A 461,373-nucleotide genomic window follows, 5' to 3' on the forward strand; every position below is an offset into this window, starting at 1 on the left:
ATGAACATCGCTCGGCTTTGTTCAGAACGGCTTTTGTACGATTTTAAAATCATCTCAGCATAGTCTTCCTTTAAAACTTTTAGTTCTTTTTTAAGTTTATTTACCTGAACCTGATTAATGTACATGTCATTACTAATCAGCCTTTCTTGTTTCGCCGTAGTATTTATTAATTTCTCTTTTAGCTTAATTTTGTTCGCCTGAATCAAATATTCGTTCACAGCAGATTTCTCTTTTTTGCGAACAGACTGCAACATCTTTTCGTTATCTCTGATTTCCTGCTGAATTTGAGCTTTACGCTGTTCCAGTTTTTCTTGCTGAGAATCCTGCGCCCATACAAATGTAGTGGCACAAATTAAAACTAGACTTAGGAGAAATTTTGGCATGTTTCTGTTTTTATTTTTGCAAATTTACTTAATTGTAACTTTTTTATAACCGCTAGGAACGCTATACGGAAAAGAAAGTTCTTCATTAAATGAAATATTGTTGTAATTCAAATTAATACTTGTTTTGCCTTTTGGCTGAACGGCATTGATTTCTATACTTGTTGGCAGTGTCCCTTGATCAAAAGTTTTAGTGTCTGAATAAGCGATTTGCAACGTTCTATTTTCAGACGGCTGAGAAATCTCTTCTTTCTGAATTAAATATTTTTCTCCATCTAAGAAAAAGGTCTTTTTTAAATTCGCGTCTTTTTCTTCATCAAGTCTAAATAAATTATCTACAATTGTCTGCGTATATTTTCCTTTTCTTAAATCGTCAAAAGCTTCTCCAACCAATAGATTTTGAACTTTTGAATAATCTAAATCTGTTCCAAGCCATTTGCTTAAACTTGTAAAATCTCCTTCGTAATAAGTTCCGTTCATTTTTTCATAATAACTTACTGCAGAAGGTGTTATTAAAGCTTTAGCCATTGTTATGCCTAAAAAACGAACACTTATTAAAATCTGCTTGTCTTTTTCGATTCTAATCTCGGCAGTTACATTTTGGCTTTGTTTTTCATCAGCATATCTTGCACTTGCTTTTATGTATAAAGTCGAAAAATCTAACTTGTTGTCGTAATGTTTTTCAATTACTTTTTTGTCTTCTTTCTCTACAATTGTCTGGCCTGTATTTCCTTGCACCGCTACTGCTTTGGATTTACATGAAATTACGGCAATAGACAATACTAGTATTGATATATATCTTTTCATCTAAATTTTATTTTTTCTTTTTTAATACTTCATTTGCCTTCAAAAAGTATTCCTCTTTTTTCTTTGCATCTCCCAATCCATTGTACGCCTCACCTAACTGAATATTAAAATTTGATTCTAATTTTATGTCATCTACTACATAATCAAGACCCATTTCTAAGACGATTTTTGCATTTTTAAATTGTTTCTGCTGATTGCTTCCTAAGCCAGCATAATAGTAAAACTGAGCCTGACTCGGATAAACTTCAATCAGCATCATGGCTCTTTTCGTCATTGGTTCATATTGTTTTGTCTGAGAATAGGCATCCAGCAATAACATATTCGTTTCTAAATCTGTATCTGAATTGGCGCTTAAATCTTTTTCATAATATTTAATTGCATTTTCAAACTGTCCTTTACTATGATAAAATTTTCCAATTTCTTTGGCAACATCTACATTCTTATCATTATCAAAATAAGAAATAGCTTTTTCTAAATCAGCAGAATACTGTGGATTTTTATTTACATAAATCAAAAATTCATTCAAAGTTCTATGTTTGATTTTTGAATCGATTTTTGAACTTGCCAAAATCACATTCATCGATTTTATAGCTTTATCTGCCTGATTGGCATCTAAGTAGGTTTTGAACAAACTCACCTGCCCCCATTCCGAATTTGGAATTTCTTTAGCCAATTGTTTTGCTACTTCAAGCGATTTCTCATTGTCATTGTTTTTTGAATACAATAAAATAAGATTCAAATAATTGGATTCTTCTTTCGGATCTTTTTTAATTTGCTGAATTAGATTATCAATTTCAGCATTCTGATATTTTCCCTGAGATAAAATCTGAGCTTTATAAATTTCGCGATCAGAAGATTTACCGAACTTATCGTTCATCTCATTAATTGCTGTCAATGCTTTGTCATACTGATTGGTAATCATGTATAACGAAATCAAATCGTCTTTATACTCTTCGTCAAAAACAATTATTTTTTGAATAATTTCGATCGCTAGAGGATAGTTTTTTGTTTCGTAACTTACATCATAAATTCCGAGCCAGAACCATTTGTTTTTAGGATCAAGTTGTGTGGCTTTTTCAAAAGCAATCTGTGCATTTTGATATTCTTTTAGCGCAAAATAGTTTTTTCCTAATTCAAAATAAGCAACTGCATCATTGGGTTTAAGTTTAATACATTTCTCCAATGATACAATCGCTTTATCATAATTTTCAATTCCTTTCTGTTTTAATGATTCATAAAATGAGTCTTGATATTCGTCTGTTGCCATAGCAATATCCTCGGGTTCTGTCTGAGCAAAAACCGAAAATGATGTGCTGAATAAAGCAAAAACCAATATTGTAAAAACTCCTTTTTTAATCATTTCTAAAAATTACATTTTAAACAAAACGAAACTTTCTTAATTTTTATTTTATTCTAAAACAGCGTAATCTCCAATACTGATACTTGTAAATTTGCCATCGTAACTTACATGGTTTCCGATCATTGCATTATCTAAAGCAGCATTTTTAATTTGAGAATAAGTCTGAATCAAACTATTTTTGATTGTACTGTCTGTTACATGACAACCATTTCCAAGAGAAACATTTGGACCAATCGTAGTGTTTTTCAAAACCACATTTTGTCCAATATAACAAGGAGGAATAATAGTTGAATTTTCTAAAGTTACACCATAATCTACTAAATGCTCTCCGTCATTGTGAAGAAAACCTAACATTCTTGTGTTTGTTTCAACCGTAACATCTTTGTTTCCACAATCCATCCACTCATCAACACTTCCTGTTTTGAAAACTTTTCCGTTTGCCATCATCGCTTTAATACCATCATTAATCTGGTATTCTCCACCATTCTGAATGTTATTATCCAAAACATTTTGAAGTTCGTTTCTTAAAATTCCAACTTCTTTAAAATAATAAATTCCGATAACAGCTAAATCGCTAACAAACTCTTTTGGTTTCTCAACCAACTCTATAATTTCATTATTCTGGTTCAGTTTTACAACACCAAAAGCTTCTGGCTGATCTACTTGTTTTACCCAGATTACAGCATCTGCTTCTGGATCTAATTCAAAATCAGCTCTAATTAAAGTATCTGCGTAAGCAATTACAGCTGGTCCAGAAAGAGATTCTTTAGCACACATAATCGCGTGTCCAGTTCCTAAAGGCTGATCTTGACGATATATTGAAGCTTTTGCTCCTAATCCTTTAGCCAAATCTTCTAAGCTTGCTACAACATCCTCTCCAAAAAAAGCTTCATCTCCTAAAATAAAAGCAACTTCTTCAATTGGTTCTTTTAATATTTTGGCAATATCTTCAACTAAACGGTGTACAATAGATTTTCCTGCAACTGGAATTAACGGTTTTGGAACGGTTAACGTATGAGGCCTCAATCTTGATCCACGGCCTGCCATTGGCACAATTATTTTCATTCTTTAATTTGATTTTATGGGAAGATCTATCAAAATCTTCATTGGGTTTGGTCTTTGTTTTTCTATTATTTTACTCCAGTGCTTCCAAAGCCTCCTTCGCCTCTTGATGTTTCAGAAAGCGCTTCAACTTCAATCCATTCAGCTCTTTCGTGTTTTGCTATAATCAGCTGTGCAATTCGCTCTCCATTTTCGATTACAAAATCGTCATTAGATAAATTTACTAAAATTACTCCGATTTCTCCTCTGTAATCTGCATCAACAGTTCCAGGCGAATTCAAAACGGTTACTCCTTTTTTAGCAGCCAGACCACTTCTCGGCCTTACCTGCGCTTCGTAACCAATTGGCAATTCAATAAAAAGTCCTGTTTTTACAATTGTTCTTTCTAAAGGTTTTAACGTAATTGGTTCTATAATATTGGCACGCAAATCCATTCCTGCAGAAGCAATCGTTTCGTAATTTGGTAAATCGTGCTGTGATTTATTGATAATTTGAATTTTCATTTTTGAATATAATTTTCTTAAAACGTCTTATTTTTTCATTATTCCTTTAATGGTATCTTTTTCAAAATGATAGACCATATACATAAAGATTAAAAGAAGCGGAATTCCAACATAATATTTTTCTCTAAATCCGTAAAAAGAAATAATTGAAAATACTATTGAAACGCCTAAATAAGTACCAATCTTGTTCATATCATAAGGAATTGGATAATATTTATTTCCTAAAACATAAGAAATAAGCATCATACTTCCATAAGCCGAAATGGTTGCAATTGCAGACCCGTAATAACTGTACTTCGGAATTAAAAGATAATTTAAAATCAAAGTAACAATGGCACCTACAATAGAAATGTATGCTCCAATTTTTGTTTTATCTGTCAATTTATACCAAACCGACAAATTGTTGTAGATACCCAAAAAGAAATTTGCCAAAATAATTAATGGCACAACTTTCATGGCTTCCCAATACGATTTGTTGTCTAATAACAAATATTTTAAAACATCTGCAAAAACGATAACTCCTAATAAAATTAACGATCCTAGAATCACAAAATATTTGGTGATCACGGCATAAGTCTGTGGTGCGTTTTCATTTTTAGCATGACTAAAAAAGAAAGGTTCTATTCCTAATCTAAAAGCTGTTGCAAAAAGAACCATAAACAATCCTAATTTGTAACATGCAGAATAAGCTCCAACTTCAGATTTTGCTAAGTTTTCTGGAAGTAAATAACCTAATAGAATTTTATCAAAATGCTCATTTACCGCAAAAGCTAAACCAGCAACCAAAATCGGAAGCCCATATTTCATCATTTTTTTCCAAAGCACTGGATCAAATTTTCGTCCAAGCGAAAGATAATTTGGAGAAAGCACAATAAATGTTGCCAAACTTGCTAGAAGGTTTGCAATAAAAATATATGCTATCTGGAAATTTTGTACATATAAATTATCCCAAACAGAATTTGGATTTGACTCTGCCAATTTTGGAAGATAAATCAAGAAAAATATATTCAGTAATAAATTTATAACAACATTTCCAATCTTAATTGCCGCATAAACCATTGGCCTTTGATTGGCTCTAAGCTTGGAAAATGGAATTAAAACCAAAGCATCCAATACCAAAATCCATACTGTATAAGTAATATACTGAACATCGACTTCGGCAAGGTTTGCCAAAGTATTTCTAAATATTAAGCCAGCAAAAAGAAATAAAATTGAAGTCCAAAATATTGAAATAGTAGAAGTTGCAATTACGTTTTTCTTATCATCCTCGGCACTGTAAAATCTAAAAAATGCAGTTTCCATTCCGTAGGAAAGAACTACATTAAAGAAAACCATCCAAGACAATACAATTGAAACTTCACCATACTCTGCTGTTGGTAAAATTCCTGTATATAACCTCACTAATAAAAAACTCAGCATTCTCGGTAAAACTGTAGCCAGTCCGTAAATTGCCGTTTGCTTAAATAGGTTTTTATATAATCCCAAAATATAATTCTAATAATGTTTGTAAGACAAAAATAACCATTTCTTTTGTTTAATGGTGCTTTTGTTGATGCAATAAAGAAAACTTCTAACTGTTTTTAAATAGTCATTTTCTTTTCATCCAAAATTTTGACAAAATGAAATCCTTTTGGAGCATATCCTTGATTATAATAAAATCTATGTGCGCCAAAATTTCCAGTAAAAGCATCCAAAACTATACTGCTACAATTTAATTCTATTGCTTTCTTTTCTACATAATCGGTAAGTAATTTTCCGATTCCTTTAGATCGATATTCTGGATTAACAACAAAATTGTCAATCTCAAGATATTTTCCAGTCCAAAGTTTTGTAGCCGACCAGCAGCCTGTTAAGCCAAGACAAATGTCATCTTCAAAAACTGCAATTTGAATATAATTATGAGGAAGCATTTCAGAAAGAAAGTCTTGATACTTTTCTAACGATATATTTGGATATAAAAATCGAATCGTACTTATTTGAGCTGTCATATCTTCAATGGTAGTAAGCTCTTTAATATGTAAAGTCATGTTTTAAAAGAAATAGAATTCAAAAATACTTAAAATATAAGGTAAGCGAAGAGTAATTAAACTTTGAAAATAAATTTTAACAAAAAAAGAAGAATTATTGTACAAATCAATCTTAAAATACTTATCTTTAACTAATTATAACAAGTTTTTTTAACAGAACATGTGAAATATATAAAATTTAGTTAAAAATTATGTAACATTTTTTTTACAGTCTTTGATTAAATTTGTTTCAAAGGGAATGAGAAAGCTAGATACAACCCTTTAAAAAAAAGAAGCACTGGGACTAATAAAGCTTGTTTGTTCCCATAAAAGACAAAGCATAAGGGATTGATTCAGCTGTAGTAACCCTAAAAAAACAGAGCACTGGGACTAATAAAGCTTGTTTGTTCCCATAAAAGACAAAGCACAAGGGATTGATTCTGCTGTATTGTAACCCTTAAAAAAACAGAGCATTGGGATTAATAAAGCTAGTTTGTTCCCATGAAAGACAAAGCACGCAGAGTTATCTGTCTATTTTTATAAAATGGTAGTGATTCTCAATTTAACTGTAATTTGAGAATCACCATTTTATAAAAATATTTTTAAAAAAGAATAAAACTTCCAATAAAAAGAAAAGCCAGCATTTAGCTGGCTTTCTTTTTTTATTATAGGATAGATTATCCATTCAAAGCTTCTGCTCCACCAACAATTTCCAAAATCTCACTTGTAATCGCAGCTTGACGAGCTTTGTTATAAGTTAATTTCAATTGGTTTCTTAAAGCAGTTGCATTATCTGTTGCTTTGTGCATTGCAGTCATACGCGCTCCATGCTCAGAAGCAAATGAATCGCGGATACCTTTGTACAATTGTGTTTTTAAAGACTTAGGAATTAAAGCCAACACGATTTCTTCTTTACCTGGTTCAAAAATATAATCTCCAGAAACTGCAGCAGCATCAGTATTGATAGGTGCTAACGGTAAAAACTGTTCTACTTGAACAATTTGAGTCGCAGCATTTTTAAACTGATTGTAAACTAACTCAATTCTATCGTATTCTCCAGTTAAAAACTTTTGTGTTAAATCATCTGCAATTCCAGCAACATTTTCAAATGTCAAATTATCAAAAATTGCATTATGATGACCGTGGATTTTATGCGTTTTGATTAAAGCATCTCCACCTTTTTTACCAATGGCAAAAACGTCAACTTGCTTTCCAGCATAAAAATCAGTACGGTTTTTAATCTCTTTAATAATATTCGAATTGAAAGCACCACATAAACCTCTGTTTGAAGTTACAGCTACTAACAATACTTTTTTTACTTCACGTTGTGTAGTGTAATCTCCTCCTATTTCACCTTCTAGTGTAGCAGAAAGATCTTGCAATAACTCCGTTAATTTCTCGGCATAAGGACGCATTGCAGTGATTGCATCTTGTGCTTTCTTCAGCTTTGCAGCAGAAACCATTTTCATAGCCGATGTAATCTGCATCGTCGATGAAACGGAAGTAATTCTATTACGGATTTCCTTTAAATTTGCCATCTATTAATTAGAAAATGTGACAATTTTAAAATTAGATAATTAGAATAATGATTAACATTTTCTAATTATCTAATTTACCAATTATCTTATTAGTTATATTTTGCTGAAACTTCTTTTGCTGCTTTTTCGATAACATCTGTAATTGCGTCATCTAATTTTCCAGCTTTCAAAGCGTTAAGTGTATCTTTATGTTTGCTGTTTAAGTAAGCTAAGAAATCTGCTTCGAATTCTTTTACTTTATTAACAGGAACATTTCTTAATAAGTTTTTAGAACCAGCGTAGATAATCGCTACTTGGTTTTCAACTGTATAAGGATCATTTAAACCTTGTTTCAAGATCTCAACGTTTCTTTTACCTTTTTCAATTACGTTTAAAGTAACAGAATCTAAGTCAGAACCAAATTTAGCGAAAGCTTCTAATTCACGGAATTGAGCTTGGTCTAATTTTAAAGTTCCAGAAACTTTTTTCATTGATTTAATTTGAGCATTACCTCCAACACGAGATACAGAAATACCTACGTTAATTGCAGGACGAACCCCAGAGTTGAACAAATCTCCATCAAGGAAAATCTGACCATCTGTAATAGAGATTACGTTTGTCGGGATATATGCAGAAACGTCACCAGCTTGAGTTTCGATAATTGGTAAAGCAGTTAATGAACCACCACCTTTTACGATAGATTTAATAGAATCTGGCAAATCATTCATGTTTTTAGCGATACCATCATCAGCGATTACTTTACAAGCACGCTCTAATAAACGAGAGTGTAAGTAGAAAACGTCTCCAGGATAAGCCTCACGTCCCGGTGGTCTTCTTAATAAAAGAGAAACCTCACGATAAGCAACAGCTTGTTTAGATAAATCATCATATACGATAAGAGCTGGGCGACCAGAATCTCTGAAGTATTCTCCAATTGCTGCACCAGCGAATGGAGCGTAAACTTGCATTGGAGCTGGATCAGAAGCATTAGCAGCAACGATAACTGTATAAGCCATTGCTCCTTTTTCTTCTAACATTTTTGCGATTCCTGCTACAGTTGAAGCTTTTTGTCCAATTGCAACATATATACAGAATACAGGTTTTCCTGCATCGTAGAATTCTTTTTGATTTAAGATTGTATCGATACAAACAGTAGATTTTCCTGTTTGACGGTCACCGATTACAAGCTCACGTTGTCCACGACCAACTGGAATCATAGCATCAACTGCTTTTACTCCTGTTTGTAATGGCTCAGTTACTGGTTGACGGAAAATAACTCCAGGAGCTTTTCTTTCTAAAGGCATTTCGTATAAGTCACCACCGATTGGTCCTTTTCCATCAATTGGAAAACCAAGAGTGTTAACAACACGTCCTACCATTTGCTCACCAACTTTAAGAGAAGCAATACGTTGAGTTCTTTTTGCTGTAGATCCTTCTTTAATACCAGTTGATGGTCCTAATAATACAACCCCAACATTATCCTCCTCAAGATTCAATACGATACCTTCCATACCGTTATCAAATTCCACTAACTCTCCATATTGTACATTAGATAGCCCGTAAACACGAGCAATACCGTCTCCAACTTGAAGTACTGATCCTACTTCCTCTAGTGTAGCACCAGATTCAAAACCTTCTACTTCCTTTCTTAATATTGCTGAAATTTCAGCAGGTTTGATTTCCGCCATCTTAATTTATAATTTAGACACTTTTTGTGTTATAAAACTAATTACTTAACTCTCTTTTTAATACTTGTAATCTGTTAGCAACTGAAGCGTTGTACTGATTATCTCCTATTCTCAAAATAAATCCACCAATAATTGAAGGATCTACTACATTTTCTATTGTAATTTTTTTATCTGATAAAGTAGCAACTTTTGCCAAAACTTTAGCTTCTAAAGCAGCATCCATTGGAATAGCTGTAGTAACTTTTGCTACTTCAACCCCATTGTTATCATCAAATAATTTATTGTATTCTAATGCAATTGCATATAGAATTTCAAATCTTTTGTTTTCAAATAATAAACGGAACAATCCTTTTGTCACTCCATTTACATCTGCAAAAACTTCTAAAAGAGCACCTTCTTTAACTTCAACAGTTGTTGTTGGGTTTTGAATAAATGTGCTCAACTCTTCATTACTCTCAATTACTTTAGCAATTGATTTCATATCGTTATTGACAGCTTCGGCAACACCTTTAGAGTTTGCTAAGTCTAGAATTGCTTTTGCATAACGAATTGCTGCTCTTGTACTTGCCATAATCTTAGTTTAACTTTACGTCACCTAACATTTTCTCAACCAATTTAGTTTGAGATTCTTTGTTAGATAATTCTTCTTTCAATAATTTTTCAGCAATACTCAATGATAGAGAAGAAACTTGAGATTTCAATTCTGCCATTGCAGCATTCTTTTCGCTTTCGATAGCAGCTTTAGCTTGATCAATCATTTTTTGACCTGCTTCTTGCGCTTCGTTTTTAGAATCAGCAATCATTTTCTCTTTCATTTCGCGAGCTTCTTTCAACATCGCGTCACGTTCAGCACGAGCTTCATTCAAAATTCTTTGATTGTCAGCTTGTAAGTTTTCCATTTCTCTCTTTGCGTTTTCAGCAGAAAGCAATGCATTTTTAATACCTTCTTCTCTTGCAGTAATAGATTCCATAATTGGTTTCCAAGCAAATTTTACTAAAAGTAAAATCAATATTACCAAGATTAAAGCTTGCCAGAAGAATAATCCGAATGAAAAATCGTTAATTAACTTATCCATTTTATATAACTATATTAAATATTTAATTTCTTTTTTAAAAGTAACAACATCTTTAACCAACCGTTAAAGATGCCGTTATTTCTCTCTTTATTATTTTCCTAAGATTAAAGCAGCGAATGCTAAACCTTCTAATAAAGCCGCGATAATAATCATCGCAGTTTGAATTTTACCAGCAGCTTCTGGCTGACGAGCAATAGCGTCCATAGCAGATCCACCGATTTTACCTAAACCTAAACCTGCACCGATTACTACTAAACCAGCACCTACTAAAGTTGGAATTGTTCCCATAACTATTTATATATATAAAATTAAACTTCTAAATTAAATAATTGCCGTTTCGTCTTCGTGGTGGTGAGCGTGATCATGATCTTGAACAGCCATACCAATAAACAATGATGATAACATTGTGAAGATAAACGCTTGTAAAAATGCAACCAAAATTTCAATAACAGAGATAAACAAAGTCAATCCTAATGAGATTGGCAAATCTGCTGCTAAATTTTTTCCAACAAAAATCATTGCAATTAAACTCATAATTACTACGTGACCTGCAGTAATGTTTGCGTACAAACGAATTAATAATGCGAATGGTTTTGTTAATGTTCCTAAAATCTCAATTGGAGCTAAGATAATTTTCATTGGAACTGGCACTCCTGGCATCCAGAAGATGTGTCCCCAATAATCTTTGTTTGCACTAAATTGAGTAATGATAAATGTAAAGGCTGCTAAACAAACTGTAATAGCAATATTTCCTGTTACGTTGATACCTAGCGGAGTCATTCCTAATAAGTTCAAGATCCAAACAAAGAAAAATACAGTTAATAGGTAACCCATATATTTACGGTATTTTTTCTCTCCAATATTTGGAACTGCAATCTCATCTCTAATGAAAATTACAAGTGGCTCTAAAACTCTACCAAATCCTGTTGGGATTGGTCCTTTTTTGTATGATTTTGCTAATCCAGTAAACATAAAGAATAATAATACTGATACGAAAAGCATTGAAACAACATTTTTAGTAATTGAAAAATCTAATGGTTTTTCGTTTGATGGATGACCGTGCTCATCAAAGTTGATTGTTCCAGCAGCATCTGTTTTGTAAATTTTACCGTGAACTAATTTGTAGTAGCTACCATCAACTTCTGCAACTTCTTCTCCGTGGTGTAATTTTGAAGAAGAGAAAACTTTTAAACCTCCATCAATAAGGATAACCGGTAATGGAAAACCGTAGTGTTTATTTTCTTTTTCATCTGAAAAGAAAACAAAATCATGAGAATCTTGTAAGTGGTGATCAATAAATGCATCAACTTTTGCCTTTGGGTCAAGAGCAACATGCTCTCCTTCTTCGTGAGCATTATGTGAAACTACTTTCTCTTCGTGAGTCGTTTCAGTTTGAACATGCGTCGAATCATTCTCTTGATTTGCAAAACCCATAATAGGTAGAGAAGCTACAAAAGCTGCAAGAATAAAGCTGAGTGGTTTGTTTGAAATCACCATATCGTGGAAAATCTTATTTTTTTACGTTTCTAAAATTTGGTGCAAAGGTACATTTTTTATTAATATTCAAAAGGATATGAAAAATTATTTTTAAACCTTGTTTTAAAGAATTGTTATTTTAACGCTTTTCATTTAATAATCGGACAGTTAAAAGCGTCTGAAATAACAAAAACAGCACAAATGTTACAAAAAAACTAACTTTTTCAACATTGCTTTCTCCCGTTTTATTTTTTAAGATCGGCTGAAGGGCTAAATAGGCTAATAGCATTTGTGTAAAAGTTCCGAATAAAAATACCATTCCGACAATTTCAAAATTCTTCTTTTTTACTACTAATAATATAAGGTATAATAAAGACGAAATTGCGAAGAAAGAAAAATACAGTAATTCTAAACTGTAATGAAAGCTCTCCGTATTAATTTCACTAAAGAAAAAAACTGCTTTATGAATAATATATGTTCCTAAAGCGAGACATAACAAATAAAAAATCTGTTTGTAATTTTTTGTAAGCATTTGAAATAATTTTAGTGCAAAGATGCAATTTTTATCTCAAGCCATTTTATATACAAACTACTTTGTTTTATTGATATCATTTACTTGTCGGATTACATTATACAATGCAACTCCAACACCGGCTAATACAAAAATGGTATTATAATAAACTTTTGGACTTGGATGTTTCTCATCAAGCCAAGTCCCAAAATAAGAAAACACAAAAATGATTACTCCCATTTGAAAGGGAATATTAATAAATGCTAACCATTTATTTCTTCTATCATTATTCGGTTCCTTTTCCATCTTCTAGCATGATTACAGGATTTGAATGGGCAAGCATCGTACAGGTTGCTGTAAAGTCAGCTCCTGGTTCTATTGAAAGTTTTCCTACTGCTACCTCTCCGTGTATTTGAGCAGTCGATTTAATATTAAGGGTTTCTAGAACTTTTATCTTTCCGTGAAATTCTCCTTCAATATCAGCATTATTACAAATTATTTCTCCTTTAACGGCTCCTTTGGCCCCAATTACTATTTTGCCCTGTGAAGTAAAATTTCCAATCAATTCGCCATCTAATCTAAAATCGGCTTTTGAGACTATATCTCCTACTATTGATGTTCCTTCAACAATTCTATTTGTTTTTCCTAATTGTTCAGTTCCGTTTTTTTTTACTTTTTCAAACATGGCGGTTAAGATTTAAGGGGTTTTTGGGGTAAGGTATGCGTCTAGATTCTTTTTAATCTGAACAATTTTGTAATTATCATTTGATATAATTATTGCTTGATCTGGGATTTTATATTTCTTATCATCTCTAAAAACTCCTGCAATATCATTTGCATAAGCTTCAGATTTTAAACCATGAATAACTACAAAACTTTCTGTTTTATTGTATTTATCCAAAGATGTTGTCAATCTTTCGTAGTTTTCAACTAATAAAAACACTCTAATTGCTTCTTCAATTCTTTTAACCGCTTTTGTATCGTTGTTAGAAACACGATATACTATTTTCCAATTTTTAGTATCAGTTGTTGTAAAATTAAGTTTCTCTAAAACAGGAACTTGTTTCTCTAGAATTTCTCTAGCATTTCTGCCTTCTTCACTATTCGGATAATTATCTGCCACATTCTCAAGTCCTTTTTTATAAGCTTCTAAACCGTATACTTTTCCTAAAGTGTTAGCTTTTAGCAATTCGTATTTTGATACAATATCGTCTCCCGAATATTGATTAATAAGATTGTCAATATTAGCTAAGACTTCATCAAAATGTTCTTCTTCAAAAAGTTTATACCATTTTTGATATTCTTTGTCTGGACTAGAATTTGAGTTGTCTTCTTTATTATTTAAGATGTGGGCATATCTCGAATCTGGATATTTCGAAGAAATCTCAGCTTTCATGGCCTCCGCTTTTGCCAGGTCTGTAATTTGATAAATTTTATACAAATTATACATGGATGGCAATACCAGTTTTTCTTCAGGATTATTTTGAAGTAATTGTTCTAGTTTATCGCTGGCCAAATTATATTCTTTAAACTTCTCCTTATATATAAGTCCTAATTGATAGTATGAAAAATTACGTTCTTTGCCAATACTGTCCATAGCAACCTGCGAAGTTGGAAGCTGTTCTACATAATAAGCTACCGTATATTTTTCTGGTACAATTGTATCATTCAATGCGTTGGCAACTTCTTTTGCAGCAATTGTATCGTTGATTGCATCACTATTGGCTCCTTTTATTCCTGCCAATCTCCAGTTTCCGCCCATAGTTCTGCTACCCCACATTTTTTTAAATTGCAATTTTCCATAAGCTACAGTTGTAGGATTATAAAAATAAAATGTGCTTCCATTATCATTACTGCCTGGAGGCATACCGATTCCTTCTGGTTCTACTGGTTTACCTAAAGAATTAGGGTTAACGGCTCCATTTCCTGAAAAATCTGCTTGGGAATTTCGATCAATATTCGCCAATCGTTCTTTTTCTTTTTCCTCTAAAAGTCTTTTCGCTTCGTCTTTCTTTTTAAGTTCTGCAATATAATTTTCGAAATAATCTTTCTTTTCGTTTGGTGGCAAATTGTATACCTTAATAATACTGTCATTGCGTTTTGCAATCGCTTCGTATTTAATTACGTCATCAAGATTTTTTCTGTTTTTTTCTATAAAGGCAAATTCTCGAGTTTTAGGATCTAACTTTACCAAAGTACTATCATAATACTTTGCTGCCATTGAATAATCTGTATTTTTAAAATACATGTTTCCAATGTTTCTGTAAGCAGAAGCCATCAAGTATGGGTCTTTTGACTTTCTTCCTAAAGATTTATTGTAGAACAATAATGCATTTTCTTGGTCTTTATTTTTCTCGAAGAAAACTCCCATTTCATAAAACAAAAGGTCATAATATGGACGGTTCTCTCTATTTTCTACCAGTTTATTGTAAGCTTCAATAAACATATTCTTATCACCATTTTCATAATCAAACATTTGTGCTTTTTTTGCGTAAGCATGCATCATATACTTACGATCTGCTTTTCTGTTTAAATCAATTACGGCATTATAAAAATAAATGGCACTGTCACGCTGCCCTTCTGCCTGATACATCTGGCCAAGAATAAAACGATATCTCGCACGTTCTTCGTTACTTTTAGTAAATTGCTCCGCAACTTTAAGTTTAGAAACGGCGCTATCTTTTTGTTCTAAATTCAGATAAGCTTCTGCCAAAAGAGCATTTGCATCTGCGTAAGTCTGCTTATCTAAATCTGTTTTTTTAAGTAAAATTTTTATGTTTTTAAGAGCAATTGCATCATTACCTAAACGCATATTGGTTTTCTCGCGCCAGATTTTTGCTGTATAAATATTATTGCTTTCTGGATATTTGTATAAAATATAATTGAAAGCCTCAATTGCAGGAATAAAACGCTGATCGTAATATCTTGCTTTACCAAGCATAAGATATGCCTCATCCATCTGCCAGTTTCTTTCTCTTCCTCCAATATTCATAGAGTGTTTCTGAATGGCTTTTGTAGCTTTAGTTTCTGCTTTTTCAAAATCAGGATTTTTAGCTTTTTCGCCTTCAGAAAAATTTTCATCGAACTGCATTTTTTCAATTGGCAGCTGTTTCCAAAAATTATCTTCGTTATTGGCCTGAATAGATTTTAAACCTTTATCAAGGCCAATTCCCCCATTATAAAGAATATTGTATTTTGTCCCAATCGAGTGAGAACTTCGAGCCAAAAAGGTATTTTTTTTGGTAGAACAAGCTATCAAAAAGAATAAAAAAATGGGAATAAAACTATATTTAAGAGTATTCTTTTTCAATAGAAAAGAGTTTAAAACACATAACTACTAAAAACCAATTTTAGTATAATCACTTGTAAAAATACGCTTCTTTTTGAAATATAGAAATTCTTACACAGCAAAAAATAATTCTAGTTCTTGTAAGGTCTCTTTTGAGGTCTGAATATCTTTCACTATCTCACCTTTATTTAGAGCTACAATACGATCACAAACTTCTACGGTATGCTGTAAATCGTGGCTTGAGACTAAAACTGTTACATTTGGATCGTCGGCTAATTCTCTAATAATTTTTTTTAATCGGCTAACTGTTGTTGGATCTAAATTTGCAAAAGGTTCGTCTAAAATTACAACTTCAGGATTACCGATAAGTGTGGCAATAATACCCACTTTTTTCTGATTTCCTTTAGATAAATCACGAAGGTATTTTTTATTATTCAAAATTTCGCCGTTAAAAAACTCTTCATGTTTCGCTAACAGTGCATCAATATCTGCTTTGTTTTGATTGCGTAAATCGCCAATAAAATAGAAATACTCTTCTGGAGTTAAATATCCGATAAGGAAATTTTCATCTAAAAATGATCCCGTAAAAGATTTCCAATTCTCACTTGTATTTACTTGAATATGATTACTTTTTATATATCCTGTTGAAGGCTGAATTAGATCTAAAAGCAAACTGAAAAAAGTTGTTTTTCCTGCTCCGTTATTTCCTACCAACCCGAAACTTTGCCCTTTTGGAATTTCTAGATCACTAATATTTAAAACTGTTGTTCCGTTATATGTTTTTGAAAGCTGATTTACTTGTATCATTATAATTTTAGATTTATTAATTTACTAATTGGCTAATTCTCTAATTATCAATTAACTCTTTTGTTTGTAAGCACTTATCGTACTGTACTTTTCTTTTTTGTACCTCTTTTCAATTAATGAAAACACTTTTTCTTTAAAGATAAAACCTAAGACTCCTGCTCCTGCAACCAAACTTAATGCTACAGTTTTATCTGCAAAACGAAGACCAAGCCAATACAATACTAAAGGCAGAAATATTTTTGGCAAAGACAAAAGCATCGAATTCACATTAAAGGCTTTTTTATCTCCAAAAGCTCCTCCAGCATTACTCAAATCAATTGGCGTTTTAGTAAAAGCACCTCCTAAAAGCACCAAATGAGAATTGACTCCGATATTATAAACCGCGCCAACGACAATAGTTAGGTAAACTTCCCATCCATATAAAAGATAAAAAGAAGCCAGAATTGTAGAAATAAAAGTAGCAATTACAATAAGCCACCATTTTGCGGTAATATAACCTCTATACGGAATATTCTGAGTCATCATTAATTGATAATACGAACTGTCCCAGCTTGGTACAAACTGGCCAAAGACAAATAGAAATCCTCCAGAGACAAATATTCCGGCAAAAATTTGCATAGCAGGCGGCTGGTGCGTATTTCCGAAAAAAATCAATCCGTAGAATAAAAAGATCACACTCATTACTATAGTGGTTTTTGACCTTTTATTTCTTTTAATAAGTTTAATGTCATTTTTAAGAAAAGTTCCTAAAGTCCCAAATTGATTCAGCCAAGCCAGATTTTCTGTTGATGCCACATCGTGTTTTACAGAAAGGCCTGCGTCTAGGTATAAATTCTTTTCGAAGTATTTAAAAGTAAAAATATAAAGTCCGATTAGTATTAAAATCGGAATTAGAAACACTCCATCAATATCATAGAAGTTCTGAAAAAATGGAGTTGTAAATAGAGTAATATCAAATAACTTGTAATATTGCGCACCCCCTAAAACTATTATCGCTACTACAAAAACAGCAAACAATTTGTCAATATTACTTAAGATAATATTCAGGAAATTATTAATGTATATCATCGCCATTATTCCTAAATGCCAAAAAATAATCTCGACAACATCATATCCATTCAAAATTAACACGACTGAAAACGGAATAAAAAATAAAGCATGTACCCAATTAAAAAAAGACAAAGCCGTTTTGCCTAAAGAAAAATGAACAATTGTTGGTTTCTTAAAAGGGAGGACTAATAAAGGTTTAATATTCAAAACAGGAATTGACTGCAATAACAATCGAATTATTAAATCTAAAAGAAAATAGTAAAAAAGAAATTTGTTGACTGTTACTAATGGTTCCAATTTCATATCCTTTAGAACATAAAATGCTCCAACGCCCATTGCGACAAAAATTAATGAAAAATAGATCATCAAAAAGCCTATTATAATTTTCATTGCCAGGTTTTTACCGAATGATGCCGACCTAATAAAAGCTTTCCATTCGAGGTAAACAAACTTCTTAATCATGGTTTATGGTTTTAATATTTTTGTAGTAAGAGACCAAATGTAGGAAAACGTTACAAAAAAAGTTAAAAAAAATAATTTAGTGCTAAACTTTTAATAGTGGTTTGCTACTTTTGCATAAAAATTCTATCATGCCTTCATTCTTAAAACTTATAATTAAAGAGGTTAAACGCGAAACTGCAGATGCTGTTTCTATCCTTTTTAATGTTCCTGAAGAACTAAAGCCAGACTATAAATTTATAGCTGGACAATATATAAATTTAAAACTAACTCTTGATAACCAAGAAATTAGACGTGCTTATTCTATTTGCTCTGCACCAGATAGCGGCGAACTAAGAATTGCTGTAAAAGCAGTAAAAAATGGTCTTTTTTCTCAGTTTGCCAATACAAAACTAAAAGCAGGAGATGTTCTTGAAGTTGGTCATCCAGAAGGTAAGTTTACTTTTGAACCAGATGCTGAAAGACAAAAAAACTATGCTGCATTTGCTGCAGGAAGCGGAATTACTCCAGTTCTTTCTATTATAAAGTCAGTTTTAAAAAATGAGCCAAAGAGTTCATTTGTATTGGTTTACGGAAACAAAACTCCTGAAAGTACAATCTTTCACCAAGAACTTCACGATTTACAATTACAATATGTAGGCAGATTTTTTGTGCATAATGTGTACAGCCAAGCAAAAGCCGAAAATGCTTTATTTGGAAGAATTGAAAAATCGGCTGTAAATTTTGTTTTAAACAACAAACACAAAGAACTTCAATTTGATAAGTTTTTCCTTTGCGGACCAGAAGAAATGATTAATACTGTTTCTAATGTTTTGAAAGAGAAAAATGTAAAAGAGTCTGCTATTAAATTCGAATTGTTTACTTCTTCTTCTGAAGAACATGCTATTCAAGGTTCTCAAGAAGGACACACAAAAATTACTGTTTTGGTAGACGATGAGGAAACTACTTTTGAAATGTCTAAAAAGCAAACTATTCTAGATGCTGCTCTAAAACAAGGTGTTGACGCTCCTTATTCTTGCCAAGGCGGAATCTGTAGCAGCTGTCTAGGACGTGTGACAAAAGGAAGTGCAGAAATGACAAAAAATTCTATTTTGACAGACAGTGAAATTGCTGAAGGTTTAATTTTAACATGTCAAGCGCATCCAACATCAGAAACTATTTATGTTGATTACGACGACGTATAATATTTGATAAATTCCAAAATATAAAAATCCAAATTCCAAACTAAAATGGAATTTGGATTTTTTTTTGATTTATATTCACAATTCTTCCCGTTATGAAAAGATTTCACTGACATTGAAATAAAATCAAAATTTCATTAAAATATTGCCGATTTTTCATTAAATTAGAGGTAAAATTATGGCAATATCAATCTCATCCTTTTGAGATTTTGCAGAGCTAAATCAAATTTGTCAAACATTTAAACATTAAATATCATGACAGCTCACGTACAACACTTTCATCTATATCTATTTATTATGTTGGTTGTAACTGCTTCGCTTTGCGTTCTGGCAGTTATTATAAAAATGAAAAACAGAAAAGGTCCTAAGTTGCTTGAAAGAGAAAAATACAATTCAACTTTGACTGAAAAAATGGTAGAAATTAAAAAGACCGATTCGAATGTTTTTAATATCTGGCCTTATGTAAGCAGGCTTAAATCGGCTAAAATTTTATCTAAAAAAATTAAAGATCATGACTTAATTTATAAAATATACAGAGATTCATCTGATAAATTCGAGCATATTCTGTTGTCAACCGAAGACAAAAATAACTTTGTCACCATTATAGTAAACAAAAAAAGAAAAAAAACAATCGGATATTCTTTCCTTGATTCTAATGAAAGATACGATCTAAACAAAAATATTGCTTAAAGATTAAAAAAAACTTCTCCATAAAAAGAGAAGTTTTTTTATTTTATAAAAGTTGCTCTACAACTTTGTCAACAACCTGTTGTGGTAAAATTGTCCTCATAGCATCTTCATAACCTTCAACAATTTTATTTCCATAAACTGATGTTGGCAATTTTGGATATTGATTTCGGTCTGAAGTCAGTGCGTTTTCTAAACTTTGATTAAAAGGCAAAAATCCTGCATAAGGATGCGTAGCGCCCCAAAGTGTAACGACTTTTACACCAAGCATTGCTGCAATATGCGCATTTCCAGAATCCATAGAAAGCATCACATCAAGATTGCTTATCAATTGTAATTCTTGCTGAAATTTAATTTTCCCAGCCATATTAATTACATTTTCAAATGGTTGTGCAAGAGAATCTAAAATTTCGATTTCTTTTTTTCCTCCACCAAAAAGTAAAATTTTATATGATGAATTTTTAGCCAATTTTGCAATTACTTGTTTCATTAAATCCAAAGGATAAACTTTAGAATCATATTGGGCAAAAGGTGCGATTCCTATTAATTTCGAATTTTCCCTTCCTATAATTTCTATAATATCAGAACTTAAGGTTGCCTTTTCAGGAAATTTCGGATTTGATAAATTTAATAGAAAACCAAGTTCTTCAAACACTTTAGCATGTCTTTCGAACATAGTTGGTAATTGTTTGAAAATCTTGTTTTCTTCACGCGTTAATTCTTTTTTACCTTCACGGCCTTTATCAACAGTTGCTCTTTTTTTTCCGCTTAACGCGAAAAGCAAACTCACAACCTTAGATCTCAAAACATTATGAAGATCTGCAAAAGCATCAATTTTCAATTTTTTTACATCCGAATACAACTTTAAAAGTCCTAGAAATCCCTTGTGTCTTTCCTTTTCATCAAAAGCAAAAAATTCAAGATTCGGAATTCCCTCAAAAAAAGGTTTGAAAAATGGACGCGAAATAACTGTTAATTTTACCTCTGGATACTGTTTTACAAAAGCTCGTAAAACAGGAACCGTCATGGCGACATCTCCCATTGCGGATAGTCTCATGACGGCTATATGCTTAATTTTGCTAGACAAGTCTGCCAAATTATTTTTTATTTTGATATAAAACTGGATTCAAATCATCGTCGTTGTACATTTTCATTTGTTTGTACACCTTCATGAATTTATCTCCGTTTTCGATATCTGTCAACAATTCTTCAATTGCTGTAGATAAATCTGTTCTTTGTTCTAAAAGAATATTTAATTTTTCCTGACATTTATCTCTGTGCTCTTGAGAAGCTTCTGCACGATTAGCTTCTTCATGCATATGATAAATTTTTAAAGCCAAAATCGACAATCTATCAAAAGCCCAAGCTGGACTCTCAGAATTGATTTTCGCTCCATCTTTTACCTTTACATCACTATATTTCTGTAAAAAGTAACTATCTATGTATTCCACCATATCAGTACGTTCCTGATTTGATGCATCAATTCTTCTTTTTAATGTTAGAGCTGCTACAGGATCAATCTGCGGATCGCGAATAATATCTTCAAAATGCCATTGAACAGTATCAATCCAATTTTTTAGATATAACAAATGTTCGAATTTATCTTTTGGATATGGATTGTTTATTGGCTGGTCAACATTATCAAATTGGTGATAATCTTTGATGCTTTGTTCGAAAACTGAATATGCTAATTTTGAAAACATGTTTTTATTTTTTTATAAAACAAAGATACTTTTTATACTTTTATACTTTGAAAAAAAAGGTTAATTTTTCAACTATTCATAAAAAACAATCGCTCTTATAAAAAATATTATGAAAATCCATTATATCTCTGAGAACAACAGTGTATTAAATCATTTTTTAGGCCAGCTCCGAAATGTAAATGTTCAAAACGACAGTATGCGTTTTCGTAGAAATATTGAGCGTATTGGAGAAATTATGGCTTATGAACTGAGCAAAATTTTGCCGTATAAAAAAGTTGATATTCAAACACCTCTTGGAATTAAGAAAACTACAGAAATTGATGCAGATTTAGTTTTATGCCCTATTTTACGGGCTGGATTACCTCTTCATAATGGTTTTTTAAATTATTTTGATCATGCTGAAAACAGCTTTGTTTCTGCCTGCAGATTTCACCCAAATAATGACGATGAATTTGAAATAAGAGTTGAATATCAAGCCATTTCAGATCTAAATAATAAAACTGTTCTGCTTCTTGACCCAATGCTCGCTACAGGACAATCGATTGTTGCTGTTCATAAAAAACTAATAGAGAATGCTGCTCCAACAGAAATACATATTGTTGTAGTTATTGCTGCTCCAGAAGGAATAGCCTTTCTTGAAGAAAATCTTCCTGAAAACTGTCATTTATGGGTAGCATCTCTAGACGAAAAACTAAATGAGAAAAACTACATTGTTCCAGGTCTTGGCGACGCTGGTGATCTTGCTTACGGAAGCAAATTATAACTGAGAGAAAAAAGTAAATAAACTACACACAATCAGAGTATAATAAACAATTTCATTATTCAGTTTCTGCTGCATGTATTCTACGTGGCTAGTTGCCATAATGCTTAATGGTGCAATACTAAACAATAATAAATCATTGCTTTTATTTGGCGAAATGATGTAAACAAATGCCGCTATAAAAAAGCAAGCTACTATTTTCTTATATGAAGAATGGACAATTTGAGGTCTGTTTGACAATGTCATTAACATCGAAGTAACAAAAAACAGAGCTACAGCAGTGTATATTGAAAGTGCCGCATTTTCGTAATTATTCTTAAAATAATCAATTCTAAAATCAATTACCGCTCTTTCTTGAATGAAAGTTATAGCATCAAAATTTAAAATTAAAGATGTCATATAGAATAAAATTGTTACTGCCAAAAGTGCTATAAAAGGCAAAACCCAGTTCCTATAATCTCTTGAAACGTGAAAAATAATTGAGATGTAAACCAATATTAAGAAAAGGATGCTCCAAAATTGAAATAAAGAAGCTACAAAAATCCAAAACGCAGCATCAAATATTTTTTCTTTTGATGCTTTTAGGGATTGTAACGAAATTAATCTTCGAAGTGCCAATAAAATGAAAAAATTGGCATAGATAACATTTGAGTTATTAAATATGGTTGGGAAAAATAATATAAACAACAAATAAAAAAGTATCGCGTAACCATTGTCTTTACTGAGTCCGTTCTTTTTTACAATGAAATTAATCATGAAAAAAGAAGCCAAAATAAAGCACAACAAACTCACTTTTTGAAAAGCCAAAAAATAAGAAGTAACCCAAGATGGGTCTTTAATTTGGAACATAAAAAAGAAAACCAGTATTAAAATTACAACCAATGAATAATTTAATGGCGTAGATTTTTTAAAAACACTTGTTATCATAAGGATATTTTATACTTTTGTGATTGTAAAGATAATACTTGTTTAAAAGGAAAAACCTAACAAGTTGAAAAAAGATTTGGTTTACCGAATTTTATCTTCAAGGCATTACACAACAATAAATAACATATAATTTTTAAAATTATGACAGCTTTTTTTGAAGGAATTCAATACCTATTCGTTAACATTTTGTTTGCTCCTCTTGACTTTTTACGTCATTTAGAATTAATTACATGGTTTGGTGCAAACACTATTAACTGGATTTTTATGATCATCTGTGCATGCGCAATCGTTTATTGGATTAAACAATTACGTATTTTTGATGACGCTGGAACAGAAAACCAAGATACAACGGCTCATTCATTTTTAAAATAAAAAACCAAACCCTTTAATTAAAAAGGGCTTGTGAATTTTATTTTTAGATTAAATCGAAACCGATATCTTTTCTAAAATACATCTTATCAAAGCTTAGTTTATCTATGTTTTGGTAAGATTTTTTTATGGCCTCTTGGAAATTATCTCCGTAAGATGTTATTGCAATTACACGACCTCCATTAGTAACGACATTTTCGCCATCTAATTTTGTTCCTGCGTGAAAAACTATTGAATCTGTCACATTTTCTAAACCAGAAATTACTTTTCCTTTTTCGAAATCCTCAGGATATCCGCCAGAAACAACCATTACAGTTGTTGCACTTCTTGGATCAACTTCTAAATTAAAGTCTCCTAATTTTTGATCTGCAACTGATAAAAACAATTCAACTAAATCAGATTTTAATCTTGGAACTACAACTTCAGTTTCAGGGTCACCCATTCTTACATTGTATTCAATAACGATTGGTTCTCCTTTTACATTGATTAAACCAATGAATACAAAACCTTTATATTCGATTCCGTCTTTCTGGAAACCTTCAATTGTTGGTTTTACGATGCGCGTTTCAATTTTTTCCATCAAAACAGCATCTACGTAAGGAACTGGAGAAACTGCTCCCATTCCGCCTGTATTTAAACCTGTATCACCTTCTCCAATTCGTTTGTAATCTTTTGCTGTTGGAAGAATTTTATAGCTTTTTCCATCTGTTAAAACGAAACAGCTTAATTCGATTCCGTCCAAAAATTCTTCGATAACCACTTTAGAACTTGCCGCTCCAAATTTCTCGTGAACCAACATGTTTCTAAGTTCAGTTTTTGCTTCTTCAAGATCCTGAATAATCAAAACGCCTTTTCCTGCTGCTAAACCGTCTGCTTTTAAAACGTATGGTGGCTGTAAAGTTTCTAAAAACTCGCATCCTTTTTCAACCGTTTCAGCAGTAAAACTATCATAAGCTGCAGTTGGAATATTATGTTTCATCAAGAATTCTTTTGCAAATTCTTTACTTCCTTCCAATTGTGCACCCAATTTTGATGGACCGATAACTGGAATATTTTTCAAACTTTCGTCGTTTTTAAAATAATCATAAATACCTTTCACCAATGGATCTTCTGGTCCTACGACTACTAAACTTATATTTTCTTTAAGCACTAATGCTTTTACTGCTTCAAAATCTGTCGCAGATATGGCAACGTTTTCAGCGATTGCAGCAGTTCCTGCATTTCCAGGCACTACAAAAAGTTTTTCGCAAAGCGGACTCTGTGTCATTTTCCATGCAAATGCATGTTCTCTTCCGCCTGATCCCAATAGTAAAATTGTCATGGTGTTGTTATATTTAGTTGTGGTGCAAAAATAATTGCTTTTGAACGTAAAAAATAATTAAATCTTAAAAACTTCGTGATTCTTGGTTGTTAGTAATTGCTAAATATTATTTTTGACGAAAATTATCCCGAAAAATGATTCGTCTTTTTGATCTTTCGCTAAAGCTAAATGGTTTTCCAATAAAGAAAGCTAAAGCTGAATTGGATAAAATTGCTCATTTTTCTGAAGAAGAATTTGCTTCGTTTCTTGAAAACAAAAAAGCAGAAATCGTTGATTTTCATTTAAAAAACAACTCATTTTACAAAGAATTAGCAGGAAATGCAACCGCACAAAATTGGAAAAATCTTCCTATTTTAAATAAACAGAATTTACAAAAACCGCTGGAAGAAAGGCTTTCAAAAGGTTATTCAAAAAAAAATATTTACCTCAACAAAACGTCTGGATCTAGCGGAACTCCTTTTATTTTTGCTAAAGACAAATATTCTCACGCTTTAACTTGGGCTTCCAATATTATGCGTTTCGGTTGGTTTGGGATTGATTTTAATCATTCGTATCAAGCTCGTTTTTACGGAATTCCGATGGATTTTATTGGATACCAAAAAGAACGTTTCAAAGATTTTTTAACGCATCGTTTTCGTTTTCCTGTTTTTGATTTATCGGATGATGTTTTAAAGAAATTTCTAGAAAAATTCAGAACTAAAAAATTCGATTATATCAACGGTTATACGAGTTCGATCGTTTTATTTGCCAAGTTTTTAGAACAGAAAAATATCATTTTAAAAGAAATTTGTCCGACTTTAAAAGCTTGTTTTGTTACATCAGAGATGCTTTTTGAAACGGATAAAAAACTCTTAGAAAAACAATTTGGAATTCCAATCATCAGCGAATATGGCGCTTCTGAACTAGATTTAATTGCTTTTGAAAATCCTCAAGGAGAGTGGCAGGTAAATGCAGAAACTCTTTTTGTAGAAATTTTAGATGAAAACAACAATCCTGTTCCACATGGAACAGAAGGAAAAATCGTGATTACTTCGTTATTCAACAAAGCAAATCCTTTCATTCGATATGAAATTGGCGACATTGGAATTCTGGACGAAAAAAGTACGCCACAAAAACCAATTCTAAAAAAATTAACTGGAAGAACCAACGACGTTGCAATTCTCCCAAGTGGAAAAAAATCGCCTGGTTTGACGTTTTATTATGTAACGAAAAGCATCATTGAAGATGACGGAAACGTAAAAGAATTTATCATCAAACAAACTAAAACAGACACTTTTGAAATCGAATATGTTGCTGATGCAGCATTAGTTTCAGAACAAATTCAAAAAATAAAAGAAGCAATTGATTTGTATTTAGAACCCAATCTAAATTTCACTTTTACTCGAAAAACAGTTTTAGAAAGAACCAATCGCGGGAAACTAAAACAATTTAAATCTTATTTATAAAATATAAATAAAATCTTACGTTTGCTTTTTTTAACTAAAAACTTATGGAAGATCACTCTTTACTTTCTGAAGAAACAATTTCTAATAAAATATATTTTATCCGTGGTCAAAAGGTGATGCTTGATCGTGATTTGGCTTTGCTTTATGGAGTAGAGACAAAGCGATTAAAAGAACAAGTAAAAAGGAATTTAAACCGTTTCCCGAAAGACTTTATGTTTGAACTTACCAAGACAGAATTTCAAAATTGGAGGTCGCAATTTGCGACCTCCAATTCAGAAAAGATGAGTTTACGATATGCACCAATGGCTTTTACTGAATATGGTGTTATGATGCTTTCAAGCATTTTAAAAAGCGACAAAGCCATTCAAACTAATATTCAAATTGTGAGAATTTTCACGAAAGTGAGACAAATGCTTTTGGATACAACGGAAATTAAAATTGATATTCTACAGATTCAAAAGAAGTTAGAGAATCATGATAAAAATATCGAGTTAGTTTTTTCTTATTTAGATGAATTAACTGAGAAAAAAGAAAATGAATCTGAAAGAGTAAAGATTGGTTATAAAAAATAATTCTCTAAGGTCACAAATTGTGATCTTAAAAAATTCTTTAAACTTTCTTTATACACTTTGGTTTGATTATCAACTGAGTAAACAAAAACCGAACCATCAATAAAATTGAAAAAACAAGATTATATCCATGAAATTCCCTGTAAACTCCAAAATTGTGTTTGATCAATTTGAATTTTGAAGAAGAAACAGAATCTTTTCTAATCCTGTAAAAAGCTAAAGATTCTGGAACTGGTTTTGCTGTTTTAATTTGTTTTAAAATTGTAAGCCATATTCTCCAATCTTGTCTTTTTTGCGACGTCTCCAAGATAATTTTCCCAAAATAATCTGCGTCATAAATGGCTGTCAAATTGCCAACATAATTGCAGAAAAACAATTGTTTATAAGTTAACGGATTTGGTGATTCAACTCTTCTATTCAAATCATTTCCTTCCTCATCAATAGAATCGTAAAAGCTAAAAGTAAAGTGTAAATTATTTGCTTTTAAAAACTGAATTTGCTTTTCTAATTTCTCAGGAAACCATAAATCATCAGCGTCTAAATAGGCAATATATTTTCCTGTCGCTTTTTCTAAAGCGGCGTTTCTGGCAAAACCATTTCCGCGATTTTCAGATAATTTAAAAAGCTTTATTCGGCTGTCTTTCTTAACAAATTCTTCAATTATAGCAACCGTATTATCTGTAGAAGCGTCATCAACCAAAATCATTTCCCAATTTGTATAGGTTTGATTTTGGGCTGATTCTATTGTTAATCTAATGAACTTTTCAGTATTAAATGTTGGTGTTAAAATAGATACTAAATCGTTCATTAGAATTTATTTTCTTAAAAAGTGGAATTTCTATTTAATATAGCTTGAAAAGTCTTTGTGTTCTTCTTTCGCAAGTTCTTCAGGAGATAAAGATTTGAAATACTCATAAGTAATTTTCATTCCTTCTGCTCTATTTACTTTTGCTTCCCATCCCAGCAATTCTTTTGCTTTTGTAGTATCTGGCTGACGCTGCAATGGATCGTTTATTGGCAAAGGATGATAAACCACTTTCTGGTTTGTTCCCGTCAGTTTTATGATTTCTTCTGCGAAATCTTTAATCGTGATTTCGTCTGGATTTCCAATATTTACTGGGTAAACATAATCTGAATGCAATAATCGATAAATCCCTTCAACTTGATCGTCTACATAACAGAAAGAACGAGTCTGCATTCCGTCTCCAAAAATTGTTAAATCTTCTCCACGAAGTGCCTGACCAATAAAAGCTGGAATTACACGTCCGTCGTTTAATCGCATTCTTGGCCCGTAAGTATTAAAAATACGCACGATTCTAGTCTCTACGCCATGAAACGTATGATATGCCATCGTGATAGATTCCTGAAAACGTTTAGCTTCATCATAAACACCTCGAGGACCAATTGTATTTACGTTTCCGTAGTATTCTTCCGTTTGTGGATGTACCAAAGGATCTCCGTAAACTTCTGAAGTCGATGCAATCAAAATTCTCGCTTTTTTAACTCTCGCCAATCCTAATAAATTATGCGTACCTAAAGATCCTACTTTTAAAGTCTGGATCGGAATTTTTAAGTAATCAATCGGACTTGCTGGCGAAGCAAAATGCAATATATAATCTAAATCGCCTGGAACATGAACAAACTTCGTTATATCATGATGATAAAACTCGAAGTTTTCAAGTTTGAATAAATGTTCAATATTCTTAAGATCTCCCGTAATCAAATTATCCATTCCAATTACAAAGTAACCTTCTTTGATAAATCTGTCACATAAATGTGATCCTAAAAATCCTGCAGCTCCAGTGATAAGTATTCTTTTCATGATAAATTTTAAAGATGCACAAATATCTGCCTTTTAAATTAGATATAAAACCATCCAATAAAAGAAGTTTTGATATTTCAGGTTAACAGTTCATATCAATTTATCTATTTTTACCAAGAATTAAAATCCATTGTATTGAAAGTTGTACATATCATAGAGGCCCTCGGTGGAGGCGTTTATACTTATTTTAATGATTTATCGACCTTCTTTGGAGATCATGATAGAGTAAAAAATATTGAGACTACAATAATTTACAGCGCAAACCGAAAAGAAATAAACAGAGAAAAAATTAAATCTGAATTTTCGAGTAACATAAATTTAATAGAGATTAATATGTTACGAAATTTTTCTCCTATTCAAGATTTAAAATCTGTAATTCAGTTAACTAAAGAGCTGAAAAAAATAAATCCAGATGTTATTCATCTACATTCATCAAAAGCAGGTGTTTTAGGCAGAATAGCTTCTTTCTTTCTGTTTAAGAAAAAGAAGCTTTATTATTCTCCACACGGCTATTCTTTTCTTAGAACGGATATTTCAAAAACTATTCAAAAAATATATTGGTTGATAGAAAAAAGCACTCAAGCGATATTTGGAGGTATAACTATTGCCTGTGGCGATACTGAGTTTGAAATTGCTAAAAAAATGGGTAATTCAAAATTGGTTCGAAATGGTGTTAATATCAATAGTTTACAACAAAATTTTATCGAAAATAAAAATGATAAGCTTACTATTGGAATTATGGCTAGAATTACCGCGGCAAGAGATCCTTCTCTATTTAATAAAATTGCCTTAAGGTTTCCTGAATATAATTTTGTATGGATTGGTGATGGTGAATTAAAACCTTTAATTACTGCCTCAAATATTAAAATTACTGGGTGGATTTTGAATCGAGAAACTGTTTTAAAGGAATTAAATAAAGTTGATGTGTATATGCAGATATCTTTATGGGAAGGTTTACCAATAGCAGTTCTAGAGGCAATGGCATTAAAAAAACCTATTGTTGCTACTAATGTTATTGGAAATAAAGATGCCGTTCTAAATAATGAAACAGGTTTTTTATTTAACGATATAGAAGAATTAAATGAGTTTTTTAAAATTTTAGGCAATAGTAAAACAAGAGCAATTTTTGGAGAAAAAGCTTTTGAAAGATGTCAAGATTTATTTGATGTAAACAAAAATTTTAAAGATTTAATTGCGATTTACAATCAATAATTTTTTCTGAATCCAATAACTTCCAAATACGGAAAGCCAAAATCCGCTGAAAGCAATTCCGTCAAAGCGAAGTAGAAAGTCATCTACTAAATTTGAAGTTAAAAAAATTAAAAAAAACGAAAATATCAAAGCATTCTTTAAATCGTAACCCAAATAACCTATCGTAAAGATGTAAAGTACAACTACTAGCGGTCCGAGAATACCAAATTTTAATAAAAAATCAAGAAACTGATTATGAGTTGGAAACTCATATTTAGCCAAAAATTGCTGGTTTGTTTCCTTATAATACTTATTCAATTCTGGCTTTCCATCTGATGCACCAACTCCGAAAGGAAGATTTTTAAGTGATAATTCCCAAGCCGACTTCCATATTGAAACTCTAGTAACCAGCGAATTGAAAACTTTAATCTCAGGATGGTCAATTTCATCTAGTTTTCCCACTTTATCCATATGAGCAAAAGTTACTGTTGAATATTTTTCTTTCATATAAGGATCCTTTTGAACAAATAAAAAGAGAATTCCAAAGAGTAAAACCAAAAGCGGTATTGCAATAATAACGAGTCTTTTAATATTAAACTTTGCTTTAATTTCTAAAAACAAAACAATTAAAAACCCTGCAAAAATGTTTCCTAAAGCCATTCTGGTATTAACAAAAAGCACGAAGAAAAAGGAAAGAAGAAATATAATAATCCAGAATGTTTTGGTTTTTAATTTTTTTTGCTGGCGAAAAGTATTAAAAACAAAATAAAAGGCACAAACGCAAACAAAGGCTAAATGCATATTTAATGCTGGCGCATGAATTCCTATACTGTCTGCAAATTGATATCCCATTTCCCATAAATGAATTCCGTTTAGATACTTCTGCATTAACTCAGGGTAAAAGAGATTGAATCTAACGAAGAATAAAAGCAGAATCAAAGTTGTCGCAATAGTATATGTTTTCGTAAGTTTCAAAAAGTCTACATATTGAAAATTTCCAATAATAAATAATGGGAAAACGATTAACGACATGCTTTTTTCAATAGCTTTTAATCCTTTTGTAAATGAATCGTTATTCCAAAACATTAGCAATTCAAGTAAAAACGGCGAAGCTATACAAGCCATTAAAATAAATGATGTTTTCGAGTATTTCAGTTTTTTTAAAAAAAACAAATTAAATGCAGCAAATACTATTATCAGAAATGAGCAGGGTTTTCTGAAAATCATTGCGATAGCAATCAAACACAAAAAAACATGAAAGATTTTACTAAAGTTTTTTTCTGAAATGTTCATAGTATAATGCAAAATATATTAATGGAAAAATACCTGTTTTATGCTTAACCGCAGAACCTAAATCTGGTTCAAAAATACCCTGAATTATAAAAAAAGAAAGTAAAATAAAGAGCGCAAAAAGTTCATATTTATAATTTTCTCTGTCTTTTAAACATTTTGAAAAACGAACTAATAAAATATAGGATAATAATAACTGCCAAATAACAAAAACAAGAATTTGTGGCGAGAGTAAATGCTTTAATCCGTTTATGGGAATATTTACCGTAAAAAATCCGTAAAAAACAGAAATGACTTCTCCATACCATGTATCAGGTTTTACAGGCGGAACGATCATCGAATTTGCATCTGCAGATCCCATTCTCGCGTTATTAACAACCTCACGGCTTATTTCTGAAAAATATTCTCCTTTTATAATTCCGTAGCTCAAGGATAGAAAAAAGGCAATCAATAAACCATAAAAAATGGTTGTCAAAACTCTATTCTTAAAATTAACAAAGCTTATTAAGTACATTCCGTACGTTATTATCGGAATTAAGGCAAAATAAGGACGATAAAAAGCACCAAAAACGATTAATAAAAGAAAAGATATAAATATCGTTTTTTTGAAAGAAAATTGCTTGTTTACACACATAAAAGCAATTGGTGTAATAAACAAAAAAGTAATAAATTCTTTTGATGGCATGGATATAAAAATAGCCATCATAAAAATTCCTAGATAAACTAAAATGTTCTTGACATTTATTTTTTCAAAGTCATTTGGAATTCCTATTTTATACAAAATAAACATTAATACAGGAAATTGTAAAAGCGCAATTACTGGAAATGGTAAATGCCTAAGCCCCGTAATCTTATAAAATAAAATGGTAAGCGGATAACTGCCAAAATAACCTATTTCGTTTCCTTTATCAAAGGCAATAATAGCCGCATCATAAAAGAATCTTGGAGGCAAAACAAAAAAAGCAGCAAAAGCAACAGCTAAGTTTAGCAGTGCAATAAGCAGGAAAGCAGCTTCGCTTTTTTTGATTACAGTTTTCATTAGTATATTTTTAATGTAAAAAAATCTTGATCTTGTCTTTTTTATATATAACAACTGCAGAAACAAAATTCCAGAAAAAAGAACTGCAGAAAAAAGCAGTGGCTGCACCGGTCATTCCGTAAATTGGAATCAAAAAACGATTTAATATAAAGTTAAGGATAACCGCTCCTATTAAAATAATCTGAAAAATATGCTGTCTTCCCGTCATATTCAAATAAACTGGAGCCGAGCCAAATAAAGAACAAATTCCCTGGCCAATTATTAAAATTAGAAAGGATTGCTGCGCTATACTATATTGGTGCCCAAACAACGATAAAACATATTCTGAAAATAGAGAAATTAAGGCAATTACTGGGAAACTAATGCAAAAAATTAAACGAGCACTGTTTTGTAATGTTCTTTTTAATTCTATCATATTCTGACTAGAAAAATACTCTGCAATTTTTGCTGAAACTGTTATGTTTACCGTCAAAATAATGACAGAAATAATTGTCATTATTTTAACTCCTACAGAATAAAAAGCAACTGTTTCATCGTTTTGATACTTTTTTAAAAACATAATATCAAAAGACATTAATAAAAACATTGCCATTCCGCTTATTGCAATAGGATATGATTTTGTAAAAATCTCTTTTGAGGTAAAAATCTCTTCTGTTGTAGTCTCAGTTTTATTAAAATAAATAAATATTAAAATGGAACTAAAAAGTGCTAAAAAAACAAAACCAATTAAAAAAACATCTACCAAATAGGTTTCTAAATGCCAATAAAATAAAACAAGAGAACCAATTATTAGCGGAATATATTTGATAATATTTCGAAACAATTCAGCAACATACAGTTTGTCCATCGCTCTGAAGACTTCTGTATTTAAAAGTGATAGTCCATGAAAAAATAATATAACTGAACTTTTTAAAAGAATGTCATAAACCTCATCATCCAGAAAATAAGCATTGATCCTGTTTTTATCAATTAGAAGAAAAACAATTAAAATTATTAGTGAGACTAAAAATAGCATACCCACCATTTTAACATAGACTTTTTTCAATTGTGTAAGTTCGTTCTGGCTTGCCAGTCTTCCTTTAAAATATAAAATGGATTGATCAAAACCTAATAGACAAATACTTCCTATTGCTAAAAGATAAGAACGCACAAAATCATACTGCCCTACTAATTTTGGACTGTACGATTTTGTTAAAAACAGTGTGAAACCAAATAACAAAATAACTCCAGAAATTCGCAAAGCCAAAGTTCCTAAACTCTGTTTTATGAAGGAGTTTTTTGAAATTCTTTCAAAGATCTTAAGCGTTTTCAAACCTATATTATTTAACCTGAGCTTTCAAAAGCTGGCTACGATAAAACTTTAGAAATAAATGAATTAAAACGAAAAGAAAAAGGAATAATATAGGTAAAATAAGCTTAAAGTTTCCATTTGTGACTTTAATACTATTTATGTTTAAAGTCGAATTAATTTTCTTAATTGTTTTATCGTAGTTAATTAGTTTTAATCTGTTTTTACCTTGATCGATTATTAAATACTGTTTAGTTTTAATAATATCATTGAGCTGAGTGTTTTCATTATAATAAACCAGCTTATCGTTTTTTGGTGCGTTCTTTACAGTACTTGAAAAGCCATTTAAAACCTGATCTATCTGAGCAATAATAGTATCATTTTGAATAATTTGCTGTTCTAGATTTTTGTAACCTATTTTTTGCAGTGCATTAAAATATTCCGAGCTATTTAAATATTTTAGCAATGGTTCTACGATATCTTTTTCATCTGTAATTTTGTTGGTTACAAAAGAAATCGAATGAAAAGTGTAGTTTTTACTTGTTACGTTGTCTTCTAGAACTTTTTTGACTTCGCCAACCTCAGCCATTAATTTAATCAATTCGAAATTCTGCTCTTTGTCTTCAATAAACTTATAAACATCAGCAATAGGCTTAATCTCGATTTTTTTTATCGATTCTGGGTTCTGAATTCCAACTTCATTTTTCAAGAAAACAGCGTCTCCGGCAATAATTTTAGATTCTATTAAATCTACTTTAGAATAAAGATAATCGACACTTCCGAAATTTGGAGTTACAATAACCTGATTTTCAAATGTTTTTTTATTTGAATCTAAAAACCATCCTAGTCCAAAGCCTAAAACAACTAAAATCAAAACGATAATCCAATTGCGAACAAAAAAATGAATAGATCTGAAAATCATGGCATTGATTCTGTCAAAAAAACTTCCAATGCTTTTTGAAAGCTGAAAAATATCAATCTCCTGATTTGAATTATCTTGCGGTACTTTTGTACTCATCTAAAGCTTTATTTTATATTGAAAATCTGTTCTAAAATCTTAATGGTAATCAAATATGTTGGTTTAACCCCAGTTGTTCCCAATCCGCCTGAAGCTAGTGTACTTCCTGTTTCTAAAGGATTGTCTGAGGCATAATAAGCATAACGAACTTTAATATCATGCGGTACGCTTTTTCTAATTTTTGAAGCAGACTGAATCGCTTTTTGATAATAAGATCCTTCCATTTCAAGACCAATTACACCCCAAGTAGATTCGTGGAAAAATTTCAATAAATCTCTGTTTTGTAATGAAGTTCCAAGAACGGTAACCATAGCACCTTCATAAATATCAATATCATTTCCTTCAAACATTGCGCCTGTCAATTCATTTTCGAAGAAATAATTATCTGCAGTTCCTTCGTTGATATGTGCAGACGGAATCATGATATCGCCTTTTCCTCCTTCTAGAATTCCAGCTTTCCCCATAATAGAAACCGATTTTACATTAAGTAAAGTTTCTTTTTTGAATGGTTTTAAAAGCTCATCAATAGTTTCGTACGCTTGTTCTCCAAACGCATAATCCATTACGATTATAACTGGTTTTTCTTCACCTACATTAGCATGTGAAAAAGCTGTTTTTGACCAATCAATTTTAGCTGTGTCAAAAATCTGAACGTCAATATTTGTTCCTGAACAATCTGGCAACGAAATCATTCCGTTTTTTAAAGCCAAATCTTCTACTTGAGATCTTATTTCTTTTGAACCCGAACCACTTAATTCTTCATAAATAAAGAAATCTGTTTTTCCTTTATATTTTGTTTTTAATAATGGCGTTGCAAAAATCGAATTCATTACACTGTGCATATTGGCACTAATAACATGAATTGGTCTTTTCAGTAAATCGTTTGCTTTTAAAACTTCTTTTATGTTTGTTGCCCAAATTTCTCCGTGAATGTGATGTCCAAGGCGCTCACGTAAAACCGGACTAAAAGTGATGGTGCGTTTGTTATTTTCAACAATTTCTTCAATTGCCAGTTTTCCTAACCAATAAATAACATGCAAGAAGCGATCTGGTGCATTTTCTGAACCAAAAGCATCGTAAATATCTAAAACTTCCTCAAAAGTTCTCGCTAAAATATTGGCAACATGCGAAATTGCTTTTTCTTTTTCAACTTGAGAAAGCTTTTTAGTCTGCATAACGGCTTGCTCTAATTTCTGCCAATCGCGCGAAACTTCTCCTCCATCATCAATTAAAACTCTATTTTTAATTTTATGAGATTCAATGAAAATGAAAGTTAAATGTGTCAGGATATCATAAATATCAGAACGTCCACGAGTGATTTCAACATTCATTTGTTCTTCATCGATTCTGTAGCAATTTCTTCTTCTTTTTGGAGGAACAATTGGCTGAAAATGTGATTTAGAATATCCTTCGTCTGAAGTTAAATTGATAAAACGGCATTGCTCGATTCCGATTGGAAGACGTTCAATCACGTACAAAAGTCCGTTTAATTCAACTTTTTCTTCGGCAATATTTCCATAAATTTCTGGACGTAAAGCCAATAATGATTCGCGTAAGCTGTCGCCAGAAACTCCCATTGGTTTGTAAAAACCACGGTTGAATAAATGGCGCATTGTAATGTACATTTTTTCTATTGCCGCAGAAGATTCCTGTGCTCTAGATCTTGATATATGTTTAGTTTCTTTCATGTCTTTTTAATTTTAAAAATCTTCTCCATTTGTAAAGAAGATACGAATATTTCGATCAACGAAAGTAGGAATTATATAGATAACTTTAATGAATTCGCATTTAACAAATTGTTAGATGGTCTTTTTAAAAGATAAATTTCACTTCAAATTATCTGCAATGTTTCTGTCATTTGATAATCTCGGAATCTTATTCTGTCCACCCAATTTTCCTTGCGATTTCATGTAATCTTGAAATCCGTTTTTAGAAACCTTTGTAATGACTACTTTTCTTAGAACATTTCCGGTAATTAAATCGTCATAATAAATATTCTGCTTACGCATTGAACTATCGATCGTTTCAGCAAAAACTTCCATGTTTTCAGGCTCTTTTTCAAATTCGATCAACCATTCGTGATACGGAAGTCCGTTTGACGGATTAATTTGAGGTGCAACTGTAAATTCGTTGATTACAATATTAGTAGAATTTACTGCTTCTTTCATTGCATTTTCAACTTCATTAGCGATAACGTGTTCGCCGAAAGCTGAGATATAATGTTTAATACGTCCAGAAACCATAACACGATACGGTGCCAAAGATGTAAATTGAACAGTATCTCCAATATTATAACGCCAAAGCCCTGCATTGGTAGAAATAATCAAAACATAGTTCACTCCTACCTCAACTTGACCAATTGTATATACTTTCGGGTTTTCGCTAAAAAATTCATCAGCTTTTATAAACTCATAGAAAATTCCAGAATTCAAAAGTAGCAACATTCCTTTTTCTTTCTGCGAGTCTTGGTACGCAAAAAAGCCTTCAGATGCAGGAAACAATTCTATACTATCTACCTTTTTGCCAATCATTTGTTCAAACTTGGCGCGATAAGGTTCATAATTTACACCTCCGTAGATAAATAGATTGAAATTTTTGAATATTTCGCTAATCTTTTTTCCACCACTTTTTTGCTGCAAACGTTCAAAATACATCTTTACCCAAGACGGAATTCCCGAGATAACCGACATATCTTCTTTTATAGTTTCGTCTACAATGGCATCGACTTTGGTTTCCCAATCTTCTATGCAATTGGTTTCCCAAGATGGCATTCTGTTTTTTTGAAGATATTTTGGAACAAAGTGTGCTACAATTCCAGAAAGTCTTCCAAATTTTATTCCGTATTTTTCAGTTAAAATGGGACTTCCCTGCAGAAATATCATTTTTCCGTCAACAAAATCGGCGTTTCCTGTTTCGTTGATGTAATGCAAAATGGCATTTCGAGCCGCTTCTATATGAAATGGCATAGATTCTTTAGTTAGCGGAATAAATTTTGCGCCAGAAGTTGTTCCAGAAGTTTTAGCAAAATATAATGGTTTTCCTTTCCAAAGAATATCAGCTTCTCCTTTTACAACCTTTTCGACATACGGTTTTAGATCTTCATAATCTCTAACTGGAACACGTTTCTGAAAATCTTCAAAAGTTTTTATTTGATTAAAATGATGATCTTTTCCAAATTCGGTACTTAATGCATTTTCAATCAAACTTTTAAAAACCTTTTGCTGAGTTTCAGCTGGTTTTTCTGCCCATCTAAGCGTTTGTTTATATATTTTTCGGGCAAAAATTTTCGCCGCAATTGACTTAATTGACATTTTTAGTGGTATTATTTTTTGTCACTTTTCTTTTTGTCTTTAGATTCGGCCTTCAATTCTTTTTCTGTTTCGGCTACATCTTCTCTTAGTTTTATTTCAGCATCCGATGCTTTCATGTTTACATCTGAAGCGTCTTCAACAGATTCTGCCAATATAGAATCTTTATTAAATTTTGAATATTCTAGTTCACCCTTTAAAACTTTCTGAATCCCTTTTATATAAATTTCATTCTGTTTTAAAGCCGTTTCTAAAGAATCTGATTTAATTGCTAGTCTTGTAGCGTTTCGTTTCAATTCTGTAGAAGAATACCCCGGAATAAATTCTCGAAGGGGCGTAAAAGCAATGATAAAAGTAGTAACCAAAATTAGAAATATTCCGCCTAAAGTAAACGTTACAAAAACATTCATTAAAGTAAGTCTAAAAGAAAATATCTCTTCAAAAGTGTCTTCATTTAAAATTACTAATCGGTTTTTAATGAACAGTTTTTTTCTAAAATTCCTTTTATTTTTTTGAGTCATTATGCTTCTTTATTCTAGCAAATATAGTAATTAATCATCACGAAATTTGTTCGAAAAATTTCATGAAGAGCTATAATTTACGATTTTATAAAATATTTAACGCGGTCTAATCGAAATATTTTAAACTAAAAATACTTCTATTTCGTATATTTCTATATACCTTTGCGGAATAATTAAGAAAAACAATTTGCTTCGGCATTAAATATATTAGTCATGGGAAGATTAGGTCTTACAGAAATCCTTGTTATCGTAGGTATTGTGATATTACTTTTTGGAGGTAAAAAAATTCCAGAATTAATGAAAGGTTTAGGAAGTGGAATTAAGGAATTTAAAAACGCTGCTAAAGACGATCAACCTGCTGCTTCTAAAAAACAAGAAGAAGAAACAAAATAAGAAATTCGAAAAAATTAAAATCCCAGATTACAATGTAATCTGGGATTTTTTTATGGTCTATAATGAACCTACTCCAATAGTTTTGTCATTTCGACCGAAGGGAGAAATCGCACAAGTATTTCCGCACAGAGAATCTTCAATCTTTGTCGAGTTACTAGTGTGATTTCTCCCTTCGGTCGAAATGACAAGATTGTAAAAAATCGGAATTTTTACAAAATCATCGTCAATTGAATTCTCTTTCTATCCTCATCAACCTCAGTAACTTTTACATCAACGTGCTGGTGTAATTTTACCACTTCGTTTACATCACTCACAAATCCAGCTTTTAACTGCGAAATATGCACTAAACCACTTTCTTTGATTCCGATGTCAACAAAACAGCCAAAGTTAGTAATGTTATTAACTATTCCTGGAAGAATCATTCCGGTTTTTACATCTTTAATCGATTTTACGTTTGCGTCAAACTCAAAAACCTTAGCTGACTTTCTTGGATCTAATCCCGGCTTTTCAAGCTCTTTTATGATGTCTTTCAGTGTCAATAAACCAATTTCAGATGTAACATACTTTTCTGGTTTAATAAGCGCTGTTTTCTCTTTATTTGCAATTAATTCATTCAATGAAACATTCAAATCCTTCGCCATCTTTTCAACAACTGGATAAGCCTCTGGATGCACCGCCGAATTATCCAACGGATTTTTAGCATTAGTAATTCTAATAAAAGCTGCTCCTTGCTGATACGCTTTGTCTCCTAAACGAGGCACTTTTTTTAGCTGTTTTCTATCTTCAAAAGGGCCATTTTCAGAACGATATTGTACAATATTTTCCGCCAGCTTCTCTCCTATCCCACTTACATAACTTAGTAAATGTTTACTTGCCGTGTTAATGTTAATCCCAACTGAGTTTACGCAACGAATCACAGTGCTATCCAATTCTTCTTTAAGTTTCGTCTGGTCAACATCATGCTGATATTGCCCTACTCCAATTGCTTTCGGGTCGATTTTTACCAATTCTGCCAAAGGATCTGAAAGTCGTCGACCAATAGAAACCGAACCACGAACCGTCACATCGTAATTAGGAAATTCTTCTCTCGCAATTTTTGATGCTGAATATACCGATGCTCCCGCCTCAGAAACCACAAAAACCTGAACTGGTTTGTCAAACGCGATTTTTTTGATGAAAAATTCAGTTTCGCGAGAAGCAGTTCCGTTCCCGATAGAAATGGCATCAATTTGATATGCGTTTACCATCGAACGGATTTTCTTGATCGCCATTGTTTCCTCGTTTTGAGGCGCGTGTGGGTAAATCGTTTCGTTGTATAATAAATCTCCTTTTTCGTCCAAACAAACTACTTTACAACCGCTTCTAAATCCAGGATCAATTGCCAAAATACGTTTTTCTCCCAACGGCGGAGCTAATAATAATTGTCCTAAATTGTTAGCAAAAACCTGAATCGAGTTAGCATCAGCTTTGGCTTTTGCTTCTTGTAAAGTTTCATTTCCAATTGCTGGATTCAATAAACGTTTATAACTATCCTCAATTGCTAATTGTAAGTGAGCTGTTGTATTATTTTGTTTTTTAATGATAATTTCGTCAATAACATCGTAGGCATCGTCGATATCAACATCTATCTTCATTTTGATAAAACCTTCATTTTCTGCACGAAGCATTGCTAATAAACGGTGCGCTGGGGCTTTTGTCAGCGGCTCTTCCCAATCAAAATACTGGTTGAATTTTTGTGCGCCTTCTTCCTCTGCTTTCTTTTTAACCACTTTTGTAGCAATGGTCGCTTTACGCTGAAACAATCTTCTTAATTGTTTACGAACATAAATATTTTCGTTGATCCATTCAGCTACAATATCTCTTGCTCCTTGAATTGCCGCTTCTTCATTGATAACATTTTCATTAATGTATTGCGTCGAAATAAAATCGATATCAGCATCACTTTCAGATATAATAAGTTTAGCTAAAGGTTCAAGACCAAATTCGCGCGCGACATCGGCTTTTGTTTTTTTCTTCTTTTTGTATGGAAGGTAAAAATCTTCTATTTCTTGTAAATCAAAACTGTCTTCAATTTTTTTCTTCAAATCTGGCGTAAGCGCTTTTTGCTCTTCTATCGATTTTAAAACCGCTTCTTTACGTTTTATCAACGTATCGTATTCTTTCTGCAGTTTTGCAATCTGTTCAATTACAGTTTCATCCAGATTTCCGGTTGCGTCTTTTCTATATCGAGAAATAAACGGAATCGTACAATCTTCTTCTAATAATTTTACTGTGTTTTGAATACTGACTGCGGGAGCCTGAACAGATTTGGCAATGAATTGAATGTTAGTCATACTTTTAATGAAATGATTTTCTTACTTAAAAATGATATAATTTACTTGTTAAAGCATTTCTGCAAAATAGTAAATCATTCGGCTAAAATAATATCTTTGTTTCTAATTTTAAGCCTATGGAAGTTTTATTACTATATTTTTTATTTATAAATATTCTCGTTTTTATTTTCGCGGGATATGACAAATCTCAAGCTCGAAAAAACAAAAGACGAATTCCTGAAAATACCTTGTTTTTCATGGCTTTAACCGGAGGATCGCCAGGGTTATTAACAGCAATGTTACTATTTAGACATAAAACGAGCAAAACTTCTTTTATTGTAAAGTTCGTTGTGATTTTAGCAATTCAATTAGCACTTATAATTGCTTATTTAAACTATAAAAAGTAGATATTAACATTGTTGATAATTCAAAAAATACATTTTAAAACACTGAATAATAAATACTTAAAATAAAAAACCGAGCAAATTAAAAATTGGCCCGGTGTGATTATGAATAGGTGCGAAGCACCGAATTTTTTTTGACTTTTTATGCGCAAGCAATTTTATTCACTCTATTTTGGTGTCTTCCACCTTCAAAAGCTGTATCTAAGAAAGTTTCAACAATTTCAACAGCTTGATGAATAGATGTAAATCTCGCTGGAATACTCACAATATTGGCATCATTGTGTAAACGCGTCAAATACGCGATTTCTTTTGTCCAGCATAAGCCAGCTCTTACCTTCGGATGTTTATTAACAGTCATTGCAATTCCGTTACCGCTTCCGCAAATTACGATTCCAAAATCAGCTTTTCCTTCAGATACATCATTGGCAACTGGATGTCCAAAATCTGGATAATCTACAGAAGCATCAGTATCTGTACCGTAGTTAGTTATTTCATATCCTCTCGCTTTCAGCATTTCAACAATTGCTTTTTTATATTCTGGACCTGCGTGATCGTTTCCTATCGAAATTTTCATTTTTCTATATCTATTAAGTTGTGTTATGCAAATTTACTCAATTAATAAATGGTTGCCACGAATTACACCAATTTTCACAAATTATTTTCTTTATAGATATTATATCAACAAAGCAATTTATAATTAGCATACATTCGTAAATTCATTACAAAAACTCTCATTTTACAACTATCTTACTGTCAAAACCTTATCAGTTATTAACAATTTTAATAAGTCTATAACTGTCTCACAATCAATGAAGAATAAACAGAATATTTGTTAAAATTTTAAGGTGTTAATAGCAGTTTGTAATTGCTTGATATTCAATTAACTTTAAGTTAACAGAAAATGTTAATAAGTTCGAAAAGAAAATTAGAACTTTTTTTTGGTTGTGTCAAAAAAATACCTAATCCAAAACTGGATTTAAATATGCAAGAAAAGTTTCGTGAATTTTTGGAAAAGTTATCAATATAAAAAATACCATTTTCAACAGAAATCAACATATCAACTTATCTACAAAATCAATTCAATTTTGGTTGTCAACCGTTGTTAATTAAAATACAAAAAGTCTTATAAATTAGTCATTTAACCAAAAATAACTATGTTGATAACTCAGAATAAATAAGTAAAACGAGATTTCAATGGCTTCAAAAAAAAAATTATTCGACATATTAACAAGCTATAATAACAACCAAATTTTTTTAAATTTTTAAAAATCTTTTTTGTTGTATTTAATATATGTTGAAAACTAAAAAAGTTGAAATTGAAAAAATTTGATTTGAGTTTGAATTTTACTTCTGATTTGAATTTGTTTTGAATCTTGTTTCAGACGATTTTAAGTGGATTGTTAAGATTGTCTAGAATTTGTTGGACTTCTTCGAAATCGTTTGGATGAACTTTGAGTTTGATTCCGCCCAGTGCATTGGAGTAAAATGGCATTACAGAGAGCGTCATTTCGTTTTCGAAAAAATAAGGAATTCCTTCTTGTTCTAGTAAGTGTTTGAGAACTACGGTTTCGTGCAGATAATTGAATACGGCGATCGTTTTAAAGCTTTCCATTTTAGGTCTTTTTGTAAATGTACGAAAAGTTATAATTTTAATAATTCTATTTGTTAAAATCTGTAATCTGATTTCTTATTCGTAATTTTAAACCTTATTAGAAAAGATATATGAGTAAGAAAATTAGAAAGCCGATAAAAAAAGAGAAAGATTTCTCTGGGAAGATCCTGAAGATTTTATCGCAAAATGCTAATAAGCCATTCAATTACAAACAGATAGGAGCAAAGCTAGAACTTGATGATACAAAAAGCAGAAATCAGATTATAAAAGATCTAAAGATTCTTGCAGCTCAGAAGAAAATTATAGAAACAGAACCTGGAAAATACTTAGTAAAAGCCGTAAGCCAGGATTACTACGAAGGAACGATAGATATGACGAGCAGAAAAACGGCATATTTTATTTGTGACGAATTTGAAGAAGATGTTTTTATTCCGACCAATAATTTGAATCGTGCTTTAGATAAAGACAAAGTAAAAGTTTACGTTTATAACAGAAGAAAAGGAAAAAGACCTGAGGGTGAAGTAATTGAAGTTATAGAAAGAGATAAAACAGAGTTTGTAGGTGTAATTGATATGCAGCCAAATTTTGCTTTTGTTTCGACTGCAAACCCTAAAATGTATACCGATATTTTTATCCCTAAAGATAAAATTGGTGAAGCAGAAAACGGTGACGTTGTTTTAGTTAAGATTGAAGATTGGCCAAAAAGAGCTGATAGTCCGTTTGGATCTGTAATTCGAGTTTTAGGAAAACCTGGAGAACATAACACAGAGATTCATGCTATTTTAGCTGAATATGGTTTGCCAGCAGATTTTCCTGTTGAAGTAGAAGTATTTGCACAAAAACTGGATACTTCCATTCAGGAATCTGAAATTGCAAAACGTCGTGATATGCGTGATACGCTTACGTTTACGATAGATCCAAAAGATGCAAAAGATTTTGATGATGCCTTGTCTTTCAAAAAGTTAGAAAATGGAAACTTCGAAATTGGAATTCATATTGCAGATGTTTCATATTACTTGGAAGAAGGAACAATCCTAGATGATGAAGCATATCAGAGAGCCACTTCGGTTTATTTGGTAGATAGAGTAGTGCCAATGCTTCCGGAAGTATTATCAAACTTTGCCTGTTCGTTACGTCCGAATGAGGAGAAATATACTTTCTCAGCAATATTTGAAGTTTCTCCAACGGCTCAGGTTATCAACCAATGGTTTGGAAGAACAGTAATTTATTCAGATCAACGTTTTGCTTACGAAGAAGCTCAGCATATTATTGAAACAAAAGGAAATAATACGATTCCAGTTGATATTTCTATTACTGGGGATTCTTATGTGGTTTCAGATGAGATAGTTGAAGCTACTTTGAAATTAGATGAATTAGCTAAGATTTTAAGAAAGAAAAGAATGCAGCAAGGCGCTATTTCTTTTGATAAAGTGGAAGTGAAATTTAATCTTAACGAAGAAGGAGAACCAGAAGGAGTATATTTTAAAATATCAAAAGATGCCAATCATTTGATTGAAGAATTTATGCTTTTGGCTAATAGAAAAGTGGCTGAATATATTGGAAAACAAAAGAAAACCTTTGTTTACCGTATTCACGATGAACCAAATGAAGATAAACTGATTGCAATGCAAACTGTTATTGCTAAGTTTGGTTATAAAATTGATTTTAGAACAAAAGGTGATATAGCGAAATCTATAAATGCTTTGATGGAAGAAGTAAATGGTAAGAAAGAACAAAATCTTATTGATACTCTTGCGATTAGAAGTATGAGCAAAGCCAAATATTCGACTGATAATATTGGTCACTACGGTTTAGCTTTTGATTATTACAGCCATTTTACATCGCCAATTCGTCGTTATCCAGACGTAATGGTACACAGATTGCTGCAGTATTATCTAGATGGGGGAGCTTCTGTAGACGAAGAAACCTATGAAACTAAATGCTTGCATTGTTCAAACATGGAAAACTTAGCAACAAATGCTGAGCGTGACAGTATTAAATACATGCAGGTTAAATACATGCAGGATCATCAGGACGAAGAATTCCTTGGAGTTATTTCTGGTGTTACCGAATGGGGAATTTATGTTGAAATTGTTTCTAACAAATGTGAAGGAATGGTAAGAATCAGAGAAATAAAAGAGGATTACTATACTTTTGACGAAAGACAATATGCATTGGTTGGAGCTACTTCAAACCGATTACTCCAATTAGGAGATGAAATTTATGTGAAAGTAAAAAATGCCGACTTAGTGAAAAAACAACTGGATTTTCATTTTTTAAGACGAGCAGAATAAATATTAATTTAAAAATAAAAGTATGAAAAAGCTAATTATAGGAGCAGCAATTTTATTTGTACAAATGTCTTTTAGTCAAGTTACCAAAGAGTTAGGTGATTTTGATACCGTAAAAGTATTTGATAAATTAAGTGTAAAATTAGTTCAAGGATCTGAAAATAAAATTGTAATAAAAGGAACAAGAGAAGCAGAAGTTGAAGCTGTTAATAAAAATGGTATTTTAAAATTAAGAATGCCTTTTCCAAAGCTTCTTTCTGGAAATGATCTTGATATAACTTTGTATTACAGACATATAGAATTGATTGATGTTAATGAAGGAGCAGAAGTGAAAAGCAGTGAAGCCATCAAAGCTACTTCTTTTAAAGTGAGTGCTCAGGAAGGCGGTCTTATAAATGTTGATTTGGATGTTGATAAACTAAAAGTAAGTTCAGTTTCAGGAGGTAAAATTACTTTAACTGGAAAAGCAGCAAATCAAGATGCAAGTTTAGGAGCTGGAGGATATTTACTAGCAAGTAAATTAGAGACGTCTCAGACTACTGTAAGCGTTTCTGCGGGCGGAAAAGCAGATGTTAATGCTTCTACCCTTGTCGATGCAAAAGTGAGCGCAGGAGGCTCTATTTACATTTATGGAAAACCAAAGCAAATAAACCAGAAAACTGTTTTTGGTGGTAAAATAGAAGAAGTAAAATAACAAGTCGTATTTTGATGATAAATGATATTCTGGCTGGACTCCCGTGGGGACTTGTTCTTAGCTTTATGGTTGGTCCAGTATTTTTTGTTTTATTAGAAACCAGCATTACAAAAGGATTTAGAGCTGCAATTGTTTTTGATTTAGGTGTAGTATTGGGAGATATTTTCTTTATTGCTATTGCTTATCTTGGAAGTTATAGACTGATTTCCAGTTTGAAAGATGATCCAGCACTCTTTATTTTTGGCGGAATAATTATGCTTTCTTATGGTATTATATCGTTTGTAAAATTAAAGAAAGAAGAAAAAATAAACGATGAAGAAATTGACCGAGACATTTTGAAAAGAAACTATGGCAGTTTGTTTGTAAAGGGCTTTTTACTTAACGTTATTAACATTGGTGTTCTTGGTTTTTGGCTTGCCGTAATTATTTCTGTAGGACCAAAATTAGATATGCAGACTCCTAGAATGATGACATTTTTTACTGCTGTAATCATCACTTACTTATTAATTGATTGTGCTAAGATTTTATTAGCCAAACAGTTAAAATCAAAAATGACTCCAACAAATATTCTTAAAATTAAAAAAGGAATTAGCGTGGTTTTAATGGTTTTCGGATTTGCTTTAGTAATTCAAGGATGGTTTCCTAAAGAAAAGCAAATGGTTAAAAATGCTTTTGAAAGGATAGAAAAGAAATAGTTGTTAATAACTCAATATTATAAAATTAAACCTCTGAATTTCAGAGGTTTTTTTGTGTTTATAAGTCATTGAGAGGAGCGAAGTAATCTCACTTGCATGAGTTTATAAATTGTCTATATACTAAGTAAGATTGCTTCGTTCCTCGCAATGACAAGACATAAAAAAAACCTTCAAATTGCTTTGAAGGTTTTGAGGCATCGTCCGGATTCGAACCGGAGTAGGAGCTTTTGCAGAGCCCAGCCTAGCCGCTCGGCCACGACGCCATTACTTGAACGGTTGGCAAAAGTAACTAAAATCTTTAAATTTCAAAAGTTTCACACTAACTATTTTAAAATTTTAGGATTTTAATTTTCAAAATTACTTTCTAATTTCTGTCATTTTTATAGTAACTGACTCAACATCACCACCAATAGGCGGATTTATTTTAGAAACCCAAACTGTTGTTTTTTCTACCATTTCTATCTCTGCCAGTACACGAATATTGATTCTTTTAGCAACATGTTCTAATAAATGCGAACGAATTGCCATTTCTTCGGCTACAATTTTGTTCAAATGAACATAATCTACAGTGTCTAAAAGATGATCTGTTTCTGCCGATTTCTGTAAATTGGTTTTAATTTTTAAATCTACTTTGTAATCAGATCCAATTTTTCCTTCTTCAATTAAACATCCGTGGTAAGAAAAAGTACGGATATTTTTTAATTTTATAACTCCCATTTCTAAATTTAGTTTCAGGTTTTAAGTTTCAAGTTTAGAGTAAGTTTCCAAAGAAAACCATAAACCATAAACTATAAACTATAAACTTTTTTATCTTTGCTAAAATTACTATAAAATAATGGCATCAGAAGAGAAATCACTCAATTTTATTGAACAAATCATAGAGGAAGACGTAAAATCAGGTCTTTCAAATACTAAACTTCGCTTTCGTTTTCCACCAGAACCTAATGGATATTTACACATTGGGCACGCGAGTTCTATTGCGTTAAATTTTGGTTTAGGAATTGATTATCAATCTCCTGTGAATTTACGTTTTGATGATACAAACCCTGAAAAAGAAGAGCAGGAATTTGTTGATGCTATTAAAAAAGATGTGGAATGGTTAGGTTACAAATGGGCTGAAGAATGTTATGCATCAGATTATTTCCAACAATTATACGATTGGGCAGTTTTATTAATTAAGAAAGATAAAGCTTATGTTGACAGTCAATCTTCTGAAGAAATGGCAATCCAGAAAGGAACTCCAACAACTTCTGGAACAGATAGTCCATACAGAAATCGTTCTGTTGAAGAAAACTTAGATTTATTCGAAAGAATGAAAAACGGTGAATTTGAGGCTGGTACACATATTCTTCGTGCAAAAATTGACATGAAATCAACAAACATGTTAATGCGTGATCCTATCATGTACAGAATTTTACACAAACATCACCACAGAACTGGAGATGCTTGGAAAATCTATCCAATGTACGATTGGGCACACGGACAAAGTGATTATTTAGAACAAATTTCGCACTCATTTTGTACACTAGAATTCTTGCCTCACCGTGAATTATACGATTGGTTTTTAGATCAGATTTTAGATGAAAATAAACTACGTCCAAAACAAAGAGAATTTGCTAGACGTAACTTATCACATACTGTTGTTAGTAAAAGAAAATTACAGCAATTAGTTAAAGAAAAGCATGTTAACGGTTGGGATGATCCAAGAATGTCAACCATTTCTGGATTAAGAAGACGTGGTTATACAGCTGCTTCATTACGTAATTTTGCTAATACAATTGGTATTGCAAAACGTGATAATTTGATCAATGTATCGGTTTTAGAATTCTGTATTCGTGAAGATTTGAACAAAATTGCACCTCGTGTAATGGCTGTTTTAGATCCTGTAAAACTGGTAATTACCAATTATCCAGAAGGAAAAGAAGAGTGGTTGGAAGCTGAAAACAATCAGGAAGATGAAAATGCAGGTTTTAGAAAAGTACCTTTTTCTCGTGAATTATACATTGAAAGAGAAGACTTTTTAGAAGAAGCTCCAGCTAAGTTTTTCCGTTTGACTTTAGGAAAAGAAGTTCGTCTTAAAAATGCTTATATTATTAAAGGTGAGTCAGTTGTAAAAGATTCAGAAGGTAATATTACTGAAATTCATGTAACGTATGATACCGATTCTTTAAGTGGAAGTGGGACAGAAGCAAGCCAAAGAAAAGTATCTGGAACATTACATTGGGTTTCTATTCAACATGCTTTGGAAGCAGAAGTTCGTTTGTACGATCGTTTGTTTACAGATGAAGCTCCAGACAGTTATAAAGAGAAGAATTTCTTAGATTTTGTGAATCCAAATTCATTAGAAATTGTAACTGGATATGTTGAACCAAGTTTATCAACAGCTCAAAATGAGGATAAATTTCAGTTTCAACGTTTAGGATATTTTACTGTTGATAAAGATTCAACTCCTTCAAAACTAGTATTTAACAAAACTGTTGGATTGAAAGATGCTTGGGAAGAAAAGGGTAAAAAAGAGGAAAACAGCATTAATAATTCTTTGAAAGATATTAACAAATATTTTAAAGTTGAGACTAAACCAGAAAGAATTGCAATTGAAAGTGCAATAGGGGAGAACATCAAAAATATCTCTAGTTTTTCTCTTTTACAGAATTCTTTAAAGAAGAATATCAACAATAATAAGGCTTCGCTGTTGTTTTCTCAGTTTATTTTAAAGTATTCAAACTGGAAATCTACAGATTTTGAAGAAGAAGATATTAAGAAATTATACTCAATGTCTCTAAAAAGTGAATCGACTTATGTTAGATCAAAAGCACTTTTAAATTTAAGAGATATTGAAAGTGAAAGTTTCAAAAATCAGTTTGATGATGAAATTTTGAAATTATATTCAAATCCACCAAAAAATGCTTCTGAGAGAGAAATTGAAATTCTTTCTGAAATGGTGAAGAAGTAATATCAGATAAATTTATTAAAAGCGCTTTTATAAGCGCTTTTTTTTATTATATAGATTAACTATTAAAAAGTAAAATTTTATAATTTTTATAGATTAAAACTGACTTTCATAAATTTAATTTAATCGAAAATAAAATTTTATTGGATGAGGAATTCATTTTTTTATTTTTAATCTATTTAGAAAGCTTTATTTTTATTTTGTTCTTTTTTTAGGTTCAATTTTTGTTCTAAATCCGTAATAATAAATTTTAATTATTTAAAATATATAATTTTAATATTTTATCTATTATTAATATAATCTATCAAATTTAGTATTTTTATTTATTTTATAGATTAAAATTGACTTTCATAATTTAATTTTAAGAGCGAATAAAAAATAGTTGAATAGAGAAGACCTTTTTCTACTTTTCATTCATTAAAACTCTTTATTTTAATTTATTACTTTTTTGCTTCCAGTTTTCTTCTAAAAAAACTTAAATTAAGGTTTTTTCTTATTTTTTAATTTTTTGACTTCAATTTTTACAATTATAAGTTTTGATTATTATTATAGTTTAAAATTTAGTTTGTAATTATTATTTATAAAAATTACTATAAAATTTAAAACTATAGTTTTTTATTATTTTAAAGCTCTTGATTTTAATTTTATATATATAAATTTTTATTATTGATTTTTCAGAACTTTAGTTTTTAATTATTATTTATAAAAATGATTAAAAATGTAAAAATAATAGTTTTTATAGATTGATTTTAACCTTCATAAATTGATTTTAAGACGTTTTTTAAATCGAATTAATAAATAACTCATTTTTTTAATTATTGTTTATTTACGGTCTTTATTTTAGTTTTTACTGTTATTTTAGTCAGTTTAACGGGTTGTTAACACACAATTGTTTATAAAACTGCTATTTTTAACTCAATACCAAAAGTCAGAGATGATTTTTGTAAAAAATTAAAATTTGCCGTAAAGAATCTAAGTTGAAATTTATTGTTTTTAGAAACTCGTAATTTTTTATAATAATAGATTTTCAAAACTGATTTCCTAAAAAGACAATTTTATGTTCTCATTTTTATTATGATGGAATTCTGATAATATTTCCCGTAAAAAATATTTTTTCAGATTGCATCATAATGTATAAAATTCCATAATGTTGAATTTGAGTGAAAGTTTAGTTTTTAAATTTCAGGTCTGACAATTTTTAATTTAAATCTAATTATCATGAAAATTTTATATTTCGCAGTAGCATTATTATTTGCAAACGTAGCAATTTCACAAACACATCAAATTACAAAACACAACGGAGAACATCTTGATGTGAATTTTATTAAAAACGAAAATGGTTTTGTTTATTATTCTTTGAATGGAAGTTCTGAAGAAATCAAAATCAGTAAATATGCAGTTTCATCTATTACAAATAAAGAAACAAAACAAACTCAAAAAGTTTCTGATAAAATAGTAGTTGATTCAAAAGACGATTACAAAATGGTAACTGTTCTTCCACAGGACAAAACAATAGGACTGAAACAAGCAGCTAGTTTTACAGGAGTCTCAACAAGGACAAAAGGCGAACCGCCAATTGCAAATCAGAACCAGACTGCTATGAGAATCAAATCTAAATCGGCTTCAAGTGGTTATCCATTTGTTAGTATCGTTGAAAAAGCAGATGGTAAGTATGAAGCTGTAGCTTATGTGTATTAATAAGATTGTTAATTTTTTGTAAATTGCAATTAATCAAAGTTTTATCATTTTAAAAAAGAGTATCTTTATTAATAATTTTAAATTGTAACTATCATGTCTAAGAATTTAAATACAGCAGCAGCAATTTTAGCTGCAGCGGCTGCAGGAGCGGCAATCGGAATTTTATTTGCTCCAGATAAAGGATCAAAAACAAGAGCAAAAATTAAGGAAGGTATCGATGATGCTAAACATAATCTGAAAGATTCTTTTGATGCCAGCTCTGAAGTTCTTCGTGAAAAATTTACGAGTGCTACTCATAATCTTGACGGAACTTTGAATGAGTTACTTTCTAATGTCAGCCATAAAACAGAAGAAGTAATTACTTTTTTAGAAACTAAATTGGCTGAGTTAAAAGCACAAAACGCTAAACTTCAGAAATAATATTTTTATAAAGCACATTACTTGCTTATTTTTATAAGAAAGTTTTGTGCTTTTTTTATCTAAAATTTTAAATATGGCTTTTGAAGAATTAAAAGAAAACACTGAAAAAGTTCAGGATCAAGCTAAAGAATACATTGAAAGTCATTTAGCTTATTACAAACTTTGGGGTTTTAAGGTTGCAATGAAATCAACAACTTTAATCTTTAAGTTTACTTTGATTTTATTGTGTTTCAGTATGGTGATGATTTTTGGATCTTTCGCCGCAGCGTATGCTTTTGGTTCTTTGTTTGAAAGTAATGCTCTCGGATTTTTGACTGTAGGAGGAATCTATCTGGTAATAACCATTTTGCTTTTCTTTATAAAAGACAAATTTGTTGAAGGACCAATCTTGGAGAAATTTTCAGAAATCTTTTTTAATGATTAATTATGGAAAGAAAAAAATACTCTTCGTATGCTGAGATTGAAAGAGATCTAGAAATTTTGAAATTAGAAAAAGAAATCAATTATCAGAAATTGGTCTTAAGTTTTCAGAAAACTAAGGAAAGTATCACACCACAAAATATTGTAAATGGTTTTATTTCATCTTACACAGATTACTTTTCAAATTCTTATGTAAAAATTATACAGACCATTTTACCTTATGTAATTGGTTGGTTTATAAATAGAAAAAGAGGCGATTAAGCCTCTTTTTCATTTTTATATTATTGTTGGTCTTCCGGTTGAATGTCATCTTCATAACCTGATTGTCTCTGAATTGGTTTTGGTTTGTCGACTTTTTTATTATGTTTTTTCATCATTTCGCCAACTTGGTTTGATGCAGTAAATGATGCGACCATATTATTTAACATGTCACTACCAGCCTGAGGAGAATTAGGAAGTAAAATTAAATTAGAATTTGCGTCAGCTCCAATTGCTTGTAAAGTATCATAATGTTGTGTTACTACAATTAGGGCAGAAGCTTCTTGAGAATTAATTCCAACTTGGTTCAAAACTTCAACACTTTCTACAAGACCTCTTGCAATTTCACGACGCTGATCTGCAATACCTTGTCCTTGTAAACGTTTACTTTCTGCTTCGGCTTTTGCTTTTGCAACGATTCTAATTCTTGAACTTTCTGCTTCAAATTCAGCAGCGGTTTTTTCTCTATCAGCAGCGTTGATTCTATTCATTGCATTTTTTACTTGGATATCTGGATCAATATCAGTAACCAAAGTATTGATGATATCATATCCGTAAGTAGACATTGCTTCGTTCAATTCACGTTTTACTGCAACTGCGATATCATCTTTTCTTTCAAAAACATCATCCAATTTTAGTTTTGGAACTTCGGCACGAACTACGTCAAAAACGTAAGAAGTAATCTGATCGTGTGGATATTCTAATTTGTAAAATGCTTCATATACTTTTTCTTGAATTACTTTGAACTGAACAGAAACTTTCATTTTAATAAAAACGTTGTCTCTAGTTTTAGTTTCAATGATAACATCCAATTGCTGAATTTTAAGATTTACACGTCCGGCCAATCTGTCAACCAACGGAATTTTAAGTTGTAATCCTGAATTTCTTACACTCTGAAATTTTCCAAATCGTTCGATAATAACAGACGATTGCTGTTTTACAGTAAAGAAAGACGACATGAAAATGAAGAATGCCAATACTAAAAAGATAATAAATGCTGTACTCATGGTTATTTAGTTTAATTTATGAATTTCGGTAAATTACGAAAATTCTTCTAAAAAGGAATTATCAAACATTAAAAAAACGCTAAGAACATTTGGTCGATGTTTCTTAGCGTTTTCTATTTTTGAATGAAATTTTTAATTATAAAGTTTCAATTGCTTTCTGAATTCTAGAAATAGTTTCTTCTTTTCCAATGATTTCAACAATGTCAAATAGGTGAGGACCTTTCAAAGCTCCAACTAAACTTAAACGAAAAGGTTGCATTACTTTACCCATTCCGATTTCGTTTTTAGTTAACCAATCTTTCACGATTGCTTCAATATTTGCAGAAGTAAAATCTTCGATATTTTCTAAAACAGAAATCAGTTCCTGCATTAAAGTTGGAGTTTCTTCTTTCCAGTTTTTGCTTGCTTTTTCATCGTAAGATGTTGGAGCTTGGAAAAAGAAATCAGTCAAATCCCAAAATTCAGAAACGAAATTTGCTCTTTCTTTAATCAAAGAAACAATTTTCGTAAGATCATATTTAGATACATCAATGCCTTTTTCTTCTAAAATAGGAGAGAAGGTTTTTGCCAAATCTGCATCATTTTGTTTTACTAAATATTGGTGGTTGAACCATTTGTTTTTTTCTGGATCAAATTTTGCTCCAGCTTTGTGAACTCTGTTCAAGTCAAAAGATTGAGTCAATTCTTCTAAAGAAAATAATTCTTTATCAGTTCCATCGTTCCATCCTAATAAAGCTAAGAAGTTTACAACTGCTTCTGGGAAAAATCCTTTTTCTCTGTAACCAGATGAAACCCCTTCTTCAGTTTTCCATTCTAAAGGAAATACAGGGAATCCCATTTTGTCTCCATCTCTTTTTGATAATTTACCATTTCCAACTGGTTTCAAAATCAAAGGTAAATGAGCAAATTCTGGAGCTTCCCAACCAAATGCTTTGTATAATAAAACATGAAGAGGCATAGAAGGCAACCATTCTTCACCACGAATTACATGTGAAGTTTCCATCAAATGATCATCAACAATATTTGCTAAATGATACGTTGGCATTCCGTCACTTTTGAAAAGAACTTTATCATCCAAAAGATTCGTTTCAAACTTAACATCTCCACGAATAATATCTTTCAAATGTAAAGTTTCATCAACCGGAGTTTTAAAACGAATCACATAATGTTCTCCATTTGCAATTCTTTTAGCAGTTTCTTCAGCAGAAATTACTAAAGAAGTATCTAACTTTTCACGATTGTGGTGATTGTAAATAAATGTTTTTCCTTCAGCTTCGTGTTGTTTTCTATGTGCGTCCAAAGCTTCCGGAGTATCAAAAGCATAATATGCCCAACCAGAATTGATTAATTGATCTGCATATTGTTGGTATAAATCTTTACGTTCGCTTTGTCTGTATGGACCAAATTTTTCATTTTTTCCAACTGTTTCTTCAGGAGCAATTCCTAACCATTCAAGAGCTTCCATAATGTAAGCCTCTGCACCTGGAACAAAACGAGTCTGATCTGTATCTTCAATTCTTAGATAAAAAACACCGTTATGTTTTTTTGCAAATAAATAATTAAATAGGGCAGTACGAACTCCGCCAATATGTAACGGTCCAGTCGGACTTGGTGCAAAACGCACACGAACTTGCTTTGACATTTGTTTAAAATTTTGTTGCAAAGATACGATATTAGTCAAAAGCCAAAAGTCGAAAGTTTGAAAGGTTTTTAGCTGTGTGCTAAACTTTTGACTTTCGACTTTTGACTTTCAGACTTATTGTTATAATTACTACTTTTATAGGTTATAATTCAAACAGATTTATTTTGAAAACATCATCTGCAATATATCAAAAGTTAGAGGCTTTCATTAAGAAATATTATACCAACGAATTAATAAAAGGGATCTTACTTTTTACAGGTTTTGGTTTATTATATTTTCTATTTACGCTTTTTGTAGAGTACTTTCTTTGGTTAAAACCTCTGGGAAGAACTTTTCTATTTTGGTTATTTGTTGGAGTTGAAGTTTTCCTTTTAGTTCGTTTAATTCTGTTTCCGTTATTTAAATTATTCAAACTTCAAAAGGGAATTGATTATAGCCAAGCTTCAAAAATTATTGGAAATCATTTCACAGAAGTAAGCGATAAGTTGACGAACTTTTTACAATTGTCTTCAGAGAATAATCCTGAAAGTTCAGAATTAGTTTTGGCTTCAATCGAACAAAAAGCAAATTCCTTACAACCAATTCCTTTTGGAAATGCCATCAATTTTAACGCTAACAAAAAATATTTGCCATTAGCTTTAGTTCCAATTTTGCTTTTTGCTGTGTTTTATATTTCTGGAAATAGCAATGTAATTTCTCAAAGTTTGAATAGAGTAGTGCATTTCAATTCTGCATTCTTGCCACCAGCTCCTTTCAAATTTGTGGTTTTGAATTCGAATTTGCAAGCAGAACAAAACAAAGATTTTGTGATTAAAATGGAATCTGTTGGAAACGTTGTTCCTGAAAATGTCATGATTCATATTGGTGATGAAAGTTATTTTATGGAATCTCCGCAAGCTGGAAAGTTTGAATTTAAAATTGAAAAGCCTTCTGAAAATATTCAATTTTCTTTTGAAGGAAATTCGGTTGTTTCAGAAGAATATGAATTGAAAGTTATTACAGTTCCATCAATCGCTAACTTCGAAATGGTTCTAAATTTTCCTTCTTATCTAAAGAAAAAATCAGAAACAATTCAAGGAACTGGAAACGCAATTGTACCTGAAGGAACAACTGTAACTTGGAAAATGAATACCAAATCTACTCAAGAAGTAGTATGGAAAAGAGATAATGAAGAATTTAAGTTCAATAAAGCAGAAAATGAGTTTAAATTAGTAAAAAATATAAGTCAAAATACCGAATATCAAATACTTACGTCTAATGATAAGGTTAAAAACTACGAAAAACTAGATTATCAGCTATCTGTAATCAAAGATCAGTTTCCAACCATCAATGTGGGGCCAGCACCAGACAGTTTGAAGCTGGATAAGAACTATATCTTGGGTAGATTAGGTGACGATTACGGACTTTCGAAATTACAAATTGTATACTACGAACGTAACAAACCACAGTCTGCAAAACGTGGAAATATTCCTGTGAAGAGTGGAGTATTTGATCAGTTTGTTTTTAATTTTCCAAGTAACCTTCCAGTAGAAGAAGGAGTTTCATACGAGTACTATTTTGAGGTTTTTGATAATGATGCACCACACGGATTTAAGTCTACAAAGTCTTCTACATTTTCAGATCGTGTAGCTACAACAGATGAAATTCAGGATCAAGAATTACAACAGCAAAATCAAAACATTAATAGTTTATCTAAATCTTTGAAGAATCAAACCAAGCAGATTTCAGAAATGGATAAGCTTCAGAATACAGGAAAAGAAAAAGATAATTTAGAGTTTAAAGATCAGCAAAAGATTAATGATTTTATCAAACGTCAGAAACAACAAGACGAAATGATGAAACAATTTTCTGAGAAAATGAATCAGAATTTAGATAAGTTCAAAGATGATAAGAAAGATAAAACTGCTGAAGATTTACAAAAGCGTTTAGATAATGCACAGAAAGATTTAGAAAAAAATCAGAAATTATTGGATGAATTAAAGAACTTAAATGACAAATTAAATAGTGAAGAACTGTTTGATAAGATGGAAAAATTTAAGCAAATCAGTAAAAACCAATCACGTAATTTAGAACAATTGGTTGAGCTAACCAAACGTTTTTATGTTTCGAAGAAAGCAGAACAGGTTGCTGAGAAACTAAACAAACTGTCAGAACAACAGGAACAGTTATCAAATAAAGAGAAAGAAAATACTAAAGAGAAGCAGGACGAAATCAATAAATCTTTTGATAAGATTCAGGAAGATTTAAAAGACTTGAAAGAAGAAAATAAGACTTTAAAGAAACCTTTAGATATTCCGTCTGATGCTTCAAAAGAGAAAGATGTAGACAATGATTTGAATAAAGCTTCTGAGGAATTAAGTAAAAAGAACACATCTGGAGCTAAACCAAAACAGAAAAGTGCTGCAAAGAAAATGAAGTCCATGGCTCAGGAAATGCAGAGCGAAATGGAAGGTGGAGAACAGGAACAATTAGAAGAAGATGTAGCAATGCTTCGTCAGATTCTGGATAATCTTTTAGCATATTCTTTATCACAAGAAGATGTGATGAAACAGTTTAAAGCAATGAAATTAGGTTCATCTACATTTACAAAAAACATTAAGATTCAGCAGAATTTAAAACAGCAGTTTAGACATGTTGATGATAGTTTATTTGCACTTTCATTACGTAACCCAAAGGTAGCAGAAGACGTAACTAAAGAAATTGGAAACGTACAATACAACATGGATAAAGCGATTGAAACTTTAACCGATGTTCAGATTCCAAGAGGAGTTTCACATCAGCAATATGCGGTTTCATCAGCCAATAAGTTAGCCGATTTCTTAAGTGATTTATTGAACAACATGCAGATGTCTATGCCTAAACCTGGAGCTGGAAAACCAAAACCAGGAGACGGACAAGGAATGCAGTTACCAGATATTATTCAGAAGCAAAAAGGTCTTGCTGATAAAATGAAAGAAGGAATGAAACCTGGACAGCAACCCGGAGATAAACCTGGTGATGGTAAAGACGGAAAGTCTGGACAAGGACAAAATGGACAGGGTAAAGATGGTCAAGGTAAGGAAGGCCAAGGAAACAAAAGTGGTGATAAAGGAACTTCTGGTAAAGATGGAAAGAATGGAAAAGGGGAGAAGAATGGTAATGAAGGAGAAGATGGAGAAGGCGATGCAGAAGCTATAATGGAAATCTACAAAGAGCAAGTTAAACTTAGAGAAGCGCTTCAAAAAGAATTAGCAAAGAAAGGTTTGGATGCTCAGGGGAGGTCTATTATTGATCAGATGAAACAATCTGAAAAACAGATTTTGAATAAAGGATTTAAGAATGAGAACCTACAACGCATTCTAAATATCCAACAAGAATTATGGAAATTAAACAATGCAGTTCAGCAACAAGGTCAGGATACACAAAGACAATCTGAAACTAATAAGGCAGAATTTACTAATAGATCAAATACGTTACCAAGTTCACTATTGGAATATTTAAACAGTGTGGAGATATTAAACAGACAATCACTACCTTTGCGCTCGAATTTTAATCAAAAAGTTCAAGAATACTTTAATACAAAATGATAAATTTTAATTACGAAACAGATTTTACTTTAGGAGACGAGCAAGCTTTTAGTGAGTGGCTTAGTGCTGTAATTGTTTCTGAAGGAAAGAATGAAGGTGAGATAAACTACATATTTTGTGATGATGAATTTCTTCACAAAATCAATGTAGAATATCTAGATCACGATACCCTAACAGATATTATTAGTTTTGATTATACTGTTGGTAACGAGTTGAATGGAGATATTTTTGTTTCTGTAGAACGTGTTGCAGACAACGCAAAAGACTTCAATGTTTCCTTTGCTGAAGAACTTAAAAGAGTACTATCTCACGGTATACTTCATTACTGTGGATACAAGGATAAGACCGATGAAGATGCTCAATTAATGAGAGCAAAAGAAGAAGAGAAGATGAAGATGTTTCACGTGGAACAGTAGTTAAACATCTTTTTAATATATATGTTCCACGTGAAACGTTTTGTTTTTAGATTTTTTAACGTTCCACGTGAAATATATTTAAAGAGAATAAAAGAATTTATAGCGTTCCACGTGGAACGTTAATATAAAGAATTTGAATAAAAGATTAAATCGTTCCACGTGGAACGATTTTTTAAGATTGAATTTAAAAGAAAAGACCAGGGTGTTTCACGTGGAACATGATTTTAAAATGTTCTTTGGAGTTTAGAGTGGAGATTTAGAAATGTTTCACGTGAAATATTTATTTAAAAGATTATGTTTTGGAGTTCTATTTGAGAGTTCTATTTGAGAGTTCTATTTGAGAGTTCTATTTGAGAGTTCTATTTGAGAGTTCTATTTGAGAGTTCTATTTGAGAGTTCTATTTGAGAGTTCTATTTGAGAGTTCTGATTTGAGAGTTCTGATTTGAGAGTTCTGATTTGAGAGTTCTGATTTGAGAGTTCTGATTTGAGAGTTCTGATTTGAGAGTTCTGATTTGAGAGTTCTGATTTGAGAGTTCTGATTTGGAAGTTCTGATTTGGAAGTTCTGATTTGGAAGTTCTGATTTGGAAGTTCTGATTTGGAAGTTCTGATTTGGAAGTTCTGATTTGGAAGTTCTGATTTGGAAGTTCTGATTTGGAAGTTCTGTTTGGAAGTTCTGTTTGGAAGTTCTGTTTGGAAGTTCTGTTTGGAAGTTCTGTTTGGAAGTTCTGTTTGGAAGTTCTGTTTGGAAGTTCTGTTTGGAAGTTCTGTTTAAGGAAAATAAAAAGATGTTCCACGTGAAACGTTTTTATTTGTTTTCTGAATTTGAAAATATCAGTTTGCAGGTTTTAGTTTGAACCTGAAACTTGAAACCTGAAACAAAAAATAAAAGTTCCACGTGGAACAAAGAAAAAATAAATGTAATTCTAGAAACCGCGTCAGCGGTTTTTAGAGAATAGTAAAACAAAATGTTTTTAGAAGAATACGATGTTATTGTGGTTGGTGCAGGCCATGCTGGTTCTGAAGCCGCGGCAGCGGCCGCAAATTTGGGATCGAAAACTTTATTGGTTACAATGAGTTTGCAGAACATAGCACAGATGTCTTGTAATCCTGCGATGGGGGGAATTGCAAAAGGACAGATCGTTCGAGAAATTGATGCGCTTGGAGGATATTCAGGAATTGTTTCAGATCGAACTGCAATTCAGTTCAAGATGTTGAATAAATCGAAAGGACCTGCAATGTGGTCGCCGAGAGTTCAAAGTGACAGAATGCGTTTTGCAGAAGAATGGAGAATGATGTTGGAGGCAACTCCAAATTTAGATTTTTACCAAGAGATGGTAAAAGGGTTGATAATCGAAGATGGAAAGATAAAAGGAATTAGAACTTCACTTGGTGTGGAGATTCGTTCCAAATCTGTTGTTTTGACAAATGGTACTTTTTTGAATGGTTTGATTCATATTGGAGAAAAACAATTCGGAGGTGGTAGAGCAGGAGAAAGTGCTGCAACCGGAATTACCGAAGATTTGATCAAAGCAGGTTTTGAAGCTGGAAGAATGAAAACAGGAACGCCACCTCGAGTAGATGGACGTTCTTTAGATTATTCTAAAATGAATGAAGAAAAAGGTGATGCAAAGCCAGATAAGTTTTCTTATTCAGATGTGACTTCTCCTTTAACGCATCAGCGTTCTTGTTACATGACATATACTTCGTTGGATGTTCATGATATTTTGAGAGAAGGTTTTGATCGTTCTCCAATGTTCAATGGAAGAATCAAAAGTTTAGGACCAAGATATTGTCCGTCGATTGAAGATAAGATTAATCGTTTTGCAGATAAGGAACGTCACCAATTATTTGTGGAGCCAGAAGGATGGAATACTTGCGAAGTTTACGTAAATGGATTTTCAACTTCACTTCCAGAAGATATCCAGTTCAAAGCGCTTCGTTCTGTAGCAGGTTTTGAGAACGTGAAATTCTTTAGACCTGGTTATGCAATCGAATATGATTTCTTTCCTCCAACGCAATTGAAACATACTTTGGAAACAAAGTTAGTTGAAGGTTTATATTTCGCTGGACAAATTAATGGAACGACAGGTTATGAAGAAGCAGCTTCTCAAGGTTTGATGGCTGGAATAAATGCACACTTGAAAGTACACGAAAAAGATCCATTGATTTTAAAACGTGATGAAGCGTACATCGGAGTTCTAATTGATGACTTGATTACGAAAGGAACTGAAGAGCCGTATCGTATGTTTACATCGAGAGCAGAATATAGAACATTGTTGCGTCAAGATAATGCCGATTTCAGATTGACTCCAATGTCATATGAAATTGGTTTAGCTTCTGAAGACCGTTTACGAAGAATGGAAAAGAAATTGAACGAATCTGAAAAGATGGTTCAATTCTTCAAAGAAACTAGTGTAACGATTGCAGAAACAAATCCGATTTTGGAAGCAAAAGAATCTGCGCCAATTTCTCAGGGAGATAAAATGTTTAAGATTTTCTCTCGTCCGCAAATTGAATTGGAGGATATGTTGAAATTTGAAAAGGTTGATGCATATATCAAAGAAAATGATTTGGATGAAGAAATTGTAGAGCAAGCCGTAATTCAGGTTAAATATTCTGGTTATATCGAAAAAGAAAGAAATAATGCAGATAAATTAAATCGTTTGGAAGAAGTGAAAATTCCAGACAATTTTGATTATAATAAAATCAAGTCGATGTCTATTGAAGCAAAACAGAAATTAAGCAAGATTCGTCCTGTAACTATTTCTCAAGCTTCAAGAATAAGCGGAGTATCACCAAGTGATATTTCCGTGCTTTTGATTTATATGGGAAGGTAAAAAAGTTTGCAGTCTCAGTTTTCAGCTTCCAGTTTTTACTGAGACTGTAAACTGGGACTAAAAACTTTTAAATGTTCCACGTGAAACTATAATGTTTTTGGGTTTTTATTTCAGAATCGAGAATAAATCTAAAATCTAAAGTCTGAAATCTAAAATTGTTTTCTGTTCCACGTGAAACCTTTTGCTGAAATAAGAGTGATTTTTTGAAATAATTTGAATTATCAATGGTTTCAGATGTAAAGAAAAATCAGATTTGAAAAGGATATTATTTTGTAAAGAGGATGAATAAAGTAGATTTGCAATTGTATTGAATTATCAATTTTGAAGAAATCAAAAAGAGTTTAGAAGAATAAAAGAAAAAAAACAAAAATCCTAAAAGCGATAAAATTTCGTTTTTAGGATTTGCTATAAATTAAACCCAAATATCTATAAATTTAAAAAATGAACGTTTTAAACAAAAAACATTTTCTTACTGTAAAAGACCATTCTGTTTCAAAAGAAATTTTTGATTTGTATTACGATGAAGAATTAGATATGCTAATTACTTCTCCACAACCTGAACTTCAAAATTTGGGTAAATATTACGAAAGTGAAGATTATATTTCGCACACAGATAACAAACGTTCGTTATTTGAAAAAGCATATCATTTTGTAAAAAATATTGCGCTTAAGAATAAATTGAATCTAATCAATAGCCAGCAATCGAAAAAAGGAAAACTTTTGGATATTGGAGCTGGAACTGGAGATTTTCTTCTAACAGCAAAAAATGATGGTTGGGAAACCATTGGAGTAGAACCAAGCGATCGAGCAAAAAATATTGCTAAAGAAAAAGGGATTTCATTTGTAGAAGAAACTAGCACTTTAGAAAGTAATTCTTTAGACGTAATTACAATGTGGCACGTTTTAGAACACGTTCCAAATTTAGAACTTCAGATTCAAGAATTGAAGCGTTTGTTAAAACCAACTGGAACATTAATTATTGCGGTTCCAAACTATAAATCGTTCGATGCGGGTCATTATGAAACTTTTTGGGCTGCTTATGATGTGCCGATTCACTTTTGGCATTTTTCTAAAAAATCTATTCAATTGCTTTTCGAAAGAGTAGATATGAAATTAGAAAAGATACTTCCAATGAAGTTTGATTCTTTTTACGTAAGCCTTTTATCCGAAAAATATAAAAATGGAAAAATGAATTACATCAAAGCTTTTTTCATTGGTTTAAAATCAAATTGGAAAGCAAAAAGCTCAAAGGAATATTCATCGCATATTTACGTTTTGAAAAACAAATAAAAAATCAAAAAATCATTTTAGCCATTTTGCCTCTAAAAGACAAGATGGCTTTTTTAGCTAACTCAAAATAAGACAAAAAATACCTAAAATATGGCAATAACATTGGTTTATGACTATATTTTTTTCGATAAATAAAAACAATATCATAAATTTTACGCATTTTTTAAACTTTATGTTGATGCTATTGATTTTTTTATATTTTTGTCTTCAATACTTAAAAAAATAGAATTTAAAAAAATGAAAAAAGCATTAGTTATTATCGCACTTTCAGTTTTCGCAGTTTCTTGTAACAAAACAGCAGAGGTAAAGGAAGTAAAAACAGCTTACGTGGATACTTCGGTTTTGATGAAAGAATACACTGAGGCAAAAGATTTAGAGGCAAAGTACAAAGCTCAAGCGGAAGAAAAAGGTAGACAATTACAAGCTGAGATTTCACGTTTTAAACAAGACGCTGCTAGTTTTCAAAGTCAGGCACAAGCAAACGGTCAAGCTTGGGCACAGCAAAGAGGTGCTGAATTGCAAAAAAGAGAGCAGCAATTAGGTTATGCACAACAAGCATTGGCTCAACAATTACAACAAGAAAGTGGTGTTGAGATGGATTCTCTTGTTAGTGGAGTTAAAAAGTTCATTAAAGATTACGGAAAGAAAAACGGTTACTCTTACATCTACGGAACAGGAGATGCTGCAACAATTTTGTATGCTGAAGAGAAATACGATATCACAAAAGAAATTATCAAAGCTTTAAATGATAAATACAAAGCAGAGCCAAAAGCAGATGCAAAACCAGCAGCTGAAACAAAAGAAGGCGAAGCAAAAAAATAAAAAACTACCAAACTAACTAAATTACTGAAAACCTAAATCCACTAAGATTTAGGTTTTTTCTTTTTATAAAAATGCGGTAATTTTATTATTTAATACAAGCCTAATGCAGAACGTTTCAGAAGCGGCAGCTTATACTTTGCAATTCATTAATCAGACTCAAAAATCTATTTTCCTTACCGGAAAAGCAGGTACGGGGAAAACTACGCTTTTGCGCGAGATTATCGCGACAACTCATAAAAATACTGTGGTCGTTGCACCTACGGGAATTGCAGCTTTGAATGCTGGTGGTGTCACAATCCATTCCATGTTTCAACTTCCGTTTGCTGCATTTATTCCGTCGTACGAAGGAAGTGCTCAATTTACCGAAACGGTGAAGTTTGAAAACAAAGAATCATTGCGACGTCATTTCAAAATGAATAACGTCAAGCGAAATGTAATCAAGAACATGGAGCTTCTTGTGATTGATGAAGTGAGTATGATGCGCGCCGATTTGTTGGACGCGGTCGATTTCATGATGCAGACTGTTCGAAGAAATACACAGCCCTTTGGTGGAGTCCAAGTTTTGTTTATTGGCGACTTGTTGCAATTGCCGCCGGTTATTCGTGATGAAGAATGGCGAACGCTGAAAAACTACTACCGCGGGAAATTCTTTTTTCATTCTCATGTTCTCCAAACGTATCCGCCAATTTATATCGAATTGTCAAAAATCTATCGCCAGACCGATGATGCTTTTATCTCGGTTTTGAATAATTTGCGTAATAATCAGATCACTCCAGAAGACATAGCTGTTCTAAATCAGTATGTTAAGCCAGATTTTGACTTTAAAGAGAACAAAGGTTATATAACGCTTACAACGCATAATGCCAAAGCAGATTCTATCAACTCACAGTCAATCAGTGATTTAGATGGAAAAGAATATATATATACGCCATTTGTGGTAGGAGATTTTCCAGAAAAGATTTTTCCTGTCGAAGAAGAATTGAAATTGAAAGTGGGCGCGCAAATCATGTTCGTCAAAAATGACCTGTCTTTTGAAAAGAGATACTTCAACGGAAAGATGGGCGTAATCAAATCGCTTTCTGATGAAGAAATCTTTGTTCACTTTCCAGAAGAGAACATGACACTCGAAGTGGAGAAGTACGAATGGAAAAATATCCGATACAAAGTCAACGAACAAACCAAAGATATCGAAGAAGAGGTTCTAGGAACTTTTGCACATTACCCAATCAAGTTGGCGTGGGCGATTACAGTGCACAAAAGCCAAGGTTTAACTTTTGACAAAGCAGCGCTCGATGTATCGCAAGTTTTTCTGCCTGGGCAGGCCTATGTAGCACTTTCGCGTTTGCGTTCGTTAAACGGGCTTATTTTGCTTTATCCGATGCAGATGAATGGCATTTCGAACGATCAAGATGTGATGGATTACGCTTTGAATAGAGCGACAGAAGAAACTTTGGAGAAAGCGCTTCACTTCGAAACCAAAAATTTTATTCACAACTATTTGATAAACAGTTTTAATTGGGGAGAATTGGCGCAAGAATGGCGAAATCATCGTTTCAGTTATAACGAAAATGCGGCAGGTTCGGAGAAAACGAAACATTCGGTTTGGGCGCATAAGAGAATGGAAATCATGGAACAACTTTTAGATCCTTCGCAGAAATTCATTTCGCAACTCAATAAAATTTTTATCAAAGAAACGGTCGATTTGTTTTTTGTGAAAGAAAGGGTAGAAGCGGCCTACGATTATTTCTTCAAGGCGATGGATAAATTGGTAGATGATCTGATTTATAAAATGGCTGAAATTCAAAAATTTAAAAAAGTAAAAGAGTTCTACGAAGAGCTTAACTTTTTGGAAGATCTTCAGACTAAAGCGGTTTTGAGATTGATGAAAGCTAAGTTATTGATCGAAGTGGTTGTTGCCGGTGAAGAAATCAGTAAAGAAAAGCTGACGTCGCCAAATATTAAAAATTACAAAATCAACAAAGCGGAAAGGATAAGAGAAGAGCTGAAAACGACAAATACAGACATTTTTAGAACCGAAGAACCCGTTGTTCGATACAAATCAGCTAAGACAGAGAAAAACGAGCTTAAAACGGCTAAAAAAACGACAGTCGAAGAAACATATGATTTGTGGATGGAGAAAAATTCGATTGAAGATATTGCAAGAATGCGTAAATTGAATGTTCAAACTATCGAAGGACATTTGATAAGACTTATCCAAACGAAGAAAATCGAAATCACCGATGTTCTGCCGTATGATAAAATTTTGGCCTTGCGTGAAGCGTTTCAGTTTTATCAAGAAGAATCTTTGAGTCCTTTGAAAGAAAAATATGGAGATGATTTTACTTGGGACGAGCTAAAAATGTTCAAAGCGAGCATTAATTAATTTTTTGAACGTCCCACGTGAAACATGGTTTTCTGTTTTTCAAAAATCTAACTTCTAACGCATTAATTTTTTTTTGACATGAAAACATTTAAAATAGTACTAACAATTTTGGTGTTTAATTCTTCGTTTTTGATTGCCCAGGATTTGAAACCAGAATACCAAAAGTTCATTTCGAAATTTATTCAGGAAGTAAAAGCAGGTGATAAAGAAGCGATTGCCAAACGAATCAAATTTCCATTTAAACGGGAGTATCCAATTCCTTCAGTGAAGGATAAGGCAGATTTTATAAAAAGATATAACCAAATTTTTGATATGGTTTTAATTGAGAAAATATCAAAATCGGATCCAGCAAAAGATTGGTCAGAAGTGGGATGGCGCGGAATTATGCTAAATCGTGGAGACATGTGGATCGATATTGACGGAAGAATTATCAGCATCAATCATCAATCTGATGAAGAACTGAAAATGAAAAATTCGCTGATTGCAGCACAGAAAAAAGAAGTAAATACTTCACTTTCAAATTTTAAAGAGCCAGTTGCAATACTTGAAACTTCAAAATTTAGAATCAGAATTGATGATCTTGGAAATAATAATTATCGATATGCTTCCTGTTCAATTAAGAAGAAAATGACTGATGCTCCAGATCTTGTAATTGAAAATGGAGTCTTCTTCGCAGATGGAACAGGAGGAAATCATCATTACGAATTTAAAAAAGGTAATTTCAAGTATGAATGTCATTTCATTGTTTTAGGCGAAAAAAATTCGGCGCCTGCGGCGTTACTAGTATATCAGTCCGGAAAAGAAATTCTATCTCAAGATGCAAAAATTGTTTCACGATAAACATTTAAAAAAGGCCTAATTTAAAAATGAATTAGGCCTTTTTAGTTATATAGCTGACATTGCTTTTTCCAGCTCTTTTTCCTGTGTAATCTGATTTAGTTTTAATTTCTGAATATTTACCTCATTTTCTTTGGTTTTAATTCTCTGTTTTTGAATCTCTTCTTCAGAAATAGAAGATGTGGTTATTTTGTTCTCAATTTTCTGATTGGCAAGTTCCAGTTTGCTGATTTTTTCTTTTGTCGATTTCAAATCGTTTTCAGATTTAGATAGAGCTTTCTTTTTGCTTTCCAATTCCTTCTGCTCTTTTTTCAGCTGATCAAGTTTGTAGTCGAGTTTTTTATAATTTTCTTTTAAACTTTTTTGCGTTTCAAGATCAGCTTTTTGACGTTCTATTTCTTGTGCAGTGTTTGAAATTTGTTGAGCAAAAAATGATTGTGAACTCAGCAATAATAAGAGAAGTAATGTTTTTAAAAGTTTGTCCATAATGTTTAAATTTTCAAGCGAATTTATTCGAAGAAACTTTTACACAATGTGAATTTAAGACTTAAAAGCAACAGAATAGGACAAAAAATCCCGCTCGATTAGAACAGGATTTTTTAAATTTTTATAGATTTTCGACCAGAATCCAAGCTTGTGGATTTTCGCCTTTTTGTATTTCTTTTTGAGCTTGTTCTGCTTCTTTCATTGTAGTATAGCTTCCATACAAAACAGGAAATAAGCCATGTTTGTTTTCTTTCAGCATTCTAGCTTTGTAACCATCTTTAATTAGTTGATCGTAAGCTTTTTTTGCATTAGCTTCGCTTCTAAAAGCACCTGCCATAATGTGATAAGGCATTGTTGTTTCAACAGTTTCTACTTTAGCTGAATCAACAGAAAGAGTTACAGCTGGAAGTGGACTTTTGATAAAAAAAGTGGCTTCTTGAATTTTGTTCTGTACTTTTTTCTGAACAGCTTGTTCTACAACAAGTGTTTGGTTATCAATTTGATTTTGATATAATGGATAACCAATGCTTCCTGTAATTCCAAGTCCTAAAACAAGAATTGCAGCATATCGCAAGAACGGATTTGAAGATTTGGTTTCTTCTTCGTTTTCGTATAATAAAACAGCATCTTTTTCTTTTGCTGCAATTTTTTCGATTTTTTTCTCGAATGCCTCTTTTTTCACCATCGGAGAAACAAAAGGACTCAATCCAAATGAAGTAGCCAGAAAGTTAGTCTGATCGTTTGGTTTGAAAACGATATTGCTTTCAGAATTTAAACGCAGTTCTCCAATGTTCTTTAAAAGAATTACACCTTCTTCTTCCAGTGTTTTTTTCCAATTCAAAACTTCAAATGCAATTGCGCTAACTGCAAAACCGTAAGATGTTTTTTCAGCTTGTGCAATATGATTTGCCAACAATCCGTCATTATTTTTAATACGACTGTTGAAAGAAATGGTTTTTTTTGGTGGAAAAAACGAATTAGTGCTTTCATTCAGCTGGGCAGAATGTGTTTCTGTTAAAAATGCACCAAATCCTGGAACCGTTACACACTGATAACGATACAATAACTGTGAGATATATACTTCGATTTTCATATTAACAAAGTTAGGCAACGAGTATAGTTATCAAAATTTTATTCACAATTTTTATTAACAATTCGGAATTATTTTTAGACAATTCGTTTTCAGTATATTAACTTTTTGATTTTCCTTTCTAAATAAGGCACTTCAAAAATATTTTATAATTTTATTAAGAAATTACTTTGTTTTATAGATATTTGCGCTTCAATAAAAGTAGATTTAATTTTTCTATTTTACATAATGTTAAAACAAAATGACAGATCAGGAATTGTTTAATTTGCTTGCCTTATTGAAGGTCGACGGAGTGGGAGATATAATGGGTAAAAAATTACTTAATTCGTTTGGTAATGCTTCTTCTATTTTTAAAGCAAAGAATTCTCAATTGGCTGCCGTTGATGGAATAGGATCTGTTTTATTGAAAAATTTGAAAGATAAAACTGTTTTTGAAAAAGCTGACAAAGAGCTTTCATTTATAAAAAATAACAATATTCAGGTTTCTTTTTTTCAGGACGAAAATTATCCAGAACGGCTTAAACATTGCATTGATGCACCAATTCTGATTTTTACTGCGGGGAATTTGGATTTAAAAAACAAGAAAATAATCAGTATTGTTGGTACAAGACAAATTACCTCTTACGGAACTGATTTCTGTAGAAAGTTGATTGAAGATTTGGCTCCTCTCGATCCTGTAATTGTAAGCGGATTTGCTTATGGAGTTGATATTGTAGCACATCAAGTCGCAATTGATTTTAATTTACAAACTGTTGGTGTACTCGCTCATGGCTTAAATCAGATTTATCCAAGAACTCATAAAAAGTACATGGCTAGAATGGAAGAAAACGGCGGATTTATTACTGAGTTTTGGAGCGATTCCAATCCTGATAAAGAGAAATTTGTTCGTCGAAACCGTATTGTTGCTGGTATGACTGAAGCTACAATTGTAATCGAATCTGCAGATAGAGGAGGATCTTTAATTACGGCAAATATGGCCAACGAGTACAATCGTGATGTTTTTGCTGTGCCTGGTAGAGTGACTGATAAATACAGTCAAGGTTGTAATAACTTGATTAAAACGCAGAAAGCAAATGTGTTGACAGATGCTGCTGATTTAATCTACATGCTAAATTGGGACATTAAAGAAAAACCAAAAAACATTCAGAAACAGCTTTTTGTAGAATTAGAATCCGAAGAACAGAAGGTTTATGATTTTCTTCTAAAAAATGGAAAAGAGTTATTAGATATCATTGCAATCGAATGTGGAATTCCGATTTTCAAACTATCTGGAATTCTGATTAGTATGGAATTGAAAGGTGTTATCAGGCCACTTCCTGGAAAACTTTTTGAATCAATTTAACGCAGAAAATCCTATATTTTATTTTCGCGTAAAATGTTTGTACAATCGGTATAAAATATAAATCAGTAATAAGCCAAAAACTATATTTAGAATTTGGAATACATACGAAGGAACATTATAATCTTCAATATACTTATCCATTTTTTCGTTTTTAAATGATTAATATTCTTGAAGTTACAAAAAAATAATTGAAATAGACATTAAAAGAAAAACGCTGACCAATTTTAAAATGATCAGCGTTTCTTTAAAAGATAGTTTTTGAATTATTTCTGAAATCCTAAAACTTCTCTAACTTTTGCTAAAACACCATCGGCAATTACAGAAGCTTTTGCAGCACCTTTTTTCAACAAAGCGTCAACTTCTTCTAGGTTGTTGATGTAATAATTGTATTTTTCTCTTTCTGTTTTGAATTTTTCTGTAATTAATTCAAACAAAGCTTGTTTTGCATGACCGTAACCATAGTTTCCGCCTAAGTAGTTTGCTCTCATTTGGGCAGTTTGTTCTTCGTTTGCTAATAAAGAATAAATAGCAAATGCATTACAAGTATCTGGATTTTTAGGTGCCTCAAGCGGAGTAGAATCTGTCTCAATGCTCATTACTTGTTTGCGTAATGTTTTATCATCCAAGAAAATATTGATGATATTGTTTGCAGATTTACTCATTTTTCCTCCGTTTGTTCCTGGAATCAGCATAATGTTTTCCTGAATTTTTGCTTCAGGGAGAACAAAAGTTTCGCCCATTTGATGATTAAAACGAGCCGCAACATCGCGAGTGATTTCTAAATGTTGCAACTGATCTTTTCCAACAGGAACAAATTCAGCATCATATAATAAAATATCGGCAGCCATTAACATCGGGTATGTAAAAAGTCCAGCGTTAACATCATCCAAACGATCTGCTTTATCTTTGAAAGAATGTGCCAAAGTCAATCTTTGAAACGGAAAAAAACAGCTTAAATACCAAGTCAATTCAGTAGTTTGAACCACATCAGATTGTCTGTAAAACGTCACTTTTTCAGGATTTAAACCACAAGCAAGCCAAGCTGCAGCAGTGCTATAAGTGTTTTCTCTTAAAGTTTTTCCGTCTTTAATCTGAGTGATTGAATGCAAATCGGCAATAAACAAATAAGATTCATTTGCTGGATCGTTTGATAATTCGATTGCCGGAATAATTGCTCCTAATAAATTTCCTAAATGCGGTGTTCCTGTACTTTGAACTCCAGTAAGTATTTTTGCCATTCTAGTTTTTTCTAAATGCAAATGTCGTGATGTTTTTTTTAATCGCAAAGTGTGCAATGGTTTATCATTAAGTTTTGAATTTTTTTGTGAGTTATTTTAACGCAAAGGGCACAAAGGATTTTCGCAAAGAAAAGAAGTATGTTTCTTTTAAGAGATTTGCTTTTCGATAAGTTCACAAAGTTTTTATAAAATATAAGAAAATGTTTATAAATTTAGCTTTTTTAAATTATGACAGAAAACGAAATATCAAATATTGTAATTGGATTAGCGATTGAAATTCATAAAAAACTTGGGCCTGGATTATTAGAAAATGTGTATAAAGAATGTTTGTTTTATAAAATTAAACAACGTGGATTTCTTGTTGAAAAAGAAAAATCTTTGGCATTAATTTTTGAAGAAGTTAAGTTGGATTGTGGATTCCGCATTGACATACTTGTGGAAAACAAATTCTAATTGAGATAAAAAGTGTGGAATCACTTACCGTTAATCATTTAGCACAAACATTAACCTATTTAAGACTTGGAACTTTTAAGCTAGGGTTGCTCATAAATTTCAATGAAAGTCTCTTAAAAAATGGCATTAGAAGAGTTGCAAATAATTTATAGATAAAGCTTTGTGAACTTATCGCAAAGCAAACCCCTTCATAATAATCACTTTAAAAACTTTGCGAAAATCCTTTGTGCCCTTTGCGTTAGAAAAAGCTTGCACTTAGAAAAAAAATCTTGATTAAAATTCATTTCTGTTTTCTTACATTTGAAGCTATGAAAATATTTAAAATTGCTTTTTGGATTCTTTGGAGAGTTTGGTTTTACATTTTGATGGCGATTCCGATACTCATTATGTTCCCTTTTCTGGTCGTTTCTATCCTTTCTGAGAAAGGATATCCATATTTCTTTAAAATGGCCCGCATTTGGGCTAAATTTATCCTTTTCGGGATGGGTTTCTATTACATCGTAAAACGCGAACAGAAGCTCATTAAAGGCAAAAGTTACATGATTGTGGCCAATCATACCTCGATGACCGACATTATGCTAATGCTGGCGCTTATAAAAAATCCGTTTGTTTTTGTTGGAAAAAAAGAATTGGTGAAGATTCCGCTTTTTGGGTTTTTCTATAAACGAACCTGTATTTTGGTTGACAGAAGTTCTTCTAAAAGTAAAAATGAAGTTTTTAAAAGAGCCCAAAATCGTCTTAACCAAGGTTTGAGTATTTGTATTTTTCCTGAAGGGGGAGTTCCAGATGATGAAAGTATTTTGTTGGACGAGTTTAAAGATGGAGCATTCAGATTGGCTATTGATCATCAGATTCCGATTGTACCCATTGTTTTTCCAGATAACAAAGAACGTTTTTCATATACGTTCATGAGCGGAAGTCCAGGAAAAATGCGTGCGCGAATTTTACCTTTCGTTGAAACAAAAGGATTGACAAGCGATCACAGAAAAGAGTTGAGAGACCAAGTTAGAAATATGATTTACAATGGTTTAATTGATTTTCAGAAATAATAGCCATTAGAACATTATGTAAAATACAAAAGCCGGTAGATTTAATCAGTCTACCGGCTTTTCTTTGAATTAAAAACCCCCTATTTTTATTCAAAAGTTATTATCTGTGAATTATCTTTTCTGAAATAAAACGTAATACTTTTTTAAATTTTAATTTGGTTTTTCTTCGGTTTTTATTGTACAACAATTCCATTTTTTCTTTCATGGTTAAAAATATTAATGGTTGATAATAAAGAGTTTAGTTAATAACTCAAGTTAATGTCACATTATTATAGATTAGGAAAAATTAAAAAGGTTGCGTCAGAATTAAAAAAAATTGATTAAACCCGCCAGATAAAAATATCTAACGGGTTTTTACTCAAATAACCAACCAATGTAAATTCTAAAAAAACGCCAAATTGATATATGGCAGTACCAATTGCAAACTGTTTTTTTTTAATAGATGAGAGTTTGGTAAAAAGGTTGCGTAGAAATTTCATTTTTTTTCAAAATAAAAAAAGCCGAGCGATTTTTATATAATCACTCGGCTTTTAATGTGTCTTTTTTAGACTTATTTTTTAGGCATTAGCCAATTCTTTTATGTGTTCTTTAATTTTAATTTCCAGTTCTTCAGCAAGTTCTGGATTGTCTTTAATTAAAGTTTTAACAGCGTCACGTCCTTGTCCTAGTTTTGTATCGCCGTAGCTAAACCAAGATCCTGCTTTTTTAACGATGTCAAATTCAACAGCTAGGTCTAAGATTTCACCAGTTTTAGAAACTCCTTCGCCGTACATAATGTCGAATTCGGCAGTTTTAAATGGCGGTGCCACTTTGTTTTTAACAATTTTAACTTTAGTTCTATTTCCTATTACGTTTTCACCATCTTTAATTTGAGCAGAACGACGAATATCTAAACGCACAGAAGCGTAAAATTTAAGTGCGTTACCCCCAGTTGTAGTTTCTGGATTTCCGAACATAACACCAATTTTTTCACGAAGCTGGTTGATGAAGAAAACCGTACAATTTGTTTTGCTGATAGTTCCAGTAAGTTTTCTTAAAGCCTGAGACATCAAACGTGCATGAAGACCCATTTTAGAATCTCCCATTTCACCTTCAATTTCACTTTTTGGAGTTAAGGCTGCAACAGAGTCAATTACAACAATGTCTATAGCTCCAGAACGAATAAGATTTTCTGCAATTTCTAAAGCTTGCTCTCCGTTATCTGGTTGAGAAATGATTAAATTCTCAATATCAACATTTAATTTTTCAGCATAATTTCTATCAAATGCGTGCTCTGCATCTATAAAGGCAGCGATACCGCCTGCTTTTTGAGCTTCTGCAATTGCATGAAGCGTCAAAGTTGTTTTTCCAGAAGATTCTGGACCATATATTTCGATAATTCTTCCTTTTGGATATCCGTTTACTCCAAGAGCTAAGTCGACACCTAGTGAGCCAGAAGAAATCGTTTCTACTTCTACAATGGCTCTGTCGCCCATTTTCATTACGGTTCCTTTTCCGTAGGTTTTGTCAAGTTTATCAAGCGTTAATTGTAGTGCTTTTAATTTGGCTTCTTTCTCTGAACTCATTTTTTTCTAAATATCTTAAATTATTATTTTGCCTTTCTGGATAAAAATAAGAAAATTCTGCTGTATTTTTATTAGTCCGTTTTATAATTTGTAAAATTACTTCTTTTTTTGAAGTTTGATTGTTCCAAATTGTCACAAAATCGTTCTATAAAAATAAAGCCTTTAATTCTGTAGCATCAGAAGGTTTTATTTTGCCAGCAAGCAGTAAACTCAATTGTTTACGGCGAAGGGCAGCATCAAAACGTTGGATTTCTATATCCGTTTCTGGAATAATTGCAGGTACTTCAACTGGCCTGCCAGTGTCGTCAACAGCAACGAAAGTGTAAATAGCTTCGTTGGCTTTAGTTCTATTTCCAGATTCGCGATCTTCTACCCAAACGTCGATAAAAACTTCCATCGAACTTTTGAAAGATCTTGATACTTTTGCTTCAACAGTTACAACGCTTCCAAGCGAAATAGCTCTGTTAAAAGCAACGTGATTTACAGAAGCCGTTACAACAATTCGGCGCGAATGTCTGCGGGCTGCAATACTTGCTGCACGATCCATTCTGGCTAATAATTCACCACCAAATAGATTGTTTAAAGGATTTGTTTCGCTCGGTAAAACTAAATCAGTTAAAATAGTTACAGATTCTGAAGGATGTTTTGGATTCATTTTTTTGATCTAAAATTTAAAAATTTGTATTGGTTAATTTAACCAATAGACAGCCATAACGGCTGGTATAAAATATATAACAATGGTCCTCGCACCATCGTAATCTTTTGCAAGTCTTTGCCCAAAAAGCATCATTAGTAAAGAAATACATGAAAAGATAGCTCCGTAAAAACCAAATTCTCTTCCGTTATTTGTGAATAATTGGATTCCTCCAACAACACATAAAATACCAGAAATTAATTCCAAAATTAGTAAATGCAAAAGAGCCAATGGAACTTGATTTTTTAATGGAGTTTTAGCAAAGTGCTCTTTAAGCCAAGCTACATTATCTTTCCAGTAAAAAATTTTCTCGTAACCCGATTGTAAAAAAGTTAAAGCTAAAAAAGCTAAAAGTAAAATTGAGGCAACATTGTTCATTATGATTTATTTTTTATGAATTAAACGAGTCAATTTGATCGATAAATCGGTGAGGATTATCTTCGCATTTCCATTTCTTTCAATATGGTACATGGCATCTGAAAGCTCTTTGAATATTTCGTGAATGTTATTTCCGTTTACAAAAGGAGCAAAATTCTCTAATTTGAATTTATCCACCTTAGGTTCGATATAAACTAAGTCTTGAGCTTGGTAATTTAGCATAAGAGCTTGTCGAAACATTTCGATGCAGTATTGAATGAATTTTTTCTGGCTTTCACGACCAAGCGCAGCAATCTGCTCGCTCCAAGAAATTAAATCCTGAATAGCGGCAGCATTTCCTTTTGCTCTAAAAGCAGCTCGAACCCAATTGACAAACCATTGTTCGAACGGAAGATCATCGTCGTCTTCTTTTAAGAGATGAAGCGCTTTATTGAAATTCCCTTGCGCTTGATGCGCAATTTTTTTGGCTAGATTAGGATCTATATTTTCTTGGGCAACCAAAGCTTCAGCGATTACTTTTTCTGGAAGTCCGTTAAAGTGAATTACCTGACAACGCGAACGTATGGTTTGAATAATATCTTCTTCGTTTTCTGAAATCAGAATAAACATCGTTTTGTCTGACGGTTCTTCCAAAAGTTTCAGAAGTTTATTTGAAGCCGCAATATTCATTTTATCTGCCATCCAGATAATCATGATTTTGTAGCCGCCTTCATAAGATTTTAGCGAAAGCGATTTTAAAACTTCCTGCGCATCTTCTACACGAATTTCTCCCTGTTTGTTTTGTACGCCGAGAATTTTATACCAATCGAACAAACCTCCGTAAGGCATTTCTTGAATAAAGCTTCGCCAATCCTGAATAAAATCTAAACTTTTTGGTTTTGTTTTTACGTCTTCGGTGGTAACCGTGGGGTAAATAAAATGGAGATCGGGATGTGATATATTATCAAACTTAAGATTGCAAGAATCGTTTCCGTTCGAATTTTCGTCGCCAGTATTGCTGCACAAAATGTATTGAGCATAAGCAATGGCGGTTATTAAAGTACCAGATCCTTCTGGACCAACGAATAATTGTGCGTGAGGAATTCTACCAGAAGCAGCACTTTTTATCAAGTGGCTTTTGATGTAATCTTGACCTAAAATTTGAGAAAATTGCATGGGGCAAAGATAAAAGAAAATGTGTAGTCAAAAATTTTCCAGATGAGATTATTTGTAAGCAGAAATTTTCAAATTTAGTAACTAAGTCTTAGGACGTTTTTTTGAATTTTTCTGGATCATTTTCGACAGAATTTTGTTAATAAATCTCTTCAAGTTAGTAAATATCAAGGTGTTTTTGTTAATATTTTTTTTCTAAAATCGACAAACGTATGTTTTTTTTGGTTATTTATTGAGTCAATTTTATATTTTTTATAGTTAATATCTTACGATTTTTTAATTAACATTTTTAACAAAAAGCACGTTAAAACGCACATTTTCTCGACATAAGGCCAGTTTTTAAGTTTTTTTTAAGGTTTTTTTTTGAAAAAAAAAAGAGTTGGAGTTGTAATTTAAGTTAATTTATATATTTTTGTTTTTATCAACAACCAATTATAAAATAAGAATCTATGAAAGGGAAAATTATTCTATTTAGTGCTTTTTTTATCTTAACTACTGCGGCTGTTTCAGCACAAGCTAAAAACGCACCGAGAAGTATTATTAGTACAACTGCTCTTATCCGAAAATACCATGATCAAAAAGAATTAAGTGGTATGCAAAAGGGTGAACTTTTGGAATTATACATCGAGCGTATCAAAGTATTAGTTAAAACTCTCCCTTACATTGCTTTGGTTACAAAACCTGGAGTTACTATGGCAGACCTTGGTATTCCAGACGATAGTGAACACAAAAAAGTTTTGGATGCTCAAGCAGTTGGTACAACAACATTCTTAGATACAACAGTAGAATTCCAAAGAAAAATGATGCCTTACTCTGATAAAGGAAATCTAATCGCGGCAATTTTATTCTACGAAAGTACATTGAAATCATTACACGAGTTCAACGATTTGAACGAAATGTAATAAAGTAATTTTTTAAAATCTTTTTGGGAAAGTCTAAGTGAATACCAGCTTTGACGTTTTCGAAAAACAAAATAAAAAACAACTCACTCTCGAGGGTTCTGAAAAATTTCAGAAAACCCGAGAGGAGTTTTTACATTTACGCATACCCAAATTTATTATTAACCGTAATACCCCCCCTTATCATGAAAAAAATTACTCAATTGATCTGCGTTCTTTTGACAGTTGCGAGTATGAATGCTCAACAAGAGAAAGGAATTATGGGCTACACCAATTGGTTAAACAACTGGACAGAGTTTAAGCCTAATAAAGTTGACTATGGAGAAGCAAACCAAATTTTAGCAGGAAATATTTCTGTTAATACTAAGTTGCTGAAAAGAAATATATACGTTCTGCAAGGAAACGTTTATGTTACAAACAATGCTGTTTTAACTATTGAACCTGGAACAGTAATTATCGGTGATTTCGAAACAAAAGGAACATTGGTAATCACTAAAGGAGCACAATTAGTGGCTGATGGTTTAGAAACAGATCCAATCGTATTTACTTCAAACCGCAGTATGAAAAAAGCGGGAGATTGGGGTGGAATTGTAATCCTTGGAGATGCACCAATTAACAAATTCGGAAATGTAGGTTCTTATAACCTAGATCTTGATCCTACAATGACTACTTATGGTGGAGACAATGTAGCTTCAAACTCTGGTGTTTTAAGATTCGTTAGAATTGAATTTGCTGGTAAAAAAGTAAAAGGCTTAGATACTTTCAATGCTTTAACTTTAGCAGCTGTTGGTAACAAAACAGTTTTAGAAAATATTATGGTAAGTTACGCTGGAGGTGATTCTTTTGGAATCTTAGGTGGTGACTTAAATGCTACAAAATTTGTATCTTATAAATCAGTTAACGACGACTTTAAATTTTCTCAAGGAGTTCAATGTCGTTTCTTCAACTCTTTAGCAGTTAGATCTTCTTACTTCTCAAGTACTAAAGATGGATCTCGTTGTATGGAGGTTAGATCTTTTGAGAAGAAAAGTGAAACAGATTTCACTAAAAAACAAACTTTAGTTGTTGCAAGCAATATTACAATGGTTAATGACAGTGAAAACATTAACGCTGACATTCAAGCAGGTTTAGTAAAAGAGGCTGTTTATGTAGCTGAAAATGCTTCTCTTGAAATGAAAAGAAGTGTAATCTCTGGATTCAACCCTGCAGTATTATTAGATAGCAAAACTGAAATCAATGATGCCAACCTTAAAAAAATCAAATTTGAGGAAATGTATTTCAACTTATGTAAAGGAAATATCTTTACTGAATACAATTCGAACAATGAAGATTTAGAGAGCTGGTATGGAAACAGTGTTTTCTTTAACGTTTATTCACAAAGTGATAACAAAGAAACATTCATTGATATCTTCAATCCTAAAAAACCAGATTTCAGATTACAATTAGGAAAAATCACAGCTTCTAGCGGTAATAGATAAATAGTTTCGATTTTTATTTCCCACGCGTAAATTTTATTAATTAAGTCCCCAGACACAATTTATGTATCGTCTTAAGGGCCCAAATAAAGATCAAGACATAATGGTATCTACGAAAAAATATTTTTTATATATAATATTTTTGGTTTCGCCTATATCGTTAACTCTATATGCACAGAATACAGCAGAAAAACCTACAAAGGCTGCTGGTTCTGAGTGCAGTTTAACTTTGGCTTGCATTAACCAAAACGAAAATAATAATAGTGCTGTTATTGAAAACAGCAATTTTAATCAGTTTATAGTAGGGATGTCCAACCCCAAGGACAGCCTTACTATAGCAGCTGAATCAAATACTGTATCTAAAGACTGCGAAGAAAACTCGACACTTGCTGCAACTTCAATTCTTGCAAAAGAAGTAATTGAAAATTACAAGTATGATTTCTCTGAAACATTCATAGATATCTTGTTTTTTGAGCGTATAGATCTAGCAAGAACACGCACTATATGATTCAAAAAATTACTTTATCTTTTTTTAAAGTTATTCTATTATTTAGCATTCTACTGTTTGCTAGATCGAATTCCTATGCTCAAACTATAGTGCCTCTCCAGTTAGATGGTCTAGAAAAGCTTTGTGCTGGGAATTCGTTCAATGAATTCTATGCAACATTCAGTTATGTTAATTTTCCTGAAGGGACAACATTTGTAGTTGAACTTTTAGACGCTTCAAACAATCCAATTGCTACAACATTATTGCAGACTGTAGATGTTTCTGCTACTCAAAAAACAATAAAGTTTGCTGTACCAACAAGCTTAGTAGGTTCTGAAACATACGGATTAAGAGTTAAAAGTTCTACTTCAACAACGAGTCCAAGATTTAAGAATTCTCTAGGTAACACTTCATTTCCTGCTTATTTTAAGGATTATGAGACTACATTTTCTATTAATAACAAAGACACAAATGCAACACTTTGTGCAGGAGGTAGCATAACTCTTTCTATTGACAATGCAACGCCATCGGTACCATCTTCATCTCCTGTAAACTATCCAAATCTTAAATACACTTGGTATAAAGATAATGTCGCTATTACAGGACAAAGTGGTAAAACGTTAACTGTAAATGCAGTCGGAGATTATTATGTCGTTATAGACTATGGTTCTTGTACCGACGTGAACTTTAGTTCAAATCACGTAAATGTTGCAACTACTTCTTCAGGCTCTGCAGTTACTATCAATTCTAGTTTAGGTAATCCATTTTGTGCAAGCGGTACAGGTACAATCTTAACTGCGACATCAGGAAATAAATATCAGTGGAAAAAAGATGGTAATATTATCAATGGCGCTACAAATAGAACCTATTCAACAAATGAATCTGGAGTTTATTCTGTAGAAGTTGACTTTGGAGGATGTACTGCTATAGGAACTATTAATCTTCAAAGCAATGGTTTCAATGCTAGCATTGATGCTCAAGACGGATACAAATTAAGTGAAGGAGAAACTTTAACGGTTACGATAACAACAGATGCTGTCAATCCAACTTACGAATGGTATTTGAATGGAAATTTAATTGCCGGCGAAACTTCAAATTCTTATTTAGTTGCTGTTAAAGGTAATTATACAGCAAAAGTTTCTCAATCATCTGGTTGCGTTGCAAACAGAGAATTTTCATTTAAAATAAATGGAGATTCTGGCCCATCAAGCGTTATTCCAAATATCATCAAATTATCTGGAGATATTCCGTATTGGAATATTCCGGACGAATATAAAAATGCAAACACTAAAGTAATGATCATTAGTTCAAACGGAGATATGGTTTTGGATGTAGTGAATTACCAAGGCGATTGGCCTCAAAGCAATATAGATTTTAAAAATGTAAATCCCGTTTATTACTATGTCATTCAGTCCGACACAGGTGAAAAAAAAGGATCAATAACTGTTATAAAATAATATGAAGAAACTTTTACTATTCATCACGTTATTTTACGGTTTATCAAATGTACTCTATTCTCAAAATGCTACCGAGGATGGAGTTGTTTCGTTTTCATTACCCATAAGAAATTCTTTAAAGTTTAATAGATATTTAATTAACCCAACATTTAGTTTTGTTAGAGAATCAAATCCTTATGTAAGTTTCTATAACAAAAGACAATGGGTTCAGTTTGATAATGCTCCACAGACTTATTTGGCCAATTATTCTGGACGTTTTAGAGAAAATGAAGCATTTGCAGTTGGATTATTTCAGCAAAATTACGGTCTTATGACTGTTTTTGGAGGAGTTGCCAATTTCGCTCATAATATCGTTCTTGAAGAAGATAGCAACTTAACTTTTGGTTTAAATGCAGGAATTTATCAAAGCGGTATAAATACAGGAAAAATTATATCTGATGATTCAACAATTTTAACTGGAGATTTTCCAAAAAGCACTCTTTTAACGGTAAATCCAGGGATTAACTACGGTACTACTTTTTTTGATTTCGGATTAGCTATTAACAATTTAGTACTTTATAATTTCGGATCTGGAATGGTAAAGGAAGACCCAGAAAGAGCTATTCAATTGCATGCCATGTATACGGGATACATTGACAGTTATGGCTTTTTTGACAGAAGTAAATTTTCTGGAATTGTTAGAACAGAAATTAAAAAAGACAAAACAGTTATTTCAGGTTTAGGAATGCTTGCACTTCAACAAGGAGTTTGGGCACAATTAGGCTATAATACATTATATGGAGTTTCAGCAGGACTTGGAGTTAATATCTCTCCAAGTATTGCCATTGAATATAATTACGAAAGAGGAATGGGCAATTTCTCTAATTTAGGTGGTTCTCATGAATTTGCTATTGCCTACAAATTCAAAAATAGAAATTACTATTACGGAGATGACGATGAAGGTTCATTGATTGATCCTTCAAAACCAAAATCTGTACCAGCAAAACCAAAATCGGAAGCAACTCAGGTTAACAGAACTGAAATTGCTGAAAAAAATAGATTAGCTGCAGAAGAAAAAGCAAAAGCAGATGCAGAAGCAAAACAAGCAAGATTAGCGGCAGCAGAAAAAGTTAGAGCTGACGCTGAAGCAGCAGCAAAAGCAAAATTAGAAGCAGATAATAAAGCTAAAGCAGACGCTGAAGCTGTTAAAATAAGGTTGGCTGCAGAGGCAAAAGCTAAAGCAGATGCTGCAGCTGCTGCAAGAGCACAAACTGCAACAGCAAATAGAGCGGTTGCAGCAACACAAAAAACACAAGCTCAATTGGCTGCTGACAAAGCGAGAGCAGATGCAGAAGAGCGTAGAATAAAATTAGCTGCAGATAACAAAGCTAGAGTAGATGCTGCGGCAGCGGCAAGAGCACAAGCGGCTGCAAACAAGCCTACAGCTACAGTTGCTCAAAAAACACAAGCTCAATTGGCTGCTGATAAAGCAAAAGCTGATGCAGAGGCAATGAAATTGAAATTGGTAGCTGATGCAAAAGCTAAAGCAGATGCAGAAGCAGCGGCTAAAGCAAAAGCAGAGGCGACGAAAACAACTGCAGCGCCACAAAAAACAGCGGCACAATTAGCAGCAGATAAAGCACAGGCAGATGCTGAAGCAATGAAATTGAAATTAGCTGCGGAAGCAAAAGCAAAAGCCGATGCAGAAGCTGCAGCTAAGGCAAAAGCAGAAGCTGCAAAAACAGCTCCAGCGCCACAAAAAACACAAGCTCAATTAGCTGCTGAGAAAGCAAAAGCAGATGCAGAAGCGGCAAGACAAGCAAGATTGGCGGCAGCTGAGAAAGCTAAAGCAGATGCAGAAGCAGCAAGATTAAAATTAATTGCTGACAATAAAGCAAAAGCAGATGCTGCTGAAGCAAAACGTAAAGCCGATGCCAAAGCAAAAGCAGAAGCGGCAGACATGCAATCAATATTAGCTGCAGATGCGAAAGCAAAAGCAGATTCAGATGCATTGCAAGCACGTTTAGCTGCAGAAGCAAAAGCAAAAGCGGCAGCTGAGGCTAAGACTAAAGCTTCTATTGATGCAGCTAACAAAGCAAAAGTCGCTGCAGATTTAAAAGCAAAAGCTGCTGAAGAAGCTGCACTTAAAGAAAAAGCCGCTGCAGATGCCAAAGCAAAAGCAGATGAAGAAGCAAGACAAGCACTTATAGCTGCAGAAGCAAAAGCAAAAGCCGATGCAGAAGCACTGAAAATAAAACAAGCTGAAGAGGCACGCCAAGCACAATTAGCTGCAGAAGCAAAAGCGAAAGCAGATGCTGAGGCACTTCAAGCTAAACTTGTAGCAGATGCTAAAGCTAAAGCTGATGCGGAGGCTGCAGCAAAAGCGAAATTAGAAGCAGAAGCAAAGGCAAAAGCCGATGCTGAAGCAGAAAAAGTAAGATTGGCCGCAGAAGCAAAAGCACAAGCAGATGCTGAAGCAGAAAAAGCAAGATTGGCAGCTGAAGCGAAAGCAAAAGCAGATATGGAGGCTTTACAAGCGAAACTAATTGCTGATGCAAGAGTGAAAGCAGATGCAGAAGCTACAGCAAAAGCAAAAGCCGATGCTGAAGCCAAAAAATTGAAAGAAGAAGAAGATGCCCGTCAAGCGAAATTAGCAGCAGAAGCAAAAGCGAAAGCCGATGCTGAAGCAGAGAAAGCAAGATTAGCAGCAGAGGCAAAAGCAAAAGCAGACGCTGAAGCAGAGAAAATAAGATTAGCGGCTGAAGCAAAAGCAAAAGCTGATGCAGAAGCCCTTCAAGCTAAACAAGCAGCTGAAGAAAAAGCTAGAATTGAAGAAGAAACTCGTCAGGCAAAATTAGCTGCAGAAGCAAAAGCAAAAGCTGATGCAGAAGCATTACAAGTTAAACAAGCAGCTGAAGAAAAAGCTAGAGTTGAAGAAGAAGCTCGCCAGGCTAAATTGGCCGCAGATGCAAAAGCAAAAGCAGATGCTGAAGCTTTACAAGCTAAATTGGCAGCAGACGCTAAAGCAAAAGCAGATATGGAAGCTCTTCAGGCAAAATTACTTGCTGATGCAAAAGTAAAAGCAGACGCAGAAGCAACCGCGAAAGCGAAAGCAGAAGCAGAAGCTAAAAAATTACAAGAAGAGGAAGATGCACGACAAGCTAAGTTAGCTGCAGACGCAAAAGCAAAAGCTGATGCGGAGGCATTAAAAGCAAAACAGGCAGCTGAAGAAAAAGCTAGAGTTGAAGAAGAAGCTCGCCAAGCGAAATTAGCAGCCGATGCAAAAGCAAAAGCAGATGCAGAAGCTTTACAAGCTAAATTGGCAGCAGACGCAAAAGCAAAAGCTGATATGGAAGCTCTTCAAGCTAAACTTTTAGCAGATGCAAAAGCAAAAGCAGATGCAGAAGCTACTGAAAAAATGAAAGCTGAAGAAGAAACAAGATTGTTAAGAGAAGAAGAGGAGCGTCAGGCAAGGTTAGCAGCAGAAAAAGCGAAGGCAGATGCAGAAGCTACAGCACTAGCGGCAAAAGCTAAAGATGATACAGGAAAAGCTATTGAAAACTTAACAAAATCGGTTGAGAGTACAAGTAAAGTACAAACGGATTTACTAGATCAGTTTAAAGCAACAGTTGCAAATAAGCAAAAAGACTTGAATGATCTGAAAGAGGAGAATGACTTAAGTGAAAAAGGTATTTATAAAGAGCCAAAACCATTCAAGAGTGTAGCGGCAGAAAACAGTCAGATTGAAGCATTAAAAGTTCAGATTGCTGATGCAAATAACAGCATGAAAAATGAGATTGCAAAGCTGACAAATCTTTATAACGAAAGGCTTAAAAAGTTCCCTAAAGATGATCCTTTGAATAAAGCTTATCTAGAAAAGATAAACGAATTGAAAGCGGCTCAGTTGAAAATGGAAAGAGAAGGCGCTGCTTTAATTGCCGATTTAGAGCGTATTAAAACAGAGACTGAAATTGAGCGTAAACGTAGAATTAAACGTGCGGCTTATGAGAATGATGAAGGAAGATATGCGCAGGATGTTGCCGCTCTTAAACGAATTAAAGAGACAACGAAACTAAGCAGCACGCCACTGAAAGCAAATGATTTTGATTTTGGTGAAGAACAGTCAAATATGCAGATTATTAAGAATATTAAAAATTCTGATAGCGGGTATTATATGATTATTGCGGTTCACAACAGTGTAGAGAAACGTGATGAGTTCTTAGCAAAAGCAGTTGCTGCAGGACGTTCGGATATTAATTTCTTTTACAATGTGACAACAAGTAAATATTACATCTATTATGAGAAGTTCGATGGTTTACAAGAGGCAACAAAAGCTTTAGAAGCAAAAGGTAATAAACCATACAACGGAAGAATGGCCATTGTAAAAGTGGAGAATTAGTAAAAACAGTAGTCTCTCTTAAAAGCTAAGAGAGACATTGAAATAAATGTTATCAAAAACAAATTTTTTTATTCACTAATGCCCCTTAGAGGATAAACAGAAGTAACAAAAAATGATTATGAAAAAACCTACTACTTTAAGAACGCTGATTTTTGTTTTAGCTCTGCTATTCAATTTTGCTTCCTACTCGCAAAATTGGGTTGCGTTCAATTCAAAGCTTAATTCAAGCTCGAATGAGAATTTATTCTTAAAAGCAAATAATCAGTTTAACGGTCAATTTGGTCTTGGGACTAATTCAGAAAATGGACCTGGGAAACCTGCTTTTGCAATGGTCAATCCAGCAATTAAGTATGCACAGTCTCCTTACTTGGGTACAGTTTCTATCTGTCCAAATGATGGTAAAGAGTTGCCAAAATTATTTCTTTGTGGAAGTAATGAAACTAGGGAAATTAAAACAGGACTCGTAAATCCAATATCAATTGTTTGGGAAAAATTTAATGCAGGAGGTTCTTGTTTAAATGTTTTGAATACCAATTGTGCAAATGAATCATCAGCCGCTTCATGCTGGAAATCTGTTGGAACTGCAGTTGATTATGTGGCAAGCGAAGCAGGACAATTCAGAGTTCGAATTGTAGATAATGCAGGTATACCATATACCTTTTATTTTAATGTGTATCAGAATACGCTTGATCCAGGCGCTATTGCTAAAAATGATATTATTAAATATGGTACAACTTGTACGATTAACGGAAAAATTACAGTTAACGGTTTTGGAGGTGGTTATGAATATGGATTAACTACAAGCACTTCTCCACCATCAACATGGCAGGATAGTAATATTTTTAATGTTACGGCAGCAGGAAGCTATAACGTATTTATCCGATTAAAAGGAGTATCAGGTTCTTGTGATTTTAAAGTTCCTAATATTGTAATTGAACTTAAAGATTTTTCAGTTGGAACTCAAATAAATTCGCCTAAGTGTAGTGGAGAATTAGGTAGCATTAGAGTATATAATATTAATAAAAATGCCAATTTACAATATATATACAAACTTAGCGGACCTACTAATATTACAACTCCTGCTACAACTGATTTCGAGCATACTTTTGTGGGTTTAACATCAGGAACTTATACAGTAGAAACTACAATTGTAGGTGCACCAAACTGTATGAAGGATACAAAAACAAATCAAGTAATTGTAGCTAGCCCATCAACTTTAAGAAACACATCTACTCAAACGAAAGATTTAAGTCCATGTGCAACAGGAATAATTACTGGTTCTGCAACTGGAGGAAAAACGCCATACCGCTATTCTGTAAATATTAATAACGCAGGATTTGTGAATGTTGCAAATGTTGATGGAGAAGTTACGGTAGCCCAATCAGGAACTTATGTAGTGCGTGTGGAAGATGCAAACGGATGTACAGCAGATAAAACATTTACTATTGGTGCTGTTGAGAAACCTACGTATACAGTTCAGAAAGTAGATGGAAATTGTACGGGAGGTAAAGGAAGCATTACCATAAATATAACAGAAGCAAAAGGATTTACTGATTTGCAATATAGTATTAACAATGGAGCGAGTTATCAGACAGGAAATACATTTACAAATCTAGACTCTGGAATTTACTATGTAATTGTACAGTATAGAAAAAATGGTGTGACTGGAAATAGAGGTTCTTATTGTACAGATGCACCTATAATGACTACAGTTGGAGCGGCAAACCCGTTATCTGCTTCTGCAGGTATTGCGGCTTTATCAGGTTGTGGTCCTGCTGGAGAAGAAGAAAAAGGTCTTGCTCGTATTGTGAACCCACAGGGTGGTATTCCTTTCCCTGGAGCAAATCCGTATCAATATAAATTTATGGATTCTCCTTGGCAGAATTCAAATGAGATGTATATTAAGCCAGGTGGTCCATATACGTTTAGTATAAAAGATGCGGCAGGATGTACTTACGATATGACAGGTATTTATCTAGATCCAAAACCAGCAGCTCCAGAAATTAAAATTTTAGATCCTGTATTCAATTGTGATGGTTCGGCTACTAGTACTGTTCAGGTAAATGGTGGAGTGCCAGATGCAAAATACAGTTACAAATATTACATTGATGGTTTCCTTAACCCGAATACGCCATCAAATGTATTCTTAAATGTTCCCCAAGGTCCTCACACTATTACAGTAGAATATACTGTAACGAGTGTAAAAACATATAGTAATTTATTAGTTGAAAGTTTCGGTAGTGGAGGAACAACTACAACACCAGGTATTGCAGGTACATATTGCTTCAATGACCAAAGAGTTGATCCACCATATACTTGTTCTTTAAATGGTACACCTACACGTTCAGTAGAGGATAACCAGTATTCTGTTGCAAATGACTTTTGGAGAAGTGATGATTATGATAACAGAGGAAGATATACAGGAAATGGAGCATGGTATCACTTTAAAGACCACACTACCGCAGGTAGTGCGACACCAGATTCAAAAGGAAGATTTTTATTGATCAATATCGGAAAAGCAGCGGGAGATTATGGTGTTTTATATAGTAAAGATATTGTTGACGTAATTCCAAATCAACCGGTTTTAATTGACCTTTATGTAGGTAACTTACTTAAACTTGGTAAAGATGGGGATTCGCCAATTCTTATCTTCGAATTAGTTGATGAGGATGGCAATGTAGTTGCAACTGATAAAACAGGAAAAATTGCTGAAGATAAAAATGGACCAGAAAGAAATAAATGGTTACTAAAATCATTAGCATTAAATCCAGGAGATAACAAGAAATTAACTTTCAAAATTCGTTCAGGAAGTACGGAATATGGAGGTAATGACTTAGTAATGGATGATATCTGGGTTCGTCAGATACCAAGAGCATGTGGTACAGTACAGGATTTTGATATTACTATTGATCCATCAAAAGTTTTCAATGCATCTGTAACAGGAGTAAAAGACGTGCTTTGTTATGGAGATAAAAACGGAGAAATTACTATAAGTGCAGTAAATTTTGATCCTAAGAAAGGATTCCAATATTCTATAGATGGTGGACTAAACTGGACAACAATAAAACCAGTACCAGCTGCATCTTCTGGAAGTGTAACGCTTAAAAATCTTGAAGGCAAAAACTATCAAATTCAAGTGCGTTATGAAGATAAGGCAGGAAGCTGTTTAGTACCACTTACTCAAGATGTTAAAGCACCGCCAGTTTTAGATGTAACAGCAACGATTTTTAAACCAGCAACATGTATAGAAGGTGCTACTATTAGAGCAAAAGCAACAGGAGGAACTCCAGCTTATGAGTTTGAACTTTTGGATGCTGCTACAGGTGCGGTTGTAAAACCAAGGCAGCCTGTTTCAGATCTAGTTAATATGACCACTGATTTTATAGATGTCCATAAAGGAGTATATAAAGTAAAAGCATATGACAAAAATGGCTGTAAAAATAATGTTGATGTTACAATCACTGTTAATACGCCAGACCCAATTGAGGCAGTTTTAGCAACAAGTTCAAACCTTTGTTATACTGCTACCAACAAAGCGACTATTGTAGTTACTGTAAGAGGTGGTACGGCTCCTTTTACTTATAGCATAAATGGTGCGCCAGCTGTTGATTCTAATACTTTCAAAGATTTAGTGCCAGGTTCTTATGTAATCACGGTAACTGATGGAAATGGTTGTAAAGATGATACAGAGGCAATTGTAATTGAACCAGAACTTACTGTTGCTGCTTCTGTAACGCAAACATTAAAATGTGTGGCACCGCCAGCAACAGCTTCTGCAATTATTACAGGTAAAATTGAAGGAGGAAAATCTCCATTTGGTGTAACTCTTGTTTCAGGTCCAGGTGCAGGAACATTTGCTTATCCAACTTCTGATACATTTACCTTTACAGCAACTGTACCGGGTACTTATACTTTTGAAATTTCAGACTCGCAAAAGTTTGTTTGTAAAACTACAGCACAGGCAGAAATTAAAGCGCCTACTAAACCAGTAGCTTCAGCTGCACCTGAAAACCCTAAATGTTATGGTGCCGCAACAGGATCTGTTGTATTGTCAGGTTCTTTAGGATCAGGAAGTGGTTATGAATATAATTTTAATAATGGCGGGTTTAAAACAAACGCAACCTACACAGGATTAAGTGCCAATACTACTTATAGTTACCAAGTTAGAGACGATAACGGATGTGTGTCTGATGTAAAAACATTTACATTAACACAACCAAGCGAATTAAAAGGTGATATTAAAGCAACAGAAATTGGATGTAATGGTAATAATACTGTTAAGGCTATAGTAACTGTTACAGCAAGTAACGGTACAGGTCCAAAATATCAATATAGTTTTAATAACAATACCAGCTATTCAACAAAAAATACATACGAAACAGATATCGCAGGTGATGTAACGGCTTATATCAAAGATGAAAATGGTTGTGAAATTGGGCCATTAAAAGTTACAATTGCTGCTAAAAATCCAATCACGGCTATTGATATTGTTTCAGATAGTGGATTAAGCTGTCCTGCTAATACAGCTACTGTAACTATAAAAGCGCAAGGTGGAGTTGGTCCAATAAAATATAAAATAATTACTCCAACAGTTTCTGCGGAGAATACTGATGGTATTTTTGCTAGTCTAAGCCCAGGATTGTATACATTTCAAGCAACAGATAAAAATGGATGTAGTCTAACTATAGATCATACTGTATCTGGTATTCCAGCAATTAAGGTAACAGGTACTGTAGAATCCCCTGTAAAATGTTTTGGAGATAAAGGTTCTGTACAATTTGTTGTTTCAGGAACAACAAGATTTGCTTATAACATTGTAAATAGTGCAAATGCTTCAGTAGGAAGCAATACTGATACAACAAATTTAACTATCGATTTAACTAATTTGCCAAGCAGTAATTATACTATTACTGTTACGGATAAAGTTACTAATTGTCAGGCTCAATATACTGTTAATTTAACTCAGCCAGCAGCTGCGATAAATGTAACAGCAACAGCAACTAAGATTACTTGTAATAACGGTAAATCTGATATTACAGTAGTGGTTATGGGTGGAACTAAAAATTATACTTATGCTGTAGCGAGAAGTACAGATCCAAAACCGACAGTATTTGGTACAAGTGAAGTTCTAACAGTTGATACTAATTTAGGAACAAATGTAAAATGGACCGTTTATGTAAAAGATGCTAATGGATGTGAAGGAAGTTTTACAGTTGATATTGAGAGCGAACAAAAACCAACAGTTACGGCTGTTTTAGATAGTCAGTGTGGACCAACTGGTACGGGTAATATTTTTACGATTACGGCTACTGGTAACGGATTGGCACCATTGAAATATAGTATCGATGGAACAACTTTTAAAACAGGAAATACATTTAATGTTCCAGCGGGTATTTATACAGTAACTGTAGAAGATAAAAATGGTTGTAGAGCAACTGCTCCTACAAGTATAGTGGTGAGCGAACCTTTAACAGCTTTAGCATCTGTTACTAAAGGATTGGATTGTACTGCTACACCAAATGCACAAATTACTGTTGACATTACAGGTGGTAAAGGATCTTATAATTATACTATTAAAAAAGGAACAGCAGCAGCTGGAGGTGTAAACACAATTACAGCAGGACCAATTGTACTGTCTGTAGCAGCAGCTGATGCAGATACTTATGAATTTGATATTACAGACGCTAACGGATGTAATGTAAAAGTAAGTGCTACAGTTTTACCAATAACAAATCCTGTAGTATCTGTAAAATCTTTTGTTAATCCGTCTTGTGATGGTTATAGCGATGGTGCTGTAGAATTACAGGCAACAGGTGGATCTGGTAGTGGCTATAAATTTAATTTTAATAATTTAGGATTTAGTGATGACACATATTATTCTAATTTAGGAGAAGGAACTTACCCATATGAAGTAATTGATGGAAAAGGATGTAAACATAGCGGTTCAATTACTTTAACAGCACCTGAAAAACTAATTGTTTCAATTGATGTAGTACCATTTTCTTGTGATGTAAACAGTGCTAAAGTACCGGGAACAGTTACTTTAAATGTTACTTCTGGAGGAACTGCACCATATAGATATAGTTTTAATGGAGGAGGTTTAAGCGGAGCTCCTGGAGCTAACGTATTAACTTTAAATGATAATACTGCAGGAACAGATCAGTCTTATACTTATACCGTAACCGATGCAAACGGATGTTCTGTATCTGGTAACGGAGTTTTAAAAGCATTAAACGCACCTAAAATTCTTGAAATTAAAGGAACTCCTATTTTCTGTCAACCTGCTACAAGACAAGTAAGTACAGTTACAGTAACAAAAGTTGCTTCAACAGGTGTAGATCCTGTAACTTATGCTATTATAGAGCCAGCTTCTCAAACAGGGAATGTTACAGGGGCAACTTCTGGAGTGTTTACAGATCTACCAGTAGGGATTTATAAATTTAAAGTAACAGATAACAACAAATGTTTCGCTATTGGTACATACGAAGTTAAACCAGTTGTAAATATTGACCTAAATGCTTCTATCTCTAAACAAGTATATTGTAAAGATGATAATAGCGGAGTAATTTTATTAAATGTTTCAGGTTTTAATACAACTTATAAATATAGTGTTAATGGTGTAGAGACTACAGGTGTATCTGCTTCAACAGTTACTATACCTAATTTAGCTGATGGAGATTATAGCATTATTGTTACAGACGAAGAAACAGGATGTACAGATACTGCAACATTAAAAATTACAGAACCTGTAAAAGCATTGACTGCTATAATAGACCAAAAAAATGCGAACTGTAAATCTGCAACGTCTAAAATTACAGTAACTGCCGATGGTGGAACTGGAACTTATACTTATGCTTTTGTACAAGATGGAACTGATCCTTCAACAAAATATCAAGCGAGTAATATAGCAGATCTTGGCATAACTCCAACTCCAGATTGGGATGTTTGGGTAAAAGATGCTAACGGATGTACATTTAAAATAGATGTTAATGTTAAAGTAGATGCAGCACCTACAGTTACTGCTTCGGCTGTTGGACAATGTTTAGGAGATGGCGATTATACTATTACAGCAAATGGCTCTGGAGTAGGAACTTTAGAGTATAGCATTGATGGTACAAATTTTAAAACAGATAATAAATTTATCGTAACAGTTGCTAAAGACTATACTATAACAGTTAGAGACGGAAATGGTTGTATTGCAACTACAACTGCTCCAATACATGTTTATGATAAAGTAACTTTAAGCGCTAGAATAGACAAGAACATTACTTGTACTGTTGGTAGCGAAGCAGCGATAATTACATTAATCCCTGGTGGAGGAAATCCTGGATATACATATACAAGTAATCCTACTACTGGAACTTTTACAAGCCCAGGAGTATTTGAAACTACTACACAAGGAAATTATATATTTACAGTAACTGATGCAAATGGTTGTTCTGCAACTATACCAAGTGCTGTAATTATTAAAACACCAACAACTCCAGTAATTACATCTGTAACTCCAATAAATATTTTATGTAACGGAGCTACTACAGGTGCGCTTACAATAGTTTATGACAATACTAAAGGTGTAGGACCATTTGATATTAAAGTAGAACAATATCAAGATTTAGCGCATACTATTTTTGTTAATGATTTTGGTACACAAACCACAGGATTACCTGCAGGTTATTATGTTGTAACATTAAAAGATTCTAATGATTGTACAGTTACAGCATTTGCACAGATAACAGAACCAGATCCAATCAAGATTGAGTATAGCTTTAAACCTCTTAAATGTACTGGTAAAGGAATCACTGAAGGTAGTATCACGATTGAGAAGGTAACAGGTGGAACCGCAGATTATAGTTATATCGTAACTGGTATTGGTGGTTATTACAAAAGATTTGATAATCAAACAGGTGGTGTTGCTCACTTTGAAATTGTAAATTTCGGATTATATCAAATTAGAGTTGAAGATAAAAATGGTTGTGCGCCTGGTATCGTAGAGGATATTTTAATTGCGGCACCAGTAACCGAATTAGGAATTAAAGTTTCTACAACTGCAGATTGTACAAATGGAGGTAAAGCTACAGTTGAAATTTTAGGTGCTTTTGCAGGAAGCGGTGCTTTCCATTTTAATATTTACAATGGCACACCTCAAACATGGATTAAACCTGTTAATCCAGCAGATCCAACAGATCCAGCTGTTATTGCAAATATTGCAAATGGATGGATAGATGAAACTTTCCCAGGAAGTAAAGTAGCAGAATTTACAGGTCTTACGCCTGGTAAAACATATACTTTTATCATTTACGATGAAAGCACAGAATGCTATTATTTCCAAACGTCAAAAGACCCTATTCCAAGTACATCAACATTGGCAATAGAAAGTTTTACTCCACAAAACATTACATGTAAGGGAGCAAATAACGGAAATGTAAGTTTTGATATTAGAAGCCCTTATGCTACTCCAGTAAATGTTAAATATGAAATTTTTACTGCATTTACGAATGTTTTAATGGGTACTGCTGGAACAACAACAATTCCAGCTGGTGCAACAGTTACAATAAACCCTGCATCGTCGGTGCCATTGCCAGTAGGAACGTATTATGTTATAATTACAGAAACTTCAGGTGGAAATAGCGGATGTGGAGTTCCTTCTGTGAATTTTAATATCAAAGAATCAACGGAATTATTAACGGTTACAGCTTCTGTTTCTAAAGATGCAAATTGTAAAAATTTATCAGGAATAATCACGGCTAGTGCAGTTGGTGGAACTCCTTTTGTTCCAGTTCTCCCAGCTACAGGACCAGCATATTTCAAATACATGCTGTTATTACAAACAGATGCAGCACCAACAGATCCTAAAGATACACGTTGGGTGACTAACAATACTTTCTTTGCAAATGCAGCAAATTATACTGTATATGCATTAGATGCTTACGGATGTATTGCAGAATATGATATCTCTTTAACAAAAGATGCAGATCCTGTTGTTGATATGCCTGCACCATTCTGTTATGACGGATCTACGCCATTTACAATTACAGTAACAGGTACAACAGATCCATCAATTGCAGATGCGCCAACATATAGCGTAAACGGAAGTAATTTTACAACAAATCCAGATTTCGAGTTCAATGCAGCTGGAAATTATGATATAACAATTAAAGATGGTAATGGTTGTACAGACACTAAACGTTTTGTAGTTTATCCGCAATTGAAACTAAAAGTGGAGAAGAAAAAAGGTTTAGATTGTACTCCAACACCAAATGCTCAGATAGAACTTATAGCTTCAGGCGGAGAAGGATCTTCTTATGTTCTTGAGTATTCATTAAATGGAACTGGATACTTACCAGTAACATTAACAGCAGGAAATATTTTCAATGCTGCTGTAGCCGGAGATTATATTTTTAGAGTTACTGATACAGGTAACCCTGCAACTCCGTCTTGTTTTGTAACAGAGAAGTTGAAAATAGATGCAATTCCTGCAATCACATTTGATACAATTGAGACTAACTTAACTTGTGAAAACAGCGGTAATGGTGCAATAACAGTTAATGTTACTGGCGGAGTGGGACCTTTTAAATTCACATTGACAGATGGTACAACTACTTGGGGTCCTCAAGATGAAAGTGAATTCACAGGTTTAGATGCAGGAACAAATTATACTGTTACAGTGCAAGATGGTACTTCATGTACATTACAAAAAAATAATATTGTAATTACAGAACCTAAAGCTTTGGCTGCATCTGCTTCAGTTGCACCTTTCAACTGTGATCCAGTAAATAATGCTGTTCGTAAGGCAATTGTAACAGTTAATGTTACAGCTGGTACAGGTACAGGACCATACAAATATAAGTTTGGTACAGCTACAGATTATGATGATAATAATACATTAAGTGTTGATAGTAATTTTACAGGTATCAAAACAATTAGTTATTCTGTTCAGGATAAAAACTTATGCGTATTTAACGGTACAGTAGATGTTGATGCATACAAAATGCTAACTGGATTAACAATTACAGGAACTGATGTTACTTGTATAGCTACACAATCTGATGTAACGGTTGTTGCAAATGGCGGTTATCCAGGTTACACTTATGCGATTGTTTCTCCTGCATCGGCAGTTGGAAATATTACTGGTGCAACATCAGGAATTTTCACAGGTCTTGATCCAGATACTTATAGATTCAAAGCAACAGACAGCAATGGGTGTTCAATCGAAGGGAATCACACAGTTGAGCCTGTAGTAAATATTACAGCTTCTGGTGCAAACGTGAAAAATGTAGATTGTAACGAAACACCAGCACAAGCTAATGGTTCTGTTGCATTTACGATTGCAAACTTCACAGGTGCATACACATATAATGTAAGCGGACCTGCAACAGGTACAGCGACAAAAGTTAGTTACACAGGTTACGATGTAATTACTGTAACAGGACTTCCTATAGGGAAATATAAAATAGATATTGAAGATTCAGTAACAGGCTGTAAAGCTTCAGCAGAAGCAGAAGTAGGTCAGCCAGCAAACCCTATTGCAATTTCAATAGTAAGCAATACACATGCTAACTGTAAATTTGGTGCAAAAGTTACTGTAAAAGGTGAAGGAGGTACTATTGGTACAGGATACAAATATGCATTTGCAGCCGATGGAGCGACTCCAGTGTTTGGTGCTAGCGCAAGCAGCGTTTTAGATCCATCAAAAACTTGGATAGCTTACGTTCAAGATGCTAATAATTGTACAGCACAAATTCCAATCCCAATTGTAGTAGATCCAAACCCTACTATTGATAGTGTTAGCAATGTATGTTATACAGGTGGTCCAATAACAGTTACTCTTTCAGGTACTGTAGCAACTGGAACAGGTGCACCTAGATATAACATAGGAAACGGATGGACATATGATGATACTTTTAGATTAGATGCTCCGGGCGATTATGAGTTTTCTATTATGGATGGTAACGGTTGTACTTCGGTTACGAAGTTTAAATACACATTAAACCAAGAATTATTGTTAACAGCAACTTTACGAGATGATATCACTTGTAAACCAGGTACTGCAGGAGATGCTGTCATCGATTTAGTAGCAACTCAAGGCGCATATACATTGCCTTACAAAACTATTCAGTACTCAAAAGATGGTGGCTCATTTGATGATGTTCCATCAATGCCATTTACAACAAGCGATTCAGGAACTTATACTTTTAGAGTAGAAGATGCAGCAGGTTGTGTGGCAGTTTCTAAAGAAGTAATTGTTTCTCCTAAAACAACTCCTGAGTTTACATACACTAAAAAGGATATTAGCTGTTTTGGAGATAACAACGGAAGTTTTGCCATTACACCAAGTGGTGGTCTTGAACCATATCAATATAGTATTGATGGTGGAGTAACTTATGATCCTCTAACAAGCGAATATATTGGCTTAGCTAAAGGAATATATCATGTTTATGTTAAAGACGCTAAAGAATGTTTTGTAACACATGATATTGAAATTATTGAGCCTGCTCAATTGGATGTAACTCCTGTAATAACTCCATTTGGATGTAGTACAACTAATAATATTGTAGATGCTGTGGTAACACTTAACGCTACATTTGGTACGTCACCATATAGCTATAGTTTTGATAACGGAGTGAATTTCTCTGATATTATTAATAGTATCCCAGTTAATACTGCAAAAACAATTAAATATGTTGTAGTAGACAAAAACGGATGTAGAGTTTCAGGAGATGCAGTTGTAAACCCTTATAACCCACCAAAAGAAATTACTCTAGATGCAACACCTATCTATTGTAATACACCTGGAGCTGTAACAACGGTAACGGTTACAAGTGTTACTGGACCACCAGCAGGAACAGCGTATACTTATGAGATTACTAGCCCAGCTGCTTTTGTAGTTTCTAATAATACAGGAGTGTTCCCTAATTTAGTAGCAGGTAACGTATATGAGTTTAAAGTAACAGACGATGCTTCTCATTGTTATGCAACAGGTTCTATTGAAGTTAAGAAAGCATCAGAAATCAGTGTTATAGAACAATCATCAAATGATGTTTTCTGTAACGGAGATAGTACAGGAGCTATTACATTTGAAATTAGCAACTATATAACAGCAGGACAATACAATTATAACTTAAGTCCAAATCCGTTAGCGATAGTGCCAGTTCAAACAGGTGATGTAGTTACGTATACAGGTTTAGGTGCAGGAACTTATACTTTCACAGTAACAGATAATGTATCTGGTTGTACAGACGAGGTGACTAATTTCTTAATTGATCAGCCAGCTAATGCTCTTGATTTCACTTCAGTGGCTACAGATATCAACTGTATCAAGAAAACGGCATTAATAACAGTAACAGTTGCGAATGGTACAGGAACGCCAGGTTACAAATATGCAGTATTAGAATCAGGTGATACATCTGCTCCAGTTTATGGAGACAGTAATGTACTTGAAGTAGATACTGATAACGGAACAAAACTTGCGTGGGATGTGTATGTGAAAGATTTGAACAATTGTTCTCTTACAAAAGTTCAGAATATTTCTACAGCACCACTTCCAGGAGGTATTACAATTGATCCTTACAGCCAATGTAGAGACAACATTACAGGTAAATATACATTTACAGTGCGAGTAGCTTCAGGTGTCGGACCATTTACATACAGCTTAAACGGTGTAGATTTCCAAGACAGTGAAACATTTGTAATTGATAATCCAGGTGCATACACTGTTACAGTAAAAGATGCTAATGGCTGTACAATTACAGCACCAACTCAAGTAGTTATTTCAGACGAATTAGTATTAAGCTATAGTCTTGATTTATTGCCTAGTTGTGATGAAAACGATGGAGAAATTAATGGTAGTGCAACAGGAGGTTCGTCTAGTGCAAACTATATTTATACATTAGACAATAATGGTTTCCCACAAACAGGAGCGAGCTTTAAATTTATAAAAGTTTCTTCTGGGCATCACTTTATTGAAGTGTATGATACAGTAACAAAATGTACAGATAGAGTAGAATTTGACATTAACCCAGCATTACCAGTTTCTGGATTTAAAGTAACAGGAACAGGAGTAACTTGTTTTAGTTATACAAACGGAACTATTACAGCTTCTATTGATTCAGGAGCATTAAATGACGGCCCTATCAAGTATGAGTTATTTGGTACAACAAAAGGAAGCCCAGTACGAGATGTAAATTTACCAAAACAAGATAGTGGTACATTCACAAACCTTAAACCGGGAGATTATACAGTAACTGCTGTTTCTGCAAGAGGTTGTAGAACACCGTTACCGTTTAGAGTAACTGAACCAGATCTTATTACAGTTCAACCACCAGTGGTGAGCCAATATAAATGTACAGCTGATAATACATCTAACTACGCTACAGTTACCGTAGATATGAGCACAATTCTGGGTGGGTCAGGTAAATATACATACTTCCAGTTTATTAAAAACGGAACAGATATCGTTTATGAAGGACCTTCTAACGTATACACTGAAACGGATTACGCTGGAGGAAAATATAGTGTAAATGTATTTGACAATAAAGGATGTATGGGTACATCTCTAGAAAGTGAAGTATTCCCATTCGTTGCAATGGATAGAATTGATGTTGCAATTACGCCAATAACTTGTGCAGTAAACGAAAGCATAGTAGTTAGCGTAAAAGCATTTGATGGTAGTACAATAACGCCTTTAGAGTACACAGTTACAGGAGTAAAAGGAACTGTATATAATCAAACATATACACATGGTTCATTTACAGGTTTGGCAATCGGACAATATGTAATCTCGGTAAGAAATCCATTAACTGGATGTATTATTAAGAAAGATCATTTTGTTAACGATCCAAATACATTCGATTTAATTGTAGAAAACTATAGCAACATCACATGTTATGGAGCTTTAAATGGAAGTGTAGATTTAGTTCTAGTAGATAATTTAAAAGTACCAACTGATGACGCAGGTAAATTTGATTATACTATTACAGATAATTTAGGAAACCCAGTTACAGGAGGAAGTAGTGATGCAACAGGAAAAGTAACTGTAAGCGGTTTAGAAGCTGGAAATTATAATGTAAAAGCGGTTCTTGTTGGCTCACCATATTGTGAGGTTGAGACAAGCTTTACAATTCAACAGCCAGTAAAAGCGCTTGAGATTTCTGAGATACACAATCCAATTTCTTGTTCACCAGGAAACGATGGAAGAATTGTAATCTCTGCTGACGGAGGATGGCCAGGAGTTTACCAATATGAATTGACTGGACCAGTAACTTCACTATACTCTGATAAATTTGAATTTACAGATTTACCAGAAGGAACTTATACATTAAAAGTAAAAGATCTTGGAGGCTGTGAAGTAACAACAACAGTACAATTAAATAATCCGTTGCCTATAACTGCAACTGCTACAGCAACAGCGACAACATTGTCTTGCTATGGAGCTACTGATGGAATAATTACAGTTTCTGGTGTAACAGGAGGTCAAGGAAGTAACTATGCTTACATCTTAAACATGTTATCAGTTACTCCAGTTATCTCTACTGTGTCTCAAGATTCACCAATCTTCACAGGATTAGGCGCAGGAAGATACTCAGTAACTATTGTAGATCAGCTTAATTGCTCAGGAACAACAGTAGAAGTTACTATTAGCGAGCCAGCAGAAATTGTTCCAACATTAGAATTGGCTACAGGTATTACTTGTAAAACTGATGCAACGTTAACACTAACAGCAGTTGGAGGAACAGGAACTTACGAATATAGTGCTGATAAAAACTTTACAACAGTATTAGGTACATTGCCAGCAACGTTCCCAGTATCAGTTGGAGATCACCAGTACTTTGTAAGAGATACTAATGGATGTATTTCGTCTATCTCTAATAACGTAACTATAGATGAATTAGAACCTTTAACATTAGATGTAGACTTAAGCAATGCTATTGTTTACTGTAAAGGAGATGCAACTGCGGCAATTGATGCTGTTGCAAAAGGAGGTTTAACAAATTATCAATATACTTTATTTGATGGCAATGGTAATCAATTGAGACCAGCGCAATCTGAAGGATATTTTGATTTGCTTCCTCAAGGAACTTACGTTGTACGCGTAGATAGTGGAGATTGTCAATATGATTCTGCTGCGATAGTAATTAATGAGCCAAATGAAGGTCTTACAGTTACTTCTACAGCAACCGATGCAACATGTTTCGCTGCAAATGATGGAAAAATCACAGTGACTGCATCTGGCGGTACAGGTGTAATTAAATATGCAATTTCACCAAACTTAGGTTTATTTGATGAAAAATCAGTATTTGATCGTTTAGCACCAGGTAAGTATACAATTTTAGTACAAGACGAAAATTCTTGTTTCAGAATCCTTGAGCACGAGATCAAAGAACCAAACTTATTAGTAGGAAAAGTTCTTGGTCCAATTGTACAGGAGATTTGTGATGGTGATAAAGATGGAGAATTCAGTATCGAAATTTCTGGAGGAACACCTCCATATACAGTAAGTCTAGATAATGAAAACGGAACTTATGTAGCGGTTAATGGTACTCAGCATACTTTCAGTGCTCTTAAAGGAGGAATCCATAATGTGTACATCAAAGATGCAAGCTGTATTACTATGTTAGAGGTAGCAATGGATAAAGCTGTTATTCTTAAGCCTGTTGCAGAAGTAACATACGACTGTGTTAACAATGCACAAGCAAATATGGTAATTGTGACAATTGATGCTTCTAATACTAATCCTACTGATGTAGATTACTCATTAGATAACAGTGGAACATACCAGCCAAGTAACATTTTCACAAATGTTCCTGCTGGTGATCACTTCATCGTTGCAAGACATACTAACGGATGTGAAGTGCCAACTCCAATCTTTACTGTTAATGCAGTTGCAGAACTTGGTTTAATAGACATCACAAACCAAAGCAAAGACATCAATACAATTGTTGTACAAGCTTCTGGCGGAGTTGCTCCTTACGAGTACAGCTTCAATGGTGAACCATTTTCATCATCTAATAGTTATAGAATCTATAAAACAGGTGATTATGTGGTTATCGTTAGAGACAAAAATGGTTGTGAGGCTACAATAACTGTTCATGGTACATTCTATGACTTCTGTATGCCAAACTACTTTACACCTAACGGTGACGGACAAAATGATACTATTGGTCCAGATTGTGGTGCATTAGCTTACAAAGAATTAACGTTTGATATTTATGACAGATATGGTAGAGTAGTAGCGAAATACCATGTAAACGGAAAATGGGACGGTAGATATCATGGAAATGAATTGCCAACAGGTGATTACTGGTACGTTCTTAAACTGAATGATCCAAAAGATCCTAGAGAGTTTGTTGGACATTTCACATTATACAGATAACAAAATTATAGCCCCAATGATGTTATCTAAAAAAATTATTACAATGAAAAAGTTTATTTTATCCTTAGTACTCATGGCTGTAACAACAAGTTACAGCCAAGAGTTAAACCTACCAGTGTTTACGCAGTATTTAGCTGATAACCCTTTTATTCTTTCTCCTGCGTATGCCGGTATTGGAGATAATCTTCGTATTAGAGCCAACGGTTTGACACAGTGGGTCGGAATTAAAGATGCACCAGATAACCAGTCATTGTATGCAGATTTCCGTGTTCTGGATCGTTCCGGAGTAGGTATTTCATTGTATAATGATAGTAACGGTAATACAAGACAAACAGGAGCAAAAGTTTCTTTTGCGCACCACTTGATTTTGGATTATCGTACAGAACAGTATCTTTCATTTGGTATATCGTATAACTTTAATAGTTTCCGAATCGAAACCGGAAACTTTACTGGCGATGTAAATGGTGTTCCAGTAGCACTAGACCCATCAATTACAGACAATCGTTATAACTCAAATAATAACTTTGACGTAAGCGCCTTGTACCGCAACAGAGGATTTTATTTAAGTTTTAACGCCAATAACGTTTTAAAGAAAAACACTGATAAGTATAGAGGAGTAGAACCAGATCTACTCTCTAACTTTCAGGTATATTCAGGATTCACTTTTAGAGATGGAGAAAACAGACGTATCGAATACGAACCATCGGTTTTCTTACAGTACTTTGCGAGTGACCAGCGTTCTACAACCGATTTTAACTTCAAATACAGACGTTACAATCGCTACGAAGATTACTATTGGATTGGAGTTTCTTACCGTTTCTTAAACGACCAGTTCCCAAAACCTTTGGCAATGGGGCCAATGGCAGGTTTTATGAAATCTAAATTCTATTTTGCATATTCTTACCAGCTTATGTTTAATGGTCTTGGATCTTATAATTCTGGAACACACTCAATCACAATCGGATTCGACTTCTTACAATCTATCAGTAACTGTCCTTGTACACAAAGTCCAGTTCACGATTAGATAAGTAATTTTTATCATCTTTGAGAATAATTTTGTTTGTTTTCATAATTTACAACGTTTTCGTTTTTATTAATGGATTATTTTTGCTTTTTTGAAATTTAGACTTCGTTAAAAGTCCTATATTTGTTATTCTTTCAAAAAATTAAAAAAATTAGCAGATGAAAACTTTAAACGATTTCGATTTTAAAAATAAAAAAGCAATTATCCGTGTTGACTTCAATGTGCCGTTGGACGAGAATTTTAATGTAACTGATACAACACGTATTGAAGCAGCAAAACCAACAATTGATGCTATTTTAGCACAAGGTGGAAGTGTGATTTTAATGTCGCATTTAGGAAGACCAAAAGGAGCAGAAGAGAAATATTCTCTAAAACATATCTTAAAAACAGCTTCTGAAATTTTAGGAGTTGAAGTAAAATTTGCTGAAAACTGTGTTGGAGAACCAGCTCAAACAGCAGCAAAAGAGTTAAAGCCAGGCGAAGTTCTTTTATTAGAAAATTTACGTTTTCATGCTGAAGAAGAAGCAGGAGATGTAGCTTTCGCTAAAGAATTAGCTTCTCTTGGAGACATCTATGTAAACGATGCATTTGGTACTGCTCACAGAGCGCACGCATCTACTACAATTATCGCACAATTTTTTCCAAACGATAAATGTTTCGGAACATTATTGGCAAAAGAAATTGAAAGTTTAAATAAAGTTCTTAAAAACAGTGAAAAACCTGTAACTGCTGTTCTTGGAGGTTCTAAAGTTTCTTCTAAAATTACTGTTATCGAAAATATCTTAGATAAAGTAGATCACATGATTATTGGAGGAGGAATGACTTTTACTTTCATTAAAGCTCAAGGCGGAAAAATCGGAGAGTCTATCTGCGAAGATGACAAATTAGATCTAGCTCTTGAAATTTTAAGATTAGCAAAAGAAAAAGGCGTTCAGGTTCACATTCCTGTTGATGTTATTGCAGCAGACGATTTCTCAAACAATGCAAATACTCAGGTTGTAGATGTAACTGCAATTCCTGACGGATGGCAAGGTTTAGATGCAGGTCCAAAATCTTTAGAGAATTTCAAGAAAGTAATTTTAGAGTCAAAAACAATTCTTTGGAATGGTCCATTAGGAGTTTTTGAAATGGAAACTTTCTCTAAAGGAACAATTGCATTAGGAGATTATATCGCAGAAGCTACAGAAAATGGAGCATTTTCATTAGTTGGTGGTGGAGATTCTGTTGCAGCAGTAAAACAGTTCGGATTTGAAGATAAAATGAGCTACGTTTCCACTGGTGGCGGGGCTATGCTTGAAATGTTAGAAGGAAGAATTTTACCTGGAATCGCAGCGATTTTAGACTAAAAAATCACAATTAACATTTTTTTAAACAGTTTTCTTCAATAAAGGGCTTAGATTTGCAAAAATACAACTCTTGTAATTGTTTGAATTACAGAATTTTAAAATAATGTTATATGATTGTAAAGAAATTATCGTTAGTGGTTTCGGCTTTCTTTTCGTTAGCTGTCTGTGCGCAAGAAACGGCAAAGGCAGATATAGAACTGAAACCAGAGGTTAAACTTTCATATTTAGATTCTATTAAGAGTACATTCAAAAAAAATGATCTTGCTGCAAAAGTGGATAGTTTATGGATGAACGAATTAGTAAGTCTGGATATTTATGATGATCTTACCAAAGACATTCAAACCATTAACAAAGATGTTACTGTTGATGAAGAACTCCCAACCGAATTGCTAAAGCAGCGTTTGGCAGCGATGAATCAGAAATCACCTTTTGAGATCGAATACAATCAAGGTTTAGAAAATATAATAAAGTCATTTCTTAAGAACCGTAAAAAATCGTTTTCTCGATTAATGGCTTTATCAGAATATTATTTCCCAATCTTTGAGGACGCTTTTGCTAAACAGAACGTTCCTTTGGAAATAAAATATTTAGCCGTTGTAGAATCTGCTTTAAATCCTAAAGCAGTTTCTAAAATGGGCGCAACGGGACTTTGGCAGTTTATGTACGGAACCGGAAAACAATACGCTTTAAAAATTGATTCTTATATCGACGAAAGAAGTGATCCTCTTAAAGCTACTGCAGCAGCTTCAGAATACATGACCAAAATGTTCAATATTTTTGGTGACTGGGAACTGGTTTTAGCTTCTTACAATTCAGGTCCAGGAAATGTTACCAAAGCAATTCGTCGTTCTGGCGGAAAAACAAAATACTGGGACATTCGTAATTATCTTCCAAAAGAAACTCAAGGTTACGTTCCTGCTTTCTTAGCAACAATGTACCTTTTTGAATACCACAAAGAACATGGAATCAATCCAGAAAGAGCTGTGGTTAAAAACTTTGAAACAGATACTGTTGCAGTCAAAAATCAAATGTCTTTCAAACAGATTGCAGATTTATTAGATATGCCACAATCTCAAATTCAGCTTTTAAATCCATCGTATAAAATGGGAGTTGTGCCTTTCTACCAAGGAGAACAGCATTTTATCCGTCTTCCAAAAGATAAAGTAGCAACATTCGTTTCAAACGAAGAGCAAATTTATGCCTACGTAAAATATGATAAAGATTTTAGAGCAACATCATCTAGATTGGCTGTAAAATATGCTCCAAAAGCGAAACCAGCAGCTGTAAAACCAGCGCCAGTTGATAATGGTGATTTTGAATTTTATAAAGTTAGAAAAGGAGATAATTTAGGTGCGATTGCCGCGAAGTATGACGTAAGTATTTCAGATATTAAAAAATGGAATAACTTAAAAACAAATGCTGTAGCAATCGGAAGAAGCCTAAAAATCAAGGCAGAAGAAGAAGCTCCTGTTAAAACGCTTCCTGCTGTAGACAAAGAACAAGCAATTGCATCTACAGAAAATAAAGAGAAAACAGCCGTAGATATGGACTATGTTGTAGTGGCTGGAGATAATTTAGGCAGCATTGCAAAGAAATTCGGTACGACTATTGCGGAGTTAAAAGAACTTAATAATTTAACTTCAAATAACATTGGTTTAGGAAAAACATTAATTATTTCTAAAGCAGCGATCGTTATAGAAGAGCCAACTTCAACAGCAATTGCATCAAACTCGGTTGATTCATTCAAGAAAAAAGCACCTTCTAAAAATGTAAGTGAAGATTATTACGTTAAAAAAGGAGATTCTTTATACAGCATTTCTAAAAAATATCCTGGAGTAACAATTTCAGATATTAAAAAATGGAATGGTATTAAAGATGAAGATATTAAACCGGGAATGAAACTTAAAATAAACGGATAATAGAATAATCTTATTAAATTTGGGTTTTATTTCATAAATTAAAAAAATGAATAAAACCCATTTTTTATTGCTATTAGTTCCATTTTTCCTGACTTCTTGTTTCAAAAGTGAAAAACAAGAAACAGTTTCTGGAAAAACCAATACCATTTCGGTCATTATTGATGATCAATTGTGGTATGGAGAAGTAGGCGATAGCATCAGAAATAAATTTGCCTCACCAGTTCTTGGACTTACCCAAGAAGAACCGCTTTTTACCATAAATCAATATCCTGCTAGATTGCTTGAAGGCTTTGTTACCGATAGTCGAAGCATTATTGTGGTCAAAAAAGCACCTACAGATAAGTTTGAAATCATTCGAAGCAAAACATTGCCTCACAATACTTTTCGCATTTACGGAAAATCTGTAGAAGATATTATCTGTAGTCTAGAATTGAATTCTTCGCAAATAATAAAAATTATTCATGATGCCGAAATTCAGAAAATTCAAGAAGACAATAGTACTTCACTGTTGAATAAAGCTATCATAAAAAACAAATTTCACATCAATATTCAAATTCCAATAGGATATGAATATATGTTGCATAAGAAGAAATTCATTTGGCTTAAAAAAGAAATCATAAGCGGTAATACCAGTTTATTGATTTACCAGATTCCGCTTTATAATTTCAAAAAGAAAAAAGACGTTGTAAATGCTATTGTCAAAATGCGTGACTCAATTGGTAAATACATTCAAGGACGTGAACCCAATACACAAATGATTACCAGTGAAGCTTACGCGCCTTATTTCTCAAAAATAATGTTGGACAATAAAGAAGCCTTTGAAACAAAAGGAACTTGGGAATTGAAAAATGATTTCATGACCGGACCATTTATCAATTATGCCATAATAGACCCAACTTTTAATCGAGTTTTGGTTATCGAAGGATTCTCTTATTCACCATCTCATCAAGAACGCGATTTAATGTTAGAACTTGAAGCCATTATAAAAACAGTAAGAATAGACAAACGATAAGGATTGCGGTTAAATTGCTAAGTATATCAACCTGAAACCAGAAACAAAAGAAAACAAACAAAAAATTTCGTACTTTTATTTAACAAACATAAAAACAATTAGTTATGAAAAAATTAACCGCAACATTAGTAATAATAACGCTGTGTTTCATTTCTTGTAAAAAAGAAGTGAAGGAGGAAACGCCCACTACAACAGCTACGGATTCTATTAAAACTGAAGAACCTGTTGCCGAAGCGCCATTAGACTCTGCAGCACAGATGAAAGCCTGGCAAGAATATTCAACACCAGGAAATCCGCATAAAATACTGGCTGATGAAGTTGGAACATGGAATTGCGATATGACATTTTGGTCTGATGCAAATGCAAAACCTGAAAAAGAAACTTCTGTTGCAGAAATCAAAATGATCTTAGGTGGCCGCTTTCAAGAAGCAACTTATAAAGGAACTATGATGGGACAGCCATTTGAAGGAAAAGGCACAGTTGGCTATAATAATGCTACTAAAGAATATATTTCCACATTTATTGACAATATGGGAACAGGAATGATGACTAGCACAGGAAAGTATAACGAAAGTGCCAAGACTATAGAATTCAACGGAGAAATGGCCGATCCAGTAACTGCAAAAAATACAAAATATAGAGAGGTTTACACTATCGTAGATGCTAAGACCCGAAAAATGGAAATGTACGATACAAAAAACGGAACAGAATATAAAAGCATGGAAATCGTAATGACGAAAAAATAAATTTTCTGTTTAGGTTCAAAAGTAACAAAGTTGCAAAGGCACAAAGATTTATTTCTGCGAGATATAGCTTTGTGTCTTTTGCAATTTCTATAAGAAACTTTAGCGCAACTAAAAAATAATATAACTTAGCGCTTTCGTGCCTTTGTGGCAAAAAGTAAGTAAGAATGGAATTAAGATGGGAAATAAAGCCTTTTGAGGCGTTAACTGTTCATGAGTTATATGATTTACTCAAACTAAGAAGTGAAATCTTTGTAGTGGAGCAAAATTGCGTTTATTTGGATCTTGACAGCAAAGACAAGAAAGCTTTACACCTAATTGGAGAGTTTGAAGGTAAAATTGTAGCCTATTCGCGCTTATTTGACGCAGGAATTAGTTTTGACAATGCTTCAATTGGAAGAGTTACTGTAGATGCCAATTACAGAGATAGAAAATGGGGACATGAATTAATGCATGAAGCCATAGCTGGAATTAAATCTAATTTTGGAAAAGATAAAATCACGATTGGAGCGCAATTGTATTTGAAGAAATTCTACGAAAGCCACGGTTTTGTTCAAACCAGCGAAATGTATTTGGAAGATGATATTCCACATATTGAAATGGTAAGAGAATAAAAATGAAGTAAATCCGTAGGGATTTTTAGCATATTCCAATAAGCGAAAAAACTTGGAATCTTAGTAACTCAGTATCTTAGAATCTTAGAAAAAATTAAATTTTAGTAATTACAAACTCCACCCGCCGATCATAATTATCACCTCTGCCTAAAGGATATCGATTGCCGCATCCAACATAAGTCATGCGACTTTTAGATACTTTTTTGGACATTAGATAATGGAAAACAGTTTTGGCGCGATTCCAAGAAAGTCTTCTTTCTTTGGTATCTCTATCAATTCCGTCGCTATAAATTTCGGGAGTGCAACATACATGCCCTCTAATTTCAAAATTTAGACCTCTATGATTTTGAAGTATTACTGCAATTTTATCCAGTTCTTTTTTAGAATTGCTTGTAAGCTTAGCACTTCCAATATCAAATAAAATAGACTCTAAATATACTTTATCTCCAACTTTTAAATTGTCTTTGAATGAAGTGTGAACTCCTTTTCCGAAACTATTTTTCTTAACAACAATTAAATCAACCCGCCGATTTCGGAGACGTGTCTCGTATAGATTCTCTACCGTATCTGGTTTTACGACAACACGCCCTTTTCCTTCAAGAATAACAATTTTACTCTGTTTGAATCCATTCGTAATTAACAGATTCTGAATTGTATTGGCTCGATTATTAGACAATGTAAAGTTATACTCATCGTTTCCGCGATCATCACAATAGCCATAAATCTGTATAGACTCTACTTTAGAAGTGTCTATGTTTTTTATAAAGTTAGAAACCACACTGATTTGTTTTTCTGTCAAATCATATTTGTCAAACTCAAAATAGATTGTTTCAACAGGTTTTTGTTGTGCCGTTACTGTATAAAATGAAAAAAGAGTCAGGGCTAGAGTTATCTTCATTCACTACATTTTTAAAATCGTCTTATATTCTGTTTGGTTATTTAATACACTAACTGCTCTTTTAATTTCTGAATTGTTTTTTAAATAATACTGATACAAACCTTCTTGATATTGATATCTCTTTATCAATTCTTCCAAAATCATGTTTTTGATTTCTTTTTGGTTTTTGTCCAGTAAAGTAGTTTCGCTTTTTTCTAAAGCATTCAACAATTGCTGATATTCGGCAGTAATGGTCTCGTCTATTTTTTCTTTTTTAGCTGCAGCTAAAGTATTTTTCAAAGCCACTTCAGTATCTGTGTCAAAAGTGATTTTATTCGTTTTTAGATATTGTTTGAAAGCGGTATAATCTGCATCAGTCAAAGTAGGAATCTTATCTCCCAAATTTGGATTTTTGTAATAATACGTTGTAGCATAATCAAAAACGCCATCGTTTTTAATTAAAGCTGTTGCAATGGCACTAGTTTTTGCTTCTTCCAATTCGATATCTGGCAAAACTCCTCCGCCATCATAAACCGTTCTTCCTTTTCTGGTTTTAAAAGCATTGAAATTTTTAGAATCAGTTTTCTGAGCCACGCCATTTTTATCTTTATGCGCATAATCCAAAGCCTGAATACATCTTCCAGAAGGCGTATAATATCTAGAAATAGTAACTTTCAGTTGCGTTCCATAAGTTAAATCGACTGAGCGCTGAACCAAACCTTTACCAAAACTTCTGCTTCCTAAAATCACCGCACGATCTAAATCCTGCAAAGCACCCGAAACAATTTCAGAAGCCGAAGCGCTTCTTCCGTTCACTAAAATAGCTAACGGAATTTCAGTATCAACTGGTTCTTTTTGTGTTTTATAAGTATTGTTATGTTTTTCAATTCTAGATTTAGTCGTAACAATTACTTCATTCTTTGGAACAAACAAATTGCAGATATCAATCGCTTCATTTAATAAACCACCTGGATTTCCTCTTAAATCCAAAACAATCTGTTTGGCTCCATCGGCTTTTAATTTCTCAAGAGCATCTTTAACTTCAGCAGAAGCTTTTCTGCTAAAATGTGCTAAAACAATATATCCTGTTTTGTCATCAATTTTTCCATAAAAAGGAACCGATTTAATATCAACTTCATCCAAAACTAAAACAGTAGTGCTTGGTTTTCCTTGACGCAAATATTTAATGTTGATTTTAGTGTTTTTTGTTCCTTTCAATAATTGAGAAGCATCATCTTTAAAATCAGCAATTAAAACATCTCCAATTTGGATAATTTCGTCACCAGCTTTTAGCCCCGCTTTATCGGCAGGATAATTTTTATAAGGCTCACGAACAACCAAACGATCTTTTTTTCTAGAAATCAAAGCACCAATTCCTGTATATTCTCCAGTATTGTTGATTTTAAAATTGACAACATCCTGTTCGTTAAAATAAACCGTATAAGGATCCAGACTTCCCAGCATACTCTTGATGGCTTTATCCATCAAATCGCCAGGATTGGTTTCGTCAACATAATTGGTATTTACTGCTTTAAACAAAGTTGTGAAAATTTCAATCTGTTTGGCAATTTCAAAGAAATCTTCTCTAAAACTGGTTCCAATAAACAACATTCCAGCCGCAGCGACTGGTATAATAAATTTCTTTTTGAAATACGGATACATGATTATTCTTTTTTTCTTCTTTTAAATCTTTTTTTTATAAAATAGGCAAATACACAAAATAGGATAACAAACGGCCAAACGCTGATTAACGATATTAAAAAATCGGATAAACTAAAGAATCCAGATTTAACTGCGTTCCAAAGTTTGGAACCGTAAGATATTTTAACACCTTCTTTTTGGGCAATTGTCTTATAAAATTCAATGGTAACGGTGCTTAAAGAAACTTGGTTTTCTAAATATTTTAATTCACCTTCTTTAGCTTCAATTTCTTCTCGAATCGCAGAAATTTGTTTTTCAATTTCTAAAATCTCACTTACTTTAGTGGCTTTCTGTAAGATTTCAATATAACGTTCTTCCAGTTTTTTCTTTGTTTTTAATCTGGAGGTAAGATCAATATATTGGGCTGTAACATCTGTAGCAGAAATATCTTTACGTTCAAAAAATGAAACTCCCTTAGAAATGGCAGTTATAAATGAATCGAAATTTTGACTTGGAACTTTGGCGGTAATGTTTCTGTATAAAGTATTATAATCTTTTCCTTCAGAGTCATTTAAGATACTGCCTTGATTTGCTTTAATTGCGTTTTGGATTTGTTGAAAAGTCTTTTCAAGATCATCTGTTTCGAATTTAATCGAAGCATTTTTAATTATTTTCTTCGGTACATCTGGTAAATCTAAACCTGCGCTTTTATAAGCAGGAGTTATTTGAGCCATCGTTACACCCAGATTCTCAGCTTTTGCTTCAGATGAAGCTTCACTTTTACTGCAAGCTGAAAGAATAAAAAAGAAAATAGATAAAAAGAAAAGTTGACGCATAAAATTTCAATTTAGAGCTAAAACTACGATTTTTTTGTCTAACTTGATTAATAATCTTACGTTTTGAAATTTAGGCTTCTGTTTTCGTATCAGAATCTTGAGGTTTGTTGATTTGAGCTGCAAATTTCTCAAACAATTGAATCATTTTGGTGTTGATTTCTTCGTAAGATAAACGGTCTTTGGTCTGATAAAAAAGCATTATCGAATACGGCTGATCCAGGTTATCCAAAAGTAAATGTTTATTCAAACGATAGGTTTCTCTCAAAACTCTTTTGAAGTAATTTCGATCAACAGCTTTCTTGAAATATTTCTTAGAAACCGAAACGCCAATCTTGGTTTGTTCTTCTGAATTTGCTTCCGTTTGACGGTAAACTAAACGAAGCGGATATTTGGATACCGATTTTCCTTCAGAAAACAGTAAACCAATTGTCGTTTTGCTTTTTAAACGCTCATTTTTAGGGTAAGTAAAGTTCATTTAATTCAGAAAAAATTTGCAAATTCTAGTGCAAAGGTACAATTAAACCATAAAAACAGTTATTGTTTTCAATTTTAATAAGTCTAAAAATTTATTTACTACTTTTGCGCATTAATTTTTGAAGCATGGAAAAAATTATTTCTTATCCAATATCGGTAATTTATTATTTATTATTTGGTTTATGTTTGGCTGTTTTTCATCCAATTCAGTGGATTTGTTTAAATGTTTTTGGTTACCAGGCTCATAAAAAAAGTGTTGATTATTTAAATTTCTGCCTTTTAAAATGTACAAATCTTGTCGGAACAAGATATACAATTGAAGGTGTAGACACGGTTCCGAAAGGTGTGCCAATCATTTTTGTGGCAAATCACCAAAGTATGTACGATATCGTGGCAATGATTTGGTACTTTAGACGTTTTCATTGTAAATTTGTAAGTAAGAAGGAGTTAGGTAGCGGAATTCCGAGTGTTTCTTTTAATTTGAAATACGGAGGATCTGTCCTAATTGACCGTAAAGACCCTAAACAAGCGATACCAGTTATCAAAGGCTTGTCTGAATATATCGAAAAAAACACAAGATCTGCCGTAATCTTTCCAGAAGGGACAAGAAGTAAGACAGGAGTACCAAAAGAATTTGCGCAAAGCGGTTTAAAAATTTTATGCAAATATGCACCATCTGCATATGTTGTACCGGTAAGCATCAATAATTCTTGGAAAATGGTAAAGTTTGGTTTTTTTCCTGTTGGTTTAGGAAATCACCTGAAATTTACGGCTCATAAAGCTTTGGCTGTTAAAGATTACAAGTTTGAAGAGCTGATGGAGATTACTGAGAAAGCAGTTAAAGAAGGAATAAATGAATATAAACAGGTTTAAGTTTTAGTCCGAGCTAAAACGTACAACCCAAATCTATAATAAGTAATGTCTATAAAAAACATTAGATTAGAAGTAATGCAGTTTTTGGAAAAAAACGTGGATAGCTTCGTTGAACAGTATTTAATTCCAGTGGAAAAAATTTGGCAGCCGTCGGATTTCTTACCAGATTCTCAAGGAGAAAATTTCTTTGAAGAGGTAAAAGAATTACGCGAGATTGCAAAAGAGCTTCCGTACGATTTCTGGGTTACGCTTGTTGGTGATACTATCACTGAGGAAGCTTTGCCTACATATGAGTCATGGTTAATGGATGTTGAGGGAATAGATCAACAAGAAGAAGGCCAAGGAAACGGTTGGGCAAAGTGGGTAAGACAATGGACTGGAGAAGAAAACCGTCACGGTGATCTTTTAAATAAATACTTGTATTTGTCTGGTCGTGTAAATATGCGTGAAATTGAAATGACTACACAACACTTGATCAACGACGGTTTTGATATTGGAACTGGAACTGACCCGTACAAAAACTTTGTATATACTAGTTTTCAGGAATTAGCAACTTATGTTTCGCATAATAGAGTAGCGCAGATGGCTAAGAAATTTGGCGATAACAAGTTGTCTAAAATGTGTAAAATGATTGCAGGTGATGAAATGCGTCACCACCATGCATATAGCGAATTTGTTACTAGAATTTTCCAAGTTGATCCAAGCGAAATGATGTTGGCTTTTCAATACATGATGAAGCAGAAAATCGTTATGCCGGCTCACTTTTTGAGAGAATCTGGACAAAAAATTAGCACAGCTTTCGAACAATTTTCTGATTCTGCACAGCGTATTGGAGTTTATACTGCAAATGATTATGTTGAAATCATGCAGAAATTAATCAACAAATGGGAAATCGATAAAATTTCTAATTTAAGTGATGAAGCTGAAAAAGCGCGTGATTATTTAATGAAATTGCCAGCTCGTATGGCGAAAATTTCTGAAAGAATTGTAATTCCGCAAGAGTCACATATCTTTAAATGGGTTGAACCTGCTAGACTTTAAATTTTAGATCTTAGAGTGTAGATTTCAGATTTCAGATTTCAGATTTTTGATTGGAATTTGGAATTTAAAATATTTGAAATTTTTAAAGCAATACTGTTGCTTTAAAACATATTTGTTGATTGTTGAAGGTTTAAAACTTTTGGCAATCAACATTTTTTATAAACCGTAAAAACTTCTGTATGAGCGACTCAGCATTAATTATTAAAACCATTGCTTTTGTAAAAGAAAAACTAAACGATGCCGAAGGCGGACATGATTGGTTTCATATAGAACGTGTTTACAAAAATGCTATTTTGATAGCGAAAGAAACAGAGTGTGATCTTACAGTTGTACAATTGGGAGCATTATTGCATGATATTGCTGATAGCAAATTCCACAACGGAGATGAAACGATTGGTCCAAAAACAGCAAGAGCTTTTTTAGAAGCTCAAAATGTTTATGAGGTTATAATTGACCATGTTGTCAATATCATTGAAAATATCTCTTATAAAGGCGGAAATTTCGAGAGAAAGTTCTCTTCTGTCGAATTGGATGTTGTTCAAGATGCTGATCGCTTAGATGCAATTGGTGCAATTGGCGTTGCAAGAGCGTTTAATTACGGTGGGTTTAAGAACCGAGCTTTACACAATCCAGAAATTGCTCCAGTTACCAATATGACAAAAGAGGAATATAAAAAGAATAACGCTCCAACAATTAATCATTTCTACGAAAAGCTTTTACTTTTAAAAGATAAAATGAATACCGAAAAAGGAAAAGAAATAGCTGCCGAAAGGCATCGTTTCATGGAAACTTTTCTGGCTCAATTTTATGCAGAGTGGGAAGGGTTGAAGTAGGTTTTCTTTAGATTAAAATATAAAAACGGCTCTAATTTAGAGCCGTTTTTTATTTGGTGATGATTTAATTATTAGAAGCTTACAGATTTATAATTTGGATTTTAAAAGACACATCATTACAAAAGCACATAAAAATCCAATTGAAAACCATAATAATTTTGTAATAACGTTCTTTCTAGATATTTCTCTCTTTTCAAAATTTGTCATTTTGAGTTACTTTAGAATATTTCAAAAGTAATTTATGAGAAAGATATGGCTTACTGGAATAAGTTTTTAAATTATTAAAATAAGACATTTTTTCTTTTAGTCTCAACTATAAGTATTTAATCTTGCCTATTTAGTCTTTTTCTTATCTAACTTTCTGAACAAAATTTTGAATAGCATTCTTGAATTCTTTGTTCTGCTCATAATACAAAATATGTCCGCCATCAATAATTGTAACCTCTTGGTTTGGAAATTTAAATAAGCGATAATGCTCTGGACCAATGTTATTGTCTTTTGTTCCTGAGATTACTAGCGTTGGAACTTTAATTGAAGCAGTTTCTTTTGTAAAATCACTAAAATATAACGGGCCACTCAATGCATGCTGAGCAAAAGAAGAATTTCTTTTTTCACTATTATCAATACTGTCCAGTTTTTCAACAGTTGTTTTATTGTCTGATAATATTTTATAATCAAGATTGGCTTTTTTAATTTGCTGTTTAGCTTCAAAGAAAGTGTTTAGTATTGAACCCTTGTCTTTCACAGGAAAATCTTTCCCGAGAGTTTTGCCCATAAAAGCAATTTGATTGAGAAGTGAATCGTTTATGTCAAGAGTGGCATTCAATAGAATTAAACCTTTTACATGTTCTGGATATTTCTCAGCATATTTAGTGGCTAAAATTCCGCCGAAAGAATGTCCAATTACAAATACTTTATCCGTTTTAAGATGAGCTCGAATTTCTTCGATATCATCAATCATTCTGTCCATGCCATAATTGTTATCTGTAGGAGATCCAGAACGGCCGCATCCTCTTTGGTCAAAATAATACATCGTTAATTTATCTTCTAGAACATTTCCGCCAAACTCTTCAAAAGATTTGCTCCACGCGCCAGGACCGCCATGTACAAAAATACAGACTTCGCCTTTTCCAGAAACTTTCAAAAATAACGGAACTCCGTCTGAGGTTATAAAAGCATTATTGGAATCTTGCTTTATATTGGTTTTTGTTTGGCTTATACCGCTCTGTGCGAAACACAGAAATAAAAAGAAAAGTAAAGGAGTTTTTAATTTCATTTTTAAAGTTTTTTTTCTGCTGTTTTAATTAGGATAAATGTATAATTAAAACAGCAGAGAAAAAACTAATGATTACTTTTCATTAAGAAATAAGTAATAATTGTAGCACAGAAAAAACCTATTGCAAACCATAATAATCGAGCCACTCTATTGTCTCGTATTATTTCCATTCTATCTTCTTGTGTCATCTTTGAATAATTTAAAAGGCAAAAATAGTTTTAGAAAATATATTAATAAGTTACTTTAGGGTTTAAAAGCAATACAATAAGACATTTTTATCATAAAAAAAAGCCGTTCAAAATGAACAGCTTTTTTACTTTGTACCTATGAACCTTTGTCTTTTTGTCCCTTTTTTAAGAACATCCACAATCAGTTCCTCCGCCGCAGTCTTTTTTCTTTTTCGATTTAAAGAAGAACTTTTTGATCAAAAAAACAACTGCAAATCCTAATATCGCAAAGGCTATAATTTCTTGAAACATAACTTTTTATTTTAAAAGTTGATACGCAATTAATGCGGTAAAATAAGCTAATCCGCTCATGAAGACTAACTGCATTGCTGGCCATTTCCATGAATTGGTTTCTTTTTTTGTAATCGCCAATGTACTGGCGCATTGCATTGCAAAAGCATAAAACAGCAGTAAAGAGATTCCGGTTGCAAAGTCAAATACTTTTTTTCCGGTATCTGGGCGAATTTCTGCCTGCATTTTGCTTTTTATGGTCGACTCATTATCAGTATCTCCAACACTATAAATGGTTGCCAATGTTCCTACGAAAACTTCGCGGGCAGCAAACGAACTGATTAAGGCGATTCCGATTTTCCAATCGTAACCTAAAGGCTGAATCGCAGGTTCTATTGCTCGACCCATTAATCCGATATATGAATTCTCTAGTTTTTGAGAGTTAACTTCATTTTCAAATTGAGTTTCGTCTAAAGTTGTGTTGACAAACCTTTCTTTAACAATAGTTTCAGCGTCATTAAATTCTTTTCCTGGACCGTAAGAAGCTAAGAACCATAGAATAACCGATATTGCTAGAATAATTTTACCCGCACCAAGAACAAATGCTTTGGTTTTTTCTACTACATTGATTCCGACATTTTTGAAAAGAGGCATTTTATAGCTTGGCATTTCAACAACGAAATACGTTTTTGATTCTAGCTTCAAAACCTTATTCAAAATATAAGCCGATAAAATAGCCATAAAGAATCCTAAAACATATAATGACATAAGAGTTAATCCTTGAAGATTTAATACTCCAAAAACTCTTTTGCTCGGAATAACCAATGAAATAATAATGGCATAAACGGGTAACCTTGCCGAACAAGTCGTAAATGGCGTTACCAAAATAGTGATTAAACGCTCTTTCCAGTTTTCAATATTTCTTGTTGCCATAATTGCCGGAATCGCACAGGCAGTTCCCGAAATTAAAGGCACGACACTTTTTCCTGAAAGCCCAAATCGGCGCATGATTTTATCCATCAGGAAAACCACACGACTCATATAACCGCTTTCTTCCAGAATAGAAATAAATAAGAACAGGAAAGCAATCTGCGGAATAAAAATAATAACTCCGCCTATTCCCGGAATAATTCCCTGCGAAAGTAAATCGGTCAAAATACCGCTTGGAAGTTCTGCTGCAACCCAACTGCTTAATGAAGCAAAAGTGCTGTCAATGAAATCCATTGGAATAGTTGACCAGCTAAAAATCGATTGGAAAATCAAAAACAGAATCGCAAAAAAGATAACGTAACCAAAAACCTTGTGCGTTAAGACACGGTCAATTTTAGCACGAATGTCTTTTGCCATCGAAGTATCGACTTTCAAACCTTCTTTTAAAACATCATTGATAAACTGATATCTTTTAATGGTTTCTTTCTGTTGTAGACGTTTTAATTCTGAATGCGATTTGGTAAATGTACCTCTGATTTCATTCCGATCTAAATTCAAGAAATTAACATCTTGCGTAATTACCAGCCACAATTTATACATTAATTGGTTTGGAAATGCTTTTTGTAATTTTTCAAAATATTCGGGGTCAATTACAGAAGCATTTAAGCAAGGTTCGTGCGTAATGTTTTTATAAGAAACAATCAGCTCTTTTAATTCTTCAATACCTAAACCTTTGCGTGAACTTACTAAAGCAATTTTTGTTTTTAGCTTTTCTTCTAAATATGGAATATCCAAAGAAATTCCTTTTCGTTCCATACGATCAGACATATTGATAACCAAAATTGTTGGAATTTCAAGGTCTTTTATCTGAGTGTAAATTAGTAAATTTCGTTTCAGATTTTCAACATCTGTCACCACAACTGCTACATCTGGATATAATTTATCGTTTTTGTTTAATAAGAGTTCAATAACGACACTTTCGTCCATAGAACTTGCGTTCAAACTGTACGTTCCTGGTAAATCTAAAATATTTGCTTTTACGTTATTGGGTAATTTGCAGAAACCCATTTTCTTCTCAACCGTAATTCCAGGATAATTCCCAACTTGCTGGTTAAGACCTGTTAATTGATTAAAAACAGAAGTTTTTCCGGTATTTGGATTTCCGATAAGGGCAACATTGATATTCTGAACACTCATTACAAATTGGTTTTGATAAGTTCAACTTCAATTTCACGAGCTGTTTCAATACGGATTGCAACATGAGAACCATTTATGTCTAAATATAATGGATCGCCAAAAGGAGCAACCTGCAACAATTCAACTAAACTGCCAGGAAGACAACCCATTTCTAATAATTTAAGTGGAATAAGATCGATATCAAAATCTTTGATAATGGCTTTTTCGCCTTTTTTCAGAGTGTGTATTGTATTTTGCAAGCTTATTTAGATTGAATTTAGATTGCAAAAGTAGGCAATTATTCTTTATTCCAAGGTATTTAACACTTCCACAAATGCTAAATGTTTCTAAAAATGGGGGATTTTACTCTTGAGAAAGGAATTCGATGTCTTCTAAAAGGCGTTTTATGTCTTCTTTATTTGTTCCGTCATAAAAACCTCTAACGCGGCGTTTTTGATCGACCAAAACAAAATTCTCTGTATGCACCATATCATAAAGCTGATCTGGCCTACCAAGTTTCACGGCCAAATACGATTTTCTGGCCATAGTGTAGATTTCTTTTTTATCGCCCGTCACTAAATTCCACTTGCTGTCTACAACACCATATTTTATAGCATAAGCTTTTAAAACAGAAACACTATCAACTTCTGGAAAAACAGTATGCGAAAGCAGCATTACTTTTGGATTGTTTAAAACTGCTTTTTGAACATCTACCAAATTGGTTGACATTTTCGGGCAGATTGATCCGCAGGTTGTAAAGAAGAAATCGGCAACATAAATCTTTCCTTCATAATTTTTTTGTGTAATGGTATCACCATTTTGGTTGATGAAAGAAAAATCGGCAATTGTGTGGTATTTGCTTTTATATTGAACGGTACTGTCTACCAATTCAGGATTTACATCGGCAGGATTATAGATTGGGAGCGTCTTTTTAGGTTTCAGCGCAGAATAAAACAAAGATATCGTAACAACCGAAAACACTATCAATACAATAAAGAATTTGCGGTATTTATATAAAAGCGATTTCATAAAAATAATTTGGCGCAAAAATACAAAAAGCAGATTCTAAAAACTTTACTGTATTATTTTTTTAACAGCCTTTTGTAACTTTTACAAATGCTTGTAGACAAATAAATCAAACTGTTAGAACTCTAATTGTGAAATTTGTTTGTTTTTTTGACTTTACAGTTAGAATTTTAACATAATTTTTAAAATAATAACAATATGTTTGTATTTTCCCTTAAACAATAATTTTTTATGAAAAAACAATTTGCTAAACCTGTGTTTGGTGCGATATCTGCAATGTTTGCCATAACTGCAGCTCAAGCTCAAACAGCGCCAAAAGAGCCAGGTATTAATGTATCTTATATGGATACTAAAATCAGCCCAAGTCAGGATTTTTTCAAATATGTAAACGGCACTTGGCTGGAAAAAACAGAAATTCCGAGCGATCGTACGACATGGGGAAGTTTTAATGAATTAATTAAAAGAACCGACAAAGATGTGATGGAGGTTTTAAAAGAAGCTTCCAAAAATCCGAAATACAAATCGAATACAGATCAGGGAAAAGCAGTTAATTTATTTAATACTTACTTAGATTCTATCGGAAGAAATAAGAAAGGAATCGAACCTTTAAAACCATATCTGAAAAAAATCGATGCAATTAAAAGCATTGCTGATGTTCAGAAATATTTGGTTGAAATGGAAAAAGAAGGAAACGCTGGCTTTTTCGGAATTTACATTGGTGCTGATGATAAAGACAGTTCTAAGAACTCTGTAAATTTAAGTCCAAGCCAATTAGGTCTTTCAGATAAAGATTATTATACTTCAGAGGATAAAGATTCTAAAGAAAAACGTGCGAAATATGAATTGCATGTTGCAAGAATGCTTCAGTTTATTGGAGAATCTCCAGAAAAAGCAAAACAAAGTGCTGCTGAGGTTTTAGCTCTTGAAACAGAATTGTCGCAGCCAAGATTAAATAGAGTTGAAAGAAGAGACAGCCGTTTGCAATACAACCCGATGACAATTGCTGAACTTCAAAAATTAACTCCAGCTATTAAATGGAATGAATATTTTGCAGGTTTAGGAATTACTAAATTAGAGACTGTAATTGTTTCGGAGCCTAAATATATGACGGCGCTAGAAACGGTCTTCAAAGAAAATAAAGTGGCACAATGGAAAGAATACCTGAAATGGGATTTGATTAACAGTGCTGCAAGCAAACTGACAACAGAAATTGATAATGCTAATTTTGATTTTTATAGCAAAACATTAAGAGGCGCAATAAAACAGCTTCCGTCTGAAGAAAGAGCGCTTAATGTTGTGAACGGAAATGTTGGTGAAGCCCTTGGAAAACTTTATGTAGAAAAAGTTTTTCCAGCCGAAGCTAAAAGCAAAGCGATTGATATGATTCATAATGTTATTACGGCTTACCAAAATCGTATTAACAATTTAAGCTGGATGTCTAAAGACACAAAAGCAAAAGCAATCGAAAAGCTGAACAAAATAACGATTAAAGTTGGATATCCTGACAAATGGAAAGATTACTCAGCCTTAGAAATTAAAAGTATTGCAGAAGGAGGAAGTTATTTTGAAAACACTAAAAATTTAGCACTATGGAGATTTAAGAAAAGTATCGACAAATTGTCTAAACCAGTTGATAAAACAGAATGGCATATGTCTCCGCAAACGGTAAATGCGTATTATAATCCATCTTACAACGAAATTGTATTTCCAGCAGCAATCTTACAGCCGCCTTTCTACAATTACCAAGCCGACGAAGCGGTTAATTACGGTGGAATTGGTGCTGTAATCGGACACGAGATTTCTCACGGATTTGATGATTCTGGAGCACGCTATAATGCTGAAGGAAATTTAGTGGATTGGTGGACAGAAGACGATTTAAAACAATTTACCACTTTAGGAAATGATTTAGCAAATCAATACAGTGCTCTTGAGCCATTACCAGGCATTCACGTTGATGGTCATTTTACATTAGGTGAAAATATTGGAGATCTAGGCGGAATCAATGCGGCTTACGATGGTTTGCAGTTGTATTTAAAGCAACACGGAAACCCAGGCTTAATTGACGGATTTACTCCTGAACAAAGATTCTTTATTTCTTGGGCTACCGTTTGGAGAACAAAAACAAGAGATGAAGCGATTAAAAATCAAGTAAAAACAGATCCGCACTCACCGGGAATGTACAGAGCTTATGTGCCAATTCAGAATGTTGATGCTTTTTACAAAGCTTTCGATATTAAGAAAGGGGATAAAATGTATGTTGAACCAGAAAAACGAGTTAAAATCTGGTAATCAAATTATAGAAAACTAAAAAAGGCGCTTGATAAAAGCGCCTTTTTTATGGAATAAAAGTCAGTTATTTTAACTGACTGTAAATGTAAGCTTCAATTGCTTTTAATTCTTCATCAGACATTGTTTGTGTTATGGCAAAATTGGTTTTCATAACCTCAAACTGACTTGGATCTACAATTGGTTCTGCATTTCCCTTAAGGAAAGTAACAATATCGCCTTTTTGATCTTTATAGATTTTGGCAATTTCTTTAATGCTTGGCCCAACTACTTTTTGATCTGGCTGATGGCAGGCAAAACAATTTCCTTGGCCTTCAAATAGCTGTTTGCCTAATTCCTCTGGACTTTTGGCCTTCGCCGATTCTCCTTCAGAAACAGATTCGGTTGCTGTGTTTGCTGGCTCAGAAGTTTCTTTTTTACAAGAAGCAAAAGCTAAAACAGCAGATAAAAATAAAACCTTTTTCATCTTATTTGTTTAATAAAATTGCAGCTTCTTTTGCAAAGTATGTTGAAATAAGATTAGCACCCGAACGTTTGATGCACATTAACTGTTCCATCATAATCTTGTCGTGATCTAGCCAACCTCTTTCAGATGCCGCTTTAATCATAGCATATTCTCCAGAAACCTGATAAACAGTTACAGGAACATGCACTGTATTTTTTATTTCGCGAACAATATCCAAATAAGCAATTCCTGGTTTTACCATAACCATATCTGCGCCCTCTTCAACATCAGATAAAGCTTCTTTAATTGCCTCTATACGGTTGGCATAATCCATTTGGTATGTTTTTTTGTCTTTTGGAACCACAACATCAGCTTCTTTTGGAGCAGAATCTAAAGCATCTCTAAACGGACCGTAAAAAGCTGAAGCATATTTAGCAGAATAGCTCATGATTCCAACATTCTGAAATCCGGCAGCATCTAAACCTTCGCGAAGGCGTAAAACTCTTCCATCCATCATATCACTTGGCGCAACAAAATCGGCACCGGCTTCTGCGTGCGAAACGGCCATTTTTACTAAAGCATCAACTGTGCTGTCGTTTTCTACATCGCCATTTGTTATAATTCCGTCATGACCGTAGATAGAATACGGGTCTAAAGCCACATCTGGCATAACGATCATTTCTGGACAAGCCGCTTTTATGGCACGAATAGCTTGCTGCATTAACCCGTTAGAATTCCAAGCTTCTTTACCTGTATTGTCTTTTAGGTTTTCGCTAACTTTTACATAAATGTTAACGGCACGAATCCCTAAATCATAAAGTTCTTTCACTTCTTCAACCGTTAAATCTATAGATCTTCTGAAAATTCCCGGCATTGACGGAATTTCGACTTTTACATTTTCTCCTTCAGCAATAAACATTGGAAACATAAAATCCGATGGACTTAAACTGGTTTCACGTACTAAAGAACGAATCGATTCATTTACTCTTAATCTTCTGCCTCTTTGTAATGGGAACATATAAATTTAGATTTTAGATTTTAGATTTCAGATTTTAACCTGAATTTGAAAACAGATTGATAAATCCTTATTCTAAAATTGAAGTTGTTTTTTATTTTTTTTGAAGTTTATCTCACTTTTTAATGAGTGGCGCAAAGTTAAAGAAAAAGGAATAAAATAAGGTGTTTAGCTTGCTGTAGAATGAGTTAATATTATCTAAAAATTTAGATTTTTTATTGTTTGAGCCAAAGCATGGTTTTTCAGAATATTCCATCTAAATTTGCAAAATGAAGAAAATTCTCGCTTTATTTTGCTGTTTGCTCTTAACGAGTTGTTTTGAGATTACAGAAAGAATCAAACATCACGACGATCAAAGTGGCGAATATACGTTGATGATCGACTTTTCGAAATCTTGGTTCAAAACCAAATCTGCCATTTGGCTGGAAGAAGTCGATGGCGTAAAAATTCCGAACGAACAAGAAATTACACAGAAGCTGGAAGATTTTAAGTTGAAAGCTGCAAAAATTGACGGAATTTCGAATGTAACAACTAAAACAGATTTTCAGAATTACGTTTTCATAATCAAACTCAATTATGCGAATCTTAAAGCGCTAAACGCGGTCGTAAATGCAATAAACAATCAGCGTGATCAGATTCACTTTAGCGGAAGCGGCAAAACCTTTGAAAGAATTGCCTCGTATCCAGTTCCTGAAAAAGTGGTAAATGATCCAAAGAAAAAGAAAGATCTAGAAGAAGCCAATATTATTTCTATTTACACTTTCGATAAAGATATTATGGCTGTTGAGAATACAAACAGCAAAATTTCAAAAAACAAAAAGACGGTTTTTTTAAAACAAAGCATGTACAGTGTTTTTAAAAAATCGACATTAATGAATAATACCATCCAATTAACGCCTTGATTTTATGAAGCATTTTTACATCCTAATTTTTCTATTTGCCACGTATTTTACTTTTGGACAAACGAGTCCAGACAAATACGATTATTTTGTACAGTTTAACGGAAATCAGCTTTCTAAAAAAGTAAGCATAAACGAAGTGTTGAATCATCCGATATTGACTAAATACATTAGCAAAAAACCTGATTTTGATCTTCGCCAATATACTTCGATCATTCAATTAGACCAAAAGATTACGATTCATGGAAATTTCTTGGATAGCGTTCCGTTTTATCAGGTTACCATTCCAATAAAAAACAAAGAAGCAGTGAGACAATATCTGATTGAAAAACAAGGAGCAAATGATAAGAATGGCACAATTGAAGAATTCGGAAAATATGCTGTTTTTACACCAAGCGGTTTAAAGAGATCTTTTGTTTGGAATGATAATTATTTGGTCATATTTGAATTGACAAAAAGACTTCCTAATAAATTTTATGCTTCTCCAGATGGCCCGCCAGTTTTAAATGATTCGATAGGAATTTCAGAGGCGTATGAAGATACGGTAATTGTAGATGCGCCTGCAGTATATGGAGTAGAAGAAGCACCAAATCCGCCAAAAATAGCCGAACCATCTATAGTGCGTGATGAACCAATGGTAGCTGATGTACCAGCTGGATCAGCAGAAACGGCAGAACAAGATTATCTGTACGATGGAAATCCTTATGAAGAATATACGGCAGAACAAGCAGAGTTTGATAAAAAACTAGCCGAGCAGCAAAAAGAAATTATAAAAGGCTTATTTGAAAATGGTTTTACTACGCCAAGTTTTTCAAAAATTAATGTTTCTGCAGATATTTCTACTTGGGTAAATTATGGCGGATTTATGTCGAGTTTTTATTCATTGTATAATTATCCACTGGCATTATTTGGAGGTTATGATAAATATTTGCCAATGCAGAAGAATTTTGGAAATTTTATAAAAGGCATCAATTTGGATTTTTATTTTGATAACGATAATGCCCGAATTGAAGAAGTAGTTGAATATGCTACAGATATTGCAGCTGTTGTAAGCAAAATCAGCGATAGAAAAATCAACAAAAACATCTTTAATTATTTCCCAGCAGAAAAACCTTTAGGCTACATTTCGTATCATGCCAATACAAAAGCTGCACTTGAGAACTTTCCATCATTAATGTCTGAATTATTTCAAAATCCAAAATTCGCGAAGGAAGATATTACGTTAATTACAGATCTGATTTCTACAATTGTTGATGAAGAAGCTACAGCAAAGCTTTTTGATGGCGATTTAAGCGCTTTTTTATATGATACGAAAGAAGTTGAGGTAATGACCAAAAAGTATGATTACGATGAGAATTATGAAGAAAAAATAACAGAAGAAAAAGTGAAAAAAGATATTCCGCTGTTTTCTGTGATTTTCACATCGACTCATCCAACATTTGGAGATAAATTATTGCAATTGGGAGTTCGTAAAAAAGTACTGGTTCCAAACGGAAATTCATACATCATTACGGGTACACAAGAGTATGGTGATATTTTTATTGCGAAAGACAAAGATGTTGTAATTGTTGCCAATACAAAAGATTATTTTGGAACAGGAAAAGGCTCTTTTGCTAAAGATGCAAAGAAAGAATTAAGCAAAAATTACATTTCTGGGAAACTTGATATTGCGCAAACCGTAAAAACATTCGGTAAGAAAGCAAAAGGTTCTGAATTGGATCGAATGACTAAAATTTCATCTCAGTTTTCAGATGTGTCAATCGAATCACCTAAAAAACTAATTGATAATAAACTGAAATTCGTTTTTAAACTAAACTCTTTTAAGTCTGATAAAAACATCATTTTGCAGACATTAGATTTAGCCGAAGAAATGACTTCTAAATAATTGAAAAAGAAAAATCCCTGAGCATGTCTCAGGGATTTTTTATATTTTTTTAGGTAATTGAAGCTTGATAAATGCCTTTAATGGTTTCTTTTAATTCAGTATTAAAATCTTCATCAGACTGACTAGCGGTAAGACCTTCAGATAATGCTCTTGAAAAACTGGCAATTAATCTGTGGTTTTGAGAGAGTTTTTGATTTGCTTCTTCACGAGAATAGCCGCCAGACAGTGCTACAACACGAACCACATGTGGATCTGAAATAAGATCGCTGTAAAAATTGTTTACGGTCGGAATCGAAAGTTTCAGCATTACTTTTACATCTTTATCCAATAAATGAAGCTGTTTTTGAATTTCTTCTTTCAGAATCTGTTCCGATTTTTCTTTATCAGGACTGTAAATATCAACTTCAGGTTCTATAATTGGAATTAAACCTTTGCTGAAAATTTGTTTTCCAACTTCAAATTGCTGCGCAACAATATCTCTTATTCCGTTGGGATTAGCTTCTTTAATGACAGAACGCATTTTAGTTCCAAAAATATTTCGTTCTACAGCGCGATCTAGCAATTCGTTTAAACCAGAAATTGGTTTCATTAATTGTACTCCGTTTGCAGTTTCAGCTAGTCCTTTATCTACTTTCAAGAAAGGAATAATATGTTTTTTATCCCATAAATAATCTGCTGTCCATTGTCCGTCGATTTTACGGTCCATTGTATTTTCAAACAAAATAGCACCGAGAATATATTGGCTATCAAAAGCAGGACTTTTAATAATTCTAGTTCTCATTTCGTGTACAAGAGTGTACATTTCTTCTTCATTTGAATATTGGTTCTCCTGTATTCCATATTGTAAAAGTGCTTTAGGAGTACTTCCACCGCTTTGATCTAATGCTGCAATAAATCCTTTTCCAGAATGCATTAGATTTAATTGTTCTGTGTTTTTATTTCCCATAATAATGAATTTTTAGTTTTTCATAAATCTCTGTAATTTAAGCATTTTTATCCTGTTGGCTGTTTATTTCAGATTAAGATTTATCAAAGACCAATTTTTTCATTGACCTTATCGTAGACTTCTTTTACTTTTTTAGGAGGATCAAATCGATATCCAACAGACAGTTTTAGAGTAGAAATATTATCATTTAATCGCGGATCAACTTTGTCATCTTGTGCAAAACCAATTGTGTTAAGACTTGCAAAACCAAAAAAACGATCTTTGTTATAAGCCAGTTTTAAATTGAAATCGGCCTGATACAACGCTGAGGTTTCTTTATCAATAATATTAAGCCCTCCACCCAAAGCAAGTCCGGCACCAATTAAAACCCGATCGCTAATTACAAAATTGTAAAAGTAGGAGGGAGCGAGTGTTAAAACATACAGATCACCAGGCGACGAATCGGGAGTATTTAAGTCTAGATTGGTATAGTAAAAAGAGAAAGTAGGAATAAAACTTCCAGAACTTTTGGTCTGCCATTCGTTTTGACTTACCAATGTTTTAAAAGAGAATTTATCATTAAAAACATAAGCGGTCGATCCGCCAATTTTTGTTGTTCGCATGTTTGGCAGTTGCGCAATTACATTATCATCACTAATATAAAATCCTTTCTGATTGATAAAAGTAAACGACTGCATCCATTTTTTATAATAAAAACGGGTATGGAAATTAAAGTTTTTGGAATGAGAATCGCCTTTATTCTGACTTAGAAATTTGGGAGCAAAACCAATTGTAATATCAATGATTTTGTAGTTTAATGTAAAACCTATTTGTTCTCTTCGATTTGGAATTAGATTTACATATGTTTTTGGATCGGTATTATCTGAAGCAATCTGAAAACTATTGGAAGTATCTAGATAATAAATACTAGCAGTAATTTTATCATTATATGATTTAAAATACGGATTTTGCAGGGAATCATTTTGGGCAAAACACCCAAAAATGCTGATAAAGAATGTGGCGTAAATTAGTGCTAAACGCATAGAAACATAGTTTTAGATAATTTGAAAAGACGTTTAATTTAAATAATCCACACATCTAGCTATGTGAAAAAACACAATTTTCTAAAATCACCTCTAAGATAGGTCTTTAAATCTATGTTTCTATGTGTTAATTAAATTTTAGGTTACGAAATCCACTCACGCGGATTTGTCAACACATTAATCAATTTCTCTTCTTCGCTTCCTGTTTCTGGATGATGATCATAAACCCATTGAACATGCGGAGGCAAACTCATCAAAATACTTTCGATTCTTCCGTTTGTTTTTAAACCGAATAAAGTTCCTTTATCATGAACCAAATTAAACTCAACGTAACGTCCACGACGGATTTCTTGCCAGTTTCTGTTTTCTGGGGTATATTCTAAATTCTTTCTTCTTTCTACAATTGGCACATACGCTTCAAGGAAACTATTTCCAACTTCGGTTACAAAATCATACCAGTTTTCCATTGACATTTGTTCATTTGCTTTGCAATAATCAAAGAACAAACCGCCAAGTCCGCGGGCCTCATTTCGGTGTGCATTCCAGAAATACGAATCACATTGTTTTTTATATTTAGGATAAAACTCTGGATTATGTTTGTCGCAAGCTATTTTACAAGTTTGGTGAAAGTGTTTTGCATCTTCTTCAAACAAATAATAAGGCGTCAAATCCTGTCCGCCACCAAACCATTGTTCGATTACTTTTCCAGATTCGTCGTACATTTCAAAATATCGCCAATTGGCGTGCACGGTAGGAACCATCGGGTTTTTCGGGTGAATTACTAAACTTAATCCGCAGGCAAAGAAATCGGCTTCGCCAACTCCAAACATTTTTTGCATTGTTTCAGGAAGTTTTCCGTGAACGGCAGAAATGTTTACACCGCCTTTTTCAAAAACATTTCCGTTTTCAATAACGCGTGTTCTTCCGCCTCCGCCTTCTGGACGTTTCCATAAATCTTCACGGAATTTTGCCGTTCCGTCAACAGCTTCTAATCCAGTGCAGATCTGGTCTTGTAAATTTTGTATGTATGCGTAAAATTTGTCTTTCATGATTTAATATATTCTGATTTAAGAAGTCCGAAGTAAACAGAGTTTTGCAAAGTGCCGTCACCATTTCTAAATTCGTCTCTTAAAATTCCTTCTTGTTTAAAATTATGTTTTAATGCAATTCGCTGACTTGCCAAATTAACTTCAGATGTACAGATGAAAACTTTATTAAGCTCCAATTCATTGAAACAAAAATCAAGGGCATCAGAAACCATTTTTGAGGTAATTCCTCTTCCTTGATAATCTTCATCAATAAAATATCCGAATTCACATTTTGAAATGCGATAATCGATCGTTTTTACACATAAATAACCAATTAAATTGTTGGTTTTAATATCTCGGGCATAAAAATGAAAACCTTCTTTGTTTCTCTCTTTATCGACGCTTAGCGATATGAAATTTTGAGCTTTTTCAGGAGAATCTGAATTGGTAAGAGTGACAGGAAATGTCTTTCCTATGTGAGTTTTATTTTTATCAATCAGTTTGTAGAATTCTTCGGGAAGAATAGCATCGATTCGGTCTGTTTTCCAATCTGTAAAACTCATTTTATTTTTTTTTAATTGATGAAATTTTCGAGTTTATTCCGAAAGAAAAAACTTTGCTTTCTTGTTGGATATATTGATATATTGCGAGGGCTTTTTCTAGAAAGTCAAATTGTTTCTCGGCAGAAAGGCCCATTAAAATATCAGCAAATTGTTCTTGCTGATTCCAGTCTAAATGGCATTGTTGAAGAAGAAGAATTAATTCCTCTTCTGGAATTTCAATTGTCCTTTGTAGGCTTAAGCCAAAACTTTTCAATTGTTCATCAATAAGACTTGTATCTTCAGCATTCCAAAACTTCGGGACAAAAATTAATGCATGCAAAGTTCGTAGAGTATTCTCTATTCTAATAGATTCTTCGTCTCGTAAACCTTTATTCAACATAATTTAGAATTTATTCGATTTGACAGTCGTTCGGCTGAAAACTAGTTTTTCATTTTGAAAAGAATCTTTTTTACCGAAGCTTTTTAGTATTCGATAAACAAAATATAAAACAGGCAAAGCATAGTAAACAAATCCCATACAGATAGGCACATAAGGCTTTTCTATAAACAGTCCGCTTGATTTAACGGTTTGAAAATAATGTGATTTTTCTAAAAACTCATTTGTCAATCCGAATGGAGGGACTATGGAATTTCCAATGCAAACCGCTAGGATTAAGAAAAAGTAGAAAACCGCTTTTGCCGCAGATTTTCCCATTTGATATACTCTGACTTCTGGCGCCACATTTGAAAAAGCAAATCTCATTCTGTTTAAAACAGTCAGAAGATAAATATACAAAATGTTAGTATTAACTACTGATTCATTAAAAGAATAGGCAAATAATCCATAGAGCGGGAAAAACACAAAAAGCGACCACTTTTTTGGCATAACCGCCATAAAAACTCCGGAGTGAACCATTATAAACTCAAAAGCCATCAAAACTGCCAAGTCATTTATAAGACTAACCGGGTGTAATTCAGGATGCGTCCAAACCATCAAAAACACGTAGGCGTAATAAGCCTGAAATCCGTATTCGATAAATGAAAACGGTGAGTTTCTGTTGAGGTTTAGGTTTGCGAGCATATTTTTGAGTTGATGGTTGTTGGTTTATGGTTGATAGTATTTATATCCAACATTATCAACCATAAACTATCAACTTATTAATTCCCGTATTCTTTAACCGCATCAATAAACGCTTTGGCGTGATCTACAGGAATATTTGGTAAAATTCCGTGACCTAAATTTACGATATATTTATCTTTTCCGAATTCGTCGATCATTTCGTGAACCATTTTCTTGATAGTCGGAATTGGAGAAAGCAATCTTGACGGATCAAAGTTTCCTTGTAAAGTAATGTTTCCACCAGACAAATAACGAGCATTTCTAGCCGAACAAGTCCAGTCAACTCCTAATGCAGAAGCTCTACTTTTACCCATGTCGCCAAGTGCAAACCAACATCCTTTTCCGAAAACAATAACCGGAGTGATATCTGCTAAAGCGTCAACAATCTGGTTGATGTATTTCCACGAAAATTCCTGATAATCCACAGGAGAAAGCATTCCTCCCCAAGAATCAAAAATCTGAACAGCATTTACTCCCGATTTTATTTTTTCTTTTAAATATAAAATAGTTGTATCTGTGATTTTTTGTAATAATGTGTGTGCTGCAGCTGGATTTGAGAAACAGAATCCTTTTGCAGTATCAAAACTTTTAGACCCTTTTCCTTCAACAGCATAACAGAAAATTGTCCACGGCGAACCTGCGAAACCAATTAATGGCACTTCATCGTTCAACATTTCTTTAGTCAATTTCACCGCGTCAAAAACGTAACCTAAAGTTTCATTTACATCTGGAACATAAACTTTGTGAACATCTGCCAAAGAACGAATCGGATTTGGAATAATCGGACCCAAATTGTCTTTTAATTCTACGTGAATTCCCATAGCACGAGGAACTACCAAAATATCTGAGAATAAAATTGCAGCGTCTGGAGCAATTCTACGAATTGGTTGAACTGTAATTTCGGCCGCTAATTCTGGAGTTTCACAACGAGTAAAAAAATCATATTTATCACGAAGTTCTCTAAACTCTGGTAGATATCTCCCTGCCTGACGCATCATCCATACTGGTGGGCGCTGAACTGTTTCTCCTTTTAATGCTCTTAAAAATAGGTCGTTTTTTAACATTTTTTCTTTGCTTTAGGCTTTAAGCTTTAGGCTTTAAGCTTGTTTAACTATGATTTTTTTGCTTACGGCTTACTGCCTAAAGCTTATTGCTTATTTATACTCGTGAATTACATCTTCGATCACGTCTTCAATTGTTGGCTGATCTGCGATGATGATGTTTTTTGTGATTTTTGATAAAGCTTCTGCAGTTGTGTCACCAATGCAGAAACAGATTTGTTTATTTATGGTATTATGTTTCAGAAAACTTTTAACTCCGGAAGGGCTAAAAAACAAAACCGCTTCTGGATTTGCTTTTATTTTCTGAGGTTGTAATGTAGTTTCGTAAACCTGAATTTCATTGAATTTAATTCCGTTTTCTTTTAAAGCATCTGGCAAAGTATCTCTTCTCAAGTTTCCACTAAAAAAAGTATAGCTTTCATTTCCATAAATCAAAGTGATAATTTCAGCCAAATCAGCAGCGTAACCTGTGTAAGCCACAACATTAAAGCCATTATCGCTTAAAAGCGTTTTGGTCTTAAGGCCAACGCAATAGACGTTTTTCTTTTTTAACTGCTCTGAATTAGAATGAGATAAAACACTGTGAACAGCATTTTGACTTGTAAAAATCAGACTTTCGTTGAGGTCTTTTAATTCGAAAGCCTTGTTTTCGGTTTTAATGAAATCGGCTTCGATTAATTCGACGCCATATTTCATCAACTCTTGTTTATGAAGTGGAGATAATATTTTAGTAGATAATATTTGAACTGATTTTGCCATTATTTCTTCAGAGATTCTTTAATTTTCTGCATTAATTCAGTTCCGCCATTATTCAAAATCTCTTGTGCAGAGTTGAAACCTAATTTTTTCCATTCAGAGATGTCAACCGTTTTGTCAATTTCCAGTTTTTGTTTTCCGTCAATAGAAAGTAAAACACCTTGAAAATGTAAAGTGTCTTCATCTTCGTTATAAGTTACTAAAGCTCCAATTGGGGCAGTACATCCACCTTCAAGAGTTCTTAAAAATTGACGTTCTATATAAGTACAGATTTCAGTTTCGATATCATTTAACTGAGAAAGTGCATCCAAAGTATAATTGTCATTCTCCATTGCCACAACAAGCATTGCTCCTTGAGCCGGCGCTGGAATCATCCAATCTAAATTGATGTAATTTTCAGGTTTCAGATTAATTCTTTCCAAACCAGCCGCCGCAAAAACAGCTCCGTCCCAATTATTATCTTGTAGTTTTTGCATACGTGTATTTACGTTTCCACGTAAATCAACTACTGTATGATTTGGGTATTTATTGAACCATTGTGCCTGGCGACGCAAACTTCCGGTTGCTATTGTGCTTGGATTTGTAAAATCAGGATTTCCTTTATGGACTAAAATATCCAAAACATTGGCTCTTGGTAAAACTGCAGCCTGAACAATTCCTTTTGGCAAAGCTGTTGGAACATCTTTCATAGAATGGACAGCAATGTCACAATCTCCATTGATCATAGCAATGTCAAGCGTTTTGGTAAAAATTCCAGTAATTCCTAATTCGTAAAGAGGTTTGTCCAGAATAATATCGCCTTGAGATTTTACGGCAACAATAGAGGTTTTATACCCTAAGTCGTTTAGTTTTTTCTCGACAGTATGTGCTTGCCAAAGTGCTAATTCGCTATCGCGCGTTCCAATTCTGATTGTTTTTTCAGCCATGTTTTGTTTTTTAAACCATATAAGTTATATAAGTAAATTTAAGCGGTTTGAGTAAAACACAGTTTAAATAGTCTGATATAACTTTTTGTTTTTTTTGAACCATATAAGTTATATAAGTAATTTAAGCAGTTTGGGTAAAACACAGTTTTTAAATGAACTTATATAACTTATATGGTTTAAATTTTATTTAAGATGCTTTTATTTTGAAGACTTTTTCGATCCATTCGATACTTTCATCAACCATGGTATCGTCGTCTTTTAAATGATTTGCAAAATGAGTAGTGATTTTCTGAATGATTCTGTTACTGATAATTTCAGCTTGCTCTTCATTGAAATCGGCGATTTTTTTGCTTTGAAAATCCAATTCAGAAGCTTTAATAGCGTTTAATTTCTCTTTTAAAGCATTAATTGTTGGAGCAAATTTTCTGCCTTTCATCCAAGTAACAAATTCTTCTTTGATTTCTTCGATGATCGCTTCAGCAGCCGGAATGTGTAATTTTCTGTTTTCTAGGGTTTCATCTGTCAATTGAGACAAATAATCCATGTGAATTAAAGTTACACCTTCTAATTCCTCAACATTTTCATGAACGTTTTTCGGAATAGACAAATCCAGAATCAACAAGGGTTTTTTAAGATTCAAAATTGCTTTGTCAACCGTTGGGTTTTGTGCGCCTGTTGCTACAACCACAACATCGGCTTTTTGAAGTTCTAAATGCAATTCAGAGTAATCTTTAACAATCAGATTTAATTTTCCTGCTAATTTCTCTGCTTTATCTTTAGTACGGTTGATTAAAGTAATGTGTTCGTTTTTGGTATGTTTTACTAAATTCTCACATGTATTTCTCCCGATTTTTCCAGTTCCAAAAAGTAAAATATTTTTGTTGCTGATATCTTCAACATTTTTCAAAATATATTGTACAGATGCAAAAGAAACCGAAGTAGCACCAGAACTAATTTCTGTTTCCGTTTTAATTCTTTTGCTTGCCTGAATTACCGCATTGACCAATCTTTCCATAAAAGCATTGGCTAATCCCATTGATTTTGAATGTGTAAAACTGGTTTTTATTTGAGATATAATTTCAAAATCGCCTAAGATCTGACTGTCTAAACCAGTTCCTACACGAAACATATGATTAATCGCTTCTTGATTTTTGTAAACGAAACCAACTTTTTGAAAAGCATCAACAGAACCGTTGCTGTTGTCGCAGATAAGTTTTATTAATTGAAATGGGTGTTCGGCAAAACCGTAGATTTCGGTTCTGTTGCAAGTTGAAGTAACCAGTAAACTTTCTATTCCATCGTTTTTAGCTTGTTCCAGTAAACGTGTTTTCGCAACGGCATCCAAACTAAATTGACCTCTAACCTCAGCATCAGCTTTTTTATAACTCAGACCAACTGAGTAAAAATAAAGGTGTTTCGGTACGTTATTGTTTTCCATAAATTCACTTTCATAAAAGTGCAACAAAATTATTACTATACCATCGATAAAAATAACGCTAAAAGTACTTTTTATGTCGCTGTATGTTTTTTTGAACCTAAATAGGTGTTTTTGAGTAAAAAGGACTACTTTTGTAGCAAAATCAACTCATTTGAAGTGATTAGTTTAGAGTCGTTCTAAATAACATTTTGAGTTTGTTTCGATTTTTGTTTCAAAAAAATATCGCTATGGGTTCTCAAGAAATTATAAAAATTGAAGACGACTTTACGCTGATCCGTTTTCAAAATGACGGTCTGGAGCCATTTTATGCACAGCATGAAATAATAGGTACTGGCCTGATACAGTTTCACTTCGGGATAAAAGGAAATGCAAAATTCTTATTCAATCAAGGCAATTATGCTTTAGAATTGAAAGAAGAAAAATCGCTGCTTTTATACAATCCACAGAAAGAATTGCCACTAAATTTAGAGCTGGCTCCAAACTCGTGGGCGATTTCAGTAATTGTTTCAATCAAGAAATTTCACGCGTTATTTTCTGCGGAAGCCGATTATATTACTTTTCTAAGTCCTGACAATAAGGATAAAAAGTATTATAACGAAGGAAATATCAGTCCGTCAATGGCAATTGTTTTGAGTCAACTGTTTCATTACAATCTTCATCCATCCATAAAAAACCTTTATTATAAAGGAAAAGGATACGAATTGCTGAGTTTATATTTTAATAGAACTGAAGACCCAAATGCAGAACAATGTCCGTTTTTGATTGACGAAGACAATGTTTTAAAAATCAGAAAAGCAAAAGAAATTGTAATCGCGAATATGGCCGAACCGCCAGGATTACAAGAATTGGCAGATGAAATTGGTCTGAATTTGAAAAAACTGAAAATGGGTTTCAAACAAATTTATGGCGATACGGTTTACGGTTTTCTTTTCGATTATAAAATGGATTTTGCTAGAAAACTACTAGACAGCGGATCATATAATGTAAACGAAGTAGGTTTGAAAATAGGCTACAGCACCGGGAGTCATTTTATAGCTGCTTTCAAAAAGAAATTCGGAACAACTCCAAAGAAATATTTAATGTCGATTAATGCGAATGTTTAATCTGTTAGCACGAATTCACGAATTAATCTGCAAAAATCTGCATGAAAAAATTCCTCGAATTAGCTAAATCAATTTTGAATATTCGATAATAAAGAAAAAGTAATAATTATCATATTTCGAATAAAGTACAGCGTTTACTTTTGCCGAAATTTTTAAAAATAAATAAAAAGCTTAAAGCAAAAAACATAATGAAAGGCGCACTTTTAATAAACTTAGGATCACCAGACAGTCCAACACCAAAAGATGTAAAACCCTATTTAGACGAATTTTTAATGGATAAATATGTGATCGATGTTCCGTATTTATTGAGAGCATTATTAGTTCGCGGAATTATTTTAAGAAAAAGACCGGAAGAATCAGCTCACGCTTACGCGAAAATCTGGTGGGAAGAAGGTTCTCCGTTAATCGTTCTTTCTGAAAGAATGCATAAAAAAGTACAGCCTTTATCAAATATTCCAGTTTCGCTTGCAATGCGTTACGGATCTATGACAATCGAAAAAGGTTTACAGGAATTGAGCGATCAAGGTGTTACTGAGGTTTTACTTTTCCCGCTGTATCCACAATATGCAATGGCTTCTACTTTGACAATTTTAGTTTTAGCAGAAGAAATTCGTAAGAAGAAATTTCCTCATATGAAATTTACTGATGTTCCAGCGTTTTACAACAAACCGGATTACATCAAAAACGTAGCTGATTCAATTGAAAAACATTTAAGAGGTTTTGAATATGACCAATTGGTGTTTTCATATCACGGAATTCCAGAGCGCCACGTTCGTAAAACCGATAAAACAAAATCGCATAAAAAATTCGTAACCAACGAAATGTGCTGTGAAGTGGGAACTCCAGAAGCAGAATTCTGCTATAGAACACATTGTTACGAAACAACTCGTTTAGTTGTAGAGCAATTAGGAATTCCGAAAGACAAATATTGCGTTACTTTCCAGTCAAGATTGGCGGGCGATAAATGGCTTGAACCATATACAGATGTTGAAATTGACAATATGCCAGCACGTGGAATTAAGAAAATTGCGGTTGTAACTCCAGCTTTCGTTACCGATTGTTTAGAAACTTTAGAGGAAATCGCAATGCGTGCCAAAGAAGATTTTGAAGCAAATGGAGGAGAAGAGTTTTTAGCAATTCCATGTTTGAACGATGATGACGAATGGTGCCAAACTGTTTCTAATTGGATTAATGACTGGGCTAAATAATTTCAATTTTTTATTAAATGAATAGATTAAATTTTTTTTCGGTTTTACTTTTAGTTTTAATAACAATAACGGCATGTAAGAAGAAAAACACTTTTGAAAATAATCGGTTTTTCGACAAAACTTTCAATTGGGAAATTGCAATTCCGGATGATTATGAAAAAGTAATCCAAAAAGAAAGAGGAGAATTAAAAGGAGATACAGCTTTAGTTAAAAAAGAGCATTCTATTGTTGCTTTTAAAAGAGATAAAGCAAATTACTTTTCTGCTAATTACGAAAATTTTGCAGCTGGAAATATTGGTGGTGTGGATTTAAAAATGAGATTAAAAGATTTTCTTATTTTAAAAGATATTGGAAAAGTTTACCCAAAAGGTAAGATGGGAGATTACTCAGTAAGCAGTGAAAATATTTCTGGTTTGAAATTTAGAAAATCAGAAATCGAAGTTACTGAAGGCGGAAAAACAGTTGCTACAGCAGTAATTTTTTCGAAAGAATTTGGAGACAAAATCTTTATAGCTTCAATAATTTATGAAGATGAAGATTACGGCAAAGAAATGATTGATCTTTTTAAAAAATCTACATTTAAGAAATAATGGAATACTATAATTATCTCAAATCACTTCATCTTATATTCGTAATCACTTGGTTTGCGGGTTTGTTTTATATTGTGCGATTGTTTGTGTATCAAATAGAAGCCAACGAAAAACCTTCGCCAGAAAAAGAAATTCTACAGGCACAATACAAAATAATGGCCTACCGTTTGTGGTACATTATTACATGGCCATCGGCGGTTTTGGCAAGTATCTTTGCTTTCTGGATGCTATTTTTTACAGATGCAGGAAGCGTTTGGATTAAAATGCCATGGATGCACGTAAAATTATGTTTCGTTTTCCTTTTATATTTATATCACGGAAAATGCCATCAGATTTTTAAACAGTTACAAAGAGACGAGGTAAAATACTCAAATAATTTCATGCGTTTATGGAATGAAGGCGCAACGATTATTCTGTTTGCTGTTGTATTTTTAGTAGTTTTAAAAAGCGCCATTAACTGGATTTTCGGTGTAATCGGAATTATTTTATTTTCGGTTTTAATTATGCTTGGATTCAGGTTTTATAAAAGAATAAGAGAGAGAAAATAGTTATGAGTTATGAATTATGAGTTGTAAGTTTATGACACATAATTCATAACTCAAAACTCATAATTTAAAAAACATGCTAAACTTCAAAATGTCAATGCTGTCGCTTCGTACTAGGATTTTCCTGTCGATGATTGTATTAATTGTGGTAGCATCTTTTTTATTGGCTTCGATTTCGATTATTCAGTTTAAAACTGAGGCCAAAGAATATCATCAGGAACGTTTAGAACGAAAAGAAAATGCGGTAAAAGAGCATATCAATTACGTTCTGGCGACCACAACTTATCCGCTAAAAACTCAGAATTTAGATTTAATTTTTAAAGATAAAATTCATGAGCTAGCGCAGATTCATAAAATCGAAATCAATATTTATAGTTTGGATGGAAAACTTTTAAAATCATCCAAAGAGTCTTTTGCGGTTGATAAAATTGCACCTCCAATTCCAGAATATATTCTTAAACTCGTTCGTTCTTCTATTGAAAAACGTTTTGTAGACATTAAAACAATCGACGGAGTTAAGAACAGATCTTCATACAGTTTAATTAAAGACGAAAAATTCAAACCGCTCGGAATCCTGAATCTTCCTTATTTAGAAGATGATGGATATTACGATAACGAGTTGAATACTTTTTTGATTCGTCTGAGTCAGGTTTATTCTTTTATGTTAATCGTGGCTTTCGCGCTAGCGTATTTCCTTTCAACGTACATTACAAAATCACTAAAAACGATTTCTGAAAGATTAGAAGAAACCAATCTAGACCAGAAAAACGAGAAGATTGTTTTGGAAGCGAATAGTAAAGAAGTCAATTTCCTGATTACTGCTTATAACGGAATGGTAGACAAATTGGAAAAAAGTGCTATCAAACTAGCACAAAGCGAACGTGAAGAAGCTTGGCGCGAAATGGCAAAACAGGTTGCGCACGAAATCAAAAATCCGCTTACGCCGATGCGTTTGACGGTTCAGAGTTTCCAACGAAAATTTGATCCTTCTGCTCCCGACGTGAAGCAGAAAATGAATGATTACTCTGAAACTTTAATTCAGCAAATAGATACCATGACGGCAGTGGCTTCGGCATTTTCGAACTTTGCATCGATGCCGGCTCAGCAAAATGAAACTTTGAATGTTGTTGAGGTTGTAGAATTGGCTTTAGATATTTTCAACGAAGATTATATTTCTTTTGAAAAAGAAGAAGAAGAAATCATTTCTAAAATGGATCGTACGCAATTGATTCGTGTGATTACCAATTTGGTTAAAAATGCGACTCAGGCCATTCCAGAAAGTCAGTTTCACAAATCGATTGTGGTTACTGTAAAAAGACAGGATAACAATGTTGAAATCGCAGTAAAAGACAACGGAATCGGAATCCAAAAACAAGATATAGGAAGAATTTTTGAACCAAAATTTACCACAAAAACCAGTGGTATGGGACTTGGACTCGGAATTATCAAAAACATTATCGAAAATTACAAAGGAACAATTACCTTTGAGTCAACTTACGGAAAAGGAACTACGTTTACAGTTTCTCTCCCTATCACCAACTCATAAAAATATAGCGTCATGAATTACGAAAATATCTTAATCTCAATAGAAGAAAAAGTTGCTACAATTACAATTAACAGACCAACCAAATTGAATGCTTTAAACAAAGCAACGATTAGTGATCTGAGTGATGCTATTCAAGCATTAGCTAAAAATGATGATGTTCGTGTTGTTGTTTTAACCGGAAGCGGAGAAAAAGCTTTTGTAGCTGGAGCAGATATTTCGGAATTTGCCAATTATACTGTTGTTGAAGGCGCTCAATTAGCTGCTGAAGGGCAGGAATCTTTATTTGATTTTATTGAAAATCTTAAAAAACCAGTAATTGCTGCCGTAAATGGTTTCGCTCTTGGGGGCGGATTAGAACTGGCAATGGCTTGTCATTTTAGAATTGCTTCTGATAATGCTAAAATGGGACTCCCAGAAGTTACTCTTGGATTAATTCCGGGTTACGGAGGAACACAGCGCTTACCGCAATTAATTGGAAAAGGCCGTGCAATGGAATTGATTATGACTGCCGCGATGATTACTGCTGAACAAGCAAAAGATTATGGTTTAGTAAATTATGTTGTACCTCAGGAAGAATTACTTTCTTTTACAAATGTAATTGCTCAAAAAATCATCAAAAATGCACCATTTGCAATCGGAAAAGCGATAAAAGCCATTAATGCTAATTTTAAAGATGGTAAAAATGGTTTTGATACCGAAATAAAATCATTTGGAGAATGTTTTGGAACTCAAGACTTCAAAGAAGGAACAACAGCTTTCTTAGAAAAACGTAAAGCTGAATTTACAGGGAAATAAAATTTTCTTAACCGCAAAGTTCGCAAGGGATTACGCAAAGGACACAAGGAAATTTAAAAAACTTTGTGAACCTTGCGTAAATCTTTGCGAACTTTGCGGTTAAATAAACACAACAATATGTCATACGAACCAATATTTGCCCTTTTTTGTGAACGAGTTAAAGAAAGTATCCAAAGCGGAACTTTCGCTAAACTGACTTTGGCCAAAACGATGGGGGATACAGAACTTAAGAATGTATATTTCAGATTGGTTCTCAATGAAGATAATACATTCTCAATTTCGCTAACTTTTCGATACAAAACAGAAGAGGTTGAAAGTATTCACACTTTAGATGAAGCCTTATTGATTTTGGGAACACATATCAAAAATCCTTTTCTAACAGCACTTTTGTTTACAACAAATGATGATGTAACTTTCAAAGTCAATAAAAAGAATGCAGGAAGTATTATCGAGCAAGCACCGACATTTAAAAATGCTTCTCCGGTTATGCTGGAAATGATTGAAAAGGGGATTGTTTAAAGATTAATTTAAGTGGCTATGCCACTTATAGAACTTATTTGTCAGGCTGAGCGAAGTCGAAGCCTAAGTTTGCAGAATCACTTTGCGGAGCTTCGACTTCGCTCAGCCTGACAAAAAAATCTTGTTCAGACTCCTTAGTGTATCTCTGTGAAGCTTCTTAGCGTATCTCTGCGAAATAACCTCTAAACCAGCTTCACAAACAAATTAGAAGCAATTTTATTTGAAATAGATAATTCCCTTTCATTCACCTTAATTTTAACCGACAAATCGAAAGATTCTTTAGAAAGGAATTCAATTTTAGAACCTAAAGCAATTCCTTGTTTATCAAGATATTTCAAAAACTCTGATGAAGTATCTTTTACACCAACACAAACACCAGTTTGATTTTCTTCCAATTCAGATAAAAGCTGTTTTTCAATTTTAATGATTCGCCCATTTGCATCTGGAATTGGATCACCATGCGGATCTTCAGTAGGATTTCCTAGAAAATCATCCAAACGATTAATCAGTTGCTCCGATTTGATATGTTCCAATTGTTCTGCAATATCATGAACCTCATCCCAGCTGAAATTTAGTTTTTCAACCAGAAATACTTCCCAAAGACGATGTTTTCTAACAATCATTTTAGCAGCCAATTTTCCGTTTTCGGTTAACGAAACCCCTTGGTATTTTTTATAATTCACTAAATCTTTCTCTGCCAGCTTTTTAAGCATATCGGTTACAGAGGAAGCTTTCGTTTCCATAATTTCGGCAATGGCATTCGTGCTAACTTCTGTTTCTGATGCAGCAGTCAGATGATAAATCGATTTTAGGTAGTTTTCTTCTGAAAAGGTCATTTCTTTTGAGGTTCTAAGGTTCTAAGGGGCTGAGGTTCTAAGGTTTCTTTTAGGCTTTTTAATAAAAAGCTTAGAATCTTAGTAGCTTAGCATCTTAGAAACTTTATTTAACAATCAACAAAGGTATTGAAATTTTATGTCTCAATTTATCTACCGTTGTACCGAAAAGAATATCTTTTAGGCCAGTGTGGCCGTGGGTTCCCATTACGAGAATATCAAAAGTACCGCTATTGATGATTTCTGGAATTGTTTTGTTTGGTTTTCCAAAACCAAGTTCTGTTTCAATGCTAAATCCTTTTTCTGAAAGCATTTCCTTGTATTCTAAAAGCAATTTTTCATCAATCGTAGTTTCATGATCGTGAATATGAATTCCATACATCAAAGCGCCGACGGTTTCAACAATATGAATAAGCGTGTATTTGGCATCCATTCCGCCCAATTCAATGGCGTGATTAAGAGCCGCTTCATCGGCATTCGAAAAATCAACAGAAACTGCAATGTTTTTTACTTCGTGAGTTTTCTTTTGGGCAAAATGAAGTTTTAGATTGTGCGGTGAATGATTGATGGTTTTTGCTTTGAATTTGGCAATAAAAGGTTTGAAAACAATGTATAACAATAAAGCTGAGAATCCGAAAGCAAGCGGAACAACCGTAAGCCAAAGAACCATCGGATGATCTGAACTTGCTAGCCACGAGGTGATTTCGTCATAAACCAATTTCGCATTCAGAGAAACAATGATAGAGGCAATGATCCAAGAAACAACTTGAGTGGTTTTCGAAATATGAAAACCGTTCATTTTAGATTTATCACTCACAAAATGGATTAGCGGAATAATAGCAAACCCTAATTGTAAACTCAAAATAACCTGACTTAGAATTAGCAATTTCCCTGTTACACTTTCGCCATAAATTAAAATCACGATCACGGCAGGAATAATAGCAATCAAACGGGTTATAATTCTACGAACCCAAGGCTGAATTCTGAAATGAAGATAACCTTCCATTACAATTTGTCCGGCAAGCGTGCCAGTTACGGTCGAACTTTGTCCAGCAGCAATTAAAGCGACAGCAAATAAAATAGGCGCCCATTTCGTTCCTAACAATGGTTCAAGAAATTGGTGTGCGTCCTGAATTTCGGCAACTTCAAACATTCCGTTTTTATGGAAAGTTGCTGCAGCAAGAATTAAAATCGCAGCATTTACAAAGAAAGCTAGATTTAAAGCAATCGTAGAATCGATCAAATTGTATTTTAAGGCTTGTTTGATTCCTGCTGGAGTTCTATCAAATTTTCGTGTTTGCACTAAAGACGAATGCAAATACAAGTTATGCGGCATTACAGTTGCTCCGATAATTCCGATAGCAATATATAAAGCAGCTGAATTTGGAATTGAAGGAATAAGTCCTGCTAAAACTTTGTGCACTTCTGGTTCTGCAAAAATCATTTCGAAGATAAAAGAGAACCCAATAATCGCCACTAAAGCAATAATGAAGGCTTCCATCTTACGAATTCCTTTATTGATCAGGAAAAGCAGTAAAAAGGTGTCTAAAACGGTAATTAGAACAGCTTCGAGCAACGGAATCCCGAAAAGCAGATTAATTCCGATCGCCATTCCGAGAACTTCTGCTAAATCGCAGGCCGCAATTGCTATTTCGGCAAGGAAATATAAAATGTAGTTGATGTATTTGGAATAGGTTTCTCGAGAAGCTTGTGCGAGGTCGCGTTGCGTAACAATTCCGAGGCGAGCGCTTAAACTCTGCAAAAGCAAAGCCATTAAATTACTCATCAATAAAACCCAGACTAAAGTGTATCCGAATTGGCTTCCGCCGGCAATATCAGTCGCCCAGTTTCCTGGATCCATGTAGCCGACACTTACAAGATAAGCGGGGCCTAAGAAGGCTAAAATTTTTCTAAAACCCTTTTTTTTATTTTCTGTAGAAACCGATTCGTGGACTTCTTCTAAAGATTTGGTCATTGTAAAAGTATTGTTTTCACAAATATAGAGAAAAATTATATTCGCGAAACAATATTTTTAGACGAGTCTAAAAGTTAAATGTTAGAATTTAAACAATTCGGGCATAATCCAGATAACGTAAAATTGATTTCGTTCACTTTGTAATTGTGCGGCATAATGTAACTTGGCTTAACTGTTTCAAGGCATGTAATCTCATGACAATTCTCACAGCTAAAATGCGCATGATTGTGAATATGCACGCGCTGATGCGAATGGTTGCATTTGGCATACTTTACCGTTCCGTCAAGATTCGAAATTTTATGAATGACATCTTCATTAATCAAACGGTCCAAAATTCTGTAAATAGTAACGCGATCGCACAAATCATTTAATTGTTTCTGAATTTCGGTATGCGAAAGAGCCGTTTTAGATTTTTCAAACACCTCTAAAACAGCCGTCTTTGCTGCGGTATTACGTGTAGTTTTCATTTTTTACGAAATTAAAATTTAAACGCAACAATGTTGCAATTGATAAAATTGTATATATTTGCAACAAAATTGCATTAAGCAAATGTACATGAAATGAAGAAAATAAGCACATCCTTTTACGATATTTTAGGAATTTCAAGCGCGACCATCTGTTTGGTTCACTGCTTGATTTTTCCTCTTTTGACAATCCTTCCATTAGGACTGAGTCACAATCCAATTATAGATTTACTATTTGCTTCGATAGGTTTATTTGCAATTCTCAAAATTATAAAAAAATCAGCTCTTTTGGTATCGTCCATTTTAGTTGTTTCAATGGCACTTATTTGGATTAGTGTTTTGACAGAACTTTTATTAGACATTCATTTAGATTTGATTTATTTCGGAGGATTCGGAATGATCATCGGGCATTTGATCAATTACAAATTACATAGAAATCAAAATCATTAAAAATAGAAAGATGGAACAGAAGCATTTTGAAGTGATTATCATTGGGGGCAGCTACAGCGGATTGTCTGCAACAATGAGTTTAGGACGCTCTTTGCGTCAGGTTTTAGTTATCGACAGCGGTCTGCCATGTAACAGACAAACACCGCATTCTCATAATTTTATTACGCAGGACGGTGAAAAGCCAGCGGTTATTTCGGCGAAAGCCAAATTGCAAGTAGACATTTATAAAACGGTTCAATTCTATAACGGACTTGCTGTGAAAGCGCTTAAAACAGAAAACGGTTTCGAAATTACAACCGAATCTGGAGCTGTTTTTACTTCAAGAAAAGTATTGTTTGCAACGGGAGTTAAAGATTTACTGCCAGAAATTGAAGGTTTTGCTGCCTGTTGGGGAATTTCGGTTTTGCATTGTCCGTATTGTCATGGTTATGAAGTTAAAAACGAAAAAACGGCGATTATAGCCAATGGAGAAATGGGATTTGAATATGCCAAACTAATTTCCAATTGGACAAAAGACTTAAGATTGTGTACCAACGGAAAATTGGAATTGACTTCAGAACAAACTGAAATACTCAAAAAGAATGGAATTCAGATTTTTGAACAAGAAATAGATTCTTTTGAGCATAATGCAGGTTATATTAAAAACATCATTTTTAAGAACGGAGAAAAAGTTGAGGTAAAAGCGATTTATGCCAAACCACCTTTTGAACAGCATTGTCCAATACCTGAAGTTTTGGGATGTGATATTAGCGAACAAGGATTGCTGAAAGTAGATGCGATGCAAAAAACAAATATCAAAAGCGTTTTTGCAAGTGGAGATTGTACAACTCAAATGCGATCAGTGGCAATTGCAGTTTCTACTGGTTCTTTCGCGGGAGCTGTAATAAATAAGGAACTTATTGAAGAAGATTTTTAGTCAATAGGAAAGAGTATTAAACCATATAAGTTATATAAGTTTATTTTAGCACGAACTTAAATTATCTTATATAACTTATATGGTTTAAAAAATATAACATATTGAATTCAATCAGTTTGAAAATTTTTGTTTTAAGAATAATTATTTGTCAAATTTAATTTTTAGTTTTGTCTAAATTTAATTTTATAATAATGAAATATTTATTTTTGACAATATTAATAATTTCAGCTAAAAGCCTCTATTCGCAAAATATCTCAGGAAAAATCGAATCATCAATTCCTGCAGGTCAGGAAATTAATGTTGCTTTATTAAATACAAACTTTAAAACAAAAACTGATTCTCTAGGATTTTATAAACTCGAAAATATTCCGAAAGGGAATTATAGAATAAATGTAACCTCGACTGGATTCAAACCCATAACCCAAAGAATTTCTGTTTTAGAAAATGAAAATCTGAATCTCGATTTTGAATTAGAGGAAGATCAAAACGAATTGAACGAAGTTGTGGTTTCTGGAACTTTAAAACCTGTAAAAAGATTAGAAAGTGCCGTTCCGGTTGAGGTTTATTCGCCAGTTTTCTTCAAGAAAAATCCAACGTCAAGCATTTACGATGCGCTTCAAAACATAAATGGCGTCCGTCCTCAACTGAATTGTGGAGTTTGTAATACTGGAGATATTCACATAAATGGATTGGAAGGTCCCTACACTTTGGTTATGATTGACGGGATGCCAATTGTAAGCAGTCTGTCGACGGTTTATGGTTTGTCAGGAATTCCGAATTCTCTGGTGGAACGAATTGAGATTGTGAAAGGTCCAGCTTCGTCTCTTTACGGAAGTGAAGCGGTTGGAGGTTTAATCAACATCATTACTAAAAACCCGACTAACGCACCCGTTTTTTCTGCAGATTATTTTACGACTTCTTATTTTGAAAGCAATCTCGATTTGGGGATGAAGTTTAATGTGGGCAAAAAAGCAATTTCTCTTATTGGTGTTAATTACTTCAACTACGATCAGGTTATCGATAAAGACAATGACAATTTTACTGATGTTACGCTTTCTGAACGTATTTCGGTTTTTAATAAATGGAGTTTTCAGAGAAATCATAATCGCCTTTTTACGATCGCTGCACGCGGAATGTATGAAGATCGTTGGGGTGGAGACATTCGTTGGGAGAAAAAATATCGCGGCGGCGATGAAATTTACGGTGAAAGCATTTATACCAAAAGAGCTGAATTAATTGGAAGTTACCAATTGCCGTTTGAAGAAAAATTGATGCTTTCGTTCTCTGGAAATGTTCATTATCAAGACAGCCGTTATGGAACAACATCTTACATAGCCAATCAGAAAATTGGATTCTTGCAGCTGACATGGGATAAAAAAATAGGTCGAAACGATTTGCTGGCAGGAATTGCAAGCCGATATACGTATTATGATGATAATACGCCTGCAACCAAAGAAGCTGAAAATACTTGGCTTCCAGGAATTTTTGTTCAGGACGAAATTACGTTTTCTCCAAAAAGCCAAGTCTTGCTAGGAATGCGTTACGATTACAATTCTGTTCATGGATCTATTTTTACACCGCGATTTGCTTACAGATTTAAGGCAAACGAAAACACGATTTTTAGATTAAACGCTGGAACTGGATTTAGAGTTGTGAATTTATTTACCGAAGATCATGCGGCGCTAACGGGTTCGCGAGATGTTATCATTAAAAACGATTTAAAACCCGAACAATCTGTAAACGTGAATTTGAATTATATTCAGAAAATCAATTTCGGAAACGGAACCTTTATGGGAATTGAAACAACTGCTTTTTATACGAGATTCAGCAATAAGATTATTTCAGATTACGAAACCAATCCAAACGAAATTATCTACGACAATATTGATGGTTATGCGTTAAGTCAAGGAATTAGTACGAATATCGATCTTAATTTTCCGTCGGGATTAAAGTTTATAGTCGGAGCAACAGTTTTGGACAATAAAAATGTGGAAAACGGAATTTCTGAAAGACCTTTTTTGACGGAGAATTTCACTGCAACATGGAGTGTTTCATACAAAATTCAACCTTGGAATTTATCAATGGATTATACTGGAAATGTTTACAGTCCGATGAAATTGCCTTTGTTGAGCGAAACGGATCCTAGAAGTCCAAATTCACCTTGGTATAGTATTCAAAACATTCAGTTTACCTATTCAGGATGGAAAGATTTCGAAGTTTATGGTGGCATCAAAAATCTACTGAATTTCACTCCAAAACAGAATAATCCGTTTTTGATTTCGAGAACAAATGATCCTTTTGATAAAAATGTGCAATATGATTCGGCAGGAAAAGTATTAGTAACACCAGATAATCCATACGGTTTGACATTTGATACGACTTATGTTTATGGACAGAATCAAACTATTCGAGGATTTTTGGGATTGCGATATACTTTTAGGTGATTAATTTTTTAACACATAGAAACATAGTTTAACTTTGTGTAGAAGAGGCGTTTCACTTGTATCAATTCACATAGCTATGTGTAGAAGCTAGCTTCTTTTGTAATCTTTAGAAAAGAAAAAATCTATGTTTCTATGTGTTCAAAATTTTTTAGACAGATTGTTTTCGTTTGTCACCCTGAGCGAAGTCGAAGGGCGCTCCAATTTGGAACGGGGCTTCGACTTCGCTCAGCCTAACAAAAAGTATAATTCTTTTAATCTTTGCAATCTGTGGCAAACAAAACAAAAAAATGAAAAAGCTAGTTCTCCTTATTTTCTTCTTCGGAATAACTTCAACAGGTTTGTGTCAGTTAAAAAGCAGAACTTTTGAAGAAATAGGAGGTTTACAGCAAATTCAAAAACGAAAAACCATTGTTTTCATTCATGCCGATTGGTGCCAATTTTGCCAGCGAATGAAAGCCACAACTTTTAAAGATCAGGAAATTATAGAAAAACTAAATTCAGATTTCTATTTTATTGATTTCAATGCAGAGGAAAAAAGAGATATCACATTCGCGAATCACACTTTCAAGTACAAGCCGTCAGGAAATAATGTTGGCGTTCATGAACTGGCTTTGGAGCTTGGAACGATAAACAATCAAATCGCTTATCCGATTTTATGTGTCTTGAATGAGAAGAATGAAATTATCTTTCAATACAATAATTATTTGGCTCTAAAAGATTTTAAAGTGTTATTAGAAAATCTGGAAAAGTAAAATTTCTTATTTTTGAGAATGAATTCTTCGCAAATCCCACATTTCGACTACATTTTTACAGGAACTGGAATGGCATCTTTGATGACGGTTTACAAAATGATTTTGTCTGGAAAGTTCTCTAATAAGTCAATTTTACTTCTAGATCGGGATTCGAAAAAAATCAACGATAGAACTTGGTGCTTTTGGGAAAAGGAAGAAAACGTTTGGAATTCGATTGTTTCAAAAAAATGGGATTCGGCTTTGTTTGCCAATAAGAATTTCAAACGCGATTTGGATCTTAAGCCTTATTCGTACAATAAAATTAATGGTTTAGGCTTCTATAATTTCGTTTTCAAGGCTATTTCAAAACAATCTAATATTACTTTTTTAAAGGAAAAAGTAACCGATATTAACGAACTTGAAACGCATGTTTTTGTCGGGACAGAAGAAAACAGATATACTTGTCATTACCTTTTCAATAGTATTTATACTAAGGCTTTCGCCGAAAGGCAAAACAAGTATCCTGTTTTACAACAGCATTTTGTGGGCTGGTTTGTAAAAACTCAAGAAGAAGTTTTCAATCCGGAAGAAGTCACGTTTATGGATTTTTCGGTTGAACAAAAAGGAAATACAAGATTTATGTATGTTTTGCCAACTTCAAAAACGGAGGCTTTGGTTGAATATACATTGTTTTCGGAAAAACTTCTTCCGAAAGAAGAATACGAAAACGAAATTCAAATTTATCTGAAGAAGATTGGCGTAAGTCAATATCAAATTCTTGAAAAAGAGGAGGGAAGCATTCCGATGACCTGTTATCCTTTTTGGGAAAAAAACACAAAACGTGTCCTGAATATTGGTACGGCTGGCGGTTGGACAAAAGCGAGTACGGGTTACACGTTTAAGAATTCGGATAAAAAATCATCAGATTTGGTGGAATTTATTCAGAACAAAGATTTCCAAATGAAAGATTTTCATAAAAAATCTAAGTTTTGGTTTTACGATTTATTGCTTTTGGATATTCTTTATCGAAATAATGAACTGGGAAGTTCCATTTTTTCTTCTTTGTTTAAAAAAGGAAATCCTAGATTGATTTTCAAATTCTTAGATGAAGACACGAGTTTCTTTGAAGATGTTAAAGTTATTTTAAAGTGCCCCAAAATCCCATTTATTAAAGCGTTATTTAGAGTGATTTTTCTCTCAAATAAATCTAACTAAAAAACGTAATCATTGAAAACCATTACTTCATTATTCAGTTTCTTTTTTACTCTTTTATCGTTCGCACAGGTTTCGACAAACAAGGCACATGATGCAATTGTGGAGGAATTTTTAACCAATTGTGCCGAAAAACACAATTATATATTTGAAATGACCGAATGGCAAGATTGTCTTGATCAAGGTTTGAAAAAAGATAGTACTGTTGCATATCTATGGCAACAGAAAGCAATGCCATATTTTAAGTGCAAAAAGTATGAAGTTGGAATGCCTTATTTAGATAAAGCAGTATTGTATGATAAAGAACGATGGCTTTCTTATCGTGCTTTTATGAAATGCATTTTTTCGCATGAGTATAAAGATGCGATCGTAGACTTTGATGAAGCCATAAAACTATACGGAAATAGTTATGTTATGGATCATTCGTTCAATTTTTATAAAGGACTCTGTTATCTTCAGCTGAACGAATACGAAAAAGCAGAAAGGCTTTTTGATGAATATGTAAATGATATTTACAAAAATCGTCAGCAGTTAGAGCATCCGACGGCATATTTTTATCAGGCAATTGCCAAATATGAACTCAAAAAATGGGATGAAGCGATTGCTACTTTTGATAAAGCATTGAAAATCTATCCTGAATTTTCAGATGCTAAATATTACAAAGCTATTTGTTGGCTTAAACAAGGAAAGTCCCGCGATGAAGCTGTCGCTTTGGTAGGTATTGCTAGAGAAGATGCTGCTAAAGGTTTTTCAATTAACGAGGACAATACGATTTACGAAACATACCCGTATCAAAAGAAATTTGGTAATTAGTATTTTATAATCGCAAAAAATAGTTGATAGCCTAAAAAATACGGTTTTTATTAAAATAAAATGTCTTATTGTTTCATTCTAACGACTTTCAAGGGTAGTTATAGATTTTATATTTCATTTAGATTTGTTCATTGTCTAAAGGCGCATTATGTCTCTTATTATAGGCAGTTAACGATTTGTAAATTAATAAAAATGACTAAGCATCTAAAATTTGATGTCGAAACAGAGTCAATAGCTGAAATCTGTAAAGCACTCGGTCATCCAACCAGAGTTCAAATTTTGACTCTTCTTTGGAAAAGAGATAAAAGAACTTGTGGCGAAATAGTTGAATTAATTCCATCGGCACAATCAACTATATCAAAGCATTTGTTAGAATTAAAAAAAGCACATCTTGTTACTATACAAAATGCAGGCAAAAAAGTAATTTATTCCATTGATCTTGATAGCATACAAATACTTAGAAAATATTTGACGAGCTATCTTTCAACAATTGAAATTCCTGAAGAAAATAAGACAACGGTTTTAACCACTAGGCATAAAGCAAGAGGAATTAAGCGTCATTTAAAGCAATATAATTATCAATTTCCGAATAAAAAAACAAAGCAAGAAATGTTAGAGATTGTTTAAAATCTACTTAAGCTGATGGGTTTTCATTCGAAATAAAATTATTATTGAACTATAACAAAACTTTATACTTCAAAGTAACTAGTTGCGAGTAAACTTTGTAACTTTGCAGTTCAAAAAGTACAATTTAAAAAACAAGAATATGTATCCACTAGAAATGGTAAAACCAATGGAGGCTGAATTAACAGCTGCTGGTTTTCAAGACTTACATAGTGCTGAAGCTGTTGAGAATGCTATCAAAGCTGAAGGTACCACTTTAGTTGTTGTAAACTCTGTTTGCGGATGCGCTGCAAGAAATGCACGTCCAGGAGCAAAAATGAGTTTGGAAGGAGCTAAAAAACCAGATCATTTAATTACTGTTTTTGCAGGTGTTGACAAAGAAGCTGTTGATGCTGCAAGACAACATATGTTCCCATTTCCTCCATCTTCGCCATCTATGGCTTTGTTTAAAAACGGAGAATTGGTTCACATGTTAGAGCGTCACCACATCGAAGGACGCCCAGCTGAATTAATTGCTGAGAATTTACAGGATGCGTTTAACGAGTTCTGTTAATTTTTAAAGATGCTAAGACTCTAAGTTACTGAGATTCTAAGATTTTTTTTCAGAAGCACAGATTTGCAGTACAAAGATTTAAAACAAAAAGCACTATGAAAATAGTGCTTTTTGTTTTTTATATGTTTAGTTTAAAAAACTTAGAACCTCAGTAGCTTAGAATCTCAGAACCTTTCGTTAAAGATTCCATCCCCCACCAAGTGCTTTGTACAATTCAACCATTGAACTTAATTGTCTTTCGGATAATTGTGCCAGACTTAACTGTGCGTTGAAAAGGTTAGTTTCTACATCTAAAACTTCTAAGTAAGAAACGTAACCGCTATCATATCTTTCATGAGATAATTTGTAGTTTATTAAAGCGGCTTGCACTTGTCTATTGCGTGCTTTCCATTCTTCTTGATAAGTTCTAACGTTTTGTATAGATTGTTCTACTTCAGAAACGGCATCAATATATTTTTGTTGATAAAGAAATTTGAACTGTTCTGCTTGTTGTCTGTTTGTTTCAACTCTTCTTTTGTTTTTTCCGAATGCAAATATTGGTCCTGCAATTCCGCCAGATGCATTTTGCATATAAGAACTTCCTAAAAATAGATTACTCAAATCGGCACTTGCAAATCCGGCAATTGCGGCAAGATTAATAGACGGAAATCGCATTGCTTGAGCAACACCAATTCTTTCGTTTGCTGCAGCATATCTTAATTCGGCCGCTTTTACATCGGGTCTGTTTTCTAATAAGGCAGACGGAATTGATAATGGAATTTTGCTGACTATCTGTAACTCTGTATTGCTTTTTCCTCTCGGAATTTCAGTAGGAAGCTGACCTGTAAGTAATGCAATTGCATTTTCTTGATAGGTTATTTGTCTTTCAATGTTAGGAATCGCAGCTTCTGCAATGGCAACCTGTTGCTCAATTTGTACTTTGTCAACTTCTGAGATATATCCTTTTTCAAATCTCTCGCTTATGATTTGATAGTACTTCTCTCTGGTTTCAAGAGTGTGTTTGGTAATTTCCAGCTGATCATCAAAATTTCGCATCTGAAAGTACGCTATTGCAATATTGGCGACGATATCAGACAATATTACTTTACGAGCTTCTTCTGTCGCTAGAAGTTCATTTTTAACAGCATTATTTTCATGACGAAATTTCCCCCAAAAGTCAAGTTCCCATGACATGCTTGCGCCAGCCGTTGATGGAGTAATGTATTTCTTGTTGCTGTTTATCGTAGCTCCATATTGAAAAGATGGAAATAAATCGGCTTTGGAATAACCTAATTCAGCACGAAACTGTTCAATTCTTGAAACTGCAATTTTTAAATCGTAATTATTCTCAAGACCTTTTTGAATAAGACCTTTTAAAACATCATCATTAAACAAATCAAACCATTTTAGATTGGTTACCGAAGCGAGACTGTCTAAATTTCTTTCGTTTTTATAAGAATCTGATTTTAACTGCTCAGGTTTTTTATATTTTGGCCCTACCATACATCCCATTGGAAATAAGGAAAGAGCCAATACAATAACGATTATTTTATACTTCTTACTCATGGTCTGTAGTATTTGATTCTACATTGTTTTCTCCTGCTACGATTGTTTCTTCTTTCTTGTGTCCAATTTTTTCAATCATAACAAATAGACCTGGTACAATTAATACACCGAGAACGGTGGCAATCAACATGCCGCTAAATACAGCCATTCCCATTACAATGCGGGCTTGAGAACCTGCACCAGTAGCAGTCAATAATGGAACAACTCCAAGGATAAAAGCAAAAGCAGTCATTAAGATCGGACGGAAACGAAGTCTTGCCGCATACATTGCCGATTCGTAAAGCGGTTTCCCTCTTTCGTATTCTTCTTTGGCAAACTCAACAATAAGAATGGCATTTTTTGCCACTAATCCGATAAGTAAAACGAGTCCGATTTGAGCAAAAACGTTATTGACATAAGCATCACTTCCAAATCTTGCCAAAAGAAGTCCTAAAAACGCTCCAAACACTGCAAAAGGCGCTCCAAGAAGTACACTAAATGGCAGTTTCCAGCTTTCGTATTGTGCAGCAAGAATTAAGAATACAAAAACCAATGCCATAATAAATACAGAAGATCCTCCTGGCGAATGTTTTTCCTGATACGATAAGTTGATGTAATCATAACTCATGTCTGCAGGCAAAGTCTCTTTGGCAACTTCTTCCAATGCAGTTAAAGCCTGTGCACTACTGTAACCATCATTTGGACTTCCTCCAATTTCAGCAGATCGGAATAAATTTAAACGGTTCGTAAAATCGGGTCCCGAAACTTTAGTTGCTGTAACCAATGTCGAGACTGGAAGCATGTCGCCTTTATTGTTTTTTACATAAATCATGTTTAGATCTTCCGGCTTAACACGATTGATGGCTTCTCCTTGGACATAAACTTTATACTGACGTCCGAAACGGTTAAAGTCATTTACATAACTACCTCCTAAAAAGGCTCCAAGCGCTTCGGTGACTTTAGAAACAGGTATTCCTAATTTCATTGCCTTGTCGTTGTCGATATCCAGTTTAATTTGTGGAGTACCAGCATTAAAAGTGGTGTAAATTCGTTTTATTTCAGGACGCTGTTGTGCTGCGGCAATAAATTTCTGTGTCTGTTCTGCTAAATATTGAGGTGTATTTCCTCCACGGTCTTGCAGCATTAAACTAAATCCAGCAGAAGCACCCAAACCTTGAATTGCGGGCGGACCAAATGAAAAACAAGTCGCAGTCGTAATTTGAGTGGCCAGTTTTTTATTGAATCGGTCTACAAACTGTTTTGCCGTTTCAGCTCTTTCTTCCCAAGGTTTCAAGGAAATAAAGATGAAAGCGTTATTTGGCTGATAGGAGTTTGTAAGCATACTAAATCCGTTTATCGTGGTATAAGACAGAATCGATTTTTCTTCTTTAAGAAAACTGTCTACTTTTTTAGATATTTCATCAGTACGCTGTAATGATGATGCTGGAGGCAAAGCGATATTTACCAAAACATAACCTTGATCTTCTTCGGGAATAAATCCTAACGGAATCTTTTTTCCTAAAAGAACAATTGAAACAAGAATTACAGCTAGTAAAATAACAATTCGTATTGCTTTTTTTGCAAAAAATGTTGCTCCGCCTATATATTTTCCTGTAACATTTTCGAAAACCCTATTAAACCAAGAAAAGAATTTAGCCAGCCATCCTTTTTGCTGATCAATTGGTTTTGTTGGTTTCAAAAGCATGGCACAGAGTGCGGGACTTAAAGACAAAGCACTAAATGCCGAAAAGGCGACCGAGACGGCAATGGTTATGGCAAATTGCTGATAAAAACGTCCCGTAATTCCAGGTGTCATTGCAACTGGGATAAAAACGGCGCATAGAATTAATGCAATGGCAATTACTGGTCCAGAAACCTCTTTCATCGCTTGAACGGTAGCCTCTTTAGGAGTTTTTCCATGTTCGATATGATGTATTACGGCTTCTACAACCACAATAGCATCATCGACCACAATACCAATTGCCAATACTAATCCTAAAAGCGAAAGTGTATTGATTGAAAATCCCAACATTGGGAAAACCGCAATAGTACCTATCAGCGAAACTGGAACCGTAATTAACGGAATTAAAGTGGCGCGCCAGTTTTGCAGGAATATAAATACCACCAAAATAACCAATATAATAGCCTCAAAAAGAGTGTGAACAATATCATCAACCCCTGCAGTAATGGCAAGTGTAGTATCTAAAGATTCTTGATATACAATGTCCTGCGGAAATCTCTCTGACAATTGTTTCATTGTTGCTTTTGCAGTTTCTGCCACATCAAGAGCATTACTTCCTGGCATTTGGTATAAAGCAACAACGGCACTTGGCGAACTGTTTCTTCTGGCTGTCGAGCTGTAATTTTCAGTTCCTAATTCGATTCGGGCAATATCAGCAAGTAAAACCTGTGCTCCATCTTCTTTGCTTCGAACTACGATATTTCCAAATTCTTTTTCAGTTACTAATCGATCTTGGAGGGTTACTCCGTATGTAAATTCAGTATTAGGAGGTGCTGGTTCAGCTCCAAATTTTCCTCCCGGACTAATCATATTTTGTGCATTCAATGCATTTTTGACATCTTCAACCGTTATGCCGAGCTTATTCATAACATCAGCTTTCAGCCAAATACGCATGGAGTAATCACTACCACCAAAAAGAGCTACCTCTCCAACTCCTTTTATACGAGCCAATTGGTCAACAACATTTATACTAGCGTAGTTATTTAAAAACTTGGCATCATATTTAGGATTGGTAGAAGTAATCGTAAAAAGCATCATCGGGAACGAAAGGGACTTTTTTACTACAACACCCTGTTGTTTTACGCTTGAAGGCATAAAGGGAGCAGACTGGTTTTGTCTGTTTTGCGTAAGCATATTGGCGTTGTCCAGATTGGTTCCTACGTCGAAAGTTACCTCAATGGTACAAGCACCATCAGAAGTATTGATCGATTTCATGTACAACATATTTTCGACACCATTCACTTTTTGCTCGATCGGAGTAGCTACTGCTTGTTCCACATTCAACGCATTTGCTCCTGTAAAAGAAGTAGTGATTTTTACAACTGGCGGATTAATATCCGGATATTGCGAAATAGGTGTTTTTTGTAATGCCAGTAATCCAAGTATCACAATGATAATACTAATAACAATGGCAACAATCGGTCTTCGGACGAAAAATTCTCCCATAATAGTATGTGATTTAGATTACTTTGCAACTACAGTTTCTGGATCGCCCAATTGCCATTGAACGATTTTTGGAGTAATGACACTTCCGTTTTTCAATAACGAAGTACCTCCCATGGCTATCTTGTCGCCAGGTTTTAATCCTTCTTCAATAATATAACCGTTTTTAACAGAAGGGCCTGGTTTTACAATTTGCATTTGCACTTTGTTATCATTGCCTACTACATATACTTGATAGATTCCTTGAACTTCAATGACTGCGCGTTGCGGAATCACAATGGCGTCTTTGCGAATGTCTGTAAGCAATGCCACTTTTACATATTGTCCCGGACGGAGTAATTTGTCAGGATTAGGAAATGTAGCTTCAAATGTGATTGCTCCTGTAGAAGGATCAATCTGTCTGTCGGCAAAACTTACTTTTCCTTTCTCAGGATAGATAGAACCGTCAGATAGTTTTATAGTTACAGTTGCGCCAGAGCCTTTTAAAGCAGAATTTGGTTTGCTAAACTCTCTAAAAAGACGTAAAAATTCCTGTTCGCTAATGGTAAATCGTACTCTTACATCACCAAGATCAGAAATAGTGTTTAAAATAGACATGGCTCCAGGTCTTACATAATCACCAACGCGGACTTTAGAAATACCGATTAATCCTGAAATTGGTGCTAAAATTTGACAATAGCCCAATTCTATCTGAGCATTTTGAACCGAAGCGTCTGAAGCTTTTATTTGGGCTAAAGAAGCGTTATATGCAGCTTTTGCAGAAACCAATTCTCGTTGGCTGACAGCATTCATTTTGGCTAAAGGAGTTATCATGTCCAAATCTGATTTGGTTTTAGATAATCTCGCCTGCGATTCTGCGGCAACACCCTGAGCTTCGTTAAGTTTGGCTCTGTATGGTAAAGGATCAATTGTATAAAGAACCTGTCCTTTCTTGACAAAACTTCCTTCTTTAAAATTCATACTTTCGATAATACCATCAACTCGGGGGTTAATTTGTATATCAGATTGACCAAAAGTTTGCCCCGTATATTCAGACTCTAAATCTACATCTTGCTGTAAAACTGAAGTAACTGAAATTTCTAAAGGTTTGGGCGCTGGCGGGGTTTCTTTTTTGCAGGAAAAAAATAAGAAACTTAATAAAATTGCTGAAGAATAGATTTTGTTCATTGTTAAATTCTTTAGATAAAATTCATTAAATACAACTGACTAAAAACCAATAAAGTGCAATAGCTAAGTTAGCGTTTTTTTGGTTAGGTGGTTAAATATTGTGCGAATTTTGTTAATTTTAGTTAAAATTTTATCTGTCTGTATTTCAATTGATAATGCAAATTAGGATGAAGTGTCATTTACTGCCGATAAACTGCATTTTTGTAAGAATAAATTATTCAAAGGACTAGTAGTAATAATTCAAAAACTTATGTAATTATGTCAAAAAATAACAAGAAAAAACATAAAAAAGAGGAAAGGGATGATAATGATTTAAAAAAATTAACTAAAAAGGAATTATTACATCGGGCAAAAAAATTTTCTGAGCAATATTGTGTTGGAGACGATAAGAACTTCACATTAAAAGGTAAACCAACTTCTTATTCTATAGAAAATGACGATATCTCAGTTCGGAAAACATTAAAAATGGGGGTTAAGGCTCTAGCTGCCATGCAGGATATTTTGTATGCGCAAGATAAGTGGTCTGTTCTTATTATTTTTCAAGCTATGGATGCTGCTGGAAAAGATGGTGCTATAAAGCATGTAATGTCAGGAATAAATCCGCAGGGCTGTCAGGTTTCTTCTTTTAAGGGACCAAGCTCAGAAGAATTAGATCATGATTATTTATGGCGTTGTCAAAAGCACCTTCCAGAAAGAGGCAGAATAGGAATCTTTAATCGTTCTTACTATGAAGAAGTATTGGTGGTTCGTGTTCATGAACAAATATTGAGAGGGCAAAAACTTCCTGAGAAATTGATTACCAAAGACATTTGGGATAATCGTTTTGAAGACATTCGAAACTTTGAAAAATATCTGAATAGAAACGGAACAGTTGTCATCAAGTTTTTTCTAAATGTTTCTAAAGAAGAACAGAAGAGAAGATTTATTGAAAGAGTTGATAATCCTGATAAAAACTGGAAATTCAGTGCAGCCGATGCCAAAGAGAGGGGCTATTGGGACGATTATATGTATGCTTATGAAGAATTGATTAAAAATACATCTACCAAAAAATCACCTTGGTATGTAATTCCTGCCGATGATAAGTCTTATGCCCGAATTGCAATTGCTTCTGCAATTATTCATGCTTTAGACGAAATGGATTTGGAATATCCTAAGGTAAGTGCAGAAAAAATAGCAGAACTCAATGAGGTTAAAAAAGCATTGTTAGAAGAGAAAGAGTAACCTTTTACAATTATAAGCATTCATTTATAATTGTGAATTAGTACTATTTTAATCTTTCTTAATATGATTTCTAAGCTTTTACCCTCACTAGATTGGATTAAAAATTATGAAAAACAGAATCTCAAAAGAGATTTTATTGCAGGCGTAACTCTTGCCGCTTATGGAATTCCTGTTTCTCTTGCCTATGCAACGCTTGCAGGTTTACCGCCTCAATATGGAATTTATGGTTATCTCATTGGCGGAATATTTTATGCTTTATTAGGATCCAGCAGACAACTTGCAATAGGTCCTACATCTGCAATTTCTTTATTAGTAGGCACAACTATATCAGGTATGGCAAACGGCGATGTGCAACGATGGTCAGAAATTGCCTCGCTTACAGCATTAGTGTTTGCAGGAATGGCCATCATAGCCTATCTGCTGAGGTTAAGTGGCATCATTAATTTTATCAGTGAGACTGTTTTGGTTGGGTTCAAAGCGGGTGCGGCGATCACTATCGGTTTAACACAATTGCCGAAATTGTTTGGAGTTAAAGGAGGAGGAGATAATTTCTTGGAACGAATTGTTATTCTTTTTCATCAAATTCCAGATATGAATACTGCTGTTTTTATTTTTGGAATAATTGCTATTCTGATATTAATTATAGGAGAAAAAGTAGCTCCGCAGTTTCCGGTTGCAATATTAATAGTGATTTTATCCATTATACTTATTTCGAGCACTTCATTAAAATATGCAGAATTCCATACCGTTGGGATTATTCCGACGGGACTTCCTGAGTTTCATTTACCTTCTCTCCGAATTCGAGATGTTGAGGGAGTTTTGCCTCTCGCAATGGCTTGTTTCTTATTGTCTTATATAGAAAGCGTTTCTGCCGGACGAACTTTAGCACAAAAAAATGGATATGTTATCAATCCGCGACAAGAACTTCTAGCACTTGGAGTTGCCAATGCGGCTGTTTCACTCGGACATGGTTATCCTGTTGCGGGCGGTTTATCACAATCAGCTGTAAATGATGCTGCTGGAGCTAAAACACCATTGTCACTTTTGTTTGCTTCCGGCGCTATTGCCTGTTGTCTTTTGTTTTTGACAGGATATCTTCAAAATCTGCCGACCGTAATCTTGGCCGCGATTGTTCTAGTAGCGATAAGAGGTCTTTTTGATTGGAAAGAAATAAGACACCTTTATAAAATAAACAAACAAGAATTTGCAGTTGTGATGATTGCGCTTGCAGGAGTATTGATCTGGGGAATTCTCGCGGGAGTTTTACTTGCAACACTTGTAACCTTATTGCTTTTATTGAAAGCAGCTTCGAAACCTCATGTAGCTTTTTTGGGAAGAGTTCCGGGAACGAGAATTTATACAGATCTGAAAAGACATCCCGATAATGAGAAAATAGATCATATATTGATTGTTAGAGTAGAATCTTCCATATTTTATTTTAATGCAGAATATATTAAAGAGCGAATTTTAGAAAAAATCTACAGCGAGCAAGGTTCTTTAAAAACAGTAATATTAGACCTCAATTCGTCACCCCGAGTTGATATTGCTGGCGCGCGTTTCTTAAAGAACTTGTTTATTGATTTGCAGACCAAAAATATTACCCTAAAAATTGCAGAAGCCCGTTCTGATGTTAGAGATAGCCTTCGTGCAGAAAATCTTGAAATTCTTTTTGGGCATATTAGTCGCTCTGTTTCTGTGGATGATCTGGTACAGCTTTCTGCAAAAGAACATCAAAAGCATTGAAATATACTGTAAATCAATTTATAAAGAGCTGAAAGGTGTTAAAAAAATCAGATAATTAAGGAAAGATCATTTTTAATCTCAAAATAAACTCTAAATTTGCCGCAGATTTTAAAGAAAATCTAAAAAACATATATTTCTTAACTTAAAACTGTTTATAGCATGCAACTGTATAACACTTTGAGCGCAGAAGAAAGAGCCATCATGATCGATGATGCAGGACAACAACGACTTACGTTGTCTTTCTATGCGTATGCCAAAATTCAAGATCCACAAAAATTTCGTAATGATTTATTCGTAGCCTGGAATGCCCTAGATGCATTAGGCCGAATTTATGTTGCCAACGAAGGAATAAATGCTCAAATGAGTATTCCTGCCGAAAATTTTGAAGCTTTTAGAGAAACGCTTGAGGCTTACGATTTCATGAAAGGCATCCGATTGAATGTTGCTGTAGAACATGATGATCATTCGTTTTTAAAATTAACGATTAAAGTACGTCATAAAATTGTTGCTGACGGATTAAACGACGACACTTTTGATGTAACCAATATAGGCGTTCACTTGAAAGCCAAAGAATTCAACGAGATCCTTGATGATCCAAACACAATTGTAGTGGATTTTAGAAATCATTACGAAAGTGAAGTAGGACATTTTAAAAATGCGATTACTCCAGATGTTGAAACTTTCAGAGAGAGTTTGCCAATTATCAATGAACAGCTTAAAGATCACAAAGACGATAAAAATCTGGTAATGTATTGTACCGGAGGTATTCGTTGTGAAAAAGCGAGTGCTTATTTTAAACACCAAGGTTTCAAAAATGTGTATCAATTAGAAGGCGGAATTATTAATTACGCTAAACAATTGAAAGAGGAAGGTTTAGAAAGCAAATTTATTGGTAAAAACTTTGTATTTGATAATCGTCTGGGCGAAAGAATCACAGATGATATTATTTCGCAATGCCACCAATGCGGAAAACCTTGCGATAACCATACAAATTGTGAAAACGACGGTTGTCATTTATTGTTCATTCAGTGTGATGAATGTAAAGTGGCAATGGAAAACTGCTGTTCTACAGAATGTTTAGAGATTATCCACATGCCATTGGTTGACCAAGTTCGTTTAAGAACTGGAAAACAAGTTGGAAACAAAGTGTTCAGAAAAGGTAAATCTGAAAACCTAAAATTCAAACATTCGGGGGAATTGCCAGAAACTGCTTTGGCAACTGTGCAAAAAACAGCTGACATTCGTCAGAAAATAAAAGTAAAGAAAGTGCTTCTTGGAAAAGCAGAGCATTATTATGTAAAAGCACAAGTTGGACAGTTTACTATCGAAAACCAAGAACTAAACAGCGGTGACAAAATCTTAATTTCTGGCCCGACTACAGGCGATCAGGAAATGGTTTTGGACAAAATCATTGTTAATGGTGCAGAAACTCAAACTGCTAAAATTGGTGATAAAGTTACTTTTGAGGTTCCTTTCAGAATTAGATTGTCTGATAAAGTATATAAGATTTTAGATTGAATTTAATAGTAGTGTTACGGCATTTACATTAAATTTTGATAATATAGAACAAAGCCCACGGTTTCAACCGTGGGCTTTTTTTATTAATATACTGCGGATGACTTTTAAAATATAGACATGATAAAAATCATAGGAATCTAATCTATACCCACATTATTTTTGTCATTTGAATAATAAATCAGAAATGACATATACCAACAAAATCGAACTCATGTCTCCAGCAGGAGACTTTGAATCGCTTCAGGCTGCTTTAGATAATGGCTGTGATTCCGTATATTTTGGAGTTGAACAGCTTAATATGCGTGCACGTTCAACAGTGAACTTTAGCATTGACGATTTAAAAGAAATTGCCAATCGATGTGAAGCCAAAAATGTTCGAAGCTATCTTACTCTAAATACGATTATTTACGATCACGATTTATCAGTCGTAAAAACATTATTGACAAAAGCTAAAGAAGCTTATATTACAGCTGTAATTGCTTCTGATCAAGCTGTAATTGCAATGGCAAGATCAATAGGAATGGAAGTTCATATTTCGACTCAGTTGAATGTAACAAATATTGAAACCATTAAATTCTACAGCTTATTTGCAGATACAATGGTTTTAAGCCGTGAGTTAAGCTTACGTCAAGTAAAGAATATCACAGATCAAATTGAGAAAGAGCAGATAAAAGGACCAAATGGAAATTTAGTTGAAATCGAAATCTTTGGTCATGGAGCTTTGTGTATGGCGGTTTCAGGAAAATGTTATTTGAGCCTGCATTCGCATAATTCATCTGCAAATCGTGGCGCATGCAAACAAAACTGCCGAAAAAAATATACAGTTATCGATCAAGAAACAGGTTTCGAAATCGAATTGGATAACGAATACATGATGTCGCCAAAAGATTTGTGTACACTGGATTTCTTAGATCAGGTTATTGATTCGGGAATTAAAGTTTTAAAAATCGAAGGGCGAGGACGTGCGCCAGAATATGTGGCAACGGTAACCAAAACTTATCGTGAAGCGATTGATGCTTACTATGAAGGTACTTTTTCCAAAGAAAAAACTGTAGAATGGATGAAAGCCTTGGAAACGGTTTATAATCGTGGATTCTGGTCTGGATATTATCTAGGACAGGAATTAGGTGAATGGAGCGATATTCCAGGATCTGCAGCAACTCAGAAAAAAGTTTATGTTGGAAAAGGGACGCATTACTTTCCAAAAGCTGAGGTTGGGCAATTTAAGATTGAAGCGTATGATATTAAAATTGGAGATAAAATCTTAGTAACAGGACCTAGTACAGGTGCTCAAGAAATGATTATTGATGAAATGTTTGTAAATGATATTGCTGGCGAAAAAGCTACAAAGGGAGACGATTGTACTTTTAAACTTCCATTCAGAATCAGAATGTCGGACAAATTATATAAAATTGTTGAGGCATAATGGTTATTATAACATTACAACGAGATAAATGTATTGGCTGTAATTACTGTGTCGAAATGGATCCAGTTCATTTTCAGATGTCTAAAAAAGATGGAAAATCGGTTCTCATTCATTCGCAGAATGCAAAAGGATTTTTTACATTAAAATCTCCCAATCATGCAATTGTTGAAAGCTGTGAATTGGCTGCGAAAGCTTGTCCTGTAAAGATTATTACGGTTAAAGAAACTTAGGAATATTTTAATCACATCAAAAAGAGCCGCAAATGTGCGGCTCTTTTTGGTTAAATACGTTGTGACAATTGTATTAATGTGCTGTTGTTTATGCTTCTTCAATTTTTACTGTTTCGATATTCTCATCAATTTCAGTCCATTCTGGAGCTTCCCAAAATATAGCAATATGAAGATTATATATTCCAATTGCGGCATAAGCGAGAATGCAGAAATAATAGAAACCGTTAGGGCGATCTTGAAATAAAAAGAATAAGAATCCCATAGCTAATATTGCAAAACCTATCCAAACACCTTTTCTAAAGTATATTATAAAAATATACAACAAGATAACTAACCCACTTAAATAAATTAAGTCCTGACGGTTTAATTCAAGCCTTATAAATTTGTAAATGGCATAGGCACTCAGTAATAACAAAAGAAATACTTGAAAGTATGATTTCCTTTGGTTTTCATTTTCTTCGATTTCCAAATATTCTTCATTCGTTAAAGGAGTGTTTTTGAGGAAAAAGAATAGAAAAGGAATTAAGTTAATTACAGGTATAAAACTCAACAGGTAAATCCAAAAAGGTCTTCTGCGTAAAGCAGCTAATTGCGAAAGCAATAGTTGGGAGAATAATAAATAGACAAATGTAATTTGAAAAATGACACGAATAACAGTATAGATATTGTTGTAAATTCCTGAAATATTTGGACCTGAAGAATTGAACCAATTGACTGAAAACTGTTCTGTAAAAACCAAATGAACAGCAAGGAACGAAGTAAACAATAGAGAAAAATGTATCGTGAATTTTTTATAGCTAAGAAAAGCAGCTGTAGGCATTTTTATAAAATTCCTAAAAGAAAATCCAGCATCTAATAGAAATATAAAATAGAAAAAAGTCAATATCGAAAATAATCTAAAAAATACTACTTCATAAGGCCAAGCAGAGCCGTAAAAATCGCTAAAAGTTAATACAGAAACTGTTTTTTGATATAAAGCCTCAATGCTTATAGAAGTAAACATTCCTATTAGATAGCCTAAAAAGTTGATTTCTTTATTATAAAATATTTTTCCTCTTAAGAGACCATACAAGGCATATGGTTGCAAATAACCTAAAGCAAAATAAAGTATAAAAAAGGGACTATTAGCATAAGATTCGCGAAGATCTGAAAAAGTAAAGATTATGTCTGATAGTATTGCTGGCAGACACAGCAAAAGGAGATATTTTAGTTTATCGAATTTCTTTTCATTAACTGCTTCCCAGCAAAGAGCTATTATTATAATTAGGGCATTAATTATTGTGTTCAAAATATTTGCCCACAAAGGTAGGTTTTGGGGCCCTCGAAAAGGGATTAGCATACCTGATAATCCAGATCCTCCAACACTAGAAACGGAAAAATTATTGATGATAAATTGTTTTATAATAAGAAGGAAGGCAATAATGGCAAGAGGGAAAACGATCGCCTTAAACTTTGAAAAGTTAAAACGGTAAAAATAGTTTATCTCCTCTTTTGGTTGGTTTGGTAAAACATGAGTGTTCATTTGCTGGGGTTTGTTTTGGGTTAGTCTAAATCTCAAAATTTTGGTACGAGTAAACTTAACAAATTTTAATTCTTTTGAAATAAAAAAATGACCCTATTTTGTGTCGCCACAAATAAGGTCATTTTACTTATCTAACTCAATAAAGGATTTTTAAAATCCGATTTTAGCATTGATATTATGCTTATCGACATACGTTTGCGCAACATTCATCAATTTGGTAAACTTCGCATCTATATCTTTTTGAGTTGAAGCGTCAAAATCAGCAATTGCTTTTTCAATTTGTTCTGGAGAAGCTTTTTCATCTTTCAGTTTGGCAATTGGCAAATAGCCTTCTTTTTGTTTCGCGATTACATAGGTAAATAAGTCTTTCGATGCCTGAAGAAGCTCTTTGTTGTCTTCATCTTCCGGTATGTCCTGAATTGTTTTTAATCGCGTTTCTAAATTCGTTATATCATATTTAAAAGAATCTTGATAAGTAGACGGAATCATCTTTTTTTGTGTTTCATCATAAACTAGTGCTTCAGATTGCAGCTTTTCATTGATTTCTTTACTTCCAAAACGAGATAATAAATTCGAATTTAAAGCGGCAATTTCAAAAGTTTTTTCTGGCGAAAGGTTGGCGCATGATGTAGAAACTAAGCTTCCGGCAATTAATATTAAAAATAGAGTTGTGGCATTTAAGATTTTTTTCATTTTTGAATTTATTTATTATTTATCCTTTTAAAATTTTACTTTTCTCGGCATCAAATTCCTCCGAAGTTAAGATTCCAGCATCTAGAAGTTCCTTTAAATCTAATAATGCTTTTTTCTTTGCTTCCATCGAATTTGAAACTTCGGCTTTTGGTGCTTCGGGTTGCTGTGGAGTATTTATTGGATTTATAACAGTTCCTGGCGGAGCATATTTCAGAATAAGTTCCGTAATTTCATTAAAACCTTTTACATTCGAATAATCTATCGCTTTTTGTTCTTTCACATTTACGATTGAAGCATCGGCTTTATTGTCCAATAAATACTTTACAACATCTTTTTTTCCGTTTGCAGCGCTGTAATGAAGTGGCGTATTTCCAGATTCGTCTTGAATATTGATGTTTGCTCCAGCTTCGATAAGCAGTTTAACCATACTTAAGTTCCCTTTTTTGGTTGCTACATGCAGCAGACTTTCTCCGCCATAATTATATGAACTGTTTAAAGTAAAACTCGATTCGTTTGAAATATTTGTTGCACTTACAATCCAATCCAAATAATCATTCATAGAAGAAGTGTCGCCAGCGACTGGTTTACTGTAATTCACATCAACTCCGTTTTCTAGAAACAAAGCCACAATTTCCTTTTGATTATTCGCGCAAGCATACCAAATTGGAGAATATCCATTATTACTCGAAGTAAATACATCTGAGCCTCTTTCAATCAATAATTTAGCTAACATTCTATTGGTTTCATAGCAAGAAATTAAGAGTGCATTTTCACCAGAATGATTCGCATGGTTTATATCGGCACCGTTATCTAAAAGCAATGTCACCATCGGAATCGATTTGGTGTAACAAGCATAAATAAGAGGCGTATTTCCCTGTTTATCGGTTACGTTAATATCGGCACGATTGTCTAAAAGCAATTGAATAATTTCTCTATTTAATTTTGCCGAAGCCAATAATAGCGGAGTTTCTCCATTGTTGTTCAGTAAATTAACATCGATTCCATCTTGAAGCAACTTTGTTGCAATTTCAATTTGAGCTGTCTGAACGACTAAATGCAACAGGCTATTTCCGTATTTGTCGTTTTTGGTAATTTCTGCTCCATTTTCTAAAAGATGTAATGCAGTTTGTTTTTGTTTTTGAAGACAGGCAAAATACAAAGGCGTTTCTCCTTGATGATCTTCGTAGTTAATATCGGCACCTTCTTCGCTTAGAATTTTCACAATATCGAGGTAACCGCGGTGCGCGGCATAATGAAGAGCAGTTCTTCCTTTTTCATCGGTGTATTTTACATCTACTTCTTTATTTTGAAGCAGCAATTCTGCTATTTTTCGGTTCCCGTTTTCGCAGGCAACTATAAATGACATTGACATGTTTGAGTAATTTTAAATAAATGATCGTTTATTGTTTCATTAAAAGTTCAACGGTTTTGATCTTGAGATTATCTCCAGAAGCAAGCATTAAAGCTGTTTCGTCTTTATCGTTTGTAATCGAAATGTCGGCACCTTGATCTATTAGCAGTTTTACTTTTCTATAGGTTTCTTTTGCCATTTCTGCATCGTAATTGACATTATAGGCGCAAACTTTATGTAAAATGGTGTTTCCTTGATTGTCTTGTTCGTTAACATCAACAGATCCACTCTCAAGAACTGATTTTAAAATACCCGATTTTTTCTCAACAATATAATCTATACCCGATTTCGGATTTCCATAATATTCAGCGCAGTGATTTAAATCGGCTCCGTCTGACAATAATTTTTTTAGTGAATTTAGATCGTATTCAGAATCAGACATCATTCGGATAAACTCTGTAAGTAAAGTTTTTCCATTTTTATTGGTGCTATTAAAATTCACGGAGGATGATTCTGCCAAAAGTTCGTACATCGGAAAAGAAAACTGTTCAGCAGCAGCATAATAAAAAGCACTGTTTTCTTGGTTATCAGTTTCATTAGGATCTGCTCCATTTTCTAATAAAAACGGTAAAAGATCTTTTCGGTTTCTTTTAACAGCACAAATTAGAGGAGTAGTTCCAACAATATTTTTCTCGTTGATGTCAACGCCATTGTTTATCAAAATGCTGATATATTCTTTTACTTTTTCTGCGTCAAGACCATAAGTGTTTAGAATGGTATAGATGAAATTCTCACCTGCATTGTTCTTATACTGAGTGTTAGCTCCAAATTCATCAACTAAAACTTTAACTATTTTTGGCGAAGCTCCTTTTTCAAGGAAATAACCTAGAAGAGTTTTGTCGCTTATTTCGTCGTTGATGTTATCCATTTTCGACATCAATTCCTTGAAGAAAGCAATCGAATCTTCGTCATCTTTTAAATATAAAGTCAATGGTTTAAAAATAGATTGATCAAAACTGTCCAATTCATAAATATCGGTTTCAATAAATCCAGCTTTTATTAATTTTTCGATGAAATCAATTTCTTTGGCGTCTATAATTTTGGCAGTAATCTGCGAAAAATTGTTCTTTAGATATTGCTCGTTAAATTTTTCTCCGTTATTTAGACATTCTCTGGCCTCGTCAAATTTTCCTTGAAAAAGGAAATTTTCAATCTGGTTTTGTGTTTGCATTAGAAATATATTTAAAAATGATGATAAGTTTTAATTGCAATTAGGTTTGAAAATAGTGGCCTCGCAAACCAAGCTGTAAGATAAAACATAAAAATCGTAAATATATTTTAGGATAAAAAGTTAAAAAGAACTTTTACGATTTATAACAGACAGAAAACATTGTGTGCAAGCTTTTTTATTCATAAGTAAGAATAAACTTCTGTTTTTTGAAGAATTTTATTTATAAAACATTTCATTTTTTATTTAACAAACCATTAGTTTTAATCCATAAAAAGCAAAATAAAAAAAATACTATCTTTACCGATCAAACGTTTATGAACTTAAGCTGCGTTTTGGCAGCACTACATAATATAATTATGGCATGTACAAGTTGTTCAACCTCAGATGGTGGCGCACCAAAAGGTTGTAAAAATAATGGGACTTGCGGCACCGATAGCTGCAATAAATTGACGGTTTTTGACTGGCTTTCTAACATGAGTCCGTCTAATGGAGAGGCGATTTTTGATTGTGTTGAGGTTCGTTTTAAAAACGGACGCAAGGAATTTTTTAGAAATTCGGAGAAATTAACTTTAAGTATTGGCGATATTGTAGCAACTGTTGCTTCACCAGGACACGATATTGGAATTGTGACTCTTACAGGAGAATTGGTAAAGATTCAAATGAAGAAAAAGGGGGTGAATTACGAAAGTAATGATGTCCCAAAAATATATAGAAAAGCATCTCAAAAAGATATTGATATCTGGTCTGTGGCCCGTGATCGTGAAGAACCAATGAAAGTTCGTGCACGTGAATTGGCGATTCAACACAAATTGGAAATGAAAATTTCGGATATCGAATTTCAAGGAGACGGATCGAAAGCGACTTTTTACTACACTGCAAACGATCGTGTCGATTTTAGAATGCTGATTAAAGATTTTGCTAAAGAATTCAGTACCAGAGTTGAAATGAAACAAGTTGGTTTCCGCCAGGAAGCGGCTCGTTTAGGTGGAGTTGGTTCTTGCGGACGTGAACTTTGCTGTTCGACTTGGTTAACAGATTTTAGAAGTGTAAATACATCAGCAGCGCGTTATCAGCAATTATCATTGAATCCGCAAAAATTAGCGGGGCAATGCGGAAAATTAAAATGCTGTCTAAACTATGAGTTAGACACTTACATGGACGCATTAAAGGATTTTCCTGATTACGATACAAAATTGATTACGGAAAAAGGAGACGCTGTCTGCCAAAAACAAGATATTTTTAAAGGATTAATGTGGTTTGCTTACACCAATAATTTCGCAAACTGGCATGTTTTAAAAATTGATCAGGTAAAAGAAATTATTGCTGAAAATAAGCAGAAAAATAAAGTTTCTTCTTTAGAAGATTTTGCTGTTGAGGTAGTTGCAGAGCCAGAAAAAGATTTTAATAACGCAATGGGACAAGAGAGTTTAACTCGTTTCGACCAGCCAAAAAGAAAGAAAAAACCAAATCGCAAGCGTAAACAAAATGCGGAAACAGCTGGTGTTGCAACTCCGATAAAACCACAGCAGGAAAAAAATGCCAATAACGCTAAACCAGCAGGAAATAATAACCCGAATAATGGTAATGCTGGGAATAAACCAAATCCAAACAAGCCAAATCATAAGAAAAAGCATAATTCGAATAAAAACAATCCGAATAAGCAGAATTCAAATGAAAATAAACCTGCTGAACCTAGAAAACCAATAACGAATACTAAAAATGAGAATAAAAAATAGCGGAATTCTTCTCTTGGCAGCAATACTTCTTTTTTCTTGTGATAAAAAAAGAGTATTCGACGAGTATAAATCTGTTGGAAGCGCTTGGCACAAAGACAGTATTATAAGCTTTGATCTGCCGGTTTTAGATTCTACAAAAAAATACAATGCCTTTGTAAACATACGAGATAATAACAATTATCCGTTTAATAATTTGTTTTTGATTGTAGCTTTAGAAACCCCAAGCGGTTTTACAAAAGTAGATACGTTAGAATATCAAATGGCAGCACCAGACGGGACTTTATTAGGAAATGGATTTTCTGATATAAAAGAAAGTAAGCTCTTTTACAAAGAAGATGTAAAATTTACAGGAAAATATAAAGTTCATATCAAACAAGCTGTTAGACAATCAGGTAAAATTCCTGGAGTTGAAGCTTTACAAGGAATTACAGACGTTGGTTTTAGAATAGAACAAAAAGATTAGAAAAATAGTTATGGCTGCTAAAAAAAACAATCCATCAAATAAAACTAAGGATATTAATTATTACAAGAAGAAATTCTGGAGGGTATTTGCTTACTCTTTATTAGGGGTTTTAGCTTTCTTCTTATTTGCCTCATGGGGTTTATTTGGATCTATGCCTTCGTTTGAAGATTTAGAAAATCCAGATTCGAACCTTGCCACAGAAATTATTTCTTCTGATGGAGTGGTGTTAGGTAAATATTTCAAAACCAATAGATCTCAGCTTAAATATTCAGATTTGCCTAAAAATCTGGTTGAAGCGCTTGTTGCTACTGAAGATGCACGTTTCTACGAACATTCAGGAATTGACGGACGTGGAACTTTAAGAGCCGTTTTTAGTTTGGGAACAAACGGAGGTGCAAGTACATTGACACAACAGCTTGCAAAACAGTTGTTTCATGGAGAAGGATCTAAATTTCTTCCTTTTAGAATTGTACAAAAAATAAAGGAATGGATTATTGCCATTCGTTTGGAAAGGCAATATACCAAGAATGAAATTTTGGCGATGTACTGCAATGTTTACGACTTCGGAAATTATTCTGTTGGAGTAAGTTCTGCAGCACAGACTTATTTTTCTAAAGAACCAAAAGACTTGACCGTTGACGAATCGGCTATCTTGGTTGGAATGTTCAAAAACTCAGGTTTATACAATCCCGTTAGAAATCCAGAAGGAGTAAAGAATCGCCGTAATGTGGTTTTATCTCAAATGGCAAAAGCAAAAATGATTTCAGAAGCTGAAAAAGAAAGACTTCAAGCTTTGCCAATTACTTTGAAATTTAAGCTAGAAAGCCACCGTGAAGGTATTGCAACATATTTTAGAGAGTATCTTCGTGATTACATGAAGAAATGGGTAGCAGAAAACAAAAAACCAGACGGATCTGACTACGATATTTACAAAGACGGTCTTAAAATCTATACTACGATAGATTCTAGAATGCAAACTTATGCTGAAGAGGCTGTTGCAGCACACATGCAAAATCTTCAACAACAGTTTTATATTGATCAAAAAAACAATAAAAATGCTCCATTCGTAAATATCACACAAGCTGAGACAGATAGAATCATGATGCAGGCAATGAAGAATTCTGTTCGCTGGGCTCAGATGAAAGAAATGGACAAAAGCGAAGATGATATTATTGCTTCATTCAAAGTAAAAACAAAGATGCGTGTCTTTACTTGGAAAGGAGAAAGAGATACAGTAATGACGCCGTTAGATTCTATTCGTTATTACAAGCACTTTTTACAATCTGGTTTAATGTCTATGGAGCCTCAAACAGGAGCAATTAAAGCTTGGGTTGGAGGTATTAATTATAAATATTTCCAATACGATCACGTAGGACAGGGAGCAAGACAAGTAGGTTCTACTTTCAAACCTTTCGTTTATGCAACAGCAATCGAAGAATTGAATATGTCTCCTTGTGATTCTATTTTGGACGGGCCGTTTATGATTCACAAAGGGCGCCACCACGTAACAGAAGATTGGGAGCCAAGAAACTCAAACCATACTTACCGTGGTATGGTAACTTTAAAACAAGCTTTGGCTGGTTCTATTAATACAGTTTCGGCTAAATTAATTGACAGAACAAGCCCTGAAGCAGTTGTAGAATTGACGAAGAAATTAGGAGTTAAAACAGAAATTCCGGTACAGCCATCTATCGCACTAGGAGCTGTAGATATTACGGTTGAAGACATGGTTGCGGCGTATAGCACATTTGCAAACCAAGGAGTTTATGTAAAACCACAGTTTTTAAGCAGAATTGAGAATAAAAGCGGTGAGGTTATTTATGAGCCGATTCCAGAGTCTCATGACGTTTTAAATAAAGATATTGCTTTTGCAGTAATCAAATTGCTTGAAGGGGTTACAGAAAGTGGTTCTGGTGTGCGTTTACGTACGCAAGGCGGTGGAAGTGGAGATAACCGTTGGACAGGATATCCATATATGTTTACAAATCCAATTGCAGGTAAAACTGGAACAACGCAAAACCAGTCTGATGGTTGGTTTATGGGAATGGTTCCAAATTTAGTGACTGGAGTTTGGGTTGGATGTGAGGATCGTTCAGCGCGTTTCAAAAGTTTGACTTACGGACAAGGAGCTACAGCAGCTCTGCCAGTTTGGGGTTATTATATGAAAAAGTGTTACGCCGATAAAGATCTTCAGATTTCAAAATCTGAATTTGAACGTCCAGCAAACCTTTCTATCAAGGTAGATTGCTATCAAAGACCTGCAGTCGTAAAAGACACTACGCAAACAGAACAAAATACCGATGAGTTTGAATTGTAACAAAGTTGCAATAAAACTTATCTGATTATATTTGAATCCCTTTACAATTCTTTTTAGAAGATTAGTAAAGGGATTTTTCTTTAGGTTTTATTTTTACGAAATCGTTATAATTTAATCTAAAAATCTTATTTTTATCAAAAATATTCAGCAATAAAGATAGTTTGTTATGATAACAAAAAAAGTAAATAGCGTTCAGGATGCTATTGAAGGAATTGAAAACGGCATGACCATCATGTTTGGCGGTTTCGGATTATGCGGTATTCCTGAAAATACAATAGCAGCGTTGGTAAACACATCAATTTCAGATTTAACTTGTATTTCTAATAATGCAGGAGTTGATGACTTTGGCTTGGGATTATTGCTTCAGAAAAAGCAGATCAAAAAAATGATTTCTTCTTATGTGGGAGAAAATGCAGAATTTGAACGTCAGATGCTTTCGGGAGAATTAGAGGTTGAATTAACTCCACAAGGAACTCTTGCAGAACGCTGCCGTGCAGCTCAGGCTGGAATTCCAGCATTCTTTACTCCAGCTGGTTACGGAACAGAAGTGGCGGAAGGAAAAGAAGCTCGTGAATTCAACGGAAAAATGCACATTATGGAAGAAGCTTTCAAAGCCGATTTTGCAATCGTAAAAGCTTGGAAAGGAGATGAAGCAGGAAATCTAATTTTCAAAGGAACAGCCAGAAACTTTAACGCTTGTATGGCTGGAGCTGGAAAAATCACAATTGCAGAAGTAGAAGAATTGGTTCCGGTTGGCTCTTTAAATCCAAATCAGATTCATATTCCGGGGATTATGGTGCAACGTATTTTTCAAGGAGAAAAATTTGAAAAACGTATTGAGCAACGAACTGTAAGGGCTAGAAATTAGATAATTAGAAAATGAGGCAATTTTAGATAATTAATTTAGATTATGAATAGAATTATCTTATTATCAAATGGACTAATTGACACATTAAAAATATGACTAAATTTAGTATAGTTCTTTTTTCGTTCTTATCATTTCAGGTTTTTTCTCAAGCAAAGGATGAACTTCGAAATCAATTGCAGCAAATTATTTCGAGTAAAAGTGCAACTTTAGGTGTTTCTATCAAAGGTGTTGAAGATAAGGATACTTTAAGCATTAACGGCCATTTAAAAATGCCGATGATGAGTGTGTTTAAATTTCATATTGCTCTGGCAGTTTTACATAAAGTTGATGAAGGCAAACTTAATCTTGCTCAGGAAATTTTTATAAAAAAGAAAGATTTAAAGGAAGATACATGGAGTCCGATGAAAGTAGATTATCCAGAGGGAAATGTGAATTTGACTTTAGATAAAATACTTCGCTACACGGTTTCGCATAGTGATAATAACGGATGCGACATTTTGATCAATTTAGTCGGAGGTACAAAGTACATTCAAAAGTTTATAAATGAGCAAGGTATCAAGGATTTCGTTATTAAAATGAACGAAGACCAAATGAAGACTTGGAAAAATCTTTATGTCAATACCACAACTCCGATAGCGACAACAGAATTGCTTGAGAAGTTTTTTAAAGGCGAAGTTTTAAAAGAAGAAACGACAAAGTATTTGTATCAAATAATGGTTGAAACGTCAAGAGGTCTTACTTGGATGAAAGCCGGACTTCCTGAAGGAACTGAACTGGCACACAGAACTGGAATTTCTGGAACTAATGATAATAACCTGAGAGTGGCAATGAATGACATTGGAATTGTAAAGCTTCCAAACGGAGAACATTTTATTCTTTCAGTTTATTTAAAAGATATTACAGAGAAAAGAGAGGACACAGAAAAAATAATTGCAGACATCACAAAAGCAGTTTGGAATTATTTTAATAATTGAGATAATTAGACAATGTGCCAATTAGGTAATTAATTTAAAATGCAGATAGCATTATCTAATTGGCAAATTCACAAATTGACACATTAAAAACTTATGGCACTTAGTAAAGAAGATATAGCAAAGCGAATTGCAAAAGAGGTAAAAGACCGTTATTTCGTGAATCTTGGAATTGGAATTCCAACTTTGGTAGCGAATTATGTTCGAGAAGATATTGCGGTAGAATTTCAAAGTGAAAATGGAGTTCTAGGAATGGGACCTTTTCCGTTTGAAGGAGAAGAAGATGCCGATATTATCAATGCAGGAAAACAAACCATCACAACGCTTCCAGGTGCAAGTTTCTTTGATTCAGCTTTTAGTTTTGGAATGATTCGAAGCCAAAAAGTAGATTTGACGATTCTTGGAGCAATGGAGGTTTCTGAAAACGGAGACATCGCAAACTGGAAGATTCCAGGTAAAATGGTAAAAGGAATGGGAGGCGCAATGGATTTAGTGGCTTCCGCCGAAAATATCATCGTTGCCATGATGCACGTAAACAAAGCAGGAGAGTCGAAAATCTTAAAAAGATGCACTTTGCCATTAACGGGCGTAGGATGCGTTAAAAAGGTTGTAACTGAGCTTGCAGTACTCGAAGTGACAGAAAAAGGTTTTAAGCTCTTAGAACGAGCGCCAGGTGTCTCAGTTGAGCACATCATCGCCTCAACAGAAGCCGATTTGATTATTGAGGGAGAAATTCCTGAGATGTTAATTTAGGAGATATTGCCACAAAGGCACAAAGACTCGAAGTTATTTTTAAAGAGAAAAATAAAAAACCGCCCAATAAGGCGGTTTTTATCGTAAAAAAAATTTGTGACTTAGTGCCTTTGTGGCAAAAAAATATTATAAGTTGAATGAAGCTCCTAAACTAAAAGTAGCTTGATTATTTAAATGATAAAAAGGATCATTGTTTGAACCGTATTTTGCAATTGGGAATCCGATTTCTGTGAAAACACCAAATCCGTCTGTGAAGAAATAACGACCTCCAACATGACCTCCGAAATTATGTAAACCTAAGCTTAATCCAGGATAAACGTCTAATTCTTTTACACCAATTACACTAGATAAGTTAGCATTGATTCTTGCTTTTGCATCAAAACGATCTGAGAAATCTGGTTCAGCATCATAATAAGCACTAGAACTACCGTGGTAGAAACCATTAAAATTGTCAAATCCTAGGATATAGTTAGCAACAAAACCAAAAGAGAAATTTTCTCCTAAACCAAAATCAACAGAACCTTGAATTCCAGAACCACCATCTTGTAAATTAGCACCTACGTTTACTTTAATATCTCCCTTTCCTTTGAAAGCTTCTTGAGCATTAACAAATCCGAATGTCACTAAAAACAAAAGTGTAATAACCTTTTTCATAAAAATTTAATATTAATTATTGTGGCGCAAATGTAATTTTTAAATAAATTAATTCCTACCTTTTTCGTTAAAATAGAGTTCGTTCAACGGTTCACTTTGCCAGTATTCCTTTGTATCTACATCTAAAATCGTAAGCGGACCTCTAAATGCTGCGCCTGTATCTACGTTCCAAACACAAGCTCTATTTACAGGAACCGTCTCGCCGATTCGGGTAACTGGGGTATGACCAATATAAACTTCCTTGTAAACGGTAAATCTCTTCGGATAGTATATGTCGTCTTCTTTTAATTTTGGGTCTAATGAAAGAGCTGTTTCCCAAAGTGTTCTGTCCCAGTAAAATAGTTTTGAAAAATATTCCCATTTTACACCATTCAAATTGGTAAAACCAGCATGTACAAATAAGCGGTTTTGATCGTCAAGATAATAATCCTGAAGATTTTCTAGAAATTCAATATGGGTTTTCTTTTTCTCTTCAGAAATTTTAGCATAGCCTTCAACAGTAGCTTTCCCGCCATGTTTGTACCACATTTCCTCATCAAAATCATCGTGTCTTTCTTCAAGCCAGTCCAAAGCAAGTTGGTCATGGTTTCCTCTTATGCAGATGATATTTTGTTTGCTTTTTAAATCAATCAAATAGTCAATTACTTCAACAGACTGACTCCAGCCGTCAACGTAATCGCCCAAAAAAATTAGAGTATCTTCTGTAGTAACTTTGGCTCTCTCGAGTACTTGTTCAAGTGCAAGTAATCCGCCGTGAATGTCACCTATAACAAATGTTCGCATTATTTAATTTTTCGAGTAGAAGAACAAAAATAGAAAGAATAATTGGTTTGGACTCATCGAATTCACATTCTTTAAAAATTGATATGATTTATAACTATTTACAGCGTTTTTTTATTGTTTTTCCTTTTTAAATTTGCAATATGTCTGAAACACCAACATATCGTAAAATAATTCACATTGATATGGATGCTTTTTATGCATCGGTAGAGCAGATGGACAACCCAGAGCTAAGAGGAAAACCAGTTGCGGTTGGAGGTTCAGAGAATAGAGGTGTAGTTTCGGCAGCAAGTTACGAAGCTAGAAAGTTTGGCGTTCGAAGCGCCATCAGCGGAGTTTTGGCTAAAAAATACTGTCCAGATATTATCTTTGTAAGACCAAGATTTGATCGCTACAAAGAGATTTCATCCAAAATTCATAAAATCTTTCATGATTATACTGATTTAGTCGAACCGCTTTCGCTTGATGAAGCTTATTTGGATGTTACCAAAAACAAAAAAGGAAATCCGAGTGCAAGTCTTTTGGCGCAGGAAATTAGACAAAGGATTTTTAATGAAGTTGGGCTGACTGCTTCTGCTGGCATTTCAATAAATAAGTTTGTAGCCAAAATTGCTAGTGATTATAATAAGCCAAATGGGCAAAAAACAGTAAATCCTGATGAAGTAGAAGCTTTTCTGGAAGATTTACCTATTCGTAAGTTTTATGGAGTTGGGAAAGTTACGACAGAAAAAATGTATCAGCTCGGAATTTTCACAGGAACCGATTTGAAAAGTAAATCTTTAGAGTTTCTAGAAAAACACTTTGGAAAATCGGGAACGTTTTATTATCATGTTGTTCGTGGTATTCATAATAGCGAAGTAAAATCTTCTCGAATAACCAAATCGGTAGCGGCAGAACATACTTTTGATGTGAATTTGTCTTCCGAGATTTTTATGATGCAACAATTGGAGCGCATTGCAGCGTCGTTAGAAAAACGCCTTAAAAGGCATAATATTTCGGGAAAAACTATCACACTCAAAATCAAATACAGCGATTTTACGCAACAAACGAGAAGTAAAACCTTGCCTTATTTTATTTCTGATAAAAGTTTGATCATGGAAAACGTTGAGGAATTATTGTATCAGGAAAAGATGAAAGATTCTGTTAGACTGCTTGGAATTTCGTTGAGTAATTTGAATACCGAAGTGAAAAAAGCAGTTGTAGTTCAGTTAAAATTTACATTTTGATAACGCTTATTAAGCGTTTATTAAGATTTTGAGTTTTTAATAACAAGATTTTTCCTGTATCTTTGAAGAAAAAGATCTATCAATCTCTTGAATTATTTTGATATGAAAAATAAAAATTCTGATGATTCACTGCAGCGAAATTCAGTCCCAATCCTATCTTGGGATTTTCATTATGAATATCTAAATGAATTAAAAGCGTTAAGCACTGATCTGGAGAGAGTCAGTAAGTTTTCAAATGAATTTGTTTGGGATGAAAATAAGCTTAACATTCGGGAAAGAATCAAAAACGAGGTGGTTTTAATAACCGACTTAGATTTGAAAATAGTTTTCGCGTCAAGCGGAATAAAAAAAATGACGGGTTATAAGGAAGAAGAAATTTTAGGGAAAACCCCAAAAATGTTTCAAGGCCCGGCAACTTCACAAAAGGATTTAAAGGAAATTAGAGAAGCGGTAAAAAAGAAAATCCCTTTTGCGAAAACCCTCGAAAATTATAGAAAAAACGGTCAAACCTATAAATGTAAAATTGAAGCCTCACCAGTCTATAACCTAAAAGGCGAAATATCTCATTTTATAGCTTTTGAAAAACAGGATTTAAGCGCTTAATTTGCCACAAAGGCACTAGGACACAAAGACGTTTTTAAGAAGAAAAAAGAAAGCCACCTATTGGTGGCTTTTATTATAAAAAAACTTAGTGCCTTTGTGGCAAAACACTTTTATAAGTTAGCAAAGAAATCATTTCCTTTATCATCAGTGATAATAAACGCAGGGAAATCTTTAACAGTGATTTTACGAACAGCTTCCATTCCTAATTCTTCAAAATCAACAACTTCTACTTTAAGAATGTTGTCTTGAGCCAAAATAGCAGCAGGGCCTCCAATAGAACCTAAGTAGAATCCGCCATATTTGTTGCAGGCGTCAGTAACTTGTTTGGTACGGTTTCCTTTTGCAAGCATAATCATACTTCCGCCATTTTTCTGGAATTCATCAACATAAACGTCCATACGACCAGCAGTTGTTGGTCCGAAACTTCCAGAAGCCATTCCATCTGGAGTTTTTGCAGGGCCAGCGTAATATACTGGGTGGTTTTTGAAATACTCTGGCATTGGTTTTCCAGCATCTAATAATTCTTTGATTTTTGCGTGAGCAATATCTCGAGCTACAATTACAGTTCCGTTTAGTTTTAAACGTGTTTTAACTGGATATTGAGACAATTTAGTCAAAATATCTGCCATTGGCTGATCTAAATCAATTTCTACAGGAGCTTCTAAGTGTGGAGCTGTTTCTGGTAAAAATTGTTTAGGATTTGTTTCTAACTGCTCAACGAATATTCCGTCTTTAGTGATTTTTCCTTTAATGTTTCTGTCTGCAGAACAAGATACTCCTAATCCAACCGGACAAGAAGCTGCGTGACGAGGCAAACGGATTACACGTACGTCATGCGTAAAATATTTTCCTCCAAACTGCGCTCCAATAGCACTTTCTTGACAAATTTTCTGAACTCTTTCTTCCCATTCGTGATCACGGAAAGCTTGGCCTGCCATATTTCCAGAAGTTGGAAGATGATCATAATATCCAGCAGATGCTTTTTTAACAGCGCTTAAGTTTGCTTCTGCAGAAGTTCCGCCAATTACCAACGCCAAGTGGTATGGAGGGCAAGCAGAAGTTCCTAAATCTTTGATTTTGGTACGAATGAATTCATCTAATGATTTTTCATTCAACAAAGATTTAGTTTGCTGGTATAAATACGTTTTGTTTGCAGATCCTCCACCTTTTGCCATGAACAAAAAGTCGTAAGAAGTTCCTTTTTTAGCATAAATATCAATTTGCGCTGGAAGATTTGAACCAGAATTCTTTTCTTCAAACATCGAAATTGGAACAATCTGAGAATAACGTAAATTTCTTTTTTGGTAAGTATTGAAAATACCACGGCTTAACCATTCTGCATCATCAACACCAGTAAAAATGCTTTCGCCTTTTTTAGCCATTACAATTGCAGTTCCTGTATCCTGGCAACTTGGCAACTGGCCTTCGGCAGCTACAGAAGCATTTTGAAGCAAATTGTAAGCTACGAAACGATCGTTGTCTGTTGCTTCTGGATCGTCAAGAATTTTTCTTAGTTTTTGTAAATGAGTCGTTCTCAACATAAACGAAACATCTGTCAAAGCTTCTTCAGCCAATAATTCTAAACCTTTTGGATCAACGGTTAAAACTTCGCGTTCTCCAAATTTTTCAACTTTCACAAAATCAGAAGTGATTTTGCGGTACTGCGTATCATCCTTTAAGATCGGATAAGGATCTTGGTATATAAAATCGATCATTGTTTTGTTTTTTTACAAATTTAGAAATTATTTACCTAAGAAAGAATTTGAATTAGGACTCTTCTGCAGATGTTTTTATTCTGAAGCGTTAAATTGATCAAACGTCATCTTTTTTTCAAAATATGGTTTGTCTTTGGCAGATAATAACATCTTTTTCCATTTGTTGTCCTTAAGTTCGAAAGATATTGAGTCTGAGTGCTGAAGGATGCCCATATCCATGTTTTCATCTTCGTCTGCAGGTGTAAACGCAACAGTTTTGCAATAAAACGATTTTGGTTCAGATTGTGTAGAAGGATTTACGATTTCAACCCAGGTTCCCCAGCCGCTGTCGGACATAGAGCTCCATTGGTGAACCAATTGTAATCCGGTGTTTTTTAGATAATACAAGTAGTTATCATGCGCATAACCGCAGGCAGGATATCCAAATGTGATTTGTATAAATGGAGAATTTTTAGAAGTTTCAGATGTTAGTCCATAAGAAGCTGTCCACTCGGAACCTTTTTGGAAACTTTTTATCGCAACTTTAGAAGATGCGGTTTTGATTTTATTCTGATAAAAGTCTAACCTGTATTTTACAGTAACGATACTGTCTTTATCAGCTTGCTGATCTACCAAATGTGCCAAGATAAAATCTGTAGAAGATTCTGTTTCGCCAGTAAAAATGGCCACAGTATCTGTTTTAATAATCTTATCATCAGCTGAAACTTCTAATGTCTCTTGGGGTTCAATAATTTCAGCCGTTGTGGGTGGTGCAGCATCTGTAGGTTTTGTTTTTTGACATCCGATAAAAATAAGCAAAGAGAAAAAAAGAATGTGGATTTTCATTTTTGGGGATATTTTAATTTGTTTTTTATTTCTAGAGAAACCTCTAAAATATAAAATTATCGGAATTTTTTGAAGAAAAAAAGAAAAGAAGCACATGAATAATACGTTTAATTACGTTCATGGCTTCTTTTAAAACTTTAATTAATTGGTCTTTATTCTTTGTAATAAAGATATTTATAGGTGATTTTTTATTGATGGAAATTATTCTTTTTTAAAAAAACCAAGTTGCTACAAAAATCGCTGTAATAACGCAAACTAAATCTACTAAAAGCATTGTACCTAACGCATAACGAGTGTTTTTGATATTTACTGATCCAAAATAAACTGCGATTACGTAGAAAGTACTCTCGGCACTACATTGAAAAATACTGCTCAATCTAGCTGTTAAAGAATCGGCTCCAAAAGTATTCATCGAATCAATTAAGAAACCTCTCGAACCTGCAGAACTAAACGGACGCAACATAGCAACAGGAAGCGCATTTGTAATTTCTTTGCTTACACCAAGATTCGAAAAGATAAATCCGATGGCATCACTGATGATTTCAAACAAACCACTGTTTCTAAATAATGAGATTGCAACCAACATTCCTAAAACATATGGGAAAATAGTAACTCCCGTTTTCACTCCATTATTAGCGCCAACAACAAAAGTGTCAAAAACAGTAGTATCTGCTTCCCTGAATTTTTTCTCATGTCTAAATGAAAAAATTAGCGTAAATACTATAATTGCAAGTAAGATTAATCCTGAAAGGTTAGAAGTGAAATAATTTTTTCCAATTAAATCTAAATGATTGACATACATTAATAGGCCAACAATTGCCGCAATTAATCCCATTAAACCAATTAGAAGTGAAGCGCTTTTGAAATTGATTTTCTGTTTTACTCCGACAATTAAGAAAGCTGCAATGGTTCCGATAAATGAGGTAATAATACAAGGCAGCATTACATCGGCAGGATTGCTTGCATTTGCAGCAGCGCGATAACCGATAATTGAAGTTGCGATTAAAGTTAAACCAGACGCATGAAGACACATAAACATGATTTGCGCATCGCTGGCTTTGTCTTTTTCAGGGTTTATCTCCTGTAAACTTTCCATTGCTTTCAATCCAAATGGCGTTGCGGCAGAATCTAATCCTAAGAAATTAGCAGCAAAGTTTAAGGTCATGTATGAAATAGAAGGATGGTTTTTAGGAATACTTGGAAACACTTTTACAAATACCGGACTTAAAGCTTTGGCTAAGTTTCCAGAAGCTCCAGAAACGATTAAAAGTTCCATCAGTCCGCAGAAAAAAGCCAAATAGGCAATAAGTGGCAAAATTAAATCGACTAAAGTGCTTTTACAAGTTGGCAGCAAACCATCAGATTTCTGAAGTCCGCTGTAAATTTTTACAGTTTTGTTTTTGTAAACATAAGTCGTGTCAGCATTTAGCGTATCACGATTGATAATCATCGTTTGATCTGGCGCTTTTTTTATGCTGTCTTTTAAGAAAGCAGGAAGCTCTTCGATGTATTTTTCAGAAACTAAAACAGGATCGTCTTTTTTTCCATTTAAAACAGAATCAATGGTATAAGTATTGGCAGTAAATAAACTGACTACAATAAAAAGAATCGAAGAAATAAAAATAACTAACCAAAATCTGCTCAATACCATAATTACATTTTTTTGTAAATGTAATTATTTAGCAATAAAATGCATAAATATTTTATGTAATGAGGAGGGAATTTAAGTTTTGATGTAGCCTAATGAATTGAAATAGAATTATTCAATCACGACTTTGGTTTCCAAATAGGTTTCAAAAGCTTTAATTCCTTCAAATAGAATTTCCTTTTTTGAATTTTCAGTTTCATTAAAAAACTCGGTTTCAATTTTTACATGATCTTTTTTAATCGTCCGTTTCCAGATTCCAATTACTTTTCCATTTTCTAAAATAATCGGTTTAAAAATACCATTATTGGTAAAAGTTTTGGATTGATGATCTCCTGAAAATGAAGCTTCACGCGTTTTGTATGAAATCAAAATTTCGTCAAATGCTGGCAGAAAATGTACGCTTTCGCAAAATTTATCCTCCATAGAACGGTTTTTAGAAAACCAAAAAATCTGATTTTCAATAGTAATATGACTTAATTGCAACTCAATTGCATTAATTGCTTTTTGACAAATTGTTGGTGCAAAACCAGACCACCACGAAAAATCAAGTAAAGTTGCTGGGCCATGGCTTTCAAAATAACGTTGAGCGAGTTTTGCAACTGCTTCCTCCTTTGTTAATTTGGTTTTTGGTTTATCAACTCTTTCTTCGAGTAAAGCATAAGTAATTTGTTTGCCTTTCATTCTTCCATTACAAACTAAACCTTCCAATTCTGCATTCATCATAATGGCAGCGCCTAGAAAATCTTCTTTAGATGTCTTTTTGATACTAAGCTCCTGCATAATTTCATCACGAGTCAGATGATTGTTTCCTGATAATAGCTTTTCAATTGTATTGTTGATCTGATGGAGTTTTTTTTCATCAACACCAAATTTTTTAGCGCCAGAAATAGCAAGCTTTTTTATTTGCGGAGCTGAAACATCCAACATCCAATAAATATCATCGGAAGAAACAAAATGCCAAGTTGGACGCAGAATATGAGTTCTGATAATTTTTCCCGAATTAACTGCTTCCTCAATTTCTTTTTCGCTTGAATTGCAACGAGAACCAATTGCCCATTTTGCCATTGCATAATCCTGAGCCTGCATAGCACCAAAATGATGTACAATTTCTTGAGAAGAACATTGATTTTCCTGATAAAGCTTCTGAGAAGCCATACGGTGATGTGAAATTTCGGAGTGAATCATTTTTTAAACCATATAAGTTATTTGAGTTCATTTAAACAGCGTAGCTAAAAAACTTAGCATCTTAGCAACTTTAAAGTTACACATGAATTATTTCATCATCAATCAATAAATCTTCTCGACGTAAACGCAAGAAAATCTGAGCTACAGCGATTGTATCTTTTTCGCAATACGTAATAATTCTGTCAATATCTTTTTCGACATAATAAACATGGGCAACCTGGCTTCCGTCAATATCGCCTTTTGGCGATGGAACACCAAGAATCTTGGTTAGCAATTTTAAAGAAGTAAAATGCTTGTAATCGCCAAACTTCCATAATTCTAAAGTGTCTAAATGTGGAATTTCCCAAGGTTTTTTTCCAAATAAATTCAGTTTATCCGGAATCGGCATTTGATTGATGATCATTCTTCGGGCAATGAACGGAATATCAAATTCTTTCGAATTATGTCCGCACAGCAAGTGCTGAGGCTGATTAAAATGATTGTTGATCAGATTTGAAAAGTCCTTTAGAATTTTCTTTTCTTCACCAAAAAAAGAAGTTACTCTAAAATTGCGAACATCTCCTTTGATGGTAAAAAAACCGACAGAAATACAGATTATCTTTCCAAACTCGGCCCAGATTCCCGCGCGGTCGTAAAATTCTTCTGGAGAGAATTCGTCTTTTCTTTGATATTGCGTTTTCAAATCCCAAAGCGATTGCATTTCCGCGTCAAGCGAATTAAAGTTCTCTTCTTCAGGAACGGTTTCAATATCTAGAAAGAGAATATTGTTGAGATTAATTTTTTCAATCATATTTTTTTTGCCACGAATTCACGAATTGAACTAATTTATTGCTTATAAATGTACACAAATTTAAATTTTTAATCTATCGTAAATTAAAAATGAATGAATTATCCTGCTTTTTTACGTGGAATTTTAGAATAAACTTTGTTGTAAAGACGGGCTTTCATGTTCTAAAAGCCATTTTTTACGGGATAATCCGCCAGCGTAACCGGTCAAAGATCCGTTTGTTCCGATAACGCGGTGACAAGGCACAACAATCCAAAGCGGATTTTTGCCATTTGCTGAGGCTACGGCACGAATTGCTTTTATATCGCCCAATTTTTTGGTCTGATCCATGTAGCTTACCGTTTTTCCGTATGGAATTTCAAGAAGTGATTTCCAGACTTTCTGCTGAAATTCGGTTCCTTGCGGATTCAGTTTTAAGTCAAAATCGGTTCTTTTGCCTTCAAAATATTCGTTTAGTTGCAAAACGGCATCTTGCAAAACTTCTGGAATTTTCTTAGAAACTTCATTCGTGCCAACATCAGAAACAGAAATTACCGAAATGCCGTTTTCATCTCCAATAATTTTGGTGATTCCTAGGGGCGAAGTGATGAAAACTGTTTCCATAGTTTTTGTGTTTACTACAAAGTTCGCAAAGTTTTTTTAATGATGAAACCAATTTAAGTTTTAATCGTTTTTTGAAAGTAGCTTACCAGCCACCACCGCCTCCTCCGCCACCTCCTCTGCCAGAGCTTCCTCCTCCAGAACTTGCGCTGCTGGAACTGCTAGAAAATGAATTGTAGGAAGTTCTAAAATTTGAAACTGTTCTTGGGGTAAATCCAGAAGTGCTATCGGTGGTTTTAATCCAATTATTTTTGTAATTCTGCATTTTTAAAACGCCTGCAAATTTTAAATTCCACTCTTCTTCAATTCCTAATGCAAAGGCGTACGGAAGAATTTCTTCATAAATTGAAATGGTTTGATCGTTTTCTTCAAGTTTATAATCAAGTAATTCCTGTTCCCATCTTTCGATTTGTAGTTTGGTCTCGGCACCTAATTTGGTATATTTTCCGATGATGTTTAAATAAAGAAAAAATCCAGAAATGATAAGAAGGAATACAGATAAATCTAAAACGGAATAAATATGATCTTTATGGGGTATAAAAAATATACCGAAAAAAAATGCGCCTACAAACAAGAGAAAAAACAAACAGACAGCAGTTACAGAAAAATCATTTTTGCGAAGACTTTTTACTAAACCTCTAAGTAATAAAACCAAAATAACAAAAAATAGGCAGGAGAAAATGCCCGACCATAAAATGATTCCTTTGGCAAAGTGAGAATAAACTAATATTGCAGGAATTGTGATGAGGAAACCGAGCAAAATCTGATTCCAATTTCCTAAATAATAGTCTTCTAAATTATATCTTTTTTCTAATGATTTTTCTAGTTTATTTTCGGCTTCATTAAGGATTAAATGCGCTTTTGAATCTAGTGTAAAAGAATCATTTTCTAGAAACAGTGCGTTTAGAACGATTTCATTTTCTTTATTTAAGTTTTCAGCTTCTTTTACTTTTTCAATAGAATACTCAAAGCCATCCTGCCAGCTTTCTTTTCCATTATCCTTAATTTTTACAAAACCTTTGATAGAAAGCTCTATTATGCTGGCCAAAATATTTTTTTTGCCAACAGATTGATCTTTTATATATGCTAAAACAGGTGCAGAATACAGATTTTTTAAATCAATATTTTTTTGGTTGTTTTCAAGCAAAGGATCTTCTCCATATTTTTTCCAAGAATAGTAATAAAAACCGAGACATATTGTAAGCGCTAGAAAGGCATTAAACATCTTTTCGCTAAAAAGAAATTCTTCCATTTTATAATGAGGTCGAAAGAATGGCTGGTCAACAATTCCTTTAGGAAAACCTGCAGCAATTGTAAATCCTTCTTGCTTTTTCAGATTTTTTGAAGTGAAATACACAAAATTATCCACAATTTTAGCATTACAATCAGTTGCTTTTGATTCTAAAAATCCTGTATAACAATAGCTTTTGATCGCTTTTGCTGATTGTGGAAGAATAACTTTGGCGCTAACATTTTCAATTTCAAAGTCCCAATAATTTCCAGTTACATTCCAATACACTTCATCCAAATCATCATAAGAATGTATTTGGGCTTCTACTTCATAAGTTATTTTGTAAATATGAAGTCCAGTTGGGAGGTATGCTTTTTTACTGCCTATATAAACAGAAATCCATTCCCCATTTCCGGCAAGAGCCATATGATATGGCTCTTCATAACCATTTTTAGTGATGTTTAAAATTGTATAGTAATTGTTTTTAGAAGCCTTTGCAGAGTTACTCTGCAAAGGGAGTTTCCGATAAATTCCATGCTTTATTTGTTGTCCGTTGGCAAAGACTTTTATGGTTTCGGTAACGATCAGATTTCCATTTTTTTTTATTAGAATATCAGAATGAAATTGCTTTATTTTTTCATTTTCAGTGATAGAATCGTTTTGAGAGTAACATTGGAAGATAGTAAGAAGTAAAATGCTAACAGAAAATAGAAACCTAAATTTTTTCATTTGGAAAAACAGTTGTTTTTTTATGAAGGAAAAATAGTGTTTTTATTTATTTTCAGGGTTGATTTTTTTTAAAATACTTTAATTTTTTTAGGAAACAATTAGAAAGTCATTAATAGTCCACAATTTGATTCTTTTGCTTCTTGGTAAATCATAATTAGTTCTTCATACACATTTATAATTTTTTCATCAAAGTTTTCGGTTTCACAGATATCTGCAAAGGCTTCTTTTAAACTTATGAGTTCTCTATGAATATCAGTAATATGTTCAGAATTTACAAAACCAAGTCCCATTTTGCCCGGGTCTAGTGTGAAATTTTTATAACTTAGAAATTCTCCAAGTATATAATATTCACAGTTATATTTCAAATCAAGGTCATCGAATAACTCTAATAACGATTCCCAAACAAAGGATAAACCTAACTCTTGATCGGGATTATAATATTTTGTTAAGGCAAAATCTGCCAGTTCTTGAATATCTTCAGTTTCCAACTCTTCATGCCATTCCTTAGTGAGTTTTTCACCTGAATAGGGTGATTTTAAATTGTCTAAATTTTCATTTATAAATGAAATGAGTAATGTCTCATTTTCTGTATCTCCAGCAGTAAGAATAATTTCTGATAATTCCTTTATGAATGCTGATGTGTTAAACAAAAATGATTTGTGTTCCATTGACATAGCGTTTGCTTTAAAATTTTCGCAAAACTATTTCATGGATGAACTCTTAACGGTCCAAAAAAGATATATTTATGTTGTTTTAAGGTTAATAGAACTTACAATCAATGGGTTTTATAATAGGTTAATAGTTTTCTAAAACGAATTTGTAATTCAGATGGTTTTCAATCTTTTCGCTTGAGATTACTTTTTGAATGTTCGATTTTTCAGAATTGAATTTCGGTGAAGTTAAATTCATTTCAGTCGCTTTTTGAATATAATATTCTTTTCTTGTTGAATGAAAAGGAGCAACAGCATTAAAAAGCTCATTCCATTTAGATTGATTTATGATGGCTTCAATAATGGCAATACAATCTTTCTGATGAATTAAATTTATTGGAGCATCTGGATTTTCTAGGTTTTCTTTTCCGGCAAGAAATTTTACAGGATGACGATCTTCTCCAATTAATCCGCCAAATCGTAAAATTGTACTTTCGAAATTTTGATTTTCTTGAAGAAGCTTTTCGGCTAAAACTAATTGTTTGCCACTCTCGGTGTCTGGATTTGGAATGGTTTCTTCTGTTACAAGACCATTGTCATCTCCGTAAACAGAAGTTGAACTTACAAAAAGCACCTTTTTAACCGTCGATTTTTCTATAAACGGAATTAGGTTTTTGATTTTTTCGACAAAAACTTTCTTCTCAGAACTTGGATCGACTGTTCTCAGTTTTGGCGGAATATCTATAATTAAGATTTCGCTTTCAGCTAGAAAAGAATCAATGTTCTCAGAAATTCCATCGCTTTCAACAGTCACTAAAAACGGATTTATTCCCGCATCTTTCAAAATAGAAAGTTTGTTTTCTGAAGTTGTTGATCCATTTACCGAATTTCCTTTTGCAATTAATGCTTTCGCTAAAGGAAGTCCAAGCCAACCACAACCAAGTATGCTGATTTTTTTCATTTCTTTTAAGGTTACTTTAAGTAATAATCTCGCAAAGTCGTAGAGTCGCAAAGAAAATTAAACTTAGCGTCTTGGCGACTTTGCGAGATTAAAAGTCACAGAGATATTCTTTCGTTACAAAGTTAACGTAAATCGGACTTTGTCTTTTCCTTCTGCGCCCATTCTGTTGTAGAATTTAATTGCTCTTGTATTGAATTGGGGTGTTTGCCATTGTATGTTGACGCAATTGTTTTGTTTCCCGATTTCTTTTAGTTTTTCTATTAAAATTTCGCCAATTCCAAAACCTCTTGTTTCTTCTTCCAAAAACAGACAGTCCATGTATAGAAATGTTTGTGCGTTCCAAGTAGAAAAATCAAAAGTATAGGATGCATAACCAACAATAGTTTCTTCTGTGGTAACAACCAAACAGAATAATTTAGGATTCTCGTCAAAAAGAGCTTTTTTCAAATGTTCCTTTTTTCCTTCTGGATTATAATCAGCCTTTTCAAATTCAGCATGTTTTTGGCATAAAACAACCAGTTTCGAAAGGTCTGAGATTTCACAATTTCTTATTGAATATTCCATTGTAAGTTGATTTCGTTTTGTAAAAAGCTGATAAAATGATGAAAATAATCAGGATAGTTCTCATTGGCACGAATAGCAATGAAGTGTTTTCTCTTCAATCCATTCTTCCCAATTTTGACTGCTTTAATCGGATTGTTTTTTAAATGGGGCTGCAGTGCCCATTTTGCCATAGACATCACGCCCATATCTGCTTTTACCATTTCCAGAGAAGCTTCAGTTAAAGGCATCGGAGTTATTTTCTTCGGACTTACTTTGGCTGGAGCCAAAAGAAACTGATGAATGGTAACGGTTTCCAGCGGAAGCGAATGAATAATCAGATGTTCGGTGATGAAATCTTCTGCAACTACATATTTTTTGTCTGCCCAAGAATGATTTTCGGAAACTACCATTACCATTTCATCTTGAAAAAGTTCAGTATATTTTATATGATTGTCTTTGATAGTATCGCTTACAATTGCAATATCGATGGTGTTTTCTAATAATTTCTGCAAAGGTATATGTGTTGCTTCGGCTACAATTTTTAATTCTACATTAGGATATAAAAGATGAAACTGTTTTAGAACCGATGGAAGCCAGTGATAACTCGAGAAACATTCGGTACTAATCCTGATTTCGCCAGATTCGCCAAAAACCATTTGTTTGATCTGAGTTTCAGTTTCAGCAAGTTTATTAAGGATTTCATTGGCCACATCATAAATTTTCTCGCCTGCTTTTGTGAGAACCAATTTTTTATTGACTCTCAAAAAAATAGCCGTACCCAATTGATATTCGGCCTCTTTGAGCTGATGGCTTAAAGCCGATTGCGTCAAATGGAGTTTGTCGATGGCTTTCGTAATGCTTCCTTCCTCTACGATTGCTTTTATCAATTTTAGGTGTCGTATTTCCATTTTTGACGAATTAATACACAAAGAAACAAAATTTTAGACTGGTTTTTGTATGAAAAAAAGTAATGCTTTTGATGAATTCTTTTCGTTTTTATGGCATGAAATCATCTTATACTTTTGGAAAACAAAATCAATAAAAACACAATTAAAATGGAAGCACAAATTAAACATTACGAAAACAAGTTAGCTTATGAAATGGATCCTTCAGATTTATTTGAAGCTTTAAACAATGGCGAAAAAATTATTGTAATCGATGCTAGAAGAGCTTTTGGTTACGATGAAGAACATATTCCGAATGCCTTAAATATTCCGCATCGAGAAATGAATGAAGAAACGACCAAACATTTAGATAAAGATGTTTTGTATGTGACATATTGCACCGGAATTGGCTGTAACGCTTCTACAAAAGGAGCTCTGAATATGACAAAACTTGGATTTAAAGTAAAAGAATTAATTGGTGGTCTAGAATGGTGGAAAATCGATGGTTTTGCAACTGAAGGTACAAAAGGAGTGAAGCAAGGTTTAAAAATAGAATGCGCATGCTAATTTTTGGTGCAAAGGTTCAAAGTGACATAGGTTCAAAGGTTTCTCAACATATCTAAAAAGCAAAAAGCACTATTTTATAGTGCTTTTTTTAATCTTTGTACCTCTGTACCTTTGCTTCTTTGAACCTAGATTTTAAGATTCTATTACAGCTTTTAATGCCTGTAGAATTGGATTTTCCTCTCCTTGCGGTTTCTCTTGAACTGCTCCAGGACGTTTATCTTCTTGAATTATTTCAAGTTTTGTTTTTTGATTTTCTTCAGTCAAAACATAACTCATGATGAAATAATTCTCTGGTTTATCTTCTAATCCTGGTCTCGGGAAAAACAAAGAATATTTAATTTTCTGATTTGGAACAACTTCTAAAACGGTTCCCCATTGCTCAAAAACTTGGCCTTCCCATTCATTTCTAAATCGTATTTCATTGCCGATTTTCCAATCAGTAATTAAATCGCTTCCGTATTGCCATTGTTTGACTAACTCTGGTTTTGTCAATGTATTCCAGATTTTTTCTGCTGGAGCATTCAAAAATATTGTAGAAACATTTGTTGCCATGGCATTAGTTTTTAACTTTTATTAAGGTTGTGGTTGTACAACTGGCTTGATGCTGTCTTTTGGAACAGTCAAACTATCTACCGGAACGACAGGCTCAATCGGTTTTACTGGTGGTGTGTATCGTTTGATTTTCTGCTGAATCATAACTGCATCATTCAATACAAACGGCGTTGGCATCATCCAATTTTCTCTTGGTTTAACATTTAATAACGGATTACTCATTAAATCGAATGAACTTTCGATTAAATCCATATCAAAAATAGCAGATTTGTTGATGTAGAAATCCATTTCAAGCGGTTCATTACCTACAACATAATAGCATAAAATTTTGCTGCCTTCTCTTTCCAAACGGTTTCCTTTTTCGCCAGAAGTTGATACTCCATTTGCTTTAAAGTTAAAGAACGTCATTTTCGGATTAGCGTAGATGTCGTAACGGTTTACTTTTCTATTTGGCGTAATCTTAATTTTCAAATATCTATTATTCCCGATAACGCTATCTCTCAAAAACTGAATTGTAGGTTTTGGCACATCAACAACAGGTGCAATAGCACTGTAAGTAAAAGTAGTATTGTATTTGCTTGACAGTGGAAGTGTATTTAAACCCACAGCTTTTTGATTTTTCTCGCCTAAATAAGATTTAGTCCATTCGTCCAAATTAGTATCATAAGTTGTCCAAACAGCAGAATTGTTGTCGGCATTGTAAACATATAATAAGCTGTTTGATTTGGCTTTGCCATATTCGTAACCTGAATGATACCCTGCGTAAGCGAAAAATGTGATAGAAGTAAGGAAGAAAACCACAATCCACGCCCCTTTTTTAGCAAAAGCCCCGAATATTGGAAGTAATAATCCGAACAAAAGAACGGTTAAAATAGCACTTCCGTATAAGATTTTAAGTCCAAGACCAATTGGAAACATTACGATAAAAGGCGCAACAATGGCCAGAGCTGGAATAGAGAATATTAAATTCATTCCTAAACTGTAATGTTGTGTGAAGACAAATATTCCGAATAGCAATATTCCGAAATAAACAGGAATAATTAAGAAACCGGCTCCCGTTAAGCTGTTGGCTAAAAACGCATTAATGATAATCCAAACCAATAAAGGAGCCACAAAATGATTCATGGTAGTTTTGGCTTCGGAGAAATGATGATAGAAAGCAAAACAAATAGCAATGCTCAAGGTAACAAAAGCACCAATATAGGCATGACCATTATAAGTAAATCCGTTTAAAAGATCAGAGTACTGCGGATAAATTTCGAGAATAAGTTTCCAACCTAAAAAGGTTACTAATCCTGCAATTATAAGAGATCCTAAAAGCGGAACAAAACCTTTGAAAATTTCTGTGAAAGTGATGATTCTTTTTACCCTTCCCACAAAAATGAACAAAACTAATAATCCAAAAGCAATCAGTGTCATTGGCATAACCCAAGTAAATGGATAGCTAATGAATGAAAATGGAGCACTGAAATAAACATTATCTTCTGTAGATTCTGTTTGATTTAAATCAATGTTTGTAAAGTATTTTAGCAAAGGCATTATGTAAGTGCCTTGATGTGTCAATGTAGTTTTGTTTAAATGCTGAATATCGTCTTGCTGTGTGTGATAGTTGAAATGACCATCGATAAAAGCAAAATTGAATCCTTGAATATTTCCTTGTTCTCTAAAAACGGTTAAATCAGTATCGTTTGGAAGCATTTTGTAAATGCTGTACATCAGAGAATTTGAAACAGGATGAGAAGGTTTTGCTTTAGTAAATTCCTCAACCAAAGCCTGATTTCCTTTGTTGGTTTCCATTAGCATATAGCTTGGCCCAGAAGTTCCTCTTGCTTCAAAGTTTAAAACCAAGCCAACGTCTTTTGCCCAAGGATGCTTGTTTACAAATAAAGCAGCTCCGTTTAGTCCTAATTCTTCTGCATCAGAGAATAATATGATAATATCATTTTTTTGAGGATGTTTTGAGTATAAAAAGGCACGTATACCTTCTAAAATTGTTGCGACACCAGAAGCATCGTCGCTTGCACCTTTTGAGAAAGAATGTGGTGCACTGTCATAATGAGAAAGAAGTAAAAGTGCTTTTGTATTGTTTGTTCCTTTAATGCGTGCCAAAATATTTTTTGACTTTACCAAAAGACCTTTATCATTTAGAGTAAAACCTTCCTGTACGCTCGTTTCTAAACCAATTCTGTTTAATTCTAGTTTAAGATAGTTGGCAACAAGTTCGTGATTGGTCGATCCAACATAGTGTGGTTTCTGTGCTATAATCTCAACCTGGTTAAAAGCTCTTTCGGTCGAAAATTCAGCAAGTGCTTCGTCGTCCTTAGAGATTCCTTGCGGCATCATCGTGGCATATATAATGCCTAGTAAAGCTAGAACGCAGACTATGGCTAGAATTGAGGTGGGGTTTTTTCTCATGGTGAATAATACTAACTATATTTCTTTTTTAACAAGCATAAAATAATCATTGTCCAAGGAACGATATCCTTGATCGTACAAGAAATAATATGTATTTCCTGTTTTGGTTTGTAAAATGTTTGTAAAGAACTCAAAATCAAAACCTTTTGTTAGTAATTTATCTCTCGAGGCTTTAGATTTTCCGTCTACATTTAACTCTGCCAAAATACGGTAATTTTTGCGTAACTTGTTGTTTATATTTCGCATGAAATTCGTACTATCTTTATTTATTTTGTTATTGTAGGCATTTCGACAGCTGTCTGAGCAGAATTTCTTGTCTTCGCGACCAAAAATTTTAGCAGAACATTCGAGGCATGTTTTCATGAATTCAATTTTTTAATTTCGTAAAGATCTGTTCTTCTATCTTTTAACGTTTTAACGCTACCATGTTCGTGCAATTCTTTCAATAAGTTCAAATCGACATCAACAATAAGTGTCATTTCTGTGTTTGGAGTTGCTTCTGCTTTGATTCCGTTGCTTGGAAAAGCAAAATCTGACGGCGTAAATACAGAAGATTGCGCATATTGAATATCCATATTGTTTACTTTCGGAAGATTTCCAACGCAACCTGCTATGGCTACATAACATTCATTTTCGATGGCGCGTGCCTGCGAGCAATGTTTTACGCGTGTATATCCGTTTTGAGTATCAGTTAAAAAGGGAACAAACAAAATATTCATTCCTTCATCTGCCAGAAGTCTGGAAATTTCTGGGAATTCGACATCGTAACAGATTAAGATTCCAATTTTTCCGCAATCGGTATCAAAGGTTTTAAACTCCGATCCGCCTTTCATTCCCCAATGTATAACTTCGTTTGGCGTAATATGAATTTTGGTATACATTTCTGAAGTTCCATCTCTTTTGCATAAGAAACCAACATTATAGAGATTTCCTCCTTCTAAATAAGGCATGCTTCCGGTAATAATATTGATGTTGTATGAAATGGCAAATTCCTGAAACTTCTTTCTAATAGGGTCAGAGTGACGGGCAAGTTCACGAATGGCTTCTGCTTCAGACAAATGATTATAGTCGGCCATTAATGGAGCAATAAACAATTCTGGGAATAAAGCAAAATCAGAACCATAACCCGAAACGGCATCAATAAAAAATTCAGCTTGTTCAAAAAGTGCTTCAACATTATTAAGCGGACGCATCTGCCACTGAATTAATCCTAAACGAATAATGTTTTTCTTCAAATTAATCAGTTTCGGACTATCATCATAGTAAATATTATTCCATTCCAATAAAACCGCAAATTCTTTCGATTCTTCGTCACCTTCAAGATAATTCTTGATGACTCTCAATACATGAAAATCGTTGCTTAACTGAAATGATAGAACCGGATCGTACAATTCTTTTGTTCGTACTTTTTCAATATAAGCTTTCGGTGACAGTTTTTTGGCGTGTTCTCTATAGTTCGGGATTCTTCCTGCAAATACAATTGCTTTTAAGTTTAGCTGTTCGCAAAGTTCTTTTCTTGCATCGTACAATCGGCGCCCTAAACGTAAGCCTCTATAATTTGGGTGAATAAATACATCTATTCCGTATAAAATTTCCGCATTCGGATTGTGAGTAGAGAAGGTGTAATTTCCACTAATTTGTTGATAATTATGTCTTTTTTCCACCAGTTTTTCATCGACAATAAGAGATAGGGCAGAGCCAACCACTTTTCCGTCAACCAAAATCACCAGCTGTCCTTCCGGAAAAATAGAAAGAAGTCTTTCTATGTCATCAGATCCCCAATACGAATCGGCCATTTCTGGATACGATTCAATCATCGATTTCTTTAATTGTCTATAGTCCTCAATTTCAAGGTTTCTTAACTCTACTTTTTTAATTTTTGCCTGCATATCGTAAGATTTATCTCAAATATACAAAAAACAAATTCCATTTACAAACGCTTACAAATAGTTACAGTCGATAGTAAATAGTTAACAACCGACTGTCAGCGTTGGGGTTTGTCATCTTTGCAGTGTTGAATTTGATAAACGATTCAATTTAATAGTAACATTTAAAATAGTATACGCCATGAGTGCAATTAGAAACAAAGTACAGTTAATTGGGAATGTTGGGAATGATCCAGAAATTAAAACATTAGAAAGCGGTAGAAAACTAGCACACCTTACGATCGCAACAAATGAGATTTATAGAAATGATAAAGGCGAAAAAGTAGAACAAACCGAATGGCATCGCATAACCGCTTGGGGAAAAACAGCTGAAATTATAGAAAAGTTTGTTGTAAAAGGAAAAGAAATTGCCGTTGAAGGAAAATTGACACACCGAAGCTACGATGATAAAAACGGAGAAAAACGATATATAACCGAAGTGGTTGTAAATGAAATTTTACTGTTGAGTAAATAACATGTTTGCGAAATAGTTAAACCCGACAGGTTATAAAAGCCTGTCGGGTTTAATATTTTACAGAAAACAGTTTTTTATAAAATCGAAACTCCATTGGCATCAGTTGTAAGTACTTCGCTCATGTAGTCAAAAAAGGGTCTCATGCTTTTGAAAGCGTCTAAGGCTAGTTCTAAAAATTGCGGACTCAATACTTCTTCGTCAGTAAAACGTTTTATAACCAAAAATTGTTTGAAACGAAGCAAATCAATAGCAGGATGATCAACATCGAATCCTTTTGGTTTTGTTTTGAGCTGTTCTCCTTGCAAAGTGCCAAAGTTGCTTTTGAAAGAGTTTGAATTCAATATTTTTTGAAAAGTTTCTGGATCATGAGCAAATTCGGTTCTTATTCGCTTTAAATCTGTAGCATTTGGTCCCCAAAATCCACCAGCGAAAAAGCTGTTTCCTTTTTCCAGATGAAAATAATAACCACCACGTCTTGCAGCAGTGGCGCGTGTATAACTTCCACCCCAATAGTATTTAAAAGGTGTTTTATCTTTAGAAAAACGAATATCACGATAGATTCTGTAAACGCTTTTTTTGCCAGAAGTATTTTCTAAAACATCCGTTTTGGAAAGTTCCTTCAGTAAAGCGCCTGCAAAATTTTCAATATGATTAAGTTCTATCAAATATTGCGGTTTATGCTCTTCAAACCATGGTTTGTTATTGTTTTCTTTTAGCTGAACCAAAAAGTCAAGACTAGATTTGGGAATTGTAATATCGTTTTTCATAATTAAATTTAAAAATCGAAAATAGACTGCAATTTAAAACTAAAAAACCCACCAGAGAAATCTGATGGGTTTTTCTATATCGCGTTAAGCAGTTTTTTTGAATAAATCAAACATAGGACAGCGTGAGCAGCGTTTCTTTTCGCTCTTTTTATATTTCTCACAGCAAGAAGATTTACAATTCTCAATCTTCTTAATTTTATCAAGGATATCTTTGTTTTTCTTTTTCTTTTTATCCTTTTTTTTGTCCTTGTCTTTTTCTTTCTTGCTCACTTTTTCCTCTGAATTTTAAAAACAGAGACAAATATAAACCAAAAAAGTTATTTTTAAATATTCTAAATAAACTTTAACTTTTTTATTTAGGATTGATAGCGATTGAACTCGTAACTGTTAATTGCTGAATATCACGATCAAACAAATACAGTCCGCCTTTATCATCACCAATTAAGTTGATTTTATCTAAGATAGACTTAGCTGTAGCTTCTTCTTCAATTTGTTCAGAAACGTACCATTGCAAGAAATTGTGTGTCGCGTAATCTCTTTCTTCAAAAGTAATATGAACCAATTCGTTGATAGATTTCGAAACAAAAAGTTCATGATTGTAAAGCTCTTCAAACATTTCTTTGAAAGTAGTATAAGTTGTTTTTGGTGCTTTAAGATCTGTAACCTGAGCGTGTCCTCCGCGTTCGTTTACATACTTAACTAGTTTAAGCATATGTGCACGCTCTTCGTCTGACTGGGTGTACATAAATTGAGAGATTCCCTCTAATCCTTGCACTTCAGCCCAACAAGCCATAGAAAGATAAGTTTGAGAAGATTCTGCTTCTATGCGGATTTGCTTGTTTAAAGCCGATTCAATATTTTTTGCTAACATAATAAGTGTCTTTTTTGTAAAATTAAGAAAAATTATTCATTTCGTTTTTTCAAAAGCTCGAAAACATTAGATTTTTGGATTAACTCTAAGTATATTAATTGGAATTAATTTTCATAAAATTAGCCGGATTTGAAAATACAGATTTATTTATAATTGGATTTCCATTGTCTTCCATTATAAAACCATCAGTAAATTTTCTCATAATAAATTGTTTAGAAGTATCGTCGTAGTAGCTTAAGATATAATAATCCTTTAATCTTAGCGCATCGTATATTTTGATTTTTTTATTGACATTTAGAAAGTAAAATAAGTTTTCAATTGCCAGCGGTCTAGTTTGATTGTCTTTTGAAAAATTGAAATTCTCATCTAACAGGGCATCAAAATAAACTACTTTACTTAACGAATAGGAAACACGTTGTCCAAAATCATCATAAACATCATAGGCAAAATAAAAATCAGAATAATTTCCAAGTCCGCTAAATGTGATAAAACTGTTTTTTTGGTTTTGAAAAACCGCAATACCAGCAGTAAGGCCGTTTATATTTTTTAGGAATTTTTCAGTCGTTTTTAATTGAGTAGGTCTTCCGTTATCAATTTGCATAATGAAAGGGGAGTTTTTAAATGGAATCGTATCATTTTTTGAAAATGAATAACTCTTAATGCTTTTTTCGGTATCAAAATCTTTGATCTCAATTAAAAAGGATTCTTTACTTGCCTTGATTTGGAATAGTTTATTATTACTATAGAATGAATTTGAAGTTCTTGATGGACTTTCATAATCTGGAAGGTTAAAAGTTTTTTCTTCTACACCTCCAGTTTTAATATTAAGATCGAAAGCTTGTGTTTTTATAAAGTTATTATCAAATGTTAGAATTATATGGTCTTGATTTACATACATTTTACTAACACTTGAAGCCAGATCAATTGTGGCGTAAATATCTGGATCTATTTGATTTATTGGGAATTGTTTGATAAATGTATGAAAAGAAATTGGCGTATTTTTTTTATTTTTAAATATAAAAGTGGAAAAATTAAACACTTTTACCCCACATTTTCCGTCTTCGAATTTGTAAAGAAGAAGATGATCTTGATCTCTTTCTTTGGCAAGAATGTAAAACGCATTATGCTGTTGGAAAGTGCTGATAACATAATCGTGATTTTGTGGGAAATCGAAATGTAATATTTCTGAAGTTTTGTTGTCTAAATTATAGACTGTCATGAGAATATTTCTATAATCACGGGAACTCCAATATAGTGTCGGGTTTTTATTTTTGCTGATGCTATAGCCAATTAAATTTCGACTTGTTTCATGTTTTATCGAATCTATAAATTGATTTGAGAGAAATAAAGACTGATTATATTTTAAGATATTTATATTCCTATTGTCCCAGGTGAAAATATAAATATCATTAGTGTTTTCATCTTTAGCATTTAGAATCTGAGTTTTTCCTAGAAAATTTAGATTTAATGGTAAAGAATTTAAGATTGTTTGGCTAAACAAAGCTGTTTTAAAAAACAAAAGAAAAAGTAGTAGTAGTTTTTTCATAAATGTGTTTCTTAATATATTCAACAGCTTTTGGCTCAAATTTTATGCCGTGTTTTTGTTGTTTTTAATTTGAAGCAACAAAAAAGCCCTTAAGAAAATATCTTAAGGACTTTTAATTCAAGTCTAAAAATGAACTATTTTACAATAAAAGTAACTCTTCTAGCTAATCTTCTAGCTTCATCAGAATCTTTTTGAATAGATGTATCTGCGCCATTCGCAATAACATTTAAACGAGAAGAAGCGATTCCAGCTTTTTCAAAAATAGTTTTTACGTTTGTCGCTCTAGTGTTAGATAGTTTTTCGTTGTACTCCGCTTTTCCAACTTGGTCTGCATAACCTACAAGGTCAAGAGAAGCAGAAGGATTTTTTCTTAAGTAGTTTAAAACCACATCAATTGCAGCAGTTGAATTTTCGATTGGAGTTGTTTTGTTGAAATCAAAATACACACTGTAATACTTATCATTAATCATTCTTCTGATTAATTCGTTATCAGATTGTTGTGGAGCACTTACTTGTTTTTCTATAACTACTTCTTTTTGCGCAGGGATATTTTTGATTTTTGTTTCAAGATCTGCTACTTTACTTTCTAAAGCAGAGATATCAGCATTGTTACCTTCACTTGAAATTACAGTCCAGTCAGCATGTTTTGTGTTTTTACCTAAGTAAACGTTCAAACCAACAGTTCCGTTAAAAATTAAACCAGAAAAACCTCTGTTGCCTGCAACATACGCTCCGTCAAAAGTATGATCTTGAGATGCGTTTAAAATAGTTGAGAAATCACCAGTTAAAGCAACTCTGTTTGATAATCTTATTTGTCCAGTTACACCAGCAATAAAGTTACCCATTTCATCTGTTTTTTTAATATTATCGCTTCTTAATTGAGCATAACCAAAACCAGCATGTCCTAATAAACCGAAAGTATTTGTCCAAGTTTCAAAATTCATGATTCGACCTAAGTTAGCAACAGCCTGTAAATCTAATCTGTAGTATTTTGAATCAAAATCGATAGAGCTACCTTTTGCAGTAAAACTGTTGTATCCAAAATCTGCTTTCAAACCAAATTTGTTGTTAAGCATGTAGCGAACACCTAAATCTCCAGTCCATGGACTTACAGTATTTGTAGAATATCCATTGCTAAATGGTCGTTGTGGTTTGTTAAAACCTGCGCCTAAATCTATAGACCATTTATTATAACTGTTATTGCTTTCTGTTTGCGCATGTACTCCAGTTAACGCTAGGGCAAATGCAAGAGTCATTACAATTTTTTTCATTATTCTTTAAATTTTTAAATTTTTACCCAAAACAACAATAAATAGCAGGTAAAGGGGTTCTTTAAAAGGTAAAAAAGTATCAGAATAAGACTATTAACAAATTGTAAATTAAAAAGAATAAAAGTTAGGGGAAATAATCGTTTCGTTTTTGATTTTAAATCTTTGAGAGCGGGTTGGGTGTTAATTAAATCCGTCAGCAAATTTGCGTAGAACAAGTTGTTTTGCAACAATGTCGTAATAACTTAAAATAGTATAATTGCTAAGTTTGAGAGTATAAGGAAGAATAGCTTCTTTATGCGAATCTAGAAAATAGTAGACTTTGTCTGCAGCGAAAGGTTCTTGCGTTTCTTTTGTCAATTCTAGTTTTTTGGTCCAAATACTTTCGAAAAAAGCAGAGTAGTTCGTCTCAATATTGTAATAACTGTTTGAAGGGAAATCTCCAAAAGGGTCATTAAAATTGAAACCATTTAGAGAAATCGATTTTAAGTCGCTACCCGAACCGCCTAAGGTGATAAATAGATTTTTTTGGTTTTTGTAAACCGAAAGGCCAGCATCAAGAGAAGATAGTACTTTTAAAAATTTTGCTGTATTTTTTAATTGTTTAGGTTGACGATCTTCAATCTGCATCAGTAGAGGCGAATTGCTAAAACGGATCGTATCGTCTTTTGAAACTGCAAAAGTTTTTATAGATACACCAGACGAATAATCTTTAATATCAAACAAAAGTTCATCAGCATTAATATTGATTTGATACAATTTGTTTTCGTGGTAAAAAGAATTAGTCGTTTTTGGATTTTTATTTCCAATAGGTTTCATGAACGTTTTTTCTTTTATTTCCTGATTTTCTAAATTAATATCGAACAATTGTGTCTTTCTAAAACTTTGGTCTAAAGTTAGGATCAAACGGTTTGGAAGCGTGTAAAGTTTGCTTTTGGCACTTACTTTATATAACGGATTGTATTCGCCAGAATCCATTTTCTCAATCGGATTTTCATTCAAAACTTGATTGAATGTTTTGGGTTGAGTTTTTCGATCTATGAATTTGAAAGAACTGAAATCGAGAAACCGCTCCTCAGCCATTCCGTTTTTAAAAATAAAAGCAGTCAATGCCTGTTTTGTTTTGCTTTGCAATAATAAATAGAAGTTGTTGTCTTTCTGGTAATTTGCTAAAAGGTAGTTTTCGTCAAGCGGAATTTGAAATTTTAATGCTCTTATAGTTTTGCTTTCGAGATAATATTTAATTAAAATGATTGTTTTCTCTTCTTTCGAAAACCAATACAAAGTCGGATTTCCGTCTTCGCTAAAACTATACCCCATCAATGATCTGTTTTCAGTGTATTGACGAGAAGTGACAAACTTATCTCTTAAGAATACAGCGCTATTGTATTTTAATATGGAAAGGCTGTCTGCACTTGTGGCAAAAACAAATACGTCATGAGTAGCGGTGTTTTCGCCAGTCATAATTTCAGATTGGTCAATTTTGTTTTTTAAATCTATTGTATAGGAGGTCAGCACTGTTTGACTTAGCAAAACAGTACTGGAGATTAAAAACAAAAAAAGAAAAATTCGTTTCATGTGTTTTTAGGGCGCAAAAATTATTCCGCTTATTATTGATTCATAAGCTCTTGAAAAAGATCTACAAATTGGCCAACATGTATTCCGTCCATTAAACCATGATGCACATAAATTGCCATTGACATGGTTCTTTTTCCAGTTTCAGAAATCATCATTTTTCCAAATGAAATTTTTGGGCAGCTGTCTGGATACGTAAAACTGCGTGCGTGGGTGATTGAACTAAAATTTAGCCATGGAATTGCCGAAAAATGAATCAAGTTATCATCATCAAAAGATCTTGTAAAAAGGCCGTTTGTGTTTTGAATGCGCTCAATTTCTTTTAATGCAATTTGCTCAAATGTTTTAAAGTCCGGATTATATTCAATTAAAGAAAACCCGAAAGTGCCATCTTCACGACCAATTGTTGCCGAAGCATCAATTTGATCGTTAATGTATATTTTGTCTTCTGAAATTCTATATCTAAAATTTTCAATGGCGTTTACCGCAGTCAAAGTTTTATGCAAATAGAAAATGAAAAAAGAAGCATTTATACTTTTTGCAGTTTGATACGCTTTGGTACAATCGATCTCTACGGTGACTCCAAAAAAGGGTTCTTCCATTTGTTTAAAATGGGCAAAATGCTCTTTTCTATTCCAATTTTCTAGGTCTAAAAGTGTTTTCATTATAATAAATTCGGAACCACTTCAGCAATAGTTTCAAATGAACTAAAATGCTCGTGTTCTATAGTGTGATTAATTTTTTCGTGTTCCCAAGTTGTGTGAAACGGAATATGAACGGCGTAACCTCCAATTCCTAAAACTGGCAAAACATCTGATTTTAATGAATTTCCGATCATCAAAAATTCATGCGCTTCAATATCTAAACGGCCTAAAAGTTTCTGATAATCGATTTCTTGTTTATCTGACATTACTTCAATATGATGAAAATAATGACCTAAACCAGAACGGTGCAATTTACTGTGCTGATCTTTTAAATCGCCTTTTGTAGCAACGACCAATTTGTATTTGCCTTTTAAAGCTTCAAGGGTTTCTTCAATTCCATCTAAAAGTTCGATTGGTTTTTCGAGTAATTCTTTTCCGTATTGAATGATTTTCTCAATAACTTCAACAGGAATCGTATTGTTTGAAATGTTCATCGCAGCTTCAATCATTGAAAGGATATATCCTTTAATTCCATATCCGTACAAAGGCAAATTGGCAATTTCGATTTTAAATAATTCCTGCGAAATGCCTTGGTGCGAAAGATAATCTTCCATCAAAGCACAAAATTTATGTTCGGTTTCTTGAAAATAAGGTTCGTTTACAAACAAAGTATCATCGGCATCAAATGCGATTACTTTTAAGTTTGGTATTTTAGTTTTATGTAACATAGAGTTTTTTGTTTGTGTTTTAGGTTTTCTTTGTTTCAGGTTTTCTCAAATAATTTTAAACACATAGAAACATAGTTTCACTTTGTGTAGAAAGGCGTTTCACTAATTAAAATGCACATAGTTCTATGTGTAAAAGCATGCTTTTTTAGCAAACTTAAAATAAGAACAAAAAAATCTATGTTTCTATGTGTTTAATTTTTTAGTCAAAGTTTGCAAAATTAATCTATATAAAATCAGTTTAAATCTGCGTTATCCGCCATTTTCAATTTTTAGAAAAAAGCCCCTTCAAAGAAATGGTTTTATCGTAAAAAGTAATTCGGATTCCGAAAAGCAGAATGATTCCGCCGAAAACCATCTGTAAAGTTATTTGTTCTTCCAAAAACAACCAAGCTAAAATTGAGGTAATTACAGCTTGACTCAATAAACTTAGCGAAACTCTTGTTGCACGCATGTGCTGAGTTGCATAACTAATGGAAAGCCAAGCGCACAATTGGCAAATAACGGCTTGAAGCACAAGTACAAACCAGCCAGCATTTGAAAATCCAGTAAAAGGTTCGCCTAGAGCGTAACATAAAATTCCTAAATAGATGCTCGAAGCAAATAAACTAATCGTCATAAAAGAAAGAACATCGACTTCTGAAAGCACATTTTTGCTGACCAAAAGATAAATGGAATACAAAATGCCAGATAAAACGGCAAATAGAAATGCTTTATCAAAGTTTAAATCGATAAAAAATTCAAAACCGACTAAAGTTACCATTCCGAATAAAGCGACCAATGTTCCGATCCAGAAATTTGTGGCAGGTTTTGCTTTCAGAAAAAAGAAAGAACCAACTCCAACCCAAACCGGAGATAAATTGGTCAGTAACGAAGCTTGAGTTGCGCTTGATTCCTGAATGGCGATATTCCAAACGGCAACATCAGACGAGAATAAAACACCGCAAAGAATTGCTAAAAGAGCAAATTTTAGTTTTGGAAGTTTAAAGTTTCTGCTGAAAATGACGTAAGGCAAAAGCAATACCACAGCAAAAAACATTCGGTAAAATGCCGAAATTAATCCTGGTGTTAAACGTAATTTTACCAATATTGGGAAAATAGATATGCAGAGTATACCGCAGATTAAGGCTAATCTTGGTTTTGTGAGTTTCATTTTGAGTTTATTTTTTCAAGTTTTTTGGTGTATAATTTAAAAAAGAAAATTGCGTGAATCAATTAAATTTTAATCGACTCACGCAATTTATAAATATATAAATAATTAGTTTACAGTCGCTCCATTCGGTGCATCAGCATCTGGATTTACAAATACCAATTTTCCTTCGGCATTTGTTGTCATCAAGATCATTCCTTGACTTTCAACACCGCGTAATGCTCTTGGAGCAAGGTTTGCTAATACGGAAACACGTTTTCCAATAATTTCTTCTGGAGAAAAACTCTCAGCAATTCCCGAAACAATCGTGCGAACATCGATTCCTGTATCTACTTTAAGAACCAAAAGTTTGTTTGCTTTAGGCATTTTTTCAGCTTCAAGAATAGTTCCGATACGAATATCCATTTTAGCAAAATCCTCAAACTGAATTAAATCTTTCTGCGGTTCTGCTTGTTTGTTTTCGGCAAGATTAGCTGTTTTTGTTGCTTCCAATTTATTTATTTGTTTTTGTATTTCTTCGTCTTCAATTTTAGCGAAAAGCAATTCAGCTTCGCCAATTTTGTGTCCAGCCGGAATTAAATCTGAATTTTCAGAGATGTCATTCCAACCTAACGTTTTATCAAGAATGACATCTGTAGCTCCAAGATGGTTTTCTTTCAAGAATTTACTAAATCCTTTAAAGTGTTCTTTCAAGTCGCCTAAATTTAAGATTCTAGACAATTTTGCAGCAGTAAATGGCAAAAATGGTTCAGCTAAAACGCTCAATGCAGCAGCGATCTGCAACGCCACATACATTTGAGTTTTTACACGCTCTGGATTGTCTTTCATAACTTTCCAAGGCTCTTCGTCTGCTAGATATTTATTTCCTAAACGAGCCACATTCATTAATTCGCCCAAAGCTTCACGGAATCTGTAACGCTCCACTGAACTTGAAATTACAGCTGGATATGCTTTTAATTCTGCTAAAGTTTGTTCGTCAACTTCTGTAAATTCGTTTGGAGTTGGAATAACTCCGTCGTAATATTTGTTGGTTAAAACCACCACACGATTTACGAAATTTCCGAAAACGGCAACCAATTCGTTGTTATTTCTAGCTTGGAAATCTTTCCAAGTAAAGTCATTGTCTTTTGTTTCAGGAGCGTTAGATGTCAATGCATAACGTAAAACATCTTGCTTATCTGGAAACTCTTCTAAATATTCGTGCAACCAAACCGCCCAGTTTTTTGAAGTCGAAAGTTTGTTTCCTTCCAAATTCAAGAACTCATTTGCAGGAACGTTGTCTGGTAAAATATAACTTCCTTCAGCTTTAAGCATCGCTGGGAAAATGATACAGTGAAAAACAATATTGTCTTTTCCTATAAAGTGAACCAATTTGGTATCTTGATCTTTCCAATATGGTTCCCAGTCTTTTCCTTCGCGTGCTGCCCATTCTTTAGTAGAAGAAATGTAACCGATCGGTGCATCAAACCAAACATATAATTTTTTGCCTTCAGCACCTTCAACAGGAACATCAATTCCCCAATCCAAATCACGAGTTACCGCGCGAGGCTCTAATCCTGCATCGATCCAAGATTTTACTTGTCCGTAAACATTAGTTTTCCAATCGTTTTTATGACCAACTAAAATCCATTCAGTTAAGAAATCGGTATATCTGTCTAAGGGTAAAAACCAGTGTTTTGTTTCTTTAAGAATTGGAGTTTCTCCCGTAATTGTCGATTTTGGATTAATCAAATCAGTCGCGTTCAAAGTAGATCCGCATTTTTCGCATTGATCTCCGTAAGCTTCTGGATTGTCACATTTTGGACAAGTACCTACAACAAAACGATCTGCTAAAAACTGATTTGCTTTTGCATCGTACAATTGTTCTGTAACTTCTACGATAAAATCGCCTTTATCATATAATGTTCTAAAGAATTCCGAAGCAGTATCGTGATGAATTTTTGCAGAAGTTCTTGAATAATTGTTGAATGAAATTCCGAAATCTTCAAACGACTTGCGGATAATTCCATCATATTTATCAATAACTTGTTGTGGCGTAACTCCTTCTTTTTTGGCTTTCATAGAGATTGCAACCCCATGTTCATCGCTTCCGCAGATAAATGCTACATCTTTTCCTTGCAATCTTAAATATCTCGAATATATATCCGCAGGCACATAAACTCCCGCCAAGTGACCAATATGAATAGGTCCGTTGGTGTAAGGCAATGCCGCCGTGATTGTATATCTCTTTGGATTCTGTGTCATTAATATGAATTTTAGAGTGCAAAAATAAGCAATAGAATTGAGATTTTAATATTACGTGGAGAATCGAATAGAAAAAGCGAAGAGATTTGCAGAGTTTTTTTGAATTTGGTTCTCGCAAAGTCGCAGAGGTGCAAAGTTTTTGTTTTTAAGTTAAGGATCAACCATACAGTTTGTCATTTCGAGGAACGAGAAATCTCCGCGAGTAACTCCGCTCCTAAAAGAGCCAATCTTTGTCTAGCTTCTTGTAGAGATTTCTCGTTCCTCGAAATGACAAACTAGAACAGAAACTTTGCGTCTCTGCGACTTTGCGTGATTATTTCACTCCGATAAATAAAGTGCTTTGAGAGGACTTCGACTTCGCTCAGTCTGACAAACGCTTGAAAAATCATTTTTAATCCTTTTAATCTGTGGTATATTTTGCTTATAGTCTTTTTGACTATATTTGAAAAAAATATCAAAACATGAATAAAATATATCTAACCATTTTAGTATTGCTTTCTTATTACGGTTATTCTCAATCACAACCAGAAAAAAGCCTAAAACAAAATCAATATTCAAACCCAATTTTTGCGGGGGATTATCCAGACCCAAGTTTATTGCGCGACGGAAAAGATTATTATGTAGTTCATTCTTCGTTCGATTATTATCCTGGACTTTTAATTTGGCATTCGACCGATTTGATGAATTGGGAACCTGTAACCAATGCTCTTCAAAAATATGTTGGAGCCGTTTGGGCCCCTGATTTAATTAAGTACAACAACAAATACTACATTTATTTTCCTGCAAACAACACCAATTTTGTAGTAACAGCCGATTCTATAAATGGTCCGTGGAGTGAACCTGTAGATTTAAAAATCGGAAATATAGATCCAGGACATATCGCGGACGATAAAGGAAATCGATTCTTATATTTTAGTAATGGAGGTTATGTGGCTTTATCAAAAGACGGACTTTCGGTTACTAGCGAATTAAAACATGTTTATGATGGATGGAAAATTCCACGCGAATGGAGCATTGAATGTTTCTGTATGGAAGGTCCAAAATTATTCAAGCGAGGTGATTATTATTATTTGACCGTTGCTGAAGGTGGAACAGCTGGCCCAGCGACAAGCCATATGGTAATTTCGGCACGATCAAAATCTCCTTTTGGGCCTTGGGAAAACTCGCCTTATAATCCGATTGTGAGAACCAACAGCAGTTCTGAAACTTGGTGGTCAAAAGGACACAGTACCGTTTTTGAAGATGTTAATGGAAAATGGTGGATGATTTTTCACGGTTACGAAAAAGACTATTATAATTTAGGGCGCCAGACTTTATTGCAACCTGTTGAATGGACAAAAGACGGCTGGTACAAAATTCCAGATAACATTCAGACTGATAAACCGATTGCAAAACCAGTAGGAAAAACACTTCCAGAGTTTTCTTTGAGTGACGACTTTGGAGGTTCGGCCTTGAAACCGCAATGGAAATTTTATAGTGGAGTAGAAGCGTCAAGATTTAAAGTTGCTAATAACACTTTGACTATTGAAGGAAAAGGCGACGGAGTAGGAAACAGTTCGCCTCTAGTAGTTGTTCCGGGTGGACATTCGTATACGGCTGAAGTTCAAGTTGAAATTGAAGGCAACGCCATAGGCGGATTAACGCTTTTTTACGATAATAAATATTATTCTGGAATACTAGCCGATCAAAACAATATTTTGGCAAACTTGAGAGGATGGCAGTTTCCAACAGAAAAAAATACACATAACCGAAAAGTCTTTCTTCGTTTAAGGAATATCAAAAACACCGTAGATATGTTTTATAGTTTGGACGGAAAAGATTGGAAGAAAATAGAAAATTCGGTTGAGGTTTCAGGATACAATCATAATGTATTGAGCGGTTTTCTTGGACTTAGAATTGGTCTTTGTTCTATAGGAAAAGGAAGTGTGAAGTTTAAAAATTTTGTTTATAAGGCGCTTTAGTTTTTTTGCCGCTAAGACACAAAGGCACTAAGATTTTTTATCAAGAATTTAAGGTTTTTTAAATTGATTATCTGTGTTAATCAGCTTAAATCTTTTATCTGCGTGAAACAATAAAACTTTGTGCCTTTGTGTCTTCGTGGCAAAACCCCAATAAAATAGAACCAGTTTAAACTACGATTCACGCTTATAAATGACAATATATTTCGCAATCTTTGCATCCGAAAAAAACAAAATTTATGAGCAAGACTAAATTAATCATCAATAAAAATGGTTCTATCAAAATTGAAGGAGATTTTGAAATTATGGACCCAGAAGGAACACTTTACGGTTTACAAGGAAGATCTGCACTTGGTCTTTGCCGTTGCGGACATTCTGCAAACAAACCATTTTGCGATGGAGCACATAAAAACAACTTCGAACACGATTCAAAGGCTTTCGATTTGCCGCCAATGAAAACGAACTAAGAAGTTTCTCTAGTTTTAAATATTTGAAAACCGCATTCTGCCAGATGCGGTTTTTTTATGAAGTTTTTATAAAAGTAAGGTATTACTTAGAAAAACAATATTACATTTACGGCAATATTAATTTCCTAAAAATGAAAAAACTAATAATATCACTACTATTTTTATTTTTTGGCATGAGTCAGGCTCAAACTGTAAAAACCGTTTCTACAGATTGGACATCTATATCTCAGACCATTGCTGTTCAGACTTCTGTGAAGAAAAAATTTAAAGTTACTGCTTATGTAAAAGTCGAAACTACAGAACCAAAATCATGGGCAGGAGTTTGGGCTCGTGTTGATACCAAAAACGACGAAGATGGTTTTTTTGATAACATGAGAGACAGACCTGTAAAATCTAAAGAATGGAATTCATACACTGTTGAAGGTGCTATCGACAAGAATAGTAAATCTTTAAGCTTTGGAGGTTTATGTCTATTTGATGGGAAGTTTTACTTTGACAAATTTGAACTTTTTATTGAAAATGATAAAGGTGTTTATGAACCTGTGACTGTTTTAAATTCAAGTTTTGAAAGTCCGATAAGTAATGGAGATGTTCCAAAATGGATTCAAGGAATAAGTAACGATGCTATTGTTAAAGTAAAAGAATATAAAATTACTTCGGACAAATCTAGTGTCGACGGAAAAAGCAGTTTGCTTATAGAAGGAAAAGGAATAAAACCAAGATTAGAAGCAAAAATTGGAAATGTAGAAGGAGCATCTCCTAAAATTGCAGATATGATTTCTATGCTTGAAGATTTAAAAGCTCGCGTTGAGAGAACAGTAAAAAACATGAGCCAATATGAAATTGATTATCTTCATGATGCAGAAGCAAACCGAATAGGGGCTTTGGTAATGCATTTGGCAGCAGCCGAAAAATATTATCAGGTTTTTACTTTTGAAAATAGAGACTTTAATGAAGAAGAAAAGAAAATATGGGGTCCGGCATTAGATCTTGATCAGGCAGGAAGAGAAATAAAAGGACATGATATTCAGTATTATTTGGATATTTATGACCAAGTAAGAGCAAAAACAATTGAAGAATTAAAGAAAAGAGACGATGCTTGGTTTGCAGAAGTGCAAACAAGATACGATTGGACAAACCAATATTGCTGGTTTCACGTTATGGAGCATCAATCGAGTCACTTAGGTCAGATTTTGTTCCTTAAAAAAAGAATTCCGCCAGAACAGAAACAAAAATTTGAGCAAGAGCTTAAAAAGTAAAATAAAAAGCGACATTTTAATGTCGCTTTTTATTTAATATCTAAGAAATTATCATATTCGCTATAATAATTTAAACATTCTACTAACTGTAAGATGCTTAAATTTGCATTTTGCGATGTAGCCAAATCTATGACATCCTGAAAATTATCAGATGAATAAGAAAACCAATAATTCATTTCTTTAACTATGTCAGGATAAATTTCATGGTCATCATCATCAATTTCAACAGTGTTTCCTATATAAATAATCATTTCAGGAAAAAGTGAATCTTCATTCTTTGGAGCATAAATATCATAGTAATATTCAGGATTATAATTTGTAGAGCGATCTTTCTTAGTTTGAACAAATTTTATAAAATCACTTAGAATCCATGTTTTGTTTTTAAAATCGGACATAACTTAAATATTTTAAACTGCATTATGTTAAATGCGGTTTTTTATTGAGTATATTAAATAGAGAGATGAATGTAGGTTTTTAATTTAAAGAATACTGCTGAGTAATTTTTCAAGTTCCTTAATATCACCTTTATGTCTACTTAATTCAGTGTTCATTTTTAATAACCAGCTTGAATTTTTTTTATTCGCACACCAAACTTTAACAGGAGTCCAATCTTTAGTTTTTGCAATAAATACTGTATAGTCGCCTAATTTAAGACGCTCTACAGTTAAGTTTTCAAGATTATAATTTAGATTGGTTTCATCTATCCAAAGATTTATCCAATGTTCGTCATTATCATTTTCAAATAATGAGAAGTGCGTGTGCAAATTAACTGTACAGTTATTGTTTTTCCCGAATTGAAAAAAGTATTCTTTGCTATTTGTAGCTGTTGTTTCTATTAGGTTCCATGGTGAAGGAACTCTTTCGATACAGAACCCAAAATCAGTTTCCAAGCTATTGATTTTTTGTTTGCTGACCTCTTTTTTAGGGGTAGTATTAATTTTAGGAGGATTGAGATAATCAAACAAATCTTCAACATTTGCTAAAATTTCACAATCACAATAACCGCCATTTTTGGCTAACCATTCTATAACTTCAATTACATTTAAAATACCATTTTTTTGTAAAAATGTTTCTGTTATCAATGAAGTATGATTACAACCATATATTATTAATTCGTTATCTAAATAATCGAATAATTTTGGAAATATGTTTTCATCAAAAGGAAGACTTTGTCTAAACTCGATTAGTTTTTCTTTATAGAGTTTATCCAATATCTCTTTTCGCTTTTTCTTGTCCATAAATAGCAAATATAATATTTATATATAAAGTTCGCCTTTCATAGTAATGATAGAAGAACCTCCTACCAAAATATCTTCTTCACGATTCATAACTTCAATGATCGATGCCTGTTTTAATTTTACACCTTGAAGAATTTTATACTCTTTGTCGGATTTAGTAAACTTTTTTTGCGTTAAAAAACCAATTAATGGGCCCGCAGCTGTCCCTGTTGCAGGATCTTCATTTATTCCGATTATAGGATTAAAAAATCTAGTTTCGACTATATGGTCCTGACCTTCATCAGCTGGAGCAAAACAATAAAAACCTTCAAAATTATATTCTTTTGAGATTTGAATTAAAAGCTGGCTATCTGGAACAAAACTGTTCAATATTTCACTATTTTTTATAGGAACCATTGTATGCGCAACTTCTGTTTTAACTATTGTCGGAACAAAAGAATTTACATCTAAATCTTCAATCTTTAAGCCTAGAGCCACTGCAATTCTATATGTTGGGATTTCTTGTTTAATGACTGCCGATTTTTGATGCATTTGAACGACTGGATCAAGAGTAACTGGATCAAGACTTACCGTTACAGGAATTGCCGAGTGGTTCATAATTACAAAAGGCTCACTTTCGTTCTGCTCATCAAAAATAGAAATTCCTTTTAGCAAAGCGCCGCAGACCGCACCCAATAAATTATGGCCTGCACCGTCTATTTCAATTCCAGTTGGTGTAAAGGAGCGAACAACAAGTGCTTTTTCTCTTGTAGAATAATAAACAAAAGAAGTTTCAGAATAGCCAAATTCTTTAGAAATATCTTGATAGGTCTTTAATTTTAGATTTCCATCTGTAAAAACAACAGAAAGCGGATTGCCTCTGTAGCTTTCGTTTGAGAATACGTCTAAAACGTAATATTCTAATGCTTTTCTTCCGTTCATATTTTTCTATTTTCCCCTAAATTGATTATGAATGCAATAAAATTACGTTTTATTCTTGTATTTCATAGACATGTTTGTGTTTTCAGAGTTATTTTAAGTTGCTTATAGATTAAACTAAAATAAATTGCCTCCTGATTTAGCAGGAGGCAATTCAAGAAATATTTTTAAAAAATCTGGAAGATATTTTCCTTAAACAGATTTATTGCTCAAAAATAACTTTTTTGTCTGTTTTATCGGTTTTGATAATGTCGTAGGGTCTTGATAGTTTTAAAGTGCTATTCCCGTTTTTTAGTTTTTCGACTTTTACAATTATAGTATTTCGATTTTCGGTAATTTCAACAATATCTATAGAGTGTCCTTCGGTGTTTTGGGTTTTGTCGATAACGGCAATGACTTGATATTTACTGAAATCAATATTGATTTCTTTAAAATCTTTGGACAAATCGTTAGAAACATTCATCTCTGTAATTAATTTATCCCAAGCTTTTTCGTCTTTAATAATTAAATGTCTTGGAGCAAGACTTTCATCATTAGGAAAAGAATCTCCTTTAGCTATTAACGAATATTGCACATCAGAATTTGGTAAATCATCATTCTCGCAACTTGTTAAAGCTAGCAAAATGCTAAATATTAGGATAATCCTTTTCATGGTTTTGGTTTTGGTTGCAAAGACTTTTTGCATAAAGCCTTCTCTATATAAACAGATGCATTTGTGTTCAAATAGTTGCGTAAAAGGTATTTAGTTTTATTAGCATCTTTATATTAGATAAAGATAACGCTAATTTTGATGAAAGATTGTGCTCAATAGCAAATAAATATGATGCAAAAGGTTTTATTTTATTTAATACCATTCTCATCCATTAACATTTGTTCTCTTATATAAGTTTGAAACGACTTATTTGTGTAATAAAGTTCTCCGCTTTCATGCCAAAATTCAACCACTTTTCCATCATTTTGGTTAAAGTCAAAACCAGAAAAATCACCGCAGAAATTATCTCCGAAAAACCAAACATTCGATTTCAATTCATAGTGATCCTCTAAACCTAAGTCTTCTAAATCAAATAGTGAAGCAGTGACATTAAACTGAGATTTTCTAAAACTTCCTGAACCAATTTTTTTTAAATAAATAAGATAATCTTGAGGTAGTTTCGGAAACTCTGAAAGAAGATTTTTAATTTGATCCTCAGTTAAAAGTGTTCTGTTGTTGTCTGTTTCAACTTTTTTGAGGAATTCTATTTCTAAAGTGTAGTTTGTTGGCATAATTTATTCTTCAAGTTCTTTCCAGCAAATATCTATTTCGTTGTACTGCTTTTTCTAATTTTGGTAGTTCGTTGGTAATCCAATCTTGACTTTCTTTGCTTAGGAAGTATCGATTCTCGCTTAGTTTGTACTCCATCGCTCTATTAATTGTGCCTATCATTTCTTCAGCATCCGAAGTGCCATTTGCAAAATTAGGACCTATTAAATATTTTAAAATTTCTTTTTCATATTTAGGTTTATAGTAAAGAATATGACTTACTATTGGAAAAAAGAAGTAAAAATAATCGGTAGGGTTTGATGGATATCTTATTTTTAGTAGCTCTTTTATTAATGTGTCAGATTCTAAATCCGAAGTTTTAACGTTTAGTTTTTTTAAAAGATTAAAACAAATTTTTTCGGTTCTTTTTAAATAGAAGAAAGTCTTTTCAAAATCGGCAATATTATTTTTTCTTAATGAACTTAAGAAAGTTAAAATTTTCATTTTTATAATTAATTAAAAAAGTCTACTGCAAAGATAGTAATGCTTTTCTTTCTTTTTGTTGTTTTCAGATTCATGAAAATATTGCAAGCTAATATGAATATTTTATCCGAAATTTGCCATAACTTCTTAAAACTAATCTCAAATGGAATTCGGTAAAATCATTATTTCAGAAACGGCGGCAAACAGCGAAAATCCTCAAGACATTGTAAATTCGAATATTTCAGTAATCAATTTAATGCGCGAAGAAAAAATAGACGACGATTTGATTCATGAAGATGCTTTAATGAGTTACTATTTAGATTTTTATGCTTCAAAATATGCCGAAGGAAATTTTTCGAAGTTCGTTTATGATTCCGGTTGGAACAAAGAATTAAACGAATTAATTGAAGAAGGTTTGGCTTTGATTGGCGCAGAGAAACATTTGGAATTTTTTAAAGAACAATGCCGTAAACTTCGTTTGCAGAGTAATATCAAATTAGGGAAATTTCTAAAAGAAAAATATGATGCTCCAAACGCTTTTAAAAATTTGCTGAATAATAATGGTTATTTTGAGTTGGATGAAAATCTGGCTGAATTGAATGCCGCATTTTTAAAATCGCATCCCGATACAGAAGTGCTTTCGGTTGAAGAAATGTTTAAAACACTGGAAGAGTTTGTAGGTCACGAAATTAAGAGAGATTAAGTTTTTATTTTTTTGCTGTGGTTTGTAAGAAAATTATATATTTGGAATGCCCTAAAAATTCTAACAAATCTAAGCCTATGAAAAAAACGATTCTTTTAAGTGCCGTTTTTATGTTTTTGTTTTCCTGCGGGAAGAATGAAAAAGTTAAAAACGATGCCGAAATTCAGTATCAGGAACTGCTTTCAGAAACACAAGCACATCTTGGTCAAAATAAAAAGCCACTGAGAAAACTCATTTTTAAAAATCTTGATGAGATAGAAGATTCTAAAGAAATGAATCTAGATCTGCTCTTGAAAGTGGCATCAAACTTAAAAATAAAATATTCAGATATTAAAATTGCCGAATCGAGTTCGATCAATTACGATGATCAAACGACTTTTTTTGTCCTGACAACGGTATCACACGATAAAAAAGCATTCCGATCAAGTGATGATGAAGAATTGGGGAATTATTTTCAGCGAAAATATCTCTTTGTAAATCGTGAAAATGGAAGCATAATAGCCGAGGAGTTTGATGAGAATCTAGGTTATTACGATAATGAAGCCATTCAGTTTTCGAAATCGCATATTTTGAAAGATTTGGTTTTTTTAAACGAAACGACTCCAGCAATTGCTTTTTATACCGAAGCCAATGCCAGCAGCCGAATTGTATTGTATTCTGAACAAAAATTTACGCTTGTTACTTTGGTAGAAAACGAAATTAAAAAGGTTTTATACGAATACCCGATTCGATTGACTAATGGTGATTCTAACGGAAGTGGCACTTTTCAAATTGAAACTTTAGAAACAGGCATGAGTTTTTCTAATGATAAAACAAACGGTTATTTTGACTTGATCATAACCAAAAATTTTTCTTATGAAGAAGCCGTAGAAAATGATTTAGAAAATGGTATCAAAGAAAAAAGTGACTTGAAAATTAAAAAAGAATTAGAAAAAATTAAGTATAACGGAAGAGAATACGCTTTTCACAGAGATGACAGGCTTCGTTTTTTGGAATAAAATTCAAAAATAATCAAATAACATCAAGAGCACTTTTACGGTGCTTTTGCTGTTTATAGGAGATTTCGGTTTTACTGCAAAACTTTGACCTAATGTTAACAAACATTTCCTTAAATTTGCTTCCGTTATAAAAAATACAATAGTTATAAAAATCAAGCTATGTTACAAATTGCATTTATTAGAGAAAATCAAGAGAAAGTAATCAAAGCTTTAGCAAAACGAAATATCGATGCTAAAAGCGTTGTTGAAGAGGTGGTTCAATTAGACGAAAATCGTCGTGCTGCACAGGTGGAATTAGACAATACTTTATCAGAATCTAATAAATTGTCCAAAGATATTGGTGAATTGATGAAAGCTGGCGAGAAAGCTAAAGCAGCAATCTTAAAAGAAAAAACCGTTTCACTAAAAGAAAAAAGTAAAGAACTGAGCGAAAAAGCAGAAGCTTTGGCTGTTGAGTTAACCAATAAATTATACACTTTACCAAACCTTCCAGCAGATATTGTTCCTGAAGGAAAATCGGCAGACGATAACTTGAATGTTTTTCAAGAGGGAGATATTCCAGTTTTACACGAAGGTGCACAGCCACACTGGGAACTGGTAAAGAAATATGATATCATCGATTTCGAATTGGGAGTAAAAATTACTGGAGCAGGATTTCCTGTTTATAAAGGAAAAGGAGCTCGTTTACAGCGTGCTTTAATCAATTACTTTTTAGACAAAAACACAGCTGCAGGATACAATGAAGTCCAAGTTCCTCATTTGGTAAATGAAGCTTCAGGATACGGAACAGGACAATTGCCAGACAAAGAAGGACAAATGTATCATGCTGGATTAGACGATTTATATCTGATTCCAACGGCTGAGGTTCCTGTTACGAATTTATTCCGTGACGTTATTTTGAACGAAAGCGAATTGCCAGTTTTACAAACAGCATACACCCCATGTTTCCGTCGTGAAGCAGGTTCTTACGGAGCACACGTTCGCGGATTAAATCGTTTGCACCAATTTGATAAAGTAGAAATCGTTCGCATCGAGCATCCAGACAATTCTTATGCAGCATTGGATGGAATGGTAGAGCACGTAAAAAACATTCTTCAGGAATTGAAATTGCCTTATAGAATTTTACGTCTTTGCGGTGGCGATATGGGATTCACTTCTGCTTTAACTTACGATTTTGAAGTGTTTTCTACAGCACAAGATCGTTGGTTAGAGATTAGTTCTGTTTCTAACTTTGAAACTTTCCAAGCAAACCGTTTGAAATTACGTTTTAAAGACAAAGACGGAAAAAACCAATTGGCACACACACTTAACGGAAGCTCATTAGCGCTTCCACGTGTTTTGGCTGGAATTATTGAAAATTACCAAACTCCAGAAGGAATCGTAATACCAGAAGTTTTACGTCCTTACTGTGGATTTGATATTATAAACTAAAAAAAATAGTTTTTAAGATACAAACCTAACAGACTTTAAAACCTGTTAGGTTTTCTTAATTTATAGGAATTAAAAAACGGAGTATGATGAATGGAATTTTAAACTGGAACGTAGACCCTGTTATTTTCTGGATTACTGATAGTTTTCCTTTAAAATATTACGGAGCTCTTTTTGCCTGCGGACTTCTTTTGGGCTTTTATATTGTTAGAAATATTTATAAGAAAGAGAATCTTTCGCTAGACAATCTCGATAGTTTATTGATTTATGTAATAGTTGGAACCGTTTTGGGTGCGAGACTTGGACATTGTTTCTTTTACGAACCAGAGTATTTCTTCAAACATCCGATAGAAATTCTTTTACCAATTCAGAAAATAAAAGGAGCTTATCAATTTGTAGGTTATCAAGGTTTGGCAAGTCACGGAGGTTCTATTGGAGTTCTTACCGCAATGATTTTATATTGCCGAAAATACAAAGTGCAATTTTTAGGACTTTTAGATAAAATGGCTGTTGCAGTTCCTGTAACGGGTACATTTATCAGATTAGGGAATTTTATGAATTCTGAAATCTATGGCAAACCAACTAATGGAAATTGGGGAGTAGTTTTTCAAAGAGACGATTTGATTCCGAGGCATCCAACACAATTGTATGAAGCATTTGCTTACTTGCTGATTTTCGGAATTCTGTTTTATATGTATAAATCAGAAAAAATTAGAAACGCACAAGGATTAATCTTTGGAACTTTCTTAACTTTATTATTTACAGCTCGTTTTATAATTGAATTTTTTAAAGAAAATCAAGAAGCTTTTGAAAATAATATGCTGATTAATATGGGACAGATTTTAAGTATTCCATTTATTTTAATTGGTTTAGCTCTGATTTTTTGGAAAACTAAAAAAGTTCCAGTTTTACAGTAACTGACTTAAAACTGCAACTGAAAACTAAAAAAAACTGCAATATGAGAAACATGTTGATTTGTATTGTTTTGTTGTGTTCTGGTTTTGCGTTTGCACAAAACGAACAGCTGGCACAATATTATTACGATAAAGGTGATTTCGAAAAGGCAAAAATCAGTTATGAAGAGCTTTTGAGAGGTGCACCATCCAATACGCAGTATTTTTTAAGAACAGTCGATTGCTATCAGCAGTTACAGCAGTTTGCAAACGCAGAAAAAGCAATTCAAGATCGTTACAATAGATATAAACAAGGTGTTTTCTTGGTTGAATTAGGATATAATTTCCAATTGCAGAAAAACGATTCAAAAGCTAAAAATTATTACGAGCAAGCAATCGAAAAAATAAAGGTCAATCCAAACGATGTTTATGGAATTGCGAGTTCGTTTGAGAAAAAAGTATTGCTAGAATATGCTTTAAAAGCGTATCAGACCGCAATGCAGGTTCAGCCAAATTTCAATTTTAATTTTCAAATCGGAATGCTGTATGGGCAGTTGGGTAAAACCGATTTAATGATTGATTTATTATTAACGGAATCTTTCACAAATCCGCAAAATACCAATTTGATTCAGACACAATTGTCGCGATTCATGAATGGCGAAACCGATAATACTGCTTTTAAAGATGCAATGCGAAAAGCATTAATCTTAAGAACTCAAAAAGATCAAGACGTTTTCTGGAATCATTATTTAAGCTGGTTTTATGTACAGCAGAAAGAATTCGGGAAAGCATTTATTCAAGAAAAAGCTATTTACAAACGTGAACCAGAATCGTTGATGAGCATTGTCAACTTGAGTCAGTTTGCAATGAATGAAGGAGATGATGATACGGCAGAAGAAATTCTGAACTTCATTCTTCAAAACACTAAAGATTTAAGTTTGCTTATTCAGTCAAATGCCTATTTAATGCAGATTAAGATCGATAAAGCTCAGGAAAAAGATTATCCAGTTATCAATCAAGAATTGCAACAATTGTTGGCGACTTACGAAATCAGTCCTTTTACCTTATCTTTGCAAATCATTCAAGCCCATTTTCTAGCTTTTAATTTGAAAAAGACAGAAGAAGGAAAGGCTGTTATCAAAAAAGCTTTAGAACTGAATTTAAACGAATATCAAAAAGCCGATGCCAAAATGGAACTGGCTGATATTTTGCTTTTAGAAGAAAAGTACAATCAGGCGCTGATTTACTATTCGCAGATTCAATTAGATTTAAAGAATGATGTAATGGCTCACGAAGCAAGTTTGAAAGCAGCCAAAACGAGTTATTATAAAGGCGATTTTGAATGGGCCAATAAACAATTCAAAGAATTAAAAGCGGCAAATACGCAGTTAATCGCCAATGATGCTTTAGAATATTTTCTTTTAATTAATGATAATACAGCAGCTGATTCGACACAAGTCGCTTTGAAAGCATTTGCAAAAGGAGATTTTTTAATCTATCAGAATAAAAAGCAGGAAGCGATTACACAGTTTCAGAATATTTTAAAGACTTATAAAGGTCAAGAAATTGAAGCGGTGACGTTATTGCGTTTAGGAAAAGTTTACGAAAGTCAGAAAGATTTTGCTTCGGCTTTAAGCCAATATCAGCAGATTATCGATAATCATAGTGACGGAATTTATGTTGATGAAGCACTGTTCTTCTCAGCTGAAATCTATAATGATGAGCTGAAAGATGTAGAAAAAGCAAAACCGTTATATGAAAAGGTAATTTTTAATCATCAAGACAGTATTTACTTTGTTGATGCGAGAAAAAAATACCGCGAGTTAAGAGGGGATAAGAATTTATAAATTCCAATATTTTAAATTCCAAATTCCATAGAGAAAGAATTAATAATGAGATTGTTTTGAGTTTCGAGAAAAACCTCAGAACCTCAGTCCCGATAGCTATCGGGATAGCATCTCAGAACCTTAGAAAAAAATGATTATTTACAACGTTACCACAAACATACACGAAAGCGTTCATGACCAATGGTTAAAATGGATGCAGGAAAAACACATACCAGAAATTCTGGCTACTAATAAATTTTCTTCAGCACGAATTGTAAAAGTTCTGGTTGAAGAAGAAATGGGTGGAATTACTTATTCTGTGCAATACATAACAGACAGTAAAGAAACTCTGGAGAAGTTTTATATCGAAGATGAACCAGAATTTCATAGAGAAGCATTAGGGTTATTTGCTGATAAAATGCTTTCTTTCAGAACAGAATTGGAGGTTGTTTCAGAGCACTAATTTTGTAGTGTTCAGCTTTCAGTAATTAGTATTCAGTCAAAAGGAATTAAATCTTTGTGTCTTTGTCCCGATAGTTATCGGGATTGTGGCAAAAAAAGAATACTTTTGCAGCCTCGTGGCAAACAAGAAATGAAATGGAAAAAGTAAAAGCAAAAAAACATTTAGGACAGCACTTTCTGAAAGATGAAAGTATCGCAAAAGCCATTGCAGATACTTTGACTTTTAATGGGTATGATGAGGTTTTAGAAATAGGGCCAGGAATGGGTGTGCTTACTAAATATTTACTTGAAAAGCCAATTACTACACACGTTATTGAAATCGATACCGAATCTGTAGCGTATTTGGATGCCAATTATCCAAAATTAAAAGATAAGATTATCTCTCAGGATTTCCTGAAATATAATATAAATGAAGTTTACCAAGATAAACAGTTTGCCATAATAGGCAACTTTCCGTATAATATTTCTTCTCAGATTGTTTTTAGGACATTAGAACTTAGAGACCAGATTCCGGAATTTTCTGGAATGTTCCAAAAAGAAGTAGCCGAGCGTATCTGCGAAAAGAAAGGCTCAAAAACATACGGAATATTATCAGTTTTAGCTCAGGCTTTCTATGATACAGAGTATCTGTTTACGGTTAATGAAAACGTTTTTATTCCTCCGCCCAAGGTGAAATCGGGTGTGATGAGAATGACCCGAAAGGAAGATTATAGCCTTCCTTGCAGCGAAAAGTTGTTTTTTACAGTAGTAAAAACTGCTTTTCAGCAGAGACGAAAAACATTACGTAACAGTTTGAAAACATTAAATTTATCAGACAATTTGCGAGAAGACACTATCTTTGATAAACGTCCAGAGCAACTTAGCGTTGATGAATTTATTGAACTAACTCAAAAAATAGAAACCGATGGAGTTCAAAGTTAGTAAAGAATTTATACACCAGTTAGAAGAGCTAATCATCAATAAAAACGACAACGAACTTGAAGTTTTATTGAATGATTTGCACCACGCCGATATCGCCGAAATCTTAGATGAATTAGACTTTGATGAGGCGACTTATATCTTTAAGGTTTTAGATAGTGATAAAACCGCCGAAATTCTTCTGGAATTAGAAGAGGATCTGCGTGAAAATATCTTAAGCCGACTTTCACCAAAGGAAATTGCAGAAGAGCTTGATGAGCTTGAAACAAATGACGCTGCCGACATTATCGCCGAACTTTCGCAAGAAATTAAAGCGGAAGTAATCTCTGAGCTTGTCGATGTTGAACACGCCAAAGATATTGTTGATCTTTTGCGTTACGACGAAAACACGGCTGGTGGTTTGATGGGAAAAGAGCTTGTAAAGGTGAATGAAAACTGGAACGTTTTGACCTGCGTTAAAGAAATGAGAATCCAAGCAGAAAATGTTTCGAGAGTACATTCTATTTATGTAGTTGATGATGAAAATAGACTAAAAGGAAGACTTTCTCTTAAAGATTTACTGACTTCTTCGACCAAAACTCAAATTGGTGACGTTTATATCCGAAAATTAAATTTTGTAAAGGTAGATACTGAAGATGTTGAGGTGGCTCGTATCATGCAGAAATATGACTTAGAGGCAATTCCGGTTGTTGATGAATTAGGACGATTAGTCGGAAGAATTACAATCGATGATATCGTAGACGTAATCAAGGAAGAAGCCGACAAAGATTACCAGTTAGCAGCGGGTATTACACAAGACGTTGAATCGAATGACAGCGTTTACGAATTGACCAAAGCACGCTTGCCTTGGCTTTTGATCGGAATGGTAATCGAAATTGTAGCGTCTTTTGTTTTGAAAGGCAACGAAGCAACTTTCCAAAAATATTCTACATTAATCATATTTGTGCCTTTACTTTCTGCAACTGCAGGTAATATTGGCGTTCAGGCTTCGGCAATCGTTGTACAAGGTTTGGCAAATGGAACACTGAAAGATTTTAGCCGCGGATATTTTACTAAAGAAATTACCGTTTCTATGATATCAGGAACTATTATTTCGTTGCTTTTATTAGGATATCATTCTATCATGTATCAACAGTATTTGGTGGGATTTGCAATTTCTATTTCTATGATTGTTGTCATTCTTTTTGCAGCAACTTTAGGAACATTAGTCCCTCTTTTCCTGAATAAAAATAAGATTGACCCCGCAATTGCTACTGGTCCGTTTATTACTACAACCAACGATGTGTTTGGAATTATGCTCTACTTTGGAGTAGCTAACTTGATTCTAGGATTCTAGATTTTTGCCACAAATTAGTTTATTGCAGTGATTTAAGATCTCTAAAATCTGCGTAATTTGTACGCGGAAAAAAGCTATTTATCAACCAGAAATAAATTAAATCCAACCAAGATGAAAGTACACATTATTGGAGGAGGAAACCTTGGGGTTTCTATTGCCTTGGGAATTGCCAAATTCTCGAAAAACAACCAAGTTACCGTCACAAGAAGAAACATTGCAAGTATTCAATATTTGTCGGAATACGGAATTACTGTTTCTAACGATAATAAACACAACATCGAAGAAGCTGATGTTGTAATTTTAACTATAAAGCCTTATCAGGTTGACACTGTTTTAGCTGAAATTCTGCCTGTTATTAAAAATAAAACTATTGCTTCAGCAGTAAGCGGATTGTCTTTGGACGTGTTTCAAACTAAAACAAACTACGAATATCCAGTTGTACGTATTATGCCAAATATTGCAGCGCAATTTGGAGAATCGGCTACTTGTATTTCTTTCCCAGAAAAATACAAAGAAAATGCTACGCCAATTGTTGATTTATTCCAGGATTTAGGAACAGCTCCTGTAATCGATGAAAAATTAATGGATGCGGCAACTGTTTTAGGTGCTTGCGGAACAGCATATGCTTTGCGTTATATTCGTGCTTCTATGCAAGCAGGAATCGAAATTGGATTTGATTCTAATACCGCTTTAGCAATTGCAGCTCAAACGGTAAAGGGAGCAGCTAAAATGCTTTTAGAAGAACGAGTGCATCCAGAACAACTAATCGATCGTGTAACAACGCCGCAAGGCTGTACAATTGTTGGTTTAAATGAAATGGAGCATAATGGTTTCAGTTCATCATTGATTAAAGGAATCAAAACCTCTTTGAAACAAATCAAAGGTTAGATTTTTAAAGAAATTCCAATATTTAAATTCCAAATTCCAATTTTCAAACTGGAGTTTGGAATTTTTTGTTTTGAGGTTCAATATCTTACTCGTGAACAATAATCAATTAAGTCTAAAAGATTTTCTTCATTGAGAACATCTTTAAATGTTGCTCTGTGATAATCAATTCCTAAATTCTCAATTTTAGTACTGTCGATTTTATGGTTTTTCCTTAGCATCCATTTGACGAAAACCAATGAGTCTAAATTTCTAAGTGCAGGCCCTGTACTTTCGGAGTCTAGTTTATGGCAAGCGGCACAATTGGAGTTAAAAATCTCTTTTCCTTTGTAAGCATTTCCTGTTAATTCAAAAGCTTGGGTTCCGCAAAATGAAACGGGTATTTGAGGATGTAAGTCAGGGCGTGAAGGATTGTATTTTATTTGATAAAAGATAATACCAATAAGTAATATTATAAGTGATATTGATATTGAAAGTATTTGCCTGATTCTTTTCATTATTGAAGTGAGCACAATTGAAATTTGGAATTTTTACTTTTTGGAATTTGTTTTAACCAGATTAAAGAAACAGACAATTTCAATTCTTAATAGTTTATCATATTCAGGTCGTTTTTTTATTCAGAATATATTTTAAGTATAAAAAGCCTGTGAAACCAGCTACGAAAGAAGCAATAAGAATCGCTATTTTAGAAAAAACAATAACTTCAGGATTTTTGAAAGCAAGAACCGTAATGAATATTGACATGGTGAAACCAATTCCGCCCAGCATTCCTGCGCCTAAAATATGAGGCCATTTTAAGTTTTTAGGCAAGATGCACAAGCCAGAAGTTACACCGACAGAAGAGAAAAGCAATATGCCAAGGGGTTTGCCGACAACAAGTCCGAGAATGATTCCGTATGTATTAACATGATTAAGGCCTTCATGCCAGTTTTCTGTAATTGTCAAAGCAGTATTGGCTATCGCAAATAATGGAAGGATAAAAAACGCAACTGGCTGATGTAAAAAATGCTGTAATCTATATGATGAGGTTTTTTCTCCACCATCACCAAACGGAATTACAAATGCCAGAATCACTCCGGTAATCGTTGCATGGACTCCAGAATTAAGCATAAAATACCACATTATGGCTCCACCAATTAAATACGGAATTAGATTATGAACTTTCATTCGGTTTAGGATAAATAATAAGCCCCAAATTCCAAGTGCGATTCCTAGATTCAAAAAAGAAATAGATGTGGTGTAAAAAACGGCAATAACTATTATAGCGCCTAAATCGTCGATAACGGCCAAAGCAGTTAAAAAGACTTTTAATGAAGCAGGAACTTTATTGCCTAGAAGTGATAAAATTCCGATAGCAAAAGCAATATCTGTCGCCATTGGAATTCCAGCTCCGTTTTGTGTGGTTGTACCGTAATTTAAAGCCAGAAAGATTGCGGCAGGAACCAGCATTCCTCCAAAGGCGGCCATAATTGGCAGAGAAGCATTTTTAATATTAGATAATTCACCATGATAAATCTCTCGTTCTAGCTCCAATCCGATCAAGAGGAAGAAAATAGTCATCAATCCATCGTTGATCCAATCTGTAATAGAATGTCCTGCAATTTCTTTTTCCCAAAAAGCAACATAAGGAATTTGAAGAGAAGAATTAGCAAGAAATAGTGATAGAAGCGTCACGCAGAGCAAGATAATTCCTCCTGATTTTTCGTTTTCAAAAAAGGCTTTAAAAGTCTTGGTAAGTTTCATTAGGGAAGATTTTCTGAAGATTTATATGATGGATTGCAAAATCCTTATTCTTTCAAAGTTAAAAAAAAATCCGAGCAATAAAAAGTTTAGGAATAAAGGCGCAAAGATTCAGAGGTTCAAAGTTTATTGCAATAGGAAAAACTTTGGGGCTTTATGACTTTGCGAGATTAAATTAACCGTATTTTTGTTTATTATAAAATTCAGAAAAAAATGAGCATAAAAATTCTTCATATCGACAGCAATAATCCGATTCTTTGGAATCAATTGGAAGAAGCTGGTTTCGAAAATCACGCCGATTTTAAATCTTCAAAAGAAGAAATAGAAGCAAAAATTCAAGATTATAACGGAATTGTAATTCGAAGCCGTTTCAAGATTGATAAGACATTTTTGGATGCAGCAACAAAGTTGCAATTTATTGCAAGAGTTGGTGCAGGTCTGGAAAGTATTGATTGTGAGTGTGCTTCTTCAAAAGGAATTCATCTGATTGCGGCTCCAGAAGGAAATCGCAATGCTGTTGCAGAACATTCGCTCGGCGTAATTTTATCTTTATTCAATAATTTAAACCAAGCTGATGCAGAGGTAAAAGCCGGACATTGGAATCGCGAAAGCAATCGAGGCCATGAATTGGATTTGAAAACAATTGGAATTATTGGTTATGGAAACATGGGGAAAGCTTTTGCTAAAAAACTGAGAGGTTTTGATACAAAAGTTATTTGTTATGATATTTTAGATAATGTAGGAGACGAAAATGCCGAACAAGTTACGTTGGATGAATTACGTGAAAAAACGGATGTTTTAAGCCTTCATCTTCCTTGGACACCAGAAACGGATAAAATGGTTAATAGCGACTTTATAAATGCGTTTAAAAAGTCTTTCTGGATTATAAATACCTCACGAGGAAAGAATATAGTAACAGCAGATTTGGTTGAAGCTATGAAATCTAAAAAAATCCTAGGAGCAGGTTTGGATGTTTTGGAATATGAAAAACTTTCTTTTGAAACACTATTTCAAGAAAACAATACGCCAGAAGCGCTTCAATATCTTATGGAAGCAAAAAATGTATTGCTAACGCCTCATATAGCAGGCTGGACTTTTGAAAGTCATGAGCGTTTGGCACAGGTAATTGTGGACAAAATAAAAGCTGTGTACGGCAAAAACTAGGCTACAGCCTTTAGATTTTAATAACGAGTTTTTTCTTGTGAATTTTATTTAGTGAGATTAGTTTTATTTGTTAATTTTTAATAATATTGTTTCCGAATTTTAAAGAATGAGTCTAAATAGGTTTGTCTTTTGAAGTTCGGAGAAAACCGAAAATCCTAAGAGTAGGCCCAAAAACAAACGACTTAAGAATTATGATTGAATGGTATAAAACTGCCATGTTTGATAATTATGCAAACTTTAGCGGTAGAGCTAGAAGAAGTGAATACTGGTATTTCCGTCTTGCAACAGCACTTTTATTTTTTGTGTTTATTTTTTTAGGAGGAATACTAACGGCAATTTTAGGTACAACAGCAGGTCTTTCAATTGCAGTAGGATTGTTTTGCCTTTATGCGATAGCTTCTATCATTCCATCTTTGGCTGTTACAGTTAGAAGAATGCATGATATTGGCAAAAGTGGCTGGACAGTTTTAGTTTCTTTAATTCCCTTAGCAGGACCTATCTGGATATTAGTTCTGTTAATAACAGAAGGAGAGCATGGCGAAAACTATTATGGTCCAGATCCTAAAAGTACCATTGAAGAAATTGATGAAATCGGAATTAATAATTAACTAAATAATATAAAAATGGAAACTACAAAACCAGAAAGCTGGAATACACCATCTCAACCAAGACAAGAGAATAAAAAAGTATTAGCAGGAATTATGGGAATAATTTTCGGATATTTAGGTATCCACAAATTTATCTTAGGATACACTCAAGAAGGAATCATCCAAATTGTAATTACAATCGTAACTTGCGGAGTTGGTAGTATTATTGGATTCATTGAAGGAATTATCTACTTGACAAAATCAGATGAAGATTTTTACCAAACATACCAAGTTGGTAAAAAAGGCTGGTTTTAAGAGAAAACGCATATAATACTAGAAATCCCATTCAATTCTGGATGGGATTTTTTTTTGTTTTTTTCTTAAAAGATCATCATAAACTTGCGATGTAGAATAGAATACCTTTATTTGTGTTTAAGACTAATGTTGCTTACTAGAACATTAGCACAGTATAATTTTTTTTAAAATATGGGATTATTTAGTAGAAACAATAAGATTGAAAAACCGAAAGTTCTTCTTGAACTAAGAAGTCATAGTTGTCCAATAACAGCGATTGTAGAACAGGATAATAGAACTGTTTATTTTTATTTGTTTGGAGATAACGAAGATTTTGGAATGAAAAGCTGCTGGGTTAGAAATTTAATTGAAGCACCAGAAAAGATAGAAACAAAATTGATGGAAAAAGGTGTTTCTCCTATGCAGACCAAAGAATTTTGTAAATTCCCGAAGGGGCAAGAAGCGCTTATTGCTGATAATTCGGAAATTGTTTGGTTGGAAGAAGGAGATGGAGCGGCATTACTAGAGAATGGAGAGATTTTATGTGTAATTCCTAGTTGGGGAGGCGATGGCGGATTTTATGGATATGCGCGAGATTGCAAAGGTACAGGAGATTTTGCTTGGGAACTTTCAGAAGATAATGAAATGCGCAAGCGTGTTGGAAGTGCAATTGAGTTTTTTGCAGCATGGGATGAAGACCTTAATCCTTTTCAATTGATACAGCCTGAAATCCTAAAGTATTATGATGAAATGTTTGGTAAAAGCGAAAAGTATTTTGCAATTGATGGGCCAGAAGGGCCTCCAAAAGGATTGTACGTGCTAGAAGGAAATGAAAAAACTGTATTTGCGACCGTAGCAGTATCATTGCGACCACAGCCAAAAGTAGAAATGTACTATGAAGATCCTGATGAAGTTAATAGAATTGAGCTTGGAGCCATTCTAAAGTCAGGATTGACAAATGAGCAAGTAAATGACGTTGCTGGTCTTATAAGTGGAATTACAACGACGCCATGGGATTATATTACATTTTTAGCAGAAGGACATACAGTCGAATTTCAAACGACTATTAGTGAGAAATTTAAGTATGCCGTTTTGACCAATAAATTAAAAGTTTTTCCTCAAATGAACTTTTCTGGATACGCAAATTCAAAGATTTCCTTTTTGTGGATTGTGCCTATTTCAGAGAGAGAATGGGAAATAATGAAAGAATCAGGTTCTCAAGTTATATTGGATAAACTTGATGCTATTGGTGAAGAAATTTTCAATTTTGAGCGAGAGGAAGTTGTTTAAGAAGTGTCATAAAAAAGAAACCCTATAAATTTAAATTTATGGGGTTTCTTTTTTATGATTATTATTTAATCCTCTTTCTCAGATAATTTCTTCTCTAATTCAATCTGAAATTCTTCGATAACAGGTTTCATCGTGCTTTCGGGAATATCTGCAATTCTTATGTACATTAAGCCATCAATTGCATTGTTGAATAAAGGGTCAACGTTGAAAGCAACTACTCTTGCATTTTGTTTGATGTATTTCTTAATTAAAACAGGCAGGCGTAAGTTTCCTGGCTCCAATTCGTCAATGATTTTATCAAACTTATTCAAATCAGATTCTGCTTCGTCGAAGATAAAATCTTTATCCGCGTCTTTCAGTTTAACTTTATATGCTTTTTTCGGGTGAATATATTGCGCAATGTACGGATCGTAGTAGTTCGATTTCATGAACTCAATCATCAATGATTTAGAGAAATCTGAAAACTGATTACTGATGCTTACACCGCCAACTAAATACTTGTGTTCAGGATGACGCAAAGTGGTGTGAATAATACCTTTCCACAATAAGAACAAAGGCATTGGTTTTTGCTGATATTCTTTTACGATAAAAGCACGACCCATTTCGATTGACTTGTGCATCATATCATGCAATTCTGGTTCAAATCTGAAAAGATCTGTCAGATAGAAACCTTCAATTCCGTATTTTGGATAAATCTCAGAACCTAATCCCATACGGTAAGCTCCTGCGATTTTTTTGGTTTCATCATCCCATAAAAACATATGGTGATAATACTGGTCGTATTCGTCTATATCAATAGATTCGTTTGTTCCTTCACCAACTTCACGAAAAGTAATCTCGCGTAAACGGCCTATTTCATGTAAAATGTTCGGGATTTCTTTTGCGCTTGCAAAGAAAACCTCGTAGTTTTTACTTTGTAAAAACCTACTGTCACTATCGCGTAATGCCTGAACTTCATCAATCAATTTTGATTCGCTTGCAGGTGTTACAATTTTTTTAGGCGCTTTAGGTATTTTAAGGCTTGCTGTGTCAATCAGTTTGGTGTCTTTCTCAAACGGATTAGCCAGCATATAGGTTTTCTTTCTTAAGAATTCTGAGTATTCTTCAAAAGATTCAATTTCGTTTTGCTCACTTACAGAGATTGGTTTTCCAATACGAACTTTAATTACACGGTCTTTCTGCGTTAAAAGTTCAGAAGGTAATTTTGCAGTTCTTAAGGTATCATCAATCTTAGAAAGCCAGTAAAATAACTTACTGTTTTTGGCATGAAAGTAAATAGGAACTACAGGAACTTTAGCTTTTCTGATTAGTTTAAGAGCACCTTCTTCCCAAGGTTTGTCGACTACTAATTTGCCATCTTTGTAAGTTGAAACTTCACCAGCTGGGAAAATACCTAAAGGTTTTCCGTCGCTTAAATGACGTAAGGTTTCTTTAATTCCAATTACGCTCGATTTTGCATCCTTATGGTTTTCAAAAGGATTAACCGGCATAATGTATTTTTTCATCGGAACAATTCTATGTAACAAGAAATTGGCAATGATTTTGAAATTTGGCTCTCTTTCAAGCATTAATTTCAATAATAAAATTCCATCAATTCCACCAAGCGGATGATTAGAAATGGTTATATACGCACCATCTTTTGGCAGACGTTTTAAATCTTCTTCAGGGATTTCGAACTTAATTTCCATTTCGTCCAAAATTCCATTCAAAAAGTCAAGGTCTTCCAAATGTTTATTACGATCGTAAATTTTATTAAGGGTCGAGATCTTAAGAACCTTCATAAGAATCCAGCCAGAAAAGGTACCGAAAACTCCGTACTTTTCAACATTTATTGCCTTTGCAACTTCTTTCGCGGTAACTAAACCCATCTACTACTTTTAAATTATTAGAACAGCGAACAAAGATAACAAAAAAGTCTACTTTTCGCTGTTTCCAAGACAAACTTTGCACTTTTTTATTACATTTGGAATCCTAAAAAAATCACTGATGAAAATTATTTCTTATAATGTAAACGGAATTAGAGCGGCAATAAACAAAGGGTTTATCGAGTGGCTGCAGCAAGCAAATCCTGATGTAATATGTCTTCAGGAAATAAAAGCGACACAAGATCAGATTCCAGTTGATGATATTACAGCAGCAGGTTATCCGTTTCAATATTACTATCCCGCAACCAAAAAAGGGTATAGCGGAGTAGCGATTCTTTCTAAAACGAAGCCAAACAATATTGTTTACGGAACAGGAATTCACCACATGGATTTTGAAGGAAGGAATCTTCGTGCAGATTTTGATGATGTTTCTGTAATGAGTTTATATCTTCCGTCTGGAACAAATATTGAAAGGCTGGATCACAAATTTATGTTTATGGATGATTTTCAGAATTATATTAATGAATTGAAGCTTACGATCCCGAATTTAATTATCTGCGGAGATTACAATATTTGTCATGAAGCGATTGATATTCATGATCCAGTTCGCAATAAAACTGTTTCAGGATTTCTTCCTGCAGAACGTGCTTGGTTGGATGCTTTTATGAAATCTGGTTTTATTGATAGTTTCCGTCATTTTAATAAAGATCCGCATCATTATTCTTGGTGGAGTTACCGTGCGGGAGCAAGAGGAAATAACAAAGGTTGGCGTATCGATTATAATTTGGTAAGCAATGTATTAGAGGAAAGATTAAAAAGAGCTGTTATACTTCCAGACGCTATGCACTCAGATCATTGCCCTATTTTAGTCGAAATTGACTAATTTTTGGTATTGTTCTTGTTGAGAGAAAGGTGGTTTAAATTCAAGAATTGATTTTGAATTTTGAAATTGTGAGATTTTAAACGCCTAAAATAAAAACCAATTAAAGTAAGATGATTAAAAAAGCCTCCATCGGATTATTGGCATTAGCCTTGTCCACAACGTCATGTGTTTCTAAGAAAATTTACAATGATCTGGAAACAAAATATTCTGATTTGAAAAAAGAAAACCGTTCTATCACTGATGAAAACGAAAGTTTAAAGAAAGCGAAGAATCAGTTAGAAACCGATCGCGATAAATTGACTAAAGATTTAGCAAATGCGAATGATGATTTGGCAAAACAAAAAGCTGATCTTGCTGCGGAACAAAAGAAATATAAAGTGCTTCAGGATTCTTATAATGCATTGGAGAAAAATAGCAATGATGCATTGGAGAAAAACATGGCTAAAAACCGTGAACTGTTAGCGCAATTAGAAGCAAAAGGTAAAGCTCTTGCAGACGAACAAGCTCGTTTGGATAAAACGGCTAATCGTTTGAAAGAATTGGAAGATATGATTGCGGCAAAAGAGGAATCAATGCGCAAACTGAAAGAAACTTTATCTAAAGCCTTAAATGGTTTTGAAGGTAAAGGTCTAACGGTAGAGCAGAAAAATGGAAAAGTATATGTTTCTATGGAAAACAAATTACTTTTCAATTCAGGAAGCTGGGCAGTTGGTGTTGAAGGAAGAAAAGCAGTTGTCGAACTTGGAAAAGTTTTGGGCGATAATCCAGATCTTTCTGTTTTAATTGAAGGACATACAGACGATGATCCGTATGCAGGTTCTGGACCAATTGCAAACAACTGGGATTTATCGACTAAAAGAGCAACAGCAATCGTAGCTATTTTAAGCGAAAACCCAAAAATCAATAAACAAAAATTAACTGCGGCGGGAAGAAGCGAGTTTTCTCCTCTAGCTAGTAATACAACTCCAGAAGGAAAAGCAAAAAACCGTAGAATCGAAATTATCTTGACGCCAAGATTAGACGAGATTGCGGAGATGCTTAATAGTATTAATTAAAAGTTGCTAAGGTTCTGAGATACTAAGCTACTAAGTTTAAAAAAAGGGTTGAAGTTTTACTTCGACCCTTTTTTGTTATAAAGGAAAAACTTAGAATCTCAGAATCTTAGCAACTTAGAACCTTAGCAAAGAATCTTGTACTTTTTTTAACCTTTCTCGTTTTTAGATTTGAAAAATCGGTTCGTATCTTTGAGGACTTATTATTAAAAAAGGGAAAAAACTTAGAACCTTAGAATCTTAGCAACTCAGTATCTTTAAAAAAAATGAAATACACAACATTACCCAACACCGATATAAAAGTTAGTAAAATATGCCTTGGAACTATGACTTTTGGGCAGCAGAATACAGAAGCTGAAGGGCACAAGCAAATGGATTATGCTCTTGAAAGAGGCGTTAATTTTTTTGATACAGCCGAAATGTATTCGGTTCCTGCGAGTGAAGCAACTTATGGTAGCACCGAAAAAATTATTGGAACTTGGTTTAAGAAATCAGGAAATCGTGATAAAGTAATTTTGGCTTCAAAAATTGCGGGACCAAATCCGAATTTTGGATACATGCGTGAGAAACTGGATTTTTCTCCAGCAAGTATCAAATTTGCTGTTGAGCAAAGTTTAAAAAGACTTCAAACCGATTATATCGATTTGTACCAAATGCATTGGCCAGAAAGAAAAACGAATAATTTTGGACAGCGTGCTTTTCACGGACATGATGATGTTTGGGAAGATAACTTTAGAGAAATCTTAGAAACTTTCGACGGATTAATCAAAGAAGGTAAAATCAAACACATTGGAGTTTCAAATGAAAACGCTTGGGGAATGATGCGTCTTTTGGAAGAAAGCAAATACAACAATCTGCCAAGAATCAAAACCGTTCAAAATCCGTATTCTCTATTGAATCGTTTATTTGAAGTGAATTCTGCAGAAGTTTCAAAATATGAAAATGTTGGTTTATTAGGATATTCTCCTTTGGCATTTGGTGTTTTGACTGGAAAATTTCTGACTGGAGAAAGTCACCCGAAAGCGAGAATTAACCTTTTTCCGCAATACAAACGTTACAATAGCGATCAATGTACTGAAGCAACAAAATTATATCAAGAAATCGCTAAAAAACACGGTTTAACGTTAACAGAATTGGCAATGGGGTTTGTGTTGCAACAACCGTTCTTGACAAGTGCGATTATTGGTGCTACAACTTTGGAACAATTAAAAGAAAATATCGATACGATTGATGTTGTTCTTTCTAAGCAGATCTTGGCTGAGATTGATGCGGTTCAGGCTATAATTCCTGATCCTGCGCCTTAAGTTTTTTTTGCCACGAAGACACTAAGACACGAAGGTTTTTTAATCTCGCAAAGACGCGGAGTCGCAAAGTTATTTTTTTTAAGCTCAATATCGTCCAGCTTTAGCTGGATTAGAAGATAAATGCAAATCAAAGGGCTTTAGCCAAACTAGTAAAGTTTGGCTAAAGCCCTTTTTCTATTTCGATTTTTTTCCCCTAGCTTAAGCTAGGGGCTATTGAAAAAACTTTGCGACTCCGCGTCTTTGCGAGATTAAAAACAAAAAAACTTTGTGTCTTAGTGTCTTCGTGGCAGAAAATTACAAATCAAATTCGTCATCAACAGCCAAAGAATCAGTTTTAACTGCTGTAGAATCTGGAACTTTAATTTTGATTAAAGAACGAGCATTTCCTGAAATATAAACCGGTAATATGCCAGTGGTATCTTCAGGAACTAGAAGTCCTCTTCTGAACATCAGATTCTTTAAAAATTTCTGGTTTTTAATTGCATAATCTTTCAAATTACCTTGATCATTAAACTGATACATGAATTTTCTTGGTTTCGGAATTATCGTTGCCAAATACAAACATTCATCTACATTTAGGTCAGATGGACTTTTCTGGAAGTAAAAATGACTTGCTTCTCCGATTCCGTAAATATTTGGTCCCCATTCAATAATGTTGAAATAGACTTCGAGCATTCTTTCTTTGCTTACAATTCGGTTGTTTTCTAAAATGTAAACTAATAGGATTTCTTCAAGCTTTCGCGAAAGTGTTTTTTCTCTGGTAAGGAAAACATTTTTAATCAACTGCATGCTGATAGTGCTGGCACCGCGTGAAAATTTCTTGGTTCTAATGTTTTTAAGAATTGATTGTTTGAACGCTTCGTTTATGAATCCACGATGTGAGAAGAAAGAAGGATCTTCTGTAGTTAAAACGCATTTTCTCAAATAAGGAGAAATTTGGTCTAAAGGCGTGTAATTTGGATTTGCGTTTCCGACCAAAACGGGTCTTTGCAACACATTCTGAATAATCGCACGATAAACAAATTCACCGTTTAATTTATTTAAATCCGCTTCTCCATATTTGGTAATTCGTAAATCTTCTTTGTTCAGTTTGCTGTCAAAAACAAGTGTATTTGGTTTGTTTTTGTTGAATTTGAAATCGAGTTTATAATCAAAGTTTCCAGTTGCCTGCATCCCTTGAAAGTGTGTAAACAATCCGTCAGGAAGCGAAACGATAAAATCCTGCGCTTTCATTTTCGGAATATCGACTTTCAAAGTATAAACCGTATCTTTTTCGGTGTCGTAAGAAATATAAGGACGAACTTTGATTTTGTTCAACTGCATTGTTGAAGTGCTATCGATCGAGATGAAACTATCTCCCAATAAAAAGCGGTAATCAAAACGAGCATTTTTTATTACGACATCTTTACTGGCAATTTTTGGGTGATTGATTTTAAGATTGGCGATAGAAGTATAACCGTCAATATGCAATTCGCTACCGCTTTTGTCAATATTCTGAACATTCAATCGAATAGAATCGAAACTTGCTTTTAAGTTGTAACGCTGATCTAAATATGGAACGCGAATAGCTCCAGTATCTAAATTGAAAAAACGAATATCTGCTTTTTTGTTTCTCGGATCAGCAAATCCTTTAATGTTCCAACGCTGATCAAAATCTTTTGCCTGAACATGAAGATTGGTTTCAAGCTGTTTGTTGCTTAAAACCAATTTATCGACATCAATATTAGTTTGTTTTCCATTGTCGTCGATTTTGAATTTGAAGTTTTTCAAATCCATATCAGTTGGAACTAGATTTAGTACTTTAGAAATGATTCTGTAAGCAAAGGAAGCATATTTACGTTTTTCGTTTGATTCTGTTTCTTCGCGATCTCTTTTTAGAAAAGCATCAAAATTTCGTTTTTTGCCTTTTTTTACTAACTGTATATATCCATTGTCTACTTTTAAAGTTCCAACTTGAACATCTCCAATAAGTAAATTGCTTAAACTGATGCTGGTTTCCACATTTTTTATTTTGACAAGTGTATCAGCATTGATTGGAGCTAAAACAACATCTGTCAATTTTATAGTTGATAAACCGTCAAATGAAGCCGATTCTACAGAAAATTTACTGTTATATTGAACAGCCATTTTATGGGTAACTTTTGCGATGGCTTGGTTTAAAAGTGAATTACGGAAATAGTACAATCCGATGCAAAGCACTAAAATTACTATTCCTAGTATTTTTAATGCCTTGTATATTTTTTGTTTTGGAAAATTCATAGGAGGAGTGGTATTTGAAATCAGCCAAAAAGTATGGTTGCAACATCTTCAATTTTTGCAACAAGCTCAATCTTAATTCCTGTGTTTTTTAAAGCAATTTTGTTGTATTTGGAAACAAAGATAGTATCGAAACCTAATTTTTCAGCTTCTTGAATACGCTGATCTACACGATTTACAGGGCGAATTTCGCCAGAAAGTCCGACTTCGCCGGCAAAACAGAAACCTTTTCCAACAGGAATATCTTCATTAGAAGATAAAATTGCGGCAACAACGGCCAAGTCAATGGCAGGATCATCAACAGAAATTCCACCAGTAACATTTAGGAAAACGTCTTTTGCGCCTAAGCGGAATCCAGCTCTTTTTTCTAAAACAGCCAAAATCATGTTTAGTCGTTTTGCATTATAACCTGTTGTGCTTCGTTGCGGTGTTCCGTAAACTGCGGTGCTAACCAAAGATTGAATTTCAATCATCAGCGGACGCATGCCTTCTAAAGTTGTGGCAATTGCTGTTCCAGATAATTCTTCATCTTTATGTGAAATCAGAATTTCAGAAGGATTGCTGACTTCTCGTAATCCACTACCCAACATTTCATAAATTCCAAGTTCAGATGTAGAACCAAAACGATTTTTAAGCGAACGTAAAATTCGGTAAATATGGTTTCTGTCGCCTTCAAACTGTAGAACTGTATCAACCATATGTTCCAAGATTTTTGGTCCTGCGATATTTCCGTCTTTGGTAATATGCCCAATTAAGATTACTGGAATATTGCTTTCTTTGGCAAATTTGATCAGTTCGGCAGTGGTTTCACGAATTTGGGAAATACTACCTGCGGTTGATTCGATATAATCTGTATGTAAAGTCTGAATGGAGTCTATAATGACAACTTCAGGCTGAATGGTTTCAATCTGTTTGAAAATGTTCTGCGTTTTAGTTTCAGTTAGAATATAGCAGTTATCGCTATTTGGCGTAATTCTTTCCGCACGCATTTTGATCTGTTTCTGACTTTCTTCTCCAGAAACATACAATGTTTTATAAGGTAATTTTAATGATACTTGAAGTAAAAGTGTACTTTTTCCGATACCGGGTTCACCGCCTAAAAGCGTTAAAGATCCAGGAACAAGTCCGCCACCTAAAACACGATTCAATTCGCCGTCAGTTGTGTCCATTCGAACTTCCTGAGTAGAATCGATCTCATTAATTTTTAAAGGCTTTGGTGCTTTGCTTGTTGGAGTAGGTTCGCTTTTCCAAGCCACTTTATCCTGTTTCTGAATAATTTCTTCGGCAATCGTATTCCATTCTTTGCATGCGTTGCATTGCCCTTGCCATTTGGCATATTGGGTTCCGCAGTTTTGGCAGAAAAAGGAAGTTTTAACTTTTGACATTATTTACTTTTTTTAGCAAGTGTATTCATTTCGTCAATTTTCTCATACATCATGTCTTTGTTCAAATCGCCAATTGGCTCCATTTGCGAAGCGTTTTGGTATTTTTTCGAAGCGTGTTTAGGATCACCTTGTTTTTCATACATTAATCCTAATTCATATTCTCCCAACATGGCTTTTGGGTAATTTACATTTCCTATTTCAGCCATTTTTCCTAGTTCGCTATAGGCATTTCTTTTTAAAATAAGATTTTCTACTACTTTAAAATCGCTCATTCGAACAGGAATTTGAACTCCTAAAGCTTCAGACATTGTAGCATATTTTTTTTCTAAATATTCTGCATAACCTTCTTGAAGAACCGCAATTTTGTCGTTGTATTCGGCAGAATTTATAGGTCTGTACACTTCAAAAATCTGGTACAATGCACTTGGTATAGAATGTAATACTTCTGTATAATGTGTTGCGCCTTTAAATACATCATATTTATAATTCACTAACGGATTATTAGCGATTTTAATATTGCTGTTTAATTTATCTATCGGTTCTTTAATTTTTTTAATATCACCTTCTCCAGCAGAAAGGTAATAGAAAATAGGGCTTTTTATTTTAGCAAATTTCTCCGCAATACGCACTTCCATTTTTGGAGCAAGCTCTGGACTTAAACAGATATATGCATTAAAAAGCGGAAATTCTTTATATAAATAAAAATTAGCAAAACTCGCTGTTAAATCATGACCAGCAATAAGTCTGAAAGGCGAGGTGCGGTATTTTTTTTCAATATATGGAACTAATTCAGCTCCGATAAATTCGAAGAACTTTGCTCCTTTTTCAAAAGGAAGTCCTTCGTTTTGGTCAATTGTTGTGTCGTCAAAACGTTCTCCATCTTTATTTTGATGAATTCCGATGATGATCATTTCTGGAATATCATCCCAATAAGTTCCATAACTTACGGCTCCGGAAAACGGATCAAATAAGTAATCTCCATCTAATAAATAAAGAACGGGATATTTTTTGTCTTTGTTTGCTTCATAAGAAGCAGGAAGTCCGATCGTAATTCTGCGCTCTTCTCCCAGTTTTTCTGATTTAATGTTATCGAACGTTTTTTGGGCAAACGACGAGATTGAAATCAAAAGTGTTAGTAGGTAAACTTTTTTCATGATTTGTGGCATTTCAGTAAATTAAAAAAGTATTGAAAATAGTGTAGCAATATACTATTTTATTTGCTTCTTTGTTAATTGAGGTAAAAATTGAAGCACAGTGTTTTAGCGTCAGAACCGTTTTGGATTGAGGCAATAGAAAGCTCTTTTGTTCAAAAATGGCTTTTGACAAAGTAGGGGAATTCGGTAAGAAAAAGAAAATCTTAGGTTAAAGAATTGTCGTTTTCATTAGGGAAAATAATCCAAGGTTTGAAGGTTTTTGCTTCTTCAAAATCTAGGGTTGCATAAGAAATGATAATGATAATGTCATCTTTTTGAACTTTTCTTGCCGCAGGACCGTTTAAAGTGATTTCACCTGAATTTTTTTCACCTTTAATAGCGTAAGTTTCAAAACGTTCGCCATTATTGATGTTAACAATAGATACCTTTTCGCCTTCAATAATGTTTGAAGCTTCTAGTAGCGTTTCATCAATAGTAATGCTGCCAATATAATTTAAATCGGCTCCAGTTACCTTAACTCGATGAATTTTTGATTTTATAACTTGAATTTGCATGATGCAAAGTTAGATTAATTTAATGAAATGGTGTCTATCAGTCTTATAGAATTAACAAATACTGCTATAAATGCGCGGTATTTTTTGTCATTCTCTTTCTGATCGATAGACAAAAGTGTAGATTCGTCAGCAATAACAAAATACTCTAGTTCAAATTCTTTATTGTCTTTGAAAGAATTTTCTACAAATTCGATTGTTTCTTGCGGAGTATGATTTTGGAAAATCTCTTTTGCTTCAGTCAAAACTTTGTAGATAATAGATGCGTCTTTTCTTTCTTGAGAAGTTAAACGTTCGTTTCTAGAACTCATTGCAAGTTCATTGTCTTCTCTAAAAATAGGACAGCCAACAATATTTACTGGTAATCCGGTTTTTTCGACTAACTTTTTAACAATTTGAAGTTGCTGAAAATCTTTTTCTCCAAAATAAGCATTTGTTGGAGTTACGATTTCGAAAAGACGTTTTACGATTGTTCCAACACCATTAAAATGACCAGGGCGGAATTTTCCTTCCATCTGATTTTCTAATCCGTCAAAATCAAAAGTCTGCGAAACGGTATTTCCTTCATAAATATCCTCAACAGATGGTGCGTATAAAATAATTTTATCACTTAATGTACGCATTTTCTTAATATCTTCTTCAAGTGTTCTAGGATATTTTGCTAAATCGTCTGCGTTGTTAAATTGCGTTGGATTGACAAAAATACTTACAACAGTATCGTTGTTTTCTTTTAGCGAACGTTGCATTAAAGCCAGATGTCCTTGGTGTAAAGCGCCCATTGTTGGTACAAATCCGATTGTAGAATTTGTGGTTTTGATAGTTTTAAGATAGGCTATCAAAGCTGCTTTACTGTAGAAAATATGCATTGAGGTATTATTAAAATTTATGCAAACATAATATATTAGTTATAAACTGCATAAAATTTTGTAATTTTGCGACGTTTTTTATTACCAAAATTAAGTAAAATACTATTATGAAAGATAAGAGGATATTATATGTATCATCTGAAGTCGTGCCTTATTTAGCTGAAAATGAGGTTTCTTTAATGTCTTATGACGTTCCGAAAATGATTAATGACCAAGGTGGCCAGATAAGAATTTTCATGCCAAGATATGGGAATATAAATGAGAGAAGACATCAATTACATGAAGTGATAAGACTTTCAGGGATGAATTTGGTAGTGAATGACTTAGATATGCCATTGATTATTAAAGTAGCATCTATTCCGAAAGAGAGAATCCAGGTTTATTTTATTGATAATGATGAATACTTCAAACGTAAAGCAACTTTTACAGATGAAGAAGGCGCTTTATATCCTGATAATGACGAAAGAGCCATTTTCTTTGCTAAAGGAGTTGTAGAGACTGTAAAAAAATTAAACTGGGTTCCAGATATTATACATGTTCACGGCTGGCTTGCGGCAATGCTTCCTATTTATATGAAACATTACTATAAGCATGAAGCTTTATTTTCTGAAACTAAAATCATTACTTCTGTTTATGGACAGTCATTTGATGAAAACTTAGATTTAGAAATGATTAATAAAGTTAAATTTGACGGAGTTCCCCATGAGTCTGTGTCAGATTTAGAAGTGCCAAATTATGAGAATGTTTTAAAAGCTAGCATTTTACATTCTGATGGTGTAATCATTGCGTCAGAAAATGTTTCTCCAAGTTTAACAAAATTTATAGAATCTTCAGGAAAACCTTTTTTACCTTTCGCCACGAAAGATGCGTTTGCTGATGCTTATACAAATTTCTATAGAACATTTGGACTTTAAATTTTAATTTTATTATTAGACATGTATAAAACTTCTTTTTTTAAGAAATCTCTTTTAGCTGTTATTGCTGTTTTTTTATATTCTTGTGACAAAGATTTTAATGCGATTGGTGAAGGTTTGGTTGGTGATGATCACTTTGGACTTGAATCTGAAAAATATGATGTTTTAGCTTTTAATCAAGAAGTTACTCCAATTCAGTCAAATAATATGTCGCCAAATGCTCTTGGTATTTTTGATAATCCGCTTTTTGGTACTACAACTGCAAACTTTACTACTCAGTTAGGGCTTGCTTCCTATTCTCTAACAATTGGAGAGTCTCCGGTTATTGATAGTGTTAAAATACAGATTCCTTATTATAGTCATGTTATTTCTACTGATGATAAAGGGAATAGTAAATATGAATTGGATTCTATTTACGGAGATAAAAACGGAAAAATTAAACTAAGTGTTTATGAATCTGGGATCCAGATGAGAAATAGTTATTTTAATGGAGGTAGTCAATTGCCACAGTTTTATTATACAGATCAAAACACCGATTTTTTTAATGAAAAAAAAGGCACAAGATTAAATAATAGTGCTAATAGGCTTGAAAATGAAGAGTTCTTTTTCAGTGCGGCAGAGTATAAAGATAGCATTACAACAGATGGCAAAAAAACGCTTACTAGGGTAAAACCGGAAATGCGTTTGCATTTAGACACGAAGTTTTTTCAAGATAAAATATTAAATGCAGCTGCCTCGAAACTTGGGGCCGAGGATGTTTTTCAGGAATATTTTAGAGGTTTGTATTTTAATGTTGAAAAATCTGGATCTAATCCGAGTAATATGGCATTAATGAATTTTAGTGATGGTAAAATTACAATTTATTACAAAGCTAAAACAGAATCTACGGAAGATGGTGATGCTATGGAAAGTAAAACAATTGTTTTGAACTTGAAGGGTGCTAGTGCGGCTACATCAAATACAGCTAATTTTCTTCAAGATACCCGAAACGCAGATTACACGAGCGCTATAACAACAAATGTGAATAAAACAGAAGGAGATGAAAGGCTTTACTTAAAAGGAGGTCAAGGATCTTTGGCAATTTTAAGACTGTTTAATCAGACAGATGTAATGGGGTATGATGAAAAAGGTAATGTTGTAAGTAAAGCAAATAATGTTCCTGATGAATTAGATGAAATTAGGTATAATGTAACTCACAAGAACTGGAAAGTTAACGAAGCTAATTTAGTTTTCTATATTGATGCTGATAAAATGGCTGGTACCGAAGAGCCAAATAGAGTGTATTTGTACGATTTGACAAATAATGCTGTTCTAGCAGATTATTCTGCAGATGCTGCATCGGCTTTTGGAGGAGTGATTACCGTAGGTTCTGACAAAAGAGGAAAAAGTTATAAAATGAGAATCACAAGCCATATTCGTAACTTGATAAAAGACGCAACAGCTAAAAATGTTGATTTAGGACTGGTAGTTTCCCAAAGTGTAACTACAATTACACTTAATGCGCTGAAGAATAAGGTTCAAATCCAAGATGATCCAGTTAAATATTTTTCTGCTGCGCCGAGAACATCGGTTATGAATCCTTTAGGTACAATCTTGTTTGGAGGAAAAGCTTCTGTTCCAGATAATAAAAGATTAAAACTTGAAGTTTACTACACGAAACCAAATTAATAAATATATATGTGTGGAATTGTTGGATATATCGGTCATAGAGATGCATATCCAATTGTAATCAAGGGCTTGAAGCGTCTTGAATACAGAGGATATGACAGTGCCGGTGTTATGCTATATGACGAAGAGTCGGGCATTAAAGTTTGCAAAACAAAAGGTAAAGTTTCCGATCTTGAGGCTAAAGCCAATGAAGGTTTTACAATAAACGGAAATATTGGAATTGGACACACACGTTGGGCAACTCACGGAGTTCCAAATGATGTGAATTCACACCCTCATCTTTCTAATTCTGGAGATTTAGCAATCATCCATAACGGAATTATCGAGAATTATGCGCCTTTGAAAGAGGAGCTTATCAAAAGAGGTTACACTTTTAAATCGGATACAGATACTGAAGTTTTAGTTAATTTAATAGAAGAGGTTCAAAAGAAAGAAAATATTAAATTAGGTAAAGCTGTTCAGATTGCATTGAACCAAGTTGTTGGTGCATATGCAATTGCTGTTTTTGATAAAAAAAATCCAAACGAACTTGTAGCGGCTAGATTAGGAAGTCCGCTGGCAATTGGCGTTGGAGAAGGAGAGTATTTTGTAGCTTCTGATGCTTCACCATTTATTGAATATACTTCAAATGCAGTTTATTTGGAAGATGGTGAAATGGCTAATATCAGATTGCATAAGCCAATCAAAATTAGAAAAATCCAAGATGATTCTTTAGTAGATCCTTATATTCAAGAACTTCAAATGAATTTGGAGCAGATTGAAAAAGGAGGGTATGATCATTTCATGCTTAAAGAAATCTACGAGCAGCCAAGTGTAATTAAAGATACTTACAGAGGAAGACTTCATGCAAATGAAGGAATTGTTCAAATGGCTGGTGTTGAAGATAACTTAGAGAAATTCTTAAACGCAAAACGTATTCTTATAGTAGCGTGCGGAACTTCTTGGCATGCTGGTTTAGTGGCAGAATATATCTTTGAGGAATTTACCCGTATTCCTGTAGAGGTAGAATATGCTTCTGAGTTTAGATATAGAAACCCAATCATTAACAAAGATGACGTAGTGATTGCTATTTCACAATCTGGTGAAACTGCAGATACTATGGCAGCTATTAAATTGGCAAAAGAAAATGGAGCATTTGTATTTGGAGTATGTAATGTTGTTGGGTCTTCTATTTCTAGGGAAAGCCATGCAGGTGCTTATACACACGCAGGGCCAGAAATTGGAGTGGCTTCTACAAAAGCATTTACTACTCAGATTACAGTTCTAACGATGATTGCTTTACGTTTAGGAAAAGCAAAAGGAACGTTGTCAAATACAGATTTCCATACATATCTTCAAGAATTAGAAATCATTCCTGAGAAAGTTGCTGAAGCATTAGAAACTAATGATAAGGCAAAAGAAATTGCCGCTGCTTTTAAAGATTCACCAAACTGTCTTTATTTAGGTAGAGGATATAATTTCCCGGTTGCTTTAGAAGGTGCATTGAAGTTAAAAGAGATTTCATATATCCATGCAGAAGGATATCCAGCGGCTGAGATGAAGCACGGTCCGATTGCTTTAATTGACGAATTTATGCCAGTTATCGTTATTGCTCCAAAGCAAGGGCACTACGATAAAATTGTGAGTAATATTCAAGAAATTAAGTCAAGAAGCGGTAAAATTATTGCTGTAGTTACAAAAGGAGATACTCAAGTTCGCGAATTGGCAGATTATGTAATCGAAATTCCAGAAACTTCAGATGCATTGTCGCCATTAGTTACTACAATTCCGTTGCAATTGCTTTCTTATTACATTGCTGTAATGAGAGGTTGTAATGTTGATCAGCCTCGTAACTTAGCGAAGTCGGTAACAGTAGAATAAATATATTTAAAATATAATTATGTTAAAAAAGCGAGATTTAGGTCTCGCTTTTTTTATGCCTATTTGTTAAAATTAAGATAAAATTTGTAGGAATATAATTATTCTATATGTTTATAGGAAATAATTTAAATTTTATACGCCGTGCAAAGATTTTTACTCTTTATTTTTCTTCATTGCTCTTTTTTTTCAATTGCCCAAACTAAGCTCAACTTCAACTACGATCAAGCAGGAAATCAAATTACGAGAATATTATGTATTAATTGTTCGGCTAAATCTGCAAAAGATATTGTAGAACCAGAAGCTTTAACTGAAAATGATTTACAAAAATTCTCTCCTGAAGACGTTATTTCTTATTATCCAAATCCTGTAAAAGAAGAATTGTATTTACAGTGGGAATTGGCTCGTGATAATTATGTGGCTTCTATACATGTTTATTCCATGACAGGACAGGTATTGCGAACTTTTCAGCCCAATTCTAATACTAATAATTTGAGCATTCCTTTTCAGCAATATCCTACTGGGGTTTATCTGGTCTTGCTTTCTTATAAAGACGGGGGAGAAAAATCTATTAAAATCATTAAAAAGTAGTTCGTAATGAAGAAGTTTTATATCAGCCTATTGTTTCTATTTGTTGGTTTATTTGGTTTTGGACAGTCAACAGAAGTGGGTGTTACAGAAGGGGAGTTATCGGTTTCTCTATTAGGAGCTGCAACTTATGCAATTCCAATTACTGTTCCGCCCGGAATTAATGGAGTTGTGCCCCAAATTAGTTTGACATATAATAGTCAGTTAGGAAATGGAATGGCAGGTTACGGATGGAATATAGCTGGAATTTCAACAGTTTCAAGAATTCCTGCAACTAAATTTCATGACGATGTTATTGATGCAGTTGATTTTAATGCCCTAGATCGATTTGCATTAGATGGTCAGCGGTTAATAGTCAAAAATGGAACTAATGGAGCTTACGGCGCTGATAAAACAATTTATGAGACGGAAAGTTTTTCTAATATAAAAATAACGTCTTTTGGAGTACATCCTTTGGGTGCAAATTATGGTCCTGCTTATTTTTTAGTTGAATATCCAGATGGTTCCAAAGCTTATTATGGTTATTCTGCGGATTCTCGATCTGTAACAGATTGGGCAATTACATATTGGGAAAATCCTCAAGGAGTGCGAATAAGCTATAATTATTCTGCATCAGAGAATTCATTTAATAATGTGTTAAATATAATATCTATAAAATATGGTAGTATTGCTACTACAACGCCAATAAATGAAATAAAATTTAAATATGATACAAGAAAACGCGCAGAACAGTCTTATATAGGAGGTTTAAGTATTGTTAGAAATACAATTCTTAAAGAGATTAATGTTGTAGGTAATGGTGTAGGTTTTAGAAATTATATTTTAGAGCAGGAAGAAACATCTTTGGGTTATCAGAGATTGAAAGCCCTAACAGAAAAAAGCGGTGATAGCAGTAAGAGTTACAATCCAACAACATTTACATATGAAACTACGATTAGCGATGTTCCTTTGGTAATAGCTCAACCAGCAACATTGGGAATTTCAGGAATAGATTACACAAATACAGACTATATATCTGGTGATTTTGATAATGACGGAAAAACAGATGTTTTATTGTTTTCAAAAACAGAGGGATTGAAAAATAAGTTTACTTTGTTTTCTCATATAACCGCTGGGGCTTTTAATTCTGGAAAAACAGAGAATGTTGACACTTTTGATAATATTTTTACTGCTTCTTTTTTAAGTTCAGATAATAAATTGCTACCACAAGGTTGGCTCACCTTAAAAAAGACAGATACAAATTGTAGTATTTCGCTTTACGGTTCAGGTTCTACTTCTTCTACTTCTAAGCATTATGAAAAACAATATAATTTTAGTAAAACGGTAGCAAAAGAATCTAATTGGTCGTATTGCGATCCCAAAGATTATAAGGGATTAGTATTAGAAAATATTCCGATAGAGTATGTTAGTGGAGATTTTGATGGTGATGGTTTAACCGATGTCATTGCAATCGAAAAGAGTTTCTATTACACTACTAGGGTTTGTAATTTTGGAAACCACACAACAGAATATCCACAAACTTTTTATCAAGGAGGGAAATCTTATCTTTTTAATTTAGATAGACGCCTTAACTCCAACGAACCGGAGAATATTGGAAATATCGTCATTAACAGCGTAGGAAATTCAAAAATTTTTGTTGCTGACTTTGATGGCGATGGTAAATCTGATATCTATGTTTTTGAACCTAGCTATATAAGAGTGCACACCTTAACTAAAGATAAAAAGCTGGTTTTATTACATCAAAATGATATTGCTGATGCAAGTTTGGATCTTAAACGACAAATTTTATTTGGAGATTTTAACGGCGATGGAAAAATGGATTTTGTAATACCACAAAAGGACAATGTAGATAGCTGGACTTTTTATTTTTCTACAGGAACAAGATTCAACAAAGTAAATACATCAATAGGTTTGCCTTATTACACCTCATATATGGGATATTTTGGTGTTGTTGGTTTTCCAACAACTACTTACAGTTTAAATGAGAATACTTTTGTTGCTAATGATTTTAATGGAGATGGAAAAACAGATATTTTGTACCAGCAAAATTTTACTGTAGAATATGTCATGACAGGAAGCGGTGCAGATTATTCAAGAAAAGGAGAGTCTCAGATTACAAAATTGGTTTTGCTCGAAAATTTATCTTGTACAGGAAGTGCAATTAGTTTTAACTTGATTAATAAATCATCTCAGCTTGCGGGAGTAAAAAGAAGTTCAATTCCAATCTTTACAAATCATAATAAAATCAATCAAAATTTAGAGTATAGTTTAATCAGCGATAATAAAATTATATCTTTCAACAGTCCAAAAGATAATCGTGAAGATGTTTTACTCAAAGGAATCACCAATGGGAATCAAGTAAAAGAGACTATCACATATAAACCTCTGAAACAAGATCCTTATGAGCCTTTTTATACTCCGTCAGCATTAGCTGAAACATTTCCTAATACAGATGTTGTAATTTCGCAAGGCTTTAAAATGGTCTCTATGTTAGAAAAACAAAGTAAAGAGGTATCTAAAAAGCAACGTTATTTTTACGCAGAAGCCGTTTTAAATATAGAAGGACTTGGCTTCTTAGGATTTCGTTCAACCTCAAAAACAAATTGGTACCAAAACGATTCCCAGATAATTTCTACGGTTTCTAAATTTGATACTAATTTAAGAGGAGCTAATGTAGAAAATTATACGGTGTTAGGTTTGCATTCTCCTTTAAGGTATAATCCTAATGCAATTAGTATTCCAAATACTATAGTGAAAGAGAACGGTTATAATGTGGCAGGTGTCGAAAGTTTAACAGCAACTCAAAGCATAATTTTAAAACCTAATACATGGATTAAACCAGGAAGCACATTTTCAGCTAAGATAAATGAAGATGCCTGTAGTGGAACATCGATTAATACACCTTCAAATTTTGTAACTAAATCATTGCTGACTTACGAAAGTGAGTTGCAATCTAACAAAGTTTTTAAAATTAAAAATAGTAAAACTAAGCAATTTAATGGTTTAGAAAATACAAGTACCGAAACCACAATAGACTATGATAGTTATAATAATGTTGTAAAATCTGTTACACTACTAAAAGAATCGGGAATTACTGTTCAAACTACAGTTTCAAATATTGGTTATGAAGCTCCTGTCTCTTCTCTATATGTAATTGGAAGACCTTCTTCCAAAAATCAAAGTGTTAGTGTTTCAGGTGATGTAATGACATCTGAAGAGTTGTATTCTTATCAAAATAGTTTGTTAACCCAAATTAAGAAAAAGGGAACAAATACAGATTATATTGTTGAAGATAATATATATGATGCTTTTGGTAATGTTACTAAAAAAACAATAACAGTAGCAGGTTTAGTTCCAAGGATAACCAGTTATGAATATGATACTTCTGGCCGTTTTTTAACTGTAAGCAAAGATATTGAAGGATTGTCTACTGCTTATGAATATAATCTAAGTAATGGGGTGTTAAAAAACGAAACAAATCCATTTGGGTTAAAAACTTCGTATGATTATGATTCATGGTTCAAAAAAACAACAACTACTGATTATTTAGGGAAAACCAGCAGTTGTACTTATACTAAAAATAATGAACAGACAATTATTTCGATCATTGCTGATGATGGCAGTGCAAGTGAGGAAACCTTTGATAGTTTAGGAAGAAAAACTAAATCTGGAATAAAAGATATTAATGGTTCTTTCTCATTTATTTCTTATGAATACGATATTTATGACAGAAACTTTAAAGTAAGTGAGCCTTATTTTGGCATATCGCCTACTCAATGGAATCAAACTAATTTTGATGAATATGGAAGAACAATTCAAAACCAATCGTTTACAGGAAAAGTAACCAATATTACGTATTCAGGATTAGCGACAACCATAAGCGATGGAATAAAATCTAAAACTTCGGTTAAAAACGCAATGGGGAATATTGTCTCTATGACCGATAGTCCTGGAGGAACTATTACGTATGCTTATTTTGCAAATGGAAATCTAAAATCATCTAATTACAATGGCGTTAATACCACAATAGAACAAGATGGCTGGGGCAGGAAAACAAAATTGGTAGATGCATCAGCAGGAACATACACGTACGGGTATAACGGTTTTGGCGAAACGATTTCAGAAACCACTCCAAACGGAACTACAGTATATGTTCTAGATGAAGTTGGAAGAATAAAACAAAAAACAATTTCGGGAACCAGTACAAATTCAAAAACAACGTATGCATACGATTCGTCTTCTAAATTGCTTTTAAATTCTAAGTTTGAAGATTTAAGTAATGGAACAAATGTTATCATTAATGATTATACTTATGATAACTATAAGCGAGTTAGTAACTCTGTCGAAACCACGCCTTTTGCTAGTTTTACAAAGACAGTAAGTTATGATGCTTTTGGAAGAGTAGAACTTGAAACTTCGACTGCTGTGGCTGGAGGAAAATCGAGCAGCAAGACAGTTAAAAATGTTTATAAAAATGGCTCGCACTGGCAAATATTAGACAATGCTACAAGTGCGATTTTATGGCAGGTAAATACGGTAAATGCAAGAGGGCAATTGCGTACAGCCCAAAGCGGACCACTTGCAATAACCCGTGATTATAATATATATGGTTTAACAACGCTGTTTAAGTATGATAGAATTTCTAATTCAGCGAATATTTTGACTTTAAACACTGTTTTTGATGCTAAACGCGGAAATTTAACCAGTAGAACAAATAGTTTATTTGGCCAAAACGAAAACTTTAAATACGATGCGCAAGACCGTTTGACAGAATTTACAAATGTTAAAGGTGAACAGGAAAAACAATTGTACGATGATCAGGGAAGAATAACGCAAAATAATCTGGGAACTTACAGTTATACCATAACGGGAAAACCTTATCAGAACAACTCGATAGAGGTAACACCAGAAGTATTAGAATATTATGCGGCAAGACCTATTCAAAATATTAGTTATAATACTTTTAAAAGTCCAGTACAGATTGAAGAAGCGGGGATAGATAAAATAAGTTTTAATTATAATGATTCAAATAGCCGTACCGCCATGTTTTATGGAGGATTGCAGGATGATAAACTCCAAAGACCAATGCGTAAATATTATGCTGCCGATGGCACAATGGAGATTAAGCATAATATTGCAACAGGCGTTTTTGAGTTTATAACCTATATAGGAGGGGATGGTTACAGTGCGCCAATTGTAGTAAAAGGTGACGGAAATGTGCAAAACCTCTTATATTTACAAAGAGATTATCAAGGAAGTATTTTGTCTATTACTGATGGTAACGGAGCAATACTCGAAAAAAGATTATTTGATGCTTGGGGCGCTATTGTAAGTGTGCAGGATGGTGCAGGAAACAATCTTGCTGGATTGACAATATTAGACAGAGGTTATACAGGTCATGAACATTTGCAAAGTGTTGGCTTAATAAATATGAATGGTCGTATTTACGACCCAAAACTGCATCGTTTTTTACAGCCTGATAATTTTGTACAAGATCCTTCTAATACACAGAATTTTAACCGTTATGGGTATTGTTGGAATAATCCGTTAGTTTATACAGATCCTAGTGGGGAAATCGTACCTTTAGTTGTTGCGGCAATTATAGTTGTTAGTGCGGCAGTAAATGTTTATCAAAATTGGGGTAAAATAACAGGAGGAACAGGTAAGTTTTCTGATATTAATTGGGGTAAATTTGTTGCCTATACTGGTACAGGAGCGGTAGCAGGAGCGTTAACAGTTTATGGCGGACCTTATGGAGTTATTTGGGCAGGAGGATTTCAAAATTTTAGCAATTCTGTAATTAACGGGGATAATTTTAGAACCACATTGGAAAATACAGGATCGGGTATTGCGGCAGGGGGATTAACCTTGGGATTTGGGCAAGGGCTTGGATTGGCTTTCCCTAATGGAATTTTTAGTTTTGGTAATCCGATTCTAAAAGAAGGTGTAAACAATACCTTTGGAACTGTTTTATCTTCTTTTCTTACAACATCAATACTTGCTGGTGACTTTAATGAAGGCTTTAAAACGGCCTTTAATCCAGTTAATATAGGTTCTGCGTTAATTTTAGGAGGTTTAGAAGGTGCGAGACAAATTCCTAATAATACAAAAGTACCCGTAGAGGCAATTAGACAGAATCAGCCTCTTTTGGAGTCTTTGCAATTGAATTCAATTCCTTTAAGGACTTTACCACAAAATGTAGTAATTCCTCCTGCGCCAGTTTTTATTCCGCAACGAACAGTTATTCCGCAAAAATACAATTATAATATTTCACAAAATAAATATAAAGGATAATGGAGAAAAAAAATTATATTCTCATTTTAATTATAATCATTGGTTTGATAATGTTATTATGGGGAAAAGAGCTAGGTAAAAAAGAAATAAAAAAAGACTTAGGTGATTATGATTTCACAATAGGTGTTGTTGAAGCTTATTTTAGAAGGGGAACCATAGGATATAACGTTGGTAGAAGTTCAATTACATATTCTTATACTGTAGGCGGTATTCGTTATATGAATAATTATGATATGTTGTTTTATAAACTTCCTTCTTCGCCAGATGTTAATGACAAGTTTGTAGTAGCATATAACAAAAATGATCCTCAAAAAAGTATTTTGTTAGGGGACTATGCAATTAAAAACGACGAAGATTTTAATAATTTTATAAAAGAAGGGATTAAGATTAGTTTTTAGGTGAGTGGTATAAAAAACATATTGACAATCTTTTTTGTTAATAAAGTACTTTTAAATGAGATTAAACAGAATCAGCCTGCCTTAGAGTTTTTACAATTGAATTCAATTCCTTTAAGGACTTTGCCGCAAAATGTGGTAATTCCTCCTGCGCCAGTTTTTATTCCGCAACGAACAGTAATCCCTCAAAAGTACAATTACAATATTTCACAAAATAAATATAAAGGAAAATCCAAATGATTTAGAGAAATATAAAAAACTGTTTGCAGAAAAAATACCAGATGATGCTATTAAATTGGAGTGAGGAAAGAGAGTAAAATTTAATTTTTTACTGAAGTAATCCCCCGCTACCGCACGAATCCTTTCGTGTGGCATAACGGAAATGAGTTGAAGTTTAAAATTTGTAAGTACTTAAGAAAAAATGAGCAGAAATTACAAATTTGATAATCCTGTTTGATGTTTAAGCAGAACGTACCACACGAAAGGATTCGTGCGGGAGCGGGGGATATAGACCCACATTTAATGATAAATCAAGAATATTTTATGGAAGAAAATAATAATATAAAAGAGATTTATAGATTTTTAGAAGATACATTAAAATTAATGGTGATTCCAAGCCATATTAACATTAATGAAAGAAATGATTTAATTGAATCTAATTTAGAAGAATTGGAAGGGGATTTTTACACTTTTATGAATCCTATTAACCTTAATAAATTGCATTCAGAAAACTTGATTGACGATAATGTTAAATTTAAATTGGAGCAACTATTTATTCTTTTGCAAGATATTGAGAGTGAAAACTGGGGGATGGTTTCTTTTTTAACTAATCCTAAATGGTTAGTAATACGCAGTCTGGCCAAAGAAGTAACACAAAGTATTGGTCACATATAGAAGTATTAACAGATAACCGCGATTCTTGGTGAATTAAAGAATGGTTTAACAAAAACGTTAACGGAGATAACTTTAGCGAATGGTGGAAAAGTAAAATTAGCATTAATAACATATTTGGACGCCATAAAAATTCTGGACCACCGCCTAATAGGAGTAGTTATGTGAGTTTGAATAATGCTAGCTTTTTAGGAAATCAAATGAGTATGAATAATTTTGTTTCGAAAACAATGTCTGAGACCGCATTAACACAGTTAATCCCCCTGCTCCCGCACGAATCCTTTCGTGTGGCATAATAGAAATGAATTGAAGTTTAAAATGTGTAAGTACTTAAGAAAAAATGAGCAGAAATTATAAGTTTCATAATCCTGAAGGCTTGTATTTTATAAGTTTTGCAGTAGTGGGCTGGCTAGATGTGTTTACCAGAAATGAATATAAAGATTTGTTTTTAGAAAGTTTAGAGTTTTGTCAGAAAAAGAAGGGATTAGAAATTCATGCTTGGTGTATTATGACAAATCATGTTCATTTGGTTTTTAGAAGTATAAATGGACAGAATCCAGAATTATTGATTGGAGATTTGAAAAGGTTTACCAGTCAAGCTATAGTAAAAAGTATACAAGAAAATCCAAGAGAAAGCAGACGGGAATTCTTGCTGGAATTTTTTAAGAAAGAAGCAGAAAAAAGTTCCAATGTTAAGCATTATCAATTTTGGAGACATGATAATAAGCCAATAGAGTTGTGGAGCAATAAAGTGATACAGCAAAAAATAGATTATGTCCACAATAATCCAGTTGAAGAAGGATTAGTTTATAAGGCGGAGGATTATGTGTACAGCAGTGCAATAGATTATTCTGGTCAAAAGGGACTTATTGATGATGTGGTAGTTTTTAGGATGTTTGATATTTAGTCGTTACACCACACGAAAGGATTCGTGCGGGAGCGGGGGGTAATTTTGTTAGATAAATCAAAACAAATATTATGGAAATAAAAATTAATTTTTTAAGCCAGTTAAAAGCATTAACAGATTTAATAGTAATGTCAATAATTTATTCTTTTGTAATACTATGCACGTCTATTGATGATTTAAAACTGATGTTTTTTTTACTTATACCATACTTTTTAATGTTTTTTTTGCCTACAGTATTTTTGCATTGCAATTATTTAATGGAAAATAATGGGATTGTTTTTGAAATAACTAAAAAAGCTATAATTAAAAAAGTTAAAAACAATATTTTAGAATGTACGATTGATGATATATGTGAAATTATAATTTATACTGGGGGAACAAGGGGGACAGTGGCACCTGGTTTAGCACATAGTAATTACTATTATGTGAAAATTAATTTTTTGGATGGTTCTAGTTTTGTAATTACGTCTTTATGCTCTAGCAAAATTGATAAAATTCTAAAGGACAATTTTCCAAACGTTAAAACAACAACTGAAAAAGTGTTTTATCCCATGATTAGTTAAATTTTATACTTATTAGTGATTACTAGGAGGTATCACGCGAAAGGATTCGTGCGGGAGCGGGGGCAATATATGGAATGCAGTTTTTTACTCAGGAATCTTATTTGACAAATCAAACAGAAAAGATGAGGATTTTGGGAAATGGAAACGTAGGTATTGGAAAAACAAATCCAACTAATAAGCTCGATGTAAATGACACAATTCATTCCCAAGAAGTAAAAGTCGACATGAATGGCTGGTCAGATTTTGTATTTAAAAAAGACTATGTTTTGCCAACTTTGGAACAAGTAGAAAAACATATTGCTGAAAAAGGACATTTAGAAAATATTCCTAGTAAAAAAGAGGTTTTGGAAAACGGAATTAATTTGGGTGAAATGAATGCGAAGTTGTTGCAGAAAATTGAGGAGTTGACTTTCTATATGATTGAGATGAAAAAAGAAAATGAACTTCTTAAAGATAATCAGAAAGATTTGGAAGTAAGAATGAGAAAAGTAGAAACAGAATAATATTATGAAAAAAATAGTAATAATTGCAGTGCTTGCGTTTCAATTTAGTTTTGCGCAAAATACATTGCCAGTTGGTAGTTTACAGATTACTAATGATGGGATGTTTAACACAAATATTAATAGTGAAAATGTTTCTAGAATAGATATGGGATTTGATGGTTCGAAAGGATTTATAAATTTTGGAGCTCATACAGGGGATGGTTATAGAAACAATATTTTTTATATGCGGGGTAGTGATGGCCATATTGGTCTGGGAACAAGTACTCCAAGAGCAGTATTAGATGTTTCATATCATATTGGAAATGGAGTTTTGGGAGCAGTGTTTGGTCGATTATCTGAAGGTGATAATAATGGAGATGGCACTTTTTTAGGAGTAAGAGGATATAATACGTCGGTCGTAAATGGTAAATCATTTTCGATTGAACACAGTTTTTATGGTATTACAAACAGCTCAATTAATTTTTTTAGAGGAGGCTCTACTACGGGAGGCGGTATAAGTTTTAATACCAACGCTAATGAGGAACAGATGCGAATTAATGCAAATGGTAATGTAGGTATAGGAGAAATAAATCCCCAAAACAAACTAGACGTAAACGGAACAATTCACTCTAAAGAAGTAAAAGTCGATATGAATGGCTGGTCAGATTTTGTGTTTAAAAAAGAATATAGTTTGGTAACACTTGAACAAGTAGAAAAACATATTGCCGAAAAAGGACATTTAGAAAATATTCCAAATGAAGAAGAAGTCTTAAAAGTCTTGGTGAAATGAATGCCAAGTTGCTTCAAAAGATAGAAGAATTGACGTTATATATGATTGAACAAAATAAACGTACGAACAAAATCGAACAAGAGAATCAAGATTTGAGAAAAGAAATCGCGACTATTAAGAAGACAATTCTAAATTAAGAATAATGCAGTTGAAGAAGGATTGGTTTATAAGGCAGGAGATTATGTGTGCAGCAGTGCAATGGATTATTCAGGTCAAAAGGGATTTATTGATGATGTGGTAGTTTTTAGGGTGTTTAATGCTTAAGCAGCACGTACCACACGTAAGGATTAGTGCGGGAGTTAGAGAATAATAATTAATAAAAGTATGAGTAGTTTTAAAAGTTTGGTTGTTAGAGTGTTTTTACCTTCAGTGATATGTTTGTTTTCATATAGGGGTTATTCGCAAGATATAGCACTTGTCAATAAGATTGTTGGTAACGGTGATGCAGCTAATTATTATATTGGTCATTTTCCTGTTTTAGATTCAGATGGTCTTGATTTACATTGGTATGGAGGTATACGTTTTGGGGATTATACTAGTAAGAACGTTATGCAGATCACAAATGGTAAAGTGGGTATTGGTACTCCAAATCCTTTGGCTAAATTAGAAGTTAGCAATGGGAGTATTCTTGTAAGAGATGGTTTAAATATAGATAATCAGTCTTCTATTATGATTGCATATTCTATAAATGAAGGAAATGTAGATACTTTTGGAACTTCAATTCGATCAATTATTCAAAATGCAGGAAGTAATACTTATGGATTGCAGTTTTTTACCCAAGAATCTCATTTGACAAATCAAACAGAAAAAGTTAGGATTTTAGGAAATGGGAATGTAGGGATAGGTACCAAAACCCCAGATTCTAAGCTTACTGTTGCAGGGAATATTCATGCCCAAGAAGTAAAAGTTTCTATTAACGCAGGAATAGTACCTGATTATGTTTTTGCTAATGACTATAAATTGAAATCCTTAAATGAAGTCGAACAATATATCAAACAAAACAACCATTTACCTGAAATTCCTTCGGCTCAAGAAGTAGAAAAAAATGGGTTAATGTTGGCAGAAATGAATATGAATCTGTTGAAGAAAATTGAAGAGCTTACCCTTTATGTTATTGAACAAGAAAAGATGAATAATAAGCAATCTTTAAGAATTGAAGTATTAGAAAAAGAAAATGAAATTTTAAAAAAGGTTTTAGAAAGGCTTTCTGAAATAGAAGAAAAATTAAAATAGAGTACATGAAAAAGGTAGTGTCGTTTTGTGTAATTATGCTTAACGTATTTTGTTATAGTCAGGGTTTTGATGGGAACTTAGGGGCAAAAAGTTTAAATTGGAGTCAGGATCAAAAAGATTTTAACAGTGGTCCCAGAGTGGGTGTAAGTCCAATGTCTATAAGACTTTGGGATAATTATGGAGGATTAAATGCTCCTTCAGAATGGGGATCGTTACTTGAGATAAATGGAAGAGGAGGGCATTTAGCTTCTCAATTGTATTTTGATAATACATGGAACGGTAGTAGGATTCTTTATAGATCAGCCTTTTATCAACAAGATACATGGGAGAGTTGGCGTTATCTTTTAGATTCGAAGAGCGATGTTGAGTCTGTTGGAAATTTAAAAATAACAGGTTTAGGTAATAATTATGTTTCTAATGGAAATTTTGGAGTTGGAACAGATGCTCCAATTGAAAAACTTAATATTCATGGAGGTAAAGGTGATGGTGTTGCATTTGATGCGAAATTTGCATTGACAAGAACTTCAAGTACGGGAAATGTATTGAGTGCAAAGATTGCCTTGAGTGACAGTGATACTAATTGGGGGGATTTAAGTTTTAAGGTTAAAACAACTGCAAGTAGATATGAAATTGAAAATTTTTACACAGATGCTTTGTTCATAAAAGGCTCTAATGCTAATGTAGGGATAGGTACCAAAACCCCAGATTCTAAGCTTACTGTTGCAGGGAATATTCATGCCCAAGAAGTAAAAGTTTCTATTAACGCAGGAATAGTACCTGATTATGTTTTTGCTAATGACTATAAATTGAAATCCTTAAATGAAGTCGAACAATATATCAAACAAAACAACCATTTACCTGAAATTCCTTCGGCTCAAGAAGTAGAAAAAAATGGGTTAATGTTGGCAGAAATGAATATGAATCTGTTGAAGAAAATTGAAGAAATGACTTTATATATCATTGAGCAAAATAAGCAAATAATAGACTTAAACAAAAGATTAGAAAAAGTAGAGTCAAAACAATAGGAAAGATAATTATGTTAAAAAAGCGAGATTTAGGTCTCGCTTTTTTTTATTGTCAAAAATTTTTTTGGACGTATGTATTTTTGTGAAATTTTCAGTTTTTTGATAAAAATTTATATGTATGCATAGTAAATTGATTTTTCTTTAGGTTTTCTTTGTTTTTATTTTAATAAAATGAATTAGTGAATAGTTAAAATATTGTATAAAATCATGATAAATATCAATTTTATTTAACATTTTTTTATGCATATTAAAATATTTGTGTATTTTGGCTATATATACTAACAATAAAACTAACCCTAATGAGAGTCTACTTGCTAATTATGTTGTTATTCAGCGGAGTATCTTTTGCGCAGAATACAATCACAGGTTCAGTTACTGACAGTAACAAGCAATCTATTCCTGGTGCCAATGTTGTTGTGGTCGGAGAAAATAGTGGAGCATCCACTGATTTTGACGGAACATTTAAATTGACAACAAACGCCAAGCTCCCTTTTTCTGTTAAAGTTTCAGCCATCGGATTTGAGTCAAAAACGATTAATGTGACAGCGGCAAATCAAAAATTGATTGTGGTGCTTAAAGATGAAGAAACGAAATTGGATGAAATTGTGGTTTCGGCATCTAGGACGCCAGAACGTGTAATTGAATCTCCGGTTACAATTGAACGTATGGGACTTCAAGAAATAAAAAACACGACAGCTCCAACTTTTTATGATGGTTTAGAAAATTTGAAGGAGGTAAACTTTAATACAAGTAGTATTTCTTTTAAATCTATAAATACTCGTGGTTTTGCTACAGTAGCAAATACTCGTTTCATGCAATTGGTAGACGGGATGGATAACTCATCTCCAGCTTTGAACTTCGTTTTAGGAAATCTTATTGGAATTTCGGATATTGATGTTGCTAGTGTGGAGCTTTTACCAGGGGCATCTTCAGCGCTTTATGGGGCAAATGCTTTTAATGGAATCATGTTTATGACAAGTAAAAGCCCTTTTACTAATGAAGGAATAAGTGTTTACTATAAATATGGGCAAACAAGTCAAGATGCTGCAGGAACAAATGATTATAATGACTTTGGAATTAGACTGGCAAAAGCATTTACGAAGCATTTTGCAATGAAGGCTAATTTTACTTATATGGAAGCTTCTGAATGGATTGCAAATGATACAAGAAGTATGACTGGTGGTCCTGTGGGGCATGCTATGAATCAGAATTATGATGGTTTGAATATTTACGGTGACGAGGTTACTACTTTTATTCCAAACGTGGGGCAGGTTAGTAGAACGGGATATCGTGAGCAAGACTTGACGGATAACAAGGTGCAAAGTATGAAAGCAGATTTGAGTGCTCATATTAGGCCTTGGGCAGATGATACAGAATTTATACTTCAATATAAAATCGGTACAGGAAGTACTATCTATCAAGGAGCAAATAGGTATGCTTTAAAGGGGTTCTTGATGGAGCAAGGTAAATTTGAGGTAAAGAGTAAGAACTTTTTTGGAAGAGTTTATTTTACAAGTGAGTCTGCCGGAGACTCATACGATATGAGATTTGCGGCATGGAACGTTAACCGAGCGGCTAAATCTGATCAAGAATGGTTTACGAACTATGCAACAGCTTATCAGTATGCTGGCGCTGTTATGGGGACCAATGCAAATGAATCCGCTCAGATTGCAAGAAACTTTGCAGATTATAATGTGTTGCCTGCGCAAATATCATTTATTCCCAAACCGACAGGTTCGCCAAGATTCGAGCCAGGCAGTGCGCAATTTAATAGTGCTTTGGCAACAGTAGTTGCAAATCCAGATTTGACTCAGGGTGCTAAATTTATTGATCATTCAAAATTATATCATTCAGATGTGAATTATAATTTTAGAGATGTCATTAAATGGGCAGAAGTTCAAGTTGGAGGTTCGTGGAGAAAATATGTAATGAATTCAGAAGGAACTATTTTTACAGATTATGATGGTCCGATTGAATATAAAGAATATGGAGCTTATGCTCAATTGCAGAAAAAATTCTTAGATGATAGATTGAAGTTTACAGGATCTTTGCGTTATGATAAGAGTCAGAATTTTGATGGAAATATTTCGCCAAGAATTTCATTTGTATATTCTGCAGGAGCATCAAAAAATCATAATTTCAGACTGTCTTATCAAACAGGTTTCCGTAACCCAACTACACAAGATCAATATATTGGTCTTGATTTAGGGCCTTTTGCATTAATTGGTTCTGCTCCAGAAAACTTAGACCGTTTTCAGGAAACTGTAAATGTAAGTGCGGCAGGGCAAGCGGCTGGGCAGCCAGCTACAATTAATATGTCAGGGCAAAATGCTTATCATAATGCTTATACAGTAGCTTCAGTTCAGGCTTTTGCTGCTTCGGGTAACGTAGGAGATTTGCAAGTTGCTGATATTGGTTTAGTGAAACCAGAGCAAGTTCAGGCTTTTGAAGCAGGATATCGTACTGTGGTTCAAAATGATTTATCTGTGGATTTGAATGCTTACTATAATATTTATAATGATTTTATGAATACCGCAAGAGTTATTTCTCCATATTATGGAGCTGTTGGTACGCCAGAATCTTATCAGGCTCTTGCATTTGGTGATAGAAGAGTGTATCAGGTTTATACAAATACAACAGCTAGAGTTTCTTCTTTTGGTTTTGGTGCAGGATTGTCTAAAAAGGTTTATAAAGATTTTGAAGTAGGTGTAAATTATAACTACTCTCAGTTTGACTTCAATCAAGCAGATGATCCAGATTTCGTGGCTGGATTCAATACTCCAAAACATAGAATTAAGGCTTCTTTAGGAAATGCGAAAGTGATTAAAAATTTAGGTTTTAATGTTAATGTAAGATGGAATTCGGAGTACTTATGGGAGTCTTCTTTTGGAGATGGTATGATTCCTGAAAATACAGTTTTGGATGCTCAGGTAAATTATGCTATTCCGAAATGGAAATCGGTTATTAAAGTTGGAGCAACAAACCTTTTTGGGTCAGATTATCTTCAAGTTATTGGAGCAGGTATGATTGGTCAAATGTGGTTTGCTTCATGGACAATTAACCCATAGAGTGATTATTTATGTGAAATTGATGTGGCTTCTTTGAAGTTATTTGAAAAATGAAGAGGTAATAATTTAAAAAGTACTAACATGAAAAAAAATATAAAAATGCTGTTGTTGGTTTCATTAACCTTTATGGCGGCTTGTAATAATGATGATAATAATACGCCAGAAGAAGTTCCAGTAGTTCCAGGTTCTGCGGTTTTTACAAAGTATGTGGCGCTTGGAGATTCTTTTGCAGCAGGTTATAGCGATAATGCTTTGTTTAAGAAAGGTCAGGAGAATTCATATCCGAATATTTTGGCGCAGCAATTTGTAGCTGCAGGCGGCGGAGCTTTTACGCAGCCACTAATGAATGATAATATTGGAGGTTTACTTTTGGGAGGAAATGTAATAGCAGGAACTCGTTTATATTTTGATGGGCCAACCCAAACTCCTGTAAATGTTTTAGGAAAGCCAACTACAGAAGTTACGGCTCATCTTACAGGAACATTTAATAATTTAGGAGTTCCAGGTGCTAAAAGTTATCATTTGCTAGCAGCAGGTTATGGTAACGTTGCTGGTGTTGCTACTGGCGCGGCAAATCCATATTATGCAAGATTCTCAAGTACTGCCACAGCTGCGGTTTTGACGGATGCTATTGCGCAAGATCCAACTTTTTTCTCTTTGTTTATTGGAGGAAATGATGTTTTGGGGTATGCAACTTCTGGAGGAACAGGAAAAGATCAGACAGGAAATCCGAATCCAGCCACTTATGGGGCAAGTGACATTACAGACCCAGCAGTTTTTGCTAGTGTATATACTAATTTGGCAACTGCTTTAACAGCAAAAGGAGCAAAAGGTGTTGTGGCAAATCTGCCATATATTACTACTTTGCCTCATTTTACGACAGTTCCTTATAATCCGCTTACGGCTAAAGTAATTGGTAAAAATAATGAAGCTGTAGGTGTGGCTACAATAAAAGCTCTTAATGCACAATTGTATGGGCCATTAAAACAAGCGTTGACGGCTTTTAGTGCTGGAGACAGAATTAATTTGCTTTCTGAAACTGGTGCAAGCCCATTATTAATAAAAGATGAAAGTTTAACAGATTTGAGAGTGCAACTAACAGCTGCATTTACTCCAACATTAGGAGCGCAGAACGCGGCTTTTTATGGTGCAGTTTTCGGACAAGCGAGACAAGCTAAAGCTACAGATTTAGTGGTGTTGACTACAAGAGCGGATATTGGTACTGCGCCGACAGCTGCCAATTCTGGAATTGGTATTGCTCCTCCAGCTCCGTTAAATGCATTCGGAATATCTTATCCTTTGCAGGATAAGCATTTATTAATTCCAACGGAAATTGCAGAGATTAAAAAAGCGACAGATGCATATAATGTGACAATTGAAGCTGTCGCGAAAGAAAAAGGTCTTGCATTTGTAGATACAAGAGCAACTATGTCACAATTGGCTAATGGGGGAATTAGATTTGGAAACTTTACAATGAGTTCTTCTTTTGCAACTGGTGGAGCATTCTCTTTAGATGGGGTTCATCCTAGTGCAAGAGGTTACGGATTGATTGCAAATATATTTATTGATGCCATTAATGAAAAGTATGGTTCGACGCTTCGTCATGTTGATTTGGCGCAATACCCAATTCAATATCCGGCAACGCTTCCATAAAAATTAATTTTTTTAGTTTGAAAACCGCTCATTTTTGTCAATGAAGCGGTTTTTTCTTTTAGTGAAAAAAATGTCTTTTTTGTTGTTTTTTAGGCAAGTTTTATGAATCAAACAAAATCATGCTATTTTTTATGAAAAAAAAATTGATTTTATATTTTAAAAAATTATCTTTGCGCTCTGAAAAAAGAGGTATTTTCGATAAACCTAAATAGCTATTTAATAAATACATAAGTAATGTCAAAAGTAATAGGAAAAGTTGCTCAAATCATTGGACCAGTAGTAGACGTAGTTTTCAACGGTAAAGATGTTGAACTTCCAAAAATTTATGATTCACTAGAAGTCACTAAAAAAGACGGAACAATTTTAGTTCTTGAAGTACAATCTCACATTGGAGAAAACACTGTTCGTACGATCTCTATGGACTCTACAGACGGTTTGTCTAGAGGATATGAGGTAGTTGGAACTGGAAATCCAATCCAAATGCCAATCGGTCCAGACGTATATGGACGTTTATTTAATGTTGTTGGAGATGCAATTGATGGTTTAGGTGATTTGCCAAAAACTGGAGAAAACGGTCTGCCAATTCACAGACCTGCACCAAAATTTGAAGATTTATCAACTTCATCTGAAGTTTTATTTACAGGTATCAAAGTAATCGATTTGATCGAACCTTATGCAAAAGGAGGTAAAATTGGATTGTTTGGTGGTGCTGGTGTTGGTAAAACAGTATTGATTCAGGAGTTGATTAACAATATCGCAAAAGGTCACGGTGGACTTTCAGTATTCGCTGGAGTAGGTGAAAGAACACGTGAAGGAAATGACTTGCTTCGTGAGATGTTAGAGTCAGGAATTATTAAATATGGTGATGATTTCATGCACTCTATGGAAAATGGAGGATGGGATTTATCTAAAGTAGATATGCCAGGAATGAGAGAGTCTAAAGCTACTTTCGTTTTCGGACAAATGAATGAGCCACCTGGAGCTCGTGCACGTGTGGCACTTTCAGGATTATCTATCGCTGAGTATTTCCGTGATGGAGCTGGATCAGACCAAGGAAAAGATGTATTATTCTTCGTTGATAATATCTTCCGTTTTACACAAGCAGGTTCTGAGGTATCAGCACTTTTAGGACGTATGCCATCTGCGGTAGGTTACCAACCAACATTGGCAACTGAGATGGGTGCAATGCAAGAGCGTATTACATCTACAAACAAAGGATCTATTACATCTGTACAAGCGGTTTACGTTCCTGCGGATGACTTAACTGACCCTGCGCCGGCTACAACTTTCGCGCACTTAGATGCAACAACTGTATTGTCTCGTAAAATTGCTGAGTTAGGTATCTACCCTGCAGTTGATCCACTAGATTCTACTTCTAGAATCTTAACTCCTCAAATTTTAGGGAATGAGCACTATGACTGTGCACAAAGAGTAAAAGAAATTCTTCAAAAATACAAACAATTACAAGATATCATCGCGATCCTTGGTATGGAGGAGTTATCTGAAGAAGATAAACTTGCAGTAGCAAGAGCACGTCGTGTACAACGTTTCTTGTCTCAGCCATTCCACGTAGCAGAGCAATTTACAGGTATTCCAGGTGTATTAGTTGATATTAAAGATACTATCAAAGGATTTAACATGATTATCGATGGTGAGTTAGATCACCTTCCAGAAGCAGCTTTCAACTTGAAAGGTTCTATTCAAGATGCAATCGAAGCTGGAGAGAAAATGTTAGCTGAAGCATAATAATTTGGTTGTCAGTTGTGAGTTGTAAGTTGTTAGAAAGCAACCATCAACCATCAACCATCAACTATTAACTAAAAAAGACATGATTTTAGAAATAGTATCACCAGAAGCGAAATTATTTTCAGGAGAGGTAACATCAGTTAGCTTGCCGGGAGTTAATGGAAGCTTTCAGATTTTAAATCATCACGCGCCAATTGTTTCAATCCTAGAAGAAGGAACAATTAAAATTGCAGCTCCAAGCTTCAGTTTTTCTAAAGAGGCTGCTGATAAATTTACGAGAGTTAATGACCAAACTTATACTTTAGAGATTAAGTCAGGAACAATCGAAATGAAAAACAATAAGATAATTGTATTAGTTGACTAAAACAATTTCAAAATAAGCTTAAAAGCCAGACAGTCTTGTCTGGCTTTTTTTATTTTTGATTTATGAAAGAAAATGAAATTTCGATTTTTACAGGAAAGCGAGCTTGGTATGAGTTATTGCTGGCATCAGTTTTTTTGGAGCTTTTATTTACATGATTGTTTTGTTTGTATATTTTGCTTTTATTGATAAATCGGTTGAGATAGCCATCAGAGCCTTTGTGACATTTCTTTTGTGTGGAACTTATTGTTTGGTTTATGGATTTAAGTTTTCTGCAACTAAAAATATGCTGATAAATTTGGAGAATAATACAGTTATTTCAAGATATATTATTGGGCCGTTTTCTTATGATGTGAAATTGAAAGCGACGGAATTTGAATATATTTCTTTTTTTGAAGATCGATATGGTGAATTTGGGACAAATCTTTGGTATGTTAAAAACAAACATTATAAAATGTATAGTTTTGAAGACAGAGAGGCTACATTTCAATTTTCTCTTAATCTTTCGAATAAACTCAACATCGATTTACTAGATGCTACTGAAAAAGGAAATTTTAAATGGATAGAAAAGGAAAAGATATAATAAATTGAAATCCAGACAGTATTGCCTGGCTTTTTTTTATTTTCTTACTTTTGAAGTATCAAAATCTCTTTATAAAATATTTGATCGATGGTAAAAGCTAAGTAAGCTTTTGCGCTTTGTTTTATCTTGAATGATGGAACATAACTTTTTATGTCAAATTTTTATAAAGAATATATATGAAAAATATATCAAAAGTTGCTGTTCTTGGAGGCAGCGGAAGAACTGGAAAGTATCTTGTAAACCAGTTATTAGAAAACGGATTTAGTGTAAAACTTCTATTGAGAAATCCCGACGATTTTACCATTCAAAACTCAAAAATAGAAATCATTAAAGGTGATGCTATTAATGAAGAATCTATAAATGTATTGCTTAAGAATTGTCAGGCGGTATTGAGTACAATTGGACAAAGGCTAGGAGAGCCAATGGTGGCAAGTCAGACAACGAAAAATATTCTGAAAGCTATGGATAAATATGGTATTCAAAGGTATGTTTTGCTAGCCGGCCTGAACATCGATACGCCATTTGATAAGAAGAGTCCGAAGACAATTACGGCCACCGATTGGATGAAGACGAATTTTCCCGAAATTCAAAAAGACCGACAATTAACCTATGATCTTTTAGTTGATAGCAAAATAGATTGGACGCAAGTTCGTGTCCCTTTAATTGTTTTTTCTGAGGACAGTTCGGAAATCTCTATAAATCTTGAAGACTGTTTAGGAGATAAAATTACAGCATCGGATATCTCGAGGTTTATAATAAAAGAAATGATCGAGTCAAACTATATTAGGCAATCACCGTTTATTAGTGCCATTTAAATTTAGAAAAACAGCGGATTTCATATAATCCGCTGTTTTGTTAATTCTAAGATGAATTGCCTAACTTTGGTTTTATGATGAAGCTACCAGAAAATCTTAATGATAAATTAGAAAGTTGTAAACAAGGTAATTTGTTTAGAAAATTGCCTGTGTTTAATAATCGAATTGATTTTTCTTCAAATGATTATATTGGATTTTCCAAGTCAGAAATTATTTTCAAGCATACTCATGCTTATTTGGTAGAAAATGAAATGCTGCAAAATGGAGGAACAGGTTCCAGATTGATTACAGGAAACCATTCTCTGTATCAAATTGCAGAAAGTTTTATAGCGCAATTTCATGATGCAGAAGCAGCTTTAGTTTTCAATTCGGGATATAATGCCAATTTGGGCTTTTTTAGCGCTATACCGCAAGAAAATGATGTTGTTTTGTATGATGAATTATGTCATGCTTCTATAAAAGATGGCATTGCAATGTCGAGTGCTAATTCGTATCATTATATTCACAATGATTTTGAAGATTTAGAAAAGTATATTCTTAAATTTTCAGATACCACGATTTACATTGTAACCGAAACGGTTTTTTCAATGGATGGCGATACTCCAAATTTAGAAGAATTGGTCCAGCTTTCAGAAAAATACAATTGTAATTTGATTGTTGATGAGGCTCACGCTTTGGGTGTTTTTGGAGAAAAAGGGGAAGGTTTGACCCAACATTTGCAATTACACAATAAATTTTTTGCTCGAATTGTAACTTTTGGCAAAGGTTTGGGTTGTCAAGGTGCAGCAGTTTTAGGAAGCAATGATCTTCGAGATTATCTAATTAATTTTGCTAGAAGTTTTATTTATACAACCGCTTTGTCTCCGCATACAGTTGCGACAATTTTTATAGCTTATCAGCAGTTAGAAATCGAAAAACAGGTTATTGAAAAGCTTCGTCAGAATATTGTGTTTTTTAATCAGCAAAAAAACTTATTAGGATTAAAACCAATGTTCGTTCACAGTAAATCTCCTATACATTCTGCTATTGTTCCAGGAAACAAAAGAGTAAAAGAATTGTCAGAGCGACTTCAAGAAAAAGGATTTGATGTACAATCTATTCTTTCTCCGATTGTTCCAGAAGGTCAGGAACGACTTCGTTTTTGTATTCATAGTTATAATTCGCAGGAAGAAATTAATCAGGTTTTAGAATTAGTTAGAGACTTTGTTTTTTAAATTCCGATTTTCTTCAAAATCTAAAATTAAAAAAAAGAGTAAAGTTTTTTGTAACGTTTTGTTTATTCGATTACTTACAAGCTGTAATCAAATAAAAACCAATCATGAAAACCAAATTTCAATTTATATTTGCTGTATTTGCATTTTTTCTTATCTGTAAAGTTTCAGCGCAGACAAAAACTTCAAAATTAGAAAATTCACTTCTTTGGGAAATTTCAGGAAAAGAACTTAAAAAACCATCTTATTTATACGGAACGATTCATATGATCTGCTCTAAAGATTATTTTTTATCTGAAAAAGCTAAAAATGCCTTTGAAAAATCGGATAAATTGCTTTTAGAAATCAACTTTACAGATCCAAACGAAATGAGCCAAATGCAACAATTGGCAATGGGAAAAGAACCATTAAGTAAAAAATTAACTTCAGAACAGCTAGCTAAACTAGATTCAATTTTAAAAAAGAGTACTGGAATGTCGGTACAACAAGTAGATAGTTTTAGTCTTTTGACTGTTTTGAGTTTGATTTCTATTAAAAGCTTTGGTTGCTTAGATTTAAAATTTTATGAAATGGAGTTATCGGATGCGGCCCAAAAAAGAAATATCTCTATTGCTGGATTAGAATCTGTTAAAACCCAATTTGAAATTCTTGAAAATGCTTATTCTAATGATGAAAAGCTAACGCTTTTGGAAGAATCAACTCCTGAAGAAACAGTCGAATTGGTGGACGCTTATAAAAGTGAAAACATTGAAGCGATGTATGCATTTAGTACAGATAAACGATTTACAAGTGAGAAAACTAAAAAGCAGATTCTTGATGATAGAAATCTAAATTGGGTAGAACAAATGCCAGAGTTAATAAAACAAAATAGTATTTTCTTTGCCGTTGGAGCGGCACATTTAGGGGGTGAGTATGGCGTTATTAATTTATTGAGAAAAGGAGGATATACTGTAAAACCTATAATGAACTAAATCTGTTTTGAAAGAGAAAGAATATGAGTTTTTAAATCGGATGGAAAATCATAAAGGAATTTTGCATAAAGTTTCTAAAATGTATATGGATACTTCCGACGATCAGCAAGATTTGTTTCAGGAGATAATATGTCAGCTCTGGAAATCGTATGAGTCTTTCCGGAATGAAAGCCAGTTTTCGACTTGGATGTATAGAGTTGCAGTAAATACAGCAATTGTTTTTTTAAAGAAAGAAAAACGGAAAGTCGACAAATATGAAATTGCTTCAGAAAATGTCAAAGATGATGAGGGAGATTCTCATATAAAAGAAAGTCAGCTAGATCATTTTTATAAAGCTGTGCAGAAATTAGAAAAGATTGATAAAGCTATCATTTTTTATCAGCTAGAAGGCTTTTCCCATAAAGAAATAGGAGAGAATCTAGGAATTTCTGAAGGAAATGCTAGGGTGAAATTAAATAGAGCCAAAGAAAAATTAAAAGAAATTATTAAAAATCAAGGATATGGATTTTAACGATATACAAAATGCGTGGAATAACGAAAAAGCTGAAAATGTTATTCTGCCAAAAAACTTAGAGAAGATTCAATCTGCAAATACACCACTGGACAAAATAAAAAAGAACTTAAAAACTGAGTTTTATTATCAGATAGTCTCAATCGTTTTTGTTGGATTAGTGCCAATAATTATCGATGTTCCTTCAAAAGTTACTTTTTTTTATTATTTGCTTTTTAGTCTTTTTGTTGCGGTGTGTGTGTATTATTTAATGAAATTTTATTTTTTTTATAAAAGACTGAACAAAATCACTTTAACAACAAAGGATAGTTTGTATGAAACTTATTTTGATATACGATTGAACATGGAATTGTATAAAACATTTGGTTTTGCATTAACACCTTTTTTGATTTTATATCTATTAGGGTTTAATTACTATATGTTTCCTAGAATTCCTAATTTTTCTGATCACGAGTTTTCGAATGGACAATTAATCGGATTCTTTCTAACGGTTGTTTTTGTAGTGCTTTTTATGGGAATTAGTTTAGAATGGTGGGTACATCAGTTTTATGGAAAATATGCTAAAGAGATAAAAAAAGTAATAGATGAATTAAAAGAAGAATAAAAATAAAAACCCATCGTTACGATGGGTTTTTTGTTATTAATTAAATATGATTTTTTTAGTGACTATATGGCCATTCTCTAGAATTACTTTTGCCAATAAAACCTGATTGCTAGAATATAAATTTTCAATTTTTAATTCTTTGGAATCGATTTTATTTTTATTGTAAATTATTTGCCCGCCAATAGTATAGATTTGTACTTCTTTAATGTTTTCGGTTCCACTGCTCACATTTATTACTTTTGATTTTACAGCTACCAAAACTCCATTTGTTGTGTTTTCAAAATCATCGGTGCCTAATGTTTTATTGGTATAACGTAACACAAAACGATCTGTAAAAGTTCCGATGCCGGTTTTGAAAGTATAATTTGAAGCTCGCAGGTCTGTTATAGTGCCTGTTGTTTTATCTTCAAGATAAACGGCTTGCTGGCTAAAAAATCCATCTGCGTGATCGATCGAAATTGTAAGCTGAGTTTCAGCAACTGATTTATAGCCAAGAGGAATTCTTTCTGTATTGTCAAAAGGCAAACTTCTCGCTTGGATAGACAGCTTTTGAGCCTCATTGATAGTATAGAAGTCTACGTAAGAGTTGCCTGCTAATGTAACAGCGTCATAATTGTAATCGAAGCTGTTTGTTGCGCCTTCTGCATATCCGATCAATATTTGTTTATAGGCATCGTCGGTATTGCTTAGATTTAACCATAAGCGGTTTACTTCAATTGCAGCTTCCTTTGATGTAGTTTTAAAAAATTGTGAATTCTGTGCTTTTATACGCTGCCCATTATTAAATTTAACTGAAGTGACTTTTGGCTTTATAAAGAAACCTTGCCCCACGCCAATATATCCAGTAGGATTCTCGCCTCCAGTTGTAGCTCTTGTTGATCCAAGCAATGTGAATACTGCATAATCTGGGCTGCTGTATTTGTAGGTATTGCTTCCTTCCGCTTTTTTTGGCAGCGATACATGCGTCCAAAAATATAGTGCTCCAACATCACCATTATCGGTAATAAATTTTCGCCCATCGATGGCAGATGGGTAAGGGTTTCCGATAAGAAGATATTTATCTGCTGTGGTTGAAATTGGAATGTCTCCATTATTAGGTGTTCCAAAGAATTTTCCAATAAATTCAGCAGGAGTTTCAATGCTAAAAGACTGCGGGCCTCTAATGCTATATCCTATCCCAGGTTTCATGGCCATTTTGCCGTATAGATCTGTTGCCCACTTGAAATCAGAAGACCAATAGGAATATTTGTCAAATAAAGTTTCTGGAGATAAAGTGTTCATTTTAAAATCAGGATTGTCTACAGGTACTGACCAATAAGTCAAGTCGAAACGGCGAATTTTGGTTGTTCTTTCTATTTGAAAAGCAGTACTGCTTCCTGTGAACATATTTTTATTTGTTGATGTTTGAAGAAATGATCCGCCAGATTGAATAAGTAATTTCCCTCCGGTTCCTACGTTTATATTTTCATCAACAGTTAAAGTGATATCTTTTGGAACTGTTAATGTGATATTCGGATTTATGGTACAAGAACAAACGGTAAGGTCTGCTTGTAATTCTGTATTTTTATTAATAACTAAACTGCTTCCATTAGGAATAGTGCCAGTTCCATTGTAAATAATATCCGTTTTTGTAAAATCGATACCAAGATTAGCATCGCCACCATCTTCTCTTAAACGTATTTCTACGCGAGAATTGCTGTTTAGAGGGTAAAGTTGCCCTCCGTTAATTAAATAAGTGGCATTATCCCAGCCATTTCTAGAAAAAATCAATTGATCATCAATGTAAAGCTCAACAGCATCATCATGATTCATGTGTTTTAATTGATATAGTCCACAATCAAAACCTTTACGTTTGTAAACGACTGTAAAATTGTTGTCTGGTATTTGAGAACCTTGCCAGATGGTTGCAGATGAAGGTGATTTATCTTTTGTCCAGTAATTTGTTGAGTCAGGATTTAAATGAGGGTCAACATAATAACCAGCATATCTTACATTACTTAAAGATATATCATTGTTTACGTAACCATATACGTTCCATACTTTGTCGCCATACTCAGAAGGATTTCCTTTAGGAATGCCAAAGAAAAAAGAGACTCTTGAAGCACCACCGTCTTCATAATACTCTAGAACAAATTTATGTTTACCAACTGTTAGATTTTGTGTAGCATAATCCATAGTGAAACCGTGACCATTCCATCTCGTTATGACTGGTACAGCAGCATCATCGATGTAAAGTCTTACTCCATCATCACTTCCAATATCAAAACTGTATACGCCAGCTTCAGTAATATCAGCCAGCATTTTATATCGTACAAAGAATCGATCTGAAGGAGCGTCATCACAAGCGAAATTTGAAGTTTGACCTGTAACAGAACCCTCTCCGTTATTTCTATCGAAATTTTTGTTTTCAGTTACAGTTCCAATATAAGTTGCAATGCTTGTGCTTGGCAAAGCAGGATAAGAGATATTCGGAGGCATAGTGTTGGTTGTTAATTTATAAACATATCCATTCCAAATATTTGATCCAAAAGTATCCTGGTCACCTGCTGGTACACAAGTTGCCAATTCATGAGCTCCCATATATGGTTTTACCCTTGTACTGTTGTCAATGTCTGTTGGTACAGCTGCAATTAAAGTTCCGATAAGTGTTTTGTTTACGGCATTATTTGCATCTAAATATAAACTGTTGCTTAGAAATAACGGATTTCCATTTTTAGAATTAGTATCTCTAGCTGTTGCTTGTTTCCATTCATCAAGTGTAGTTTTTTTGTTTGCTGAAGTATAATAGCTTCCAAAGGTACCTACATACTGTGAACTATAGTAGTCATTGTAATCTAATGTTGGGAATTTTGAACGATCTGCTGATTCAAAATATACTGCAAAACGCTCACTTCCTGAAGTTTGAGCATTTACAAATATGTTGTTTCTAATATCAAATCCTGAACCATCTCTTACATATAAAGCTGATGAACATCCCTTAGATTGATTAGTAATAAGTTTTACGCTATTATGATATAATTTAACCGTAGAACCATTATCAATATATATACCAAAGGCGCTTTGGCCACTAACGCCATCACCTCCAGCTGAACTGACGTCAAGAACAAAGTTGTTGTATATTAATTGATTATTTCCTGTTGTGTAAATTCCACTAGCAGTTATGGCTTTATCGGTGATTATAGAGCTGATTTTATTGTTAAATATCGAACCGTTATTTCCTTCCAGTTTAACTCCTATTGCTCCAGTATTGGTTGAGCTTGTAAATAAATTAGAAATTATGTTTTGAGAAATGATAGCATTGTCTCCTTTAACATAAATTGCATAAGCAGAACCGTTACCCTTAAGGTTTTCCATATTTGAAACCTTATTGTTTGAAACGGTGCCGTCATCAGCATTTTCTAAATATATTCCAGAATGACTAAGCGTACCATCAAAATTTGAAGGAATTTTTATTCCGTCTAATATATTTCCTGTTACAGTATAATCACTTACATTTAAAAGAGAGATACCTAAAAATGCTTTTACATTATTAGTTGTTGAAACTATTTTGTTGTTCAAAATTTTCCACCCACTATTATTTTTGTTTTGACCTTTTACAACTATTGCTTGTTTAACGTTTGTAAAAGTCACATTTTGAATGGTATTATTAGCATTGTTTGCATTGTTGTCAAAGTTGTCGTCAGAAGCTAAAATACCAGTTGATATTGTTCCTATTTCAGGAGCTAGTGCATTTAACTCTATGGTTAAATTTTGAAATTTATTGTTTTCAGATTTTTTGTATAGCCAAATAGCAACTCGTTTTGCATACTTGTTATTACTGTCATCAAGGTTATTGTAAATTTTTAACTTATTGTCGGCAACGGTATTATTTCCATCAATGATTATGTAATCCGCATTATTAAGTGCAATCAATGCCCCGTTGCTAACTTTTCCAGTGATGGTAATTTCTTTTCCATCATTTGGTCTTATGGTTACCGTGTTTTTGTTCTTGTTTTTAAAACTAGGAATTGTTAATTGAGAAGATAAAATTTGATTTTCATCCAATAGAAACTGAATATCTTTGTCTGTTCCAACATCTTTCAGTTTTTCAATTGCTTCTGGAAGATTTTTGAAATCGGCTCCAGTTTTCGAGCCAATGACATAATTACGATTCAATTGAGCGAATCCAAAAAAAGGCAATAATAAGAATAAAAGTAAAGTTTTTTTCATGCTAAATGTTTTCTATCAATTTGTTATGCTGGCATAAGACTTTTCGAACCGCGCAAAGATAGATACATCTACGAGCTAGAGTTTGTTAAGGTTTTGGGAAGGCTTGAATAATCGATGAATCGTTTAAATAGTCGATGAACTACATTAAAAATTTTAATGTTCGATAAGTATTCCTATAAAATGATAAAAAATATTATAAGAATAATCGTAAAATATTGGATTTTTTCGGACTGTTTTTTGAGTTTTTAGACTAAAAAACATCAGATAAGCTATAAATTCTTCAAAAACGGAATAATTTACAACTTAGCGTTATGCGGTTTGTAGGGCAACTTAAGAAGAGACTGAAGTGAAATCGGAAGATTTTGAAAGAGTATAAATTTTCTCTTTTATTGATAGAAGAAACAAGTCTAGTTTTCTTCTAGTTCTTTTACTTTTTCGTAAACTAAGTTACTTTCGAAACCTCTTCGAAGCATATAGTCGCAGAACTTTTTTCTTTTTTTTAGAAGATTCGTTTCTAAAATATTATTCCAAGATCGTTCCGCTAGATTTTCGAAAGTTTCATAATATTCTTCAGTAGAAATTTCTTTTAGAGCCAAGGTGATGTTTGTTGAAGAAATGTTTCTAGCTCTAAGTTCATTTGTAATTCTAATTTTTCCCCAATGTTTGATTCTGTGTTTGCCTCTGGCAAAGCTACAAGCAAAACGAGTCTCATTTAAAAAATTTCCCTCAATCAGCTGTACGACAATACTGTCAATCTCATCACGAGTCATTTTTAGGCTGTATAATTTAGCAACTACTTCATCATGACAACGCTCTTGATAAGCACAAAAATGCTCTAACTTTTGTAAAGCTTCTTTGATGGTGAAAATGTTATTCGTCGGGTTTTTCATTCGTTTTAACATTTAAATTTAATAATCCGCCATTAGTTATAAATTAATTCTGAAATTTGTTAATATTTTATAAAAAGAAATAAATTATAACCTTGTGTATTAGGCTAATTTAAATATTTTTGTACGGAATTTAACATTTTGAAATTTCGGTCTAAGATGTCAGAATTTAACATTTTAGAGTTCAGTTAATTACCAAAAAGAACATTATTCTTTTTTGGAAGTAATGCCTTTTTTTGCTTTAAGCAAACCAAAAACAAATTTAAAACAAATACCTACTGTTATATGATGAGAAAATTACTTTACTCGTTTTTATTTTTCATTTCCTCTAAAATTTTATCCAAAAGATTAAGTACACCAAGTTTAGGATTGCTTTGTGTTGGGATGTTTTTTGTGGTTTCGTTTGTTAAGGCTGAAACATTTTATTCGAAAGCAACTGGTGATCCAAATGTTTTAAGTAGATGGGGTAAGAATTTAGATGGAACAGGAACCGCTCCAACAACTTTTGGAAGCACAGCTGATACATTTGTAATTCGTAATGGTAGTACAATGACAACTACTGGTTCTGATTGGACTGTAGCTGGTACAGTTACCATAAATAATGATGGGGCATTAGTTGTTAATAGCAATATGAATATTAATCTTGGGAACTTTAATATTGATGGTGGTGGTATTGCAACAATTAACCGTAGTTTAACTGTAACAGGAGTAACAAATATAACAGGTACAATAAATTTTGGTTCAACAAATAGCACCAGTAGAATTATGACTTTTACAGGAGCACTAACTCTAAACAATGGAGCTGTTTGGAATGAAACAACAAATGGCGCAGCAGCTACATTTAGTTTTGGTAATAATTTTACAAATAATGCTACTACATTTGTTGCTCAAAATCCAACACATACTTTTACCGGGACAAATAGATCATTAAATGGGAATACTACCACATTGATACCTAATGTTTCCGTTACTGGAATATATACTAATAATATTAGTACACTCACAGTTTCTTCGGCTCTTTCAGGTGGTGGCACATTAACAAATGCTACTGGAATGTTGCTTAATATTGGAGGAACTTCAACAATAACTAATTTAGTTGCATCTACTGCAGTAAATACTGTAAACTATAATGGATCGGGTAATCAAACTATTAAAGTAACTACTTACAGTAATCTCGTAATTTCTGGAGGTGGCTCAAAAACAGCTACTGGAAATCTTACAATCAACAATGATTTTACTTTATCAGGAGGAACTTTTGTGGCTAATAATGCAACTAGTTATACGCATTCTATATTAGGGAATTATATCCAAACAGGAGGTATTTTTGATTTTAATGCAGGTACTTCGGGAGTAAGTAAAGTCAATATTGCTGGTAATTTTACAAATACAGCAGGAGCTGGGTCAATAACAACTGTAGGGGTTGTACAAAATGGAATTTTTACTTTTAATGGAACTGGGATACAAACATTAACTATGCCAGCTGATGCAGCTGCTATTTTTACTAAGTATAATGTAAATTCTGGGAGTACTTTAAAATTAGCTTCAGATCTTACCTTAAGTACAGCTTTAACTAGTGATACAGATCCTTGGATGGGAGAGCTTAATACTAGTGGCGTAATTGATTTGGGTAATTATAAAGTTACTGCCTCAGGAGGTAGAGGAAGTTCAGGAACGGCAAAGTTTATATTGAATTCAGGAGCGACATTAATTACGGCAAATGCCACTGGTGTAGATGGTTCCGTGCCTAATACAGCCACGATGCTACGAACTTTTGATTCAGGAGCGAATTATACTTTCAATGGAACGGTTGCTCAGACAACTAGTGCAGGCTTACCTGGAACGGTAAATAATCTCACAATTAGTAATACCAACTCAGCGGGAGTTACATTAAGTAAAGCAACAACAGTAAGTAAGAACTTTTCTATTTTGGCGGGGTCAATTGTTAATTTGAGTACATTTACGCATAGCACTGCAACACTTACACTTGGAGGGGCAGTAATGATTCCTGGATCTTGGGGATCTACAGGTTCTGCAGCATTAAATAAAAATGATATTTATTTTGTGGCAGCAGCAAGCGGGATTGTTAATAATACCTGTACCTCGCCTGTAATTACAAATCAACCACAAGCATTGATGGTGTGTGAAGGAGGATCAGGAACTTTTTCAGTTGCATCATCGACTTCAGGAGTTTCTTATCAATGGCAATATTCATTAAATGGTACAAGTTGGACAAACATTGATGCTTCATTGGGGACTTATGTATCTGGATATTCTACCAATACTTTAAGCTTAAGTAATACACCAGTTGGTTGGAATAGCTATCGAGTAAGATGTATAGTCTATAATGGTTTGTGTGCAGTTAATTCGAACTCTGCATTATTGACAGTAAATCAAGCTCCAACAGCTAATGCAGGTATTGACCAATATGGCACTGGTGCATTTACAATGACGGCTAATACACCAACTTTTGGTACAGGTACTTGGAGTATCGTAAGCGGTCCAAATATGAATACAAATCAGTTTGGTGGTGGTCTTTCTAATCCAACGGCTACATTTACCCCTTCTGGAGCAGGAATTTATACATTAAGATGGACAATCACCAATAGCTGTGGCACATCGACAGATGACGTAGTCCTTTCTAATTGTGTGGGCAATTTAATTAAAAATGGTGATTTCAGTACTGGAACAAGCCAATATTGGTCAAAAGCGACCACAAAAGGATCTTATGTGGAAGTGTATGGTGAAAGTGTTTATTTTGGAAATGGAAATAGTGAATTTACTGCAGAATTAGATTCGCAAGCATCATTAGGGCAAAGTGTAACTGTTATTCCAAATGTTCCTTATACTTTAAGCTTTCTGTATGCCCGTAGACCGGGATCTTCTCCTACTACTGCGCTTGATTTTAAAATAGTAGATGGGTCAAATACAATATCACAACATTATACAAGTAGTGATAATACTAGCACACCTGTATTTGTTAATTTTCCGTTTACACCAACGACTTCGTCCATATGGATTGAATTTTATAATTCCCTCGAAACGACTACTCTTGGTTCGATCATAGACAATATTGTTTTACTACCAAGTTCTCAGGTTAATCCAGTGGCGACAACATCACCAAAAGGAAAATATAAAACCTTAGATGCCTGTGATGGAGCAAGTGTTCAATTGGACGTGGATAATATTTCTGACCCCAATGTAACATACACTTGGTCTACCACATCTACAGGAGTTACATTTTCGCGCACTGATATAAAAAATCCTAAAATTACCGTAACAGGAACAGGAACTAAAAATGCAACAGTTGTTGTAACAACGACACCAGGAGGTTGTTCTTCTACTGCTTCTACTACTTATGTTAATGTATTGGCGCTGCCAGTAGCAGGCTTAACCAGCAGTGATGCCGATAATATATTCTGTGCGGGAACGTCAGTTACTTTTACCGCATCGGGAGGAACAAGCTATGCGTTTAAAGTGGGCTCGACAGTAGTGCAGTCAGGAAACAGTGCAACTTATACAACTACAGCTTTGACAAACGGACAGATTGTGACAGTGGATGTTACGAATGCTTCGGGGTGTACAAAAACTTCGACTGGAATTACGAATACAGTAAACGCGATTCCTACAGCAGGATTGAGTAGCAGTGATTCAGATAACACTTTCTGTGCTGGAACGTCAGTTACCTTTACTGCATCAGGAGGAACAAGTTATGTGTTTAAAGTAGGCTCGACAGTAGTGCAGTCAGGAAACAGTGCAACTTACACAACTGCATCGTTAACAAACGGGCAGGTTGTGAGTGTGGATGTTACGAATGCTTCAGGCTGTACATCAACAAGTGCTGGAATTACCAATACAGTAAATGCTCTTCCTACAGCAGGATTGAGTAGCAGCGATTCTGATAACACTTTCTGTGCTGGAACGTCAGTTACCTTTACCGCATCAGGAGGAACAAGTTATGCGTTTAAAGTGGGCTCGACAGTAGTGCAGTCAGGAAACAGCACAACTTATACAACTACAGCTTTGACAAATGGACAGGTTGTGAGTGTGGATGTTACAAATGCTTCAGGCTGTACATCAACAAGTGCTGGAATTACGAATACGGTAAACGCGCTTCCTATAGCAGGATTGACAAGCAGCGATTCTGATAACACTTTCTGTGCTGGAACGTCAGTTATCTTTACCGCATCAGGAGGAACAAGTTATGTGTTTAAAGTGGGCTCGACAGTAATGCAGTCAGGAAATAGCACGACTTATACAACTACAGCTTTAACAAACGGACAGGTTGTGAGTGTGGATGTTACTAATGTTTCAGGCTGTACATCAACAAGTGTGGGAATTACTAATACGGTACATGCACTTCCTACAGTCCCAACAATCACAAAAAACAACGATGCTGCATGTAATACTTTAGGAAGTATAACTCTGACTGATTTGCCAGCAGACTGGACAATTAGCCAAACAGGTCAGATGGGATCGCACTCATATGATGGTACAGACTTTAGTTTACATATCGAAGGATTAGAAGTGGGGGATTATAGCTTTACGGTTACAAATAAAGCGACAGGTTGTACTTCAAGTGCAGCTAATGTTACGATAATAAATACTAGTTCTAATACAGATTGGGGACCTTCAGGATGGACAAATGGAGAACCTGATGGAAGTAAAAGTGTTACGATTTCATCTTTAGCAAATGGTCAGCCTTTTTCACTGGCTAAGCCAAATATAGACGCATGTTCTCTAACTATTACAGTTGGATCTGATGTAATTGTCCCATCAGGAGTAACTTTGACTATCACAAATAAAGTTACAAGTAATGGTAAATTGGTGTTTGAAAGTGGCTCAAGCTTAATACAAACTACCAATGTGCAAAACAGTGGAGATATTGTATACAAAAGGGTAACTTCAATTCGTCGTTTTGATTTGACATATTGGTCTAGTCCTATCACTTCAACGAAACAAGATGGTTTTATGATGAAAGATTTATCTCCAGAAACTTTATTTGACAAATATTCCTATTGGTCTTCTAGTTTCAAGTGGGCAACAGATCTTTACGGCAATATGGAAATGAAACCTGGAATAGGCTATAGCATTAGAGGCCCGCAGTCTTTTAGCATTGAAACTCCTGGTGAATTTATTGGAAAATTCTCAGGAATACCTAATAACGGAGACGTTCCAATTTCAACTACAGCGGATAAATATCTTCTTATCGGAAACCCTTACCCATCTGCTATCGATGGCCGAAAATTTATTACCGATAATGGTGATGTTGGAGCACTATACTTTTGGACGCATATGTCGCTTCCAAAAAAAGCGGAAGGAAGCAATACCTACAAATATAGCAGCCCAGATTATGCAGTATTCACATTGCTTGGAGCAACAAGGGCCACAACTGGAGGCGAGACTCCTACTGGATATATTGGCGTGGGACAAGGTTTCTTTATAAAACCAAAAGTCACTTCAGTTAAATTTAATAATGGGCAGCGTGTACAAGCACAGAATTCACAATTTTTTAAAACCACGGCAAAGGAAGCTGCAATTGAAGTAAACCGCTTATGGTTAACTCTAAGCAATACTGATGATGCTTATAAACAAATATTGATCGGATACGCAGAAGGCGCAACAAACAGCTTCGATTACAATTATGATGCAGTTACGTTAGCAGGAAACACTTACGTAGACTTCTATACTATAAATGAGGCGCAAAAGCTGTCTATCCAAGCGAGAAGTTTGCCTTTTGACAATACAGAAAGAATTCCTCTTGGCTATAAATCAGTTGCTGAAACTCAGCTTACAATTTCGATCGATCATGCAGATGGATTTTTTAACCAGCAAGCCGTTTATCTTGAAGATAAAACAACAGGCACCATAACAGACCTGCGAGCTTCAAATTATACTTTCAAAACCGGCATCGGAACTTTTACAGATCGTTTTGTATTACGTTATACCAATAAAACATTAGGAACAGATGATATAGAAAACCTTGAAAATAGTGTTTTGATTTCTGTAAAAAACAAAATAGTAAATATTACTTGTTCTAAAGAAACAATCAAAGAAGTTAATATTTTTAATGTAGGAGCTCAGTTATTATATACTAAAAACAAAGTAAATTCATCAGAAATAGAGATTAATAGTTTACACTCTAGCGATCAGGTTTTATTAGTTAAAGTAACTTTAGAAAATGGTTCTACTATTACCAAAAAAGTGATTTTTTCTAATTTAGAATAAAAAAGTAACACTTCATTAAAGCCCATTCTTTTCTTAAGAATGGGCTTTTTTTATTATATAATATCCCTAAATCTTGGTATTGTATTTTTGATTAATGCTTTATAATTTTAGTCCAATTCTTATAATAATTAACTTTAATTATACAGTTTTGATTAAAAATATACTTTATTCGTTAATGATAATCTCATTATCATCTCAAGCAATTTTCTCGCAGCAAGGTAAAGTTGATAGCTCATTTAATGTTCTTGATGATGGTCAAAATGGAGATGGATTTGATAATACTGTGCGTACACTTCTTCTTCTGAAAGATGGAACTTTAATTGTAGGAGGAGACTATCTGAGTTTGAATGGATCTCCAACTTCATATCTTACTCGTTTAAATCCAGAAGGCTCTATAGATGAAAGCTTCAATACAGGTACAGGTTTTAATGGTAAAATTTATGCTTCTTGTTTGCAGTCAGATGGGAAAATTATAGTTGGAGGAAACTTTACAAGCTTTAACGGAATTAATGTAGGTAGAATAATCCGTCTAAATGAAGATGGTTCTTATGATGCTACTTTCAATACAACAACTGGAGCAACTACAGGAATTGTTTATGATATTGCCATACAGTCTGATGGGAAGATAATTATTGTAGGCAGTTTTACAAAATATAACAATAGTATAGTAAATAGAGTGGCACGTTTATTACCAAACGGAACACTCGATTCTACTTTTCTAACAGGTTCTGGATCTGCATTAAACATTACACACGCAAAAGTCTTATCTGACCAGAAAATAATTCTCACAGGCAATTTTACAGTATTTAATGGTGTTTCTGCTAATCGAATAATTCGATTAAATACTAATGGGACTTTTGATTCTACCTTCAATAGTGGTACAGGTTTTAATGATGATGTTAATGCTATTGCCTTGCAGACTGATGGGAAACTAGTTTTGGGCGGTAACTTTACCCTTTTTAATAATATTGTAGCTAATAGAATTATTCGATTGAACGAAGATGGGACTAAAGACGAAAGTTTTATAACGGGTTCTGGCTTTAGTAAAGAAGGGGTTCAAGCAATCAAAATTAATGAAAAAGGAGAAATAATGATTGGTGGTTCTTTTACAGGATTTTACAACGGCACTGAAACGATAAGATTAATTTTTCTCCAAGCAGATGGGAGTGTAAAACCTAATTTCGATATCGGATCAGGCCCGGCGTCCGCTTCAGTGCTAGCTATAGAATTTGATGATGAAGATTCTTGGTTTGCAGGAGGATCTTTTACGGTCTTTAATGGTCAAAATCAAGGCAGATTAGTAAAAATTAGTAGTGAAGGAGAACATGATATTTCTTATTTAGCATCTGGAATTGGTTTTGATAATTCTGTACTTAGTATTTTGCCTCTTCCAAATAGAAAAACAATAATCGGAGGTAATTTTAAAAAGTTTAATGGAAATGCCGCTCCCAAAATTGCTTGTCTATTGGAAAACGGAATGATTGATCCTGCTTTTAATAATTCGGGAAGTAATAATTTGGTAAAAACTATAGCATTACAAACTGATGGGAAGATTGTTTTAGGGGGAAATTTTACAAAATACAATGATCTTACCAATAATCGGATTGTTAGAATATTTTCTGATGGAGAAATAGATGAATCATTGAAAACAGGTGATGGATTTAATGGACAAGTATATACATTGGCAATTCAGCCCGATCAGAAAATAATTGCCGCTGGAGCATTTACAAAGTATAATGGTTCAACAGCTAATACGAGTAGAATTGTTAGAATATTGTCAGATGGCACAAAAGACCCTGATTTTAATATTGGTTTAGGTGCTGACGGAACTATAGAAAGTGTAGTTATTCAATTAGACGGAAAGATTCTTGTAGGAGGACATTTTAAAAAATTTAATGATGTTCCTTTTGCAGGTTTAGTAAGATTAAAACCAAATGGAAGTATTGATGAAAGCTTTAATATTGGGGATGGTTTTGATAAATATGTTTATGCAATTGCACTTCAATCTGATGATAAGATTATTGTTGGAGGCTCTTTCCTGACTTTTAATGGTATTTCGCAAAAGCGAATTATCCGATTAAACAGTGACGGAACTTTGGATCGAACATTCGATTCTGGTGCTGGATTCAGCAAAGGAGACGTTCGTACTATTCTGATACAACCAGACGACAGGATTTTAGTTGGAGGAACTTTTGCAGGAACATACAATTCTTTGTCTTCTTCGAGGTTGATTCGATTATTGCCTTCCGGATCTTATGATAATACTTTTAGAGCTCCATTAAATAATACGCTATATGCAATGAATTTCAGTGAAGATTATAAATTGATCATAGGAGGGAATTTTAATTCGGTTTCAGGTATTTCAAAACATAGGATTGCTCGTTTAAAACTTTGTGTAAATACAACAACTTGGAGCGGAACTTCATGGTCAAAGGGTTATCCTTCCGCAGGAAAAGATGTTTATTTTAATGAAAGTTTTCCAAATTTGACGACAGCTAATATTTGTGGCTGTACTATCGAAAAAGGAAAAACAGTAACATTACTTGAAAATAATACACTCGGTATTGAGTTTTCTTATACTGGTGAAGGAATACTCGTTTTAGAAAATTCTGCCAGTTTGTATCAAGATGACGATGATATTGTAAATAATGGAATTGTTCATGTAAAAAGAAAAACAAAGCCAATAATTAGATTCGATCTCACCTATTGGTCTTCTCCAGTGGCCGATATGAAATTATTCGATTTTTCGCCTGAAACACTTTTTGACAAATATTCTTGGTATGATCCTATTGCGGGTTGGAAAACAAATCTTAACGGAAGCATGACAATGACCCTTGGAAATGGATACAGTATTAGAGGTCCGCAAAGTTTCTCAACTACAGAACGAGCAGTATTTGAAGGTGTTTTTAAGGGAATTCCAAATAATGGGAAAGTAGAAGTTGAATTTGGTGTTGCAGATCGATTTTATTTAGTAGGCAATCCATACCCAAGCGCAATAAGTGCAGATGAATTTTTAATAGAGAATGTCCCAAAAACAAAAGGGGCGCTATATTTTTGGACACATAATACTCCGCCAAGAATTACTACACCAGGCACTAATACCTATCGGTATAGCAATGATGATTTTGCGGTTTATAATTTATTAGGAGGTGTTGGCACAAGTTCAGCTTTAAGTTCTGGAGTAAATAATGATACACCAGATGGCATAATCGCTTCAGGACAAGCTTTTTTTGTAAAAAGCAATCAGACTGGATTTCTAGAGTTTAATAATAGCATGAGAGTCCGAGATAAAAACACCTCTTTTTTTCGCCCATCTCTGAACTCACAATTGAAATCTGCAAGTGAAAAGCATAGATTTTGGTTGAATATTAAAAATAATGAAAATGAATTTAAACAGATTCTTTTAGGATATGCAGTGGGTGCTTCTAATTTTTTAGATTTAAATTATGATGCAGAATATTTAAGTTCAAGCATGTCATTGGATTTTTACAGTATAGTAGAAGATAAAAAAATGGTAATCCAAGGTCGTGAATTGCCTTTTTTAGAAAGCGATTCAATTTTTATAGGTTATAAAACTACTGTTAAAGATAATTTTAAAATTGAAATTGATCGTCAAGATCAATTTTTTAATGGCAAATCTATTTTTTTAGTGGATAAAGAATTAAATAGAACGCATAATCTTTCTGATGGTCCCTATCAATTTGATTCTGAAATAGGTGCTTTTAATAATCGCTTCTCAATAATTTATATTAATAGAGCCTTAGGAAATAAGACTTTTGGAGAGAATTCAAATAACGTTTTAATTTCTGTTAAAAATCGAATCATAAATATTGAATCTGATAAAGAGAGTATTAAGGAAGTAATAATATTTGATGTTTCAGGGAATCAATTGTATAAGAAAGATAATCTCGAAACTAAAAATGTATCGATTCAAAACTTATTTTCTTCACATCAGGTTTTATTGGCAAAAGTCATTTTTGGAAATGGTAAATCAACTTCAAAAAAGGTAATTTTTTAAATAAAGTTGAATTGCTAAGTAGAATCCTTTTATAAATTTTATAAAAGGATTTTTGTTTTGGTTTAAAATAATGATTTTCAGTTGTTTATGTCCTGTTTGTTTTTAAATTAACAGTTTTTTCTTATTTTTTGTGTTTTCTCTAATTTAGGTGTTAAAATTATGGGTTTAATACTACATTGGCAATTTCAATGTAAATAAAATCGTACCTTGTAGTATGTTTTAATCGATTAAAAGCATTTTATATCGATTAAATACTTTTCTATAAGCCCTATTAATTAATTTTTTTTCTTCAAAAATTGCAGTTTAAAAACTGTTGTTTATCTGCCATAAGTTGATTGCAAAATTGGGGTATATCTTTCAATTCTATATTCTTAAATTATTTGTTTTCAGTTCTATTTTGCAATTAATCTTGTTTTGAGTTTGAATTTATTTTTCAATTACTAAAATGCCACAAGATGAAAAAAGATTTACTTACGACGCTGATTTTTTTCAGCTTTTCAACTTTAGTAACTTATATTGAGAAACCATTAAAAGAAAGTAGAAAATTAAAAATTCTACTAGTTTTAGTTTTATCAATTTTTTATACTTCTTTTTTAGAAGCACAAACAAGAACCCATACATTTACTGCAAATGGTACTCTGCTTCTTCCTGCGGGTATGGATGCTGTTACCGTTGAAGGATGGGGTGCCGGAGGTGCCGGAGGAGGTGCACAGGTAACACCACTAATAGGACGAAGCGGAGGCGGAGGCGGAGGCGGTGCCTACGCAAGAGGAACTATTAATACAACAATAGTATCAAGTTTAAATGTTTTTGTTGGAGGAACTACTACAGGAGGAGCGGGTAACGGTGCTGCGGGAGGGGCAACATATATAAATGGATTTACAGGCGTTTTCAATGCTCCTGGAGGGCAGGGAGGAAATGGTAATACTACTACTACTTCTAATCCAACTGGTGGAAATGGTGGTACTGGAGCTATTGGAAATCTAGCAACAGCTGCTGGAGCAAATGGTACGCCAGGATCTAATGCATTATTAAGTGCCCTTCTTTCTTCTGGTGGTGGTGGAAACGGGGCTAATTTTGGCTCTGGAGGAGGTGCTGGAGGAGCGGCCTATAATTCTGTAGTGCTAACAGATCGAGTTGGAAATAATGGAGCAACAAATGGAGGAGGAGGAGGGGGAGCCATGAGTTCTAATAATCCGATGAATGGAGGAAGTGGTGCGAGAGGCCAAGCTACTATTACTTATACATGCAAAACATATAGCTTCACTGGGATATCTGCTCCAAATATCTGTACAGGGACCACTACAAAAGTACAGTTAACAGGTACAGCTGCAAGTCTACCAGCTGGTACATACACGGTAACTTATAATACAAGTCTACCAAATGCAGTTGGACAAACAGCACCAATGCTAATTACAAATGCAGGATCTGGAAGTTTCACAGCATCGGGATTGAATAGTTTAGGGAACAGTACTATTACGGTTACTGCTTTGACTTCTGCAGATTGTACTTCGTCCATTAGTGCCCCTAATACTGCGAATATTATAGTTAGTGCTCCGCCAACAATAGCTTTAGGAACGGCTACTTCTGTATGTACAAGTACAAGTTTGCAAAATGTATCATTGCCTTATACTGGAACTACAAATTCGCCAACAAATTACAGTATAACTTGGAATGCAAGTCCAGCAAATAATTTTCTGCCAGTTACAAATGCTACTTTACCGACAAGTCCAATAAGTATTGCTGTTCCTGCCGGAACTGCTGCTGGTACGTATACAGGATCAATAGCAGTTAGTAATGCGGCAGGGTGTGTGTCTACTGCTCCAACGAATTTTACTATAACTGTAAATCCATTGCCGACCATAACATTGGGTGCAACGACCGCGGTATGTTCAAGCTCAAATGTACAGAGTACAACATTACCGTATACCGCAGTTACTAATTCTCCAGCGAATTACAGCATTACTTGGAATTCCAGTCCAACGAATACTTTTGCACCAGTTTCAAATGCAGCATTGCCGGCAAGTCCGATTAATATTTCTATACCTGCCAATACAGCAGCAGGAACATACACAGGAACATTAACGGTAAGCAATGCAAACGGATGCGTATCAACGGCAAATAATTTCACGGTTACTGTAAATCCGTTACCGACTATTGCACTAAATGGTACAACGCCAGTTTGTTTTAATGTGGGAGCTCAAACGGCCAACCTCAATTATACTGCTACAACAAACTCGCCAACAACTTATAGCATTACTTGGAATGCTAGTCCAACAAATAGCTTCCAGCCAGTTTCAAATGTTACTTTAACTACTAGTCCTATCAGTATAGCAGTTCCTGCGGGAACAGCTGTGGGAACATATACAGGAACTTTAACAGTAAGGAATGCAAACGGATGCGTATCAACGGCAAGTAATTTTACAGTGACAGTAAATCCATTGCCGACCATAACATTGGGTGCGACTACTGCGGTATGTACGAGCTCAATTGCGCAAAGTACTACATTGCCTTATACGGCTACAACAAACTCGCCAACAAATTACAGCATTACATGGAATGCCAGCCCAACGAATACTTTTGCACCAGTTTCAAATGCAGCATTGCCGGCAAGTCCGATTACTATTCCAATACCTGCCAATACAGCTGCAGGAACATACACAGGTACTTTGACGGTAAGTAATGGCAACGGATGCGTATCAACGGCAAGTAATTTTACGGTTACCGTAAATCCATTGCCGACCATAACATTGGGTGCGACTACCGCGGTATGTACGAGCTCAATTCCGCAAAGTACTATATTGCCTTATACGGCTACAACAAATTCACCAACAAATTATAGCATTACATGGAATGCCAGCCCAACGAATACTTTTTTGCCAGTTTCTAATGCAGCATTGCCAGCAAGTCCGATTACTATTCCAATACCTGCCAATACAGCAGCGGGAACGTATACAGGAACTTTAACGGTAAGCAATGCAAATGGATGCGTATCAACGGCAAGTGATTTTACAGTGACAGTAAATCCATTGCCGACCATAACATTGGGTGCGACGACTGCGGTATGTACGAGTTCAATTGCGCAAAGTACTACATTGCCTTACACGGCTACAACAAACTCACCAACAAATTACAGCATTGCATGGAATACCAGTCCAACGAATACTTTTGCACCAGTTTCAAATGCAGCATTGCCGGCAAGTCCGATTACGATTCCAATTCCAGCCAATACAGCTGCAGGAACATACACAGGTACTTTGACAGTAAGTAATGCAAATGGATGCGTATCAACGGCAAGTAATTTTACGGTGACTGTAAATCCATTGCCGACCATAACATTGGGTGCGACTACCGCGGTATGTACAAACTCAATTGCACAGAGTACAACATTGCCGTATACCGCGGTTGCAAATTCACCAACAAATTATAGCATTACATGGAATGCCAGCCCAACGAATACTTTTTTGCCAGTTTCTAATGCAGCATTGCCAGCAAGTCCGATTACTATTCCAATACCTGCCAATACAGCAGCGGGAACGTATACAGGAACTTTAACGGTAACTAATGCAAACGGATGCATATCAACGGCAAATAATTTTACGATAACAGTTAATTCGGTTCCAACAATTACTACATCAGGAAATTTAATTCCAGTCTGTCAAAGTATATCATCACAAACCACTTCTTTGCCTTATTCTGCTACAACGGGTTCACCAATAAGTTATTCTGTCGATTGGGCAACATTAAATGATCAAGCAACGACCAATTTTTCTTTCGATTCAGGAGGAGGAAATATTGATAATATTAATGTTCCAGCTGGAACGGCTGCAGGAACTTATATTGGTATAATGACAATTTCCACATCAAATGGATGTTTGACAACACAAGCGATTTCTTTGACCATTAATGTACTTCCAACCATTAATACAGCAGGAGCTTTTGCTTCGGTTTGTCAAAGCGCATCAGAACAGACCACTACTTTAGCTTACAATGCTACAACTGGATCTCCAACTAGTTATGCGATTGATTGGATTGCTTTAACAGACCAAGGTGCTACACCATTTCCTTTTAGTTCTGGATCTGGAGATGTTATAAATGTGATTGTGCCTGCAAATACCGCTTCGGGAACTTATAATGGTATAATGACTATTACAACTTCAAACGGATGTTCAGCAACTCAAAGCGTTTCTTTAGTTGTAAATCCAGTTTCGGTTGCGCCAACGGCTTCTGTAACACAACAGCCAACTTGTGTAAATAATACAGGTGTTATTACAGTAACTTCGCCAGCATCAGGAACAGGATATACTTACAGTGTTGATGGTGTAGATTTTAGTAATACTTCCGGAATATTTACAGGTTTGTCTTCTGGGCTTTACAATGTCCAGGTTAAAAATACGACAACAGGCTGTGAATCAGAAGCGACACCAATTACAATAAATGTTTCTATTACTAAAGTGTGGAATGGAAATAGTGATGCCAATTGGGGGAATGGTGCAAATTGGACTCCAGTAGGAGTTCCTAGTGCTACTGATTGTGTGGATATTCCAAACGTAGGTGTTGATCCTATTATATCTGGAACTGATGCAAGTTTTTTTGCCAGCAGATTAACAATTGAAAATAATGGATCTTTAATTGTAGAAGAAACAAATTCCTTAACCGTAACCAATGAAGTAAGTGTGCTTGGTAATGGAGTTTTGATTTTTGAAAACAATTCAAGTTTGGTTCAGACTGCTGACGTAGATAACGTGGGTAATATAACTTATAGAAGAAGAACATCTGTGCGACGATTCGATCTTACCTATTGGTCTTCTCCAGTAGCAGGTGTTACTATGAAAGATTTTTCGCCAGAAACTTTATTCGATAAATACTCTTACTGGTCTTCTGATTTTAAGTGGGCCACCAATTTGTACGGTACAATGGAAATGGAACCAGGAGTAGGTTATAGCATTAGAGGTCCGCAATCTTTCGCGACTGGAACTCCAAGTGTTTTTCCAGGGGAATTTATCGGAGTGCCAAATAATGGAACAATTCAAGGTCCTACAGCTGCTGCTGAAAAGTTTTGTTTTTTTGGTAATCCATATCCTTCAGCAATTTATGCAGATCTATTTATTCGTGATAATGCTGCTAATTTTTATGGGACACTATTTTTTTGGACTCATAACACCCTTCCTAGAATAACTGTTCCAGGAACTAATACTTATCGTTATACTAGTGATGATTATGCAATATATAATTTGTCAGGCGATACTTCGGTTGGTAATTTAACTGGTACTGGTGCGCCATCACCAGGAAATCAAACTCCGCCAAAAGGGTATATTGCTGCTGGACAAGCATTTTTTGCAAAAGCCAGAACAGGGCAAAGAGGCGTTTTTACAAATTCAATGCGAGTACCTAGCAATAATAGCCAATTTTATAAATCTACATTAGTTGTAGAAAAACATCGCGTGTGGTTAAATCTTACGAATAAAGAAGGCGCTTTTAAGCAATTATTAATTGGATATATAACAGGGGCGACAAATTCTTTTGATTTTAATTATGACGCGGTTACATTAAATGGAAATCCTTATGTAGATTTTTATAGCATCAATGAAGGCAATAAACTAGTTATTCAAGGAAGAGCAGTTCCTTTTGTTGTAACAGACACCATTCCGTTAGGATATAAGTCTACTATTGAAAAAGGTGAGTTCACAATCGCTATCGATCATACCGATGGAGATTTGAGCAATCGAGATATTTATTTGCAAGATAAAGTGACAAATACTTTACATAATCTTAAATCTGGAGGGTATACGTTTACATCAGCGCCAGGAACTTTTTTAGATCGCTTTGTCTTACGTTACAAAAATCTAAATGAGGACAAATCGTTGGGTAATGAAGATTTTGAAAACCAAAATCAGAAAATTTATGTTTCAGTTAAAGATAAAAACATTAAACTTCAATCTGTTTCTGAGCAGGAAAATCTCCAAGAAGTGGCTATTTATGATGTTGGAGGTAAGTTGCTATACAATAAAAAGCAAATCGGAAGTAGTGAATGGCTTATACCGAATTTTCAATCAGGGCCACAAGTTTTATTGGTTAAGATAACTTTAGAGAATGGACAGAAAGTGACAAGAAAAATTGTCTTTAGATAACAAAACAAAGCGGTTGAGTATAATTCTCAACCGCTTTGTTTTGTTTAATTAAAAAGTGCGTTGTAAATTTTGGTTCGTATTGGTAATTGCTTTTTCATTTTTATAATCAATCCATTTTTGACCCTGAATTTTTCGCATCATAATATCAAAATGGCGCATGATAAAAACATTATACGCTGCCTTAGATAAATTGATAATGTTTTTTGGAAAAGAGCGAAGACTCATAGAAAATCCTGGTGTTAGGTATTTCATATAATGCCAATATCCTTCCGGCATATAAAGCATTTCTCCGTGCTTTAAGTTAGTAATATAACCTTCAACATTTTTGAGTGCTGGAAATTTTTCATAATCAGGATTGTCAAAATCAATGTCTTCTCTTGAAATTAAAGCGTGAGGCACTTTATACATAAATTTTGACTGGTTGGGTGGGAAAATCATACATTGTTTTTCGCCATGAAAATGAAAATGAAGAATGTTGGAATAATCAATATCATAATGCATGAAAACTTTCGAATTTTCTCCACCAAAAAATAACATCGGCATTTGCTTCACTAATTTTAAGCCAATATCTGGCCATAAAAAGTCATTTTTTAATGAAGGAACCTCTTTCATTAGGTTGTAGAGAAAAATACGATAATTGGTAGGCTTTTCTTCTAATAAGTCGATGTAATCGCTCATTTTCATTGTCGTATGTGCCTCGTTGAATCCATCTTCATGATTTACAGGTCTGTCGTCGTACAGTGGTACTACAGAATCTCCTGCGATTTCTTTTATATAAGATAATTTCCATTTGTTATATGCAGGCCAATCTTCGGTCAATTCTTCAATAACAACAGGAATTTGTTTTTTTACATATTGGGAAACAAAATCGTCTCGTGAGATTTTTTTTACCCTTTCAATTTGTTGTAACTTCATTTTACTAAATAAAAAATTGCTTATAGCTTTGAGCTATAAGCAAGTTAAAAAGATCCAAAAAGAAGTATGAACTCTTTTAGCTAAATTTTTGATTTAATCGAATTAAAATAATGCAATTTGTTAAGTTAAAAATCAATCTGCAGCATATTTGTTATTCCAATATAGCATCATCATTAAAGTAACAATCACAGAAGAAGCAATTCCTTCAAATAATAGGCAGATGCAATAAGTTGGCACTGATGGATTTCCTCCAAACATGAAAGTTTCAGACAAAGTTCTTACATAAGCATCTCCACCTCGGGCGTAACTATAAACTAGTAATCCAAATACGCTCATACATACACCAACCACAGAAGTAGTCATTGCAGAAATTGCATTTGATAGAAAATCGGTTTCTCCTTCATGAAAATTCATCTGCATTGTCCTGTTAACACCGTAGAATATAAAGAAAACATTGAGTGTTCTTAAATAAAACAAATCTGCTAAACCTAGTACATTCATTAATAAAAAATAAATGCCAATTCCGAGGAAAATCAAAAACCCGTTGGTAATTTCTTTAGGTAATTTCATAGTGGTTATTTTTTAGAAGTTAATAGTAAATGTTTGAAAAACAGTATTCTATCAAATTTACTAAAAAAATAACTACGATGATTTAAAAACGATAAAAACTATACGGTTTGATTTTTTAAAGAGGAGTTTATAAAATTCAAAGAATCGACCTGATCTTGATTAAGCTGTGCTTTTAAGGCATCTATAGAACTAAATTTTTGTTCTTCACGAATGTAATGCAGTAAAGAAACTTCAATATTCTGATCGTAAATGTCTTTGTCAAAATTAAATAAGTGAACTTCGATGGTTTGTTTTTCGCCATTAACAGTCGGATTAAAACCAATATTCATCATGCCGAAAACAGTTTCTTCATTTACATTAGCTTTTACAACGTAAACACCAATTTTCGGTATTAGTTTATAATCTTCTTCAATGTGAATGTTTGCCGTTGGAAAACCAATTGTTCTTCCAAGCTGTTTTCCTTTTACTACTTTTCCGTTCAAGAAATAGCTATAACCTAAATATTCATTGGCCAAAGCCATGTTGCCTTCATTTAAAGCTTTTCTGATTTTGGTTGAACTAACTGAAACGTCCTGAATTTCTTCAGCAGAAATTTGTTCTACTTCAAATCCGTATTCGATTCCAAAAGCAATTAGGTCATCAATATTTGCAGTTCTATTACGACCAAAACGATGATCATGTCCAATAATAATTTTTTGAATCTGAAATTTCTCTACTAAAATGGTACGAACGAATTCCTCAGCGGTTAATCTTGAAAAACTTTCATTGAAAGGATGGACGACTAGGTTTTCTATACCCGTGGCTTCCAAAAGTTTTATTTTCTCGCCAATAGTATTCAATAATCTGATTTCTGATTTTTCTTGAAGAACCATTCGCGGATGCGGAAAAAAGGTGAGAACCAGACTTTCATATTTTCCGTTTTCAGTATTCTGAGTAATTCGTTCCAGAATTTTTTTATGACCAATATGCACGCCATCAAAGGTACCAAGAGTTAAAATTGTTTTCTTGGTTGACTGAAAATCGTTTATAGAATGAAAGAGCTTCAAAACAAATTATTTAAGATGCTGCAAATTTATACTATTCTCTTTTAAATTTAATACTATGCCAAATCGATTTTTAATAGATAATATATCTTTTTGTATAAATATGCCAACTCGTCGATTAAAAAGCAATAATTGTCGTGTATATAATATGATTTCAAATTAATTGAAGTAATTTTGATAATATATTTTAAGAGTATGAAAAAACAACTACTTTATATATTTTTAATTTTTTGTTCTGCAAATATCAATGCACAAGATGTTTTATGGCAGAAAGTAACTTCTTCATCGCTTTTGAGAAAAGCTGATGGCGTAAGTTCCAATAAATTATATTATAAATTAAATGCAAGTTTTCTTAGTTCTAAACTAGCTTCGACATCAAATAAAACGGCAAAAAGTGCATCGTCAGAAATTACTATTCCAAATACTAATGGGGTTTTGGAACGTTTTTCGGTTTGGGAATCTTCTAATTTTGATCCTGAATTACAAGCAAAGTATCCGGAAATTAAATCTTATGAAGGTCGCGGAATAGACGATCGAAATGCTAAAGTATTTTTTAGTGTTGCTCCAATCGGAATACAGACAATGGTTCTTAGAACAGCAAAACCAACAGAATATATTGAGCAAAACCCAGAAAATAAATCAGAATATGTTTTGTTCAAATCGGAAGATAATGCAGATTCAAGAATGCTTTTAGATTGTAAAACAACCGATCTAGTTGTAGCAAATAAATCTTCGGCTACCGCAAAAACGTCTTCTAATGCCAAACAATTTAAAACACTTCGATTGGCATTATCTTGCACAGGAGAGTATACAGCTTATTTTGGTGGAACAAAAGCGGGAGCCTTAGCGGGAATGAACGCTACGTTAACTCGTGTAAATGGTATTTTTAATAGAGATCTTGCAGTACAATTAATTTTAATTGCTAATAATGATGCTGTTGTTTATACAGATGCTTCTACAGATCCTTATTCAATTGCATCGGTAGGCGCAGCAGATGGCGGGCCTTGGGCTAAGGAAGTGCAGACTACATTAACCAATGTTATTGGTGAAGCTAATTATGATATTGGGCATTTGTTTGGTGCTTCTGGCGGAGGAGGTAATGCAGGTTGTATTGGCTGTATATGCGAAAGCCCAACTTCTAGCCAGCCAATAGGAAAGGGAAGTGCGTTTACATCTCCTGCAGATGCAAGACCTGAAGGGGATAATTTTGATATTGATTTTGTGGCACACGAAATAGGGCATCAGCTTGGTGGCACACATACTTTTTCTTTCCAGAATGAAGGTTATGGAGCATGTTATGAACCTGGAAGCGGTTCAACTATTATGGGATATGCAGGAGTGACAAAAGGTTATAATATACAAGATCATTCAGATGATTATTTTTCTTATGCAAGCATTAGCCAGATTCAAAATAATCTAGCAGGGAAAACTTGTCCAGTTTCAACAACTATAGTTGATAATAATCCGCCCGTAATAAGTGCGGGTTCAGATTATACGATCCCAATTAGTACGCCATTTATTTTAACAGGAACAGGTTCTGATCCTGAAGGAAATTCTATAACGTACACATGGGAACAATTTGATAGCGCCACAACAGCTTTTGCTGGCAATAGTTTTGCATCTGCAACAAAACCAGATGGACCAATGTTTAGGTCTTTTCCTCCAACAACTTCACCAGTTCGTTATATGCCTGCTTTAAGTTCGGTATTAAATAATCAATTGACTACAACTTGGGAATCTGTTTCTTCTATTGCAAAAACAATGAATTTTACGCTTACAGGAAGAGACAATGCTATTGCAGGAAAGGGTCAAACCAATACAGATGCTATGGTTGTAACCGTAACTACCGCAGCTGGACCATTTGCAGTAACATCACAAGCAGACGATAATCTAGGCTGGGCAAAAGGATCTGCTCAAACGATTACATGGAATATAAATAATGCTAATACATTACCAGGATCATCGAACGTAAATATTAAATTATCTGTAGATGGCGGATTAACATTTCCAATTGTCTTAGTCAGCAATACTCCGAATGACGGTTCAGAAACTATATTAGTTCCAACAGAAATTGATGCTTCTACAAATTGCAGACTTTTGATAGAACCAGTTGGCAATATTTATTATGCTATAAACTCGAAACCATTTGCTTTAGGGTATACTGTTTCAACATCTTGTGCGTCGTATAATTTTGGTGGCGGATATTCGACAGGCGATAATGTAAATGTGAATAAAACTGTTTCTGTACCTGCTTCATCTGGATCGGTTTCAGATGTAAATGTTTCGGTAAATGTAACGCATGCTAGATTTTCAGACTTGACGATGCAAATCATAAGTCCAAGCGGAACGATGGTGACTTTATTCAATAAAAACTGTGGTAGTACAAATTCAACTTTTGCCTTACAGTTTGACGATAGTGGGGCTGCTCTAAACTGTAGTACAACTACTAGCCAGATTGTGATTCCTTCAACTGCTCTAAGTGTTTTTAATGGTGAAAATCCGCAAGGAAATTGGACTTTTAGAGTTCTTGATGATACTGTAGGCGCATTAGGGACAATTAATTCTGCATCAGTAAATATCTGCTCTAAAACCTATACTTTAGGAAATGATGATTTTGAGAATGTTGATTTTGTTGCCTATCCAAATCCAAACAAAGGAACTTTTACAGTACAATTTGATAGAGATTCAGTAAGCGAGATTAAAGTTTACGTTAATGATATTAATGGAAAATATGTTTACAATAGAACTTTTCAAGGTTCTGGATATTTTATTCAAGATATTCAATTGCCAGATGTTCCTTCGGGTCTTTATTTTGTAACAGTTACTGATGGTAACAGAAAAGAAGTGAAAAAAATATTGGTGAATTAATTTTTGAGTTTTCAAACGTTAATGTGCCATTGCCATGCATATCATACTAATTTTTGCGCCAGGGATTTTTAATAAAGCTCTGGCACATGCTTCGATAGTTGCGCCTGTAGTGAAAACGTCATCAACAATTAAAAAATGTTTATTATGATGGATTTCCTCAAATGTTACATCAAAAATACTCCCGATATTTTCAGATCTTCCAAGTAGGTTTTTCTTAGATTGTGTTTTGGTATAAAGTTTTCGGATTAGAACATTTTCTTCAAACGGAATGTCTAAGCCCGATGCTAATGCTTGACCAAAAGTTGTAACTTGATTATAGCCCCGTTCTTTAAATTTTCTTTTATGAAGCGGAACAGGGATTACTGCGTCAAAAGGAATTTCCAATTGAAGATCTTTTAAATCTTCGGCATACCAATTTCCTAAAACGGTGCCGATTTCCTGATGGCCTTTGTATTTTAAATTATGAATTAGTTCTTGAACCATTCCTTTTTTATTAAAATACAAAAATGCCGATGCAAATTGAATATCGATCTTGCCATAAAACTTTTTTACAGCTTCATTTTTCGAGTCTAAATGATAGTAAGTTAGAGGCATTTCGTGTCGGCAAATGGTGCAGAAAACAGTTTCGTTTTGAAGTAAAAGAGCTCGGCATCCGTTACAGACTTTAGGAAAAAACAGATTTATTATATAATTAATCACAAAAAGAGAGATTTTATTTACAAAAGTAACAAAATCAGCACTTCAATCTTCATAATTTTTCTTTTTTATATAGGTAGTTTTTATATTTTTGCATCACTATGGCAAAACAAGAAGATATATTTAAGAATGTGGTTTCGCACGCAAAAGAGTACGGATTTATTTTTCCGTCAAGCGAAGTGTACGATGGTTTAAGTGCTGTATACGATTACGCACAAAACGGTGTCGAATTAAAAAAGAATATCCGTGAATATTGGTGGAAATCAATGGTTCAGATGAATGAAAATATTGTCGGCCTTGATGCTGCAATATTGATGCATCCAACAACTTGGAAAGCTTCTGGTCACGTTGATGCTTTCAATGATCCATTAATTGATAATAAAGATTCTAAAAAGAGATATAGAGCTGACGTTTTGGTTGAAGATTTTGCTGAAAAAATTCACCAAAAAGCTCAAAAAGAAATCGAAAAAGCAAAAGCTCGTTTTGGTGATGCATTCAACGAACAAGAGTTTGTAACTACAAACGCTCGTGTAATTGAATATTTAGCTAAAGAAAAAGAAATCAGAGAGCGTTTAGGACGTTCTTTGGGAGCAGGTGATTTAGCTGACGTTAAAGCTTTGATCGAAGAGCTTGAAATTGCTGATCCTGAAACTGGTTCTAAAAACTGGACAGAGGTAAAACAATTTAACTTAATGTTCGGAACAAAATTAGGTGCATCTGCTGAGAATGCGATGGATTTATATTTGCGTCCAGAAACAGCTCAAGGTATTTTTGTGAACTTCTTAAACGTTCAGAAGTCTGGTCGTATGAAAGTTCCTTTTGGAATTGCTCAAACGGGTAAAGCATTCAGAAACGAGATTGTTGCAAGACAGTTTATTTTCCGTATGCGTGAGTTCGAACAAATGGAAATGCAGTTTTTTGTACGTCCAGGGGAAGAAATGAAATCATACGAATATTGGAAAGAAACTCGTTTAAAATGGCACTTATCTTTAGGATTAGGAAAAGAGAATTACCGTTTTCACGATCATGAGAAATTAGCGCACTACGCAAACGCAGCGGCAGATATCGAATTTAATTTCCCATTCGGATTTAAAGAATTAGAAGGTATTCACTCTCGTACAGATTTCGACTTAAAAGCGCACGAAGAATATTCTGGAAGAAAATTACAATATTTTGATCCTGAATTAAACGAAAACTACGTTCCTTATGTAGTAGAAACTTCTGTTGGTTTAGATCGTATGTTCTTGGCAGTTTTTGCAACTTCATTAAAAGAAGAAACATTAGAAGACGGTTCTACAAGAACAGTTTTAAAATTGCCAGCAGTTTTAGCACCAACTAAAGCGGCAGTATTGCCATTAGTTAAAAAAGATGGTTTGCCAGAAGTTTCAAGAAAAATCATCGAAGATTTGAAATGGGATTTTAATGTGGCTTATGATGAAAAAGATGCTGTAGGACGTCGTTACAGAAGACAAGATGCTTTAGGAACACCTTTCTGTATCACGGTAGATCATCAAACGCTTGAAGACGAAACAGTAACAATTCGTCATAGAGATACAATGAAACAAGATCGTGTAAAAATTACTGAATTAAGAGGTATTATCGAAAACGAAGTTTCGATGAAAAACTGGTTAATGAAAATGTAATCTTTACAGTTTATTATAGAAATCCCAAATTCCTTTACGGAATTTGGGATTTTTGATTTTAAAAAGCAGGTATTTTATCGGCTTTTTTTGCATTTCATCCTTATGTATTAACATTTCTCTGTAATGTATTAACAATGAATTGCTTAGATTTTTTAATTGCGTAATTTTAAATTTGTATTACGATAAAGACCAATTTTTTTTCTTAACATAGCAATTAAGAGCATTTTTTTGATTATGATTGCGCCGTGAGAAAACCAATAAAACCTGAAATTGAAAAAGTATTCGTATATTATAATTGATGATGATGCTGAGAGTATTTTGAAAACCCAAACAACCGCTTCAGGTTTTTCAGAATTATCTTTTAAGGCATCGGCATCAAATTTTCAGGAAGGTTTAGAATTGGTTTTAGAGCACAAACCCGATTTGGTTTTTCTAGAAATCGAACCAGAAAATCTGTCAAGTCATTTGTCGTTGACTTTTATTAGCGAATTGCACCGTTTCTTTCAGGAAATTCCAAAAATTATTATTACTACAAATAAGAAAGATAAAGCTTTTGATGCTATTCAATACGGCGTGTTTGATTACCTTTTAAAACCTGTTGCGCATATTGATCTGCTTAAAACCGTTTTGAAGCTTAAAAAAGCAAATTTTGACGTAAAAACAGCAAGTGTAATAGAAGAACAGCCTTCTATTGTAATAGATAATGTCAATAATGTAACCATTCCTCAAAATATTCAACAACCATTAACCATTTGCATAAAATCGTATGGTGATTACCGTTATCTGAATGCTGAAGATATTTGTTATTTTCAAGCCGATAACAACTCGACGGATATTTATTTAAACACTGGGGAAATGATTACGGCTTTTAAAACATTAAAGCATTTTGAAAGTGTTTTGACGTATCCTTTTATCCGTATTCATAATAGTTATGTAATTAATCGAAATTATATTTCGAGGATTCATAGCGGAAACTCAATCTGTTACATAAAAAACTCCACAAAAAAGATTCCTTTTTCGAAAACCTACAGAGCAAATGTCGAACAGATTATTGCCGATTTTGCAGCAGGAAATTACCTAGAGGTCTAAAAATTAAGCGATTACATTAATTTGCTGTCCATTGACTATCAATTGGGTACGATCTACCACAAACTCGATTTTTCTTATAAATTTTTTTCAGTCTTGGTGCTAGTTTTACACTCTGATTCGCAAACAAACAGCGAATCATCTCCAAAAATTAGTACAAAACATTAAAACCTCAAGTCATGAAAAAAACAGCTTTAACAATCGGATTATTTTCTTTAGTAGTAGTAGCAACTTCTTTTGCTTCAACTGAAGTTCCAACATATTTAGCAGCTAACGATTCTATTAAAATTTTACCTCCAGTAGATGGAAAAGGTGGTCAGAAAACTACCCAAGATGGGAAAAAAATAGATTTTCACGGAGCAAGCAATACAGATTTCAACGAAACTAAATCTTTCAATTCCGATAGACAATCATTCGGAAGAAATATTAAAGTCGACTAAAAATAGTTAAAATCGAAAAAAAAAGCTGTCAATTCTGACAGCTTTTTTTATGTCTTTTAGTTTTGTACTTTTGATTAAATTCAAAAGGGCTATTGAAAAATAATTGCTTAATACTTACTTCAATTTTTATTCTTCTTTTTGGATGTTCCAAAAAGAAGAGTGTTGATGACCATGGTGATGTTCAAACAGATAGTCTATCAATATATCTTTCGTTAGCCAGCGACATTAACTTTTCTTATAACGAAAAACAGTCCTATAATAAAAAAGCTTTGAATATTATTCTTGGCCAAAAAGATGATTCTCTGAATAAGGTAAATCTTTTCAAAATAGCCAACAGATATTACAACATGAATGATTGGGATTCCTACAGGAGCACTTCATATCTAATTTTGGATAGATCGGAAAAAAGTAAGGATTCGGTTAATTTAGCAAAAGCATATACTTATTTAGGAGATTATTATCTCTTAAAGTCTATTTCTGACAGTGCATATATGAATTATTATGCAGCTGAGAAAATTTATATCCGTATAAATGATGAATTAAATCTTGCAAAAACATACTCTAGTAAAGCAAATCTTCAGTATCAGGAAGATGCTCTTTTTGAAAGTGAGGTTACCATTTTTAAAGCTTTAAGTATTTTAAAAAAATTAAAAAATGTAAGTAGTCAGTTATACGATTGTTATAACACTTTAGGGATACTTTATAATGATAGAGAAGAGTATAATAAAGCTTTAGAGTTTCATAACAAAGCATTGGAAATATTAAAAGACAAATCGATTCCTGCAGAGCTACACTTGGAGGCAACTTCTTTAAATAATATTGGTTTTGTCTACTTAGGAATGAAAGATTACAAAAAAGCCAAGTATTATTTTCATGAAGGATTAATACAAGATAATTTATATGAGGGGGATGTCAAGTTGTATGCAATGCTTTTGGATAATCTCGCTTATGCAAAACTTAGAATGGGAGAGTCTGACGGGCTTCCAGAACAATTTTATAAGGCTCTGAAAATAAGAGACAGTCTTGGTTTAACCTCAGGAGTTATTTTGAACAAAATACACCTATCAGAATATTTTGCATTTAAAAAAGATTCTGTTAAGGCTTTGAAATTCTCAAAAGAAGCAGTAGAATTATCTCGTTCTACCGAATCTCCTACAAGTTTATTGGAATCTTTAAAGCAAATTACTTCAGTTGATCCAAAAAATGCGTCAGTATATTCTAAAGAATATATTGAAATTAATGAGAAGCTCAAGAAATCAGAGCGCAAGATGGGAGAAAAATTCTCACGTATCGAGTACGAAACCAACGAAATAAAAGATCAAAATTCTAATCTCCAAGAAAAAAATAAAACTTTGGTTTATGTATTTAGTATTTGTACATTGCTCGGGTTGTTTTTTTATGTTTACAAAACACAGCAAGCCAGAAACCGCGAGCTGCTTTTTAAACAGCAACAACAGGTTGCAAATGAAGACATTTATAATTTGATGATTTCGCAGCAAAATGAAATTGAGCTTACTCGAATAAAAGAAAAGAAAAGAGTTGCACAAGAATTACACGATGGTGTTTTGGGCCGTATGTTTGGTATTCGAATAAGTTTGGATAGTTTGGATAAATTAGATGAGGTCGAAGCTGTTTCTAAAAGAAAAAAGTATCTTACCGAATTGAAAAATGTTGAGCAGGATATTCGAGAAATTTCACATGACTTAAATAGAGAAAAATCAGAATTAATTAATAATTTTGTTTCTATTTTGAGTAAACTATTTGAAGATCAGAGAAATACTTACAGTTCAAAATTGATTACGACTTTTGATTCTGAGATAAAATGGGATTTGATAAGTAATATTGAAAAAATCAATTTGTATAGAATTGTTCAAGAAGGACTTCAGAATTGTAATAAATACGCCAAGGCTGATATTATTAGAGTAGAGTTTAAAAATGAAGATGATAATCTAGTTTTAACCATCGAAGATGACGGAATTGGATTTAATACCAATAAGACTAAAAACGGAATTGGTCTTAATAATATTGAATATAGAGCAAAAGAATGTAAGGGTACAGTTACGATAAAATCTGCCAAAGGAGAAGGAACAATTCTCACTATAAAAGTCCCATTAGACCCAAATAATAACCTGCATAATGACATTTGATTTAACAGCCTCAGTTTCGCAATTAGTTAAAAAGAATATCTTAATAGTAGACGACCATCCGTTTATTATTGAAGGATACAAAAATGCTATAACCCGTTATAATCCTAAGAAGTATGATTTTTCAATTTCGCAGGCACACGATTGCAGATCAGGTTATGATATAATAAAAAACGATAACACGCCAGAGTTTGATATTGCTTTTTTGGATATCAGTATGCCTCCTTACGAAGAAAAAGAGATTTTTTCGGGCGAAGATCTAGCGATGCTACTTCTAAAAAAAATGCCATCGTGCAAGATTATTCTTTTGACGATGTATACGGAATTACTGAAAATTAAAACAATTATCAGGACAATTCAGCCAAACGGATTGATTATTAAAAATGACCTTACTTTTGACGAATTGCTTTTGGCTTTTGATAAAGTAATGAAAAATGAAAAATATTACAGCCAGTCGGTAGTAAAGATGCTTAATCAATCTACGCATAATGCAATCGAGATTGATCAGTACGATAAACAGATATTAATTCATTTGGATAAAGGAACTCCAATTCATGAAATGCTAGAGAATATTCCGATTTCCTTAAATGCTATAGTGAAACGAAAAAAGCATTTGATGGAATTATTAAAAATAAAAAGCGGTTCTGATCGCGATTTAATTAAAGAAGCAAAAAGCAAAGGGCTTTTTTAGAGAGGAAAATTCCAATGTTGAAATTCCAAATTCCAATAAAAAAAGCCAAATAAAAAATTCCAAATTCCAAGATTATATGAAGTCATTGGAATTTGGAATTTTTTATTGGAATTTCTAAAAATTTATTCTGTCAAGGCATCCCATCCGCGGGCTTTTAAAGCAATTTTTGTGTTGGCGCGGGTTATAAGGTGGATTCCTTCATTCTCTTCCGCCATATGTCCAATAACAGAGAAATTCGGATTTCCTTTTATTTTGTCGAAATCATTAATATCAATTGTAAATAAAAGTTCATAATCTTCCCCACCATTTATGGCAACCGTTGTACTGTCGATATTAAATTCTTCGCAAGTAGAAATAAACTGAGGATCTAATGGCAATTTATCTTCATATAGATTACAACCTACTTTAGATTGTTTGCAGATATGAATAATTTCAGAAGACAATCCGTCTGAAATGTCGATCATTGCGGTTGGTTTTATATCTAAAGCATGAAGTAAGGTGCGAACATCTTTTCGTGCTTCAGGTTTCAATTGGCGCTCTACCAAATAAGTATAAGGATCTAAATCTGGCTGATTGTTTGGGTTAACTTGGAAAACTTGTTTTTCGCGTTCCAAAACCTGCAATCCCATATAAGCAGCTCCAAGATCACCTGTTACAACTAATAAATCAGTTTTTTGAGCTCCATTTCTGTAAACCAATTCATTTTCGTCGGCTTCGCCAATTGCAGTAATACTAATAATTAAACCTTTTTGAGATGAGGTTGTGTCTCCTCCAATAACATCAACTTTGTATTCTTTTGCAGCGTGAGTAATTCCTGCAAATAATTCTTCTAAAGCTTCCAAAGGAAAACGATTTGAGACTGCAACCGAAACTGTAATCTGAGTCGGTTTTGCATTCATTGCACAAATGTCAGAAACATTTACTACAACCGCTTTATATCCTAAATGCTTCAAAGGCATGTAAGCTAAATCGAAATGAACTCCTTCAATTAATAAATCGGTCGAAACTACTACCTTTTTGTCTTTAAAATCAAGAACGGCAGCATCATCGCCAATACTTTTTAAAGTAGACTCTTGTGTAACATCAAAGTTTTTGGTTAAATGATCAATTAAACCGAATTCGCCTAATTGAGCTATACTAGTTCTCTGCTGATTTTTATCTTCAATCATTTCTGTTAAGTTCCAAAGTTATTAAGGTGCAAAGGTACAAAGGATTTTTTTAAAGATGCTAAGATTCTGAGATGCTAAGGTTCTAAGTTTTTTTATTCTGTAAAGACGCACTGCAGTGCGTCTCTCTTATGTATAAATTGGGTGTAGATTTCCGATGTGTTAAATGCACTTTTGTGCGTCTAAAATGTGCTAAATAATAATTTTTAAAATATTTTTTTTGCTGCTGACAAACAGTTGTCACCAGCCCATTTTACTTTTGAAGTATTAAAAATATTTAAACTTTAAAACCATGAAAACATTAGAAGCACAAGTTATTACTTCAGAAGATTTATTGAAACATTGGCAAGGGCACAGAGCACTTACACGTCGTTTGATTGAGATTTTTCCAGAGAAAGATTTCTTCGAATTTTCAATTGGCGGAATGAGAACTTTTTCAAAATTAGTAGATGAGCTTTTGGCTATTGCAGTTCCAGGCCTAAAAGGAATTGTAACGAAAGAAACTGCACCATTCTCAGAAGGAACTGAAAAACTAATTTTCAAAGCGCAATATCTTGAAAAATGGGATGAAGCTACAGAAGAAATCAATAAATATTGGGAACAATTATCAGTTGAAGATTTTAGCGAGACCTTTAATCTTTTTGGGCAATATGAATTTCCCGTAATTCAGAATATCTTATATTTTATCGATAATGAAGTACACCACCGTGGACAAGCTTATGTGTATTTAAGAGCATTAAATATCGAACCGCCATTTTTCTGGGAAAGATAATTCGTAAAATTTTACTAACTTAATATCAGAAATCTAAAATTAAGACTATGAGTTTAAAAAAGATAATGTCCAATTTTGCAGATTACAATTTATGGGTAAACCAACAGTTTGTAAACTGGCTTTCGCCAAAAGCTGATGAATTGCTTTATGCAGAAGTTCAATCGAGTTTTCCAACCATTATGAAAACGCTAGACCATATCTGGTCTACAGAAGAATATTGGTTTTCTGTAATTTCTGAAAATGAAATGGCAGAAAAGAAGCCAGAAAATGAATTGTCAAAAGAAGAAATATTTCAAGGATTGCTCAATTCATCTACAAGATTGAAACATCTTATCAATTCATTGTCAGAGGAAGATTTGATGAAAGAAGTTAAAATTACAAATCCCTGGTTTGAATGCGAATTGCCTGTTTCAGATTATCTGATCCAGGTTATCAATCACGGAACTTATCACCGAGGACAAATTGTAACTATGGGAAGAAACATCGGAATTACAGATGCTTCCAACACCGATTACAATTTTTATAATGTGGTAAAACAGAAATAAATGAAAAACTCCTGTAGATAATTCTATCAGGAGTTTTTTCTATAAAAGTCGTTGCTTATTGATTTCTAACAATTTCAGAACGTTGGTCTTTAATGTTTCGGGTTCCAGAATTTCGGCATAATCTCCAAACATAAGAAACCATCTCGGAAAAGCATTATCGATATCTCTGGACATAAAAGTCATTTCGATTTTTTCGCCAACATCTTTTTGCGAAATAAAACCATGATATTTTCTCTCAGTTGCTAAATATCTCGCTATTTTTCGGTCAATTAAAATCCTAACTTTTGTTGTTGGACAGGTTTCCGTTTTAGTTAAATAGGTTTCCAGAGCATCGTGTTCGATTGTAAAATCAACATCTGTTTTTTTAATTCCCTGAATTCTGTCGGTTCTAAACTGACGGTAATCTTTTCTAAGGTGGCAATATCCCAGAAAATACCAATTATTGTTGTCGTGAAAAACTCCTACAGGCTCCAAATTACGTTCAGTAGTTTCGTCTTTATCAAAAGTTTTATAGGTCAGAAGAATTTGTTTTTTCTCTGCAATACCTTCAAAAAGAACCGCCAAAGTATTTGGCGAATTATCGTTAAACATCGGTTCTGCATCTTGCATGACAATTCTAGATTCGATGTTCGAAAGATAATCTTTGTCGTTGCTTCTTAAAACCGATTTCAGTTTATACATCGCCGATGCATAATGTGTTCCCAAGGAAGGATCGGTAAACTTTTGCATTAGCTTTTCTGCCGCAATAAAACTGCTCACTTCTTCGCGAGTAAACATAACTGGCGGAAGTCGATAACCATCCATCAACGCGTAACCAACTCCAGCTTCACTATAAATAGGAACGCCAGACGCTTCAAGAGTTCTAATGTCTCTATAAATTGTCCTTAAACTGCATTCAAAACGATCGGCCAATTCTTGTGCTTTTACAATTTTTTTAGATTGTAATTGAATAAGAATAGCTACAATTCGGTCAAATCGTTTTGGGCTTTCGTCGAGCATTTTTCTTTTTTAGGTTAAAAGGTTAGAGGTTCAAAGTTACAAAGGTTTGGTGTTTTAAGAATAAAAAAAGCTGTTCTAAACTAGAACAGCTTTTATGTGTAAATCGTTAAAACGAATTAAAATCTAAACAATAATCCGAATTTTGGTTGATCGAAGATGTTTTCAAATAAGTTGATGTTTAATTGGAAAGTATCTGAAGATGGACCGTTTTCTGGAGAAACACTGTTGTATGATAATAAATTAGCAAGAGTAAAAGTAACTGCAATGTTTTTAGTTAAGAAGTAATTTAAACCAACATTGATATTGGCTGTTAGACTATTGCTATCATCTGTGCCAGTAATTGGACTTTCGTATTTATTTCTGCCATATCCTAAACCTACTTCTCCATAAGCTTTGAATCGTTTTTTATCGAGTTCCAATACATAATATCTTGCGAAACCACCGATTCCAAAAATATTAGTTTTTTCATCGGTTGCTTCAACTTTATTGCTAGAATAACTCAATTGTCCCCCAACGGCAAATTTATCATTAAGAAAATATCCAAATTTGGGATTAAAAGCATAATAGTCTTGATCACCTCCCGTACTAATTTGTATTGCACCTTCAATAAACATATCACCATGACTGAAAGTGATACCTTTTGCAGTGTTCATTTCTGCATCAACTTGATCTTGCTGAGCACTTGCAAAGTAAAATGTAAATAACGCTAGAATAACAGATAATTTGGTTTTCATAATCTTTTATTTTTAAAGTTGTAAGATTAAAAATACAATTTTATCTTAAAATTAACTTTAAATTTATCTAAAAGCGTTAAAAAACAAGCGATTAAGTTAATAATTAAACTAATTTGTAGGTTTTTACTTGTTTTGTTTTGCATCTAGATATGCTTATTTTAAACAAGAAAATTTAGAATTTGCAAAACTAGTAATAGGATAAACATGAGAATACCTTAACAGCAAATAGCAATTGATTATCGTTTTTTGATATTTTTGGCTAACTTAAAAAGATTCATAAATGCATAATAAATTAACAATTGATCAAATAGTAGAGTTAAGAAACAGAATGCGGAATGGTACTTTTGACAGCGAGTATGAAATAAAAACTTTAATAAGGATGGGATATCATCCTGATATTGCAGATTTGTTAGTTAGTAATGTCGTACTTGGGTTTAAAGATGAGCTTCTGAAAGAAATAAAAGAAGAAAAAGAAACAAGAGATAAAAAGGAAGGCTTTCGAGGGATTATGATAATAGTGTCTGTCTTTAATACAGTGCTGGGAGAAAACAATATGTATTTAACTTTAATTCCAGTTGCAATAGCCTTTTTATCAGGTTATTTTGGATTTCCAAAGCAACGAGTACTTGGGATTGCAGGGTTTGTTATTGGGGCTGTTATGATGCCATTTGTATATTGGTCTTGTTTGTATAATGTAGGATCAGATTTAATTAGGATTATAATCGCAACAGCTATTTCTTTTGGACCAGCAATTCTGGTAAAATATGTAATATCTAAATTGAAAAATGCAAACAAAGATTAATGATTTTAAAATACTTCATAAAATATAAAATAAAAAACCCGACAACATAAGTCATCGGGTCTAATCTATATTCTTGGTTCTTTACTCTTTTATCTAAAAAGAACTAGTCATTCAATTTCAAAACAGCCATAAATGCTTCTTGAGGAATCTCTACGTTTCCTACTTGACGCATACGTTTTTTACCTTTTTTCTGTTTTTCAAGAAGTTTACGCTTACGCGAAATATCTCCACCGTAACATTTTGCAGTAACGTCTTTACGAAGTGCTTTAATAGTTTCACGAGCAATAATTTTTGCTCCAATTGCAGCTTGAATCGGAATGTCGAATTGCTGTCTTGGAATTAACTCGCGTAATTTCTCGGTCATTTTTTTACCGATGTTGTAAGCATTATCTTCGTGGATCAATGCAGAAAGTGCGTCAACAGTTTGAGCATTCAAAAGAACGTCAAGTTTAACTAATTTAGAGGTACGCATTCCGATAGGAGAATAATCGAAAGAAGCGTAACCTTTAGAAACTGTTTTCAAACGATCATAGAAATCGAATACAATTTCCGCCAAAGGCATATCAAAATTCAATTCAACACGCTCTGTTGTTAAATATGTTTGGTTGGTAATTAAACCACGTTTTTCGATACATAAACTCATTACGTTTCCAACAAAGTCAGATTTTGTAATGATCGTAGCTTTAATAAATGGCTCTTCAACTCGATCCAATTTTGAAGGCTCTGGCAAGTCTGATGGGTTGTTTACAACAATAGCTTTTTCTGGCTCTTTTTTAGTATAAGCCAAATACGAAACGTTAGGAACTGTTGTAATTACAGTCATATCAAACTCTCGCTCTAAACGTTCTTGGATAATTTCCATGTGAAGCATTCCTAAGAATCCGCAACGGAAACCAAATCCTAATGCGGCAGAACTTTCAGGAGTAAAAACTAATGAAGCATCATTCAGTTGTAATTTTTCCATAGAAGAACGCAAGTCTTCATAGTCTTCTGTATCTACAGGATAAATACCTGCGAATACCATTGGTTTTACATCCTCAAAACCAGCAACCATATTTGTTGTTGGAACTTTTGCATCTGTAATCGTATCACCAACTTTTACTTCGCGAGCTTCTTTAATTCCAGAAATCAAATATCCAACATCTCCTGCCGAAACTACATTTTTAGGAACCTGATTAAGTTTTAAAGTTCCAATTTCGTCAGCAAAATATTCGTTGTCTGTAGCCATAAATTTAATTTTCTGGCCTTTTTTGATTTCACCATTTACAACTCTAAAGATTACCTCAATTCCGCGAAACGGGTTGTAAACCGAGTCAAAAATCAAAGCTTGCAATGGCTCTTCTGGATTTCCTTTTGGAGCAGGAATTTTTTCGATAATGGCAGCAAGAATATTCTCAACACCAAAACCAGTTTTTCCAGAAGCATGAATAATATCTTCTAATTTACATCCTAATAAATCAATAATATCATCACTTACTTCTTCTGGGTTTGCACTTGGCAAATCGACTTTGTTTAAAACTGGAATAATTTCCAAGTCATTTTCAAGTGCTAAATATAAGTTTGAAATCGTTTGTGCTTGAATACTTTGAGCAGCATCAACAATCAAAAGTGCACCTTCGCAGGCAGCAATAGATCTTGAAACTTCGTATGAAAAGTCAACGTGCCCAGGAGTATCAATTAAGTTTAAGATATATTCTTCGCCTTTGTATTTGTATTCCATTTGGATGGCATGACTCTTAATGGTAATTCCACGCTCGCGCTCCAGATCCATGTTGTCAAGCAATTGTGCTTTTTCTTCACGAGCTGTAACGGTCTGTGTTGCGCCTAGTAATCTGTCCGCCAATGTACTTTTACCGTGGTCAATGTGTGCAATAATGCAAAAGTTACGTATCTTCTTCATTTGTATATATCAGTTCTCTAAAACGAGTTTAAGTATTTTTGGGTATAAAACAGGCTAAAGCAATTGCTATAAAGCATGTTATTAAGGCGCAAAGATAGCGCAAAGTTTTGGATTCTGGAATCTTGATGATCGATAGTTGATAAGAAAGAATTAAAATCGGGATTAAAATTCAAAATTAAATCCTTTTTCTGTTAATTTCTTGTACATTTCAGGGTCAAATTTGTAAAGTTTGGCTGCTCTATGCGAGACATCTTTTTGCTTTTCATCCAATGCGGTAAGCAGTTTCATGTGAAGCACTTTTCTTCTAAAATTCGACTTATCCAATTCGATTCCAAGAATTTCTTCATACAAATGCATCAGCTGTAATAAAGTAAATTTTTCAGGAAGAAGATTAAATCCAATTGGCGCCTGACGAACACGGTTTCTTAGTTGTGCTAAACTGAAATCGAGAATTTCGTTGTGATCAAAAATTAGCTCAGGAATATCTTTTATTTTATACCATTTTGCTTCGATAACTCGCAAACTGGCTTTAATATTATAATCTTCTCTATTGACTAAAGTATAATAACCAATCGTCACAACACGTCTTTCTAAAACACGTTGCGGATTTGTAAATGCCTTCAGCTGTTCTAAATAAATATCTTCAAGACCAGTAAGTTCCTGTAAAATACGCTGTGCGGCATTATCAGCACTTTCATCTATTTGAAGCCATCCGCCAAGTAAACCCCATTTGCCTTTACTTTCTCCTTGAGCGTGCTGAACCAAGAGAACTTCAAGACTCTCTTTGTTAAATCCGAAGAAAACACAGTCTATTGTGATTCCGTCTACGGCTGGTTTGTGGTGGTTAGTAGTTATTTCAGTCAATTTATTGTTGTCGTGTTATTAATTTGTGTTGAAAATTAGAACTCAAAATTGAATCCTTTTTCAGTTAGTTTTTCATAGATTTCTGGATCAAACTTGTATAATTGAGCCGCTCTATGCGATACATCTTGCTGTTTTTCGTCTAATGCGACCAAAAGTTTCATGTGAAGAATTTTTCTTCTAAAGTTAGGTTTGTCCATTTCGATTCCTAAAATTTCTCCATACAAATGCATTAATTGTAATAGCGTAAATTTTTCTGGCAGTAAATTAAAACCAATTGGGGTCTGGCGAACTTTATTTCTTAGATGTTTTATACTGTAATCTAAAATTTCATTATGATCGTAAATCAAATCTGGAATTTCATTGATTTTATACCATTGAGCATCAGAAGCTGTAAAACCTGCTTTAATGTTATAATCTTCTCTTTTTACTAATGCATAATATCCGATTGTAATAACGCGTCGTAGCGGAAAACGATCTGGATCTCCAAATGCTTTCAGCTGTTCTAGATAAATATTATCAAGACCTGTAAGCTCATTCAATAAACGGTGAGCCGCATTGTCGGTACTTTCCTTTTTATAAATCCATCCACCCGGAAGTCCCCATTTTCCTTTACTGATACCTTCGGCATGTTGCACCAAAAGCACTTCAAGACTACCCTTATCAAAACCAAAAATAACACAGTCAATCGTGATGGCATTCATCGCGCTGTTTTCATTTTTTAGAGCAGTTTTGTCGTCTACATTTTCAACCATATATGAGATAAATTTTGACAAATTAAATAAATAAAATCATTATTAACCTTTTTGAAGGTCTTATATTTTTTTTAACGAAACAAATTTTTGATAATCAGCTATTTAAAAATGTGCTAAAAAAGCGTCTTTTTTAAAGCAATTCTTAAACGACTGATTGTCAATTTTATAAAACGTTGGTTTTTCTATATTTTTTATTTCAATTCTGATTAAGATTTTACAACATTAATAAAAATGAATTAGGATTAATCAGAATCGAAAAAAAATAACCCTAATATTTTGTTAATATAGAAAATTTGTTTTACACTTGTAGTCAAATTTACCATAAGATAAATTCAAATTGACCATAAGCAAAAAAAGAACAAACTTACACTTAACTTAAACTTACCACAAATGTTTTTTATAAAAATTGATTTGAATAGCTTTTTGATGAGATTACCATCATCAAATTCTGCCAAAAGAATTGATTTTGAAGTTGTTTATAGTCTGCAAGTACTAAATGTTAGAAATGAGATTCAGGCCCTCATTTTTGGCATGACCTACTTGGGAAGTTTTTCCGGATTTCTCCTAGGGTAAAAAACACTAACTATAACTTAAACTTAATCAATTCTTATTATGAAAAGCAAAAATTGTATTAAAACAACAAAGCTTCCATATTTTATGGCGGTGCTGCTTAGCGTATTTATGATGCAGTTTGGATTTGCTCAAGAATCCAAAACTGTAAGTGGGACAATTACCTCTTCCGAAGACGGATTTGGAGTTCCAGGAGCAACTGTACAAGTACAGGGAACAAAATCGAGTACTGTTACCGATTTTGACGGAAAATATAAAGTTGAGGCTAAAACGGGAGATGTTTTAGTAATCACTTTTGTAGGTTTCAAATCGCAGAATGTTACGGTTGGAACTCAAAAAGTAATCAATGCGGTTTTACAGCCAGAAACTGCAGAACTTAAAGAAATTGTAGTAATCGGTTACGGTACTCAAAAGAAGAAAGTAAATACTGCAGCAACTTCTTTGGTGTCTGGAAAAGACATTCAGCAGGTTGCGAGTCTTGATGTTGTAAATGCTTTACAAGGTCAAGCTTCTGGGGTTTCTGTAACTTCATCTTCTGGACAGCCAGGAGCGAATATGGTGGTAAATATTCGTGGAGCAGGTACAGCAGGAAACAGCGATCCGCTTTATGTAGTTGACGGTGTAGTAGTAGATAACGGAATTGGATATCTTGATCCATCTGTGATTGAAAGGGTTGACGTTTTAAAAGATGCTTCGGCAGCTTCTATCTACGGAGCAAGAGCAGCAAACGGAGTTATCTTGGTTACAACTAAAAAGGGAAAAGACGGTAAAATGAATGTGTCTTTCAGTTCTTATACAGGGTTTCAGCAGATTGCTAAAAAACTGGATTTGATGAATACACAGGAATATACAACAATCATGAACGAAGCTCGTGTAAATTCTGGATATGCTCCATTATACACAAAAGATCAAATTGCTTCATTTCCTGATCACGACTGGCAAAAAGATTTGTTTAATGAAGGTGCAATGAAACAAAACCACTCTCTTTTGATTACTGGAGGTGACGAAAAATCTACTATTGCAACTGGTTTATCTTACTACGGACAAGAAGGTATGATTGGAGGATCTACTAACCAATCTCAATACGATCGTGTAACTTTTACAGTAAACTCTACTTCTGAAGTAATTAAGGGATATTTGAAAATTGGTGAAAACTTCACTTTATCAAACATCAAATCTAGCGGTGTTGCCGATGATGGTATTTACAGCAATGCAATTAGAAGTTTCTTAAATGCTGCTCCAATTGATGAGACTTATGACGAAAATGGAGATTTTGCACATTCTATTATTTCTCAAGACATCAGCAATCCAGTTGGATCTTTGTACTACAACAACTTCAATCAGACTAAAACAAATCGTTATGTAGGTAATATTTTTGCTGAATTGAAATTTGCAAAAAACTTTACTTTCAGAACTAGTTATGGTGTTGATATGACAGATAGCAATTACCGTTCTTTCAGACCAGTTTATTCGCTTTCTTCAAATGATAATAATACAGTTTCTAGCGTAACTCAAAGTGCTACAAAATCTTTAGGATGGATTTTTGAGAATACACTTCAATACAAATTCAACATTGCCGATGCTCATAATTTTGATGTATTAGTAGGTACTTCTGCTAAAAAGAATACTTCTGATTACATGGAAGGGCAAGGAAGAAACTTAATTTTTGATGATTTCGAACATGCTTATTTAGATAATGCAAAAGATCCGACATCAAATGTGGTAAAAGGAAATCGTAAAGATTACGCAATTCAGTCTTACTTCGGACGTTTATTGTACGATTACAACAATAAATACTTATTCTCTGCAACAGTTCGTCGTGACGGTTCATCAGAATTTGGTCCAGATAACAAATATGCTATTTTCCCATCGTTCTCTGCAGGATGGAATTTAGATAAAGAAGCTTTCTTCAAAGAAAACAAAGTTTTAAATACTTTCAAATTAAGAGCAAGCTGGGGACAAAATGGTAACGACCAATTTGCAAGAAGATTTGCTTATATGTCAACTGTAAATTCTACAGATAAAACATATCATTTCGGAACTGGCGACGAAACTCTTTTAGTAGGTTCAAGCCCAGATCAATTGGCAAACCGTAACTTAAAATGGGAAACTTCTGAGCAGTTAGATTTAGGTTTTGATGCTACATTGTTTACCAACTTTACTCTAACTTTTGATTACTATGACAAGAAAACAAAAGATTGGTTAGTATTGGCATCTATACCAACTTATGCTGGAGCAACTGCACCTTACATTAATGGTGGTGACGTAAGCAACAAAGGTTTTGAAATTGGTTTGTCTTACCGTACACGTTTTGGAAAAGATTGGAATTTTGCCATCAATGCAAACCTTTCTCGTAACCAAAACGAAGTGTTGAAAATTGCTAACAATGAAGGAATCATTCATGGAGAATCAAACGTATTGTTCCAAGGTTTAGACGAGATGAACCGTGTTGAGGTTGGAAAACCAATGGGTTATTTCTACGGATTAAAAACAGACGGAATTTTCCAAAATGCTACTGAAGTTGCAGCAGGTGTTCAGCCAAATGCACAGCCAGGAGACGTTCGTTTCGTAGATTTAAATAATGACGGAAAAATTGATGCAAACGATAAAACACAAATTGGCGATCCAAACCCAGATATTAACTATGGTGTTAATTTAGAATTGTCATACAAAGCATTTGATTTCTCTATTAATACTTACGGTATCGCTGGAGGACAAAACGTTTTTGGAGTTCACGATTACACACGTGCTTACACAAACAACACTACAGATGTGTTAGGAAGATGGACAACTGAAGGAACTTCTAACAGAATTCCAAGAGTAACTTACGGAACTGATGCAAACGGAAACTATACTAAATTCTCAGATTTATATATTCAAGATTCAGATTTCTTCAGAATTAAAAATGCTACAATCGGATGTGATTTAACGAAGTTGACAACAAAACTTAGCTTCTTCAGTAAATTCAGATTGTATGTTGCAGGAAATAACCTTTATACATTCACAAAGTACAAAGGAATGGATCCAGAAATTGGTTTCGGAAACGTAAATCAGTCTTGGGCTAAGGGTATAGATGTTGGATACTATCCTCAGCCAAGAACCTATTTGATGGGTCTGAATGTTAACTTTTAAAATTTGAAAATCATGAAAAGATATATAAAATTATTTGCGCTTTCAAGCTTACTTACTTTAGGTGCTTGCTCGCAGGATTTCTTGGAAAACGAACCATATACAGATAAGGTAACAGAGAATTTTTATAAAACACCTTCTGATGCTTTTGAAGGTCTTGTAGCAATTTACGATGTTTTACAGCGCGAGGCTTACGGCGGACCTTTATTAATTAGTGAACAAGCTTCTGATGATTGTTTTGGAGGTTACGGTATTGCCGATGCTCAAGCGGATATTGAATGGGACCGTTTCCTATATGTTTCAGACAAAGACATGAACAAAGATGTTTGGGCTAATGCTTATTTAGGAATTTACAGAGCTAATATTTTATTAGAAAATATCGATAAAGTAAACTGGGGATCTGATACAGCTTTGAAAACTCGTTACGAAGCTGAAGCACGTTTCTTAAGAGCGCATTTCCATTTTACAGCAGCTAAAATGTTTGGAGATATTATTCCTCTTGATCATACGGTAACAACAAGCGAGTTCGAGTTGCCAAGACAAGCTCCAGAAGTTACTTACGCTTTAATTGCAAGCGATTTAAAATTTGCTGCAGACAACTTAGGTCCAGAGAACTATTCACAAGCAGGAAATGCTAATTACGGACGTATTACAAAATGGGCTGCTGAAGCTTATTTGGCTAGAACATTCTTATTCTATACAGGAACATATGGTAAAGCAGATTTAGCTGGTGTTGTTTCTAAAGCTGAAGCAACTGCTTATATTAACGATGCAGTAAATAATAGCGGACATGGTTTGGTGGCTGATTTTGCTAATCTTTGGTTGGCAGCTTCTTTCGAAAATTTTGCTGGAGAAGATAATACAGAAATGGTTTGGGCGGTACGTTTTAACGGTTCAGGAAAAGGAAACTGGGATCTTCATGAAGGAAACCGTTTCCAAGTAAACATTGCGCCACGTGGAGGTTCAATTGGAAAATATGCAACAGGATGGGGAGGAGCAACAGTGAATCCTAAGTTGGTAGATTCTTACGAAGCAGGTGATACTAGAAAAGCAGCTTCATTTATTGATTATGCAGGTGAAGGTTTGAATTTTGATGCACAAGCTAGAGAACAACGTCAGTACACAGGATATTCTTGGAAAAAATATTGCCCAATTACAAACGCAGCAGGAACAGCTGTTGTAGAGGCAAACGGAGGAAATTTCCAAATTGACAACTACCAAGATTATGCGATTATTCGTTTCTCTGATGTGTTGTTAATGGCTGCTGAATTGAATTTATCTTCTAACCCAGCTTTAGCACAAGCAGATTTTGACAGAGTACGTGACCGTGCTTTTAAAAATACTACTCACAGAAAAACGGCTAGTATCGAAAATATCATGAAAGAGCGTCAATTAGAATTGGCTCTTGAAGGACTTCGTTATTTTGACTTAATCAGACAAGGAATGCCTGCAATGAAAGCCGCTATTGATAACACCACTGGTGGTTCTCAGTTTGCAGTTACTTTTAGAACAGAGACTCAAGGTTGGTTGCCATTACCGCAATCTCAGATCATTCTTTCAAATGGTACAATAACTCAAAATCCAGGTTGGAATTAATTCAAAACAAAATGACTATGAAACGTATATTATATATTTTAATAGCAGCTGTTACAATTGGTTCGCTGTTATTTTCTTGTGAGGCAATTGAGGATCGCGAAAGCCTTCCAGCAGTTACTTTGACACCAGAAACACTTAAGTTTTCTATCACGCAAGATGCTACAAACAAAAATCTTGTGAATTTTAAAAGTGATGATCCGACTGTTATTCCATTTTGGAAATATGTAGATGCAGCAGGAAATGAATTAGGACATTCTAACAAAAGCAGCGATCAAGTAATTCTGCCTTTTGCCGGAAAGTATACTATTTATTACACCGCTTATACAAGAGGAGGTTCTGTAGAAGCTGCTCCGGTTGTGGTTGATATTGCCGAAAATGACGAAACGTATTTTAGAGATCCAAAATGGCAAATGCTAACAAATGGTGTTGACGGAAAAACTTGGGTTTTAGATTTTACAGATCCAGTTGGATGGGCTGGTTTAGACTACCCAGCTACATCTGGAGATAACTGGAGCTGGCTTCCAGATTATGCAAGCAACTCTTGGGTAATGGCTAATAAAGATTGGGGTCAAATGTATTTTGATTTAAATGGAAATTACAATACATCGGTTACTCAGACAGCGATTGCAAACAACAATCAAACTACAAAAAAAGGAACATATTCATTTGATATTGCAAATAACAAATTAGTTTTTAATGGTGGAGTACAGATGCTTTACGGTGGAGACTATTATGGAGACTGCAGTAACTGGATCAGCGTAAAAGTGGTTGAGCTTACAGCAACATCTTTAAGATTAGCAGTAGTGCGTGACCAAAGTAGAACTGGTGAAGGAGTTTGTCTAATTGTATTCCACTACAAGCCGAAATCGTAAGTTAGTTAGTTTTGAAGTCTCAGTCCTAAAAGCATTTTGTAATGTTCTTTAAGACTGAGACTTAAATTATTTTATGAGGAAATAAATGAAACCGTTTTTTATTTCTATCTTCAAATTCCAAAAAAATAAAAGTACCTATGCATATTAGAAAAAACATAAAAAACATAAGTTTATGGGCAATTGCAGCTGGAGTTTTTTTCTTGAATTCCTGTTCTAAAAAACAAGATGCATTTGTAAACCGAAAAGTTTCTTTTAATGCAGATTGGAGCTTTCATCTTAACGATAGCATTATTGATAAAGATACAATTGGAGCTTCAACAAAATGGAGGACTTTAGATGTTCCACATGATTGGAGCATTGAAGGAAAATTTGATGAAAAAAGTCCTGGTGGTTATGGCGGAGGATCTCTAAATGGAGGTTTGGGCTGGTACAAAAAAACATTCAAAGTAGTTGCAGAAGACAGCACAAAAATCACTTCAATCACTTTTGACGGCGTTTATCGAAACAGCGAAGTTTGGGTAAACGGGCATTATTTAGGAAAACGTCCAAACGGATATATTGGTTTTCAATATGAAATTTCTCCATACTTAAATTACGGAGACAAAAACAACGAAATAATTGTTAAGGTTGACAATTCGAAACAACCAAATTCACGCTGGTATTCAGGTTCAGGAATTTTTAGAAATGTCTGGATCGAAACTACAGATAAACTTCATGTGGGACAATGGGGAACCTATATTACAACTCCAAAAGTTACGGCTGAAAAGGCTTCTATAAGTATTGAAACAACAATAAAAAATCAATACAAAGAAGGTAAAAAAGCAACTGTAAAGACTACTATTTTTAAAGATGATAAAAAAGTAACGTCGGTTACTCAAGATATAACAATCAACGCCAACGAAAATCAAATTCTGAACCAAGCGGCAGAAGTTGAAAATCCGATTTTATGGTCAGATGAAAAGCCAGAATTGTACACAGCAGTTACCGAAATTTCGCTTGACGATAAAATCATCGATCAATACAAAACCACTTTCGGAATCAGAGATTTCAAATTCGATTTGAATAAAGGTTTTATTTTGAATGGAAAACAAGTCAAAATAAAAGGAGTTTGTATGCATCACGATTTAGGACCGTTAGGGTCTGCGATCAATACTCGTGCAATCGAACGTCAGTTAGAGATTTTGAAAGAAATGGGTGTAAACGGAATTAGAACTTCTCATAATCCGCCTGCTCCAGAACTTTTAGAGCTTTGCGACAAAATGGGGTTCATTGTCATGGATGAAGCTTTTGATATGTGGAAACAAACCAAAACCAAATACGATTACGGAAACGATTGGGACAAATGGCACAAACAAGATCTAATTGATCAATTGTTACGTGACCGAAATCATGCCAGTATTTTTATGTGGAGTATTGGAAATGAAATTCCAGAACAATGGAGCGAAACAGGTGTTGAAATTGCTAAAGAATTGGCTGCGATTACTCGTCAATATGATAAAACGCGTCCGTTGACTGCAGGAATGAATCCGCCAGTGAACATGAATATTGATGCCGTGACCTTACAATTTGAGAAAAAAGATGTATCGATTAATCCACTTGCAGGATCTGGTGTTTTAGATTTAATCGGATACAATTACGCGCATCAAACATTCGAACATCATCTAAAGAATTTCCCAAATACACCTTTTATTGCAACTGAAACGACTTCAGGTTTACAGACAAGAGGGTATTATGATGCCGTTTCAGATACGATCAAAAAATGGCCGGTAAGATGGGATCTTAAATTTACAGAAGGAAATCCTGGAAATACGGTTTCAGCTTACGATCAAGTTCAAACTCCGTGGGGGTCTACACACGAAGCAACTTGGAAAATTATCAAAAAACATGATTTCTTGGCAGGAATGTACGTTTGGACAGGTTTCGATTACATCGGAGAACCAACGCCTTACGAATGGCCATCGGTAAGTTCTTATTTCGGAATTGTCGATTTAGCCGGTTTCCCGAAAGACGTGTATTATATGTACCAAAGTGAATGGACAAACAAAACGGTTTTGCACATTTTCCCGCATTGGAACTGGAAAGCCGGACAAACAGTTGATGTTTGGGCATACTATAATAAAGCCGATGAGGTTGAACTTTTTGTAAACGGAAAATCGGTTGGAAAGAGAAGTAAAAAAGGAGACGATCTGCACGTAATGTGGAGAATTCCTTTTGAAGCTGGAACCTTAAAAGCAGTTTCTCATAAAGATGGAAAAGTAGTTTTAGAAAGAGAAATCAAAACAGCAGGAAATCCATCTCAATTAAAATTAACTGCTGATAGAAGTACCATCAAAGCAGACAAAAACGATTTGTCATTTATCACGGTTGATATTTTAGATGATAAAGGAACGATTGTACCAAACGCGAATAACGAGATTAATTTCTTTTTAAAAGGAAACGGAAAAATTGTAGGTGTTTGTAGTGGAGATCCTGTAAGCCACGAATCGTACAAAGGAAATAAACATACGGCTTTGGCAGGAAAATGTCTGGTAATTGTTCAGTCTGGAGATCAATCTGGAAGATTAGAATTAACCGCTAAAGCGAATGGGCTAAAACAAGCTACAATTGTAATTACAACAGAATAAATTTTTAAATATAGCCACAGATTAAAAGGATTAAAAAGATTTAAATCTGTATGATCTCCTAAATCTGCGAGAGAAAAGAAAAAAGAAAATCCTTTCGAATTCTTTTAATCTGTGGCAAAAAAATAAAAAGTAACCAATGAAAAACTCAAAATTAACCGCACTATTTTCTGCTTTTATGTTTGGATTTTTAGCAGTTCCAAATGCAACTGCACAAATCCAAAATGCAGACGTACTGAATGCACCAATAGATATTAGCAAAGATTTTCAGAACTATCTGAATATTTTTTATTTTGCAGACGAACTAGCTTCTTTTGATCCTGCAACAGGAAAAGGAACCATCAAATATTTGAGATACAATTATAAAACACGTCAGGCTTTCAACAACATGATGATGAAACCAGATGTAGAAAAAGCAAACGAATTTCCAACAACAGAATATGCTGAATCTCCAGTTTTGCCATTCGAAATTCAGTTTGTTTCAGATAGAACAGTTAGAATCAAAACGACTTCTGGACCACAGTTTCATCCACAAAAGGAATCTTTAATGTTGATTGACGGCGTTGCGCCAAATCACCCTGAATTATGGAAATATGCTAAAATTGAAGGCGGTCATAGTTACACAAGCAAACACGGAAGAGTTGAAATATTAGTAAAACCTTGGCACGTAAAAATCTATGATGAAAAAGGAAAACTGCTGACAAGCACACTTCACGATACTGACTTTAAAAACACGTATACACCAACACTTCCATTTTCTTACGTTCGCAGAAACAGCGATTACTCAAGAAGTATGGGCGCAGCTTTTAGTTTAGAACCAGACGAAAAAATATTTGGTTGTGGAGAATCATTTACACAATTCAACAAACGCGGTTCAAAAGTAGTTTTATGGACAGATGATGCAAACGGAATCCAAAACGAAACCATGTATAAACCAATTCCGTTTTACATGAGCAGTCGTGGTTATGGAGTTTTCATGCATCATTCAACACCAATTACAGTGGACTTTGGAAAATACTTTTCAAGTGCCAACGAAATGTACATTGGAGACGACGAAGCCGATTTATTTTTCTTCATTGGAGAACCAAAAGACATTTTAGATCAATACACGAATCTGACAGGAAAAGCGGCAATGCCTCCACTTTGGTCGTTCGGTTTCTGGATGAGCCGTATTACGTATTTCTCTGAAAAAGAAGGAAGAGACGTAGCAAGAGATTTACGTAAATACAAAATCCCGACTGATGTTATTCACTTTGACACAGGTTGGTTTGATGTAGATTGGAGAAATAACTACGAGTTTGCAAAATCTCGTTTCCCAGACGCAACAAAAATGATGGCCGATTTAAAGAAAGATGGTTTTCAGGTTTGTCTTTGGCAATTACCATATTTCACGCCAAAGAACACTTTGTTTCCAGAAATTATGGATAAAAACTTGGCGGTAAGAGACAGAAAAGGAAATCTTCCTTACGAAGATGCTGTTCTGGATTTCTCAAACCCTGAAACGATTTCTTGGTACCAAGGTAAATTGAAAAAGTTATTTGATGAAGGCGTTGCGGTTTTCAAAGTAGATTTTGGAGAAGCAGCACCGCCAGACGGAATTTACCATTCTGGAAGAACAGGTTTCTATGAGCATAATTTATATCCATTGAGATACAACAAAGCAGTTGCAGAAATTACTCAAAAAGAAAAAGGATATACTTTAATCTGGGCTAGAAGTACTTGGGCAGGTTCACAGCGTTATCCTTTACATTGGGGAGGAGATTCTGAAACTACAAATGGAGCAATGTCGGCAGAATTACGCGGCGGACTTTCATTAGGATTAAGCGGATTCAGTTTTTGGAGTCACGATGTTGGAGGATTTGCTACTAAATCTCCTGAAAATATTTACAGAAGATGGACACCATTCGGAATGTTTACTTCGCACGTAAGAAGCCACGGAGAACCGCCTCGCGAACCTTGGTTGTACAGCAAAGAATTCTTAGAAGGATTTAGAAAAGCTGATAATATGCGTTACGAATTAATGCCATATATCTACGCTCAAGCTAAAGAAAGTTCAGAAAAAGGATTGCCAATGATGCGTGCTCTTTTTGTAGAATATCCAAACGATCCAGGAGCTTGGTTAGTTGACAATCAATATCTATTTGGTTCAAGTATGTTGGTTGCACCACTTTTTGAAGAGGTTGAAGAAAGAGATGTTTATCTTCCAGAAGGAACTTGGATCGATTACCAAACTAAAAAAGTGTACCAATCGGGCTGGCATAAAATCAAAGCAGGGGAAGTGCCAATTATAGTTTTAGTAAAAGACGGAACTGCAATTCCACACATAGGTTTAGCGCAGTCTACAAAGGATATGGATTGGAGTAAATTGACATTAAAAGTTTACGCAAGCGACAAAACGACTTCGGCAACAGCCAAAGTATTTTTACCAGAAGGCGATGCCGTACAAGAAATAAAAGTGAACAAAAACGGAAACAATTTCGAGGTATCAGCAAATCCATTAAACGGAAAAACCACTTTTAAAACGGAGTGGATTAAATAAAAGTTAGCCACTAATTGCACGAATTTCCACGAATTGAATTGGTGTTAATTTGTGTAATTAGTGGCAAAAAAAATAGCCACAGATTACACAGATTAAAAGGATTAAAAATTGAGAATTCAAAATTAAAAATCTGCTAGATCTGCGAGAAAAATATTTAAACACATAGAAACATAGGTTCTTGTTTGTGAAAAAGAAAGCAAAAAGAAACAAGTTTCTAACACATAGAAAAGCTATGTGAATTTATGCAAGTGAAACGCCTTTTATAGGTTTTCAATAAACTATGTTTCTATGTGTTTAAAAAATATAGCCACAGTTTTAAAAATCCTTTCTAATCCTTTTAATCAGTGGCAAAAAAATATAATACCAAAAAACATGAAAAACTATCTAATTCTCCCAGCCGTATTGTTTTCGATAGCAATAGGCTACAGTCAAAAAACGAAAAGCGCTTACGAATTGGCATCGCCAAACGGAAAAAACAAAATCAAATTTGAGCTGGTAAAAAATGCTCCAAAATATGCCGTTTCTCACGGAAAGACAGAAGTAATTTCTCCGTCAGATATGGGATTTGTATTGAAAGGAAATGAAGACTTAAGTTCAAACTTTGAAATTAAAGGAGCGAAGGCTTCTACGTTTGATGAAACTTGGGAACAAGTTTGGGGAGAAAAGAAAAACATCCGAAATCACTACAATCAATTGGTAGTCGATTTACAGCAGAAAACAGGAAACAAAAGAAAGTTGCAGATTCAGTTTCGTGCTTTTGACGACGGAGTAGCTTTTAGATATGTGTATCCAAAACAAAATGTAAAAGACAGTATTTTCATCATGGATGAAAAAACGACTTTCAATTTAAAAGAAGACGGAAAAGCATGGTGGATTCCTGCAAACCGACCAGATCGTGATGAATATTTATTTAAAGATGCACCAGTAAGTACATTAGATACTGTTTTAACTCCCTTAACAATCGAAAGCAAAAGTGGATTAGCGTTAAGTTTCCACGAAGCAAACCTAATCGATTTTGCGAGTATGACTTTGGTAAACACAAAAGGAACAGAATTAAAATCGGATTTGGTGCCTTGGGCTGACGGAATTAAAGTTCGCGTTAAAGATTCGTTTACTTCATCTTGGAGAACACTTCAAATTGGAGAAAATGCAGGTGAATTGATTACTTCTTATTTGGTTTTAAACTTAAATGAACCAAACAAATTAAAGAATACAAACAGCTATTTCAAACCGTATAAATATTTAGGAATCTGGTGGGGAATGCACATCGGAAAATATACTTTCTGGGAAAGCGACAAACAAGGTGCAACAACCAAACACGCTGAAGAATATATTGATTTTACAGCAAAAGAAGGTTTTCATCATTTATTGATCGAAGGATGGAACAAAGGCTGGACACCAGCTTGGTATGAAAATCGTATGCATATGTTCAGTTTTACGAAAAGTGCCGACAATTTCGATTTAGAAAAAGTAGTTGAATACGGAAAGAAAAAGAACATCGAATTAATCGGTTATCACGAAACAGGTTCAAACTTAATTAACTATTTAAAAGAAGTTGATGAAGGTTTTGCATTATACAAAAAACTTGGAATTCATACCGTAAAAATCGGTCACGTAGGTTCTAAATTGAATATGAAACAAATGCACTTCGGACAGTTTGGAGTAAATTATTTCAGATATATTTTAGAAAAAGCAGCACAATATGATTTAGCGGTTTTATACCATGAATCAATAAAAGATACGGGAGAAAGAAGAACTTTTCCAAACATGGTTTCAAGAGAAGCAGCGCGCGGACAAGAATATAACGCTTGGAGCGAAGGAAATCCGCCAAATCACTTAACGATTATTCCGTTTACAAGATTGCTTTCTGGTCCAATGGATTTCACGCCTGGAATTTTTGATGTTGAGGTAAAACAAGGTTATCCAGGAAAAAGAATTCAGGGAACAGTTGGGCAGCAATTGGCATTGTATGTAACGATTTATTCTCCGATTCAAATGTTGGCAGATCTTCCAGAAAATTACGAAGGAAAACCAGCTTTACAATTCTTAAAAGACGTTCCAACAGATTGGGAAGACACAAAAATCTTAGAAGGTAAAATTGGTGAATACATTACCACAGCAAGAAAAGACAGAAATAGCGCTGACTGGTATTTAGGAACTTTGACAAATGAAAAACCGCGAAATGTTGAGGTTGCATTATCATTCTTAGATCCAAATGCCACTTACGAAGCACAAATTTATGTTGATGCTGAAGGAACAGATCAAACACACAATCCAGAAGCAGTTGCCATTTCTAAGAAAACAGTAAAAGCTTCAGATAAATTACAATTGAAATTAGGCGGAGCTGGCGGTGGAGCAGTGAGATTTAAAAAATTATAATTATAGATTTAGTATCCTAACAGGTTTCCAAAACCTGTTAGGTATCACTATCACATCACAAATAAAGAAACTTTTAGATTGGGTAAAATAAATACCTAACAGGTTTCTAAAACCTGTTAGGATAACAAAAACAATTTTCAGATGAAAAGAATTTTAATAGTACTGGTTTTAATTCATTCCATCCAAATCATTGGACAAAACAATAATGCTGAAAACCGAATCATAAAAGTTGATTTTAAAAAAGAAGCAGGAAAATTAAACACCATGTTTAAAGAATGCATTGGAGCCGGAAGAGCAAACGAAGGTTTGAGAGCCGACTGGCAGCAACAATTAGCATTGGTTAAAAAAGAATGCGATTTTAAATATATCCGTTTTCATGGTTTATTGTCTGATGATATGGCAGTTTATCGCGAAGACGAAAAAGGAAATCCGGAATACAACTACCAATATGTGGACGTTTTATTTGATTATATTGTAAGTCTGAAAATGAAACCGTTTGTTGAATTAGGTTTTATGCCAAATGCATTGGCAAGCGGAAAAGAAACTATTTTTTGGTGGAAAGGAAACGTAACGCCTCCAAAAGATTATAAAAAATGGGAAGATTTGATTCGAAATCTAACTGCGCATTTCAAAGAACGTTACGGAGACGAAGAAGTAAAAACATGGTATTTTGAAGTTTGGAACGAACCGAATTTATCACCAGGTTTTTGGAGCAGTACTCAGGAAGAATATTATAAATTATACGATTACGCAGCCCGAGGCGTAAAAGCAGTAAACAAAGAATATAAAGTCGGCGGACCGGCAACGGCAGGTTCTGCTTGGGTTTCTGAAACAATTGATTTTTGTGCTAAAAATAATGTTCCGATGGATTTTGTTTCGACGCATACCTACGGAGTAAAACACGGATATTTGGACGAATTCGGAACTTCGGGAACGATTTTAAATCAGGACGAATGGAGTGTAAGCGGTGAAATTATTCATTCTAGAAAATTGATTACGGAATCGGCTAAACCAAATTTAGAATTGCATTATACAGAATGGAGTTCGTCTTATACACCGGCAGATCCAATTCACGATAGCTATCATTCCGCAGCGTATATTTTGCAGAAATTAAAACAAGTTGGAAATGCCGCAAACTCAATGTCATATTGGGTTTTTACCGATATTTTTGAAGAAGCAGGACCAAGATTTACGCCATTTCACGGCGGTTTCGGATTACTGAATACACAGGGAATTAAAAAGCCAGCCTATTTCTCTTATTATCTAATGAATAAATTGGGAGAAACAGAACTTCAAAATTCGGATAAAACTTCCTGGACTTCTAAAAATGCAAAAGGAGATGTTCAGGTTTTACTTTGGGATTTTACCAATACACATCCGGGAGATAAAGAACTGAATCAAACGTATTATATAAAAGATCTTCCATCAAAAGAAAAAGGAAAAGTAAAAGTTGAGGTGGACGGAATGCAGAAAGGGAAATATCTTTTAGAAATTTACAAAGTAGGATATAAAGTAAATGACGCTTACGCGGATTATTTAGCGATGAATAAACCAAGTCAGCTTACACGTCAACAAGTTAATTCTCTAAAAGAGAAAAATAACGGCGCGCCCATTTCGACAGAAAAAATCACAATTGACGGAAAAGGAACTTTCAGTAAAGAATTTAAAATCAATGAAAATGATGTTGTCATGCTGAATTTGATTAAACAATAATAGAGAGAAAACCACAACATAAAAATAGTATTAACTGCATTTAAAGATGATGCGTGAGGAATCTCTTTAAATCAAAACACCTAACTATCTATGAAAAACAAAATGATATTCCTTTCATCAGCTTTGGTTTTTGCATTTTTTACTTCTTGTAAAAATGATGCACAGACGTTAGCTTCAAATTCGGCACAAACCGAAGAATACGTTGGAAAAGAAATAAGTACAGATCATGATGCAGAAATTGATAAATTGATTTCGCAAATGACATTAGAAGAAAAAATTGGAATGCTTCACGGAAACAGCATGTTTGCCAATGCAGGCGTAAAACGTTTAGGAATTCCGGAATTAAAAATGGCCGATGGTCCGTTGGGAGTTCGTGAAGAAATTTCAAGAGACAATTGGGCTCCCGCAGGTTGGACAAACGATTTTGCGACTTATTATCCTGCTGGAGGTGCTTTAGCGGCAACCTGGAACGCAGAAATGGCACATACTTTTGGAACCAGTTTAGGAGAAGAATTACGTGCAAGAGACAAAGACATGTTGCTTTCGCCAGCCATCAATATGGTAAGAACACCGCTTGGAGGAAGAACGTACGAATATATGTCTGAAGACCCATTTTTGAATAAAAAAATCGCGGTGCCTTTGATTGTTGGTTTACAAGAAAAAGATGTAATGGCGTGTGTAAAACATTACGCAGCAAACAATCAGGAAACAAATCGTGATTTTGTAGATGTACAAATTGACGAGCGTACACTTCGTGAAATTTATCTTCCAGCTTTTGAAGCTTCGGTTAAAGAAGCAAAAGCATACAGTATAATGGGAGCTTACAATAAATTCAGAGGAGAATATTTATGTGAGAATGATTATATGCTGAATAAAATCCTTCGTGACGAATGGGGATTCAAAGGAATTGTAGTTTCGGATTGGGCTGCAGTTCATTCTACAGCAAAGTCTTTGAAAAATGGTTTAGATATTGAAATGGGAACACCAAAACCGTTCAATGAATTTTTCTTAGCCGATAAATTAATTGCTGCCGTTAAATCTGGAGAAGTTTCAGAAAAAGAAATTGATTTGCATGTAAAACGCATTTTAAGAACATTATTTCAGGTAAAAGCAATGGGCGGCGGAACACGAGCAAAAGGAAGCATCGCAACTGAAGCACATTACCAAGACGCCTACAAAATTGCAGCTGAAGCAATTGTATTATTGAAAAACGAAAACAATGCATTGCCATTAAAATTAGACGGAGTTAAATCTATTGCCGTAATCGGAAACAATGCAACAAAGAAAAATGCTCTTGGCGGATTTGGAGCGGGTGTAAAAACAAAGAGAGAAGTTACGCCTCTTGAAGGTCTTAAAAACAGATTGCCTTCATCAGTTAAAATCAATTATGCGGAAGGATATTTAGAGCGTTACGATAAGAAAAATAGAGGAAACTTAGGAAATATTACGGCTAATGGTCCAGTTACAATTGATGCTTTAGATCCAGCAAAAGTTCAGGAAGCAGTAGAAGCAGCTAAAAGTTCTGATGTTGCAATTATTTTTGCGGGTTCAAACCGTGATTACGAAACAGAAGCTTCGGATAGAAGAGATTTACATTTGCCTTTTGGACAAGAAGAATTAATCAAAAAAGTAATCGAAGCGAATCCAAAAACGATTGTAGTTTTTGTTGCCGGAGCTCCATTTGATATTAATGAAATAAGCAAAAAATCGCAAGCTGTGGTTTGGTCTTGGTTTAATGGTTCTGAAGGAGGAAATGCTTTGGCTGATGTTATTTTAGGAAAAGTAAATCCGTCAGGAAAATTACCTTGGACAATGCCGGTTGCTTTAAAAGATTCTCCTGCGCATGCCACAAACAGTTTCCCAGGAGACAAAGCCGTTAATTATGCTGAAGGAATCTTGATTGGATACCGTTGGTTTGATACTAAAAATGTTGCACCATTATATCCTTTTGGTTACGGATTATCATATACGACTTTCGCGCTTGATAATGCAAAAGCAAATAAAGATTCTTACGCTCAAAACGATGTAATCGAAGTTACAGTTGAGGTTAAAAACACAGGAAAAGTAGACGGAAAAGAGGTAGTACAATTATATACTTCAAAATCGGATTCTAAAATTACTCGTGCAGCACAAGAGTTAAAAGGATTCAAAAAAGCGGATGTAAAAGCTGGAAGTTCAGAAAAAGTAACCATCAAAGTGCCGGTAAAAGAATTGGCTTACTACGATGTTGCTGCTAAAAAATGGACGGTTGAACCAGGAAAATATACCATCAAATTGGGAACTTCTTCAAGAGATATTAAAAAAGAAATTCAGATAACAGTTAAATAAAACTTGTTATTGCTAAAAAATAACCAAACCACCAACGCCAGCCCACTATAAGCTGGCGTTGATTTTAAAAACTTACACTTAACTTAAACCAAACCAAATGAAAAAAACAATCAAAGATTATGTCTTGAGCTTTGTACTGTGCTTTGCTTTTCTGGGAGTTTTAGCCTGCAGTTCAGATAAAGAAGAGACTCCAGTAAGTATAAAAACACTCTCAGCAAATACAAATAAAATCGATTTTGAAAGCAAAGAAAATACAATTGAAATAACCGTTAATTCCAATGGAGTTGCTTGGACATTGAGTAATTCTGTTAGTTGGCTAAAAATAAGTCAGACTACTGGCGTATCTGGAAGTACAATAGTAAAAATTACTGCTTTAGAAAATACGACAACAGCGCTGCGAAATGCAGTTATTACACTAAGTGGCGGCGAACTTGCTTCTGCGACAATTTCAGTTTCTCAGGCAGCAGGAAGTTTATATCCAAATTACAATACAAATCCAATTGCAGCAGATGCGTCTGGAATGGGAAGTTCTGCGGTTGAATTGGCAGCAAAAATCAAATTAGGCTGGAACATTGGAAATACGTTGGAAGCAACCGGAGGAGAAACCGCTTGGGGAAATCCAAAAGTAACCAAAGCTTTAATTGATGCTGTAAAAGCAAATGGTTTCAATGCCATCAGAATTCCGTGTTCTTGGAATCAGAATTTAGAAAATGCTGCAACAGCAAAAATCAAAGTGGATTGGTTAAACCGAGTGAAAGAAGTAGTGCAATATTGTGTTGATAACGATATGTATGTTGTAGTAAACATTCACTGGGACGGGGGCTGGCTGGAAAACAATATTACCGAAGCTAAAAAAGTAGAAAATACTGCCAAACAAAAAGCGTTCTGGGAACAAATTGCAACACATTTACGCGGATTTGACGAACATTTACTTTTTGCAAGTGCCAATGAACCGGCTGTTGAAGATGCGACGCAAATGGCAGTTTTAACGTCGTATCATCAAACTTTTATTGATGCAGTTCGTTCAACGGGAGGAAAAAATGCTACTCGTGTTTTAGTAGTTCAAGGGCCAACAACAGATATCGAAAAAACAAATAAATTAATGACTACATTGCCTACAGATAAAGTATCAGGCAGAATGATGGTTGAGGTTCATTATTATTCACCTTGGAATTTTGCCGGTTTAACGAAAGATGAAACTTGGGGTAAAATGTTCTATTATTGGGGAAATGGTTTCCATTCTACAACCGATACAGAAAGAAATGCAACTTGGGGCGAAGAAGCCGATTTAGAAAAGAATTTCAAATTGATGAAAACGCAATTTGTAGACAAAGGAATTCCAGTTTTATTGGGAGAATTTGGAGCAATCCGCAGAACAACTTTAACAGGAGATGCGCTGACTTTACATTTAAATTCAAGAGCCTATTATTTAAAAATGTTAGTTAAAACAGCAAAAGCAAACGGATTATTACCTTTTTATTGGGACGAAGGAAGTCTAGGGAATAATGGTTTCGGAATCATGAACAGAACCAATAATACCGTCTTCGATACACAAGCTTTAAACGCATTAATTGACGGATTAAAGTAAAAAAATGTAGTTTAAATCATATAAGTGACATAAGTAAATTTAAGAGCATTGCTAAATGTAAACTTAAAATATCTTATATCACTTGTAGGGTTCAAAAATATTAAAATTGAAAAAAATGAAAAAGAGTGTAATTTTTATTTTTCTGTTAATTAGTGTTTTAGCTAATGCTAATGTGAGAATGCCTTTAATATTCTCTGACGGAATGGTGCTTCAAAGAGACAAACAAATTCCGATTTGGGGTTTTGCGGATGCGAATGAAAGCGTAGAAATTCATTTCAACAAACAAATCAAGAAAACCATAGCCGATAAAAACGGAAAATGGACGGTAAATTTAAATGCTGAAAAAGCCGGCGGACCATTCGAATTGATCATTATCGGAAAAAATAAAATCACGATCAAAAATGTTTTGGTTGGCGAAGTCTGGATTTGCAGTGGACAATCGAATATGGAATTTCAGGTTTTCAAAACGATGAATGCTGAAAAAGAAATTGCAGCTGCTAATTATCCAATGATTCGTCATTTTGGTGTTGCCCAAGATTTAAGTGGTACTCCAAAAGACGATTTAAAACAAGGGAAATGGGAAGAAGCAAACAAAGAAAATGTGGGCAACTTCACAGCAGTTGGCTACTATTTCGCCAGAAAACTGTATGCAGAATTAAAAATCCCAATCGGAATCATCAATACTTCCTGGGGTGGAACCAATGTGGAAACCTGGACAAGTCGCGAAGCTTTCGAAAACAGTCCCGATTTTAAAGCCATGATTGCCGATGTTCCAACCGTAGATATCAATGCGATTTTTGAAACCTATAAAAAATCAGTTTTAGAAAACTTAAAAAAAGTACAGGGTTTTGATGTTTCTATGGAAAACGAAGAGCAATTTAAAAACGCAAATTTCCAAGACAAAAACTGGCCAGAAATAAAAGTGCCTTCACTTTGGGAAAACCAGCAGATTGGAAATATCGACGGAATTGTCTGGATGCGAAAAACCATTGTTTTAACAGCCGAACAAGCCAAAAAAGAAGCCATTTTACATTTAGCAAAAGTAGACGACGAAGACAAAACGTATGTAAACGGAGTAGAAGTTGGAACCAATAATCTTTGGGACAAATTACGAGTTTATAAAATTCCTGTAAATGTCTTAAAAGAAGGAACAAACGTAATCGCTGTAAGAATTACAGATTACAGTGGCGGCGGCGGAATCTATGGCGATTCAGCCGATTTAAAAATCGACTTTAAAGATTCAAATTTGCCTTTAGAAGGACTTTGGAAATTTAATGTTATAAAAGTGAGAATCGAGGTTTCACCAAACAGTTATCCGTCATTATTGTACAATGCCATGGTAAATCCGTTAGTGCCTTATGCTATGCAAGGTGTTTTATGGTATCAGGGAGAAGCCAATGTTTGGAGAGCAGCAGAATACAAAAAAGCATTTCCGTTAATGATTACCGATTGGCGAACCAAATTCAAACAAGGAAACTTCCCTTTTTATTTCGTTCAATTATCCACTTTTGATGAATTTGGAGGAAACAGTCAAAAAGGAAGCCGTTGGGCAGAACTTCGCGAAGCGCAATCTGAAACTTTAAAATTACCAAACACCGGAATGGCCGTTACAACCGATATCGGTAACGCCAAAGATATTCACCCAACCAACAAACAAGATATTGGTTTACGTTTGGCGGCGATCGCAATGAACAATCTTTACGGCAAAAAACAAGTGCACAGTGGCCCAACTTATAAATCGCAGGAAATAAAAGGAAGCCAAATTATCCTCACTTTCGATAATATAGGCAGCGGATTGTCAACACCAAATAACGATGAATTAAAAGGTTTTGAAATTGCTGGCAAAGACAAAGTTTTTCATGCCGCGCAAGCAATCATTAAAGACAATAAAATAATCGTATCAAGCGATAAAGTTCAAAATCCCGTTGCGGTTCATTACGGCTGGGCAGATGACGATACAACAATTAATCTTTTCAACAAAGAAAAATTCCCCGCGTCGCCATTTAGAACCGATAATTGGGAAATGATTGCAGCGAATGAAAAATATAAAGTGAGTAAATAATTATTTGGGCGTGACCTCGATAAGATAAGTGGGCTAATTCTCTTTGCGCATATGAGCCCACTTATCTTATCGAGGTCGGGCTATCCGCGCTACTTCGGTAGCTTACTCCTATCCCTCACGCTGGTAAAACGTCTAGTATGTCATTTCGACGAAGGAGAAATCACACTAGAGATTCCGCAAAGTGAATTAACCAATCTTTGTCGATTTACGTGTGTGATTTCTCCTTCGTCGAAATGACAAGTTTGTGTAAATTTGGTTTAAAAAATATCAAAAAGAAAAAGCATATGAATTCAATCCTCATAAAAAAAACATTTCTCCTCTTACTTTTCACGTCTTACTATACAAACATTTCGGCACAATCCAAAAGTGTTTTATGGTACAAACAGCCAGCAGAATTCTTTGAAGAAAGTTTAGTTTTAGGAAACGGAAAAATGGGAGCAACCGTTTTTGGAGGGGCTAATTCAGACAAAATTTATTTGAACGACATTACACTTTGGTCGGGCGAACCTGTAAATGCAAACATGAGCCCGGACGCTTATAAAAACATTCCCGCAATTCGCGAAGCTTTACAGAACGAAAACTACAAACTGGCAGAAGAACTGAATAAAAAAGTTCAAGGAAAAAACTCCGAATCGTATGCGCCTTTAGGAACATTAGAAATCAATAATTCTGAAAAAGGGAAAGCAGTAAATTACCACAGAGAATTGGATCTTTCGAACGCTATTTCGAAAATAAGTTACGAAATGGCAGGTATAAAATATACCCGAGAATATTTTGTATCGGCTCCAGATAAAGTTATGATTATCAAATTGACAGTAGATCAAAAAGGAGCTTTAAACTTTGATATCAATTTGAAAAGCCTTTTACAATCAAATGTCGAAGTCAGAAACAATATTTTAATATTGAGGGGTTCTGCACCAATTCATGAAAATGCAGGATATAATGTTTTGCCAAAATATCTGAATTTAAAAGATAGAGGAACGAAATTTACAGGTTTAGTCCAAATCAAAAAAACAGACGGAACGGTTACAAGTTCTAGAGAAACGTTGACTTTAAAAGATGCTACAGAAGCCATAATTTTTGTTTCTGTTGCGACAAGTTTTAATGGTTTTGATAAAAATCCGGCATCAGAAGGTTTAGACGATGTTTCAATTGCTTTGCAAAATCTGAACAATGCGTACGCAAAAGCATTCGATAAACTAAAAGAATCTCACATTGCCGATTATCAAAAATTCTTCAATCGTGTCAACTTAGATTTAGGAAAAACAACCGCTCCAGATTTGCCGACAGACGAACGTTTATTGCGCTACGCTGACGGAAATGAAGATAAAAATCTCGAAATTCTATATTTCAATTTCGGACGCTATTTATTAATAAGCTCGTCAAGAACTTTGGGCGTTCCGGCCAATTTACAAGGACTTTGGAATCCGCATTTGAGTCCGCCTTGGAGCAGTAATTATACGATGAATATCAATTTGGAAGAAAATTACTGGTTGGCAGAAAACACCAATCTTTCCGAAATGCATTTGTCACTTTTGAGTTTCATTAAAAACCTTTCGGTAACAGGAAAAGTTACGGCAAAGACTTTTTACGGAGTAGATAAAGGTTGGGCAGCTGCTCATAATTCGGATATCTGGGCAATGACCAATCCAGTTGGACAGTTTGGAAAAGAAGATCCAATGTGGGCTTGCTGGCCAATGGCGCAGGCGTGGCTGAGTACACATATTTGGGAACATTATACGTTTACGCAAGATTTAGCTTATTTGAAAAAAGAAGGGTATCCGTTAATGAAAGGCGCAGCTGAATTTTGTTTAGGCTGGTTGGTTACCGATAAAAACGGAAATTTGATTACATCGCCTTCGACTTCGCCAGAAAATCAATATAAATTGGCAGATGGTTTTGTGGGTGCAACATTATACGGAGGAACTGCCGATTTAGCGATGATTCGCGAATGTTTTGATAAAACCATAAAAGCGTCAAAAGTGTTGAATACTGATGCTGGTTTTAGAAAAGAACTGGAAACAGCACTTTCAAAATTGCATCCGTATCAAATTGGAAAAAAAGGAAATTTGCAGGAATGGTATTTTGATTGGGAAGATAATGAACCGAAACATCGTCATCAATCGCACTTATTCGGACTTTTCCCTGGCGATCATATTACGCCATTAAAAACTCCAGATTTGGCAGAAGCTTCGAAAAAGACTTTAGAAATAAAAGGAGACGAAACTACAGGTTGGTCAAAAGGCTGGAGAATCAATCTTTGGGCAAGACTTTGGGACGGAAATCGTGCTTATAAAATGTATCGTGAATTACTTCGATATGTTGATCCAGACGGAAAGAAAACAGACAAACCAAGAAGAGGAGGAGGAACATATCCGAATTTATTCGATGCGCATCCGCCATTTCAAATTGATGGAAATTTTGGAGGCGCAGCTGCGGTTGCAGAAATGTTAGTGCAATCTGATGAAAACGAAATCCGATTACTTCCTGCTTTGCCAGATGCTTGGTCTGAAGGTTCTGTAAAAGGGATCTGTACCAGAGGAGGTTTTGAAATTGAAATGAACTGGAATAATAAAAAGCCAGAAAAAGTAATTGTTTCTTCTAAAAATGGAGGAAAAACGACTTTGGTTTTAGGAGATAAAAAACAGGAAATTGTTTTGAAAAAAGGAGAAAAATTAGAAGTGAAATTCTAAGTATTCTTTTGAAACCTAATGGCATCCTGAGCGAAGTCGAAGCTCGTTACCTTGAAGAGCTTCGACTTCGTTAAGCCTGACAAATTATAACAAACCCGACAGGATTCAAGAACCTGTCGGGTTTAATTCTTAAAAGATGCGACTATTATTTTTCGGTCTGTTCTTTTTCTTCTTCTGGTTTCTCAGAATGTTCCTTTTTAAAAGTCTCGTACCATTTTTCAATAGATGGATACACAAAAGCAGCAACTTTTTTCACTGGATTATAAAAAATGTAATTATCTAAAGTTTCTTTTTTTGCGAATGTATTATTGAAATTAATTTTCTCAAACAAAGCAATAAAAATACTCAGAATCAGAATCGTTTTTAAAATCCTAAAAAACCCACCACCTAATTTATTCATCCAGCCTAACATCGCAAAATCGGCAATGCCAGTTAAAATTTTGGCTAAGAAATAAACGCCAATTACAACTAAAATAAAAGTTAGGATAAAAGCTGTAATTTGAATATTGGTCGGATTCCAAGAAACGTGTTTTGAAATCCATCCTGTCATTAGTGAAGAAAATTTAATAGCAAGATAAATTCCTAATAGCAAAGAAATAAAAGAGGCAACTTCTACAAAAAGTCCATTTTTAATGCCTTTATACAAACTGTATCCTAAAAGCGCGGTTACAATAATATCAAAAAAACTCATGTTTTATTTTGTGTTAATGAGGCGCAAATATAGGTTTTTTTTAAGGTTTAGATGTTCAGAGAAACAAAGGTTAAAAGGTTTTAGGGCAAATGTAATTTTATGTGTTTAAATTTTTTAGGCACATTGAGTTTGAACTCTGTATCTTTGCAAATCAAAATTTAGAGTTAGATTGCGATTCTGCCCCCTCAGAATTGATTTTTACATCAGTAATCTAAAATCTACAATCAAAAATCATAAATTAAATGTCTAGAGATACACAATTAAAAGAGCGATGGGAAAAGCTCGTTGATATACTTTCAAATCAGTTTTCGCAAGGTGAAGATCTTGATTTGGATTCCATTATTTATTTAATCGGAGTTCAGGAATTTGGTAAAGTTCATCGTCAATTTAAAAAAGACGAAAAGTTAAATTTAATGCACATTGCAATCTGCCGATTATTGGAACCGTACGGATTTTACGAATTCGAATATTTTGATGAAGAAGGCTGGCCACACTACAAAATAAAAGAACAATTGCCATCGTTAAAAGCAGGTGAACAATCGGTTTTAATGAAAGAAGCGATTGTGAGTTATTTTTTGGAAAGAAAACTTATTGAATAGATTTTTTTAGTGTTCAGTGTTGTAAACTGTGACTAAGTAAGCGGAAACTGAACACTAAAACCTGATCACTGACTACTGAAAAAATGTGCAGATACGCAATGACATCTTATAAACCTCATTACGCTTGTTTTAATTGTCGAAAGACCTTTAAAAGAAGATTGATGGTTGATATAAAAAAAGGAGAAGCATCAGTTTTTGAAGCCAAATGTCCTCAATGTGGGGAGTTTATGGCAAATATGGGACTAGATTTCGAATCACCTAAAAAAGACGATCTCAAAAAGTGGGAACATCTTAAAAGTTTATTTTCTGTTGGTCTTACATTTCATTCTTGCGGTTGCAGTGGGCCAGGGTATATTCCGAATTCAAAAGAAAAATTAATTGAATATTTTGAAGGGATAAAAAAGACCTATTTTAAAAATATGGATTTTTGGCGAACCAGAATTGAACCTTCTACAAAACAAGAAAAAGAACGGGATTCGAATAAAAACTGGCATGAATTAAACCGCATTTCTTCGAATTTTAGAAAGGAAACAGTAACCAATCAGGAAGGTTTAGATTATTGGCATGTAAAGATCAAACAAGTTGAAGAAAAGTTAAATCTAATAAAATAATTTACAGAAAACCTAAAACTGCGACTGTGACCGCGCACTTTCAACTAAAAACACTAAATTTGTACTCTCAATTATCGAAGGAAAATGATAGATAAGATAAAACAGCACATAGAGGAAGCTAAAGCCTTTAATGAGAAAAATAAAGAATCGTTAGAACAATTCCGTATTAAATATTTAGGTAGTAAAGGTTTATTGAAAGAACTTTTTAATGAGTTTAAGAATATTCCGGTTGACCAGAAAAAAGATTTCGGACAAGTAATTAATACTTTAAAAGCGGTTGCTGAAGAAAAAGTAAAGCAGATTCAGGAAGAGCTTGAAAGTAAAGAAGAGTCTAAAGGAATTTTTGGAGATTTAACACGTGCGGCAGAACCTGTAATTATTGGTTCGCGCCACCCAATTTCTATCGTTAAGAATCAGATTATAGATATTTTTGCTAATATCGGATTCAATGTTTCTGAAGGACCAGAAATTGAAGACGACTGGCATAATTTTACAGCATTGAACTTGCCAGAATACCATCCGGCGCGTGATATGCAGGATACGTTTTTCATTCAGACTAATCCTGATGTGTTGTTGCGTACGCATACATCATCTGTTCAGGTGCGTTATATGGAAAATCATAAACCGCCAATTCGTACCATTTCTCCAGGACGCGTTTTCCGTAATGAAGCTATTTCATCTCGTTCGCACTGTATTTTCCATCAAGTGGAAGGATTATACATTGACAAAGATGTTTCTTTTGCTGATTTAAAACAGACATTATTGTATTTCACAAAAGAAATGTTCGGAAAATCTAAGATTCGTCTTCGTCCATCTTATTTCCCATTTACAGAGCCAAGTGCTGAAATTGATATTTATTGGGGATTAAAAACAGAAACGGATTACCGTATCACAAAAGGAACTGGCTGGTTGGAAATTGGAGGTTGTGGAATGGTAGATCCAAACGTTTTGAAAAACTGTGATATCAACCCAGATGAATACAACGGATTTGCTTTCGGAATGGGAGTAGAGCGTATTGCAATGCTTTTGTACCAAATTGGAGATATCCGTATGTTCTACGAAAATGATGTTCGTTTCTTAGAGCAGTTTAAAGCAAATATTTAATTTAAGTCATAAAGTTGTAAAGTCGAAAGTCAAAAGTCTCAGAGTGATGGCTTTTGACTTTCGACTTTCGACTTTAAAACTTTTGACTCATATGAAAAAAGATATAATAATCCCGGAAGTCGAAAACGTATTTCTTGCGGCAGTGCAGGAATGGAGCGACGATTTTATGGAAAAAGTGTGGTACGCTTACTTGGTTAACGACAGTGATTTTAACTTAGATAGCGTAATGGTGGTTTCAAAAGCGTTTGGAACTATTGATGGAGAAATGAAGAAAACATCAATTCTGCGTCATGCATTTGTTGAGGTTCCTTCGGTTTCTGTTGTAAAGATAGAATTGGTAGAAAAGAGCCTTTTAGCACTAAATAATGAGTTTATGGTAACTTTCTTCATCGGAAATACTTTGTACGATAAGAAGTTTATCTTTAAAGCCAATTCGCTTGACGAAAACAATACGGAAGAAGTGCCGATTTTGTTTGTTGAAGGTGTGATGGTGAAGTAGAGTTTTAAAGAGATAAGAAGCAAGAAGAAAAACTAAACTGAGATTTAATAGAATAAAGAAGAAAGAGCCAAGACTGAAATTCAGTTTGGCTCTTTTTTTTTATCTCAGTAAAGAAGTCTTGTTTCTTGCTTCTTGCATCTTTTAACTAAATCTAATCCAAAGACTCAGTCAATTTCTTGAAAACCGTTTTGGCGTCTTTTCCTTCATATAAAACTGCGTAAACAGCGTCTATAATTGGCGTTTTTGCGCCGTAACCTTGATTTAGTTTATAAGCACTTTTTGTTGCGTAATAACCTTCTGCAACCATGCTCATTTCCATCATCGCGCTTTTTACAGTATATCCTTTTCCGATCATATTTCCGAACATTCTATTTCTAGAGAAAACTGAATATCCTGTAACCAACAAATCGCCCAAATAAGCCGAATCGTTAATGTTACGTTTCATTTTATGCACTTTTCTGATGAATTTCTTCATTTCGCGAATCGCATTACTCATTAAAACTGACTGGAAGTTGTCGCCATAACCTAAACCGTGGGCAATTCCGGCAGCAATAGAGTAAATGTTTTTCAGCATCGCAGCATATTCAGTTCCGATAATGTCGTCTGAAATTTTGGCTTTGATATAATTTCCCGAAAGTGATTTTGCTACAGTACAAGCTTTTTCTGGGTCACCACAGGCAATTGTTAGGTAAGAAAGTCTTTCTAAGGCAACTTCTTCAGCGTGACAAGGACCAGTAATAACTCCAATATTGTAATATGGAATGTCGTATTGAATGTGGAAATGTTCACCGACAATTAAACTCGTTTCCGGAACAATACCTTTAATAGCAGAAAAAATGATTTTATTGGATAAAGAAACCGTCATATTTTTTAACTCGGCATCTAAGAAGGCTGATGGAATAGCAAAAATAATGTAATCTGCATATTCAATCGCTTCGTTTATATTGCTTGTCAGTTTAAGTTTGTTAGTGTCAAATTCAACAGAACTTAAATAGTTGGGATTGTGTTTGTATTTCTGAAGATGTTCAATTGCAGACTCATTACGCATATACCACGCAATTTCCGAAAGATTCACACATAGCATTTTGGCAATTGCCGTTGCCCAACTTCCTCCTCCAATTACTGCAAATTTTAACTTTTCGCTCATTATTTTATTAATTTGAAACAAAAGTACTTAATAATGTGCTAATAAAGCAAAATCTGCTTTAAGAAATTTGGCAAACCCCTTTAATTGCAATGACTTTCAAGATGTTTAAGAGAAAAATATTTTTTAATCAACCAACAATAAAATTATATGAGGTACCGTTATAACAATTTATAAATTAGAATTTTAATGAATTTAAAAAAAATTGAGTTAGTTAGTTTTGTTTTAGTATTTTGAAAAGGCGTTCCTAAACTTGTTAAGAACGCCTTTTTTATTAAATTCCAAATAAAGAAATTCCAAATTCCAAAATTAAGCTTATTGGAATTTGGAATTTTTTAAAATTTGGAATTTATACTTTAGTAACTAAGCTCAACAATTGATTTTACTTTGTCTAAAGTTACTAATTGGTTTTCGCCTAAACCTTTCCAGCCTCTTTCATCAAAACGTTTTACGATAAAATCTGCTGTGTTAGAATAGTCTTCTATGTATTGAGAAAGTTTAGTGTCCATTCCCATTGTATGGAAAAACTCCACTGTTTTGTTGATGGCTTCTTTTGCTACTTCTTCATCAGAACCTGTTAAGTTGAAGATGCGTCTTCCGTATTGCGCTAATTTTGCTTTTTTAGTTTCGAACATTACTTTATATAAATTCGGACCAATAACAGCCAAAGTTCTCGCGTGATCAATTTCAAAAAGCGCTGTCAATTCGTGACCAATCATATGTGTAGCCCAGTCGCTTGGAACACCTTTTTGGATTAATCCGTTCAAAGCCATTGTACAGCTCCACATAAAATTGGAAGCCAAAGTATAATCTGTAGGGTTTTGTACAACGCCAGGACCAACTTCGATTAGTGTCTGTAAAATTCCTTCGGCAATTCTATCTTGAAGAAAAGCATCGGTTGGATACGTTAAATATTGCTCCATAACGTGTGTGTAAGCGTCTACAACACCATTTTCTATTTGTCTTTTTGGTAAAGAAGAAATTACAGTTGGGTCACAAATAGAGAATTTTGGAAACAAAGCACTTCCGCCAGAAGATAATTTTTCCTGAGTTGCTTCAATCGTTACCACGTATCCTGAGTTCATTTCGCTTCCTGTTGCTGGTAGTGTTAAAACAGTTCCAAACGGCATTGCATTTTCTTTAATTAAAATTCTTTTTTGAAGAATGTCAATCGGATTTCCTTCAAAATGAACAGCGCCCGAAATAAATTTCACGCCGTCAATTACAGATCCGCCACCAACAGCCAGAATAAAATCGATTTTTTCTGCTTTTATAACATCAACGGCTTTCATTAAAGTTTCAAATCTCGGATTTGGTTCGATTCCGCCAAATTCTACAATTTCAAAACCTTTTAGATTGTTGATTACTTGATCGTAAATTCCATTTTTGAAAATACTTCCACCACCATAAGCCAAAAGGATTTTTGCATCTTTTGGCACTAAAGTAGAAAGTTTTTCAATTTGCCCTTTTCCGAAGACTAAATTCGTCGGATTGTATAATTCAAAGTTTAGCATTTTTTTAGAGTTTCTAAGATGCTAATAAACTAATAAACTAAGTTTTTTAGCATCTGGTTAATTTTATTATTTTAATTTTTGATAAAAATCTAATCTGCTAAAAGAAAACTTAGTCTCTTAGCAACTCAGTCCCGATAGCTATCGGGACGGCATCTTTTAATTCAATTCTTGTAACAATTTTGCAGCTACCAATTTAGACGATGCAGGATTTTGACCTGTAATTAAAAGTCCGTCTGCTACTGCGTATGGTTGCCAGTTTTCTCCTTTAGAAAAGATTGCTCCGTTTGATGCTAAGGCATCTTCCAATAAAAACGGAACTACTTTAGTTAAACCAACCGCTTCTTCTTCAGCATTTGTAAATCCAGTTACTTTTTTGCCTTTTACTAAATATTCGCCATTTACTTTTACATTTTTCAAAACTGCAGGCGCGTGACATACAAATGCTACTGGTTTATTGTGCGTGTAAAAAGATTCAATTAAAGCGATTGAATTATGATCTTGTACCAAATCCCAAAGCGGACCGTGGCCTCCTGGATAAAATACAGCATCGTAATCTTTTTGGTTAACTGTCGAAAGTTTTAAAGTGTTTTTTAGTTTTTCCTGTAAAACCTTATCAGCGTCAAAACGTTTTGTGTCTTCAGTTGCCGAAGCTGGATCGGCACTTTTTGGATCAATCGGCGGCTGGCCTCCAAGCGGAGACGCAATTGTGATTTCTACTCCTTGATCTAATAATTCATAATATGGTGCAGCAAATTCTTCTGACCAGAATCCTGTTTTTTCTCCTGTATTGCCCAGTTTGTCATTGGTGGTTACAACAAATAATACCTTTTTCATACTCTTCTTGTTTGATTTTTGAGCCTCAGCTGAAATGCTTACAGCTGTAAATGCAGTTATTGCGAATAGTGCTATTTTCTTCATAATATTAAATTTCGAACAAATTTACGGCGAATGTGATATCAGTAAAAATAAAATAAACTATGTTTGTTATAAATAAATTTATGTCATGGTAAATCTAGAATGGTACAGAACTTTTAAGGCAGTTTACAAAAACGGTAATTTTTCAGTGGCTGCGAAGGAATTATTTATGAGTCAGCCTGCGGTTAGTCAGCAGATTTCAATGCTTGAGGCGCACGTCGGAAATAAATTATTTAACCGGAAATCAAAAGGTGTTGAACCAACCGAATACGCTAAGTTACTGAATAATTTGATTATAGACGCTCTTGACAGGCTCGAAAGTGTCGAAACCAGTTTCAGGGCTAAAGCAGAAGATGCTAATCGATTAATTTCTGTTGGAATCTCGAAACATCTTTTTGACTGTGTTGGCAATCTTTTAATTTCAAAGTTTGATTTAATTGATTTTACTTTTGCAGAAAACGACGAACTTTTTGCCTTAGTTGATGCTAAAAAACTTGACTTTGCCATTACAACCAAAAGATTTGACACTTTTGATACGACTTATGAAATTGTTGGAAAAATCAAACTGATTTTAGTTGCTCCAATAAGTTTAGATATAACAGAGTTTCGTCAGAAATTAAAATCAGATAATTTTACTGAAATTGAACAATGGCTGAATGCACAAAAATGGTACAGCCATGATGCGAGAATTCCGCATATAAAATTATTCTGGTTGCATGCTTTTAATAAAAAAAGGCCATCGATGGTACCTAATTACATTATACCTTCAGAATCTGAAATGCTTAGACTTCTGGCAAAAAACGAAGGAATCGCGGCAACTTGGAATTGCAATGCAAGACATTACATTAAAGAAAATAAACTGCAGTTAGTTTGGAATAGCTTTCATGTTCCAGAAGAGTTTGTGTATTTATTGGCGCCAAAAAACAATAATGTAAAGTCGTTTTTTGATATTATTGAGAAGGAATTAAAGTTGTTTTTTGGTAATAGATTATGATTTCGATCATTTGTTCTTATAGCATAAAAGAGTAATTTTGATATATATAAACCACTAAAAATTTCCGATTATGAAAAAGATTATGCCTGTTTTGATGTTTCCTTTGCTGTTTTTTGTAATTATTTCTTGCAGTAAAAGTGATGATGAAGCAATTGTAGATTGTTTTGGAGACTCGATATTAACGGAATTAAAGCACTCGGCAGATGGAACAAATTCGAAAATAATTAATTACTCCATACAATACAGTGGAAGCAATACAGTATCTTCTGTAAAATGGACTTTTGGCGATGGAAAAACAGAAACCATAAATACTTCGACCGGAGCTATATCGCATACTTATAGTACCGCAGGAACTTTTGAAGTAAAAGCTGATGTAACGCTAAAAAAAGACGGTGGAAGTTGTACTGTTAGCCCAAAGAAAAGTGTAACGGTCAACTAAAATACCGCTTGTAAAAATAGTAATGAGGGCCAACTTTGTAATTTATTGCGCAAGCATAGATTACAAAGTTGGTCCTCATTCGTTATATTTGTTTGATAGGATTAAGGATTATGGAAAAATTACAAAATATTAGAATTGCTGTAGATGCGATTGTTTTTGGATACAAGAACAATGATTTATATGCACTATTGATTGAGCAGAAATTTGGTTCGGCAGATAAATATTGGGCATTGCCTGGTGGTTTGGTTCAAAATGATGAATCTTTAAGTGACGCTGTCATTCGCGAATTGCATGAAGAAACAAATGTCCAGCTTAATTTTATGGAGCAATTATACACTTTTGGAGATGATATCCATAGAGATTCAAGAAACCGTGTGATTTCTGTTGCCTATTATGCTTTGGTAGATGCTTCGAATTTGGAGATTAAAGCAGATACAGATGCAGAAAGAGTGCAATGGTTTAAAATAGATGAAATTCCGCCTTTGGCATTCGATCATAATTTGATTTTAAAGAAAGGAATAGAAAGGCTTAAAGCCAAACTGACGTATGAACCAATTGGTTTCGATTTACTTCCAGAAGAATTCTTATTTTCAGATCTTGAAAACCTTTATTGTACCATTTTAGAAAAAGAAATTGACCGTCGAAATTTCAGAAAAAAAATACTGAGTTACGGTATTTTGGAAGAAACTGAAAAATTCTCACCAATTAAAACAGGTCGTCCAGCAAAACTTTTCAAGTTCAATAACCTGAAATATAATGAGTTAATTAAAAACGGCTTTCACTTCGAAATAAAGTTTGCGTAATTTTTACACAAAATAAATTGTTTATTCAAAATTAAATTCTACATTTGCGTATAATTAACGCAAACTAAAAAACTATGATACTAAATCTCGACCCAAAATTCGCTCCATTTCAAAATCAGGAAGAAATTAAATTTCAAAGTTTTACTTTCTCTGGAGGAGAACCACACATCAAAATCGCACCAGATTTTGATGCAAATAAAAAAGTTACCATTACACACCGATTAAATTCATTCAACGACTTAGGTTTGTTGTGTGTTACAGTTGATGCTTTACGCAGAATGGATGTTAAAATCATAGATCTTTTTATTCCTTATTTCCCTGCTGCAAGACAAGATCGTGTTATGATTCCTGGCGAACCATTATCTGTAAAAGTGTATGCTGATATTATTAATGCAATGCAATTGAACAAAGTTTTTGTTTTTGATGCACATTCTGAAGTAACTCCAGCTTTGTTAAATAATAGTACTATAATTCCGAACTATACTTTTATCAAAGAAGTTTTGAATAGAATTGGCGAAAACGTAAAACTGATTTCTCCAGACGGTGGGGCTTTGAAAAAAATCTACAAAGTATCTGAATTTTTAGGAGGTGTTGAGGTTGTAGAATGCAGTAAAAGTCGTGATGTAAAAACCGGAAAACTATCTGGCTTCAAAGTTTACAATGATGATTTGCAAGGAATGGATTGTTTAATTGTTGATGATATCTGTGACGGAGGAGGAACTTTCGTAGGATTAGCAGAAGAACTAAAAAAGAAAAACGCAGGAAAATTATACTTAGCTGTAAGCCACGGAATTTTCAATAAAGGTTTCGAAGTTTTAAACTGCTTTGATGGCATTTTTACAACCAATTCTTTTAAAGATTTTGAAGGTGAAAGTGTTCAAGTGATTGGATTAGATCAATTAGTTTAACTTTTAAATCCCAAAAAATGATACTAGAAGCAGCGATAGGCGATGCCTACGGAGCAGGATTTGAATTTCAGGAGTTAGATTACATTATTAAAAACAATGATTTGACTCAATATCACAAACACGGAATGTATACGGAAATCTATAAAAAATATACTGACGATACACAAATGGCAATTGCAATAACAGAACTTTTGTTAGAAGATGACAATTGGAATGAAGTAAAAGTCGCCGATAAGTTTGTTGAAGTTTTTCATAGAGATAAAAGAAGAGGATATTCAGACAGAGTTTATAATGCATTAGATGCGAGTAAAAACGGAACTGATTTTCTAAAAATAATTGATAACAGAAGTAACGGAAATGGATCTGCAATGCGAGCTTACTCAATCGGACTTATAAAAGATGTCAAGCAATTGCTAGAGTTTTGTGAGATTCAAGCCAAAACATCTCATCATACAGCAGAAGGAATCAGCTGTGCTAAAAGAATAGCTTTAGCAGTTCATTTTTACAAATATAAATTAGGAGATAAAAGTTCATTAATCGATTTTGTAAACGATACTTTAAAAGAAAAAGAAATATACAAAGTGACATCGCCAATTGATATGCACGGGTATTTTACCACACAAGCTGTTATCAAAATGGTTTCTGAGGCAGATTCTATGCAAGATAGTTTAAAAAAAGGAATCGATTATGGTGGAGATACCGATACTGTTGCAGCTTTGAGTATGGCGATTTTGAGTCAAAAAGAGAGTTGCGAAAAAACACTGCCAAAGTTTTTATATGATGAATTAGAAAATGGCACATATGGAAGAGATTTTCTAATCAATTTGGATCTTAAATTAAAAGAGAAGTTTCATTAAGTGAAACAAAAACTATTAACCATTTTAGGTTTAAAACCCAAATTTTAAGTTCAGTGCACAACTTGAAATAAGAAAAACCTGAAACAAAACAACCAAAATATTATGAGCGACGATTTAAAACCAAGATTCATTGAGTCTTTAAGAAGAAATAATGATCAGATAAGAGAAGACAGAGCCAAAGTAATTGGTGAAGATTCTGAATTAATATACAGAAGAAGAGTCGAAGATATTGAATTAAAAATAAAAAGACTCGAAAGAGAACAAGAGGGGCTAATTGATATTAGTCCATTGGATAAAAACAGTTTGACTTTTGCGGATTTCCAGCCAGAAGCTTTTGTACAAAAAGACATGGAGCTTTCGTTGACCATCAGAAATTTAAACATCCAATTTGAGGTTACAAAAAAGAGATTTGAGTATTTATTTGGTAAAAAATATTAGCCATGGGAGGTACAAGATATGATTTCGGAGCTCGCGAAAGCAGAGCAAAAAAGGTAGGTTATGCTAGTAAATCAGCTAGTGAGATTTTTACACAGAATGCATTACGAATGGCTCATGAATCGATGAATCCAAACGGGGTAATTTTTAGAGAAGCCAGAGATTCAGATGTGCATCCAAATACAGTTCCAATTATTTTAGGATTGGACGTGACCGGAAGTATGGGACATATTCCACACGAATTGATAAAAGAAGGACTTCCAAAGTTAATGGGAGGAATTATTCAAGGAGGCGTTCCGGATCCTGCACTTTTATTCTTGGGAATAGGAGATCACGAATGCGACAGATATCCGCTTCAAGTTGGACAGTTTGAATCTGGTGACGAAGAATTAGATATGTGGTTAACAAGAACTTACATAGAAGGTGGCGGAGGCGGAAACGCTGGAGAAAGTTATCTTTTGGCTTGGTATTTTGCCGCATTTCATACCAAAACAGATGCATTCGAAAAAAGAGGACAAAAAGGATTGTTGTTTACTGTTGGCGATGAACCAGGTTTGAAAACACTTCCAGCTTCAGCAATTAAAGAAATTATGGGGCAGGGACAACAGACTTATACGCATCTTGAATTATTGGCAGAAGCGCAAAAAAGATACGACGTTTATCATATTAGTGTCTTGCATTCAGGACAAGCCATTAACGCTGATGTAGAATGGAAAGAATTACTGGGACAAAATTGTTTGTCTATAGAAGATCATAGAGAAATTCCAAATGTAATTAAAAAGATTATCTGCGATAAGCATAAAAGTTCTGGTTTAGGACCAATACCAGTTTCTGATGCAAGTGATAACAGCTTAGATAATATAGAAATGCTTTAAAAATGAAAACAGCGAAAATAGTTATAGGTTTAGGATTTGGTGATGAAGGAAAAGGCATAACAACAGATTTTCTGGCAAAACAAAACCCTGAATCTATAGTTATTCGCTTTTCAGGAGGACAGCAGGCCGCTCATACCGTCATGATCGGTAATAGAAAACACGTGCATTCGAGTTTTGCAAGCGGAGCACTTCGTGGTCTTCCGTCTTATTACAGCGAGCACTGTACGATTCATCCGCTTTTTTTGTATAACGAAAGAGAAGAATTAAAAGAAAAAAACGCTAATCTGGATCTGTATATTCATCCTTTAGCAAAAGTTACCACTCCGTTTGACGTCTGGCACAACAGAGGGAATGTGAGAAACATTGAAAACGGAACCTGCGGAAAAGGCATTGGTTCAACGATGAAAAGAAATGAAGGTCCGTATAAATTGTTTGCTATCGATTTGATTGCTCCTCGCGAAATGCTTTTAGAAAAACTAAACCAAATCGCATATTACTATGGCTTTTTAAATGAAAGTGGAATTGAGGAAGAAATCAATGCATATTTAGAAGCAATAGATAAATTAAAGTGGAATATTGTCGATTATACGTTTCTTTCAAAATACGAAAATCTGATTTTTGAAGGCAGTCAAGGAATTCTGCTCGACATGGATCACGGAGTTTTTCCGAATGTAACCTATGCCAATACCACTTCAAAAAATGCAATTGAAATTTGTAATAAACTAAAAATTGAAGATGTCGAAGTGTACTACGCAACCAGAAGTTACACCACAAGACATGGTCACGGCTGGATGCCAAATGAAAGAGAAATACAATTAAAAAACAACGAAGAAGAAACCTGCGTTTTTAACGAATATCAAAAACAGCTCAGATTTGGAGATCTGGATTATGATTTGTTGAATTACGCTTTAAAATTAGATGCCGCTTATAGTCCGAATGCAAAAAGAAATTTGGTTGTAACGTGCATGGATCAGTTAGAAAAGGGTTATAAATTTGAAAAACTAACAACAGATTTCGATACCATTTACGGATCATTTTCTCCAGATTCAAAAGATTTTAAAAAGATTACTTCTTTGTATCAATAATTAGAAAAAATGAAATACAATATAGAAAATATAGTTCCAGAAAGTAAGTTTTTATTTTTCTGGGGACACCAGCCAAGTAAAGACGGAACGATTACTAAAACCTGTTTCAGCCAATGGTGGTTAAGTTCGTTCGAAGTTAATGATGTAACTTATAAAACAGCTGAACACTGGATGATGGCCAAAAAAGCGGAATTGTTCAAGGATCAGGAAATTTTAGAAAAAATTATAAAATGCAATTCACCTGCCGAAGCCAAAAAACTAGGACGCAAAGTGAGAAATTACGATGACAAAATCTGGTTAGAAAACCGATTTGAAATTGTAAAAGAAGGAAACTATCATAAATTCAGTCAAAATCCTGATTTGAAAACTTTTTTATTAAATACAAACGATAGAGTTATTGTAGAAGCGAGTCCAGTAGATCCAATTTGGGGAATCGGAATGGCAAGCGATCATACAGAGGCGCTAAATCCTGAAAAATGGAAAGGTTTGAATTTGTTAGGTTTTGCTTTGATGGAAGTTAGGGATGAATTGAGATAAATATTATCGATCAAAATTGTTCCGCTAGGAACATCGCGTCGGTAGAATGATTATAGAATTCCAAAGATGTTCCGTAGGAACATTTCATTGGTAAAAAAAGAAAAAAATGAATGAAAACATAGCAAAAAGCGTCAGCAAGTTTTTAAGTCTGGTGCTTAGACATTCGCCAGAAAAAATCGGATTAAAATTAGACGAAAATGGTTGGGCAGATGTTGAAGAATTAATTATAAAATGTAATAAAAAAGGACAACGCATGGACGCAGAACTTTTAGATTACGTCATAGAAAATAACGATAAAAAGCGTTTTGCTTACAATGAAGATAAAACCAAAATCCGTGCAAGTCAGGGACATTCGATTTCGGTTGAATTAAACCTGGCAGAAACAGAACCTTTGGAATATTTGTACCACGGAACGGTTGGGAAGTTTATGGAAAACATTCGAGCAGAAGGTTTGAAGAAAATGAGTCGCCAACATGTGCATTTAAGCAAAGACAAAGAAACGGCAACAAAAGTCGGAAGCAGAAGAGGAGTGCCACAGATTTTAACTGTTAGAAGCGGAGCGATGCACAGAGACGGATTTAAATTTTATTTATCCGAAAATAATGTCTGGTTGACTGATGAGGTTCCTTCGAAATACATTGAATTTTAAAAAATGAAAAGAACACTAGTTTTTGGAGATATTCATGGAGCATTAAACGCTTTGTTTCAATTACTGGACAGAATTGATGTGTCTGAAAATGATCGGCTAATTTTCTTAGGAGATTATGTAGATGGTTGGAGCGAATCGGCTCAGGTTATTGATTTTCTTATTGAATTATCTCAAAAACACGAATGTATTTTTATAAAAGGAAATCACGATGCTTGGTGTCAAGATTGGTTGATGAACGATGTTGTAAATGATATCTGGTTTCTTCACGGAGGAAAATCGACAATAGAAAGTTATCAGAATTTTGGTCTTTCAGAAAAGAACAAGCATCAGGAATTCTTTAATCAGATGAAAGATTATTTCGTAGATGAAAACAACAATCTTTTTATTCACGCTGGATTCTCCTCTATGCATGGACCAGAAAAAGAACATTACCAAACCAATTTTTCGTGGGACAGAACATTATGGGAAATGGCACTGACAATGGACAAGCGAATCAAAAAAGATTCGATTTTATATCCAAAAAGGTTATTGCTCTTTAATGAAATCTACATAGGTCATACGCCAACGTTTCATTACGATGTAGAAATCCCAATGCAAGGTTGTAATGTTTGGAATATTGATACTGGAGCGGGTTTTTACGGAAAACTTTCCTGTATTGATGTAGAATCAAAAGAATTTTGGCAGAGTGATGTCGTGCAAACCTTGTATCCTAACGAGAAAGGAAGAAATAAATAAAATGAAAAATAGAATAGAATCTGGTTTATTTGGCTTGGCTGTTGGCGATGCTTTGGGGGTTCCGGTTGAATTTCAATCAAGAGCTTATTTAAAACAAAATCCAGTTACAGAAATGTTTGGTTTTGGAACACATCATCAGCCAATTGGAACTTGGAGCGATGACAGTTCACTTGCTTTTTGTTTAGCGGAGAGTTTATGTTTGGGCTATGATTTGAATGATATTGCAAGGAACTTTGTAAAATGGTATAGCGCAGAATTATGGACACCACACGGACAAGTTTTTGATATTGGAATAGCAACCAGAAATGCAATTTTAAATATTGCAAAAGGACATCAGCCCGATTTATGCGGAGGATTTTCTGAAAATGATAACGGAAATGGTTCCTTAATGCGTATTTTGCCATTGGTTTTTTATCTTCAAAAAGAAAATAGCGTTGAAGTTATTTATCAAAGGGTAAAAGAAGTTTCATCAATAACACATGCGCATTTCAGATCTGTATTTGCTTGTTTTATTTACGTGGTTTATTGTTTGGAAATTTTAAAAGATAAAGATAAATTCGAAGCTTATAAAAACACGCAACTTGTTCTTTCTGAATTTCTGAAAGATAAAAGTTTTAATCTCGTTGAAATCGGATTATTTGATAGAATTTTGAAAAATGATATTTCAAAATGCAATGAAAATGAAATTCATTCTTCGGGTTATGTGCTTCATAGTTTAGAAGCGAGCATTTGGTGTTTTCTAAATTCGAATTCTTTTGAAGAAACTGTTTTAAAAGCAGTTAATTTAGGGCAAGATACAGATACGACCGGTGCAATTGCGGGAGGATTGGCAGGAATTTATTATGGAATCGAGAATATTCCGCAAAAATGGATTGAGAATTTAGTAAGAACAAATGATATAAAAGATTTAGCACAACGCTTATCAAGTAAAATATAAATAACTTATATATGAACCCACTACTATTAACTGACGGTTACAAAGTTGACCACAGAAGACAATACCCAGACGGAACCACAATCGTATATTCTAACTGGACACCAAGAAAATCAAGAATTGAAACAGTTGATGAGGTAATCTTTTTTGGATTGCAGTATTTCATTAAAAAATATATCATTCATGACTTCGAAGAGGATTTCTTCAAAAAGCCAAAAGAAGAAGTGATTAAAAAGTATTCTCGCAGAATCAATAATTACTTAGGCGAAAATTTAGTTGGAACTAAACATATAGAAGATTTACACGATTTAGGGTATATTCCGATGGTATTTAAAGCTTTGCCAGAAGGCGCGAGTGTTCCGTTGCGAGTTCCAATGTTCACGATGTATAATACAATTCCAGAATTTTTCTGGCTGACGAATTATTTCGAAACATTACTTTCAGCAGTAGTTTGGTTGCCTTGTAATTCAGCTACAATTGCAAAAGAATATAGAAAAGTATTAGATAAATATGCAGCAGAAACGTCTTCTGTTCCAGAATTTGTAGATTGGCAAGCACATGATTTCTCAATGAGAGGAATGGGCGGAATCGAAGCGGCATTAACTTCTGCAGCTGGACATTTATTGAGTTTTACAGGATCTGATACAATTCCTGCAATTGATTTCTTAGAAGAATATTACAATGCCAATTCAGATCTAGAATTGGTTGCAGGTTCAGTAGCCGCAACAGAACATTCTGTTATGTGTATGGGAACAACAGAAGGGGAGTATGAAACTTTCAAAAGGTTAATTACAGAAGTATATCCAAAAGGAATTGTTTCTATCGTTTCAGACACTTGGGATTTATGGAAAGTTTTAACGGATTATCTTCCAAGATTAAAAGAAGAAATTGTTTCAAGAGAAGGTAAAGTTGTAATTCGTCCTGACAGCGGTGATCCAGTAGATATTATCTGTGGAAATCCAAATGGAAAAACAGAACAAGAGAAAAAAGGCGTTATCGAATTGCTTTGGGATGTTTTTGGCGGTACAACAAACGCGAAAGGATTCAAAGAATTGGTTCCGCAAATTGGAGCAATTTATGGAGATAGTATTACAGTAGCAAGAGCAACTCAAATCTGCGAAAGATTAAGAGAAAAAGGATTTGCTTCTACAAATGTTGTTTTAGGAATTGGATCTTTCACATATCAATATAATACCAGAGATACTTTCGGTTTTGCAATGAAAGCAACTTACGGAGAAGTAAACGGAGAAGGAAGAGCCATCTTCAAAGATCCAATTACAGATGACGGAACTAAAAAATCGGCTAAAGGATTGATGAAAATTGATTTAATCGACGGCAAGTATCATTTAACCGATAATGTTTCTTGGGAAGAAGAAAAACAAGGCGAATTGAAAGAGGTTTTCAGAGATGGAAAACTTTTGGTTGATCAATCACTGAATGAAATAAGAGCAAGAGTAAAAAGCGAAGTAAGCATCGAAGCTTAATTATAGCAAAAAGCCTGAATTTAGAATTCAGGCTTTTTTATTGCAGTCTATTGTCATTTCGACCGAAGGGAGAAATCACACTCGTAAATCGACAAAGATGGAATGCTCTTTACGGAGTTTCTTGTGTGATTTCTCCCTTCGGTCGAAATGACAAGATTTTATATAAACTGTTTAGAGAATTTACTTCTTATAAAAATTATTATGATCAATATATTCCCAAACCTTTGGAGGCAATAAAGGCTGAATATTTTTACCTTCTTTAATACTGTTTCGAATAAAAGTTGAAGAAATTTCTACAATTGGCGCATCGATTACATGAATTTTCGGATGCGATTTTAACTCTACATTTTCAGGTTCTTCAGAAATTCTCGGATAAACATAAATATCATGATTTTCGAGAATCACTTCATAGTTTCTCCATTTGTGAAGCGTTTTTAGATTGTCTTCGCCCATGATTAAAGAAAATTCATGAGTTGGATATTTTTCCTTTAAATACTCCAAAGTAATTACAGTATAACTCGGTTGAGGTAATTTAAACTCAATATCTGACGGTTTTATTTTCGGATAATCTTCTGTTGCTAGATAAACCATTTGCAAACGCTGTTGGTCGTCTAACAAAGTCGCTTTCTTTTTTAACGGATTATGTGGTGTAACAACCATCCAAATCTGATCCAAATCTGCAAACTCAGCCATGTGATTGGCAATGATCAAATGACCAACATGAATGGGGTTATATGTTCCGAAATATAGGCCTATTTTCATAGTTGTAGTAACTAGTGCTTAGTAAAGAGTGATTAGTCTTTTAGTGTTTTTGAAAAGGCATTAATCATTTTTGATTCTTCCTCAATTTGATTTAAAATTTCTGCATAAAGAGTTTGATTGGTTATAAAACCAAGGTCATTAGCAATTAATAATTGAGTTTCGATTTCAAACAAAGAACCTCTCGATATATTTAAAAAATGACTAAAAGATTTATCGGTATTGCGGCCATAACCTTCTGCTATATTTGAGGGAATAGAAACAGAAGCTCTTTTTAACTGACTTGTTAAAGCGTATAATTCTTCTTGAGGAAATGATTTTACTAACTGATAAACTAAAGAAACTATTTTAACTCCTTTTTGCCAAACCAATAAATCTTTATAAGACTTGATCATACTTATTTTTTAAGCTAATGACTAATGACTAATTACTATTCACTAATCACTTTTTAGAAATGAAATCTTTCACTAATTGATGTGCTTCTTCAAGAGCAACAGCTAAATCATAGTTTTTGATAATTACGTCAAATTGTGGAGCAGTTGCCAATTCTACAGATGCTTTTGCTATACGCATATTGATCTTATCGTCACTTTCTGTAGAACGCTGTTTTAAGCGGCGTTTTAATTCGTCAACACTTGGCGGTTTTACGAAAACTGCTAAAGTTTGTTCTGGAAATTTATGTTTAATGCGAAGACCGCCCGCAACATCAATGTCAAAAATCACATTTTTCCCCATAGCCCAGATTCTTTCGATTTCCGATTTTAAAGTGCCATAGAAATTGTCTCGATAAACTTCTTCCCATTCCAAGAAATCTTCAGCTTTAATATGTTTTTTGAATTCTTCTAACGAAATGAAATAATAATCTTTTCCATGTACTTCTTCGCCACGTGGTTCACGTGATGCTGCCGAAATCGAAAATTCAAGATTTAAATCTTCTTGTCCTAATAAATGCTTTACGATAGTTGTTTTTCCCGATCCTGAGGGTGCCGAAAAAACAATTAATTTTCCTTTGTTCATTATGTATGCTTTAGGCTTTAAGCAGTGTCTCAAAGCTTTTTTATTATGTGTTGGATTTTTGTGTATCGCTTAAAGCTTTATAATACGTTTAAAACCTGCTCTTTTATCTTCTCCAATTCATCCTTCATCATTACGACTAATTTCTGCATTTGAGCATGATTCGATTTAGAACCCATTGTATTGATTTCGCGTCCCATTTCCTGAGTAATGAAACCAAGTTTTCTTCCGTTTGCTTCAGAACCATTAAGAGTTTCTATAAAGTAGTCTAAATGGTTTCCTAAACGAACTTTTTCTTCTGTAATATCTAGTTTTTCTAAATAATAGATTAATTCCTGTTCAAAACGATTTTCATCAACATTAACCTGTAATTCTGAAATTGCAGTTTGCAGACGATCTTTAATCGCTTGTACGCGTTCTGGATCAAGCGCCAATGTATCGTTCATGAACTGACGGATATTTCCAATTCGTAAATTGAATTCCTTTTCAAGAGATTCACCTTCGTCTTTACGGAAATTTAAAATATTTTGAAGTGCTTCGTCTATAATAACCTGAATTTGATCCCAATCATCTTCATCAATTTCTTCACGTTCTGTTTTTAATGTATCTGGCATACGAACAGCCATTTTCATCAATTCAGTTTCATCAGCATCAGGATTTACTTCTTTTAACTGTGCTATATAATATTTTACAACAGGGACATTTACTTTAGTAGAAGTTTGTTCTGCGGTACTTTCTACATAAATCGCAAAATCAATTTTTCCTCTTTCCAGTTTTGTCGAAATAAGAGTTCGTAAACCAAGTTCCATTTCGCGGTAAACCGATGGCATTCTTACATTTAAATCCAAACCTTTAGAGTTTAGAGATTTTACTTCAACGGTAATTTTCTTTGTAGGCAATTGCAAAGAAGCTTTGCCAAACCCTGTCATAGATTGTATCATATAATTGAGTATAAAGGCGCAAAGATAATTAAAAGTTTGATGCCTTGCATTGTAAATTGTGAATCAGTTTTATAGAACAAATTTTACAGTTATTCTTATGTTAGAGCATTTATAACTTCGGCTACATTTTTTTGACTGTTGCCGATGTAGATTTTTCCGTTGATAATAAAAACTGGACGACTCAAGAAAGTATAATGTTCTAAAATGTATTTTTTAAAGTCGTCTTCAGTCAAAGATTTTTCTTTTAATCCCATTGATTTGTACAATTGAGCTTTTTTGCTGAATAACGCTTCATAACTTCCAGAAAGTTTATACATTTCTTCTAGTTGTTCTTCTGTAATAGGATCTTGTCTAATGTCTTGAAAAACGAGATTGTTTTCTGGAAGACTTTTAATGATTTTTCGGCAAGTATCGCAAGACGCTAAGTAATATATTTTGTCCATTATTTTATGAATTTGTTAGAATGCAAAGAAAATCCATTTGAAGCGTAAAAATGACTAATTTTAGAAAAAAAATAAAATTATGAGTTCAGTTTTTGATGTACAAAAAACAATTAGAGAAATTCTTTTGAAAATCTTAGATAGTCATTCATTAGAACAATTAAACAAAATTCCAGATGGTTTCAGTAACAATATTATTTGGAATATAGGCCACTGTATTTCTTCGCAGCAAGTTTTGGTTTATAAATTATCGGGGCTTCCAACAATGGTTTCTGAAGATTTCGTTAACAAATACAGAAAAGGAACCAAGCCAGAAGGAGATGTTTCTCAAGCTGAGGTTGATGAAATTAGAACATTGCTTTCAACAACATTAGAAAAAACAAAAAATGATTTTGAAAGCGGTCTCTTTGTTAATTATCATGAATACACGACTAGTATCGGGTTTACACTTCGCCACATTCAAGGCGCTTTAGATTTTAATAATTATCATGAAGGACTTCATACTGGAGTTATAATGGCACTAAGAAAATTAGTTTAAATAAAAAAATCCCGCTTTAAGCGGGATTTTTTTATTCGATTATGGTTTCGATGGTAACCTTCATTGCTCCGGCACCTTTATTTTTGGTGATATCCATAAAAGCTCTTTTAGACAAATCAATTTCGCGAGTTTTTACAAATGGACCACGGTCTGTAATTTTTACGATAACAAATTTGCCGTTGGCTTCATTGGTTACTTTTACTCTAGTTCCAAAAGGAAGCTTTTTGTGAGCTGCTGTGTAGCTGTTGTTGTTGAATCTGCTTCCGTTAGCGGTTCTTTTTCCATTAAAACGATCAGCATAGTAGGAAGCGTGAGCGTTTTTCTTGTATGGTCTAAGTTTTAAACCTTTGTCTGTAAAAATAGAATCCGGTAATGGGATAATAGTTGGTTTTACATTTTTAACAGTATCTTGAATGATTTTAGGTTCTGTTGTAGGTTTGGTTTGGCTTATAACATATGTAAAGCCGCTAATTAGGGTTAAAGCGATTGTGGCGAATAAAATGTTTTTTTTATTTCTCATGGGTTATTTCTTTTCAGACTTGGGGGGAGTTTGTACAAATAATATGCCGAGATAAAAAAAGCCCTGTAGGAGGGCTTTAATTGGTGTTTTTTAGAACCAAAGGTTCCAAGGAATTCTACTTAAAATAAGCAATAATCCTAATGTGTAAAAAATAGCAAAGGTTTTAAACTTAGCTTCACTATTAACTAGTTTTTTATGTTTAGACCATCCAATAGTAATTAGGATGATAGCAATAATGTTAATTAAAGGGTGTTCTAATGATGTTAGTCTTAGTTCTGCATTAGACATTTGTCCAAATGCTGCTTTTCCAAGTGGAGAAACGAAATATAAGATTAAACCAATCAATAATTGAGTGTGCGTACCAATTAAAGCAAATAAAGCGATTTTACGATCTTTAGCTGTAAACTCTTTTTTTGAAGTTACTCCGATAATAGCATTAACAACTGCAACAACTAAAAGAAGTAATGCTAAGTATGCCCAGCCAGAGTGGAATTTTTGTAGAAAATTATACATAAACTGTGTTTTTTGTTCAAAACAAATATAACAAAAAAGGCTATAAAAAAACGGCATTAAACTTAAAAGTCAATGCCGTTTTTATTATTTATTTAGATTCTAAATTTTAGAAATCGTAACGTAATGCGAAGTTCCAAGTTCTACCGAAACCAAAGTATACTTGGTTTGTAGTAGCAATACCTTTGTATGTTGGAACAGTAGGAACATCAGAAGCAAATATATTTGTTTTTGCTTCAGCAATGTAAGTGTAATCAAAAAGGTTGTTCACGTTTAATCTGAAACCTACAGAGTTGCTTTTGTTTTTACCAACTAACAATTTGTATGATAAACCAGCATCAGCAGTACCATAAGATGGTAATTGTAATGCCCCTTTGTTATCTTCTTTAGTAAAGTTTCCTGGAGAGATAGCAGCATACAATTTGTCAGCGTAGTTGTAGTTTGCATCAACAGTAAAACGAGGTAAAATTTCATAAGTTGCTCCTAAAGCTGCAGTTGTTTGAGCAGCATCTCCAACTCTTACACCGTCAAGGTATAATGTTGTAGGAGTTCCTCCACCGATAGGATTGTTTCCAGAGTCGTAACGGTTACTTGTACTTGTACCGTCATATTGCCAATCTCCAATAGATAGCATTGCAGTAAGTGTAAGGTTGTCAAGTACTTTAGCAGTACCATCAATCTCGATACCTGAGTGAATCTCTGTAATTCCAGCGAAGTCATAGTAACCTCCAGTGTTGTCTGCAGCTCCGTCATTTTGTCTTTGGTATCTGTCTTTCCAAGAAGTACGGTATAAGTTTACGTTTGCAGAGAATTTGCTTGTACGTAGACCGTAACCAGCTTCAACAGCAAAGATTTTCTCGTTTGTTAAGTTACCATTTACAATTGAAGCATTGTTTGGGTAAACTGCATTGAAGAATGGTTGTTTTGAGTAATATCCTGAGTTAACAAAAACATTATGGTGCTCGTTGATGTTGTAGTTAACACCACCTTTTATGTTACCACCTAAGATGTTTTCGTAATCTGTACTAGATAATGGATCTGTAGTTTTATACTTGAAGTAATCAACTCTTTTAAATCCTTGTTGAGAAAGTGCACCTTGTACGAATGCAGTAAATTTGTCTGAAGTATACTCCAATTGAGTAAATCCACCATACCATCTTACATCACCATCATTGTTGAAGTTGATTTTCTCTTCTTTGTCAGTATCTTTAAATACATTCCAAGGAGCGTATGTAGAGTATGTACCGTATAAAGTTCTGCTAGGATTGTTAACATCCAAATTGTCAATGTATGAATCTGCACCTAATCTGTTATTTACGTTTTGGTAGTGAAGACCTTTATATCCTCTAACGTCAATTCCAAGATCCCAAGTTAAATTTTCTGTGAATTTTTTGTTGAAGTTAACAATTGCACCATACCAGTTGTGAGAGTTAACAGAAGAAATTTGAGAAATACCTGAAGTAGTGTCGTACTTGTAGTTTGCAGCGCTTGTACCAGTTCTACCAGTTGCAGCACTGTTTTGGAACTCTCCAGTTGTTCCGTTTGTTGTACGAACATTATCTGTATTGTTATATCTGATCACTTGTTGTCCTGTGTTCCAACGAACAATTTTGTCATAGTCAACTAAACCATCTGCAGTTCTAAATACATCAGAAGCATAGTTGTTTCCTCCAGCACCACCTGCTCCTCTAGATCCTCCTCCACGTCCGAAAGAAGCGTAAGCTACAGCAGATAATTTAGATGTTTCATTAATTTGGAAATCATAGTTTAATGAAGTTACAGGCTTGTGATAGTAGTTTCTAGTCATGTTGAAAGCCTGACCATCTTTATAACCCCAATCTGAGTTATATTTAATGTTTGGATCAGATACTGAACCGTATTTTTGATACTGTGCTATAGTGATAAAAGTATTTCTTTGATCGTGCCATTGTGGAGCACCAGTAACTGTAAATTGGAAATCGTGTTTGTTATTTTTTGTAGAATAACCAAGAGCTATATAGTAGTTATCTCCGTTAAATTGAGTTCCATCTACATAACCATCACCTTGAGTGTGGCTGTATAAAACAGATGCAGAGAATCCGCTGTCTAATTTTCCTGTGTTGTAAGCAACATTAGATTTGAAGAAATTGTCATTACCAAAAGAAGTACCAATTGTACCACCTTGTTTCAAATCTGAAGCTTTAGTTACGTAGTTCATAGTTCCTCCTACAGAAGCAATAGCTAATTTAGAAGATCCTAAACCTCTTTGAATCTGAATGAAAGAAGTAACGTCAGATAAACCAGCCCAGTTACTCCAGTAAACAGAACCATTTTCCATATCGTTAACTGGCATACCGTTAACCATTACCGCTACGTTGTTTTGGCTAAATCCACGAACTGTAATTCTTGAATCTCCAAATCCACCACCAGATTTAGTTACATAAACAGATGGAGTACTTTTAAGCATCTCAGGAAGTTCTTGGTTTCCTAATTTTGCCTGAATGTCAGCAGCTTTAATTGTTGAAACTGCAACAGGTGTTTTTCTGTCTTTTGCAATATCTACTGTGCTACTTTTAACTACAATCTCGCTTAATTCGTTTGAGTTAGAAACCAAAGTAATAGTTCCTAAGTTTGTAGTTGCGCCGTTTGACACGTTAAATTTCACAGTTTGGTTGTCATAACCTAAAAAAGAGATAACAATCTCACCTGTGCTTGATGTTGAAGTAAGAGTAAATTTACCATCAAAATCTGTTGAAGTTGCTGTAGTAGATCCTTTGATCACTACATTTGCTCCTGGTAATCCACCTGTTCCGTCGGTAATTTTACCAGTAACTTTTCCTTGAGAAAATACGGTTGAAACTATCATAAAGAATAGTCCGGTCAGTAACCAATTTTTCATTTTCTTCATTTTGTTATTGAGTTTATTGTTTTTGGCAAAATTATAACAATTAACTCAGATAATGTTATCGAAATGTTAAGAAAAATAACTTTTGTCTTTAGTGTTGCGCATTAAAATGAATATTTCGTTTTTCGTTAAAAAAAATGTTGTTTTGTTGAATTTAAATAAGTTATTTTTGTTAAAAATGCAATAATCTGAATAGTTCTGTAAGCTTAAACATGCAAATTGACCGCTTTTTTGTGTTTTTTACCGATATTTTATACGAAAAAACGCCTTAATTTTCATTAAATTAAGACGTTTCAGTATGTTACGAAATCCTTAAATTTCTGTCGTTTATTTATTTTTCAAGAAGTGATTTAATAAAAACGAAGTTGAGCTATCATGATTTTTAACAGTCTTAGTATTGATCTCATCTAAAATAGAATTTGCCAATTGTTTACCTAATTCAACTCCCCATTGGTCGAAACTGAAAATGTTCCAGATAACTCCTTGAACAAAAATCTTATGCTCATATAACGCAATTAATGATCCTAAGCTTTTTGGAGTGAGTTTTTGAATCAAAATAGTATTCGTTGGTTTGTTTCCGGTGAAAACTTTAAAAGGCAATAAATAAGATGCTTTTTCAGCTGCTAATCCTTGTTTGTCAAATTCTGCCTGAACTTGAGCTGGAGTTTTTCCGTTCATTAAAGCCTCAGTCTGAGCAAAGAAGTTAGACATTAGTTTATCGTGATGATCTTCGTTTCCGTAAAGTGGTTTTACAAATCCGACAAAATCTGTTGGAATTCTCTTAGTTCCTTGGTGAATTAATTGGAAGAAAGCGTGTTGAGAATTTGTTCCTGGTTCTCCCCAAATGATTGTTCCAGTTTGATAGTTAACAGGTTTTCCATCACGGCCAACACTTTTTCCGTTACTTTCCATAAAAGCTTGCTGTAAATAAGGAGCAAGTTTGTGTAAATATTGTGTGTATGGAATCAAAGCTTCGCTTTCGGCACCATAAAAATTATTGTACCAAACGCTTAACAAAGCTAAAATAACTGGAATGTTTTCATCAAATTCTGCCGATTTGAAATGTTGATCCATTTCATAGGCGCCATTTAATAAATCATTATAATTATCAAATCCAACAGCCAAAGCAATGCTTAAACCAACGGCACTCCAAAGAGAAAATCTTCCTCCAACCCAATCCCACATTGGGAAAACGTTGTCTGGATTAATTCCGAATTCTGTTACATTTTTAATGTTTGTAGAAACCGCCACGAAGTGTTTTGCAATGTCTTCTTGAGAAGCCGATTTTAAAAACCATTCTTTTATAGTTTCTGAATTTGAAAGCGTTTCTTGAGTTGTAAAAGTTTTAGAAACAATTACAAATAAAGTAGTTTCAGGGTTTAGTTTTTTGATAACTTCATTTACGTGGTCACCGTCAACATTTGAAACGAAATGTGTATTTAAGTGATTTTTGTAAAACTGTAAAGCTTCAACTGCCATAACAGGACCAAGGTCAGAACCACCTATTCCGATATTTACGATGTCAGTAAAAGCTTTTCCAGTGTAACCTTTTCTTTGTCCAGAGATTACTTCTTGTGTAAAGTTTTTGATCTTATTTTTTACTTCGTAAACTTCAGGAATTACATTTTCTCCGTCAACATTAATCACAGCCGATTCTGGTGCGCGCAATGCAGTGTGTAAAACGGCACGATTTTCTGTCTGATTGATTAATTCTCCACCAAAATATTGTGCAATTGCATCTTTCAATCCAATCGAGTTTGCTAATTCTAATAAAAGAGAAACAGTTTCTTGACTAATATTGTTTTTTGAATAATCTACTAAAAAATCATTCCATTGCAAGTTGAATTTTTCAGCACGTGCACTATCTTGTTGAAACAATTCTTGTATTGTGGTTTCGTGAATTGCGTTATAGTGGTTTTGTAGATTTTTCCACGCTTCAGTCCCAGTTGGGTTTGTTGTGTTTAAAGCCATTTTTATCTATAATTGAGTTTGTTTTCTGAAACACAAAAATACTGAAATAACTTTTAAAAGGGGAGCGGTTTGCAATTATATAACAATTAGTTACGAAAACGTTTTATGAAAAGTAAGTCATAACTTTTTCCAGACAACTTCAGCTGTTACCGATTTACCTCCTTGCGTAGTATTGGTCACCGCATATTTAAGTTCGTTGTTCACAAAAGTGTATAATCTCTTTTGAATTTTTCCTTCCCAATTTGGAAACGATGCCGTTTTTATTTTAAAAGTTATAGTCTTATTTGTTTCGTCAATTTCATATTCGCCAAAATGTGAATTGCTTCCTTGTACAATTGCAGTGTTTTCTTCGGGAGTGCATTTGTTTTTATCTCCAGAAATAATTTTTGCTCTTTTATCTTTATAGATCTGAACCGCATAATTTCCTTTTTCATCAAAGAATAAATAACCCTTTGGATCTGCATCATATGGAAGACTTTTTATTCCGTCAGAATTTGTGTTTTCAACCGAAACCAAGGTCCATGAACCTGAAAATTCAGATTTTTTTTGGGCATGAATTGAATTTAAGATCAAAAGCAGTAGAATTAAAATTGCGTTTTTCATCTTTTGAAAGTTTAATAGTTTACTTTAATAATTTCTCCATTTGTAGTTTCTTCAATACTTTTTGCATAAGCATTTATTAAATCTTTAGTCGGAATATCCGCAACTTTTGCCGGACTAATAGCATTTATTCTAATTCCTCTTTCCAATTCCAATGAAGTTGCTAAAACAAAACTGTTGATTCCGCCATTTACAATAGCTTTACTTATATTGTTTTTTACAGGTTTGTCACCCATTTTTCCTGAAGTGAGTGTAAATGATCCGTTATCGTTTAAGTGTTTTTGGCCAATTAAAACCAGATTAATTTGTCCAAGCAATTTGTTCTGGATGCCAATATTTAATTTTTTTTCGTCAAGCGAAAGCAAATCTCCTGTGTAGCAATCGCCCGCCACACAAATACAAGCATCAATGTTTTTTACTTCTTCAAATAATTTTTCAATTGAATTTGAATCTGATAAATCGATTCTGAAATTTCCGCTGTTTCTTCCAGCCGAAATTATTTCATGGTTTTTTGCAAAAGCAGGATGCAGTATTTTACCAATTTCTCCATTTGCGCCAATTAAAAGTATTTTCATTTTGCAGATTTTTAGTTTGTTATCTGAAACAAAATTAAGGGGTTATCGTTCGCTTAAAATTGTACTTATTGGTGCTAAAATTGTATTTTAGCATAATGACAAACAAGAATTTATATCTTCCTTTTGAAGTTGATTTTAAAGAACTGGAGCAGTTTCCTAAAACAATTCGGAAAAACAATTTCTTTGAATTGATTTATATTGTTGATGGAACAGGAATTCAAGTTATTAATGACAATAAGTTTCAATATCGAAAAGGAAATCTATTTTTGGTGACACCACAAGATGTGCACTCGTTTGAAATTATAACACCAACAAAATTCTTCTTTCTTCGATTTAATGAATATTACGTAAAAGCAGGTTCTCAAAATGCGCAATCCGAAACAGTTTTGAGAATGGAGTATATTCTTCAAAATGCAAGCCATCGACCTGGTTGTATTTTGAAAAATCAAATTGATAAACCGTTAATTGCTTCATTAATAAAAAATATAATAAGTGAGCAAAACAATCAGCAAATTTACCATCAAAAGATTATTGAGCAGATTGTAAATACAATTATTACAATTGTTGCGAGAAACATTGCGTTGAAACTTCCCAAGAATATTAAAGAAACAACAGGAGAGATGGTTCTTGAAATTTTGCATTATATTCAAGAGAACATTTACAATCCAAAAGAATTAAAATCAGAAAAAATAAGCAGTCACTTTAATATCACTCTTAATTATTTGGGTAAATATTTTAAAAAGCAAACAGGAGAAACACTGCAAGAATATATTGCAAACTACAAATTAAGATTAATTGAAGCGAGACTTTTAAATACAGATATGCGAATTAATGAAATTTCAGATGAATTAAATTTTTCGGATGAAAGCCATTTAAATAAAGTTTTTAAAAAACATAAAGGAATGAATCCTTCTGAATTTAGAAAAAGATATTCCTAATAATTAAGAAGTTTGTTTACCAAAATTTCCACCAAGGTTTTTTATTAATCTCTATTATTTTCTTTGTGATATCAACATCAATTCTTTTTGGAGATTCAGTTTTGACCTTAGAATCATCAAAAAATAACTGACCGTTTTCATCCATTCCAATTGGAAGTTTAGTTCTTTCTTTCCAAATTTCGGTTTGCAATTCTGGGATTAAAACGGCATCGATTTTTTCACGAAAGCGTTTTTGAGCTTTTTCTATAATTTCTTCCTCTAAGTTTGAAGATGAATTTTTGAAAAGTGAAATCGAATTGTCTGGAATATTTAAAAGAAAGACTTGCGTTTTATCATCCACTTTCTGAATGTCCAATACTTTAAAATAGGCGATTGAGTCTAAAAGAAAATGTCCAATTTTTGCGGAATCAGGATTAAATTTTGACAAATCTTTGGCATGCGCGCTTGCAATCAAATATCTGAAATTTCCAGAAAGACCGCCACCGATAGAAGTCATGTCGGTAAATCCTTTTTCTTGAATGATCTGTCCGACTTTATAATTTAAAATTAGATTTTCAGGTAGATTTGTATCTCTGTAAAATAATTTTAGACCAGAAAAAGTTTCATGATACATAGTTTTGAGGCGTTCATTTTTCATGATTTCCGTTTCAAAAAGATTGTTTACAAATTTCCAATGCTATCCAATTCTCTTTTCAAAGGCTCAATCTGTGTCATAAAGCGAGTTCTGTCATTTCCTGTCAAAGATTCTCCTGTTGGTAGATTCAAACGAAGTGCATCAACTTGTACGCCGTTTTTCCAGAAACGATAACAAACGTGTGGACCAGAAGCTAAACCTGTACTTCCAACTAAACCAATTGTCTGGCCTTGTGTAACGCGTTGTCCGCGGCGAACCAAAATTTTGGACATGTGTAAATATTGAGTAGAGTAGGTTCCGTTGTGTTTTACTTTTACAAAGTTTCCGTTTCCTGCTGTATATCCAGTAGTTTCTACAACTCCCGATGCTGTAGTAGAAATCGGAGTCCCTGTTGGAGCAGCATAATCAGTTCCTTTATGTGCTTTCCAAGTATGTTGTACCGGATGAAATCTATTCATAGTGAATCTTGAAGTGATTCGGCTGAATTTAATCGGAGTTTTCAAGAAGAAATTTTTAAGGGTTTTTCCTTGATCGTCATAATATTCAATTTTTCCAGAAGTAGTGTCTCTTTCAAAAGGAAAAGCATAAACGATTTTACCCTTATATTCAAAAAATGCAGCTTCAAGTTCTTCAACACCATCGTACGTTTTTCCGTTGATGAATCGTTCTTTGAAAATTAATCCGTAACGATCTCCTTTTTTAAGTTTAAAGAAGTCAATAGACCAAGAAAAGACTTTTGTAATTCTGCTGGCCAAAGCGGTTTCAACGCTTTCGTTTCCTAAAGTTTCAGAAAGTGAACTTTTTAAAACGCCACCAATCATTTTTCGTTTTAAAGTAACGGGTTTTATTTTTTTATAAGCTTTTGCAATGCTGTCTCTTAAATCAATTACATAATAGCTTAAAGCATCTGGCTGATAAATAAAAACCTCCAAATTATTGGTCTTGTTTTTGGCGCGAAGTAAAGTGAAAGGTTTGCCGTAACGAATGCTTCTAACATTAAAAGAATCTTTTACTTGCTCAACAATATCATGTACTTTTTTGTCTCCAATGTTTTGGCTTTGCAAGATTGAGCCAAAAGAATCTCCTTTTGAAATAGTATCATTAACAACATTAAAGTCTGCGTAATTAAAACCGAATTCTATTTTTTTGGTTGCTGGTTTAGTAATTTTTGCTTCTACTTTTTCTTCCTCTTTTTTACATGAAAAAATAGAAAACAAGACAATTAAAATTACGACTGCTTTTTTCAAACTTTATAAATTTTTTGTGGTGAAATTAAACTTCAGTTTCATTTCCCCAATTGGACAATTCTTCTTCGGTCCACAATTTAGGAAAAAAGATGCGTCTTTGGTATTTTGGGTGCATATATTTTTGCCAGTCGCTTCCTCCGGTTGCTTCACCATTGCCTTTTCCGCTTTCCAAAATATATTTTCTAGCAGTATTAAGGTGTTGCATTACCCAAGTAATATTTACAGTTTTGTCGTAATGGCGCATCGCTGCAATCAGTTCTGTATTTTGTTGATCTTCAACTGGTAATTGGATGAATTTTTGCCAAAGGTTTTTTGTTTTGAAAGAAGCCATTTGTCTTAAAAACTGCTCTTTATATTTCTTTTCAAATTCATTCAATAAATATGATTTTTCGCCAGTGTGATAATCTTTTCCAGCGGCTTGCCAATAAAGGTGTTCAAAGCAGGTTTCCAAATCGGTGTTTTCGTCAAAATTTGCTTTGTATCTGCGATCTGTTAAATTGATAACATCAGTCGAAGCAAATTCGATCATTCTATATTGAGCGCTTTGGAACCCGCTTGCTGGAGTAAGAGTATTTCTGAATTTCATATATTGATCTACTTCCATTCCGTTTTCCATAATGCTAAACGAATTGGTAAGCATGTCAAAGTATCTTGTGATTCTTGATAATCTTTCACTGAAAAAATCAACCTGAATGTTTTCTGTTTCTGCAATCTGATCAATCTCCCACAAAATCATTTTAAAGATTAATTCATTTACCTGATGATACATGATAAAAACCATTTCGTCAGGAAGTGTAGTGCGCTGAATTTGTAAATTTAATAGTGCATCAGTTTGAATGTAATCCCAATAAGTAATTGGTTTGGCCCAAAGCAATCCTTCTAACTGAACGTCAGTTTTTTGATTTATGGCTTGAAATTTTAGGTCAATTTCTTTTAAAATTGCTTCAGAATGATCTGTAGGGTTCATTATTTTTTTGCTTTTAGTGGACTTTTTAATCCTTTATATTCATCGAGATCGGCTTTAAGAGATCCTACGGCCAAATCTGCTTTAATTCTAATTGGAACTTTGTTTACATCGTCTGTTATCCAGAGCGTTAAACTTTCTTTTTCTTTAAACACTCTGCCTGTCTGTACTAATGGTTTGAAGACCATCGTAGAAACCGTTCCAAATTTAGTCGTAATATCTTGACGACCTACATATTTTAACTTAAATTTTGTGATTTCATCATCAAAAAACATATCGATTGTAATGGCCTCGCCAGATTTAAGTTTGTCAATGTTTGGATGGTTTCTCAAATAGTAAAAAGCAGATACAATATCTTGTACATCTTCGGTTACGATAATTGTTTTTTCTGTTTTACGCTTGTAATCTTTTACTAAAACTCTATTTTCGTTTTGATTAAAAAAACCTTCTTGATTTTTGGTATAACCACCTTCGTCAATTTTTCTAACATAACGATATGGTTTTCCTGTTTCTTTGTCAAAATAACTTTCGTATAAATCTTCTACTTTAAAGAAAAATTTGGACATTCCGGTTGTGTAACCTTTTCCAACAGAGTGAAATACCTTTTTATTGTTGACTGTAGCATCTTTAACTTCAAGAGTAGCATATCCGGCATTTACAATTCCGTAATGGATTCTAAATTTAAAGTATTCTCCAGTGTCGAAAGCGTCTTCTTTTTGAGGCGTGAACGAGAGTATTGTTAGTGCTAATATAATGAGGATGAGATTTTTCATAGTATAATCTTTACGTTTTATATAAAGGTAGACAAATGCAAATTCTATTCCAAATGTACCAAAACAAAAAAACTCAGTCAAAGATGACTGAGTTTTTATGCTATTAACTAACCAAAAAACTATAAATTATGAAATTTATATCAATTCGGAAGGAAACCACCCCTTCCTGATTTGCGGTGCAAAGATAGATAGAAAGTTCAAAAATAAAATAGCAAAAGTCAAGTTTAACATAACATTTGCAAAAAAAGCATCGTTTTTTGGTGAATTATGCGGTTTTCTATATGAAAATTAACATTTTATAGCGTTCCTCTCAATTCTTGCTCTCTTTCAATAGACTCAAAAAGGGCTTTAAAGTTACCTGCGCCGAACCCTTTTGCACCCATTCTTTGAATAATTTCGAAGAAAAGCGTCGGTCTGTCTTGAACTGGCTTTGTAAAAATCTGTAATAAGTAACCATCTTCATCAGCATCCACCATGATTGCCAATTTTTCGATTTCATTTAAATCTTCTTTCATCATATCCATATGAACTCCTAATCTTTCAGGAATTGCTTGGTAATAAGTATGAGGAGGAGCAGATAAAAATTCAACGCCACGTGCTCTAAGTTGCGATACAGTTTTGATAATATCATCTGTAGCAATGGCAATATGCTGAATTCCTGGCCCACCGTAGAAATCTAAATATTCTTCAATTTGTGATTTTTTCTTTCCTTCAGCTGGTTCGTTGATTGGGAATTTAATTCTTCCGTTTCCGTTAGACATTACTTTACTCATCAAGGCAGAATATTCTGTTGTGATTTGTTTGTCATCAAAAGATAGGAAATTAACAAATCCCATAACTTCTTCGTAGAATTTTACCCAAGTATTCATTTCATTCCAGCCCACATTTCCAACCATGTGATCGATGTATTTTAATCCCGTTGGCTCTGGATTGTAATCCGATTTCCATTCTTTATAACCTGGCAAGAAAACGCCATTATAATTTTTTCTTTCTACGAAAATATGAACCGTTTCTCCGTAAGTGTAAATTCCAGAACGAACTACCTGACCAAATTCATCTTCTTCAACTGTTGGTTCCATGAAAGAGCGAGCGCCACGTTTCATAGTTTCTTCATACGATTTTGTAGCATCTTCAACCCAAAGTGCTGCAACTTTTACTCCGTCTCCGTGTTTTTTCAAATGTTCGTTAATTGGAGAATCTGCTGTTAAAGGCGTTGTCAAAACAATTCTGATTTTATCTTGCTTCAAAACATAAGAAGCCCTATCTCTTACTCCAGTTTCTAATCCGGCATAAGCTAATGACTGATATCCGAATGCAGATTTATAATAATGTGCAGCTTGTTTAGCATTCCCCACATAAAATTCTACATAATCTGTTCCTAATAATGGAAGGAAATCTTGTGCTCCTTCAAATATTTTCTCTAATCCGTATTCTACTGATTTTACTTCTTTTGACATAATGTTTATTTGTTTAATCGGTTAATCGTTTAACTGATTTTTCCGAAATGTTGTGTTTAATTTTTTTTAACCGCAAAGTGCGCAAAGGCAATCGCAAGGTTCGCAAAGGTTTTTATAGCGATCTTTGCGCAAAATCCTTGCGAACTTTGCGGTTAGATCAAAAGTGAAATTTATTCACACCACGATTTGTAGTATTGACCGTCGTCAAGTTCCATTGCTTCTTCAGTAACCATTAAAGGTCTAAAAGTATCCACCATAACGGCTAATTCCTGAGTTTCTTTGTGGCCAATACTGCGTTCCATTGCGCCTGGCGCTGGACCATGCGGAATTCCTTTTGGATGTAAAGTGATATGACCTTGCTCAATATTATTACGGCTCATAAAATCACCATCTACATAATATAGTACTTCGTCAGAATCTATATTGCTGTGGTTGTATGGCGCTGGAATAGCTTTTGGATGATAATCGTAAAGTCTTGGGCAGAATGAACAAACAACAAAAGTTGCTGTTTCAAAAGTTTGATGTACTGGTGGCGGTTGATGTACGCGCCCAGTTATAGGTTCGAAATTGTGAATTGAAAATCCGTATGGGAAATTGTAGCCGTCCCAGCCCACAACGTCAAACGGGTGTGTGGCGTAAACCACTTCGTGCATCATCCCTTCTTTTTTGATTTTAATTAAAAAATCACCTTTTTCGTCATGCGTTTCCAATTCGTTCGGCAAAATAAAATCACGTTCACAAAATGGAGAATGTTCTAAATGCTGGCCAGATTGGTTTTTATAACGTTTTGGAGTATAAAAAGGAGAATACGATTCTACGTAAAATAATCGATTGTCTTCTGTTTCGAAATCAATCTGATAAATAATACCGCGCGGAATAATTAGGTAATCGCCATATTCAAATGGAATATTTCCTAACATGGTTCTTAATTTTCCTTTTCCTCTGTGAATAAAAAGCATTTCATCGGCATCGGCATTTTTATAGAAATAATTTCGAAGCGATTCTTTTGGTGCAGCCAAACCAATAATGCAGTCTTTATTAACTAACATTGCTTTTCGGCTGTCCAGAAAATCATTTTCAGGTTTCAATTCAAAACCTTTAAAAAGCAGTGATTTTATATTTTTTCCGATTGCAATTTTAGGTTCAACCGAATAAGAGTTTAAAATTTCTTTAACCTGTGTTGGTCTGTGTACATGATATGATAGCGACGAATGTCCATGAAAACCTTCGGTTCCAAACAATTGTTCGTAGTAAAAACCTCCGTTTGGTTTTTCAAATTGGGTGTGTCGCTTTTGAGGAAAATCCCCAAGTTTATGATATAGTGGCATGGCTTTTTCAATTAGATAATTAATAAATTAGATAATTCGAAAATTTGAATTGCAGAGATAAATAACCAGTTCAATTTTACAATTGACTGATTATTTCAATTCGATAGAGCCATTACTCAGGATTTCTCTTGATGAGGAATTGAAGATACTCTAATAAACCTGTCCAATTTGTTTTCATTATAACAAATGTCGTAATTTTTTCGGAGTAAAAATAAAAATTATATTATTTATAACTATAAAATAACTTAATTTTTTTGATTTAATTTTTATGAAATAAAAAAATAGGCAGAATTTATTGAAGTATTCTCTGTTATAATACTAAAATTGAAACCCGATACTAAACCAAGTAAAACTTTTTGACATTTCTGGAGACCAAGATTGTTTTATCTCTATAGGACCAATGATAGTTTCTAAGCCGTAACCAACTGCGTATCCTGTATACTTCGGCATAGAAACCCAATCGACAGAAGAAAATATATCATCTCCTAAATTGGCAAAATTAGCAGATACATTAATGTGATTTTTTTTGAAGATTTCGTAATCAATATTGATATCAGTTTTAATATAACTGTTGCCAGCAATACTTAGAAAATCATATCCGTAGAAATAATTGAAATTGTTTATTTTGTTGTAGCCATAACCTCCAAATATGAAATCAAAAAACGGAACGCTGTCGCTGCCAATATTAAATCCAGCATCGGCTCCAAATTTTATGGTTGCTTTTCTAAATAGCGGTCTAACAATTGCTACCTCGGCTTTTGCAATCGAAAATGGTTTAAATTGCTTCGTATAATCTGATGATGCCATATAGGTTTGCAAATCTGTAGAAAAATATAATCCGGAACTTGGGTAATATTTTTCATCTAACGAATCGTATTTCAAATAAGCAAAGGCACTAAAATAACTACTTTTTTCAATTATGTTATCTTCGTTGGTAAGTGTTGGCGAGCTAATTTTTAGGTACTTATATTCTAAACCTCCGCCCATCAAAAATTTCTGCACAAAAATAGTCTGGAAATAAGCCTGATTGGTTATATCCATAAAATCAACATTAATAAGGTTGACATTTGGATTCTCTTTAAGAACGCCACTCAAACTAGTAGTTACATTTCGATTAAATTGATTTAATCTCGAGCGAAAACCAAAACTGATATTAAAACCATTTTCTACATAATAATTAAAATCGTACCTGAAATTATCTCCAAGAATAATATCTAGAGATGTGACATCGTTTTTTAAAAATGTCTTTTTATGCGTAAGATTTAATAAAATTCCACTTTTGTAAAGGCCGTCGTAATGAAGTCCAAGTTTTAAATAGGTCTGCGTTGGATTTTCCTTTAAAACCAAATCAAGATCGTCTTTCTCTCCATTTGGCTGAAGACAATAGGAAATCGTGCTAAAGTTCTGTGTAGCATTCAAGTTGTTTATTCCGGTTTTAAGGCCATCGTAAGTGATCGTGCTTCCAGGTTTGAAACGAAGTTTACCACGAATGTATTCTTTGGTGTAATTTTCTAATTTGTCTGTGTTTATGTTCTGAATATGAAGTGTATCTGTTTCTACTTTTAGTTTTGGTTTTTTATAAAAGTTGTTTTCATCCGTCAAAGATTTGATTTTTTCATAAACAGCAAAAGCGGCTTCTTCTCCTTTTCTAATGATTTCTTCTCCTCGATCAAATGAAATAACACCAAAATCGCGAATATCTGGTCTAATGTAAACATCGGTATCTTTTACTTTGCTTTTCATTTTCTCAATAGACTGCAGATTTGTAATCTGAACCAAGATTCTAGTGGCATTTTTCAGATTTTTCCTTTTTAGCAAATCGTCTTGAACATCTACGCCAATAATAATATCTGCACCAAGATTACGGACTTCCTGTATTGGGTAGTTATTTACAACACCACCATCAACCAGAAGATTTCCGTCAATTTCTACTGGAGTAAATAGCGAAGGAAATGCTGCACTCGCCATCATGGCCTGAACGAGATTTCCTTTGTTTAATAAAACTTCTTCGCCTGTTTCAATATTGGTTCCAATACATAAAAAAGGAGTTGGCAGTTTGTTGAAATCACGAACATGACGCACGTTTCTAGTTAAACTGCTCAATAAATTATAATTGTACATTCCTTTTGAAAGAGCTTCAGGAATGCCAATTCTGAAATTACTAAATGGCAAAACAATTGCATATAGTTCATCATTTTTTTTGCCATAAAAGTTTTTGGATGAACGCGGAATGTAATCGTTAATTAATTCGTCAAAATTGGTTTTTTTAAAAATCGAATCAATTTGCGAAGCGTTGTAGCCAGAAGCATAAAGTCCGCCAATTACAGATCCCATGCTGGTTCCGCCAATGTAGTCAATTTTGATTCCGGCTTCTTCCAGAACTTTTAAAACTCCGATATGAGCAAAACCTTTGGCTCCGCCACCGCTTAAAACCAAACCAATTTTAGGTCTTTTCACGCTATCTTTTTTTATTTCCTGCGAAAAAGATTCTTGCGAAAACAAAAATGTCATCAATAAAACAAATGAGAATGCGTACGAATAAGCTCCTTTGAACCGAATTTGTGAAATGTACAGTTGGAATGAACGCATAAAAACTTTAATTGGTTTTGTAAAAGTCGACAATTTTTTTGGCTTTAGAAACACCTACTACAGCTGAAATTTCTTTTTCTGTAGCCAATTTTAATCTTTTAACACTTTTAAAATGTTGTATTAATGTTGTCATGGTTTTTTCGCCAATTCCAGGAATGCTTTCAACGGAAGAATTAAGTGCCGATTTACTGCGTTTATCTCTATGAAATGTGATTCCGAATCTGTGCGCTTCGTTTCTTAAGTGCTGAATCACTTTTAAAGTTTCTGATTTTTTGTCTAAATATAACGGAATCGAATCGCCAGGATAGAAAAGTTCTTCCAAACGTTTTGCAATTCCGATAATAGCCACTTTTCCGCGTAAGCCTAAATCGTCGATACTTTTTAATGCTGCCGAAAGCTGTCCTTTTCCACCATCAATAATAATCAATTGTGGTAGAGGTTCGTTTTCGTCTAATAATCTTTTGTAACGACGATACACAATTTCGGTCATCGAAGCAAAGTCATTCGGACCTTCAACGGTCTTAACATTAAAATGGCGGTAATCTTTTTTGCTCGGCTTTCCGTCTTTAAAAACCACACAAGCTGCAACCGGATTTGTTCCTTGAATGTTCGAGTTATCAAAACATTCTATATGTCTTGGTTCTGATGGAAGACGTAAATCTTTCTGCATCTGTGCCATAATTCGGTTTACGTGACGATCAGGATCAACAATTTGTAATTGTTTTAATTGTTCGATGCGATAGAATTTGGCATTTCGAATCGATAAATCCAGAATCTGCTTTTTGTCGCCAAGTTGCGGAACGGTTATTTTAATGTTTTCACCCAAATCCATTTCAAAAGGAACAATGATTTCTTTTGATAATAATTGAAAACGCTCGCGAAGTTCGACTATAGCTAGTTCTAACAATTCTTCATCACTTTCATCGAGCTTTTTCTTCATTTCTAAAGTATGAGAACGGATAATTGAACCGTGAGAAATTTGAAGGAAATTGACATACGCGGCACTTTCATCAGAAATAATGGAGAAAACATCAATATTGGTAATCTTCGGATTGATAATAGTAGATCTGGATTGATAATTTTCTAAAACTTCAATTTTTTCTTTTATTTTCTGCGCCTCCTCAAATTGTAAATTCTGGGCATAATTGTTCATTACTTTCTTAAAATCCTTCAAACTTTCTTTGAAGTTTCCTTTCAGGATTTCGCGAATTGCATTCACCTGTCTTTGGTATTCTTCCAGAGGTTCCAAACCTTCACATGGGCCTTTGCAGTTGCCAATATGATATTCCAGACAAACTTTAAATTTTCCTGAATTAATATTCGATTCGCTCAAGTCGTAATTACAAGTTCGAAGCGGGTACAACTCTTTAATTAAATCTAAAATCGTATGTACTGTTTTGAAACTGGTGTAAGGACCAAAATATTCAGAACCATCCTTGATCATGTTTCGAGTTGAAAATATTCTCGAAAAAGGTTCTTTTTTAATGCAGATCCAAGGATATGTTTTGTCATCGCGAAGCAAAACATTGTATCGTGGCTGAAGTGTTTTAATTAAATTATTTTCTAATAAAAGCGCATCGGTTTCGGTTGGAACTACGATGTGTTTTATGGTCACGATTTTTTTTACCAATACGTTGGTTTTGGCAGTATCGTGAATTTTATTGAAATAGGAGGAAACCCTTTTTTTTAAATTTTTAGCTTTTCCGACATACAAGATTTTCCCGTCTTTATCATAATATTGATAAACGCCTGGATTATCAGGCAACGTTAAAATTTGAAGATCTAAGGACGGTTTTTGCATTCTATTGTGTTTCTGAAGATGTTCGAGAAGCTTTTCAAAAACCATTCCGATTTCTAAAAGAAGCTTAACATTGAAATAGTTTCAAATTTACAAAATCAAAAGAATAATTTCTATATTTAGATTTTATAATTCACATGAAAAATAGTACTCCATTGGTTATTTTTGGCGAATCGATTTTGCCGGGAGAACACAGAACGATAAACGTCGAAATTGCTCGGCTTCATACTACAACAAAACTAAATATTCCTGTTATTGTTCGTCGCTCCAAGCACGAAGGACCAACTGTTTTATTTTCTGCAGGAATACACGGAGACGAAATTAACGGTGTCGAAATTGTTCGTCAGATTATCAGTAAAAAAATCAACAGACCAGCACGCGGTACAATAATTTGCATTCCGGTAATCAACATGTACGGGTTTGTGAATAAATCTCGCGAGTTTCCAGACGGACGTGATTTAAATCGTGTCTTCCCAGGAAGTAAAAAAGGTTCGCTTGCCAGTAGATTTGCGTATCATATTGTCGAAGAAATTCTGCCGATTTTAGATTATGCAGTCGATTTTCATGCTGGTGGAGCAAGCCGTTTTAATGCTCCGCAAATTAGAATTACCGAGAATAATACTGAGTTGAAAGTTTTAGCCGATATTTTTAATGCGCCATTTACGCTGTATTCTAAAAACATAAATGGGTCTTTTAGAAAAACTTCTGAAAGTGCCAATGTGAAAATGCTTCTTTTTGAAGGCGGAAAATCATTAGACATCAATAACGAAATTGCAAACCAAGGTGTTTTGGGAACCAAACGTTTGCTTCATTATTTAGGAATGCTGGATTCTAAACAAATTATGGAACCCGCATTAACACCGTCAATTTACATTAAACAATCTGTTTGGCTTAGAGCAAAATGTTCAGGTTTGTTGCATGATTTTAATTTGGTTGGAAAATTTGTTACCAAAGGCACTATCTTGGCCATTATTACAGATCCGTTTGGGAAGTTTGAACAAAAAGTCAAAGCACCGCATGATGGTTATGTAATCAATGCCAATCATTCGCCAATTGTTTACGAAGGCGATGCTATTTATCATTTATCTAAAACCCCAGACGATAATGCCGACGAGTAAAAAAGAACTTCGCATAGAATATAAAAATCTTCGTAAAGCACTTTCTTTTGATGAAATAGAAGAGAAAAGCCTCGCAATTGCAAATCAATTAATTCAAATGCCAATTTGGGATAAAACGTATTATCATGTTTTTCTCCCGATTGAAGAGCACAAAGAAGTGAATACCGAATATATTCTGCATTTGCTTTCTGGAAAAGACAAAGAAATCCTGATTTCTAAAAGTGACTTTGAAACCAGAAAAATGACTCATTTTCTTTTAACAGATAATACTAAAATCAAAAAGAACGAATACAACATTCCTGAACCCGTTGACGGAATCGAAGTGCCTTCTTCTAAAGTCGAAGTTGTCTTTGTACCGCTTTTAGCTTTTGATATTTTTGGAAATCGAATTGGATACGGAAAAGGTTTTTATGATAAATTTCTTGCCGAATGCAAACCCGAAACCATCAAAATAGGACTTTCATTTTTTAAAGCCGTAAGCCAAATAGATGACGTTTTTGAATCCGATATTAAATTAGATTATTGCGTTACGCCAGAGAAGATTTATCAGTTTTAATTTAACTGCAAAAAAATAATGCCACAGATTAAAGGATTAAAAAAGATTAATCTATTTAATCATTTTAATCTGTGGCAAAAAAATCTTTCTCTTTCACAAAAAATATTCCACACCAAATCCCTTTAAAAATCAAGGTTTCTCATTTTATTTTCACGTAAGAAAAATATTTGTAAAAATTTTGGCACGATTTTGATACTCGAAAAATTGCAAATAATCGCCTCTAGTAAATCCGGAATGCTAGTCCTTATTTGAAGCCTATAACCTTATTATTAATTTTTTTAAAACTTACTTTATGAGAAATCTTAATTTCTTTATGATGGCATTCCTTGTACTTACTATTTTCAGCTGTAAGAAAGCGTATGCACCAGACCAAAGTTCCGAAGTAGTCGATTCTGCTGCAGCTGTAACAGACGCAATTCCAGAGGAAATGTACCTTGAACCGAATACAGAGAGTTACGTTGGATTGGAAGAAAATCCATTCGAATCTCCGCTGAAAGAGCCGCTTTCTACTTTTTCTATCGATGTTGATAATGCGTCATACACTAATATTCGCCGATTTATTAACGAAGGGCAAAAAGTTCCTAAAGATGCTGTTCGTGTAGAAGAAATGATCAACTTTTTTAAATACAAATATCCGCAACCAGATGGCCAACATCCGTTTTCGATAAATACAGAATATAGCGATTGTCCTTGGAACAAAAATAGTCGACTCTTAAAGATTGGTTTGCAAGGAAAAAATATTCCAATGGCGAATTTGCCAGCTACTAATCTGGTTTTTTTAGTGGATGTTTCGGGTTCTATGGACGAACAGAATAAATTACCATTGCTAAAAGAATCCATGAAAGTTTTAGTAAAAGAGCTTCGAAGTATTGACAAGGTTTCCATCGTAGTTTATGCGGGATCTGCAGGAGTAGTTTTAGAACCAACTTCTGGAGATAATAAAGACGAAATTATGCATGCTTTTGATGATTTGCATGCGGGCGGAAGCACAGCGGGTGGTGAAGGAATTGAATTGGCTTACAAATTGGCACAGCAAAATTTCATCAAAGAAGGTAACAATAGAGTGGTAATAGCTACAGACGGAGATTTTAATGTTGGCGCTTCATCAGATGATGATATGTTGAAATTAATAGAACAGAAAAGAGAATCTGGAGTTTTCTTAACCGTTTTAGGTTTTGGAATGGGAAATTATAAAGATTCTAAAATGGAAATTCTTGCGGATAAAGGAAATGGAAATTATGCTTATATCGATAATATTCAGGAAGCAAATCGTTTTCTTGGAAAAGAATTTAAAGGATCAATGTTTGCTATCGCCAAAGATGTAAAAATTCAAATTGAGTTTAATCCGAATCATGTTCAGGCGTATCGATTGATTGGTTATGAAAATCGAAAATTGAATGCAGAAGATTTTAAAAATGATAAAATTGATGCAGGTGAATTGGGTAGCGGACATTCAGTTACGGCTTTGTATGAGATTGTTCCGGTTGGTGTAGAAAGCGATTATGTTCCTTCAGATCTAAAATATACTAAAACGCAGAAAGTTGCCGAAAATCATAGTGATGAACTGGCAACAGTAAAATTTAGATATAAAAAACCTGATGGCAATAAAAGCATTGAAATCGTAAATGTAATTGCAGATAATAAAACAGACTTAGAAAAAAGTTCTGCAGATTTCAAGTTTACAACTGCGGTTTCTTGGTTCGGATTAAAGTTAATAGATTCAAAATATATTGCCAGCAGTTCAAGTTCGGAAATCAAAAAATTGGCAAAAGCTGGTTTGTCTAATGACGAAGATGGTTACAGATCTGAATTTGTTAGATTGGTTGATGCTGTGAATTAATTATTAAATTTCAAATAATTTAAAATCCCAAATTCCAATTACTGTTTTGGAATTTGGGATTTTTATATTTAAATATTTTAAAACTTTATTTTACTTCTTTGATGGTTAAAGAATCTATCCAACCTTGTGTTCCATCTGTCAATTCGATTTTTTTCCAGCCAGCAACACTTTCCAAAACATAAACTTTTGCTCCTTCATGCAATAAAATAATTCCAGTCGAAGATTTTTTAGGTTCATGTCTAACTTGGCTTAATTCAGAAAAAACAATGGCTACACGATCGTTTTCAAAATGATTTTTTTCAGACATTCCCGCTGAAATGCTTAAAGCAAAAGCCACCAAAACGATAAACATTCCGACAAAATAAATTCTTTTTGCAATTGTAGCGCTCGAAAAATAATATCCGATGAAACTCAATAAAAATACAAAACCAAGTACAACAGAAATTTTAGCCCAAGTATTATAATCAAAAATAGAAGTAAAGTTCTGAATCAGTTTTGCAAAACCTACTTTCGGAACTTCTTTGATTTCGTCAATAGTTAGTTTTTTGGCAAACTTTAAATTGTTTAAAGTTTCCGGATCGTTTGGTTTAAGAACCAAAGCTTTTTCATAATTATAAATCGAAGGTGCAACTTGATTTAGTTTGTAATAACAGTTTCCAAGATTAAAATACACTTCGGCAGAATGTAATTTATCTTCTTTTATAATGTTCTCATAAACTTGCGCAGCTTCTTTATATTGCCCTTTTTGGTACAATGCATTGGCCGATTCAAAACGACCTTGCGCAAAGAAAACCTGCGAGATGAATAAAAAGAGATATAGTATGTTTTTCATCTTATTTTGTTTAAACCTGACAGGTTTTCAAAACCTGTCAGGTTTGTTTTATTACGTTTAAACAATCTGTTTTTCTAATTCAGAAATAATCAAAACAGCTTTATCATAATCCTGCTGAATCGAAGCGCTCGATGCTGGTGCATAACGTGCAAACTCGCAGTTTTCAGTCAAAGCAATAAAATTCTGAACCGTTTCTGCATTGGCATTTCTAGACAATAGCAATTCTCTAATATTGTCTTTGCTCATTTCTGAAGTTTCAATATGCAGTTTAGCTTTCAAGAAATTATGCATTGCTTTTTCAAGTGCGATATAGAAAGGCTCTTTGTTATTAAGATGTTTCTTCGCTTGCGATAAATATTTCTTAGCCAGCTTATTGTTCATTCTAATTCTATTTCCAGTAACATCACTATCCATAGCTTCTTTTTTCTTTCTAGCTAAAATGATAATCGGAATAATGATAAATGGAGCAAACAGTAATCCTAAATACAGATTTGAATCATAAAAATCTTTTTTCGCAATAGGAATTAATGCTGTTTTAGATTTAATATTTTTGAATTGATCAGCTTTTGCCACAACATTTTTAGAAGCCGTTCCTGTATTTGCTTCCGCAGGCGTTGGTCCATCTATCACATCAATCATAATTTCTTTTGAAGTGATAGTTTTATAAGTACCGGTACTCAAATCAAAATACGAAAACTGCATTGGTTTGATAGCGTATTTTCCTCTGTATTGCGGTACAATAGTATATTTATCTGTAATTCTACCAGACATGCCAGTCAGAGAAGTAGTTACACTTTCATCATGAACCGGATCATACATTTCCAACGCATTTGGTACAACTGGTTTTGGTAGTGTGAATAACTTCATATTTCCAGTTCCTTGCGCACTTACGATTAAGTCAAGTCCTTCACCATTTTTAAGCGTTGTTTTTGATGGAGTAACAGTAAAGTTTAGTCTTCCGACAGCACCAGTAAATCCTTCTGGTTTATTGGTTTCTGGAAGAGGTCGCACATTGATTGTTTTGGCACCAGCAGAAACCACTTTATTATCTTCTGTAATGATCATTTGACCAAACATATCACGACGATTTGTTGGTAATTGCACGCCAATATCTAGTGAAAGAGGTTCAATAGTTAGTCTTCCTGATTTCTGAGGATATAAAATAGTCTTTTTTAAGATTACATAATAAGCTTGCTGACCTTGGTAAGAACCTTGTTGTACAGAAAGCTGTTTAACATCAATGTTCTGATTCCAGAAATCATTGTATTTAGGTTTTGCCAATTCTTTAAAACCAGTAACACCAATATTATTAAAATACAATTTGTAAACGACTGTAATAGGTTCGTTTAAGTACGGATTTGTTTTTGAGATTTCGGCAACGAGTTCCAATAATTCATTTCCTGATCCTTGAGGTCTGTCATTTGGATCTCTTTCTTGAGCCACAGCATTGGTTACTGTAACTTTTATTGGATTGGTTTTGTAAACCTGGCCATTAAATTCTATAGCTGCCTGTTTTATTGTAATGGCACCTTTTCTTTCAGGCTGTAAGATATAAGAATATATTTTTTGAAAAGAGCTTCGACCATTAATCCATGATTGGCTAATTTGCTGGCTTGGTCCCGCAACCATTTTAAATCCGTCAAAAGAAGGTTGCTCGAAATTATCTCCGTCGACATTCATGATGAAGTCTATGCGAAGTCTTTCATTTATTCCAAGCGAGTTTTTGCTGACTCTGGCTTCAAATTGTACTTGAGCCATAAGTCCTTGAAAAGTGATTAGAAATAGAATTAAATATCTTTTCATTACTTGTTTTAGTCGTTGTTTGTTTAACTGTTAAACCGTTTAATCGTTTTGTACTAACAAATAAACGATTAAACGATTCAACTTATTTTACCAGTCTTTTTCTGTTTTCTTAGGACTACCTTTTACTTTTTGAGCGTTTACTTTGTCCTGAATTTTCTTTTCTTCATTATTAACAGCATCTAATAAATTCTGAACACGTTCTTTTGATATTCCTCCAGGCTGTGGTTTTGGCTGGCCTTGATTGTCTGATTTATCGTCTTTTTTAGGATCATTTTGGCCATCTTTTTTGTCTTTGTCTTGATCGCCTTTATCATCTTTTTTATCCTTGTCCTTATCTTTATTTTTGTCCTTGTCTTTATCTTTGTTTTTATCCTTATCCTTGTCTTTGTCCTTGTTTTTATCTTTCTGATCGTTTTTAGGAGGATTTTCTTTTAGCTTTTGTTTAGCGTAAGCATAGTTGTAGCGCGTTTCTTCATCTGTTGGATCGTTACGAAGCGCTTGTTTATAAGCTTCAACTGCTTGCGTATAATCTTTCTCTTTCATGAAAGTATTTCCAAGGTTATGATAAGCCTTGTGTTTTTCAGGTCTTGTTTTGGCATTTTTTATCGCTTTCGCGTAAGCAAATTTAGCTTCCGAAACTTGATTTTGTCTATAAATAGTATTTCCTAAGTTATAGGCCGCTGCAGATTTTTTAGGAAATTTTGATTCCGAAATTCTATAGTTTGCCTCAGCATCAGTAAATTTATTCTGCTTATATTCTTCATTCCCAACAGGCAATGATTTGTCTTTTTCTTGTGCAGCAACTGCAAAAGAAACGGTTAGTAAAATATAAAGAAGTAAATTTTTCATTCTAGTTTTATTTTTTTTCGCCACGAATTTCACTAATTGGCACTAATTTTTTTATCATTTTTTTGAATTTCACAAATTAAATAATTGTCTTTCGTGTAAATTCGAGTAATTAGTGGCTGACTTTTTTATTTCTTTTCATTAAATAAATCCAACTCTTTGATCCAGTTTGTTTTTCTTTCTAATAAGAAAATGTCTAGGAAAAGCAATAAAAATGCAAATCCGATAAACCATTGAAACTGCGATTGAAATTCTGCCATTTGCGTAGCTTCAAATTCTGTTTTCTGAATATTGTTTAAAGCATTCTTCACATATTCTAAAACTTCTTTTGTGCTTCCGCCGTAAACATAACCACCTTTTGTAGCTTTTGCAATTGTTTTTAAACCTTCTTGATTTAATTTGGTGATTACTGTTTCTCCGTTCTGATCTTTTTGATAGCCTCTTACAACACCATTTTCTTTTAACGGAATTGTTCCTCCTCGTTCTGTACCAACACCAATGGTGATGATTTTCATTCCTAATTTATTCGCCTCTTCAGCCGCCACCGCTGCGCCTTCAGAATGATCTTCTCCATCAGAAATCAGAATTAATAATTTGCTGGTTTTACTCTTTTCATCAAAATAAGTCGAAGACAATTTAATCGCTTCATCCAAAGACGTTCCTTGAGATGAAACCATTCCTGGACTCATACTCTGTAAAAACATTTTTGCAACGCTGTAATCTGATGTAATTGGTAAAACTGGAAAAGCACTTCCTGCGTAAGCTACAATTCCGATTCTATCACTTCCTAAATTGTTGATGATCTGCGAAACCAACTGTTTGCTTTTATCCAAACGGCTAGGAACAACGTCTTCTGCAAGCATACTTTTAGAAACGTCGACAGCAAAAACAATATCAATACCTTCTCGTTTTACAGTTTCCATTTTGGTTCCAATCTTCGGATTTACCAAACCGATAATTAAACAGGTAAGTGCCAAAAGAATTACTATGATTTTTAAAACAGGTTTAAAAACCGATTTCTCAGGACTCAATCTTTTTACCATTTCCAAATCGCCAAACTCGCGTTGCGTTCTTCTTTTCCAATACATGTTGAAAAGAAAAATACACACCACAATCGGGATAAGTAATAAGAGATATAAATATTTTTTTTCGTCTAATTCCATAAATGTTTTTAAATTCCAATATTGAAATTCCAAATTCCAAATCCTTTTCTAATTTTTAATCTTTAAATTCCAAATTCCAATTTGTTATTTGGAATTTTATTGTTGGAAATTTTTGATTTGAAAAAATCAAATAAAGCTTCTGTAAACCGTATTTCTTAATCCAACTTCAAGCAGTAATAAAAAGCCTGCAAATAAAACAAAAGCTCTGTACTTTTCATCATAATCATAGAATTTTAATTCTTGAATTTCTGTTGTTTCCAGTTTATTGATTGAGTTGTATATTTCTGCTAGTTTATCGTTGCTGGTTGCTCTAAAATAAGTTCCATCGGTTTTTTTAGCGATACTTTTCATCAATCTTTCGTCGATTTCAACTTTCTGCATTTTAAACAAGAAACCTCCGTTTGGTGCGTAAGCATATGGAGATTCTGCCATTCCATTAGTTCCTAGTCCAATTGTATATACTTTTATTCCGTATTGTTTTGCAATGTCAGCAGCAGTTTCAGGTTCTATAAATCCAGCATTGTTAACACCATCAGTAAGCAGGATAATAACACGGCTTTTTGCTTTACTGTCTTTTAGACGGTTAACAGCAGTTGCCAATCCCATACCAATTCCGGTTCCATCTTGTAATACGTTATCGTATTTAATGCCTTTTATGGCTTCCAAAATAATAGCTTTATCGCTAGTTACAGGAGTTTTAGTATATGCTTCAGAAGCGTATAAAACCAATCCAATTCTGTCGTTTGGTCTTTCTCCAACGAAATCTGCAGCAACTCTTTTTAAAGCTTCCATACGGTTTGGCTTTAAATCTTTTGCCAGCATAGATCCAGAGACGTCAATTGCCATTACAATATCGATTCCTTTTGTTGTTTTAGTTTGGTTGCTAATGTCTACTGTTCTTGGTCTTGCCAATGCTATTATCAAAGAACATAAAGCAAGAATTCTAAAAACGTATAAAGCAGGTTTGAACTTTGTCCAAAACGATTCGCTCTTTTGGAATCCTGCCGTCGAACTCATTTTTAAGGTAGCCGACTGCTGATTGCGTTTCCAGAAAAACCAGATTATTGCAATCGGAATTAATAGAAACAACCAAAGAAACTCTGGATTTAAAAAAGTGATCTTGCTCATTAGTTGTTTGCTCTTTGAAGTTCAACAGAATTTAAGATTCGAGTTGTAATCTCGTTCGCATAAGTATCACCTTCTTCGTGCAAAATCATGATTTGCTGTAAACCTTGATCTTGTTTGAATAATAACAATTCATAATATGCTTTTGTACTCGTTTTAGTTGCCGGATTTAAAACAGTCATTGTTCCGTAACCTTTTATTCCTTGAATACCTTCATTTGTTTGAAAATCTTCTTGTTTTACAATAATATTTTGTCCGCCTTGAGCTTCAATGATTTTTAGAGTACCTTCAAGGGTCTTGTTCAAATCAATATCGGTTGGCTGCTTAAATTTAGATGTTGAAACGGTTACATAGAAATTGTCAATCATGCTTCCGTATGTAAAAAGTTGCATTTCTTTGATAAGTGCCATTGCTTCTTTAGGAAGCACTTTTTGCGCGTCCATTCTTTTTAAAACCTTTGGAGTTTCAATAAGAACAGCTGGGCTTCCGTAAGCACTTTTTACCCATTCGCCTTCTAATAATTCTTTAGAAGGATGCCCAATTATATTGTCTTTTACGTAATTGAATCCTTTGGTTACAATAAAGAAAGTTGTTGTAGCAAATAATAAAAGAATAGTAGCTGCAACTGCATAACCAATTCTTGCATTACGCTGTTTTTTAAGCTGTGCCTGAATTTGTTTTTGTCGTTGCGCTTCGTTCAATAATTGATCTTCGATATCCTCTGGAACTTCAGTAGGAATAGCATTATCCAGCGTTAAAATTACTTTCTGGATTTTATTTTTATCCTCTTTGATTTCAAATTCAAGCGGTTTTGATTTCGCAAATTTTACCAAATCGGCCTGACGCAAAACACGCTCCAGATTTTCAACGGTTTCTGGTGTCAGCGTCATTTTCTTTTGAGTTGATGCTGTTCTAATTGCTGCAATTAACTCAGAAGTTGTACTTTCCATTGCAGGAATATGAATCGCTTCTTCAATGTAATTACGAGCAATGTCCGTAAGTTCGCTATAGTATTCTTTAATTTCACCTTTTTGAACCAGTTCTTTTTGCTCTAAGTTGTTTAATAAACTAGTCGCTTTTTCGATAGGTGTTTTGTAAACTTCCTCTTCGATTTTTTTCAACTGGCGCTTTTTAACATACCAATAAACAAAAGCTCCGATTCCGATAATCACTAAAGCAATTAAAACATAAATCCACCAATTGCCGATTCCTTCGTCAACAGTGGAAATGTCTTTAATGTCGTACATTTTTTGCTGTAAAGTGTCCACTTTTACATTGGCAACTTCAACTTTAATCGAATCGCTGTAAAAAGGCTTTTTGTCTATTAAGATCTTAACACTTGGAATTGTATAACGGCCAGAATCAAACTGCGTTAAACCATATTTTTTTATAAGTTCATAATTAGTAGCATCTTTCTTAACCGTATCTATTGGATACGACTGAATAACTTCTAACGGACCAATGTTTTTAAGTTTCGGAAATTCAACTTTTGCTGTTGAAGTCACAACTGTTTTCAGGGTCAGTTTGAACTCGGCACCAATTTTATTTTTGGTGGTATCAATACTTGTTTCTACTTGTTTTTGCTGAGCAAAAATCATGGTAGAAAAAAGCAATAAAAATATATAAAGTTTAAATTTCATTTGATTGACGATTGTTGATTTTAGATTAACGATTTTTGATTTGTTAATCAAAATTGCCAGATTTTTATCGTGATTTGAAATAGCCTAATAATTTAGTAACGTAATTTTCGTCTACTCTGGTATTTACAATTCCTGCTCCAGATTTACGAAAAGTATCTTTAAAGTAATTTAGTTTCTCCTGATAATGTTTCTCGTAATTCATGCGAACAGCTTTTGAACTTGTATCAACCAATTGAATTTTTCCGGTTTCTGCATCCAACATGTTTACCATTCCTAAATTTGGAATTCTTTCTTCACGGATATCATATACGCGAACACCTGTAATGTCATGTTTTTTAGAAGCAATTTTTAAAGTATGCTCATAAGAATCAGACATAAAATCGGAAATCATAAAAATAATGGCTTTCTTTTTCTGGGTTCCAGATAAGAATTTTAATGCTTGAGCAATGTCTGTTTTATGACTTTTTGGTTCAAATTCAATCAATTCGCGAATGATACGCAATACGTGCGAACGTCCTTTCTTTGGCGGAATATATAATTCTACTGAATCAGAAAATAAGATTAAACCAATTTTGTCATTATTCTGTGTAGCCGAAAAAGCCATCGTTGCCGCAATTTCGGTTACGATGTCTTTCTTGAATTGATTTTTAGAACCAAAAGATTCCGAACCCGAAATATCAACCATTAAAACCATGGTCAATTCGCGTTCTTCTTCAAATACTTTAACGTGAGCTTCATTGTAGCGTGCGGTTACATTCCAATCGATGTTACGAATATCATCTCCGTATTGGTATTGACGCACCTCGCTAAACGTCATTCCTCGTCCTTTAAATGAAGAGTGGTATTCTCCCGAAAAGATATGATTACTCAGCCTCTTCGTCTTGATTTCTATTTTCCGTACTTTTTTTAAAAGCTCTTTTGTATCCATTTTTTTGAGTGTTCAGTGATCGGTTAGAAAGTGATCAGTTAAATCTAAATTCCAACAGGTCTTTCTGTCTTTATTAGTGTTCAGTTAAAAAGTATTTAGTATGGGGCTGAATACTAAAAATCTGAACACTGAGCACTTTTTTTAAGGTACTTCAATCTCGTTAACGATTTTGTTGATAATGTCTACAGAAGTAATGTTTTCTGCTTCTGCTTCGTAAGTGATTCCAACTCTGTGACGTAAAACATCGTGAACAACTGCACGAACGTCTTCTGGAATTACATAACCACGACGTTTGATGAAAGCATAACATTTTGCAGCATTAGCCAAGTTGATACTTCCACGAGGAGAAGCTCCAAAACTGATAAGCGGTTTTAAATCGGCTAATTTGTATTTTTCTGGGTAACGTGTAGCGAAAATAATATCTAAGATGTATTTCTCAATTTTTTCGTCCATATAAACTTCACGAACCGCTTCTTGCGCGCGTAAAATCTGATCTACAGAAACTACAGGATTTACTTTTTCATAAGTTCCTTTTAAGTTTTGGCGAATTACAAAACGCTCTTCGTCAATTTTTGGATAATCAATCACAGTTTTTAGCATGAAACGGTCAACCTGTGCTTCAGGAAGTGCATAAGTACCTTCTTGCTCAACAGGGTTTTGTGTTGCTAATACTAAAAATGGACGGTCTAATTTGAAAGTTGAGTCACCAATTGTAACTTGTTTCTCCTGCATCGCCTCCAAAAGTGCTGACTGAACTTTTGCAGGAGCACGGTTAATCTCATCGGCAAGTACGAAATTGGCGAAAATCGGTCCTTTTTTAATTGAAAACTCGTTTGCTTTAATGTTGTAAATCATGGTTCCGATAACATCGGCAGGTAATAAATCTGGCGTAAACTGGATACGGCTGAAAGATCCTTGAACCGCTTGAGAAAGCGTATTGATGGCTAAAGTTTTTGCCAGACCAGGAACTCCTTCCAATAAAATATGCCCTTGTCCAAGTAATCCGATCAATAGACGCTCGACCATATGTTTCTGACCCACAATAACTTTGTTCATTTCCATTGTAAGAAGGTCTATAAAAGCACTTTCTCTTTCAATTTTTTCATTTATCGCTCTAATGTCTAAAGTCGTTGTATTTTCTTCCATATAAATATTTTTAAAACCTTGATTTTTACGCCTAATTTTTGAGAGTGCAAATTGAATATTTTTTGATAAGTAAGATGTTAAAGAATGGTTAAAACTTCGACCAATGACTTAATTTTAAGGACTAATTGTGAATCTATTTTTATATTTTTAAGAACTTTGATGATTATGTTTTATAAAAGCATAATTATTACCAAAAATAACGCATAATTATTATGAGCAAAACAGTCTTATCGCCTATAATTTCGGGCACTATGAATTGGGGAGTTTGGGATAAAAACCTTACAACCAAAGAAATGGAAAACATGATACAAGTGAGTATCGAAAACAAAATTACGACTTTTGATCACGCGGATATTTACGGTTCGTATACGACCGAAGCCGATTTTGGAAAAGCCTTTCACGCAAGTAAGATTGATCGTGAAAAATTACAACTAATTACCAAATGCGGAATTCAGATGATTGCTGAAAAACGCCCTGAAAACAAAATCAAACATTACGATTATTCTAAAGACTACATTATTAAGTCTGTAGAAACATCTTTGAAGAATTTAAAAACAGATTATGTAGATGTTTTTTTACTTCACAGACCTAGTCCGTTAATGCAGGCTGATGAAATCGCTGAAGCAGTTGAGAAATTAAAAGGAGAAGGAAAAATTATTGATTTTGGTCTTTCAAACTTTACAAGTTCTCAAACAGAGCTAATTCGCCAGAAAACAGAAGTGAGCTATAATCAGGTACAATTTTCGGCTACGCATTATGAGCCAATGTTGGACGGAAGTTTAGATTATATGCAAGCAAACGGAATTCGTCCACTATCATGGAATCCACTTGGAACTGTTTTTAGAGAAGATACCAAACAGACGCGCCGTTTGAAAAAACTGTTTTCAGTTTTATTGGAGAAATATCATTTAGGAGCAGATACACTTTTATTATCATGGATTTTAAAGCATCCTGCAAAAGTAATTCCGATTGCAGGAACTGTTAACGTTGCCAGAATTCAATCTTTATCAAAAGCAGTTGAATTAGAAATGGACAAAGAAGACTGGTTTGCAATCTGGACAGAAAGCATGGGTGACGATGTGCCTTAATTTATACTGTTCTGAAAATGATATACCTCGAAAAATTTGAGAAAAAAGATTATTCTGAATTGATTAATTCTGTCAAAAGTGCAAAAGATTTAATGCAATTTGGAGGACCAGAGTTTTCTTTTCCTTTAACAGAAGAGCAAATAGATAAAACGCTTTCTAATGAAAATAGGATTGCTTTTAGAGTCGCAAATATTTCTAATGACAATACTATCGGACATTGTGAGATTTATTTTTACGATGGTTTTGCAAAATTAGGACGAATCTTGATTATGGATCAAAGCCAAAGAGGAAAAGGAATTGGCGAGCAAATGGTGACTTTGTTGTTGCAATATATTTTTGAAAACAGGAAAGAAAGAAATATTGAATTGAATGTTTTCGATTTTAATATTGGTGCACAAAAATGTTATGAAAAAGTTGGATTTACTTTAAATCCCGATAAAAAATATTTAAGGGAAGTAGATGGAGAAACTTGGACGGCACTCAATATGGTATTGGATTTAGAAGAATGGAAAAATAAGAATTAAAAATATTTTGCCACAGATTAAAAGGTTTTAAAAAGACATTTTAATCTGTGGCAAAAAATAAAAACATATAATGAAAAAGACAGTTTTAATTACTGGTGCTACGAGCGGAATTGGAAAAGCAACTGCTCAAATTCTAGCAAAAAACAATTATAAAGTTGTTCTCTGCGGAAGACGAACAGACCGTTTAGAAGAACTTCAAAAAGAACTTTCTGCTTTTACAGAAGTTTACTCTTTAGCATTTGATGTTCGTAATAAAGAAGAAGTTCTAGAAAAAATAGGAGCTTTGCCAAACGATTTTGCTACAATCGACGTTTTAATTAATAATGCAGGGAATGCCCACGGCTTAGATCCGATTCAGAATGGAAATTTAGATGATTGGGATGCGATGATTGATATTAATGTAAAAGGACTTTTATATGTGTCAAAAGCGATAATTCCGCAGATGGTTGAGAGGCAATCTGGACACATTATTAATATTGGTTCGACAGCAGCAAAAGAAGTTTACCCTAACGGAAATGTATACTGCGGTTCTAAACACGCCGTTGATGCCATTACAGCAGGAATGCGAATCGATTTAAATCCATTCGGAATTAGAGTTGGAGGGATTCATCCAGGAATGGTAGCCACAGAATTTAGCGAAGTCCGTTTTAAAGGCGACGTTGAAAGAGCTGCAAATGTTTATAAAGGATTTGATCCGCTGCAGGCTGAAGATATTGCCGATATCATTCACTTCGTGGTTTCAAGACCTTATCATGTAAACATTGCAGATTTGGTTGTCATGAGTACAGCTCAAGCATCTTCGACGATTGTTAAAAAGAATATTTAAAACTAGACTATTAGACTTCTTAGAAAATCAGATCTTTAGTTTAACTTAGAAATCTGAAAATCAATCTAAGAAGTCTAAAAACCTAAGTCAGTCTAATAATCTAAAAAGAATGATTAATAAGCGCCTTTTAATTAAAAATCTCCTCGCTCATAATGACGAAAGCAGTTTTTATGATAAAAAAAGGCAATTGAATCTTCATTCCAGAGAAGGAAAAGGAAAATTCTTAAAGCACATTTGTGCATTATCCAATTCCAACCCAAACAATAATTCTTATATCGTAGTTGGAGTAGAAGATCAGGATAACGAAATTGTCGGTGACGATTTCTTCGATGATAGCAGAATTCAGAATCTGGTCAATGCTTTTTTAGAAAATCCACCTAAAATTCAATATGAGAATGTCCCTTTTCCAAACCTTCCAAAAGATAAAGTAATCGGTCTGGTTACTATTAAGCCTAAAAGTAAAATTTCTTACTTTAAAAAGGGCATCCATACTATTCTTGCTAACAGTGTTTTTATAAGACGTGGCAGTAATTCTATTCCTTTAGAAGAACACGAGGAAATCGAAAAAAGCAATCAGAATACAGAAACCGTAATCGGAATAGAAAATAGTTCTCGAAATAGTATTCAATATACCTTAGACGGGGTTATCGATTTTATGAATTTCAGACATAAAGATATGTCGCCAAAATATCGTGTTTTCAAAGAATTGTTTGTAATCTGTTGGGCTGGGGTTCCAAAAAAACTGCGAGATAAAACGTATTTATCTCGTGTTGATATTGAATTGATAAACGAACAGATTAAACTTTTTTATTCTGCTCAAGATGTTGTAACTATTTTTTATAATGATGATAGTTTTACCATTACAGAATATGTTCCGCTGGGTTTAAATGACAAAACGAGTTATTATCCGTTAGAAGAGCAAACGATTCATTTTTTTGATAATGGTTATTATAAAATCGATCGTCAGATGCTTTTTCAGCCACCAGAATTCAACAGAAAAATGTTGCATCACATTTATAATTCTAATATAGCTCTGCTAAGAAAACTTGAAAAAGAGATATCATTATCTGAGCGTGAAATGAAAGATCTAGAGAATCTGCCTTCTACTTTTATGATTTGTCATTTGAATGGTTTTGAAGAAGCAAGACAAAAATTAATTGATGCAAAATTGCTTTTAAAGCCTTATAAAAATATTTATTCTTCTTTTAAGGAAGCTTTACGAGTTTTGCGTAAAATGAAGTATGATGTTCAATAGAAAGGTGCAAAGGTTCAGAGCAACAAAGTGACAGAGTTTTTCCTGTCGAGGCGCACTGCCGTGCATCTACGTTTGCTGAATTTATTTTTTAATTATTTATCTAAAATTCAAATATTGCTGTACTTCATCATAAGGAAATATAAGTTCTTTAGGACCGTCTGCATAAGATGCGGCTTCGTATGAATTGTAATATAAAAGTAAACCCGCAGAAGTATAGAAGATGTTTTGAGGAAGTTGAAACTTGTCATTTTCAAACATCAAACCTGTAGCGTTAATATTGGCTTTTTCTGGAATTTTATATTTTGACCTGAATGTTTTTTCAGCGAAAGCTTTAAACTCTTTTTCATTTTTAAACAACTGTTTATTGAAAATGGTTTTTCCTGTTTTTTTATCGAATAATAGAGAACGATAACCTTGATAGCCGTGGGCGCCGCCAGTAAAAGTGTAGTGGTCAATTTTAAGGTTTAAAACTTGATCAGATTCAAATTCTACATTTCCAATTATTTTAGCTTCCCAACCAAAAGTATCGTTTGGAAATTTTTGATGCATTTCTTCATAGGAAACAATAAAAGATTTTGCCAACGATTTATAATCATCGACTTTTACTGAATCTTCTTCGAAAAATACAATCTCTTTTATAACAGCAAAAACTTTTTTATTGATGCTGTCTGATGTTACTTTAATATTTTTAGCAATTGGAACTTCTATCGTGATTTTCGGGCAGTCATTTGCACACGGGATAGTAGATTTCTCTTCAAACGTTTCATTTTCAAATGAAAGCTCTTTTTTGCAACTTGTAAAAATCAAACACAAAAAGATTATAAATAAGTAATTTTTCATATCAAAAAGTGTTAATTATGTACAAAGGTAAGAAGTTGTGTCGCGAAAAAATAAATTAAGCGGTAAATTTGTAAAAGAATTAAGGAATTTAAATTTATAACTATATGAAATTCAATACAAAAGTAATACACGGCGGACAGTATCATGATCCAAGTACAGGTGCAGTTATGCCACCAGTGTATCAGACTTCAACATTTGTGCAAACAAGCCCAGGGAAACCTTTGGCAGATTACGAATACAGTAGAGCTTCAAACCCGACTCGTACTGCTTTGGAAGATGCTTTGGCAAGTATTGAAAACGGAACCCGCGGATTGGCATTTTCGTCTGGTCTTGCAGCTACAGATTGCGTTTTAAGATCTTTTAAAGCTGGAGACGAAATCATTGCAATGGATGATTTGTATGGCGGAACATACAGAATGTTTTCTCGCGTTTATAAAGATTCAGGTATTAAATTTCATTTTGTTGATATGACAAATATTGATAAACTGAAAAGTTTAATCAACGAAAATACGAAGTTAATCTGGGTAGAAACACCAACCAATCCGTTGATGAAATTGGCAGATATTCAGGAAATAGCAAAAATTACTCAAGAGAAAAAAATTCTTCTTGCCGTAGATAATACTTTTGCAACTCCATATTTGCAAAAACCTCTAGATTTAGGAGCAGATATCGTGATGCACTCTGCAACAAAATATTTAGGAGGACATTCTGATGTTATTGCTGGAGCTTTAATTGTAAAAGACGCAGCCCTTGGAGATCAATTGCATTTTCAGCAATTTGCAACAGGAGCAACTCTTGGACCAATGGATAGCTTTTTAGTTTTAAGAGGAATTAAAACTTTGGCTTTAAGAGTTCAGAGACATTGTGAGAATGGTGAGAAAGTGGTGGAATATTTGAGTAATCATCCAAAGATTAAAACGGTTTATTATCCTGGTTTAAAAAATCATCCATTTCATGAAATTGCAAAGAAACAAATGAAAGCTTTTGGAGGAATGGTTTCATTCGATTTTAAATCAGGTAAAAAAGAAGATTCTATTGCATTTTTAGAAAAACTGAAAGTATTCACATTAGCTGAATCTCTTGGTGGGGTAGAATCATTGGCTAATCACCCAGCATTAATGACTCACGCTTCTATTCCTGCAGATAAAAGAGCAGAAGTTGGTATTACTGATGATTTGGTAAGATTAAGTGTTGGTATTGAAGATGCAGAAGATTTAATTGCAGATTTAGAACAAGCACTTTCTTAAAAAAGAAATCCCAAAATATAAAAATCCCAAATTCCAGAACTATTAAAAGTGGAATTTGGGATTTTTATATTTTGGAATTTGGGATTTTTCTAGAATTCTAAATAATAGATGTATCCAAAGTTAAACCAAACCTGCCAATCGTTAGATTTGTTTTCTTTGTAAATATCTTTATTTGGGTTTAATCCGTCAATCCAATCTGAGCTGTACATATGAAAACGAGTTTCAAACATTAGATCGCTCATGTCAGTTAGTTTGTAGTGTACACCCACCGCCGCCGTAGCAGCTAAAGCTACGCCAGTTTCAGTAGAAAAACCATGTGCACGTCCGTCAGATGGAGTTAAATATTTTCCTGGAGTATTGGCAGGAAGTGTAATGTCTCCTAAATGAGATCCAACTTTTGCTGAATAATAGCTTACTTGAAATCCAAAAGCGCCATACGGACTGAAGCTACCAACTGTGTTTTCGAAATCGTGAATTTTCATAAAAGGAGAAAATTCTAGCTGTGCTCCTAAACTTACTATGCTAGAGCTGGCGTGCATGTTTCTTAATTGCGTTGCAAATACCCCATTAGGTTTGTATTCAACCCACTGGCCATGATGTTTTAAGGTAGTTTTGCTGTATGAAAGGTCAGATCTTACTTTAAAATGTTCTGTAAAATAGTTTTCTCTATTGTTATTGGCAGAGAAGTTTATGAAGTGCATGATTCCAATGCCAAAGCCTGTGTTTCCGACATTATTATCAAAGTTGTTTCTTTCTCCAAAATCGGACTGCAAAGTGACTGGTCCTGCATAGATTCCGATCTCTTGGGCCAATCCTTGTGCTGATACAGCAGTTGAGATGCCCAGTAAGGCAAATAATGTGATAAATAGGTGCTTAGGCATTTTTTAGGGGCTTACAAATCGAGGCAAATATATAAAAAACATAATCGATTCAAAATATTAAATCGCTGTATTGAAAAATAAGTAACAAAATACTTAATTTACTAACTTTTAAAAGGTGATTTGCATGTAAACACCTACATGAAAAATGTGTTTTTTTTGGAATGTTTGAAAAAACCACAAATCGATTCAAAAAAGTGAAAAATGTAACATCGAATCATTATTTGCTATATCTTTGTCAGTTAAAACGAAAACGTTTTCTTAAACACAATTTCTTGTTTTTATACGAGTGAAAATTAAATCTAAATTATCTGAAAATTTATTTTAAAGATGGAACAAAAAATAAATGAATTTATGGCTCTTGTTGAGTCAAAAAATCCAAACGAGCCAGAATTTCTTCAAGCAGTTAGAGAATTTGCTGAAACAGTAATTCCGTTTATTTCTGAACGTAAGAAATATGATGGAAAGAATATCCTTTTAAGAATCGCTGAACCAGAAAGATCAATAATATTTAGAGTTCCATGGGTAGACGATAAAGGAGAGATTATTGTAAACAGAGGTTTCAGAATTCAGATGAACTCTGCAATTGGACCTTATAAGGGAGGAATTAGATTTCACCATACAGTAAATTTATCAGTCTTAAAATTCCTTGCTTTCGAACAAGTTTTCAAAAACAGTTTGACAACTCTTCCAATGGGTGGAGGTAAAGGAGGTTCTGATTTTGATCCAGAAGGAAAATCAGACGGAGAAATTATGCGTTTCTGCCAGTCATTCATGACAGAATTATGTCGTCATATTGGTCCAGATCTTGACGTTCCAGCTGGAGATATCGGTGTAGGAGCAAGAGAAATTGGATATTTGTTCGGACAATATAAAAGAATTAGAAATGAATTTACTGGAGTTTTAACTGGAAAAGGTTTGGCGTACGGAGGTTCATTAATTAGACCAGAAGCTACAGGATATGGAGTAGTATATTTTACAGATCAAATGCTTCGTACTATCGGACATGAGATTAAAGGTAAAAGAGTAGCTATTTCAGGATTCGGAAACGTAGCTTGGGGAGTAGCTTTAAAAGTGAATGAATTAGGAGGTAAAGTTGTTACGATCTCTGGACCTGATGGATACATTTATGATGAAGAAGGAATCTCTGGAGAAAAAATTGACCATATGGTTGAAATGAGAGCTACTGGAGATAATAGAGCAGAAAGATATTTAGAGAAATATCCAAATGCTATTTTCCATAAAGGAAAAAGTCCTTGGGAAGTAAAAGTAGATATCGCTATTCCATGTGCTACTCAAAACGAATTAAACGGAGACGATGCTAAGAAATTAATTGATAATGGTGTTTTATGTGTTACTGAAGCAGCAAATATGCCTTCTACATTAGATGCTATTAAGCTTTTCTTAGACAGTAAAGTATTATTCGCACCAGGAAAAGCTGCAAATGCTGGAGGTGTTGCCGCTTCTGGATTAGAAATGACTCAAAACTCAATTCGTTTAAACTGGACAAGTGAAGAAGTAGACTTGAGATTGAAAGAAATCATGATCGGAATTCATAACCAATGTAAAAAATATGGTGCTGAAGAAGACGGATATGTAAACTACGTAAAAGGAGCAAACATTGCCGGATTTGTAAAAGTTGCCGATGCTATGCTTGCACAAGGTGTTGTTTAAGATTTACTTACTACTATAAAAATACCCTCGATTGTCTGGATAAGATATCGAGGGTATTTTATTTGTGCTAAAAATTAAATAAAATCTTGATTGTAGTATATTTGCCCTAATCGAATACATTAAATGATGAAAAAAGTATTTTTCTGCAGTTTGTTTTTACTTCTCATTCAGTTTTGCGGAGCGCAGAGCAAACTCTCTTGGCAGGGATATTTTTCATTTAATGAAATAAAAGATATTTCAGAATCGACTACAAGTGTATTTGCTGCTTCAGAAAATGCATTGTTTTCAAAAAATACAGCAACAAATATTCTTAAGACAACAACTACGGTTGATGGACTCTCAGGTCAAACTATTTCTGCGGTTTATTATAGTGAATCATTCAAAAAAACAATAATCGGTTACGATAATGGTTTAATGATTTTGATTAATGATGTTGACGGAAGTATTCTAAAAATAGTTGATATAATCAATAAACAGCTACCGGCTAATACTAAAAAGATCAATCATTTTTTGGAAGACAATGGAGTGGTCTATGTTTCTTGTGATTTTGGAATCGTGCAATTCAATTTGAAAACTTCACAATTTGGCGATACATATTTTATTGGTGATAACGGAGCTGAAATAAGCGTAAAACAAACCACCGTATTTAACGGATTCATTTTTGCAGCAACATCGAGCGGGATTAGAAAAGCGGATAAGACAAATCCTAACCTTGTAGATTATAATCAATGGGGAGTTGTAAATGGAGGAAGTTGGTCTAGTGTAGAGACTTTAGATACTGAACTTATCGCAATAAATGATTCTGGATATATTCATAAATTCAACTCAAATATTTTTGTCGGGTTTTTGCAATTGCCTCAGGCAGCTTTAGACACAAGAGCAAAAAATCATAATTTATTCGTTACTACTGCCAATATGGTTTATGTGTATAATAATCAGATGGTGCTAAATCGTCAGATTACAAATACTCAGGTTTTAGATAATACCCTAAATTTTAGCTGTGCTAGTGCGGTTGGAAATCAGATTTTTATCGGAACAAAAGAAAAAGGTTTGTTTGTTTCTGCTTTAAGTAACGCAACGACTTTCGAAAATAGCACACCTAGCGGTCCAATACGTAATAATATTTTCTCTATAGATGCGGGTTCAAGTACTTTATGGGCAGTGTATGGCGATTACGATGTTTCCTATAATCCGTATCCTTTAGATAGTTATGGAATTAGCCGATTTAATGCTTCAGGATGGTTGAATGTTCCATATTCTGACGTGTATGATGCAAAGTCAATAACAAGGATAAGTATAAATCCGAATAATGAAAAATATGTTTATGCTAGTTCTTTTTTTTCAGGATTATTGAAAATTGAAAATGATGTTCCGACTCTTTTATATAATGAGGAAAATAGCGGTTTGGAGTCTATTACAACGGAAGGGCCAAATTATATAGATGTTAGAATCAATGCGACAGCTTTTGATAAAGCTGGGAGTCTTTGGGTGACTAATAGCAGAGTCAAAAACGGATTGAAAGTTTTAAAAACAAATGGGCAGTGGAGTAGTTATGCAATGACCTCAATTTTGGGCGATGCAGAAGCAGAAAACTATTCAAGTATAGCTGTCGATCGCAATAATGTAAAGTGGATTGGAACATACAGAAATGGAGTTGTTGGGTTTAATGAAAACGGCAATGTATTCAAAAAAATGACTTTTGGTGCTGATGCAGGTAATTTACCAATAGAAGATGTTAGAACTCTAGCGATAGATACAAAAAATCAGCTTTGGATAGGAACAACAAAAGGGTTGAGGGTCTTGGCTAATGTCTCGAGTTTTCAATCAGAAAGTCAGTTAAAAGCAAATCCAATTATTATAACCGAAGATGATTTGGCTCAAGAGCTACTCTATGAACAATTTGTAACCTCTATAGCCGTTGACGGATCGAACAATAAATGGATTGGAACTGCAGATTCTGGAGTGTTTATGGTTTCGCCAAATGGGCAAGAAACCAAATATCATTTTACAATAAACAATTCGCCACTTCCAAGTAATTATATAAATGATGTTAAGATAAATCCTAAAACTGGAGAAGTCTTTATTGCAACTAATAAGGGATTAGTTTCTTTTGGCGGAATTGCAACAGAAGCAAACGATGATTTGAGTAATGTATACGTTTATCCTAATCCTGTGCGTCCGACGTACACTGGGACAGTAAAAGTTGCTGGATTAATTGATAAAGCAAATGTCAAAATTACAGATATTGAAGGGAATTTAGTTTACGAAACAACTTCTTCGGGCGGAACAATTGAGTGGGATACAACGGCTTTTGGTAAATATAAAGTAGCATCTGGTGTTTATATGGTTTTTATTTCTGCAGAAGATGGAGGGGAAACTAAAGTTAAGAAAGTTATGATTATACGTTAGTCTGAAAGTCAAAAGTCAAAAGTCAAAAGTCGAAAGGCTTCAAAGGCAAATGTCTAAGAAGTCTAATAATCTAGTATCTAAGAAGTCTAAAAAAGTGCTCGTCAAAACCAAAGCCATAGTAATCTCTTCTTTAAAATTTCAGGAAAAAAGCTTGATCGTAAAATGCTTTACACTTTCCAGCGGACTGAAATCTTATTTTGTACGCGACGCTTTTTCAAGTCGAAAGGCAAGTCAGAAGATTGCTTATTTTCAGCCATTTTCGATTTTAGAAATTGAAGCGGTTCATAAAAATAAAGGTACTTTGGAAAATTTCAAAGAAATAAAAAGTGCAGTTCCTTTTCAAAGTATTCATACTGATATTGTGAAAAGTACAATGGTGATGTTTCTTTCTGAAATGCTTCATTATTCGATTCAAGAAGAAGAAAAAAATGAACAGCTTTTTCTGTTTTTAGAAACCGCACTGACTTGGCTCGACCATCATGATGAAATTTTCAATTTTCATTTAATTCTGCTTTTAGAAATCACCAAATATCTCGGTTTTTACCCAGATCTTTCAGAGAATAATCTTCCTTTTTTTGAAATGAACGAAGGTGTTTTTATACATTTCCAAAGCGGAAATGTATTGTCTGAACACGAAACCAATTTGTTTAAAAAGCTTTTAGAGTTAAAATTTGATAACGATCAAAAAGTTTTTCATGTTTTGGAGAGACAAATTCTTCTGAAAATTATAATCGATTACTACAGTTTGCATTTGGAAGGATTCAAAAAACCTAAATCTTTAGAGATTTTAAAGGAAGTTTTCTCTTAAATCTACTAAAAGGCTATTTTTTGTTGCGGAATATACCTGAAATTTCCTGAAATCGGTCTTTTTTCCGTTATCTTTTCTCTATTTTCCTCAAAATTCCTTACTTTCGCACCTCGTTTAAGAAAAGGATAAAATGAGTACAAAATTTACTGAATACAAAGGACTTGACTTACCAACTGTAGCGTCTGAAGTTCTTGATTTTTGGAAGAAAGAAAATATATTTGAAAAGAGTGTAACAACTCGCGAAGGTGCTGAGCCTTTCGTATTTTTTGAAGGTCCGCCTTCAGCAAACGGATTGCCTGGAATTCACCACGTAATGGCACGTGCGATTAAAGATATTTTTTGCAGATATAAAACTCAAAAAGGTTTTCAGGTAAAAAGAAAAGCCGGATGGGATACTCACGGTTTGCCTGTAGAATTGGGTACCGAAAAAGAATTAGGAATTACAAAAGAAGATATTGGTAAAATCATTTCTATTGAAGAATATAACGAAGCGTGTAAAAAAACCGTTATGCGTTATACAGACGTATGGAATGATTTAACTGAAAAAATGGGTTATTGGGTTGATATGGAAGATCCGTACGTGACTTATAAACCAAAATATATGGAATCGGTTTGGTGGCTTTTGAAACAAATCTATGATAAAGGTTTGTTGTACAAAGGATACACAATTCAGCCATATTCTCCAAAAGCAGGAACAGGATTGTCTTCTCATGAGGTAAATCAACCTGGAGCTTACCGTGATGTTACAGATACTACAATTGTGGCACAATTTAAAAGTGTTTCAAAATCTGAGGAAGGTGCAAATGAAGTTGAAAGAGCTTTTAAACTAGATAAATCTTCTTTCGGATATAATAATGAATTTTATTTCCTTGCATGGACGACAACTCCTTGGACATTGCCATCAAATACTGCTTTGACAGTGGGTCCAAAAATCGACTATGTTTTAGTTAAAACTTTCAATCAATATACTTTTGAGCCAATCAATGTTGTTTTGGCTAAAAACTTAGTTGGAAAACAATTCGGAAAAGGATATTTCGTAAGTGAAGATGATGCTGATTTTGACAATGTGAAAAACGGGGACAAAAAGCTTCCGTACAAAATTTTAGCTGAAACAAAGGGTGTTAATTTAGTTGATATCCGTTACGAGCAATTATTGCCTTATGTACTGCCTTATGAAAATGCTGAAAACGCATTTAGAGTAATCGCAGGTGATTTTGTTACAACTGAAGATGGAACTGGAATTGTACATACAGCTCCGACTTTTGGTGCAGATGATGCTAAAGTGGCAAAAGAAGCAAAACCAGAAGTGCCACCAATGTTGGTTTTAGACGAAAACGGAACAGCTGTTCCTTTAGTTGATTTACAAGGAAAATTCACTTCACATTTAGGTGATTTAGCGGGTAAATACGTTAAAAACGAATATTACGATGCAGGACAAGCGCCAGAGAAATCTGTAGATGTTGAAATCGCTATTCGTCTTAAAGAAGAAAACAAAGCTTTTAAAGTTGAAAAATACGTGCACAGTTACCCACACAGCTGGAGAACAGATGAGCCGTTATTATATTATCCACTAGATTCTTGGTTTATCAAAGTAACCGATGTAAAAGATAGAATGTTCGACCTGAATGAAACTATCAATTGGAAACCTAAATCTACTGGTGAAGGACGTTTTGGAAATTGGCTTAAAAATGCTAATGATTGGAACTTATCTCGTTCTAGATATTGGGGTATTCCTTTACCAATTTGGAGAACAGAAGATAAAACAGAAGAAGTTATTATCGGTTCTGTTGAAGAATTGTACAATGCAATCGAAAAATCAATCGAAGCAGGTTTCCAGAAAGAAAATCCGTTTAAAGGATTTGAAATCGGAAATATGTCTGAGTCAAATTATGATTTAATTGACTTGCACAAAAATGTTGTTGATGCTATCACTTTGGTTTCAGCTTCTGGAAAACCAATGAAGCGCGAAAGTGATCTAATCGACGTTTGGTTCGATTCTGGCGCAATGCCGTATGCACAATGGCACTATCCTTTTGAGAACAAAGACAAAATTGATGGGAACAAAGATTTTCCAGCGAACTTCATTGCCGAAGGAGTAGACCAGACACGTGGATGGTTCTATACCTTACACGCTATCGGAACTTTGGTTTTTGATAAAATAGCATACAAAAACGTAGTTTCAAATGGCCTTGTTTTGGATAAAAACGGAATTAAAATGTCTAAGAGTAAAGGAAATACCATAGACCCGTTTAAAACCATTGCAGAAAACGGTCCAGATGCTACACGCTGGTATATGATTATGAATGCAAATCCGTGGGATAACTTGAAGTTTGACCTTGAGGGAATTGCTGAGGTTAAACGTAAATTCTTCGGAACGCTTTACAATACCTATTCATTCTTCTCGTTATATGCTAACATCGATGGATTTAAATATGCTGAAGCTGAGATTCCGTTAAACGAAAGGCCAGAAATCGATCAGTGGATTATTTCTGAATTACATTCGTTAATTAAATTTGTTGACGAATGCTACGAAGATTACGAGCCAACAAAAGCGACAAGAGCCATTTCTGACTTCGTTCAGGAAAACTTAAGTAACTGGTACGTTCGTTTATGCCGTCGTCGTTTCTGGAAAGGAGAATATGCAAAAGATAAAATTGCAGCTTACCAAACGCTTTATACTTGTTTGCTTACAATCAGTAAACTAAGCGCTCCAGTAGCTCCATTTTTTATGGATAAATTATATCGTGATTTAACAACTTCGACGGGAACCGAGGATTTTGCTAGTGTTCACTTGGCTGAATTCCCAAAATTTGTCGAAAACTTTGTTAATAAAACGTTGGAGAGTAAAATGCAGAAGGCGCAAACGATCTCTTCTTTGGTGTTATCACTACGTAAAAAGGAGATGATTAAAGTTCGCCAACCTTTGCAAAAGGTAATGATTCCAGTACTTGACGACAATCAGCGTACTGAAATCGAAGCAATTTCTGATCTTGTAAAAGCCGAAGTAAACGTTAAAGAAATCGAACTTTTAGACGATGCTTCTGGTATTTTGGTGAAACAAATTAAACCTAATTTTAAGGCTCTTGGACCACGTTTTGGAAAAGATATGGGATTGATTTCTAAGGAGATACAAGGTTTTTCTGCGGAGCAAATCAATGAGCTGGACAAGCAAGGAACGCTAGATATTGTTATTGCAGGAAATAGTGTAACTTTATCACTAGAAGACGTCGAAATAACATCGCAGGATATTGAAGGATGGTTGGTTGCAAATTCAAATGGAATAACGGTTGCGCTTGACATCACAATATCTGAAGAGTTGAAAAATGAAGGTATCGCGAGAGAATTAGTAAATAGAATACAAAACATTCGTAAAGATTCAGGATTTGAGGTTACGGATAAAATTAATGTACAAATAAAAAGAGACGGAATCTTAGAAGAAGCCGTTTCAAAAAATGAAGACTATATAAAGTCAGAAACATTAACAGACAAACTGGTTTTTGTTGACGCTTTAGAAAACGGCACAGAAATTGAGTTTGATGATATTAGAACAATGATATTAATTTCAAAATAAGTATAATACCATGATAGATGAAATTACAAGATACTCAGACGCTGATTTAGCGGAGTTCAAAGAAATAATACAAGCAAAAATTAAAAAAGCACAAGAAGATCTTGATTTGATCAAAAGTGCCTATATGAACGATTTGAATAACGGAACTGACGATACTTCTCCAACTTTTAAAGCTTTTGAAGAAGGAAGTGAGACCATGTCAAAAGAAGCAAACTCTCAGTTGGCTATCAGGCAAGAGAAATTCATTCGTGACTTAAAAAATGCTTTATTCCGTGTAGAAAATAAAACTTACGGTATCTGCAAAGTAACAGGTAAATTAATTAGCAAGGAAAGGCTTAAAATTGTTCCTCATGCAACAATGAGTATCGAAGCTAAAAACTTGCAGAGATAATTATAAAAGTATCTTATCAAATAGAAAAAACGCTCCTAATTTTAGGAGCGTTTTTTTTTGTTTAATGTTTGATGAAGCTTGGTTTTGAAGCCATAAGTTGTTATTGAAAGAAATTATTTATAACTAGTCGAAATTAATTAATTTTAATGACGAGTCTTTTTGTAAGAATAAAACAAGTAGAATTACCTAGGAGTAAACACAAAAAAACCGCCTTAATGAATGGCGGTTTTTTAAAAGTAAAAATGTTACATCATTATGCTAGATTTTTTTCAACGTCTGCTTTGTGTTTTCTTAAAATAGCTCTTGTCATACCTAAATTTGCTTTTGAGGCATCTGCAGCAAGATAGATCATGAATTTTTTGTTAGGAGAAATATCGATAATGTGAATTTGATTAGAAAGTGTAATCAAAATATCTTCGATGTCCTGGTTTAAGTTTAGTGCTTTTACGGCACTCAACTTAGCTTTTACAACTTCTAAGTTATAGGCTGCGGCTAATTCAGGATCAAAACTTGGATCGATAGTTAAATTTCCAAAGCTTAATCCAGATTCAATTTCTGTTACTGCTACAGCGATAAAGCCGTTTACGTTGCTTTTCATTTCATTTAAAAACACGTTTAAAAAATCGTTGCTCATAGTTCGTTTGGGTTATTTGTTAATAGAATTTTATGTTATTTCAATAGAGAATTTTTACTTAATTCGGCAGAAACTTCTTCTGTAGAACGCATTAACAATGCTAGATTGCTTCCTTCTTTAGAAAAAGCAACAATAAAGTTAGAGCCACTTATTTTGTTTCCAACAATAACGCCTTCGGCGCTTTTTAGATATAATTGTTTTAAAGAGCCTTTTTCCAAATCAATTAGGAATTTTTCGCTCATAGATAAAATTGCGGCGCTCATTGCGGCAATACTGTCTCCGTAATCTAGATTCAGTGAGGTGATTAACTTGCCTTTTCCGTTTAATATTAAAGCTGCAGTAGATTTTGTGCTGACTAGAAAGTCGTTTAGTGTAGTTGTGATTTCGTTCATGATTTTGTAGGATTTTGGAAAGAATGATAAATTCAGTTCATTTGGTATTTGGATTTAAAAATTAATTCGCGTTTAACCTAAACAAGTGTTAATTTTTATTAACAAATATAAATTAAATTATGTATCATTGTAGTACCAAATCAGTAATAATTTAAATTATTTACTACGAAAAACTTACATTATGGCTAAAGTATTGAAATTCAAAGAAGTAAACTCTGATGTAGAGCGCAGAATGAAGGAATTTGAAAAACTGCGCATTAAGTTTAAAGCTGATGTAAAAAAGGGAGAAGCTAAGAAATTGGCGGCCGGAAAAGAAAGCAAAGGAATATTCAAATCCATTTCAGAATTTTTTTCCGACAGTCCAAAAACACCAGCAAAAGCTGTTGTAAAAAAGTAAACTTTATAAGGTTTAGATTAGCAGATAAACTTGTTTAGTTTGTTAGAAAAGAATTAACGCTCCTTTAGGAGCGTTTTTTTTGATTAAATTGTTATTTTTGCCCATCAAAAAATTATAAAATGTCATTACGAAAAGCGTATTTCCTTATATTCTTAGTTTTAATTGTTGATCAGCTTTCTAAAATTTATGTCAAAACAAATTTCGTTTTAGGCGAAGAAATTGTAATTGCCGATTGGTTTAGAATTCATTTTATTGAAAATGAAGGAATGGCTTGGGGAACTAAAATACCTGGAGAGTATGGAAAGTTAATTTTGACAGTTTTCAGAATTTTTGCTGTTTTCGGAATTGGTTGGTGGCTTTCTGATTCTATTAAAAAACGCCATTCTACATATTTAGTAGTTGCTATTGCATTAATCTTTGCGGGAGCAGCAGGAAATATTATTGATTCTGTTTTCTACGGAGTTATTTTTGATGACAGCACACATAACTTAGCAACTATTTTCTCGCCAACTCCTTACGGAACTTGGTTTCACGGTCTAGTTGTGGATATGTTCTATTTTCCAATTTGGGAAGGAAATCTTCCAACTTGGCTTCCAATATTTGGTGGAAAACATTTTGCATTCTTCAATGCTATTTTTAATGTTGCCGATGTAGCAATTTCTACAGGTGTGGGTATACTTTTGGTTTTCAATAGAAGAGCTTTTCCAAAAAGCTAATTTTGTCAATTTCTCAATTTTATTTGATTTTTTAATTAATAGTGCGTTAGAAGTGCTATTTTTACGATATAAAAAATCAAAACTATGCAAAGTCCGTCTTTTTCCATTTATGATGCTTCTGCGGGATCAGGAAAGACGTATACTTTGGTAAAAGAATATTTGAAAATTATTCTTTCTTCTCCAAAAAACGATGCATATAGAAATATTTTAGCAATTACTTTCACCAACAAAGCGGTTCATGAAATGAAAAGCCGTATTGTTGGAAATCTGTCTGAATTTGCAAAAGATGATCCGTCTCCAAAAGCAGCCGATTTGATGGAAGACTTGTCGCGTGATACAGGGCTTTCAATTATTAAAATCAAAACCAAATCGCAACAAATCATTAAGCACTTAATTCATAATTATGCTGCTTTTGATATTTCTACAATTGATAAATTTACGCATAAAGTTATCCGTGCTTTTGCGCATGATTTAAATCTTCCAATGACTTTTGAGGTTACATTGGATACCGAAAATTTATTGGTTGAAGCTGTTGATGCCATTATTGCGCAGGCGGGCGAAGACGAAACTTTAACCAAATTGCTCATCGACTTTACAATGGAAAAAACCGATGACGACAAAAGTTGGGATGTTTCTCGTGAAATTCTCGATACCGGAAGATTGGTTTTGAATGAAAACAATCGAAACGAGATTTTGCATTTTCAAAACAAAACAATCGGAGAGTTTGTTGAGATTAAAAAGAAAATGCAAGCGCTTTGCAAAGAGCTGGAAGATGTAAATGAAGGCCTCGCAACTAAAGCAATTGAGTTAATTGATAAAAACGGAATTGACCCAAAATCATTTTCAAGAGGAACTTTTCCAAACCATTTGCAGAGTATTCGAGATGGAAAGTTCAATTCAAAAAATAAAACCTTTCATGAGTTTGATGATATTGCAATTAACAAAACGGCAAAAGACCGAGCTTTAATTGAAAATATTATTCCAGAACTACTTCAGATTTTAAAAGAGGTTTATCAGAATTTCGAAAAAAGAGATTTTTATAAGGCCTTTCTAAAAAATATTACGCCTCTTTCTTTGCTGAATACCGTAAGTAATGAACTTGCTAAAATTCAGTCTGAACAAAATATATTATCCATTTCAGAATTCAATGCGATTATTCACCGCGAAATTCAGAACCAGCCGGCTCCTTTTATTTATGAACGTTTAGGGGAGCGTTATCGTAATTTCTTTATTGATGAATTTCAAGATACATCAGAAATGCAATGGCAGAACTTGATTCCGCTTATCGATAATTCGCTTTCTGGCTTAGACGATTTTGGAAATAAAGGAACTCTTATGATTGTTGGAGATCCTAAACAATCTATTTATCGCTGGCGCGGAGGAAAAGCAGAACAGTTTATTGAGTTGAGTAAAGAAGAAGTAGCTTTTTTCCATCACGAAAAAAAGGTGAAGCATTTAGATACCAACTATAGAAGTTATAGTGAGGTTATCGAATTTAATAATGCTTTCTTTAAATTGATTTCCGCTGAATTTACAAATCAAGATTATAAAGATTTATACGAGAATCATAGTTTTCAAAATACGAATTCAAAAAAAGGCGGTTATGTAAATATTTCTTTTCTGCCGATTGCTGAGAAAAATGAATTTGTGGATGAAGAAGAAGTTCTAGAAAAATCAGATTTGTATGTTTTAGCAACTTTAAATACGATTCAAGAAGTAGTTAAACAAGGTTTTGAATATAAAGATATTGTAATCCTGACTAGAAAAAGAGATCAAGGAATTGCGGTTGCCAATTATTTGACAGAACAGGGAATTCCTCTTCTTTCATCGGAAACTTTGATGATTCAAAATGCATCAGAAGTTCGCTTGATAATTCATCTTCTTAGGTATTTGAATAATAGTTCAGATTTAGAATCGAAAGCTAATTTTTTGCATTTCTTGGCTTCAAGTAAAGATTTGGCAATGCCGGTGCATGATTTTATTGCTTTGGGAATGAGTCGAAGATTTGAAAAAGAATTTGAGGAATGGCTAATGACTTTTGATGTCTCTTTTTCTTTTGAAGACGTTCGTAAAAAATCTTTGTATGAAGCGGTTGAAATTATTATTTCTAAATTCATTCTTCCATCAGAAGGAAATGCCTATGTGCAGTTTTTTCTAGATATTGTTTTAGAAAGAGATATTAGGAATCAAGCTGGAGTTGCAGATTTTTTAATTTTCTGGGATAAAAATTCAGAGAAATTTAGCATTCCATCTCCAGAAGGAAATAATGCTGTTCGAATCATGACTATTCATAAATCAAAAGGGTTGGAGTTTCCAGTTGTAATTATGCCTTTTGCAGATGAAGATTATAATAGAAAACCAAAAGATAAATTGTGGCTTGATACGGAAGAAATAGATTTGGGGGTTCCAAAGGCTTTAGTTGATAATAGCAGTGCTGTTGAAAGCTTTGGAGAAAGTGCATCGGCAGTTTTTAATTTAAAAAAGCAAGAAGAGCTTTTAGATAATATAAATGTGCTTTATGTTGCTCTTACTCGTGCTGAAGAGCAATTATATGTGATTTCTCAATCACTAAAAGCTAAAAGTGATGGAGAATATCCGAACAATATGGCTTCATTTTTTATTAAATTTTTGATTCATGAAGGAATTTATGATGAAGAAAAATTGAATTATGAATTTGGAAATAAAATTCGATTATCAAAAGCTACCCAAACAGTTGATATTGTTAAGTCTATTCCGATTGTGAGAGATGTTTTGAATCCTAAAAATATTAAAATTGCGCAACGCGAAGCTTTAATGTGGGGAACGCATCAACAAGAAGCTATTTCGTATGGGAATATTGTGCATGAGATTTTGGCTTTTGTTAAAGATAAATCAGATGTAGATTTGGCGGTAACTAAATCTATTGAGAACGGTCTGATAACTTATGATCAGGTAGGTCAAGTTTTAAAAACTTTAAAAGAAATTGTGAATCATCCAGAACTGAATGTTTGCTTTGACGGAAAAGATACAGTTTTAAACGAGCAGACTATAGTTCAGAAAGAAGGAAGAATTTTAAAGCCAGATAGAGTTGTGTTTTTAGAGAATAAAAATGCCTATTTGCTGGATTATAAAACAGGAGCTGCGAATGTAAAATATCAGCAACAAATTCAGGAATATCAAGATGCAATTGAAGATTTAGGCTACATAGTGTTAAAAAAGGCCCTTGTGTATATTGGAAGGGAAATTGAAGTGGTAAATTTGTGAAAAAATTAATCAGATGTTAAAGAAATAACGAAGCTTTATTTTGGTTAAGTTGTTAATTTTTAACGTTTTAAATAAATAAAAAATGTACGGTAAAATAAAAGAACATCTGCAAAAGGAATTGCAGACGATTGAAGAAAATGGAATTTTCAAAAAGGAAAGAATTATTACTTCTCCACAAGGTGCTGAAATCAAAATTTCAACTGGAGAAACAGTATTGAACTTTTGTGCTAACAATTATCTAGGGCTTTCTTCACATCCGGAAGTAGTGCAGGCGGCTAAAGATGCAATGGATACGCATGGTTTCGGAATGTCATCTGTCCGTTTCATATGCGGAACACAGGATATTCATAAAACATTGGAGAAGAAAATTGCTGATTTTTATGGTACAGAAGATACTATATTATATGCAGCTGCTTTTGATGCTAATGGTGGCGTTTTCGAACCTTTGTTAGGGGAAAATGATGCAATTATTTCAGATAGCTTAAATCACGCTTCTATTATTGATGGAGTTCGTTTGTGTAAAGCAGCCCGTTATCGTTATGAAAATAACAATATGGAAGATTTGGAACAACAATTAATAAAAGCAAATGAAGCTGGAGCGCGCTTTAAATTAATTGTTACCGATGGAGTTTTTTCTATGGATGGTCTAGTGGCGCCATTGGATAAAATTTGTGACCTTGCTGATAAATATGATGCTATGGTAATGGTGGACGAATGTCATGCGGCCGGTTTTATCGGAGCGACTGGAAAAGGAACTCTTGAAGCAAAAGGAGTGATGGGAAGAGTAGATATTATTACTGGAACTCTTGGAAAAGCTTTAGGGGGAGCGATGGGAGGATATACGACTGCTAAAAAAGAAATTATAGAATTGTTACGTCAGAGGTCTAGACCTTATCTGTTTTCAAATTCATTAGCGCCCGCAATTGTTGGGGCTTCAATAAAAGTATTTGAATTATTAGAAAAGGATACAACGCTTCGTGATAAGCTAGAATGGAATACCAACTACTTTAAAGAAGGTATGAAAAAAGCAGGCTTTGATATTATTGATGGAGATTCTGCAATTGTTCCAGTTATGCTATACGATGCAAAATTATCTCAAACAATGGCAAACGAACTTTTGAAACAAGGAATTTATGTTATTGGTTTTTTCTTTCCAGTGGTTCCAAAAGATAAGGCTAGAATACGAGTGCAGTTGTCTGCAGCACATGAAAAAGAGCATTTAGACAAAGCGATTAATGCCTTTACAGTTGTCGGTAAAATGTTAAAAGTTATATAATTACCACTTCAGTTAAATTTTTGTAGGTTTTTTTTAACATTTCATTTTGTATTTAAAAAATTTGGTGTTACTTTTGCTTGTAATTAACTAAATTGTAATTAAAAAAATTAAGTATGAAACATCTTAACAAACTTTTAGTTGCTGTATTGATGGCGATGGGTTTAAGTTCTCACGCGCAAGACAGTAACAATCCATGGGCGATCTCTTTCGGGGTTAATGCTGTGGATACTAGAACAAGTTCAGGTGCTGGTCATGGTTTCTTTGACCAACACTTTTCTCAGCCATTCGCTGTAAAAGACAACTGGAATATTCTTCCTTCTCTATCTTACATTGGTGTAAATAGATATGTAGGACATGGTTTCTCAGTTGGTTTACAAGGGTCTGTAAACAAAATTGATAAAGCCGTTTATTTTGATTGGTCACACCCAGGTGTTGATGGAAGAGGTAATTATGTGTCGAATCCTGGTGATCTAATGTACTACGGAATTGATGCTACTGTTAAATATAGCTTCCAAGAATTAATCAAATCTAAAGTAATCGATCCATCGTTATCTGTTGGTGGTGGTTATACTTTCTTAGGAGATGATAGTTTTGGAACTGTTAATCCAGGAGCTGGAGTTACTTTCTGGTTTACAGATGCAATTGGGCTTGAACTTGCTACAAGATATAAATGGGCTGTTGCTGCGGGTTCAGGGGACAACCCTGGAAGAAATGATAACAATGGAGTAATTGATACTCCATCTCATTTCCAACATACTGCTGGTTTAATCTTTAAATTCGGAGGTAAAGATACTGACGGAGATGGAATCTATGACAAAGATGATGCTTGTCCAGATGTTGCTGGTTTAAAACAATTCAACGGATGTCCTGATACTGACGGTGACGGAATCGTTGATGCTTCTGACGCTTGTCCAGATGTATTTGGTTTAGCTGCATTAAACGGATGTCCTGATACTGACGGTGACGGAATCGCTGATAAAGATGATGCTTGTCCAGATGTTGCTGGTTTAGCTGCTTTAAAAGGTTGTCCTGATACTGACGGTGACGGAATCGCTGATAAAGACGATAAATGTCCTACAGTTGCTGGTCCTAAAGAAAATGGTGGTTGCCCATTCTTAGATGCTGACAAAGATGGTGTTGCTGACAAAGATGACGACTGTCCTACAGTTGCAGGTCCTGCTAGTAACAGAGGATGTCCAGAAGTAACTTCTGAGGCGTTAGAAGATCTTAAAGTTCAAGCTAGAGCGGTATACTTCAACTCAGGAAAAGCTACTTTCAAAACTGGAGACAAAGAAACTCAAGCTAGATTAGATGCTATTAAAGAAATCCTTAAAAACTATCCAAACGCGAAATTCTCTATCGAAGGACACACTGATAGTACAGGTTCTGCTAAAATCAACCAAAAACTTTCTGAAGATAGAGCTAAAGCTGTGTTAGATGCATTAGTTCAAAGAGGTGTTAACCCAGAGAACTTAGAGTCTAAAGGATTTGGATCTAGCCAACCAGTTGCAAGTAACAAAACTGCTGCAGGTAAAGCACAAAACAGAAGAACTGAAATTAGACACATTGGTTCTAAATACCAAGGTAAACTATAATTAGTTTTCTAAATAAATATGAAAAGCCATTCTTAATTGAATGGCTTTTTTTATTTTTATCCTATGGTAAATACTTCTTTTCTCCAAAAAATTGCCTCTGTTGTAATTCAGGACTTTGCAGAGAAACTTTCTGAAATAACAATAATACTTCCTAATAAGAGGGCAAAGGTTTTTTTGATTGAAGCTCTTAAAAAAGAGACTTCAAAGACAATTATTGCACCAGAGATTACAAGTATTGAAGATTTTGTTCAAGATGTCGCTTCAATTCGTTCGGTTGATTCGATAGAACTTTTGTTTGAATTTTACGAAGTTTATTTGTCTATTACCGATAAGAAGCATCAACAATCTTTTGAGTTATTTGCAAATTGGGCTAAAACTCTTCTCCAAGATTTTAATGAAATCGATCGATATCTTTTAGATCCATCTCATGTGCTATCTTATTTGAAGGATATTGAGGATATAAAAAGATGGGGGCTGGAAGTGGATCAGAAAACAAAACTTCTTGAAAATTACATTGATTTTTGGAAGTTGCTTCCGTTGTACTACGAGTCGCTTTATAATCATTTGCTTTTTAAGTCAATTGGATATCAAGGTCTGATTTATAGGGAAGCAGTAAATAATCTTAATCATTTTTCGAATACTATTGGAAACCGCACTTTTATTTTTGCTGGTTTCAATGCTTTGAATGCTGCAGAAGAAAAAATAGTACAGCATTTACTCGCTTTGGATCAAGCTAAAATTTATTGGGATGCGGATCAAGCTTTTCTTAATGACCCATATCATGATGCCGGATTGTTTTTAAGACGTTTTAAGGAAAGTTGGAAACATTATAAGTCAAATGCTTTCGAATGGATTGTTGACGATTTTTCGCAATCAAAAAACATTCAAATTATTGGAACTCCAAAGACAATTGGACAGGCAAAACTAGCAGGAAGTATTATTGAAAATTTAATAGATCAAAATCCTGATGCTTCGTTGGATAAAGTTGCAGTGGTGCTTGGTGAGGAAAACTTGTTGGTTCCGGTTTTGTATTCTCTTCCTTCTTCTGTTGGAGCTTTAAATATTACGATGGGATATTCTGGAAAAAATAATCCGTCGCAGATATTTGTTGCTAAATTATTTAAAATGCATACCAATGCACTTTCTCGAAAAGGAGGCAGTTATGTTTTTTATTATAAAGATGTGCTAGATGTTTTAACGCATCCATTGGTTGAGCCTTATGTGAATGCGCATAAATTGGTAAGAATTATAAAAGAGAATAATTATACTTTTATTACACACCAGAAAATTTTAGAACTTCATGCTGAGTCTTCCGACTTTTTTAATTTATTATTTGAAAAATGGGAAAACGGTTCTATTGCGGTTTTAAAGAATATTTCGGCTTTGTTGATTGCAATTAAAGATCATTTTAGTAATGATAATGAAGAGGAAAAAATTGCGAAAGCTTTTGTTTATGGTGTTTTTAAAGTAATTAATAAGCTTATAAATTATTATTCCAAACATCATCATATTGATAATATAGATACCCTTCATTCAATTTATAAGCAAATTATAGATTTGGCAGAAGTGTCTTTTGAAGGTGAGCCTTTGCGAGGTTTGCAGATTATGGGGGTTTTGGAAAGTCGTGTTTTAGACTTTGAGACTGTGATTATAACTTCTATGAATGAAGGTAAATTTCCAGCTGGGAAATCCCAAAATTCATTTATCCCTTATGATGTAAAAAGAGAGCTCGGGCTTCCGACGTTTAAAGAGAAAGATGCGATTTATACCTATCATTTTTATCACTTATTGCAAAGGGCTAAAAATATTTATTTGATTTACAATACTGAAAATGACGGGTTGGATGCTGGAGAACGAAGCCGTTTTATTACACAGTTAGAAGTAGAAAGAAAATCTCAGCATAATATTACTTTTGATATTTACAATCCGGAACTGCCAAATACGGCTTACGAACCTATTTCCGTTCCGAAATCTGAGTTGGTAATGGATCGCTTAAAGGAAATTGCGACTAATGGTTTTTCTCCATCGGCATTAACTAGTTATATTCGAAATCCGATTGAGTTTTATTTTCAGAAAATATTGAGAATTCGTGAAGTGGAAGAAGTTGAGGAAAATATTGCTTTGAATACTTTGGGAACGATTATTCATGAAACATTAAAGGCGCTTTATGAACCTTTTATAGGGAAATTTATTTCGGAGACAGATCTTCTCAATTGTTTTAAATTATTGGATGACGAAGTTTTGAAGCAATTTAAACTAGTTTACAAAGAAGGAGAAATCAAAAAGGGGCGAAATCTTCTGGCTTTTGAAGTGGCAAAACGAAATGTCTCTAATTTTCTGAAAATGGAATTAGAGTCGATAAAAAATAATGAAGCGATTCAGATTATTGCTTTAGAGCAGACTTTTGAACGTGAGTTTGTCCATCCAAAATTGCCATTTCCTGTTTTAATCAAAGGAAATGTCGATCGTATAGAGCGTCGAGACGGAAGAATTAGAATTATTGATTATAAGACAGGAAAAGTTGAGAAAGCTAATGTTGTCTTAAAAACATGGAACGGATTAACTCAAGAGCTTAAAAATGACAAAATCATTCAGGTTTTGGCTTATGCATTCATGTTTGAAAAAGAAGCGGGAGGACTTCCCATAGAAGTTGGGATTATTTCTTTCAAAAATTTAAAATCTGGCTTTTTGCCATTCGGTTTAAAAGAAGAGAAAGATTTAGATGTCATAGTGACGCCGCAGATACTGAATTCTTATTTAGAAGAAATTGCCAATTTACTAGGAGAAATTTTTGATATTAATATTCCTTTTGAGGAAAAAATCTAGATTGTTTCTATCAGAAAATTTCAAAACATATTTGAGTTTTATAAGACAACTTTGATTGTGAATTTGACAATCTCTGCTATTGCTTTTCTTTTTGGCGGGTTTGGTCATTTTTTATTGATGATAGCTACAGTAGGTTTTGTGTCGAGTATTGGATTTAAAGAAAGGTATCGCCAGAATGAATACTTATTTTATATGAATAATGGTTTTTCGAAAAGAAGGCTTTTGTTTTATTGTTTCTTGCTCAATTTTATGCTTGTGTTTTTATTTGCTGTTGCGCTAATTTCAATTCAGAAAATATCTTGAAAAAACATATTCTTGAAATAAGTGGCATCCAAAAAAGCTTTAATAATAAATTATTGCTTTCGGATATTTATTTGAAATTGGAAACTGGCCAAATAATAGGTTTGTTTGGTAGGAATGGCTGTGGAAAATCTACGTTGTTGAAAGTTATATTCGGAATAGTGCCGGCTTTAGATAAAAGTGTTTTTATTAACGGTATTTCGATGAATAGTTCTTCTAGGTTGTTAAATGAAATTAGTTATTTGCATCAAAACCAATTTATTCCAAATCATTTTTCGGTTTTTAAAACTATTCAGTTGTCAATCGATAAACAAAAAATACTTGTTTTTTGCGAAGATGATTTTTTAAAACCTCTTTTAAATCAAAAAATTAAGGATTTGTCTTTTGGAGAATTGCGCTATCTTCAGGTTAAATTGATGTTTTTTAATCAATCAAAATTTGTATTACTGGATGAACCATTTAATGGATTATCTCCAAAAATGATTGAGATTATAATGTTATTGATTAAGGAAAATTCTGAAGAAAAAGGAATAATCCTTACCGATCACAATTATAAAAATGTAATAGAAATTTCGACAGATTTAAGAATCTTGAAGGATGGTAAGTTGCAGGTAATCAATAAAAAAGCCGAACTTGTTTCTGAAGGTTATCTAACAAATTCGGCAAATTTTTAGGCGCTTTTAGCTGAATATTTTTTTGAAAAAACCTTTTTTAGATTTTTCCTCAGAAGTTGTAGTAATAATGTGTCCGTTTTCAATACGAAATCTTCTAAACTTCTCCAATTTTACATTTAAGTCAAAGCGTAATTCGTCAACAGTTTTCATTTCAAATAAAATTTTTTGCAAAGCTATAGAAAAACTTTTGTCAAATGCAACAATCTGCAAATGTTAATTTTAGAAATGAGTTTTGTTAAGTAAAATGTTACGTTTTTAATATTATTTACTTTTTATGTTAATTTTTTTTGCGTTTTTTTTGCAAAAAAATGGGATTGATTAAGTGATAAATAAAAGTGCGCCAGTACGTTATATTGCATCTTTTTTTAACAAGTGTTTATCGCACAATTGCTAATATTAAAATATCTTTGGCGCTTCCAAAAACATGACAAATAATAATATGGTTGATTTACAAACACTGGTGCAAGAGACTGGCGCAGAGTCTGGACTAAGTTTTAATATTGATGGCATTTTAAATGAGTCTGTAAATTTAGAATACGACGGAAATGTTGCAGCAATGATCGGAATGATCTTGAAGATGTGCCTTGAAATGTCGGAAGACGTTAATAATGGAGATCTTAAACAAGTTATGATCAAAAATAATGACGGAATTGTTGTGGCAAGCAAAAATCAAGATGATAATTGCATCGCGTTGCTTTCTAAAGATTTAAGTAAAATGGGACTGTTGCTGAGAAGAATGGATTCTGTTTTTAACAACTAATTTAAAACCAAATATTTTAATACACATGTCAGATTTTTTGCAAAATTTTCAAAACGATTTAAAAGAAAATATTAACGGATTTATTGCTGTTTCGGTTACAGAAGTTGAAACAGGAATGTCTTACTGTTCTTTAACAGTAAAATCTGATTTTGATCCAGAATTGGCTTCGGCTTATAATTTAGAAGTTGTAAAAGCTAAATTAAATGCGCTTAGAGCTCTAGGATTAAATCAGAAAATTAATGACATTTTAATTACGCTAACAGATCAGATTCATATAATTGATGTTTCTGAAGATGGTAGATACTTTATCTACTTGGCGGTAGATTCTACTAAAGCAAATCTTGGCTTAACAAGAGCGACTTTATCTAAATACAAGAAAGACATTACTTCAAAGTTATAACGATATTTTGCCCCCAAGAATGAGAAAAAGGCTGTTTCAACCCTAGGTTAGAAATGGCCTTTTTTGATTTGGTGCTTTCGATTTTTATTCAAAGAAATTTAGTAAAATAGCTTTTAAAGCTTCTTCGTTTTCGATTTGACTCATGTGTCCGTCTTCAAAAGAAACCAATTCAGCTGTGGTGTCTTCTATTTGAGAAAGGCTTTCCTCATAATTTAAAACAGGGTCTTTTTTTCCTAAAATCAATAAAACAGGAAAACGGTTTTCTTTTAATAGCCATTCTCTATCTTCTCTGATTTTCATTCCTTCCTGAGAAGCTATAATTCCTTGCAAAGGCGTTTTTAAAGCTTCTGTTTTTACTTTTTCAATTTCTTCAGCTAGTCTCGTTCTGTTGTTTTCGCTGAATAAATTTGCAACTGCCAGACTCACAAAACTTACATAATTCTGTTTTACAGCTTTAATTGCACGGGTTCTATTTGTTTTTTTTTCTTCACTGTCTTCTTTAGAAGTGGAGTTTAGTAAAACCAGTTTTTGAATTTTTTCTGGATATAATTCGGCGAAAGCCAAACCGACATAACCACCCATTGAATGTCCAGCAATTATGGCTTTTTCGATTTTTAAATGCTCCAAAACTTCATTCACGGCATTGGCATTGTCTTCCATTTTGTGAACATAACCTAAACAGTCAGATTCGCCATGACCCAATAAGTCGATTGTTACAACGCGATATTTTTCTGAAAACAAGTCAGCATATTCTAGCCACATTTTTTTGTTTTCAAGAAAGCCGTGAAGTAAAACGATTGTTCTTCCTTTTCCCGTATCAGAATAGGAGATTTTGGTGTTTTTGTAAAGAGTATAATTCAAAACGGATATTTTATACTGCAAAAATAAGCTATTTTATAAGCCAGATGAAATATAAAATAAGATTTAAATGAGAAGTTTTTTGTGATTCTCTTAAAGAAGCGTATGCTCTTTTCATTTGAGTTTTTACCGTATTTATAGAGATATTCTGGTCTTCTGCAATTTCTGCGTAGCTAAGTCCTTCAACAACATGAGATATGAAAATTTCTCTTCTGGCTTGTGGAATCTTTTCGACTAGAGTCTGAATTTGTGGTTTTTTGTTTTCCTCTATGTTTTCAAATACAATTTGTTCTTCAGATTTTGGAATAACAATTTTTTTGGTTTGAAGGCTGATTGTTTTGTGTTTTTCTAAATATTGTAGACTTAAATTTTTTATTGCTTTTGATCCATAAGCTTTAAATGAAACAGTAAAATTTAGTTCTTCTTTTTCCCATAAATAAATAAAAAAATCTTGAACAATATCATTCGCAACATCTTTGTCTTTGACTATGTTGAAAGAAGTCAAAGAGAAAAAGACAAAATGTTCTTTGTATAGGGCTTCAAATATTTTTAAATCTTTATGATTTAACATTAAAAAAAATGATATTTATTGTTTTGTAATGGATTACACAGTGCCAAATGTAAAATAAAAACTTAATTTTTTTTCATAATGTGTAAAAAAAATCAAAAAATATTGATTTGTTGTCACCCTAAAAAACTTTTTTTCTAACATAATAAAAACCACTATATAAAAAACAAATGACTCCAAATTCAAAATTGATTAATGTCCTAAAGGAAATAAGGTCTGAAGGAAACTTTGATGCGTCTAAAATAGCGTCATTGTCTCGGGAAGATCAAGAATTAATACAAAATCTTCAGGATAATGGCTTGCTCGAAGAAGCGCTATTGTATGTAGAATCTATGGATGTAGATGAAAACTGGGAAGAATTAAAAGAAAAATTAAATATAAATAAAAAGACAGTTGTAATAAATTGGAGAAGTATTTTTCAGTATGCAGCGATTTTCTTGTGTGTGTGCGGGTTGGTTTATCTTTTCCAATATAAAAACGGTAAACAAAATGAAATTAAAATTCCTTCAGATGCAATTCAGTTGGTTTTAGAGAATGGAGATATTCAAGTTTTAAGTCCAAATGGCGAACAGCAAATAATTAAAAAAGATGGAGAAGTTGTTGCATCTCAAAAGGATAATGAAATTAATTATAAATCGGGTAATTCGATAAATAGATTGGTTTACAACGAAATTAAAATTCCATACGGAAAAACTTTTAAGATAACACTTTCTGATGGCACAATTGTAAATATGAACGCTGGCTCTTCTTTACAATATCCTGTTCAATTTATAAAAGGACATAAAAGAGAAGTTGTTTTAGATGGCGAAGCTTTTTTTGATGTTGCAAAAGATAAAGCGCATCCATTTATTGTAAAGACAAGAGGTATTGATGTAAAGGTTTTAGGAACGAAATTTAATGTTAGCTCTTATAAGGAAGATATCGATATCAATACTGTTTTGGTTGAAGGTTTGGTTAGCTTATCTGATAAAACCAATAAAAAAGCAATGCTTGTTCCTGGCGAAAAAGGATCTTGGAATAGTAATAATCCAGAAATAGCTGTCAACAAAGTTGATACTCGTTTTTATACGGAATGGATAAATGGAGAAATTGTTTTTAGAAAAACTGCTTTTAGAGATATCATAATAAAACTGGAAAGGACTTATGGCGTTACGATTGAAAATAGCAGGAAAGATATTTTAGATAAAAAATTTAATGCCAGTTTCAATAAAAATATTGAAAGTATAGAAAAGGTGTTGGAAACAATGAGCAAAATTCAAGGCTTTACTTATAAAAAAGAGGGAAAGCTTATAAAAATATACTAACTACCTAATTTACTAACCAACAAAACCAATTTTTTATGAAGTGAAAATGTAATTCTTTTTGAGAAATGCAAGAAAGAAAATCGGAAAATAGGACGAGTATTTCCCGATTTAGTATTGTGTTTTAAACGACGTATCGAAATTAAATCATTTAAAATCAATCCAAAATTATGAAAAAAATAATTAAGAGGAATTGGCTTACTCGCTATTTGCCTAATATTAGCCTTAGAATGAAATTAACCACACTTTTTTTGATGCTTTCTTTGATGAGAATTCAAGCAGGTGTCTATTCGCAAAATACAAAGTTGACATTAAATTTAAATAATGCCCCTGTTGAGAAGCTGTTTAACAAAGTGGAATCTGTTTCAGAATATAGATTTCTTTTTGAAAGCAGTGCAATTGACCTAAACAGAAAGGTGACTATTAATGTCAAGAAAAAAGGAATAACCGAAATACTGAAAGAGATATTTGAAGATACCGATATATCCTATAGCATAAACGATCGCCAGATTATATTGGTAAAGAAAAAACAGCAAGTAAATCTGGAAGATAAGCATGCTGTTGAGAAGATATTAGTTGAGCAAGGCATTGAAGTCACGGGAGTAGTAACCGATTCGAAAAATTTGCCGATTCCAGCGGCCAATGTTATAGAAAAAGGAACTACTAATGGAGTGCAAACCGATTTGGACGGAAAGTTTACCATTCGCGTAAGCGGACCAAATAGTGTTTTAGTTTTTTCTTTTATCGGATTTGAGAATAAAGAGGTTACAGTTGGTCAAAGCAAGTCTTTGAGTGTAATTCTAAACGAACAAAATTCTGCATTAAATGAAGTTGTTGTTGTAGGGTATGGATCGGTAAAGAAAAAAGATTTGACAGGAGCTGTGGCAACCGTAAAATCATCTGATATTTTGTTGAGCCCTGTGGCTAGTCCCATGGAAGCACTTCAGGGAAGAGTTTCTGGTTTGGATATCCAGCGTGGATCGGGTCAAGCAGGAACTTCTCCAAAAGTATTGGTGCGAGGAAATAGATCTTTGACTGCTAGTCAGGATCCGCTATATATTATTGATGGGATTCCTTCAAGTATAGATAATTTGAATACGAATGATATTGAGACTATTGATGTTTTAAAAGATGCGTCGTCTACGGCAATATACGGTTCTTCTGGTGCGAACGGAGTTATTGTTGTGACTACTAAAAAAGCAAAAGCTGGAAAAACACAAATAGATTTTAATAGCTATTTTGGATTGAATGGTTTCTCCTCTTTTCCTGCTCCACTTACAGGAGATAAATGGTTGAATTATAAACGAGATAAATTTTATTTAGATAATGGTTACGAAGCAACAAGTTTAACCGATTTAGGTTTGAATGCAGCAGCTGTAGCCGCAATTGAAAAAGGACAATATGTAAACTGGATTGATGAAAGTTTGCAAGTAGGCATTCAGCAAAATCATAATCTTTTTATGAGAGGCGGATCGGAAAAAGTGCAGGGGTATTTCTCTTTAGGATATGTCGGAGAAGAAGGGATTTATCAAAACGATAAAATGAAGAGTTTTAATTCTAGAGGAGGAATTGATTTAAAGTTCAGCGATAAATTTAAAACCGGTTTTCAGTTGATTTTAAACTATAAAAGCGGAAGCACTACAAACAGTAGAATTAATAAAGCTTATGGTGTTTATCCGTTAGGAGTGCCTTATGATCAAGAGGGTATTGTAAATCTTTATCCATTAGAAGGAGATCCAAATAATATTAGCATTTTGGCAAATAATTATCCAGGAGCTTTTGCTAATGAATCTATCGGCTATAATGTTCAATTTAATCCCTATCTCGAAATTGAATTCGCTAAAAACTTCAAGCTTAGATCTAACTTAGGAACTAAATTTTCAGGAGGCAGAGCAGGTACTTTCCAAAACAAAAACTCATACAATTTGCTATCTGAGGGAAGAACAGCAAGCGAAGCGACATACAACATGACTTTGGCTTACAGCTATATTTGGGAAAATATATTGAACTATAATTTTAAAGCGGGAAAAGACCACGATTTTACTTTGACAGGAATTACTTCATGGGCCGATAATAGATCTGAAGGCACTTACATGGGAGGGAATGGAATCGATTACGATGATTTCTTGTTTTACAATATGGGAGCGGTTAAAAATCTGACTACTAGAATGAATACCTATAGTCAGTTTAATAGAATGTCATTTGCTGGACGTATTAATTATAGTTTTAAAGGAAAATATCTTTTCCAATTAACCAATAGGTGGGATGGAGTTTCTCCTCTGGCAGAAGGGAATAAATGGTCGTCTTTTCCTTCGGCATCTGTTGCTTGGCGCATTAGCGACGAAAGCTTTATGCAAGGAACGAGTTCATGGTTAAATAATTTAAAACTAAGATTGGGTTATGGAGTTTCGGGATCGGCAAATATTGATCCGTATTCTAGTTTGACTCGTACTTCGACTAAAACAAGCAGTCTTTCTCTGGGTGGCGGTACAGCCTTGCCAATGTACGTACCAACAGAACATATTTCAAACCCAGATTTAACATGGGAGCGTTCTACAAATACTAATTTAGGTTTGGATGTTTCGGTTTTACGAAATAGAATTGATCTTGTTGCTGAATATTATTGGACACAGACTGATGGTATTTTATGGGATCGCCGTTTACCTACAAGTTCAGGAGGTTATGATGCAAAAACACCTTATAAAAAGACGTCTAATATTGCGACTTCTAAAAATGAAGGATTCGAATTGTCCATAAACACTAAAAATATTGAGACTGAAAATTTCAAATGGAGCACTTCATTTACCTATACGCATGCCAAAGAAAAGTTGACGAATATTGATTTGGGAAGTCTTAGCGTTAGCCAGTTGATTTCTGAAGGTCTTTTCATCGGACAAACTCCAGCAGCAGGAGGAGTTTTTTATGATTATAAGAAAATAGGAATCTGGCAATTAGGACAAGAAGAAGAAGCGGCATTGTATGGAGCTAAACCTGGAGATATTAAACTGCAAACTGTACCGCAAGTTGATGCTAATGGAGTATCAGATAACGGAGTGCACGTTTATTCTACAAAAGACAGAATGATTGTTGGAAACAATGTTCCAGATTACTTCTTCGGTTTGCAAAACACATTCAAATATAAGAATTTTGATTTCACAGTATTTGTAAATGGTAGATACGGCGGTATGATGCGTGCGCAAGTATTAGGATATTGGAACAAAGAAGCACAACCGTCTACCTACGATTATTGGACACAAGATAATCCGACAAATGATTTTCCGAGACCAGGAGGTACCTTCAACACACAATTTCAATCTTCATTAGAACTTGTAGACGCATCTTATATAAAAATCAAGAATCTTACAATTGGCTATTCTATGCCTGAGGATTTTCTTAAGAAAAGTGGTTTAAATAATTTGAGACTTTATTTAACTGCTTACAATCCTTTTGTTTTTAGCCGAAGCCATTTATTAAAAGATGTTGATCCAGAAAACGGAGGTTCAGATTCATTCCCATTATTTAAACAAGTTATTTTCGGTCTTAATTTATCATTATAGTAATATGAAAAAGTATATAAAATTAAAAACAGTCATTTTAATGGTTTTTCTGGTTGGTTTCATTCAATCATGCAGTTTAGATGAAAAAAACTTGACAACTGTTTCTTTGGATAAATCATACGGCGAAAGAGCAGGATTTGAAGGATTAATTAATAGTTGTTATGAAAATCTATATTTCTTACATGGAAAAGTCGATTACATAGCGCCAACAGAAGCAGGAACGGATTCTTGGGAAAATGTGAGCACAAGCGGAATAGGTTATGCGCAATATACAAGTCAGTTAAACCCAGACGACGGAAATATTAAAGTGATTTGGGGGACTTCTTATGCTACTATAAATCTTTGCAACACGGCAATTTATTATTCTAAAGATGTAAAAGGTTATTCTTCTGCCGATGAAATGAATGTGAAATTGGCAGAGGCTTATTTTCTGAGAGCATTTTGCAATTTTATATTAGTAGAACAATTTGGAGGCGTAGTTTTAAGAACAAAATCATCTATTATTGAAGGAGCAGATAATGCACCTGTGCGCAGTTCTGAAAAAGAATTTTACGATTTAATTATAGAAGATTTAAAATTTGCCTGTACTCATCTTCCAATTCAGCAGACACTACAAGGACGAGCGGCTAAGAAAGCGGCTTATGGTTTATTGGCAAAAGTTTATTTGCAAAGAACAAGATTAGGCGATGTTGCAGAGTATTCTAAATTGGCTTTAGATACTGCCGAGGAATTAATCAATAATGCAGCAAAATATAATACAGCCTTATATTTAAGTGATAATACAGCTTCTGGATTTAAGAAATTGTGGGACGGTAACAACAATAAGAAAAATACAGAATTTTTGTTTACTCAAGGAATTGATCCCGGAGGTCTAAATCCTGAAGGGTTTAATAGAGGAAGAACAAGACAATATTATTTGCCAGATTTAGCCACAAGAGGAGCAGAGTGGGGTGCAGGGGCAACTAGTATTTTATACGGAAGAGCAAATAGCCGTATGCTAAAACCAAGTAAATATTTATTGACAGAAGTGTTTTCACCAGTGCCATCGCCAGCAGATACTCGTTTTGCAGAAACATTTACATTTAAATTTTATGCCGCAGCCAATAAAACAATTACGCAAGCAATGGCTACTGCTTACAAAAAAGATGCTTCGGTTGTTGGATACACTATTAAAAACACTTTGGCACAGGCACTTCCATCGGTTAATTTTTATTCTCAAAAAATAGAAGAACAAATTAATATGAATAATAATGAAGGTTTGTCTGTGTTTACTCCTAATTGGAATATTGATCCTGTCGCTAAAAGTAAAATGCCAATGCTAGTTGTTGATCCAAGTGATCTTTTCGAACCTGGAACAAATAAATATAAAGATCCAGCAATGTATCCAAATGACCCGAATTTGATCAATATGTTTCCAGCAATGCGAAAATTTTCTGCTGCATTGTATTGTCAAAGCAATCAGTATTGGTTGGGAGATATTCCCATTATTCGTTTGGGAGAAATTTATTTGGTTGCAGCGGAAGCAGCTATTTTAAGTGATAATCAAACTAAAGCATTGGCTTATGTGAATACTTTAAGAAAAAGAGCCGCTATAACTTCAAGAGAAAATGAAATGTTAGTGACAAGTGCAGACATGAATATTGATTTTATTTTAAAAGAAAGAGCAAGGGAGTTATCTGGCGAGCACACAAGATGGACCGATCTTAAACGCACTGGAAGACTAAATAAAACATATTTAGATCAAACTAACCCAATTGCAGGAGCAAATTTTGTAAACGAAAAACATACCGTTAGACCAATTCCAAGATCATTTTTGGATGCAATTTCAAATTCGAAAGAGTTTGGTACTAACGGGTATTAGAGCACTTTTGGTTAGGTGTTTTGGGCAGCTCTTTCGAGCTGCCCTTCTTTTTTATAAAAAACGGCTTCCATTTCTGAAAGCCGTTCTTATAATTTAAAATCGATTATCGCCATCCAAAAGATTTCCTAATCCGCCAAGAAGACTACCTTCGTCGCGGCTGTTTCCTCCAGATCTTGGTGCAGATGCAATAATGCGGTCAGCCAATCTAGAGAATGGTAGTGATTGTATGTAAACTGTTCCTGGACCTTTTAAAGTTGCATAAAATAATCCTTCACCACCAAAAATAGAATTTTTGATTCCGCCAATAAATTCAATATCGTAATCTACATCTTTTGTAAAACCAATAATGCATCCCGTATCTACTTTTAGGACTTCGCCATGACCTAATACTTTTTTGGCCATTGTTCCACCAGAATGTACAAATGCCATTCCGTCTCCTTCAATTTTCTGCATGATAAAACCTTCACCACCAAATAAACCTCTTCCTAATTTCTGAGAAAATTCAATGCCAACAGAAACGCCTTTAGCCGCGCATAAAAATGAACTTTTTTGACAGATAAATTTACCTTGAAATTCGGTCAAATCAATCGGAAGGATTTTTCCTGGATAAGGCGATGCAAACGAAACCTTACTTTTGGTATTGCCTTGATTTAAAAATGCTGTCATAAACAAACTTTCGCCAGTTAGAACTCTTTTGCCTGCATTTAAAAGTTTGCCAAATAAACCAGAACCTTGCTGCTGAGAACCATCACCAAATATAGTTTCCATCTGGATATTGTTTTCCATCATCATAAAGCTGCCAGCTTCGGCAATTACAATTTCCTGTGGATCTAATTCTATTTCCACATATTGCATTTCTTCTCCAAAAATCTGATAATCTATTTCATGTGCTTGCATAATTTCAAAATGATTTGTTTTTAAAATTAGACTAACAATGCTTTAGAATGTTACAGTTTTTAGCGTACTTCTGTGGTTTTTAAAAATATAAAACCATTTTGTTATTTTAAATTAGTCTTAATTATGTGTTTAATTGTTTCAAATTATATATTTTTGCATCGTTATAATTTTATCAGAATGGCATTAGTTAGCGATTTGACAACCAAAGTATTATTTGAAACCGAAAAAGGATACAGTTACCAATGTGATTTGACCAATAGTATAATCATCAATTTTATTGATACAGTGTCAAGTTACAAGATTCAAGATTTTTTGATTTTTCAAAGAAAGGTGAATAGCGTTGACATTCTTAACATGCTTTATGACTTGTCTGATCAGTCAGATGCCCAACTGATTGAAACTACCAAAAGAAACTTTTCTAGAAATCTTACTATCTGCGAAATAGTGCAGTTGAGAGATTTATTAAACGGAACTAAATTTACTCTCAATTTACATTCTATGCTTTGCAGTGTAGTGAATGTTGAGCTTATTTAGATTCTTACTTAGATTAAATCCAAATTTTCAAGGAGTTACGACTGCCAGCTTTAATTTTTGTAATTTTACACGTAATAAAAATTAAAGGTTATGAAAGATTTACTAAGAACACGTACTTCATTAACTGAAGGTGTAGAAAATATATTGAATTTACAGGCAAAATTAGAAAGTGACGCTTCTAACAAATATTTAGCTATGGCAGCATGGTTAGATAGAAACGGTTATGCTAATACGGCATCGTATTTATACAAGCAAGCTGAAGAAGAAAGAGAGCATTTTCTAAAAATTTTTAAATTCATTACAGATATGGGCGGGATTGCCATTACACCATCTGTTCCAGAAGTACAACAGGAATTTGCTTCTTTTAGAGAAGTATTCGAAATTGCTTTGCAAAACGAAATTGCAGTTACTCAAGCAATCAATAAAGTAATCGCAAAATGTAGAGCTGAAAATGACTATGCTACAGAAGATTTTATGATGTGGTATGTAGCTGAGCAAAGAGAAGAGGAGAAAAATGCAAGAAGAGCTTTAGAGCTTTTTGATCTAATCAACGGAAATGAAGCTGATGGTAAATTCCAATTGGATTTACAGATTTCGAAAATCGGATAAATAAACGATTTATATAATTTAAAAAGCCCTTAATATTTTAAGGGCTTTTTTATTTTTATGATTTTAAAAATGAATTAATATCCGAGAAATATTTGTCTCGTGCATCAAGCCATCCATAATGTTTTGAATGTTCTAATAAAATTAGTTTCGAATTTGGAAAAGTCTGATGAGCCAATTCTCCGATTTCATTGCTAATAATATCTTCTTTTCCTTGAATGATTAAAACTGGATTTTTGAAATCCTTCAGTTTAGCTTTACAGTCAAAATTCATTTTCTGCATATCCGACCATAACAAACCATTGATTGTCGAATTTCCTTGAGTTAATCTTTCGGCAATAATAGGAATAAATTTCTGATCGTAAACATATGCTGGAGCCATCGCGCGTCCGCGTCCTAAAAGGGCTTTATGCGAAATATCTCCTTTTTCAATTTTATCGTTCCAATAATTCATCGAATCTTTTTCAATTTGCGAAAGATTAGATTCAATCAAATTTGGACCTTTTAATAAAGATAAATCGACACCTCCTGAAGAAGATAAAACCAGCTTATTGATACTATTCGGATAAATTGTCGCGTAATACGAACCTAACATTCCACCAAAAGAATGTCCGAGAATATTCCATTTTTTAATTTTAAGATGTTTTCTCAACGATTCGATATCATCGACCATTAATTTCATCGAAATTGTCTTAGCGTCTAATTTTGAAAGTTTCGATTTTCCAGTTCCTCTTTGGTCGTAAATAATCGTTTGTTGGCTTTCGCCCAGAACTTTCGCCATATCTTCAAAACCATTGCTGTTCATTCCGGGTCCGCCGTTAATAATTAAAAGCGGTTCGCCTTTTCCGAATGTTTTGTAATACGTTTTACTTCCATCAGTATTTACGGCAAAACCTTCAGTCTGAGCAAAAATATTTCCCAGAAACAATAAAAAGCCAAGAAGAAAAATCTTTTTCATCATGAAATTATTCATTCATCAACGTTTCGATCTCCTCTGCTTCAAGAGGAATATTTCGCATCAAGTTAAAAGGTTCTCCTTTTTCCTGAACTACAACATTATCTTCTAAACGAATTCCGAATTTTTCTGCTGGAATATAAATTCCTGGTTCAACTGTAAAAACCATATTCGCTTTCATTGGTTCGTGAAGCAAACCGTAATCGTGCGTATCCAATCCCATGTGGTGAGAAGTTCCGTGCATAAAATATTTTTTGTAAGCAGGCCATTCTGGATTTTCGTTCTGAACATCGGCTTTGTCTATTAAACCTAAACCAAGTAATTCTGATGTCATAATTTTACCCACTTCAACATGATATTGCTTCCAAAGTGTTCCTGGTGTAAGCATTTTTGTTGCTTCGGTTTTAACTTTTAAAACAGCATTGTAAACTGCTTTCTGACGATCTGTAAAACGTCCAGAAACTGGAATTGTTCTTGACATATCGCTAGAATAATTAGCATATTCTGCAGCAACATCAAGCAAAATCAAATCACCTTCTTTACATTGCTGATTGTTTTCGATATAATGCAAAACATTAGCATTGTTTCCAGAAGCGATAATTGGCGTGTAAGCAAAACCTTTAGAACGGTTTCTTATGAATTCATGGGCCAATTCAGCTTCGATTTCGTATTCTGTAACATTTGGTTTTACGAATCCTAGTAATCTGCGGAAACCTTTTTCTGTAATATCGCAAGCGTGCTGAATCAAATCGATTTCTTCGCTTTCTTTTACAGAACGAAGTCTTTGTAGAATTGGGTTGCTTTTTGCAACATTGTGTGCTGGATAACGCTCTTTCCACCATTTTACAAAACGAGCTTCACGCGTTTCTGTTTCTACAGTCGCACGGTAATGTTCGTTGGTATTGATGTACATCGTATCGGCATACGTCATCATTTCGTTCAAAACTTTATGAAAATCTTGCAACCAATAAACCGTTCTAATTCCAGAAACCTGAAAAGCACGTTCTTTAGTCAGTTTTTCACCTTCCCAAACTGCAATATGTTCGTTGGTTTCTCTCAAGAAAAGCATTTCTCTTTGATGTTCATAAGGCGCATCTGGAAACAAAAGCAAAACACTTTCTTCCTGATCTACACCGCTCAGGTAAAAAATATCTCTGTGTTGTGCAAACGGCAAAGTACTGTCGGCACTAACTGGATAAATGTCATTTGAGTTGAATACTGCAACAGAATTAGGTTTCATTTCAGCCATGAACTTTCTGCGGTTTTTTACAAAAAGAGCGCTGTTTATTTGATGATATTTCATAATTATTTCGTTTTTGAACTTCGAATTTCAAAATTAATGATTTTTGAATTAGTGGCGTATAGCAGATTTACTAAAGTTTTCTTATTTGTTTTGAGTTTAATTTTTCAGGCACAGATTTTACAAATTAAAAAGGATTTTTCTTGGTTTATGGCCTGTTTGTACTTTTACGGTTATGATTAGAAAAATCATTTGTAAGGAGTACGGTTTCCCGTAAAGAAATTGTTTTATAAATGATAATATTTGCAATTAGCAAACTAACCGTAAAAATTCATGAAAACTAAAGTTAACTTATTCAAAGTCATTTTTTTTATTTCTCTTTTAATGGCATCGTGTGTCGCGGAAGTAAGCTTAAGTAACGAAAATACGATTCAATCTTTGACCATAACAAAAGGAGGTATTACCAAAGAATTTTCGATTGTAGAAAACTCAATAAGCGGTATTGTAGAAAGTACATTTGAATTAGAAGATATAAATTTAAATGTCTCAATTCCTAAAGGAGCAACCATAAATCCAGATCCAGCAACAATTAAATCTATTAATGGGCCTTTAACTTTTGTGGTCACAGCAGAAAATGGAGATGTCAAAAATTATAATGTAGATATAAAAAGGGAGCCAAGTACTGATAATTTTATTTTGGAAGTAAATGTAAAAACTCCAAATCTGTTATTAAGTGCTGATATTGATAACGAAAAAGGATTAATAACAAAAAGAATTCCTGAAAGTAATGATCTTAAAGATTTAAATGTCGAAATTAAATTCTCAAAATACGCAACTATAATTCCAGACCCTAAAACGATAAGAGATTATTCTGAACCGGTAAATTTTACTGTTACATCAGAATCAGGGGTAGAAAAGAGTTATCAAGTAAAATTTGAGCATATGAATTTTACAGTATCTAGATCATGTTCTGAAACTAATGCTTCAAAATGGTTTGGCGGAGATAACAGAACTAATGCTCCAGATCTTTTAGCTTTTGATAGAAATGTTGGGACTGGGCAAACTGTAATAGTTGATAAAAATTTAGTGCCTTCTGCTTTTAGTATTAATCTTCTCGAAGGATTTGCTTACTATGACGGCAAACAGAAATATAATAAACCTGTAACATTGAAATTAATTATCAAGGATGCAAGTTTTAATGTTTTAGCAACTACAACGACAATAGTGCCAGAGTATTTTGATGGAGGTTTAGTTCCTTTTGATTTGCAAAAACTAAATCTTTATTTGGAAGCCAAGAAAGCTTATAGTTTTTATTGGTATTTAGTTGATGGAGAAAAGTTAGGTGTTTCTTCTGCTAGTTCGGGTGACATTAATGCGGGAAGTGGCTTTTGTTACAATAGTGGCTATTCGGGAGAATCTAGAATTAGCAGAAACAACAGTCTTGAAAATGCAAGTGTTTGGTATAAACATGAATGGCATTTTAATATAGCATTAGAAGGAAAAGAATAAATAAATCTTAAAAAAGAAAAAACCGAAGCAAGTACGAGACTTCGGTTTTTTCTTTTAAAAGCTATAGATAGTCACAATTTTTATCAGTTTTTAACGAGAAAAAAAATATAGATTTTGGTATTTTGTATATTAGTCTTTTGCTATAATTTAAAATGATATATGGAACAAACTAATGATTTGATTTTAGACAATTTGCTTGAAGTTGAAAAACAGGCAAAAGAAATTATTACAAGAGATTTAGAAGATTCACAAAATGAAGCATATAATTCATTTTATAATTTGTGGAAAAACCAAAATAGAGAGGAACATGAAAATTTGATGATTGAGGAATTAAAAGGAAATATTGGAAAATATTGGCTTGAAGAGAAATATAATAACGATATTGATAAAAGTTTTAATATGATTTATTTTGAGCATGGAGGACTGTATGGTGGGGAATTAGAAGCTTTTGCCGTAGATTTTGATGACTCAGATCGAAAATTGTCTGAATTTGAAATCGATGATCATCAGATGGAATATTTGGATACTATTTCTTGTCTTCCAGCTTTTGTGTCACCTACTTTATATCATTTAACAGAAAATATACAAGGAGAAGAGGATAATTTTGAAGATTTTCGGGATGTGAATAATATTTATGAACTATTTGAAGCTACAGCATTAGTAGAAACGAATAAATTGTTTAAAAGAGCAGATAATGAAAATGTATTCGAAAAATTAAATTTGAAAAAGCCTTTTTATTTAGTTGTTGCAGAACATGATGCGGGCGCTCCTAAATTAATTTATGTTATTGAATAAAATAGAAATTCTAGTTTTAATCTTTTGATAGAAAATGATATGATCGAAAAAGAAAAAATAATTCAAAATTATATTGAAGCGTATAATCAATTTGATGTTGATAAAATGATAGCTGATTTTGACGAATTTATTGTTTTTGAGAATATTCAGAATGGAGAAACGAATATGACTTTGAACGGAATAAAAGAATTTAAAGCTCAAGCCGAACAAGCCAAAGAATATTTTTCAGCAAGAAAGCAAACTATTACATCATTCATACAAGATGAAATTACAGCAATCGTCGAAATTGATTATTACGCCGTTATGGCAATGGATTTTCCAAACGGATTAAAAGCTGGTCAAGAATTAAGTATGAAAGGAAAATCAATTTTTCAGTTTTCAGATAATAAAATCGTCAGATTGGCTGATATGAATTAAAGTTATGAGTCTAAAAGCAAAAATCAGAAAAATAGAACCCAAAGACCTAGATTTCGTCTATAAAACAATATGCGAACTCGAAAACGAAGTTTTAGATTTTAAGGTTTTCGAAATGATATTTAATGAAAATATTTCAAACCCCAGAAACCTATATTTGATTGTCGAAAATGAAACAGAAGGTTTAGGATTTATTAGTTTTCATACCCAAAACCTTTTACATCATTGCGGATTGGTGGGTGAAGTTCAGGAGTTTTTCATTCATCAAAAATACCGTGGTCAAGGCGTTGGAAGATTATTGATAAATGAGATTTTAGATTTTGCTGAACAAAATAATTTAAAAAGCATCGAAGTAACGACAAATAAAAAACGAGTAGAAAACGTGGCAATTTATGAGAATCTTGGTTTTACTTTAAGCCACAATAAGTTTACGATTTATAAGTAATGACAGTAGAAAAAGCTAATATAGCCGATAACGAAATCCTAACTTCAATAACCAAGAAGTCAAAAGCGTATTGGGGATATTCTGTAGAGCAAATCCAAAAATGGGAAAAAAATCTAACCATTTCTCAAGATTATATTAGAGATCATAGCGTTTTTAAATTGGTTTATAATGATTTAATTATTGGTTATTATTCTTATGTTTTTAAAAATGAAAAAGTAATAGAACTCGATAATTTATTTGTCTTGCCCGAACATATTGGAAAAGGATTTGGAAAGTATTTAGTTCTCGATTTCTTAAACCGAATTAAAGAAACTGGAATCAAAAAAATAACACTCGACTCTGAACCGCATGCTGAGAATTTTTATTCTAAAATGGGATTTGTGAAAGTTGGTGAATTTGAAACTTCTATAAAAAACCGTTTCATGCCTATTATGGAAATGAAACTTTAAAAATTAAATCGAAAAAGTGAAACAGCTAAACATTTCTATAAAACACAATCTAATTGTCGGTTTGCTGATTGGGTTATGGCTTTTCATTTTTGCTTTCATCATAAAACCATTTGACGATGGAACTATAAATTTCAGAGCGTGGTTTTTAATCAGTTTTGGTTTTAGTATAATGGCATTTTTGTGTTATGGTCTTTTAGCTTTTAGTCAAAAAAACTTTTACGAAAGAATAGGGAAGTGGAATATCGGTTTAGAAATAATAGCCATTTTTCTGTTTCATTTATTCTACTTAATTGGTGTTTTTACTTTTTATAAAAGTCCAATTTTAAACGGTGGCTATACTTTTTTTGAATTCTTTTCGATAATCTTTATAAAAGTGGCGCTGATTTTAACTCCTGTAATTATTCTCTCAAGAAGATATTTAATCAAGTTAATTCCGATAAAAGATGATGTTTTAGTATTTAAAGGAGAAAACAGATTTGACATTCTAAAAATCAACAAAGCCGATTTAGTATGTATTTCGAATGCACAGAATTATGTTGAGATTTTTTATATCGAAAATGATAAACTCCATTCGAAACTTATTCGATCTTCTCTCAAAAAAGTTCAGGAAGATTTCCATTTTTTGGTACAAATTCATCGTTCACATTTAATAAATCCGTCGCATTTTAAATCTTGGCGGAATGCAAATACAATTATTTTAACTCAAATAGAACTTCCAGTTTCTAGAAATTATAAAGATGTATTATTGGCATTGTAAATTTCATACCTAAAACAATACGTTTCGTACCTAAGTCAATAAAATAGGATTTTTAGGTAAATTTTCGTTCTAGTTTTGCTTCATCAATTTTTAAAACAAATTATGAAAACAGAACGTTTTTGCACGATCGGATTGGTATTTTTTCTTACCAGTTATTTATTCTTTTCTAACATTTTGCCAAGTTTTAATACGTCGATAGATTTTGGGCATTGGTTTAATTTAATTGGGGCTTGTTTTTTGTTGTCTTTTAATGATGTTTTTCCAAAAACGAAGATTAATAAAGTTGCTTCTGTTTTGACAACTTTGGGTGTTATTGCACATATCGGACTATGTACGATCGATTTTATAATGTCAAGTTACGGAAACAACGAAATCGAAAAAGCTGAATTAAGTCAGCATATCAGTAATTCACCATTGATTTTTTATCCATTTATAGCTGTTGGCCCATCCTTGCTTTTTCTTGGTTTAGCATTTCATGCATTCACTTTTATAAAAACGGAAACAGTTAAGTCTTTAATGGTAATTGTGGGAGCAGTTGCTGTAGGATTTTCTTTTTTTGCTTTGAAAAATGGAATTTTGATGCTTTTGAGCTGTCTGGTTTTTGTTTTGGGATTAGGACTGTTGCTTTATAAACAGGAAGAAGAGAAATTGTTACAAGAATAAAATTCGTATTTTAGTTCCATAATCAAACTCAAAAGATTGAAAAAATATATAAAATATCTCATTGCTCTATTTCTGACATTTGTCGTGATTGTGGGCGATGGTGCTTTATACTCTCAATCTAAATCGGCAGAATATTACCAATCTTCCTTTGTAATTTTAAGAAGAGAATCAAATCTTAAAAGTTCTCGTTTATATAAATTTGGACAAGTTGTTTCTTTTGAAAAAATAAGATTTTCAATTGTTTTGGATTTTCTTAAAACCGAAAATGTTTTTACTTTTCAAATTAAAGAGCTTTTTAAACTGCTAAATCAGCTTCATCAAAATCTAACTTCATTTATAAATCAATCGGTTTTTATAAATGAAATCATTATTTCAAAACATTTAAATAAAAGTTTATACAACGCTTAAGAAAATTTATTTCTAAGCATAGATGATCAATAATGTCTAATCATTTATCATTTTCAAAATGTATAAACAAAATAAAAATTCTTGTTTGGAGCAATCTAAACGACCGCTTCTTCATTGGATAAAAAGAAAATTCATAATCATAATAACCGCTTTTATGCTAGGCATGGCAAACGGAATGCATACCGAAGATACCCGAATTAAAGGAAATCAGAATTATACTGAACAGCATAAAAAGGATTGATTTTTTGTTGTTTAACCGCAAAGCACGCTAAGTTTTTCTGATATGCATCGCGTTGTAAAAACGCAAAGTTCGCAAAGCTTGGTGTGTATAAGCGGTATGAAATATTTGCGAACCTTGCGTAATCCTTTGCGAACCTTGCGTAATCCTTTGCGGACTTTGCGGTTAAACTTTAAAAGCATAAAAAAAACCGAAGCATTTGCTTCGGTTTTTATTGGAATTTGGGATTTCAAAAAATTGGAATTTAATCCACCCATTTATAATATCTCGCCCCAATCAAAACAGGAATTTCTTTTTCGATTCTGTCTAAAACCCATTCGTTTTTCGGAGTTCTTACGCTTTGTTTTTGTTCTTTTTTATGAAGGCTTTCGTAAGTATTGAAATCAATTTCTACGCTTTCGGTTAAGTTTTCGAAAAGTTTTACATTTTCTAAAGCTGATTTCCATTCTGGTTGAATCGTCCCTTCAAAAACTTTCGATTTCGATCCGCTTCCGTAAGCTAAGAAACCGAATTTAGTTCCAGCTACTTCTTTGTTTGTATCATAGAAATGAGCTAAAGTCGATAGTAATCCCATAAAAATAGAACCAGTGTAAAGATTTCCAATTAAAGAAGAAGCCAATTCTGCAGGCTGTAATTTCTCGGTTACAAAACTTCTGTAATTTTCAGATTTTGCCACTTCTTTAATTTTCGTCTGATAATCTGCTGGAGAAATATCATCGGCGATAATTTTTTCGGCACTGTCTAAAGCGTAAATTTCAGACAACATTCTTCTTCCTTGGAAAGAATATGGTAGGTGCATCACGATACTATGCCAAGTGTTATATAATGTCTCGTATGTATTTTTTAATTTTTTGAATGAAAAGTAAGCATTTCGCGTACGATCCATATAACATTGATTTGAATATTGTCCGTCAAAAACTGGTTGATCTTTGTGGATTTCAATTTCAGCTTCTAAATTATCAAACCAAGAATCGTTGTTTGCATTTTTTGTGATTTCTTCTTTAGAAATAGTTCTGTACGGTTTAAAGAAATCGAAAACACCTTTTGTACTCGTCGCCCAATTGTCATCAAAAGCAATGATTTTCGGATTTGCGGTAATTAACATTGCAACAGCTCCGGCGCCTTGGGTATATTCTCCGCCAGAGTTTAAATCGTATTTTGCAAAATCAGAAGTAACTACGATTGCTTTTTTAGTTGGATTCAGTTTTACGAAATCTAAACAGTTTTGCATCGCATCAACTCCACCGATACAAGCAAAAGTAAAGTCAACAACATCACATTCTGCTAAAGAATCTTCCCCAAATTTCTGCTCCATTAAACTAATTAAATAAGAAGCGATTGGTTTAGAACTGTCAATACCGCTTTCGGTACCAACATAGATTCGGCTTATTTCGTTTAGGTTTATTTTATTGTCTGTGATAAGTTTTGTTAAAGCATTTGCTCCAAAAACTACAGCGTCTTGGTGGACGTCTGGAAAGGTCATTTTTAGTAATCCAAGACCTTTTTCTAATTTTTCTGGTTCAATATTTCTAGCAATTGCCAAAGTTTTTATGGGTAAATGTATGTTTGCTACATCGAAAGAAATAGCATCAATTCCTGTTTTCATTCTTATTTTTTTGAGCCGCTAAAGGTAAAACTATGTTACGGAATGACAATTTTTTACTTAGACAAAATTTCTGCTCAACAACACTTTTGAAGAAAATAAATCAAAACTTTGAATAAAATAACAATATGATAAATTTTTGGTAATCTACTTAGAATTGAATTTCTCTGCTATCACTTAAAAAGCAGTATTTTGAAATTTGCTATAGTGAATTATTTTTTAGCAGCTTTGATTTTGTACGTAAAAATACGTAGAAGAAGGCTATTTTAAAATCATTATAAATAAGAGCGAAATGGTTGTAGTTCTTTTGTAATTGAATTATTTTTGTGTAATTTTTTAAAACAAACTACTTAACACTTATGGCACAATCTGCACTATTGAATGCTTCCATCTTAAAGAAAGTAGCTATGGCTCTTTCGGGAATATTCTTAATCACGTTTTTAGCGCTGCATGTTTCCTTAAATTTTATTTCTATTATTAGTGAAGACGTTTTCAACGAAGCTTCTCACTTTATGGGATACAATCCGCTGATTCAGTATGTAATGCAGCCAATTTTGGCATTTGGAGTAATTTTCCACTTCGTAATGGGATTTATTCTTACGGCTCAAAACAGCGCGGCACGACCAATCGCATACGCTAAATACAACGGAGCTGCAAACGCTTCTTGGAGTTCTAGAAATATGATTATTTCTGGATTGGTTATTTTAGCTTTCTTAGGATTGCACTTTTATGATTTCTGGTTTCCTGAAGTTAGCTATAAATATATAGCAGGTACAGCACCAGATGCTACAAGGTATTATGGTGAGTTAGTTCACAAATTTCACGACCCAATTCGTACGGCATTGTACTGCGTGTCATTTATCCTTTTAGGATTCCACTTGTGGCATGGGTTTGCATCTTCTCTTCAATCTGTAGGGATGCACAACAAGTACTCTAGATTTTTATCAAAAGTAGGTTACTGGTTCGCAGTTATAGTTCCAGCGCTTTTTGTGATTATCGCTTTATTTCATCATTTCAATAATTAATATCAATTATAATGGCATTAGATTCAAAAATTCCAAATGGTCCTATAGCGGACAAATGGACAAATTATAAAGATCATATTAATTTAGTAAACCCTGCTAACAAACGTAATCTTGATATTATTGTAGTTGGTACAGGTTTAGCTGGAGGTTCGGCTGCGGCTACTTTAGCGGAGTTAGGATATAACGTAAAAGCATTTTGCTTCCAAGATTCTCCACGTCGTGCGCACTCTATTGCAGCACAAGGGGGTATCAACGCAGCAAAAAACTATAAAGGTGACGGTGACTCGATTTACAGATTGTTTTACGATACTGTAAAAGGTGGTGATTACCGTGCTCGTGAGGCAAACGTTTATCGTTTGGCTGAAGTTTCTGGTAATATTATTGACCAATGTGTGGCTCAAGGGGTGCCATTGGCTCGTGAATATGGCGGACTTTTAGATAACCGTTCTTTTGGAGGAACTTTGGTTTCTCGTACATTTTATGCACAAGGACAAACTGGACAACAATTATTGTTAGGAGCTTATTCTGCAATGAACCGTCAAATTGGTCGTGGAAAAATTAAAATGTATAACCGTCACGAAATGCTTGACATTGTAATCGTGAACGGAAAAGCGAGAGGTATTATCGCTCGTGACTTAATTACAGGAAAAATAGAAAGACATTCTGCTCACGCGGTAGTAGTTGGTTCTGGAGGATACGGAAACGTATTTTTCCTTTCAACAAATGCTATGGGAAGTAACGCAACAGCAGCTTGGAAAATTCATAAAAAAGGAGCATTTTTCGCAAATCCTTGCTACACACAAATTCACCCAACATGTATTCCGGTTTCAGGAGATCACCAGTCTAAATTGACTTTGATGTCTGAGTCTTTACGTAATGATGGTCGTATTTGGGTACCAAAAAACCTTGAGGATGCAAAAGCTATCCGTGAAGGAAAGAAAAAAGCAACAGATTTATCTGAAGACGAAAGAGATTATTTCTTAGAGAGAAGATATCCTGCTTTTGGTAACTTAGTACCTCGTGACGTTGCGTCTCGTGCAGCTAAAGAAAGATGTGATGCTGGTTTTGGAGTTAACAAAACGGGTGAAGCAGTTTACTTAGATTTTGCAGCAGCTATCAAACGTTACGGAACTGAAGATGCTTATGTAAAAGGTTTAGATGATAAAGATGCTGCTTTGGTAACTAAATTAGGAGCTGCAATCGTGAAAAGTAAATACGGAAACTTATTCCAGATGTATTACAAAATCGTCGACGAAGATCCTTATACAACACCAATGATGATTTACCCAGCAGTTCACTACACAATGGGTGGAACTTGGGTTGATTATAACTTGATGACTACAATACCTGGATGTTTCTCTATTGGAGAGTCTAACTTCTCTGACCACGGAGCAAACAGACTTGGAGCTTCTGCTTTAATGCAAGGTTTAGCTGACGGATATTTCGTATTGCCTTATACTATCGGAGATTATTTAGCTCCAGATATTAAAATGGGTGAAATTTCTACAGATTTACCAGAATTCGTTGAAGCTGAAAAAGCGGTTGTAGATCAAATCAATAAATTTATCAATAACAACGGTAAACATTCTGTAGATTATTTCCATAAAAAATTGGGAAAAATTATGTGGAATAAAGTAGGTATGGCTCGTAACGCTAAAGGTTTAACTGAAGCGATCGAAGAAATTGCTGCTTTACGTGAAGAGTTTTATAAAGATGTAAAAGTTCCTGGAGGCGCTTACGAATTTAATCAGGAATTAGAAAAAGCAACTCGTGTTGCCGATTTCTTAGAATTAGGAGAATTGTTCGCGAAAGATGCTTTACACCGTAACGAATCTTGTGGAGGTCACTTCCGTGAGGAATACCAAACAGAAGAAGGAGAAGCACTTCGTGACGATGAAAACTTTGCATACGTTGCAGCTTGGGAATACAAAGGAAAACCAAGTGATGCAGTATTACACAAAGAACCTCTTAATTACGAAAACATTAAATTAGTTCAAAGAAGTTATAAATAAGAATTTGGTCGAAAGCCCAAAGTCTTAAAGTCAAAAGGCAAAAAGTGCCAAGCGACTTTCGACTTTCGACTTTATGACTTTCAAACGAAAAAGGTATGAAACTTACATTAAAAATATGGCGTCAAAAAAACGCTCAAGATAAAGGAGGGATTGTAGAATATCCTATCGATGGAATCGAGCCAGATATGTCTTTCCTTGAAATGTTAGACGTTCTTAACGAAGGTTTAATCAATAAAGGAGAAGAGCCTGTAGCATTTGATCACGATTGTCGTGAGGGAATCTGCGGAATGTGTTCTTTATTCATCAATGGTGAAGCACACGGACCAGATAGAGGTGTTACAACTTGTCAGTTACATATGCGTATGTTTAAAGATGGCGATACAATTTTTATTGAGCCATTTAGAGCAAAAGCTTTCCCTGTAATTAAAGATTTAGTTGTAGATAGAAGTTCTTTTGACAGAATTCAACACGCTGGAGGATTTATCTCTGTAAATACTTCAGGAAATACAATCGACGCGAATACTATTCCAGTTCCAAAAGACGATGCAGATAAATCATTTGATGCTGCTGCTTGTATTGGTTGTGGAGCTTGTGTTGCAACTTGTAAAAACTCTTCAGCAATGTTATTCGTTGCGGCAAAAGTTTCTCAATATGCATTATTACCACAAGGTAAAGTTGAGGCAACGGATCGTGTTTTACACATGGTTCACCAAATGGATTTAGAAGGTTTCGGTAACTGTACAAATACAGGTGCTTGCGAAATTGAATGTCCAAAAGGAATTTCGCTTGAAAATATCGCACGTATGAACCGTGAGTATTTAGCAGCAAGCTTAAAAGGATAATACACAATTTAGTATATTTGAAAAAACGCATTCATTAATTTGGATGCGTTTTTTTGTTGGTTTTTACTTTGGGTAATTACGTAAGGTCTTTTTTTATGAATTCTTTCTTTAAAGGAATGTAATGAGCTTATGAAATCCCTTTTTCAAGTTTAACTACTTCGTAAGCTACATTTAAATTCATATTTTTGTAATTAGAAAAAAACAATTGGCATGAGTACTGAAAATGAAGTTTTAAATTACAGCAAAGAAGAACGTAAAAATCATATTCTAAAAGAGATCAATTTGCACACGCGTGTAAGTTTTGAAACTCTTTCGGCTAAACTTGGTGTTTCCGAAGATACGGTTCGTCGTGATATTAATGAACTTGATGCTGATTCGCTTTTAATTAAAGTGAAAGGAGGAGCGATGACAAAAGGATATCACTATTCTTCATCTAATCAGACTTATGCTGTCGAAGCGAAACAAGTTATCGCGCAGAAAGCTGTTGGACTTCTTCATGACGGAATGGTTTTAATTGTTGATGGAGGAACAACGATTCGTGAATTTATCCGATTAATTCCAAACGATCTTAATTTAACTGTTTTTACTATTACAGCTTTAACGGCGGTTCAGCTTTTAGATAAGCCAAATATTAAAACAATCATGATTGGCGGAAGCATCTCTTCTTATAGTCAGATGTGTGTGAGCGGAGAAGCTTTTCATCAATTGGCCAATATAAAAGCCGATCTTTTGGTTTTAGGAACAAATGCTTTAGACGTAGATGGCGGTTATTCTGATTCTGATTGGGAAACAGTTCAAGTAAAAAAAGCGATGATTCAGGCTTCTAAAAAAACAGCAGTATTAACTATTACAGAAAAATTAAATACTGTTCTTAAAATGAAAATTGCCAATCTGTCTGAGGTAAGTTATGTGATTACCGAAGAAGAACCAAATCACGAAAAATTGCAGCCATATAAAAGTGCTGTTCCAAGTTTGATTGTGATTTAATTAATTTGTTTTTGACTTTCATATCTCTATAAAAAAATGAAAATCGCTTTAATCCAAACCGATCTTTTTTGGCAAGACGCCAGTAAAAACCGAGAAAATTTCGATTCAAAAATCAATGAAATTCAGTCGGAAGTAAATTTAATTGTGCTTCCTGAAATGTTTTCCACAGGATTTACCATGAATGCTTCTGAGGTTGCTGAAACGATGCAAGAAGAAACGGTTGAATGGATGAAATTGAAAGCAAAACAAAAAAATGCTGCGATAACAGGAAGTGTTGTTATTGTAGAAAACGGGAAATATTATAACCGAATGTTGTTTGTTTTTCCGTCAGGCGAAATACAATATTACGATAAGCGCCATTCCTTTTCTTTAGCAGGTGAAGACAAAGTGTATACGCGCGGAAACCGAAAAGTTATTGTTGATTATCTGGGTTGGAAAATATGCCTTCAGATTTGTTACGATTTAAGATTTCCGGTTTTTGCTCGAAATGTAGAAAACTACGACCTTATTTTATATGTTGCTAATTGGCCAAAAGTGCGCACAAATGCTTGGGATGCTTTGCTAAAAGCTCGAGCAATAGAAAATCTTTCGTATGTAGTTGGGGTAAATAGAATTGGTAATGATGCTCACGATTACGAGCATATTGGCCATTCACAAGCAATAGATTTTTTAGGGAATCATATTTTAGAGCCCCAAGAAAAAAATGGTGTCTTTGCCATAGAATTGGACAAAAACACCATGTATGAAACGCGTAAAAAATTAAACTTTTTAAGCGATAGAGATCAGTTTGAGATTAAGCTTTAGAACGCTTTTCGTTTCTTTTCTGCCTCTTTTTTCTTTTTATCGTCTTGTTTTTTCTCGACTTCCGGATTAAACGGAATACTCAGGTCAATTGTTTCGTTTCGATCCCAATTGGCACGGACATCAAATTCTTCTTGATTGTAAAAAACTTCTTCGGAATATCTCTTTTCTAAGAAATTACCAGTGTCATACTGTTTGTTTTTATTATCATCGTAAATAATGCGGACAGTAAAGACGTCAGGTTGGAGTAAATTAAATTCTAATGTAGTTGCTCCTTCAGAATATGCTTCAGCCAAAACAACATCTCCTTTTTTATTAGTCAATTCGACAATTATAGGAAAGCGTTTTACATTTTTTAGTGTCAATATAATATTTCCGTAATCGGCATATTCTTTTGTGCTTAGTTTGTACGATAAGGTATCGTTTGTTTTTTCATAAAAATCGGTCAAAGCACCTGGCAAGAAAGTAAAACTGTATTTATCTAAAGGTTCTTTTTTGAAATCAAAATAAAGTTTTTGATCAAATTCGTCATATTCTGTTGTGTAAGGAACAGCGACAGAATCTTTATTTACCAATCTAATTTTAGAATTATCAAATTTAACCAATGGTGTTTCGGTTTCTAATGTAAAACGCTCTCTAAAGTTAATCTGGCCATTTTGAACGGCTTTAATATTTAGAGTATCTTTTTTTAAAGCTTTAATTTTAAAAGAAAATCGCTTCTTGTAATCTCCTTTTTCAACTTCCATTGATAACGAATCGGCTTTTACTGGTTTATACCAAACTTGAAGCGAATCTTTTTTAGGGAATTGCGTTATAATAGTTTCTAGAACTTCATTGCCGTTTTTAAGTACAACTTTTGGTTTTGAGTTTTTGAAATTCTGTTTTCCGTCGTATGGTAGATACAAACGATTTCCAGAAGCTTGAATTGGTTTGAAAGCTTTTAATGGCAATGTTTCTTTAAATAGTTCTAACTCATAAACAGTGTCAGTCGGAATTGTAATATAGTTTTTCAAAAATCCGATTTTATCATCTTTCGGATTAAACTTATTATTTGATCCTTTGTCTTTTAATGCCACCAAAAGATATTTTCCTTCTTTTAAGTTTTCAAACTGAAAAGTTCTCATGCTGTCCAGAGTATTTGTAATGTAACGTGGAAATTCTTTATAAATGGTAGAATCTTTAAATTTATCATTTACTTCGTATAACATTACAGAAACAAAATTTTCAACATATTTCCCATAAGAATCTTTTATTTTTCCGTTCAATTTAAGCGAATCAATGTGTGATCCTGTTGAGAAAATATATTTGAACTGATTTAGGGCATTTCCTTCGTTGTTATCCTGAATTGCCTGTCCAAAATTTAAACTATAAGTTGTGTTTGGCAGTAAAGTATCTCGAAGTTCAATCTTTATAAATTTGCTAACACTCTGAGGCGTGATTATTGGCTCATTTTTTAAAGGAGGAGAAATAATCAGCTGTTTGTTGGTGTTTTTGAGTTTGATATATTCGTCAAAGTTTAAAGTAATAGTGTTTCCTTTAAAATCGGTTGTGAAGTTTTTAGGAAAACTCGATACCAAAACAGGAGGTAATGTGTCTTTTAAACCGCCGGTAATACTGCCCCTTTTAGCGCAGCTTATCATTGATATTAGAATTACAAATGCAATGTATTTTAAAGTGTTTTTCAACATAACGGTTTTTCAATTTGATTGCACAAAATAACGATTATATTTGCTTTAATTGAAATTTTTTATCCATTTATTAGGATTTATAACTTTTGTAAATCTTCAAAAATTTAGTGTTTAAAACGTCATAATTTCTTACTTTTGAATTAAAATGTAATTTCCTTAAGTTTTGTTCAAGCGATTTTTCCCAGTTTTGTTTCTCTTTTTAATGCTGTCGTGCACAAAAAGTGAAAAGCCCGTAATCTCCTTTTATTACTGGAAAACAACCTTCAAGTTTTCTGAAAGAGAAAAAGAAGCATTAAAAGAAAACAATGTTCAAAAACTCTATGTAAGGTATTTTGATATTGGACTTCATCCAGAATCTAATTTTCCAATCCCGATTAGTCCAATTCGATTTGAAGAAAATCCAAAGGAATATGCTATTGTTCCAGTTGTTTTTATTCAGAACAAAGTTATGCTCCAGCCTCATCTTGATGTAAACGATCTGGCTCAAAAAACGTTTGATTTTATAGAACAAATCAATTCTAAAAATAAAATTGTGTGTCAAGAAATTCAAATAGATTGTGATTGGACATTAAAAAGCAAAGAGAATTATTTGAAATTTATAGAGGTTTTTAAAAAGCTTTCGAAGAAGAAACTTTCAGCGACTATTCGATTGCACCAAGTGAAGTATTTCAAAAAAACAAAAATCCCAAATGTCGATTCTGGAGTTTTGATGTATTACAATATGGGATCGATTGCACCCGATTCTCTCAGTTCTATTTACGATAAGAAAGTGGCAGAACGATATCTTAAAAGTTTAAAAAGATATCCATTGCACTTAGATTTTGCTTTTCCGATCTATTCGTGGGGAGTTCATATTAGAAATAATAAAGTGATTGGACTTCGTTCTAAAATGAATAGTAGGGCGTTAGAAAAAGATTCCAATTTTGAAAAAACAAGCCCGATTTTTTTCAGAGTGAAACATTCCAATTATAAAAATGGTGTTTTTTATGAAGAAAATGATCTTTTGAAAATGGAGGAAATAAAACCAGAAGATTTAAAAGAAATGGCAGAAGATTTGCAAGATAATCTTGTCGAAAAGCCAAACGAAATTATATTTTACGATTTAGACGAATTCAATTTAAACAATTATGAAAAAAATACTTTTAAGCAGATTATTTCTTGCTTCTAGTGCCGTTTTGCTTTCTGCATTCGGAATTATATATGCCTGTGCAGATGGAGACTGGGATTATTTAGGGTCTTACAATTCAAATTTTACTCCAGAAACTTTTGCAGACAAATCGTATTCGCCTTTGTTTTTATCGGGTGGAATTTTTTACGGAATCGGTTTTGACACCCAACATAATTCTCGTTTTAATAAAAATATAAAATCAGATTGGGCAGATTATTTAAAAGGAAAAGTCGACACAACAACAGTTAATTATTTTTTGATTGGTGATGAAAAGCCTAGATATTATTCTGATGAAAAGAATGCAATCAAAAATAAAGAAGAAATAGAAGGTTTGCATGTTTATTATAAAACAAAAAAAGAAAATAAAAGCACGCAAAAATGGGGCAAAAAGCTTAATCTGAAAGATGAAAAAGTAAAAAACTTTGTTGAATTTCTGTATTTGGCTCAAAAAATAGAAACAGTATCTATTGGAGACGATTATTGGAGCTACGATCCTGTTGTGGCAAAAACTTTCAATGATGCCAAAATGATTCAGTCGATAGAAAATGTCTACAATACTTTGTCAGATCCGTTTTTGAAAAACCGATATTGGTTCCTGACCATGAAAGCTCGTTTTTATAGTAATGACAAACAAAAAGCGATTGATTTTTTTAATAAAACCGAAAGTTCTGTTGCCAAGAATACTTTGTATTATCGTGCTTTGGCGTATGTTGCCGGAATTAATTATAAGCAGAAAAAATACGCGACTTCAAATTATTTATATGCGCAAGTATTTGATAAATGTCCAGAATTAAGAGTGGTTACTGCTTATAGCTTCAAACCAAAAAATGAGTCAGATTGGACTAAGGCTTTGGCTTTGGCAAAAGCCAACAAAGAAAAAGCGGCGCTTTGGGCGATTCATGGATATTATAAAGATGAAAAACAAGCAATTGAAAAAATCTACGAACTAGATCCAAAAAGCGAACATTTGAATTATCTTGGAACGAGATTGGTTAATTCGTTAGAGCAAAAAATAAATAATTCGTTTCAGATAGACGGACAAGGAGAAAATCAGAAACCAAAACCGCAGACTGTTGCGGAAAATAAAGTAGAAAATAAAGCAAAAGTAGACAATAGCGCTGTTGATTTGATAGCGAAAATTTCTGCTGCAGGAAATACCGATAAGCCTTATTTGTGGGATATTGCACTTGGATATCTTCAAACGCTAAAAGGCGATTATGCCAATGCAGATAAAAATTACAGCAAAGCTGAAAAAACACTTCCGAAAACAGAATTGGCAGGAATGCAGCTTCGCTTATTGCGTTTTGTGAATAACTTAAGCAAGATTGATAAGCTGACAGATAAAAACGAAAAAACTATTCTGGCTGATTTAAATTGGCTATACACTGAACTTCCTAAAAATTATAAAGGAGACACATTTCGTTATCAGAATGCTTCTTCATGGAGCAGAAGCTATTTGTCACATTTGTATAAAGAACAAGGAAATCAGGTTATGGCTGAGATTTATGGAGAATCCCGCTATAGTTATTGGAACGATGGAAATGCATATTATGACAATGAAAAGAATTTGCTGGCAATAAAAAGCTTTATGGAGAAATCTAATAAAACAGAAATCGAGAAAATTGGTGCAGGAATTTATAGCTTAAAACTGAAAGACATTAATAATTTCCAAGCAATTCAGTCAACTTTCAAAAACAAAATTCCAGAAGCAATTGCATTTATGCAACAAACAGATTCTGTTCAGTATGTTAAATTCTTGGGAAATCCGTTTAACGGAAATATAAAAGATTGCCACGATTGTGAGCATGCAGCATATCAAAAAAGAAAATATACTTACATGGATTTCTTGTCTACAATAAAAGAAATGCAGGATAAACTAGCTCAGAAAGAAGATGTTTATACAAATAGTCTTTTGTTAGGAAATGCGTTTTATAATATTTCTCATTTTGGAAACGGAAGAACTTTTTACGAAATGAGCATTGTGGGTTACGGATCAGGCCCGTATTCATTTAGAGATTCGATGAAAGATATGATTACGAATAACTCGGTTTCTAAAATGTATTATCAGAAAGCTTTTGAAGCAGCTTCGAATAAAGAACAAAAAGCAAAATGTTTGTATCTGATTTCGAAATGCGAACGAAATGACTATTACAATAAAAAATACAATAGCATAAATAGTTATTGGGAAATTCAAGATGATAAAGTTAATTTTATTGCCTGGAACTCGTTCAAAGCTTTAAGAAAAGACTATTCTGACACGAAATATTATCAGGATGTAATTGCAGAATGCGGTTATTTTAGAACATACACGAACCAATAAATTTGTAGCAATGGTAAACAAAATAGAACATATCGGGATTGCAGTAAAAAATATGGATGATGCCAATGTTTTGTTCGAAAAAATGCTGGGTGTTCCGTCTTATAAAATGGAAGCTGTAGAAAGCGAAGGTGTACTAACTTCTTTCTTTCAAACGGGAAATAATAAAATTGAGCTTTTGGTGGCGACAAATCCCGAAAGTCCGATTGCTAAATTTTTGGAGAAAAAAGGAGAAGGAATTCATCACATTGCTTTTGATGTTGATGATATCGAAGCTGAAATTAGCCGTCTAAAAAATGAAGGGTTTGTCTTGATTAACGAAGTTCCGAAGAAAGGTGCCGACAATAAATTGGTCGTTTTTCTGCATCCGAAGAACACAAATGGCGTTTTGGTGGAGCTTTGTCAAGAAATTAAATAAAAAAAATGTCGTTTTAATTTTTGAATAAGATGTTGAAAATCAATTTTGTTCTTTGGTATTAAACAAAAGTTTTAAAATTAAATTAAAATGATGTCTTAAAATATTTGGAGTGAATGAAAAATAGTAGTAATATTGCATCCTCTAAACCGGTCCTATAGCTCAGCTGGTTAGAGCACCTGACTCATAATCAGGTGGTCCCTGGTTCGAGCCCAGGTGGGACCACTCTTTTAGAAACACAAAGCCTTTACAGAAATGTAGAGGCTTTTTTGTTTGCGTCACTTTTTAAAATGTGAAAATTGAAATTTTTACGTTAGAATAATTGAACTCCTATTTCTGTAAAATGCCTTAACTTTATCCGTCCAAAACAAATTTAATCTTCAGATGGATAGATTAACTCCCGAACAGAGGAGGAAAACTATGCAGGCGATAAAAAGCACTGCTACAAAAGGCGAAGTAAGGCTTGCTAAAGCATTATGGAAATTGGGTCACAGATACCGAAAAAACAATAAGAAAGTATTTGGAAGGCCTGATCTTACTTTTGCCAAATATAAAATTGCCATTTTTGTTGATAGCGAATTTTTTCATGGAAAAGATTGGGGAACCGAACAGCTAAGAATTAAAACGAATCGAGAATATTGGATTCCAAAAATTGAAAGGAATATTCAGCGTGACGAAGAGGTCAATGCTTTTCTAATTTCTGAAAACTGGACTGTTTTAAGGTTCTGGAGTAAAGAAATTGAGAAGAATCTAGAGGTTTGTCTAGCAAAAATTGAAGGGACAATTATGCTTTTAAGTATTTAAATTTTTTCAGCTTTTTGCTGTCTAGCTTCTGCTTTCTCAATGCATTTAAATATTTCAGAAGCAAGTCTTTTGATGACAGGCATGCTTACCGAATTTCCAGCTTGTTTATATAAGCTAGAATTTGAAATTTTGGGTAATTTGTAATGATCTGGAAAACCCTGAAAACGAAAACATTCTCTTGGAGTTAATTTTCTAAAGCCAAATTCAGTTGTAATAATTGGGACATTGTGGCCGCCGGTTCCCATATTTGCAGTTAAAGTAGGGCAAACTTCTTTTTTGTTTTCTCGTACGTAATGTCTCCTGAACTGATAAATTCTGTCTTCTCTCACAACCGCTTCTTTCAGTGTGTTATACATGTATTTGTCTTCTGTATAATAGAATTTTTTATCGACTTTTTCTTTTGTGATCAAATCGCTAACCTTTTTTGTTAATTCTTCTTTTTCAGGGAAACTGAATTTGAAGCCTTTTTTAACGAAATCTTTGTCGAAAGCAACCATGAAAATTCGTTCCCGATTATGTGGGATATTTCCAAAATCTTTAGTGTTTAAGATGGCAGAGTCAAATGTATAATTGCGTTTTTTTATTTCGCGCTGAATTACTTTTATTGTGTTTCCTTTGTCGTGCCCTTTTAGGTTTTTGACATTTTCGAGAAATACCACTTTTGGCCGCATTTCGTCAATAAAATCCAATATTTTAAAAAAGTGGTTTCCTCTACTGTCGTTAAAGCCTTTTCTATGGCCCGCAAGAGAAAAGGGCTGGCAAGGGAATCCAGCGGTAAGAATGTCAACTTTATTGAGTTTTCTAACATCAAGTTGCATTACGTCGCTTTCAATAAGAGTGTGTTCAAAATTGTTTCTGTAGGTAACGCAAGCTTTTTTGTCAAACTCATTTGCCCATTCTAATTTAAAACCTGCATTTTCAAATCCTAAGCAAATACCTCCAACACCCGCATATAAACTTCCGACTGTATATTGGTTTTTCATCTGATTAATTGAGGTTGAGGGTAGATTTGGATTTATCGTGTGAAATTTAGTTATTGCAAATATATTAATTTGAGAACATTCTCGTTTATGTAATTACAGTTAGATCCAAACTTCTTTTTTTGACATAAATTGTAGTAAAGGAAATTTAGTCGCAAAGTGTAGAAGTAAAGGTTTTGTTAAAATCAGGAAATTCTTATAAGCTTCAAAGGCTTGTGGATAGTAATAAATAAATGATTTTGCACTCCAGAGCGTTTTGTGAAAAGGATTAAAAGAATCTTAGAAAAAAAATGTTAAAATTTGTCTTGCCTTTTTTCGGTTAAAAGTTGGTTTTGAGCAAAAAACTTATACTTTTGTCCAAGATTTTGGAGATAGAATTTTAATTGTGTGAAATTTCTATCAAAGAATATTTGTCGATAATTATCTAGACTTGCAATTTGCAATAGCTTGAATTTATGAAAAATCTAAAAGCCCCATTTTTAGTAATTGCCTTATTTTTGAATGTTTTATTAGTATCTGCGGAAACTTCTTCGCATCCGCCTACTCCAAGTGCAAGTACTGCCAGAAGTATGGCTACAACGGCTGAGGGAGAAGAGTGTCCTCCATTGTATCCTGACTGTGATGATGCTTTTCCAATAAATCAAAATATTATGTTTCTAGTAATCGGTGGTTTGGCTTTAGGTCTTACTGTAATATATAAAAATGAAATAAAAAAAGCTTCAATTTAAATTGAAGCTTTTTTTATGGGAAAGTCTAAAGGATTATTTGTTTATCGAATAAAGTCTAGAGATGTATTTTCCAACTACATCAAATTCAAGATTGATTTTTGTTCCAACTTTGAAATCTTTAAAATTAGTGTGCTCATAAGTGTACGGGATAATTGAAACACTAAATTCATTTGTTTTAGAATTTACAACTGTAAGACTAACTCCATTTACTGTAATAGAGCCTTTTTCGATTGTTATATTGTTTTGGTTTTTGTCATACTCAAAAGTGTAATTCCAGCTTCCGTTTGCTTCTTCAATTTTGATGCAAGTTCCAGTTTGATCTACGTGACCTTGTACAATATGCCCGTCTAAACGATCGCCGAGTTTCATTCCTCTTTCCAAATTAACAATATCGCCAGTTTTCCAATCGCCGATGTTGGTTTTTAAAATCGTTTCGTCTATTGCGGTTACGGTATAAAGAGAATCTTTGATAGCTACTACTGTAAGGCATATTCCGTTGTGCGAAACGCTTTGGTCTATTTTTAATTCGTTAGTTATTGATGAGTCAACTGTTATATGAAGATTGTTTTGATCTTTTTTGATTTCGTGAACCTTGCCGAGTGTTTCTATAATTCCTGTGAACATTGTGGTTTTATTTTACTAAATTTGCACATCAAAATTAGTAATAAATAAACTGAGCTCATGAATAAAAAAGCAGAAAATATAATTGTTGGAATTTCAGTAGGAGATTTAAACGGTATTGGAAGCGAAGTTATACTGAAAACATTCGAAGATTCTCGTATGTTGGAATTGTGTACGCCGGTTATTTTTGCAAATGCTAAAATTCTTTCTTTTGTTAGAAAAAGTTTTACATCAACAGTTCAATTTCACGGAGTTGATAAATTGGATCAGGTTATTCCTGGAAAAGTAAACGTTCTAAATCTTTGGAGGGAAGGTGTTGATATAAACTTTGGAGTAAATGATCCGAAAATAGGAGAGTATGCAATTAAATCTTTTACAGCAGCAACAAAAGCTTTGAAAGATGGTGAGATTGATGTTCTAGTAACAGCTCCTATTAATAAATATAATATACAATCTGAAGATTTTAAATTTCCGGGCCACACCGATTATTTGAATCAGGAATTAGAGGGCGATGCACTTATGATGATGGTTCAAGATAATTTGCGAGTAGGTTTAATTACAGATCATGTTCCTTTAAACGAAGTTGCTTCTCATTTAACAGAAGAATTAATTACTAAAAAAATTGAAACTATTAAAAAATCTCTAGTTCAGGATTTTAGTATCGTAAAGCCGAAAATTGCAGTTTTAGGACTTAATCCCCATGCTGGTGATGGCGGTGTAATTGGAAAAGAAGATGATTTAGTTTTAAAGCCAACATTAAAGAAAATATTTGATTCTGGGACAATGGCTTTTGGTCCATTTCCTGCAGATGGTTTTTTTGGAAGCGGTCATTATGAAAAATATGATGCTATTGTAGCGATGTATCACGATCAAGGATTGATTCCGTTTAAAACACTTTCTTTTGGAAAAGGAGTGAATTACACAGCAGGTTTGGATAAGGTTAGAACCTCTCCAGATCACGGTACAGCTTATGATATAGCAGGAAAAGACATGGCAGATTACAATTCGTTTAAAGAAGCAGTCTATCTTGCGATCGATATTTTTCGCTCGCGTAATCAGTATGAGGAGATTAGCCAAAAACCTCTTAAAATAAAAGAAAAACAGTTATAAACAAAAAAAGGTGAATAAGATTATTAGATTTGTAATAATTTTATATCTTTGCACCCCAATTCAGATATCTAGTTTTAGAATCGAATTGATCAAATTGATGTTGAAATGAGCAAAACAAAAGAATTTTTAATTCCTTTCGTAGGATTAAAACTAGGAAAACACCATTTTGAGTATCAAATAAATAACACGTTCTTTAAGAACTTTGAGTACGATGAGTTTCAAAGTTCAGATATTAAAGTCAATTTACTTTTCGATAAGAAAAGTAATATGTTAGAGTTAGAATTCAAACACAAAGGAACGGTAAACGTGCCTTGTGATCTGACAGGCGAGGATTTTGATTTACCTATAAAAGGGAAAATGAAACTGATTGTTCGCTTTGGAGACGAATTTAATGATGATAATGAAGAGTTGTTGATTTTACCACATGGTGAACATGAAGTAGATATTGCACAATATATTTATGAAATGATTGCACTTTCTGTTCCGCAGAAAAGAATTCACCCAGGTGTTAAAGATGGAAGTCTGCAAACAGAAGCTTTAACAAAACTAAATGAATTAAGTGTAAAAGAACAAAAAGAAGAGAGTAACAAAGAAGAAGATATTGACCCGCGTTGGGAAAAATTAAAGAAACTATTAACGGATAAATAATATAGTAAAATGGCACATCCTAAGAGAAAAACCTCGAAAACAAGAAGAGATAAGAGAAGAACACATTACAAAGCTACTGTAGCTCAAATCGCTACATGTCCTATTACAGGTGAGGCGCATTTATACCACAGAGCTTACTGGCATGAAGGTAAAATGTACTACAGAGGGCAAGTTGTTATCGATAAATCTGAAGCGGTTGCTTAATACGTTTTTGTAAATTATACTAGAACTCTCACATAGTGAGAGTTTTTTTTGTTGGTTATAATTTTCGTTTTTTAGGAAAATATAGACAAATTCGTTACGTTTTTTTTTGTAATTTTCGGGTCTTTTAAAAATTTTTCAAATTATCATTAATTTGAAAGGAAAATAATAGAATATAATGAATACAATCACAGCCGCAATTACCGCTGTTGGAGCTTATGTTCCTGACTTCGTTCTTTCGAACCAAGTACTAGAAACAATGGTTGATACCAATGATGAGTGGATTACCGCTCGAACAGGAATTAAAGAAAGAAGAATTCTTAAAGATGCTGATAAAGGTACATCGTATCTTGCGATACAAGCAGCAAAGGATTTGATTGCAAAAGCAAATATTGATCCGCTTGAGATTGATATGATTATAATGGCAACTGCAACACCAGACATGATGGTAGCTTCTACAGGAGTATATGTTGCAACAGAAATTGGAGCAACAAATGCATTTTCATACGATTTGCAGGCAGCATGTTCAAGTTTCTTGTACGGAATGTCAACTGCTGCAGCTTATGTTCAGTCTAGACGTTACAAAAAAGTACTTTTAATTGGTGCCGATAAAATGTCATCAATTGTAGATTATACAGATAGAGCAACTTGTATTATTTTTGGAGATGGAGCTGGTGCAGTTCTTTTCGAACCAAATTACGAAGGTCTAGGTTTGCAGGATGAGTATTTAAGAAGTGACGGTGTTGGTCGTGATTTTCTTAAAATTCCTGCTGGAGGTTCTTTAATTCCGCCTAGTGAAGATACTGTAAAAAATAGACAGCACAATATTATGCAAGACGGTAAAACTGTTTTCAAATATGCTGTAACTAATATGGCAGATGCTAGCGAATTGATTTTGCAAAGAAATAATTTGACAAATCAAGACGTTGACTGGTTAGTGCCACACCAAGCTAATAAACGTATTATTGATGCTACTGCAGGAAGATTAGAATTGGATGATTCTAAAGTTCTGGTAAATATCGAAAGATACGGTAATACTACTTCTGGAACTTTACCATTAGTATTAGCTGATTTTGAAGATAAGCTTAAAAAGGGAGATAACATTATCTTTGCCGCTTTTGGTGGTGGATTCACTTGGGGATCTATCTATTTAAAATGGGCTTACGATAAAAAATAAATTAAAACTAAAAACGAATCATTATGGATTTAAAAGAAATTCAAAACCTAATCAAATTTGTTGCAAATTCGGGCGTTGCAGAAGTGAAGTTAGAAATGGATGATGTAAAAATCACGATCAGAACAACTTTAGAAACAAATGTAACTGAAGCAACTTACGTACAGCAATTACCTGCTCAGGCAGCTTTACCTCAAGCTGCAGTTCCACAAGTTACAGCTCCAACGGTTGTAAGTGTAACTCCAGAAGCACCAGCTGCTAACGATTCTAAATATATTACTATAAAATCTCCAATTATTGGAACATTCTATAGAAAACCATCTCCAGACAAACCTGTTTTCACTGAAGTTGGAAGCACTGTATCTAAAGGTGATGTTCTTTGCGTAATTGAAGCAATGAAATTATTCAACGAAATCGAATCTGAAGTTTCTGGTAAAATTGTAAAAATTCTTGTAGACGATATGTCTCCAGTAGAATTTGATCAACCTTTATTCTTAGTAGATCCATCATAATTTTTAAAAATTCCAATAGAGAAATCACAAAATCCAATGAGTTGGAATTTGGAGATTGGAATTTGTAATTTTTAATTTAAATAAGATGTTTAAAAAAATATTAATTGCGAATAGAGGAGAAATTGCACTTCGTGTAATTCGTACATGTAAGGAAATGGGAATCAAAACTGTTGCAGTTTACTCTACAGCCGATGCAGAAAGTTTGCATGTTAAATTTGCAGACGAAGCGGTTTGTATAGGTCCTCCTCCGAGTAACTTATCGTATTTGAAAATGTCAAATATTATTGCCGCTGCAGAAATTACAAATGCAGATGCAATACATCCAGGTTATGGATTTCTTTCTGAGAATGCTAAATTCTCTAAAATCTGTCAAGAGCACGGAATTAAATTTATCGGTGCTGCTCCAGAAATGATCGACCGAATGGGAGATAAAGCTTCTGCTAAAGCTACAATGAAAGCAGCAGGAGTACCATGTGTGCCAGGTTCAGATGGATTGTTAGAATCTTACGAACATGCACAAAAAATAGCTAAAGAAATTGGTTATCCAGTTATGATGAAAGCTACTGCTGGTGGTGGTGGAAAAGGAATGCGTGCCATCTGGAAAGAAGATGAGCTGTTAAAAGCTTGGGAAAGTGCACGTCAAGAAGCGGCTGCAGCATTTGGAAATGACGGAATGTACATGGAGAAACTTATTGAAGAACCACGTCATATCGAAATTCAAGTTGTTGGAGATTCTTACGGTAAAGCATGTCACCTTTCTGAAAGAGATTGTTCTGTTCAAAGACGTCACCAAAAACTTACTGAAGAAACACCTTCGCCTTTCATGACAGATGATCTTCGTACAAGAATGGGAGAGGCTGCTGTAAAAGCTGCTGAGTTTATTAAATATGAAGGAGCTGGAACTGTAGAATTTTTGGTTGACAAACACAGAAACTTCTACTTCATGGAAATGAATACTCGTATTCAGGTGGAGCACCCAATCACAGAACAAGTTATTGATTACGATTTGATCCGTGAGCAGATTATGGTTGCTGCTGGAATTCCAATTTCTGGTAAAAACTACCTTCCACAATTACACGCTATTGAAGTACGTATTAATGCTGAAGATCCTTATAACGATTTTCGTCCTTCACCAGGAAAAATTACTACGCTTCATATGCCAGGAGGACACGGAGTTCGTTTAGATACTCACGTTTACTCAGGATATAGTATTCCGCCAAACTACGATTCTATGATTGCTAAGTTAATTACAACTGCTCAATCTCGTGAAGAAGCTATTAGCAAAATGCGTAGAGCTTTGGATGAGTTCGTAATCGAAGGTGTGAAAACTACAATCCCTTTCCACAGACAATTAATGGATGATCCAAAATATATTGCAGGAGACTATACAACTGCATTTATGGATACATTTAAAATGAATAGTCCAGAATAATTATAAAGGCTTCCAGATTTGGAAGCCTTTTTCTTTTATGAGCCTTTATAAATTCCAATAAATCAAATTCCAAATTCCAATATTAGAAACCTAAACTTTAGATTAAGAGCTTAAAACTTCATCGTAAACTTTGGAATTTGGAATTTGATTTATTGAAATTTTTCTAAAGGTTACACTATAAGTGTTTACTTATTACACACATTTTTTCTCTTTTACACACCTTTTCAGTTTTCTCTTTTTTTGCTATATTTGATGTAAAGTGTTTAAATATAGGTTTTTACGGTCTTTGGTACGGCTCTTTTCTTTTACGGCATAATAATTTCATTACTTAAAGCGTAAACAACTATTAATTTAAATATATACGTTATGAAAAATTTATTTTTATCAGCCGCAATTGTTTTAGGAGGTTTAACTTCATTCGCTTCAACTACGCAAGTAACAAATACAATCGTAAAAACGATTTCTATCGAAGACGAATACACTGAAATCAAATTAGAAGAATTACCTGCTGCTATTACAGAATCTTTGAAAAAAGCATATCCAGAAGCAGTAATTACTAAAGCATATAAAAACGAAAAAGCACAGTATAAACTTGACGTAACTGTTGGCGACAAAGTAGGAAATCTTTTTGCAAATGCAGACGGAACTTGGATTAAACAATAATCTTAAACTAAGGTCTTGTGAAAATCCAGATCAAGAATACTAAGATCAAATTAACTATATTAAAAAACAACTATCATGAAAAATTTATTTTTATCAGCCGCAATCGTTTTGGGAGGTTTAACATCATTTGCTTCAACTTCGCCAATTTCAAATACAATCGTAAAAACAATCTCTATCCAAGATGATTATACAGAAATTAAATTGGAAGAGCTTCCAGCAGCAGTAACAGATGCTCTTAAAAAAGCGTATCCAGATGCTGTGCTTTCTAAAGCATTTAAAAACACAAAATCTGAATACAAGCTTGAAGTAACTGTTGGAGATAAAACAGGTAATCTTTTTGCTAACGCAGATGGAACTTGGATTAAAAAATAATTAAGTCTAACCCTTAAAAACTATTACTATGAAAAAGTTAATCTTATCGGCAGCAATTGTTTTAGGCAGTTTGTCGATGAATGCAGAGACCCCTGTTGCAACCAATCAAATGGTGCAGACAGTAAATGACCAGGATGGATATAAAGAAGTAGATGGAGTTCCGGCAGCCGTAAAAAAAGGCTTAGATGCAGCTTATCCTGGTGTAGTGCTTGAGAAAGCATGGGTTAATGATAAGAAGGAGTACAAAATTGAGATAACCGTTCGAGGTGAAAAATCGATCGTTTATACAGATGCTTCTGGTAACATTCTTAAAAAATAATTTAAACCACTAAATATTATGAAAAAGTTAATCTTATCAGCAGCAATTGTTCTTGGAAGTTTATCAGTAAATGCTACGGTTCTTCCAGCAGTTTCGATTTCTCAATCAGTACTTATTCAAAGTGAATATACTGAAATATCTGCAGACGCCGTTCCGGCACCTGTAAAGTCTACGCTTGAAAAATCTTTCCCGAACACTAAGCTTGAAAAAGCTTATAAAAATGAGAAAAATGAGTACAAACTTGAAATTTCAAGTGGAGATAAGAAGTATACTATTTTTACAGATGCTTCTGGAAATATCATTAAAAAATAATTTTAAATCAGCATCATGAAAAAACTAATCTTATCAGCAATAGTGGTTTTTGGAACTATGTCTATGCATGCAAATGTATGGCCTGTTTCAGAAAATGCTAAAGCAACTGTAACTATTCAATCAGAATATACAGAAGTTACAGTAGATGCTGTTCCTGCAGCTGTGAAAACAGCTTTGCAGACTGCTTATCCGGGAGCAAAACTGGACAAAGCATTTGTAAATGATAAAAAAGAGTACAAACTTGAAATATCAGTTGGAGACCAAAAGGCTACTGTTTATTCAGATGTCAATGGTAACTGGTTGAAGATATAAATTAGGTGAATTTAGATTTATGTTTTTGGTGAAAAAGAGATTGCGTCGTGCAATCTCTTTTTTTTTACATATTTTACATAATTTTATGAAATAACAAGTATAATAATATTATTTTAGCAAAAAGTCCCTAAAAGCAGATGCCGAAGATATTAGTAATAGAAGATGATATTGCGTTTTGTAAATTATTAGAAAAATTTCTAATCAAAAAAGCGTATGATGTAACGATAGCGTTCTCTGCCTCAGAAGCACGTGAAGCAGTTAAAAATGAATCTTTTGATTTGATTTTGACAGATCTTCGCTTGCCTGATTCTGATGGCATTGGATTGATGTCTGAATTTAAAAATTCGCATCCTCATATTCCAGTTATTTTAATGACGGGCTACTCTGATGTAAATACTGCAGTTAAAGCCATTAAAAATGGAGCGGCAGATTATATTTCTAAACCTTTTAATCCAGATGAAGTTCTTTTGGTTATTACCAATGCACTGCAAGCTCCAAAAGCAGAAGCAGAAGAACAGTCTGAAACTCCAGAAAAAAAGAAAAAAGCAGTTAAAAAGCCAGTTGCGACAGAAAATGAATTTGTTAGAGGAATTTCTGTGGCATCCAAAAAGCTTCTAGATCACATTCAGTTGGTAAGTCCAACCGACATGTCTGTTTTAATTATCGGAGAAAGCGGAACAGGAAAAGAAATCATAGCAAAAAGCATTCACCAGCAGAGCAGAAGAAAAGACAATAATTTTATTGCGGTAGATTGCGGAGCGATTCCAAAAGAATTGGCAGCGAGCGAATTTTTCGGACATTTAAAAGGATCTTTTACCGGAGCAATCAATGATAAAAAAGGATATTTTGAAGCTGCAAATGGCGGAACTTTATTTTTGGATGAAATTGGAAATCTTTCTTACGAAAATCAAATTCAGTTACTAAGAGCACTTCAAGAAAGAAAAATTAAACCCGTAGGAAGCAATAAAGAAATAAACGTCGATATACGCATTATTACGGCTACCAACGAAGATTTGCGCGAGGCAGTAAAAAATGGCGATTTTAGAGAAGATTTATACCATAGAATCAATGAATTTTCAATTCAGTCTCCTTCTTTAAAAGACCGTGGAGAAGATTTAATGGTTTTTGCCGATTATTTCTTAGAAAAAGCGAATCAGCAATTAGATAAAGATGTCATCGGATTTTCTCCAGAA

Annotated in this window: 391 protein-coding genes, 2 tRNA genes and 2 pseudogenes (2 of these 395 cut by a window edge); 218 read left to right on the forward strand and 177 right to left on the reverse strand. The window is 33.7% G+C overall.

The annotated features are described in order from the left end of the window. From JI750_RS04765 to JI750_RS04855, 19 genes are all read right to left on the reverse strand, one after another. Positions 1 to 383: the 5' end (the start) of a murein hydrolase activator EnvC family protein gene (locus JI750_RS04765; protein WP_201999185.1), read on the reverse strand. The gene continues 871 nt to the left of window position 1, outside the view; the window shows 383 of its 1,254 coding nt (coding positions 1-383); the start codon lies at positions 381 to 383; its stop codon lies beyond the left edge, outside the window. Positions 384 to 407: 24 nt separating this feature from the next. Further along, a complete protein-coding gene (lolB1, locus tag JI750_RS04770) occupies positions 408 to 1,187 on the reverse strand; it encodes a lipoprotein insertase outer membrane protein LolB1 (protein ID WP_201999186.1) in 780 nt (259 codons plus the stop codon). Between the two features lie 7 nt (positions 1,188 to 1,194). Beyond that, positions 1,195 to 2,547 carry a tetratricopeptide repeat protein gene (locus JI750_RS04775; RefSeq protein ID WP_201999187.1) on the reverse strand — a complete coding sequence of 451 codons (1,353 nt, stop codon included), beginning with the start codon at positions 2,545 to 2,547 and terminating at the stop codon, positions 1,195 to 1,197. Between the two features lie 48 nt (positions 2,548 to 2,595). Then, a complete protein-coding gene (locus JI750_RS04780) occupies positions 2,596 to 3,612 on the reverse strand; it encodes a sugar phosphate nucleotidyltransferase (protein WP_201999188.1) in 1,017 nt (338 codons plus the stop codon). A 65-nt stretch (positions 3,613 to 3,677) separates the two neighbouring features. Then, positions 3,678 to 4,112 carry a dUTP diphosphatase gene (dut, locus tag JI750_RS04785; RefSeq protein ID WP_201999189.1) on the reverse strand — a complete coding sequence of 145 codons (435 nt, stop codon included), beginning with the start codon at positions 4,110 to 4,112 and terminating at the stop codon, positions 3,678 to 3,680. A 27-nt stretch (positions 4,113 to 4,139) separates the two neighbouring features. Further along, on the reverse strand, positions 4,140 to 5,597 hold the full coding sequence (locus JI750_RS04790) for a lipopolysaccharide biosynthesis protein (protein ID WP_201999190.1): 1,458 nt from the start codon (positions 5,595 to 5,597) through the stop codon (positions 4,140 to 4,142). 95 nt (positions 5,598 to 5,692) lie between these two features. Continuing rightward, positions 5,693 to 6,139 (reverse strand): GNAT family N-acetyltransferase, encoded by a 447-nt coding sequence (locus tag JI750_RS04795; protein WP_201999191.1) that lies wholly within the window; start codon positions 6,137 to 6,139, stop codon positions 5,693 to 5,695. A 656-nt stretch (positions 6,140 to 6,795) separates the two neighbouring features. Next, complete coding sequence (gene atpG / locus JI750_RS04800; RefSeq protein WP_201999192.1) at positions 6,796 to 7,656, reverse strand: ATP synthase F1 subunit gamma; 861 nt, start codon at positions 7,654 to 7,656, stop codon at positions 6,796 to 6,798. Positions 7,657 to 7,745: 89 nt separating this feature from the next. Next, positions 7,746 to 9,323: a F0F1 ATP synthase subunit alpha gene (gene atpA, locus JI750_RS04805; RefSeq protein WP_201999193.1), complete on the reverse strand. Its 1,578-nt coding sequence runs from the start codon at positions 9,321 to 9,323 to the stop codon at positions 7,746 to 7,748. 37 nt (positions 9,324 to 9,360) lie between these two features. Next, the gene (atpH, locus tag JI750_RS04810; RefSeq protein ID WP_201999194.1) at positions 9,361 to 9,894 is read right to left on the reverse strand and encodes an ATP synthase F1 subunit delta; all 534 of its coding nucleotides are present in this window, start codon (positions 9,892 to 9,894) and stop codon (positions 9,361 to 9,363) included. Positions 9,895 to 9,898: 4 nt separating this feature from the next. Further along, positions 9,899 to 10,399 carry a F0F1 ATP synthase subunit B gene (locus JI750_RS04815; RefSeq protein ID WP_008465836.1) on the reverse strand — a complete coding sequence of 167 codons (501 nt, stop codon included), beginning with the start codon at positions 10,397 to 10,399 and terminating at the stop codon, positions 9,899 to 9,901. Between the two features lie 90 nt (positions 10,400 to 10,489). After that, positions 10,490 to 10,687 carry an ATP synthase F0 subunit C gene (atpE, locus tag JI750_RS04820; protein ID WP_008465835.1) on the reverse strand — a complete coding sequence of 66 codons (198 nt, stop codon included), beginning with the start codon at positions 10,685 to 10,687 and terminating at the stop codon, positions 10,490 to 10,492. A gap of 33 nt (positions 10,688 to 10,720) precedes the next feature. After that, entirely contained in the window at positions 10,721 to 11,896 is a 1,176-nt protein-coding gene (atpB, locus tag JI750_RS04825; RefSeq protein ID WP_111378766.1) for a F0F1 ATP synthase subunit A, read from the reverse strand. A 118-nt stretch (positions 11,897 to 12,014) separates the two neighbouring features. Next, entirely contained in the window at positions 12,015 to 12,407 is a 393-nt protein-coding gene (locus JI750_RS04830) for a hypothetical protein (RefSeq protein WP_201999195.1), read from the reverse strand. A gap of 57 nt (positions 12,408 to 12,464) precedes the next feature. Next, complete coding sequence (locus JI750_RS04835; RefSeq protein ID WP_111368381.1) at positions 12,465 to 12,692, reverse strand: AtpZ/AtpI family protein; 228 nt, start codon at positions 12,690 to 12,692, stop codon at positions 12,465 to 12,467. Continuing rightward, on the reverse strand, positions 12,673 to 13,071 hold the full coding sequence (locus JI750_RS04840; protein WP_201999196.1) for a bactofilin family protein: 399 nt from the start codon (positions 13,069 to 13,071) through the stop codon (positions 12,673 to 12,675). Before JI750_RS04840 ends, JI750_RS04835 begins: the two co-directional genes overlap by 20 nt. Positions 13,072 to 13,083: 12 nt before the next feature. Further along, positions 13,084 to 15,696: a type IX secretion system periplasmic lipoprotein PorW/SprE gene (gene porW, locus JI750_RS04845; protein WP_201999197.1), complete on the reverse strand. Its 2,613-nt coding sequence runs from the start codon at positions 15,694 to 15,696 to the stop codon at positions 13,084 to 13,086. A gap of 90 nt (positions 15,697 to 15,786) precedes the next feature. After that, entirely contained in the window at positions 15,787 to 16,482 is a 696-nt protein-coding gene (locus JI750_RS04850; protein WP_201999198.1) for an ABC transporter ATP-binding protein, read from the reverse strand. Between the two features lie 51 nt (positions 16,483 to 16,533). Beyond that, positions 16,534 to 17,994 (reverse strand): DUF5687 family protein, encoded by a 1,461-nt coding sequence (locus JI750_RS04855; RefSeq protein ID WP_201999199.1) that lies wholly within the window; start codon positions 17,992 to 17,994, stop codon positions 16,534 to 16,536. A gap of 128 nt (positions 17,995 to 18,122) precedes the next feature. On the opposite strand from JI750_RS04855, the gene JI750_RS04860 reads away from it, so the two are divergent. Both JI750_RS04860 and JI750_RS04865 read left to right on the forward strand, forming a co-directional pair. Further along, complete coding sequence (locus JI750_RS04860) at positions 18,123 to 19,175, forward strand: 2Fe-2S iron-sulfur cluster-binding protein (RefSeq protein WP_201999200.1); 1,053 nt, start codon at positions 18,123 to 18,125, stop codon at positions 19,173 to 19,175. Between the two features lie 252 nt (positions 19,176 to 19,427). Next, positions 19,428 to 19,862, forward strand: coding sequence for a hypothetical protein (locus JI750_RS04865; protein WP_201999201.1), 435 nt, complete (start codon positions 19,428 to 19,430; stop codon positions 19,860 to 19,862). Positions 19,863 to 19,905: 43 nt separating this feature from the next. Here JI750_RS04865 and JI750_RS04870 read toward each other — a convergent pair whose 3' ends face one another. Both JI750_RS04870 and JI750_RS04875 read right to left on the reverse strand, forming a co-directional pair. Continuing rightward, complete coding sequence (locus JI750_RS04870; protein ID WP_201999202.1) at positions 19,906 to 20,916, reverse strand: glycosyltransferase family 9 protein; 1,011 nt, start codon at positions 20,914 to 20,916, stop codon at positions 19,906 to 19,908. A gap of 40 nt (positions 20,917 to 20,956) precedes the next feature. Then, positions 20,957 to 21,562, reverse strand: a complete 606-nt coding sequence (locus JI750_RS04875; protein WP_201999203.1) for a DUF4254 domain-containing protein — start codon at positions 21,560 to 21,562, stop codon at positions 20,957 to 20,959. A gap of 109 nt (positions 21,563 to 21,671) precedes the next feature. Here JI750_RS04875 and upp point away from each other — a divergent pair, with 109 nt between their 5' ends. Next, entirely contained in the window at positions 21,672 to 22,325 is a 654-nt protein-coding gene (gene upp / locus JI750_RS04880; RefSeq protein WP_201999204.1) for a uracil phosphoribosyltransferase, read from the forward strand. Here upp and JI750_RS04885 read toward each other — a convergent pair. After that, complete coding sequence (locus JI750_RS04885) at positions 22,320 to 23,249, reverse strand: DUF6427 family protein (RefSeq protein ID WP_201999205.1); 930 nt, start codon at positions 23,247 to 23,249, stop codon at positions 22,320 to 22,322. The two genes, upp and JI750_RS04885, sit on opposite strands and share 6 nt — an antisense overlap. Before the next feature lie 141 nt (positions 23,250 to 23,390). Here JI750_RS04885 and JI750_RS04890 point away from each other — a divergent pair, with 141 nt between their 5' ends. Then, the gene (locus tag JI750_RS04890; RefSeq protein ID WP_041519835.1) at positions 23,391 to 23,621 is read left to right on the forward strand and encodes a DUF6341 family protein; all 231 of its coding nucleotides are present in this window, start codon (positions 23,391 to 23,393) and stop codon (positions 23,619 to 23,621) included. Positions 23,622 to 23,664: 43 nt separating this feature from the next. Here JI750_RS04890 and purD read toward each other — a convergent pair whose 3' ends face one another. Then, positions 23,665 to 24,939: a phosphoribosylamine--glycine ligase gene (gene purD / locus JI750_RS04895; protein WP_201999206.1), complete on the reverse strand. Its 1,275-nt coding sequence runs from the start codon at positions 24,937 to 24,939 to the stop codon at positions 23,665 to 23,667. Between the two features lie 134 nt (positions 24,940 to 25,073). On the opposite strand from purD, the gene JI750_RS04900 reads away from it, so the two are divergent. Further along, a complete protein-coding gene (locus JI750_RS04900; protein ID WP_201999207.1) occupies positions 25,074 to 26,384 on the forward strand; it encodes a phenylacetate--CoA ligase family protein in 1,311 nt (436 codons plus the stop codon). A gap of 44 nt (positions 26,385 to 26,428) precedes the next feature. After that, on the forward strand, positions 26,429 to 26,956 hold the full coding sequence (locus JI750_RS04905) for an ORF6N domain-containing protein (protein ID WP_201999208.1): 528 nt from the start codon (positions 26,429 to 26,431) through the stop codon (positions 26,954 to 26,956). Between the two features lie 37 nt (positions 26,957 to 26,993). On the opposite strand, the gene JI750_RS04910 is transcribed toward JI750_RS04905, so the two are convergent. Both JI750_RS04910 and JI750_RS04915 read right to left on the reverse strand, forming a co-directional pair. Beyond that, on the reverse strand, positions 26,994 to 27,761 hold the full coding sequence (locus JI750_RS04910; protein WP_201999209.1) for a glycosyltransferase family 2 protein: 768 nt from the start codon (positions 27,759 to 27,761) through the stop codon (positions 26,994 to 26,996). 30 nt (positions 27,762 to 27,791) lie between these two features. After that, a complete protein-coding gene (locus JI750_RS04915; RefSeq protein WP_177211503.1) occupies positions 27,792 to 28,775 on the reverse strand; it encodes a UDP-glucuronic acid decarboxylase family protein in 984 nt (327 codons plus the stop codon). Between the two features lie 135 nt (positions 28,776 to 28,910). On the opposite strand from JI750_RS04915, the gene JI750_RS04920 reads away from it, so the two are divergent. Beyond that, complete coding sequence (locus JI750_RS04920; RefSeq protein ID WP_201999210.1) at positions 28,911 to 29,987, forward strand: glycosyltransferase; 1,077 nt, start codon at positions 28,911 to 28,913, stop codon at positions 29,985 to 29,987. On the opposite strand, the gene JI750_RS04925 is transcribed toward JI750_RS04920, so the two are convergent. From JI750_RS04925 to JI750_RS04955, 7 genes are all read right to left on the reverse strand, one after another. Further along, positions 29,964 to 31,091, reverse strand: a complete 1,128-nt coding sequence (locus JI750_RS04925; protein ID WP_236672972.1) for an O-antigen ligase family protein — start codon at positions 31,089 to 31,091, stop codon at positions 29,964 to 29,966. The two genes, JI750_RS04920 and JI750_RS04925, sit on opposite strands and share 24 nt — an antisense overlap. A gap of 142 nt (positions 31,092 to 31,233) precedes the next feature. Next, positions 31,234 to 32,295, reverse strand: a complete 1,062-nt coding sequence (locus tag JI750_RS04930; protein ID WP_201999212.1) for a hypothetical protein — start codon at positions 32,293 to 32,295, stop codon at positions 31,234 to 31,236. Between the two features lie 10 nt (positions 32,296 to 32,305). After that, positions 32,306 to 33,607 (reverse strand): MATE family efflux transporter, encoded by a 1,302-nt coding sequence (locus JI750_RS04935; RefSeq protein WP_236672974.1) that lies wholly within the window; start codon positions 33,605 to 33,607, stop codon positions 32,306 to 32,308. A gap of 7 nt (positions 33,608 to 33,614) precedes the next feature. Further along, positions 33,615 to 34,601, reverse strand: a complete 987-nt coding sequence (locus JI750_RS04940; protein ID WP_201999213.1) for a hypothetical protein — start codon at positions 34,599 to 34,601, stop codon at positions 33,615 to 33,617. 8 nt (positions 34,602 to 34,609) lie between these two features. Further along, a complete protein-coding gene (locus tag JI750_RS04945; protein WP_201999214.1) occupies positions 34,610 to 36,289 on the reverse strand; it encodes a DUF6909 family protein in 1,680 nt (559 codons plus the stop codon). Between the two features lie 138 nt (positions 36,290 to 36,427). Beyond that, positions 36,428 to 37,912 (reverse strand): GH3 auxin-responsive promoter family protein, encoded by a 1,485-nt coding sequence (locus JI750_RS04950; RefSeq protein ID WP_201999215.1) that lies wholly within the window; start codon positions 37,910 to 37,912, stop codon positions 36,428 to 36,430. 11 nt (positions 37,913 to 37,923) lie between these two features. Beyond that, a complete protein-coding gene (locus JI750_RS04955) occupies positions 37,924 to 38,430 on the reverse strand; it encodes a peptidase (protein WP_201999216.1) in 507 nt (168 codons plus the stop codon). Positions 38,431 to 38,643: 213 nt separating this feature from the next. Here JI750_RS04955 and JI750_RS04960 point away from each other — a divergent pair, with 213 nt between their 5' ends. Next, positions 38,644 to 38,823 (forward strand): Sec-independent protein translocase subunit TatA/TatB, encoded by a 180-nt coding sequence (locus JI750_RS04960; RefSeq protein WP_008465789.1) that lies wholly within the window; start codon positions 38,644 to 38,646, stop codon positions 38,821 to 38,823. Between the two features lie 209 nt (positions 38,824 to 39,032). On the opposite strand, the gene JI750_RS04965 is transcribed toward JI750_RS04960, so the two are convergent. Further along, complete coding sequence (locus JI750_RS04965; RefSeq protein WP_201999217.1) at positions 39,033 to 41,156, reverse strand: Tex family protein; 2,124 nt, start codon at positions 41,154 to 41,156, stop codon at positions 39,033 to 39,035. Between the two features lie 116 nt (positions 41,157 to 41,272). Here JI750_RS04965 and JI750_RS04970 point away from each other — a divergent pair, with 116 nt between their 5' ends. After that, a complete protein-coding gene (locus tag JI750_RS04970) occupies positions 41,273 to 41,542 on the forward strand; it encodes a DUF1294 domain-containing protein (RefSeq protein WP_201999218.1) in 270 nt (89 codons plus the stop codon). Between the two features lie 139 nt (positions 41,543 to 41,681). Here JI750_RS04970 and rpiB read toward each other — a convergent pair whose 3' ends face one another. Further along, positions 41,682 to 42,113, reverse strand: coding sequence for a ribose 5-phosphate isomerase B (gene rpiB, locus JI750_RS04975; RefSeq protein WP_201999219.1), 432 nt, complete (start codon positions 42,111 to 42,113; stop codon positions 41,682 to 41,684). Positions 42,114 to 42,917: 804 nt separating this feature from the next. Continuing rightward, positions 42,918 to 43,151, reverse strand: a complete 234-nt coding sequence (locus JI750_RS04980; protein ID WP_111368335.1) for a putative signal transducing protein — start codon at positions 43,149 to 43,151, stop codon at positions 42,918 to 42,920. Between the two features lie 110 nt (positions 43,152 to 43,261). Between JI750_RS04980 and rnr the strand changes: the two genes are divergently transcribed. Genes rnr through JI750_RS04995 form a run of 3 tightly spaced genes read left to right on the forward strand, consistent with a single transcriptional unit; the run spans position 43,262 to position 46,831 of the window. Continuing rightward, positions 43,262 to 45,445 carry a ribonuclease R gene (gene rnr / locus JI750_RS04985; protein ID WP_201999220.1) on the forward strand — a complete coding sequence of 728 codons (2,184 nt, stop codon included), beginning with the start codon at positions 43,262 to 43,264 and terminating at the stop codon, positions 45,443 to 45,445. Between the two features lie 22 nt (positions 45,446 to 45,467). Next, on the forward strand, positions 45,468 to 46,136 hold the full coding sequence (locus JI750_RS04990; protein WP_201999221.1) for a head GIN domain-containing protein: 669 nt from the start codon (positions 45,468 to 45,470) through the stop codon (positions 46,134 to 46,136). 14 nt (positions 46,137 to 46,150) lie between these two features. Further along, positions 46,151 to 46,831, forward strand: a complete 681-nt coding sequence (locus JI750_RS04995) for a LysE family translocator (RefSeq protein WP_201999222.1) — start codon at positions 46,151 to 46,153, stop codon at positions 46,829 to 46,831. A gap of 192 nt (positions 46,832 to 47,023) precedes the next feature. Here the strand turns inward: JI750_RS04995 and JI750_RS05000 are convergent. Then, a tRNA-Cys gene (locus tag JI750_RS05000) sits at positions 47,024 to 47,094 on the reverse strand. Between the two features lie 94 nt (positions 47,095 to 47,188). Continuing rightward, positions 47,189 to 47,548 (reverse strand): dihydroneopterin aldolase, encoded by a 360-nt coding sequence (gene folB, locus JI750_RS05005; protein WP_111422890.1) that lies wholly within the window; start codon positions 47,546 to 47,548, stop codon positions 47,189 to 47,191. Between the two features lie 118 nt (positions 47,549 to 47,666). On the opposite strand from folB, the gene JI750_RS05010 reads away from it, so the two are divergent. The 5 genes from JI750_RS05010 (at position 47,667) to JI750_RS05030 (ending at position 52,580) form a co-directional block, all read left to right on the forward strand. Continuing rightward, entirely contained in the window at positions 47,667 to 49,784 is a 2,118-nt protein-coding gene (locus JI750_RS05010; protein ID WP_201999223.1) for a glutamine--tRNA ligase/YqeY domain fusion protein, read from the forward strand. Between the two features lie 1,215 nt (positions 49,785 to 50,999). Next, positions 51,000 to 51,479: a hypothetical protein gene (locus JI750_RS05015; RefSeq protein WP_201999224.1), complete on the forward strand. Its 480-nt coding sequence runs from the start codon at positions 51,000 to 51,002 to the stop codon at positions 51,477 to 51,479. Between the two features lie 93 nt (positions 51,480 to 51,572). Continuing rightward, on the forward strand, positions 51,573 to 51,899 hold the full coding sequence (locus JI750_RS05020; protein ID WP_111378726.1) for a YtxH domain-containing protein: 327 nt from the start codon (positions 51,573 to 51,575) through the stop codon (positions 51,897 to 51,899). 73 nt (positions 51,900 to 51,972) lie between these two features. Beyond that, positions 51,973 to 52,323 carry a competence protein gene (locus JI750_RS05025; protein WP_198855072.1) on the forward strand — a complete coding sequence of 117 codons (351 nt, stop codon included), beginning with the start codon at positions 51,973 to 51,975 and terminating at the stop codon, positions 52,321 to 52,323. 2 nt (positions 52,324 to 52,325) lie between these two features. After that, positions 52,326 to 52,580 (forward strand): DUF6327 family protein, encoded by a 255-nt coding sequence (locus JI750_RS05030; protein WP_111378724.1) that lies wholly within the window; start codon positions 52,326 to 52,328, stop codon positions 52,578 to 52,580. Between the two features lie 20 nt (positions 52,581 to 52,600). On the opposite strand, the gene JI750_RS05035 is transcribed toward JI750_RS05030, so the two are convergent. Continuing rightward, a complete protein-coding gene (locus JI750_RS05035) occupies positions 52,601 to 53,584 on the reverse strand; it encodes an SPFH domain-containing protein (RefSeq protein ID WP_177211521.1) in 984 nt (327 codons plus the stop codon). A 136-nt stretch (positions 53,585 to 53,720) separates the two neighbouring features. Further along, entirely contained in the window at positions 53,721 to 55,226 is a 1,506-nt protein-coding gene (gene gltX / locus JI750_RS05040) for a glutamate--tRNA ligase (RefSeq protein ID WP_201999225.1), read from the reverse strand. A gap of 164 nt (positions 55,227 to 55,390) precedes the next feature. On the opposite strand from gltX, the gene JI750_RS05045 reads away from it, so the two are divergent. Both JI750_RS05045 and ybeY read left to right on the forward strand, forming a co-directional pair. Further along, the gene (locus tag JI750_RS05045; RefSeq protein ID WP_201999226.1) at positions 55,391 to 58,792 is read left to right on the forward strand and encodes a DUF4175 family protein; all 3,402 of its coding nucleotides are present in this window, start codon (positions 55,391 to 55,393) and stop codon (positions 58,790 to 58,792) included. After that, positions 58,789 to 59,208 (forward strand): rRNA maturation RNase YbeY, encoded by a 420-nt coding sequence (gene ybeY, locus JI750_RS05050; RefSeq protein WP_201999227.1) that lies wholly within the window; start codon positions 58,789 to 58,791, stop codon positions 59,206 to 59,208. Before JI750_RS05045 ends, ybeY begins: the two co-directional genes overlap by 4 nt. Positions 59,209 to 59,593: 385 nt before the next feature. Here the strand turns inward: ybeY and JI750_RS05055 are convergent, their stop codons facing one another. Next, positions 59,594 to 60,004: a hypothetical protein gene (locus tag JI750_RS05055; protein WP_201999228.1), complete on the reverse strand. Its 411-nt coding sequence runs from the start codon at positions 60,002 to 60,004 to the stop codon at positions 59,594 to 59,596. 171 nt (positions 60,005 to 60,175) lie between these two features. On the opposite strand from JI750_RS05055, the gene mnmG reads away from it, so the two are divergent. The 5 genes from mnmG (at position 60,176) to JI750_RS05080 (ending at position 67,382) form a co-directional block, all read left to right on the forward strand. Beyond that, positions 60,176 to 62,047 carry a tRNA uridine-5-carboxymethylaminomethyl(34) synthesis enzyme MnmG gene (gene mnmG / locus JI750_RS05060; protein WP_201999229.1) on the forward strand — a complete coding sequence of 624 codons (1,872 nt, stop codon included), beginning with the start codon at positions 60,176 to 60,178 and terminating at the stop codon, positions 62,045 to 62,047. Between the two features lie 441 nt (positions 62,048 to 62,488). Then, positions 62,489 to 63,337, forward strand: coding sequence for a class I SAM-dependent methyltransferase (locus JI750_RS05065; protein ID WP_201999230.1), 849 nt, complete (start codon positions 62,489 to 62,491; stop codon positions 63,335 to 63,337). A gap of 237 nt (positions 63,338 to 63,574) precedes the next feature. Further along, a complete protein-coding gene (locus JI750_RS05070) occupies positions 63,575 to 64,159 on the forward strand; it encodes an OmpH/Skp family outer membrane protein (protein WP_008465752.1) in 585 nt (194 codons plus the stop codon). Between the two features lie 103 nt (positions 64,160 to 64,262). Beyond that, positions 64,263 to 66,542, forward strand: coding sequence for a helix-turn-helix domain-containing protein (locus tag JI750_RS05075; protein WP_201999231.1), 2,280 nt, complete (start codon positions 64,263 to 64,265; stop codon positions 66,540 to 66,542). A 78-nt stretch (positions 66,543 to 66,620) separates the two neighbouring features. Beyond that, positions 66,621 to 67,382, forward strand: coding sequence for a hypothetical protein (locus tag JI750_RS05080; RefSeq protein ID WP_201999232.1), 762 nt, complete (start codon positions 66,621 to 66,623; stop codon positions 67,380 to 67,382). A gap of 45 nt (positions 67,383 to 67,427) precedes the next feature. Here JI750_RS05080 and JI750_RS05085 read toward each other — a convergent pair whose 3' ends face one another. Together JI750_RS05085 and JI750_RS05090 are read right to left on the reverse strand one after the other, a co-directional pair. Further along, positions 67,428 to 67,865, reverse strand: coding sequence for a hypothetical protein (locus tag JI750_RS05085; protein WP_201999233.1), 438 nt, complete (start codon positions 67,863 to 67,865; stop codon positions 67,428 to 67,430). 121 nt (positions 67,866 to 67,986) lie between these two features. Beyond that, a complete protein-coding gene (locus tag JI750_RS05090; protein ID WP_201999234.1) occupies positions 67,987 to 68,958 on the reverse strand; it encodes an HU domain-containing protein in 972 nt (323 codons plus the stop codon). Positions 68,959 to 69,196: 238 nt separating this feature from the next. Between JI750_RS05090 and dprA the strand changes: the two genes are divergently transcribed. Further along, positions 69,197 to 70,297 carry a DNA-processing protein DprA gene (gene dprA, locus JI750_RS05095; RefSeq protein ID WP_201999235.1) on the forward strand — a complete coding sequence of 367 codons (1,101 nt, stop codon included), beginning with the start codon at positions 69,197 to 69,199 and terminating at the stop codon, positions 70,295 to 70,297. A gap of 18 nt (positions 70,298 to 70,315) precedes the next feature. Here dprA and JI750_RS22090 read toward each other — a convergent pair whose 3' ends face one another. Continuing rightward, positions 70,316 to 70,438, reverse strand: coding sequence for a hypothetical protein (locus tag JI750_RS22090; RefSeq protein ID WP_255566548.1), 123 nt, complete (start codon positions 70,436 to 70,438; stop codon positions 70,316 to 70,318). A 122-nt stretch (positions 70,439 to 70,560) separates the two neighbouring features. Further along, positions 70,561 to 71,535, reverse strand: coding sequence for a tryptophan--tRNA ligase (gene trpS / locus JI750_RS05100; RefSeq protein ID WP_201999236.1), 975 nt, complete (start codon positions 71,533 to 71,535; stop codon positions 70,561 to 70,563). A gap of 228 nt (positions 71,536 to 71,763) precedes the next feature. Here trpS and JI750_RS05105 point away from each other — a divergent pair. Both JI750_RS05105 and JI750_RS05110 read left to right on the forward strand, forming a co-directional pair. Then, positions 71,764 to 72,140: pseudogene (locus tag JI750_RS05105) on the forward strand (GxxExxY protein). 156 nt (positions 72,141 to 72,296) lie between these two features. Continuing rightward, positions 72,297 to 73,037 carry a lysophospholipid acyltransferase family protein gene (locus JI750_RS05110; protein WP_201999237.1) on the forward strand — a complete coding sequence of 247 codons (741 nt, stop codon included), beginning with the start codon at positions 72,297 to 72,299 and terminating at the stop codon, positions 73,035 to 73,037. Positions 73,038 to 73,594: 557 nt separating this feature from the next. Here the strand turns inward: JI750_RS05110 and recA are convergent. From recA to JI750_RS05130, 4 genes are all read right to left on the reverse strand, one after another. Then, complete coding sequence (recA, locus tag JI750_RS05115) at positions 73,595 to 74,602, reverse strand: recombinase RecA (RefSeq protein ID WP_095930180.1); 1,008 nt, start codon at positions 74,600 to 74,602, stop codon at positions 73,595 to 73,597. A 145-nt stretch (positions 74,603 to 74,747) separates the two neighbouring features. Continuing rightward, positions 74,748 to 75,257 (reverse strand): acyl-CoA thioesterase, encoded by a 510-nt coding sequence (locus JI750_RS05120; protein WP_201999238.1) that lies wholly within the window; start codon positions 75,255 to 75,257, stop codon positions 74,748 to 74,750. A 33-nt stretch (positions 75,258 to 75,290) separates the two neighbouring features. Beyond that, positions 75,291 to 75,674 carry a DoxX family protein gene (locus JI750_RS05125; protein WP_111284241.1) on the reverse strand — a complete coding sequence of 128 codons (384 nt, stop codon included), beginning with the start codon at positions 75,672 to 75,674 and terminating at the stop codon, positions 75,291 to 75,293. 6 nt (positions 75,675 to 75,680) lie between these two features. After that, entirely contained in the window at positions 75,681 to 76,829 is a 1,149-nt protein-coding gene (locus tag JI750_RS05130; RefSeq protein WP_201999239.1) for a DNA polymerase III subunit, read from the reverse strand. 446 nt (positions 76,830 to 77,275) lie between these two features. Here JI750_RS05130 and JI750_RS05135 point away from each other — a divergent pair, with 446 nt between their 5' ends. The 12 genes from JI750_RS05135 to JI750_RS05190 all read left to right on the forward strand — a co-directional run bounded on the left by JI750_RS05135 (position 77,276) and on the right by JI750_RS05190 (position 108,549). Beyond that, on the forward strand, positions 77,276 to 77,728 hold the full coding sequence (locus JI750_RS05135; RefSeq protein WP_095930184.1) for a hypothetical protein: 453 nt from the start codon (positions 77,276 to 77,278) through the stop codon (positions 77,726 to 77,728). A gap of 182 nt (positions 77,729 to 77,910) precedes the next feature. Next, entirely contained in the window at positions 77,911 to 79,203 is a 1,293-nt protein-coding gene (locus JI750_RS05140) for a beta-helix domain-containing protein (RefSeq protein WP_201999240.1), read from the forward strand. A 100-nt stretch (positions 79,204 to 79,303) separates the two neighbouring features. Beyond that, entirely contained in the window at positions 79,304 to 79,708 is a 405-nt protein-coding gene (locus tag JI750_RS05145) for a hypothetical protein (RefSeq protein WP_236672977.1), read from the forward strand. After that, complete coding sequence (sprC, locus tag JI750_RS05150; protein WP_201999242.1) at positions 79,705 to 81,144, forward strand: gliding motility protein SprC; 1,440 nt, start codon at positions 79,705 to 79,707, stop codon at positions 81,142 to 81,144. The genes JI750_RS05145 and sprC overlap by 4 nt, the downstream gene beginning before the upstream one ends. Position 81,145: 1 nt before the next feature. Next, entirely contained in the window at positions 81,146 to 85,522 is a 4,377-nt protein-coding gene (locus tag JI750_RS05155; protein WP_201999243.1) for a PorP/SprF family type IX secretion system membrane protein, read from the forward strand. A gap of 118 nt (positions 85,523 to 85,640) precedes the next feature. Beyond that, entirely contained in the window at positions 85,641 to 101,891 is a 16,251-nt protein-coding gene (locus tag JI750_RS05160; protein ID WP_201999244.1) for a T9SS type B sorting domain-containing protein, read from the forward strand. 43 nt (positions 101,892 to 101,934) lie between these two features. Next, positions 101,935 to 102,915: a PorP/SprF family type IX secretion system membrane protein gene (locus tag JI750_RS05165; protein ID WP_236672978.1), complete on the forward strand. Its 981-nt coding sequence runs from the start codon at positions 101,935 to 101,937 to the stop codon at positions 102,913 to 102,915. 158 nt (positions 102,916 to 103,073) lie between these two features. Further along, on the forward strand, positions 103,074 to 104,261 hold the full coding sequence (locus JI750_RS05170) for a phosphoglycerate kinase (RefSeq protein ID WP_201999246.1): 1,188 nt from the start codon (positions 103,074 to 103,076) through the stop codon (positions 104,259 to 104,261). Between the two features lie 110 nt (positions 104,262 to 104,371). Continuing rightward, positions 104,372 to 106,180, forward strand: a complete 1,809-nt coding sequence (locus JI750_RS05175; RefSeq protein WP_201999247.1) for a LysM peptidoglycan-binding domain-containing protein — start codon at positions 104,372 to 104,374, stop codon at positions 106,178 to 106,180. Positions 106,181 to 106,226: 46 nt separating this feature from the next. Then, complete coding sequence (locus tag JI750_RS05180; protein ID WP_201999248.1) at positions 106,227 to 107,192, forward strand: DUF4837 family protein; 966 nt, start codon at positions 106,227 to 106,229, stop codon at positions 107,190 to 107,192. A 104-nt stretch (positions 107,193 to 107,296) separates the two neighbouring features. Then, on the forward strand, positions 107,297 to 107,938 hold the full coding sequence (locus tag JI750_RS05185) for a DUF1579 domain-containing protein (protein WP_201999249.1): 642 nt from the start codon (positions 107,297 to 107,299) through the stop codon (positions 107,936 to 107,938). A 164-nt stretch (positions 107,939 to 108,102) separates the two neighbouring features. Further along, positions 108,103 to 108,549, forward strand: a complete 447-nt coding sequence (locus JI750_RS05190; protein WP_201999250.1) for a GNAT family N-acetyltransferase — start codon at positions 108,103 to 108,105, stop codon at positions 108,547 to 108,549. A gap of 94 nt (positions 108,550 to 108,643) precedes the next feature. On the opposite strand, the gene JI750_RS05195 is transcribed toward JI750_RS05190, so the two are convergent. The 4 genes from JI750_RS05195 to rnpA form a co-directional block, all read right to left on the reverse strand. Then, positions 108,644 to 109,447: an OmpA family protein gene (locus JI750_RS05195; RefSeq protein ID WP_201999251.1), complete on the reverse strand. Its 804-nt coding sequence runs from the start codon at positions 109,445 to 109,447 to the stop codon at positions 108,644 to 108,646. A 3-nt stretch (positions 109,448 to 109,450) separates the two neighbouring features. Continuing rightward, positions 109,451 to 111,088 (reverse strand): S41 family peptidase, encoded by a 1,638-nt coding sequence (locus JI750_RS05200; protein ID WP_201999252.1) that lies wholly within the window; start codon positions 111,086 to 111,088, stop codon positions 109,451 to 109,453. Positions 111,089 to 111,090: 2 nt separating this feature from the next. Beyond that, a complete protein-coding gene (locus tag JI750_RS05205; RefSeq protein ID WP_201999253.1) occupies positions 111,091 to 111,903 on the reverse strand; it encodes a DUF4349 domain-containing protein in 813 nt (270 codons plus the stop codon). A 70-nt stretch (positions 111,904 to 111,973) separates the two neighbouring features. Then, entirely contained in the window at positions 111,974 to 112,378 is a 405-nt protein-coding gene (gene rnpA / locus JI750_RS05210; protein ID WP_095930198.1) for a ribonuclease P protein component, read from the reverse strand. 125 nt (positions 112,379 to 112,503) lie between these two features. Here rnpA and JI750_RS05215 point away from each other — a divergent pair, with 125 nt between their 5' ends. From JI750_RS05215 to JI750_RS05225, 3 genes are all read left to right on the forward strand, one after another. Continuing rightward, positions 112,504 to 113,250, forward strand: coding sequence for a lysophospholipid acyltransferase family protein (locus JI750_RS05215; protein ID WP_201999254.1), 747 nt, complete (start codon positions 112,504 to 112,506; stop codon positions 113,248 to 113,250). A 45-nt stretch (positions 113,251 to 113,295) separates the two neighbouring features. After that, the gene (locus tag JI750_RS05220) at positions 113,296 to 114,291 is read left to right on the forward strand and encodes an acyl-ACP desaturase (protein WP_201999255.1); all 996 of its coding nucleotides are present in this window, start codon (positions 113,296 to 113,298) and stop codon (positions 114,289 to 114,291) included. A gap of 179 nt (positions 114,292 to 114,470) precedes the next feature. Further along, positions 114,471 to 115,124 carry an HD domain-containing protein gene (locus JI750_RS05225; RefSeq protein ID WP_201999256.1) on the forward strand — a complete coding sequence of 218 codons (654 nt, stop codon included), beginning with the start codon at positions 114,471 to 114,473 and terminating at the stop codon, positions 115,122 to 115,124. Between the two features lie 349 nt (positions 115,125 to 115,473). On the opposite strand, the gene JI750_RS05230 is transcribed toward JI750_RS05225, so the two are convergent. The 5 genes from JI750_RS05230 to JI750_RS05250 form a co-directional block, all read right to left on the reverse strand. Then, positions 115,474 to 116,400, reverse strand: a complete 927-nt coding sequence (locus JI750_RS05230) for an alpha/beta fold hydrolase (RefSeq protein ID WP_201999257.1) — start codon at positions 116,398 to 116,400, stop codon at positions 115,474 to 115,476. A gap of 353 nt (positions 116,401 to 116,753) precedes the next feature. Then, positions 116,754 to 116,879, reverse strand: a complete 126-nt coding sequence (locus tag JI750_RS05235) for a FeoB-associated Cys-rich membrane protein (RefSeq protein ID WP_201999258.1) — start codon at positions 116,877 to 116,879, stop codon at positions 116,754 to 116,756. A 6-nt stretch (positions 116,880 to 116,885) separates the two neighbouring features. After that, the gene (gene feoB, locus JI750_RS05240) at positions 116,886 to 118,985 is read right to left on the reverse strand and encodes a ferrous iron transport protein B (RefSeq protein WP_201999259.1); all 2,100 of its coding nucleotides are present in this window, start codon (positions 118,983 to 118,985) and stop codon (positions 116,886 to 116,888) included. Continuing rightward, positions 118,985 to 119,224 carry a FeoA family protein gene (locus tag JI750_RS05245; protein WP_008465698.1) on the reverse strand — a complete coding sequence of 80 codons (240 nt, stop codon included), beginning with the start codon at positions 119,222 to 119,224 and terminating at the stop codon, positions 118,985 to 118,987. The genes feoB and JI750_RS05245 overlap by 1 nt, the downstream gene beginning before the upstream one ends. A gap of 103 nt (positions 119,225 to 119,327) precedes the next feature. After that, a complete protein-coding gene (locus JI750_RS05250; RefSeq protein ID WP_201999260.1) occupies positions 119,328 to 119,993 on the reverse strand; it encodes an SCO family protein in 666 nt (221 codons plus the stop codon). 228 nt (positions 119,994 to 120,221) lie between these two features. Here JI750_RS05250 and JI750_RS05255 point away from each other — a divergent pair, with 228 nt between their 5' ends. After that, the gene (locus JI750_RS05255) at positions 120,222 to 122,279 is read left to right on the forward strand and encodes a M13 family metallopeptidase (RefSeq protein WP_201999261.1); all 2,058 of its coding nucleotides are present in this window, start codon (positions 120,222 to 120,224) and stop codon (positions 122,277 to 122,279) included. Between the two features lie 64 nt (positions 122,280 to 122,343). Here JI750_RS05255 and JI750_RS05260 read toward each other — a convergent pair whose 3' ends face one another. Continuing rightward, on the reverse strand, positions 122,344 to 122,742 hold the full coding sequence (locus tag JI750_RS05260; protein ID WP_201999262.1) for a c-type cytochrome: 399 nt from the start codon (positions 122,740 to 122,742) through the stop codon (positions 122,344 to 122,346). 1 nt (position 122,743) lies between these two features. Then, positions 122,744 to 123,739 carry a porphobilinogen synthase gene (gene hemB, locus JI750_RS05265; RefSeq protein ID WP_012023044.1) on the reverse strand — a complete coding sequence of 332 codons (996 nt, stop codon included), beginning with the start codon at positions 123,737 to 123,739 and terminating at the stop codon, positions 122,744 to 122,746. Positions 123,740 to 124,005: 266 nt separating this feature from the next. Between hemB and JI750_RS05270 the strand changes: the two genes are divergently transcribed. Beyond that, the gene (locus JI750_RS05270; RefSeq protein ID WP_201999263.1) at positions 124,006 to 124,638 is read left to right on the forward strand and encodes a hypothetical protein; all 633 of its coding nucleotides are present in this window, start codon (positions 124,006 to 124,008) and stop codon (positions 124,636 to 124,638) included. Positions 124,639 to 124,642: 4 nt separating this feature from the next. Next, the gene (locus JI750_RS05275; RefSeq protein ID WP_201999264.1) at positions 124,643 to 126,520 is read left to right on the forward strand and encodes a hypothetical protein; all 1,878 of its coding nucleotides are present in this window, start codon (positions 124,643 to 124,645) and stop codon (positions 126,518 to 126,520) included. Between the two features lie 49 nt (positions 126,521 to 126,569). Here the strand turns inward: JI750_RS05275 and JI750_RS05280 are convergent, their stop codons facing one another. The 10 genes from JI750_RS05280 to hemA all read right to left on the reverse strand — a co-directional run bounded on the left by JI750_RS05280 (position 126,570) and on the right by hemA (position 135,359). Next, complete coding sequence (locus JI750_RS05280; RefSeq protein ID WP_201999265.1) at positions 126,570 to 127,466, reverse strand: fructose bisphosphate aldolase; 897 nt, start codon at positions 127,464 to 127,466, stop codon at positions 126,570 to 126,572. An 83-nt stretch (positions 127,467 to 127,549) separates the two neighbouring features. Then, on the reverse strand, positions 127,550 to 128,488 hold the full coding sequence (locus JI750_RS05285) for a DUF4421 family protein (RefSeq protein WP_201999266.1): 939 nt from the start codon (positions 128,486 to 128,488) through the stop codon (positions 127,550 to 127,552). 143 nt (positions 128,489 to 128,631) lie between these two features. Further along, positions 128,632 to 129,537: an oxygen-dependent coproporphyrinogen oxidase gene (hemF, locus tag JI750_RS05290; RefSeq protein ID WP_201999267.1), complete on the reverse strand. Its 906-nt coding sequence runs from the start codon at positions 129,535 to 129,537 to the stop codon at positions 128,632 to 128,634. Next, on the reverse strand, positions 129,534 to 130,079 hold the full coding sequence (locus JI750_RS05295) for a GNAT family N-acetyltransferase (protein ID WP_201999268.1): 546 nt from the start codon (positions 130,077 to 130,079) through the stop codon (positions 129,534 to 129,536). The genes hemF and JI750_RS05295 overlap by 4 nt, the downstream gene beginning before the upstream one ends. A 1-nt stretch (position 130,080) precedes the next feature. Next, a complete protein-coding gene (locus JI750_RS05300; protein WP_201999269.1) occupies positions 130,081 to 130,458 on the reverse strand; it encodes a hypothetical protein in 378 nt (125 codons plus the stop codon). Between the two features lie 3 nt (positions 130,459 to 130,461). Continuing rightward, positions 130,462 to 131,139 carry a hypothetical protein gene (locus JI750_RS05305; RefSeq protein ID WP_201999270.1) on the reverse strand — a complete coding sequence of 226 codons (678 nt, stop codon included), beginning with the start codon at positions 131,137 to 131,139 and terminating at the stop codon, positions 130,462 to 130,464. 77 nt (positions 131,140 to 131,216) lie between these two features. Further along, positions 131,217 to 132,242 (reverse strand): uroporphyrinogen decarboxylase, encoded by a 1,026-nt coding sequence (hemE, locus tag JI750_RS05310; RefSeq protein ID WP_201999271.1) that lies wholly within the window; start codon positions 132,240 to 132,242, stop codon positions 131,217 to 131,219. 90 nt (positions 132,243 to 132,332) lie between these two features. Then, positions 132,333 to 132,998 carry a uroporphyrinogen-III synthase gene (locus JI750_RS05315; RefSeq protein WP_201999272.1) on the reverse strand — a complete coding sequence of 222 codons (666 nt, stop codon included), beginning with the start codon at positions 132,996 to 132,998 and terminating at the stop codon, positions 132,333 to 132,335. Further along, positions 132,998 to 133,921, reverse strand: a complete 924-nt coding sequence (hemC, locus tag JI750_RS05320) for a hydroxymethylbilane synthase (protein ID WP_201999273.1) — start codon at positions 133,919 to 133,921, stop codon at positions 132,998 to 133,000. The genes JI750_RS05315 and hemC overlap by 1 nt, the downstream gene beginning before the upstream one ends. Before the next feature lie 187 nt (positions 133,922 to 134,108). Then, positions 134,109 to 135,359, reverse strand: coding sequence for a glutamyl-tRNA reductase (hemA, locus tag JI750_RS05325; RefSeq protein ID WP_073410229.1), 1,251 nt, complete (start codon positions 135,357 to 135,359; stop codon positions 134,109 to 134,111). Between the two features lie 227 nt (positions 135,360 to 135,586). Between hemA and JI750_RS05330 the strand changes: the two genes are divergently transcribed. From JI750_RS05330 to JI750_RS05360, 7 genes are all read left to right on the forward strand, one after another. Beyond that, positions 135,587 to 136,462, forward strand: coding sequence for an AraC family transcriptional regulator (locus JI750_RS05330; protein WP_201999274.1), 876 nt, complete (start codon positions 135,587 to 135,589; stop codon positions 136,460 to 136,462). A gap of 188 nt (positions 136,463 to 136,650) precedes the next feature. Beyond that, positions 136,651 to 137,670, forward strand: coding sequence for a ferrochelatase (gene hemH / locus JI750_RS05335; protein ID WP_201999275.1), 1,020 nt, complete (start codon positions 136,651 to 136,653; stop codon positions 137,668 to 137,670). A gap of 17 nt (positions 137,671 to 137,687) precedes the next feature. After that, positions 137,688 to 138,260 carry a hypothetical protein gene (locus tag JI750_RS05340; RefSeq protein ID WP_201999276.1) on the forward strand — a complete coding sequence of 191 codons (573 nt, stop codon included), beginning with the start codon at positions 137,688 to 137,690 and terminating at the stop codon, positions 138,258 to 138,260. After that, positions 138,260 to 138,808, forward strand: a complete 549-nt coding sequence (locus tag JI750_RS05345) for a CopD family protein (RefSeq protein ID WP_177211580.1) — start codon at positions 138,260 to 138,262, stop codon at positions 138,806 to 138,808. The genes JI750_RS05340 and JI750_RS05345 overlap by 1 nt, the downstream gene beginning before the upstream one ends. A gap of 127 nt (positions 138,809 to 138,935) precedes the next feature. Continuing rightward, a complete protein-coding gene (locus tag JI750_RS05350) occupies positions 138,936 to 140,351 on the forward strand; it encodes a sensor histidine kinase (protein WP_111377698.1) in 1,416 nt (471 codons plus the stop codon). Positions 140,352 to 140,363: 12 nt separating this feature from the next. Further along, positions 140,364 to 141,146, forward strand: a complete 783-nt coding sequence (locus JI750_RS05355) for an enoyl-CoA hydratase/isomerase family protein (protein ID WP_201999277.1) — start codon at positions 140,364 to 140,366, stop codon at positions 141,144 to 141,146. A 117-nt stretch (positions 141,147 to 141,263) separates the two neighbouring features. Then, positions 141,264 to 141,665, forward strand: a complete 402-nt coding sequence (locus JI750_RS05360) for a hypothetical protein (protein WP_201999278.1) — start codon at positions 141,264 to 141,266, stop codon at positions 141,663 to 141,665. 182 nt (positions 141,666 to 141,847) lie between these two features. Here JI750_RS05360 and JI750_RS05365 read toward each other — a convergent pair whose 3' ends face one another. The 3 genes from JI750_RS05365 to JI750_RS05375 all read right to left on the reverse strand — a co-directional run bounded on the left by JI750_RS05365 (position 141,848) and on the right by JI750_RS05375 (position 144,940). Next, positions 141,848 to 142,501 (reverse strand): metal-dependent transcriptional regulator, encoded by a 654-nt coding sequence (locus JI750_RS05365; protein WP_201999279.1) that lies wholly within the window; start codon positions 142,499 to 142,501, stop codon positions 141,848 to 141,850. Positions 142,502 to 142,604: 103 nt separating this feature from the next. Beyond that, complete coding sequence (locus JI750_RS05370) at positions 142,605 to 144,473, reverse strand: Nramp family divalent metal transporter (protein ID WP_201999280.1); 1,869 nt, start codon at positions 144,471 to 144,473, stop codon at positions 142,605 to 142,607. 74 nt (positions 144,474 to 144,547) lie between these two features. After that, complete coding sequence (locus tag JI750_RS05375; protein ID WP_177211585.1) at positions 144,548 to 144,940, reverse strand: Fur family transcriptional regulator; 393 nt, start codon at positions 144,938 to 144,940, stop codon at positions 144,548 to 144,550. A 93-nt stretch (positions 144,941 to 145,033) separates the two neighbouring features. On the opposite strand from JI750_RS05375, the gene JI750_RS05380 reads away from it, so the two are divergent. From JI750_RS05380 to JI750_RS05415, 8 genes are all read left to right on the forward strand, one after another. Beyond that, positions 145,034 to 145,387 carry a MerC domain-containing protein gene (locus JI750_RS05380; RefSeq protein ID WP_201999281.1) on the forward strand — a complete coding sequence of 118 codons (354 nt, stop codon included), beginning with the start codon at positions 145,034 to 145,036 and terminating at the stop codon, positions 145,385 to 145,387. A 10-nt stretch (positions 145,388 to 145,397) separates the two neighbouring features. Beyond that, a complete protein-coding gene (locus JI750_RS05385; RefSeq protein ID WP_201999282.1) occupies positions 145,398 to 146,303 on the forward strand; it encodes an NAD(P)/FAD-dependent oxidoreductase in 906 nt (301 codons plus the stop codon). A 191-nt stretch (positions 146,304 to 146,494) separates the two neighbouring features. Next, positions 146,495 to 148,747, forward strand: coding sequence for a TonB-dependent receptor (locus JI750_RS05390; RefSeq protein WP_201999283.1), 2,253 nt, complete (start codon positions 146,495 to 146,497; stop codon positions 148,745 to 148,747). A gap of 287 nt (positions 148,748 to 149,034) precedes the next feature. Continuing rightward, positions 149,035 to 149,499 carry a thioredoxin family protein gene (locus tag JI750_RS05395; protein ID WP_201999284.1) on the forward strand — a complete coding sequence of 155 codons (465 nt, stop codon included), beginning with the start codon at positions 149,035 to 149,037 and terminating at the stop codon, positions 149,497 to 149,499. An 18-nt stretch (positions 149,500 to 149,517) separates the two neighbouring features. After that, a complete protein-coding gene (locus JI750_RS05400; protein WP_201999285.1) occupies positions 149,518 to 150,693 on the forward strand; it encodes a lycopene cyclase family protein in 1,176 nt (391 codons plus the stop codon). A gap of 12 nt (positions 150,694 to 150,705) precedes the next feature. Beyond that, the gene (locus JI750_RS05405) at positions 150,706 to 151,503 is read left to right on the forward strand and encodes a tetratricopeptide repeat protein (RefSeq protein ID WP_201999286.1); all 798 of its coding nucleotides are present in this window, start codon (positions 150,706 to 150,708) and stop codon (positions 151,501 to 151,503) included. Positions 151,504 to 151,695: 192 nt separating this feature from the next. Further along, positions 151,696 to 152,130: an ArsR/SmtB family transcription factor gene (locus tag JI750_RS05410; RefSeq protein ID WP_201999287.1), complete on the forward strand. Its 435-nt coding sequence runs from the start codon at positions 151,696 to 151,698 to the stop codon at positions 152,128 to 152,130. Positions 152,131 to 152,269: 139 nt separating this feature from the next. Then, a complete protein-coding gene (locus tag JI750_RS05415; RefSeq protein WP_008465639.1) occupies positions 152,270 to 152,680 on the forward strand; it encodes a BrxA/BrxB family bacilliredoxin in 411 nt (136 codons plus the stop codon). A 177-nt stretch (positions 152,681 to 152,857) separates the two neighbouring features. Here the strand turns inward: JI750_RS05415 and JI750_RS05420 are convergent, their stop codons facing one another. From JI750_RS05420 to JI750_RS05430, 3 genes are read right to left on the reverse strand one after another with little or no spacing between them, the layout of a single operon-like run. Continuing rightward, positions 152,858 to 154,225, reverse strand: coding sequence for an efflux transporter outer membrane subunit (locus JI750_RS05420; protein ID WP_201999288.1), 1,368 nt, complete (start codon positions 154,223 to 154,225; stop codon positions 152,858 to 152,860). Then, positions 154,218 to 157,391, reverse strand: coding sequence for an efflux RND transporter permease subunit (locus JI750_RS05425; RefSeq protein WP_201999289.1), 3,174 nt, complete (start codon positions 157,389 to 157,391; stop codon positions 154,218 to 154,220). The genes JI750_RS05420 and JI750_RS05425 overlap by 8 nt, the downstream gene beginning before the upstream one ends. Before the next feature lie 18 nt (positions 157,392 to 157,409). Further along, a complete protein-coding gene (locus JI750_RS05430; protein ID WP_201999290.1) occupies positions 157,410 to 158,555 on the reverse strand; it encodes an efflux RND transporter periplasmic adaptor subunit in 1,146 nt (381 codons plus the stop codon). Between the two features lie 258 nt (positions 158,556 to 158,813). On the opposite strand from JI750_RS05430, the gene JI750_RS05435 reads away from it, so the two are divergent. The 5 genes from JI750_RS05435 (at position 158,814) to JI750_RS05455 (ending at position 164,693) form a co-directional block, all read left to right on the forward strand. Beyond that, on the forward strand, positions 158,814 to 159,776 hold the full coding sequence (locus JI750_RS05435; protein ID WP_201999291.1) for a polyphosphate kinase 2 family protein: 963 nt from the start codon (positions 158,814 to 158,816) through the stop codon (positions 159,774 to 159,776). Between the two features lie 63 nt (positions 159,777 to 159,839). Next, complete coding sequence (locus JI750_RS05440) at positions 159,840 to 161,519, forward strand: SulP family inorganic anion transporter (RefSeq protein WP_201999292.1); 1,680 nt, start codon at positions 159,840 to 159,842, stop codon at positions 161,517 to 161,519. Positions 161,520 to 161,678: 159 nt separating this feature from the next. Continuing rightward, the gene (gene trhO / locus JI750_RS05445) at positions 161,679 to 163,037 is read left to right on the forward strand and encodes an oxygen-dependent tRNA uridine(34) hydroxylase TrhO (RefSeq protein WP_201999293.1); all 1,359 of its coding nucleotides are present in this window, start codon (positions 161,679 to 161,681) and stop codon (positions 163,035 to 163,037) included. A gap of 184 nt (positions 163,038 to 163,221) precedes the next feature. Next, positions 163,222 to 164,463: a peptidase U32 family protein gene (locus JI750_RS05450; protein WP_201999294.1), complete on the forward strand. Its 1,242-nt coding sequence runs from the start codon at positions 163,222 to 163,224 to the stop codon at positions 164,461 to 164,463. After that, a complete protein-coding gene (locus JI750_RS05455) occupies positions 164,463 to 164,693 on the forward strand; it encodes a ferredoxin (protein ID WP_111377683.1) in 231 nt (76 codons plus the stop codon). The genes JI750_RS05450 and JI750_RS05455 overlap by 1 nt, the downstream gene beginning before the upstream one ends. Before the next feature lie 88 nt (positions 164,694 to 164,781). Here the strand turns inward: JI750_RS05455 and JI750_RS05460 are convergent, their stop codons facing one another. The 4 genes from JI750_RS05460 to JI750_RS05475 all read right to left on the reverse strand — a co-directional run bounded on the left by JI750_RS05460 (position 164,782) and on the right by JI750_RS05475 (position 169,490). Next, positions 164,782 to 165,981 (reverse strand): hypothetical protein, encoded by a 1,200-nt coding sequence (locus JI750_RS05460; RefSeq protein ID WP_201999295.1) that lies wholly within the window; start codon positions 165,979 to 165,981, stop codon positions 164,782 to 164,784. Positions 165,982 to 166,365: 384 nt separating this feature from the next. Then, positions 166,366 to 166,908, reverse strand: a complete 543-nt coding sequence (locus JI750_RS05465) for a hypothetical protein (protein WP_201999296.1) — start codon at positions 166,906 to 166,908, stop codon at positions 166,366 to 166,368. 19 nt (positions 166,909 to 166,927) lie between these two features. Then, a complete protein-coding gene (locus JI750_RS05470; RefSeq protein WP_201999297.1) occupies positions 166,928 to 168,280 on the reverse strand; it encodes an ankyrin repeat domain-containing protein in 1,353 nt (450 codons plus the stop codon). Between the two features lie 28 nt (positions 168,281 to 168,308). Next, complete coding sequence (locus tag JI750_RS05475; RefSeq protein WP_201999298.1) at positions 168,309 to 169,490, reverse strand: ankyrin repeat domain-containing protein; 1,182 nt, start codon at positions 169,488 to 169,490, stop codon at positions 168,309 to 168,311. Between the two features lie 356 nt (positions 169,491 to 169,846). Between JI750_RS05475 and JI750_RS05480 the strand changes: the two genes are divergently transcribed. From JI750_RS05480 to JI750_RS05505, 6 genes are all read left to right on the forward strand, one after another. After that, complete coding sequence (locus JI750_RS05480) at positions 169,847 to 171,226, forward strand: PSP1 domain-containing protein (RefSeq protein WP_201999784.1); 1,380 nt, start codon at positions 169,847 to 169,849, stop codon at positions 171,224 to 171,226. Then, positions 171,210 to 171,689: a gliding motility lipoprotein GldH gene (locus tag JI750_RS05485; protein ID WP_111377678.1), complete on the forward strand. Its 480-nt coding sequence runs from the start codon at positions 171,210 to 171,212 to the stop codon at positions 171,687 to 171,689. The genes JI750_RS05480 and JI750_RS05485 overlap by 17 nt, the downstream gene beginning before the upstream one ends. A gap of 10 nt (positions 171,690 to 171,699) precedes the next feature. Then, a complete protein-coding gene (locus tag JI750_RS05490; RefSeq protein ID WP_201999299.1) occupies positions 171,700 to 174,006 on the forward strand; it encodes a penicillin-binding protein 1A in 2,307 nt (768 codons plus the stop codon). A gap of 166 nt (positions 174,007 to 174,172) precedes the next feature. Continuing rightward, entirely contained in the window at positions 174,173 to 174,874 is a 702-nt protein-coding gene (locus JI750_RS05495) for a CoA transferase subunit A (RefSeq protein WP_201999300.1), read from the forward strand. A 92-nt stretch (positions 174,875 to 174,966) separates the two neighbouring features. Continuing rightward, entirely contained in the window at positions 174,967 to 175,848 is an 882-nt protein-coding gene (gene bla, locus JI750_RS05500; RefSeq protein WP_201999301.1) for a class A beta-lactamase, subclass A2, read from the forward strand. A gap of 93 nt (positions 175,849 to 175,941) precedes the next feature. Then, positions 175,942 to 176,598, forward strand: a complete 657-nt coding sequence (locus tag JI750_RS05505; RefSeq protein ID WP_008465572.1) for a CoA transferase subunit B — start codon at positions 175,942 to 175,944, stop codon at positions 176,596 to 176,598. Positions 176,599 to 176,724: 126 nt separating this feature from the next. Here JI750_RS05505 and JI750_RS05510 read toward each other — a convergent pair whose 3' ends face one another. Both JI750_RS05510 and JI750_RS05515 read right to left on the reverse strand, forming a co-directional pair. Then, positions 176,725 to 177,252 carry a DUF6646 family protein gene (locus tag JI750_RS05510; RefSeq protein WP_177211615.1) on the reverse strand — a complete coding sequence of 176 codons (528 nt, stop codon included), beginning with the start codon at positions 177,250 to 177,252 and terminating at the stop codon, positions 176,725 to 176,727. A 48-nt stretch (positions 177,253 to 177,300) separates the two neighbouring features. Next, a complete protein-coding gene (locus JI750_RS05515; protein WP_201999302.1) occupies positions 177,301 to 178,035 on the reverse strand; it encodes a metallophosphoesterase family protein in 735 nt (244 codons plus the stop codon). A 140-nt stretch (positions 178,036 to 178,175) separates the two neighbouring features. Between JI750_RS05515 and dinB the strand changes: the two genes are divergently transcribed. After that, the gene (gene dinB / locus JI750_RS05520; protein ID WP_201999303.1) at positions 178,176 to 179,258 is read left to right on the forward strand and encodes a DNA polymerase IV; all 1,083 of its coding nucleotides are present in this window, start codon (positions 178,176 to 178,178) and stop codon (positions 179,256 to 179,258) included. 102 nt (positions 179,259 to 179,360) lie between these two features. After that, positions 179,361 to 179,861, forward strand: a complete 501-nt coding sequence (locus JI750_RS05525; protein WP_201999304.1) for a PAS domain-containing protein — start codon at positions 179,361 to 179,363, stop codon at positions 179,859 to 179,861. 110 nt (positions 179,862 to 179,971) lie between these two features. On the opposite strand, the gene JI750_RS05530 is transcribed toward JI750_RS05525, so the two are convergent. From JI750_RS05530 to JI750_RS05580, 11 genes are all read right to left on the reverse strand, one after another. Continuing rightward, entirely contained in the window at positions 179,972 to 181,576 is a 1,605-nt protein-coding gene (locus tag JI750_RS05530; protein WP_201999305.1) for a fumarate hydratase, read from the reverse strand. 75 nt (positions 181,577 to 181,651) lie between these two features. Next, positions 181,652 to 182,401: a hypothetical protein gene (locus tag JI750_RS05535; protein ID WP_201999306.1), complete on the reverse strand. Its 750-nt coding sequence runs from the start codon at positions 182,399 to 182,401 to the stop codon at positions 181,652 to 181,654. A 211-nt stretch (positions 182,402 to 182,612) separates the two neighbouring features. Further along, positions 182,613 to 184,052 carry a nucleoside recognition domain-containing protein gene (locus tag JI750_RS05540; RefSeq protein ID WP_201999307.1) on the reverse strand — a complete coding sequence of 480 codons (1,440 nt, stop codon included), beginning with the start codon at positions 184,050 to 184,052 and terminating at the stop codon, positions 182,613 to 182,615. A gap of 108 nt (positions 184,053 to 184,160) precedes the next feature. Beyond that, positions 184,161 to 185,234 carry a winged helix DNA-binding domain-containing protein gene (locus tag JI750_RS05545; RefSeq protein WP_201999308.1) on the reverse strand — a complete coding sequence of 358 codons (1,074 nt, stop codon included), beginning with the start codon at positions 185,232 to 185,234 and terminating at the stop codon, positions 184,161 to 184,163. A gap of 76 nt (positions 185,235 to 185,310) precedes the next feature. Next, positions 185,311 to 186,024 carry a 3'-5' exonuclease gene (locus JI750_RS05550; protein ID WP_201999309.1) on the reverse strand — a complete coding sequence of 238 codons (714 nt, stop codon included), beginning with the start codon at positions 186,022 to 186,024 and terminating at the stop codon, positions 185,311 to 185,313. A 123-nt stretch (positions 186,025 to 186,147) separates the two neighbouring features. Further along, a complete protein-coding gene (locus tag JI750_RS05555) occupies positions 186,148 to 186,624 on the reverse strand; it encodes a methylated-DNA--[protein]-cysteine S-methyltransferase (RefSeq protein ID WP_201999310.1) in 477 nt (158 codons plus the stop codon). 82 nt (positions 186,625 to 186,706) lie between these two features. After that, positions 186,707 to 188,581 carry a DUF2207 domain-containing protein gene (locus tag JI750_RS05560; RefSeq protein ID WP_201999311.1) on the reverse strand — a complete coding sequence of 625 codons (1,875 nt, stop codon included), beginning with the start codon at positions 188,579 to 188,581 and terminating at the stop codon, positions 186,707 to 186,709. Between the two features lie 98 nt (positions 188,582 to 188,679). Beyond that, entirely contained in the window at positions 188,680 to 189,249 is a 570-nt protein-coding gene (locus JI750_RS05565) for a hypothetical protein (protein WP_201999312.1), read from the reverse strand. 127 nt (positions 189,250 to 189,376) lie between these two features. Further along, positions 189,377 to 190,192 carry an SDR family oxidoreductase gene (locus JI750_RS05570; RefSeq protein WP_201999313.1) on the reverse strand — a complete coding sequence of 272 codons (816 nt, stop codon included), beginning with the start codon at positions 190,190 to 190,192 and terminating at the stop codon, positions 189,377 to 189,379. 114 nt (positions 190,193 to 190,306) lie between these two features. Then, complete coding sequence (locus JI750_RS05575) at positions 190,307 to 190,756, reverse strand: GNAT family N-acetyltransferase (RefSeq protein WP_201999314.1); 450 nt, start codon at positions 190,754 to 190,756, stop codon at positions 190,307 to 190,309. Then, on the reverse strand, positions 190,741 to 191,643 hold the full coding sequence (locus tag JI750_RS05580) for a LysR family transcriptional regulator (RefSeq protein WP_201999315.1): 903 nt from the start codon (positions 191,641 to 191,643) through the stop codon (positions 190,741 to 190,743). Before JI750_RS05580 ends, JI750_RS05575 begins: the two co-directional genes overlap by 16 nt. Positions 191,644 to 191,790: 147 nt before the next feature. Between JI750_RS05580 and JI750_RS05585 the strand changes: the two genes are divergently transcribed. After that, positions 191,791 to 192,186: a rhodanese-like domain-containing protein gene (locus JI750_RS05585; RefSeq protein WP_201999316.1), complete on the forward strand. Its 396-nt coding sequence runs from the start codon at positions 191,791 to 191,793 to the stop codon at positions 192,184 to 192,186. Between the two features lie 132 nt (positions 192,187 to 192,318). Here JI750_RS05585 and JI750_RS05590 read toward each other — a convergent pair whose 3' ends face one another. From JI750_RS05590 to JI750_RS05605, 4 genes are read right to left on the reverse strand one after another with little or no spacing between them, the layout of a single operon-like run. Next, the gene (locus JI750_RS05590; protein ID WP_201999317.1) at positions 192,319 to 192,738 is read right to left on the reverse strand and encodes an SRPBCC family protein; all 420 of its coding nucleotides are present in this window, start codon (positions 192,736 to 192,738) and stop codon (positions 192,319 to 192,321) included. Between the two features lie 21 nt (positions 192,739 to 192,759). Further along, positions 192,760 to 195,153 carry a M28 family peptidase gene (locus JI750_RS05595; RefSeq protein ID WP_201999318.1) on the reverse strand — a complete coding sequence of 798 codons (2,394 nt, stop codon included), beginning with the start codon at positions 195,151 to 195,153 and terminating at the stop codon, positions 192,760 to 192,762. Positions 195,154 to 195,168: 15 nt separating this feature from the next. Further along, the gene (locus JI750_RS05600) at positions 195,169 to 195,516 is read right to left on the reverse strand and encodes a hypothetical protein (RefSeq protein WP_008465546.1); all 348 of its coding nucleotides are present in this window, start codon (positions 195,514 to 195,516) and stop codon (positions 195,169 to 195,171) included. Further along, on the reverse strand, positions 195,513 to 197,042 hold the full coding sequence (locus JI750_RS05605; protein WP_201999319.1) for a bifunctional GNAT family N-acetyltransferase/carbon-nitrogen hydrolase family protein: 1,530 nt from the start codon (positions 197,040 to 197,042) through the stop codon (positions 195,513 to 195,515). Before JI750_RS05605 ends, JI750_RS05600 begins: the two co-directional genes overlap by 4 nt. A 178-nt stretch (positions 197,043 to 197,220) precedes the next feature. On the opposite strand from JI750_RS05605, the gene JI750_RS05610 reads away from it, so the two are divergent. Next, a complete protein-coding gene (locus tag JI750_RS05610; RefSeq protein WP_201999320.1) occupies positions 197,221 to 197,553 on the forward strand; it encodes a single-stranded DNA-binding protein in 333 nt (110 codons plus the stop codon). Between the two features lie 74 nt (positions 197,554 to 197,627). On the opposite strand, the gene JI750_RS05615 is transcribed toward JI750_RS05610, so the two are convergent. The 10 genes from JI750_RS05615 to metG form a co-directional block, all read right to left on the reverse strand. Then, a complete protein-coding gene (locus JI750_RS05615; protein WP_201999321.1) occupies positions 197,628 to 198,320 on the reverse strand; it encodes a DUF2461 domain-containing protein in 693 nt (230 codons plus the stop codon). A gap of 84 nt (positions 198,321 to 198,404) precedes the next feature. Then, the gene (locus JI750_RS05620; protein WP_029271150.1) at positions 198,405 to 198,590 is read right to left on the reverse strand and encodes a hypothetical protein; all 186 of its coding nucleotides are present in this window, start codon (positions 198,588 to 198,590) and stop codon (positions 198,405 to 198,407) included. Positions 198,591 to 198,672: 82 nt separating this feature from the next. Further along, entirely contained in the window at positions 198,673 to 199,191 is a 519-nt protein-coding gene (locus JI750_RS05625; protein ID WP_008465537.1) for a ferritin, read from the reverse strand. Between the two features lie 94 nt (positions 199,192 to 199,285). After that, positions 199,286 to 200,737 (reverse strand): hypothetical protein, encoded by a 1,452-nt coding sequence (locus JI750_RS05630; RefSeq protein WP_201999322.1) that lies wholly within the window; start codon positions 200,735 to 200,737, stop codon positions 199,286 to 199,288. Between the two features lie 134 nt (positions 200,738 to 200,871). Beyond that, complete coding sequence (locus JI750_RS05635; RefSeq protein ID WP_201999323.1) at positions 200,872 to 202,008, reverse strand: OmpA family protein; 1,137 nt, start codon at positions 202,006 to 202,008, stop codon at positions 200,872 to 200,874. A 180-nt stretch (positions 202,009 to 202,188) separates the two neighbouring features. Further along, complete coding sequence (locus tag JI750_RS05640) at positions 202,189 to 203,583, reverse strand: hypothetical protein (protein WP_201999324.1); 1,395 nt, start codon at positions 203,581 to 203,583, stop codon at positions 202,189 to 202,191. Positions 203,584 to 203,615: 32 nt separating this feature from the next. Beyond that, the gene (locus JI750_RS05645) at positions 203,616 to 204,245 is read right to left on the reverse strand and encodes a chloramphenicol acetyltransferase (protein WP_201999325.1); all 630 of its coding nucleotides are present in this window, start codon (positions 204,243 to 204,245) and stop codon (positions 203,616 to 203,618) included. Beyond that, complete coding sequence (locus tag JI750_RS05650; RefSeq protein ID WP_198855190.1) at positions 204,245 to 204,952, reverse strand: HAD family hydrolase; 708 nt, start codon at positions 204,950 to 204,952, stop codon at positions 204,245 to 204,247. The genes JI750_RS05645 and JI750_RS05650 overlap by 1 nt, the downstream gene beginning before the upstream one ends. 262 nt (positions 204,953 to 205,214) lie before the next feature. Beyond that, the gene (locus tag JI750_RS05655; protein WP_201999326.1) at positions 205,215 to 206,102 is read right to left on the reverse strand and encodes a DMT family transporter; all 888 of its coding nucleotides are present in this window, start codon (positions 206,100 to 206,102) and stop codon (positions 205,215 to 205,217) included. Between the two features lie 105 nt (positions 206,103 to 206,207). Then, positions 206,208 to 208,343, reverse strand: a complete 2,136-nt coding sequence (gene metG / locus JI750_RS05660) for a methionine--tRNA ligase (RefSeq protein ID WP_201999327.1) — start codon at positions 208,341 to 208,343, stop codon at positions 206,208 to 206,210. Positions 208,344 to 208,804: 461 nt separating this feature from the next. On the opposite strand from metG, the gene JI750_RS05665 reads away from it, so the two are divergent. The 3 genes from JI750_RS05665 (at position 208,805) to JI750_RS05675 (ending at position 212,027) form a co-directional block, all read left to right on the forward strand. Beyond that, complete coding sequence (locus JI750_RS05665) at positions 208,805 to 210,304, forward strand: family 43 glycosylhydrolase (protein ID WP_201999328.1); 1,500 nt, start codon at positions 208,805 to 208,807, stop codon at positions 210,302 to 210,304. Between the two features lie 236 nt (positions 210,305 to 210,540). Then, complete coding sequence (locus JI750_RS05670; RefSeq protein ID WP_201999329.1) at positions 210,541 to 210,768, forward strand: CDGSH iron-sulfur domain-containing protein; 228 nt, start codon at positions 210,541 to 210,543, stop codon at positions 210,766 to 210,768. 131 nt (positions 210,769 to 210,899) lie between these two features. After that, complete coding sequence (locus tag JI750_RS05675) at positions 210,900 to 212,027, forward strand: DinB family protein (protein ID WP_201999330.1); 1,128 nt, start codon at positions 210,900 to 210,902, stop codon at positions 212,025 to 212,027. A gap of 29 nt (positions 212,028 to 212,056) precedes the next feature. Here the strand turns inward: JI750_RS05675 and JI750_RS05680 are convergent, their stop codons facing one another. The 6 genes from JI750_RS05680 to JI750_RS05705 all read right to left on the reverse strand — a co-directional run bounded on the left by JI750_RS05680 (position 212,057) and on the right by JI750_RS05705 (position 215,927). After that, positions 212,057 to 212,422, reverse strand: a complete 366-nt coding sequence (locus tag JI750_RS05680) for a DUF7716 domain-containing protein (RefSeq protein WP_201999331.1) — start codon at positions 212,420 to 212,422, stop codon at positions 212,057 to 212,059. 84 nt (positions 212,423 to 212,506) lie between these two features. Then, complete coding sequence (locus tag JI750_RS05685) at positions 212,507 to 213,265, reverse strand: DUF2695 domain-containing protein (protein ID WP_201999332.1); 759 nt, start codon at positions 213,263 to 213,265, stop codon at positions 212,507 to 212,509. Positions 213,266 to 213,283: 18 nt separating this feature from the next. Then, a complete protein-coding gene (locus JI750_RS05690; protein WP_201999333.1) occupies positions 213,284 to 214,186 on the reverse strand; it encodes a PhzF family phenazine biosynthesis protein in 903 nt (300 codons plus the stop codon). 199 nt (positions 214,187 to 214,385) lie between these two features. Continuing rightward, positions 214,386 to 214,835, reverse strand: coding sequence for a protease complex subunit PrcB family protein (locus tag JI750_RS05695; RefSeq protein WP_201999334.1), 450 nt, complete (start codon positions 214,833 to 214,835; stop codon positions 214,386 to 214,388). Between the two features lie 188 nt (positions 214,836 to 215,023). Continuing rightward, on the reverse strand, positions 215,024 to 215,446 hold the full coding sequence (locus JI750_RS05700) for an SMI1/KNR4 family protein (RefSeq protein WP_201999335.1): 423 nt from the start codon (positions 215,444 to 215,446) through the stop codon (positions 215,024 to 215,026). Positions 215,447 to 215,456: 10 nt separating this feature from the next. Then, complete coding sequence (locus JI750_RS05705; protein WP_201999336.1) at positions 215,457 to 215,927, reverse strand: hypothetical protein; 471 nt, start codon at positions 215,925 to 215,927, stop codon at positions 215,457 to 215,459. A 142-nt stretch (positions 215,928 to 216,069) separates the two neighbouring features. Between JI750_RS05705 and JI750_RS05710 the strand changes: the two genes are divergently transcribed. The 9 genes from JI750_RS05710 (at position 216,070) to proC (ending at position 225,358) form a co-directional block, all read left to right on the forward strand. Continuing rightward, positions 216,070 to 216,609, forward strand: coding sequence for a DMP19 family protein (locus JI750_RS05710; RefSeq protein WP_201999337.1), 540 nt, complete (start codon positions 216,070 to 216,072; stop codon positions 216,607 to 216,609). Between the two features lie 77 nt (positions 216,610 to 216,686). Next, the gene (locus JI750_RS05715; protein WP_201999338.1) at positions 216,687 to 217,607 is read left to right on the forward strand and encodes a hypothetical protein; all 921 of its coding nucleotides are present in this window, start codon (positions 216,687 to 216,689) and stop codon (positions 217,605 to 217,607) included. A gap of 159 nt (positions 217,608 to 217,766) precedes the next feature. Then, positions 217,767 to 219,038 (forward strand): serine--tRNA ligase, encoded by a 1,272-nt coding sequence (gene serS / locus JI750_RS05720; protein ID WP_201999339.1) that lies wholly within the window; start codon positions 217,767 to 217,769, stop codon positions 219,036 to 219,038. An 83-nt stretch (positions 219,039 to 219,121) separates the two neighbouring features. Next, on the forward strand, positions 219,122 to 219,952 hold the full coding sequence (gene lgt / locus JI750_RS05725; RefSeq protein ID WP_201999340.1) for a prolipoprotein diacylglyceryl transferase: 831 nt from the start codon (positions 219,122 to 219,124) through the stop codon (positions 219,950 to 219,952). 41 nt (positions 219,953 to 219,993) lie between these two features. Continuing rightward, positions 219,994 to 221,775 carry a tetratricopeptide repeat protein gene (locus JI750_RS05730; RefSeq protein WP_201999341.1) on the forward strand — a complete coding sequence of 594 codons (1,782 nt, stop codon included), beginning with the start codon at positions 219,994 to 219,996 and terminating at the stop codon, positions 221,773 to 221,775. A gap of 130 nt (positions 221,776 to 221,905) precedes the next feature. Further along, entirely contained in the window at positions 221,906 to 222,217 is a 312-nt protein-coding gene (locus tag JI750_RS05735; protein ID WP_095930295.1) for a DUF4286 family protein, read from the forward strand. A 134-nt stretch (positions 222,218 to 222,351) separates the two neighbouring features. Next, a complete protein-coding gene (gene rsmA / locus JI750_RS05740; protein WP_201999342.1) occupies positions 222,352 to 223,137 on the forward strand; it encodes a 16S rRNA (adenine(1518)-N(6)/adenine(1519)-N(6))-dimethyltransferase RsmA in 786 nt (261 codons plus the stop codon). Further along, positions 223,121 to 224,470, forward strand: a complete 1,350-nt coding sequence (gene mgtE, locus JI750_RS05745; RefSeq protein WP_201999343.1) for a magnesium transporter — start codon at positions 223,121 to 223,123, stop codon at positions 224,468 to 224,470. Before rsmA ends, mgtE begins: the two co-directional genes overlap by 17 nt. A 111-nt stretch (positions 224,471 to 224,581) precedes the next feature. Continuing rightward, entirely contained in the window at positions 224,582 to 225,358 is a 777-nt protein-coding gene (gene proC / locus JI750_RS05750) for a pyrroline-5-carboxylate reductase (protein WP_201999344.1), read from the forward strand. Between the two features lie 77 nt (positions 225,359 to 225,435). Here the strand turns inward: proC and JI750_RS21985 are convergent. Together JI750_RS21985 and nhaA are read right to left on the reverse strand one after the other, a co-directional pair. Beyond that, a pseudogene (locus JI750_RS21985) lies at positions 225,436 to 225,693 on the reverse strand (c-type cytochrome); the annotation flags it as partial. Between the two features lie 262 nt (positions 225,694 to 225,955). Then, positions 225,956 to 227,098 carry a Na+/H+ antiporter NhaA gene (gene nhaA / locus JI750_RS05760; protein ID WP_201999346.1) on the reverse strand — a complete coding sequence of 381 codons (1,143 nt, stop codon included), beginning with the start codon at positions 227,096 to 227,098 and terminating at the stop codon, positions 225,956 to 225,958. 210 nt (positions 227,099 to 227,308) lie between these two features. On the opposite strand from nhaA, the gene JI750_RS05765 reads away from it, so the two are divergent. The 4 genes from JI750_RS05765 to JI750_RS05780 all read left to right on the forward strand — a co-directional run bounded on the left by JI750_RS05765 (position 227,309) and on the right by JI750_RS05780 (position 230,430). Then, complete coding sequence (locus JI750_RS05765; RefSeq protein ID WP_201999347.1) at positions 227,309 to 228,259, forward strand: 2-hydroxyacid dehydrogenase; 951 nt, start codon at positions 227,309 to 227,311, stop codon at positions 228,257 to 228,259. A 191-nt stretch (positions 228,260 to 228,450) separates the two neighbouring features. Further along, entirely contained in the window at positions 228,451 to 228,867 is a 417-nt protein-coding gene (locus JI750_RS05770) for a DUF805 domain-containing protein (protein ID WP_201999348.1), read from the forward strand. 15 nt (positions 228,868 to 228,882) lie between these two features. Then, complete coding sequence (locus tag JI750_RS05775) at positions 228,883 to 229,161, forward strand: TM2 domain-containing protein (protein ID WP_095930301.1); 279 nt, start codon at positions 228,883 to 228,885, stop codon at positions 229,159 to 229,161. 171 nt (positions 229,162 to 229,332) lie between these two features. Further along, positions 229,333 to 230,430 (forward strand): suppressor of fused domain protein, encoded by a 1,098-nt coding sequence (locus tag JI750_RS05780; RefSeq protein WP_201999349.1) that lies wholly within the window; start codon positions 229,333 to 229,335, stop codon positions 230,428 to 230,430. Positions 230,431 to 230,495: 65 nt separating this feature from the next. On the opposite strand, the gene JI750_RS05785 is transcribed toward JI750_RS05780, so the two are convergent. Next, positions 230,496 to 232,298, reverse strand: a complete 1,803-nt coding sequence (locus JI750_RS05785) for a GNAT family N-acyltransferase (RefSeq protein WP_111377625.1) — start codon at positions 232,296 to 232,298, stop codon at positions 230,496 to 230,498. A 118-nt stretch (positions 232,299 to 232,416) separates the two neighbouring features. Here JI750_RS05785 and JI750_RS05790 point away from each other — a divergent pair, with 118 nt between their 5' ends. The 3 genes from JI750_RS05790 (at position 232,417) to JI750_RS05800 (ending at position 235,534) form a co-directional block, all read left to right on the forward strand. Beyond that, the gene (locus JI750_RS05790) at positions 232,417 to 233,178 is read left to right on the forward strand and encodes an exodeoxyribonuclease III (protein WP_201999350.1); all 762 of its coding nucleotides are present in this window, start codon (positions 232,417 to 232,419) and stop codon (positions 233,176 to 233,178) included. 110 nt (positions 233,179 to 233,288) lie between these two features. Then, the gene (locus tag JI750_RS05795; RefSeq protein WP_201999351.1) at positions 233,289 to 234,233 is read left to right on the forward strand and encodes an OmpA/MotB family protein; all 945 of its coding nucleotides are present in this window, start codon (positions 233,289 to 233,291) and stop codon (positions 234,231 to 234,233) included. Between the two features lie 263 nt (positions 234,234 to 234,496). Further along, complete coding sequence (locus JI750_RS05800) at positions 234,497 to 235,534, forward strand: aldo/keto reductase (RefSeq protein ID WP_201999352.1); 1,038 nt, start codon at positions 234,497 to 234,499, stop codon at positions 235,532 to 235,534. A 294-nt stretch (positions 235,535 to 235,828) separates the two neighbouring features. Here the strand turns inward: JI750_RS05800 and JI750_RS05805 are convergent, their stop codons facing one another. The 5 genes from JI750_RS05805 to panC all read right to left on the reverse strand — a co-directional run bounded on the left by JI750_RS05805 (position 235,829) and on the right by panC (position 241,746). After that, positions 235,829 to 237,793, reverse strand: coding sequence for a transglycosylase domain-containing protein (locus JI750_RS05805; protein ID WP_201999353.1), 1,965 nt, complete (start codon positions 237,791 to 237,793; stop codon positions 235,829 to 235,831). Positions 237,794 to 237,813: 20 nt separating this feature from the next. Continuing rightward, the gene (gene radA, locus JI750_RS05810) at positions 237,814 to 239,175 is read right to left on the reverse strand and encodes a DNA repair protein RadA (RefSeq protein ID WP_201999354.1); all 1,362 of its coding nucleotides are present in this window, start codon (positions 239,173 to 239,175) and stop codon (positions 237,814 to 237,816) included. Further along, on the reverse strand, positions 239,175 to 240,329 hold the full coding sequence (locus tag JI750_RS05815) for an alpha/beta hydrolase (protein ID WP_201999355.1): 1,155 nt from the start codon (positions 240,327 to 240,329) through the stop codon (positions 239,175 to 239,177). The genes radA and JI750_RS05815 overlap by 1 nt, the downstream gene beginning before the upstream one ends. A gap of 203 nt (positions 240,330 to 240,532) precedes the next feature. Beyond that, the gene (panD, locus tag JI750_RS05820; protein ID WP_008465481.1) at positions 240,533 to 240,883 is read right to left on the reverse strand and encodes an aspartate 1-decarboxylase; all 351 of its coding nucleotides are present in this window, start codon (positions 240,881 to 240,883) and stop codon (positions 240,533 to 240,535) included. 14 nt (positions 240,884 to 240,897) lie between these two features. Then, positions 240,898 to 241,746, reverse strand: a complete 849-nt coding sequence (gene panC, locus JI750_RS05825) for a pantoate--beta-alanine ligase (protein WP_201999356.1) — start codon at positions 241,744 to 241,746, stop codon at positions 240,898 to 240,900. A gap of 107 nt (positions 241,747 to 241,853) precedes the next feature. Between panC and JI750_RS05830 the strand changes: the two genes are divergently transcribed. From JI750_RS05830 to JI750_RS05940, 23 genes are all read left to right on the forward strand, one after another. After that, positions 241,854 to 242,660 (forward strand): glycogen/starch synthase, encoded by an 807-nt coding sequence (locus JI750_RS05830; RefSeq protein ID WP_201999357.1) that lies wholly within the window; start codon positions 241,854 to 241,856, stop codon positions 242,658 to 242,660. Between the two features lie 21 nt (positions 242,661 to 242,681). Next, complete coding sequence (gene bamH, locus JI750_RS05835) at positions 242,682 to 244,328, forward strand: BamH family beta-barrel-assembly machinery protein (protein ID WP_201999358.1); 1,647 nt, start codon at positions 242,682 to 242,684, stop codon at positions 244,326 to 244,328. Positions 244,329 to 244,337: 9 nt separating this feature from the next. Beyond that, a complete protein-coding gene (gene glmS / locus JI750_RS05840) occupies positions 244,338 to 246,188 on the forward strand; it encodes a glutamine--fructose-6-phosphate transaminase (isomerizing) (RefSeq protein WP_201999359.1) in 1,851 nt (616 codons plus the stop codon). 141 nt (positions 246,189 to 246,329) lie between these two features. Further along, positions 246,330 to 246,776, forward strand: a complete 447-nt coding sequence (locus tag JI750_RS22170; RefSeq protein ID WP_201999360.1) for a T9SS type A sorting domain-containing protein — start codon at positions 246,330 to 246,332, stop codon at positions 246,774 to 246,776. A 6-nt stretch (positions 246,777 to 246,782) separates the two neighbouring features. Next, positions 246,783 to 253,067: an RHS repeat-associated core domain-containing protein gene (locus JI750_RS05850; protein WP_201999361.1), complete on the forward strand. Its 6,285-nt coding sequence runs from the start codon at positions 246,783 to 246,785 to the stop codon at positions 253,065 to 253,067. Further along, positions 253,067 to 253,465, forward strand: a complete 399-nt coding sequence (locus JI750_RS05855; protein ID WP_201999362.1) for a hypothetical protein — start codon at positions 253,067 to 253,069, stop codon at positions 253,463 to 253,465. Before JI750_RS05850 ends, JI750_RS05855 begins: the two co-directional genes overlap by 1 nt. 453 nt (positions 253,466 to 253,918) lie before the next feature. After that, the gene (locus JI750_RS05860) at positions 253,919 to 254,356 is read left to right on the forward strand and encodes a hypothetical protein (protein WP_201999363.1); all 438 of its coding nucleotides are present in this window, start codon (positions 253,919 to 253,921) and stop codon (positions 254,354 to 254,356) included. Positions 254,357 to 254,693: 337 nt separating this feature from the next. Continuing rightward, complete coding sequence (locus JI750_RS05865; RefSeq protein ID WP_201999364.1) at positions 254,694 to 255,260, forward strand: REP-associated tyrosine transposase; 567 nt, start codon at positions 254,694 to 254,696, stop codon at positions 255,258 to 255,260. Between the two features lie 71 nt (positions 255,261 to 255,331). Then, the gene (locus JI750_RS05870) at positions 255,332 to 255,823 is read left to right on the forward strand and encodes a PH domain-containing protein (RefSeq protein WP_201999365.1); all 492 of its coding nucleotides are present in this window, start codon (positions 255,332 to 255,334) and stop codon (positions 255,821 to 255,823) included. A 122-nt stretch (positions 255,824 to 255,945) separates the two neighbouring features. Further along, the gene (locus tag JI750_RS05875) at positions 255,946 to 256,326 is read left to right on the forward strand and encodes a hypothetical protein (protein WP_201999366.1); all 381 of its coding nucleotides are present in this window, start codon (positions 255,946 to 255,948) and stop codon (positions 256,324 to 256,326) included. A gap of 28 nt (positions 256,327 to 256,354) precedes the next feature. Next, positions 256,355 to 257,095: a hypothetical protein gene (locus JI750_RS05880; RefSeq protein ID WP_201999367.1), complete on the forward strand. Its 741-nt coding sequence runs from the start codon at positions 256,355 to 256,357 to the stop codon at positions 257,093 to 257,095. A gap of 324 nt (positions 257,096 to 257,419) precedes the next feature. Beyond that, complete coding sequence (locus tag JI750_RS05885; protein WP_201999368.1) at positions 257,420 to 258,328, forward strand: tail fiber protein; 909 nt, start codon at positions 257,420 to 257,422, stop codon at positions 258,326 to 258,328. Between the two features lie 5 nt (positions 258,329 to 258,333). Beyond that, entirely contained in the window at positions 258,334 to 259,353 is a 1,020-nt protein-coding gene (locus tag JI750_RS05890; protein ID WP_201999369.1) for a tail fiber protein, read from the forward strand. 299 nt (positions 259,354 to 259,652) lie between these two features. Then, positions 259,653 to 262,421, forward strand: a complete 2,769-nt coding sequence (locus JI750_RS05895; protein ID WP_201999370.1) for a TonB-dependent receptor — start codon at positions 259,653 to 259,655, stop codon at positions 262,419 to 262,421. 81 nt (positions 262,422 to 262,502) lie between these two features. Further along, a complete protein-coding gene (locus tag JI750_RS05900) occupies positions 262,503 to 264,074 on the forward strand; it encodes an SGNH/GDSL hydrolase family protein (protein ID WP_201999371.1) in 1,572 nt (523 codons plus the stop codon). A gap of 234 nt (positions 264,075 to 264,308) precedes the next feature. Then, positions 264,309 to 265,820, forward strand: coding sequence for a F0F1 ATP synthase subunit beta (gene atpD, locus JI750_RS05905; protein ID WP_201999372.1), 1,512 nt, complete (start codon positions 264,309 to 264,311; stop codon positions 265,818 to 265,820). 82 nt (positions 265,821 to 265,902) lie between these two features. Then, positions 265,903 to 266,184: a FoF1 ATP synthase subunit delta/epsilon gene (locus tag JI750_RS05910; RefSeq protein ID WP_129747880.1), complete on the forward strand. Its 282-nt coding sequence runs from the start codon at positions 265,903 to 265,905 to the stop codon at positions 266,182 to 266,184. Between the two features lie 283 nt (positions 266,185 to 266,467). Then, positions 266,468 to 266,764 (forward strand): hypothetical protein, encoded by a 297-nt coding sequence (locus tag JI750_RS05915; RefSeq protein WP_201999373.1) that lies wholly within the window; start codon positions 266,468 to 266,470, stop codon positions 266,762 to 266,764. Positions 266,765 to 266,940: 176 nt separating this feature from the next. Further along, a complete protein-coding gene (locus tag JI750_RS05920) occupies positions 266,941 to 267,579 on the forward strand; it encodes an NAD(P)-dependent oxidoreductase (RefSeq protein ID WP_201999374.1) in 639 nt (212 codons plus the stop codon). A 77-nt stretch (positions 267,580 to 267,656) separates the two neighbouring features. Continuing rightward, on the forward strand, positions 267,657 to 268,793 hold the full coding sequence (locus JI750_RS05925; protein ID WP_201999786.1) for an aminotransferase class I/II-fold pyridoxal phosphate-dependent enzyme: 1,137 nt from the start codon (positions 267,657 to 267,659) through the stop codon (positions 268,791 to 268,793). A 104-nt stretch (positions 268,794 to 268,897) separates the two neighbouring features. Further along, positions 268,898 to 269,761 carry a TraB/GumN family protein gene (locus tag JI750_RS05930; RefSeq protein WP_201999375.1) on the forward strand — a complete coding sequence of 288 codons (864 nt, stop codon included), beginning with the start codon at positions 268,898 to 268,900 and terminating at the stop codon, positions 269,759 to 269,761. 7 nt (positions 269,762 to 269,768) lie between these two features. Next, positions 269,769 to 270,272: an RNA polymerase sigma factor gene (locus JI750_RS05935; protein ID WP_201999376.1), complete on the forward strand. Its 504-nt coding sequence runs from the start codon at positions 269,769 to 269,771 to the stop codon at positions 270,270 to 270,272. Beyond that, complete coding sequence (locus tag JI750_RS05940; RefSeq protein WP_201999377.1) at positions 270,262 to 270,876, forward strand: hypothetical protein; 615 nt, start codon at positions 270,262 to 270,264, stop codon at positions 270,874 to 270,876. Before JI750_RS05935 ends, JI750_RS05940 begins: the two co-directional genes overlap by 11 nt. A gap of 36 nt (positions 270,877 to 270,912) precedes the next feature. Here JI750_RS05940 and JI750_RS05945 read toward each other — a convergent pair whose 3' ends face one another. Together JI750_RS05945 and JI750_RS05950 are read right to left on the reverse strand one after the other, a co-directional pair. Continuing rightward, the gene (locus JI750_RS05945) at positions 270,913 to 275,085 is read right to left on the reverse strand and encodes a RemA C-terminal-like gliding motility protein (protein WP_201999378.1); all 4,173 of its coding nucleotides are present in this window, start codon (positions 275,083 to 275,085) and stop codon (positions 270,913 to 270,915) included. A 407-nt stretch (positions 275,086 to 275,492) separates the two neighbouring features. Then, positions 275,493 to 275,975 carry a regulatory protein RecX gene (locus JI750_RS05950; protein WP_201999379.1) on the reverse strand — a complete coding sequence of 161 codons (483 nt, stop codon included), beginning with the start codon at positions 275,973 to 275,975 and terminating at the stop codon, positions 275,493 to 275,495. A gap of 282 nt (positions 275,976 to 276,257) precedes the next feature. On the opposite strand from JI750_RS05950, the gene JI750_RS05955 reads away from it, so the two are divergent. The 3 genes from JI750_RS05955 (at position 276,258) to JI750_RS05965 (ending at position 292,346) form a co-directional block, all read left to right on the forward strand. Continuing rightward, positions 276,258 to 282,197, forward strand: coding sequence for a RemA C-terminal-like gliding motility protein (locus JI750_RS05955; RefSeq protein ID WP_201999380.1), 5,940 nt, complete (start codon positions 276,258 to 276,260; stop codon positions 282,195 to 282,197). A 175-nt stretch (positions 282,198 to 282,372) separates the two neighbouring features. Then, the gene (locus JI750_RS05960; protein ID WP_201999381.1) at positions 282,373 to 286,215 is read left to right on the forward strand and encodes a RemA C-terminal-like gliding motility protein; all 3,843 of its coding nucleotides are present in this window, start codon (positions 282,373 to 282,375) and stop codon (positions 286,213 to 286,215) included. A gap of 455 nt (positions 286,216 to 286,670) precedes the next feature. Continuing rightward, positions 286,671 to 292,346 (forward strand): RemA C-terminal-like gliding motility protein, encoded by a 5,676-nt coding sequence (locus JI750_RS05965; protein WP_201999382.1) that lies wholly within the window; start codon positions 286,671 to 286,673, stop codon positions 292,344 to 292,346. Positions 292,347 to 292,394: 48 nt separating this feature from the next. On the opposite strand, the gene JI750_RS05970 is transcribed toward JI750_RS05965, so the two are convergent. The 3 genes from JI750_RS05970 to JI750_RS05980 all read right to left on the reverse strand — a co-directional run bounded on the left by JI750_RS05970 (position 292,395) and on the right by JI750_RS05980 (position 294,877). After that, complete coding sequence (locus JI750_RS05970) at positions 292,395 to 293,261, reverse strand: cupin-like domain-containing protein (protein ID WP_201999383.1); 867 nt, start codon at positions 293,259 to 293,261, stop codon at positions 292,395 to 292,397. A gap of 132 nt (positions 293,262 to 293,393) precedes the next feature. After that, on the reverse strand, positions 293,394 to 293,831 hold the full coding sequence (locus JI750_RS05975; protein WP_201999384.1) for a hypothetical protein: 438 nt from the start codon (positions 293,829 to 293,831) through the stop codon (positions 293,394 to 293,396). A gap of 98 nt (positions 293,832 to 293,929) precedes the next feature. Beyond that, on the reverse strand, positions 293,930 to 294,877 hold the full coding sequence (locus JI750_RS05980) for a bifunctional riboflavin kinase/FAD synthetase (protein ID WP_201999385.1): 948 nt from the start codon (positions 294,875 to 294,877) through the stop codon (positions 293,930 to 293,932). 192 nt (positions 294,878 to 295,069) lie between these two features. On the opposite strand from JI750_RS05980, the gene JI750_RS05985 reads away from it, so the two are divergent. Continuing rightward, on the forward strand, positions 295,070 to 297,742 hold the full coding sequence (locus tag JI750_RS05985; RefSeq protein WP_201999386.1) for a zinc-dependent metalloprotease: 2,673 nt from the start codon (positions 295,070 to 295,072) through the stop codon (positions 297,740 to 297,742). An 18-nt stretch (positions 297,743 to 297,760) separates the two neighbouring features. Here the strand turns inward: JI750_RS05985 and JI750_RS05990 are convergent, their stop codons facing one another. After that, entirely contained in the window at positions 297,761 to 298,441 is a 681-nt protein-coding gene (locus JI750_RS05990; protein WP_369410009.1) for a ComF family protein, read from the reverse strand. A 98-nt stretch (positions 298,442 to 298,539) separates the two neighbouring features. On the opposite strand from JI750_RS05990, the gene JI750_RS05995 reads away from it, so the two are divergent. The 5 genes from JI750_RS05995 (at position 298,540) to JI750_RS06015 (ending at position 304,442) form a co-directional block, all read left to right on the forward strand. Then, on the forward strand, positions 298,540 to 300,081 hold the full coding sequence (locus JI750_RS05995) for a glycine--tRNA ligase (protein WP_201999387.1): 1,542 nt from the start codon (positions 298,540 to 298,542) through the stop codon (positions 300,079 to 300,081). 270 nt (positions 300,082 to 300,351) lie between these two features. Beyond that, the gene (locus tag JI750_RS06000; RefSeq protein ID WP_201999388.1) at positions 300,352 to 301,170 is read left to right on the forward strand and encodes a LytR/AlgR family response regulator transcription factor; all 819 of its coding nucleotides are present in this window, start codon (positions 300,352 to 300,354) and stop codon (positions 301,168 to 301,170) included. 176 nt (positions 301,171 to 301,346) lie between these two features. Then, positions 301,347 to 301,607, forward strand: a complete 261-nt coding sequence (locus JI750_RS06005) for a hypothetical protein (RefSeq protein WP_201999389.1) — start codon at positions 301,347 to 301,349, stop codon at positions 301,605 to 301,607. Between the two features lie 92 nt (positions 301,608 to 301,699). Further along, on the forward strand, positions 301,700 to 303,754 hold the full coding sequence (locus tag JI750_RS06010) for a tetratricopeptide repeat-containing sensor histidine kinase (RefSeq protein WP_236672979.1): 2,055 nt from the start codon (positions 301,700 to 301,702) through the stop codon (positions 303,752 to 303,754). After that, on the forward strand, positions 303,744 to 304,442 hold the full coding sequence (locus JI750_RS06015) for a response regulator (RefSeq protein ID WP_201999390.1): 699 nt from the start codon (positions 303,744 to 303,746) through the stop codon (positions 304,440 to 304,442). Before JI750_RS06010 ends, JI750_RS06015 begins: the two co-directional genes overlap by 11 nt. Before the next feature lie 122 nt (positions 304,443 to 304,564). Here JI750_RS06015 and thiL read toward each other — a convergent pair whose 3' ends face one another. Further along, the gene (gene thiL / locus JI750_RS06020; protein ID WP_201999391.1) at positions 304,565 to 305,611 is read right to left on the reverse strand and encodes a thiamine-phosphate kinase; all 1,047 of its coding nucleotides are present in this window, start codon (positions 305,609 to 305,611) and stop codon (positions 304,565 to 304,567) included. Positions 305,612 to 305,900: 289 nt separating this feature from the next. Between thiL and JI750_RS06025 the strand changes: the two genes are divergently transcribed. Next, positions 305,901 to 306,380, forward strand: a complete 480-nt coding sequence (locus tag JI750_RS06025) for a DinB family protein (RefSeq protein ID WP_201999392.1) — start codon at positions 305,901 to 305,903, stop codon at positions 306,378 to 306,380. A 47-nt stretch (positions 306,381 to 306,427) separates the two neighbouring features. Continuing rightward, on the forward strand, positions 306,428 to 306,925 hold the full coding sequence (locus tag JI750_RS06030; protein ID WP_201999393.1) for a DinB family protein: 498 nt from the start codon (positions 306,428 to 306,430) through the stop codon (positions 306,923 to 306,925). A gap of 39 nt (positions 306,926 to 306,964) precedes the next feature. Here JI750_RS06030 and JI750_RS06035 read toward each other — a convergent pair whose 3' ends face one another. Next, positions 306,965 to 307,924, reverse strand: a complete 960-nt coding sequence (locus tag JI750_RS06035) for a helix-turn-helix transcriptional regulator (protein ID WP_201999394.1) — start codon at positions 307,922 to 307,924, stop codon at positions 306,965 to 306,967. 116 nt (positions 307,925 to 308,040) lie between these two features. Next, entirely contained in the window at positions 308,041 to 308,658 is a 618-nt protein-coding gene (locus tag JI750_RS06040; RefSeq protein ID WP_201999395.1) for an outer membrane beta-barrel protein, read from the reverse strand. Between the two features lie 280 nt (positions 308,659 to 308,938). Between JI750_RS06040 and JI750_RS06045 the strand changes: the two genes are divergently transcribed. Beyond that, the gene (locus tag JI750_RS06045) at positions 308,939 to 309,460 is read left to right on the forward strand and encodes a hypothetical protein (RefSeq protein WP_201999396.1); all 522 of its coding nucleotides are present in this window, start codon (positions 308,939 to 308,941) and stop codon (positions 309,458 to 309,460) included. Positions 309,461 to 309,563: 103 nt separating this feature from the next. Here JI750_RS06045 and lepA read toward each other — a convergent pair whose 3' ends face one another. From lepA to JI750_RS06060, 3 genes are all read right to left on the reverse strand, one after another. Continuing rightward, positions 309,564 to 311,360, reverse strand: a complete 1,797-nt coding sequence (gene lepA, locus JI750_RS06050) for a translation elongation factor 4 (RefSeq protein WP_111377572.1) — start codon at positions 311,358 to 311,360, stop codon at positions 309,564 to 309,566. A 162-nt stretch (positions 311,361 to 311,522) separates the two neighbouring features. Continuing rightward, positions 311,523 to 312,224: an NUDIX hydrolase gene (locus JI750_RS06055; protein ID WP_201999397.1), complete on the reverse strand. Its 702-nt coding sequence runs from the start codon at positions 312,222 to 312,224 to the stop codon at positions 311,523 to 311,525. Between the two features lie 35 nt (positions 312,225 to 312,259). Then, positions 312,260 to 312,976 (reverse strand): NUDIX hydrolase, encoded by a 717-nt coding sequence (locus JI750_RS06060; protein ID WP_201999398.1) that lies wholly within the window; start codon positions 312,974 to 312,976, stop codon positions 312,260 to 312,262. 612 nt (positions 312,977 to 313,588) lie between these two features. On the opposite strand from JI750_RS06060, the gene JI750_RS06065 reads away from it, so the two are divergent. From JI750_RS06065 to JI750_RS06115, 11 genes are all read left to right on the forward strand, one after another. After that, complete coding sequence (locus JI750_RS06065; RefSeq protein ID WP_201999399.1) at positions 313,589 to 316,678, forward strand: SusC/RagA family TonB-linked outer membrane protein; 3,090 nt, start codon at positions 313,589 to 313,591, stop codon at positions 316,676 to 316,678. Positions 316,679 to 316,690: 12 nt separating this feature from the next. After that, positions 316,691 to 318,271 (forward strand): RagB/SusD family nutrient uptake outer membrane protein, encoded by a 1,581-nt coding sequence (locus JI750_RS06070; protein WP_201999400.1) that lies wholly within the window; start codon positions 316,691 to 316,693, stop codon positions 318,269 to 318,271. Positions 318,272 to 318,288: 17 nt separating this feature from the next. Next, positions 318,289 to 319,143 carry a hypothetical protein gene (locus tag JI750_RS06075; protein ID WP_201999401.1) on the forward strand — a complete coding sequence of 285 codons (855 nt, stop codon included), beginning with the start codon at positions 318,289 to 318,291 and terminating at the stop codon, positions 319,141 to 319,143. A 137-nt stretch (positions 319,144 to 319,280) separates the two neighbouring features. Then, positions 319,281 to 321,767 carry a glycoside hydrolase family 2 TIM barrel-domain containing protein gene (locus JI750_RS06080; RefSeq protein ID WP_201999402.1) on the forward strand — a complete coding sequence of 829 codons (2,487 nt, stop codon included), beginning with the start codon at positions 319,281 to 319,283 and terminating at the stop codon, positions 321,765 to 321,767. A 136-nt stretch (positions 321,768 to 321,903) separates the two neighbouring features. Further along, positions 321,904 to 324,303, forward strand: coding sequence for a glycoside hydrolase family 31 protein (locus JI750_RS06085; RefSeq protein ID WP_201999403.1), 2,400 nt, complete (start codon positions 321,904 to 321,906; stop codon positions 324,301 to 324,303). Between the two features lie 372 nt (positions 324,304 to 324,675). Next, the gene (locus JI750_RS06090; protein ID WP_201999404.1) at positions 324,676 to 326,682 is read left to right on the forward strand and encodes a glycoside hydrolase family 97 protein; all 2,007 of its coding nucleotides are present in this window, start codon (positions 324,676 to 324,678) and stop codon (positions 326,680 to 326,682) included. Positions 326,683 to 326,823: 141 nt separating this feature from the next. After that, complete coding sequence (locus JI750_RS06095; protein ID WP_201999405.1) at positions 326,824 to 328,395, forward strand: GH39 family glycosyl hydrolase; 1,572 nt, start codon at positions 326,824 to 326,826, stop codon at positions 328,393 to 328,395. 90 nt (positions 328,396 to 328,485) lie between these two features. Next, positions 328,486 to 330,723, forward strand: coding sequence for a glycoside hydrolase family 3 C-terminal domain-containing protein (locus tag JI750_RS06100; protein WP_201999406.1), 2,238 nt, complete (start codon positions 328,486 to 328,488; stop codon positions 330,721 to 330,723). A 97-nt stretch (positions 330,724 to 330,820) separates the two neighbouring features. Further along, a complete protein-coding gene (locus JI750_RS06105) occupies positions 330,821 to 332,311 on the forward strand; it encodes a cellulase family glycosylhydrolase (protein ID WP_201999407.1) in 1,491 nt (496 codons plus the stop codon). A gap of 115 nt (positions 332,312 to 332,426) precedes the next feature. Next, positions 332,427 to 334,373, forward strand: coding sequence for a sialate O-acetylesterase (locus tag JI750_RS06110; protein WP_201999408.1), 1,947 nt, complete (start codon positions 332,427 to 332,429; stop codon positions 334,371 to 334,373). Positions 334,374 to 334,657: 284 nt separating this feature from the next. Continuing rightward, positions 334,658 to 337,066: a glycoside hydrolase family 95 protein gene (locus JI750_RS06115; protein ID WP_201999409.1), complete on the forward strand. Its 2,409-nt coding sequence runs from the start codon at positions 334,658 to 334,660 to the stop codon at positions 337,064 to 337,066. A gap of 145 nt (positions 337,067 to 337,211) precedes the next feature. Here JI750_RS06115 and JI750_RS06120 read toward each other — a convergent pair whose 3' ends face one another. Then, positions 337,212 to 337,757: a CvpA family protein gene (locus JI750_RS06120; RefSeq protein WP_201999410.1), complete on the reverse strand. Its 546-nt coding sequence runs from the start codon at positions 337,755 to 337,757 to the stop codon at positions 337,212 to 337,214. Positions 337,758 to 337,999: 242 nt separating this feature from the next. On the opposite strand from JI750_RS06120, the gene JI750_RS06125 reads away from it, so the two are divergent. The 4 genes from JI750_RS06125 to JI750_RS06140 all read left to right on the forward strand — a co-directional run bounded on the left by JI750_RS06125 (position 338,000) and on the right by JI750_RS06140 (position 340,570). Then, entirely contained in the window at positions 338,000 to 338,356 is a 357-nt protein-coding gene (locus JI750_RS06125; RefSeq protein WP_201999411.1) for a hypothetical protein, read from the forward strand. Positions 338,357 to 338,517: 161 nt separating this feature from the next. Continuing rightward, positions 338,518 to 338,967: a hypothetical protein gene (locus JI750_RS06130; protein WP_236672980.1), complete on the forward strand. Its 450-nt coding sequence runs from the start codon at positions 338,518 to 338,520 to the stop codon at positions 338,965 to 338,967. 84 nt (positions 338,968 to 339,051) lie between these two features. Further along, a complete protein-coding gene (gene pheS / locus JI750_RS06135) occupies positions 339,052 to 340,071 on the forward strand; it encodes a phenylalanine--tRNA ligase subunit alpha (protein WP_201999413.1) in 1,020 nt (339 codons plus the stop codon). A 91-nt stretch (positions 340,072 to 340,162) separates the two neighbouring features. Further along, positions 340,163 to 340,570, forward strand: a complete 408-nt coding sequence (locus JI750_RS06140) for a hypothetical protein (protein ID WP_008465394.1) — start codon at positions 340,163 to 340,165, stop codon at positions 340,568 to 340,570. Between the two features lie 151 nt (positions 340,571 to 340,721). On the opposite strand, the gene JI750_RS06145 is transcribed toward JI750_RS06140, so the two are convergent. From JI750_RS06145 to JI750_RS06155, 3 genes are all read right to left on the reverse strand, one after another. Further along, on the reverse strand, positions 340,722 to 341,717 hold the full coding sequence (locus JI750_RS06145) for an NAD(P)H-dependent glycerol-3-phosphate dehydrogenase (protein ID WP_201999414.1): 996 nt from the start codon (positions 341,715 to 341,717) through the stop codon (positions 340,722 to 340,724). A gap of 353 nt (positions 341,718 to 342,070) precedes the next feature. Beyond that, positions 342,071 to 343,228 carry an iron-containing alcohol dehydrogenase gene (locus JI750_RS06150; RefSeq protein WP_201999415.1) on the reverse strand — a complete coding sequence of 386 codons (1,158 nt, stop codon included), beginning with the start codon at positions 343,226 to 343,228 and terminating at the stop codon, positions 342,071 to 342,073. Positions 343,229 to 343,384: 156 nt separating this feature from the next. Further along, positions 343,385 to 344,146, reverse strand: coding sequence for a type 1 glutamine amidotransferase domain-containing protein (locus JI750_RS06155; RefSeq protein ID WP_201999416.1), 762 nt, complete (start codon positions 344,144 to 344,146; stop codon positions 343,385 to 343,387). Between the two features lie 85 nt (positions 344,147 to 344,231). On the opposite strand from JI750_RS06155, the gene JI750_RS06160 reads away from it, so the two are divergent. The 13 genes from JI750_RS06160 to JI750_RS06220 all read left to right on the forward strand — a co-directional run bounded on the left by JI750_RS06160 (position 344,232) and on the right by JI750_RS06220 (position 354,878). Continuing rightward, positions 344,232 to 345,137, forward strand: coding sequence for a LysR family transcriptional regulator (locus JI750_RS06160; protein WP_111377551.1), 906 nt, complete (start codon positions 344,232 to 344,234; stop codon positions 345,135 to 345,137). A gap of 70 nt (positions 345,138 to 345,207) precedes the next feature. Continuing rightward, the gene (locus tag JI750_RS06165) at positions 345,208 to 345,576 is read left to right on the forward strand and encodes a PKD domain-containing protein (protein WP_201999417.1); all 369 of its coding nucleotides are present in this window, start codon (positions 345,208 to 345,210) and stop codon (positions 345,574 to 345,576) included. Between the two features lie 110 nt (positions 345,577 to 345,686). Further along, complete coding sequence (locus JI750_RS06170) at positions 345,687 to 346,379, forward strand: NUDIX hydrolase (protein WP_201999418.1); 693 nt, start codon at positions 345,687 to 345,689, stop codon at positions 346,377 to 346,379. Between the two features lie 74 nt (positions 346,380 to 346,453). Beyond that, positions 346,454 to 347,287, forward strand: a complete 834-nt coding sequence (gene prs / locus JI750_RS06175; RefSeq protein WP_201999419.1) for a ribose-phosphate diphosphokinase — start codon at positions 346,454 to 346,456, stop codon at positions 347,285 to 347,287. 17 nt (positions 347,288 to 347,304) lie between these two features. Next, positions 347,305 to 348,144 carry an ADP-ribosylglycohydrolase family protein gene (locus JI750_RS06180; RefSeq protein ID WP_201999420.1) on the forward strand — a complete coding sequence of 280 codons (840 nt, stop codon included), beginning with the start codon at positions 347,305 to 347,307 and terminating at the stop codon, positions 348,142 to 348,144. 102 nt (positions 348,145 to 348,246) lie between these two features. Beyond that, complete coding sequence (locus JI750_RS06185; protein ID WP_091494899.1) at positions 348,247 to 348,582, forward strand: hypothetical protein; 336 nt, start codon at positions 348,247 to 348,249, stop codon at positions 348,580 to 348,582. A 2-nt stretch (positions 348,583 to 348,584) separates the two neighbouring features. Beyond that, entirely contained in the window at positions 348,585 to 349,454 is an 870-nt protein-coding gene (locus tag JI750_RS06190; RefSeq protein ID WP_201999421.1) for a hypothetical protein, read from the forward strand. A gap of 2 nt (positions 349,455 to 349,456) precedes the next feature. Continuing rightward, positions 349,457 to 350,539: an adenylosuccinate synthetase gene (locus JI750_RS06195; RefSeq protein WP_201999422.1), complete on the forward strand. Its 1,083-nt coding sequence runs from the start codon at positions 349,457 to 349,459 to the stop codon at positions 350,537 to 350,539. Positions 350,540 to 350,548: 9 nt separating this feature from the next. Then, positions 350,549 to 351,076 (forward strand): riboflavin biosynthesis intermediates N-glycosidase, encoded by a 528-nt coding sequence (ybiA, locus tag JI750_RS06200; RefSeq protein WP_201999423.1) that lies wholly within the window; start codon positions 350,549 to 350,551, stop codon positions 351,074 to 351,076. A gap of 106 nt (positions 351,077 to 351,182) precedes the next feature. Then, positions 351,183 to 351,725 (forward strand): RNA 2'-phosphotransferase, encoded by a 543-nt coding sequence (locus JI750_RS06205; protein WP_201999424.1) that lies wholly within the window; start codon positions 351,183 to 351,185, stop codon positions 351,723 to 351,725. A 3-nt stretch (positions 351,726 to 351,728) separates the two neighbouring features. Continuing rightward, positions 351,729 to 352,460: a metallophosphoesterase family protein gene (locus JI750_RS06210; RefSeq protein WP_201999425.1), complete on the forward strand. Its 732-nt coding sequence runs from the start codon at positions 351,729 to 351,731 to the stop codon at positions 352,458 to 352,460. A 1-nt stretch (position 352,461) separates the two neighbouring features. Next, on the forward strand, positions 352,462 to 353,397 hold the full coding sequence (locus JI750_RS06215; protein ID WP_201999426.1) for an ADP-ribosylglycohydrolase family protein: 936 nt from the start codon (positions 352,462 to 352,464) through the stop codon (positions 353,395 to 353,397). An 11-nt stretch (positions 353,398 to 353,408) separates the two neighbouring features. Continuing rightward, on the forward strand, positions 353,409 to 354,878 hold the full coding sequence (locus JI750_RS06220) for a nicotinate phosphoribosyltransferase (protein WP_201999427.1): 1,470 nt from the start codon (positions 353,409 to 353,411) through the stop codon (positions 354,876 to 354,878). A gap of 180 nt (positions 354,879 to 355,058) precedes the next feature. Here the strand turns inward: JI750_RS06220 and nadD are convergent, their stop codons facing one another. The 5 genes from nadD to JI750_RS06245 form a co-directional block, all read right to left on the reverse strand. Next, the gene (gene nadD, locus JI750_RS06225) at positions 355,059 to 355,640 is read right to left on the reverse strand and encodes a nicotinate (nicotinamide) nucleotide adenylyltransferase (RefSeq protein WP_201999428.1); all 582 of its coding nucleotides are present in this window, start codon (positions 355,638 to 355,640) and stop codon (positions 355,059 to 355,061) included. A 32-nt stretch (positions 355,641 to 355,672) separates the two neighbouring features. Continuing rightward, positions 355,673 to 356,032, reverse strand: coding sequence for a four helix bundle protein (locus JI750_RS06230; protein WP_111287307.1), 360 nt, complete (start codon positions 356,030 to 356,032; stop codon positions 355,673 to 355,675). Positions 356,033 to 356,078: 46 nt separating this feature from the next. Beyond that, complete coding sequence (gene gmk / locus JI750_RS06235; protein ID WP_201999429.1) at positions 356,079 to 356,654, reverse strand: guanylate kinase; 576 nt, start codon at positions 356,652 to 356,654, stop codon at positions 356,079 to 356,081. A gap of 77 nt (positions 356,655 to 356,731) precedes the next feature. Further along, on the reverse strand, positions 356,732 to 357,592 hold the full coding sequence (locus JI750_RS06240; RefSeq protein WP_201999430.1) for a YicC/YloC family endoribonuclease: 861 nt from the start codon (positions 357,590 to 357,592) through the stop codon (positions 356,732 to 356,734). Between the two features lie 95 nt (positions 357,593 to 357,687). After that, a complete protein-coding gene (locus tag JI750_RS06245; RefSeq protein ID WP_201999431.1) occupies positions 357,688 to 358,035 on the reverse strand; it encodes an arsenate reductase family protein in 348 nt (115 codons plus the stop codon). A gap of 79 nt (positions 358,036 to 358,114) precedes the next feature. Here JI750_RS06245 and JI750_RS06250 point away from each other — a divergent pair, with 79 nt between their 5' ends. Then, on the forward strand, positions 358,115 to 358,570 hold the full coding sequence (locus tag JI750_RS06250; protein ID WP_201999432.1) for a DinB family protein: 456 nt from the start codon (positions 358,115 to 358,117) through the stop codon (positions 358,568 to 358,570). 31 nt (positions 358,571 to 358,601) lie between these two features. On the opposite strand, the gene JI750_RS06255 is transcribed toward JI750_RS06250, so the two are convergent. The 6 genes from JI750_RS06255 to JI750_RS06280 form a co-directional block, all read right to left on the reverse strand. Then, positions 358,602 to 359,090, reverse strand: a complete 489-nt coding sequence (locus JI750_RS06255; protein ID WP_201999433.1) for a septal ring lytic transglycosylase RlpA family protein — start codon at positions 359,088 to 359,090, stop codon at positions 358,602 to 358,604. Between the two features lie 90 nt (positions 359,091 to 359,180). After that, positions 359,181 to 359,603 (reverse strand): hypothetical protein, encoded by a 423-nt coding sequence (locus JI750_RS06260; protein WP_111365605.1) that lies wholly within the window; start codon positions 359,601 to 359,603, stop codon positions 359,181 to 359,183. Positions 359,604 to 359,709: 106 nt separating this feature from the next. Beyond that, positions 359,710 to 362,487, reverse strand: coding sequence for a TonB-dependent receptor (locus tag JI750_RS06265; RefSeq protein ID WP_201999434.1), 2,778 nt, complete (start codon positions 362,485 to 362,487; stop codon positions 359,710 to 359,712). A gap of 324 nt (positions 362,488 to 362,811) precedes the next feature. Next, complete coding sequence (pgi, locus tag JI750_RS06270) at positions 362,812 to 364,455, reverse strand: glucose-6-phosphate isomerase (RefSeq protein ID WP_201999435.1); 1,644 nt, start codon at positions 364,453 to 364,455, stop codon at positions 362,812 to 362,814. A 117-nt stretch (positions 364,456 to 364,572) separates the two neighbouring features. Beyond that, the gene (locus JI750_RS06275; RefSeq protein WP_201999436.1) at positions 364,573 to 365,058 is read right to left on the reverse strand and encodes a lipocalin-like domain-containing protein; all 486 of its coding nucleotides are present in this window, start codon (positions 365,056 to 365,058) and stop codon (positions 364,573 to 364,575) included. An 11-nt stretch (positions 365,059 to 365,069) separates the two neighbouring features. Further along, entirely contained in the window at positions 365,070 to 365,630 is a 561-nt protein-coding gene (locus JI750_RS06280; RefSeq protein ID WP_201999437.1) for a short chain dehydrogenase, read from the reverse strand. A 95-nt stretch (positions 365,631 to 365,725) separates the two neighbouring features. On the opposite strand from JI750_RS06280, the gene JI750_RS06285 reads away from it, so the two are divergent. Beyond that, on the forward strand, positions 365,726 to 366,568 hold the full coding sequence (locus JI750_RS06285; RefSeq protein ID WP_201999438.1) for an AraC family transcriptional regulator: 843 nt from the start codon (positions 365,726 to 365,728) through the stop codon (positions 366,566 to 366,568). A 16-nt stretch (positions 366,569 to 366,584) separates the two neighbouring features. On the opposite strand, the gene JI750_RS06290 is transcribed toward JI750_RS06285, so the two are convergent. The 8 genes from JI750_RS06290 to uvrC all read right to left on the reverse strand — a co-directional run bounded on the left by JI750_RS06290 (position 366,585) and on the right by uvrC (position 377,361). Then, the gene (locus JI750_RS06290) at positions 366,585 to 367,205 is read right to left on the reverse strand and encodes a hypothetical protein (protein ID WP_201999439.1); all 621 of its coding nucleotides are present in this window, start codon (positions 367,203 to 367,205) and stop codon (positions 366,585 to 366,587) included. A 23-nt stretch (positions 367,206 to 367,228) separates the two neighbouring features. Further along, positions 367,229 to 368,449 (reverse strand): peptidoglycan DD-metalloendopeptidase family protein, encoded by a 1,221-nt coding sequence (locus JI750_RS06295; RefSeq protein ID WP_201999440.1) that lies wholly within the window; start codon positions 368,447 to 368,449, stop codon positions 367,229 to 367,231. Between the two features lie 25 nt (positions 368,450 to 368,474). Then, on the reverse strand, positions 368,475 to 369,416 hold the full coding sequence (locus JI750_RS06300) for a tryptophan 2,3-dioxygenase family protein (RefSeq protein ID WP_201999441.1): 942 nt from the start codon (positions 369,414 to 369,416) through the stop codon (positions 368,475 to 368,477). Next, positions 369,416 to 370,186 (reverse strand): DUF3108 domain-containing protein, encoded by a 771-nt coding sequence (locus JI750_RS06305; protein ID WP_201999442.1) that lies wholly within the window; start codon positions 370,184 to 370,186, stop codon positions 369,416 to 369,418. Before JI750_RS06305 ends, JI750_RS06300 begins: the two co-directional genes overlap by 1 nt. A gap of 296 nt (positions 370,187 to 370,482) precedes the next feature. Continuing rightward, complete coding sequence (hppD, locus tag JI750_RS06310; protein WP_201999443.1) at positions 370,483 to 371,643, reverse strand: 4-hydroxyphenylpyruvate dioxygenase; 1,161 nt, start codon at positions 371,641 to 371,643, stop codon at positions 370,483 to 370,485. Positions 371,644 to 371,813: 170 nt separating this feature from the next. Further along, positions 371,814 to 372,971, reverse strand: coding sequence for a homogentisate 1,2-dioxygenase (locus tag JI750_RS06315; RefSeq protein ID WP_201999444.1), 1,158 nt, complete (start codon positions 372,969 to 372,971; stop codon positions 371,814 to 371,816). Positions 372,972 to 373,289: 318 nt separating this feature from the next. Further along, on the reverse strand, positions 373,290 to 375,560 hold the full coding sequence (locus JI750_RS06320) for a patatin-like phospholipase family protein (RefSeq protein ID WP_201999445.1): 2,271 nt from the start codon (positions 375,558 to 375,560) through the stop codon (positions 373,290 to 373,292). A 7-nt stretch (positions 375,561 to 375,567) separates the two neighbouring features. Next, the gene (gene uvrC / locus JI750_RS06325; RefSeq protein WP_201999446.1) at positions 375,568 to 377,361 is read right to left on the reverse strand and encodes an excinuclease ABC subunit UvrC; all 1,794 of its coding nucleotides are present in this window, start codon (positions 377,359 to 377,361) and stop codon (positions 375,568 to 375,570) included. 134 nt (positions 377,362 to 377,495) lie between these two features. Here uvrC and JI750_RS06330 point away from each other — a divergent pair, with 134 nt between their 5' ends. The 3 genes from JI750_RS06330 (at position 377,496) to JI750_RS06340 (ending at position 380,872) form a co-directional block, all read left to right on the forward strand. Next, positions 377,496 to 378,476 (forward strand): succinylglutamate desuccinylase/aspartoacylase family protein, encoded by a 981-nt coding sequence (locus JI750_RS06330; RefSeq protein WP_201999447.1) that lies wholly within the window; start codon positions 377,496 to 377,498, stop codon positions 378,474 to 378,476. Then, positions 378,463 to 379,032, forward strand: coding sequence for a 5-formyltetrahydrofolate cyclo-ligase (locus JI750_RS06335; RefSeq protein WP_201999448.1), 570 nt, complete (start codon positions 378,463 to 378,465; stop codon positions 379,030 to 379,032). The genes JI750_RS06330 and JI750_RS06335 overlap by 14 nt, the downstream gene beginning before the upstream one ends. Before the next feature lie 292 nt (positions 379,033 to 379,324). After that, on the forward strand, positions 379,325 to 380,872 hold the full coding sequence (locus JI750_RS06340; RefSeq protein WP_201999449.1) for a vWA domain-containing protein: 1,548 nt from the start codon (positions 379,325 to 379,327) through the stop codon (positions 380,870 to 380,872). Positions 380,873 to 380,957: 85 nt separating this feature from the next. Here the strand turns inward: JI750_RS06340 and JI750_RS06345 are convergent, their stop codons facing one another. The 8 genes from JI750_RS06345 to JI750_RS06380 all read right to left on the reverse strand — a co-directional run bounded on the left by JI750_RS06345 (position 380,958) and on the right by JI750_RS06380 (position 390,355). Further along, on the reverse strand, positions 380,958 to 381,704 hold the full coding sequence (locus JI750_RS06345) for a tetratricopeptide repeat protein (protein WP_201999450.1): 747 nt from the start codon (positions 381,702 to 381,704) through the stop codon (positions 380,958 to 380,960). Positions 381,705 to 381,761: 57 nt separating this feature from the next. Continuing rightward, positions 381,762 to 383,507, reverse strand: a complete 1,746-nt coding sequence (locus JI750_RS06350) for a BatD family protein (RefSeq protein WP_201999451.1) — start codon at positions 383,505 to 383,507, stop codon at positions 381,762 to 381,764. An 87-nt stretch (positions 383,508 to 383,594) separates the two neighbouring features. Continuing rightward, complete coding sequence (locus tag JI750_RS06355; protein ID WP_111377599.1) at positions 383,595 to 384,356, reverse strand: tetratricopeptide repeat protein; 762 nt, start codon at positions 384,354 to 384,356, stop codon at positions 383,595 to 383,597. Between the two features lie 125 nt (positions 384,357 to 384,481). After that, positions 384,482 to 385,516, reverse strand: a complete 1,035-nt coding sequence (locus JI750_RS06360) for a vWA domain-containing protein (RefSeq protein ID WP_201999452.1) — start codon at positions 385,514 to 385,516, stop codon at positions 384,482 to 384,484. Positions 385,517 to 385,642: 126 nt separating this feature from the next. Beyond that, on the reverse strand, positions 385,643 to 386,644 hold the full coding sequence (locus tag JI750_RS06365) for a vWA domain-containing protein (RefSeq protein ID WP_201999453.1): 1,002 nt from the start codon (positions 386,642 to 386,644) through the stop codon (positions 385,643 to 385,645). Continuing rightward, on the reverse strand, positions 386,644 to 388,281 hold the full coding sequence (locus JI750_RS06370; protein WP_201999454.1) for a hypothetical protein: 1,638 nt from the start codon (positions 388,279 to 388,281) through the stop codon (positions 386,644 to 386,646). The genes JI750_RS06365 and JI750_RS06370 overlap by 1 nt, the downstream gene beginning before the upstream one ends. A 64-nt stretch (positions 388,282 to 388,345) precedes the next feature. Next, positions 388,346 to 389,209, reverse strand: a complete 864-nt coding sequence (locus JI750_RS06375) for a DUF58 domain-containing protein (RefSeq protein WP_201999455.1) — start codon at positions 389,207 to 389,209, stop codon at positions 388,346 to 388,348. A 141-nt stretch (positions 389,210 to 389,350) separates the two neighbouring features. Next, the gene (locus JI750_RS06380; protein ID WP_091494435.1) at positions 389,351 to 390,355 is read right to left on the reverse strand and encodes an AAA family ATPase; all 1,005 of its coding nucleotides are present in this window, start codon (positions 390,353 to 390,355) and stop codon (positions 389,351 to 389,353) included. A gap of 212 nt (positions 390,356 to 390,567) precedes the next feature. Between JI750_RS06380 and JI750_RS06385 the strand changes: the two genes are divergently transcribed. The 4 genes from JI750_RS06385 to JI750_RS06400 all read left to right on the forward strand — a co-directional run bounded on the left by JI750_RS06385 (position 390,568) and on the right by JI750_RS06400 (position 394,048). Next, positions 390,568 to 391,443, forward strand: a complete 876-nt coding sequence (locus JI750_RS06385) for an aldo/keto reductase (protein ID WP_201999456.1) — start codon at positions 390,568 to 390,570, stop codon at positions 391,441 to 391,443. Between the two features lie 17 nt (positions 391,444 to 391,460). Next, positions 391,461 to 391,967, forward strand: coding sequence for a GNAT family N-acetyltransferase (locus JI750_RS06390; RefSeq protein WP_201999457.1), 507 nt, complete (start codon positions 391,461 to 391,463; stop codon positions 391,965 to 391,967). Positions 391,968 to 392,037: 70 nt separating this feature from the next. Further along, on the forward strand, positions 392,038 to 392,793 hold the full coding sequence (locus tag JI750_RS06395) for an SDR family NAD(P)-dependent oxidoreductase (protein WP_201999458.1): 756 nt from the start codon (positions 392,038 to 392,040) through the stop codon (positions 392,791 to 392,793). 109 nt (positions 392,794 to 392,902) lie between these two features. Further along, positions 392,903 to 394,048, forward strand: coding sequence for an ATP-binding protein (locus tag JI750_RS06400; protein ID WP_201999459.1), 1,146 nt, complete (start codon positions 392,903 to 392,905; stop codon positions 394,046 to 394,048). A 96-nt stretch (positions 394,049 to 394,144) separates the two neighbouring features. Here the strand turns inward: JI750_RS06400 and JI750_RS06405 are convergent, their stop codons facing one another. Further along, positions 394,145 to 394,888: a DUF3298 and DUF4163 domain-containing protein gene (locus tag JI750_RS06405; RefSeq protein WP_201999460.1), complete on the reverse strand. Its 744-nt coding sequence runs from the start codon at positions 394,886 to 394,888 to the stop codon at positions 394,145 to 394,147. Positions 394,889 to 394,992: 104 nt separating this feature from the next. Between JI750_RS06405 and JI750_RS06410 the strand changes: the two genes are divergently transcribed. Beyond that, positions 394,993 to 396,135, forward strand: a complete 1,143-nt coding sequence (locus JI750_RS06410; RefSeq protein ID WP_201999461.1) for a cystathionine gamma-synthase — start codon at positions 394,993 to 394,995, stop codon at positions 396,133 to 396,135. An 89-nt stretch (positions 396,136 to 396,224) separates the two neighbouring features. Here the strand turns inward: JI750_RS06410 and JI750_RS06415 are convergent, their stop codons facing one another. Continuing rightward, positions 396,225 to 397,016: a THC0290_0291 family protein gene (locus tag JI750_RS06415; protein WP_201999462.1), complete on the reverse strand. Its 792-nt coding sequence runs from the start codon at positions 397,014 to 397,016 to the stop codon at positions 396,225 to 396,227. A 327-nt stretch (positions 397,017 to 397,343) separates the two neighbouring features. Between JI750_RS06415 and gdhA the strand changes: the two genes are divergently transcribed. The 5 genes from gdhA to JI750_RS06440 all read left to right on the forward strand — a co-directional run bounded on the left by gdhA (position 397,344) and on the right by JI750_RS06440 (position 405,866). Continuing rightward, positions 397,344 to 398,687: an NADP-specific glutamate dehydrogenase gene (gene gdhA, locus JI750_RS06420; RefSeq protein WP_201999463.1), complete on the forward strand. Its 1,344-nt coding sequence runs from the start codon at positions 397,344 to 397,346 to the stop codon at positions 398,685 to 398,687. Between the two features lie 123 nt (positions 398,688 to 398,810). Beyond that, positions 398,811 to 401,096, forward strand: a complete 2,286-nt coding sequence (gene porZ / locus JI750_RS06425) for a type IX secretion system anionic LPS delivery protein PorZ (RefSeq protein ID WP_439649346.1) — start codon at positions 398,811 to 398,813, stop codon at positions 401,094 to 401,096. A gap of 94 nt (positions 401,097 to 401,190) precedes the next feature. Continuing rightward, positions 401,191 to 401,904 carry a DNA repair protein RecO gene (recO, locus tag JI750_RS06430; RefSeq protein WP_201999794.1) on the forward strand — a complete coding sequence of 238 codons (714 nt, stop codon included), beginning with the start codon at positions 401,191 to 401,193 and terminating at the stop codon, positions 401,902 to 401,904. Positions 401,905 to 402,034: 130 nt separating this feature from the next. Continuing rightward, the gene (gene ileS / locus JI750_RS06435) at positions 402,035 to 405,475 is read left to right on the forward strand and encodes an isoleucine--tRNA ligase (protein WP_201999464.1); all 3,441 of its coding nucleotides are present in this window, start codon (positions 402,035 to 402,037) and stop codon (positions 405,473 to 405,475) included. Between the two features lie 10 nt (positions 405,476 to 405,485). Further along, positions 405,486 to 405,866 (forward strand): TraR/DksA family transcriptional regulator, encoded by a 381-nt coding sequence (locus tag JI750_RS06440; protein WP_012022792.1) that lies wholly within the window; start codon positions 405,486 to 405,488, stop codon positions 405,864 to 405,866. 253 nt (positions 405,867 to 406,119) lie between these two features. Here the strand turns inward: JI750_RS06440 and JI750_RS06445 are convergent, their stop codons facing one another. Both JI750_RS06445 and JI750_RS06450 read right to left on the reverse strand, forming a co-directional pair. Next, positions 406,120 to 406,500: a hypothetical protein gene (locus tag JI750_RS06445; RefSeq protein WP_111365661.1), complete on the reverse strand. Its 381-nt coding sequence runs from the start codon at positions 406,498 to 406,500 to the stop codon at positions 406,120 to 406,122. Positions 406,501 to 406,535: 35 nt separating this feature from the next. Beyond that, positions 406,536 to 406,892, reverse strand: coding sequence for a roadblock/LC7 domain-containing protein (locus JI750_RS06450; RefSeq protein ID WP_091494460.1), 357 nt, complete (start codon positions 406,890 to 406,892; stop codon positions 406,536 to 406,538). Positions 406,893 to 407,073: 181 nt separating this feature from the next. Between JI750_RS06450 and JI750_RS06455 the strand changes: the two genes are divergently transcribed. The 7 genes from JI750_RS06455 (at position 407,074) to JI750_RS06485 (ending at position 417,919) form a co-directional block, all read left to right on the forward strand. Further along, a complete protein-coding gene (locus JI750_RS06455; protein ID WP_201999465.1) occupies positions 407,074 to 407,289 on the forward strand; it encodes a hypothetical protein in 216 nt (71 codons plus the stop codon). Between the two features lie 119 nt (positions 407,290 to 407,408). Next, a complete protein-coding gene (locus tag JI750_RS06460) occupies positions 407,409 to 408,005 on the forward strand; it encodes a lipoprotein signal peptidase (RefSeq protein WP_201999466.1) in 597 nt (198 codons plus the stop codon). A gap of 84 nt (positions 408,006 to 408,089) precedes the next feature. Then, the gene (locus JI750_RS06465) at positions 408,090 to 411,248 is read left to right on the forward strand and encodes a UvrD-helicase domain-containing protein (protein ID WP_201999467.1); all 3,159 of its coding nucleotides are present in this window, start codon (positions 408,090 to 408,092) and stop codon (positions 411,246 to 411,248) included. An 82-nt stretch (positions 411,249 to 411,330) separates the two neighbouring features. Then, positions 411,331 to 412,524: a glycine C-acetyltransferase gene (gene kbl / locus JI750_RS06470; RefSeq protein ID WP_201999468.1), complete on the forward strand. Its 1,194-nt coding sequence runs from the start codon at positions 411,331 to 411,333 to the stop codon at positions 412,522 to 412,524. Between the two features lie 113 nt (positions 412,525 to 412,637). Further along, positions 412,638 to 414,119, forward strand: a complete 1,482-nt coding sequence (locus JI750_RS06475; protein WP_201999469.1) for an OmpA family protein — start codon at positions 412,638 to 412,640, stop codon at positions 414,117 to 414,119. Positions 414,120 to 414,182: 63 nt separating this feature from the next. Beyond that, positions 414,183 to 416,945, forward strand: a complete 2,763-nt coding sequence (locus JI750_RS06480; protein ID WP_201999470.1) for a PD-(D/E)XK nuclease family protein — start codon at positions 414,183 to 414,185, stop codon at positions 416,943 to 416,945. 299 nt (positions 416,946 to 417,244) lie between these two features. After that, a complete protein-coding gene (locus tag JI750_RS06485; protein WP_201999471.1) occupies positions 417,245 to 417,919 on the forward strand; it encodes an ATP-binding cassette domain-containing protein in 675 nt (224 codons plus the stop codon). A gap of 6 nt (positions 417,920 to 417,925) precedes the next feature. On the opposite strand, the gene JI750_RS06490 is transcribed toward JI750_RS06485, so the two are convergent. Continuing rightward, positions 417,926 to 418,069 (reverse strand): hypothetical protein, encoded by a 144-nt coding sequence (locus tag JI750_RS06490; protein ID WP_201999472.1) that lies wholly within the window; start codon positions 418,067 to 418,069, stop codon positions 417,926 to 417,928. Between the two features lie 274 nt (positions 418,070 to 418,343). On the opposite strand from JI750_RS06490, the gene JI750_RS06495 reads away from it, so the two are divergent. Together JI750_RS06495 and JI750_RS06500 are read left to right on the forward strand one after the other, a co-directional pair. Further along, complete coding sequence (locus JI750_RS06495) at positions 418,344 to 418,679, forward strand: roadblock/LC7 domain-containing protein (RefSeq protein WP_236672982.1); 336 nt, start codon at positions 418,344 to 418,346, stop codon at positions 418,677 to 418,679. A 25-nt stretch (positions 418,680 to 418,704) separates the two neighbouring features. After that, complete coding sequence (locus JI750_RS06500) at positions 418,705 to 419,079, forward strand: hypothetical protein (protein ID WP_198855345.1); 375 nt, start codon at positions 418,705 to 418,707, stop codon at positions 419,077 to 419,079. Between the two features lie 84 nt (positions 419,080 to 419,163). On the opposite strand, the gene JI750_RS06505 is transcribed toward JI750_RS06500, so the two are convergent. Beyond that, complete coding sequence (locus JI750_RS06505; RefSeq protein ID WP_201999797.1) at positions 419,164 to 419,940, reverse strand: alpha/beta fold hydrolase; 777 nt, start codon at positions 419,938 to 419,940, stop codon at positions 419,164 to 419,166. 28 nt (positions 419,941 to 419,968) lie between these two features. Further along, on the reverse strand, positions 419,969 to 420,508 hold the full coding sequence (locus tag JI750_RS06510) for a sigma-70 family RNA polymerase sigma factor (protein WP_201999473.1): 540 nt from the start codon (positions 420,506 to 420,508) through the stop codon (positions 419,969 to 419,971). Positions 420,509 to 420,675: 167 nt separating this feature from the next. Between JI750_RS06510 and JI750_RS06515 the strand changes: the two genes are divergently transcribed. The 3 genes from JI750_RS06515 to JI750_RS06525 all read left to right on the forward strand — a co-directional run bounded on the left by JI750_RS06515 (position 420,676) and on the right by JI750_RS06525 (position 427,224). Further along, a complete protein-coding gene (locus JI750_RS06515) occupies positions 420,676 to 421,809 on the forward strand; it encodes a FecR family protein (RefSeq protein ID WP_201999474.1) in 1,134 nt (377 codons plus the stop codon). Between the two features lie 227 nt (positions 421,810 to 422,036). Next, on the forward strand, positions 422,037 to 425,363 hold the full coding sequence (locus JI750_RS06520) for a TonB-dependent receptor (RefSeq protein ID WP_201999475.1): 3,327 nt from the start codon (positions 422,037 to 422,039) through the stop codon (positions 425,361 to 425,363). A gap of 4 nt (positions 425,364 to 425,367) precedes the next feature. Further along, positions 425,368 to 427,224 (forward strand): RagB/SusD family nutrient uptake outer membrane protein, encoded by a 1,857-nt coding sequence (locus JI750_RS06525; protein ID WP_201999476.1) that lies wholly within the window; start codon positions 425,368 to 425,370, stop codon positions 427,222 to 427,224. 93 nt (positions 427,225 to 427,317) lie between these two features. On the opposite strand, the gene JI750_RS06530 is transcribed toward JI750_RS06525, so the two are convergent. Beyond that, positions 427,318 to 428,121: a TIGR00266 family protein gene (locus JI750_RS06530; protein WP_111365683.1), complete on the reverse strand. Its 804-nt coding sequence runs from the start codon at positions 428,119 to 428,121 to the stop codon at positions 427,318 to 427,320. Between the two features lie 177 nt (positions 428,122 to 428,298). On the opposite strand from JI750_RS06530, the gene JI750_RS06535 reads away from it, so the two are divergent. Further along, positions 428,299 to 428,655: a hypothetical protein gene (locus JI750_RS06535; protein WP_201999477.1), complete on the forward strand. Its 357-nt coding sequence runs from the start codon at positions 428,299 to 428,301 to the stop codon at positions 428,653 to 428,655. Between the two features lie 90 nt (positions 428,656 to 428,745). Then, complete coding sequence (locus JI750_RS06540) at positions 428,746 to 429,264, forward strand: ferritin (protein ID WP_201999478.1); 519 nt, start codon at positions 428,746 to 428,748, stop codon at positions 429,262 to 429,264. 55 nt (positions 429,265 to 429,319) lie between these two features. On the opposite strand, the gene JI750_RS06545 is transcribed toward JI750_RS06540, so the two are convergent. Next, positions 429,320 to 430,234, reverse strand: a complete 915-nt coding sequence (locus tag JI750_RS06545; RefSeq protein WP_201999479.1) for an alpha/beta fold hydrolase — start codon at positions 430,232 to 430,234, stop codon at positions 429,320 to 429,322. Beyond that, positions 430,227 to 431,519, reverse strand: coding sequence for an aminopeptidase P family protein (locus tag JI750_RS06550; RefSeq protein ID WP_201999480.1), 1,293 nt, complete (start codon positions 431,517 to 431,519; stop codon positions 430,227 to 430,229). Before JI750_RS06550 ends, JI750_RS06545 begins: the two co-directional genes overlap by 8 nt. Before the next feature lie 270 nt (positions 431,520 to 431,789). Between JI750_RS06550 and JI750_RS06555 the strand changes: the two genes are divergently transcribed. The 9 genes from JI750_RS06555 (at position 431,790) to JI750_RS06595 (ending at position 437,137) form a co-directional block, all read left to right on the forward strand. Then, positions 431,790 to 432,965 carry an SGBP N-terminal domain-containing protein gene (locus JI750_RS06555; RefSeq protein WP_201999481.1) on the forward strand — a complete coding sequence of 392 codons (1,176 nt, stop codon included), beginning with the start codon at positions 431,790 to 431,792 and terminating at the stop codon, positions 432,963 to 432,965. A gap of 159 nt (positions 432,966 to 433,124) precedes the next feature. After that, positions 433,125 to 433,760 (forward strand): hypothetical protein, encoded by a 636-nt coding sequence (locus tag JI750_RS06560; protein ID WP_201999482.1) that lies wholly within the window; start codon positions 433,125 to 433,127, stop codon positions 433,758 to 433,760. A 39-nt stretch (positions 433,761 to 433,799) separates the two neighbouring features. Further along, positions 433,800 to 434,177, forward strand: a complete 378-nt coding sequence (locus JI750_RS06565; protein ID WP_201999483.1) for a nuclear transport factor 2 family protein — start codon at positions 433,800 to 433,802, stop codon at positions 434,175 to 434,177. A gap of 4 nt (positions 434,178 to 434,181) precedes the next feature. Further along, the gene (locus JI750_RS06570) at positions 434,182 to 434,619 is read left to right on the forward strand and encodes a GNAT family N-acetyltransferase (RefSeq protein WP_201999484.1); all 438 of its coding nucleotides are present in this window, start codon (positions 434,182 to 434,184) and stop codon (positions 434,617 to 434,619) included. Next, positions 434,619 to 435,068 (forward strand): GNAT family N-acetyltransferase, encoded by a 450-nt coding sequence (locus JI750_RS06575; protein ID WP_201999485.1) that lies wholly within the window; start codon positions 434,619 to 434,621, stop codon positions 435,066 to 435,068. Before JI750_RS06570 ends, JI750_RS06575 begins: the two co-directional genes overlap by 1 nt. 16 nt (positions 435,069 to 435,084) lie before the next feature. Next, the gene (locus JI750_RS06580; RefSeq protein WP_201999486.1) at positions 435,085 to 435,825 is read left to right on the forward strand and encodes a LytTR family DNA-binding domain-containing protein; all 741 of its coding nucleotides are present in this window, start codon (positions 435,085 to 435,087) and stop codon (positions 435,823 to 435,825) included. A gap of 102 nt (positions 435,826 to 435,927) precedes the next feature. Further along, positions 435,928 to 436,488, forward strand: coding sequence for a hypothetical protein (locus JI750_RS06585; RefSeq protein WP_201999487.1), 561 nt, complete (start codon positions 435,928 to 435,930; stop codon positions 436,486 to 436,488). A gap of 36 nt (positions 436,489 to 436,524) precedes the next feature. Continuing rightward, entirely contained in the window at positions 436,525 to 436,896 is a 372-nt protein-coding gene (locus JI750_RS06590) for a hypothetical protein (protein WP_201999488.1), read from the forward strand. Between the two features lie 58 nt (positions 436,897 to 436,954). Further along, entirely contained in the window at positions 436,955 to 437,137 is a 183-nt protein-coding gene (locus tag JI750_RS06595) for a hypothetical protein (RefSeq protein ID WP_201999489.1), read from the forward strand. Between the two features lie 241 nt (positions 437,138 to 437,378). Here JI750_RS06595 and JI750_RS06600 read toward each other — a convergent pair whose 3' ends face one another. Beyond that, entirely contained in the window at positions 437,379 to 438,740 is a 1,362-nt protein-coding gene (locus tag JI750_RS06600) for a hydroxymethylglutaryl-CoA synthase family protein (protein ID WP_201999490.1), read from the reverse strand. A 356-nt stretch (positions 438,741 to 439,096) separates the two neighbouring features. On the opposite strand from JI750_RS06600, the gene JI750_RS06605 reads away from it, so the two are divergent. The 5 genes from JI750_RS06605 to JI750_RS06625 all read left to right on the forward strand — a co-directional run bounded on the left by JI750_RS06605 (position 439,097) and on the right by JI750_RS06625 (position 444,407). Then, the gene (locus JI750_RS06605; protein ID WP_201999491.1) at positions 439,097 to 439,762 is read left to right on the forward strand and encodes a succinate dehydrogenase cytochrome b subunit; all 666 of its coding nucleotides are present in this window, start codon (positions 439,097 to 439,099) and stop codon (positions 439,760 to 439,762) included. Between the two features lie 11 nt (positions 439,763 to 439,773). Continuing rightward, positions 439,774 to 441,774 carry a fumarate reductase/succinate dehydrogenase flavoprotein subunit gene (locus JI750_RS06610; RefSeq protein ID WP_201999492.1) on the forward strand — a complete coding sequence of 667 codons (2,001 nt, stop codon included), beginning with the start codon at positions 439,774 to 439,776 and terminating at the stop codon, positions 441,772 to 441,774. Positions 441,775 to 441,869: 95 nt separating this feature from the next. Beyond that, positions 441,870 to 442,616, forward strand: a complete 747-nt coding sequence (locus JI750_RS06615) for a succinate dehydrogenase/fumarate reductase iron-sulfur subunit (protein ID WP_111365707.1) — start codon at positions 441,870 to 441,872, stop codon at positions 442,614 to 442,616. Between the two features lie 210 nt (positions 442,617 to 442,826). Then, entirely contained in the window at positions 442,827 to 443,603 is a 777-nt protein-coding gene (locus JI750_RS06620) for a DeoR/GlpR family DNA-binding transcription regulator (protein ID WP_201999493.1), read from the forward strand. Between the two features lie 36 nt (positions 443,604 to 443,639). Beyond that, positions 443,640 to 444,407, forward strand: a complete 768-nt coding sequence (locus JI750_RS06625) for an amidohydrolase (RefSeq protein WP_201999494.1) — start codon at positions 443,640 to 443,642, stop codon at positions 444,405 to 444,407. On the opposite strand, the gene JI750_RS06630 is transcribed toward JI750_RS06625, so the two are convergent. Continuing rightward, entirely contained in the window at positions 444,404 to 446,092 is a 1,689-nt protein-coding gene (locus JI750_RS06630) for an Ig-like domain-containing domain (RefSeq protein WP_201999495.1), read from the reverse strand. The genes JI750_RS06625 and JI750_RS06630 overlap by 4 nt on opposite strands. A gap of 202 nt (positions 446,093 to 446,294) precedes the next feature. Between JI750_RS06630 and JI750_RS06635 the strand changes: the two genes are divergently transcribed. The 5 genes from JI750_RS06635 (at position 446,295) to JI750_RS06655 (ending at position 450,796) form a co-directional block, all read left to right on the forward strand. Continuing rightward, a complete protein-coding gene (locus JI750_RS06635) occupies positions 446,295 to 447,260 on the forward strand; it encodes a hypothetical protein (protein ID WP_201999496.1) in 966 nt (321 codons plus the stop codon). Next, positions 447,220 to 449,580 carry a hypothetical protein gene (locus JI750_RS06640; protein ID WP_201999497.1) on the forward strand — a complete coding sequence of 787 codons (2,361 nt, stop codon included), beginning with the start codon at positions 447,220 to 447,222 and terminating at the stop codon, positions 449,578 to 449,580. The genes JI750_RS06635 and JI750_RS06640 overlap by 41 nt, the downstream gene beginning before the upstream one ends. Before the next feature lie 10 nt (positions 449,581 to 449,590). Further along, positions 449,591 to 449,995 (forward strand): methylmalonyl-CoA epimerase, encoded by a 405-nt coding sequence (gene mce / locus JI750_RS06645; protein WP_201999498.1) that lies wholly within the window; start codon positions 449,591 to 449,593, stop codon positions 449,993 to 449,995. 148 nt (positions 449,996 to 450,143) lie between these two features. Further along, positions 450,144 to 450,217, forward strand: a tRNA-Ile gene (locus JI750_RS06650). A gap of 159 nt (positions 450,218 to 450,376) precedes the next feature. Next, on the forward strand, positions 450,377 to 450,796 hold the full coding sequence (locus JI750_RS06655) for a very short patch repair endonuclease (protein ID WP_201999499.1): 420 nt from the start codon (positions 450,377 to 450,379) through the stop codon (positions 450,794 to 450,796). On the opposite strand, the gene dcm is transcribed toward JI750_RS06655, so the two are convergent. Continuing rightward, positions 450,793 to 451,779, reverse strand: coding sequence for a DNA (cytosine-5-)-methyltransferase (gene dcm / locus JI750_RS06660; RefSeq protein WP_201999500.1), 987 nt, complete (start codon positions 451,777 to 451,779; stop codon positions 450,793 to 450,795). The two genes, JI750_RS06655 and dcm, sit on opposite strands and share 4 nt — an antisense overlap. 452 nt (positions 451,780 to 452,231) lie before the next feature. Here dcm and JI750_RS06665 point away from each other — a divergent pair, with 452 nt between their 5' ends. Continuing rightward, complete coding sequence (locus JI750_RS06665; protein ID WP_201999501.1) at positions 452,232 to 452,504, forward strand: hypothetical protein; 273 nt, start codon at positions 452,232 to 452,234, stop codon at positions 452,502 to 452,504. Positions 452,505 to 452,537: 33 nt separating this feature from the next. Here JI750_RS06665 and JI750_RS06670 read toward each other — a convergent pair whose 3' ends face one another. After that, positions 452,538 to 453,128, reverse strand: a complete 591-nt coding sequence (locus JI750_RS06670) for a riboflavin synthase (protein WP_201999502.1) — start codon at positions 453,126 to 453,128, stop codon at positions 452,538 to 452,540. Between the two features lie 57 nt (positions 453,129 to 453,185). Between JI750_RS06670 and pdxA the strand changes: the two genes are divergently transcribed. The 12 genes from pdxA to JI750_RS06730 form a co-directional block, all read left to right on the forward strand. Beyond that, entirely contained in the window at positions 453,186 to 454,235 is a 1,050-nt protein-coding gene (gene pdxA / locus JI750_RS06675; protein WP_201999503.1) for a 4-hydroxythreonine-4-phosphate dehydrogenase PdxA, read from the forward strand. Between the two features lie 105 nt (positions 454,236 to 454,340). After that, positions 454,341 to 454,883 (forward strand): YceD family protein, encoded by a 543-nt coding sequence (locus JI750_RS06680; RefSeq protein ID WP_201999504.1) that lies wholly within the window; start codon positions 454,341 to 454,343, stop codon positions 454,881 to 454,883. Between the two features lie 9 nt (positions 454,884 to 454,892). Then, positions 454,893 to 455,087, forward strand: a complete 195-nt coding sequence (rpmF, locus tag JI750_RS06685) for a 50S ribosomal protein L32 (RefSeq protein WP_008465217.1) — start codon at positions 454,893 to 454,895, stop codon at positions 455,085 to 455,087. A 175-nt stretch (positions 455,088 to 455,262) separates the two neighbouring features. Next, positions 455,263 to 456,261 carry a beta-ketoacyl-ACP synthase III gene (locus JI750_RS06690; protein WP_201999505.1) on the forward strand — a complete coding sequence of 333 codons (999 nt, stop codon included), beginning with the start codon at positions 455,263 to 455,265 and terminating at the stop codon, positions 456,259 to 456,261. Between the two features lie 23 nt (positions 456,262 to 456,284). Continuing rightward, positions 456,285 to 456,770, forward strand: coding sequence for an acetyl-CoA carboxylase biotin carboxyl carrier protein (gene accB / locus JI750_RS06695; protein ID WP_095928350.1), 486 nt, complete (start codon positions 456,285 to 456,287; stop codon positions 456,768 to 456,770). Between the two features lie 85 nt (positions 456,771 to 456,855). Further along, positions 456,856 to 458,202, forward strand: a complete 1,347-nt coding sequence (accC, locus tag JI750_RS06700; protein WP_201999506.1) for an acetyl-CoA carboxylase biotin carboxylase subunit — start codon at positions 456,856 to 456,858, stop codon at positions 458,200 to 458,202. 366 nt (positions 458,203 to 458,568) lie between these two features. Next, entirely contained in the window at positions 458,569 to 458,865 is a 297-nt protein-coding gene (locus JI750_RS06705) for a hypothetical protein (RefSeq protein WP_177211835.1), read from the forward strand. Positions 458,866 to 458,940: 75 nt separating this feature from the next. After that, positions 458,941 to 459,237, forward strand: a complete 297-nt coding sequence (locus JI750_RS06710) for a hypothetical protein (protein WP_201999507.1) — start codon at positions 458,941 to 458,943, stop codon at positions 459,235 to 459,237. A 28-nt stretch (positions 459,238 to 459,265) separates the two neighbouring features. Then, the gene (locus tag JI750_RS06715) at positions 459,266 to 459,556 is read left to right on the forward strand and encodes a hypothetical protein (protein ID WP_201999508.1); all 291 of its coding nucleotides are present in this window, start codon (positions 459,266 to 459,268) and stop codon (positions 459,554 to 459,556) included. A gap of 18 nt (positions 459,557 to 459,574) precedes the next feature. Beyond that, on the forward strand, positions 459,575 to 459,868 hold the full coding sequence (locus JI750_RS06720) for a PepSY-like domain-containing protein (RefSeq protein ID WP_201999509.1): 294 nt from the start codon (positions 459,575 to 459,577) through the stop codon (positions 459,866 to 459,868). A 15-nt stretch (positions 459,869 to 459,883) separates the two neighbouring features. Then, on the forward strand, positions 459,884 to 460,180 hold the full coding sequence (locus JI750_RS06725) for a PepSY-like domain-containing protein (protein WP_201999511.1): 297 nt from the start codon (positions 459,884 to 459,886) through the stop codon (positions 460,178 to 460,180). 137 nt (positions 460,181 to 460,317) lie between these two features. Continuing rightward, positions 460,318 to 461,373: the 5' portion of a sigma-54-dependent transcriptional regulator gene (locus JI750_RS06730; protein ID WP_201999513.1), read on the forward strand. 306 nt of this gene lie beyond the right edge of the window; 1,056 of the gene's 1,362 nt are visible here — the first part of the coding sequence; its start codon is at positions 460,318 to 460,320; its stop codon lies off the right edge, out of view.

Source organism: Flavobacterium tagetis, from assembly GCF_016735615.1.
Classification (GTDB): Bacteria; Bacteroidota; Bacteroidia; order Flavobacteriales; family Flavobacteriaceae; genus Flavobacterium; species Flavobacterium tagetis.

Bases quoted from the DNA above. Each gene is read 5' to 3' on its own strand.
- lolB1 (WP_201999186.1), bottom strand. From the start codon at position 1,187: ATGAAAAGATATATATCAATACTAGTATTGTCTATTGCCGTAATTTCA.
- JI750_RS04775 (WP_201999187.1), bottom strand. From the start codon at position 2,547: ATGATTAAAAAAGGAGTTTTTACAATATTGGTTTTTGCTTTATTCAGC.
- JI750_RS04780 (WP_201999188.1), bottom strand. From the start codon at position 3,612: ATGAAAATAATTGTGCCAATGGCAGGCCGTGGATCAAGATTGAGGCCT.
- dut (WP_201999189.1), bottom strand. From the start codon at position 4,112: ATGAAAATTCAAATTATCAATAAATCACAGCACGATTTACCAAATTAC.
- JI750_RS04795 (WP_201999191.1), bottom strand. From the start codon at position 6,139: ATGACTTTACATATTAAAGAGCTTACTACCATTGAAGATATGACAGCT.
- atpG (WP_201999192.1), bottom strand. From the start codon at position 7,656: ATGGCAAATTTAAAGGAAATCCGTAATAGAATTACTTCCGTTTCATCG.
- atpA (WP_201999193.1), bottom strand. From the start codon at position 9,323: ATGGCGGAAATCAAACCTGCTGAAATTTCAGCAATATTAAGAAAGGAA.
- atpH (WP_201999194.1), bottom strand. From the start codon at position 9,894: ATGGCAAGTACAAGAGCAGCAATTCGTTATGCAAAAGCAATTCTAGAC.
- JI750_RS04815 (WP_008465836.1), bottom strand. From the start codon at position 10,399: ATGGATAAGTTAATTAACGATTTTTCATTCGGATTATTCTTCTGGCAA.
- atpE (WP_008465835.1), bottom strand. From the start codon at position 10,687: ATGGGAACAATTCCAACTTTAGTAGGTGCTGGTTTAGTAGTAATCGGT.
- atpB (WP_111378766.1), bottom strand. From the start codon at position 11,896: ATGGTGATTTCAAACAAACCACTCAGCTTTATTCTTGCAGCTTTTGTA.
- JI750_RS04830 (WP_201999195.1), bottom strand. From the start codon at position 12,407: ATGCTTACAAAAAATTACAAACAGATTTTTTATTTGTTATGTCTCGCT.
- JI750_RS04835 (WP_111368381.1), bottom strand. From the start codon at position 12,692: ATGGAAAAGGAACCGAATAATGATAGAAGAAATAAATGGTTAGCATTT.
- JI750_RS04840 (WP_201999196.1), bottom strand. From the start codon at position 13,071: ATGTTTGAAAAAGTAAAAAAAAACGGAACTGAACAATTAGGAAAAACA.
- JI750_RS04850 (WP_201999198.1), bottom strand. From the start codon at position 16,482: ATGATACAAGTAAATCAGCTTTCAAAAACATATAACGGAACAACAGTT.
- JI750_RS04855 (WP_201999199.1), bottom strand. From the start codon at position 17,994: ATGATTAAGAAGTTTGTTTACCTCGAATGGAAAGCTTTTATTAGGTCG.
- JI750_RS04860 (WP_201999200.1), top strand. From the start codon at position 18,123: ATGCCTTCATTCTTAAAACTTATAATTAAAGAGGTTAAACGCGAAACT.
- JI750_RS04865 (WP_201999201.1), top strand. From the start codon at position 19,428: ATGACAGCTCACGTACAACACTTTCATCTATATCTATTTATTATGTTG.
- JI750_RS04870 (WP_201999202.1), bottom strand. From the start codon at position 20,916: ATGAGACTATCCGCAATGGGAGATGTCGCCATGACGGTTCCTGTTTTA.
- JI750_RS04875 (WP_201999203.1), bottom strand. From the start codon at position 21,562: ATGTTTTCAAAATTAGCATATTCAGTTTTCGAACAAAGCATCAAAGAT.
- upp (WP_201999204.1), top strand. From the start codon at position 21,672: ATGAAAATCCATTATATCTCTGAGAACAACAGTGTATTAAATCATTTT.
- JI750_RS04885 (WP_201999205.1), bottom strand. From the start codon at position 23,249: ATGATAACAAGTGTTTTTAAAAAATCTACGCCATTAAATTATTCATTG.
- JI750_RS04890 (WP_041519835.1), top strand. From the start codon at position 23,391: ATGACAGCTTTTTTTGAAGGAATTCAATACCTATTCGTTAACATTTTG.
- purD (WP_201999206.1), bottom strand. From the start codon at position 24,939: ATGACAATTTTACTATTGGGATCAGGCGGAAGAGAACATGCATTTGCA.
- JI750_RS04900 (WP_201999207.1), top strand. From the start codon at position 25,074: ATGATTCGTCTTTTTGATCTTTCGCTAAAGCTAAATGGTTTTCCAATA.
- JI750_RS04905 (WP_201999208.1), top strand. From the start codon at position 26,429: ATGGAAGATCACTCTTTACTTTCTGAAGAAACAATTTCTAATAAAATA.
- JI750_RS04910 (WP_201999209.1), bottom strand. From the start codon at position 27,761: ATGAACGATTTAGTATCTATTTTAACACCAACATTTAATACTGAAAAG.
- JI750_RS04915 (WP_177211503.1), bottom strand. From the start codon at position 28,775: ATGAAAAGAATACTTATCACTGGAGCTGCAGGATTTTTAGGATCACAT.
- JI750_RS04925 (WP_236672972.1), bottom strand. From the start codon at position 31,091: ATGGCTTGTATAGCTTCGCCGTTTTTACTTGAATTGCTAATGTTTTGG.
- JI750_RS04930 (WP_201999212.1), bottom strand. From the start codon at position 32,295: ATGAAAACTGTAATCAAAAAAAGCGAAGCTGCTTTCCTGCTTATTGCA.
- JI750_RS04940 (WP_201999213.1), bottom strand. From the start codon at position 34,601: ATGAGTACAAAAGTACCGCAAGATAATTCAAATCAGGAGATTGATATT.
- JI750_RS04945 (WP_201999214.1), bottom strand. From the start codon at position 36,289: ATGAAAGAAACTAAACATATATCAAGATCTAGAGCACAGGAATCTTCT.
- JI750_RS04950 (WP_201999215.1), bottom strand. From the start codon at position 37,912: ATGTCAATTAAGTCAATTGCGGCGAAAATTTTTGCCCGAAAAATATAT.
- JI750_RS04955 (WP_201999216.1), bottom strand. From the start codon at position 38,430: ATGACTCAAAAAAATAAAAGGAATTTTAGAAAAAAACTGTTCATTAAA.
- JI750_RS04960 (WP_008465789.1), top strand. From the start codon at position 38,644: ATGGGAAGATTAGGTCTTACAGAAATCCTTGTTATCGTAGGTATTGTG.
- JI750_RS04965 (WP_201999217.1), bottom strand. From the start codon at position 41,156: ATGACTAACATTCAATTCATTGCCAAATCTGTTCAGGCTCCCGCAGTC.
- JI750_RS04970 (WP_201999218.1), top strand. From the start codon at position 41,273: ATGGAAGTTTTATTACTATATTTTTTATTTATAAATATTCTCGTTTTT.
- rpiB (WP_201999219.1), bottom strand. From the start codon at position 42,113: ATGAAAATTTCGATAGGAAACGATCACGCAGGTCCAGAATATAAAAAA.
- JI750_RS04980 (WP_111368335.1), bottom strand. From the start codon at position 43,151: ATGGAAAGCTTTAAAACGATCGCCGTATTCAATTATCTGCACGAAACC.
- rnr (WP_201999220.1), top strand. From the start codon at position 43,262: ATGAGTAAGAAAATTAGAAAGCCGATAAAAAAAGAGAAAGATTTCTCT.
- JI750_RS04990 (WP_201999221.1), top strand. From the start codon at position 45,468: ATGAAAAAGCTAATTATAGGAGCAGCAATTTTATTTGTACAAATGTCT.
- JI750_RS04995 (WP_201999222.1), top strand. From the start codon at position 46,151: ATGATAAATGATATTCTGGCTGGACTCCCGTGGGGACTTGTTCTTAGC.
- folB (WP_111422890.1), bottom strand. From the start codon at position 47,548: ATGGGAGTTATAAAATTAAAAAATATCCGTACTTTTTCTTACCACGGA.
- JI750_RS05010 (WP_201999223.1), top strand. From the start codon at position 47,667: ATGGCATCAGAAGAGAAATCACTCAATTTTATTGAACAAATCATAGAG.
- JI750_RS05015 (WP_201999224.1), top strand. From the start codon at position 51,000: ATGAAAATTTTATATTTCGCAGTAGCATTATTATTTGCAAACGTAGCA.
- JI750_RS05020 (WP_111378726.1), top strand. From the start codon at position 51,573: ATGTCTAAGAATTTAAATACAGCAGCAGCAATTTTAGCTGCAGCGGCT.
- JI750_RS05025 (WP_198855072.1), top strand. From the start codon at position 51,973: ATGGCTTTTGAAGAATTAAAAGAAAACACTGAAAAAGTTCAGGATCAA.
- JI750_RS05030 (WP_111378724.1), top strand. From the start codon at position 52,326: ATGGAAAGAAAAAAATACTCTTCGTATGCTGAGATTGAAAGAGATCTA.
- JI750_RS05035 (WP_177211521.1), bottom strand. From the start codon at position 53,584: ATGAGTACAGCATTTATTATCTTTTTAGTATTGGCATTCTTCATTTTC.
- gltX (WP_201999225.1), bottom strand. From the start codon at position 55,226: ATGTCAAAGCAAGTTCGTGTGCGTTTTGCACCAAGTCCGACTGGACCG.
- ybeY (WP_201999227.1), top strand. From the start codon at position 58,789: ATGATAAATTTTAATTACGAAACAGATTTTACTTTAGGAGACGAGCAA.
- mnmG (WP_201999229.1), top strand. From the start codon at position 60,176: ATGTTTTTAGAAGAATACGATGTTATTGTGGTTGGTGCAGGCCATGCT.
- JI750_RS05065 (WP_201999230.1), top strand. From the start codon at position 62,489: ATGAACGTTTTAAACAAAAAACATTTTCTTACTGTAAAAGACCATTCT.
- JI750_RS05070 (WP_008465752.1), top strand. From the start codon at position 63,575: ATGAAAAAAGCATTAGTTATTATCGCACTTTCAGTTTTCGCAGTTTCT.
- JI750_RS05075 (WP_201999231.1), top strand. From the start codon at position 64,263: ATGCAGAACGTTTCAGAAGCGGCAGCTTATACTTTGCAATTCATTAAT.
- JI750_RS05080 (WP_201999232.1), top strand. From the start codon at position 66,621: ATGAAAACATTTAAAATAGTACTAACAATTTTGGTGTTTAATTCTTCG.
- JI750_RS05085 (WP_201999233.1), bottom strand. From the start codon at position 67,865: ATGGACAAACTTTTAAAAACATTACTTCTCTTATTATTGCTGAGTTCA.
- JI750_RS05090 (WP_201999234.1), bottom strand. From the start codon at position 68,958: ATGAAAATCGAAGTATATATCTCACAGTTATTGTATCGTTATCAGTGT.
- dprA (WP_201999235.1), top strand. From the start codon at position 69,197: ATGACAGATCAGGAATTGTTTAATTTGCTTGCCTTATTGAAGGTCGAC.
- JI750_RS22090 (WP_255566548.1), bottom strand. From the start codon at position 70,438: ATGGATAAGTATATTGAAGATTATAATGTTCCTTCGTATGTATTCCAA.
- trpS (WP_201999236.1), bottom strand. From the start codon at position 71,535: ATGGCAAAAATACTTACTGGAGTTCAAAGTACAGGAACACCGCATTTA.
- JI750_RS05110 (WP_201999237.1), top strand. From the start codon at position 72,297: ATGAAAATATTTAAAATTGCTTTTTGGATTCTTTGGAGAGTTTGGTTT.
- recA (WP_095930180.1), bottom strand. From the start codon at position 74,602: ATGAGTTCAGAGAAAGAAGCCAAATTAAAAGCACTACAATTAACGCTT.
- JI750_RS05120 (WP_201999238.1), bottom strand. From the start codon at position 75,257: ATGAATCCAAAACATCCTTCAGAATCTGTAACTATTTTAACTGATTTA.
- JI750_RS05125 (WP_111284241.1), bottom strand. From the start codon at position 75,674: ATGAACAATGTTGCCTCAATTTTACTTTTAGCTTTTTTAGCTTTAACT.
- JI750_RS05130 (WP_201999239.1), bottom strand. From the start codon at position 76,829: ATGCAATTTTCTCAAATTTTAGGTCAAGATTACATCAAAAGCCACTTG.
- JI750_RS05135 (WP_095930184.1), top strand. From the start codon at position 77,276: ATGAAAGGGAAAATTATTCTATTTAGTGCTTTTTTTATCTTAACTACT.
- JI750_RS05140 (WP_201999240.1), top strand. From the start codon at position 77,911: ATGAAAAAAATTACTCAATTGATCTGCGTTCTTTTGACAGTTGCGAGT.
- JI750_RS05145 (WP_236672977.1), top strand. From the start codon at position 79,304: ATGGTATCTACGAAAAAATATTTTTTATATATAATATTTTTGGTTTCG.
- sprC (WP_201999242.1), top strand. From the start codon at position 79,705: ATGATTCAAAAAATTACTTTATCTTTTTTTAAAGTTATTCTATTATTT.
- JI750_RS05155 (WP_201999243.1), top strand. From the start codon at position 81,146: ATGAAGAAACTTTTACTATTCATCACGTTATTTTACGGTTTATCAAAT.
- JI750_RS05160 (WP_201999244.1), top strand. From the start codon at position 85,641: ATGAAAAAACCTACTACTTTAAGAACGCTGATTTTTGTTTTAGCTCTG.
- JI750_RS05165 (WP_236672978.1), top strand. From the start codon at position 101,935: ATGAAAAAGTTTATTTTATCCTTAGTACTCATGGCTGTAACAACAAGT.
- JI750_RS05170 (WP_201999246.1), top strand. From the start codon at position 103,074: ATGAAAACTTTAAACGATTTCGATTTTAAAAATAAAAAAGCAATTATC.
- JI750_RS05175 (WP_201999247.1), top strand. From the start codon at position 104,372: ATGATTGTAAAGAAATTATCGTTAGTGGTTTCGGCTTTCTTTTCGTTA.
- JI750_RS05180 (WP_201999248.1), top strand. From the start codon at position 106,227: ATGAATAAAACCCATTTTTTATTGCTATTAGTTCCATTTTTCCTGACT.
- JI750_RS05185 (WP_201999249.1), top strand. From the start codon at position 107,297: ATGAAAAAATTAACCGCAACATTAGTAATAATAACGCTGTGTTTCATT.
- JI750_RS05190 (WP_201999250.1), top strand. From the start codon at position 108,103: ATGGAATTAAGATGGGAAATAAAGCCTTTTGAGGCGTTAACTGTTCAT.
- JI750_RS05195 (WP_201999251.1), bottom strand. From the start codon at position 109,447: ATGAAGATAACTCTAGCCCTGACTCTTTTTTCATTTTATACAGTAACG.
- JI750_RS05200 (WP_201999252.1), bottom strand. From the start codon at position 111,088: ATGTATCCGTATTTCAAAAAGAAATTTATTATACCAGTCGCTGCGGCT.
- JI750_RS05205 (WP_201999253.1), bottom strand. From the start codon at position 111,903: ATGCGTCAACTTTTCTTTTTATCTATTTTCTTTTTTATTCTTTCAGCT.
- rnpA (WP_095930198.1), bottom strand. From the start codon at position 112,378: ATGAACTTTACTTACCCTAAAAATGAGCGTTTAAAAAGCAAAACGACA.
- JI750_RS05215 (WP_201999254.1), top strand. From the start codon at position 112,504: ATGGAAAAAATTATTTCTTATCCAATATCGGTAATTTATTATTTATTA.
- JI750_RS05220 (WP_201999255.1), top strand. From the start codon at position 113,296: ATGTCTATAAAAAACATTAGATTAGAAGTAATGCAGTTTTTGGAAAAA.
- JI750_RS05225 (WP_201999256.1), top strand. From the start codon at position 114,471: ATGAGCGACTCAGCATTAATTATTAAAACCATTGCTTTTGTAAAAGAA.
- JI750_RS05230 (WP_201999257.1), bottom strand. From the start codon at position 116,400: ATGAAATTAAAAACTCCTTTACTTTTCTTTTTATTTCTGTGTTTCGCA.
- JI750_RS05235 (WP_201999258.1), bottom strand. From the start codon at position 116,879: ATGTTTCAAGAAATTATAGCCTTTGCGATATTAGGATTTGCAGTTGTT.
- feoB (WP_201999259.1), bottom strand. From the start codon at position 118,985: ATGAGTGTTCAGAATATCAATGTTGCCCTTATCGGAAATCCAAATACC.
- JI750_RS05250 (WP_201999260.1), bottom strand. From the start codon at position 119,993: ATGAAATCGCTTTTATATAAATACCGCAAATTCTTTATTGTATTGATA.
- JI750_RS05255 (WP_201999261.1), top strand. From the start codon at position 120,222: ATGAAAAAACAATTTGCTAAACCTGTGTTTGGTGCGATATCTGCAATG.
- JI750_RS05260 (WP_201999262.1), bottom strand. From the start codon at position 122,742: ATGAAAAAGGTTTTATTTTTATCTGCTGTTTTAGCTTTTGCTTCTTGT.
- hemB (WP_012023044.1), bottom strand. From the start codon at position 123,739: ATGTTCCCATTACAAAGAGGCAGAAGATTAAGAGTAAATGAATCGATT.
- JI750_RS05270 (WP_201999263.1), top strand. From the start codon at position 124,006: ATGAAGAAAATTCTCGCTTTATTTTGCTGTTTGCTCTTAACGAGTTGT.
- JI750_RS05275 (WP_201999264.1), top strand. From the start codon at position 124,643: ATGAAGCATTTTTACATCCTAATTTTTCTATTTGCCACGTATTTTACT.
- JI750_RS05280 (WP_201999265.1), bottom strand. From the start codon at position 127,466: ATGGGAAATAAAAACACAGAACAATTAAATCTAATGCATTCTGGAAAA.
- JI750_RS05285 (WP_201999266.1), bottom strand. From the start codon at position 128,488: ATGCGTTTAGCACTAATTTACGCCACATTCTTTATCAGCATTTTTGGG.
- hemF (WP_201999267.1), bottom strand. From the start codon at position 129,537: ATGAAAGACAAATTTTACGCATACATACAAAATTTACAAGACCAGATC.
- JI750_RS05295 (WP_201999268.1), bottom strand. From the start codon at position 130,079: ATGAGTTTTACAGATTGGAAAACAGACCGAATCGATGCTATTCTTCCC.
- JI750_RS05300 (WP_201999269.1), bottom strand. From the start codon at position 130,458: ATGTTGAATAAAGGTTTACGAGACGAAGAATCTATTAGAATAGAGAAT.
- JI750_RS05305 (WP_201999270.1), bottom strand. From the start codon at position 131,139: ATGCTCGCAAACCTAAACCTCAACAGAAACTCACCGTTTTCATTTATC.
- hemE (WP_201999271.1), bottom strand. From the start codon at position 132,242: ATGTTAAAAAACGACCTATTTTTAAGAGCATTAAAAGGAGAAACAGTT.
- JI750_RS05315 (WP_201999272.1), bottom strand. From the start codon at position 132,998: ATGGCAAAATCAGTTCAAATATTATCTACTAAAATATTATCTCCACTT.
- hemC (WP_201999273.1), bottom strand. From the start codon at position 133,921: ATGGCTGAAAAAACAATCAGAATTGGAACGCGCGATAGCGAATTAGCA.
- hemA (WP_073410229.1), bottom strand. From the start codon at position 135,359: ATGGAAAACAATAACGTACCGAAACACCTTTATTTTTACTCAGTTGGT.
- JI750_RS05330 (WP_201999274.1), top strand. From the start codon at position 135,587: ATGGGTTCTCAAGAAATTATAAAAATTGAAGACGACTTTACGCTGATC.
- hemH (WP_201999275.1), top strand. From the start codon at position 136,651: ATGAAAGGCGCACTTTTAATAAACTTAGGATCACCAGACAGTCCAACA.
- JI750_RS05340 (WP_201999276.1), top strand. From the start codon at position 137,688: ATGAATAGATTAAATTTTTTTTCGGTTTTACTTTTAGTTTTAATAACA.
- JI750_RS05345 (WP_177211580.1), top strand. From the start codon at position 138,260: ATGGAATACTATAATTATCTCAAATCACTTCATCTTATATTCGTAATC.
- JI750_RS05350 (WP_111377698.1), top strand. From the start codon at position 138,936: ATGATTGTATTAATTGTGGTAGCATCTTTTTTATTGGCTTCGATTTCG.
- JI750_RS05355 (WP_201999277.1), top strand. From the start codon at position 140,364: ATGAATTACGAAAATATCTTAATCTCAATAGAAGAAAAAGTTGCTACA.
- JI750_RS05360 (WP_201999278.1), top strand. From the start codon at position 141,264: ATGTCATACGAACCAATATTTGCCCTTTTTTGTGAACGAGTTAAAGAA.
- JI750_RS05365 (WP_201999279.1), bottom strand. From the start codon at position 142,501: ATGACCTTTTCAGAAGAAAACTACCTAAAATCGATTTATCATCTGACT.
- JI750_RS05370 (WP_201999280.1), bottom strand. From the start codon at position 144,473: ATGACCAAATCTTTAGAAGAAGTCCACGAATCGGTTTCTACAGAAAAT.
- JI750_RS05375 (WP_177211585.1), bottom strand. From the start codon at position 144,940: ATGAAAACTACACGTAATACCGCAGCAAAGACGGCTGTTTTAGAGGTG.
- JI750_RS05380 (WP_201999281.1), top strand. From the start codon at position 145,034: ATGAAGAAAATAAGCACATCCTTTTACGATATTTTAGGAATTTCAAGC.
- JI750_RS05385 (WP_201999282.1), top strand. From the start codon at position 145,398: ATGGAACAGAAGCATTTTGAAGTGATTATCATTGGGGGCAGCTACAGC.
- JI750_RS05390 (WP_201999283.1), top strand. From the start codon at position 146,495: ATGAAATATTTATTTTTGACAATATTAATAATTTCAGCTAAAAGCCTC.
- JI750_RS05395 (WP_201999284.1), top strand. From the start codon at position 149,035: ATGAAAAAGCTAGTTCTCCTTATTTTCTTCTTCGGAATAACTTCAACA.
- JI750_RS05400 (WP_201999285.1), top strand. From the start codon at position 149,518: ATGAATTCTTCGCAAATCCCACATTTCGACTACATTTTTACAGGAACT.
- JI750_RS05410 (WP_201999287.1), top strand. From the start codon at position 151,696: ATGACTAAGCATCTAAAATTTGATGTCGAAACAGAGTCAATAGCTGAA.
- JI750_RS05415 (WP_008465639.1), top strand. From the start codon at position 152,270: ATGTATCCACTAGAAATGGTAAAACCAATGGAGGCTGAATTAACAGCT.
- JI750_RS05420 (WP_201999288.1), bottom strand. From the start codon at position 154,225: ATGAGTAAGAAGTATAAAATAATCGTTATTGTATTGGCTCTTTCCTTA.
- JI750_RS05425 (WP_201999289.1), bottom strand. From the start codon at position 157,391: ATGGGAGAATTTTTCGTCCGAAGACCGATTGTTGCCATTGTTATTAGT.
- JI750_RS05430 (WP_201999290.1), bottom strand. From the start codon at position 158,555: ATGAACAAAATCTATTCTTCAGCAATTTTATTAAGTTTCTTATTTTTT.
- JI750_RS05435 (WP_201999291.1), top strand. From the start codon at position 158,814: ATGTCAAAAAATAACAAGAAAAAACATAAAAAAGAGGAAAGGGATGAT.
- JI750_RS05440 (WP_201999292.1), top strand. From the start codon at position 159,840: ATGATTTCTAAGCTTTTACCCTCACTAGATTGGATTAAAAATTATGAA.
- trhO (WP_201999293.1), top strand. From the start codon at position 161,679: ATGCAACTGTATAACACTTTGAGCGCAGAAGAAAGAGCCATCATGATC.
- JI750_RS05450 (WP_201999294.1), top strand. From the start codon at position 163,222: ATGACATATACCAACAAAATCGAACTCATGTCTCCAGCAGGAGACTTT.
- JI750_RS05455 (WP_111377683.1), top strand. From the start codon at position 164,463: ATGGTTATTATAACATTACAACGAGATAAATGTATTGGCTGTAATTAC.
- JI750_RS05465 (WP_201999296.1), bottom strand. From the start codon at position 166,908: ATGAAAAAAATCTTAAATGCCACAACTCTATTTTTAATATTAATTGCC.
- JI750_RS05470 (WP_201999297.1), bottom strand. From the start codon at position 168,280: ATGTCAATGTCATTTATAGTTGCCTGCGAAAACGGGAACCGAAAAATA.
- JI750_RS05475 (WP_201999298.1), bottom strand. From the start codon at position 169,490: ATGCAAACACAAAACCAGATTGAAAATTTCCTTTTTCAAGGAAAATTT.
- JI750_RS05480 (WP_201999784.1), top strand. From the start codon at position 169,847: ATGGCATGTACAAGTTGTTCAACCTCAGATGGTGGCGCACCAAAAGGT.
- JI750_RS05485 (WP_111377678.1), top strand. From the start codon at position 171,210: ATGAGAATAAAAAATAGCGGAATTCTTCTCTTGGCAGCAATACTTCTT.
- JI750_RS05490 (WP_201999299.1), top strand. From the start codon at position 171,700: ATGGCTGCTAAAAAAAACAATCCATCAAATAAAACTAAGGATATTAAT.
- JI750_RS05495 (WP_201999300.1), top strand. From the start codon at position 174,173: ATGATAACAAAAAAAGTAAATAGCGTTCAGGATGCTATTGAAGGAATT.
- bla (WP_201999301.1), top strand. From the start codon at position 174,967: ATGACTAAATTTAGTATAGTTCTTTTTTCGTTCTTATCATTTCAGGTT.
- JI750_RS05505 (WP_008465572.1), top strand. From the start codon at position 175,942: ATGGCACTTAGTAAAGAAGATATAGCAAAGCGAATTGCAAAAGAGGTA.
- JI750_RS05510 (WP_177211615.1), bottom strand. From the start codon at position 177,252: ATGAAAAAGGTTATTACACTTTTGTTTTTAGTGACATTCGGATTTGTT.
- JI750_RS05515 (WP_201999302.1), bottom strand. From the start codon at position 178,035: ATGCGAACATTTGTTATAGGTGACATTCACGGCGGATTACTTGCACTT.
- dinB (WP_201999303.1), top strand. From the start codon at position 178,176: ATGTCTGAAACACCAACATATCGTAAAATAATTCACATTGATATGGAT.
- JI750_RS05525 (WP_201999304.1), top strand. From the start codon at position 179,361: ATGAAAAATAAAAATTCTGATGATTCACTGCAGCGAAATTCAGTCCCA.
- JI750_RS05530 (WP_201999305.1), bottom strand. From the start codon at position 181,576: ATGATCGATTTTATATACCAAGATCCTTATCCGATCTTAAAGGATGAT.
- JI750_RS05535 (WP_201999306.1), bottom strand. From the start codon at position 182,401: ATGAAAATCCACATTCTTTTTTTCTCTTTGCTTATTTTTATCGGATGT.
- JI750_RS05540 (WP_201999307.1), bottom strand. From the start codon at position 184,052: ATGGTATTGAGCAGATTTTGGTTAGTTATTTTTATTTCTTCGATTCTT.
- JI750_RS05545 (WP_201999308.1), bottom strand. From the start codon at position 185,234: ATGATTCACTCCGAAATTTCACATCACCGTATGGCTTCTCAGAAGCTT.
- JI750_RS05550 (WP_201999309.1), bottom strand. From the start codon at position 186,024: ATGATTGAAAAAATTAATCTCAACAATATTCTCTTTCTAGATATTGAA.
- JI750_RS05555 (WP_201999310.1), bottom strand. From the start codon at position 186,624: ATGGAAACAGTTTTCATCACTTCGCCCCTAGGAATCACCAAAATTATT.
- JI750_RS05560 (WP_201999311.1), bottom strand. From the start codon at position 188,581: ATGAAAAAATTTAGGTTTCTATTTTCTGTTAGCATTTTACTTCTTACT.
- JI750_RS05565 (WP_201999312.1), bottom strand. From the start codon at position 189,249: ATGGAACACAAATCATTTTTGTTTAACACATCAGCATTCATAAAGGAA.
- JI750_RS05570 (WP_201999313.1), bottom strand. From the start codon at position 190,192: ATGAAAAAAATCAGCATACTTGGTTGTGGTTGGCTTGGACTTCCTTTA.
- JI750_RS05575 (WP_201999314.1), bottom strand. From the start codon at position 190,756: ATGGAATATTCAATAAGAAATTGTGAAATCTCAGACCTTTCGAAACTG.
- JI750_RS05580 (WP_201999315.1), bottom strand. From the start codon at position 191,643: ATGGAAATACGACACCTAAAATTGATAAAAGCAATCGTAGAGGAAGGA.
- JI750_RS05585 (WP_201999316.1), top strand. From the start codon at position 191,791: ATGGAAGCACAAATTAAACATTACGAAAACAAGTTAGCTTATGAAATG.
- JI750_RS05590 (WP_201999317.1), bottom strand. From the start codon at position 192,738: ATGGCAACAAATGTTTCTACAATATTTTTGAATGCTCCAGCAGAAAAA.
- JI750_RS05595 (WP_201999318.1), bottom strand. From the start codon at position 195,153: ATGAGAAAAAACCCCACCTCAATTCTAGCCATAGTCTGCGTTCTAGCT.
- JI750_RS05600 (WP_008465546.1), bottom strand. From the start codon at position 195,516: ATGAAAACATGCCTCGAATGTTCTGCTAAAATTTTTGGTCGCGAAGAC.
- JI750_RS05605 (WP_201999319.1), bottom strand. From the start codon at position 197,042: ATGCAGGCAAAAATTAAAAAAGTAGAGTTAAGAAACCTTGAAATTGAG.
- JI750_RS05610 (WP_201999320.1), top strand. From the start codon at position 197,221: ATGAGTGCAATTAGAAACAAAGTACAGTTAATTGGGAATGTTGGGAAT.
- JI750_RS05615 (WP_201999321.1), bottom strand. From the start codon at position 198,320: ATGAAAAACGATATTACAATTCCCAAATCTAGTCTTGACTTTTTGGTT.
- JI750_RS05625 (WP_008465537.1), bottom strand. From the start codon at position 199,191: ATGTTAGCAAAAAATATTGAATCGGCTTTAAACAAGCAAATCCGCATA.
- JI750_RS05630 (WP_201999322.1), bottom strand. From the start codon at position 200,737: ATGAAAAAACTACTACTACTTTTTCTTTTGTTTTTTAAAACAGCTTTG.
- JI750_RS05635 (WP_201999323.1), bottom strand. From the start codon at position 202,008: ATGAAAAAAATTGTAATGACTCTTGCATTTGCCCTAGCGTTAACTGGA.
- JI750_RS05640 (WP_201999324.1), bottom strand. From the start codon at position 203,583: ATGAAACGAATTTTTCTTTTTTTGTTTTTAATCTCCAGTACTGTTTTG.
- JI750_RS05645 (WP_201999325.1), bottom strand. From the start codon at position 204,245: ATGAAAACACTTTTAGACCTAGAAAATTGGAATAGAAAAGAGCATTTT.
- JI750_RS05650 (WP_198855190.1), bottom strand. From the start codon at position 204,952: ATGTTACATAAAACTAAAATACCAAACTTAAAAGTAATCGCATTTGAT.
- JI750_RS05655 (WP_201999326.1), bottom strand. From the start codon at position 206,102: ATGAAACTCACAAAACCAAGATTAGCCTTAATCTGCGGTATACTCTGC.
- metG (WP_201999327.1), bottom strand. From the start codon at position 208,343: ATGACACAGAATCCAAAGAGATATACAATCACGGCGGCATTGCCTTAC.
- JI750_RS05665 (WP_201999328.1), top strand. From the start codon at position 208,805: ATGAATAAAATATATCTAACCATTTTAGTATTGCTTTCTTATTACGGT.
- JI750_RS05670 (WP_201999329.1), top strand. From the start codon at position 210,541: ATGAGCAAGACTAAATTAATCATCAATAAAAATGGTTCTATCAAAATT.
- JI750_RS05675 (WP_201999330.1), top strand. From the start codon at position 210,900: ATGAAAAAACTAATAATATCACTACTATTTTTATTTTTTGGCATGAGT.
- JI750_RS05680 (WP_201999331.1), bottom strand. From the start codon at position 212,422: ATGTCCGATTTTAAAAACAAAACATGGATTCTAAGTGATTTTATAAAA.
- JI750_RS05685 (WP_201999332.1), bottom strand. From the start codon at position 213,265: ATGGACAAGAAAAAGCGAAAAGAGATATTGGATAAACTCTATAAAGAA.
- JI750_RS05690 (WP_201999333.1), bottom strand. From the start codon at position 214,186: ATGAACGGAAGAAAAGCATTAGAATATTACGTTTTAGACGTATTCTCA.
- JI750_RS05695 (WP_201999334.1), bottom strand. From the start codon at position 214,835: ATGAAAAGGATTATCCTAATATTTAGCATTTTGCTAGCTTTAACAAGT.
- JI750_RS05700 (WP_201999335.1), bottom strand. From the start codon at position 215,446: ATGCCAACAAACTACACTTTAGAAATAGAATTCCTCAAAAAAGTTGAA.
- JI750_RS05705 (WP_201999336.1), bottom strand. From the start codon at position 215,927: ATGAAAATTTTAACTTTCTTAAGTTCATTAAGAAAAAATAATATTGCC.
- JI750_RS05710 (WP_201999337.1), top strand. From the start codon at position 216,070: ATGGAATTCGGTAAAATCATTATTTCAGAAACGGCGGCAAACAGCGAA.
- JI750_RS05715 (WP_201999338.1), top strand. From the start codon at position 216,687: ATGAAAAAAACGATTCTTTTAAGTGCCGTTTTTATGTTTTTGTTTTCC.
- serS (WP_201999339.1), top strand. From the start codon at position 217,767: ATGTTACAAATTGCATTTATTAGAGAAAATCAAGAGAAAGTAATCAAA.
- lgt (WP_201999340.1), top strand. From the start codon at position 219,122: ATGATGAATGGAATTTTAAACTGGAACGTAGACCCTGTTATTTTCTGG.
- JI750_RS05730 (WP_201999341.1), top strand. From the start codon at position 219,994: ATGAGAAACATGTTGATTTGTATTGTTTTGTTGTGTTCTGGTTTTGCG.
- JI750_RS05735 (WP_095930295.1), top strand. From the start codon at position 221,906: ATGATTATTTACAACGTTACCACAAACATACACGAAAGCGTTCATGAC.
- rsmA (WP_201999342.1), top strand. From the start codon at position 222,352: ATGGAAAAAGTAAAAGCAAAAAAACATTTAGGACAGCACTTTCTGAAA.
- mgtE (WP_201999343.1), top strand. From the start codon at position 223,121: ATGGAGTTCAAAGTTAGTAAAGAATTTATACACCAGTTAGAAGAGCTA.
- proC (WP_201999344.1), top strand. From the start codon at position 224,582: ATGAAAGTACACATTATTGGAGGAGGAAACCTTGGGGTTTCTATTGCC.
- nhaA (WP_201999346.1), bottom strand. From the start codon at position 227,098: ATGAAACTTACCAAGACTTTTAAAGCCTTTTTTGAAAACGAAAAATCA.
- JI750_RS05765 (WP_201999347.1), top strand. From the start codon at position 227,309: ATGAGCATAAAAATTCTTCATATCGACAGCAATAATCCGATTCTTTGG.
- JI750_RS05770 (WP_201999348.1), top strand. From the start codon at position 228,451: ATGATTGAATGGTATAAAACTGCCATGTTTGATAATTATGCAAACTTT.
- JI750_RS05775 (WP_095930301.1), top strand. From the start codon at position 228,883: ATGGAAACTACAAAACCAGAAAGCTGGAATACACCATCTCAACCAAGA.
- JI750_RS05780 (WP_201999349.1), top strand. From the start codon at position 229,333: ATGGGATTATTTAGTAGAAACAATAAGATTGAAAAACCGAAAGTTCTT.
- JI750_RS05785 (WP_111377625.1), bottom strand. From the start codon at position 232,298: ATGGGTTTAGTTACCGCGAAAGAAGTTGCAAAGGCAATAAATGTTGAA.
- JI750_RS05790 (WP_201999350.1), top strand. From the start codon at position 232,417: ATGAAAATTATTTCTTATAATGTAAACGGAATTAGAGCGGCAATAAAC.
- JI750_RS05795 (WP_201999351.1), top strand. From the start codon at position 233,289: ATGATTAAAAAAGCCTCCATCGGATTATTGGCATTAGCCTTGTCCACA.
- JI750_RS05800 (WP_201999352.1), top strand. From the start codon at position 234,497: ATGAAATACACAACATTACCCAACACCGATATAAAAGTTAGTAAAATA.
- JI750_RS05805 (WP_201999353.1), bottom strand. From the start codon at position 237,793: ATGAATTTTCCAAAACAAAAAATATACAAGGCATTAAAAATACTAGGA.
- radA (WP_201999354.1), bottom strand. From the start codon at position 239,175: ATGTCAAAAGTTAAAACTTCCTTTTTCTGCCAAAACTGCGGAACCCAA.
- JI750_RS05815 (WP_201999355.1), bottom strand. From the start codon at position 240,329: ATGAAAAAAGTTTACCTACTAACACTTTTGATTTCAATCTCGTCGTTT.
- panD (WP_008465481.1), bottom strand. From the start codon at position 240,883: ATGCAAATTCAAGTTATAAAATCAAAAATTCATCGAGTTAAGGTAACT.
- panC (WP_201999356.1), bottom strand. From the start codon at position 241,746: ATGCATATTTTCTACAGTAAAGCAGCTTTGATAGCCTATCTTAAAACT.
- JI750_RS05830 (WP_201999357.1), top strand. From the start codon at position 241,854: ATGAAAGATAAGAGGATATTATATGTATCATCTGAAGTCGTGCCTTAT.
- bamH (WP_201999358.1), top strand. From the start codon at position 242,682: ATGTATAAAACTTCTTTTTTTAAGAAATCTCTTTTAGCTGTTATTGCT.
- glmS (WP_201999359.1), top strand. From the start codon at position 244,338: ATGTGTGGAATTGTTGGATATATCGGTCATAGAGATGCATATCCAATT.
- JI750_RS05850 (WP_201999361.1), top strand. From the start codon at position 246,783: ATGAAGAAGTTTTATATCAGCCTATTGTTTCTATTTGTTGGTTTATTT.
- JI750_RS05855 (WP_201999362.1), top strand. From the start codon at position 253,067: ATGGAGAAAAAAAATTATATTCTCATTTTAATTATAATCATTGGTTTG.
- JI750_RS05860 (WP_201999363.1), top strand. From the start codon at position 253,919: ATGTTTAAGCAGAACGTACCACACGAAAGGATTCGTGCGGGAGCGGGG.
- JI750_RS05865 (WP_201999364.1), top strand. From the start codon at position 254,694: ATGAGCAGAAATTATAAGTTTCATAATCCTGAAGGCTTGTATTTTATA.
- JI750_RS05870 (WP_201999365.1), top strand. From the start codon at position 255,332: ATGGAAATAAAAATTAATTTTTTAAGCCAGTTAAAAGCATTAACAGAT.
- JI750_RS05875 (WP_201999366.1), top strand. From the start codon at position 255,946: ATGAGGATTTTGGGAAATGGAAACGTAGGTATTGGAAAAACAAATCCA.
- JI750_RS05885 (WP_201999368.1), top strand. From the start codon at position 257,420: ATGAGTAGTTTTAAAAGTTTGGTTGTTAGAGTGTTTTTACCTTCAGTG.
- JI750_RS05890 (WP_201999369.1), top strand. From the start codon at position 258,334: ATGAAAAAGGTAGTGTCGTTTTGTGTAATTATGCTTAACGTATTTTGT.
- JI750_RS05895 (WP_201999370.1), top strand. From the start codon at position 259,653: ATGAGAGTCTACTTGCTAATTATGTTGTTATTCAGCGGAGTATCTTTT.
- JI750_RS05900 (WP_201999371.1), top strand. From the start codon at position 262,503: ATGAAAAAAAATATAAAAATGCTGTTGTTGGTTTCATTAACCTTTATG.
- atpD (WP_201999372.1), top strand. From the start codon at position 264,309: ATGTCAAAAGTAATAGGAAAAGTTGCTCAAATCATTGGACCAGTAGTA.
- JI750_RS05910 (WP_129747880.1), top strand. From the start codon at position 265,903: ATGATTTTAGAAATAGTATCACCAGAAGCGAAATTATTTTCAGGAGAG.
- JI750_RS05915 (WP_201999373.1), top strand. From the start codon at position 266,468: ATGCTGATAAATTTGGAGAATAATACAGTTATTTCAAGATATATTATT.
- JI750_RS05920 (WP_201999374.1), top strand. From the start codon at position 266,941: ATGAAAAATATATCAAAAGTTGCTGTTCTTGGAGGCAGCGGAAGAACT.
- JI750_RS05925 (WP_201999786.1), top strand. From the start codon at position 267,657: ATGAAGCTACCAGAAAATCTTAATGATAAATTAGAAAGTTGTAAACAA.
- JI750_RS05930 (WP_201999375.1), top strand. From the start codon at position 268,898: ATGAAAACCAAATTTCAATTTATATTTGCTGTATTTGCATTTTTTCTT.
- JI750_RS05940 (WP_201999377.1), top strand. From the start codon at position 270,262: ATGGATTTTAACGATATACAAAATGCGTGGAATAACGAAAAAGCTGAA.
- JI750_RS05945 (WP_201999378.1), bottom strand. From the start codon at position 275,085: ATGAAAAAAACTTTACTTTTATTCTTATTATTGCCTTTTTTTGGATTC.
- JI750_RS05950 (WP_201999379.1), bottom strand. From the start codon at position 275,975: ATGAAAAACCCGACGAATAACATTTTCACCATCAAAGAAGCTTTACAA.
- JI750_RS05955 (WP_201999380.1), top strand. From the start codon at position 276,258: ATGATGAGAAAATTACTTTACTCGTTTTTATTTTTCATTTCCTCTAAA.
- JI750_RS05960 (WP_201999381.1), top strand. From the start codon at position 282,373: ATGATAATCTCATTATCATCTCAAGCAATTTTCTCGCAGCAAGGTAAA.
- JI750_RS05965 (WP_201999382.1), top strand. From the start codon at position 286,671: ATGAAAAAAGATTTACTTACGACGCTGATTTTTTTCAGCTTTTCAACT.
- JI750_RS05970 (WP_201999383.1), bottom strand. From the start codon at position 293,261: ATGAAGTTACAACAAATTGAAAGGGTAAAAAAAATCTCACGAGACGAT.
- JI750_RS05975 (WP_201999384.1), bottom strand. From the start codon at position 293,831: ATGAAATTACCTAAAGAAATTACCAACGGGTTTTTGATTTTCCTCGGA.
- JI750_RS05985 (WP_201999386.1), top strand. From the start codon at position 295,070: ATGAAAAAACAACTACTTTATATATTTTTAATTTTTTGTTCTGCAAAT.
- JI750_RS05995 (WP_201999387.1), top strand. From the start codon at position 298,540: ATGGCAAAACAAGAAGATATATTTAAGAATGTGGTTTCGCACGCAAAA.
- JI750_RS06005 (WP_201999389.1), top strand. From the start codon at position 301,347: ATGAAAAAAACAGCTTTAACAATCGGATTATTTTCTTTAGTAGTAGTA.
- JI750_RS06015 (WP_201999390.1), top strand. From the start codon at position 303,744: ATGACATTTGATTTAACAGCCTCAGTTTCGCAATTAGTTAAAAAGAAT.
- thiL (WP_201999391.1), bottom strand. From the start codon at position 305,611: ATGATTGAAGATAAAAATCAGCAGAGAACTAGTATAGCTCAATTAGGC.
- JI750_RS06025 (WP_201999392.1), top strand. From the start codon at position 305,901: ATGAAAACATTAGAAGCACAAGTTATTACTTCAGAAGATTTATTGAAA.
- JI750_RS06030 (WP_201999393.1), top strand. From the start codon at position 306,428: ATGAGTTTAAAAAAGATAATGTCCAATTTTGCAGATTACAATTTATGG.
- JI750_RS06035 (WP_201999394.1), bottom strand. From the start codon at position 307,924: ATGCTCGACGAAAGCCCAAAACGATTTGACCGAATTGTAGCTATTCTT.
- JI750_RS06040 (WP_201999395.1), bottom strand. From the start codon at position 308,658: ATGAAAACCAAATTATCTGTTATTCTAGCGTTATTTACATTTTACTTT.
- JI750_RS06045 (WP_201999396.1), top strand. From the start codon at position 308,939: ATGCATAATAAATTAACAATTGATCAAATAGTAGAGTTAAGAAACAGA.
- lepA (WP_111377572.1), bottom strand. From the start codon at position 311,360: ATGAAGAAGATACGTAACTTTTGCATTATTGCACACATTGACCACGGT.
- JI750_RS06060 (WP_201999398.1), bottom strand. From the start codon at position 312,976: ATGGTTGAAAATGTAGACGACAAAACTGCTCTAAAAAATGAAAACAGC.
- JI750_RS06065 (WP_201999399.1), top strand. From the start codon at position 313,589: ATGAAAAGCAAAAATTGTATTAAAACAACAAAGCTTCCATATTTTATG.
- JI750_RS06070 (WP_201999400.1), top strand. From the start codon at position 316,691: ATGAAAAGATATATAAAATTATTTGCGCTTTCAAGCTTACTTACTTTA.
- JI750_RS06075 (WP_201999401.1), top strand. From the start codon at position 318,289: ATGAAACGTATATTATATATTTTAATAGCAGCTGTTACAATTGGTTCG.
- JI750_RS06080 (WP_201999402.1), top strand. From the start codon at position 319,281: ATGCATATTAGAAAAAACATAAAAAACATAAGTTTATGGGCAATTGCA.
- JI750_RS06085 (WP_201999403.1), top strand. From the start codon at position 321,904: ATGAAAAACTCAAAATTAACCGCACTATTTTCTGCTTTTATGTTTGGA.
- JI750_RS06090 (WP_201999404.1), top strand. From the start codon at position 324,676: ATGAAAAACTATCTAATTCTCCCAGCCGTATTGTTTTCGATAGCAATA.
- JI750_RS06095 (WP_201999405.1), top strand. From the start codon at position 326,824: ATGAAAAGAATTTTAATAGTACTGGTTTTAATTCATTCCATCCAAATC.
- JI750_RS06100 (WP_201999406.1), top strand. From the start codon at position 328,486: ATGAAAAACAAAATGATATTCCTTTCATCAGCTTTGGTTTTTGCATTT.
- JI750_RS06105 (WP_201999407.1), top strand. From the start codon at position 330,821: ATGAAAAAAACAATCAAAGATTATGTCTTGAGCTTTGTACTGTGCTTT.
- JI750_RS06110 (WP_201999408.1), top strand. From the start codon at position 332,427: ATGAAAAAGAGTGTAATTTTTATTTTTCTGTTAATTAGTGTTTTAGCT.
- JI750_RS06115 (WP_201999409.1), top strand. From the start codon at position 334,658: ATGAATTCAATCCTCATAAAAAAAACATTTCTCCTCTTACTTTTCACG.
- JI750_RS06120 (WP_201999410.1), bottom strand. From the start codon at position 337,757: ATGAGTTTTTTTGATATTATTGTAACCGCGCTTTTAGGATACAGTTTG.
- JI750_RS06125 (WP_201999411.1), top strand. From the start codon at position 338,000: ATGTCTAGAGATACACAATTAAAAGAGCGATGGGAAAAGCTCGTTGAT.
- JI750_RS06130 (WP_236672980.1), top strand. From the start codon at position 338,518: ATGGTTGATATAAAAAAAGGAGAAGCATCAGTTTTTGAAGCCAAATGT.
- pheS (WP_201999413.1), top strand. From the start codon at position 339,052: ATGATAGATAAGATAAAACAGCACATAGAGGAAGCTAAAGCCTTTAAT.
- JI750_RS06140 (WP_008465394.1), top strand. From the start codon at position 340,163: ATGAAAAAAGATATAATAATCCCGGAAGTCGAAAACGTATTTCTTGCG.
- JI750_RS06145 (WP_201999414.1), bottom strand. From the start codon at position 341,717: ATGAGCGAAAAGTTAAAATTTGCAGTAATTGGAGGAGGAAGTTGGGCA.
- JI750_RS06150 (WP_201999415.1), bottom strand. From the start codon at position 343,228: ATGCTAAACTTTGAATTATACAATCCGACGAATTTAGTCTTCGGAAAA.
- JI750_RS06155 (WP_201999416.1), bottom strand. From the start codon at position 344,146: ATGAAGAAAATAGCACTATTCGCAATAACTGCATTTACAGCTGTAAGC.
- JI750_RS06160 (WP_111377551.1), top strand. From the start codon at position 344,232: ATGGTAAATCTAGAATGGTACAGAACTTTTAAGGCAGTTTACAAAAAC.
- JI750_RS06165 (WP_201999417.1), top strand. From the start codon at position 345,208: ATGAAAAAGATTATGCCTGTTTTGATGTTTCCTTTGCTGTTTTTTGTA.
- JI750_RS06170 (WP_201999418.1), top strand. From the start codon at position 345,687: ATGGAAAAATTACAAAATATTAGAATTGCTGTAGATGCGATTGTTTTT.
- prs (WP_201999419.1), top strand. From the start codon at position 346,454: ATGATACTAAATCTCGACCCAAAATTCGCTCCATTTCAAAATCAGGAA.
- JI750_RS06180 (WP_201999420.1), top strand. From the start codon at position 347,305: ATGATACTAGAAGCAGCGATAGGCGATGCCTACGGAGCAGGATTTGAA.
- JI750_RS06185 (WP_091494899.1), top strand. From the start codon at position 348,247: ATGAGCGACGATTTAAAACCAAGATTCATTGAGTCTTTAAGAAGAAAT.
- JI750_RS06190 (WP_201999421.1), top strand. From the start codon at position 348,585: ATGGGAGGTACAAGATATGATTTCGGAGCTCGCGAAAGCAGAGCAAAA.
- JI750_RS06195 (WP_201999422.1), top strand. From the start codon at position 349,457: ATGAAAACAGCGAAAATAGTTATAGGTTTAGGATTTGGTGATGAAGGA.
- ybiA (WP_201999423.1), top strand. From the start codon at position 350,549: ATGAAATACAATATAGAAAATATAGTTCCAGAAAGTAAGTTTTTATTT.
- JI750_RS06205 (WP_201999424.1), top strand. From the start codon at position 351,183: ATGAATGAAAACATAGCAAAAAGCGTCAGCAAGTTTTTAAGTCTGGTG.
- JI750_RS06210 (WP_201999425.1), top strand. From the start codon at position 351,729: ATGAAAAGAACACTAGTTTTTGGAGATATTCATGGAGCATTAAACGCT.
- JI750_RS06215 (WP_201999426.1), top strand. From the start codon at position 352,462: ATGAAAAATAGAATAGAATCTGGTTTATTTGGCTTGGCTGTTGGCGAT.
- JI750_RS06220 (WP_201999427.1), top strand. From the start codon at position 353,409: ATGAACCCACTACTATTAACTGACGGTTACAAAGTTGACCACAGAAGA.
- nadD (WP_201999428.1), bottom strand. From the start codon at position 355,640: ATGAAAATAGGCCTATATTTCGGAACATATAACCCCATTCATGTTGGT.
- JI750_RS06230 (WP_111287307.1), bottom strand. From the start codon at position 356,032: ATGATCAAGTCTTATAAAGATTTATTGGTTTGGCAAAAAGGAGTTAAA.
- gmk (WP_201999429.1), bottom strand. From the start codon at position 356,654: ATGAACAAAGGAAAATTAATTGTTTTTTCGGCACCCTCAGGATCGGGA.
- JI750_RS06240 (WP_201999430.1), bottom strand. From the start codon at position 357,592: ATGATACAATCTATGACAGGGTTTGGCAAAGCTTCTTTGCAATTGCCT.
- JI750_RS06245 (WP_201999431.1), bottom strand. From the start codon at position 358,035: ATGGACAAAATATATTACTTAGCGTCTTGCGATACTTGCCGAAAAATC.
- JI750_RS06250 (WP_201999432.1), top strand. From the start codon at position 358,115: ATGAGTTCAGTTTTTGATGTACAAAAAACAATTAGAGAAATTCTTTTG.
- JI750_RS06255 (WP_201999433.1), bottom strand. From the start codon at position 359,090: ATGAGAAATAAAAAAAACATTTTATTCGCCACAATCGCTTTAACCCTA.
- JI750_RS06260 (WP_111365605.1), bottom strand. From the start codon at position 359,603: ATGTATAATTTTCTACAAAAATTCCACTCTGGCTGGGCATACTTAGCA.
- JI750_RS06265 (WP_201999434.1), bottom strand. From the start codon at position 362,487: ATGAAGAAAATGAAAAATTGGTTACTGACCGGACTATTCTTTATGATA.
- pgi (WP_201999435.1), bottom strand. From the start codon at position 364,455: ATGGCTTTAAACACAACAAACCCAACTGGGACTGAAGCGTGGAAAAAT.
- JI750_RS06275 (WP_201999436.1), bottom strand. From the start codon at position 365,058: ATGAAAAACGCAATTTTAATTCTACTGCTTTTGATCTTAAATTCAATT.
- JI750_RS06280 (WP_201999437.1), bottom strand. From the start codon at position 365,630: ATGAAAATACTTTTAATTGGCGCAAATGGAGAAATTGGTAAAATACTG.
- JI750_RS06285 (WP_201999438.1), top strand. From the start codon at position 365,726: ATGACAAACAAGAATTTATATCTTCCTTTTGAAGTTGATTTTAAAGAA.
- JI750_RS06290 (WP_201999439.1), bottom strand. From the start codon at position 367,205: ATGAAAAATGAACGCCTCAAAACTATGTATCATGAAACTTTTTCTGGT.
- JI750_RS06300 (WP_201999441.1), bottom strand. From the start codon at position 369,416: ATGAACCCTACAGATCATTCTGAAGCAATTTTAAAAGAAATTGACCTA.
- JI750_RS06305 (WP_201999442.1), bottom strand. From the start codon at position 370,186: ATGAAAAATCTCATCCTCATTATATTAGCACTAACAATACTCTCGTTC.
- hppD (WP_201999443.1), bottom strand. From the start codon at position 371,643: ATGTCAAAAGAAGTAAAATCAGTAGAATACGGATTAGAGAAAATATTT.
- JI750_RS06315 (WP_201999444.1), bottom strand. From the start codon at position 372,971: ATGCCACTATATCATAAACTTGGGGATTTTCCTCAAAAGCGACACACC.
- JI750_RS06320 (WP_201999445.1), bottom strand. From the start codon at position 375,560: ATGCGTTCATTCCAACTGTACATTTCACAAATTCGGTTCAAAGGAGCT.
- uvrC (WP_201999446.1), bottom strand. From the start codon at position 377,361: ATGCAAAAACCGTCCTTAGATCTTCAAATTTTAACGTTGCCTGATAAT.
- JI750_RS06330 (WP_201999447.1), top strand. From the start codon at position 377,496: ATGAAAAATAGTACTCCATTGGTTATTTTTGGCGAATCGATTTTGCCG.
- JI750_RS06335 (WP_201999448.1), top strand. From the start codon at position 378,463: ATGCCGACGAGTAAAAAAGAACTTCGCATAGAATATAAAAATCTTCGT.
- JI750_RS06340 (WP_201999449.1), top strand. From the start codon at position 379,325: ATGAGAAATCTTAATTTCTTTATGATGGCATTCCTTGTACTTACTATT.
- JI750_RS06345 (WP_201999450.1), bottom strand. From the start codon at position 381,704: ATGAAAAACATACTATATCTCTTTTTATTCATCTCGCAGGTTTTCTTT.
- JI750_RS06350 (WP_201999451.1), bottom strand. From the start codon at position 383,507: ATGAAAAGATATTTAATTCTATTTCTAATCACTTTTCAAGGACTTATG.
- JI750_RS06355 (WP_111377599.1), bottom strand. From the start codon at position 384,356: ATGAAAAATTTACTTCTTTATATTTTACTAACCGTTTCTTTTGCAGTT.
- JI750_RS06360 (WP_201999452.1), bottom strand. From the start codon at position 385,516: ATGGAATTAGACGAAAAAAAATATTTATATCTCTTATTACTTATCCCG.
- JI750_RS06365 (WP_201999453.1), bottom strand. From the start codon at position 386,644: ATGAGCAAGATCACTTTTTTAAATCCAGAGTTTCTTTGGTTGTTTCTA.
- JI750_RS06370 (WP_201999454.1), bottom strand. From the start codon at position 388,281: ATGAAATTTAAACTTTATATATTTTTATTGCTTTTTTCTACCATGATT.
- JI750_RS06375 (WP_201999455.1), bottom strand. From the start codon at position 389,209: ATGGATACAAAAGAGCTTTTAAAAAAAGTACGGAAAATAGAAATCAAG.
- JI750_RS06380 (WP_091494435.1), bottom strand. From the start codon at position 390,355: ATGGAAGAAAATACAACGACTTTAGACATTAGAGCGATAAATGAAAAA.
- JI750_RS06385 (WP_201999456.1), top strand. From the start codon at position 390,568: ATGAGCAAAACAGTCTTATCGCCTATAATTTCGGGCACTATGAATTGG.
- JI750_RS06390 (WP_201999457.1), top strand. From the start codon at position 391,461: ATGATATACCTCGAAAAATTTGAGAAAAAAGATTATTCTGAATTGATT.
- JI750_RS06395 (WP_201999458.1), top strand. From the start codon at position 392,038: ATGAAAAAGACAGTTTTAATTACTGGTGCTACGAGCGGAATTGGAAAA.
- JI750_RS06400 (WP_201999459.1), top strand. From the start codon at position 392,903: ATGATTAATAAGCGCCTTTTAATTAAAAATCTCCTCGCTCATAATGAC.
- JI750_RS06405 (WP_201999460.1), bottom strand. From the start codon at position 394,888: ATGAAAAATTACTTATTTATAATCTTTTTGTGTTTGATTTTTACAAGT.
- JI750_RS06410 (WP_201999461.1), top strand. From the start codon at position 394,993: ATGAAATTCAATACAAAAGTAATACACGGCGGACAGTATCATGATCCA.
- JI750_RS06415 (WP_201999462.1), bottom strand. From the start codon at position 397,016: ATGCCTAAGCACCTATTTATCACATTATTTGCCTTACTGGGCATCTCA.
- gdhA (WP_201999463.1), top strand. From the start codon at position 397,344: ATGGAACAAAAAATAAATGAATTTATGGCTCTTGTTGAGTCAAAAAAT.
- porZ (WP_439649346.1), top strand. From the start codon at position 398,811: ATGATGAAAAAAGTATTTTTCTGCAGTTTGTTTTTACTTCTCATTCAG.
- ileS (WP_201999464.1), top strand. From the start codon at position 402,035: ATGAGTACAAAATTTACTGAATACAAAGGACTTGACTTACCAACTGTA.
- JI750_RS06440 (WP_012022792.1), top strand. From the start codon at position 405,486: ATGATAGATGAAATTACAAGATACTCAGACGCTGATTTAGCGGAGTTC.
- JI750_RS06445 (WP_111365661.1), bottom strand. From the start codon at position 406,500: ATGAGCAACGATTTTTTAAACGTGTTTTTAAATGAAATGAAAAGCAAC.
- JI750_RS06450 (WP_091494460.1), bottom strand. From the start codon at position 406,892: ATGAACGAAATCACAACTACACTAAACGACTTTCTAGTCAGCACAAAA.
- JI750_RS06455 (WP_201999465.1), top strand. From the start codon at position 407,074: ATGGCTAAAGTATTGAAATTCAAAGAAGTAAACTCTGATGTAGAGCGC.
- JI750_RS06460 (WP_201999466.1), top strand. From the start codon at position 407,409: ATGTCATTACGAAAAGCGTATTTCCTTATATTCTTAGTTTTAATTGTT.
- JI750_RS06465 (WP_201999467.1), top strand. From the start codon at position 408,090: ATGCAAAGTCCGTCTTTTTCCATTTATGATGCTTCTGCGGGATCAGGA.
- kbl (WP_201999468.1), top strand. From the start codon at position 411,331: ATGTACGGTAAAATAAAAGAACATCTGCAAAAGGAATTGCAGACGATT.
- JI750_RS06475 (WP_201999469.1), top strand. From the start codon at position 412,638: ATGAAACATCTTAACAAACTTTTAGTTGCTGTATTGATGGCGATGGGT.
- JI750_RS06480 (WP_201999470.1), top strand. From the start codon at position 414,183: ATGGTAAATACTTCTTTTCTCCAAAAAATTGCCTCTGTTGTAATTCAG.
- JI750_RS06490 (WP_201999472.1), bottom strand. From the start codon at position 418,069: ATGAAAACTGTTGACGAATTACGCTTTGACTTAAATGTAAAATTGGAG.
- JI750_RS06495 (WP_236672982.1), top strand. From the start codon at position 418,344: ATGACAAATAATAATATGGTTGATTTACAAACACTGGTGCAAGAGACT.
- JI750_RS06500 (WP_198855345.1), top strand. From the start codon at position 418,705: ATGTCAGATTTTTTGCAAAATTTTCAAAACGATTTAAAAGAAAATATT.
- JI750_RS06510 (WP_201999473.1), bottom strand. From the start codon at position 420,508: ATGTTAAATCATAAAGATTTAAAAATATTTGAAGCCCTATACAAAGAA.
- JI750_RS06515 (WP_201999474.1), top strand. From the start codon at position 420,676: ATGACTCCAAATTCAAAATTGATTAATGTCCTAAAGGAAATAAGGTCT.
- JI750_RS06520 (WP_201999475.1), top strand. From the start codon at position 422,037: ATGAAATTAACCACACTTTTTTTGATGCTTTCTTTGATGAGAATTCAA.
- JI750_RS06525 (WP_201999476.1), top strand. From the start codon at position 425,368: ATGAAAAAGTATATAAAATTAAAAACAGTCATTTTAATGGTTTTTCTG.
- JI750_RS06530 (WP_111365683.1), bottom strand. From the start codon at position 428,121: ATGCAAGCACATGAAATAGATTATCAGATTTTTGGAGAAGAAATGCAA.
- JI750_RS06535 (WP_201999477.1), top strand. From the start codon at position 428,299: ATGGCATTAGTTAGCGATTTGACAACCAAAGTATTATTTGAAACCGAA.
- JI750_RS06540 (WP_201999478.1), top strand. From the start codon at position 428,746: ATGAAAGATTTACTAAGAACACGTACTTCATTAACTGAAGGTGTAGAA.
- JI750_RS06545 (WP_201999479.1), bottom strand. From the start codon at position 430,234: ATGAATAATTTCATGATGAAAAAGATTTTTCTTCTTGGCTTTTTATTG.
- JI750_RS06550 (WP_201999480.1), bottom strand. From the start codon at position 431,519: ATGAAATATCATCAAATAAACAGCGCTCTTTTTGTAAAAAACCGCAGA.
- JI750_RS06555 (WP_201999481.1), top strand. From the start codon at position 431,790: ATGAAAACTAAAGTTAACTTATTCAAAGTCATTTTTTTTATTTCTCTT.
- JI750_RS06560 (WP_201999482.1), top strand. From the start codon at position 433,125: ATGGAACAAACTAATGATTTGATTTTAGACAATTTGCTTGAAGTTGAA.
- JI750_RS06565 (WP_201999483.1), top strand. From the start codon at position 433,800: ATGATCGAAAAAGAAAAAATAATTCAAAATTATATTGAAGCGTATAAT.
- JI750_RS06570 (WP_201999484.1), top strand. From the start codon at position 434,182: ATGAGTCTAAAAGCAAAAATCAGAAAAATAGAACCCAAAGACCTAGAT.
- JI750_RS06575 (WP_201999485.1), top strand. From the start codon at position 434,619: ATGACAGTAGAAAAAGCTAATATAGCCGATAACGAAATCCTAACTTCA.
- JI750_RS06585 (WP_201999487.1), top strand. From the start codon at position 435,928: ATGAAAACAGAACGTTTTTGCACGATCGGATTGGTATTTTTTCTTACC.
- JI750_RS06595 (WP_201999489.1), top strand. From the start codon at position 436,955: ATGTATAAACAAAATAAAAATTCTTGTTTGGAGCAATCTAAACGACCG.
- JI750_RS06600 (WP_201999490.1), bottom strand. From the start codon at position 438,740: ATGAAAACAGGAATTGATGCTATTTCTTTCGATGTAGCAAACATACAT.
- JI750_RS06605 (WP_201999491.1), top strand. From the start codon at position 439,097: ATGGCACAATCTGCACTATTGAATGCTTCCATCTTAAAGAAAGTAGCT.
- JI750_RS06610 (WP_201999492.1), top strand. From the start codon at position 439,774: ATGGCATTAGATTCAAAAATTCCAAATGGTCCTATAGCGGACAAATGG.
- JI750_RS06615 (WP_111365707.1), top strand. From the start codon at position 441,870: ATGAAACTTACATTAAAAATATGGCGTCAAAAAAACGCTCAAGATAAA.
- JI750_RS06620 (WP_201999493.1), top strand. From the start codon at position 442,827: ATGAGTACTGAAAATGAAGTTTTAAATTACAGCAAAGAAGAACGTAAA.
- JI750_RS06625 (WP_201999494.1), top strand. From the start codon at position 443,640: ATGAAAATCGCTTTAATCCAAACCGATCTTTTTTGGCAAGACGCCAGT.
- JI750_RS06630 (WP_201999495.1), bottom strand. From the start codon at position 446,092: ATGTTGAAAAACACTTTAAAATACATTGCATTTGTAATTCTAATATCA.
- JI750_RS06635 (WP_201999496.1), top strand. From the start codon at position 446,295: ATGCTGTCGTGCACAAAAAGTGAAAAGCCCGTAATCTCCTTTTATTAC.
- JI750_RS06640 (WP_201999497.1), top strand. From the start codon at position 447,220: ATGAAAAAAATACTTTTAAGCAGATTATTTCTTGCTTCTAGTGCCGTT.
- mce (WP_201999498.1), top strand. From the start codon at position 449,591: ATGGTAAACAAAATAGAACATATCGGGATTGCAGTAAAAAATATGGAT.
- JI750_RS06655 (WP_201999499.1), top strand. From the start codon at position 450,377: ATGGATAGATTAACTCCCGAACAGAGGAGGAAAACTATGCAGGCGATA.
- dcm (WP_201999500.1), bottom strand. From the start codon at position 451,779: ATGAAAAACCAATATACAGTCGGAAGTTTATATGCGGGTGTTGGAGGT.
- JI750_RS06665 (WP_201999501.1), top strand. From the start codon at position 452,232: ATGAAAAATCTAAAAGCCCCATTTTTAGTAATTGCCTTATTTTTGAAT.
- JI750_RS06670 (WP_201999502.1), bottom strand. From the start codon at position 453,128: ATGTTCACAGGAATTATAGAAACACTCGGCAAGGTTCACGAAATCAAA.
- pdxA (WP_201999503.1), top strand. From the start codon at position 453,186: ATGAATAAAAAAGCAGAAAATATAATTGTTGGAATTTCAGTAGGAGAT.
- JI750_RS06680 (WP_201999504.1), top strand. From the start codon at position 454,341: ATGAGCAAAACAAAAGAATTTTTAATTCCTTTCGTAGGATTAAAACTA.
- rpmF (WP_008465217.1), top strand. From the start codon at position 454,893: ATGGCACATCCTAAGAGAAAAACCTCGAAAACAAGAAGAGATAAGAGA.
- JI750_RS06690 (WP_201999505.1), top strand. From the start codon at position 455,263: ATGAATACAATCACAGCCGCAATTACCGCTGTTGGAGCTTATGTTCCT.
- accB (WP_095928350.1), top strand. From the start codon at position 456,285: ATGGATTTAAAAGAAATTCAAAACCTAATCAAATTTGTTGCAAATTCG.
- accC (WP_201999506.1), top strand. From the start codon at position 456,856: ATGTTTAAAAAAATATTAATTGCGAATAGAGGAGAAATTGCACTTCGT.
- JI750_RS06705 (WP_177211835.1), top strand. From the start codon at position 458,569: ATGAAAAATTTATTTTTATCAGCCGCAATTGTTTTAGGAGGTTTAACT.
- JI750_RS06710 (WP_201999507.1), top strand. From the start codon at position 458,941: ATGAAAAATTTATTTTTATCAGCCGCAATCGTTTTGGGAGGTTTAACA.
- JI750_RS06715 (WP_201999508.1), top strand. From the start codon at position 459,266: ATGAAAAAGTTAATCTTATCGGCAGCAATTGTTTTAGGCAGTTTGTCG.
- JI750_RS06720 (WP_201999509.1), top strand. From the start codon at position 459,575: ATGAAAAAGTTAATCTTATCAGCAGCAATTGTTCTTGGAAGTTTATCA.
- JI750_RS06725 (WP_201999511.1), top strand. From the start codon at position 459,884: ATGAAAAAACTAATCTTATCAGCAATAGTGGTTTTTGGAACTATGTCT.